Raw genomic sequence first — 438,733 nt, forward strand, 5'->3', positions numbered from 1 at the left:
GGTCCGGTCCGGCCCGCCCTCGGATGATCCGGAGGATATGGGGTTGCCGGTGTGGGCCGGGGTGGTTCCGCTGTCGCTGGTCGCCGGCGAACCGGTTCCCGACCCGGCGGCGCAGCGCTGACGCCGGCGCCCGGCCCGCTCATCCCGGCACGGGCTTATCCGAAAACAAAACGACCGCAGCCGGAGGGCTTGTACCCCGGCTGCGGTCGTTTCTTGTGCCCGGCTGCGGCCGCCGTCCCGCCATGGCTGACGGGACGGCGGCACGAGGCCATGCGACGCGGCGTCTTAGGACGACGGAGCGTTCACGCCGCGCGGCAGGATCTGCGCACGACGGTTCGACGGCTCGCGGACGTTCGGGCCGGTCTGGACGAGGAGCTGGGTCTCGCCCTTGCCCTCGGTGGTGATGTTGGCGGCGGCGATGCCCTTCGACACCAGCGCCTTCTTCACCGCCTCGGCGCGACGGACCGAGAGCTTCTGGTTGTAGGCCGGCGAGCCCGAGGTGTCGGTGTGGCCGACGACGTGGATCCGGGTGTTGGCACCCTTGCCGATCGCGGTGACGGCGTCGGAGATCACGCGGTCAGCGGCCGGGGTGATGTTCGACTTGTCCCAGTCGAAGAACACCAGGTACTCGGTCTGGGCCTTCGGCGCGGCAACCGCGGCCGGAGCGGCAGCGGTGGCCGGGCACGGGAAGCTGCCCTGGTGGATGGCGTAGCCGCCCGAAGCCGTACGGACCGGGGTGTTGCCCCAGCCGATGACCGGGTTGCACCACTCACCGGTGCCGGCGCTCTGGGCATTGGCGGCCGACGACAGACCGAACGCAATAACGGCTGCCGGCACGAGGGCCAGACCAGCGCGAACAATAGTCTTCATTTGGATCACTCCCTTACAGGAACCCTTCCCTCCGACATTGCCTTCGGAGGGCAAACCATTCAAGCCATGCATCCGAGCGCGTGCATGCGGATCAGCACCCGCCGGGACATTTAGTATTGATTGGTGCGCCGACACATCACCGTATTGGCCCCAACCGTGCTTTTCCTGTCCCTATGCGACATCTGCGCCACAGGAATCGCGATAGATTCCAGCGAGTTCGGCGTAACGCCGCGCAGAGACGGGGAAAAACGCCACGTCCTTTTCCGTCAGTTCCCGAATCGGCCGGGCCGGACTGCCCGCCCACAGCCAACCGCTGCCAACCCGCTTTCCCGGGGTAACCAGGGCGCCGGCGGCGACCATCGCCCCCGACTCGACATGGGCGCCATCCATGACGCAGGCCTTCATCCCGATGAAGCAACCGCTCTCCAACGTGCAGGCGTGCAGCAGCGCCATGTGGCCGACGGTGACGTCGTCGCCGATGTAGGTGCCCTGCCCGTCCTTGGCGACATGGATGACCGTGCCGTCCTGGATGTTGGTGCGTGCGCCGATGCGGATCTCGTTGACGTCGCCCCGCACGGTGCAGCCGTACCAGATCCCCGTCTCCGGCCCGATCACCACGTCGCCGATGACGACGGCGGTCTCCGCGATGAAGGCGGCCGGGTCGATGGTCGGCACCACGCCCTGGAAGGCACGGATCAGGCCGGTCATCGCACGCTCCTTTCGACAGTGCGGCCCTTCGAGGGCCGGGACGGCAGCAGGATAGACGCGAATCGGGCCGGGGTGGTTCCCGGCCCGGGGCGCCGGTGGCTTACGGGAACAGCGGCGCCTGGTTGATGCCGCTCGTCTCGTCGAGCCCCATCATGACGTTCATGTTCTGGATGGCCTGTCCGGAGGCGCCCTTCACCAGATTGTCGATCACCGACACGATGATGGCGCCGCGCGGCGTGCGGTCGGCGACCACTCCCATCAGCGCGTGGTTGGAGGCCCGGACGTGCCGCGTCGCCGGCACCACACCCGCCGGGGTGACCCCGACGAAGGGTTCGTCGGCGTAGCGCCTGGCGAGCGTCGCGCGCAGCTCGTCCGCGGTCACGCCCTCGGCCATGCGGACATAGATCGTCGCCATCATCCCCCGGTTCATCGGGACGAGGTGCGGCGTGAAGGAGACGGTGACCGGCCGGCCGGCGGCCAGCCGCAGTTCCTGCTCGATCTCCGGCATGTGGCGGTGGTGGCCGACGCCATAGGCGTTGAAGCCCTCCGACACCTCGCAGAACAGGTTGGCCTGCTTGGCGTCGCGGCCGGCGCCCGACACGCCCGACTTGGCGTCGATGACGATGCCGCCGGGCTCGATCAGACCATCCATCAGCAGCGGCATGAGCGGCAGCAGCGAGCAGGTGGGGTAGCAGCCGGGGTTGGCGACCACGCGGGCCTTGCGCACGCCCTGCCGGTTGAACTCGGTCAGGCCGTAGGCGACCTCCTTCTGCAGATCGACCGCCCGGTGCTCATGACCGTACCAGGTTGCGTATTCGGCCGGGTCGGTCAGCCGGAAGTCGGCGGAGAGATCCACCACCTTCAGGGTCTTCGGCAGACCGGAAACCACCTCCTGCGTGGTGCCGTGCGGCAGCGCGCAGAAGACGAAGTCCAGCCCGTCCCACTTCACCTCGTCGATCTTCACCAGATCGGGCAGGCCATAGCCGCCGAGATGGGGGAAGACCTCGGCCATCGGCTTGCCGGCCTGTCGCTCGGCGGTCAGGGCCGCGATCTCGACGTTCGGGTGGCGCAGCAGCATGCGCACCAGTTCCGCCCCCGTGTAACCGGAGGCACCCAGGATGCCGACGCGAATCGAAGAGCCGTTGGTGGCCATCTGACCTTGTTCCTTCTTGGACGGAGCCGATTGGCTGGTGCCGGTGGATCGAAACCCTTGCAGACAGACGAAGACGGGACAGCGGGCAAAAGAAAGGGGCGCCCCTGCGGGACGCCCCTCGCTTGTACCGTATCGATGCGGGGCCGTGTAGGGCTTAGCGCTTCGAGAACTGGAAGCTGCGGCGGGCCTTGGCGCGGCCGTACTTCTTACGCTCGACGACGCGGGCGTCGCGGGTCAGGAAGCCGGCAGCCTTCAGCGGCGGGCGCAGGCCCGGCTCGAAGTAGGTCAGCGCCTTGGAGATGCCGTGACGGACGGCACCGGCCTGGCCCGACAGGCCGCCACCGGTCACCGTGACGGTGACGTCGAACTGGCCGGCGCGGTCGGTGATGCCGAACGGCTGGGCGATCATCATGCGCAGCACCGGGCGGGCGAAGTAGACTTCCTGGTCGCGGCCGTTGACGGTGATCTTGCCGGTGCCCGGCTTGATCCACACGCGGGCGACGGCGTCCTTGCGCTTGCCGGTGGCATAGGCGCGGCCCTGGGCGTCCAGCTTCGGCTGGGCCAGCTCTTCGGAGGCGACCGCGGCGACCGTGCCGGTGAGGTCCTTCAGGCCGGAGAGGGTGGTGGTGACCTGAGCCATTGGATTACGCGCTCCGCTTGTTCTTCGGGTTCATCGCGCCGACATCCAGCGCGACCGGCTGCTGAGCCTCGTGCGGGTGGGCGGTACCCTTGTAGACCCGCAGGTTCGACATCTGCTTGCGGCCGAGCGGCCCGCGCGGGATCATGCGCTCCACGGCCTTCTCGATGACCCGCTCCGGGTACTTGCCGTCGAGGATCTGGCCCTTCGAACGGCCCTTGATGCCGCCCGGATAGCCGGTATGCCAGTAGAAGAAGTCGGCGTTGCGCTTGTTGCCGGTCAGCTTGACCTTCTCCGCGTTGATCACGACGACGTTGTCGCCGCAATCCATGTGCGGGGTGAAGGTCGGCTTGTTCTTACCGCGCAGGATGTTCGCCAGGATGCTGGCGAGCCGGCCGAGAACGAGGCCGTCGGCGTCGACGACGTACCACTTCTTCTCGATATCGGACGGCTTCAGATTGAAGGTCTTCATCGCCACACTCGTTGAGAGAATCACAGATCGGCGGACCGCCGAATCCGGAGGCGCCGAAGCGGCCGGTTTTCTAGGGGCAAACCGGCACGCTGTCAACGGCAAAAATTCTCGTTCAATATCAGAGGATTGCGAATACGGTATCATTATACCGCGAAGGCAGAGGCCTTGATATCAAAGGACTTTTCAGCCTGCCTCCGACCCCTGGTATCCGGATACCATCACTGCCACCGGATCGTGCGGGGGAATCGAGTAGGTCCCGGTGGCGTGGGCCACCGGCTCCGGATCGCCTTCGGAGAAGATCAGCACCTCGCCATAGGCCAGCCGCTTGCCCAGCTTCAGGATGCGCGCCTCGGCCAGGATGGCGACGGGCGGCGGGCGGCGCAGGAAATTGATGGTCATGCTGGTGGTGACGGCCAGTTCCACCCGCCCGATCAGGCTGAGCACCGCACCATAGAGCGCCACGTCGGCCAACCCGAACATGGCCGGTCCGGTGACCGTCCCGCCCGGCCGCACGAAGTCGTCCTTGTAGGGGAGCCGCAAGCGGATGCTCCCGGCCCCCAGGCTGTCGATGACGATCCCGAAGCTGCCGACCAGCGGCACCCCCTCGCGGATCAGCGCCTCCAGCTCCTCCCTGGACATCGCAGGCTGCTGGGCCGGCTGTGCGGCAGGCTCGGTCATGACATTCCCCCCTTCGGCGGTCTTGTTTTGCTTCCCGCACCAACAGTCGCCGATACGGACGCCGGGAGGCAAGGCGGCGATTTATACGCACGCATCGCGCTATTTGCCGCTGCGCTTGTGATTTTCACCGTTGAATTCCACCCTGCCCTGTCGTCTCATGACGGCGGCCTGACGGCACCCGTTCCCCTGTCCGCAGGTCGGCGGGTAAGCTGACCGGCACCGCTCGCCGGCCTCCCCATGCCGGCGGGCCAATAAGATAAGGAGGACAACGCCGATGAGCCCGCCCGCTCATGACGATTCCGCTGCGCCCCCGCTCCTTCTGCGCAACGACCGCGAGGGCGTCGCCACGCTGACCCTCAACCGGCCCCAGGCGCGCAACGCCCTGTCCGTCGGGCTGATGGCGGCGCTGCAGGACGAACTCGACGCCATCGACGGCGACCGGTCGGTGCGCGTCGTGGTCCTGGCCGGGGCCGGCCCCGCCTTCTGCGCCGGCCACGACCTGCGGGAGATTCGCGCCAACCCCGGCCGCGAGGCCTACGAGGCGCTGTTCGTCCAGTGCTCGCGCCTGATGCTGACGATCAACCGCATCCGCCAGCCGGTGATCGCCAGGGTCCATGGCATCGCCACCGCGGCGGGCTGCCAGCTCGTCGCGACCTGCGACCTCGCCTACTGCACCGCCGATACGCGATTCGCCACGCCGGGGGTCAACATCGGCCTCTTCTGCTCGACGCCGATGGTTGCGCTGACCCGCGCTGTGGGGCGCAAGGCGGCGATGGAGATGCTGCTGCTCGGCGAGATGATCGACGCGGAGGAGGCCATGCGCATCGGCCTCGTCAACCGGGCGGTGCCGGCGGACCGGCTGGACGACACGGTGGCGGTCGCAGCGTCGCGCATCGCCTCCAAGTCGCCCTTGACCCTCGCCATCGGCAAGGAGGCCTTCTACCAGCAGATCCATATGGATGTGGAGGCCGCCTACGCCCACACCGCCCGCGTCATGACGGAGAACATGATGGCCCGCGACGCGGCCGAGGGCATCGACGCCTTCCTGGAGAAGCGCCAGCCGACATGGTGCGGCCAATGACGCCCCCCGGCGGCGGGCACGGCGCCTACAGCGACGCCTTCCTGAAGGAGGTGCTGGGCGGGGTGAAGTCCATCGCGGTGGTCGGCGCCAGCGCCGATCCGGTGAAGGCCAGCTACTTCGTCATGAAGTACCTGCGCGACAAGGGCTACCGCATCATCCCGATCAACCCGAAGCTCGCCGGACAGACGATCCTCGACCTGCCGGTCTACGCCGCCCTGAAGGACCTGCCGGAACCGCCGGACATGGTCGACGTCTTCCGCAACTCCGCCGCCGCCGCCGGCGTGACCGACGAGGCGATCGCCGCCGGTGCCAGGGTGGTGTGGATGCAGCTCGGCGTCCGCAACGACGAGGCGGCGGCGAAGGCCGAGGCGGCCGGCCTGACGGTGGTGATGGACCGCTGCCCGAAGATGGAGATCCAGCGCCTGTTCGGGGAGATCGGGCGGATCGGCGTCAACTCCAACGTCCTCCGCACCAGGAAGCTGGCCCCCCAGAAATCGTTCAAGAAACTCATCTGAAGGGAACCGACATGAGCGAGCAGAAGAGCTTCGGCTTCGAGACGCGGGCCATCCATGCGGGCGCCGCCCCCGACCCGGCGACGGGTGCCCGGCAGACGCCGATCTACCAGACCACCAGCTTCGTCTTCGACGACGTGGACGAGGCCGCCTCGCTGTTCAACCTGCAGAAGGTCGGCTTCATCTATTCCCGCCTGACCAATCCGACGGTCGCGGTGCTGGAGGAGCGGCTGGCCAACCTGGAGGGCGGCGCCGGCGCCACCGCCACGGCGTCCGGCCACTCGGCCCAGATGCTGGCGCTGTTCCCGCTGCTGTCGCCGGGCGACGAGTTCATCTCGTCCCGCAAGCTCTACGGCGGCACCATCAACCAGTTTTCCAACAGCTTCCCCCGCGCCTTCGGCTGGAAGGCCGTCTTCACCGACACCGACGATCCCGCCGCCGTCCGCGCCGCCGTCACCGGGAAGACCAAGGCCATCTTCGTCGAGAGCCTCGCCAACCCCGGCGGCGTGGTCACCGACCTGGAGGCGCTGGCGAAGATCGCCGACGAGGCCGGCATCCCGCTGATCGTCGACAACACGCTGGCCACCCCCTACCTGATCAACCCGATCCAGTGGGGCGCCACGCTGGTCGTCCACTCGACGACCAAGTTCCTGTCGGGCAACGGCACCTCGGTCGGCGGCGTGGTCATCGACAGCGGCTCGTTCGACTGGTCGAAGTCGGGCAAGTTCCCCGCCCTGACCGAGGCCGATCCCGGCTACCACGGGCTGAAGTTCCACGAGACCTTCGGCCACCTCGCCTTCACGATCCACGGCCATGCGGTCGGCCTGCGCGACCTGGGGCCGAGCCAGGCGCCGCTCAACGCCTTCCTCACGCTGAACGGCATCGAGACGCTGCCGCTGCGCATGCAGCGCCACTGCGACAACGCCCTGAAGGTGGCGCAGTTCCTGGAGAGCCATCCGGCGGTCGGCTGGGTCAGCTATGCCGGGCTGGAGTCCTCGCCGTACAACGCGCTCGCCCGGAAGTACCTGCCGAAGGGGGCCGGCGCCGTGCTGACCTTCGGCGTCAAGGGCGGCTATGACGCCGGGGTGAAGGTGGTGGAGAATGTCCAGCTCTTCAGCCACCTCGCCAACATCGGCGACAGCCGGTCGCTGATCATCCACCCGTCCTCGACCACCCACCGCCAGCTTTCCGGCGAGGGCCAGACGGCGGCCGGCGCCGGGCCGGACGTCATCCGCCTGTCGATCGGGCTGGAGACGGTGGAGGACATCATCGCCGACCTCGACCAGGCCCTGCGCAGCGCGGCCTGACGCCTGACGCGGTCCCTCTCCTGCCGGGCCGGCGGGAGAGGGGCGACCGTTCAGCGTCCCTGCCGGGCCTCGCGATGATGCCAGACGTCGGCGGGCATCCGGCTCATCAGGCCGATGGGCAGCAGGAACAGCGCCAGGTTCAGCCAGGAGAAGCGGCGCTCCGGGCCGTTCCCGTGACCCCGGCCGCCGCGGTATCCGTCGGCATCGGTCCCCTGCCCGCCGCCGCGCTCGCGCCAGCCGCCGCTGGCCCCCTGATATTCCGGCATGGGGGCGAGGACACCGCCGGCGGTCTCGCGGGCGGGCCGGTTCTGGAACATGTCGCGGTCGATCGCCCGGGCCATGAGGCGCTCCGTCATGCCCGGCGCCACGGCGTTCTGCAGGGCGGCGATGCGCCCGGCCGTGCCGACGAAGACCTCGCGCTTGGGGGCATGGACCAGGGCGACGATGGCGTCCGCCACCTGCTCCGGCGGGTAGACCGGGTCCATCGGCTTCAGCGCGCGGCCGGTGTAGTTGGCGGCATGCTGCCACAGCGGCGTATCGATGGCGGCCGGCATGACGACGCAGACCTGGATCCCCGGCTCGTCCACCAGCTCCTGCCGCAGCGATTCGGAGAAGCCGCGGACGGCGAACTTGCTGGCGACATAGGGGGTGGCGTAGCGCTGGCCGACGTTCGACACCATGGAGCCGGTGTTGATGATCAGCCCCTCGCCGCGCTCCAGGAAATGCGGCAGCACGGCGCGGCAGCCATGGACGACGCCGAGGAAGTTGGTGCGCATCACCTGCTCGAACACGTCCTCCGGCAGTTCCTCGAAGGCGCCGAAGGCGATCACGCCGGCGTTGTTCACCCAGACGTCGATGCCGGAGAAGACCTCCAGCGCCCGCTGCGCCAGCCGCCGCATCTGCTGCTGGTCGGTCACGTCGGCCGGCACCACCATGGCCCGGCCGCCGGCCTCCACGCATTCCTCGGCGACCGTGTGGAGCGCCGCCTCGCGCCGGGCCGCCAGCACCACCGCCGCCCCCTGCCGGGCGAAGGCGAGCGCCGTCGCCCGCCCGATGCCGCTCGACGCCCCCGTGATCACCACCACCTTGTCATCCAGCCGTCTGGCCATGGCCGCCCCATCCGTTTGCCTGCCGGTCTCGTTGCCGGTTAAACACCGCACTCCGCAAAAGGTCGCGGCGGTGGTGCCGGAGCCCACCAACCATCTGGAGGCGCCGGGTCGAACCCGCTAATGTCGGGAGCCCGGCGCCTTCAGATGGACGGTGGGCGCCGGACCATGGCCGGCCTGACGATTTTCGGTTGAGGGAGCGAAGCGCCGTGGCGGCGAAGGAACTCGACGTGAAGGGGCTGCACTGCCCGCTGCCCATCCTGCGTACGCGCAAGCTGCTCGACACGATGGCGCCGGGGGAGGAGCTGATCGTCCAGGCCACCGACCCGGCCTCGGTCATCGACTTCAAGCATTTCTGCAACACGACCGACAACGTGCTGCTGTCGCACGAGACCCGCAGCGATGCAGACGGCGGCATGCCGGTCTTCGTCTATCATATCCGCCGCGGCTGAGGCTGCGGCGTCCACCTCCAGCGCAGGCAGGCAAATCCATGCCGACCGATCCGACCAGCCCCTTCCCCTGCCGCCCCTTCGCCCCGGGGCCGTCATCCACGGGCCGGGCTCGGAGGAGATCGACGCCCTGATCGACCGCTTCGCGGCGGAGCTGCGGCGGCGCGGCTTCCGGGTCGGCGGCGTGGTCCAGCGCAACTACGGCCCGGTCGACGACTGCGCCGACCGGATGGAGCTGGTGGACGTCGCCACCGGCCAGTCCTTCGGGATCTCGCAGAATCTCGGCCGCGAGTCGCAGAGCTGCCGCGTCGATCCCATGGGCGTCGCGGACGCCAGCCAGTCGGTGCGCCGCGCCGTCCAGGAGCGGGTCGATCTGCTGGTGGTCAACAAGTTCGCCGGGCTGGAGTCGCATGGCGAGGGGCTGGCGCAGGAGATGCTGGACGGCATGGCCGAGGGCGTGCCCGTGCTGACCAGCATCGGCAGCCGCTACCTCAACGAGTGGCAGCAGTTCACCGGCGGCTTCTGCGACCTGCTCTCCCCGACCGAGCAGGCGCTGTGGGACTGGTGGGGGCCGCACCGGCTGTATGAGGACCTGCGGCTGGGCGTCGAGGACGCGCCGGTCCGCCGGGTGGTGGTCGGGACCCACTGGGTGGCGGTGGAGACGGAGCGGGCGCTGGGGCTCGCCGCCCGCTACGGCAGCGACCTCGCCGATCCCGCCCGCTGGATGGGCAAGGGGCTGAAGGCGCTGGTCGACCAGGCGGCGGCCTCCTGGGATCCGCTGGAGATGTCGGTCGGCCTCGCCGCGATCAACGCCCATTACAACGCCGACGACGTGATGGGGGAGACCGGCAACGGCCTCGACCTCTTCACCGGCGTCGAGGGGCGTACGGTCGTGGTCGGCGGTTTCCCCCAGCTCGCCCGCCGGCTGCCGAACGCCCAGATCATCGACATGACGCCGCGCCCCGGCGAGTTTCCGGAGCCGGCCGGCGACTGGCTGCTGCGGGGGGCCGAAGCGGTGGCGGTCACCGCGTCGGCGCTCGGCAACCGCACCCTGCCCCGCCTGCTGCGCGCGGCGCGCGGCGCCCGCGTCGCGATGGTCGGTCCCGGCACGCCGCTGACGCCGCGCCTGTTCTCCTACGGGATCGAGGCGCTGGCCGGATTCATCCCGCAGGACCGCGAGGCGGTGGTGCGGGTGGTGGGCGACGGCGGCGGCTCGCGCGACTTCCACCCCTTCGGCCGGATGGTCACGCTGCGCCGGCCCGCCCAGACCTGACAGACCGAACAAGAACCCGAGGAGCCGAGATGGACGACCAGACCCGCATCGAGCTTGAGGCCGCCGCCTTCCGCGGCCTCGTCGCCCACCTGCAGAAGCGCACCGATGTCCAGAACATCGACCTGATGAACCTCGCCGGCTTCTGCCGCAACTGCCTGTCGAAATGGTACGCCGCCGCCGCCAGGGAGCGCGGCGTCGCGCTGTCGGACGAGGAGGCCCGCACCGCCGTCTACGGCATGCCCTATGCGGAGTGGAAGTCCAAGTACCAGAAGGAGGCCACGGCCGAGCAGCAGCGGACCTTCGAGGAAACCAAGCCGCTGCACGCCGAGATCAGCGGGCATAGCAGGAAATAGTCCCGTCCCCCCATCCCGTCGCCGCGCCAGCGGCGGGACCGGGGGGTTACGGCCGCCCCTTGGTCCGGACGAAGACCAGCATCCGGATGTCCTGGTCCGGCACGAAGTCGGTCCTGGTCGATTCGAAGGTGGTCGGGCCGGTCTTCTTCAGGCCGGTCCAGCAGAGCGACAGGATGTTGTCGGCCGCCCCCTTGTCCAGCGTCAGGTGGAAGCGGCCGATCGGGCCATGCCAGTTGCGGGCGGTGGTCAGGATGTACTCGATCTCCGCCGCGGTGAAGGGCATCGGGTCCGCCGGGCTGCGCTTCTCGACCGCGGCCAGGGCCTTCCGGGTCGAGTCGTCCAGGCAATAGCGGTCGCCGCCCGCCTTCTCCTCCCCGACATAGCGGCCGACCACGCCGCGGCCGTCGATCTCCGTCACCCGGCCGAGAAGGGCCTGCCCGACGAAGGGCTTGTAGACATGGCGCACCGCCACGTCGACGCCCGGCGGAAAGGTCTGGGTCCAGTAATAGCGGGTGCGCAGGGTCCATTGCGGCGTGTTCTCGTCCTCGCCCTCGGCGATCAGGCCGCTGCGCCGCAGCCCGTCGAGCGCCCCGCGCGGCAGCGCCTTCACCTGCTCGTCATAGCCGCCGGGCTTCCAGGGAACGAGGGCGAGCGCCCCGGCCGCCTCCAGCTCGCGCGTCACCTCGCGGCCCTGGTGGAAGGCGCGGCGCTCCAGCTTCGGCCTGACCGGTTTGCCGTCGATCCACAGGCGGAAGTTCAGGAAATCGTCGGCATCGGCCGGAAAGGACCAGTTCGGCCCCGACAGCCCGAGCGACAGGTCGAGGTCGGGCAGCGGAAACACCACCATCGTCTCGACCGGCCGGTCGCCGACATTGCGGAAGACGTAGGCGACGCGGATCTCGTCGAGGCCGATCCGCAGATCCTCCGACATCATGCGGATGCTGTCGGATGTGGTCAGCTCGATCCCCGAGGTGCCCTGGAAGCCGCTGCTGTCGTTGGCTCCCGCGGGAGCCGAGGCCAGCAGGGCCGCGGCCGTCATCAGGCCCGGCAGGAAACGACCGGAGCGCGTCATCGCGGAACCTCCCCGTCATGGTCGATCAACCGCCCACCGGCGACGGCCGGATGCGGCGGGCCGGATTCGGCGGGCCGGATGCAGCGCGTTGTGCAGCGATCACCGGATGCACAATGGGGATCACTGCCATTTTCATTTGTCAAACCAAACCCTTAGGCGATCCGTTCGCAGGCTCTCGTTGTGCGGGGACTGCACAACGAGGGGCCTCGCGCCGTCATCGCGGGAGGTCGACAGGTCGCAGATCGGCCGGTGACAGCCCGACCTTAGCCTTGCGGCCCGCGCGGGGCAAGGCCGGCCGGAAACGGCGGCGGTCAGGAGCCGAGGGCCAGCTTGACGAACTCCCGCTCGGCGGCGCTGCGGTGGCGGTCGCGATGGCGGACGAGCTGGAAGGTCCGGTTCGGCAGGTCCAGCCCGTCCAGCGCGACGATGCGGCCGGCCTGGAGGTCCGCCGCCACCACGAGGTCGGACAGCACGCTCGGCCCCACGCCGGCCAGCAGCGCATCGCGGATCACCGACCCGCTGGGCAGGGTCATGGCGATGGGCAATCCCGACGGGCCGAGCCCGATCCGCCGCATCGCCGCGTCGAAGACGGCGCGGGTGCCGGAGCCCTCCTCGCGCAGGATCCAGCGGGCGGCCGCCAGGTCCTCCGCGCGATCCGGCCGCGGGCGGCCCAGGGATGGCCGCTGCCGACGACCAGAAGCAGCCGGTCGCCCGGGATCGATTCGGTGATCAGGCTGGGTTCCTCCACCGCCCCCTCGGCGATGCCGAGCTCGGCGCGGCCTTCGCGCACCGCCTCCGCCACCTCTTCGGTATTGCCGATGGCGAGTTCGACATGGATGCCGGGGAAGGCGGCGGCGAAGCGGACCAGCCGCGGCGGCAGCCAGTGATGCCCCACCGTCTGGCTGGCGACCAGCCGCAGCGCGCCGCGGGTCAGGCCGGACAGCTCGGCCAGCATGCCGCCCGCCTCCTCCACCCGGCGCAGGATGGCCCGCGCCTCGCGCTGGAGAAGCCGGCCGGCCTCGGTCAGCTCCACCCGGCGGCCGATGCGGTCGAACAGGCGCAGCCCGTGCTCCGACTCCAGGGCGGCGATGGCGGCACTCACCGCCGGCTGCGACAGGCGCAGCGATTCCGCGGCACGGGTGAAATGCAGCGCATCGGCGACGGCAACGAAGATGCGCAACTGTTCAAGCGTCATGGAGCGGGACCGGGCGGCGGTGGAAATCTCAACAGAACCACAGAATGCCCGTCAGGCTGAACAGCGCAAGGAAGAGGCTGGCGCCCACCGCCAGCAGGAAGGGCCGCAGCCCCTTGGCGCGCAGGGCGGCCGGGTTGGCGTCCAGCCCCATCGCCGCCAGCGCCATGGTCAGCAGGACGGGCGCCACCATGCCGGCGGCGGCGCGGACCCAGCCGGGCAGCAGCCCCAGGCTGTTCAGCGCGATCAGCAGGAGGAAGCCGGCCACGAAGCCGGGAACCACCGGCGGGCGCTTCGCCACCGTGCCGTCCGCCGCCGGAGCCACCGCGGTACGGCTGGCGGCGAGGCCGAGGCCGATGACCACGGGAGCCAGCAGCAGGACGCGAGACAGCTTGGCGACCGTTCCGACCTCGCCGGCCTCGCTGCCGTCCTGGAAGGCGGTGGCGACGGCCTGCGCCACCTCGTGGATCGAGGCGCCGGCCCACAGCCCGAAGCCGTGGGCGTCGAGCCCGAGCGGGCCGGCGAGCAGCGGATAGAGCAGCATGGCGGCGGTGCCGCACAGGGTGACGCAGGCGATGGCGTAGGCGACGTCCTCCTCCTCCGCCCGCGTCACGCTGTTGACCGCCAGCACGGCGGAGGCGCCGCAGATCGAGGTGCCGGCGCCGATCAGCCGGGCCAGCCGCTGCTCGACGCCGAGCCGGCGGCCGAGCCAGGCGCTGAACCACAGGCTGGCGGCCAGCGAGGCGGCGACCACCGCCAGCCCGGCCCCGCCCAGCCCCATCACCTGCCCGACCGTCAGTTGCGCGCCGAGCAGCACCACCGCCAGCCGCAACAGCGGCCGGACGGCGAAGGAAAGCCCGGGCCGCAGACTGTCCGGTACCCCGGCCGCGCCGCGCACCGCCATGCCCAGCCCGACCGCCAGCACCAGCGGACTGACCGCCGACAGGCCGGGCAGGCCATGCAGCGCCATCGCCGCACCGGCGAGCGCCGCCGCCACGGCGGTTCCGGGAACCAGGGGAAGGGAACGGGTGAGCAGCATCGACGGGACCTCCGGCCTTGTGCCGGCGGGCTGGCGTCGCTCGCCATCCGCCGGTTTCACACAAGAACTGGGGCGAAATCGTCGATCAGTCCAATCTAATATAGTTACCGTTTCGATCCGGAATCCGGATCGATGGGGTCAGCCGAACAGTCCGCTGAACGGCAGGAAATCGACCAGATCGCCCTCGCGGATCGCGGTGGCCTCGGCCGGCATGTCCACCAGCCCGTCCGCCTCGACCATCGAGGTCAGCACGCCGGAGCTGTCGCTGGGGAACTTCACGGCGACCGGCCGCCCCTGGCCGTCGACCTCCAGCCGGGCGCGCAGGAACTCGCGCCGGCCGGGCTTCTTGGTGAAGGAGAAGCCGGAATGGACGAGGTTGCGGGCGGTCGCCGTCCGCTCTGCCCCGGACAGCCGCAGGACCAGCGGCCGGCCGACCAGCAGGAAGGTGACCATGGCCGACACCGGGTTGCCGGGCAGGCCGAGGAAGGGCGTGCCGCACACCCGGCCGAAGGCCACGGGCTTGCCCGGCTTGATCGCCAGCTTCCACAGGTCGAGCGAGCCGAGGTCGCAGACCACCGTCTTGACGTGGTCCTCCTCGCCCACCGAGACGCCGCCGGAGGTGATCAGCAGGTCGGCCTCCTGCGCCGCCGCCTTCAGCGCGTCGCGCAGCAGGTCGGCCTTGTCGGGCAGGATGCCGAGGTCGCGCAGGTCCACCCCAGCGCGGTGAGCTGGGCGGCCAGGGTGAAGCGGTTGGCGTCGTAGATGGCGTGGGCGGGCTTGGCGGTGCCGGGCTCCCGCAGCTCGTCGCCGGTGGAGAACAGGCCGACGCGCAGGCGCTTGCGCACGGTCAGGTGCGCGCGGCCGACCGCGGCGGCAAGGCCGACCTCCTGCGGGCGCAGGCGGTGCCCGGCCTTCAGCACGATGGCGCCCGCGCGCATGTCCTCGCCGGCCGGGCGGACGTTGGCCCCCTGCTTCAGGGCGGCGGGGACCAGCACCGAGTCGCCCTCGGCCGCGCAATCCTCCTGCATGGCGACGGTGTCGGCGCCGGCGGGAATCGGCGCGCCGGTGAAGATGCGCACCGCCTCCCCCTCGCCGACCGTGCCGGCGAAGGACGAGCCGGCGGGCACGCGGCCGACCACGCGCAGCGGCCGACGCCCCTCCGCCGGGGCGGCGGCGCGGTAGGCCCAGCCATCCATGGCGGAGACGGCGACCGGCGGCACATTCACCGGGGCGGCGACATCCTCCGCCAGCACGCGGCCGTTGGCGAGCCGCAGCGGCACCTCCTCCGTCCCGGTGACGGGGCCGTAGAGGGTGGCGAGCCTTGCGACGGCCTCGTCGAGCGGCAGGGCGGCGGGACCGTGGGCGGCGCAGCAATCCATCTTGCGGGTTCCTCAAAAACTGGCGGCGGCTCTGGCGGCAGCGCATCCGGTCGCATGCCAACCGGCGAACTATGCCACCGGATCGCCCGGTTGACGCTTTGACCTTCGTCAACCCAGCCAGGACTTCGGCAACCCCTTCCGGACAATGGCGAAAGCGGCGGCCGTGCCCCAACTTTCTCCCAAGTGCCCGTCGAACGGCCTGCCTACCCTTGCTGACCCCTTGCCGGCGCAAGGACCCAAAACGATTCACGGTTCGGGGAGGACTGCAATGATCCCGCTCGGCAGCACGGTGATGTTCCGCGGCCGCCCGGCCCTGGTGGTGGCGCGCACGCTGGCCGGCACCCCGTCCTATGACCTGCGGTTCGAGGACGGCACGGTGGCGAAATACGTGGCGGAGGCCGACCTGGACGCGCCGGACGCCTCGCACCTGCCGGACATCCAGCAGCTCAAGAGCCCGATGGCCTGAGCGCCGGCCGGCGCCGGGCCGCCGCGGGGCCCGACGCCGGTTCCGGTCACCGCCTCTCCTGCTCCTTCTGCTTCAGGATGGTGCGGACGGCCTTGCCGAAGGCCCTGTCCTTCGCCTTGCGCTCGGCCAGGCTGGCCGAGTTGAACCGCTCCTCGCGGACCAGCTTGCGCCAGCGCGCCAGCCGGGCGGCGTCGACCTCCCCGGCCTCGACCGCCGCACGCACTGCGCAGCCGGGCTCCGTCTCGTGCCCGCAATTCCTGAAGCGGCACCGGCGGGCCAGCGAGTCGAGGTCGGCGAACAGGCTGGCGATGCCGCCCCCGGCATCGACGAGCTGGAGTTCGCGCATCCCCGGCAGGTCGAACACGGCGCAGCCGTCCGGCAGCAGGTGGAGACGGCGCCCGGTCGTCGTGTGGCGGCCGCGGTCGTCGTGCTCGCGGATGGCGCGCGTCGCCGCGACCGGCCGGCCGGACAGCGCGTTGAGCAGCGACGACTTTCCGACGCCCGAGGAGCCCAGGAAGACGACGGAGCTGCCGGACCTGCACCAGTCCGCCAGCGCCGCCTTCGGCTGGTCGCCGAGCGCATTCACCAGCACGACCGGGATATCGCCGGCGATCGTGCCCGCCTCGGCGGCGTAGCGCTGCGGGTCCGGACAGAGGTCCGGCTTGGTCAGCAGGATGACCGGCGCCACCCCGGCCTCGCGCACGACGGACACGTAGCGCTCCAGCCGGGCGCGGTTGAAGTCCTGGTTGCAGGACGAGACGATGAAGGCGGTGTCGGCATTGGCGGCGATCAGCTGGATCTGCCGCCCGGTGCCGGGGGCGCGCCGCTTCAGCAGGCTCTTGCGGCCGAGCAGCCGGCTCGCGGCCGGGCGGTCGCGGTCGTACAGCAGCCAGTCGCCGACGGTGACGTCGGGGCGGAAGGGGATGGTGCCGTCGAAGTCGGCGCCCTGCACCCGCAGGCGGTCGCGATGGACCTCCGTCACGCGGACGGCGGGCGTTCGCGCGAGGTCCTCCACGCTGGTCTGCTGGGCGAAAAAGGGCTGCCAGCCGAGCCTTTCCAGCGTCGAGAGGGTGGTCGTCCTGGTGGAGCCGCCGGGAGTGGTCGGCAGGAATCGTGAATAGTCCCGAGCCATCGGGGTCGTCCCGTGTTCCGGCCCGGGGCACGGCCCCGAGCCTGGGTGTCATTTCAAATGACGGTGCAGGACCTCATCGCTTGCCTTGTTCCGGCAAACGGCAGTTCTCAGACGGTCCTGCACCGGGAGGCGCTGCGGCCTCCCCACCTCACCGGGGCATCCAAACTCCCTTGACGATGCCGCCAGGATAGCACCGGCGCCGGGCGCCTTCAAAGGCTTCGGATCAGCCCGGCGAACGGCCGGCCTGTGCTGTCCGATTGCAGGTCACGGGATCGTGGGAGGTGGTCCGGAAGGAGACGCGCTGCTGTGCGGGCCTGCTTCGGGGATGGTGGCGGAGGGGATGGTGGCGGAGGGGATGGGATTCGAACCCACGATAGGGTTTTAAGCCCTATGACGGTTTAGCAAACCGTTGCCTTCAGCCACTCGGCCACCCCTCCTGCCGGAGCGATGCGCGCGGCATCGCTGGCGTCCGTGGGTTCTAGCGGCCCCCCCATGCCCTTGTCAACGGCTACGTTGTCCCCATCCCCAGCATTTACCATCGGCAACCGCGGTCCGGCCGGCCGGCCGCCGCGGGGCGCGGAAGCGGCAGAAACTGAGAAAGCGTGAAAAATCTGTCTAAAATTTTAGTGATCTTTTAGAGAAAACGGGGTAGCCTGCTCTCCATGATCGATTGAGTGCCACCGACCTCCGTCCTGTCCCCCATCCGTCGCGGGAGGAAGCCATGTCCCTGTCACGCCGTTGCGCCGAGACGCTGCTCGATCTCGTGGAAATCAAGCTGAGCTGCCTGGAGATCACCGACCGCGAGGACATGCGGGAGAAGGAGCTGCTGCAGCGCTGCGTGCAGGAGCTTCAGGCGGAACTGCGCGGGGAGAACGGGGCGACGACCGCCTTCATCGCGCCCAAGCGCCGCGGCCGGCGGCCGAAGCACCTGCAGTTCCACGAGCTTCACGTCGCCTGACGGTCGGGCTCCGGCACCGGCGCGGTCTCCGCCTCCGCCAGTGGCGCCTCGCGCGGCAGGATCATGGTGAAGCGGGTGCCCTGCCCCGGCCAGGAGGTCACCTGGATGGTGCCGCCGAGCGGCCCGGTGACCGTGTTGAACACGATATGCAGCCCGAGGCCCGAGCCGCCCTGCCCCCGCTTGGTGGTGAAGAAGGGCTCGAACACCTTGGGCAGATGCTCCGGCTGGATGCCGGCGCCGTCGTCCATGAAGTCGAGTCGCACATGGTCCGGCCCGTCCGGCTGGGCGGTGAGGCGGATGGTGCCGGTTCCGCTGTCGCCGTAGGCGTGGACGATGGCGTTGATCACCAGGTTGGTCAGGACCTGGCTCAGCGCCCCCGGATAGCTGTCGAAGGTCAGATCCTCGGCGCAGTCGACGAAGACCTTCAGGCGCGTGCGCTTCAGGCGCGGGCGCAGCGAGAACAGCACCTCGTCGATGTAGCCCTTCAGCTCGAACACCCGGCGGTCGCCGGAGGACTGGTCGACCGCCACCTGCTTGAAGCTCTGGATCAGGGCGGCGGCACGGTCGATGTTGCCGACCAGCAGCCGGGCGCTCTCCCCCAACCCGTCGAGGAACTCCGTCAGGTCCGACTTGCGCAGCATGCCGGCGTCCAGCCGCTGGCGGATCCGGTCGGCCTGCTCCCCGATATGGCTGGCGGCGGTGAGGCCGATGCCGATCGGCGTGTTGATCTCGTGCGCCACCCCGGCGACGAGCTGGCCGAGCGAGGCCATGGTCTCCGCCTGGATCAGGTTCTCCTGTGTGGCGCGCAGTTCGGCCAGCGCCGCCTCCGCCCGCTCCTTCGCCTCGGTCATCGCCGATTCCGCGGCCTTGCGGTCGGTGATGTCGTAGAGCCAGGTGAGGTAGGCGGGCTCGCCGTCGAGCTCGATGGCGTTCCACGAGGACAGCACCCAGACGACCGAGCCGTCGGAGCGGCGGAAGCGCACCTCGGCGTCGCGGAACGGCCCCTCATGCTCCAGCCGGCCGATCAGCCGGTTGCGGTCCGCCGGGTCGACATAGAGCCGCGGCACCGGCGTGCGCATCATCTCCGCCCGGTCCATGTCGAGGATGCGGGCCGAGTGGGCGTTGCTGAACAGCCAGCGCCCGTCGCGGGTGGTGACGTTGACCGCGATGGGCGCCGCCTCCAGGATCTTCAGCAGCCGCTCCTCGCTGGCGCGCAGCCGCTCCTCCTGCCGGCGGCGTTCGGTGATGTCGATCATGATGCCGACATAGCGCACCGCCCGCCCATCGGGGTCGCGGATCGCCTTGCCGCTGGCCGAGATCCACAGCCAGCCGCCGCCCTCGCGCCTCAGCCGGTAATCATAGGCGTAGCTGTCGGTCTCGCCCGCGAGGTGGGAGGCGATGTGCGCCAGGACCCGCTCGCGGTCCTCGGGGTGAATGCGGCTTTCCCAGAAGTCCGGCGGCATCGGCGGGATGCCGGTGAAGCCCAGCATCCGCGGAAAGGTGTCGGACCACCAGCAGGTGCCGGCGACGAGGTCGGCGTCCCAGGCGGCAGCGCCGGTGGCCTGCAGCGTCATCTCCAGCCGGGCGCCCAGCTCCTCGCGCTCGACGGCTTCGGGCGGGGAAGGCGGTGCCGGAGACGGGGCGGAGGCACGGCGCCGGGCGGCGCGAAAGCCGAGGACGGCGCCGCACAGCAGCCCGACGGCCCCGCCGGCCGCCAGGACGCCCACCAATCCGCCTGTCACCTCGATCGTCATAGGACCTCCAAGCGGGGCCATACTGAAGCTTGGCGGCTATCCGGCGCAATGCCGCAACATGGGAGACAAACGAAAAAGCCTCCCTCCGGGCGGAGAGAGGCTTTCCGTTTCGTCCGGTCCATCCCCGGAAGCGGGATCAGCCCTTCAGCTTGGCCGTCAGGATCTCGTTGACGAGCGCCGGGTTGGCCTTGCCCTGGGTGGCCTTCATCACCTGGCCGACGAAGAAGCCGAACAGCTTGTCCTTGCCGGAGCGGAACTCCGCCACCTTGTCGGCGTTGGCCGCCAGCACCGAGTCGATGGCGCCTTCGATGGCGCCGGTGTCGGTGACCTGCCGCAGTCCCTTCTGCTCGACGATGTCGGCCGCCTTACCGCCGGTCTCGAACATCGCCTCGAACACCTCCTTGGCGATGCGGCCGGAGATGGTGTTGTCGGCGATCAGGTCGATCAGGCCGCCCAGGTTCTCGGCGGAGACCGGGCTCTCCTCGATCTCCTTGCCGGCCTTGTTCAGGGCGCCGAACAGCTCGCCGGTCACCCAGTTGGCCGCCATCTTCGGGTCGCGGCCCTTGGCGACCGCCTCGTAGAAGTCGGCCTTGGCCTTTTCCGACACCAGCACGTTGGCGTCGTAGGGCGACAGCTTGTAGTCGGCGATGAAGCGGGCCTTCTTGTCGTCGGGCAGCTCCGGCAGGGTGGCCTTGATCTCCTCCACCCAGGCGGGGTCGAGCTCCAGCGGCAGCAGGTCGGGATCGGGGAAGTAGCGGTAGTCGTGCGCCTCTTCCTTGGAGCGCATGGAGCGGGTCACGAGCTTCGTCGTGTCCCACAGCCGGGTCTCCTGGTCGATCCTGCCGCCCTCCTCCAGGATCTCGATCTGGCGGCGGGCCTCATACTCGATCGCCTGCATGACGAAGCGGATCGAGTTGACGTTCTTGATCTCGCAGCGCGTGCCGAACGGAGCGCCCGGCTTGCGCACCGACACGTTGACGTCGCAGCGCATGGAGCCTTCCTCCATGTTGCCGTCGCAGGTGCCGAGATAGCGCAGGATCGAGCGCAGCTTGCGCACATAGGCGCCAGCCTCCTCGGCCGAGCGCATGTCCGGCTCCGACACGATCTCCATCAGCGCCACGCCCGACCGGTTGAGGTCGATGTAGGTCTTCGACGGATGCTGGTCGTGCAGCGACTTGCCGGCGTCCTGCTCCAGGTGCAGGCGCGTGACGCCGACCGTGCGGCTGGAGCCGTCCGGCATGTCGAGGATGATCTCGCCCTTGCCGACGATGGGCTGCAGATACTGGCTGATCTGATAGCCCTGCGGCAGGTCGGCGTAGAAGTAGTTCTTGCGGTCGAAGACCGAGGTCAGGTTGATCTGCGCCTTCAGCCCGAGGCCGGTGCGCACCGCCTGCTCGACGCAGAACCCGTTGATGACCGGCAGCATGCCGGGGAAGGCGGCATCGACGAAGCTGACCTGGCTGTTCGGCTCGGCGCCGAAGGCGGTGGCGGCTCCGGAGAACAGCTTGGCGTTGGAGATGACCTGGGCGTGGACCTCCAGCCCGATCACGACTTCCCAATCGCCCGTTTCGCCCTGAATGTACGACATAGTTCGGCCCAATTAGCTTCGTGCGGTCTTTGCGTCATGTCTGCCGTTACGTCCGTTCCGGAGCATCGCCGATGCGACGTCCCAGCGGGTCACGCAGACGCTTCATCATTCATCGGGCTGCGCCCGGGAACTGTCATTTCTCGGAGAAACGGATTCTCCCGACTATGACATGGTAAAAGGGACCATCGTAGAAATCGCCGTTGGCCAGCCGCACCGCCTGCGACGGCTGGATGAGGTCAAGGGTATAGTAGATCCGGAGTACCTTCCATGCCCCCGCCAACCAGGACTCCTTGACGAGGATGTCCTTCGGACTGGCAGGAATGACCCGGTCGGGACGATCCGGCTCCTCGACGATCCGGCCAAGCGCGACCATGAGGCGCTCCAGGGCGTAGAAGTCCAGAGCCGGCAGGCTGGCGCAGACATCGAGCTTGACCGGGATGTTCATATCTTTCCCGACTGCGCCAACGCCCGAAACACCCCTTCGACATCCTGTTCCTCCGGCAAGGGCCCTCGATCCGAGGAGGCTTTCACAGCCGCCTTCATGATCGTATGCGGACCGATGCCCGCCAGATCGTCGACGACGATCTTGTCGGCACGGACTCCCGACTGCCAGGACGGGCGCTCGCCCGACGGAACAGGGGCATCATGGCGGACACCGCTCTGCTGAAGCTCCCACGCGCCAACCATGGCCACCTCTCCTCCGTCAAGCGACAGACGCCGTCCTCTCATCCCAATGTAGCAAGCGCGGCGCGCCAAATCACCCCTGCCCGTCACGCCACGAAGGGCGGCAGGGCCGGCGTGCCGGCGGCCTTCTCGATCACCTGACCGACGCGCAGCACCGTCTCCTCGTCGAAGGGGCGGCCGAGGAGCTGCAGGCCGAGCGGCAGCCCGTCCGACCCCAGACCGGCCGGAACCGACATGCCCGGCAGGCCGGCCAGCGAGGCCGGGACCGTGAACACGTCGTTCAGGTACATCTGGATCGGGTCGTCCATCTTCTCGCCGATGGCGAAGGCGGTGCTCGGCGCGGTCGGCGTCAGGATGACGTCGCACTGCCTGAACGCCTCGTCGAAGTCCCACTTGATGCGGGTGCGCACCTGGCGGGCCTTGTTGTAGTAGGCGTCGTAATAGCCGGCCGACAGCACGTAGGTGCCGATCAGGATGCGGCGGCGCACCTCCTTGCCGAAGCCGGCGCCGCGGGTGTTCTCGTACATCTCCTTCAGGCCGCTGCCCTCGACCCGCAGGCCGTAGCGCACGCCGTCATAGCGGGCGAGATTCGAGGACGCCTCGGCCGGGGCGACGATGTAGTAGGTGGCCAGCGCGTACTTGGTGTGCGGCAGGCTGATCTCGACCGGTTCGGCGCCGGCGGCCTTCAGCCACTCGATGCCCTGGTCCCAGATGCGCGCGATCTCGGCCGGCATGCCGTCGACCCGGTATTCCTTCGGGATGCCGACCTTCAGGCCGCGGATGTCGCCGGTCAGCGCGGCGCGGAAATCCGGCACCGGCATGTCCACCGACGTGGAATCCTTCGGGTCGAAGCCGCACATCGAGCGCAGCATGATCGCCGCGTCCTCGACCGTCCGGGTCATCGGGCCGGCCTGGTCGAGCGACGAGGCGAAGGCGACGACGCCCCAGCGCGAGCAGCGGCCGTAGGTCGGCTTGATGCCGACGATGCCGGTGAAGGAGGCCGGCTGGCGGATCGAGCCGCCGGTGTCGGTGCCGGTGGCGCCGAGCGCCGCCCGCGCGGCGACCGCCGCGGCCGAGCCGCCCGACGAGCCGCCGGGAACGAGCTGGCGCGACCAGTTGCCGGGCTCCCCCGGGCTCCACGGGCTGACGACGTTGCCGTGGTAGGAGGTGATGTTGGCCGAGCCCATGGCGAACTCGTCCAGGTTCACCTTGCCCAGCATCACCGCACCGTCGCGCCACAGGTTGGACGTGACGGTCGACTCGTATTCCGGCTTGAAGCCGTCGAGGATGTGGCTGGCGGCGGTGGTCGGCACGCCCTTCGTGCAGAACAGGTCCTTCACCGCGATGGGCAGGCCGTCCATCGGCCCGGCCTCGCCCTTGGCGCGGCGGGTGTCCGAAGCCTTCGCCATCTCCAGCGCCCGGTCCGGCGTCTCGGTGATGAAGGCGTTCAGCGGGCGGATCGCCTCGACCGCGCGGACATGCGCCTCGGCCAGCTCGACCGCGGTGAACTCCTTCTTGGCGAGGCCGTCGAGCGCCCCCGCCATGGTCAGATGCGTCAGCCCGCCCATCACTCGACCACCTTCGGAACGACGTAGAAGCCTTCGGCCGTCTCCGGCCCGTTGGACAGAACCTTGCCGGCATAGCCGCCGTCGGTGACCTCGTCCTTGCGGCGGCGCAGCTTCTGCGCGGCGACGCTGGTCATCGGCGGAACATTGTTCGTGTCCACCTCGTTCAGCTGTTCGACGAAGGTCAGGATCTGGCTGAGCTCGCCAGCCAGATGATCCAGTTCCTCCTCCGGCACCTTGATACGGGCCAGATGCGCGATCTTGGCCACGGTGGCCTTGTCGAGCGACATGCCTTTAGCTCTCGTCCAAATATTTGGAAAACCGGCCGCGAAGCTAGCATCAGGGGCGGATGACCGCAACGTTTCACGGGCGGCGCGACCCGCGTCACGCGGCCCGGGTGGGGCGGCTGGCCCAGGACCGGCGGTCGAGGCGCAGCTTGAACAGCGCGATGGGCTCGCCCCAGGGGGTGACGCGGCCCTCCAGCGACACCGGTGCCATGCCGAGCTTGGCATAGAGCAGAAGCGCCGGCGTGTTGGTGTTGAAGCAGTAGAGCGTCACCTCCGGCAGCCCGTGGTGGACCAGCGCGCGGTCGATCATCGCGCGCACCAGATACTCGGCGATGCCGCGGCGGCGCAGCGACGGGTCGACGCTGACGTTGCCGATGTTGGCGGTCCGCCCGTCCTCGAAGGTCGCGAAGTTGGCGTAGCCGACCGGGCGGCCGTCCAGCACCGCCACCGTCGGGTCGCGGCGCAGCGCCAGCGAGGCGCGCACCTGATCCGGCGTCAGCGGCCAGACGGCGCGGGGGAACAGGAAATACAGCTCCTCCGCGGTCCGCGGAAAGCGGCAGACCGCGGGGATGTCGGCGTCGGCCAGCGGCCGGTGCGTCAGGGCGGCGGGGGCATGCATCATGACCACTAGAATAAGTATCCTGCAGAACAACTCAAGCGGTCTTGCCCGGCGGCGGACATGATCCTATGGTCGCTCCATGATCCATACCCTCCCCGAACTTGCCGCCCGCCTGGGCAGAGGCCAGCGCCTTCTTGGGCTCGACGTCGGAACCAAAACGGTCGGACTGGCCGTGGCGGATCCGGGACTGGTCGTGGCGTCCCCTATTGGGACGCTGAAGCGCACGAAATTTACCCAGGACGCGCAAGAACTGAAAAAGGTCATCCGCGACTACACGGTCGGCGGGCTGGTCCTGGGGCTGCCGCTGAACATGGACGGCTCGGAAGGCCCGCGCGCCGAATCCGTGCGCGCCTTCGCCAAGAACCTGATGGAACGCCCGGATCTGCTGGGCTGGGACGCCGAGATCGCCTTCTGGGACGAGCGGCTGTCCACCTCCGCGGTCGAGCGCTTCATGATCGGCGAGGCGGACATGACCCGCAAACGGCGTGACGAGGTGGTGGACAAGATGGCCGCCGCTTACATCCTGCAGGGCGCGCTCGACATGCTGGCCAACCAGCGCCGCCTCGCCCGCGAGGCGGAGGAGGCGGAGCGCCGGGAGGACGGGCAGGAGGACGAGGGAGAGGCGTAAGCCCCCTCCCCCGCCGGCCGTCATCCGGCCGGAACGGCGTTCCCTGCGGCACTGCGCCGCGCCCAGCGGGTGAGCAGGACGATGCCCGCGACCACCGCCACATAGGCGACGAGCTGGGCCTCGGTCGGGCGGTCGGTGTAGCCGACCAGGACGTGGAGCACGCGGCCGGCCATGCTCTTCTCGTCGAGCAGGGCGGAGCTGTCCCACAGGATCACGCCGCCGGCCTCGATCAGCCCGGCCTGGGCCAGGAAGGACACCGCCTGGGCCGCCATGCCCGCCGCCAGCAGGGTCAGCAGCGCCGTGGTGGTGGCGAACAGGTGGCGGGTCGGGATCTGCAGGAGCCCGGCATAGATCAGCGCCGAGACCACCGCCCCCGCGGCGAGCCCGCCGGCCCCGCCGACCGCCACGGTGGCCAGGCCGCCCTCCTCCCCCGCCAGGATGCCGGTGAGGAACAGCACGACCTCCGCCCCCTCGCGCAGCACGGCGGCGCCGATGACGACGGCGAGTGCCGCCAGCGACCGCTCGCCGGCCGAGACGGCGCGGCCGACGGCCGCCATGTCGCGCGCCAGCTCCCGCCCATGCTGGGCCATCCAGGCGTTGTGCCAGGCGAGCATCGCCACGGCGACCAGCAGGACGGTGGCGTTGAACAGCTCCTGCCCGGTGTCGGCGAACTGGGCGCTGATCACGTCGGCGAAGGCGGCGACCAGGCAGGAGCCGGCGACGCCGGCCGCGATGCCCAGCGCGATCCAGCGGCCGCGTCCGGCGACGCCCTTCGTCGCCGCCAGCACGATGCCGATGACGAGGCCGGCCTCCAGCACCTCGCGGAAGACGATGATCAGGCTGGCTAGCATGGGACTGTCTCCATCAGGACCGGGCCGGGGGCCGGCGGCGCATCACTCGACGACGATCGCGCCCTGGGCGGTCGCCTCGTGGAATTCGCCGAAGAACGTGTACCTGCCCGGCTTCAGCGGACCGACGGTGACCTTGATCTGCTTCCTGCCGCCGACGATCTTCTCGACCTTCAGCTCGTTGCTCTCGAACTCCTCGGAGGTCGCATCCTGGTTGTCCACCAGCAGCGTGACCTTCTGGCCGGCCGGCAGCTTCACTTCGGCCGGATCGAACCTGTGGTCCTTGATGACGATGGTGACCGTCTGGTCGGCCGCGGCGGCCGGCAGCGGCGACAGGGCGAGCAGGGCGAGGGCGGCGGACAGGACGGCCAGGCGACGCATCGATGGTGACCCCGGAGCTGGTGGGATGACGGCAGCAACCTGCAAATCATTCGCACTTTCATAGCCCCAGTCAACCGCCGGAGTCGCGCGACCTGCACGCATGGCTGCGGTCGATGCGCGTGAAGCATGGCAGATGCGAGCAAGGCGGAACGCCGGTCACGGCTGTTCCCGGACCGGCATCGGCGACTCGCGGAGCGAAGGCCGGGGCGTCAGGCCGGCGGCGTCTCCCCCGGCCCATTCGCCGGGTACTGCGGCAGGTCGTCGGTGATCTCGTAATAGTCGCCCTTGCTGGCGACGAAGGTATGGCTCAGCGTCCTGAGGCCGGTCGGCTGGTCGAGGCACCCGGCGGCGATTTCGAGCTCCCCGCTGCCCTCCCCGCGCCAGAACAGCGACGACCCGCAGGTACGGCAGAAGCCGCGGCGGCCGACGGCGGAGGAGTGGTACCAGGCGAGCGAGTCGCCCGCGGTGATGGCGACGCTGTCCCCCGGCACCACGATGTAGGCGCCGACATGGCCATGGAAGCGCCGGCACTGGCCGCAATGGCAGGTCGACACCCCCGGCGGCCTGTGCGGGACGGTGAAGCGGACGGCGCCGCACAGGCAGCCGCCGCCGAGGGAGGCATCGTCGACGGGAGCGCCGGTCATGACGCTTCTCCCGCCGGTCCGGCGATCTGCGGCGACCGGGAGTCGCGGCTGTGCCGGGGCAGGCCATCCGTGCCCAACGTCTCGTAGTCGGCCTTGAACTCCACCCAGATATGGCGCTCGGCGGACAGGCTGGTCGGCTGGTCGAGGCTGCCGGCGGTGAGATCGATCCCGTCGCTCGACCGCCGGTCCCAGAACAGCCCACCGCCGCAGCGGGCGCAGAAGCCGCGGCGGATGCCCTGGGACGAGTCGTACCAAGCGAGCGTGTCGGCCCCCAGCAGCCGGAAGGCGGTGCGCGGCACCTGGACATAGGCGCCGGCGAGGCCGTGCTGGCGGCGGCACTGTCCGCAATGGCAATAGGTGACCGGGGACGGCCGGGCGGAAACTTCATAGCGGACGCTGCCGCACGCACAGCCGCCGGTCCAGACCGTCCGCTCCACCCCGCGGGCGTCCCCCCCGCTATCCCCGTGATCGGTCATGATTCACCCCTTCCAGAACGGCTTCTCCGCCTCAAAGGTAGCGTCCAGGCGGCTGACGCCAATATCGGCCAGAAGATGGTCCGGCAGGGCCTCCAGCGCGCGCCGCTGGCGCCGCCGCTCGCGCCAGAGGAGGATCGTGTCGAGGATGCGGGTGACGAGGCCGGCGGACGGATGGCCGCCGCGGATGGAAATGCCGGTGTCCAGGCCCTGTGCCATGGCTGGGTCTCCTTCTCTGGATCATCAGGTGGATCGGGGATCGCTGTCCGGCCGGAAGCTTCGTCCTGCAGGGAACAGTGGACCACCCGAACCTTGCGGACAAACGACGGTTTCTCATATGTTCGATTAGGAAAACTTATCCGAAACCGCTCGCGCGGGAGTCCCCCGGCCCATGTTCCGCCGCCTGCCGCCGCTGAATGCGCTGCGCACCTTCGAGGCCGCCGCCCGCCACCTGTCCTTCACCCGGGCGGCGGAGGAGCTGCACGTCACCCAGGCGGCGGTCAGCCACCAGATCAAGGCGCTGGAGGAATGGCTGGGCATGCCGCTGTTCCGCCGGATGAACCGCGCGCTGGTGCTGACCGAGGCCGGGCAGGCCTATCTGGCGCCGGTCGCGGAGTCGCTCGACACGCTGGCGCAGGCGACCGACCGGCTGTTCCGCAAGGACGGCAGCGGCGCGCTGACCATCAGCACCATGCCGAGCTTCGCCGCCAAGTGGCTGGTCCTGCGGCTGCCCCGCTTCCAGGCCGAGCATCCCGAGCTCGACGTGCGGCTGCAGAGCACGGCGCAGCTCGTCGACTTCACCCGGCAGGACGTCGACGTCGCCATCCGCTTCGGGCGCGGCGACTGGCCCGGGCTTAAGGCCGAGCGGCTGCTGACGGAGGAGGTGTTCGCCGTCTGCAGCCCGGCGCTGCGCGACGGCGACCCGCCGATCCGCCGGCCGGAGGATCTGCGCCACCACACGCTGCTGCACGACGACTATCGCATCTCCTGGGCGATCTGGTGCGAGGCGGCGGGGGTCGGGATGGACGTGACCCGCGGCGTACGGTTCGACGATTCGTCGCTGACCCTGCAGGCGGCGATCACCGGCGGCGGGGTGGCGCTGGCGCGCGGGGCGCTGGTGGCCGACGACCTCGCCGCCGGCCGGCTGGTGCGGCTGTTCGACATCGCCCTGCCCGGCGACCTCGCCTACTGGCTGGTGGCGCCGCCGCACTATTTCCAGCGGCCCAAGGTGCGCGTCTTCCGCGACTGGCTGTTCCGGGAAGCGGGAGCGTCTGCGTGACCTTGCGGGCGGAAAGGCCCGCTCCTATAGTCGCGGCTCATGAGCGCGATCCCGTCCCATGACCAGCTCTTCCCACACCGCCACCTACTCGGAATCGAGGGGCTGCGGGCCGGGGAGATCACCCAGATCCTCGACCTCGCCGACAGCTACGTGGACCAGAACCGCCAGCCGGTGAAGAAGTCCTCGCTGCTCGCCGGCCGGACCCAGGTGAACCTGTTCTTCGAGAACTCCACCCGCACCCGCACCAGCTTCGAGCTGGCGGGCAAGCGGCTGGGCGCCGACGTCATCAACATGTCGTCCGACGGCAGCTCGGTGAAGAAGGGCGAGACGCTGATCGACACGGCGATGACGCTGAACGCCATGCACCTCGACGCGCTGGTGGTCCGCCATGCCGAGTCGGGGGCGGTGAAGCTGCTGGCCGACAAGGTCAACTGCTCGGTGATCAACGCCGGCGACGGCCACCACGAGCACCCCACCCAGGCGCTGCTCGACGCGCTGGCGATCCGCCGCCGGCTCGGCCGGCTGGACGGGCTGATCGTGGCGATCTGCGGCGACATCCTGCACAGCCGCGTCGCGCGCTCGAACATCCATCTTCTGAACGCCATGGGCGCGCGGGTGCGCTGCGTCGCCCCGCCCACGCTGCTGCCCTCGCAGATCGAGCGGCTGGGGGTGGAGGTGCACCACTCCATGAAGACCGGCCTGAAGGATGCCGACGTCGTCATGATGCTGCGCCTGCAGACCGAGCGGATGAGCGGCCAGTACGTCCCCTCGACGCGCGAGTACTTCTACTTCTACGGCCTCGACTACGAGAAGCTGGAGGTGGCGAAGCCGGACGCGGTGATCATGCATCCCGGTCCGATGAACCGCGGCGTCGAAATCGACTCGGAGGTCGCCGACGACCTCAAGCGCTCCATGATCCTCGACCAGGTGGAACTGGGCGTGGCCGTCCGCATGGCCGTGCTCGACCTGCTGACCCGCGACCGCCGGGGGACCAATGCCTGACATGACCGCCCGCGTTGCGTACGTCAACGCCCGCCTGCTCGACCCCGCCACCGGCCTCGACCAGCGCGGCGCCCTGCTGACCGAAGGCGCGCGCATCGCCGACTTCGGCCCGTCGCTGTTCGGCGACGGCGTGCCGGAGGGGATCGAGGTGGTCGACCTCGGCGGCGCGGCGCTCGCCCCCGGCCTCGTCGACATGCGCGTCCTGATCGGCGAGCCCGGCGAGGAGGAGAAGGACACCATCAAGAGCGCCTCGCGCGCCGCGGTGGCCGGCGGCATCACCGCCATGGTGCTGCTGCCCAACACCGACCCGGTGCTGGACGAGGTGGCGGGGCTGGAGTTCATCGCGCGGCGCGCCCGCGAGGTGAAGCTGGTCAAGGTCTTCGCCTATGCCGCCGCCACCCAGGGGGCGCGCGGCGACGAGATCACCGAGATGGGCCTGCTGGCCCGCGCCGGCGCCGTCGCCTTCACCGACGGCACGCGGGCGATCGCCAGCGCCAAGACGATGCGCCGGGCGCTGAGCTACGCCAGGACCTTCGACAAGCTGATCGTCCAGCATCCGGAGGAGCCGTCGCTGGCCTCGGGCGGCATGATGAACTCCGGGGAGATCGCCACCCGGCTCGGCCTCGTCGGCATCCCGCGCGAGGCCGAGATCATCATGATCGAGCGCGACCTGCGCCTGCTGGAGCTGAGCGGCGGCCGGCTGCACTTCGCCCATGTCACGACCTCGGAGTCGGTGGAGCTGATCCGCCGCGCCAAGGCCCGCGGCCTTCGGGTGACCTGCGACACCGCCCCGCATTACTTCGCCCTGACCGAGACGGACGTCGGCGACTACCGCACCTTCGCCAAGGTGTCGCCGCCGCTGCGCGGCGAGATGGACCGCCGCGCCATCGTCGAGGGACTGGCCGACGGCACCATCGACGCCATCGCGTCCGACCATGTGCCGCAGGACCAGGACCAGAAGCGCCTGCCCTTCGGCCAGGCCGCCTTCGGCGTCATCGGGCTGGAGACGCTGTTCCCGCTGACGCTGGAACTGGTCCACAAGGGCAAGCTGTCGCTGCTCGACGCGCTGGCCTGCGTCACGGTGAAGCCGGCGCGGATCCTCGACCTGCCGCTCGGCCGCATCGCCAAGGGGGCGCCGGCCGACCTCGTCGCCTTCGATCCGGAGGTGCCGTGGCGGGTGGACGTCGACCGCTTCAGGTCCAAGTCCAAGAACTCGCCCTTCGAGAACCGGCCGGTCCAGGGCCGCCCGCTGCGCACCGTCGTCGACGGCCGCACCGTCTGGCAGCACGAGGGCTGATCCCGGTGTTCGAGATCATCGCCTCGTCCGTCCTCGGCTACCTGCTGGGCTCCATCCCGTTCGGCCTCGTCCTGACCCGGCTGGCCGGGCTGGGCGACATCCGCAAGATCGGCTCCGGCAACATCGGCGCCACCAACGTGCTGCGCACCGGCAACAAGCCGCTGGCGCTGGCCACCCTGCTGCTCGACAGCGGCAAGGGCGCCATCGCCGCCCTGCTGGCGCTGGCCTGGGCAGGGCCGGAGGCGGCGGCCGTCGCCGCCGGCGGCGCCATGCTGGGCCACACCTTCCCGGTCTGGCTGGGCTTCAAGGGCGGCAAGGGCGTCGCCACGGCGCTCGGCGTGCTGCTGGCGATCTCCTGGCCGGTCGGCATCATCGCCTGCCTGACCTGGCTCGCCATGGCGCTGCTGTTCCGCATCTCGTCGCTGTCGGCGCTGACCGCGCTGGGACTGAGCCCGCTCGTCGGCTGGTACTTCGGCGGCGGGCTGGTCGCCGGCCTCTGCCTGTTCATCGCCGTGCTGGTCTTCATCCGGCACGACGCCAACATCCGCCGCCTGCTGAAGGGCGAGGAGCCGAAGATCACCCTGTCCAAGAAGACGGCGGCGTAACCGCCCCGTCCCGGAAAACGAAACGCCATGCCCGGAGGTCCGTCCGGGCATGGCGCAACAGTGGAATTGCGACGGGGCCGCGGCGGCCGGCCCCGGCGGACGTCACTTCGGCAGCGGGGCCAGCGCCGCCATGGCGTGGTCCTTGCGCTCCGCATAGAGGCTGCCGAGTTCACCGGCGCGGTCGTCGTCGAGATAGTCGCGCGCCTCCTCGAACAGCTCCTCCTCCTCTTCGTCCAGATGGTGGCGGACCAGTTCGCCCAGCACCTGCAGCTTGGCCGACCAGCCGGTGTCGCCGGTCTTCATCGCGTTCAGCTCGTCGAGCAGGGTGTTGATCAGGTGATGCTCGTTCAGCCCCTCCACCGTCTCCTCGCGCGCCTCCTTGGCCTTGGCGAGGGCGGCGTAGAAGACGCCCTCCTCGACCTTGGAATGGGCCCACAGCTCGCGCTGCAGATCCTCATAGACGGCACGGCCGCTGCCGTTCGCCGTCTCGGTCTTCTCCAGCAGGGCGCGGATGGTGTCGTGGTCCGCCTTGATGCGGGCGAAGATGTCGGTCTTGTCAGCCATCGGATCGTCCGGTCGTTGGAAATCGTTGCCAGGACAACCCGCCAGCCCCGCCGCTGTTCCCGTCAGCCGGGCCAGACCATCCAATGGAGGCTGAACAGCCCCTTCGGGTCGGTCCAGCTCCGCTCCGCCTGCCAGCCGGCGCGCGCGGCCAGACGGCGGAATCCGCCGACCGAATATTTGTAGGAATTCTCGGTATGGATGGTCTCGCCGCGGTGGAAGCGGAAGGCCCGGCCGCCGACGCGCACCGTCTGGTCGGCGAGGCTGACGAGATGCATCTCGATCCGGCCGCGCAGCTCGTTGTAGAGGGCGCGGTGGGCGAAGCGGGCGAGGTCGAAGGTGCCGTCCAGCTCCCGGTTGATGCGCGCCAGCAGGTTCAGGTTGAAGGCGGCGGTGATGCCGCGGGCGTCGTCATAGGCGGCCTCCAGCACCGCCTTGTCCTTGCGCAGGTCGACCCCGACCAGCAGCCGGACCCCGCGGCCGAGCCGCGTGCCGAGCCCGCGCAGGAAGCCGATCGCCTCGCCGGGCCGGAAATTGCCGATGGTCGAGCCGGGGAAGAAGACCACCGCCCGCTCCGCCGCCACGCCGGCCGGCAGGGCGAAGCCCTGGACATAGTCGGCCGCCACCGGGACCACCGTCACCGCCGGGTAGTCGCCGGCCAGCCGGGCGGCGGAGATCATCAGATGCTCGCGCGAGATGTCCACGGGGATGTAGAGCGCCGGCCGGTCGAAGGCGTCGAGCAGCAGCCGCACCTTCACGCTGGACCCGCTGCCGAGCTCGATCAGCGCCGCCGATCGCCCGGCCAGCGCCGCGATCTCCGCCGCGCGGGAGCGCAGCAGGGCCGTCTCTGTCCTGGTCGGGTAATATTCGTCGAGCGCGCAGATCGCGTCGAACAGCGCCGAGCCCTCGCGGTCATAGAAATACTTGCAGGGCAGGCTCTTGCGCGGGGCGGACAGGCCGGCGAAGACGTCCTCCAGAAAGCCGGACTCCTGCGTCTGCCGGGCACGGGCCGTCGCGGCGCCGCGGCTGCTCGTCCGCTCCTGGTGCTCCGGGTACAGTCCATCCATCACGCATCCTCCGCTAGGCGCACCCCGGCGAACATCCATCGCTGGTGCGGGTAGAAGAAGTTCCGGTAGCTGGCGCGCACATGTCCGTCCGGCGTCGCGCAGCAGCCGCCGCGCAGGACCATCTGGTTCGCCATGAACTTTCCGTTGTATTCGCCGACCGCGCCGGCGGCGGGACGGAAGCCGGGATAGGGGGAATAGGCGCTGGCGGTCCATTCCCACACGTCGCCGAACATCTGGCCCGGCCGGCCGTCCCGCCGCGCCGGTGCCGCCGCGGGACGCAGCAGGCCGCTGCCCAGCGTGTTGCCGGCCGGCTCCAGCCCCTCGGCCGCGACCTCCCACTCCGCCTCCAGCGGCAGGCGCTTGCCGGCCCAGCGGGCGAAGGCGTCCGCCTCGTAGAAGCTGACGTGGCAGACCGGCGCGTCGGGATCGAACGGCAGGTCGCCGGCCGGGGTGAATCCGGTCCAGCCATCGTCGCGGCGGCGCCAATAGGCCGGCGCCTGCCAGCCCTGGGCCTGCACCGCCGCCCAGCCGTCGGACAGCCAGAGGGACGGTTCGCCATAGCCGCCCGCCTCGATGAAGGCCAGCCATTCGCCGTTGGTGACGGGGCGGGAGAACAGGCGGAAGGGGCGCAGCAGCACCTCGTGCCGCGGCCCCTCGTTGTCGAAGGCGAAGCCGCCCCCGCAATGGCTGCCGTGATGGCTGCCGTCCCAGCCGATGGAGCGGATGCCGCCGTCGAAGGACAGCCAGCGGCCGGGGTCGGCCTCGCAGGGCGCCGGGCGGCGCATCGGTTTCCAGGCGGGGGCGAGCGGGTTCAGCGACAGCAGGTGGAGCAGATCCATGACGATCAGCTCCTGGTGCTGCTCCTCATGGGCGAGGCCGAGCGCCACCAGCGCCGCCGGTTCCTCCCGCCCCTGCGCCAGCAGGGCCGCCATCGCCTCGTCGACATGGCGGCGGTAGGCGATCACCTCCGCCACGCCGGGGCGGGTCAGCAGGCCGCGCATCGGCCGCGGATGCCGCGCGCCGACCGCCTCGTAATAGGAATTGAACAGATAGCCGAAGGAGGGGTGGAAGGGCCGGTAGCCGGGCAGGCCCGGCGTCAGCAGGAAGGTCTCGAAGAACCAGCTCGTATGCGCGAGGTGCCATTTGACGGGGCTGGCGTCGGGCATCGACTGGACCGTCATATCCTCCGCCGACAGCCCTTCGGCCAGCGCCATGGTCCCGGCGCGCACGCGGCTGTACCGCGCGGCCAGCCCTTCCCCCGGGTCCGGCAGCCGTGCCGTCGCTCCTCCCTGCATCGGCGCATTTCCCCTTTTTGCTTTCGTAGAACCTGTAAGTGGAGCGGATGCCGCCAGCGCCAACTGGACAAAAGTCAGTGCCCGCCCGGACAGCATCCGCGGATCGCCGCCCCGAATGGCCGCCCCGGCTCAACGCCTCGGGCCACGGTGGGGAAACGCTCGGGCGCCGATCCTGTTCACCTGCGCAATCCCCCTTTTCCGGGCCAACCCGACAAGAGGAGCGCCACGCATGCGCCTTACCCTGAAACCCATCGACGCCCAGACCATCGTCATCACCGGGGCGACCAGCGGCATCGGGCTCGCCACCGCCCGCATGGCGGCGCAGCGCGGAGCCAGGCTGGTGCTGACCGCCCGCGACCGCGACGCGCTGGGCCGGCTGTGCGAGGAGATCCGGGCGGACGGCGGCGACGCCGTCCATTGCGTCGCCGACGTGGCCGACCCGGCGGCCCTGAAGCAGGTCGCCGACCTCGCGGTCCGCACCCATGGCGGCATCGACTGCTGGGTGAACAATGCCGGCGTCTCGATCTACGGCCGGATCGAGGAGACGCCGGTCGAGGATCACCGCCGCCTGTTCGAGACCGACTACTGGGGCGTGGTCAACGGCAGCATCGCCGCCCTGCCGCATCTGCGCCGCAACGGCGGGGCGCTGATCAACGTCGGCAGCGCGCTGTCCGACCGCGCCATCCCGCTCCAGGGTCCCTACTCCGCCGCCAAGCATGCGGTGAAGGGCTTCACCGACGCGCTGCGCATGGAGCTGGAGGCCGACGACGCCCACATCTCCGTCACGCTGATCAAGCCGGCGGCCATCGACACGCTCTACGAGGAGCACGCCCGCAACCTGCTGGAGTCGGAGCCGCTGAACCCCGCCCCGGTCTATGCGCCGGAGCTGGTCGCCAAGGCCATCCTGCACGCGGCGGAGCATCCGGTGCGCGACCTCTATGTCGGCAGCGCCGCCAAGCTGTTCTCGCTGAGCGAGACCTTCATGCCGCGCCTCACCGACTATGCGATGGAACGGACGCTGACCCGCTGGCAGCGGGCGGGCGGGCCGAAGCGGCAGCGCGGCGACGCGCTCTACGGTCCGGCCGGCGATGGCCGCACCCGCGCCGGACGGCACCGCTTCGTGCGCGAGACCAGCCTCTATACCGAGGCGCAGATGCATCCCTGGATCAGCGCCGCGCTGGTCGCCGGCTTCGGCGTGCTGGCCGGCGCGGCGATCGCCCGCGGCTGGGTGCGCAGCGGGGAGCCCCGCCACACCTGGCACGAACCGCATCCCGACCGGGCGGTCGAACGCCGCCGCGGCGACGCCGACCTCGGCTATGGCCGGCGCACGCTGGGCCACAACGCCAAGCCGGCCTGGCTGGCGACCAGCGAGCGCGAAGTCACCTTCCGGGAGTGAGGGGCCGGCGACTGGGGGACCTGCGACTGGGGAGGCGGCCGGTCACGCCGCGTCGACGGGCTGCCGGGTCAGCAGGGGCTCCAACTCGTCGGCGGTGACCGGGCGGCTGTAGAGGAAGCCCTGGTAGCTCTCGCACCGCAACTCGCGCAGGACGGCGAGCTGCGCCTCGGTCTCCACCCCCTCGGCGATGACCGACAGGCCGAGATTGTGGCCGAGGCCGATGACGGCGCGCGGGACGGTGGAGTCGGCCCCCTGCCCCGTCAGGTCCTGGATGAAGGAGCGGTCGATCTTCAGCTTGTCGATCGGAAAGCGGTGCAGGTAGCTGAGCGACGAGTAGCCGGTGCCGAAATCGTCCAGCGCCACCTGCACCCCCCGCTCCTTCAGCGCCTGCAGCGTGGCGACGGCGCCCGGCACGTCGTCGATGAGCGTGCTCTCGGTCACCTCGACCTCCAGCTCCGGCCCGCGCAGGCCGTTGGCGTCGAGCGCGCGCGACACCTTGGCGGGAAGCTGCCCGTCGCGGAACTGGGCGCCCGACACGTTCACCGCGATGGGGATCGTCAGGTTCAGCTTGGTCCGCCAGCGGCGGATCTGGCTGCAGGCCTCGTAGAGCACCCAGTCGCCCAGCGCCACGATCAGCCCGGTCTCCTCGGCGATCGGCAGGAAACGGTCGGGCAGGATCAGCCCGTCATGCGGATGGCGCCAGCGCACCAGCGCCTCCACCCCGATCAGCCGGCCGTCGGAGATGCGCACCTGCGGCTGGAAGACCAGGAACAGCTCGCCGCCGCGGATCGCGCGCCGCAGGCTCGCCTCCAGATCCATGCGCTCGCGCGAGCGGGCGCCCATCTCCTTGGTGACGAAGCGGTAGGCGTTCCGGCCGCCGTCCTTGGCATGGTACATCGCGATGTCGGCGCAGCGGATCATGCCTTCCGGATCGTCGGCGTCGTCCGGGAACAGGCTGATGCCGATGCTGGGCGACACGACGAAGCTCTGGCCGCCCACCGCGAAGGGGCTGGCGAGATGGGCCACCACCTTCTCCGCCACGGCGGCGGCGTCGGCAGCCTCCGCAAGGCCCGGCAGCACGATCAGGAACTCGTCGCCGCCCAGCCGGCCGACCGTGTCCGATTCCCGCAGCCCGGCCTGCAGCCGCCGCGCGACCGAGCGCAGCACCTCGTCGCCGAAGGAATGGCCGAGGCTGTCGTTGATCACCTTGAAGCGGTCGAGGTCGATGAACAGCAGGGCGACCTTGGTGCCCTCGCGCCGCGCCTGCTTCAGCGCCTGCCCGATGCGGTCGAACAGCAGGACGCGGTTCGGCAGGCCGGTCAGCGCATCGAAATGGGCGAGATACTGGATGTGCTGCTCCGCCCGGCGCTTCTCGCCGATGTCCTCGACGAAGGCCAGGACGAACAGCAGCCCGCCGTCCATCGTCACCGGCTGGAGATGGATGCTGAAATGGCCGCGCCGGCCGCCCGACAGCAGGACCTGGTCGATCTCCAGCTTGCCGCTGCGCCCGCCGATCGCCTCCTCGACGGCGCCGACCAGCCCGACGTCGCCGGCGCGCAGCCGGACGTCCACCCCGATCAGGTCGTCCTGCTGGGCGCCGACCATCCGGGCGAAGGCCGGGTTGCAGTCGACGATCAGCCCGTCGCCGCCGATCAGCGCCACGCCGAGCGGCGCCTGATGGAAGAGCTGCTGGCGCTCCGCCTCCTGCCGGCGCAGCGAGGCGGTGATCTCCTCCGCCATGACCAGCGCCCGGCTGCGCGTGGTGATCAGCGCCCACAGCAGGGTGAAGAGGAAGCCGCTGACCGCCAGCCCGATCGCCAGGACCAGCATCGGGACCCAGCGGTGGAAACCGTCCCCCGGATCGCCGTGCGATTCGTAGCGCACCGTCCAGACCCGGCCGCCGACCGCCACCTCCCGCACCAGGCGGAACGCCGCCTGCTCCCCGCCCGGCCGGTGGCTGCGGTAGAGGGGGAACTCCGCCTCCTCCGCCGGCCCGTCGAAGAACTCCACCGACAGGTCGCCGGCCGCGCCGACCACGCCCTCGACCAGCGGGCCGAAGCGGACGGGGGTCAGCACCGCGCCGGAAAAGGCCGCCCGCCGCTCCTCGACCGAGCGGGGCACCGCCGGTCCCCGGTAGGTCGCCTGGAAGATGATGAAGGCGGGCTGGGCGCCGCTCGTCTCGTCGATCTTCAGGGTGATGGCGCGGGTGACCGTCGGCTCGCCGGTGTCGCGCGCCCGCTCGATCGCGGCGCGGCGGACCGGCTCCGACAGGAAGTCGAAGCCGAGGGCGCGCTCGTTCGCCGGGTTCGCCGGGGCGGTGAAATAGTTGACCACCCGCAGCGGGCCGCCCGTCTCGGGCCACACCCGGAAGCCGGTGGCGCCGCCCAGCCGCGCCTCGGCCACCACCTGCGCCGTCGCCTGGACCGGGAAGGCGCGGGCCCAGGCGACCGCGGCGATGCCGGGAAAGCCGCTTTCGAGCTGCATGCCGTCGACGAAGCGGAACCAGTCCGCCCGGTCGACCCCCGGCACCGCGGCCATCATGGCGGCGGCGGTGCGCGCCACCTGTTCGTAGGCCCGGAGCTGGTTGCCGATCCGGACATGCAGGTCCTCGGCCCGATGGGCGAAGCGGTGGTTGGCGTCCATCGCCACCGTGCGCAGCGTGAACTGCCAGGCGACGACCGTCAGCAGCAGGGACCCGACCAGGACCAGCCAGGGGATGCGCCGCGCCGCGCGGGACGCCGCCGCGCCGCCGGTCCCGCGGGGCCGGTGCGCGCTCGACCCGCCGTCCGGAGGCTGGGGGGCCGCCGCCATCAGAATTCTTCCAGGATCTTGGGACTCTTGACCAGGAGAGTCTCGATCATCTCCAGGATCTTCTCGATCTTGGAGCGGGTGGCGTCCAGCTCGTCGGCGGTCTTGTCGTCGATGCCCGCCTCCATCAGCATCATGTCGAAGGCCGCCAGCGTCTCGCGGAAGGCCTTCTGCTCCGCCAGCAGCACGTCGTAGGCGCCGAGCGAGCTGGTCAGCGCCAGCGGCGGGTCGCTGATGAAGGCGTAGCTGATGTCGGTGAAGATCGCGATGTCGCCCAGCTTCTGCCGGATCACCCACTGCGAGAAGTTCTCCGGCAGCTCCTGGCCCGTCTCCGGGATCCGCTCCTGGATGGAGAAGATCAGTCCCTGGATATCGAGGTGCGCGTTGCGGATCTCGCGGAAACGCGGGAACGTCTTCGGCGTGCCGGCATCGCGCTGGCGGGCCAGCGCCGCGATGTCCTCGGTCAGCTTGCGGGCCATCCGAATGACGATATCGGTGACCTTTCCCATCCGGTGCCTCCACGCCCCCCGGTGACCGACGATCGGGCTACCACGCCCGAGGTACCAGGGATTTGCCGGAAGCTTACACCAAACCGCCACCCATAGTCAGCCCGTCGCAGCCGGGACCGGCCGCCGCATGCCCGTGACATGCGGCGGCTCCGTCACAGCCCGGCGAGCGCGCCGGCGATCAGCTCGGCCAGGGGCAGGGCGTTGGTGGGATGCGGGACGCCGTCGCAGGAGAGCGGCACCCCCAGACCCTCCGCCTCGAAGCGGCGGGAGATCTCCCCGCCGAACAGGGCATGGACGCCGAAGACGCGGACGGAGGCCGCCCCCATGGCCCGCGCCGCCCGGGCGCAGGAGAAGATCGTCTCGCCGGAGCTGATGACGTCGTCCACGATCACCACCGGCCGGCCGGCCAGCGGCGCGTCCTCCGGCAGGGCGACGGTCACGTCGCGGTCGCCGCGCCGCACCTTGCGGCCGACGACGGGCAGCAGGCCGAGCGGGCGGGCAACCCCCTCGACCAGCGGTGCGGCCTCCTCGTCGGGGCCGATCACCACCGCGTCGGCCGGCACGCCCTCCGCCCGCAGCCGGGCGGCGATCGGGCCGGCGCCGCTCAACGCGACCGCGGGGCGGCCGATGAAGACCGACTCCAGGGTCGGCGTGCGGTGCAGGTGCGGCTCGACGCAGACGAAGCTGTCGAAACAGCGGCCCAGCAGGTCGCCGATGACGGTCTGGCTCACCGGCTCGCCCGGCCGGAAGACGGCATCCTGGCGCATGTAGGCCATGTAGGGGGCGACGAGGCACAGCTCCGCCGCTCCCTGGCGGCGCAGGACGGAGGCGGCGAGCGTCAGCTCCACCAGCTTGTCGTTCGGCCGGTCGAGCGAGCGGTAGACGATGGCGCGCTCCACCGGCTGCGGCAGCCGGACGAGGCTCTCCCCGTCGGGGAAGCGGTGCAGGTCGGCGATGTGGCAAGGGATGCCCAGGACCTGGGCGAGACGCTGCGCCGGCTCCGCCGACTCCGGAAACCCGTAGACGCCCGTAAAGCGGGCCATTCCCCCACTCCCTCATCCATTGGGGGACGGGGGCGCACCCCGAGGGGAGGCGCCCCCGCCCCATGCGCGCCAGCTTGGCCGGCCCGTGCGGGCCGCGTCAACCGGCGCGAGCGCCTAGCCGGGGTGTCGGAATGGTCATCCCTTTCGCGGTGGGGGGCCGCCCTGCGGCGCCGGCCCGGCGGTGGAGGCGAGGTACTGGGCGGCGGCGCGGACCAGGAATTCCGCCACCGCGAGGTCGCCCAGGTCGCGGTCGGCCCCGCCCAGCGTGTGGCGCTGCTCCGCATCGATCAGGCCGCAGGCGATCACCTGGGCCGTCAGCCAGGCGCGGTGTTCCGCCTGCGGCACCGCGGCCATCCGTCCCAGCAGGTCCGAACAGGCGGGGTCGATCGCCGCGAGGCCCGGACGGTCCGCCAGCACATAGGCGCCCTCGTTCGGCGGCGGCGGCGCGCCGGTGTAGCCGCGCGCCAGCAGCGCCGTCTCCAGCGCCAGCCGGAAGGCGGTGTGGCGCGGCCGGGCGCGGCGGCGCAGGCGCAGCGTCATCATGGTGAAGAGCTGGGCCACCGCCTCCGCCTGATCGGCCGGCACCTGGTCGAGGATGTCGATGATCTCGGCGGTGACGGCGTTGCGCGGCCGCGGCCGGCCCGGCCGCACCACGGAGGTGGCGAAGACGGCGATCAATGTGCGCAACGCATCCACCTGCTCGTCTGCGGTGATGCGGCCGACGTTGCCGGGATCGAAGGGGGGCGATTGGGGGGAGGGCATCGGTGCGGCGCTCCGGAAAAGGCGGCCTCTTCCCGAGATGGGCAGGGCGGCGGCGGGGCGGAAGCCTCCCTCCCCTCCCGGCTACGCCCGTCCGCGCCGGGAACTCCGCCGGCCGCCGCCGCCCCGGTCAGTTGGCGCCGGGCGCGTCGCTGTCGAGCGGGCGCCAGGACTCGCCCGACAGGGACCCCGGATAGGCGCTGCTCGCCGGGTTGCCCCGCCGCGACATCGCCTCCGTCCGGTTGTTGGCCGGCGACGCCGCCTGTCCCGTGCTGCGCGAGGCCGGGGCGGAGGAGCCCGACGCGGAGGAGCCGTCCGGCGCCCCCGTGCCGCCGGCCGTCGCTCCGCTGCCCTGCCCGCTGCCCTGCCCGCCGGTCTGGCCGCCGGTCTGCCCGCCGGCCTGGCCTTCCGGCGCCCCGCCGAGCCCGCCCATGTCGCTGCAGGCGCCCAGCCCGAGCAGGGCCAGCGCCGCCACCGCCGTGATCCCGTAGCGCATCGTTCCCGTCCCTTTCCTTATCGTCGCGGTCGTGCTTCGACCCTGTGCCGCCCCAACAGCGGCGCCGGGCGGTCGTCGCGCGACCATCGACGGAAGGCCGCGGCCCGTCCTAAAGTGCGCGACCCAACGACCTGCCGCGCTCCGAATGACCGACCAGCCCTCCCCCCATTCCCCGCACGGGTCCGTGCGCAACGTCATCGTCGCCAGCGCCGCCTATTGCGACGGCCGCCGGGTCGCCGACGTGCCGATCGCCGAGGCCGGGCGCTGGGCCGCGACCGAGGGGCACTTCGTCTGGATCGGCCTGCTGGAGCCGGACGAGGCGCTGCTGATGGAGGTGAAGAACCAGTTCGGCCTGCACGAGCTGGCGGTGGAGGACGCGCTGCACGCCCACCAGCGCCCGAAGCTGGACGTCTATGGCGACAGCCTCTTCATGGTGCTGCGCACGGCCCGCCTGGGCGAGGAGCCGCTGGACGGGGGACGGCTGGTGCTGGGCGAGACGCATGTCTTCGCCGGCCCCGGCTATGTCGTCACGGTGCGGCACGGCGCCTCCACCTCCTATTCGCCGGTGCGGGCGCGGTGCGAGAGCACGCCCAGGCTGCTGCGCCACGGCGAGGACTTCGTCGTCTATGCCGTGATGGACTATGTGGTGGACTGCTACGGCCCGGTGCTGGACGAGATGGCCGCGGTGATCGACGGCATGGAGGACACGCTGCTCGTCCGCCAGCCGACGATGGCGGAGGTCGAGCGGGTCCACCAGCTCCGCCGCGACCTGGAGCGGCTGCGCCGCGCCGCCTCGCCGCTGCTGGAGGTGTGCTCGCGGCTGGAGCGGTTCGAGCTGCCGATCATCGACGCGGAGATGCGGCCCTATTACCGCGACGTGCAGGACCACGTCATCCGCGTGAACGAGCAGATCGGCTCGCTGCGCGAGTTCTTGTCCTTCACCTTCGAGACGAGCATGGTTCTGGCCGCCGCGCGGCAGAACGACGTGACGCGCCGGCTCGCCGCCTGGGCCGCCATCCTGGCGGTGCCGACGGCGATCGCCGGGCTCTACGGCATGAATTTCGAGCATATGCCGGAGCTGCACTGGCGCTACGGCTATCCGGCGGTGCTGGTGCTGATCGCGGTGGTGTGCGGCACGCTGTACCGCCGCTTCCGCAAGATCGGCTGGCTGTGACGCCCCTGGGCCGCACCGGCCGGATCAATCTCTTCACCTGGGTGAGCGACGCGATGAAGGACCCGAAGGAAACGCTGCACCATCTGCTCGACTCCTACCTGCGCTGCCCGACCGAGGGGGCGCGCATGGACCTGGAACAGGCCTTGCGGAGCTATCAGACCGACTGGATCCGCGCCCGCGCCGGCAGCGACGCCCCCGCCGCCGAGCCGGCCCGGGGGGCGCGACCGGCGGCGAAACCGAAGTTCCCCATCGCCGCCGCCGACCTGGAGGTGCTGCGGCGGATGGCGGACGGCTGGACGCCGACCATCGGCGAGGTGACGCGCTGGGCCTGGTTCGAGAACCGCGAGCTGGTCGAGCTGCAGCCCAACCCGGAGGGCAGCGGGCCGGAGGTCATGCGCCTCGCCCCGGCGGGCTGGGCCGCCGTCGGCCGGACGCCGCCGCAGGGCTGACGCCCAGGCGGACCGGCGCGGGCGGGCCGGCGGCTCAGTTCGTCGCCGGCAGGGCGAAGATCTGGCCGGGATAGATCAGGTCGGGGTCTCGGATCTGGCTGCGGTTCGCCTGGTAGATCGTCGTGTAGAGCACCCCGTCGCCGTAGGTGCGGCGGGCGATGCGCCACAGGCTGTTGCCCGGCTGGACCACCACGCTCTTGCCGTCGGTCAGGCTGGCGGCGAGGGCCGCAGGAACGGCGGTGACCTGTACGGGAAGCTCGATCCGCGCCGTGACCTTGCCGGCCTCGCCGAGCTGGTCGGCGCGCAGGGTGTAGAGGCCGGGATCGATGACCCGTTCCGGGCTGAGACGCCAGCGGCCCTTTGGATCGCTGTAGGCGCGTCCGACCAGGATGTTGTCGAGATAGAGCTGCACCGTGGCCCCGGGCCGCGCCTGCCCGCCGAGCGCCACGCGGCCCGCGGCGTCGTAGTCCATGGTTTCCACCGAGACGCCGCCCGGCGGCACCGGCGCGCCCTGCTCCGCCCCGGCCGGGACCGGCGGCGCCTGCAGGAGGGAGCTGCCGCCCATGGCGACGCCCGCCCCCGGCGGCGGCGGGTCGCGCGGCACCGCGACGGCGAGCGCGCCCGTCGTCCCCGCGGCGGCGGTGCCGGCGGCGGGCCGGTCCGGCACCACGGCGACGACCAGCCTGTCGGCGGCGAGCGTCTGTCCGTCGGTCCGGGTCTCGCTCAGCGACAGCTCGCGCGTGCCCGGCGCCAGCGGATCGTCCGGCAGGAGAACCCATTCGCCGCGCGCATCGGCCTTGGCGGTGCCGAGGACCCGCGCGCCGTCGCGCACCGTGACCGAGGAGCCCGGCGCCGCCCGCCCGGCGATGACGGCCGATCCGTCCGGCGCGATCCGCACCACGTCGAAGGAGGGACCGGCGGGCGGCTGCGCCGCGGGGGACGCCGGCTGCGATGCCGCGGCCTGGGCGGGCGCGGAGCCGGCGGAGGGCGGCTGGAGGGGCGGCTGGGAGGCCGGCCGGGAAGCAGCGGCGCCGGCGGCCGGTCCGGCGGCGCCGTCCGGCATCGCCGCCGGTCGCTGCCACAGGGCATAGCCGGCGCCTGCGGCGATCGCCGCCGCCGCCAGGCCGCCCAACAGGATGTTGCGCTTCACCGTCGCACCCGCCGTCACGGTCCTACCCTGCCTTGCCGCCGGAGAAATCCCGGCGGCGTCAACTGTACCAGAAGGAGGTGCGCCGACAGAACAGCCGCATCGGGCTGAATGGGCAGCCCCAAAGAACGCGGACCGTCCTCACTCCTTCGGCGGCACGCTCAGCAGGTAGGCGGCGATGGCCGAGCGGTCCTCCGCCGTCAGCTTGGAGGTCGAATTGCGGATCACCTCGCCCATCGCGCCGCCCGCCACGTCGCCGTCCGGCGTCAGGCCGAGTTCGAGCAGCAGCGTGATGTCGCCGGGCGTCCAGTCGCCGATCCCCTCGGTCTTGTGCGCGGTGATGTTGGGCACCTCGTCGCCGTCCGGCCCCTCGGGGTTGCCGGCGAGATAGCGGTCGGCGTCGAGCCCGCCGAGCAGCGTGCGCGGGCTGTGGCATTCGGCGCAGTGGCCCAGCGCGTCGACCAGATAGCGGCCGCGGTTCCATTCCGGCGGCTTGCCGGGATCGTCCGGCACCGGGCCGGGGGTCAGGTACATCGCCTGCCAGACCGGGACGAGGAAGCGCCAGGAGAAGGGCGGCCAGACGTCGTGCGCCTTGTTCACCGCTTCGGACGGCGGCTGGGCGAACAGATAGGCCTTGAGGTCCAGCAGGTCGCGGTCGGTCATCCGCGTGTAGCTGGCATAGGGGAAGACCGGGAAGAGCGAGGCGCCGTCCGGCCGCTTGCCCTTGCGGAAGGCGCGGATGAAGTCGGCGTCCGTCCAGCGGCCGATGCCGCGTTCGGGATGCGGCGTGATGTTGGGCGAATAGAAGGTGCCGAAGGGCGTCGCCAGCCCCCGCCCGCCGGCCAGCGGCGTCCCGCCGTTCTTCTCGTCCGTATGGCAGCCGAGGCAGCCGGCGGCGCGGAACAGGTAGGCGCCGCGGCCGACCGGATCGCCGGACCGCGGATCCGCAGCCACCGGCACGGCCGGCTCCGCGGGCGCGGCGGGGGAGACTGGGCGAAGGCCCCGCCGGCCGTCCCGAGGACGACCGGCAGGACCAGGGCAAGACGTCGGGCAAGACGTCGGGCGGGACGCCGCATGGCGGATCAGTTCTTCTTGACGCGGAAGTCCTCGTGGCAGCTTCCGCAGGTCTTGGAGGTGGCCGCCAGCGCCTGGGCGACCTGGGTGCGGTCGCCGCCCCTGGTGGCCTCGACCAGCTTCTCGACCGCCGGACGCATGGCGGTCCAGCGCTGCTCGGCGGTGCCCCAGCTCGCCCACAGCTCGGGCTTGGCGGCGCTGTCGGCGACGCCGACGGCGGTGCCCTGCGGGAAGATCCCCTTCGGATCCATCTTGGCGACCGAGGCGACGGCCTCCGCCCCGGCCGCGGCGTCGGCGGCGGTGGCGCCCTCGTTCTTCACGAACTTGGAGATGGCCTGCATGCCGCCGCCCATCTTCTTCATCGACTGCTGGCGCTCCTTCACCTGGGCAGCCGGGTCGGCGGCCGGGTCGGCGGCGGAGACCGCCCCGGACAGGCCGACGACGAGAAGTGCGGAAACGGAAGCGGCCGCAAGGGCGTTGACGACGCGCAGGCTCATGTGATCCCTCCCGATGCGATGAAAGCCCTGGATGATTGGCGGTCGCGCGAACGGCCGCTGCAGGGGTGGACGACGGACGTCCGTCCGTTATTCCATGATGAGAGATGAAAATGTCCGCGGGCCGATCAATTCGCCGAACCGCATAGGATGGCCGGCCCCATCGGCAAGAAAGGGTGAGCGATGAAGATCCCCAGCTCCGTCTGCGTGTATTGCGGCGCCTCCAGCCGCGTCGCCGACATCCACAAGCAGGCCGCCCATGCGCTGGGCGACGGGCTCGGGCGGCGCGGCATCCGGCTGGTCTACGGCGGCGGCCGGGTCGGGCTGATGGGCATCGTCGCCGACGCCGCGCTGGCGGCCGGCGGCGAGGTGGTCGGCATCATCCCCGAGCACATCCAGTCGGCCGAGGTGGAGCACACCGGCCTGACCGAGCTGCACGTCGTCGACAGCATGCACACCCGCAAGCGCATGATGGCCGAGCAGTCGGACGCCTTCGTCGTGCTGCCGGGCGGACTCGGAACGCTGGACGAGGCGTTCGAGATCCTGACCTGGCGCCAGCTCCAGCTCCACGACAAGCCGATCCTGATCGCCGACGTGGACGGATACTGGCGCCCCCTGCTGGCGCTGATCGACCACATGGTGGCCGAGGGATTCGCCCGGATCGACCGCAGCCGGCTCTATCGCGTGGTCGACCATATCGACGACGTCTTCACCGCGCTGGAGGAACAGCCGGACCCGGCGGTTCCCATCCAGCCGCGCAAGCTGTGAAGGCGCGCCGGGCCCACTGGTCTTACCACTGGCCTTCGGTTCCACTTGTCGTGCGACATTGGGACCTGCGGGCTCGCCGCAGCTTTCTTTCCTGATCAGGCCAGTGCTATATAACGCCGATTCATTTCCGCCCGGGGTACCGGGGGAGCGTCTCGCGACGGCTTTCCCGGCAACAAGCGTTCGCTGGATAACGCGCCCGGCACCGTAGGAAAGACAACGCCCTTACCCGTTCGGGGAGATCTCGCACCCATGACCAAGATTAAGGTAGCCAATCCGGTCGTCGAGCTCGACGGCGACGAGATGACGCGCATCATCTGGCAGTTCATCAAAGACAAGCTGATCCTGCCCTACCTCGACATCGACCTGAAGTACTACGACCTGGGCATCGAGAACCGCGATGCGACCGACGACAGGGTTACGGTCGAGTCGGCCAACGCCATCAAGCAGTACGGCGTCGGCGTGAAGTGCGCGACCATCACCCCGGACGAGGCGCGGGTGAAGGAGTTCAACCTCAAGAAGATGTGGAAGTCGCCGAACGGCACCATCCGCAACATCCTGGGCGGCACCGTCTTCCGCGAGCCGATCGTCTGCTCGAACGTCCCGCGCTACGTGCCGGGCTGGACGAAGCCGATCATCATCGGCCGCCACGCCTTCGGCGACCAGTACAAGGCCACCGACTTCGTCGTGCCGGGCGCCGGCAAGCTGTCGATCAAGTGGACCCCGGCCGAGGGCGGCGAGGGCATCGAGCACGAGGTGTTCGACTTCCCGAGCGCCGGCGTCGCCATGGGCATGTACAACCTGGACGAGTCGATCGAGGGCTTCGCCCACTCCAGCTTCATGTACGGGCTGGAGCGCGGCTACTCGGTCTACCTGTCGACCAAGAACACGATCCTGAAGGCCTATGACGGCCGCTTCAAGGACATCTTCCAGAAGGTCTTCGACGAGACCTACGCCGCCCAGTTCAAGGCGAAGGGCCTCGTCTACGAGCACCGCCTGATCGACGACATGGTCGCCTCGGCCCTGAAGTGGGAGGGCGGCTTCGTCTGGGCCTGCAAGAACTACGACGGCGACGTGGAGTCCGACGTGGTGGCGCAGGGCTTCGGCTCGCTGGGCCTGATGACCTCGGTGCTGGTGACGCCGGACGGCAAGACCGTCGAGGCCGAGGCCGCCCACGGCACGGTGACCCGCCATTACCGCGAGCACCAGAAGGGCAAGGAGACCTCGACCAACCCGATCGCCTCGATCTACGCCTGGACGCAGGGCCTGGCCTACCGCGGCAAGTTCGACGACACCCCGGACGTCGTGAAGTTCGCCCAGACGCTGGAGCGCGTCTGCGTCGAGACGGTCGAGTCCGGCTACATGACCAAGGACCTCGCCATCCTGATCGGCCCGGAGCAGCCCTGGCTGACCACCAAGCAGTTCCTCGACAAGCTGGACGAGAACCTGCAGAAGAAGATGGCCGCCTGGTCCTGACGCACCGGCGGGGCTCTTCGAACGAACGAGCGGGGCGCTTCGGCGCCCCGCTTTTTCTTTGCCCTGATGATGGCGCCCCGATGATGGCGCCCCGATGATGGCGCCCGTCTCAGGTGGCAGGCGGCGGCTTGCGCAGCATCCTCAGCAGGACGGTCGCCAGCGGCACGATCAGGCCGGGAAGGGCGGCGTCCAGCGGATGGCGCAACGCATTGCCGATCCCGGCGACCTCCGCCCCGGCGGTCCGCGCCTCGGCGGCCACGGCGTCGAGCGCTGCGCGATGCACCTCCAGGGCGACCTCCAGCTCGCGCCCCGGCCCCATCCGGGCGGCGACCAGCAGCAGCAGGAGGGCGAGCAGCATGGCCGCCGCCCCGACCGCCGCCGCGGCCCCGATGGGGCCCCAGATCCGCTCCAGCGCGAGATAGGCCGCAACGCCCAGCATCACCAGCCCGAAGGCGGCGACCAGACCGGCCAGCGCGGCAAGGCCCGACCGGGCGATCAGATGCCGGAGATGGATGTCGGCGATGAGCCTGTCGGCCCGCCACAGGACGTGCAGGTTCCGGGTCAGGCGGTCGAAGACCGCGGGGGACGGAATCATGATCGCAGGACTCCCCAGACGCGCCCGACGGCGATGCCCAGCAGGAAGGCCCCGGCGACCGCCGCCAGCGGGTGCCGGGCGATGACCGCCTCCGCCTCCCCGCCGGCGTCGGACAGCGTGTCACGCAGTTCGGCGAGCAGGCGTCCGGCTTCGGCGGCTTCGGCGGCTTCGGCGGCTTCGGTTCCGGATGGGGCTTCGGGCGGAGGTTCGGACGGAAGCTCCTGCCCGGCGGACGGTTCGGGGGCGAGCGGCGGGTCGGGCCGGGCGACCGCCAGCCGTTCCAGCTCCGCCTTCAGCGAGCCGAGCTCCGCATGGACCCGATGGTGCCGCAGCATGGCCGAGCCTCCCCCCTCCGTCGGACGGGACACGGCGATCTTAACCCTGGCCGTGCGGGGACGCGTTGACGTGCGTCAAGCGCCGCCGCCCCCACCTCTTTTCAGAACCGCCGCCGCCCCCAAATGGTTGAGGCGGTACGACACGACGGAGACGGAGGCGGAGAGGGAGATGACGGGGATCGACGGAACGGCGGCGGCGCTGCGGCGGGTGATGGATCGGCTGACGGACGAACGGCCGAGCCTGGAGCAGCTCGTCGAGCATCTCGGCGACCGCGCCCCGGCCTTCCTGCTGCTGACCCTGGCGATCCCGGCGCTGGTGCCCAGCCCCGGCCTGCCGGCCGGATTCCTGTTCGGCAGCCTGCTGGCGGTGGTGGCGGCCCAGATGGTGGTCGGCTACGACGCGCTGCGCATCCCCGGCTGGATCGGCCGGCGCCGGGTCAGGCGCAGCCTGCTGCACGCCGTCGTCGGCAAGGCCGCCCCGGTGATCGAGCGGGTGGAGGCGAGGCTGCGGACGCGTTCCCCGGCGCTGACGCGGGACACGGTGCGACGCCCGCTGGGGGTCGTGATTCTGCTGATGGGGGTTCTGATCGCCCTGCCGATCCCCTTCGGCAACACGCTGCCGGCGCTTGCCGTGCTGGTGATCGCCATGGGGCTGCTGGCGCGCGACGGGCTGGCGGTCGCCACCGGTCTCGGGATCAGCGCCGTCGCGACGGCGGTCTCCGTCGCGCTGGTCGTCGGCACCTGGAAGGCGGCCGGGACCCTTCTCGTGTGACGTCCGGCCCCCGTGAAAGGTCCGGCGTGAGGTCCGGAGACTGCTCCGGCGGGCCGGATGCGGGCCGTCAGGCCGGCCGGCGCGCGTCGGTGGTCCCGTCCGCAACGGTGCTCCCGGTCAGGGCTGGCACCACCGGTTCCCGGTCTCCCCGGCTCCCCCCCGAAAGCCAGCGGATCCCGTCCGTTGCAGAGGCCTGTTTCCGCGCGCCCTCGACGGAGCCGGCCGCGACAGCCGGTCTCTCAGGCGACGCCGACGCTGCGGTCGCCGGACGACCGGTCCTCGTCGCGCGCCTTCTTGCTGCTCGAGCTGGGCTGATAGGCCAGCGCGGCGTGCTCGGCGCAATAGGGCAGACCCGGCAGGGCCTGCTTGCCGCAGAAATGGAAATCCTGGTGCTTGGGGTCGCCGACCGGCCATTTGCACATGCGCTCGGTCAAAGCCAGAATCGTCGCCCCGCGCGACGGCTTCTTCTTGATCGGCGACGGGCGGCCCGACAGGCCGAGGCGGTGCGCCTTGCCGATCACCGCGTTGCGGGTGATGTCACCCAGCATGTCGGCGATCTCGCTCGCACTCAGGCCCTGGGACCACAGCTCCTTAAGTCGCTGCACCCTTTCATCCGTCCAACTCATCCCCGCGTACTCCCGATCCGCTGTCTGATGCTTTGGAGCGTCCTTATGGCCTCCGGCCGGACAGCCGTTTTCCATAAGCCGCAACATTTTGTGCCAGCCGGGGAGGAAGCTACCAGATGACGACTGGAAACGATAGAGGGTTGCGGCAACATTCCTGTGCATAAGTGCGTGGACGCTAGGAGTTCAACGCGCCATAGACCTCCTCGGCTATCCCCGAAAGGGTTGCCCGGTCGAGGTCGCCCGTAACGGCCAGGGCCAAGCCGTTGTCCCGCCAATAGGCCGCCAGCAGGCCTCCGTCCTGGGTATAGCGGAAGGCCATCCCCGGGGCATTGGGGGAGGGTCGGATATAGAGGGTGATGCGGCGACCTGCCGCATCCTGATACATCAGTTGCGCGGCCGGCCCGTCGGCATCGGCCAGCAGCCGCCCCCCGACCAGTTCGTACCCCCGCTTGCCGAGCGGCGGACAGCGGAGCTGCTTGCCGAGGCGCTTGGACAGCCAGCTCACCAGATGGCTCTCCTGGTCGCCGCCGATCTCGACGGGGTGGCGCACCTCCACCGCGAAGACGCGATGGGCCGACACGGCGTCGGCGACGAAGGAGGCCGCCGCCACGGCATCGCGCGCGCCCATGCGGTCGCGCAGCAGCCAGCCCGAGGCGCCGCCCGCGACGAAGAGGAGGAGCGAGGCCGCCAGCGCGGCGCCCCAGACGGCGGGCCTGCGGGCGGGAGGCCGCCCGATCCCCTGCACCGTCCCCTGGCCCATCCCCCGGCCCATCCCCCGGCCCATCCCCTGGCCCGTCCCCTGGCCCGCCCCGTCCGGCAGGTCCGCCGGCCGGCCGGCGAAGGGCGGGGCCAGCCGCTCCGGCACCGGACGGTCGATCAGGGGACCGAAGGCGGTGCCGAGCATCGTCCGCTGCGTGCGGTAGCGCTCGAACCGGGCGGCCAGCTCCGGGTTGGCGGCGAGATGTCGTTCCACCGCCTCCAGCCTTTCCTCCGGCAGCTCGCCGTCCAGCCAGGCATGCAGGTCGGCCTCGGTCACGGGGTCGGTGGGCCGGTCGTCTCGTTCGCTCCCCATCACTTGATCCTCCTCACCACCTGCTCGGTCCCGCCGTCCAGCAGGACGCGCAGCCGTTCCCGCGCCCGGGCCAGCCGCGACATCACGGTCCCGATCGGCACTTCCAGCACCTCCGCCACCTCGCGGTAGGAGAGGCCTTCCAGACCGGTCAGCAGCAGGATGGTGCGATGCTCCTCCGACAGACGGGCGAAGGCGCGCACGAAGTCGCGCACCGCCCCGCGGTCCGACGGCTGGGCGCTCAGCGCCAGATCGTCGGCCAGCTCCTCCACCGGGATCTCGGCCCCGCGCCGCCGCCGCCCGCGCACGCCCGAGACATGCAGGTTGTGCAGGATCGACAGCAGCCAGCCGCCGAGCCGGGACGGATCGCGCAGCGCATGGCGGTTGGCCAGCGCCTTCTCCACGCAATCCTGCACGAGGTCGTCGGCATCATGCCGGTTGCCGACCAGGGCGGTGGCGTAGCGCCTCAGCCGCGGCACATGCGCGGCGATGGCGCGGTCGTCGATCTCGGGCAAGGGCATGGTCGGGGCACCGCCGGCGTCGTCTGTCTGCTTCATGGACGACCGGCCGGCCGGTTTATTCCCCGGGCCGCCGGCTCCCGCGGGTCAGCCGGGTGTCGAGTAGCCGGCCTTGCCGTCGAAGTTGCACAGATTCTCGGTCTGGGTGAAGTCGATGCCGGCCTCCGCCAGCCGGCCCAGCAGGTCGACGATATCCGCGTGCTTCGCCGTGCCGTGGCGGGCCACGAAGCGGCAGCGCCAGTGGTCGGTGCAGAAGACGTCGGCGTTGCCCTCCGGCCAGACCCGCTGCGAGCGGTTGGAGATGCTGGAGAGGTCCAGCGCCTCGGTGGCGAGCGGGCCGATCAGCCCGGCGAGGTCGGCCGGCGTCCCGCCCGACCATTGCAGGAAGACGTCGACGCCGACGATCTCCTTGTGGGCGATCGAGCGGGGCGACAGGCGGGGCACGCGGTCGTAATAGGCGGGGTGCGAGGTGGCATAGCCGACGCTGGGCAGCGTCACCGGCATCTGGCCCAGCCGCTCCACCACCGCCTGGGCGAAGGCCATGGTGCCGGCCCGCACGCGCGACAGCCCGCGGGAGAAGATGTCGGCGGTGTGCACGCCGTCCTCGATCGCCTTCAGCCAGGCATTGTGGATCAGCGCCGCCGCGTCGCCCTGCCCGATATGGACCAGCATCATCACCGCGGCCATCAGCAGGCCCGACGGGTTGGCGATGCCCTGCCCGGCGATCATCGGGGCGGAGCCGTGGATCGCCTCGAACATGGCGCAGGTGTCGCCGATGTTGGCGGAGCCGGCCAGCCCGACCGACCCGGTGATCTGGGCGGCGATGTCCGACACGATGTCGCCGTAGAGGTTCAGCGTGACGATGACGTCGAACCGCTCCGGCTGGTCGGCCAGCCGGGCGGCGCCGATGTCGACGATCAGATGGTCGGCCTTGATCTCCGGATACTCCGTGGCGACCTCGTAGAAGACCTTCAGGAACAGGCCATCCGTCATCTTCATGACGTTGTCCTTCACGAAGGCCGTCACCTTCTGCCGGTGGTTGCTCCGGGCATAGTCGAAGGCGTAGCGCACGATGCGCTCCGACCCCGGGCGGGAGATCAGCTTGACCGACTGGATCACGTCGTCGGTCTGGCGATGCTCGATCCCGGCGTAGAGATCCTCCTCGTTCTCGCGGATGATCACCACGTCCATGCGCGGATGGCGCGTGCGGACGTAGGGATGGTAGGACACGCAGGGCCGGACGTTGGCGAACAGCCCCAGCGTGGTGCGCGCCGTGACGTTCAGCGACTTGTTGCCGTAGCCCTGCGGCGTGGTGATCGGCCCCTTCAGGAAGACGCGCGTCCGCCGGATGGATCCCCATCCCGATTCGTCGAGGCCGCCGGCATAGCCGCGCCGGTAGACCATCTCGCCGGCCGGAACCTCCTCCACCTTCAGCCGCGCCCCGGCGGCATTCATCACATACAGCACCGCATCCGTGATCTCTGGCCCGATGCCGTCGCCGCGGGCGACCGTGATGGGGGTGATGTCTCGCATCCACACACTCCGAAGGAACGCGCGACCGTAGACGCAAAGCGGGGTGAAGTTCAATGGCGAGCGCTGGGCCAGGAAGACGCAGCAGCCGGCGCATCCGGAGGCCGTTCGAAGCAGGCCCGCTCACCCGTCCGGCTGTATGGTGCGGCAGGCACGGCAGGCGGTCCCGGTGCAGAAGTCCATTGCACAGAGGAATGCGATGAAATTACATTCCGACATGCCAGCCCATGTTTGAGATCCGGTACACGAGCGCTGCGCTGAGAGTGCTCCGCCGCATCCCGCGGAACACCGCGGACCTGATCCGCCGCAAGGTCGAGGAGGTCGCGGAGGCTCCGCCGGAGGCCCGCAACGTCAAGGCGCTGAAAGGAAGAGACGCATACCGGCTGCGCGTCGGCGACTGGCGCGTCCTATATGAGATCGACAACGGCGTGCTCGTCCTGATCGTCATCGACATCGGTCCCAGAAGGGGCATCCATGACTAAACCCGCCCAGATCATCCGCGATCAGAACGGAAATCCCGCCTTTGCGGTGCTGCCCATCGAGGAGTACGAACGGCTGATCGAGGCTGCGGACGAGGCGGAGGCGATCCGTACCTGCGATGCGTACAGGGCCGACCGGCCGGAGACCTTTCCGGCAGACCTCGCCGACCGGTTGCTGAACGGCGAGAACCCGGTGAAGGTGTTCCGCGAGTATCGGGGAATGACGCAGAAGCAGCTCGGCGAGGCGGCGAGCGTCAACCAGTCCTATGTTTCGCAAATCGAGGCGGGAGGCCGTGTGGGTACGATCGAGGTGCTGAAACGGCTGGCGGATGCCCTGGGTGTGGACCTCGACGACCTCGCGTGACGTCCGCGACCGGGGCTACCGCACCAGCTCCTTCATCGCCGCGTCCAGCCCCTCCAGCGTCAGGGGGTACATGCGGCCGTCCAGCAGTTGCTGCAGGATCCGCGTGCTCTCGGAATAGTCCCAGTACTGGCGCGGGGTCGGGTTCAGCCAGACGGCCTTGCTGTAGACCGACAGCAGCCGCTGCATCCAGACCTGCCCCGCCTCCTCGTTCCAATGCTCGACGCTGCCGCCGGCGAAGGTGATCTCGTAGGGGCTCATGGCGGCGTCGCCGACGAAGACCAGCTTGTAGTCGGCGGGATAGGTGTGGATGACGTCCCAGGTCGGCGTGCGTTCGGCATGACGGCGGGAATTGTCCTTCCACACCCCCTCGTAGACGCAGTTGTGGAAGTAGAAGTGCTCCAGGTGCTTGAACTCGCTGCGCGCGGCCGAGAACAGCTCCTCCACGATCCTGACATGGTCGTCCATCGAGCCGCCGACGTCGAGGAACAGCAGGACCTTCACCGTGTTGTGCCGCTCCGGCACCATCTTCAGGTCGAGCCAGCCGGCATTGCTGGCGGTGGCGCGGATGGTGCCCGGCAGGTCCAGCTCGCTCGCCGCCCCGGTGCGGGCGAACTTGCGCAGGCGGCGCAGCGCCACCTTGATGTTGCGCGTGCCGATCTCCACCGAATCGTCCAGGTTGCGGAACTCGCGCCTGTCCCACACCTTCACCGCCCGGCGGTGGCGGCTCGTCGCCTGGCCGATGCGCACGCCCTCCGGGTTGTAGCCGTAGGCGCCGAAGGGCGAGGTGCCGGCGGTGCCGATCCATTTCGAGCCGCCCTGGTGCCGGCCCTTCTGCTCGGCCAGCCGCTGGGCCAGCGTCTCCATCAGCGTCTCCCAGCCGCCCAGCGCCTGGATCTGCTTCTTCTCCTCCTCGGTCAGGAAGCGTTCGGCCAGCTTGCGCAGCCACTCGTCGGGCAGGTCGACCACCGGCACCTCGTCGCCGCCGGCCCCGGCCCCGCCCTCCAGCCCCTTGAAGACGGTGGCGAAGACGCGGTCGAAGCGGTCCAGGTTGCGCTCGTCCTTCACCAGACAGGCCCGGCTGAGGTAATAGAACTCCTCGACGCGGAAGGCCGCGATCCCCTGCTTCATCGCCTCCATCAGGGTGAGATACTCGGTCAGCGAGACGGGGACGCCGGACTTGCGCAGCTCGAAAAAGAAACTCGTGAACATGAGCGGACCTTCGCGGGGCGGACCTTCGGGCGATCTCCGCAAGATGGTAGCGCCGCTCGGGAAAGAACACCACATGACCGCACTTCTCGACTTCGCCCGCGCGCTGGACTTCGCCGCGCACAAGCATATCGACCAGCGCCGCAAGGGGGTGAGGGCCGAGCCCTACGTCAACCACCTGTCCGAGGTCGCGCTGATGGTCGCCGAGGCGACGGAGGGCCAGGACCCCGTCGCCGTCATCGCCGCCCTGCTGCACGACACGCTGGAGGACACCGACGCCAGCTACGAGGAGATCGAGCGCAACTTCGGGGCGGAGGTCGCCTCGGTCGTCGCCGAGACCACCGACGACAAGCGGCTGCGCAAGGCCGAGCGCAAGCAGCGCCAGATCGACACCGCCCCGCACGCCTCGCCGCGGGCGAAGCTGGTCAAGCTGGCCGACAAGGTGTCCAACCTGCGCTCCATGGCGGTCAGCCCGCCGGCCGACTGGCCGCTCAGCCGCAAGGTCGAGTATTTCGAGTGGGCGCACGCCGTGGTGGCCGGGCTGCGCGGCACCAACGAGCGGCTGGAGGCGCTGTTCGACCGCGCCTATCACGACGGGCTCGCCGCACTGCGCGCCGAGAGCGTCTGACCATGGAAATGAGCGTGGCCGGCGACCGCCGCCGTTGATCTACCTCACGGTGATTTCATCACGGAAGGCTTATGAAAGAGGGTCTAGGCTTGAAACCGCGTCCCCGGGGGTCAAGGCACCGGGGACGGAGGCTTCCGGTGAAGGATGCGTGCCATGTCCCTCTCCACCCACCCCGGCTCCACCCAGCCTGGCTCCACCCAGCCTGGCTCCACTCGGCCCGGCCAGGCCCCGCTTCCTCATGGCACCGACCATGACGAGCCTGTCCGACACCTGTTCGTCAACCGGCCCAAGGTCTATCCGGCCGACGTCCGCGGCACCTTCCGCCGGCTGAAGTGGGCGGTGCTGGTGCTGCTGCTGGCGGTGTACTACGTCACCCCCTGGATCCGCTGGGAGCGGGGGCCGGGCATTCCGGACCAGGCGGTGCTGGTCGACATGGTGGGGCGCCGGGCCTACTTCTTCTGGATCGAGATCTGGCCGCAGGAGGTCTATTACCTGACCGGCCTGCTGATCATCGGCGCCTTCGCCATCTTCTTCGCGACCACGATGTTCGGCCGCGTCTGGTGCGGCTATGCCTGCCCGCAGACGGTGTGGAGCGACCTGTTCATGTGGGTCGAGCGCCGGATCGAGGGGGCGCGGACCGAGCGCATCCGCCTGGACAAGGCGCCCTGGACCCGCGCCAAGCTGGCGAAGAAGGTGCTGAAGCATGCGGTGTGGCTGGTCATCGCCCTGCTGACCGGCGGCGCCTGGATCTTCTATTTCAACGACGCGCCGACGCTGGTGGCAGACGCCCTGCGGGGCGAGGTCGGCAGCGGCGTGCTGCTGTTCACCGGCATCTTCGCCTTCACGACCTATTTCTTCGCCGGCTGGGCGCGCGAGCAGATCTGCATCTATGTCTGCCCCTGGCGCAGCTACCAGTCGGCCATGGTGGACGAGGACACCTTCCTCGTCACCTACGAGGACTGGCGGGGCGAGGGACGCGCGCCGCTGCGCAAGTCGCAGAGCTGGGAGGAGCGCAAGGCGGCCGGCCTCGGCGACTGCATCGACTGCAAGCTGTGCGTCCATGTCTGCCCGACCGGCACCGACATCCGCAAGGGCCAGCAGATCTCCTGCATCGGCTGCGGCCTGTGCGTCGACGCCTGCAACGAGGTGATGGCCCAGATCGGCCGGCCCGGCGACCTGATCCAGTTCGACACCCAGTCCAACCAGATCGCCAAGATCGAGGGGACCGCCGCCCGCGTGCGGCTGGTGCGGCCGCGCACCATCCTCTATTCGCTGATCATGCTGACGGTGGCCGGGCTGATGGCGACCGCGCTGGTGCTGCGTCCCACCCTGGACGTCAGCGTGCTGCGCGACCGCGCCCCGCTGTTCGTCACGCTGAGCGGCGGCGACGTGCAGAACGCCTACACCGTCAAGATCCTGAACAAGACCCACGGCAACCGCAGCTACGAGGTGACGGTGGAAGGCCTGCCGGGCGTCCGCCTTTCGGTCGCCGGCGCCGCGGAGGGCTCCGCCGGCACCGCTGCCGGAACTCCCGGCGGAAACGACCGGTTGACGCTGGACGCGGCCCCCGATTCGGTAGCAACCTACCGCGTCTTCGCCCGCCAGCCGGCGGACCGCGTGAAGCCGGGATCGGTCGACGTGACGGTGGTCGCCAGGGATCTGACGACCGGTGAGATCGGGCGGCACAGAAGCGTGTTCATCGCGCCCTGACCGTCCGAGGCGGGCGGCGCCCTCGCCCGTGGGCGCCGCCCGCTGGAGGTCCCGCCGGAGGATCCTGGAAGCGGTCCGGGGCGCCACCGCTCAAGGCGCCCTTCTTTTCAAGACCCCAGGTTCAAGACCCCAAGGCGCCGGCCAGCGTCTCGGGATCCACGTTGCGGCCGGACAGCACCGCCACCGTGCGGCCGGCCGCCGGAACCCTGCCCGACAGGATGCCGGCCACCGCCGCGGCCCCCGCCCCTTCCGCCACCACGCCGAAGGACCCGTGCAGCGCCCGCATGGCGGCGGCGATCTCCGCCTCCTCCACCTCGACCACCGCGTCGACCAGCCGGGCCACCACCTGCTGCGGCAGCTTGCCCAGGGCCTCGACGTTGATGCCGTCGGCCAGCGTCCGTCCGCCGCGCCGGGCCAGCCGGACGCCGACCACGCGGGCGCCGGGCTTCACCGCCTTCACCGCCGCGGCAACCCCGGCCAGCAGCCCGCCGCCGCCGACCGGCACGACCACCGTATCGACGTCCGGCCGGTCCTCCAGCAGCTCCAGCCCGACCGTGCCCTGCCCGGCGATCACGTCGGGGTCGTCATAGGGATGGACGAAGGTGAGGTGGCGCGCCGCCGCCAGCTCCAGCGCCGTCGCCTTCGCCTCGCCGACGGTCGAGCCGGCCAGCACCACCTCGGCGCCCAGCGCCGCCGTCCGCTCCACCTTGCAGCGGGGGCCGTCTGCGGCATCACGATGGTCGCCCGGACCCCCAGCCGCCGGGCGTGCAGCGCCACCCCCTGGGCATGGTTGCCCGCCGACATGGCGACCACCCCGGCGCGGCGTTCCGGCGCCGTCAGCCGCAGCAGGCGGTTGAGCGCCCCGCGCTCCTTGAAGGCGCCGGTCGCCTGGAAGGTCTCGGCCTTCAGCCAGAGATGCCGGCCCAGCGTCGCCGCCCGGAGCAGCGGCGTGCGGACGAGTTGGCCGGAGAGCCGCTCCGCCGCGTCCTCGATGGCGCTCAGCGGCAGCCAGTCGGGAAGGCGGGAAGCGGAACGGGGACGGACACAGAGCGGGCGCGCGGCATCGGCATGCGCGGTGAACATCGCGGGGAATCCTCGGCGGGAAGGGCGGAATGCGGGGAAGGAATGGGCGTGCCCGGTCCGTCTCAACGGACCGGGGAGCTAATTCGCGCCGGGCCACGCATTCGCCCGCCGGGGACGCGCGCCGCCGACAGGGGCGGCACGGCCGGACAAGACGAGGTCTTCTGGAGCAGAGTCTTCTGGAAAGGAACCGGAGTCAGGGTCCCGGTACACCCGCTGTGCAGCGACATCGCCACACGCTCCCATCATCATCGAACACGAACGCGGCAACTGTCCGGCGCTGTCAGAGCGCCGGGCCGGTAATTCGCATTCGCATGAGACGGGAATCGGTCATGACTCCTGCTTAACCCCCGCGCGACGGAGGTCAAGCCCGCCGTCACGCCCGCGTTCACCGCCCCTCGCGCCGGGCGAGGAAGGCCAGCCGTTCCAGGAGGTGGACGTCCTGCTCGTTCTTCAGCAGGGCGCCGCACAGCGGCGGGATCACCTTGCGGCTGTCCTTGCTGCGCAGCGTCTCCGGATCGACGTCCTCCACCATCAGCAGCTTGATCCAGTCGAGCAGTTCGGAGGTCGAGGGCTTCTTCTTCAGGCCCGGCACCTCGCGCAGCTCGTAGAAGACGTTCATCGCCTCGCGCAGCAGCGCCGCCTTCAGGCCGGGATGATGGACCTCGACGATGCGCTCCATCGTCTCGCGGTCGGGGAAGCGGATGTAATGGAAGAAGCAGCGGCGCAGGAAGGCGTCCGGCAGCTCCTTCTCGTTGTTGGAGGTGATGACGACGATCGGGCGCTTCTTCGCCTTGATGGTCTGGCGCGTCTCGTAGACGTGGAACTCCATGCGGTCGAGCTCCAGCAGCAGGTCGTTGGGGAACTCGATGTCCGCCTTGTCGATCTCGTCGATCAGCAGGACCGGCGGCTCCTCCGCCTCGAAGGCCTCCCACAGCTTGCCGCGCAGGATGTAGTTGGAGACGTCCCGCACCCGCTCGTCGCCGAGCTGGCTGTCGCGCAGCCGGCTGACCGCGTCGTACTCGTAGAGGCCCTGCTGCGCCTTGGTGGTCGACTTCACGTGCCAGGCGAGCAGCGGCTTGTCCAGCGCCCGCGCGATCTCCTGCGCCAGCACCGTCTTGCCGGTGCCCGGCTCCCCCTTCACCAGAAGCGGACGGCCGAGCGTGATCGCGGCGTTGACCGCCACCATCAGATCCTCGGTGGCAACGTAGCTGTCGGTCCCGGTAAAGCGCATGGAATGCCCCTGTCTGCAGCATCGGCGAGCCTGAGCGCCCATAGTTGGAGCGATTCCCGGGCGGAGGCAAGGGGCAGGGCCCCGGGCGATGGACGGGCAGAGCCCGCGGTCCGCTGCACGGCCGGCGGGTGCGGCAGCTTCTCCGTTAACGAGGTATTACACATATGGTAGTATTCACAAACGCAGGGTTCGAGCATGCCGTCCGGCGGACTCATCCGTTCGGCGGGGACCCTGGCCGATGGTTTGCGCCGCGTGCACCCCCTCCCCCGCACCGTCGGACGGTCCGGGGCCGCAATTCCTTTTTCTCGACCGGTTCGGAGCGTACCCATGGGACTGCTGCAAAGGCTTCTGTCGAATATCCGGGTCAGCCGCCGGCTGTTCCTGGGCTTTGCCTTCCCTGCCCTGATCAGCCTCCTCCTCGTCGGGACGATCGCCCGGCAGAACTACCTTGCGGCCGACCGCAGCAACGATCTGCTGCAGGTCGCCGAACTGGGAGAGCGTCTGGCCGCCGCCGTGCACGAGTTGCAGAAGGAACGCGGCCTCAGCTCCGTCTTCCTCTCGGGCAAGGGGGCGGAGGCCGACCGCGCCACGCTGGAGAAGCAGCGCACGCTGTCCGACAAGGAGGTGGCCGCCGCCGGCGCGCAGATCGCCGCGGTCATGGCCCTCGATCCCGAGGAGGCCGGCCGCTTCCGCGCCGCGCAGGAGGCGCTGTCCGGCCTGCCGGCGCTGCGCGCCCGCGTGTCGGCCCAGCAGGTGGACGGCCCCGGCGCCATCGCCGCCTACTCGCAGCTCATCGGCGGCATGCTCAGCACGGCCAGCCAGCTTCCGGCGCTCGCCGACCACCCGCGGCAGGTCGCCACGGCCACCGTCCTCGTCACCCTGTCGGAGCTGAAGGAGCGGGCCGGGCAGATGCGGGCGACGGCGGCCGGCGGCTTCCGTGCCGGCGCCTTCGATCCGGCGCGCCATGCCAGCCTGCTGCGCCTGACCGGCGAGGCGGCGGTCCTGCGCACCCGCCTCGCCTGGATCATGACGCCGGACCAGGCCGCCCGCTTCGCCGGCGTGGCGCAGGACGAGCGTGCCCGCACGGTCGACCGCATGCTGGAGGTCGCGGTGCAGGCCGGCTACGGCGGACCGCTGCAGGGCATCGCCGCCGGCCAGTGGTTCGACGCCTCGACCGCCTACATCGACCTGCTGCGGGCGGTCGAGCAGGACTTCGCCCGCGACCTGCTGGCGCTGGCCCGGCAGAGCCACGACGCCGCCGCCCGCACGCTGGCGGTCACCGCGGTGCTGGCGGTGGTGCTGGCGGCCGGGGGCATCCTGGTCCTTCTGGTCATCGGCCACAGCATCACCAACCCGGTCAACGCGCTGAACGCCGACATGAAGCGCATCGCCCGCGGCGAGCGCGACTTCGTCGTCTCCCACGCCGACGCCACCGACGAGCTGGGCGACATGGCCCGCGCGCTCGACCGCTTCCGCCTGGATCTGGCGGAGGCCGACCGCCTCGCCGCCGCCCACGAGCGCGAGCAGGCGGCGAAGGTCCAGCGCGCCGCCGCGCTGGAGAAGATGATCGGCGACTTCGACCGGGCGATCGCCGAAACGCTGGCCGCCGTCGTCGAATCCACCGGCCAGCTCAACAACTCCGCCAAGTCGATGGAGTCGGTGGCGGACGAGACCAAGCGCATGGCCACCATCACCTCGGCCGCGGCGGAACAGACGGCGGTGAACGTGCAGACGGTGGCCTCGGCCGCCGACGAGATGACCGCCTCGATCCAGGAGATCTCGCGGCAGGTCTCGCGCTCCTCCGCCATCGCCGGACAGGCCGTCACGGAAGCGGAACAGACCAACGGCACCGTGCTGGCGCTGGCGGAGACCGCGGCGCGCATCGGCGACGTCGTCCACCTGATCCGCGACATCGCCGCCCAGACCAACCTGCTGGCGCTGAACGCCACCATCGAGGCGGCCCGCGCCGGCGAGGCCGGCAAGGGGTTCGCCGTGGTGGCGAACGAAGTGAAGAGCCTCGCCAACCAGACCGCCAAGGCGACGGTGGACATCACCGACCAGATCGAGGCGATGCAGATGGCGACGGAGGGCACCGTATCGGCCATCCGCTCCATCGCCACCACCATCGGCAGCATGTCGGAGATCTCCGCCACCATCGCCGCCGCGATCGAGGAGCAGAGTGCCACCACGCTGGAGATCGGCCGCAACGTCCAGCAGGCCGCGGTCGGCACGCAGGAGGTGTCGAGCAGCGTCGGGCAGGTCACCCAGGCCGCCGCCGCGGTCGACGGCGCCGCGGTCGCGGTGAAGACCGTCGCGGTGGACCTGACCAGCCGCGCCGACCGCCTGCGCCACGAGATCGAGCAGTTCCTGGAGCAGATGCGGGCGGCCTGAGGACGCCGCTCCGGCTGCGGAGGCGCCGCCCGGCACCCGCGCCATACGTTCGCATGTTGAAAGTCATGCCGCGTCGGTTGTAGAACCTTTCGGCATGACACAACCGCGCCGCCCTCTCTCCGACGCCGAACGGCTCGACTGGCTCCGACTCATTCGTACGGAAAATGTCGGGCCGATCACCTTCCACCGGCTGCTCGACCAGTTCGGCACCGTGCGGGCGGCGCTCGACGCCCTGCCGGAGCTGGCGCGGCGCGGCGGCCGGACCAAGCCGCTGCGCATCGCGACCAGGGCCGAGGCGGAGCGGGAGATGGAGGCGAACCGGCGCGTCGGCGCCCGCCTGATCTGCGCCTGCGAGCCGGACTATCCCGAACCGCTGGCCGCGGTGGACGATGCGCCGCCGGTCGTCTCCGTCCTCGGCCACGCCCATCTGCTGAAACGGCGCTGCGTCGCCATGGTCGGGGCGCGCAACGCGTCCCTCCCCGGCAAGAAGTTCGCGGAGCGGCTGGCGCGGGAGCTGGCGGAGGCCGGGCTGGTGGTGGTCTCCGGCCTTGCCCGCGGGATCGACACCGCCGCCCATACCGGAGCCCTGGCCGGCGCCCTGGCCGGCGGAACCGCCGCCGTGCTGGCCGGCGGAATCGACGTGGTCTATCCGCCGGAGAACGAGGCGCTCTACCGCGACATCGTGGCGCAGGGCGCCGTCGTGGCCGAATGCCCCGTCGGGACGCAGCCGCAGGCCCGCCACTTCCCGCGGCGCAACCGGGTCATCTCCGGCCTGTCGCTCGGCGTCCTGGTGGTGGAGGCGGCGATGCGCTCCGGCTCGCTGATCACCGCCCGGATGGCGCTGGAGCAGGGGCGCGAGGTGATGGCGGTGCCCGGCTCGCCGCTCGACCCGCGCTGCCAGGGGACCAACAACCTGCTGCGGCAGGGGGCGGTGCTGGTGGAGGGGGCGGACGACGTGCTGCGCGCGCTGGAAACCCTGCGCCCGCTCCGCATGGAGGAGCGCCAGCGCGACCTGTTCGGCGCCTCGCCGGCCACTGCGGGAGGGACCGGGCGAGGGACCGGAAACGGGACCGGAAACGGGGCCGCCGGACCCGCCGTCACGGACGAGGCCGAGCTTGCGCGGGCGCGCGCCGTGGTTTTGGAAAACCTCAGCCCGACTCCCGTCACCATTGACGAACTGGTCCGCGGGTGCCAATTGTCCGCACCGGTGGTGTTGACCGTGGTACTGGAACTTGAGCTTGCCGGCCGAGTCCAGCGTCAGCCAGGAAATCAGGTCAGCCTGTCCTGACCCCCCTGGCCTGACCACGGCCTTTGCACCGCCCGGTATCGGTAAGGCACACGCGAAGGGCCGGTCACTTGTCGGGCAACAACGTCGTCATCGTCGAATCGCCGGCCAAGGCGAAAACCATCAACAAGTATCTTGGCTCGGACTACACCGTGGTGGCCAGCTTCGGCCATGTCCGCGACCTTCCGGCGCGCGACGGCTCGGTGCGGCCGGACGAGGATTTCGCGATGGAGTGGGAGCTGGGCGACCGCTCCAAGCGCCACATCGACGAGATCGCCAAGGCGGTGAAGTCGGCCGAGCGCATCTATCTCGCAACCGACCCGGATCGCGAGGGAGAGGCCATCGCCTGGCACCTGTCGGAACTGCTGCGCGAGAAGCACCTGACCGACAAGCGCGACGTGCAGCGCATCACCTTCAACGAGATCACCAAGTCCGCCGTCCAGGCCGCCATCGCGAACCCGCGCAGCGTGTCGAAGGAGCTGGTGGACGCCTATCTCGCCCGCCGGGCGCTCGACTATCTCGTCGGCTTCACCCTGTCGCCGGTGCTGTGGCGCAAGCTGCCGGGCTCCAAGTCGGCCGGCCGCGTGCAGTCCGTGGCGCTGCGGCTGGTGTGCGAGCGCGAATCGGAGATCGAGGCGTTCAAGCCGCAGGAATACTGGTCGATCACGGTGGGCTTCACCACCCCGTCGGGGGCGCCCTTCACCGCCGCGCTGACCCAGCTCGACGGCCGGAAGCTCGACAAGTTCTCCCTGCCGAACAAGGACGCGGCCGAGGCCGCGGTGGCGAGGATCCGCCCGCAGGCCTTCTCGGTCGCGCAGGTCGAGCGCAAGCAGAGCCGCCGCAATCCGTCCCCGCCCTTCACCACCTCCACGCTGCAGCAGGAGGCCTCGCGCAAGCTGGGCTTCGGCGCGACCCGCACCATGCGCACCGCGCAGAAGCTGTACGAGGGCGTCGACATCGGCGGCGAGACGGTCGGCCTGATCACCTACATGCGAACCGACGGCGTCAGCCTGTCGCAGGAGGCGATTGAGGGGGCGCGCGGGCTGATCGGCTCGCATTACGGCGAGCGCTATGTGCCGGCGCAGCCGCGCGTCTACAAGACCGCCGCCAAGAATGCCCAGGAGGCGCACGAGGCGATCCGGCCGACCGACCTCTACCGCCGGCCGGAGACCGTGGCCGCCTATCTGGAACAGGACGAGCTGCGGCTCTACGAGCTGATCTGGAAGCGCACGCTGGCCAGCCAGATGGAAAGCGCCGTCCTCGACCAGGTGGCGGTGGACATCGCCAGCCCGGGCAAGGACGTGGTGCTGCGCGCCAACGGCTCCATCGTCGTGTTCGACGGCTTCCTGAAGGTCTACCAGGAGGACCGCGACGACGCCGAGGACGACCAGGGCGACCGCCGCCTGCCGGCGATGGACCAGGGCGACGGCCTGAACCGCGGCGACATCCTGCCGGAGCAGCATTTCACCCAGCCGCCGCCGCGCTACACCGAAGCCAGCCTCGTCAAGAAGCTGGAGGAGCTGGGAATTGGCCGGCCGTCCACCTATGCCTCGATCCTCCAGGTGCTGCAGGACCGCAACTATGTGCGGCTCGACAAGCGGCGCTTCATTCCGGAGGACCGCGGCCGGCTGGTCACCGCCTTCCTGGAGAATTTCTTCCACCGCTACGTCGAGTACAACTTCACGGCGGAGCTGGAAAACCAGCTCGACGAGATCGCCGGCGGCGGATCGACTGGAAGACGGTGCTGCGCGACTTCTGGAAGGCGTTCCACGCCGCGGTGGACAGCACCAAGGACCTGACGATCACCCAGGTGCTGACCACGCTGGACGAGGAGCTGGGACCGCACTTCTTCCCCTCCGACACGCCGGGCGGCCACGACCCGCGCGTCTGCCCGGTGTGCAGCCAGGGCCGGCTGGGGCTGAAGCTGGGCAAGATGGGCGCCTTCATCGGCTGCTCGCGCTATCCCGACTGCCGCTACACCCGCCCGCTCGCCGTCGCCAACGACGAGGGCGGCGAGGCGCAGGAAGGCCCGCGCGAGCTGGGCAGCGATCCGGAGACCGGGCTGCCGGTGACCGTCCGGCGCGGTCCCTACGGCGCCTACATCCAGCTCGGCCCGGCCCCGGCCCCCGCCGCCCCGGCGGCGGCGGTGGAGGCCCCCGGGGAGGACGCCGGGGAGGCGGCAGACGGCAAGAAGAAGAAGGCCAGGAAGAAGCCGAAGGAGGAGGCGCCGAAGCCCAAGCGCGTCTCGCTGCCCAAGGGCATGGCGCCGGCGGACATCGACCTCGACACCGCGCTGCGTCTGCTCGCCCTGCCGCGCAGCATCGGCAACCATCCGGAGACGGGCGAGGAGATCACCGCCGGCATCGGCCGCTTCGGCCCCTACCTGAAGCACGGCAGCGTCTACAAGTCGCTGACACCCGACGACGACGTGCTGACCATCGGCATCAACCGCGCGGTGGACCTGCTGGCCGGGGCGGCCAAGAAGGCCGCCACCCCGGGCAAGACGCTGGGCGACCACCCGAAGACCGGCAAGCCGATCAGCATCGGCTCCGGCCGCTTCGGCCCCTACGTCAAGCACGGCAGCGTCTATGCCTCGATCCCCAAGGGCACCGAGCCGGACAGCGTGACTCTGGAACAGGCGCTGGAGCTGCTGGAGGCCAAGGCCGCCAAGGACGCCGCCAAGAAGGGCAAGGCCCCGAAGGACGCCGCCCCCGCCGCGGCCGAGGGCGACGGCGAGAAGGCTCCCGCCAAGGCCAAGGCCGCCCCCAAGAAGGAGACGGCCAAGAAGGAGCCGGCGAAGAAGGCGCCCGCCAGGAAGCCGGCTGCGAAGAAGGCCGAGACCGAAGCGGTGGGCGAGGAGAAGCCGGCGGCGCGCAAGCGGGCCTAACGGACCCAGCGCATCACGCCGCCTGCGAAGGGGGTCCAGGCGCCGACGGCCACACCGGCGGCGCGCAGCCCCCTGCCCGTCCACTCGTTGCAGGTCAGGATCGGGCTGTACTGCCCGACCGCCTCGAAAAACAGGTCGGTCGGGCCGTAACCGCTGCCCGGCAACGGCATCACCGCCCCGTCGCCGGTCCGGCGGAAGCTGCCCCGCACATGATCGACCAACGCCCGGTAGCGCTCCTCCCCCAGCAGGAGCCGACCGCAGTCCGGGCTGCCGGCCGGGCTCCGCAGGGCGGTGACGTGCATCACGCTCGGCCCGCCGCCGACCAGGGCCGACAATGCCGTCGCCGGGCTGAGGTCGCTCCAGCGCCGGGTCTGCAGGTAGAAGGCGCGGTCGCCCCAGCCGAAGGCGAAATGGGTCACCCAGCGCTCGGTCGCCGGAAAGGGGCCGGCTGCCAGCTCCTCCACCCAGTCCATCGCCGGGGTCACGGCCGGCAGCACGAGGTCGGTGTGGACACCGTTGCCGCAGACGAACATCTCCACCGATTCGGCGGTCGCCGCGTCACTGCCGCCGCCCGCCGCCATGCCGCCCACCGCCGTGCCACCCATCGCCGTGCCGCCCGCCGGCCAGCGCGCCAGCAGCAGGGCGGCCAGCAGGTAGCCGGCGGCCACGGCCACCGGCAGCATCGGCAGAACACGAACCAGCCTCATCGCCCCTCCCCGGATCGAGCGCATGCTTCTCGCCGGCCTTTGTGGCAGGGGTGCGGCGCCGGGGGTGCAACGACCCGGTTGGATTTCCCGGCGGCAGGGCTTACTTAACGCGCCTGATCCAGACGAAGCGCGGTCCTTTTTGAGCAGCATTCCCCCAAGCCCGGCGCCTTCCCCGACAAGGAGACGGTCCTCGCCTTCATCCGCGGCAGCGCGACGCCGGTCGGCAAGCGCGAGATCGCCCGCGCCTTCAAGCTGTCCGGCTCCGACGACCGCGAGCGGCTGAAGGCCCTGCTGCGCGACCTCGAAGCGGACGGCGCGGTGGAGCGGGGCCGCAACAAGCGCGTCGCCCCGCCGCAGGCGCTGCCCGAGGTGGCGGTGCTGGAGATCACCGGGATCGACGCCGACGGCGAGCCGCAGGCCCGCCCGCTGACCTGGACCGGCGAGGGCACGCCGCCGCGCATCTTCCTGCTGCCGGAGCGCAAGGGGCTGCCGGCGGTGGGCGTCGGCGACAAGGTCCTGGCGAAGCTCAGCCGCATCAACGACCGGCTCTACGAGGCGCGCACACTGCGCCGCATCGAGGGGGCGGAGGGGCGCGTGCTGGGCGTCTACCGGCCGGCCGCGGAGGGCGGCCGCATCATCCCCACCGACCGCCGCGCCAGCACCGAGTTCCTCGTGCTGCCGGCCAACCGCGGCGAGGCCGAGCCCGACGACCTCGTGCTGGCCGACGTGCTGCCGGCCGGCCGCATGGGGCTGCCGCAGGCCCGCGTGGTGGAGCGCTTCGGCTCCATGGCCGACCCCAGGGCCATCAGCCTGATCGCCATCCACGCCCACGGCCTGCCGACCGCCTTCGCCCCGGCGGCGTTGCGGGAGGCGGAGCTGGCGGCCGTGCCGCCGCTGACCGGCCGCACCGACCTGCGCGCCGTGCCGCTGGTCACCATCGACGGGTCCGACGCCCGCGACTTCGACGACGCGGTGTGGGCGGAGCCCGACGGGGATCCCGCCAACCCCGGCGGCTGGCACCTGCTGGTCGCCATCGCCGACGTCGCCTACTACGTCCGGCCCGGCTCGGCGCTCGACCGCGCAGCCTGCGAGCGCGGCAACTCGGTCTATTTCCCCGACCGCGTCGTGCCGATGCTGCCGGAGGCGCTGTCCAACGGCCTCTGCTCGCTGCGGCCGGGGGAGGACCGCGCCTGCCTCGGCTTCCATCTGTGGATCGACGCCAGGGGCAGCCTGATCCGCCACCGCATCGTGCGCGGCCTGATGCGTTCCGCCGCCCGGCTGACCTACGAGCAGGTGCAGGCGGTGCGCGACGGCCGCCCCGACGACGCCACCGGGCCGCTGTTGGACACGGTGATCGCCCCGCTCTACGGCGCCTTCGCCTGCCTGTGGCAGGCCCGGCAGCGGCGCGGCACGCTCGACCTCGACCTGCCGGAGCGCAAGGTCCGGCTCGACGGGCGCGGGCGCGTCGCCGACATCGGCGTCCGCCAGCGGCTCGACAGCCACCGGCTGATCGAGGAGTTCATGATCGCGGCCAACGTGGCGGCGGCGGAGAGCCTGGAGACGCTCGCCATGCCCGGCCTCTACCGCATCCACGACCAGCCCTCCCCCGCCAAGCTGGAGGCGCTGCGCAGCTTCCTCGCCGGCATCGGCCAGCCCTTCGCCAAGGGGCAGGTGATCAGGCCGGAGCATTTCACGCGGCTGCTGGAGCGCACCGCCGGCACGTCCGACAGCCATCTGGTGAGCGAGGTGGTGCTGCGCACCCAGGCACAGGCCGAATATGCCCCGGGCAACATCGGGCATTTCGGGCTGGCGCTGACCCGCTATGCCCACTTCACCTCGCCGATCCGCCGCTACGCCGACCTGATCGTCCACCGCGCCCTGATCCGCGCCCACAGTCTCGGCGTCGGCGGGCTGGACGACGCGGCGATGGCGAAGCTGGAGGAGATCGGCGAGCACATCTCCAAGACCGAACGCCGGGCCGCGGCGGCGGAGCGCGACGCGGTGGACCGCTTCACCGCCGCCTTCCTGGCCGACCGCGTCGGCTGTACCTTCAGCGGCCGGATCAGCGGCGTCTCCCGCTTCGGGCTGTTCGTCCGGCTGGACGAGAGCGGCGCCGACGGGCTGGTGCCCGCCAGCACCCTGCCCGACGACCGGTACGAGCATGACGAGGCCGCGCATACGCTGGTCGGCCAGCGGCACGGCCGTACGTTCCGCCTCGGCGGCGCCGTGACGGTGACGCTGGTCGAGGCCGACCCGATCACCGGAAGCACGCTGCTGGTGCTGCACCGGGAGGGGCAGGCGGACCCAACGTTGCAGATCGGCCACAGTGGCGGCGACCACCCCGGTGGCCCGGACTCAGGGCGGCGGAAGCGCAGGCGTGGCCGCTAGGACACAGTGGTCGAATTTCGCAACAAAGCCCGGCTTCCCTGCTTTTTGTCCCGCTCGCGGTGCGAACCAAGGTGCTATTCCTTACCTATATGGGATCGGGTCAATCCCTTCCGATCCCGACAGAGGGAAGGAGGCCGCGGGTTCTCTTCCATGGCCATGAGTGATCGCCACGCCTCGCTGCGCGCCGCCCTGCGGCGCTGTGTGGCCGCCCCGCTGGCGGTCGCCTTCCTCGCCTTCGGTACGGCATCGGGCGAGCCGTCCCGCGCTTTCGCCGCCGCCCCGTCCTTCGTCAGCGAGCAGGTGTTCAGCGTCGGCTTCGGCAAGATCGCCGAGGTGTACCTGCTCCCCGTCGCCATCGACCAGCTCGCGCTCGACGGGCTCAAGGGCCTGACCGGCATCGACCCCAGCGTGAAGGTGGAGCGCGACGGTTCCACCGTACGCCTGTACGTGTCCGGCACCCTGACCGCCGAGTTCGGCGCCGCCGCCGGCAACGACCCCGGCGCCTGGGCCGCCCTCACCACCCGCGTGATCGACCGGGCGCGGCTCTACGCCCCCGTCCTCGGCCAGGCGACGCCGGAGCGCATCTACCAGGTCGTCTTCGACGGCGTGACCAGCGGCCTCGACGGCTATTCCCGCTATACCGGACTGCAGCGCGCCACCACCGAGCGGGCGCAGCGCGAAGGCTATGGCGGCATCGGCATCTCGCTGGAGATCGTCAACGGCCGCACCCTGATCCGCGACGTGCTGCCGCGCGGCCCGGCCGACCGCTCCGGCGTCCGCGACGGCGACCAGCTCCTCGCCATCGACGGCGACCTGACCACCCGGCTGGGCGAGGGCGAGATGCGCGACCGGCTGCGCGGCCCCACCGGCTCGGTCGTAACGGTCACGCTGGCGCGCGACGGCTCCGCCCCGCGGCGCATCCCGGTGCGGCGCGAGCGCGTGGTTCCCGGCACCGTCAGCGCCTCGGCGGTCGATCAGGTCGGCGTGCTGAAGGTCGACCGCTTCAACGCCACCACCGCCTCCACCCTGCGGGACTCGGTCGCCTCGCTGCGCCAGGGTGCCGGCAAGGCCGGCCTGCGCGGCTATGTGCTCGACCTGCGCGGCAATCCCGGCGGCCTGCTCGACCAGGCGGTCGCGGTGGCCGACCTCTTCATGCGGCGCGGCCGGATCATCTCGACCGAGGGACGCCATCCCGACAGCCGCCAGCGCATCGAGGCGACGCCGGACGACATCATCGACGGGCAGCCGCTGGTCGTGCTGGTCGACGGCCGCTCCGCCTCCTCGGCGGAGGTCGTCGCCGCCGCCCTGCAGGATTCCGGGCGGGCGGTGGTGGTCGGCGCCTCCTCCTACGGCAAGGGCAGCGTCCAGACGGTGACCCGCCTGCCGAACGACGGCGAGCTGTTCCTGACCTGGAGCCGGATCTACACCCCCGCCGGCTATACCCTGCACCGCCAGGGCGTGCAGCCGACCATCTGCACCAGCCGCGCCGGGCAGGAGGATGCCGCCGCCCTGCTGTCCGACCTGCGCAACGGCCGCGCCATCTCCATGTCGCAGCTCGTCGGCTGGCGCGCCCGCGCGGCCGATGACGAACAGGCGCTGGCCCGCCTGCGCGAGACCTGCCCCTGGAAGGAACATGAACCGGAACTGGACCTCAAAGTCGCGCTGATGCTGTTGGCCGAACCGGGTCTTTACCAGCGGGCCGCCGCTCTTTCCGTCGTCAACACGGTGGCGGAGCGTTGAGTCGCCTATAGCGGGCTCTATTGCGTCCGGGGCCCCGATCGTGACACGATCTTGTCCCCGCCGGCGGGTTCTTCACACTTGACATGGCGGCGGCAAACGGTATGTTCACGCGTCACGACGCCGCCCCGCCGGGCTGGCGGGTCACGGATTTTTTGTCGGGATTGAGATCATGGCCAAGCAGAACACCGTCCTCATCAAGCTGGTGAGCACGGCCGATACCGGTTTCTTCTACGTGAAGAAGAAGAACCCGAAGAAGACCACCGAGAAGCTGTCGTTCCGCAAGTACGACCCGGTGGCGCGCAAGCACGTGGAGTTCAAGGAAGCCAAGATCAAGTAAGGCTTCCGGAGCACCGGCAAACGAAAAGGCCGCCTTTCACGGGCGGCCTTTTCGTTTCTGACGCTTCACGTCTCGTTTTTCTTGATGCTTCACGTCCCGGTGACGTCACAAGGCCGGGCGCGCCGGGCCGGGGCCGCCCTACCCTTCGATCTCCGCACGGGCGTCGGCGACGACGCAGTTGCGCCCCAGCCGCTTGGCTTCGTAGAGCGCGTCGTCGGCCCGGCGGATCAGCCCCTCGGCCGTGTCGCCCAGCCGGCCGCCGACCGAGATGCCGATCGAGACGGTGACGTTGATCTGCCCGACCTCCGCCGACACGGCGAACGGCGTCTCGGCGATGCGGTGACGCAGCCGCTCGGCGACGATCAGGGCGGCTTCGCCGTCGGTGTCCGGCAGGATGACCACGAACTCCTCGCCGCCCAGCCGGGCGACCAGGTCGAAGGTGCGCAGGTTGCGGCTGGCGCGGGCGGACACCTCGCGCAGCACCTCGTCGCCCACCGAATGGCCGTAGCTGTCGTTGACCACCTTGAAGTGGTCGATGTCGAACATCAGCACCGACACCGGCTTGTGGCTGTCGATCGCCCGTTCCAGCAGCCGCGGCAGATGCGCGTTGACATAGCGGCGGTTGAAGACGCCGGTCAGGCTGTCGGTCAGCGCCATCGACAGGCTGTGCTCGTAGTTGGAGCGGAGCCGTTCCTGGTAGCGCTTGCGCCGGATCTGGGTGCGGGCGCGGGCCAGCATCTCGTTCCGGTCGATCGGCTTGATCACATAGTCGTTGGCGCCGAGGTCAAGCCCCTTGGCGACATGGTTCAGATCGCCCTCGTCCACCATCAGCAGGATCGGCACCTGCCGGGTCCGCTCGTGCGAGCGGAGCTGGGAGCACAGCCGCAGCCCATCCTCGTTCATCAGCGTCAGGCTGATGACGACAAGGTCCAGCTCGGTGTTCAGCGCCTGCTCCAGCGCCTTGGCGCAACTGTCGGAGGACAGCACCTCGTGATGGTCGCGCTCCAGCGTCTCCGCCACCTTCTCGAGGTCGAGGGCCGAATCCTCCAGGATCAGGACGCGGGCGCGCTCATAGGATTCGTTGAGCAGCGAGCCGCTGCGCTCGATCACCCCGAACTGGCCGGAGGTCGATTCGCGCAGCCGCCACTCGTCCATCATCATCTTCAGCCGGACCAGAGAGCGCACCCGGGCGAACAGGGCGATGTCGTTGACCGGCTTGGTCAGGAAATCGTCGGCCCCCGCCTCCAGCCCGCGCACGCGGTCGGCCACGTCCGACAGGGCGGTCACCATGATGACCGGGATGTGCATGGTGGCGGGGTTGGAGCGGATGCGCTCGCACACCTCGAAACCGTCCATGCCCGGCATCATCACGTCCAGCAGAACGATGTCCGGCGCCTCGCGGTTGATCAGGTCCAGCGCCTCCGGCCCGTTGAAGGCCGTGATCACGTTGAAGTACTCGCGCGTCAGCTTTGCCGCGAGCAGCTTCACGTTCGGCAGGACATCATCGACGACTAGGACACGCGCGGACATCTAGAACTCTGATCCGATTCCGTGGACGACCAGGAAACCGCTGTCAATTCAAGAACTTCTGTACCGTTTCCAGAAATCTGGCAACCGAGATCGGCTTGGCGATGTAATCCTCGCACCCGCCCTGCCGGATCTTCTCCTCGTCCCCCTTCATGGCGAAGGCGGTCACCGCGATCACCGGGATCGACCGCAGCTCCGCATCGTCCTTCAGCCAGCGGGTGACTTCCAGACCGGAAACCTCCGGCAACTGGATGTCCATCAGGATCAGGTCCGGGCGGTGGCGCCGCGCCATGGTCATCGCCTCCATCCCGTCGCGGGTCTGCAGCGTGCCGTAGCCGTGCGCCTCCAGCAGGTCGTGGAAGAGCTTCATGTTCAGCTCGTTGTCCTCGACGATGAGGACGGTCTTTGACGCCTTGGAACCGCCGTCACCACCAGTGAGCTGCATCCCAGGGCCGCCCGCTTCCTCAGGCATGGAAACCTCCCCGGGCGTCCCTCCGCCCGATTGACCGCATCGTGCCGCGGACCGGACGGCCGGGCGAATGATAAGCCTTTCAACCCTCTTACGGGTTGACGGTTAAATTGTCGTTACCACATTCGGCGCCGCCTGGAAAGAAAAGCGAAAGGCCGGACAGCGTCGCGACAGATGATCTCACAACAGATAAGAATGCCTCGCACCGCCTACTTCCGCAGAATCCACAGCCGTGGATTTCCAATCCGCAACCCTAAATATGCAACGGAGCCTGGACGACACGCCCGGCCGGGAAATGCAGGACGAAGCGGCAGCCCCTCCCCGCTTCGCTGCTGAGCGAGATGCGTCCGCCATGCGCCTCGACCAGCGACCGCACGATCGGCAGGCCGAGGCCGGTGCCGCCCCCCTGGCCGCGGCGCGGCGCCCCCGCCCCGGCGACCTGGCGGAAGGGCTCGAACACCAGCGCCTGATGCTCCGGCGCGATGCCGATCCCGGTATCCTCGACGGCGACGTCCAGCCCGTCCGCCTCCACGGCCACCGACACCAGGATGCGGCCGCCGGCCGGCGTGTGGGTGATGGCATTGGTGACGAGGTTCAGCAGCATCTGCCGCACCGCCTTGGCGTCGCCGAGAAGCCGGGGGCCGGGGGACGGCAGCACGGCCTCGAACCGCAGGCCGCCGTCGCCCAGCGAACGCTCGACGGTCGCATGGATCTGCCCGATCGTCTCCACCAGGTCGATCGTCTCCTCCGCCAGCTCGAACCGGCCGGCTTCGATCTTCGACAGGTCGAGGATGTCGTTCACGAGGTCGAGCAGGTGGCGGCCGGCCACCGCGATGCTCTGCATCGAGGCGCGCTGCCGGTCGCTCAGCGTCCCGGACAGCGACTCCAGCAGCAGCTCCGAATAGCCGATGACGGCGTTCAGCGGCGTGCGCAGCTCGTGGCTCATGTTGGACAGGAAGTCCGACTTGGCCCGGTTGGCGCGCAGCATCTCCGCCTGCAGATCGGCGTCGCGGCGAAGCTGGCGCAGGATCACGTCGGTCAGGGCGGCGCGCAGGCTGCGCGCGATCTCCAGCTTCCAGGCGGGCCAGGGCCGCGAGTGGCCGCGCTTCACCTCCAGCCAGCGCTCGAAGGACTGGCGCGGCAGGACCAGCGTCGGGTTTTGCGGATCGAGCGGCTTGTTGGGGTCGCCGCCCCAGGCGATGGTGCGCGGCAGCTCGGGCCGGAACCACAGGATGGCGTGCTGGCGGTTCTCGCCGAGGAACAGGACGAGCAGGCCGCTCGCCCGGTCGGTGAAGGCGGCGAAGGACGGGAAGACGGCGCTGAGGCAGTCGGTGGCGTAGACGTCCTCGCGCACCGCGGCCCGCAGCCACGCGACCAGCGGCTTCAGCGCGCCCTGCGGCGGTGCGTCGCCCAGCGTAACGACCTTCTCCCCGTCCACCACGGCGGCGCCGCTGGAGGCATAGAACAGGTCGGTCAGCGTCACCGGCCCGCGGGTGATGGCGTCGACGAAATTGTCCGCCCCGGCGATCTGCTCCAGCAGCCGGGCATGCAGCGCCACATGCTCGGCCCGCGCCGCCCGCTCGACCGCGCTCTCGGTCGCCTCCAGCCCCAGGCTGAAGGCGTCCGCCACCACGCCGGTCAGCACCCGCTCCGCCGGCCCGATGGCATGCGGCCGGCGGTGGTGGCCGACGATCAGCCCCCAGAGCACGCCGCCCTTCATGATCGACACGGACAGCGAGCCGTTGACCCCCATGTTGCGGTGATAGTCGAGATGGACCGGCGACAGGCTGCGGAGCTGCGCGAAGGTGAGGTCCAGCGGCCGGTCGCCCTCCGTCCCCGGCGCGGCCAGCAGCGGCACCGGCACGGCGTCGCGGTCGGCCACCGCACGGATTCGGCTCAGCGCATAGAGCGCCCGCGCCTGGGAGGGAATGTCGGAGGCCGGAAAGCGGAAGCCCAGGAAGGACTGGTCCCAGTCGGCGACCTTGTCCTCGGCCACCACGTCGCCGTCGCCCGCCGCGTCGAAGCGGTAGACCAGAACGCGCTCCAGCCCGGTCAGGCGCCGCACCGCCGCGGCCGCGCGGGCACCGAGATCCTCGAAGGTCGGGGCGTCGCGCAGCGCGTTGAGGTCGCGGGCGAGGCGGTTGTGCAGTTCCGCCTCCAGCCAGCCCTGCCGCTCCGGAGTCGGCCGCTCCAGTTCCAGGATCAGCCGCCCGGCATGCTCGTGCAGCATGGCGGCGAGCGGTTCGCCGCCGGCCGCGTGCAGGGTGGCGTGCACCCCCTGCCCGCGCTGCCCGGCGGGAAGACCGGCCAAGTCGCGGATCAGCCCGTCGAGGCCGGCGAGCCCGGCCGCCGCCGCGCCGCGGCCCAGCAGATCCTCCGGCGCCACGCCGAGGAAGGCGGCGCAGTTGGCGCTGCAGACGAGGATGCGGCCGTCTTCGGGACCGAAGGCGAGCAGCGCGCCCAGCGGCTGGATGCTGCCCGGAACATGGATGGGTTCGCGGGCGCAGATGTCCGGCTCGGTCCGCCGGGTCAGGATCGATGGGGGCGCGACGGCCGGAGGCATTCGGGCAGGGATTCCACAGGACCAGGGATCGGACGAGGCCGCACACGGTGCGTCCGGCCCATGCAAGAGTGCCCGTCCGCGCAACCGACGGTCAAGTCCGGGCGGGCCCGGTGCGACAGGCTGTCCTGCCTGCCGGCCGGATCTTCCCGCCTCAGCCGGTGCGCTGGCGCCGGGCCGGCCGGCAATGGGCGGCTTCCGGCATGCCGGCGAGGCGCTTGACCGCCGGCAGCGGCGTCACCTTGCGGCTGCTCCGCCGCCGGGCGCCCTTGTTGCCGTACATCATGGCGTCGGCGCGCCGGATCACCTCGTCCTCGTTGTCCTCGGCGCCGTAGGGCTGGGTCCCGATGGAAAAGCGGACCGGCAGGCTGTGGCCGCCCCACTCCACCACCTGGGCGTCGGCGATCCTCATGAGCTGGCGGGCACGGGCGAGGCCGGTCTGCACGTCGGTGTTGGTCAGCAGCACGGCGAACTCGTCGCCGCCCAGCCGGGCGACCACATCCTCCTGCCGGACATGCGACACGATCACCCGCGCCACCTGCCGCAGATAGCTGTCGCCGGCGAGATGGCCATGGGTGTCGTTGATGGCCTTGAACCCGTCCAGGTCGATCATCACCAGCATGCCGCCGGCCGAGCCGCTGCGCCGCGCCGACGCCAGCTCGCGCCGGAAATGGCTGTAGAATCCGCGCCGGTTCAGCAGGCCGGTCAGCTCGTCGGTCATGGTCAGGCTTTCGAGATAGGCGATGCGCTCCTGCTGCTGCGCGATCGTCTCCTTCGCCTCGGCCAGCATTGCGACGGTCTCGTCGAGCAGATAGCTCTCGGTCCCCCGCAACAGACCGACACGCGACGCCAGCGCAACCGGAGTCCAGCCATTACCGCCGAACGCGGGGGTCGCGTCGGATTGGGCTTTGGCATTCATGACGGCAGCCATGGCATTCATGGATCGGCTCCTCGACTGAAGAACGGAACTCTTCGTCCAGTCCTCAGCAAGCCGCGTGCCAATGACCGCCGATCAGGATTCGCCCCGATATCCGGTCCTTCGGGGCGGAAGTTTTTTCCCGGCCTCCCCGCCCGCCCGGCAGCATCTTCCCGACCGGGGAACGGGCTGCCGGGAAAAAGCGACCCGGTCCCGGTCAGACGACCCGGTCCGGCGGCTCGCGTCCGGCGACCAGCGCGTCGATATTGTCCAAGGCCTTGAAACCCATGGCGTTGCGCGTCTCCACCGTGGCGCTTCCCAGATGGGGCAGCAGGACGGCGTTGGACACGCCGCGGTAGTCCGGATGCAGGTCCGGCTCCCCCTCGAAGACGTCGAGGCCGGCGGCGGCAAGCTGCCCGCTGCGCAGGGCGGCAATCACTGCCCGGTCGTCCACCACCGTTCCGCGGGCGGTGTTGACGAGGATGGCGCCCCGCGGCAGCCGCGCGATGCGCTCCGCGTTCAGCCAGTGGCGGGTCTCCGCCGTCGCGGGGAAATGCAGCGACAGGAAGTCGCTGACCGGGAGCAGCTCCTCCGGGTCGGCATGGAAGACTGCGCCGTCCTCCTGGTCCGGCGGCAGGCGCCGGCGGTTGCTGTAATGGATGGTCATGCCGAAGGCGCGCGCCCGGCGGGCGACCGCCTGCCCGATCCGCCCCATGCCGAGGATGCCCAGCCGCTTGCCGCCGAGATGGGTGCCGAGGAGCTGGGTCGGCGTCCAGCCGGTCCAGGCGCCGTCGCGCACCATCCGCTCCCCTTCCGAGGCGCGGCGGGCGGCGCCCAGCATCAGCAGGAGCGCGATGTCGGCGGTGGCGTCGGTCAGCACGCCGGGCGTGTTGGCGACGATCAGCCCGCGCGCCGCCGCCGCTGCCAGATCGATATGGTCGGTGCCGACCGAGAAGGTGGCGAGGATGCGGACCGAGCCGGGCAGCGCCGCGATGGCCGCGGCGTCCATCCGGTCGCAAGCGGCGCAGAGGACGGCGACGGCGCCCTGCGCCCGCTCCGCCAGGTCGGCCGGCGACAGCGGCCGGTCCTCGGGATTGGCGCGTACCACGTAATCGCGGGCGGCGCGTTGCTCCACCGCGTCCGGCAGACGGCGCGTCAGCACCAGCACCGGCCGGCCGCCGTCAAGCGTTTGAGCCATCTGTTGTCTCCCTCCCACATATGACCGCCGGGTTGGCGGGGTCTTGGCGGCAGCCCTTCCGGTCCACGGCGAAAACACCCATAATCTATTGCGAACCGACAATCACCTGTGGATCCTTCCCTTGTCGAACCGCCGCTCCGTCGCCCGATCCGTCCTCTGCGCGGTGACCGGCGCGCTCCTGCTGACCGTGGGCACCGTTCCGACCGCGCGGTCCGCCGATGCCGCCGCCGAGATCCTGCCGCACCGGGCGATCTACAAGATGTCGCTGCAGTCCGCCCGCAACAGCTCGAAGGTCAGCGACGTCCGCGGCCGCATGATGTTCGAATGGGCCGACGCCTGCGACGGCTGGACGACCGAGCAGCGCTTCCAGCTCCGCTTCGCCTACACCGAGGGCGAAGAGATGACCATGAACACCAACTACACGACCTGGGAGGCCAAGGACGGGCTGCGCTACCGCTTCAACGTCCGCAAGCTGATCAACGGCGAGGTCGACGACGACGTGCGGGGCGAGGCGACGCTGGCGAAGGCCGGCGGCACCGGCTCCGCCCATTTCACCAAGCCCGGCGAGCAGGACATGGCGCTGCCCGAGGGCACCATGTTCCCCACCGCCCACACGCTGGCGATCCTCGACCATGCCCGCGCGGGCGAGCGCTTCTTCACCCGCACCATCTTCGACGGGGCCGACGCCGAGGGGCCGACCGAGGTTTCCACCGTCATCGGCCAGGGCGGCCCGGCCAAGGAGGGGGCGGAACAGCCGCTGCTGCGCGACAAGACGGCCTGGCCGGTGCGCATGGCCTTCTTCCCCACCCAGAGCGAGGCCTCCCAGCCGGAATACGAGATGAGCCTGCGCCTGCTGCAGAACGGTGTCGCCGAGTCGATGCAGATCGACTACGGCGATTTCACCGTGAAGGCCGTGCTGGAGAAGCTGGAGGTCCTGCCGAAGCCCGGCTGCTGATGATCCGGCTGCTGATGATCCGGCTGCCGGGGCCGCCGCGCCCCTGCCGTTTGAGACAAAACAACCGGCGCGTCAAAGGTCCCTGGACGGGACGCCGGAAAATCTGGTAGCGGACGGTATCGGGAGGATCATGGTCATGCGTAAGCGAAGCGTTCAGGTCGGTCAGGTATATCAGTCGGTCAGTCCGGGCAACCACCGGTCGTGGCGGGTACGGGAAACTCTCATGCTGCTGGGCCTGCCGCACGCCCGCGTCGTCAGCACGGAGGACGAGGGCGATACCAAGACGTTGAGCTGCCTCGTCCTGGCCGATCCCAGCCACTACCGTCTCGTCACCGCCCCGACGCCGCCGGCCGACGTCGCCGCGGCCTGACGGCGGCCGTCCCGGGGCCGCGGCGGTCCGCCGGCGGTCCCGGCGCAGGCGCCCCGCACCGTCAAGCGAAAAGCCCCTCTTCCCGACGGAAGAGGGGCTTTGTTCGTTGCGGAGGCGTCCCGGACGGCGCGTTACTGCGCCTTGGGGGCCTCGGGCGCCGCGACCTTCGGCTTGGGCAGGTCGAGCTTGATGTGCAGCTCGCGCAGGCGCGTGGTGTCGACCGGGGCCGGCGCCTGCATCAGCAGGTCCTCGGCGCGCTGGTTCAGCGGGAAGGCGATGACCTCGCGGATGTTCGGCTCGTCGGCCAGCAGCATCACGATGCGGTCGATGCCCGGGGCCGAGCCGCCGTGCGGCGGGGCGCCCAGCTTGAACGCGCTCAGCATGCCGCCGAAGCGGGCCTCCAGCTCCTCCGGCGGATAGCCGGCGATCTCGAAGGCCTTGTACATCACCTCCGGCAGATGGTTCCGGATGGCGCCCGACGACAGCTCCACGCCGTTGCAGACGATGTCGTACTGGTAGGCCTTGATGTCGAGCGGGTTCATCGTGGTCAGCGCCTCCAGGCCGCCCTGCGGCATGGAGAACGGGTTGTGGCTGAACACGACCTTGCCGGTCTCCTCGTCCAGCTCGTACATCGGGAAGTCGACGATCCAGCAGAAGCGGAAGGCGTTCTTCTCGATCAGGTCCAGCTCCTCGCCGATGCGGGTGCGGGCGAAGCCGGCCAGCTTGGCCGCGGCGGCCGGCTGGTCGCAGACGAAGAAGACCGCGTCGCCGTTCTCCAGCCCGACCAGCTCGCGCAGCGCCGCCTGGGCGGCCTCCGGCACGAACTTGGCGATCGGGCCCTTGCCGCCGGCGGCCTCGAAGACGATGTAGCCGAGGCCGGGGGCGCCCAGCCCGCGCGCCCAGTCGTTCAGCTTGTCGAAGAAGCTGCGCGGCCGGTCGGCGACCTGCGGGGCGCGGATGGCGCGCACGACGCCGCCCTTCTCGATGGTCTGCTTGAAGGCGCGGAACTCGACGTCGTCGCGCTTGAACACCTCGGTCACGTCGGTGATGACCAGGGGGTTGCGCAGGTCCGGCTTGTCGTTGCCGTACTTCAGCATCGACTCGGCGAAGCTGATGCGGCGGAACGGCGGCTGGTCGATGACCGGCCGGGACTCGCGGCGGAAGCCGCCGAACTCGTCGAAGATGCCGAACAGCACCGGCTCGATGGCGGCGAAGACGTCCTCCTGCGTGACGTAGGACATCTCGAAGTCGAGCTGGTAGAACTCGCCCGGGCTTCGGTCGGCGCGGGCGTCCTCGTCGCGGAAGCAGGGGGCGATCTGGAAGTAGCGGTCGAAGCCCGCCACCATCAGCAGCTGCTTGAACTGCTGCGGAGCCTGCGGCAGCGCGTAGAACTTGCCGGGGTGGTTGCGGCTCGGCACCAGATAGTCGCGGGCCCCCTCCGGCGAGGAGGCGGTGAGGATCGGCGTCTGGAACTCGGTGAAGCCCTGGTCGATCATGCGGCGGCGGACCGACGCGATGACCTTCGAGCGCAGCAGGATGTTCTCGTGCAGCCGCTCGCGGCGCAGGTCGAGGAAGCGGTAGCGCAGGCGCACGTCCTCGCCGGCGTCGGTGTCCTGGTTGACCTGCAGCGGGATCTGCTCGGCCTCGCTCTGGACCGTCAGGTCGGCGATCTGCAGCTCGATCCGGCCGGTGGGCAGCTTGTCGTTGATCGTCTCGGCGGTGCGCTTGACGATCTTGCCGGTCACGGTGATGACCGATTCCAGCTTCAGCCGCTCGGCCACCTTGAAGGCGGGATTGGAGGTGTCGACCACGCACTGCGTCAGACCGTAATGGTCGCGCAGGTCGATGAACATCAGCTGACCATGGTCGCGCTTGCGGTGGATCCAGCCCGACAGGCGGGCGGTCTCGCCGGCATTCTCTTCACGAAGCTGGCCGCAGGTGTGCGTGCGGTAGGGGTGCATGGGTCGAAACACCTTGAATCAGGTCGTATTGCGGCGATGGAATCGGGTCCGACACACCACACCGGACGAGGCGGATTGTCAAGCCGCCATCCTGCCGGGAACGGCTGCCTCCCGCTCCCAAGGGCGCACTTTCATGGCGGACGCCGGTCGTGTATGAAGCACGCATGACACTGATCACCACGACCGACGCCCTTGAGGCCTTCTGCCGCTCGCTGGCCGGGGCCGAGTACATCACCGTCGACACCGAATTCCTGCGCGAGAAGACCTACTGGCCGCAGCTCTGCCTCGTCCAGGTCGGCGGTCCGGACCGCGCGGTCGCCATCGATCCCCTGGCGGAGGGCATGGACCTGACGCCGCTGTTCGACCTGATGGCCGATTCCTCCATCCTCAAGGTGTTCCACGCCGCCCGCCAGGACGTGGAGATCTTCTGGCACCTGTCGGGGAGGATTCCCAACCCGCTGTTCGACACCCAGGTCGCCGCCATGGTCTGCGGCTTCGGCGAGAGCGTCGGGTACGAGACGCTGGTCACCAAGCTGGCCGGCGCGCGCATCGACAAGTCCAGCCGCTTCACCGACTGGTCGCAGCGCCCGCTGACCGAGCGGCAGCTCACCTACGCGCTGTCCGACGTCACCCACCTGCGCCCGGCCTACGAGAAGCTGAAGCGCCGCCTCGCCCGCACCGGCCGCGCCCACTGGCTGGAGGAGGAGATGGCGGTGCTGACCGACCCGGCGACCTATCAGGTCGATCCGGAGACCTCCTGGCAGCGGCTGAAGGTGCGCACCAACAAGCCGCGCTTCATGGCCATCCTGCGCGAGCTCGCCGCCTGGCGCGAGCGCGAGGCGCAGCGCCGCGACCTGCCGCGCTCGCGCGTCCTGCGGGACGAGGCGCTGCTGGAGATCGCCGCCCATGCGCCGGCCACCGTCGACGACCTCGCCCGCACCCGCGGCATGGGCCGCGGCGTGGCGGAGGGGCGGCAGGGGGCCGACATCCTCGCCGCCGTCCAGGCCGGCCTGGACCTGCCGGACTCCGAGCTGCCGCGCGTCGAGCCGCGGGAGGAGCCGCCGCCCGGCCTGCAGCCGATCACAGAATTGCTGCGCGTCCTGCTGAAGATGAAGTGCGACGAGAATAATGTTGCCGCAAAACTCGTCGCGTCTTCCGCCGATCTGGAAGCGCTGGCGGCCGACGACGACGCGCCGGTCGCGGCCCTGCACGGCTGGCGCCGCGAGCTGTTCGGCGAGGACGCGCTTGCCCTGAAACACGGGCGGATCGGGCTGGCTGTGGCGAACCGTCGCGTCCGCATCATGCCGGTGCCGGGCGCCGCCTCCCCCGCGGCGGCGGCGGCGCAGCCGGCAATCACCGACGGCGCGGAGTCTTGACCGTCCGGCGTTATCGGTCGCAGAACCCCGCGCGGATGCAACATAGCTTAGCCGTGCGGCGGGGATATTCTCGCTGTTAACCACGCCTTAAGGCATTTTAATAGAAGGTTGGCACAAAGACAGCGTACGACCGATTCCTTGCCGTCGGGTGGCTGCCGGGGGAGAGGGTCCGCTTGGGGGAATGCGCGTATGAGCAGGTTCGGCGGCAAGCCACCGATGGGTCGTGACCGGGTCCGCCTGTCTTCCATGGAGAAGCAGGCCGCCGTTGCCGCCGCCAAGGACCAGAAGCCCGAGTTCGACAACGACAAGCTGCTGAACCTGCTGCGCTCCGCCAAGAACGAGCTGCAGGGCATGCGGCTGATCCACATGCACCTGTCCCTGCTGAAGGACAAGGATCCGGCCAGCCAGATGATGGTCCGCACCATCATCCAGGAACTGGGGACCAAGGCCTCCTACCTGCAGTCCTTCAACATCTCCAACGGTGACGTCATCGTCCTCTACAAGGGCCTGAAGCTGACCGGCGTCACCGACGTCTGCCAGAAGCTGGAACAGGTCTTCCTGTCGAAGACGACGCTGACCGGCGCCAACCCCTACAAGGAATACTCGCTCTATTCCATCATGGAACTGGCGTTGAACTTCATCAACGTCATCCGCTTCATCGAGGAATTGCAGGCGAGCGAGACCGGCATCGGCTCCACCGAGACCAAGCCGCCGATCACGCTGGAGGAACTGGGCAAGCTCGAACGCTCGATGCAGATGTTCGACCTGTCGCCCTTCCTGTTCAACCAGGCGGTCGCCAACATCGGCAGCGCCGGCGGCGGCCCGGACGAGATGGAGTATTTCGAGCTCTACATCTCCATCAAGCTGCTGCAGGAACGGCTCTGCCCGGATTACGACATCACGGCCAACAAGTGGCTGTTCAACTACTTCACCGCCAACCTCGACCAGTCGGTGCTGCGGGCGCTGAACCACGGCCTCAGCTTCATGCGCGGGCGGCGGATCGGCATCAACATCAACCTGTCCACCGTCATCTCCACCGGCTTCGTGAAGTTCGACGAGCGGCTGCCGATCGACTTCCGCGGCCAGGTGGTGCTTGAGGTCTCCAAGGGCGACCTGATCGAGAACCTGCCCCTGTTCAACGAGGTGGTGGAGTTCGCGCAGGACCGCCGCTACCAGATCGCGGTGGACGGGCTCAACCCCTTCTGGGTCACCAACTTCGACCTGGAATACCTGAACGCCGACTATGCGAAGATCTTCTGGTCCAACGAGATGCTGGAGATGGACCCGACCTTCGAGAAGTTCTTCCGCGACCGCATCGCCGAGCAGGACCGCTGCAAGTTCATCCTGGCGCGCTGCGACAGCGTCGCCAGCCTCGTCTACGCGCACAAGGTCGGCATCAAGTACGTGCAGGGCCGCGCGGTGGACAACATCCTGCGCAAGGGCGTCAGCGTCCGCGAGGCGATCGCCCACGCCAAGGTGGATTGAGCCCGCGGCGCCGTCGCTACCGCCGATCGAATAACGCCTTTCGGGGGACCCGCACTGCGGCGCTCCGCAGCGCGCACCCCCCACGATAAAGGGTTATCAAGGCAATTCCTGCATGGCTGGGCTGTTCGCGGCTGCACCCGTGTTCCGCTTGCGATGATTTCCCGCGGTGATACCCTTCGCCTCGCCGGTGGCCGAGACCGGTACTGAGCAGAGGCCGGGAGCCATGCCCCAGGAGATCGAACGCCGCTTCCTGGTCCGCGGGTCGTTGCCCGCAGGACTGCTGCGGCCGGGGGAGCGAATCGTCCAGGGCTATCTGCCCGCCCGCAACGGCAGCACCGCACGGGTGCGCGTTGCCGGCGGACGAGCCTTCCTCACCAAGAAGAGCCGCAAATGCGGCTGCTGCCGGACCGAGGTGGAGCGCGAACTGCCGATCGAGACGGCGCTCCGCCTGATCAACGAGGCCTGCACCGGCAGCCTCATCATCAAGACCCGGCACCGCATCGATCACTTCGGTTTCCTGTGGGAGATCGATGTCTTCCACGGCGACAACCGCGGGCTGGTCATCGCCGAGATCGAGCTGCCGCACCCCGAGACGGTCTTTCCCCTGCCCGACTGGGTCGGGGCGGAGATCACCACCGTCGCCGGCTACAGCAACTCCGCCCTCGCCCGCCGGCCGCTCCGCTTCCGTCCGCTGGCGGCCTGAGCGGGCTCGCGGGAGGTCAGGCAGGCCCCTGCACATGCGGGGCGCCCGGAGTTCCTCCGACTCCGGTCCCCGCGACTCCTGTCAGGGACGCCCCCGGGGCCAGGGCGGAACGGGCGGCCAGCCGCTCCGCCGCCGCCGCGCACTGCGAGCGCAGTTCGGGAACCGCGGTCATCTCCCAGAAGGGCGCCTTCGCCACCGGGCCGAAGGCGAACAGCCGCTCGGACGCGCGGCCGGCGGCGTCGATCACCGCCCCCTCCTCCGTCACGTCCAGACCCAGCCGCAGCTCGTCCGGCCGGGCCAGCCCGCGGTCGAGCAGCGAGCGCACCAGCGGATGGCGCACCCGCTCATAGTCGCATTCCGGGCCGGCGGCGTTGATCATCGCCCCGACGGTCATCACCCAGCGCCCGTCCCCCGACCGCCGCGGCTGCACCGCCACCTCCACCCCGTCCCCGGTCAGGGCGAGCGAGCGGATGCGCCCGGCCCGCACCGACAGCCGGCCGGAGGCCAGCGCCGCCGCGATCCGGTCCGCCACCTCCGGCGCCATCCGGTGCCGGTGCACCTCCCAGAACGGCCGGGCATGGCGCAGGAACCGCCGACGCTCCTCCAGCGGCAGATGCTTCCAGATGCGGTGGTGGTGGGGCCGCAGCGCGTCGAAGGCCGACCGCCAGTCATAGCCCTGGTCCTGCGCCCGCCGCACGTCGGCCTTGAGCGCGATCAGCACGTCCAGCACGGTCCGCGGCATCACCTCCGGACAGACGAAGGACTTGTAGGGCCGGACCTCCTCGTGCCGGTTGGGCAGCAGGCCGCGGCGCGACACCGCGACGATCCGCCCGCGGTGCCCCTGCTCCTCCAGCGACAGCACGGTGTCCACCATCGTCAGGCCGGTGCCGAGGATCAGCACCGTGTCGTCGCGGCCGATGGCGGCGACCGCCTGCTGGTCCCACGGATCGCCGATGAAGCGGTGCGACGCCACGAGATCGGTCGGCGCGACGGCCGGCGGCGAGGGCGGGAAGTGGCCGACGCACAGCGCCGCGACGTCGGCGGTGACGATCAGCCCGTTGGACAGGCGCAGGCTGATGCCGTCGCCGGTGCCGGCGGTGTCGACGACCTCGCCCTGGACATGCTTCAGCGTCACCTGCGGCGGGGCCGCGGCCTGCGCCTCGGCCAGCACGTCGCGGATGTAGGCGCCGTAGCAGGCGCGCGAGACGAAGGCGTGGCCGCTCGGCGGCATCGGCAGGTCGCTGTCATGCGCCCACAGCCAGCGCAGGAAATGCCGCGGGTCGTCCGGAAAGGCGCTCATGTTGTAGGCGCGCACGTTCAGGACATGGCCGCTGTTCGGCGTCGAGTAGGCCAGCCCCGTGCCGGGGGTGGGCGCCCGCTCGATCAGCGTGACGGTGGTCGGCCGGTCGGAGCGGCGCAGCAGGTGGGCGGCGAGCATGCTGCCGGTGAAGCCGGCGCCGACGATCGCGACATGCTGTCTGGCGATGCGGTGCTTCGGCATATGCGGTGTCAACATGGGCTGTCCTTCTCTCCCGTTGCACGACGGTGCGGCCCCCCTGCGCATCCGCGCTCGGGAAGCCGCGTCGGTAAGCCACCGAAGGTCGACGTCTCAGCCACGTTGTTATTCCGGCCGTTTTGACGGTCCCGGCCGGTTGAAGCGTCCGCGATCCTGGAACAGCCCGGCCCCGGGCCGATAGATGGCTGGAAGGGGCAGGCGAAGTCCGGTCTGGCGAACGGCTGTATTTCGCGTCTTTCCTCCGGTGCTTGGTGGTTGATCCACGCAATTTTTTCGGAATGATGGCGCGTTATTTCCTATTTTGAAAGTAGAAATTATCGCCATGCTCCAGCCGGCCGCTCAACCGGGCGACAGGGTGACGGTCAGCACGGCGGTTTCCGCCTCGCCCAGGGCCCGCCGCATCGCCGTCTCGTCGGTGAAGCGGCCGGGCAGCCGGCGCCCCTCCGCCACCAGTTCCAGCCGGTCGGCGGCGAAGGGCCAGGGCGACACCGTCAGGGCCGCGGGATCCTGTCCCGGCGACCGCAGGATCAGCGCGGTCCGCCCCTCGCCCATCGTCGGCACCAGCGGCACGCGGATCTCCTGCCGGACGCCCCAGCAGATGTGCAGCGACATCAGGTCGACGGCCGCCACCAGCAGCCGGTTGCGCTCCAGCGCCTCCGTCCCCAGCCGCCCGGCATGGCGCGGGTTGGCCGACAGGGCCGCCACGCACTCCCGCTGGAAGGCGTGCTGCTCGTCGAGCAACGCCCGGACCAGGCCCCGCTCCTCCTCCGACGCCGTCCCGGGCTGGAAGTAGCTGCCATAGATGGTGTCGGCATGCAGGGAGACGATCAGCGCCGGGTAACGGCCATACTGCAGCGCCCGCCGCACGCCGGACCGCCAGAGGTCGACATGGGTGGCGACCGGAACCTCGCGGAAATCCTGCGGCAGGCCGCTGTCCGGGTTCAGGACCGGCGCGGATTCCCAGGACAGCCAGCCGATGTCGTGCAGTTCGGCACCCAGGCAGACCTCCTCGTGGGGTGCCGGCCGCTCGAACGCGGCGTTTCCCCAGCCGCGGGCGAGCTGCCCCGCCAGCCAGGCGTGGCTCGGCTGGGAAATCGCGATCACCCCGTCGCCGTCCTGACGCAACAGCATGCCCTGCTCCTCCCTCTTGCTCGGCGTATCCGGCGATAGGCCGGGATTCTTCGCGTGTCCCGCTGTTCTCCCCTGCAACGGCGGCGACCCGGCAGCGGGTCCGCCGCCGGCACCGGGACGATGCACAACCAACCAATCCCCGACATTGGGAGCGCAACCATGGCAGACAACCACGACCGGCGGGACGATCGGCAGCGGATGGAGCGCACCGACCGCCGCCGCGAGGACTGGTCGGCGGATTACGGCCGCTTCGGCTCGGATTTCGGCGGTCACGGCCGGGCCTCGCACCGCGGCGGCGGCGGCACGGACTTCGGCACCAGCCAGACCTACCGCGGCTTCGGCGGCTACGGCCGCTACGGGCGCGGCCAGAACGAGCGCTTCTGGGACCGCGAGGCCGACGAGGCGTCGGCCTGGTTCGGCGACGAGGATGCCGAGCGGCCGCACCGCATGGACAACATCCATGCCGGGGAGGGCCGCCACCGTGGCCGCGGCCCGCGCGGCTACACCCGCCCCGACGAGCGGATCCGCGAGGACGTCAACGACCGCCTGACCGAGGACCCCTATGTCGACGCCTCCGACATCGAGGTGACGGTGAGCGGCGGCGAAGTCACCCTGTCCGGCACCGTCGACAGCCGCAACGCCCGCCGCCGGGCGGAGGACATCGCGGAGGGCGTCCCGGGCGTCCGCCATGTCCAGAACGACATCCGCGCCAGCCGGCCGGGCGCCGACCGCGCCTCGGGAACCCGGACGACGGGAGCGGGCGCGTCGGCCATGGCCGGCCTCGGCTCCGGCGGCCGCGACGCGGAGACGGGCTCCGACACCGGCGGCGCCGGCCGCGTTTCCACCTCGCGCTCCTGAGGCCCGTTCCCCGTCCCAGCAACCGAGGATACCGCCATGCAGATCAATACGTTCAAGGACATGTATCTCGCCGAGCTGTCGGAGCTGTTCGATGCCGAACGCCGCATGGCCGAGGCGCTGGGACGGATGGCCGGCCGGGCCGGCCATGACTCGCTGAAGCAGGCCCTGCTGCGCCACCGCGACGAGACGGAGGCGCAGCGCGACCGGGTGCGCGCCATCCTCGACCGCCACGGCTACGAGCCGGACATCCATCAGGACCAGGCGATGGCGAGCCTGATCGACGAGGCGGAAAAGATGATGGTGCTGCTGCAGCAGGGGCCGCTGCTCGATGCGGCGCTGATCGCCTCGGCCCAGAAGATCGAGCATTACGAGATCGCCGCCTACGGCACCGCCGCCGCCTATGCCGAGGCGCTGGGCCTGACCGACGATCAGGCCGAACTGCACGTCATCCTGGACGAGGAGAAGGCCACCGACCAGCGCCTGTCGATGGTCGCCAAGTCCGTCGTGAACCAGGAGGCGGTCAACCGCGCCGCCTGAGGCCGCCGGCGCCGGGACAGGCTGCGGGCGGGCCGCCCGGACCGTCCCGCCCGCTCTCCTTCCCCCGCTGACGGCCGCCGATGCTCTCGCCCTTCGACCTCGTCGCCATCCTGCTGACCTTCGCCGCGCTGTTCGCCTTCGCGAACCAGCGCTGGCTCCACCTTCCGCAGACCATCGCCCTGTTCCTGCTGGGGCTCGTCACCGCGCTCGCCCTGACCGCGCTCGACGCCGTCACGGTGCGCTTCGATGCGGGGGAGTGGCTGCGCGACATCGCGCACCAGGTGAACCTGCCGAAGGTCCTGCTGGAGGGGGTGCTGGGCTATCTGCTCTACGCCGCCGCGGTGAACGAGGATCTGGCGGCGATCCTGAAACGCAAATGGACGATCCTGGCGCTGGCCACGCTCGGCGTCGTGCTGTCCACCACCGTCGTCGGGGTCGGCATGTGGTACGTCTTCGACCGGATCGGCGCCGGGGTGCCGCTGATCTGGTGTCTCGTGCTGGGTGCGGCCATCGCGCCCACCGACCCGGTGGCCGTCGCCAGCATTCTGGAGCGGTTGCCCGTGCCCGGTGCGCTGCGCACGGTGATCTCGGGCGAGAGCCTGCTGAACGACGGCGTGGGCGTGGTCGCCTTTACGCTGCTGCTGCAGCTTGCCGTCGGCGGTACCGGCCGCATCGGCGGCGAGGAGGTCCTGGTCGCCTTCCTGCGCGAGGCGGTGGGCGGTGGGCTGCTCGGCCTCGTCTGCGGCCTGCTGGCCTTCGAGGCGAAGCGCCGGGTGGACGAGAGCACGGTGGAGCTGATGATCTCGCTGGCGCTGGTCACCGGCACCTTCTCGCTTGCCCGGCTGCTGGAGGTTTCCGGCCCCATCGCGGTGGTCGTCGCCGGCCTGCTGATCGGCTACACCACCGACCGCCATGTCAGCAGCGAGCGCAGCCGGCGCGATCTGCGGATCTTCTGGACCATGGTGGATGCGGTGCTGAACGCCCTGCTGTTCCTGATCGTCGGGCTGGAGGTGACGGTGCTGACCGCGTGGGACCGGCCGCACCTGCTGGCCGCCCTGCTGGCGATCCCGGTGGCGCTGGCCGCCCGGCTGTTCAGCCTGACGCCGGCCTTCGCCATGAACCTGGGAGCGCGGCGCAAGGGGGCGGCGCTGGCGGTGCTGACCTGGGCGGGCCTGCGCGGCGGCATCGCGGTGGCGCTGATCCTCTCGCTGCCCGACACGCCCTACCGCGAGCATATCCTGGCCGCCTGCTACGCCATCGTCGCCTTCAGCATCGTGGTGCAGGGCCTGTCGCTGGAGCCGGTGGCGAAGCGGGTCTTCCCGGTCCGCGAGGAGTAGGGATCAGCCCGCGCACTCCGCCAGCAGCCAGCCGCGGAAGGCCTGCATCGCGTCGCTCAGCGGCTTCGACTTCAGCCGGGTCAGCCAATAGCTGCCGGTGCGCAGCGTGGTGGCGAAGGGCTGCACCAGCCGTTCCTCCAGAAGCTCCTGCCCGAACATCAGCGGCGGGGCCAGCGCCACCCCGGCATGCTGCAGCGCCGCCTGCACCATGATCTGCGAGGAATCGAAGATCGGCCCCTGGATCGGCGGCGCCTCCACGCCCGCGGCGGCGAACCAGCCCGGCCATTCGTCGCTGCGGTAGGATCGCAGCAGCGTCAGGTGCCGCAGGTCGGCCGGCTCGCGCAGGCCGGCCGCCAGGCGAGGCGTGCACAGCGGGGCGAGCGGCGCCGCGAACAGCTCGTCGGCCTGGGTGCCGTGCCAGGCGCCGTCGCCGAACCGGATGGCGAAGTCCAGCCCCTCCCCCGCCAGATCGACCTTGTTGTTGTTGGTCAGCAGGCGCAGGTCGATGAAGGGGTGGCGGTCGCGGAAGCGGTCGAGCCGGGGCAGCAGCCAGCCCACCGCGAAGGTGCCGACCGCGCCGACGGTCAGCACCTCGCTGACCTGCCCGGCCTCGAACCGCTCCATCACCTCGCCGATGCGGGCGAAGGCGTCGCGCAGCACCGGCAGGAGGAGCAGCCCCTCGTCGGTCAGGGCGAGCCCGCCGGGCAGGCGGCGGAACAGCTTGGCGCCCAGCCGGTCCTCCAGGCTCTTCACATGGTGGCTGACCGCCGCCTGGGTAACGAACAGCTCCTGCCCCGCCTTGGTGAAGCTGAGATGGCGGGCCGACACCTCGAAGGCACGCAGCGCGTTCAGCGGCAGGTGGGTGCGGGACATGGCGGCCCTGGAGTTCCTGATGGCGGTTCCTGACGGCGGAGCCGAATTGACAGCATCAGCGGCCCGCGCCGGTCAAGCATCAAGGGAGGAGGTTCCGCAGGGCGGGGGCGGGCGACTTGGCCGGTCTGGCGGGCTGCTGCATCTCCCCGACCGGCGAACGTCGCGCCTCGGCCTTCATCCCGATCATGCGGATGCGGCCGAGCCGGTCGGCGAAGCCGTCACGGGGCAGCTCCTCCTCAATGTCCTCGCAGATCCCCGTGCAACCGGCCCGGTTCCGCCAAACCAGTTTTTGCCAAGCCAGTTTTTGCCAAGCCCATTTCCGCCAAACCTAGCCCAGACATGGAGAAGGCCAGCCAACCCGTCTGGGTTGCTGGCCTTCATGGATGGTGGGCGCGACAGGGATTGAACCTGTGACCCCTACGATGTCAACGTAGTGCTCTCCCGCTGAGCTACGCGCCCATCCTTGCCTTTTCTTTCTACTCCGTCGCGTCGTTGCCGGCGCTTCGTTTCGTCCGTTCGGCGTGGGCGGGTGTATAAAGCGATCCGCCGGGCATGGCAAGCACTTATTTGCATTTTTTTCGCACCCCGATGCGGCGCCCTCCTCCCCCTGACCGAACCCCGATCCGGGCTGTTGTTCCCGCAGACGGTCCGGTCCCGCCCGCCGCCCGGGCGGGATGGCGGACAGGTCGCCCGTGACAGACAGCGACGGGTCCATTACATCAGTCGATCATGGATGCGCACATCGACGCCCCGACCGAGCCGGACGACACCTTCGAGATCCTGGCCCCCAGCCGCCAGACGCGGCCCCTGGTGCTGGCGTCGCCCCACAGCGGCACCCGGTATCCCGCCGCCTTCCTGGCGTCGTCCAAGCTCGATCCGCGGGCGCTGCGCAAGTCGGAGGACTGCTTCGTCGACGAGATCTTCGCCGGCAGCCCGGCGCTCGGCGTCCCGCTGATCCGCGCGCTGTTCCCCCGCGCCTTCCTCGACGTGAACCGCGAGGCCTACGAACTCGACCCCGACATGTTCGCCGACAGCCTGCCGGCCTACGTCAACAGCCGCTCGCCGCGGGTCGCCGCGGGGCTCGGCACCATCGCGCGCGTCGTCGCCAACGGGGAGGAGATCTATCGCGGCAAGCTGCGCTTCGCCGAGGCGCGCGAGCGGGTGAACCGCTATTACTTCCCCTACCACGATGCCCTGCGCCGGCTGGTCGACGCCACCCGCACCGCCTTCGGCCACGCGGTGCTGGTCGACTGCCACTCCATGCCCTCCCCCGCGGAGGGAGAGCGCAACCGCAACCGGCCGGACATCGTCCTGGGCGATTGCTTCGGCAATGCCTGCGCGCCCGCGGTCGTCGACGGCGCCGAACGCTTCCTGCGCGGCCTGGGCTACAGCGTCAACCGCAACAGCCCCTACGCCGGCGGCTACACCACCCGCCATTACGGCCGCCCCCGGCAGGGCGTCCATACCCTGCAGATCGAGATCGCCCGCAACCTGTACATGAACGAGGCGACGCTGGAGCGTCTGCCCTATCTCGACGTGCTGGCCCGCCACATGGCGGAGCTGGTCGCAACCCTCGGCGAGCTTCCGCCGACCGCGCTGGCGCCGCGCTGATCCCCGCGCCGGCTCCGCCGCCGACGCGTCCATCCCAGAAAAAAAGGCCGCGGGGTGAGCCGCGGCCTTCAGTCTAGGGAGGAAACGCCCAAGAAGTGCGTTGCGGCAAAATCCGGTCCAGAACCGGACCCTTGCCGCACTGCACAATATGAAGCCTCGGCGACGGAATTCAAGAGCCGCGAAGATATTTCTTCCGTTTCATAGCGCTAGCAATATTCACCGTATGACCGACTGTATAGCGTGTCGCCATGTTGTGGCCGCAATGCACAAGGACCTTGGCCGCAGCGGCCGACCTGGGGGGTAGGAGGAACAGCGACGGCTACCTCTCCCTTCCAAGCCTGGAACCAACCCTTCCACCCGTCGTTTCGTTCCTGTCGCCGGCTTGGCTTCAGCCGATGCGGGGTGCCAGACGGGCCGGCGGCATCGGCCGGAGCTTCGCCCCGGACAGCTAACGGTTTGGCAAACGGAGAACCGGAACGTGAGCAGATTGGTCGTGGTGTCCAACCGTGTCGCGCCGATCGACGAGGGGAAGCAGACGGCGGGCGGACTCGCCGTCGCCGTGCTGGCCGCGCTGAAGAAGACCGGCGGAATCTGGTTCGGATGGAGCGGCAACGTCGTCGAGGGCGAATCACAGGACCAGCCGACCCTGACGGAGGCCGGGCGCCTTACCTATGCGACCCTGGATCTCGGGCGGCGCGATCATGACGAATACTACAACGGCTTCGCCAACCAGACGCTGTGGCCATTGTTCCATTTCCGGCTGGGTCTGATCGCGGTCAGCCGGCGCACCCGCCAGGGCTACGAGCGGGTGAACGCCTGGTTCGCCGACCGGCTCCACCCGCTGCTGCGCCCGGACGACATGATCTGGGTGCACGACTACCACCTGATCCCCTTCGGCGAGGAGCTGCGGCGCAAGGGCTGCACCCAGCGGATGGGCTTCTTCCTCCACACCCCCTTTCCCCCGCCGGAGCTGATCACCGCCCTGCCCAACCACGCCGACCTGATCCGCGAGCTGTGCGCCTACGACCTCGTCGGCTTCCACACGGTGACCGACCTGCGGGGCTTCCTCGACTACATCCGGCAGGAGACGGACGGCCAGGTGGAGCAGCGCGGCGACGAGGAGACCGCCACCGTCCGCGCCTTCGGCCGCACGCTGCTGGCCAAGGTCTTCCCCATCAGCATCGACACCGCCCAGCTCGAAAGCATCGCCCGCACCTCCGCCCGCTCGCGCCAGACCGAGCGGCTGCGCGAGAGCCTCGTCGGCCGGCGGCTGATCATCGGCGTCGACCGGCTGGACTATTCCAAGGGGCTGCCGCAGCGCTTCGAGGCGTTCGAACAGCTTCTCCTGTCCTATCCCGAACACTGCAACCGCGTCACCTTCCTGCAGGTCGCCCCGCCCAGCCGCGAGGACGTGCCGGAGTACATCGCCATCCGGCGCGAGCTGTCGGAGCTGGCCGGCCGCATCAACGGCCGCTTCGCAGAATTCGACTGGATGCCGATCCGCTACCTGAACCGCAGCTTCGGCCAGCGCACGCTCGCCGGCTTCTACCGGGCGGCCAATGTCGGCTTCGTCACCCCGCTGCGCGACGGCATGAACCTGGTCGCCAAGGAGTATGTCGCCTGTCAGGACCCCGACAATCCCGGCGTCCTGGTGCTGTCGCAGTTCGCCGGCGCGGCGCGCGAGCTGGAGGAGGCGCTGATCGTCAACCCCTTCGACGTCGAGGGCGTGGCCGACGCGCTGCAGCGCGCCCTGACCATGCCGCTGCCGGAGCGCAAGGAGCGACATGGCGCCCTGATGCGCCGGTTGCGCAATCATGATATCGGTTGGTGGCGGGAAAGCTACGTCGATGCCCTGACCCGCGCGCCCTACGACTGAGCTGCGGACTGCCCGGGACTGCCCATGACCAGCGACACCGCCCATCCTTCCGACGCCGTGACCCTCGTCGCCGACATCGGCGGCACCAATGCCCGCTTCGGCCTGATGGACGGCAGCACCATCCATGATTCCCGGATCCTGCGCTGCGCCGACTACCCGTCGCTGGACGCCGCGGCCGAGGCCTATCTGGCGGCGGTGAACCCGCCGGTGCGGCCGAAGCGCGGGGCCTTCGCCATCGCCGGGCCGGTGGTCGGCGACCGCATCGCCATGACCAACCTGGTCTGGGACATCACCGTCAGCCGCACGCGCGACGCGCTGGGGTTCGAGCGGCTGGTGGCGGTCAACGACTTCACCGCCGTCGCCCTGTCGGTCCCCGGCTGGGCGAGGCCGACCGCCGGCAGGTCGGCGAGGGAACGCCGCAGCCGGGCGCGGTGGTCGGCGTCATCGGGCCGGGCAGCGGCCTCGGCGTCTCCGGCCTCGTCCCCGGCCGGGGCGGCTGGACGGCCCTGTCGGGCGAGGGCGGCCACATCACCATGGCGCCGGTCAGCGACCGCGAGAGCGCCGTCCTGGCGCAGCTCCGCAAGGGCTTCGACCATGTCTCGGCGGAACGGGTGATCTCCGGCCCCGGACTCGTCAACCTTTACAATGCCCTGACCATCCTCGACGGCCGCGAGCCGGAACCGCTGACCCCCGCCCGGGTGACGGAGGCCGCGGTCAACGGCACCGACAGCCATTGCGTCGAGGCGGTGGAGATGTTCTGCGCCATGCTGGGCACCGTCGCCGGCAACCTCGCCCTGACGCTGGGCGCCCGCGGCGGCGTCTATATCGCCGGCGGCATCGTGCCGAAGCTGGGAGCGCTGTTCACCCACTCCCGCTTCCGCAAGCGCTTCACCGAGAAGGGACGGATGCGGGAATTCCTCGCCCCCATCCCGACCTACGTCGTCACCCACGAGCTTCCCGCCTTCCTCGGCCTTGCCGAAGCGGCGGCGACGCTGGGTTAGCCGGCCAGCCGCGACACCGCCAGCTTCAGGTCGGCGAGGAAGGTCGGCTGCTCGGCGAGCTGGCCGCGCAGGATGTAGCTGGGGTGGAAGGTCGGCACCACCTCCACCCCGTCGAGCAGCCGGCAGGGCAGCAGCGAGCCGCGGAGCTGCATGATGCCGTTCCGCCCGGTCAGCGCCCAGGTGGGGGTGCGGCCGAGCGCCACGACGACCCGCGGGGCGAAGGCGGCCAGCGCCTCGCGCAGATGGTCGATCTCGCCGGAGAATTCCGCCAGCACATAGTCGGAGGTGCCGAAGGCGCCCCAGCGCTCGTCGATCTCGCGGCCCTCCTTGCGGGCCCGGGTGCGCGACGAGAAGAAATGACCGACCTTGTTGCCCGGCGGCTGGTGGCGGAAGACGTTCGCCACCAGGCATTCCGCCCGCTCCACGCCCGCCGCCGCCAGGTTCTCGTCCAGCAGCTTGCCGCTGCGCCCGACGAAGGGCCGGCCGAGCCGCGCCTCCTCCGCCCCCGGCGCCTCGCCGACGATGGCGAGGCGCGGCCCGGCCGCGGGCTTGGTCGGCTGCTGGTAGTCGGCGAAAGGCAGGTCGGTCATGGACGGGAAATCCGGCAGTTGCAGTGGGCTCGCGCGGTGACAACAGCGCGCGGCGGCCATTCGGCCCGCCGGCCCGGTATAGCGAAGCCCGGCCCCCCGCTCAACGCCCGCACCGGCGGCACCCTTGCCGAATCCGCTGCCCGCCCCCAGCATTACAGGCCGGACAGCAGGACAAGGAGGGACGGACGATGACCGCTCAACAGGATCTGGCGAGCAAGCAGTGCGAGCCCTGCCGTGGCGGCGTGCCGCCGATGGACCGGGCGATGGCGCGGGAATATCTGGTGCAGGTGCCGGGCTGGAGCATCCTCGACAACCCGGACCGGCTGGAGCGCGAGTTCCGCTTCGCCGACTTCCGCCAGGCCCAGGACTTCGCCATGCGCGTCGGCGACCTGTGCGAGGCTGAGGGCCACCACGCCGAGATCCGCTATGGCTGGGGCCATTGCGCCGTCGCCTTCTGGACGCACAAGATCAACGGCCTGCACGAGAACGACTTCGTGATGGCCGCCAAGGTCGGCGGCCTCGCCGATGCCCCCTACACCGCCCCCGCCGAATCGATGGGCGACGTCTCGCCGACCGCCAGGGGGTAGGCCCGGAGACGAAACGAGCCCCTCTCCCGGACGGGGAGACGGGCTCGGTCCGGATCGGACACCTCCCGGCCGCAGGCGGGGAGGCGATGGTTACGCCGCGACCAGCAGGTCGGCGATCTCCTCCGCGGCCTTGTCCATCGCCTTGCCGCGGGCTTCCGGCCCCATGGCCACGCCCTCGGCACGGACGAAGGTCACGTCGGTGACGCCGAAGAAGCCGAGCACGGTGCGCAGATAGGCCTCCTGATGGTCCATCCCGGCCGCCGGGCCGGCGGAATAGACGCCGCCGCGGCCGGACGCGATGATCACGCGCTTGTTGCCGGCCAGACCCTCGGGACCCTTCTCGGTATAGCGGAAGGTCTTGCCCGCCTGGGCGATGCGGTCGATCCAGGCCTTGAGCTGGGTCGGGATCGAGAAGTTGTACATCGGCGCGCCGATGACCACCGTGTCGGCCGCCAGGAACTCGTCCGTCAGCGCGTCGGTCAGGGCCAGCTCCTGCTTCTGGCGCTCGCTCAGCCCTTCCAGATTGCGGAACTTGACGACCTGCATCAGCTCGCCGGTCAGATGGTCCGGCGGGGCGGCGGCGAGGTCGCGGTAGACCACCTCGGCCGACGGCTCGGCCTTGCGCAGGGTCTCGACGATCTGCGCGGTGAGCTGGCGGGTGACCGAGGCACCGCCGAGCGGGCTGGAATCGATGTGCAGGATCTTCATGACGCGATCTCTCTGTCCGGAATTCGGGGTGCGGCGTCTCACCGCTGGGTTGCCCCAAACATGATCGTTCCGGCCGGATCGCGGAAGATACCAATCACGTCAAAGATCGTTCCCGCGAAAGCAACAATAAGGACGCGGCAACCCTGCGGCGCGTCCCGTCGGCAGGCCGTCAGCGGACCGGCATCCCGTCGCGGAAGACGATCATCTCGCCGGGCTTCATGACGGTCCACGCCTCGTCGCGGGTCAGAGGGCGCGTGGCGACGACGGTGACGATGTCGTTCGGCGTCGTCTCCCTGGAAAAGTCGACGCTCATGTCCTCGTCGAGCAGGGTGGCGGCGCCGAAGGGGGCCTTGCGGGTCAGCCAGGCGAGGTTGGTGGCGCAGTGCGCCCACAGGTGCCGCCCGTCGCTGAGCAGCATGTTGAACACGCCGAGCCCGCCGAGATCCGCCGCCAGGTCGCGGATCAGCCGGCGCAGCCCCGCCTCGCTCTTCGGCGGCGCCGGGTACTGCATGCGGATCTGGTCGAGCAGCCAGCAGAAGGCGTGCTCGCTGTCCGTGGTGCCGACCGGCTCGTAGAAGGTCAGCACGCGGTCCTTGATGCCCTTGAGCTGGCCGTTGTGGGCGAAGGTCCACATCCGCCCCCACAGCTCGCGCGTGAAGGGGTGGGTGTTCTCCAGCGAAACCCGGCCGCGGTTGGCCCGCCGGATGTGCGAGATCACGATGCAGGACTTGATGGAGTACTGGCTGACCAGCCGGGCGATCTCCGACTCGCAGCTCGGCGCCGGGTCGTGGAAGCTGCGGCAGCCCTTGCCCTCGTAGAAGGCGATGCCCCAGCCGTCGCGATGCGGCCCGGTCTGGCCGCCGCGCTTCATCAGGCCGCGGAAGCTGAAGCAGATGTCCGTGGGCACGTTGGCGCTCATGCCCAGGAGTTCGCACATGGTCCTGTCCCCGCACCGGTTGCGTCCGTCCGGTGGCGACCCTACGACAGCGCGAGCGCCCCGTCACCTCCCCGCGTCACGCCTTCCCGGTGCCGCAGCGCCGGTTACGCCTTCTCCGGACCCGGGCAGGGCGGCATGTCCGGCCGCGCGCAGCCCTCCAGCCTCGCCTCGGAGTGCCCGTCCGGCAGGGCGGCCAGCCCGATCCAGCCGTCCACCTCCTCGGCGACGAAGCCGCAGGACCGCTCGTCCCCCGCCTGCATCAGCGGGCGGCGGATCAGCAGCGGGTCGCGCACCATCAGGGCGAGCGCCTCCTCCGGCCCCAGCGCATCGGGATCGACCGCCCCCGCCTTCACCGCCGGGGCGGCGCGGTTGAACCAGTCGGCGACCGGCCGGCTGCCGAAGAAGGGCCGCAGGGTCTCCGCCGTCCAGGGCTCCGCCAGCAGGTCGCGGACGACCAGCCGGTGCCCCGCCTCCTCCAGCAGCCGGCGCTGGCGCGCGTTGCCGGCGCAGCCCGGCTTCTCGTAGAAGATCACCTCGGCCATGGCTCGTCCTTTACGGAACAGGGGGGGCTTCGCGGAACAGGGGGGCGCGGGCCAGCAGCGCGTCGGTCTGCCGGCAGATCTCGTCATGGACCTTGCGGTCCAGCTTGCGCAGCCAGCGCACGGGGATGTCCTCGACGCCGTAGGTGGCGCCGGCCAGCATGCCGGCGATGGCGCCGGTGGTGTCGGCGTCGCCGCCCTGGTTGACCGTCTCCACCACGCAGGACTCCACGGAGTCCGTCTGGAAGTAGTAGTGCATCACCGTCTGCATGGTATCGACGATGAAGGCGGTCGACAGGCCGCGGTAGGGCTGGAACTTGAACTGGCGGTGGCGGGCGATCAGGTCGTTGACCTCCTCCCGCACGGCCAGCACCCCGCCGCCCAGGATCAGCCGCCGCACCATCATGCCGAGCGACAGCACCGCCGCGTCGGACAGGGCGTTGCAGTGGGTGATGTGCGACTGCTCGATCGACCAGCGGCGGAAGGTCCCGTCGTCGCCCAGCGTGGCGAGCGCCACCGGCAGGTTGCGCATCGCCGCGCCGTTGCCGCCGTGGAACTCCGACTCCGGCTCGTCCACCGTGCCCTGCAGGATGTAGCGCCGGATGCCGCGGCGCGTGGTGTCGCCGACGTCGACCGGCACCGATTTCAGCCAGACCGCGAACTCGTCGGCGGCGTGGCGGACGTCCCACTCCTCGTGGCCGAGGATGGCGCGGCCGAGATGCAGCGACATCTCGGTGTCGTCGGTCACCTGGCCCGGCTGCAGCCGCAGCCAGCCGCCGCCCTTGATGTGCTTGTGAACGCCGTACTGGTGGGCGATCTCGCCCTTGGTCAGGAACTCGACGGTGGCGCCGAGCGCGTCGCCGCAGGCGAGGCCGAGATAGGCGCCGAGTGCGCGCGAGCGGATCGTTGGATCGGTCATGGTCCGCCATACCGAGGCATGGGAAAGCCCCGCGAGAGGTTGTCAGAAAAGCGACACCCCGACCCGGTAATCTCCGCCGACCACCAGATACTCGCCTTCGCCCTGGAAGGGATAGCGTGGCAGGATGTCGCGGAAGAAGATCACCTTGGCCAGCGGCACCCAGGCATCCAGGATGTAATCCCCGAACTGCCCGGCGATGTCGCGGTCGATGGAGAAGGAGCAGAGGTTGTTCAGCCGCAGCACCGCCGTGCGCCGGTCGATGCGCGCGACGACATGGTGCTCGGCGAAATCGTTGACGCCGCGGTAGAGCCGGATGTGCGAGGCCCAGGCGGGCATCGGCGCGTCGGGCCAGCCGCGGCGGATCGTCCACTGGCAGAACTCGTAGAGCAGGTCGAGCTGCAGGTCGATGTGGTTGTTGTGGAAGCGGGTGGACGCCTTCTCCTCCCGTAGCTCTGCCACGCCTCGGAGGAGAAGCGGCGGATCGGCTCCTTGTGGAAGGTCGGCAGCAGGCCGAAACGGCTTTCCACCCACCCCTTCAGCACCGCTCCTTCCGCCCGGTTGCTGTCGAACATCCAGCCCTTCAGCAGGCGCAGGTAGCTGGCGCGGAACCGCCGCCGGCCGTCCGGCCCCTCCGCCCCGGAGAAGTCGGGGTTCAGCCCGAACCGCCGCGACATGTAGGTCTGGAAGATCTCGGCGGCCACCTGCGCGTCGGGGCTTTCGTCCAGCGCCTCGAACAGGACGGCATGCTCGCGCCGCGTCGCGCCGATGCGCAGGCGGCGCGGCTCGTCATTGTAGGCCTCGCTGCACAGCACGGCGGCCGGGATATTGATCAGGTTGGTGCGGTGGGCGCGCAGGGCCAGCGGCGAGTCCGGGTCGACCGGCCGCCCGTCGGCGTCCCGCCCCTCCGTCTCCCGCGCCTCGACCGCGTCCATCGCCATGCCCGTCCCGGTCCGTCGTCCGAATAACACCACGCGGATTATGGATATACCGGTTCCGCGGCTGCGCCAAGGGGCACCAGGGGGTACCCGGCGGCCGAACCGCAGCATGACGCCCATATTAAAGGAAGCATTGCGTTTTTTAATTTCCCGTATCCGTTTCGGATGCCGGTTGCCGGCAACCGTTGCCCGGCGGACCCTCCTGCCAGGAACAACCTGACCGGAGGAGTCCATGATCGATGTCGCCGCCCTCGCCACCCGGGCCGCTCCGCGGCTCCACCCCGATTACCTGGACGCCCTGCGCCGGGGCGGGCCGCTCCTCGACCGCGCCAGCCTCACGACCCCGCTGCGCATCGCCCATTTCCTCGCCCAGGTCCTGCACGAGACGGCCGGCGGAACCCTCCTGTTCGAAAATCTGACCTACACCACGGCGGACAGGCTGCTGGCGATCTTCGGGCAGGGCCGCCACTCCGCCGCGATCCGGGTGGAGGAGGCCCCCGCCCTGCTGCGCAATCCCCGCGCTCTGGCCGAGCGGGTCTACGGCCTCGGCAACCCGGCCAAGGCACGGGTGCTCGGCAACAGCCGTCCGGGGGACGGCTGGCTCTATCGCGGCGGCGGATTGCTGCAGGCGACCGGCGGCGCCAACTACCGCCGGATGGGCGAGCTGTGCGGGGTGGATTTCCATGGCACCCCGGAGCTGATCGCCGCCCCCGACCATGCCCTGAAGCCGGCCCTGCGGATCTGGCGGGAGGGGGATCTCAACGACGCCGCCGACCGCGACGATCTGCGCGCCATCACCCGGACGATCAACGGCGGCCTGACCGGCGAGGCCGACCGCCGCCGGTGGTTCGACCGGATCCGTTCCCTGATGGCCGGCGGCCCGTCATCGTGCCTGCCAGTCGCCGCGGCGACACAGGCGGATGCCTCCAAGCATTCAAATCGACTTCAGCAATAATACCGTTCAAATATTCTACGATATCGGAGGTCATATCATTTTTGTCGTAGCGTTGCCCGTTTGAACCTCCCCCTGCACTCTCCCATAATTGGTGTTCCAACCATGAGGTAGAGCGGAAGACCATGGCCTTCTGGCCGACCAAGCGGGACGACACGGGGTTCGGCCGGAACACCACGCGCCAGGGCGTGAAGCCGCGTCCGCGCCCCGCTCCTGGCGCACCGCTCTCCTCCTCCCTTCCTCCCCGCGGCCTGCCGGAGGCGCGCACCGCCGTCCGGCTGGTGCGGCTGCTGCGCGGCACCATCACGCCGATGCGCGCCGACGAGGTGCTGGCCCTGCTGGAGCCGCACCGGCCGCGCTTCGTCGCCCGCCCCACCAATCCGCTGGCCGCCCTGCCCGGCGAATCCCAGGGCCGGCTGATGGAGGCCCTGCTGCGGCCGATCGGCCCGATCCTGACCGACGTCGTGCTCCCCGGCGCGCGCGACCATCTGATCGACCGCGTCGTTTCCGGCCGCACCGCGGCGGAGGAGACGCTGCCGAGCGCCGTCGACGTCGCCGAGGCGATGCGCGCCCTGGTGGCCCGGCTGCGCGGCGGCGGGCGCGGCAACCTGACGGCGGTGATCGCCGCCATCGAGACCGACGCCCGCGCCACCGCCGACCGGCTGGTGCGCGACGGCTCCCCCATCGATGCCGGCGCCATCGACCGGCTGGCCCGCGCCCTGCTGCGCTTCGAGGTGCGGCGCATGGTGCTGGAGGCGCTGGGCGCGACCAGCGCGCTGCAGGATGTCGTCTACCAGTCCCGCCGCCTCGCCCGCTTCGCGCTGCGCCGGGCGACCGAGGCGGTCGGCGGCTTCGTCACCGACCGCGGGCTGAAGGCGCTGCACGCCAGCCTCGCCACCCTCACCTCGGTGGACGGGCTGATCGTCATCGCGCTGCGCAACCTGGACGACCAGGCGGAGACGCAGGAGGAATCCGGCCCCTTCGTCGTCCCGGCCGACCGCAAGGCGCTGGACGATTATCTCACGGCAGCGTGGCGGCTTTCCGACACATTGTTCGATCTCGTCGAAAAGGCCGCGACGGGCGGGGACCTGAACGACCTGCTGTTCGAGGCGATGCTGCGCCAGCTCCGCGGGCTCCACCATTTCTGCACCGACCTCGACCATGCCGGCCGGCCCGACACCATGGACCGGCTGAGGACACGGCTGGCCGAACGGACCGAGGCGCTGGCGGCCCTGGCGGGCGAGCGGCTGATCTCCGCCCTGCTCAGCCGCCCGGCCGATCCCGCCACGGCACAGCGCCTGCTCGGCCGGGTGAGGTCGCTCGCCCAGCTTCTCTACGACATCGGCTGCGACGGCATCCTGGAGGATCTGGCGATGCGCGTCGTCGTGGCGCGCGAGGTGCTGGGCCACCCCGGCGCCTGAACCGCCGGGCGGCCCCCCGCGAAAGACCCGACAAAATGTCGGGCTTTGTCGGGTATGTCACAGGGGCGACAGGATGACCCCGGCGGACGACAAACGTATATTTCCTTTTAAATCAATATATTAAGCGCAATCCCGCATTCTGGCACGGGGTGTGCAGTGAAGGGGCGTGAAGCGGCCGCGAGCCGGTCGCCCAGAGATGACGGTCACCCCTTCACGACCCCGAGCAAAGGAGTATCTCCCCATGGCTCTGCGCCAGATTGCGTTCTACGGCAAGGGCGGTATCGGCAAGTCCACCACCTCCCAGAACACCCTCGCCGCACTGGTCGAGCTGGACCAGAAGATCCTGATCGTCGGCTGCGATCCCAAGGCCGACTCCACCCGCCTGATCCTGCACGCCAAGGCGCAGGACACCGTGCTGCATCTGGCGGCCGAGGCCGGTTCGGTCGAGGATCTGGAACTCGAGGACGTGCTGAAGATCGGCTACAAGGGCATCAAGTGCGTCGAGTCCGGCGGTCCGGAGCCGGGCGTCGGCTGCGCCGGCCGCGGCGTCATCACCTCGATCAACTTCCTGGAGGAGAACGGCGCCTACGACGACGTCGACTACGTCTCCTACGACGTGCTGGGCGACGTGGTGTGCGGCGGCTTCGCCATGCCGATCCGCGAGAACAAGGCCCAGGAAATCTACATCGTCATGTCCGGCGAGATGATGGCGCTCTACGCCGCCAACAACATCGCCAAGGGCATCCTGAAGTACGCCCACAGCGGCGGCGTGCGCCTCGGCGGCCTGATCTGCAACGAGCGCCAGACCGACAAGGAGATCGACCTGGCCGAGGCCCTGGCCAAGCGCCTGGGCACCCAGCTCATCCACTTCGTGCCGCGCGACAACATCGTGCAGCACGCCGAGCTGCGCCGCATGACCGTCATCGAGTACGCGCCGGACAGCCAGCAGGCCCAGGAGTACCGCCAGCTCGCCACCAAGGTGCACAACAACAAGGGCAAGGGCACCATCCCGACCCCGATCACCATGGAAGAGCTGGAAGAGATGCTGATGGACTTCGGCATCATGAAGACGGAAGAGCAGCAGCTCGCCGAGCTGGCCGCGAAGGAAGCCGCCAAGGCCGGCGCCTGATCTCCGGCGAACGTACACCCCGCCCGGCTTGCGGCGCTCGCGTCCGTATCGGCCCCCTCTCCCCTTGCGGGGGAGGGGTTCCTTCGGACCGGATGCCACCCGGCCCCGGCGGGGCTTCCTGAACACTGGCCCTTTTCCCCAGCCCCGCCGTGACGCTGACCCGTCGGCGAGGGAGGGAGGGGCTCGGTCCCGCGCTGTAGGGGCGCGAGTTTTCCTGCAGGAGGCCGGCACATGAGCCTGTCCGAGAACACCCAGACCACCACGGCGGTCGACGTCAAGTCCCTCGTCAACGAAGTCCTCGAAGCCTATCCCGAGAAGTCCCGCAAGCGCCGCGCCAAGCACCTGAACGTGCTGGAGGCCGAGGCCAAGGATTGCGGCGTCAAGTCGAACGTCAAGTCCATCCCCGGCGTCATGACGATCCGCGGCTGCGCCTATGCCGGCTCCAAGGGCGTGGTGTGGGGTCCGATCAAGGACATGATCCACATCTCCCACGGTCCGGTCGGCTGCGGCTACTATTCCTGGTCCGGCCGCCGCAACTACTACATCGGCGACACCGGCGTGGACAGCTGGGGCACGATGCACTTCACCTCCGACTTCCAGGAGAAGGACATCGTCTTCGGCGGCGACAAGAAGCTGCACAAGGTCATCGAGGAGATCAACGAGCTGTTCCCGCTGGTGAACGGCATCTCGATCCAGTCGGAATGCCCGATCGGCCTGATCGGCGACGACATCGAGGCGGTCGCCCGCGCCAAGTCGGCCGAGATCGGCAAGCCGATCATCCCCGTGCGCTGCGAAGGCTTCCGCGGCGTGTCCCAGTCGCTGGGGCACCACATCGCCAACGACACCATCCGCGACTGGGTGTTCGAAAAGACCGAGCCGAAGCCGGACTTCGTCTCCACGCCCTACGACGTCACCATCATCGGCGACTACAACATCGGCGGCGACGCCTGGTCGAGCCGCATCCTGCTGGAGGAGATCGGCCTGCGCGTGATCGCCCAGTGGTCGGGCGACGGCACCATGGCCGAGCTGGAGAACACGCCCAAGGCCAAGGTCAACCTCATCCACTGCTACCGCTCGATGAACTACATCGCGCGCCACATGGAGGAGAAGTTCGGCATTCCCTGGGTCGAGTACAATTTCTTCGGCCCGAGCCAGATCGCCGACTCCCTGCGCAAGATCGCGGCGCTGTTCGACGACAAGATCAAGGAGAACGCCGAGAAGGTCATCGCCCGCTACCAGCCGATGGTCGATGCCGTCATCGCCAAGTACAAGCCGCGGCTGGAAGGCAAGAAGGTGATGATCTACGTCGGCGGCCTGCGTCCGCGCCACGTGGTCGACGCCTACCACGACCTCGGCATGGAGATCGTCGGCACCGGCTACGAGTTCGCGCACAACGACGACTATCAGCGTACGCCGCACTACGTGAAGGAAGGCACGCTGATCTACGACGACGTCACCGCCTTCGAGCTGGAGAAGTTCGTCGAGGCGATGCGCCCCGACCTCGTCGCCTCGGGCATCAAGGAAAAGTACGTCTTCCAGAAGATGGGCCTGCCGTTCCGCCAGATGCACAGCTGGGACTATTCCGGCCCGTATCACGGCTATGACGGCTTCGCGATCTTCGCCCGCGACATGGACATGGCCATCAACAACCCCGTCTGGGGCGTGATGAAGGCCCCGTTCTGATCCCCGGCCTCTGGAAAAGGAGCACTTGACGATGTCCGATACCCTTTCGCAGAGCGCCGACAAGGTTCTCGATCACTTCACCCTCTTCCGGCAGCCCGAATACAAGGCGATGTTCGAGAAGAAGAAGGCGGAGTTCGAGTACGGCCATTCCGACGAGGAGGTCGCCCGGGTTTCCGAGTGGACCAAGTCCGAGGAGTACAAGGAGAAGAACTTCGCCCGCGAGGCGGTGGTCATCAACCCGACCAAGGCCTGCCAGCCGATCGGCGCCATGTTCGCCGCCCAGGGCTTCGAGGGCACCCTGCCCTTCGTCCACGGCAGCCAGGGCTGCGTCGCCTACTACCGCACGCACCTGACCCGCCACTTCAAGGAGCCCAACAGCGCGGTCTCCTCGTCGATGACGGAAGACGCGGCCGTGTTCGGCGGCCTGAACAACATGATCGACGGCCTGGCGAACGCCTATTCGCTGTACAAGCCGAAGATGATCGCCGTGCTGACCACCTGCATGGCCGAGGTGATCGGCGACGACCTCGCCGGCTTCATCACCAACGCCAAGAACAAGGAAAGCGTCCCGGCCGACTTCCCGGTGCCGCACGCCCACACCCCGGCCTTCGTCGGCAGCCACATCACCGGCTACGACAACATGATGAAGGGGATCCTCTCCTACTTCTGGGGCACGGCCGAGAACTTCGACACGCCGAAGACCGAGCAGATCAACCTGATCCCGGGCTTCGACGGCTATGCGGTCGGCAACAACCGCGAGCTGAAGCGCATCGCCGGCGAGTTCGGCGTCAAGCTGCAGATCCTCTCCGACGTGTCGGACAATTTCGATACGCCGATGGACGGCGAGTACCGCATGTATGACGGCGGCACCACGCTGGAGGACGCCAAGGAGGCGGTGCACGCCAAGGCCACCCTCTCCATGCAGGAGTACAACACCACCCAGACCCTGCAGTTCTGCAAGGAGAAGGGCCAGCAGGTCGCCAAGTTCAACTACCCGCTGGGCGTCGCGGCGACCGACGAGCTCCTGCTGAAGCTGTCGGAACTGTCGGGCAAGCCGGTCCCGGCCAGCCTGAAGCTGGAGCGCGGCCGTCTGGTGGACGCCATCGCCGACAGCCACACCCACCTGCACGGCAAGCGTTTCGCCGTCTACGGCGATCCCGACTTCTGCCTGGGCATGACCCGCTTCCTGCTGGAGCTGGGGGCCGAGCCGGTCCACATCCTGTCGACCTCCGGCTCGAAGAAGTGGGAGAAGCAGGTGCAGAAGACGCTCGACGGCTCGCCCTTCGGCAAGTCGGGGGCGGCCTACGGCGGCAAGGACCTGTGGCACCTGCGCTCGCTGATCTTCACCGATCCGGTCGACTACATCATCGGCAACAGCTACGGCAAGTATCTGGAGCGTGACACCAAGACGCCCCTGATCCGCCTGACCTACCCGATCTTCGACCGCCACCACCACCACCGCTACCCGACCTGGGGCTACCAGGGCGCGCTGAACGTGATGGTGCGCATCCTCGACCGCATCTTCGAGGACATGGACGCGAAGACCAACACCGTCGGCCAGACCGACTACTCGTTCGACCTGATCCGCTGATCCGGCCCCACGGGGTCCGAGTCGGCCGGTCGGCACCGAAGGCCCGGAGCGGGGTTTCCATCCCCCCGCTCCGGGCCTTCCTCGTTTCCGGCGCGGCGGGACGACGGCGAAACTCCGTTTCCAACGCAGTGGAATTATATTACCCGCCAATGTGGCGATAAAGATCTCTTTACCGATATTTGCTTAGTTCTTTCAAGGAGACGGGCAATCCCTCGCCAACTCTGATGAATATCGTGTGACAATTTGCCGTTTTCTGATATATTACTTTAGATTCCAGGCATCGCCCGGCCCCCAATGCGGTAGACTGGGGTATGCAGTTGCGCACGCACCTCGCTGCAAGCTGCTTTCGACCGCCTTGGGGGCCGCCATGGACACGACGTTAGCCACATCGGGCGATCTGCGCCCGGCCAGGAAGTTCATCCACAAGATTCTCGCCGTCGCGACGGCCCTGATCACGCTGTCGGTCGGGGTGCTCGGCCTGTGGATCTATCTGCTGTCGTCCCAGGCGCTGGAGACCGAGATCAACGACAAGATCCGCACGGCCGGCGTGGCCGCGGCGGACGGCATCCAGAAATGGCTGAACGGCCGCCTCATGCTGGTCCGCGGCCTTGCCGAGGACGTGACGATGGCCGCTCCGGGGGCCGACCTGAAGCCTCTGGTGTCGCGCAGCTACCTGCGGGAGACCTTCTCCGAGGTGTTCTACGGCGCCGACGCGGACGGCAGGTTCACCACCTTCAACCCGGCCGAGCTTCCCGCCGGCTACGACCCGCGCAAGCGGCCCTGGTACCAGTCGGCGGTCAAGGCCAACGGCCTGACCATGTCGGAGCCCTATCAGGATGCCACCACCAAGAAGCTGGTGATCAGCGTCGTCATGCCGGTCGCCGCCGACGGGAAGCTGCGGGGCGTCGCCGGGGCCGACCTGCCGCTCGACATCCTGCTGACCTTCCTGCGTTCGGTCGACCTGGGCGGCAAGGGGTTCGTCTTCCTGGTGGACGGCGACGGCAAGGTGCTGGTGCATCCCGACGAGGCCAAGGTGATGAAGCCCTCCGGCTACAAGCCGGCCGGCGGCGCCACCATTGCCGATAACAGCCAGCTCGTCAGCTTCTACCGCATCGAGGGGCTGCCCAGCCTCACCTGGTACGTCGGCGTGTCGATGGACCAGGAGAAGGTGATGGCGCCGATGCGGCTGCTCTCCAAGGCGCTGACCGCCACCGTCATCGGCGCCATCGTCTTCGTCGTGCCGCTGCTCGGCCTGCTGATCGTGCGCATCGTCGCCCGGCCGATCACCAGCATGACCCGGGCGATGTCGCGGCTCAGCGCCGGCGACCTCACCGTCACCATCCCGGCGCTCGACCGCCGCGACGAGATCGGCGCCATGGCCCGCTCGCTGGAGATCTTCAAGGAGACCCTCGCCCACAACCGCGCCATGGAGGAGGAGGTCCGGCGCACCCGCGAGCAGGCGGAGCAGGAAAAGCGCGGCGCCCTGCGCCGCATGGCCGACACCTTCGAGGCCAACGTCAAGGCGATCGTCGGCCAGGTCACTTCGGCGGCGAGCCGCATGAAGTCCAACTCGCAGCAGCTCTCCGACATGGCGGAGGACGGCCGGCTGCGCGCCACCGCCGTCGCCGCGGCGGCCGAGGAGGCCTCGGTCAACGTGCAGACGGTGGCGGCCTCGGCGGAGGAGATGACCAGCTCGATCGGCGAGATCACCCGGCAGGTCAACCACTCCAGCCAGGTCGCCCAGCAGGCGGCCCAGCGCTCCGACGAGGCGTCGCGCAACGTGCAGCTCCTGGCCGACCAGGCGCGCAACATCGGCGCGGTGGTGCATCTGATCAACGAGATCGCCAGCCAGACCAACCTGCTGGCGCTGAACGCCACCATCGAGGCGGCACGCGCCGGCGAGGCCGGCAAGGGCTTCGCCGTCGTGGCGTCGGAGGTCAAGCATCTGGCGACCCAGACGGCGCGGGCGACCGAGGAGATCTCTGCCCAGATCGCCTCGATGCAGGAGGCGACGAACGGGGCGGTCGGCGCCATCGCGGCGATCGCCGCGGTGGTGACGCAGATCAACGAGGTGTCGACCACCATCGCGGCGGCGGTGGAGGAGCAGGATGCGGCGACGCGCGAGATCGCCCGCAACGTGCAGCAGGCGGCGGCGGGAACGCAGGAGATCTCGCACAACATCGGCGGCGTGCAGCAGATCGCCGACGGCACCGGTACCGCCGCCCATCAGGTGCTCGACGCCGCCGGCACCCTGTTCCGCGACTCCGAACGGCTGTCGCAGGAGGTCGAGCGCTTCATCAGCGAGGTCCGCGCCGGCTGAGGGCCGGTGCGGCGGGCGGGCGCCGGTCAGAACATCGGGGCCCGCGCGTCGCGCCGATAGAGCATCAGCCGGACCGCCGGCACCACCAGCAGCGTGGCGACGACGCCGTAGCCGACGGCGGCCGGCGGGGCCAGCTCGACGAACAGCGACAGCAGCAGCCCGGCCGCCACCGCGATCTCGGCGTAGAAGGAGCCCTTGAGGATCGGGTTGTGGGCGTCCGCCCGCACCACGTCGCGCAGGATCGCCCCCAGGCAGGCGTTCATCATCGCGAAAGCCGGCCCCCACAGCTCCAGCGGATGGCAGTTGAACTGGATCGCGGTGAAGACCCCGGTCACCGTGAACCCCGCCAGTCCCAGGGAGTCGAAGACCACCAGCAGGGTCATCGGCTTCAGCCGGCGCCGCGCCGTCACGTAGATCTGCACCAGATCGAAGAAGAGCAGCCAGCGCCCGCGGGCGAGGTCGATCAGCCACAGCACCGCCCGCACGGCCAGCACGGTGATCAGGATCGCGTACATGTAGGCGGGTTGCGCCAGGATGCCCGGCGGATTGCGCCCGGCGATCAGGTCCATGATCAGCCCGCCGCCCAGCGCAGGCAGCCAGGCCAGGATGATCGCGCCGAAGATCGAATAGCCCTCCGACCGCGCGATGGTGATGCCGGACAGCGCGAAGGCGACCGTGCCCATCAGGTCGACCACCAGGAACCAGGGCGCGTTCACCACCTCGCCGAAGGACGCCGATGCATCCATGACCAGCCTGTCCTCTTCCCGAAGCCGATGGGGGCCGGACTCGGGGGCCGCCGGGTCCGGGATGTGCGACATCCGACAAAAAGGCGGGAGATCGCCGGATTGTCAGCTATCGCACAGCCGGTCCTAGCCCAGACACTCCAGAAACTTCAAGAGCTTACCTGCTGGCACATCCCCTGCATTGACCATTCCCGCCAGCCGTGACCGGCACCGGACGGGAGAGGAGCGATGCTGCAGGACAAGCTTCAGGACGTCTTCAACGAGCCCGGATGCGCGACCAACCAGGGCAAGTCGGCCAAGGAGAAGAAGAAGGGCTGCACCAAGTCGCTGAAACCCGGGGCGGCGGCCGGCGGCTGCGCCTATGACGGCGCGATGATCGTGCTGCAGCCCATCGCCGACGCCGCGCACCTCGTCCATGGCCCGATCGCCTGCCTCGGCAACAGTTGGGACAACCGGGGCAGCAAGTCCTCCGGGTCGCAGCTCTACCGGACCGGCTTCACCACCGACCTGTCGGAGCTGGACGTCATCAACGGCGGCGAGAAGAAGCTCTACCGCGCGATCAAGGAGATCGTGCAGCAGTACGATCCGCCGGCCGTCTTCGTCTATCAGACCTGCGTGCCGGCCATGACCGGCGACGACATCGCCGCGGTGTGCAAGTTCGCCGCGAAGAAGCTCGGCAAGCCGGTGATCCCCGTGGAATCGCCGGGCTTCGTCGGCTCGAAGAACCTCGGCAACAAGCTGGCGGGCGAGGCGCTGCTCGACCACGTCATCGGCACGGTGGAGCCGGAGCACACCACCCCCACCGACGTCTGCATCATCGGCGAATACAATCTGGCCGGCGAGCTGTGGCTGGTGAAGCCCCTGCTGGACGAGATCGGCATCCGCCTGCTGTCCTGCATCTCCGGCGACGGCCGCTACCGCGAGGTGGCGCAGGCCCACCGGGCGCGCGTCACCATGATGGTCTGCTCGCAGGCGCTGGTGAATGTCGGGCGCAAGATGCAGGAGCGCTGGGGCATCCCCTATTTCGAGGGCTCCTTCTACGGCGTCTCCGACATGTCCGACACGCTGCGCACCATGGCGCGCATGCTGGTCGAACGCGGCGCCGACCGCGGCCTGATCGACCGGGCGGAGGGCGTGATCGCCCGCGAGGAAAGCCGCGTCTGGCGCCGCCTCGCCCCCTACCGGCCGCGTTTCGAGGGCAAGCGGGTGCTGCTGTTCACCGGCGGCGTCAAGAGCTGGTCGATGGTCAGCGCGCTGGAAGGCGCCGGCCTGACCATCATCGGCACCTCCACCAAGAAGTCGACCAGGGAGGACAAGGAGCGCATCAAGAAGATGAAGGGCGACGAGTTCCACCAGTGGGACGACCTGAAGCCGCGCGACATCTACCGGATGCTGGCCGACTCCCAGGCGGACATCATGATGTCGGGCGGGCGGTCGCAGTTCATCTCGCTGAAGGCCAAGGTGCCCTGGCTCGACATCAACCAGGAGCGCCACCACGCCTATGCCGGCTATGACGGCATCGTCAACCTGTGCGAGGAGATCGACAAGACCCTGTCGAACCCGATCTGGCGTCAGGTCCGCCTGCCCGCCCCGTGGGACGACGCGCCGCGCGCCTCCCACGCGCTCGCCGCGGAGTGAGCGCCATGACCCACGTCCAGCGCTTCCCCGCCTCCGCCAGGGCCGCCGCCACCAACCCCTTGAAGATGAGCCAGCCGCTGGGCGCGGCGCTGGCCTATCTCGGGGTCGACCGCTGCCTGCCGCTGTTCCACGGCTCCCAGGGCTGCACCGCCTTCGGGCTCGTCCTGCTGGTGCGGCATTTCCGCGAGGCGATCCCGCTGCAGACCACGGCGATGGATCAGGTCTCCACCATCCTCGGCGGCTACGACAACCTCGAACAGGCGATCCGCACCATCGCGGAGCGCAACCGGCCGGCCCTGATCGGCGTCGCCACCACCGGCGTCACCGAGACCAAGGGCGAGGACATGGGCGGCCAGTACACGCTGTTCCGCCAGCGCAACCCCGACCTCGCCGATCTGGCGCTGGTCTTCGCCAACACGCCCGATTTCGCCGGCGGTTTCGAGGACGGCTTCGCCGCCGCGGTCGAGGGCATCATCGAGCGGCTGGTCGAGCCCTCCCCGACCATGGTCAAGGCGCAGGTCAACGTGCTGGCCGGCTGCCACCTGACCCCGGGCGACGTCGAGGAACTGCGCGACCTGATCGAGGGCTTCGGCCTGTCGCCGGTCTTCCTGCCCGACCTGTCGCTGTCGCTGTCCGGCCGCCAGCCCGGCGACTTCACCGCCACCTCGCTCGGCGGCGTGACGGTGGAGCAGATCCGCTCGATGGGCGCCTCCGCCGCCACGCTGGTGATCGGCGAGCACATGCGGCGGGCCGGCGCGGCGCTGGAGCTGAAGACCGACGTGCGTTCCATCTTCTTCGACCGGCTGACCGGGCTGGAGGCCTCCGACCGGCTGGTGCGCACGCTGGCCGAGCTGTCGGGGCGCCCGGTGCCGGCCCGCATCCGCCGCCAGCGCGAAAGCCTGGTGGATGCCATGCTGGACGGCCACTTCTTCTTCAGCCGCAAGCGCATCGCGGTGGCGCTGGAGCCCGACCTGCTCTTCGCCGTCACCAGCTTCCTGTCCGACATGGGGGCGGAGGTGATCGCCGCGGTGTCGCCCACGCAGGGCGCCGTGCTGGAGAAGCTGCCGGCGGCCACCGTGATGGTCGGCGACCATTCCGACGTCGAGACGCTGGCCCGCGACGCCGACCTGATCGTCTCCAACTCGCACGGCCGCCAGGGGGCGGCGCGGCTCGGCGTTCCGCTGCACCGCATGGGGCTGCCGATGTTCGACCGGCTGGGCGCCGGGCTGCGGGTCCATGTCGGCTACCGCGGCACGCGGGAGCTTCTGTTCGAAATCGGCAACCTGTTCCTGTCGCGCGAGATGGACCACGACCACGGCCCGGCCGGCCATGGCACGCCCCATGCGGCCGAGGCGGGACATGCATGCGGAGGCGGATCATGCGGATGCAGCGCCGGCTGAGCCTCGTCCCGGCCACCGCCGCGGCCGCCACCCCGGCCGGACCGGCGGCCGATCCCCGCAAAGGAGGAATGATGAAGGTCGCTTTCTGCACCCAGGACATGCAGCACGTCGATGCGCATTTCGGCTGGGCCAAGAACATCGCCATCTACGAGGTCGGCCGCGACGGCTACAGCTTCGTCGAGACCTGCCAGTTCGGCGGCTCGATGTTCGAGGACGGCAACGAGGACAAGCTGGTGCCGAAGCTGGAGGCGCTGGCCGACGTCGCCATCGTCTACCTGTCGGCCATCGGCGCCTCGGCCGCCGCCCGCGTCGTCGCGAAGAAGATCCATCCGGTGAAGGTCGAGGCGAGCGAGAGCATCACCGCCCTGCTCGACAGGCTGGTCACCACCATCAACGGGAACCCGCCGCCCTGGCTGCGCAAGGCGATGTCCGCCGGGCAGCCCCAGACCTTCGATTTCGACGAGGAGGAGTGAGACCATGACCGACGCCGCAACGGTCGCCCCCGCCAACGCCCTGTCGCCTGACGACATCGCCGCCCAGTTCCTCAAGACGCTGGTCCTGCTGTTCCGCGCCGAGGACAGCTACGGCGCCTGGGAGGGCAAGTCGGACGAGACGCTGCTCGCCCCCTTCATCCTCGACAAGGAGGCGCGCGCCGCCATCCCGATCATCGGCGATCCCGACCCGGACACGCTGTGGCGGCTGGAGCTGTTCTACAAGGCGGTCGGCATCACGGTGGAGAAGCTGACCGGCCTGATGGCCTCGCCGATGATGAAGATGAGCCACGAGGGCTTCGGCCGCATCGTGCTGACCGCCGGCCGGCTGGTGGTGGTGTCGAAGACGCTGCGCGACGTCCACCGCTTCGGCTTCCCCAGCCTGGAGAAGCTGTCGGCCGACGGCGCCAAGCTGGTCGCCGACGCGGTGGCGCTGATCCGCAAGTACCCCGACGTGGCCGAGCTGTGAGGGTCCCGCGATGAGCGACGCCGCCGCCCTGAAGGACGAGATCAGGAAGCTGAACGCCCGCGCCACGGCGAAGAAGATGGACCTGCACGACCTGTCGGAGGAACTGCCGCAGAACTGGCAGTCGATCCTGACCGTGGCGCAGGAAACCTACGACGCCTTCAGGACGCTGGCCGAGAAGCGCGCCGAGCTGAAGGCGCTGGAAAGCGCATAGGGCCTCTCCCGCCCGCCCCCTCCCCATCCCCGTTCTCTCCCAGGAGGAGTCCCCATGGCTGACTTCGTGACCGGCACCACCCGCGGCGGCAAGAGCTGGACGCCGAAATTCGTCGAGCATATCGACCAGAAGCTCTGCATCGGCTGCGGCCGCTGCTTCAAGGTGTGCGGGCGCGACGTGCTGGAGCTGATCGGCATCACCGAGGACGGCGACATCGTCGACGCCTTCGACGACGAGGCCGAGAAGAAGGTGATGAGCGTCAAGAACGCCGGCAACTGCATCGGCTGCGAGAGCTGCGGCAAGGTCTGCTCCAAGAGCTGCATCGCCCACCTGCCGCAGGCGGCGTGACGGTTTCCGCATACCCGCAGGAAAGCCCGCTTGCGCCCGGCGGCGCAGGCGGGCTTCTTGCGTCCGGCCCCGGCTGGTTCCGGCGGGCAATGACCGGGAGAAAGCCCTCAACGGCGTCGATCCGGGAGGTTGCGCGGGGATGACGGATTCGGCCGGTTCCAGCCGTCCAACGACATTGCGAAACGGGTTCTCACCCGCCGGGACGGCGCATTCCGCGGCCGGGAGGAGCCGGATGAACTCCTTGTGGGTGAGGCTGGGCATGCAGCGCCCGACCACGGTGTTTCTGCCCATGTCGCCACAGTCCCGACGGTCCGGTTCTTACCGGGCGCAAGAAGGCTCACCCCGTCAGATCGCGCGGAACGTCCGGATATCTCGTGAGGTTGGGGAGGCATCCACAGGACGAGATTGGCCGGGAGGTATGCCATGCACCCGACAAGCCATCGATACGTGGCCGTGAACGGCGTCGACATCTTCTATCGCGAGGCAGGTCGTGAAGACGCACCGGTGGTTCTGCTGCCGCACGGCTATCCTTGCTCCTCCTATGAATTCCGCAATTTCATGCCGCGGCTCGCCGATCGCTGGCGGCTGCTTGCGCCGGACTATCCCGGCGCCGGCTATAGCGCGACACCCGACGACTTCGACTACAGCTTCGACGGCTACGCCGGTTTTCTGGAGAGCTTCCTGGAGACGCTCGGCGTGAAGCGCTTCGCGCTTTATCTGCATGACTTCGGCTCACCGATCGGCGCGCGGCTGGCGATCAAGGCCCCGGAGCGCGTCGCGGCGCTCATCATCCAGAATGGCGACATCCCTTACGAGGATGCGCTGGGACCGAAATATGCCGAGATCGAAAAGACCTGGCGGCTGCCGCCGTCCGACATGCGGGAAAAGCTGAGCGAGGCGATCAAGGAAGAGGTGTTCAGGGAGGAGTTCCTGAACGACGTCAGGCCGGACCTTGCCGAACGGATTCCTCCCGACCTGTGGACGCTGCACTGGTCACTGATCACGCCAAAGCGCAGGGAGATCGCGGTTGGCCTGATCGCGGGCCTGAGGGAGAACCGCGCCTGGTTTCCGCAGTATCGGAACTACCTCAACAAACACCGCCCGCCGACGCTGATCGTATGGGGGCCGCAGGACGGGTACATGCCGGCGGAGTCGGCCTATGCCTATCTCCGGGATCTTCCCGACGCCGAGCTGCACCTGCTGGATGGAGGGCACTGGCTTCTGGAGACCAACCTGGACGAGGTGGTCGCGCTCACCCGCGACTTTCTCGACCGGGTCCATCCGCTCAGCGAGCCGGTCTCTCCACGAGACAGCAGCGAGAGCCGCGTCTAGGCCCTGTTGGACAACCAGCCGATGGCTGCGGCGAGACAGACGCCGCCCGGGAAACTCTGGGCGGCCATGTCATGGGCGGGTGCCCGGCGATGCGCCGGATTGCCGGGCGCCACCGGCTCGCCCCCGCCGGCGCGGATCCTCGCCTGCCAGGGCTCGGAGGAACAGGCGCGGTCACACACGACCCGCCCGATCCTCCCCGCGGCGCCCGCCGGCACCGTGCGCCGCGTCTCAGGAAAGGGGTGGCCGGTACCCGGCCGGACGGGCTCCAACGCCTGCTTCAGCCGGCTCCATTCCGCGTCGGTGAGGATCTGCATACCTCAGCCAACAGCCCGGAAGCCCTTCATTGTCTGGCAGACCCTAGTTCCCCTCCGGACCGGCATCCAGCCCGCGCGCCAGCGCCGCGACGGTGCCGTAGCCGACCTGGTCGGTCGGGTCGATCTCCGCCATCTTGTCGAGGATGCGCAGCGCGTCCGCCCGGTTGTGGCGGCGCAGCTCGATGAAGGCCAGCGCCTTCATGGTGAACAGGAAGAAGCGCGCCGGGCCGGCCGCCGCCCAGTCGGTGGTCGATGCCGTCAGGCGGGACCAGTCCGCCGGGAACCCGCCGGCGCGCGCCGCGGCGTCCAGGCCGATGCGGGCCACCCGCTCGGCCTCCGTCAGCTTCTTCTGGTTGAAGTAGAATTTGTAGAGCGCGTAATAGACCGGCAGCACCTTCGGCGCGCGCCGGTGCGCCTCCCACAGCAGGGCCTCGCAGCGTTTCGGCTCGTCGCGCGCCTGCACCGCCTCGCGCAGCAGATCGTCGATAGGCTCGGGCACGTCCCCGAAGGCCATGCGGCCATTGGACATGCGCAGTTCGACCGGCCGGTCCATCGCTCCCCTCCTCTGTCTTCTGGCTGACAAGCCCGGTTCATTGGCTGACAAGCCTGACCATCCGACGCACCGACGACAGCACCAGGAAACCCGCGCCGACCGGCAAAGACCATAGAGAAATTGTGCGTCCTATCGTCGCATCTGTCGCAAAATCGACAGGCGGCGGAGCCGACAAAATCGTTCGCCATCCGAACATTGTCAGGATTGCGCCAGCCCGCCCGCATCTGACAATCCTTTTAGATCAGTGCCTTAGCAGTTGGCCCGCCGCTTGCTTTATTCCGTGGCAGAGTGGCCGGTCCCCCGGCAGCGCGGCAACGAGGAGGCGGAACATGGTGACCCTGACGGATGCGGCGGTGTCCACCCTGGAGCGGGTCCTGGCGAAGTCGGGCGGTGCCGCCGCCGGGCTGCGCATCGCGGTGACCGACGGCGGCTGCGCCGGGCTGAAGTACCAGATGGGGCTGGAGGCGGCGGCCGGCAGCGACGACGCGGTGCTGACCTTCGGCCCGGTGACCATCTTCGTCGATTCCGGCAGCCAGCCCTTCCTCAGCGGCGTGGTCGTCGACTTCGTCGAGGGGATCGAGGGCTCCGGCTTCAGGTTCGACAACCCCAACGCGACCAAGAGCTGCGGCTGCGGCAAGTCCTTCTCGGCGGGCGGCGCGGCGCCCGGCGGCACCTGCGCCCCCTCGCCGTCCGGCTGCGGCTCCTCCGCGACGCACTGACATCGTCCCCACGGCGCTCACCCAGGAAAGGCACAGCGACATGTGGAACTACACCGACAAGGTCAAGGAACACTTCTTCAACCCGAAGAACTCGGGCGTGCTGGACGACGCCAACGCGGTCGGCGAGGTCGGCTCCATCACCTGCGGCGACGCGCTGAAGCTGATGATGAAGGTCGACGCCGACACGCAGCTCATCCGGGAGGCGAAGTTCCAGACCTTCGGCTGCGGCTCCGCCATCGCGTCGAGCTCGGCGCTGACCGAGATGATCATCGGCAAGACGGTGGACGAGGCGCTGACCCTGACCAACCGCGACATCGCGGAGTATCTCGGCGGGCTGCCGCCGGAGAAGATGCACTGCTCCGTCATGGGCGCCGAGGCGCTGCGCGCCGCCATCGCCAACTACAAGGGCGAGGCGTGGGAGGACGACCACGAGGAAGGCGAGCTGGTCTGCAAGTGCTTCGGCGTCGACGCCGCGATGATCGAGCGCGCGGTGACCGTCAACGGCCTGACCACGCTGGAGGAGGTCACCCACTACACCAAGGCCGGCGGCTCCTGCCAGACCTGCCACGAGAAGATCGAGGAGGTGCTGGAGGAGGTGCTCGCCAAGTCGGGCGCCCTCAAGCCCGCCGCCCGCCATGCCCCCGGCACCGTCGGGCTCGACGCCATCAAGCCGCTGGCGCCCAAGGCCGAGGCGCCGGCCGCGCCGAAGCTGACCAACGTGCAGCGCATGCAGGCCATCATGACCGCGATCGAGGAGATGCGCCCGCAGATCCGGCGCGACGGCGGCGACGTGGAGCTGGTGGACATCGACGGCAAGGACATCTACGTCCGGCTGTCCGGCGCCTGCTCCGGCTGCTCGCAGTCGGCCGGCACCATGATGGGCGTGCAGATGAAGCTGGTCGAGGCGCTCGGCGAGTTCGTCCGCGTCAAGCCGGCCTCCCTCATGACGGCGGGGGTGTGAGGCCATGACGAAGGGCATCTACCTCGACAACAACGCCACCACCCGCGTCGATCCCGAGGTGCTGGCGGAGATGCTGCCGCTCTTCACCGAGCAGTTCGGCAACCCCTCCTCCATGCACGGCTTCGGCGCCGCGGTCGGCGGCAAGATCGAATGGGCGCGCAAGCAGGTCCAGGCCCTGCTGGGCGCCGCCCATGACAGCGAGATCGTCTTCACCTCCGGCGGAACGGAAAGCGACAACACGGCGATCCTCTCGGCGCTGGAGGCCTATCCGAAGAAGCGCGAGATCGTCACCAGCGTGGTGGAGCATCCCGCCGTGCTCTCCTTCTGCGACCATCTGGAGAAGAAGCGCGGCTACACCGTCCACCGCATCCCGGTCGACCGCCGCGGCAACCTCGACATGGAGGCCTACCGGGCCGCCCTGTCGGAGAGGGTCGCCATCGTCTCCATCATGTGGGCGAACAACGAGACCGGGACGATCTTTCCGGTGGAGGAGCTGGCGGTCCTCGCCAAGGCGGCCGGCGCCGTCTTCCACACCGACGCGGTGCAGGCGGTCGGCAAGATCCCGATGACGCTGGCCGACAGCGCCATCGACATGCTGTCGCTCTCCGGCCACAAGCTCCATGCGCCCAAGGGCATCGGCGCGCTCTACGTCAAGCGCGGCCTGCGCTTCCGCCCGCTGCTGCGCGGCGGCCACCAGGAACGCTCCCGCCGGGCGGGGACGGAGAACGCGCCGGGCATCGTCGGGCTCGGCGCCGCGGCCCAGCTCGCCCTGCTCCACATGGGGGAGGAGAACACGCGGGTGCGGGCGCTGCGCGACACGCTGGAACGGGCGATCCTCGCCGCCGTCCCCAACTGCTTCGTCACCGGCAATCCCGACAACCGCCTGCCCAACACCTGCAACATCGCCTTCGAGTACATCGAGGGCGAGGCCATCCTCCTGCTGCTGAACGAGCAGGGGATCGCCGCCTCCTCCGGCTCCGCCTGCACCTCCGGCTCGCTGGAGCCCAGCCACGTCATGCGCGCCATGGGCGTGCCCTACACGGCGGCGCACGGCGCCACCCGCTTCTCCCTGTCGCGCGAGACGACGGAGGAGGAGATCGACCGGGTGATCGCCGTCGTGCCCGGCATCATCGAAAAGCTGCGCTCCTTCTCCCCCTACTGGCAGGCCGACGCCGGCCGGCCGAAGGAGTTCGCACCGGTCTATTCGTGACAGGTCCGTCCGCAACACGGGCTCCCCGGAGCCCAGAGATCGCAGGCCGGGCCGGGGGCCCGTCCCGGCACTCCGCCCGACGACACCCCGTCGGGGCGGGTCCCCGCCCGGCCTGCGACACCCCCTTCCCGGTCCACTCGCCGACCCCTGCCGGGGGCCGTTCCTGCCGAAGGACGTTGCCGCCATGATGCCCAGCCACGCCATCATCAACGACACCACCCTGCGCGACGGGGAACAGACGGCCGGTGTCGCCTTCACGCTGGAGGAGAAGCTGGCGATCGCCCGCGCGCTGGACGAGGCCGGCGTGCCGGAGCTGGAGGTCGGCATCCCCGCCATGGGCGAGGAGGAGCGCGAGGGCATCCGCGCCGTCGCCGCCCTCGGCCTCAAGGCGCGGCTGATGCTGTGGTGCCGCATGCACGACGCCGACCTGAAGGCGGCGCTCGACTGCGGCGTGTCCTTCGTCAACCTGTCGATGCCGGTCTCCGACATCCACATCACGCGCAAGCTGAAGCGCAGCCGCGCCTGGGCGCTGGCGGAGATCGAGCGCAAGGTCAGGCAGGCCCGCGACCACGGGCTGGAGGTCAGCGTCGGCGGCGAGGATTCCTCGCGCGCCGACATGGATTTCCTGGTCACCGCCGCCACGGTGGCGCAGGCCGCCGGCGCCCGCCGCTTCCGCTTCGCCGACACGCTGGGCGTGCTCGACCCCTTCCAGACGCGCGCCTGCATCGAACGGCTGCGCCGGGCCACCGACCTGGAGATCGAGATCCACGCCCACGACGACCTCGGCCTCGCCACCGCCAACTCGCTGGCCGCGGTGCTGGGCGGGGCGACCCACGTCAACACCACCGTCAACGGCCTCGGCGAACGCGCCGGCAACGCCCCGCTGGAGGAGGTGGTGGTGTCGCTGAAGCACCTCTACCGCATCGGCACGGGGGTGGAGACGCGGGCGCTCGGCGCCATCTCGGACCTGGTGGAGCAGGCCTCGAACCGGCCGGTGGCGGTCAACAAGCCGATCGTCGGCGACGCGGTCTTCACGCATGAGGCCGGCATCCATGTCGACGGGCTGCTGCGCGACCGCTCCACCTACCAGACCTTCGACCCGGCCGAGGTCGGGCGCGAGCACCGCATCGTGCTGGGCAAGCATTCCGGCACCGCGGCGATCCGGATGGCCTGCGGGCAGCTCGGCCTCGCCTGCGACGACGCCCTGGCGCGGGCGGTGCTGCCGCGGGTGCGGGCGCTGGCGACCGCCGCCAAGCGGGCGCCGACCGCGGACGAGCTGCGCGCCTTCCTGCGCGACGCCGGCCGCTGAGGGAACCCGCCATGGCCGCCCTCGACGCCTCCCCGGACCGCTCCAGCGAGGAGCCCGCCATGACCGCCCCCGGCATCCTCACCCTGCTGCGCGAGGACGCGGCCTGCGTGTTCGACCGCGACCCGGCGGCGCGCAGCCTGGTCGACGTGCTGACCTGCTACCCCGGCTTCCATGCGCTGGTCGCCCACCGCGTCGCCCATGCCGCCTGGAGGCGGGGGCTGCGCTGGCCGGCGCGCTTCCTGTCCTACCTCGCCCGCGCGGTGACCAACATCGACATCCACCCCGGCGCCACCATCGGCCGCCGCTTCTTCATCGACCACGGCGCCGGCGTCGTCATCGGCGAGACGGCGGAGGTCGGCGACGACGTGACGCTCTACCACGGGGTGACGCTGGGCGGCACCTCCTGGACCAAGGGCAAGCGGCACCCGACGCTGAAGGACGGCGTGCTGGTCGGGGCCGGCGCCAAGATCCTGGGGCCGATCACCGTCGGGGCCAATGCCCGCGTCGGCGCCAACTCCGTCGTCACCAAGAGCGTGCCGGAGGGCATGACGGTGGTCGGCATCCCCGGCCGCGTCGTCCGGCCGGAGGCGCAGCGCAGCCTGTCGGCCCATGGCATCGACCTGGAACACCATCTGATGCCCGACCCGGTCGGCAAGGCCATCGCCTGCCTGATCGAGCACATCAACCGGATCGAGGCGCGGCTGGAGGCCCGCACGGCGGCCGAGGCGGCAACGCTGCCGGTCGCCGGTGCGACGGCGTCCGACCTCCGCTTCGACGGCATCGCCTGCCGGTCCTGCGGCGACCTGTGCGACCAGGACGTCCACGGCCCCGCCCCTTCCCCCCGCCCGCAAGCCTGAGGAGCCCGACATGAGCTTCACCGATGATCTCGACGAGCTGGAGACGGCCGAGGACTTCCTGCGCTACTTCACCGTCGCCTTCGACCAGCGGGTGGTCAACGTGAACCGCCTGCACATCCTGCAGCGCTTCCACGACTATCTGGCGGCCGACACCGGGCTGGAGGGGCTGGACGACGAGGGGACGGCCGCCCGCTATCGCGCCCACCTGGAGCGCGCCTACCACGACTTCGTCGTCTCCAGCGCCATCGCCGAGAAGACCTTCAAGGTCCACAAGGAGGAGGCGCGCAAGATGGCCGACCGCTTCGTCCCGCTGGACAGCCTGCTGGGCTCCCCGGTCTGAGGCAAGGCACGACGACACCCCGTCGCCGCGGCGTCATCGCCGCAGCGCCGGGGATGCGCCGTCCGTGCCCTCCCTCAGTGGATCTTCCGCTCGTTCCCGTGGTCGCGGCGGTAGACGTGGACGAAGTAGGCGGCCATCGGGTTGTCGTCGAGGTAGGAGATCAGCCGCTGCTCGGTCCCCGGGCTGGCGTTGCGGATCAGCACCTGCCAGACCGGCTCCATCCTCTTGCGCCTGGTCTCGGCATGCGGAAGCATGATGAAGCCGCCCCACTCCGGGTCGAAGTCCGCCAGATAGCTCCTGGCATAGTGCTTCATCATCTCGCCGTCGTTGACGTTGACGGACTCCTTGTTTTCGAAGCAGACGCGCAGATCCATGATCGTCCTCCCGGCTTTGCGGGGCGATGGGCCCCGTCCATGGTGAAGAACAAGCCTCGCGAAGAACAGTCCTGCTCCTTCAGATGGGGGGCGGCATAGCAGCTCCGCAAGGAGGCATAGGCCGCCCCGGCCGTTGGTGGTAGGCGGCGATTTCTTCTTGGTCAGCCCCTGCGGCGACCTCCTAGAATTGCCGCGATCGCGAACCGCACCGGACCTGATGGATGAGCAGCCCCGACCGCATGTTCCGCATCCTGATCGTCGAGGATGAAGGCCTCGCCGCCATGGCGCTGGAGGAGGTGCTGACCCTGCTTGGCCATCAGGTCTGCGGCGTGGTCGACAATGCCGACGATGCGGTCGCCGCCGCCGGGCGGGAGCGGCCGGATCTGGCGCTGATGGACATCCGCATCCACGGGCCGCGGGACGGCATCGAGGCGGCGGCCGAGATCCGCCGGCTCCACGGCATCCGGTCGATCTTCATGTCGGCCTTCGCCGATCCGGCGACCCGGCGCCGCGCCGAGGACTGCCAGCCCTTCGCCTTCGTCAGAAAGCCCTATGTCCCCGACCAGCTCGAACAGGCGCTGGACGAGGCCCGCCGGCAGATCGGCGGCGGCCGGGGGGACCAAGAAAAAAGCCCCTCGTGAGAGGGGCTTGAAGTCTTTGGCGGATAGGAGAGGGAGCGCTGGCGGCGAGCCGGCAGGTCCGCCGCGTTTCGTGCGCGCTCCTCACCCGAACTTATAACTAATGCCGTAGCCGCCCCTTGGATAGTCCCACTGAATATTTTCCTTGTCCTGGCAGACCACCCGGCAGGTGCCGCATTCCAGGCAGCCGTCGGTGATCAGCGTGACCGACCCGGCCTCGTTCCGGGAATAGCAGGCCGCCGGGCAGCAGTAGGTGCAGGCCTGGCTGGTGCAGGACGTGCAGCTCTCGGCATCCTTGATCCGGATGTGCGGCCGGCTTTCGTCGACGATGTAGCGGTTCTGGTAAAGCTTGTCCTCGACCTTGACCATCATGTTCATCGCACGGCCCTCACCAGCTTGAGCGCATCACCGACCAGACCGAACACCGACCGCTTCTTCACGAAGGAAGCCATGATCTCCTTCTCCTTCGTCTTCTTGTCGACGCTGTCCACGGTGAACCAGTTGTGGGCGGCGGCGGTGATGACGTCGGGATAGGCGCCGAAGAACTGCTTGTTGTTGTGCATGATGCCGGGCAGCTCCCGGTACTTCTTCAGGTCCTTCATGACGAAGCTGGCGTCCATCTTGCGCTTGTACTCCGCAAGGTTGGCGGCGGTCGGCGCCAGTCCGGACTGCTTCAGCTCGATCACCGTCTCGGCGGCCATGCGGCCCGACGCCATGGCGAGGTTGGAGCCCTCGCGGTGCGCCGCGTTGTTCAGGTGGGCGGCGTCGCCCACCACCATCCAGCCGTCGCCGTAGAGCTGCGGCACCGCCTTGTAGCCGCCCTCGGGGATCATGTGGGCGGCATACTCCTTCATCTCCGCCCCCTCGATCAGCGGCTTGATGACCGGGTGGCGCTTCAGGTCCTCCAGCATCTTGTAGGGCGGGCAGTTGCCGGCCTTGAAGTCGGAGATCAGGCAGCCGATGCCGATCGTCAGCGACTCCTTGTTGGTGTAGAGGAAGGCGGTGCCGACCATCCCCTTGGTCACCTTGCCCATGATCTCGATGACGACGCCCTCGTCGTCCTTCAGGCCGAAGCGCTGCTGGATCAGCTCGGGATCGATGAACAGGATCTCCTTCACCGCCAGCGCCACGTTCTCCGGCGCCGCCTCCTGCTGGAAGCCGGTGCGCTTGGCGAGCAGCGCGTTCACCCCGTCGGCCATGATCACGACGTCGGCGTGGATCTCGCCGCCCTCGCGGTCGGTGCGCACGCCGATCACCTTGCCCGCGCCGTCGCGGATCAGCTCCGTCACCGTGGTCTCGCAGATCTGCAGCCCGCCGGCGGCGCGGATCTTCTCCGAGAACCACTTGTCGATGTTGGCGCGGATGATGGTGTAGCGGTTCGGCCTGTCGGTGTTGAAGGCGTCGGACCGGTAGTTCGTCCCGATGTAGTTGTCGTCGCCCAGCAGCCAGACGCGCTGCTCGATGATGTGCCGCTCGGTCGGGCAGTCGTCGCGGAAGTCCGGGATGATCTTCTCCAGCTCCGCGGCGTACATGATGCCGCCCTGCACGTTCTTGGCGCCGGGATACTCGCCGCGCTCCAGTTGCAGGACGTTCAGCCCGGCCTTGGCGAGGGTGTAGGTGGCGGCGTTGCCGGACGGGCCGGCACCGATGACGATGGCGTCGAACTTTTCGACCATGTCGGAAGGCTCCTTTGTCGTCCGGGAATTCAGCCGGCCAGCCGGTTGACCGACAGGCGCCGCGAGAAGGCGTCGGTCAGGGCCGGCAGGATGGTCAGCGCGTCGCCGACCAGCCCGAGATGGGCGAAGTCGAAGATCGGCGCGTTGGGATCGCTGTTGATCGCCAGGATCAGGTCCGACTTCTCCATGCCGACCCGATGCTGGATGGCGCCGGAGATGCCGGCGGCGATGTAGAGCTTGGGCCGCACCGTCTTGCCGGTCTGGCCGACCTGCCGGTCGTTGGTCGCCCAGCCGGCCTGGACCAGCGGGCGGGTCACCCCGACCTCCGCCCCCAGCACGGCGGCGAGGTCGAAGGCCAGCTTCAGGTTCTCCGGCTTGCCCAGCCCCTTGCCGGCGGCGACGATGATGTCGGCGAAGGCAAGCTGCGCCTCGGTCTGCTCGCGGTCGGGATGAAGCTCAGCACCTTGGTGACGACGTCGTCCTCGACCAGGGCCGGCTTCACCTCGACGACGCGGCCGGTGCGGCTGTCGTCCCGCTCGGGCATCGACATGACGCGCGGGCGGACGGTCGCCATCTGCGGCCGGTAGGCCAGCGTCTGGATGGTGCAGAGCAGCGTGCCGCCGAAGGTCGGCCGGGTGGCCGCCAGCGACCGGTTCTCCATGTAGATGTCCAGCTCGGTGCAGTCGGCGGTCAGGCCGGTCGCCAGCGTGGTGGCGATGGCGCCCGCCAGGTCGCGGCCCAGCGTGGTGGCGCCCAGCAGCACGATCTCCGGCTTGAAGCTGTTGACCACGTCGGTCATCACCCGGCAGTACGGGTCGGTGCGGTAGTCGGCCAGCACCGGATCCGTCACCTTGTAGACGACGTCGGCGCCGAAGCCGATCGCCTCGGCGCAGATCAGGGCCAGCTCGGGCGTGTCCGCCCCCAGCACGACGGCGCCGACCTCCACCCCCAGCTTGTCGGCCAGCTTGCGGGCCTCGCCCAGCAGCTCCCACGACACGGAATGGACGGCGCCGCGCTCCTGCTCCACGATCACCCACACGCCGGTGTAGGCCTTCAGGTGCTCGGGCAACTGGAACTTGCGTCCCTGCGGCTTGGATGGTTCGCTCATCGTCGGGTCTCCGGCGGATTGGATTCAGAGCCCGGCCGCGGCGCGGGCGGTCAGGTCGTCGGCAAGCTTCGGCTGGGCGGCGAAGACGGCCTCCAGCGCGGCGCCGGCCAGCGCGTCCGGGGTCGCGGCGGCGGCCTCGATCATCCTGGCGCGCTCGGCGCGCGGCTTCGGCACGAAGACCTTCGACACCACGGTGGGCGAGCCCTTGAGGCCGACCTTCGTCTCCTCCGCGCCGGTGGTGTCCTTGCTCCAGGTCTTCAGCGGATAGCGGGCGGCGCGGAACATGTCGTCCATCTTGCCGAAGCGGATGGTGTTGGTGCCCTCCAGCATGGTGATCATGCAGGGCAGCCGGGTCTTCAGCACCTGCACGCCGCCCTCGGCCCGGCGGTGGACGACGATCTCCCGCGCCTCCAGGTTCATCTCCTCGATCTTCGTGATGTAGGTGAGCTGCTCGAAGCCCAGCCGCGTCGCGATGCCGGGGCCGACCTGGGCGGTGTCGCCGTCGACCGTCTGCTTGCCGCAGAAGACGATGTCCACCGGCTCCTCCTCCGCCAGCTTGCGGATGGCGGAGGCCAGCGCGTAGGAGGTGGCGAGCGTGTCGGAGCCGGCGAACTTGCGGTCGGTCAGCAGCACCGCATCGTCGGCCCCCAGCGACAGCGCCTTGCGCAGCGAGGTCTCGGCCATCGGCGGCCCCATCGTCAGCACGGTCACCCGCGCGCCGAACCGGTCCTTCAGCCGCAGCGCCTCCTCCAGCGAGAAGAGGTCGAACGGGTTGATGATGGCCGGGACGCCCTGCCGCATGATCGTGTTGGTCACGGGATGGATGCGGATCTGGGCGCTGTCGGGCACCTGCTTGATACAGACGACGATGTGCATCCCGGTCTCCTCGAAGCGCTGGTCTGGACTTTCGGCCGCACCGTCGGCGGCGGCTCCAGCTCTTCTCAGCAAGGGATGTGCCAGCCGCCGTGCGGCCGGACAGGCCCTTGATTACGCTTCGTTTTTCGGAGATCGGCGTGGCGCCGTCCGCTTGTCGCAAAGCCGACAATGGCGCCGGATGTCGGCTTCGTTACAGCTCCCGGGATCCCCCTCCGACAAGCCTCCCGTCGAAACCCCGGGGAGTGTCAGGCGGCGTCGATGTAGCCGACCACGCGGTCCAGCTCGCGGCCGACGCGGGCGACCATGCCCGCCATGCCGTCCGGCCGCCGGTCCATCGCCGCCATCTCGACGGCGTCGGCCGCGGCGGCCAGCTCGTGGGCACCGACCGTGCGGGAGGAGCCGGCGAGCTTGTGCGCCGCCTGCCGCATCTCCTCCCAGCATCCGGAGCCGTAGGCGGTCAGCAGCCGCTGGTGCGAGGCGGTGTTGGAGGCGACGAACTCGACCAGCAGCTCGCGCACGACGCTGGTGTCGCCGTCGAACAGCGCGGCCAGCGCGCCGGTGTCGAGCGGCGGACCGTCGCGCCCCTCCTCCGGCTGCGCCGCGGCGGGCGGCGGGGGCGGCTCCTCCTCGACCCCCTTCAGCGGCAGATAGCGGTCGAGCACGCGGCGGAGCTGCCCCAGCTCGACCGGCTTGGAGATCGTGTCGTCCATGCCGGCGGCGAGGCATTTCTGCGCCTCCCCCTCCATGGCGTTGGCGGTGATGGCGATGATGGGACGGCGGCGGCCGGTGCCCGCCTCGTCGGCGCGCACCGCCTGGGCGAGCTCCAGCCCGTCCATCTCCGGCATCTGGCAGTCGGTCAGCAGCAGCCCGTAGCGGCCGGACCGCCACATGGCGAGCGCCTGCAGCCCGTCCTCCGCCACCTCCGCCGCATGGCCCAGCAGGGCGAGCTGCCGCAGGATGACCTGGCGGTTGGTCGGATGGTCCTCCGCCACCAGGATCAGCCGCCCTTCGGCCAGCGCCTCGTCCACCGCGGGGGCGGCGTCCTGCGGCACGGGGCAGAGCGGCGGATCGGCCGGCGGCTCCTCCACCGGGGCAAGGCGCCCGGCCGCGGCAAGCACCGAGCGGACGAGATGGGCGCGGCGCACCGGCCGCGCCACCGGCTGGGGACCGCCGGCCGCGGCGGCCCGCGGCTGCCGGGTCAGCAGGAGCCGCCCGCGCGTCCGTCCCCGCCCGTCGGCGTCGAGCGGCGACAGGTCGACCGTCTCCTCGGCCAGCAGCACGTCGCAGCGCGCGGTCGGCAGCAGCAGGCGCAGCGCCGTCTCCGCGTCCGCCGCCTCCACCACCTGGGCGCCGTCGCTGTTCAGGTAGCGGGCGAGGACGCTGCGCTCCTCCGCGTCGGGCACCAGCAGCAGCACCGACAGGCCGCCGAGCGGCAGCGGCCGGTCCTCCCCCGCCTCCGTCCCGTCGGGCGGCAGGTCGGCGGCGAAGGTGAACCAGAAGGTCGACCCCTCGCCCAGCTCGCTCACCACCCCGATCTCGCCGCCCATCAGCTCGGCCAGACGGCGGCAGATCGACAGGCCGAGCCCCGTCCCGCCGAAGCGCCGGGTGGTGGAGGCCTCCGCCTGGGTGAAGGGGCGGAACAGGCGGCCCTGGTTCTCCGGCGAGATGCCGATGCCGGTGTCGGTCACCGCGATGCGGATGGCGACGCGCCCCTCCTCGTAGGAGGCCAGTTCCGCCCGCACCTTGACCGAACCGCCGTGGGTGAACTTCACCGCGTTGCCGGCGATGTTGAACAGCACCTGCCGGATGCGCACCGGGTCGCCCATCACGGTCGCCGGCAGGTCGGGATCGACATAGGGGATCAGCGCCAGATCCTTCTGGCGGGCCGCCGGGGCCAGCGTGTCCGCCACCCCTTCCACCACCGTCGTCAGCGACACCGGAACCCGCTCCAGGTCCAGCCGCCCGGCCTCGATCTTCGAGAAGTCCAGGATGTCGTTGATGATGGTCAGCAGGGCGCCGGCCGATTCCCGCACCACCGCCACCAGCTCCCGCTGGTCGGAGGTCAGCGGCGTGTGTTCCAGCAGCTCCAGCATGCCCTGGACGCCGTTCATCGGCGTGCGGATCTCGTGGCTCATCGTCGCCAGGAACAGCGACTTGGCCTGGTCCGCCGCCACCGCCTCGGCCCGCGCCGCCTCCGCCGCCTCGGTCGCGGCGACCAGTTCGCGGGTGCGCTCCGCCACCTGGTTCTCCAGGTTGCGGTTCAGCTCGGTCAGCTCCTCGTAGAGCTGGACGTTGTCGAAGCCGATGGCGACCTTGGAGCAGAAGACCTCCAGCAGCCGCCGCTCGTCCTGCGACAGGGCGCGGGAATGGCACAGGTAGAAGGCCGTCTCGCACTGGTGCGAGGCGGAGCGGAAGACCAGCACGCTGTGGCTCCGCTCGAACCGGCTGCGGCCGGAGGCCAGCGCCGCCGTCACCGCCTCGGCCGCCTCGGGCGGCAGCCCGTCGCGCACCGGCCGCCCGGCCAGCCCGGCGAACAGGCCGCTGCCGCCCAGCACCAGCGGTTCGCGCAGCGGCGACGGGTGCAGGGCCGGGCCGCCATCCTCCGCCCAGCGGCTGCACAGCGCCACCCCGTCGCTCGGCGGGCAGACGGCGACGATCTCGGCCACCGCCCCGGCGACGAACTCGGCCATCGTCCGCTTGTCGAGCAGGGCGGAGGAGGCGTCCAGGATGCGCTCCAGCCCCTGGCGATGGTCCTCGATCGCCGTGATGTCCTGATAGCCGCGCAGCGCCGCCACCACCGAGGTGAAGAGCTTCTGCGCCGTCAGCTCCGTCTTCGACTTGTAGTCGTTGATGTCGTAGCTGAGGATGACGTCGCGCTCCGGCGCCTGCCCCGGCTGGCCGGTGCGCAGGATGATCCGCACGCGGCGGTTCGCCATGTCCGACCGGATGAAGCGGACCAGCCGCAGGCCGGCGTCGTCGGACTCCATCACCACGTCCAGCAGCACCACGGCGATCGCCGGGTTCTCCTCCAGCACGCGACGCGCCTCGGCCGCGGTGCCCGCGGAGAGGAACTGCGCCGGCCGCCCCTCGAAGGTGAAGCCGCGCAGCACCATCTTGGTGGTGGCGTGGATGGCGGGATCGTCGTCCACGATCAGGATGAGCCACGGGTCCACCGGCTCGGCGAGCACCTGCGGGGCGGCGGCCTCGGCCTCCACCGCGGGATCGTCGTCGGCGAACAGGAACTCGTCGCTCATGCTGCACCCTCTGCTGCCCCCGCCCGGGCTGGGGGCACGGCACCTCCGGACCTGAGCCGGGACGATAGCATAGGGTACCGGAAACGGAACAGAGGACCACCGGAGACGGTGGATTTACCGCGCTTTGATCGTCAGGGTGGCCGCCCTACCCCCTCCTTTGCGGCGCCGGGCCGCGCACCCAGGCCAGACAGCCGCCGGGCAGCAGCCCGCTGCTGACGAACAGCGCCCCGCTGCGGTAGAGCGCATCGGCCCGCCGCGGCTCCGCCAGATCGATCGCCCAGACGCTGCGCGACGAATCGGCCCACAGCACCCGCCCGTCGAGCGCCGCGACGGCGCCCAGGATCTCGCCGTCGCTCAGCCCCGGCCGGAAGAGGACCAGCGCCCCGGTGGCGCCCGGCGGCGGCAGGGCGGCGAGCGGCCCGGCGGCGAGCACCAGCAGGGCCAGCAGGGTCGCGGCGACCGCGCCGCGCCGCCGTCCCGCATCGCCGCCGCTGCCGTTGCCACTGCCTCCGCCGCTGCCGCCGCGCCGGCCGACCCACAGGCCGAGCGCCATCGCCCCCACGCCGAAGACGGCGACCCACAGCAGATCCCAGAGCAGCGGAACCTCCGAATCCATGCGGACGCGGTGGATGCCGAGCAGCCAGTGCGACAGCACGGCGTCGACGACGTGCCACAGCCCGAATCCCAGCAGGGCTCCCGCCGTCACCGCCCGTCCGGCCCCCTGCGCGGCCAGGGTCGCCCGGCTTCGCCACAGCAGCCACAGCCCGGCCAGGGCGATGACGTACATCAGCGCGTGGAACAGTCCGTCCGCCAGCACCTGGACCCTGAGGTCGGCGAAGCGCGGCCCTTCCAGGGCGCTCAGCAGATGGTGCCACTGCAGGATCTGGTGCAGCAGGATGCCGTCGAAGAAGCCGCCCAGCGCGAAGCCGAGCCAGCCGCCGGCCCAGCCCGGACGCCGGACGCCCGACAGGGAGGAGCCGGCCGGGGATGCGGAGAGGGATGCGGAGAAGGGCGCCATGACCGGGACCTCGCTTGCCGGGACCGATGCCCCGACAACAGCGCGCGGCCCGGTTACTCCGCCGGCGCGTCGCGGTCGGCCGCGGAATTGTAGGCGTAGGTCTTCCAGGTCGGCTCGTAGCTCTCGTCCGCCTGGTTGCCCCAGACCGCCCAGTTGGGCCGGGCGCCGCGGGCGAACATCTCCAGATAGGGTCCGGGGCTGCAGGCCTCGATCACCTCGTACTGTTCGTCGGGTTTGCGGCTGTGCTCGCGCTTGCGGGTGCCGATGTAGTTGACCTGGGTGCGGCCGGGCGCCAGCGTCCGGGCATTGCGGCCGCGCACGCCGAACAGGATCAGCTCCGTCACGTTGCGGAAATAGAATCCGACCCCCCGCCCGTCGGAGCCGCCGTCCTTGCGCAGCTTGTGCCAGACGATGTTGGTCTTGTACTCGAAGCCCCAGGCCCGCAGCACCTGCAGCCCCTCCGGCAGCAGCGCGTTGGGGACCCACAGGTAGAGATGCGCGGTCGGCGCGACGATCCGGGCGACCGGCAGGGCGCAGATCTCGTCGATCGTCATGGTGCCGTAGCGCGACAGCCGGCGATGCTCCGGCGCCATCTTTCCGGTGCGGTTGGCGAAGCGCCAGGGCGGATCGGCCATCACCGTGGCGAAGCGCCGCCCGCCGGCGAAGGCCAGCAGGTCGCGGGCGGCCTCCGCGGCGCCGTCCACCGTCTGCTGCTGTTCCCCCGGAACCATGCCGGCCGTCGTCATCCGCCCCACCGTCCGAAATCGCACAACGGGGCGGCCCACCCGGACCGCCCGCCTGAACAGCTCAGGGCGCCGAAGCTGGCACGAGGCCCGCGCTTGCGTCAACCGTGCGCCCGTCGCCGGAAGAGGTCTCAGACGTCGCCGCCCAGGGCGTCCTCGGCATTGCAGAACTGGCGCAGCGCATCGAGGTCGGCGACGGTCACGCTCGCCCCTTGCGTCTCCACCCCCACCGCGCGCAGCTTGGCCAGCGCCCGCGACAGCGTCTCCGGCTGCATGCCGAGGCGGCGGGCGACCAGCGCCTTGTCGAAGGGCAGCGCGAAGCTGGCGGAGCCCGATCCCTCCGGGCAGAAACGCAGCAGGAAGCTGCCGACGCGCTGCGGCGTCGGCTGGACCTGCAACTGCTCGATCTGCGTCACCAGATGGCGCAGCCGCATCGACAGCGAGCCCAGCATGGAGAAGGCGATCTGGTCGTCGGCGTGCAGGCAGCGGGCGAAGCCCTCCGCCGTCAGCGTCATGACGCGGGACTCGGCCACCGCCTCGGCGCAGACCGGGAACTTGCCGCTGGCGAACATCGCCGCCTCGGCGAAGGTCTCGCCGGGGCCGATGACCGCCACCACCGCCTCCGCCCCGTCGCGGGTCAGGCGGTAGAGCTTCACCCAGCCGTCGAGCAGGACGAAGAAGCGGTCGGCCGGCTCGTCCTGCAGGAACAGCGTCGTGCCGCGCGGGACGGAGCGGAACTGCGTGTTGGCGGCCAGGAGCTGCAGCGCCCGGTCGGACAGGCGCCCGAACAGCGCGATCGAGCGGATCGTCGCGATGTCCTGTGGTTTCAGGCCGGGCAGATCGACGCTCATGACTGCTTTCCCCTCCGATGGTCCGGCCGCTTGCGGGCCGTTTTCCTCTCCTGCCGCGTCAGGCCGTCGCGGCGTCGGGCCGCCACCGCATCAGGCCTGCGGGGCGGCGTGAACGGCCGGGGCCGGAACCGGGCGGCGGGCCGGCCCGTCGCGCCCCAGCATCCACAGATTGAAGATGATCCCGGCGCTGTCCGACATCATCCCCGGGACCGACCCCACCAGGAAATTGTGCCCGAACCAGCAGGGAAGAGCCATCAGCATGAACAGGCGGAAGGGAGGAACCGCGGTCTGGTAGCGCGACAGGCTGACCAGCGCCGTGCCGGCCGCCGCGAACAGCGAGGGCAGGCCGCTCCAGCTCAGCGCCATCACCGCCGCGATGACCGGCAGGATCAGCAGGTAGACGATGCGGAAGGCCGGCCGGCTGCCCAGCGGAATGGCTGCCAGGATCTGCAGCCCCGACAGCACATTCATCAGCGCGCCGGTGGGCGAGCCCAGCAGGGCGAAATGCACCCCGAAACAGATCGACGGGACGAGCTGGACCAGCAGCATCGCCACCCGGCCGCGGAACAGCGGCCATGCCATGCCGCCCAGCATTCCGGCAATGCCGATGGCATGCGCCAGCGGGGCTGCGAAAAAAGCGTCGATCATGGTTGGGGAGCCTGCACCGGCGAGGAACGGACGTCGGCCACAAGCATAGCCGATCCTGCCTCATGGAGCAAAAGGCAGACCCCGAATTGGCGTACGATTGCAGTCCAGCCTGTTGCAGTTTTGCAGGGCCCGGGACGCAACGACGACACAGCGGCACCCCGTCGGGGAACCGTTCCCGTTATGCGGACGCGGCCGGGGGTGCGGCGTTCAGGACGCCGCCTCCCCAACCGGTTCCGAAGCGCAGCTTAGAGCTGCTCGACCTTGCCGGCCTCCGGACCCTTCAGGCCCTGGCGGACGGTGACGCGAACCTCGTCGCCTTCCTGCAGGGTCGTCATGCCGGACCGGCGCAGCACGTTGACGTGAACGAACACGTCCTTGCCGCCGGTGCTCGGCGTGATGAAGCCGAAGCCCTTGTCAGCGTTGAACCACTTGACCTTGCCTTCGATCTCCTCACCACCGGAGTCGCCCCAGTCGTAGCCGCCGCGCGAGCCACCGCCGGCGGCGCGAGCCGGGCGGGCCGAACGGGACGCGGTCGAGGCGTCGACCGAGTGGATGGTGGCGACCTGCGGCCCCTTCGGGCCACGGGCGAGGTCACAGGTGATGGTGGTGCCTTCCTCCAGCGAGTCGTAGCCAGCGGCCTGGACGGCGGAGACATGCAGGAAGGCGTCGGGCGAGCCGTCCTCGGGGGACACGAAGCCAAACCCCTTGGTGGGGTTGAACCACTTCACGGTGGCGGTGACGTTGGACTTTGTGATCTCGGGAGCGCGAAAGCCCTGGCGGGGCGGGCGGTCGAACATGTGTCTTCAAGCTCATAGAGGATGCCGAATGTCATTTGTCACAGGCCCGGCAGCATCCGTCAAGCACGCCAAAGGCAAGACGCGACAATCTGCGCCATTCGGCCAAGGTGCTGCCCCTTCCCGCCGACCCGGCCGGGGTGCGTCCGACCGCCTCATCCGGAGGTGCGGCGGCGCATCGGCACCGGGCGGGCGCCGGGGGTCTCGCGCTCCTCCGGCCGCTCCGGCGTGCGCCCCTGGGCGACGTCGGCGGTGATCAGGCGGGCGCCGCGCTCGTAGGTCATGTAGCGCCACAGCCATTGCAGGCTGACCAGCAGGCGCTTCTCGAACCCGACCAGTAGATAGACATGGACGATCGCCCACAAGATCCAGGCGAACCACCCCTTCAACCGCCGATGGCCGAAGTCGAAGACGGCGGCGCTGCGGCCGATGATCGCCGTGTTGCCGCGGTTGCGGAACCGGAAGGCCGGCATCGCCGCGCCGCGCGCGATGCCGGCCTCCAGCGCCCGCCCGAGATGCTCGCCCTGCTGCTTGGCGACCTGGGCGAGGCCGGGCAGCGGCTTGCCGTCGTCGCCCTCCGCCATCGCCGTGTCGCCCAGCGCATAGACGCCGTCGAGTCCCGGAACCGACAGATCCGGCGCGACTCGGATGCGGCCGGCCCGGTCGGTCTCCACCCCCAGCCAGCGCCCGGCGGGCGAGGCGGTGACGCCGGCGCCCCAGATGATCGTGCCGGCGGGGACGATCCGGCCGGCGATGGTCACCGCGCCCTCCTCGATCCTCTCCACCGCCTTGCCGGTCATCACCTCCACCCCCAGCCGCTCCAGCGCGCGGCGGGCATAGCCGGCAAGCTCGTCGGGGAAGGTGCCGAGGATGCGCGGCCCCGCCTCCACCAGCAGGATGCGGGTGGCGCGCGGGTCGATGCGGCGGAAGTCGCGGGCCAGCGTGTAGCGGGCAAGCTCGGCGATGGCGCCGGCCATCTCCACGCCGGTCGGGCCGCCGCCGACCACCACCGCGGTCATCAGCGCCGCCTGCCGCGCCGGGTCCTCGCTGATCTCCGCCTGCTCGAAGCAGCTCAGCAGCCGGGCGCGCAGCCGCCGGGCGTTCTCGATCGTCTTCAGCCCCGGCGCCACCTCGGCCCACTCGTCATGGCCGAAATAGTTGTAGGAGGAGCCGGTGGCGATCACCAGCCGGTCATAGGGCACGACGCTGCCGTCGGCGAGGGTCACCGCCTTCGCGGCGCGGTCCACCCCCACCACCTCGCCCAGCACCACGTTGATGTTGGGGTGGCGGCTCAGGATCCGCCGGATCGGCTGGGCGATGTCGGCCGGCGACAGGGCGGCCGTCGCCACCTGATAGAGCAGCGGCACGAACAGGTGGTAGTTGTTGCGGTCGATGACCGTGACGCGGATGTTCGTGCTGCCGAGGGCGGCGGCGCAGGCAAGGCCGCCGAAGCCGGCGCCGATGATGACGACATGGGTGGCGTCGTCCACCGGGGCCGGGGTGCGGTTGACGGGCGGCATGGACGGGACCTCCGAAGGCTTGCTGGCGGGGGACGGACGGCGCGGCGGCCCGGAAGACCGCCCCCTCCTAAACGCCGCCCGCCCCCGTCATTGCGCCCGCACGGACCGTTCCAGGCGGGGTATGCCCTTCGTTGGGCCGCCCCGCCCCGTCCTGTCACCGCCTCCCCGTCACGGCACCCTTATTCCGCCGCGTCGAGCGTCGGATAGTCGGTGTAGCCGCGCGCATCGCCGCCGTAGAAGGTCTTGCCGTTGGCCTCGGCGAGCGGAGCGTCGCGGCGCAGCCGCTCCACCAGGTCGGGGTTGCTGATGAAGGGGCGGCCGAAGGCGACGAGGTCGGCATGGCCGCCGCCCACCGCCTCGATGGCGAGCTCGCGGGTATAGCTGTTGTTCGCCATGTAGACGCCGCGCCAGCGCCCGCGCAGGTCGGCCAGCAGGCCGCCGAAGCCCGGATGCGGGCTGCGGGTCACCCCCTCGATCATGTGGAGGTAGGCGAGGCCGTAGCCGTTCAGCCGCTCGATCACCGGGGCGAAGGTGCTGAGCGGATCGCTCTCCTGCGCGTCGTTGCTCGGGCTCAGCGGCGACAGGCGGATGCCGGTGCGGTCGGCGCCGATCTCCGCCACCACGGCGTCCATCACCTCGAACAGGAAGCGGGCGCGGTTCTCCACCGGACCGCCATAGGCGTCGGTGCGCTTGTTGGTGCCGTCGCGCAGGAACTGGTCGATCAGGTAGCCGTTGGCGGCATGCACCTCCACCCCGTCGAATCCGGCCTGGAGCGCGTTGCGCGCCGCCTTGCGGTAGTCCGCGACGATGCCCGGCAGCTCGTCGGCCGCCAGCGCCCGCGGCTCCGGGATCTCCTTGAAGCCCTCGACGGTGAAGGCCTTGACGTTCGGCTTCACCACCGACGGGGCGACCGGCAGCGCGCCGCCCGGCTGCAGGTCGGGGTGCGAGATGCGCCCGACATGCCAGAGCTGCATGACGATGTGGCCGCCGCGGGCATGCACCGCGTCGGTGACCAGCCGCCAGCCGGCGATCTGCTCCGCGCTGTGGATGCCGGGGGTGTAGGCATAGCCCTTGCCCTGCGGCGAGATCTGCGTCGCCTCGCTGATGATCAGGCCGGCCGAGGCGCGCTGGGCGTAATACTCCGCATTCATCGCGGTCGGCACGCCGGTGGCGTTGTCGGTCCGGCTGCGCGTCAACGGCGCCATGGCGATCCGGTTGGGCAGGCTCATCCGGCCGACGGTGACCGGCTGGAACAGGGGATTGCTGTCAGGCGTGCTGTCGCTCATTCCGGCGCCACTCCATTCCTTGCGACCGATGGTCGTGTCTTCACGGCCAGCGAGTGTGGCGCATCGGGCGGCCGAGGCAACCGCCCGCACCGCCGCACCCCGCCCGGCGGCGCGAATGGCTGCCATGCCGCGGCCCCGCCCGGCGCTCCGCCGTCAGCGGGCGGCCGCCACCCCCAGCCGGCCGGCGAGGAAGGCGAGGACCGCGTCGTTGAAGGCGCGGTGGAAGGCCGCGCGGTCGAAGCCGCCCTCGTCGCGGCACAGCTCGGCCTCGCCCTCCGCCGCCACCGCCGCGGCGAACGCCTCGCCGCAGGGCGGCAGGAAGGCGAAATGGCCGGCGCCCCCGACGACCCGCACCTCCGGACGGACCGGCAGCGCCTCCGCGACCGTCGTCACGTCGGCCGGCGTCACTCCGTCGCCGCCGCGCTCCGACCCCCAGAGCTGCACCGGCACCGACACGCGCGCCAGCCCGGCTCCCGCGAACAGCCGCCCGGCCGCCGGATCGGCGATGACCGCCGCCCTGATCCGCCCGTCATGCTCGATCGGCAGGGCGAAGGCCGACCCGTCGCGCACCTGCTCGCACCAGCGGTTGCCGGGATAGGTCGGGCAGTCCGACAGCAGCAGCCGGAAATCGGGCACGCCCCCGATCACCGCCAGCCCGGTGAAGCCGCCGCGCGAGAAACCGAAGAAGCCGATCCGCTCGCGGTCGATCCGCCCGGCCTCCGGCCAGCCGGTCAGCATATGGTCGATCAGCCGCCGGATGTCGCCCGGACGGCCGGTCATCGAGGCGAGGTCCCCCGGGCGCCGCAGCGGCGACCGCCCGCTGTCCAGCGGATGGTTGATCGCCGCCACCACGAATCCGGCATCGGCGAGACGGACGGCGGTGTCGTGGTGGCCGCCGAACCAGCCACCGACGCCGTGCGACATCACCACCAGCGGCAGCCGCCCGCCGGTCACCGGGCAGTCGCGCACCGCGCGGATCGTCATGGGGCCGAAGGCGATGTCGGCCGGCTCCCCGGCGCAGGGGTACCAGACGGCGCCGGACATCGCCGGGCGGTCGCCGTCGGCGGGGATCTGGAGCTGCCGCATGCCCGCCGCCCCGGCCCGCTCCATCGGCAGGAGAAGCGCCAGCGCGGACAGCAGGGCCAGCATCACGGCGCGCCCGCGGCGGCGGCAGGGCGGGAGGAGGTCTTCGGCGGTCATGTCGGCATCTCCTGAGACCGGCGGCCCATGTCGCCGCCACGCAGCCGAGTGTGCCGCGTCCGCGGAACGGATCAACCTCCGGTGACGGCGGCCCTCCCCGCGGCGCGCGAATGGCCGCCATGCCCGCGGGGACGCATTTTTTGAGCCGCACCGTCAAAAGTCTGGGACGCACTGCCAAGTGCGCGTCCCATCGATGTACTAGCATCGGCGTCCGTCACCGTTCCCTTCACACCTCAATCCACGGGACCAGCCGACCATGACCATGCCGTCGCCCATCGAAGACCTCGCCCGCCTGCTGTCGGAAAAGCCCGGGCTGGTGACCGCGCTGCAGGCCGCCGCCGGCGCCGGGGAAGCCACGGAGGCGCTGATCCGCATCGCCGGCGAGAACGGCATCGCCGTGGACAGGGACCAGCTCGCCGCCCACTGCGCCCGGATGGCTGCGACGTCCGGCGACGCGCTGTCGGACGACGAGCTCGACCGCATCAGCGGCGGCCTGAACCGCACCGAGTTCATCATCATGTCGATCTTCACCGGCGGCCTGGGCTGCATGATCCACACGGCCGTCGCCGCAAGCGGCGGAAACCAGTGCGTCCCGACCGACGGCGGCCGGCTCCGGCCGATCGAGAGTCCCCGCCGCTGAGCCGGGGCCGCGGCTGGCGGCAAAGCCGCGGGCGACGTCCCCCCGCCGGATGATCGCCGCCGGATGAACGGCAATGGCGGGACGACCGGCCCCTTCGGCCGTTGAAGGCAGGTGCCCCCGGCAACCGCCCCACCGAAGGAGAGGCCGTCCCCGATGCTGCAGCGCTGGCCAGACCGTCTCTGGATCGTCCGCCACGGCGAAAGCGCCGGCAACGTGGCGCGGGCCGCCGCCGATGCCGCCGGACTGGCGCGGATCGACATCGCGGAGCGCGACGTCGACGTTCCGCTCAGCGACCTCGGTCACCGCCAGTCGGCGGCGCTCGGCCGCTGGTTCGCCCGCCTGCCGGAGGCCGAGCGGCCGGACGTCCTGCTGGTCTCGCCCTACCGGCGCGCCCGCCAGACGGCGGACGGCATCCGGCAGGGCGGCGGCACTGCCCTGTCGCTGGCCGAGCTCGCCGTCGACGAGCGGCTGCGCGAGAAGGAGTTCGGCGTCCTCGACCGGCTGACCAGCGCCGGCATCCGGCATCAGTTCCCCGAGCAGGCGGAGCACCGCCGCATCCTCGGCAAGTTCTACCACCGGCCGCCGGGCGGCGAGAGCTGGTGCGACGTGATCCTGCGGCTGCGCAGCGCGCTCGACACCGTCAGCCTGCACCATGGCGGGCGGCGGGTGCTGATCGTCAGCCACCAGGTGGTGGTGCTGTGCCTGCGCTACCTGCTGGAGGGGCTGACCGAGGAGGAGATCCTGGCCATCGACCGGCAGGGCGACGTCGCCAACGGTTCGGTCACCGAATACCGCTTCGACCCGCAGGCCGGGCTGACCGGCCGGCTGGTGCTCCACCGCTACAACGACGTCGAGCCGCAGGCGGAGAGCGACACGCCGGTCACCGCCGAGCCCGACGCCCCCGTGGCGACCCGCTGAAGGCCCCGCCATGAGCGATCCCGTCGCCGTCACCCCCGAACTCCTGCGCCGCACCCCCCTGCCCCGCCCCAGCGAGGAGGGCGACAAGGAGGAGCGCGGGCGGGTCCTGGTCGTCGCCGGCAGCGTCCAGGTTCCCGGCGGCGCCCTGCTGGCGGGAATCGGCGCGCTGCGGGCGGGGGCCGGCAAGCTGCAGATCGCCACCTGCGCCTCCGTCGCGCCGCATCTCGGCCTCGCGGTGCCGGAGGCGCTGGTCGCCGGGCTGCCGGAAACGGCGGAGGGCGGCATCTCCCCCGACGCGGCCACGGCGCTCATCGAGCGGGCACGGCGGTGCGACGCGGTGCTGATCGGCCCGGGCATGATGGACCGCCCGGCCGTCGCCGCCCTGGCCGGCGCGTTGCTGCGCGGACTGGACGGCCCTCCGGATGGCCCGTCCCTGCTGCTCGACGCCGGGGCGCTGGCGGCGCTGGAGCAGGCCGGGGCCGCACCGCCGCACCGCGCCGGCCGGATGGTCGTCACTCCCCATTCCGGCGAGATGGCGAGCCTGCTGGGCATGGAGCGCGCCGACGTCTCGGCCGACCCGCCGGGCGTGGCGCTGCGCGCGGCCCGGCAGCTCGGCGCGGTGGTGGCGCTGAAGGGAAGCTGCACCCACATCGCCACCCCGGAGGGCGCCCGCTGGGCCTACGACCGCGGCCGGGTCGGGCTGGCGACCTCGGGCTCCGGCGACACGCTGGCCGGCATCGTCGCCGGCCTGCTCGCCCGCGGCGCGCCGCCGGAGGTCGCCGCGATCTGGGCCGTCTATCTGCATGGCGAGGCCGGCAACCGCCTCGCCCGCCGCCACGGCCCCCTCGGCTACCTCGCCCGCGAACTGCTGGCCGAGGTCCCGGCGATCCTCGCGGAACTCTGCGATTGGTCGTGACACGGGGAAAGCGTTGGTGCGGGCGGCGGGATTCGAACCCGCATACCGTATCGGTGAGGGATTTTAAGTCCCTTGCGTCTGCCTGTTCCGCCACGCCCGCGCACCGCTGACGGAAGGTCGGGCATAGCCCGCAGCGGTTGCATATCCATGTATGCTGCACGCCGTTCCGTCGCAATGACTTAGACAATCCGCAGGGGAGCGGTCAAGACACCTGAACCGGCGCGGGCGCCACCCCATATATGCGCAGGGTGCAACCTCGGCGACACGGATGAGGGCTGGCGGTGGAGACGGTCGATTGGGTGGCTGTGGTGGCGATCCTGATGGTCGCGGTCCTGGTGATCCCCGGCGCGCTGCGCAGCAACCGGCGGACGTGGCTGCCCTATGCCGCGGTCTGGCTGGCGGTCATCGCCGGGCTGGTCTGGCTCTACCAGACCTTCGGGCCGTTCTGAGCCGACACGGCCCTCACAGCCGCTCGTCCTCCTCCATCCCCATGATCCCGATGCTCATCGATACGGTGCCGAAGGTGGTCATCAGCCCGCCGTAGAGCATCATCGTCGCGACCACGCCATGGTCGCTCGACCAGATCAGCGTGGCGAGGTTGGCGACGTCCAGCAGCAAGAGTCCGGTCGCCAGCACGACGGCTCCGGCGCAGCCCGCCGCCAGATGCTTCAACAGGAAGAGGATCGCGGCTTTCTCGAAAGGCTTCATGGCTCGATGCATCCCATCGCCGGCCGAAGCCGGCGCGCGCAGCGCGCGCCGGTCGGGCAACGCCATTGAAAGCCGGCGTCGGCGGGATGCGTCGGCCGGCTGCGGTCGTGAACGTGGTCATACCGAAGTAATCCGCGCCCGATTCGCAGCAAGCCTGACTGTCGTGGTAGGAGATTGTTTAACCTTTGGTCCCGACCGTGACGGTCGGCGTACCGCCCAGCCGGGTGACGACGCCCGACAGCTCCTCCGTGGCCGCCACCACCCGCCCCTCGTCGGTGCCGCGCAGCACGAGGCTGGTGCCGAAATAGCCGTTGCGGAAATAGGGGTAGCTGCCGATCTCCAGATCCGCGTAGCGGTCCTGCAGGGCGCCCAGCTCGGCGGCGATCACCCCCTCGCCCAGCGTGCAGGAGACGGTGCGGGCATGCAGCGCCGGGCCGCCGGCCAGCTTGGGCAGGATGCCGTCCAGCATCGCCTGCATGATGTTGGGCACCCCGGCCATCACGAAGACGTTGCCGATGCGGAAGCCCGGCGCCTGGCTGATCGGGTTGTCGATCAGCGTGGCCCCCGCCGGGATGTTGGCCATGCGCAGCCGCGCCTCGTTGAGCTGGCCGGGCGCATAGTGCCGCTCCAGCCGGGCGACGGCCTCGGGGTTGCGCTCCAGCGGGACGCCGAAGGCCCTGGCGATGCATTCCGACGTGATGTCGTCATGGGTCGGGCCGATGCCGCCGGTGGTGAAGACGTAGGTGTAACGGGCGCGCAGCGCGTCCACCGCGGCGATGATCTCCTCCTCCAGGTCGGGCACCACCCGCGCCTCGCGCAGGCGGACGCCGATGTCGGACAGCTTCTCCGCGATGTGGCCGAGGTTGGCGTCCTTGGTTCGGCCGGAGAGGATCTCGTTGCCGATGATCAGCACGGCGGCGGTGGGGCTGGAGCCGGTCTCGGCGGCGGCAGAGGTCATTCGTCGGGGTCTCCGGATGATCGCGGGTAGGTCTCGGGCGTGCAGGCGACGGGCAGCGGTACGCTCGGCCGCGGCGGCCGGATCAACGGCCTCCGCTCTCCGGACCCGGCCCGGCCTGGCCGGGCGGCGTCGGGCCCCTTGCGGTCCCGCCGAGCCCCCGCTAGCGTGTCGCCCAACATGCGCTTTCCCTCCCCGCTCCTGCAAGGCCGGCTGGTCCGGCGCTACAAACGCTTCCTCGCCGACGTCGAGCTCGACGGCGCGGTGGTGACCGCCCATGTCCCCAACTCCGGCAGCATGCTGGGGCTGGACGCGCCGGGTTCCGCCGTCTGGCTGTCGCGCTCCGACAACCCCAACCGCAAGCTGGCCTACACGCTGGAGCTGGTGGAGGCCGACGGCCGCCCGGTCGGGGTCAACACCGGCCACCCCAACGCGCTGGCCGCCGCCGCCATCGCGGCCGGCCGCATTCCCGAGCTCGCCGGCTACGCCACGCTGCGGCGCGAGGTGAAGTACGGCCGCAACTCGCGCATCGACGTGCTGCTGGAGGATGGTCCCGGCGGGCGCCCGCCCTGCTATGTCGAGGTGAAGAACGTCCATCTCCGCCGGCCGGACCGCGGCGACGGCCTCGCGGCGGAATTCCCCGACTGCGTCACCGCCCGCGGCGCGAAACACCTGGAGGAGATGTCCGCCATGGTGGCGCAGGGCTGCCGTGCCGTGATGCTGTATCTTGTCCAGCGGATGGATTGCACCTACTTCCGGGTGGCGGACGATCTCGATCCGGCCTATGACGCTGCGTTGCGGCGCGCGCTCGCCGGCGGGGTGGAGGCGCTCTGCTGGGCTTGCACGCTGGGCCCGAGTCGATTGAATTGGACCGGCCGCTGCCCGTGCGGCCGTGACGCCGCCGCGTCGATCGCCGAGCGGATCGCCGTGCCGATCGCCTGTTTGTCATGTCAGTTGAGGGGCAGAGAGCCTTGGAACACAACCACGTCGAATCCAGTCGCGTCCGGATCCATGGGCCGGAAGGGTTCGCGGCCATGCGCAAGGCCGGCCGGCTGGCCGCCGCCACGCTCGACTTCATCGCGCCCTATGTGCAGCCGGGCGTGACCACCGGCGAACTGGACCGGCTGCTGGAACAGTATATCCGCGACCACGGCGCCATCCCCGCCCCCCTCGGCTACCGCGGCTTCCCCAAGGCCAACTGCATCTCCGTCAACCATGTGGTCTGCCACGGCATCCCGGGCGACAAGCGGCTGCAGGACGGCGACATCCTGAACATCGACGTCACGCCCATCCTGGACGGCTGGTACGGCGACAGCTCGCGCATGTACTACTGCGGCGATGTCCCGCTGAAGGCGCGCAAGCTGGTGGAGGTGACCTACGACGCGCTGATGCTGGGCATCGGCGTCGTGAAGCCGGGCGCCACGCTGGGCGACATCGGCCACGCCATCCAGACCTTCGCCGAATCGCACCGCTTCTCGGTGGTGCGCGACTTCTGCGGCCACGGCGTCGGGCGCACCTTCCACGAGCCGCCGTCGGTCCTGCATTTCGGCCGCCCCGGCGAGGGGCTCGTCCTGAAGGAGGGCATGATCTTCACCATCGAGCCGATGATCAACACCGGCCGCTACGACGTGAAGATCCTGTCGGACGGCTGGACCGCCGTCACCAAGGACAAGTCGCTGTCCGCCCAGTTCGAGCACACCATCGGCGTGACCGCCGACGGGGCGGAGATCTTCACCCTCTCCCCCGCCGGCCACACCCGCCCGCCCTACCCGGCCGAGGGCTGAGCCCGCCGGCATGACGCCCCGCGCGTGCCGCGCATTGTGCGCGCTCGCGCGGGAAGGGTATAGTCGCATGCACACACATGCATGACGACGCGATGCCCATCAGGAAGACCCGCCCGGACGCCGCCCCCACCGCCCCCCGGTTGCCGTTCGGGGATGGCGGGACGTTGCCCGGCCCCTCCGATGATGCCCCCGGTGCCTCGCCCGACGAGCCGGAGGATCTCGGCTCCTTCCACCACGACCACCGCGACCGGCTGCGCCGCCGCTTCCTCGACAAGGGGGCGGACGCGCTCGCCGATTACGAGCTGCTGGAGATGGTGCTGTTCGCCGCCAGCCCGCGCAAGGACGTGAAGCCGCTGGCCAAGGCCCTGCTCGCCAGCTTCGGCGACCTCTGGGGCGTGGTGAACGCGCCGGCGGCGCGGCTGCGCGGCATCAAGGCGGGCGGCGTGTCGCTCTCCAGCGACAACGCGGTGGCGATGGTGCGGATCGTCGGGGCGGCCGCCCAGCGGGCCCTGCAGCAGCGGGTGATCAACCGGCCGGTCCTCGCCTCCTGGCAGGCGCTGCTCGACTATTGCGCCGCCGCCATGGCGCACGAGCCGACCGAGCAGTTCCGCCTGCTGTTCCTCGACCGCAGGAACACGCTGATCGCCGACGAGGTGCAGCAGCGCGGCACCATCGACCACACGCCGGTCTACCCGCGCGAGGTGGTGAAGCGCGCGCTGGAGCTGAACGCCGCCGCCCTGATCCTCGTCCATAACCACCCGTCCGGCGACCCGACCCCCAGCCGGGCGGACATCGAGATGACCAAGGAGATCGTGCGCGCCGCCACGGTGATCGGCGTCGCCGTCCATGACCACCTGATCATCGGCAAGGGCGGCCGCCACACCAGCTTCAAGGCGCAGCGGCTGCTGTAGGGGGCGCCGCCTTTCTCCGCAAGGGCCGTTCAGCCGCCCTGCACCTCGCCGTGCGGCGACAGGGCCTCGATGATGCGGCAGTCGGCCATGCGGAAGCGGCCGCGGCACTGGTGGGCCAGCCGGTCCAGCTCGTCGCGCAGGCGCTGCAGGTCGGCGATCTTGCGCTCGACCTCGTGAAGCTGCCCGACCACCAGCGCGTCGACCTCGCCGCAGGGGCGGTCCGGCTGGTCGGCCAGCGCCAGCATCGCCCGCACCGTCTCCAGCGGAAAGCCGAGGTCGCGCGCCCGCCGCACGAAGCCCAGCCGCCGGACATGCTCCTGCCCATAGGCGCGGTAGTTGCCGCTGGTGCGCGGCGGGGACGGCAGGATGCCGATCTTCTCGTAGAAGCGGATGGTCTCCGCCTTCGTTCCGGTCGCCTTGCCCAGGGCGCCGATGGTCAGGCCCGTTTTCTCCGACATGCCGCTTGACCCTGTAGTGACTACAGGGTCCATGCTATCCCCAGACTCGTTTTCAGCAAGGAGAAAAGCCATGGCGGCAGGCTGCTGCAGCGGCGGATGTTCCTCGTCGCGCCCGCCGGTCGACCGGACCTATCGCCGCGTCCTGTGGATGGCGCTCGGCATCAATGCCGGCATGTTCCTGGTGGAACTGGTGGCCGGCGCCGCCGCGGGGTCGGCCTCGCTGCAGGCGGACGCCATGGACTTCCTGGCCGACGCCGCGAACTACGCCATTTCGCTGCTGGTGCTCGGCATGGCGCTGGTCTGGCGCGCCCGCGCCGCCCTGCTCAAGGGGCTGTCGCTCGGGGTGCTCGGGCTGTGGGTCGCCGGGCAGACCGCCTGGAACGCCATCGCCCAGACGGTGCCCGAGGCCGAGGTGATGGGCGTGGTGGGCATGCTGGCGCTGCTCGCCAACATCGGCTGCGCCGTGATGCTGTACGTCCACCGCAACGGCGACGCCAACCGCCAGTCGGTCTGGATCTGCTCGCGCAACGACGCCATCGCCAATCTGGCCGTGCTCGCCGCGGCGGGCGGCGTGTTCGGCACCGGCACCGGCTGGCCCGACATCGTCGTCGCCGGCATCATGGCCGCCCTGTCGGTGTCCGGCGCCGTCCAGATCATCCGCCAGTCGCTGGCCGAGCTGCGCACCGGCGGCGCGGCGGTGCCGGCGGAATAGGCGCCCTCCCCCCGGAACGCGCGTGGCCGGGACATCCCCGGCCACGACACGGAACGACACGGCGGAAGGCGCGGACGCCCTTACTCGCCGAACACGCGCTTGAAGATCGTGTCGACATGCTTGGTGTGGTAGCTCATGTCGAACATCGGGGCGAGCTGCTCGCGGGTGATGTGCTTCGACACGTCCGGGTCGGACGACAGCAGGTCGAGGAAGTTGGCGCCCTTCTCCCACACCTGCATGGCGTTGCGCTGCACCGCCTTGTAGCTGTCCTCGCGGCTCATGCCGGCCTGGGTCAGGGCCAGCAGGACGCGCTGCGAGAAGACGAGGCCGCCCAGGTCGTCCAGGTTCTTCTGCATGCGCTCCGGATAGACCACCAGCTTGTCCATCATGCCGGTCAGGCGGACCAGCGCGAAGTCCAGCGTCACGGTGGCGTCGGGGCCGATCATGCGCTCGACCGAGCTGTGGGAGATGTCGCGCTCGTGCCACAGGGCGACGTTCTCCAGCGCCGGCACGACGGCGGAGCGCACGATGCGGGCAAGGCCGGTCAGGTTCTCCGACAGCACCGGGTTGCGCTTGTGCGGCATCGCCGACGAGCCCTTCTGGCCCGGATGGAAATACTCCTCCGCCTCGCGGACCTCGGTGCGCTGCAGGTGGCGCACCTCGATGGCCAGGTTCTCGACGCTCGACGCGATGACCCCCAGCACCGAGAAGAACATGGCATGGCGGTCGCGCGGGATCACCTGGGTGGAGACCGGCTCCACCGACAGCCCCAGCTTGGCGGCGACATGCTCCTCGACCCGCGGGTCGATGTTGGCGAAGGTGCCGACCGCGCCGGAGATGGCGCAGGTGGCGATGTCCCGGCGCGCGGCCAGCAGGCGCTCGCGGTTGCGGGCGAAGGCCGCATAATGGCCGGCCAGCTTCACGCCGAAGGTCGTCGGCTCGGCATGGATGCCGTGGCTGCGGCCGATGGTCGCCGTGTATTTGTGCTCGGCCGCCCGGCGCTTCAGCACCGCCAGCAGCTTGTCCAGATCCTCCAGCAGCAGGTCGGCCGCCTGGGTGAGCTGCACCGCGAGGCAGGTGTCCAGCACGTCCGACGAGGTCATGCCCTGATGGACGAAGCGCGCCTCCGGCCCGACATACTCGGCGAGGTTGGTCAGGAAGGCGATGACGTCGTGGCGCGTCTCCCGCTCGATCTCGTCGATGCGGTCGATCTCCCACTTGCCCCGCTCCCACACGGCGGCGGCCGCCTCCTTCGGAATCACGCCCAGCTCGGCCTGCGCGTCGCAGGCGTGCGCCTCGATCTCGAACCAGATGCGGAACCGGTTCTCCGGCTCCCAGATGCGGGCCATTTCGGGGCGGGTATAGCGGGGGATCATCGGGCACTCTCCGGAGGTGACGGTGGCGACGGCCCCGCCCGCATGGCTCGTGCCGGCGCGGGGGCGCACGCGCGCCCGGACCATAGCGATGCCGCCCGGCTTTGCAAAGAGCCTTGGCGGAAGACGCCGGAGCGGGGCCGGAACGCCCCGCCCCGGCCGCCGGTCGCCCGCAGGCGGTGGCCGGCCGTCAAAAAGTCGCGCGCCAGTCGTATCGACTCGCTTGAAAGGACAGTATAACGGGTACTAAACAAATCATTACCGCGCGCCGCGCTCTATGCCATACGACAGTATGCCGTCCGGTGCGCCCGTTGGAGGGCCGTCGTTGTCCGACCCTGTTGCCGAGTTGATCCGCGAGCCGGCCCAGTCGCCGGACGAGGCCCGCCTGTACCGCCTGCAGTTCATCACGTCCCTGACGCTGGTGGCCGCGCTGGTGCTCGGGCTCGGCTCCTACTTCATCTGGCAGCACTGGACGGATTTCGAGGCGGACCTCCGCCAGACCGAGACACGCTATCTGGACGAACAGCGCCAGGCGCTGGAGCAGGAGGTGGAGAACGCCCACTCCTACCTCGCCTACATGCGCTCGCGCATCGAACCCCTGCTGAAGGAGCAGGTGCGAGACCAGGTGCAGGAGGCGATCGGCATCGCCCGCGGCATCCACGAGCGGGAAAAGGACATCCTGCCCCTCGAATCGGTCCGGGAGTCGATCAAGGAGACGCTGCGCCCGCTGCGCTTCGCCAACGGCCGCGGCTACTACTTCATCATCGAGGAGGACAGCACCGCCGTCCTGATGCCGACCAAGCCGGAGCTGGAGGGCGGCAGGCTGCTCGGCGGGCCCGACGTCGCCCTGTCCGGCGCGACGCGCGAGATCCTGAAGGCGGCGCGCACGCCGGACCAGCAGGGCTTCGCGCGCTACCGCTGGATCATGCCCGATTCCAACGGCGAGGTGGTCGAGAAGGTCGCCTATGTCCAGCGGTTCGAGCCCTTCGGCTGGGTGATCGGCGCCAGTGATTCCATGGTCGCCATCGAAAGCCGGGTGCAGCGGGAATCGCTGCTGCGGCTGCGCTCCTTCCGCTTCGGGGAGTCGGGCACCGTCGGCGTGCTCCGCCGCGACGGCGAGGTGCTGCTGTCCCCCACCGCCCCGGCGTCGGAGGGGATGAACGCCCGCGACCTGCCCTGGAAGACCGAGCGCGACCTGGTCACCCGGCTGCTGGAGACCGGGCTGAACGGCGGCGGCGAGGTGCGCTACGAGTGGATCCATCCGGTGACCGGCCGGCTGACCCCGCGCATGGCCTTCGTCTCGCCGCCGAACGTCTGGGGCTGGATCCTGATCGCCGGCTTCTACGTCGACGACGTCACCGCGGTGATGGACGCCCGCCGCGCGGAGATCGGGCGCGGCGTGCGCCAGCGCATCCTGACCACCATCGGCGTGCTGGCCCTGGCGCTCGGCAGCTCGGTGATGGTATCCTGGCTGGTCACCCGCTGGATCCGGGCGATCGTCGGCAACTACCGCAGCCGCGTGCGGCGCAGCGACACCATGCTGCGCGAACGGGCCCGCCAGCTCTACCTCGCCAACTTCTTCGTCGACCATGTGTCGGAGATCGTCGTGCTGGCCGACGCGCAGCTGCGCATCGCCTACGTCAACCCCTTCGGCTGCGAGGCGCTGGGCGGCACGCTGGAGCAGCTCCACGCCGCCCATGCCGACCTGTTGGCGCAGTTCGCCGCCAAGGGGGCCGACGCGCCCGACCATTACGAGACGACCTACCGGACCCGCGACGGCCGCGAGCTGCAGCTCGAGGTGACGGCCAGCCGCATCACCTACGAGGGCGACACCTATTACAGCGCCATCGCCCGCGACATCTCCGAGCGCAAGCGGGCGGAGCGCGAGCTGCGGCTCTCCGCCAAGGTGTTCGACAACGCCGCGGAGGGCATGGTCGTCACCAACGCGAAGAACCGCATCGTCGCGGTCAACGACGCCTTCTGCCGGATCACCGGCTACAGCCGGGAGGAGGTGCTGGGGGAAGACCCCCGCATCCTCGCCTCAGACCGGCAGGACGCCACCTTCTACGAGGAGATGTGGGCCAGCCTGCGCGAGAGCGGCTCCTGGACCGGCGAGATCTGGAACACCCGCAAGAACGGCGAGGTCTATCCGGAGTGGCTGAGCATCCAGGTGGTGCGCAACGAGGCGGGCGAGGTGCTGAACTACATCGCCGCCTTCTCCGACACCAGCGAGCGCCGGGCGCAGGAGGAGCGCATCCGCCACCTCGCCCAGTATGATTTCCTGACCGACCTGCCCAACCGCTTCCTGCTGCGCGACCGGCTGGAGCGCGCCATGCTGGCGGCGGACCGGCACGGCAAGAAGGTCGGCGTGCTGTTCGTCGACCTCGACCGCTTCAAGACGATCAACGACAGCCTGGGCCACCCGGTGGGCGACAAGCTGCTGCGCGCGGTGTCCGACCGGCTGCTGGAGACGGTGCGGGCCAGCGACACCGTCAGCCGCCAGGGCGGCGACGAGTTCGTCATCATGATCAACGACATGGACAACCCGGACGCCGCCTGCACGGTGGCGCGCAAGGTGCTGCGCGCCCTGTCGGAGCCCTTCCTGGTCGACATCCACGAGCTGCAGATCACCCCCTCCATCGGCATCGCCGTCTTCCCGGAGGACGGGGCGACCATCGACGCGCTGCTGAAGAACGCCGACATGGCGATGTACGCCGCCAAGGAGGCCGGCCGCTCGACCTACCAGTTCTTCACGCCGGAGCTGAACCGCCGCGCCTCGGAACGGCTGTGGACCGAGAACAACCTGCGCCGCGCGCTGGCCAACAACGAGCTGGAGCTGCATTTCCAGCCGCAGTTCTCGCTGAAGGGACGCCGGCTGGTCGGGGCGGAGGCGCTGGTGCGCTGGCGGCATCCCGACGGCTCGCTGATCATGCCCGGCCAGTTCATCCCGGTCGCCGAGGACACCGGCCTGATCCTGCCGCTCGGCGACTGGGTCCTGGGGAGGCCTGCCGGCGCGCCGCCGAGCTGCTGAAGCACCAGGAGATGCTGATCGCCGTGAACCTGTCGGCGGTCCAGATGCGCCGCCCCGGCCTCGCCGACCGGGTGTCCGGCTGGCTGTCGACCTACGGCATCCCGGCCAACTGCCTGGAGCTGGAGGTGACCGAGAGCGTGCTGATGGACGATTCGGACGTCGTCACCGGCACCTTCGGCCAGCTCCGCGAGATGGGCGTGCCGCTGGCGATCGACGATTTCGGCACCGGCTATTCCAGCTTCGCCTACCTCAAGCGCTTCCGGGTGGACAAGCTGAAGATCGACCGCTCCTTCGTCCAGGGGCTGGACGCCGGCGACACCGACTGCGAGGCGATCGCCGAGGCGATCATCAGCATGGCGCGCTCCCTGCGCATGCAGACCCTGGCGGAAGGGGTGGAGACCGAGGCGCAGGCCAGCAGCCTGGACCGGCTGGGCTGCGACCAGATGCAGGGCTACCTGCTGGGCCGCCCGATGCCCTTCGACGACTTCCGGAGCTTCGTCCTGCGCCACAGCACCGCCGGCATGATGGTGAACTGAGCGCCGGCGGGCCGCCGAACGCGAAGGGCCCGGCGCCGTCGCGGCGCCGGGCCCTTCCGATTCGGCAGGACCGAAGGCGCGTTACTCGGCCGTCACCTGCTGGCGGGCGAGGTCGAGCAGGTGCGACAGCTCCTTCTCGATGCGATGCTCGGAGACGTCGACGCCCTTGGCCCGCAGGTCGGCCAGCAGCCGGTCGCGGATGTCGTGCGGACCCGGGGTGGCGATGTCGGTATCGACGATCTGGCGGGCATAGGCCTCGGCTTCGGGGCCGCGCAGCCCCTGCAGGTCCGCCGCCCACAGGCCGGCCAGCTTGTCGCGACGCGCCCGAATCCGGAAGAGCAGGTCCTGGTCGTGCTGGAACTTGTTCTCGAAGGCCTTCTCGCGGTCATCGAAGGTGGTCATGGGGACCCGGCTCCTCAGGTTGTTTTCGCTCCCGGATGCAGGATTATATAGCCGGTGCGCCGTTCGCGTCACTGCCCTGCCGTCGCTGCCCGAGGGCGCTCCGGCTAATCCGTCGTGCGGCCGAATACCCAACAGAAAGGCCAAAGGCAAGCTCCCGATGTGCAGTGTGATCCTTCTGCGGCGACCGGACGCAACATGGCCGCTGGTGCTCGGCGCCAACCGCGACGAGATGGCCGGCCGTCCCTGGCTGCCCCCGGCCGCCACTGGCCCGACCGGCCCAACCTGGTGGCCGGGCTGGACGAACTGGCGGGCGGTTCCTGGCTCGGCCTCAACGACGAGGGGGTGGTGGCCGCCATCCTGAACCGCGAGGGCACGCTGGGGCCGGAGACCGGCAAGCGCTCGCGCGGCGAGCTGGTGCTGGAGGCGCTGGACCACGCCGACGCGGCCGAGGCCGCCCGGGCGCTGGGGCAGCTCGACACCCGCGCCTACCGGCCCTTCAACCTGCTGGTCGCCGACAACCGCGACGCCTTCCTGCTGTCGCACCGCGGGGCGGGCCCGCAGAACCGGCCGGCGGTCATGCCGGTGCCGGAGGGCGTCCACATGGTGACCGCCTTCGACCTGGACGACGGGCGCGACCCGCGAATCGCCCTCTACCGCCCGCTGTTCGAGCAGGCCGCCACCCCGGCGCCCGAATTTGCGGCCCCCGGAATATCGGACGGCACGGCTCCGGAGTCCTTCGACTGGGGCGGCTGGCCCGAACTGCTGGCGAGCCGCATCTGGGAGCCCGGCGAGCGCGGCGAGCGCGGGGCGATGAACTTCCGCCTCGCCAACGGCTTCGGCACGGTGTCGAGCGCGCTGATCGCGCTGCCCGCCATGGACCGGCCGGACCTCGACCCGCACTGGCACTTCGCCCCCGGACGGCCGCACGAGACGGGCTGGACCCCCGTCGACCTGTCCTGACCGGACGGGGGGAGCCGTTGCGCTCTCATTGTGTTCGCAGGGACGGCTTGCTATATCACCGTGACAGTCACCTGGACCGGCAAGCCTCCCTTGTCCGGTCCACTCGTATTTGGACGATCACGCAATGACACGACGCCGGCGCATCTACGAAGGCAAGGCGAAGGTACTCTTCGAAGGGCCGGAACCGGGCACCCTGGTGCAGTACTTCAAGGACGACGCCACCGCCTTCAACAACCAGAAGCGCGGCGTCATCACCGGCAAGGGCGTGCTGAACAACCGCATCTCCGAGTACCTGATGAGCCGCCTGTCGGAGATCGGCGTGCCGACGCATTTCATGCGCCGCCTGAACATGCGCGAGCAGCTCGTCCGCGAGGTGGAGATCATCCCGATCGAGGTGGTGGTGCGCAACGTCGCCGCCGGTTCGCTGGCGCGCCGCTTCGGCATCCCGGAAGGCACCCCCCTGCCCCGCTCGATCATCGAGTATTATTACAAGTCCGACGAGCTGGGCGACCCCATGGTGTCGGAGGAGCACATCACCGCCTTCGGCTGGGCGGCTCCCCAGGACATCGACGACATGGTGGCGCTGTCGCTGCGCGTGAACGACTATCTCTCGGGCCTCTTCCTCGGCATCGGGCTGAAGCTGGTGGACTTCAAGCTGGAGTTCGGCCGGCTGTGGGAGAATGACGAGATGCGCATCGTGCTGGCCGACGAGATCAGCCCCGACAATTGCCGCCTGTGGGACGTCAAGACCAACGAGAAGCTGGACAAGGACCGCTTCCGCCAGGACCTCGGCAAGGTCGAGGAGGCCTACCAGGAGGTCGCCCGCCGCCTCGGCATCCTGCCGGAAGGCGGGCCGGCCGACGTCAAGGGCCCCAAGACCATCCAGTGACCCCAAGACACCCCCTACCCCCCAAAGAGCGAGCGGACATCCGATGAAGGCGAAGGTTCACGTCACCCTCAAGCGCGGCGTTCTCGACCCCCAGGGCAAGGCCATCGCGCACGCGCTGCACACGCTGGGCTTCGACGGCGTCGAGGATGTCCGCGCCGGCAAGGTCATCGAGCTGCAGTTGAAGAGCACCGACGAGGCGGCCGCCCGCAAGGAGGTCGAGGCGATGTGCAACAAGCTGCTCGCCAACACCGTGATCGAGGACTACGCGATCGAGCTGGTGGCCTGAGCCTCCGCGGTCCTGCGGGCTGACCCGGCAGCACCCCCGTCGCCACCAACGGCCCCGGACCCCGGTGCCCGCCCTTCCCGGCCCACCGCTTTCCGGAGCGGACGCAAGAACCGGGTGGACGCGGGCGGGGGTCCCGCGGCCTTGGTGGTGAATTCGTTTCAGGGCCGCCCCGGGACCGCCGCATGACCGTCCAGCATCTTTCGACCCTCGACCCGATCTTCGCCGAATGCCTGCGCGTCGGCGGCCCGGCGCTGCGCGACTTCAGCCGGCCGGCCGGCTTCGTCGGGCTGCTGCGCATCGTGATGGAGCAGCAGCTCTCGACCAGGGTGGCACTCGCCCTGTGGGACAAGCTGCAAGGGCGGCTGGGCGGAGTGGTGACGCCCGACAGCATCCTGGCGGCGGACGACGATCTGCTGCGAGACTGCGGCTTCTCCCGCCAGAAGACCGGCTACGCCCGCGCGCTGGCCGAGGCGGTGGCCGGCGGGCGCATCGACCTCGACGCGGTCGCCGGGATGGAGGACGAGGAGGCGATCGCCGCCCTGACCGCCCTCAAGGCATCGGCCGCTGGAGCGCCGAGATCTACCTGATGAGCTCGCTCGGCCGTCCGGACATCTGGCCGGTGGGCGATCTGGCGATCCAGCTCGGGGTGCAGCGGTTGAAGGGCTGGCCCGACAAGCCGTCGCTGGCGCAACTGACGGCAGTCGCCGACCCCTGGCGCCCCCACCGCAGCCTCGCCGCGCAGCTGGTCTGGCACCATTACGTGGCTCTGCAGGATCAGGCGCGCGACCGTCGCGGCCGACGGCTGCCGGCCTGACCGCTCATTCCTCGGGGAAGTGGGTGTGCTTCAGGACTTCCCGGTGGAGGGAACGACGGCCTCCAAGAGGTGGGGCCGGCTGGGCCGGATGAGCGGACATGACTGGACCAGGAAGCGGCCCGTTCAGCCCTTCGTCTGGTAACCCCCGGAGGTCAATGTCGGGCAGGGAAAGGCCTTGATCCGTGGCCTGGTGCGAACACGCTCGGCCATGCCGGAAAGCTGGCTCATGAACTGCGCCCCGGTCGGGCCGCCATTCGCCGGCTCCTGGAACGGAATCAGAGGGAGCAGCCGCTCGAATTCGCGACGAGCCTCATCGGAGTCCTCAATGTACTCCGAAACCAACTCCTGCTCCACGTCCTGCTCCCTGGCCAAACCAGCCTCTCTTGCCGGTTGCGTGGCACAGCCGTCACTCGCCGCACAGGATGGCCGCTCAAACCCGCCATCAGCCGCATGATTTTCCCGAAACCCGGACATTCCAACAGACAAACCGGCCGCCTGTCGACAGGCCAGACCCGCTGCTGCTTCACTACGGCCCATGATCGACCTTCCCATCCCGACCGTCCTCACCGGCAAGGCCGCCCCCTTCGGACCGCCCGGCCGCACCAGCGCCATCGGCAAGACCCCGGTGGACGGCCGCCGTCCCGTCGGGCCGGAGGGCTTCCTGGAGGACGAGCAGGCCGACCGCCGCGTGCATGGCGGGCCGGAGAAGGCGATCCACCACTATCCGCTCGACCATCATGCGGCGTGGCGCAACGACCTCGGGGACCTGCCCCTGCTGGATCGCCCGGGGGCCTTCGGCGAGAACCTCTCGACCAGCGGCCTGACCGAGGCGGACGTCTGCATCGGCGACCGCTTCCGCGCCGGCACGGCCCTGCTGGAGGTGTCGCAGGCCCGCCAGCCCTGCTGGAAGCTGAACCACCGCTTCGGCGTGCCCGACATGGCACGACGGGTCCAGGCCAGCGGACGCACCGGCTGGTATTATCGCGTGCTGGAGCCGGGCGAAATCAGCCCGGGCGACCGGCTGGTCCTTGTGGAGCGCGCCTATGCCGACTGGCCGCTCTCCCGCCTGCTGCACCAACTCTATGTCGACACGATGAATCGCGGCGCGCTGGCGGAGATGGCCGCCCTGCCCGTCCTGGCTGCAAGCTGGCGCACGCTGGCCGAGCGGCGGCTCGCCCGCGGCGGGGTGGAGGACTGGTCCGGCCGGCTGAACGGCAAGGACTGATCTCCGTCAGGCCCGCTCTGCGTCACGTTGACACGCAATGCGTGTCATTCCCGATAACGGAGCTGGTGGGTGCCGAGCATTTCCTCCCGCTTACGCGCAATTCCGGAACAATTCTCGATGTGACATCGCGTACCCCCGCCGCTCCTGCTCGTGACCCTTTACTGTTTAGTCACGAATCACAGCCGACGATTGCGATCTCGGAGTTCCGAGGGCACAAGAAACGGCGACGCGCGGGGAATCCCACATGACGATCAAAGACTTATCGATCTCCACCAAGATCCTTGCCATCCTGGTGCTGATGGCTGCCCTGACGCTGGGCACCAGTCTCTACGCGGTCTCCTCCATGGAGAAGATCGATGCCAGATACTCCGCCCTGATCGAGCACGAGGTCGTGGCGGCGAACGCCCTGCCGCGGGCCAACCGCTTCCTGTCGGAGATCGGCCGCCTGTCCTACCGGATGATCGCCGATGCCAGCGAGACCGAAGCGCGTGCCGCTGGCGAGCAGATCAATGAAGCGGCGGCGGCCTTCACCAAGCGGCTCGACGCCGCGCGTGCCGTCACCGAGGCGCGCGGCGAAGCGGACCGCTTCCAGGCCGAGTTCCAGCGCATCATGGCGCAGGTCGCCGACGTCCAGAGGGCGGCGCTCGCCCAGGACGACGCCCTCGCCCTGAAGCTGATGACGGGAAGCGTCGACGCGCAGATCAGGAAACTCTCGTCGGACATCGCCGCCTATACCGAGACCGTGATGACGCGGCTGGACAAGATCTCGGCAGAGGCGTCCGGCTATGTGGACAGCAGCTACACCCTGACCCTCGCCGTTTCCCTGGCGGGCATCCTGGTCTGCCTCGCCGTCGCGCTGCTGGTCGCCCGCAGCGGCATCTCCCGGCCGATCCGCCGCCTGTCCGCCGCGATGGAGCAGCTCGCCGGCGGCGACAATTCGGTCGAGATCGAGGGGCACGACCGCAGGGACGAGGTCGGCGCCATGGCCCGCACGGTCCTGGTCTTCAAGGAGAACGCCATCGCCAAGCAGCGCATGGAAGCGGAACAGGCCGAACAGAAGGCCCGTGCCGAGGCCGAGCGCAAGGCGATGCTGAACCGCATGGCCGACCAGTTCGAATCGACCGTGCGCACCGTCGTCTCCCAGGTGTCGAGCGCGGTCACCCAGGTGCAGGGCAATGCCCGCGCCATGTCCGCCATGGCAGAGCAGGGCGAGGAGCGGGCCACCGCCGTCGCCGCGGCGACCCAGCAGGCCTCCGCCAACGTCCAGACCGTCGCCACGGCGGCGGAGGAGATGTCCGGCTCCATCGCCGAGATCGGCCAGCAGATCGCCCGCTCCGCCCAGGTCGCGGCGCTGGCGGTCGGCCGCGCCCAGGCCGCCGACCGGAGCATCCAGTCGCTCGCCTCCCAGGCCGGCACCATCGGCGACGTCATCAAGCTGATCACCGACATCGCCAGCCAGACCAACCTTCTCGCTCTCAACGCCACCATCGAGGCGGCGCGCGCCGGCGAGGCCGGCAAGGGCTTCGCCGTGGTGGCGAGCGAGGTGAAGAACCTCGCCAACCAGACCGCCAAGGCCACCGGCGACATCGCCGCCCAGATCGGCGGCATGCAGCAGGCGACCGGCGAGGCGGTGCAGGCCATCGGCGAGGTCGGCGAGACCATCGGCCAGATGAACGAGATCACCACCACCATCGCCTCCGCCATCGAGGAGCAGGACGCCGCGACCAAGGAGATCGCCCGCAACGTCCAGCAGGCGGCCCAGGGGACGGAGGAGGTCTCGCTCAACATCGCCGGAGTCGAGCAGGCCGCCCAGGGCACCGGCAAGGCGGCGGCCGAACTGCTGGACGCCGCCGACAGCCTCGCCCGGCAGGCCGCCACCCTGTCCCGGGAGGTCGACGGCTTCATCACCCAGGTCCGGGCCGGCTGACCTCCCCGATCTGGCACGGCGTTTGCGCGGAAGCCGGGTGGACCTCGAGCGGGTCTGCCCGGCTTTTGTGCTGTCTGCGGCGGTTTTGCTCACGCTCCGCGCATTTTGTTCCTTGCGCCTTTTTGCCTATTCTGTTAGCTAAATGCCTGTTTTTTAGGCATATAGCTGAAGGCTTGGGCAAAATGGGTGCAGCAAAGACCGGCGGCGACGTCCTTTTCGTCCTTCTCGGCGCGATCATGGTGCTGGCGATGCACTGCGGCTTCGCGCTGCTGGAGGTCGGCACCGTCCGCCGCAAGAACCAGGTGAACGCTCTGGTGAAGATCCTCTCGGACTTCGCCATGTCCACGCTGGCCTATTTCTTCGTCGGCTACGCGGTCGCCTATGGGGTGACCTTCTTCACCGACGCGGCGGCGCTGACCGGCAAGGCCGCGGAATCCGGGGCGGCATCCGGCTACGCCCCCTACGGCTACGACCTCGTGAAGTTCTTCTTCCTGGCGACCTTCGCCGCGGCGGTGCCGGCCATCGTGTCGGGCGGCATCGCGGAGCGGGCGAAGTTCTGGCCGCAGGCTGCCGCCACCGTGCTGCTGATCGCCCTGTTCTACCCCGTGCTGGAGGGGGTGGCCTGGGGCGGCCGCTTCGGTGTGCAGGACTGGCTGGCGGCGAGCTTCGGGCAGCCCTTCCACGACTTTGCCGGCTCGGTCGTCGTCCATGCCTTCGGCGGCTGGGTGGCGCTGGGAGCGGTGCTGCATCTCGGCAACCGGCGGGGGCGCTACCGCTCCAACGGCTCGCTGGTCGCCATTCCGCCGTCCAACATCCCCTTCCTGGCGCTGGGGGCCTGGGTGCTGTCGGTCGGCTGGTTCGGCTTCAACGTGATGAGCGCCCAGACGCTGGAGGGCATTTCCGGGCTCGTGGCGATCAACTCGCTGATGGCGATGGTCGGGGGCATCGTCACCTCGCTGGTCATCAGCCGCAACGACCCGGGCTTCGTCCACAACGGCGCGCTGGCCGGTCTGGTCGCGGTCTGCGCCGGTTCCGACGTCATGCATCCGCTGGGCGCGCTGATCACCGGCGGCATCGCCGGGCTGCTGTTCGTCTGGGCCTTCAACAAGTGCCAGATCGACTGGAAGATCGACGACGTGCTGGGCGTGTGGCCGCTGCACGGGCTGTGCGGCCTGACCGGCGGCCTGCTGGCCGGCGTCTTCGGCCAGGAGTCGCTGGGCGGCCTCGGCGGGGTCTCGCTCGCCTCGCAGGCGGTGGGCACGCTGGGCGGCGCCGGCTTCGGGCTGCTGTCCGGCCTGCTGGTCTACGGCCTCCTGAAGGCGACGGTGGGCATCCGCCTCGACCCCGAGCAGGAATACCGCGGCGCCGACCTCGCCCTGCACCAGATCACCGCCTATCCCGAGGAGGACGCGCCCGGTCATTGACCGCCCGCTGTACGACGGTGAAGGAGGCGCCGCCTCGGCGCCTCCGCCGCCATACGTCGTCCGCCATGACGGTCAGGAGTGCTTGATGACGAATCCAGTGGTGATGGAGTCCAGCAACAAAGCCATGTGATGGGAGCTGATGTTGCGGAAGCGGAGATTATATATCAGGGACGTGTAGTTGAACCAGTCATAGGTCCGCCAATAGCTGGCCAGGTAATTACGCAGATGAATATGGCGCGGTCGGACCTTCGCCTTTTTCATGATGGCGGTAGTGTTGGAATGATCGGCGTAGCGCAACAGCAGGTCGGTCATCAGCCAGACGGAAACCTGCTCATTGATGTCGCAAATCTCCGCAACGCCATCCACCTTGGCTGCAAAGCGGATGGGCTTCAACCGCCGGACCCAGAAGGCGAGCCCTGCGATCCGCTTGTTCACGGAAATCTCGTTGCCCTGATGGTATTCGAGCTTGGACAGGTCTTTGTGGTAGTGCGAAGCGACCTGGACCAGGCAGTCGTCCGACAGCTCGATCTGCACGTTCTTCAGTCGGCAAAGCGCGAACAGCAGGTTGTGAAGCCGTAACGCGTCCACGGCTATACGGTCGTCGCTCATGCGGATTGGTTCCAGCGCCTGACGGGGAGGGGTCCGGTAAGAGGCAGGACGCGCCGACGATCGCTCAGCGCTTGATCTGATACAGGGCAGCGGTCAGGGCAGGATCGGGAAACATGTCGGCCGACGCCAGAAGGTCCGTCGCGGCGACCACGAGACCGTCGCTGAACTCCTCGTCCGAGGGGCCGCCGTTCGCGGGCTCCTGGCTTGGCGTGCGGTCAAGCAGCTTGCGGAAGCGTTCGACCGTTTCCGGCGTTTCCTCAAGGAATCCTGTAATGAACTGCCTGGGCACTCAGGCGCTCCCGCAAAAACAACGCCTCATTGGGGGCGGGCCGTATCACAGCGGCACCACCTTGGCAACGGCTTATAATTCTGCTGTCCTATCGGGAGCTTAGCAGACCCTCTGCTTCGCCTGGGCTGCGCAAACCGCTACCGCGGTATGCACGGGGAACGACTCACGAGACCGGACGCCTGCGACCGGACGCCTGCCCGCCGCCCCTTGCTTTGCGGGGGCGACGGCTTTAGTGTCCGGCCACGAACGCTTCCCCCCACGACGCCGGATTTTTCCCGCCCCATGAAGGCCGCCATCGTCGTTTTCCCCGGCTCCAACCGCGAACGCGACGCCGTCGCCGCGCTGGAGGCCGCCAGCGGTACCAAGCCCCATCTGGTCTGGCACCGTGACACCGAACTGCCCAAGGTCGACCTGATCGTCGTTCCCGGCGGCTTTTCCTACGGCGACTATCTGCGCTCCGGCGCGATGGCGGCCCACTCGCCGATCATGCGCGAGGTGAAGGCGCGGGCCGACCAGGGCGTGCGGGTGCTCGGCGTCTGCAACGGCTTCCAGATCATCACCGAGGCGGGGCTGCTGCCCGGCGCGCTGATGCGCAACGGCTCGCTGAAGTTCGTCTGCCGCGTCCAGCACCTGCGGGTGGAGAACACGGACAGCCCCTTCACGGCCAAGTACCGCAAGGGCCAGATCGTCCGCTACCCGGTCGCCCACGGCGACGGCAACTACTGGGCCGACGCCGAGACGGTGAAGCGGCTGGAGGGCGAAGGCCAGGTGGCCTTCCGCTACGTCGCCGACGACAGCCGCGCCGACCCGCGCGGCAACCCCAACGGCTCGGTCGCCGACATCGCCGGCATCTTCAACGCCCGGCGCACCGTGCTCGGCCTGATGCCGCACCCGGAAGACGCGGTGGAAGGCCTGCACGGCAACACCGACGGCAAGCCCATGTTCGACGGTCTGGTGGAGGCCCTGTCGTGAGCGCCCTCAATCCTCTCGCCCAATCCGTGAAGGCGCAGGAGCGCGAGGTCACCGCCGACCTCGCCAAGGAATTCGGCCTGTCCGCCGAGGAATACCAGAACGCGCTGGACATCCTGGGCCGCAAGCCGACCTTCACCGAACTCGGCATCATCTCGGTGATGTGGTCGGAGCACTGCTCCTACAAGTCGTCGAAGGTGTGGCTGAAGACGCTGCCGACCACCGGCCCGCAGGTCATCTGCGGCCCCGGCGAGAATGCCGGCGTGGTGGACATCGGCGACGGCGACGCCGTCATCTTCAAGATGGAGAGCCACAACCACCCGTCCTACATCGAGCCCTACCAGGGCGCCGCGACCGGCGTCGGCGGCATCCTGCGCGACGTGTTCACCATGGGCGCCCGGCCCATCGCCAACATGAACGCGCTGCGCTTCGGCTCGCCCGACCATCCCAAGACCCGCCATCTGGTGTCGGGCGTGGTGGCCGGCATCGGCGGCTACGGCAACTGCGTCGGCGTCCCCACCGTGGGCGGCGAGACCAACTTCCACCCGGCCTACAACGGCAACATCCTGGTCAACGCCATGACCGTGGGCGTCGCCAGGACCGACCGCATCTTCTATTCGGCCGCCGCCGGCGTCGGCAACCCGGTGGTCTACGTCGGGTCCAAGACCGGCCGCGACGGCATCCACGGCGCCACCATGGCGTCCGCCGAGTTCACCGAGGATTCGGAGGAGAAGCGCCCGACCGTGCAGGTCGGCGACCCCTTCACCGAGAAGCTGCTGATCGAGGCCTGCCTGGAGCTGATGGCGACCGACGCCATCGTCGCCATCCAGGACATGGGTGCCGCCGGCCTCACCTCCTCCTCGGTCGAGATGGCCGGCAAGGGCGGCCTCGGCATCGAGCTGGTGCTGGACGACCTGCCGATGCGCGAGGAGGGGATGACCCCCTACGAGATCATGCTCTCCGAAAGCCAGGAGCGCATGCTCATCATCCTCAAGCCCGGCCGCGAGGACGTCGCCCGCGCGATCTTCGAGAAGTGGGAGCTGGACTTCGCCGTCATCGGCCATCTGACCGAGACCGGAAACCTCGTCATCAGGATGCATGGCGAGACCTGGTGCGACATGCCGATCGCCCCGGTGTCCAACGCCGCGCCGGAGTACAACCGCCCGTGGGAGCCGACCCCGGCCGCCGCGGACCTGCCGGCCGACCTGCTGGACGGCTACGCCCTGTCGCTGGGCGAGACGCTGGAGAAGCTGTTCGGCTGCCCCGACCTCGCCTCCAAGCGCTGGATCTGGGAGCAGTATGACAGCCTGGTCGGCGGCGACACCCGCTTCATGTCCGGTCAGGCCGACGCCGCCGTGGTCCGCGTGCCGGGCCAGAGGAAGGCGGTCGCCGTCACCACCGACTGCACCCCGCGCTACTGCCTCGCCGATCCGGTCGAAGGCGGCAAGCAGGCGGTGGCCGAGGCGTGGCGCAACCTGACCGCCACCGGCGCCCTGCCCCTGGCGATCACCGACAACATGAACTTCGGCAACCCCGAGAAGCCGCGGATCATGGGCCAGTTCGTCGGCGCCGTGCAGGGCATCGGCGAAGCGTGCAAGGCGCTGGACTTCCCGGTCGTGTCGGGCAACGTCTCGCTCTACAACGAGACGAACGGCGAAGCGATCCTGCCGACCCCCGCCATCGGCGGCGTCGGCCTGCTCGACGACGCGATGACCGCCGTCGGCATCGCCTTGCGCAACGAGGGCGACACCCTCCTGCTGATCGGCGGGACCGGGGGCCATCTCGGCCAGTCGCTGTTCCTGCGCGAGATCCTCGGCCGCGAGGACGGTCCGCCGCCGCCGGTCGATCTGGCGGTGGAGCGGCGCAACGGCGATCTGGTGCGCGGGCTGATCCGCGACGGTCTGGTCGCCTCCTGCCACGACGTCTCGGACGGCGGCCTGCTGGTGGCGGTGGCCGAGATGGCGCTGGCCGGCGGCATCGGCGTCCACCTCACCGGCCTCGACGGCGCCTCGCCGGCGGTGCTGTTCGGCGAGGACCAGGCCCGCTACGTGCTGGCCGTCCGTCCGGACAAGGCCGCCGCCGTCCAGGAGAAGGCCAGGGCGGCCGGCGTGCCGGTCACCGTCCTCGGCAGGACAGCCGGCACCGCGCTGGCCGACCGCGGCGGCGACATCGTCTCGCTGAAGCGGCTGAAGTCGGTCAACGAGTCCTGGCTGCCCGACTACATGTCGGCCGAGCTGTAAGGACCTTCCCCCCTCCTTCCTCCTTGTCACGGGGGAAGGAGGGCCAGGACATCGGGGCCGTGTGCGGGTGATCGTCCGCACGGCCGATGACAAACCGCGCCGCTCCCCCTAAGTTATGGCGAGTGTCCGGGCGGAGCGAACCGTCAACAAAGCGAGGGTGCGCCATGGCGATGGAAGCCGCGGTGATTGAAAAGCTGATCAAGGAAGGCATTCCCGACGCAACGGTGGAGATCGCCGATCTGCGCGGCGACGGCGACCACTATGCCGCGCTCGTCACCTCGGCGAGCTTCAAGGGCAAGAGCCGTGTGCAGCAGCACCAGATGGTCTACGCCGCCCTGCAGGGCAGGATGGGCGGCGAACTGCACGCGCTGGCCCTGACCACCGCCGTGCCGGAAGGCGCCTGACGGCCTCAAGAGCATCTGCGCACGGTCCGCTCCCGGCCATCGGGCCGGCGGACTTCCGAGGTCGGACAAACCGGGAAAGGGTGAAGAGACATGGTTGACCAGACGATCGTCGATCGCATCAAGCAGGATATCAACGGCAACGACGTCGTGCTCTACATGAAGGGCACGCCGGTGTTCCCGCAATGCGGCTTCTCCGCCGCCGTCGTCGGCGTGCTGAGCCACGTCGGCGTCCAGTTCAAGGGCGTGAACATCCTGGAGGATCCGGGCCTGCGCCAGGGCCTGAAGGAATTCTCCAACTGGCCGACCTTCCCGCAGCTCTACGTGAAGGGCGAGCTGGTCGGCGGCTGCGACATCGTCCGCGAGATGTACGAGTCCGGCGAGCTGCAGCAGCTCCTCGCCGACAAGGGCATCAAGACCGGTGCGGCCGTCTGATCCGATCCTCCGGATCGCCTGACGGCGATGCTCCGCGAGAAGCCCCGCTCCGGCGGGGCTTTTCCGTTTCCAGCAGCATTCCGGCGCTGCAGGGCCGCCATGTCCGGCCGCCGCTGACGGCCGCAGCCGGGCTCGTGATACACGAGACCGTATGGCACACGCACAATCCTCCGCCGAGCAGACGCCGTCCGGGCAGGACTCCACCACCACGGCCTTCCTCGCCGCCGTCGGCTCCTTCCTGCTGTGGGGGCTGGTGGCGCCGGTCTATTTCAAGCAGTTGAGCCATGTCGGCGCCGTCGAGGTGGTGTCGCACCGCATCGTCTGGACCGTGCTGCTGGTCGGGGCCGCCGTCCTGGCGATGCGCGGGCCGACCGCCATCGTCACCGCCATCGGCACCTGGCGGCGGCTCGGCATCCTGGTGGTGACCACGGCGCTGGTGACCACCAACTGGACGGTCTTCATCTGGGCGGTCAGCCACAACCGGGTGGTGGAGACCAGCCTCGGCTACTTCATCAACCCGCTGGTCAATGTGGTGCTCGGCGTCCTCTTCCTGCGCGAGACGCTGAAGCCGATCCAGATCGCCGCCGTGCTGATCGCCGCCGTCGGCGTCGGCAGCATGGTGCTGTCCAGCGGCGTCTTCCCCTGGGTGTCGATCAGCCTGGCGCTCAGCTTCGGCTTCTACGCCCTGGTGCGCAAGAAGGCGGCGGTCGACCCCGTGGTCGGGCTGCTGGTGGAGACGGCGCTGCTCGCCCCGCTGTCGCTCGGCTACCTGCTGTGGCTCGGCGCCGACGGCGCCTTCGGCCATTCGGCGGGCGGCAGCCTGCTGCTGGTGCTGAGCGGCCCGATGACCGCCATTCCCCTGGTGCTGTTCATGATCGGCGCCGCCCGGCTGAAGCTCTCCACCCTCGGGCTGCTGCAATATATCGGCCCGACCGGCAGCCTCTTCCTCGGGGCCGTCATCTATGGCGAGCCCTTCACCACCACCCACCTGATCGCCTTCGGCTGCATCTGGCTGGCGCTTGCCCTCTATTCCGCCAGCACGGTCTCCAGCCACCGCGCGGCCTCCCGCGCCGCTGCCGCCGAATAGGGCAGCCTCGTCCCCCGCGGCGCCAGGCCGCGGGCGCCTATCTTCCCCGCGGCGCCAGGCCGCGGGCAATGGTGTGGGCGAGCGAGCGGACGACTCCGCGCACCCGCTCCGGCTCGTGGCCGAACACCACCTGATCGACGAAGCCCAGCCCGAAGCTGAGGGTGGCGAGGCCGGCCGCGACGTTGGCGAGGTCGGCGTCGGCCGCGATGGCGCCGCGCGCCCGGAATCCCTCCAGCCGGTTCAGCAGGCAGGGGATGCGCGCCTGCCCCAGCGTCTGCGCCATCTCGTCGGCGACCGCCGGATCGACCAGCGCCCGGTCCATCACCACCTTGGTGAAGTCGCGGCACTGCCAGGTGTGCGTGAGCTGGAAGGACAGATAGTTGACGAGGTCGGTTTCCAGATCGTCGTCCGGCGGCGGCAGGTTGCAGCCGCCCCCCTCCTCCCGGCCATAGCGCTCCACCACCGCCAGCAACAGCCCGGCCTTGCCGGAGAAATAGCGCTGGATCAGCTGCTCGTTGACGCCCGCCCGCCCGGCGATCTCGCGCGTCGTCGCCGCGTCATAGCCGCGTTCGGCGAAGACCAGCTTCGCCGCGTCCAGCAGGGCGCCCTTCGTCGCCTCGCGGTCGCGCTTGCGGCCGGGCGCGTCGCCGCAGCCCCCGCCGCCGCATCCATCCTCGCCGCCGGCCGAAGAGCCGGCCGTCTCGTTGATCTCGTCCACCGGTCCAATCCTCCGGGCGGCGCATCCTGCGGGCCGTCCCTCCGGACTGATAATAGGTATGCACGTACATACTTGACAAGGCCGCCGGTTCGCTCAAGTATGTACGCACATACATACCTGATCCCGTCCCCACTGGGAGCGAGCCATTCCTTGAGCAACGCCGACCTCTTTACGCCGCTGCGTCTCGGCGCGGTGGAGCTGCCCAACCGAATCATCATGGCCCCGATGACCCGCAGCCGGGCCGGCGACGGCAACGTCGTGACGCCGCTGACCGCCGAGTATTATGCGCAGCGCGCCTCGGCCGGCCTGATCATCACGGAGGCGACGCAGGTCTCCCCCACCGGCCAGGGCTATCCCAACACGCCGGGCATCCACACCGACGCCCAGACCCTCGGCTGGCGCGATGTGGCGGAGGCGGTGCATGCCGCCGGCGGGCGCATCGCCGCCCAGCTCTGGCATGTCGGCCGCGTCTCGCACCCGCTGTTCCAGCCGAACGGCGCGGCACCGGTCGCCCCCTCGGCCATCGCCGCCGCCGGCACGCTCTACACCGGCCAGGGCATGGAGCCCTTCCCCGTCCCCCGCGCGCTGGAGACCGACGAGATCCCCCTGCTCGTCCGTGCCTTCGGCGACGCCGCCAAGCGGGCGGTGTTCGACGCCGGGCTGGACGCGGTGGAGATCCATGCCGCCAACGGCTATCTGATCGACCAGTTCCTGCGCGACCGCACCAACCGGCGTACCGACGCCTATGGCGGCACGGTGGAGAAGCGCTGCCGCTTCCTGCTGGAGATCCTGGACGCCGTGACCACCGCGGTCGGCCCCGGCCGCGTCGGCGTCCGGCTGTCGCCCACCGGCACCTTCAACGACATGGGCGACAGCGACCCGCTGGGCCATTTCAGCACCATCACCGAGGCGCTGAACCCCTTCGGCCTCGCCTTCCTGCATGTGATCGAAGGGCTGCCCGGCCACCCCATGGCGCCGCCGGACGGGGCGCCGCACGTCGCCGCCGCGCTGCGCCGCATCTTCAAGGGGCCGGTCATCCTGAACGGCGGCTACACCCGCGAGGCGGCGGACGCGGCCATCGCCAGGGGCGAGGCGGATGCCGTCAGCTTCGGCGAGCCCTTCATCGCCAACCCCGACCTGCCGGCCCGCTTCCGGACCGGCGCCGCCCTGGCCGCGCCGGACCGCGCCACCTATTACGGCGGCGGCGCCAAGGGCTACACCGACTATCCGGCGCTGGAGAGCGTCGAGGCGTAACGACAGCCCCTTCGGCGGGGGAGCTTCCCCCGATCCCTCGCCGTGACGGCCGGACGTGCCCCCGAACGTCCGGCCAACAGGCCGGACGCGAACCCCACCGCCCGGCATCGAAGGCCGGACGTTGCTCCATGACGTCCGGCCTTTCCTTTTTCCGCCCTCAGCCCCAGGCGTCGGCACCCTCCACCACCATGGCGAAGCGGTCGGCCAGCGCCGCGAGCGCCGCCCGCTGCAGCTCCGCCGCCGGCACCACCCCGCCGCGGACGTCCGGGAGGTCGCGCGTCGCCGTCGCCGATGCCACCACCGTGCTGCGCCAGCCGAGGTCGAGCGCCGCCCGCACCGTGCTGCTGACGCACATGTGGGTCATGAAGCCGGCGACGATCAGCTCCGTCCGCCCGGTCGCCCGCAGCAGCGCGTCGAGCCCGGTCCCGGCGAAGGCGTTCGGCAGGGCCTTGCTGACCACCGCCTCGCCCTCCAGCGGCGCGACCGCCGGAATGATCGCCGCCATGGCGCCGGCCGGGTCGAACAGCCCGCCACCCGGCTTGCCATGATGAACGACATGGACCACCGGCACGCCGTGGCGCCGCGCCAGTTCCAGCAGCCGCGCGGTCTGCGCCACCGCCGCGTCGATCCCGGCGAGCGGCAGGGCGCCGTCGGTGTATTCGCGCTGGGCGTCGATCAGCAGCAGCGCCGCCGCGTCGAGCGGGGCGGGATGCAGCGGGGCGCCGGCCAACGCCAGCAGGGTCTTCGGATCGGTCATGGAGGGTCTCCTTTTCGGTGCGTCGTGTCTTCGCCGCCGACCCTGCCCGGTTCACATCCGTTCAACCAGTCGCTAATCTCGCACGATGCCTGTTCAAATCCGTTCAATGCCCCTCGACTGGGACGACCTGCGCGTCTTCCTGGAGCTTGCCCGCCGCGGCAGCCTGTCCGGCGCCGCCCGCGCCCTGCGGCTCAGCCATGCCACGGTCGGCCGGCGGCTGGCGGCGCTGGAACAGGCGCTCGGCCAGACGCTGGTGGAGCGGCGGGCGGAGGGCTATGTCCTCACCCCCGACGGCGAGGCGGTCCGCGCCATGGCGGAGGAGATGGACGAGCGGGCCCAGGCGCTGCGCCGGCGCGCCGGCCGGGCGGAGGGGCTGACCGGCACCGTCCGCCTGACGATGACCGAGGCGCTGGCCGACCGTTTCCTGCTGCCGCGGCTCGGCCCGCTGCGCGCCGCCCATCCCGGGCTGGATCTGGAGATCATCACCGACAACCGCGCCCTCAGCCTCGCCCGGCGCGAGGCCGACATCGCCATCCGCCTCGCCCGGCCGCAGGGCGGCGACCTCGTCACCCGGCGCCTCTGCACGCTCGGCTACGCCCTCTACTCGGCCCCCGCCGCCGCCGACTCGGTCATTGCCTATGACGAGACGATGGCGGAGCTGCCGGAGACGCTGTGGATGGCGCGGCACATGGCCGGCCGCCGCGTCGCCCTGCGCACCAACAGCCTGACCGCCCAGGTCGCGGCGGCCGCGGCCGGATTCGGCGCCGCCCTTCTCCCCTGCGTCATCGCGGCGGCGGAACCCGGCCTGCGGCGCCTGCCCTCCCCCGTCCCGCCGCCGGTGCGCGAGGCGTGGCTGCTCGTCCACCGCGACCGCAGGGACATCCCCCGCGTCCGGGCGGTGATCGACGCCGTGACCCGGGTGTTCGAGGAAGAAAGCATCCTGCTGGCCGGCGGCGACGCAGCGTGAGATTGCGGCGAAGGGGCGCAATGCGTAACGATCTTATCAAAACCGTTGAGCGGCGCGCGCGCATCGTCCATTCTCCGCCCTCTCCGTCCGGTCCGGCGACGGTCCGGGAGTCGGCATTTCCGCGGGCAATTGGGCGACGATCATGGGCGAACGCATCTATCTCTACGACACGACGCTGCGCGACGGGGCGCAGACCCAGGACGTGGATTTCTCGGTCGCCGACAAGATCGCGATTGCCCAGGACCTCGACCGGCTCGGCATCGACTATGTCGAGGGCGGCTGGCCCGGCGCCAACCCGACCGACGACGCCTTCTTCGCCGAGGCGCCGGACCTGACCCGCGCCACCTTCACCGCCTTCGGCATGACCCGGCGGCCGGGGCGCAGCGCCGCCAACGACCCGCAGCTCTCCGCCCTGATCCAGTCGCGCGCCAGGTCGGTCTGCATCGTCGGCAAGACCTGGGACTTCCATGTCGACGTGGCGCTGAACATCCCGCGCGACGAGAATCTCGACCTGATCCGCGACAGCATCGCGGCGCTGCGCGTCGCCAAGGGCGAGGCGCTGTTCGACGCCGAGCATTTCTTCGACGGCTACAAGCGCAACCCCGCCTATGCCGCGTCGTGCATCCGCGCCGCCTTCGAGGCCGGGGCGCGCTGGGTCGTGCTGTGCGATACCAACGGCGGCACCCTGCCGCACGAGATCGAGGCGATCGTCCGCACGGTGATCGAGGAGCACGGCATCCCCGGCGACCGGCTGGGCATCCATTGCCACAACGACACCGAGAATGCCGTCGCCAACTCCATCGCGGCGGTGCGGGCCGGCGTGCGCATGGTGCAGGGCACGATCAACGGGCTGGGCGAGCGCTGCGGCAACGCCAACCTCGTCTCGCTGATCCCGACGCTGATGCTGAAGATGGGCTACGAGACCGGCATCCGGCGCGCGGACCTGCCGCTGCTGACCCAGGTCAGCCGGGCCTTCGACGAGCGGCTGAACCGCGCCCCCAACCGCCACGCCCCCTATGTCGGCTCCAGCGCCTTCGCGCACAAGGGCGGGCTGCACGTCTCGGCGGTGGAGAAGGATCCGTCCTCCTACGAGCATGTCGAGCCGGACGCGGTGGGCAACCACCGGCAGATCGTCGTGTCGGACCAGGCCGGCCGCTCCAACCTGATCGTCCGCCTGCGCGAGATCGGCATGGAGGTCGATCCGAAGGACGAGCGGCTGCCCCGCCTGCTCGACCTCGTGAAGCAGCGCGACAGCGAGGGCTACGCCTACGACACCGCCGAGGCCAGCTTCGAGATGCTGGTGCGGCGCGAGCTGGGCGAGGTGCCGAAATACTTCGAGCTGCTGCGCTTCCACGTCACCGACGAGCGGCGCTACAACGCGCTCGGCAAGCTGGTGGTGGAGTCGGAGGCGGTGGTCCGCGTCCGCGTCGGCGGCGAGATCCGGCTGGAGGTGGCGGAGGGCAACGGCCCGGTCCATGCGCTGGACCTTGCGATGCGCAAGGCGCTGGAGCCCTGCTATCCCCTGCTCGGCGACATGCGGCTGTCCGACTACCGCGTGCGCATCCTGGCGGCCAAGGCCGGCACCGCCGCGATGACGCGCGTGCTGATCCGCTCGGCCAACGGCGACGGCACGGAATGGTCCACGCTCGGCGTCTCGACCAACATCATCGAGGCCTCCGTCGAAGCTCTGGTGGACAGCTTCACCTGCAAGCTGTTTAAGACTGGGGCTGAACCGCGCAGGTGACCCTCGCGCGGCCCCCCGGCGTTTCCACCCCATTCGATAGCGATGACCTCCGGCAAAGACCCCAACCGTCCGTCGATCCTCGGCGGCCCGACCGTGATCCTCGTCAACCCGCAGCTCGGCGAGAACATCGGCGCCTGCGCGCGCGCCATGCTGAACTGCGGGCTGACCGACCTGCGTCTCGTCAAGCCGCGCGACGGCTGGCCGAACGAGAAGGCGCAGGCCGCCGCCTCCGGCGCCGATCTCGTGCTCGACAACGCCAGGCTCTACGAGACGACGGCCGAGGCCGTGGCCGACCTGCAGATGGTCTTCGCCACCACCGTGCGCACCCGCGGCATGATCCAGCGCTTCGTCACCCCGCGCGAGGCGGCGAAGGAGATGCGCGCCGGCTACAGCGCCGGCAGCACGGTCGGCGTGCTGTTCGGGCCGGAGCGCAGCGGTCTCGTCAATGACGACCTGACGCTGGCCGGCACGCTGATCACCGTGCCGCTGAACCCCTCCTTCGCCTCGCTCAACCTCGCCCAGGCGGTGCTGCTGATCGGCTACGAGTGGTTCCAGACCGGCGAGGAGATCCCGGCGGAGCGCGTGCTGCACACCGGCCAGACCCGCCTCGCCACCAAGGGCGAGCTGGTGAACCTGTTCGAGCATCTGGAAGAGGCGCTCGACCGCACCGGCTTCTTCACCACGCCGGAAAAGCGCCCCTCGATGGTGCGCACCCTGCGCAACGCGCTGGAGCGCATGGAGATGACCGAGCAGGAGGTGCGGACCTTCCACGGCGTCATCGCCAGCCTCGCTGGAAAGAGGAAAGATCAATTATAATCAACGATTCAATTGAACTACAGAGCTATCGTGTAATATCGGCTTCATCCTGATTCGCTCGTTCATCTCGATTCCAAGATGAAGACTGAGTGGATGCGCAACACCGTGATCTGGTGTTGCGCATCGTTTTAGTGACCGAACTCTTCCTGAGCTCGACGGCATCAGTGCTAAGAGATGCCCGAGCGATTACCGAGAATAGCCACTTTGGCGGGTGAATCGGCCACGGCCCGCCGCCCTTTCAAACGCAATATTGTCGGCAAGTTTGAGCTATAATTAACTATTGAAATTTCCTAGTCTGGATCAGATTCGATATGTTTTGCTCTCGATAGTCCCTCTACTCTATTCCTCAGCGTTATAAGAAGTAAAATGGCTGTTCCAGCGATCAATCTGAGACTGCTGTCCTTCTACACCACGCAAACTGTTCTGCAAAGTTGCCCTCTCGTCAGCACTTGATGCAGTTGCCAACTGACACCGCAGCTTAAACCGCTTCAAGTGCGCCGAGTTGGGGGCGGAAAGACCGCTTGGACGTACAACCACACCAGTAACAACGCCAACTCCGCGACGATACCACTTTTCCTTTTCCTTTTTCGGCTGAAGACCGGCACGGTAAATGCGCTGGCGTATCTGGAACATGACTCGGTCTGGTACGACATCGCCGGAAACGGTCAGGTCATCCATATAGACGGACAGCTTACAACCGTTCTCCGAGGCGATTCGGGCGATCTGCTCCCACATGTCGCAGTGGGCGAAGTACGCCAATATTGAGCTGGCTGGACTTCCGCATGGCAGGTGTCCCTTATAAGTTGTCAGCTCAGTAAGAATGCCGGACACATCCGGTGCGCATTTCAGGATTCTACGGAAAAACCAGTTAACCCGCCGCGACTTTGTAGATGGGAAGTAATCACTAATATCAATGTTTCTAAAATGCCTAGATCCTACGTGATAGGCGGCGTTTGAAATATACAATCTTCCCCTGACAGGGCAGTGAAGAAAATATGGCGGAGTAATACAAGACAGCAATCTATAAATTCGCCTCTGAACTTCTTTAAGAGCAGGCGCTGGATCTTCAATCAGACGAGTCTTTCCTTTTAAATTTGTTTGCGGCCATTCTCTATACAAATCTTGAGAGAGGGCTGATAGCTTTCTTAGCTTTGCTGGAGTAAGACGAAGCAGCTCAGCCAATTTTCGCTTCGTGGTCAACTTGTAGAATGGCGACTGGTTAAGCGGATAGCTTTTGGTCTTCGTCGTCATCCTGTTTCCCCGACCGCTCTGCTATGAACGCCATGAGTCGGAGGACTTTGTCAGACACAAACTGGCGAGCTCTCTCAGCCGTACCTTCTTTGCCGAGATTCTCAGCAAAGAACATGATCGACGACAGCGGCATGCCATACACCTGAGCGTAACGCTCAAGCAACTGTAACGTAGGCTTCTTTTTGCCTGCCTCGATCTCCGATACGTATGACTTCGTCACGCCTAGCTTTGCTGCCAAATCCTTCTGCGACAAGTCATGAAAGACCCGGAGCAGTCGCAAGGCTTCGTTCAACACGGCCACCTCCTCGAATGCATCCCAGGGTAACAAGGCTGGGTGACGTCAGTTCCTTTCGTCAAAGCACTCAATCACCTTCACGACTAGTCGTGCGAGCGCGATCAAAAGCCTTGCCGTCCAGGGATTGCACAAAATGCGCAACACCTGCTTAAGGATCTGCCGCCGCCGTCGTCGGTTGGAACGTGAATCGACCATCGACATGGCGGAATTCTCCTTCTCATTCAAGCGCCTGCGGGATTGCAGAACGCTCGTGCCCTCAACGAGAAGTGGAGAACGACGGCTTTACCCAGCTTGACCCAGCGCGGGGCCAATGTCCTGGCCCCGCGCCGTCTGCGGACGGACGTCGCCGCGTCGCCGCGCCGCACCACCGCCACAGTTTGTTAGGAGGCATTAACACCTCCCACGAGTAAGTCCGATGACTTACTCAGTGAATGGGCGCATCTCCATTAACGTCACCAACTGGATTCGAAGGTAGCGAGCAGTTCTCTGTCAGTCAACATGGTTCGCTGCCAGAGAACCAACTTTTTATGGTTAACGTCCAATAGTATTCGCAGAAAGCGCGAGTCAAGGCCCGCCGGGGCTCAGCCGCCGCGGTGGACCACCCGCCACACCGCGCCGTAATCGTCGGCGATCAGCAGGCTGCCGTCCCTGGCGACCGACAGGCCGCTCGGCCGGCCCCACACCCGCGCCGGGCCGCTGCCGCCCGGCATGCGGAAGCCGGCGGCGAAGATCTCGTAGCCGCCGGTGGGCTTGCCGTCGCGGAACGGCACGAAGGCCACCGTGTAGCCGACGGGGTCGGAGCGGTTCCAAGAGCCGTGCAGCGCCACGAAGGCGCCGGCCCTGTACTTCTCCGGAAAAATGGTGCGGTCGCCGAAGACGAGGCCGAGCGGGGCCGAATGGGCCTGGAACAGCACGTCCGGCACGATCGCCCGCTTCACGAGGTCCGGCCGCTTCTCCGCGAAGTCGGGCTGCGGGTTGGATCCCAGATAGGAATAGGGCCAGCCGTAGAAGCCGCCCTCCTGCACCCGCGTCAGATAGTCGGGGACGAGCTGGTCGCCCAGCCCGTCGCGCTCGTTCACCACGGTATAGAGCTCGCTGCTGCCCGGCCGGAAGGCCATGCCCACCGCGTTGCGCAGGCCGGACGCGAAGGTGCGCTGGTTGCCGCCGTCGATGGAGAAGGCCTGGATCGTCGCGCGCGGCTCCGGCTCCTCGTCGATGTTGCCGTCGGAGCCGATGCCGACATAGAGCGTCCGCCCGTCCGGCGACACCGCGACCGTGCGCGTGTTGTGGCCGCCGCGCTTGCCGAAGGCGCCGTCGGCGGTGATCCTCCGCCGCTCGCCGGCCTTGGCCGCCCCCTCCGTCCAGGGCAGCCGCCACACCCCGGCGAGGTCGCCGACATAGACGGCGCCGTCATGGTAGGCGAGGCCGTAGGGCCGGTCGAAGCCGGTCGCCCAGGCCGCCGCCAGCTCCGCCTTGCCGTCGCCGTCGGCATCGCGCAGCAGGGTGACGGAGCCCGGCCGCTGCTGCGCCACCAGCACGTCGCCGTTGGGCAGGGTCAGCAGGTTGCGCGCATGATCGACGTTGTCGCGGAACAGCGTGACGGTGAAGCCCTCCGGCACCCGCAGCGGATCCCTGGCCGGCCGCTTCACGCTCTCCGCCTGGACGGCCACCGCCGGCGTCTCGTAGGGCTTGGGCAGGTCCTGCACCCGCACATGGATGCTGTCGCCGACGCTCTGCCCCGGCGGGCGCTGGGCAAGGGCCGGCGTGGCGGCGGCGGCGAGGGCCAGTCCGAAGAGGGCGGCGCGGCGGAACGTCATCGGTCGGAGCCTCCGGTAGGGAACGGACGTGCCCGACCATGTGGCGCGCCCACTGCCGCGCTCAAGGGTCATAGCGCCTCCGGCGCTTGAGGGTCATACCGCCTCCGGCGAGGCCCGACCGTGAACTCCCCGTTTGACTCTGCGGCGGGGATCCGTATAGTGCCGGCCTTCACTTCCTGGGAAGGTGGACGAGCGGCAGCGTGCCTTTTCGGCGCGCCCTTCGCCCCGTCCGATGGTCCTGCGGGACCGCCGGAACTACCGGGACAACATCAACTCGTGTTCCAACGAGGCTTTGGAAAATGAGCAAGCGTCAAGAGTCCAAGTACAAGATCGACCGGCGCCTCGGCGTCAACCTGTGGGGCCGCGCCAAGAGCCCGCTGAACAAGCGCGAGTACGGCCCGGGCCAGCACGGCCAGCGCCGCAAGAAGCCGTCGGACTACGGCCTGCAGCTGATGGCCAAGCAGAAGCTGAAGGGCTACTACGGCAACATCGGCGAGAAGCAGTTCCGCCGCATCTACGCCGAGGCCGTGCGCCGCAAGGGCGACACCGGCGAGAACCTGATCGGCCTGCTGGAGCGCCGTCTGGACGCCGTCGTCTACCGCATGAAGTTCGCGCCGACCCCGTTCGCCGCGCGCCAGCTCGTCAACCACGGCCACATCCTGGTCAACGGCCGCCGCCTGAACATCCCGTCGGCCCAGATCAAGGACAACGACACCATCGAGGTGCGGTCGAAGTCCAAGCAGCTCGCCATCGTCCTCGAGGCCGTCGCCTCGGGCGAGCGCGACATCCCCGACTACCTGGAAGTCGACACCTCCGCCCTGAAGGGCCGCTTCGTGCGCGCCCCGCTGCTGGCCGACGTGCCGTACCCGGTCCAGATGGAGCCGAACCTGGTCGTCGAGTTCTACTCGCGCTGACCCCTCGGCCCGCAAGGGACAGGAAGAAAGGCCGCTCCTCCGGGAGCGGCCTTTTCTTTTGGCCGGTTCCTTGTGGGCCGGACCGGCCGGCGGAGCACGCCGTCACGGCGGCAGCGACAGCAGCGGCCCCAGCTTGGCAAGCACCTGCTGCTGCACGGCCTCCGGGGCCGGCGCCGGCGCCGTCTACGCGCACCGCCTCACGCCGCCACGGGCACCCGGCCGTCGCGGGCGCGCATCAGCAGCCACACCACCGACACGCCCAGCAGCTTCGACGCGAAGCTGGCGGCCCACACGCCGGGCTCCCAGATGTCGAGCATGCCGAAGAACAGCGCGGTGTCCGCCGGCACCGACAGGGCGGCGCTCAGCCACAGGCGGTCGCGCAGCGGGCGCTTGGTGACGGTGAAGACGACCCAGTCGATGGTCTCCGACAGGGCGAAGGCGGCGACGCTGGCCGTCGCGACGAACGGATCGGCGAGCAGATAGGACACCACCGTGCCGGCCAGCATGGCGGCGAGCGCCCAATGGCCGAAGCGGACCTGCACCATGTCGCGCAGGATGAAGACCAGCCCGACCCAGCAGGACCAGACGAGGTCGAGGTGGGGGAACAGGCTGAAGGCATAGTTGATGGCAACGATGCTGCCGATATAGGCGGCAAGCCAGATCATGTCGGTCATCCTCCGAAGGCGACCCGCGGAAATACGGGCGCTCAAGACCGGGGCAGACCCGCGTGAATGCGGGCGCCCCGTCCCGGGGATGTAACAGGATCGGCGGCGGATTTGAAGCCCGCCCTACCGGCCGCAGCGCTCCTCCAGCCAGCGGACGCCGAACCGCAGGAGGTCGGCGGCCGGAAGCAGCACGCTGCCGGCGGAGCCGACCTCGCCGGTCCGCCCGCCGCCCTGGTCGAGGAACTGCCGGACGATCGTCCCGAAATAGCCGGGGTCGAGCCCGTCGACCACCGGATCGACGGTGTCGAACTCCTCGATCACCCGCCATTCGACGCGGCCGTCGACCAGGAAGGGCGTCTCCATCCGCCGGACATGCTTGCCGGGGATGCGGGCGAGATGCTCGGCATGGTGAAGCAGGCTGACGGTGTCGAGCGGCGCCCCGACCATCAGCACCTTGCCGCCCGCCTCGACCAGCTTGGCGAAGGGCGAGCCCTCGCCATAGCCGTAGTCCAGCGGGTGGTCGGCGACGAACCAGTCCGCCCGCGCGCCGATGGCGGCGACCGACGCCCCCGGATTGCCGCTGCGCCGCGCGCCGGGATAGGTGCGGACGAACTCGGCGATGACGCCATGGTCGCGGCTGGCCCGCGAGGCGGCCGGGTCGAAGGGCGGGATGTCCGGCTTCAGGGCCGGCGGCAGCATCCCCTCCTCGTCCAGCGCGTCCTCGTACTGGGCGTCCCAGTTCACGTAGGCGAGCAGGGTTCCCCGCGGCCCCACGGCGTCGAGGATGGCGCCGATCAGCGCGTCCGGCCCGTTCAGCATCTCGCCGGCCGAACGCATCGCGGCGTGGATCATCACGCTGTCGCCCGGCTCAACCCCCAGCGCCTCCAGCTGGCTGCGCAGCTCGCGCCGGCTCCAGTACGGGTCCTCTCCGATCTCGATCATTCGTCCCATCCAACCCGTTTCTTGTTGTCCTCAGCCCCGCTTCCAGCTCGTTCCCTGCGGGCCGTCCTCCAGGACGATGCCCTGGTCGGCCAGCGCCTTGCGGATGCGGTCGGCCTCCGCGAAGTTCTTCGCGGCGCGGGCGGCCCTGCGGTCGGCGATCATCTGCTCGACCTCGGCGTCCGACAGGGCGGCGGCCCCCTTCGGGGCCCAGCGGAACCACGCCTCCGGCTCCTGCTGCAGAAGGCCGAGCTGGCGGCCGGCGGCCAGCAGCGCCCCCTTGGCCTTCGCCCGCTCCGCGTCGCTCTTCGCCTTGTTCACCGCCCCCGCCAGCTCGTGCAGGTGGGAGATGGCGAGCGGCGTGTTGAGGTCGTCCTCCAGCGCCGCCAGCAGCTCGATCGGCAGCTCCGCCTCCGCCGCGGCCGGATCGCCGCGCAGCGCCTGGTACCAGCGGTCGAGCGTCGCCTTCGCCTGCCTCAGCCCGTCGCGGGTGAAGTCCAGCGGCTGGCGGTAATGCGCGCTCATCAGCGTCAGGCGGATCGCCTCGCCGGGATGGTCGTCCAGCAGCTCGTGAACGGTGAAGAAGTTGCCGAGCGACTTCGACATCTTCTCGCCTTCGACCGTTACGAAGCCGTTATGGACCCAGTAGCGGGCAAGGGTATCCGTTCCGTGCGCGCAACGGCTCTGGGCGATCTCGTTCTCGTGGTGGGGGAAGATCAGGTCCAGCCCGCCGCCGTGGATGTCGAAGGTGACGCCCAGATGCTCCTTCGCCATGGCGGAGCACTCGATGTGCCAGCCGGGCCGGCCGCGGCCCCACGGGCTGTCCCAGCCGGGCTGGTCGGGGGTGCTGGGCTTCCACAGCACGAAGTCGGACGGGTCGCGCTTGTAGGGCGCCACCTCCACCCGCGCGCCGGCGATCATCTCGTCGAGCGAGCGGCGGGAGAGCTGCCCGTACTCCGTCATCGACGGCACCGAGAACAGGACGTGCCCCGCCTCGGCATAGGCGTGGCCGCGCGCGATCAGCTCGGCGATCAGCGCGATCATGTGGGCGATGTGGTGCGTGGCGCGCGGCTCGACCGTCGGGCGCAGCGCGTTCAGCGCGTCCATGTCCGCATGGTACTGGTCGGTCGTCCGCCGGGTCAGATCCTCGATCGGCTCGCCGCTGTCGCGGGACCGGTCGATGATCTTGTCGTCGACGTCCGTGATGTTGCGGACATAGGTCACCGACGGGTAGAGCCGCGACAGCAGCCGGAACAGCACGTCGAAGACGACGACCGGCCGGGCGTTGCCGATGTGCGCCGTGTCGTACACGGTGGGACCACACACGTACATGCCGACATGGTCCGGGCGAAGCGGCTCGAAGCGCTCCTTGCGGCGGGTCAGCGTGTTGTAGAGGTCCAGCGGCACGGCCTCGGTCTCCTTGGGTGTGGTGGTCTCGGCGGACGGGGGCCCGGCGAACGGGTGTCCGGCGAACGGTCAGGCGGTCTCGCCGGCCAGCCGGCGCAGGGCGCGCGGCCGGCCGATCAGGGGTAGCAGGTTCTTCAACTCCGGTCCATGGTCGCGGCCGGTCAGCGCCCGGCGCAGCGGCAGGAACAGCTCCTTGCCCTTGCGCCCGGTCGCCCCCTTCACCGCATTGGCCCAGGCGCCCCAGGTGCCGGCGTCCCACGGCTCGCCCGGCAGCAGGGCGGCCGCCTGCTCCAGGAAGGCGGCGTCCTCCACCACCGGCGTCACCGGGGCGTGGGTCACCGCCCACCAGTCGGCGGCGTCGGCCAGCCGGGCCAGGTTGGGGCGCACCGCCTCCCAGAAGGCGGCGTCCGCCCCGGCCAGCCCCAGGGACTCCAGCCGGCCGCGGACGCTCTCGAAGGGCATCAGGTGGAGCAGGCGGGCGTTCAGCCGCATCAGCTCCTCCGGGTCGAACTTCGGCGTCGCCCGCGACACCTTGGCGAGGTCGAAGTCGGCCGCCAGCTCGTCCAGCGTCAGCCGCGCCTCGATCGGGTCGGAGGTGCCGAGCTTGGCGAGCAGGCTGTTCAGCGCCATCGGCTCGACCCCCTCCTCGCGCAGGCTGCCGATGGCGAGGCTGCCCAGCCGCTTCGACAGCCCCTGCCCCGCCGCGTCGGTCAGCAGCGGCAGATGCGCGAAGACCGGGACGCCCGCCCCCATGGCCTCGAAGATCTGGATCTGCACCGCCGTGTTGGCGACATGGTCCTCGCCGCGGATGATGTGGGTGATGGCGAAGTCGGCGTCGTCCACCACGCTGGTCAGGGTGTAGAGCGGCCGGCCGTCCTCGCGGATCAGCACCGGATCGCTCAGCGCCGTGCCCTCGAACCGCACCGGGCCGCGCACCAGATCCTCCCAGGCCACCGGATCGGGCGCCAGCTTGAACCGCCAGTGCGGCCGGCGGCCCTCCGCCTCCAGCCGGGCGCGGTCGGCGTCGCTCAGGCGCAGCGCGGCGCGGTCGTAGATCGGCGGGCGGCCCTGCGACACCAGGCTGGCACGCTTGAGCGACAGCTCCTCCGCCGTCTCGTAGCAGGGGTAGAGCCGGCCGGCGGCCTTCAGCGCCTCCGCCACCTCGTCGTACCGCGGATAGCGGTCGCTTTCGCGGGCGAAACGGTCCCAGGTCAGGCCCAGCCAGGTCAGGTCGGCGGCGATGGCGTCGGCGAACGCCTGCGTGGATCGTTCCTCGTCCGTATCGTCCAGCCGGAACAGGAAGCTCCCGCCGGTCCTGCGCGCGAACAGCCAGTTGACGAGCGCCTGCCGGACATTGCCGACGTGAAGGCGGCCGGTCGGGCTGGGGGCGAAGCGGACGGCGGTGGACATGGCGGAACTCACCTGACGGGTAGTCGGGCGGCGAGTCCTAGCACGGGCGGCGGCGGTCCGGAAGCCATGTGCTCCGGCGGCGGCGCCCGAACGGGGTGCCGCACCCCTTTCGCGCAATGGTCGCGCAATAGTTCGTTAACCATAACGGCCGATGCTCGGCCCCGGATGCACCCTCTGGATTACGGGACGAGGACGGCGATGACCTGCATTGTGGGCTTGGTGGACGGCGATCGGGTGTGGATGGGCGGCGACAGCGCCGGCGTGAACGGGCTGGACATCACCGTCCGGGCCGACAGCAAGGTGTTCCGCAACGCCGACTTCCTGATCGGCTTCACCAGTTCCTTCCGGATGGGCCAGCTCCTGCATTACCGGCTGGAGGCGCCGCACCGCGATCCCGAGGCCGACGTCTTCCGCTACATGGTGGTCGATTTCGTCGATGCCGTGCGCGGCTGCCTGAAGGACGGCGGCTACGCCCACCGCTCCAACGACGTGGAGAGCGGCGGCAACTTCATGGTCGGCTACGAGGGGCGGCTGTTCTCCGTCCAGTCCGACTATCAGGTGGGCGAGGCGGTCCGCGGCTATCACGCCATCGGCTGCGGCGCCGACTATGCCCTGGGCTCGCTGGCCTCCACCGCCGGCCAGCCGCCGGAAGAGCGCGTGCTGAAGGCCCTGGAATGCGCCGAGCTGTTCAGCGGCGGCGTGCGTGCGCCCTTCACCATCCAGTCGCTGATGCGCCGGCCGCATCTCGCCCTCAGCGAGGCCGCCTGACCCCGATTGGTTGCAGAGTAGACGTATTACTGGTCATACCAATATCCCGCTGGCTATTGCGTCACCCATGGCTTATGAAAAATCCCGCCTTGCAAAGAAAGGCACGGGGAATAACCACAAAGACATTGGGTGATAGAGATGACGGATCAGGTTGTTGGTGGTGCTGACTATCTCATCGGGACCGACGAGCACGCGGATCTTGCCGGCGGCTGGGGCAACTCGCCGTTCACCGTGTTCCCGGCGCTGGTTCTTCTGCTGATCATGCCGCTGGCGATTCTGTTCCACCCGACCTGGATCGTGCTGCCGGCCGTGCTCGGCGCCTTCACGATGCTCGGCATCATCGTCAAGCTGACCCGCGGCTGAGCCGCCTGCGGCCGGGATCACCGAAGGACCGGCGGCCCCACCGGTGGAGCCGCCCGCCCTTCCCCTCAGCCGCCCTTCCCGTTACCCGGCCGTCCCGGACCCGGCGATGAAGCCGTTGGCCAGGGGGTAGCGCCGCTCCCGGTCGGACGGGCGGCGCGTGATCCGCGGGCCCGGCGGCGCCTGCCGCCGTTTGAACTCCGCCTTCTGCAGCAACGTCCAGACGGCGGTCACCGTCGCCTCGTCATGGCCGCGGGCGACGATCTCTCTCAGGCTCCGGTCGCGGTCGACGAGACCCGCCAGGATGTCGTCCAGCACCTCGTAGGGCGGCAGGCTGTCCTGGTCGGTCTGGCCGGGCTTCAGCTCGGCGGTCGGCGCCTTGGCCAGCACCCGCTCCGGCACCACGCGGCCGGCCGGACCGCGGCCGATGGCCGGCATATGGGCGTTGCGCCAGCGCGCCAGTTCATAGACCGTCGTCTTGTAGACGTCCTTCAGCACGGCGAAGCCGCCGCACATGTCGCCGTAGAGCGTGGCATAGCCGACCGATCCCTCCGACTTGTTGCCGGTGGACAGCAGCAGCGCGCCGAACTTGTTGGACAGCGCCATCAGCGTGACGCCGCGGATGCGCGCCTGCAGGTTCTCCTCGGTCACGTCGGGGTCGCGGCCGGCGAAGGCCGGGGCGAGCATGGCGTCGAACGCCTGCATGGCCGGTGAAATCGGAATCGTATCGATCCGGCACCCCAACAGTTCCGCCGTTTCGGCGGCGTCCTCGCGGCTCTCGGCGCTGGTGTGGGGCGAGGGCAGCATCACGCCGTGCACCCGCTCGGCCCCCAGCGCATCCACCGCGATGGCGGCGCTCAGCGCCGAATCGATGCCGCCGGACAGGCCGAGGATCACGCCGGGAAAGCGGTTCTTGTTCACATAGTCGCGCAGCCCCAGCACCAGCGCGCCATAGACCGCCTCCGCCCCCTCCGGCGGGGCGGCGGTCCCGGCCTCGCGGCACTGCCAGAGGTCGTCCTCCCCGCGCTCCCAGCGGGTCAGCAGCAGATGCTCCTCGAAGGCGGGGGCCTGGGCGGCCAGCGACCGGTCGGCGGCGATGACGAAGCTGGCGCCGTCGAACACCAGCTCGTCCTGCCCGCCGACCTGGTTGACGTAGAGCAGCGGCAGCCCCGCCTCGGTCACCCGGCGGACGACGAGCTGCAGGCGCCCGTCCGATCCGTCCGCCGCGAAGGGGCTGGCGGCGGGCACGATCAGCATCTCCGCCCCGCTCTCCTGCAGGGTTTCCACCACGTCGGGCGAGCGGAGGTCGTCGCCGACCGGAAGGCCGAGCCGCACGCCGCGGAGATTGACCGGCCCCGGCATCGGCCCCGGCGCGAAGACCCCCGCCTCGTCGAACGGCCCGTCGGACGGCAGATCGACCTTGTAGCGCGTCGCCGCGATGCCGCCCCGGTCCAGCAGCAGAACGGCGTTGCGGCAGAGCCCCTCGTCGCGCCACGGCGCCCCGACCAGCAGGGCGGGGCCGCCGTCGCCGGTCTCCGCCGCCAGCGCGCGCACCGCCTCCTCCACCCGGTCGAGGAAGAAGGGCTTCCGCACCAGATCCTCGGGCGGGTACCCCGTCACCGACAGTTCCGGAAAGGCAACGAGGTCGGCGCCGCGGGCCGCCGCCTCCGCCCGGGCGGAGCGGATGCGGTCGATGTTGCCGGACAGGTCCCCGACTCCCGGGTTCATCTGGGCGAGCGCGACGGAGAGGCGGCCGGTGGTTTGGGGGTCGGACATGGCGGTTCCGCTCGATGACGACGACAGCAGTGTACAAATCCTAACAGCGCCGGAAGGCCGGAGGAACCGCCGCCACGGCGATGCGGCATCGCGACCCTCCCGCCGCTTGGCAAGGGCCCGCCGGCACCGTCCCGGCAAATGCTTCGAACTCGAAGTATTGCCTATCTAAGGTTTCATTTTAACCACAACAATTAACCTGCGGTAAAGATTTCCGGCAACACCATGACCGCGCGGGAGTAGCGATCTTACGGGAGGAGGCCATGTATTACTCGGAACTGTCGGGGCCGACCGGCACAGTCACCACCCAGACCATCAGCCTCGTGGGCAAGGAGAAGGCGGGCAAGGACAAGCCGGCCATCGAGAAGTCGGCGGCCGACAAGCAGGGCGCCGACAAGACCGATGCCAAGGCCGGCGGCAAGTCGTCGGCCTCCCCCGCCTATACCCTCAGCCAGTCGATGGAAAGCCTGCTGGACAGCATGACCGGCCAGGGCGGCAAGGCCGGCGCCGGCGGCGGCGCCAAGGAGGCGGGCGACCATGACGGGCTGCGCCGCGCCAAGGAGGCGCAGTCGCTGATGCAGTCGGCGCTCGACCAGGGCAAGGGCGGCCTGCCCGGCGCCCTGAAGGACGCCATCGGCAACCTGAAGAAGGGCCTGGGCGAGGTGCTGAGCGCCTTCGGCATGCCGGACGAGGCGGTGGGGGCCGTCACCGGCAGCTTCGGCGACCGGCTGAACTCCAAGCTGGCCGACCTCGACTTCAGCTCCATGGCGCTCGACATGCAGTCGGCGCGCTCGCAGTGGTCGATCGAGTCCCACGGCATCGAGCTGACCATCGCCGACGGCGACCGCAAGGTGCAGATCTCCTTCGCCAAGTCGACGCTGGACTTCCGCAAGGAGGAACAGTCGCTGCAGGCCTCGCTCGGCAAGGGCGGCGACCGGCTGTTCGGCCTGTCCCAGTCGGTGACCACCGCCTCGGGCAAGGCGACGGGCATCATCGTCCGCGGCAACGGCTTCAGCGAGGACGAGATCAAGGGCATCCTCGAAAAGCTGAACGGCATGGCCGCCAAGGGCGGCCCCGGCGCGGCCGGCGGCATGGCCGGGCTGGCGGTCCTGAAGCCGTCGACCGACAAGAACGGCGTCACCCACCTGACCCTCGACCTCTCCGTCCCGGTGGAGGGGCTGAGCAGCGGCAAGCCGGCCGCCGCCGCCACCGAGGCCGCGGCGAAGACGGACGGCGCGGCGAAGCCGGCGCCGGTCAACGTCGTGGCCTGAGCGTCGCTGCCTGAGCGTCGCTGCCTGAGCGTCGTGCCCGGGGGCGGGCCGCGCCCGGCGGACGGGCGCGCGCCCGTGACCTTGCCGGGCGCGCCCTCACGGGAATCGCATTTGAAAAAGAGGAGTAGCGTCGTGGGTGGAAATGGATTCTGACTATCGGCCCAAGGCAGAGGAACTGTGTCGATGGCCGGTGTGTTTCGCATTTCCTTTCAAGGGCTACCCGATCCGCGAACGGGCAATGCCCGGCGTCACGACCTGCTGGAGGTGCTGACCATCGCGCTGACGGCATCGATCTGCGGGGCGGAAAGCTGCGTGGACTTCGCCCTGTTCGCCCGCGACCGGCGGGCGCTGTTCGCGGAGTTTCTGGAACTGGCGGGCGGGTTGCCCAGCCACGACACCTTCTCACGCATCTTCCGCTTGCTGGACCCGGCGGCGCTCGCGCGCTGCTTTGAGCAATTTCTCGGCCAGTTGGGCGAGGATGGCGCCGGAGTGCTGGCGATCGACGGCAAGACGCTGCGCGGCTCCTTCGATCGGGCCGCCGGCCGCTCGGCCCTGCATGTCGTCACCGCGTTTGCCTCCGGCGCCCGGATGGTGGTGGGGCAGCGGGCGGTGGCGGCGGGCGAGAACGAGATCACCGCGGCGCGGGCGTTGCTGGAACTGTTCGACCTCAACGGCGTGCTGGTCACCGGCGACGCCCTTCATTGTCAGGCGCAGACCGCGCAGACCATTCTGGAGCGGGGTGGCGACTGGCTGTTCCCGCTCAAGGACAACCGCCCGGCGCTGCGGGCCGAGGTGGAGCGCTACTTCGCCGACCCGGCGGCGGCGTTGGGCGACGCCCACGTCACCACCGACGCCGATCACGGCCGCATCGAGGTTCGCCGGCACTGGACCAGCCCGGAGGTGGCGTGGCTGGCCTCCGACCGCCGCTTTCCCGACGAGGCCGCCCTGCCGGGCCTGAAGACCCTGGGCCTGATCGAGCGCACCGTCACCGCGGCCGACCAGCGCACGACGACCACCCGCACCCTCTATCTCTCCTCCGCTCGACTGGATGCCAAAGCCCTGGCCCGCGCCGTGCGCGCCCATTGGAGCATCGAGGCCGCCGTCCATTGGGTGCTCGACACCAGCTTTGACGAGGACCGCGCCCGCAACCGCAAGGACCATGGCCCCGAAAACCTCGCCATCCTGCGAAAGCTCGCCCTCAACGTCGTGCGCGCCGCGAAAAACGACGACTCCATCCGCGCCAGACGCAAGCGCGCCGGATGGTCCGACGACTACGCCCGTTCAATCCTCGCTCAAATGCGATAGCCGTGGGCGCGCCCTCCCGCAGGCTTGCACGGCCGGCGGGTCTTCTCTAAAAGCACGGGCGACGCTCCGTCGACCTCCGCCCCGAGACGGCCCGCCATGACCGACCGCGACACGCTGCTGGCCCTCAACCAGGCCTTCTACCGCGCCTTCAACGGCTGCGACCTGCCGGCCATGGAGGCGCTGTGGGCGGAGACGCTGCCGGTCTCCTGCATCCATCCGGGCTGGACCGCGCTGTTCGGGCGCGAGGCGGTGCTGGACAGCTGGCGGGACATCCTGCGCTCCGAGAACCCCTCCGTTCACGCCCGCAACGAGCGGGTGACGATCCACGGCGATACCGCCCTCGTCGTCTGCGAGGAGGTGCTGGGTCCCGCGGTGCTCGCCGCCACCAACCTGTTCGCCCGCGAGGACGGCTCCTGGCGCCTCGCCCACCATCAGGCCGGACCGGTGGCCCACGCCCGCGCCGACGTGGCGCCGCCCGACCAGCCGCCGCGCCGCCTGCACTGACCTCCCCCGGCACCCAGCCCGGCCCCCGCCGGCCGCCGGCTCACCGCCCGTTATAGGCCACCTCCGGCCTGCTCTCGAAGCCGCGGACGATGTCGGCGACGATGCGGTCGGCCGCCACCCGGTCGGGATCGCTGCCGGTCAGCGCCACCACCGCCCAGCGATGCGCCCGCGAGAAGGCCATGTAGGCGTTGAAGCCGCCGGTCGATCCGGAATGCCAGAGAATCGGCGTGCCGTCCGCCGCCCAGGCGACGAACCAGCCGAGCGCCATCGCCCCCTGCCCCAGCGCGCCGGGATCGCCCAGGCTCCGCCCCTCCACCTGCACCGTCTGGGCAAGGGCGAGCGTCACCGCCGTCGCCGGATCGCAGCCGGCGGGGCCCGGCGGGGTGCCCGGCGGGGCCGGACAGTCGCCCAGGTTGGCGCGCAGCCAGCGCAGCAGGTCGTCCACCGTCGAATAGACCCCGAAGGACGGCTGCATGGCCGGCGCCTCCCAGTCCGGCACCGTCTGGCCGCGGGCATGGCCGGCCGCCTTGCGGGCGCGCTGCGCGGCGGTCGGCGACAGGGTGGTGTCGGTCATGCCGAAGCGCTCCGTCACCACGCGCCGCAGCAGCGTGTCGTACCCGGTCCCGGCGGCGGCGGACAGCGCCTCGCCCAGCAGGGCCATGCCGACGTTGGAATAGCGGAACACCGTGCCCGGCGGCACCGGCAGGGCATAGCCGGCCAGCCAGCGCCGCACCTCGTCCCGCGTCAGCGGCTTGTAGGGGTTGCGCGGGTCCTCCAGCCGGTTCCAGGAAAAGCGCCGCGTCTCCGGCACGTTGGGCAGCCCGGCGGTGTGGGTGGCGAGGTCGCGCAGCCGGATCGGCCGCCCGTCATAACGCGGGGCCTGGACGCCGCGCGGCAGATGGCGGTCCAGCGGATCGGCGAGGGAGACGCGGCCGCTGCGCATCAGATCGGCCAGGATGGTGCCGGTGAAGGGCTTGGTCAGCGAGGCGATCTGGAACAGGGTGCGCCCGTCGGGCGGTCCGCCGTCGGGCCGGCCGCTGTCGCCGCGGCCGACCACCAGGGTCTGGCCGTCGCGGATGACGCCGACCACCAGGCTTCCCGGCCCGGCCTCCGCCAGCCGGGCATCGGCAAGGGCGGCGACCCGCTCCGCCAGGGGATCGTAGCTGACGGCCTCCGTCGGCCCGGCGGGCATGCTCCACAGCGCCAGAACCAGCGCGACGCCCTGCCAGACCCGCCGCATTCCCCCGCTCCCCCTGCCGTTGACGGTCAGAGGACAGTGGGGGCGCCGGACGCCCGGCGGTACGGCCGCGGACGGAGATCAGGCGAAGGAGCAGCCGGCGCCCGCCCGGCTTACGTCCGGGCGAAGCGGTGGTAAGCGCAGCGGCGGGGCAGCCCTACCCGGCCGCCTCCGCTTCGTCCGCCTCCGCTTCGGCCGCCTCCGGTTCGGCCGCCCCTATTCGGTGGGCGGATCGGCGGAGGGCCGGCGGCGGTCCTTCACCACCGTCAGCGGCACGTCGTCGGCGGCGATCTCGAAGATCGGATGGCCGTCCAGCAGCGAGGGGCAGCGCTTCACCTGGGTGAAGGCCAGGAAGAAGTCGGCCTTGCGCCAGTCCGGCTCGATCCCGTTGACCAGCCGCAGCCAGGGCGGCAGCTCGAACCGCACCGCCAGCGTGTTGCCGCAGACGGTCAGCGTGTACTGGCGCGGCGGCGGGTTGCCGTCATTCTCGCGCTCCACGAACTCGATCAGTTCCTGGATCGCCTCGTGCATCGAGTTGCCCCAGTAGTCCAGCTCATACTTGCCGTCGGCCCCCTTCACCCCGCCGACGAGCTGGTTGTAGTAGACATACTGGTTGGGATGCATGGTGCCGAGCTGCCAGGCATAGACCACGGCGATCACCGTCAGCGCCGCGGCGAAGGCCTGGCCGAAGGCGCGCCCCGCCCGCTCGGAAATGCTCCACAGCCGGTCGGCGGCGATGCCCGCCAGCACCACCATCGGCGGCACCAGGAACAGGAAATGGCGGATGCCGTTGTAGACCGACGGCCGCATCAGCAGGAACAGCAGGATCGGCAGGAAGGCCGACAGCGCCAGCGGGACATAGCGCACCGCCATGAAGGCGCCGGTGTGGCGCCAGCCGCCGCGCAGCAGCCAGACCGCCGCCATCACCACCGACACCGCCACCCCCAGCAGCACCGCCTCCGGCAGCTTGATCGCCAGATAGACCGGCAGATAGAGGGCCGGCGGGTCGTTGGAATGGACCATCTGGCCCATGAACAGCGTCTGGATGTCGATCGGGAAGCGCGAGACGACGCGCAGCGCCTCCAGCGGGTTCAGCGGCTTCTGCACCGCCCAGGGCCAGAACAGCGCCATCAGCCCATAGGCCACGGGCACCGCCGGCAGCATCGCCACCACCGTGTGCCGCAGGTCCTGCAGCGCCCAGCGCCCCCCCTCCTGCCGCGCGATCAGCGCGTAATAGAGCAGCGTCGCCACCAACAGGTAGAAGATGCTGAGCACCGCCCCCACGCGGATCGCCAGCGTCAGGCCCAGCACCAGCCCGAACTTCAGCACGGCGCTGCGGCCCGGCTTGGGAAGCTGCTTCAGGATGCGGGTGCCGAAATAGAGCGTCCACACCATGCCGGCGGCGAAGGGCACGTCCTTGGTGTTGTTGAACATCGCCCCGTAATAGACGCCGGTCAGCGCCAGCAGCGCCGCCGCGACGAAGCCGGCGCGCGGCCCCGCCAGCAGACGGGCATAGCGCCAGGTCCCGGCGATGCCCAGCACGCCGACCAGCGCGCAGAGCAGGTGCCGCGTCTCGTACTCCTCGAAGGGCGAGACGTGGACCAGCACGGCGACGACCAGGTCGAACAGCCCGCCATACAGGTACAGGTCCTTGAAATGGAAGGCCGACCGGTCCTGGAAGCCGCTGAGGTAATAGGACAGCAGCTTCTTGCCGTAGATGTGCTGCACCTCCTCGTCGGTGCTGACGCCGTAGCTGAGGAAGGTCAGCGAGGCGAGGATCAGCAGGCCGAGCAGGAGCGCGCGGGCAAGGTCGTCCCACAGCGCGCTGCTGCGCTGCAGGGTCAGCCCGCCGGCGGTGCCGGCGGTCCGGCCGGGCGAGACGTAGTTCATCGGCGGCCGTCCTCGCCCCGGGCATCCTGCCGGCAGGGCACCGCAGGCTCCTCCTCGAACCCGTGCGCCGGGCGCCCGTCGTCAAACCCGTGCGCGGAGCGCACGATGAACAGCGGGCGGCCCTTCACCTCGTTGAACACGCGGCCGAGATAGTCGCCGATGATGCCCAGCGTGATCAGCTGGACGCCGCCCAGGAACAGCACCGCCGCCAGCAGCGATTCATAGCCGGGCACGTCGATGCCGAAGAGCAGCGTGCGGAGCAGGCGGATGACGATGTAGACGAAGGCGAAGCCCGACACCGCCATGCCGACCAGGCTCCACACCCGCAGCGGGAAGGTGGAGAAGGCGGTCAGCCCGTCGAAGGACAGGCGAAGCAGCTTGACGAAGCCCCATTTGGTGTCGCCGCCGGCCCGCTCGCCCTGTTCATAGGGGATGCCGGTCTGGCGGAAGCCGACCCAGGCGAAGATCCCCTTCATGAACCGCGTGCGCTCCGGCATGCGGTTGATGATCTCCACCACCTTGCGGTCCATCAGGCGGAAGTCGCCGACCTCGCGGGGCAGCTTCACCTCCGACAGATGGTCGAAGACCCAGTAGAACATGCGGGCGAACAGGCGGTGCTTCAGGCTCTGCCCCACCCGCGCGTGGCGCACGGCCACCACCACGTCGTAGCCCTCGCGCCACTTGGCGATGAACTGCGGCAGCAGCTCCGGCGGGTGCTGCAGGTCGGCGTCCATCGGCACCACGGCGTCGCCGGTGGCGTGGGTCAGGCCGGCGGACAGCGCCAGCTCCTTGCCGAAGTTGCGCGACAGGTCCACCACCTTGATCCGCGGGTCGCGGGCGTGCAGCTCCAGCAGCCGCTCCAGCGTGTCGTCGCGGCTGCCGTCATTGACGCAGACCACCTCCCACTCCATCCCGCACTCGCTCTCCACCCGGCCGAGCACGGCGGTCAGGCGCTGGTGGAGCGTCGGGATGTTGGGCCCCTCGTTGTAACAGGGGATCACCACGGACAGGCGCCGGCGGCGGCCGCGCGGGCGGGCGGGAACCGGCCCGTCGGCCGCTGGCCCGTCGTCAGGGGACGGGGCAACCCGGAAGGGCGCGTCGGAGAGGGACATGGCCAGCCGTCGGATCAGATCATCGGGTGCCGGAGCGGAACGGGCAAGGCGGCGCCCCCGGCTGGCCGCATCGCCTCGCGGCGTATATCACGATCCATAGTGATGAGCAAAACGCCTCTCTTGTGGACAATGCGGGGCGAAAAGATGGGCACCGCCCGCTCCGGTCCATCCGCACGCCGCGGGTGGTCAAGGCGGGAAAACACACCATTGCGCTTTTTATTCCGTTAAGACGGCGGGGCCTGCCTGGGGCGGGACGCCGCACCGATGCCCCTTGCGCCGGCGGGCGGGGTTGGGCAAATAGGCGCCATGATCCTGACCCCGATTCCCGCCGAGCAGATTCCGCAGGCGCTCGCCGCCTTCGCGGCGAACCTCGCCGGCGAGCCGGTGGCGCTGGCGGCCTTCCGCCGCATCGCCGCCACCTGGGACCCCGCCGCGCCGGCCGACACGCCGGCGCACCGCGCGGACGCCGTCCGCCTCGCCCATGCCCACGGCATCGATACGCTGGACGAGCCGCCCAGCCGCTCCTTCATGTGGGACGGGCGGGTGATCCGCACCGACGTCGAGGCGACGGTGATCGTGCACGAGGTGGCGCACTGGCTCTGCGCCGCGCCCGAGCGCCGGCCGCTGATCGACTTCGGCCTCGGCCCGGGGCCGGAGACGACCCTGCGCAGGGAGGCCCGCGCCGACAAGCGCCTGACCTTCGAGGAGTGCATGCACGAGGAGCAGCAGACCTCGCTGCTCGGCGTGCTGTGGGAGGCGGAGCTGGGCCAGCCGGCCATCCTCGCCTTCCTGGAGCAGAACTGGATGGAGCATTGGGAGCGGCCGAGCACCGCCGCCTTCTTCCTCCGCCACGTCACCGAGCTGTTCGGGCGCGGCCTGATCGACGCCGACGGCCGTCCGGCCACCGCCCGCCCCTGGGCCGACGCCCGCCGCGCGGCCTGAGCCGGGACCGGCGCCGCGCCCGGTCGCCGCGAACATCCCCCTGTCCCATCCCGCGCCGCGTGTGCTAGCATGCCGCCGGCTGCCGCTGCCGTGCGAGCGGTCCGGTACGCGAAAAACCCCCGGACCCGCTCGCAGCGGCCGGAGCTTTGATTTTACGGGGTTCTTGGACATCGTTGAGAACGAAAGGGAACCGGATTTCCTGACCATCCGGTCAAGATCCCGGACCGCTCGAATCCGCCGCCGATTCGCGCGTCTTTTCAGCATGGTACAGGGTACCCTCTCTTCCTGGGCAGTAATGCCCAGGCCTCATTGAAGCATGCGCACGCGCATGTATATGCATGTCCCTGGAAACTCTTCCTGGGCAGTAATGCCCAGGCCTCATTGAAGCAGGCGAGACAGAACCTCTATCGCGGTGGGCTGCGCGGCCTCTTCCTGGGCAGTAATGCCCAGGCCTCATTGAAGCATCCAGGCCTGCGACATACCCGTCTTGCGGGCCACCTCTTCCTGGGCAGTAATGCCCAGGCCTCATTGAAGCGCCGTTGATGTCCTCCTCGTAGGCAGTGCGCCCCTCATCTCTTCCTGGGCAGTAATGCCCAGGCCTCATTGAAGCAACGTGCCCTCCCCGACATTCACGTCGAGGTCGCCGACCTCTCTTCCTGGGCAGTAATGCCCAGGCCTCATTGAAGCGACAGGTTTACCATTGTGCTCCTCCTGCCGCCCCTCTCTTCCTGGGCAGTAATGCCCAGGCCTCATTGAAGCCTCCCATACGGCGCGTGAGCTATCGGAGAAGATGACGACGCTCTTCCTGGGCAGTAATGCCCAGGCCTCATTGAAGCTGGGTGATGTCGGATAGTTCTGCGGCGGCTTTGATGCGCCTCTTCCTGGGCAGTAATGCCCAGGCCTCATTGAAGCTGACCGTACTCACCGTGGGACTCCAGGTACGCATTCTGTCTTCACGGGCAGTACTGACGCCGCCCCTGGAGCCCCCCTTGAAGCTCCCCTTGAAGCTCCCCCTGAAGCTTCCCGGCGGCGGCGGCGGAGCGGCCGTCCAACGTGGTTCCCCCTCTCCCTCTCCTTCGCCGGGGTTGGGCGGCCGATTGACCGTGCCGCCGCTTGGGGCCAGAAAGGAGGCCTGCCGCCGGGCGCCCCGCCCCATCCCGTCGCGCGTCAACCGAGGACTCCCATGTCGCCTTGTCCCTGCGGCTCCGGCCGCTCCTTCGCAGAATGCTGCGGTCCCATCCTGGCCGGGGAGCCGGCACCGACCGCCGAGGCCCTGATGCGGTCGCGCTACACCGCCTTCGTCCGCGGCGACCTCGACCATGTCGAGCGCACCCATGCGCCGGAGATCCGCGACGACTTCAACCGCGGCGAGGCCGAGCGCGCGGCGGCGGAGTCGGAGTGGCAGCGGCTCGACATCCTGCGCGCCGGCGAGGAGGGCGACAGCGGGACGGTCGAGTTCCTCCTCCATTTCCGCCGCGACGGCACCGACCTGCGCCACCACGAGCGGGCGACCTTCCGGCGGGAGGACGGGCGGTGGCTCTATGTCAGCGGCGAGGTGAACCCCAGGGGGGAGCCGCGCCGCGTGGTCAAGGTCGGCCGCAACGAGCCCTGCCCCTGCGGCTCGGGCCGGAAATACAAAGCCTGCTGCGGCAAGTGAGCGGAGGGGGGACGCCGTGGAACCGCGCTTCTCCTGCACGGCCTGCGGCGCCTGCTGCCATGGCTGGCTGCCGCTGACGCTGGCGGACGCCGTGGCCCATGCCGGCCGCTTCCCGCTGGCGATGGTGTGGACGCCGGTGCGGCCGAACGCCCGCTCCTACGATCTGGCGACCCGGCTCGGCGCCACGCTGCGCCTGCCCAATCGCAAGACGGTGGCGGTGCTGATCGTGCCGACCGCCTATCTGCCGCCCTCCCATCCCTGTCCGGAGCTGCGCGACGACGGCCGGTGCGCCATCCACGGGACCAAGCCGTCGCGCTGCCGCACCATGCCCTTCTATCCCTACCGCGAGGAGCGGGATCAGGCCGACCTTCTGATCCCCCGCAAGGGCTGGGCCTGCGACGTCTCCGCGGCGGCCCCGGCCGTCTACCGCAACCACACGATCCTCGACCGCACGGATTTCGACCGCGAGCGGGCGGAGCTGCTCGACCAGGCGCCGGTGATCCGGCGCTATGCCGACTACATGGTGAAGTACATGCCGTGGATCCTCGGCGAGCTGGCGAAGTTGCCCCCCGGACCTGCCGGCGGCTCCCTCGTCACCAGCCTGTCCTCCTTCCTCACCGCCACCCGCCGGCCGGACGCCGCGCAGATCGCCGCGGCCCAGGCGCCGCTGTTCCAGGCGATGGCCGGGCGGACCCGCGACGATCCGGCGCTGCGCGACTATCACCGCAACTACGCCGGATGGGCCCGGGAGATGGAGGCGCTGGCGCGGCGCGCCTCGGCCCAGCCCACGCCCCCACCGGCTCAGGACGCGACGTAGCGCACCGGGTCCGGCAACCCGGCCTCGGCGAAGCCCTTCAGCCGCAGCAGGCAACTGTCGCACCGGCCGCAGGCCGCCCCGTCCGGCGCCGGGTCGTAGCAGGAATGGGTCAGGCCGTAATCCACCCCCAGCTCCAGCCCGCGCCGGATGATCCCCGCCTTGTCGAGCCGCATCAGCGGCGCGTGGATCTTGAACCGGCTGGTGCCCTCGACCCCCGCCCGGGTGGCGAGGTTGGCCAGCGTCTCGAAGGCCTGGATGAACTCCGGCCGGCAGTCGGGATAGCCCGAATAGTCCAGCGCGTTGACGCCGATGAACAGGTCCTGCGCCCCCAGCACCTCGGCCCAGGCCAGCGCGAAGGACAGGAAGACGGTGTTGCGCGCCGGAACATAGGTGACGGGGATGCCCTCCCCCGGTCCGGCGGCTCTGTCATGCTTGGGCACCGCGATGTCGTCGGTCAGGGCCGAGCCGCCGAAGGCCCGCAGGTCGATGTCGGCGACGACGTGGCGCTCCACCGCCATGGCGGCGGCCACCCGCCGGGCGGCCTCCAGCTCCACCGCATGGCGCTGGCCGTAGCGGAAGCTCAGCGCGTTGACGCGATAGCCCTCCGCCCGGGCGATGGCGATCACCGTCGTCGAATCGAGCCCGCCGCTGACCAGCACCACCGCGTCCCTACCCATTTCCGCCTCCTTATTCCCCTGGCTCTTTTCCCCTGGCCCCGGACGGCGCCATACTGGCCGGCAGAACCGCTGCAAGGGAAGAGACCGTTGACCGTTCCCCCGACCGACCGCGGCATCTATCGTGGAATGGACGCCGCCGAGATCGACCGCCAATACAATTTCCGCAGGATGGTGCCCGACCATCCCGCCGCCTTCGCCCGCTGGACGGAGGCGAGCGCCGCGACCCGCGCCGCCCGCCGCGCCCTGCTCGATATCCCGACCGGGCCGCACCCGCGCCAGCGGCTCGACCTCTTCCCGGCCGGCGAGGGGGCGCCACTGCTCGCCTTCATCCACGGCGGCTACTGGCGCGCCCTGTCGAAGGAGTATTTCTCTTTCCTGGCCGACCCCTGGCTCGACCGCGGCGTGGCGGTGGCGCTGATCGGCTATGGCCTCTGCCCCGACGTGACGTTCGGGACGCTGATCGACCATGTGCGGGGCGGCGTCGCCTGGCTGGCCGGCCATGGCGCGGCGCATGGGGTGGACCCGGCGCGGATCGTGCTCTCCGGCCATTCGGCGGGCGGCCACCTGACCGCCCTGCTCGCCTCCACCCCCGGCGCGCCGCTGGCCGGCGGCGTCTGCCTCAGCGGCATCTACGACCTGGAGGCGATGCTGTCCTTCGAGGCGAACGAGGCGCTGCGTCTCGACCTGCCGGCCGCCCGCCGGCTGAGCCCGCTGACCCTGGTGCCGCAGGGCGAGGCGCCGCCGCTGGTGCTGGCCCTGGGGCGGAGGAGAGCCCGGACATGCACCGCCAGCAGGACGACTATGCCGCGGCCTGGAGCGCCGCCGGCCACCGGGTCGGCAAGTTGGACGAGCCCGGCGCCAACCACTTCACCGTGGTCGACCGCCTCGCCGATCCCGCCAGCGCCCTGTTCGCGGCGACGATGGCGCTCCTGAAGGGGTGAAAGCGCCGGCCGGACCGGGGCCGCCGTGGATCACCGCGTCGGCCCGCCCTCTTCCCGATCCTGGGCGCCATGCCAGATGCGCAGGATCTCCACCGCGGCCGGCGTGATCCGGTACACGATGACATAGGGCCAGATCGTCATGATCTCGCGCGTGCCGGGCACGAGGCCGGGACGTCCGCGTTCGGGCAGATACTCCAGCCTGTCGCAGGCGGACAGGATCTGCACGGCGATCCGGGAAGCCGCTGCCGGGTTCCGTTCGCCGATATAGGCACGGATGGTGGCGAGGTCGCGCTGCGCCGCCCGCGTGACGACGATTCTCATGCCGGCGGCGGCAATTCCCGGTCGGTTCCCCAGGACAGCAGCCAGCGGCGCACCTTTTCATAGGGCACCACCTGCCCGGCATCCGCGTCGGCCAGCCCCTCCCGCACCGCGTCGGCGAAGGCTTCAGTCCCTGAGTCGCAAGACCGGTCGCAAGACTGGTCGGCAGGATGCGGTTTTGCCATGGGGGCCTCCCTCTTCCCATGAAGGTAAGGGGAGACGGCGCCGCCGGCAACCGCCATGCCATGACCGCCGCCGCCAGCCGGAACAAGCCGGCCAAAACAAAAAGGCGCCATCCCGAAGGACAGCGCCTTTTTTGTGTGCGACCCCGGCTCCACAGGAACCAGATGGCGGATGGGGGGAGATTCGAACTCCCGATACCCTTGCGGGTATGCCGCATTTCGAGTGCGGTGCATTCAACCGCTCTGCCACCCATCCGCGGCACCCTGGTTGCGGGGTGGCGCGGAACCTAGCGGAACGGATCGGGGTGTGCAAGCGTTTCTTTGCGGAAAAATGCACCGCTGATACACGCCAAGCCTGTTGACTCCGGGGGGCTCCTGCGTATAAATCCCCGCTCTCACGAACGGGCTTGCACCTCAGACGGTGGGCGAGCGGCCCGCCGTTTGTTTTGAAATAGGCAGTGACGACGATGTTTGCAGTGATCCGCACCGGCGGCAAGCAGTACAAGGTCGCCAATGGCGACGTGATCCGCGTTGAGAAGCTCGAGGCCGAGGCCGGCGCTTCCATCACGCTCGACGACGTGCTGATGGTGAGCGACGGCGGCAACGTTCAGGTCGGATCGCCGACCGTTGCCGGCGCGGCTGTGGTGGCCGAGGTGGTCGCCCAGGATCGCGGCCCGAAGATCATCGTCTTCAAGAAGAAGCGCCGCCAGAACTACCGCCGCAAGAACGGCCATCGCCAGGACCTGACCGTCCTGCGCATCACCGAGATCAAGGGCGCGGCCTGACCGGCCGGCGTCGCTTCCAAGAGACCAGGAGTAACACCCCATGGCACACAAAAAGGCTGGCGGCTCCTCGCGCAACGGCCGCGACTCCGCCGGCAAGCGCCTCGGCGTGAAGCGCTTCGGCGGTGAGGTCGTCCTCGCCGGCAACATCCTCGTGCGTCAGCGCGGCACCCAGTTCCACCCGGGCGAGAACGTCGGCATCGGCCGCGATCACACCCTGTTCGCCCTGGTCAACGGCCAGGTGGCGTTCAAGCGCAGCTCGGGCGGCCGCACCTACGTGCAGGTCGTCGAGGCTGCCAACGACGCGGCTCCGGCGGTCGCGGCCGAGTAACTTACTCGTCCGGCCCGTACGCAAGCCCGTACGTTTTGCGATGAAGTCGGGGGACCGGGCGACCGGCCCCCGATTTTTGTTTTTGATTTGCGCGCCCGCCGCTCCGATCTATCGGGGATCGGGCCGGTGTCCGGCGCGCGGCGGTTCTCTTTGACGGGCACGGGTCCCATGAAGTTCCTCGACCAGGCCAAGGTGTACTTGAAGAGCGGCGACGGCGGCCCCGGTGCCGTGGCGTTCCGCCGCGAGAAGTTCATCGAGTTCGGCGGCCCCGACGGCGGTGACGGCGGGCGCGGCGGCGACGTGGTGTTCGAGGTGGTGGACGGCCTGAACACCCTGATCGACTACCGCTACAAGCAGCACTTCAAGGCGCCGCGCGGCCATCACGGCATGGGCGCCAACCGCAACGGCGCCCGCGGCGCCGACGTGGTGCTGCGCGTCCCGGTCGGGACCCAGATCCTGGACGAGGACCAGGAGACGGTCCTGCTCGACCTGACGGAGGCCGGGCAGCGCGTCGTCTTCCTCAAGGGCGGCGACGGCGGCTTCGGCAACGCCCATTACAAGACCCCGACGAATCGGGCGCCGCGCAAGTGCCATCCCGGCTGGCCGGGGCAGGAGCGCTGGGTCTGGCTGCGGCTGAAGCTGATCGCCGACGCCGGTCTGGTCGGGCTGCCCAACGCCGGCAAGTCCACCTTCCTGGCCGCCACCACCGCGGCGAAGCCCAAGATCGCCGACTATCCCTTCACCACCCTCACCCCCAACCTGGGCGTCGTCCGCGCCGGCGGGGAGGAGTTCGTCATGGCCGACATCCCCGGCCTGATCGAGGGCGCGCACGAGGGGCACGGGCTGGGCGACCGCTTCCTCGGCCATGTCGAGCGCACGCGGATCCTGCTGCACCTGATCGACGGCACCGCCGACGACGTGGCCGGCGCCTACCGCACCATCCGCACCGAGCTGGAGGCCTATGGCGGCAACCTTGCCGACAAGCCGGAGATCATCGGGCTGAACAAGGCCGACGCCCTGCTCGACGAGGAGATCGCCGGGAAGAAGGCGGCGCTGGAAGCCGAATCGGGGGCCGAGGTGATGGTGCTGTCGGGCGCCACCGGCCAGGGCGTGCAGCAGGTGCTCTACCGTCTGCTGACCGCCATCAAGGAGTCGAAGGCGGCGGAGCCGGGGATCATCAACGCTCCCGCCACCCGTTCCATCCCGCGCCCGCCGGTCGGCCAGAAGATGGCCGAGGAGACGGAGGACGGTCTGGTCTGGGACGAGGAGCTCGGCGACTGGGTCGAGGTCGACCAGGGGGCCGCCGGCGGGTCGCCGGCCGCCGCGGACGACCTGGAAGACGATCTGGACGATGCCGATCTGGAAGACGGCGATCTCGACGAGACCGATATCGACGAGGATGGGGCCGGGGACGCCGGTTCCGACGATGAAGACGAATCCGGAGACGATGATGGCGACGCCGACGGGGCAAGTGGCCACGATGGGGACGGCGAAGGAAAGCACGGGGACGGCCGCTGAGCCCCCCACCCTGCTCGATGCGCGGCGGCTGGTCGTCAAGATCGGCTCCGCCCTGCTGGTGGACGGCGCCACCGGCCGGATCCGGCGCGACTGGCTGGATGCGCTGGCCGACGACGTCGCCGCCTGCCGCCGGCGCGGACAGGAGGTGGTGATCGTCACCTCCGGCGCCGTCGCCTGCGGGCGCGAGCATCTCGGCCTCGTCGGCCGGGCGCTGCGGCTGGAGGAGAAGCAGGCCGCCGCGGCCACCGGCCAGATCCGCCTCGCCCACGCCTACCAGGAAACGCTGGCCCGCCACGACGTCACCGTCGCCCAGGTGCTGGTGACGCTGGAGGACACCGAGGTGCGGCGGCGCCACCTGAACGCCCGCAGCACCATCGACACGCTGCTGAAGCTCGGCGCCGTCCCGGTCATCAACGAGAACGACACGGTCGCCACCGCGGAGATCCGCTTCGGCGACAACGACCGCCTCGCCGCCCGCGTCGCCCAGATGATCAGCGCCGACACGCTGATCCTGCTCTCCGACATCGACGGGCTCTACACCGCCGACCCGCGCAAGGACCCCGACGCCCGCCACATCCCGGTGGTGCGCGAGCTGACCCCGGAGATCGAGGGCATGGCCGGCGAGCCGCCGCCCGGCTACAGCTCCGGCGGCATGGTGACCAAGATCGCCGCCGCCCGCGTGGCGCTGTCGGCCGGCTGCCGCATGGCGATCGCCAAGGGCAAGCGGATGAACCCGCTGGCCGCGCTGGAGAAGACGGCGGAGGACGGCGGCGCGCTCTGCACCTGGTTCCTGCCCTCGGCCGAGCCCTCCAACGCCCGCAAGGCCTGGATCGCCGGCCATCTGAACGCGTCGGGCGTGCTGGTGGTGGACGATGGCGCGCTGCGGGCGCTGTCCCACGGGGCGAGCCTGCTGCCGGCCGGCGTGAAGGAGGTGGTGGGCCAGTTCGACCGCGGCGACGTGGTGATCGTCCGCACCCCCGACGGCCGCGAGGTCGCCCGCGGCCTCAGCGCCTACGGGGCGGAGGACGCCCGCCGCATCGCCGGCCGCAAGAGCCACGAGATCGAGACGATCCTCGGCTACCACGGCCGCGACGAGATGATCCACCGCGACGATCTGGTGGTGCGCTGACCGACCGCCCGGCTCAGCCGGCCCGGGCGCCCCGCTGCGTCCGGGCCGGAGTCAGCTCCGCATAGGGCACGCTGCTGCCGCAAGGTTTGCAGACCGCCAGCAATTGGTTCCCTTCCTGGCGGACGATGCGCGCGCAATCCGGCTTGTCGCAGGCCAGCGGCAGCCTGCTCTTCCCGTCACACGCCCTGCAGTGCAGGTGGAAGCTGTAGCCCCGCTGGACTTCCACATCGCTGCTGCCGCAATGCCGGCATCTCTTTTCCGGCAGGGCACAGGCCGCGGGCGCGGGAGGCGTCGGGGGGACCGCGGCAGGCGGCTGCGTGGTCGGCGTTCCCGCCACGGACGAGAAGGGCCGCCTCACCGGAGGCCGTCCGGCCGGAACGGCCGGATGCACGACCGCGGCGGCAGGGCCCGGGACGGCTTTGCCATCGAGCGGAGGCGTGACGGTGAAAGTCACCGGCATCCTGACCGCCGGCAAGGCCGGCCCAGTTGCGGCTGCCGGCTGCGCCGGCCGCATGATGGTTGCCGGCTGCGCCGGCCGCATGATGGTTGCCGGCTGCGCCGGCTTGGGGGCCGGCTGCCGCACCGGCGCGTCCGACGGATGCAGCGGGCTGTGCCGCTCGCGCAGGAACCCCGCGACCGCCGACAACTGCTCCTGCGACCAGCCCTTGAACCGGGAGGCCAGAGACCCGAGCAGACCGCCGCCGCCTGCCTGATCCGTCAGCAGATCGAGGATCCGCTCAGTCACCTGGTCGGCCTTCAGCAGCTCGGGCAGAGGCGGATTGGCCGGCCGCCCGATGATCCCCTGGTCGGACACGGCGACGAGGATGTCGCAACGCAAAGTGGTGAACGGCCTCCTGAACCCCTGGCGGGTCCGGAGTTCGGCGGGCACCTCCGCCTCCAGGTACTTCAGCAGGAAGTCCGCCTGCAGGCGGGCCTGGATAATGGGCGACTGCATTCCGTGCCAGTCGCCGTCGTGGAACCGGCTCCACTCCTTATGCTCGTTGACCTGGATCCGGGTCGAAACACTCTTGCTCTCCACGATGATCACGCCGAACCGGCTCAGGACCAGATGATCGATCTGCGCCGCATCGCCGCCACGCACCAGTCGAAGCCCGTTCAGGACGACGACGTCCCGGCGATCTCCGAAGACGCGCCGCAGGTAAAAGGCCATCTGCTCCTCGGCCTTGTGGCCGGCACGCGAAAAGCGGTCGTTCCCGGTCGGCCGATCGGGTTCCTTGAGGATCATGATCTGTTGCAAGCCCGTTGCTGCCCAGTGACTGATTACAAGAGTATTCACGTCATCTCCGCCATGCGGAGAAATGGGACAGAATTACCTATCCGGGACTTTATCTACGCGACAAAGTAGCGCAACCGCAAGGGACCGGCCCCATATAGGACGGATTATCCGCTGAAGAAGGAATTTTGTCAGGTGGTCAGACGCCCTCCCCTCCAGGCCGTGCTGTGGGACATCGACGGGACGCTGCTCGACAGCGAGCCCTGGCACCAGCGCGCCACCATCGCCGTGTGCCGCCGCCACGGGCACGAGATGACCGAGGAGGATTACGCCGGTTCTCTCGGCATCGCCTTTCCGGAATTCTACCGGCAGATCACCGCCGTCCGCCCGATGGCGCTCAGCTTCCGCGAATGGGCCGACGCCATCACCGACCTCTATCTGGAGCGGATCGACGAGGTGGAGGTGCGCGAGGGTGCCATCGCCCTGGTCGAAGGCTTCGCGGCGCGCGGGCTGAAGCAGGCCTGCGTCTCCAACAGCGGCCGCCGCGTCGTCGAGGCCAACCTCGACCGCATGGGCGTGCCGCATTTCGACTTCGCCATCAGCCGCGACGACGTCGCCAACGGCAAGCCGCATCCCGAGCCCTATCTGCGGGCGGCGGAGCGGCTGGGCGTCGCGCCGGAAGCCTGCGCGGTGATCGAGGACAGCCCGACCGGCGTGCGCAGCGCCATGGCGGCCGGCATGCTGACCATCGCCTGGCCGCAGCACCCCCATGTGGTGTTCGAGGCGGTGGACCACTGGGTGGAGGACCCCGCCTCGCTCGACTGGGACGCGCTGTGCGGCCTCGACCGTGCCGCTCAGGCCTTCTCGATGAAGAAGTAGACCGTCATCACCACGCCGACGAGGATGACGAACTTGCGCAGGATGGGCGGCGGGATGCGGCGGGCGACCGACGCCCCGGCATAGCCGCCGGCCATCGCGGCGACCAGCATGATCAGCCCCTCGGTCCAGTAGACCGCGCCGCCGACGACGAAGGCGACCACCGCCACCGCGTTCAGGCAGCCGGACACCAGCGCCTTCAGCCCGTTCATCGCGTGCAGGTCGGTCAGGCCGAAGACGCCGAGAGTCGCCAGGATCAGGATGCCGATCCCGCCGCCGAAATAGCCGCCGTAGATGGCGATGAGGAACTGCGCGACCAGCACCGCGCCATGGCCGACATGGAAATTCTGCCGGACCCAGGTGGAGATCTTCGGGCCGAAGGCGAACAGCACCGTGGCGAACAGCAGCAGCCAGGGCACGATCGCCTCGAACAGCCGCTCCGGCGTCCACAGCAGCAGCAGCGCCCCCAGCAGCCCGCCGACCAGGCTGACCCCCAGGAAGACCGGCAGGTCGATCTCGGTGATCCGCCCCAGCTCGCGCCGGTAGCCGTAGGCGCTCGCCAGCGCGCCGGGCGACACCGCGACGGTGCTGGTGGCGTTGGCGTTCAGCGGCGGCACGCCCGCCAGCACCAGGGCGGGAAAGGTCAGGAAGCTGCCGCCCCCCGCCACGGCGTTCAGCACGCCGGCGAAGAAGGCGGAGACGATCAGCAGAAGGGTCAGCATCGGCGGGCGGCGTCCGGCGGCAGGTGGGCGGGGTGGGGCCTGGACTATGCCTTGAACCGCGCCGGTTGTGTCATGCCTTTTCTTCTCCCCCGTCTTCTCCCCCGTCTTCTGCGCCTGCCCCCGCCTCAGCTCCGCGGCGGCAGGGTCCGCAGGAAGGTGACCAGCCGGTCGAGGTCGGCCGGGTCGATGGATTTGTAGAAATGGAAGGCCATCGGCGGCCCCAGCCGCGTGCCGTCCGGCCGGACGCCCTCGGTGACCGCCCGCTTGATCTCGGCGTCCGACCAGCGGCCGAGCCCCCGCTCGGGGTCGGAGGTGATGTTGCGCGCCACCGTCTCGCCCCAGGGGCCGCGGAAGACTTGGCCGCCGGCCCCCGCCCGCGCCATGTCGCGCCGGCCGCCGGGCAGCATCGGCGTGTGGCACTCCAGGCAATGGCCGAGCGGCCCGGCCATGTAGGCGCCGTAGCGGACCGGATCGTCCTTCGGCACGTCCGGCACCCTGCCGGTCGGCGGGCCGTAGGAGGCCGGCATCGGCATGGCGTATTCCGACCGCGGGACGAGGTTCTTCACCGGCCGCACGCTGCGCAGATAGGCGACGATGGCCGCCGCGTCGCTGTCGGAGATGCCCTTGTAGAACTCGAACGGCATCGGCGGGCCGATCAGCGAGCCGTCCTGCCGCACCCCGTCGCGGATGGCGCGGACGAGCTGCGCGTCGCTCCAGCGCCCGATTCCCGTCTCGGGCTCCGGCGTGATGTTGGACCCGTAGGCCGTGAAGGCCTGCTCGACGAAGGGCGTGCCGCCCGCCAGCTCCATTCCCGGCAGCGGCCCGTCCGGCCCCTGCGGGGTGTGGCAGTTGCCGCAGGCGGCGATGCCGTTGACCAGGGCACGGCCACGCTCCACCAGGTCATCCGCCCGCACCGCCGGAACGCAAGCCAGCAGCAGGGCGGCCGCGGCAAGGCCGCAGCGCAGGGTGATCATCTCTCTCCTCACCGTTTGTCGGGTTATGGAAGGGACGCTACGCACGCAATCGACCCCGCGCCACACGCATTGTAGGTATGCGGATTATCTGTCTTTCAAATAATCTCGACCGGGATAGCGCACGGTCTCCCGGCACCGCATGGCAGGCACGACTTCCCCCGCGCCGCCGGACGGGATACTGTCTCGCCCTCTTCCACGGAGACGAGTGCCATGTCCGCCCTGAATGACTCCGCCGACCTGACCAGCGCCAGCCTGCACGACCGGATGCTCGCCCTCGGCACGGCCGCCCGCGCCGCCGCCGCCGGGCTGGCGACCGTGCCAGGACCGGCGAAGGACCGGGCCTTGCGGGCGGCGGCGGCGGCGCTGCGCTCCCGCAAGGCGGAGATCCAGGCGGCCAACGACCGCGACGTCGCCGCCGCGGCCGCGCGCGGCCTCGCCGGCCCGATGATCGAGCGCCTCACCCTGAACGACGCCCGGATCGAGGCGATGGCCAAGGGGCTGGAGGACATCGCCGACTTCCCCGATCCCATCGGCACGGTGCTGGCCGAATGGACGCGGCCCAACGGCCTGCTCATCCAGCGCGTGCGCGTGCCGCTCGGCGTGATCGGCATCATCTACGAAAGCCGGCCCAACGTGACCGCCGACGCCGGCGGGCTCTGCCTGAAGTCGGGCAACGCCGCCGTCCTGCGCGGCGGATCGGAGAGCTTCCATTCCTCCCGCGCCATCGCCGACTGCCTCGTCCAGGGCCTGCGCGAGGCCGGGCTGCCGGAGGCGGCGATCCAGCTCGTCCCCACCACCGACCGCGCCGCGGTGGGCGAGATGCTGACCATGCGCGACCACATCGACGTGATCGTGCCGCGCGGCGGCAAGTCGCTGATCCAGCGCATCGCGGAGGAGAGCCGCATCCCGGTCATCAAGCATCTCGACGGCAACAACACCGTCTATGTCGACGGCGCCGCCGACCTGGAGAAGGCGCGCAAGGTGGTGCTGAACGCCAAGATGCGCCGCACCTCGATCTGCGGGGCGGCGGAAACCCTGCTTGTCGACCGCCGGCTGGCCGACAGCGCCCTGCCCGTCCTGGTGAAGGACCTGCTGGATGCCGGCTGCGCCGTGCGCGGCGACGCCGCCGCCCGCGCGGTGGATCCGCGGGTGACCCCGGTGTCGCCGGAGGACTGGGACACCGAGTATCTCGACGCCATCATCGCCTGCGGCGTGGTCGACGGGGTGGACGCGGCGGTGGAGCACATCAACCGCCACGGCTCCCACCACACCGACAGCATCGTGACCGAGGATCCGGCGGCGGCGGAGCGGTTCCTGCAGCGGGTCGACAGCGGCATCGTGCTGTGGAACGCCTCCACCCAGTTCGCCGACGGCGGCGAGTTCGGCATGGGGGCGGAGATCGGCATCTCCACCGACAAGTTCCACGCCCGCGGCCCGGTCGGGGCGGAGCAGCTCACCAGCTACAAGTATGTCGTGCGCGGCGATGGGCAGACGCGGCCCTGACCGCCCGGCGCCGCACCGCTACTCCGGGCCGCGCTACCGGGGGCTGGCCGTCGGCCTGCTCGGCGGGTCGTTCAACCCGGCCCATGCCGGGCACCGGCACGTCAGCCTCTATGCGCTGAAGCGGCTGGGGCTCGACCGGGTGTGGTGGCTGGTCAGCCCGCAGAACCCGCTGAAGTCGCCCGCCGGCATGGCCGCGCTGGCCGACCGGCTGGCGGAGGCGCGGCGGGTGGCCGCCCATCCGCGCATCGAGGTGACGGCGCTGGAGACCACGCTCGGCACCCGCTACACCGCCGACACGCTGCGCCGGATGACGCGCCTGTTCCCCGGAACGCGCTTCGTCTGGCTGATGGGGGCGGACAATCTGCGGCAAATCCCCCGCTGGCGGGCCTGGACGGCGATATTCCGGATGGTGCCCGTTGCAGTCTTCGCCCGGCCCACTTATTCTTTGGGTGCGCTGAACGGCCTTGCCGCTCGGCGTTTTGCCCGTAGGCGGGTGACCGTGCACGGGGTCAAGCGGCTGGCGCGCCGGAAGACACCGGTCTGGGCGTTCCTCCGGAACCCTTTGCACCCGGCCTCCGCCACGGCGATCCGGAGGGCGCGTGCCCCCGGGTCGTGACCCTGTATCAACGAGGTTGGTCCCATCAGTACTCAGATCGAACAGGCCGCTTCCACCTTGCGGCCATCAGCCGTCCCGCAGGCCCTGGAGCCGCAGGACCTCAAGGCGCTCATCGAGACGTCCCTGGACGAAGACCAGGCGGACGACGTCGTGGCGATCGATCTCGCCGGCAAGACCACCATCGCGGATTACATGATCGTGGCCTCGGGCCGCAACGCCCGGCACATCGCGGCCATGGCCGCCAAGATCGCCGACAGGCTGAAGCAGGCCGGCGTCCGCGGGGTGGAGACGGAGGGCCTCGCCCAGTGCGACTGGGTGCTGGTCGATGCCGGCGACGTCATCGTCCACCTGTTCCGACCGGAGGTCCGGACCTTCTACAACATCGAAAAGATGTGGGGTCTCGACCTGCCGCGGCCGTCCACCGCCAGGATGAGCGCCTGACCGGCCCCGGCCGGACGGGCGCCGCCTGAGGGGACCCCGGAAGAACGAAGGGGGACGTCGATGCGCCTTTGGCTCGCCGCCGTCGGGCGGTCGCGGGGCGGACCGGCGCGCGACCTCTACGAGGAGTATGCCGGCCGGCTGGGCTGGCCGCTCACCCTGCGCGAGGTCGAGGTGAAGAAGCGCCTGCCGCCGGACGAGCTGAAACGGCAGGAGGCGGAGCTTCTGCTCTCCGCCATCCCCGCCGGCGCCGTGGTGGTGGCGCTGGACGAACGGGGCAGGACCATCACCAGCGAGGATTTCGCCACCCGCATCGGGGGGTGGCGTGACCGCGGGGCCGGCGACATCGCCTTCCTGATCGGGGGGGCGGACGGCCATGGGGACGCGGTCCGGACGCGCGCCGACTTCCTGCTGGCTCTCGGTGCCATGACCTGGCCGCACATGCTGGTCCGGGGCATGCTGGCCGAGCAACTCTACAGGGCGCAACAGATTCTGGCTGGACATCCCTATCACAGGGCATAGACCACAAACAGACCGATCCTCCCATTCCACGGGCGATCCCCTTTGCGCGGCGCCCCCTAGCCAAGGCATCAAGAGGTTGCGATGACGTCACCCACCACTGGCAGTTCCCGGCCCCGCCCCGTCGTGCTGTGCATCCTGGACGGTTGGGGCTACCGCGAGGAGCGCGAGGACAACGCCATCGCGCAGGGCAGCACCCCGAACTGGGACCGGCTGTGGCAGCAGGGCCCGACCGCCTTCCTGGAGGCGAGCGAGGAGGAGGTCGGCCTGCCCAAGGGCCAGATGGGCAACTCCGAGGTCGGCCACATGAATCTCGGCGCCGGCCGCGTCGTCATGCAGGACCTCGTGATGATCGACCACGCGATCGTCGAGGGCGAGCTGGAGCGCAACAAGGCGCTGAACGACCTGATCGCAACCCTGCACCGGACCGGCGGCCGCTGCCACCTGATGGGGCTGCTGTCGCCGGGCGGCGTCCACTCCCACCAGGACCACATCGCCGCGCTGGCCGGCGTGCTGTCGCGCGAGGGCGTCCCGGTCGAGGTCCACGCCTTCACCGACGGCCGCGACGTGCCGCCGCAGAGCGCCAGGGACCAGGTGGCCGAGTTCATGGCCGACATCCACGAGCTGGCCGGCGTCTCGGTGGCGACCGTCAGCGGCCGCTACTACGCCATGGACCGCGACAAGCGCTGGGACCGCGTCGCCAAGGCCTATGCCGCCCTGGTGCGGGCGGAGGGCGAGCGCGCCGCCGACCCGATCCAGGCGATCGAGCAGAGCTACGCCGCCGGCAAGCATGACGAGTTCATCCTGCCGACCGTGATCGACGGCTATGCCGGCATGAAGGACGGCGACGCCATCCTGATGGCCAATTTCCGCGCCGACCGCGCCCGCGAGATCCTCGGCGCCTTCGTCGAGGAGGGCTTCGACGGCTTCGACCGCGGCACGGCGCCCAAGCTGTCGGCCGCCGTCGGCATGGTCGAGTATTCGGCCTCGCTCGCCAGGCTGATGACGACCATCTTTCCGCCCAAAACCCTGACCAACGTGCTGGGACAGGTGGTCAGCGAGGCCGGATTGACGCAGTTGCGCATCGCCGAGACGGAGAAGTACCCCACGTCACCTTCTTCTTCAACGGTGGCGAGGAGACGGTCTATCCCGGCGAGGACCGCATCCTGGTCCCGTCGCCCAAGGTCGCGACCTACGACCTGCAGCCGGAGATGTCGGCCGCCGAGGTGACGGACAAGGTGGTCGCCGCGGTGGACAGCGGCAAGTACGACCTCGTCGTCATCAACTACGCCAACCCGGACATGGTCGGCCACACCGGCATGCTCGACGCCGCGATCAAGGCGGTGGAGACGGTCGACCGCTCGGTCGGCAGCCTGGCCGAGGCGGTGCGGCGCCAGGGCGGCGTGATGCTCGTCACCGCCGACCACGGCAACTGCGAGCTGATGAAGGACCCGGACAACGGCGGCCCGCACACCGCCCACACGCTGGACAAGGTTCCGCTGGTGCTGGTCAACGGCCCGGCCGGGGCGGCGCTGACCAGCGGCCGTCTCGCCGACGTGGCGCCGACCCTGCTCGACCTGATGGGGCTGCCCAAGCCGGCCGAGATGACCGGCCACACCCTGCTGGTCCGCAGCGCCGCCCGCGCGGCTGCGGAATAACGCATGGCCCGTCCCCTCGCCCGTCCTCTTCCCCCTCCCCTGTCCCGGTTCGCGGCGTCCGCCCCTGCGGCAGGCGCCGCGGCGGTCCGGGAGGAGGCGGGAAGGCCCCTCTCCGTCGAGGGGCGGGGGACGGGGCGAGGGGGCGGCTCCTCGCCCTGTCCGTCCTTCTGGCATCGCCCGCCCTCGCCCTCGCCCCCGCGCCCGTCCTCGCCCAATCCCCCCAGCCCCAATCTTCCCAGCCCCAATCTTCCCAGCCACAGGCCGACTCGCCCGGACAGTCGCTGAAGCGGGTGGAGCAGGAGCTTCAGGCCGACCGCGCCCGGCAGAAGCAGCTCGAACGCCAGTCCCAGTCGATCCAGGGCGAGCTCGAAACCTTGCGCGCCCGCCTGATCGGCCTCGCCGACGAGGCCCGCGCGCAGGGGGCAGAGCTGGACCGCCTCGAACAGTCCCTCGCCGGGCTGGAGCAGGAGGAGCGCGAGCGCAGCGCCCGGCTGGAGGGCGAGCGCCAGCAGATCGCCACCCTTCTCGGCGCGCTGCAGCGCCTCGCCCGCATTCCGCCGGAGGCGGCGATCGCCCGGCCCGGCGGCGCGGTGGACACGCTGCGCTCCGCCCTGCTGCTGCGCGACACGGTTCCCGAACTCAAGGCGCGGGCCGACGCCCTGTCCGACGCCCTGACGGCGCTGGCCGCAACGCGCGAGGCGCTGGAAGGCCAGCGCCGCCGCGCGCTGGACGCCCGCAAGGCGCTGGAGGCCCGGCAGGCGGAGATGGCGCAGCTCGTCGCCCGGCGCGAGGAGCTGTCGCGCCAGACCGACGAGGAGCGCATCCGCGTCGGCCAGCACATGGCCAGCTCACCAACCAGGCCGGCGACCTGCGCCAGCTCATGGACCGCATCGAGGCGGAGCGCCGCGCCGCCGCCGAGGCCGCCGCCCGCCGCGAGGCCGAGCGGCGCGAGGCCGAACGCCGGGAGGCGGAACGCCGCCTCGCCGAACAGCGCGAGGCCGAACGGCGCCTCGCCGCCCAGAAGGAGGCCGAACGCCGCGAGGCGGAGCGCAAGCTGGCCGAACTGAAGGCCGCCGAGCAGCGCGAGGCCGCCCGCAAGGCGGAGGAGGAGCGCAAGGCGCGCGACGCGGCGGAGGCGGAGGCCGCCATCGCCCGGCGGGCGCCCGACCCGCCGGCCGGTCCCCGCCTGCCGGTGGGCGGCCGCATCCTCGTCCAGTACGGCGAGACCGACCGTTACGGCGCCACCAGCCGCGGGCTGACCATCCAGGCGCGCGGCGGCGCCCCGGTGGTGGCCCCGCAGGCCGGTTCGATCATGTTCGCCGGCCCCTTCAAGGGCTATGGCCAGATATTGATCGTGGAACACGGCAACGGATATCATAGTCTTATTGCGGGATTGGGCCGGATCGACACGGCCGTGGGCAAGCGGGTGGCCGCCGGGGAACCGGTCGGACTCATGCCGGCGGACGGGTCTCCGGATCTGTACTTCGAGCTGCGACGCAACGGTCAGCCGATCAATCCGCAGCGCGGGTTCGGCGCCCCGGAGGGGAAAGGACAAGGCTAGATGAGGATGATGAAGCGTGCCGTCACCGCGGCGGCCCTGGTTTTCCTGGGCGCGGGTGTGGCCACCGTGACCGCGCAGTCCGGCAGTTCCAACACGTCGGAGACCTACCGCCAGCTCAACCTGTTCGGCGACGTCTTCGAACGGGTGCGGGCGGAATATGTGGAACAGGTCACCGACGAGCAGCTGATCGAAACCGCGATCAACGGCATGCTCACCTCGCTCGACCCGCATTCCAGCTACCTGAACAAGAAGAGCTTCCAGGACATGCAGGTCCAGACCCGCGGCGAGTTCGGCGGGCTCGGGATCGAGGTCACCATGGAGAACGGCCTGGTCAAGGTCGTCTCGCCGATCGACGACACCCCGGCCTTCCGCGCCGGCCTGCAGCCGGGCGACCTGATCGTCCAGCTCAACGGCGAGCCGGTGATGGGCCTCAGCCTGAACGAGGCGGTGGAGAAGATGCGCGGCCCCGTGGGCAGCGAGCTGAAGCTGACCGTGCGCCGCGGCGAGGCGGGCGAGCCCTTCGAGGTGACGCTGAACCGCGCCGTCATCAAGGTGCAGTCGGTCCGCTTCCGCACCGAGGGCGACATCGGCTACGTCCGCATCACCAGCTTCAACGAGCAGACCCAGCAGGGGCTGGAGAAGGCGATCTCCGCGATCCAGCAGCAGGTGGGCGACAAGCTGAAGGGCTACGTGCTCGACCTGCGCAACAATCCGGGCGGCCTGCTCGACCAGGCGGTGTCGGTGTCCGACACCTTCCTCGACAAGGGCGAGATCGTCTCGACCCGCGGCCGCAAGTCGGAGGAAGGCACCCGCTTCAACGCCAAGCCGGGCGACCTGACCAAGGGCCTGCCGCTGGTGGTGCTGATCAACGGCGGCTCGGCCTCCGCGTCGGAGATCGTCGCCGGCGCGCTGCAGGACCACAAGCGCGCCATCGTCATGGGCACCCAGTCCTTCGGCAAGGGCTCCGTCCAGACCATCATCCCGCTGCCCGGCCACGGCGCGATGCGGCTGACGACGGCGCGCTACTACACGCCGTCGGGCCGCTCGATCCAGCAGCTCGGCATCACGCCGGACATCGAGGTGCACGCCGCCCGCGTGGAGGACCTCGACCAGAACATCATCCGGCGCCGCGAGTCCGACCTGAAGGGGGCGCTGCGCAACCCCGACGCCGCCAACCAGAACCAGCCGCCGAAGCCGGCGACCACCAGGCCGGCCCCCGGCCAGCCCGGCGCCGGCAACGCCCCGGCTCCCGGTGCCGCCCCGAACGGCGCCCCCGGTGCGGCCCCGGGTGCGGCCCCGGGAGCGAATGCGCCGGCCGATCCGGACGCGCCGGCCGCGGCGGCGAACGGCCAGCAGCCCTTCGACAACCAGCTCGCCCGCGCGCTGGACCTGCTGCGGGGTGTCGCCCTGTTCCAGGCCCGCGCCAGCGCCCGCTGACGCCGAGGGGAGCGCCGACCGGTGAACGCCGCCGCCCTGCTGGGCCGCCTGAAGCTCGTCCCGAAATTCCCCCGTCCCAGGCTGCGGATGGGCAAGCCGGGGATGGGATGGCTGTCGCGTTTCAGGCGGCCACGGCCGGGCGGCGGGCCGGGACAGGGCGGGCCGAAGGCCCCTCTCCCCCGGGCGGCGCTGGCCGCCTGGGGCGTCTTCCTTCTGGGGCTGGCCGGCATCGCCGGCTGGCTCGCCTATGAGGCGCCGCACACGCTGGAGGCCCGCGAGGCCGCCATGCCCAAGGTGACGGTGGCGGTCCAGGGGCTGCCCGCGCCGCCGCCCGCCGCCCAGCCGCCGGCCCCGCCCGCCGCTCCGGCCCAGACGGCGCAGGCTCCCGCCGCGGCGCCGGCCCAGCCTGCCCAAGCGCCCGCACCACCTCCCGCCGCACCTCCCGCCATGCCCCTGCCCGACCCGGCGGCGCCGGTGCAGCTCACACCGGCCCCGGTGCCGGGGCTGGTGGAGGACAGCCGCAACGGCCCGCTGCCCCGCATCGCCGAGGACGGGCGCAAGCCCTGGCAGGTCTATGCCCGGCCCTTCCCCCTCGCCGACAAACGGCCGCGCATCGCCATCGTGATGACCGACATGGGGCTGAGCGGGGTGACGACCGGCAACGCGCTGGCCAAGCTGCCGCCCGGCGTCACGCTGGCCTTCGTTCCCTTCGCCGAGCGGCTCGACAACTGGGTGGAGCGCGCCCGCGGCAAGGGGCACGAGGTCATGCTGTCCATCCCGATGGAACCGCTGACCTACCCGCGCGACGATCCCGGCCCCAACGCGCTGCTGACCATGCTGGCGCCCGACCGCAACCTGGAACGGCTGGAATGGTCGCTGGGCAAGGCGATGGGCTATGTCGGGATCACCAGCACGACGGGCAGCAAGTTCACCGCCAATCCCGACGCCATGCGGCCGGTGATCGACGTGCTGAAGGCGCGCGGCCTGCTCTATCTCGACGCCCGCGTCAACCCGAAGAGCGCCGGGGCGCCGCTCGCCACCCTGGCCGGCGTGCCGCGGGCCATCGCCGACAAGGTGATCGACCGCGACCTGTCGCGCGGCGCCATCGACGACCAGCTCCGCGAGCTGGAGACGATCGCCAGGGCCAACGGGGCCGCCGTCGGCATCGGCTCCCCCTATCCCACCACGGTGGAGCGCATCGCGCTGTGGATGACGGCGCTGGCCGACCGCGGCTTCGTGCTCGCCCCGGTTTCCGCCGTGGTGAACCTGCAGAAGCAACCGTGAGCCCCACCGCCATGTCCTCCCCGGCCCCCGCTTCCACCCCGGCCCCCGTTTCCACCCCGGTCGACCGCGAGTCCCTGCCCTACCGCCCTGCGTCGGCGTCATGCTGCTGAACGACCGCGGCGAGGTGTTCGTCGCCCGCCGCCACGGCTCCGCGGCCGACTGGCAGATGCCCCAGGGCGGCATCGACGAGGGCGAGACCGCGCGCGAGGCGGCGATGCGCGAGCTGGAAGAGGAGATCGGCACCGGCAAGGCCGAGATCCTGGCGGTCTCCGCCGGGCTCCACCGCTACGACCTGCCCGACCATCTGCTGGGCAAGGTGTGGAAGGGCCGCTGGCGCGGCCAGGAACAGGTGTGGATCGCCGCCCGCTTCACCGGCAGCGAGTCCGACATCGACCTCGCCACCGCGCATCCGGAGTTCGACGCCTGGAAATGGATCGACCCGGAGACGCTGCCGGCCCTGATCGTCGCCTTCAAGCGCCCGGTCTACGAGGCCGTGCTCGCCGAATTCCGCCCGGTCATCGCCCGCCTCAGGACCGGCTCCTGAGGACCGGCTCCTGAGGCTGCCGCCCGCTCCGCCGCCCGTTCCAGCACAAGCGGGGCGGGGGCGGAGACCTCATGCAGTGTCTGACGCATCGTAACGATCGGCACGATATTGCCGCGTGCTGGTGACATTGTTGTGCACGTCAAAACGAAAATTCCATACGGCGCTTGAGGTTAGTCGCCGGCGGCTGACGTTTTGACGCAGGCGATCTCCCCTGACTTAACGAATCCTTATCCGGACCTCTGGCACCGTTTGGCCGAATGCCACCCGGTTGAAGAAGAGGCACCCTCCGTGACCCTGATCAAGTGGAGCGAGGAGAACGGACAGGTCCGGCTGGGCCTGCCGGGCGACCTCGACCTGCCGATGGCGCAGCCGCTGGCCGACAGCCTGCGGGCCGCGGCTGCCGCCGCCCCCTGCGTGCTGGTCCAGGCCGACGCGGTGGAGCGGGTCAGCACGGCCTGCGTCCAGGCGCTGGTCGTGGCCGCCCGCGATCTGGCGGAGCATGGCGGGATCTTCGCCGTCCTGTCCCCGTCGGAGGCGCTGACCGAGGCCTGCGAGGATCTGGGACTCGCCTCGTGGCTGAAGCAATGGAGCCAAGCGTGAAGAAGAAGGTTCTGACCGTCGACGATTCCCGCACCATGCGCGACATGGTGGCGTTCACGCTGAAGAATGCGGGCTACGAGGTGGTGGAGGCCTCCGACGGCCAGCAGGCCCTGTCGGTCGTCGCCGCCAACAAGGTGGACCTCGTCATCACCGACCTGAACATGCCGGTCATGGACGGGCTGACGCTGATCCGCCGCCTGCGCGCCACCCCGGCGCACCGTACGACCCCCATCCTCATGCTCACCACCGAGGCGGACGAGAGCAAGAAGATGGAAGGCCGCTCGGCCGGTGCCACCGGCTGGATCGTCAAGCCGTTCAACCCCGACAAGCTGATCTCCGTCGTGCAGAAGGTCTGCGGCTGACGCCGCGGCGACCGGGAGCTCGGGAATCGAAGGAGGCGCCGTCCGTGGAAGATCTCAGCCGCTTCAAGCAGACCTACTTCGAGGAGAGCGCCGAGCTGCTGGCGATCGCCGAGGCCGGGCTGCTCCGCCTCGCCCCCGGCGAGGTCGACATGGACGAGGTCAACGCCATCTTCCGCGCCGTCCACTCCATCAAGGGCGGCGGCGGCGCCTTCGGCTTCACCGACCTCGTCGCCTTCGCGCACGAGTTCGAGACGGTGATGGACGGGGTGCGCAACAGCGACATCCCGGTGACCACCCCGCTGGTCGACACGCTGATCCGCGCCAACGACCTGCTGGCCCAGCTCCTCGCCTATGCCCGCGAGGAGGGGGAGGTGCCGGCCGGCCTCACCGACGACACGGTCGCCGCGCTCCGCCGCATCCAGCAGAACCGCGGCGCCGCGCCCGCGCCGGCTCCGGCCGCCGCGCCCGCCGCGTCCGCCGCGCCCGCGGCCCTGCCCGACGAGGAGGATGCCGAGGCCGGCATCTTCGGCGACGCGCTGGCCGCCATCAACGCCGCCCGCGCCGAGCAGGAGCCGCCCGCCGACCCGGCGGCGCTCCCGGAGGACACCGCGGAGCCCGGCCGCCTGCGCTGGACCATCGTCTTCCGCCCGCGCGGCGACCTGCTGATGTCGGGCAACGAGCCGGCCTTCATGCTGCGCGCTCTGAAGCGGCTGGGCGAGGCGGAGATCACCTGCCACCTCGACCGGCTGCCCTCCCTGCAGAACCTGGAGGCGGAACAGCTCTATCTCTCCTGGACCGTCACGCTGCTGACCGATCCCGCGGTCGGCCGCGACCGGATCGAGGACGTCTTCGAGTTCGTCGCCGACGAGTGCGACATCGCCATCACGGTGGAGACGCCGCCCGCCCCGGCCGCGATGCCGGCGGGGCCGGACGCCGCCGCGCCGGTCGCCGTCACGGATCCCGTGCCGGCCCCCGCCACCGCCGCCGCCTCCTCGGCCGCTGCCACCTCCGCTGCCACCTCCGCTGGCGTCCCCGCGGCGAAGCCCGCCGAGCCCGGCGCCGGCAAGTCCGGCGGCGCGCGCCCCGGCGGCAACGGCGGGGCGGACCATGCCGGCATCACCAACCACACGATCCGCGTCGACCTCGACAAGATCGACCGGCTGGTGAACATGGTCGGCGAGATGGTGATCACCCAGGCGATGATCGCCGAGCATGTGCGCGAGCTGCCGCAGGGCCAGTTCCAGGAACTGCTGGAGGGGTTGGAGCAGCTCGCCCAGCACACCCGCGAGCTGCGCGAGAGCGTCATGTCGATCCGCGCCCAGCCGGTCTCCAGCGTCTTCTCGCGCATGCCGCGGCTGGTGCGCGAATGCGCCGCCGCCACGGCCAAGGAGGTGCAGCTCGTCACCTCCGGCGAGACGACGGAGGTCGACAAGACGGTGGTGGAGAACCTCGTCGATCCGCTGACCCACATGATCCGCAACTCCATCGACCACGGGCTGGAGCCGCCGGACGAGCGCGAGCGCATCGGCAAGCCGCGCGCCGGCACCGTGCACCTGTCGGCGCAGCACCGCTCCGGGCGCATCGTCATCGAGGTGACCGACGACGGCCGCGGCATCAACCGGCCCAAGGTGCTGTCCAAGGCGATCGAGAAGGGGCTGGTGCAGCCCGGCGCCAGCCTGACCGACGAGGAGATCGACAACCTGATCTTCCTGCCGGGCTTCTCCACCGCCGACCAGGTGTCGAACCTGTCCGGGCGCGGCGTCGGCATGGACGTGGTCCGGCGCAACATCACCTCGCTCGGCGGGCGCATCGGCGTCTATTCCACCCCCGGCGAGGGCTCGCGCTTCGTGCTGTCGCTGCCGCTGACCCTGGCGGTGCTCGACGGCATGGTCATCTCGGTCGGGGAGGAGCGCTTCGTCCTGCCGCTGACCAACATCGTGGAGAGCCTGCGGCCGAAGCCCGCCGACCTGCACGGGCTGGTCGGCAAGTGCGAGGTGATGATGGCGCGCGGCGACTATGTCCGCCTCGTCCACCTGCACGCCCTGTTCGGCATTCCCGGCGCCGAGCGCGACGCCACCCGCGGCCTCGTCGTGCTGGTCGAGACGGAGGACGGCTCCCGCCTCGGCCTCGTCGTGGACGAGGTGCTGGGCCAGCAGCAGGTCGTCATCAAGAGCCTGGAGGCCAACTTCCGCCGGCTCGACGGCGTCGCCGCCGCGACGATCCTCGGCGACGGCCGGGTGGCGCTGATCCTCGACGTCGCCGGCCTGCGCGAGATGAGCCGCCACACCGATCCGCAGGACGACGCCCCGCGCGACCGCAGCGCCGGCGCCGTCCTGGCGCCGCCGCCCGCCGCCCTTCCCGCCCCCCGTCAACGCGAAACGGTCTGAGGCCACAGCGATGAACACGTCCACAGCACTCGCTCCCGTCGCGGGCATCCGCAACGAAGCCGCCGCCGTCAACGGGACGGAGGAGCAGTACGTCACCTTCACCGTCGGCAGCGAGGAATACGGCGTCAACATCCTGGCCGTCCGCGAGATCCGCGGCTGGACCCCGGAAAGCCGCCTGCCCAACCTGCCGGACTATGTCCGCGGCGTGATCAACCTGCGCGGCATCATCATCCCGATCTTCGACCTGCGCGCCCGCTTCGGCGGCGGCGCCACCGAGGTGACCAGGCGCCATGTCGTCGTCGTCGTCCAGGTGGGGGAGCGCACGCGCGGCATCCTGGTCGACGCCATCTCCGACATCCTGGCCATCGGCCACGACGCCATCAAGCCGCCGCCCGACGTGGACAGCGGGCTGATCGACGCCGAGTACCTCAGCGGCCTCTACACCGCCGACGACCGCATGGTCACCCTGCTGAACGTCGAGCGGCTGTTCGCGGTGGAGGTCCACGAGGCCGACGCGCCCGCCAAGACGCCACCGGCGCTGGAAAAGCCCGTTTGACCGGGACGGTCCGGACGGCGGCGGCCGGTTGACGGCCGGTTGACGACGAATAAGAAGAAGACGGAGGAGGAGGCCCCATGTCCAGGATCGAGGCAGGGACGGCGATGGCCGGACGGACGGCGACCGCGACCGGCATCGCCGGGTGGCTGAGGAACATGCGCATCGCCGGCCGGCTGTGGATCGCCTTCGGGCTGCTGCTGGCGCTGCTGGTCGTCCAGGGGGCGATCGGCGCCTTCGGCCTGAACCGGATGCAGGACGACGTCGGCTCGATGGCCGGCACCGCCCGCCTTGCCGTCTTCGCCAAGGACCTGGAGGCCCGGCTGGTCAACCAGCGCGTCCACGGCCGCGACTACCTGAACACCGGCAACCCGGCCTCGCTCGACCGCCAGCGCGCGCTGCGCGACTCCTTCAACAAGGTCCTGGCCGACAATCGGGCCGCCATCGCCGCCTCGCCCAGCGCCGCGAAGTTCGCGGAGCTCGCGCGCCTGCACGCCGACTACCACGACCAGTTCGAGGCGGTGGCGGAGGCGCGGCAGCGCTTCGACCGCATCGTGCAGGACCGGCTGGACGAGAACGGCGGCCGCGTCGCCGCCCTGCTCGACCAGATCGTCGCCGCCGCCCGCGCCTCCGGGACCGGGGAGGCCGCCCTGCTGGCGCTCGACGCCGACCGGCAGTGGTCGCAGCTCCGCTTCCAGGCGGGCCGCGCCGTAGGGCTGAAGGACGCCAAGGCGGCTCCCCTGGTCGATCCGCTCGCCGAGCGCCTCGCCAAGGCCCTGCAGCCGCTGGAGACCATGCTGAACGGGCCCGCCGCCGCGGCCCTGTCCGAGGTCGGGCGGCGGGCCGGCGATTTCCGCGCCGCGGTGCCGGACGCGCTGGCCGTCGATGCCGACATCGCCCGGCGCACCGCCGCGGCGGTCAGGACGGTCGGCCAGCTCACCGAGACCATCGAGGCGATCGTCGCCGCCGCCCGCGCCGACCAGGACGCCATCGCCGCCGCCGCCGCCGAGCAGGCGACCGCCGGCATGCGGCTCTCCGTCCTGCTCGGGCTCCTGTCGGTCCTGCTGGGGGCCGCCGCCGCCGTGCTGATCGCCCGCTCGATCATCGGGCCGGTGACCGGCATCCGCAAGGTGATGGCCGACCTGTCCGACGGCCACCTCACCGTCACCGTGCCGCACACCGACGCCGGGGACGAGCTGGGCGACATGGCCCGCGCCGTCGCCGCCTTCAAGGACGAGGCGGTGGAGGCGGTGCGCTCGCGCATCGCGCTCGACCGCGTGGCGACCAACATCATGATGGCCGACCCGGACGGGGTCATCACCTACTGCAACGACTCCATCCTGAAGATGTTCAAGGCGGCCGAGGCGGACCTGCAGGCCTGGCTGCCCGGCTTCGACAGCGGCCGGCTGATCGGCCGGAACTTCGACGAGTTCCACCGCGACCCGTCGCACCAGCGGCGCATCCTCGCCACCCTCACCCAGACCTATGTCGGCTCGGCCAAGGCCGGCGGCCACACCTTCCGCGTGGTGGCGAGCCCGGTCATCGGCCGCCACGGCGAACGGCTGGGCACCGTCGTCGAATGGCGCGACCTGACCGAGGAGCTGGCGATCGAGGAGGAGATCAGCCGCATGGTCGACGAGGCGGTGCGCGGCGACTTCACCCGCCGCATCGCGCTGGACGGCAAGACCGGCTTCTTCCGCATCGTCAGCGAGGGCATCAACACGCTGGCCGCCAACGTGGAGAACGTGACGGAGGAGCTGGCCTCGATGCTGGAGGCGCTGTCGCAGGGCGACCTCACCCGCCGCATCGACCGCGAGTACGAGGGCGTCTTCCAGCGGCTGCGCGACGACTTCAACAACACCGTCTCCCGCCTCTCCGACACGGTCCGGCGCATCGACGCCGCCGCGGCCGCCATCGCCACCGCCAGCCGCGAGGTCGCCGCCGGCAGCATCGACCTGTCGGAACGGACCGAGCAGCAGGCCTCCTCGCTGGAGGAGACGGCGGCCAGCATGGAACAGCTCGCCGCCACCGTCCGCTCCAACGCCGAGAACGCCCAGCAGGTCAACAGCTTCGCCATCGAGGCGCGCGCCGCCGCCGCCCGCGGCGGCGAGGTCGCCGGCAACGCCGTCTCGGCCATGCAGCGGATCGAGCACTCCTCGCAGAAGATCTCCGACATCATCGGGGTGATCGACGAGATCGCCTTCCAGACCAACCTGCTGGCGCTGAACGCCGCGGTGGAGGCGGCGCGCGCCGGCGACGCCGGCCGCGGCTTCGCCGTGGTGGCGCAGGAGGTCCGCCAGCTCGCCCAGCGCTCCGCCCAGGCCTCCAGGGAGATCAAGGCGCTGATCCTCGACAGCGGCAGCCAGGTGCGCGAAGGCGTCGATCTGGTGCGCAGCGCCGGCGCCACCCTCACCGGCATCGTCGCCGGCATCGGCAGGGTGGCCGACCTCGTCGCCCAGATCGCCCACGCCTCCGCCGAGCAGACGGCCGGGCTGGACGAGGTGAACACCGCCATCGCCCATATGGACGAGATGACGCAGAAGAACGCGGCGCTGGTCGAGGAGAGCACCGCCGCCGCCAAGTCGCTGGAGGAGCAGGCGCAGGAGCTGCGCGCCCAGATGGGCTTCTTCATCCTCGACCAGGGTGCCGCGGCGCACCGGTCGGCGGCGTGAGGCGGACCGTGCGGGCCCGCCTTCCCTTATCCCGCCCCCTGCCCGGCCCCGGCCCCGGCCCCGGGAACGCCCCGCTGTCCTGCGAGGACATGGACGATGCGCCGCCCGCGTCCGCCCGCCCCTCGCCGCGCGACCTGCCGGGGTCGGGGCGGCGCGAGTTCCCCTTCCACCGCCGCCATTTCGACCTGATCGCCCGCATGCTCTACCAGCTCGCCGGCATCGCGCTCGCCCCGCACAAGGTCGAGATGGTCTATTCCCGCCTCGCCCGCCGGCTGCGCGACCTGCGGCTGCCCGACTTCGACAGCTACTGCGCCCTGCTGGAGGGCGAGGACGGCGCGGCGGAGGTCGGCTATCTGGTCAACGCGCTGACCACCAACCTGACCAGCTTCTACCGCGAGGCCCACCACTTCGAATTCCTCGCTCATCACGCCCTGCCGGAGTTCCGGGCGCGCAACGCCCGCTCCCACATCCATCCCGGCCCCCATCCCGGCTCCCCGGCCCCCCACCCCACCCGGCCGCGGCTGCGCATCTGGTCGGCCGGCTGCTCCTCGGGGCCGGAGCCCTACACCATCGCCATGGTGCTGGCCTCCACGCTCGGGGCGGAGCTGCCGCACTGGGACGCCCGCATCCTCGCCACCGACATCGACACCCACATGGTCGAGACGGCCCGCCGCGGCGTCTATCCGGCGGAGATGACCTCCGGCATCCCCCCGGCGGTACGCGACCGCTTCACCCACCGCACCCGCGACCGCGGCGAGCCGGCGGTGGCGATGGACGACGCCCTCAGGCGGCTGATCACCTTCAAGCCGCTGAACCTGCTGGAACCCTGGCCGATGAAGGGACCGTTCGACGCCATCTTCTGCCGCAACGTCCTGATCTATTTCGACCGCCCCGGCCGCATGAAGGTGATCGACCAGTTCGCCCGCATGCTGCCGCCCGACCGCTACCTGTTCCTCGGCCATTCGGAGAGCCTCTACGGCGTCTCCTCGCGCTTCCGGCAGGTCGGCCCGACCATCTACCAGAGGGTCTGAGGATGAACGACTATGCCCGCCGCCGCGCGACGGTCGTCCCGGACGCCCCTCCCCCGCGTCCCGCCGACCTCCACCCGCCGCTGCACGGCCGCCGCCGCCACCGCCTCCTGCACGATCCCCTGCAGGGCCGCTCGCCCTGCGCGCCGCATCCGGTGGAGCCGGCCACCGGCCCCGCAACCGGCCCGGCCGTCCCCCCGGCGGCCATCGGGACGGAGACGGTGAAGATCTTCCTCGGCGACCATGCGGTCAGCGGCCGGCCGGAGGTGATGATGGCGACCACGCTCGGCTCCTGCGTCGCCGCCTGCGTCTACGACCCCCGGCTCGGCGTCGGCGGGATGAACCATTTCCTGCTGCCCGAGGTGCCGGAGTCGGAGCTGCAGGGCGCCGGCGCCGCCGCGCGCTACGGCTCGGTCGCCATGGAACGGCTGATCAACGCCCTGCTGGCGCTCGGCGCCCGGCGGGAGAGGCTGCAGGTGAAGCTGTTCGGCGGCGCCCGCGTCATCGAGTCCAGCCTCGACGTCGGCGGGCGCAACGGCCGCTTCGCCGTCGAGTATGTCCGGCGCGAGGGGCTGACGCTGGCCGGCCAGGATCTCGGCGGCAACTCGGCGCGGCGGGTGCATTTCTTTCCGCACTCCGGGCGCGCAATACGGCGGCTCTTGCATCCGGAAGCTGTCTCGGACACGGTACGCACCGAGGTAAGTTATATGACCAGCCTGCACCGCTGCCCGATCGAGGGCGAGGTGGAGCTGTTCGGAGACAACTGAGCCATGCCCAGGCCGATTCGCGTCGTGGTCGTCGATGACAGCGCTCTGATGCGCGAGATGCTGCGGGACATGCTGTCCCGCGAAGCGGGGATCGAGGTGGTCGGCATGGCGCGCGACCCCTTCGAGGCGCGCGAGATCATCAAGGCGACCAACCCCGACGTCATCACGCTCGACGTGGAGATGCCGCGGATGGACGGCCTCTCCTTCCTGGAAAAGATCATGACGCTGCGCCCGACGCCGGTGATCATGGTGTCCTCGCTGACCCGGGAAGGGTCGGAGGCGACCATCCGCGCGCTGGAGCTGGGGGCGGTGGATTGCGTCGCCAAGCCCGGCGGCTCCGACGGCCACGGCTTCGAGGCGACGGCGCGCGAGCTGATCGACAAGATCCGCGTCGCCGCCACCGCCCGGCTCGCCATGCGCCGGCCGCCGGTCCCGGCCGGGCTGCTGCCGACGCCGCGCCGCGCCGGCTCGGGCACGCGGCTGATCGCCATCGGCGCCTCGACCGGCGGGGTGGAGCGCATCCGCGACGTGCTGACGGTGATGCCGGCCGACTGCCCGCCCATCGTCGTCACCCAGCATATGGGGCCGAGCTACGTGCCCAGCTTCGCCGCCCGGCTCGACCGTCTGGCGGCACCCTCGGTGCAGGTGGCGACCCACGGCGCCCGGCCGGCCCAGGGCCTCGTCCTCATCGCCCCCGGCGACCGCCATCTGGCGATCGCCCGCGACGCCCACGGTTTCGTCTGCCACATCCAGGACGGCCCGCCGGTCAGCGGCCACCGCCCCTCGGTGGACGTGCTGTTCGGCTCGGTCGCCAAGGCGGCGGGAGCCAGCGCGGTCGGCGTCATCCTGTCCGGCATGGGCCGCGACGGGGCCATCGGCCTGAAGGCCATGCGCGACGCCGGCGCCTACACGATCGGCGAGCAGGAATCGAGCTGCGTCGTCTACGGCATGCCGCGCGCCGCCTTCGAGGCGGGGGCCGTCGCCGTGGAACTGCCGCTGGCCCAGATCCCGGCCGAAATCCTGCGCGCCTTCGACGCCCTCGGCGAGCGCGCGCGGCCGACTGGAGGAGTGTGATCATGTCTATCGCCGGTTTCCCGCTGACGCGGGAGGTTCCGCCGCCGGCCGCCCTGCCGGAGGAGGTCTCCGACGGACGGATCGCCGTCTCCGCCGACCTGATGTCCACCTGGCTCGGCTTCGCCGACGTCCAGCGCCGCACGCTCGACGCCATCCAGACGGAGCTCGGCCGCACCTCGGCCCAGGTCGAGGAGGCGACGCTCGACCTGTCGGTGCGCTTCCGCCAGCTCGCCGACAAGGCGATCGAACAGTCGGAGCGGGTCGGCGAGATCGTCTCGATGGCCGGCTCGGTTGCCATCGACGGGCAGCGGGTGCCGCTCGACGATCTGGTCACCGGCATGCAGGACATGATCACCGACATGGTGACCAACATCGTCACCCTGTCGCGCCACGCCATGAGCATGGTCTATCTGCTGGACGACGTGCAGAAGGACGTGGCGGAGCTGGAGAAGTCCATCGGCGACATCGACGCCATCAACCGCCAGACCAACTTCCTGGCGCTGAACGCCACCATCGAGGCCAGCCGGGCCGGCGAGGCCGGGCGCACCTTCGCCGTCGTGGCGCAGGAGGTCCGCCACCTCTCCCGCACCACCGCGGAGCTGGCCGAGCGCATGCGCTCCAAGGTCACCGCGGTGGTCAAGGGCGTGCGCAACGGCCACGACATCCTGCGCGAGATCGCCAATACCGACATGTCGCCCCAGATGCTCGCCAAGGAGCGGGTCGACAAGACCATGGACAGCCTGGTCGACCAGACCAACCACTTCCAGTCGGTGCTGGAGACGGCGGCCAGCGTCTCCTCGGAGATGTCGGCGACCATCGCCCACGTCATCACCGGCATGCAGTTCCAGGACCTGACCAAGCAGCGGATCGAGGCGATCAACGACAGCCTGTCCGTCATGACCGTCGGGCTGGCGGAGCTGGAGACCCGCACCCGCGACGAAGTGCCGCCGCATGTCGCGGCCCGCGAACCGCGAGAGTGGTTGGACCAGTTGCTCGGGCGCTTCAAACTGACGGAGATGCGGCAGCGCTTCGTGCGGCGCCTCCTGCTGGAGGGATCGGCGCTCGACGAGCACGGCGTCCTCGACCTCGACGCCGGCTCGCCCGGCGACGCCGGGGGCGACATCGAGCTTTTCTGACGCCCGCGCCGGTTCCGGCACCGGTCCGCCCTCCGGGCGCCGCGGGATGCCCCGAGGCGGATTCATTCAGGCAGATTTCTTCAGGAATACGGAATTCATGGATTACGCGATCGAGACCAGGGAGCAGACGACGGTGGTGCGCATGCGCGACCGTCTGACCTTCAACGACCACGCCAAGCTGCGCGAGCTGATCCGGGAGTTGAAGGCCGGCCCCGCCAAGCGCCAGGTGCTCGACCTCGCCTCGCTGACCTTCGTGGACTCGGCCGGCATCGGCATGCTGCTGATCGCGCGGGAGGAGCTGTCCGCCGCCGACAAGCAGTTGGTGCTGCGCGGCGCCGTCGGACAGGTCAAGCGCGTGCTGACCGTCGCCCAGCTCGGGAAGATCGTGACCATCGAGGACTGACGCCTTTGCCGCCCTCCGCCCCCCAGGCCCGCTCCCGCTTCGCGTCGCTTCGCGGCTCGGGCCTGCCCGCCGGCAGGCTGCAGGCGCTGGCCGGACGGCTCGGCCTGCCGCCGGGGCGCGACGGCGCCGCTCCCGGCGCGGCGGGGGTGGGGGAGCCGGAGGCTCCGGCCCTGCTCGTCTTCGCCGTCCCGCCGGAGATCCGCGATCCCGCCTGCTGGGCGCCGCCCGTCGCCGCCTGGATCGAGGCCGGCGACCTGGAGGACGCGGCGCTGGCCGATCTGGCCGGGCGGGCGGCGGCGGCCGACCTCTTCGTCTCGGTCACCACGGCGACGGCCAACACGCTGCAGGTCGCCCGGCTCGTCGTCCAGGCGCTCGCCGCCCGCCGCGCCCTGACGGAGGAGCGCGGCGGCGACATCGAGTTCGCCCTGCACGAGGCGGTCAGCAACGCCGTCGTCCACGGCAACCTGCAGGTCCAGGGCATGAAGGGGCTGACGGTCGCGGCGCTGGAGCGCTTCTCGCAGGATCTGGCCGACCGGCTGGCCGAACCCGCCCTCGCCCGCCGCCGGGTGGAGATCGGGTTGCGGATCGCCGGCGAGACCCTGTGGATCGACGTGGCGGACGAGGGCGAGGGCTTCCTGCCCGCCGCGCCCGATGCCCCGGCCCCGCCGGGACGGGTCGCCGGCTGCGAGTCCTCGGGCCGCGGGCTCGACCTCATCGGCTCGGTCGCGCGGTCCCTGCGGCTGCTCGACGGCGGCCGGCGCATCCGGATGGAGTTCGCCTTATGAACGGACCGCGGGACGGCAGCGGCGCTTCCTCCGGCAGCCGGCCCGAGCGGGCCGATGGCCGCCAGCCCGACTGGGCCGACGGGCGGATGCCGGTTCACGACTGCCCGATCCTGGTGGTCGACGATACCGACTTCAACCGCATGCTGATCGGCGCCTTCCTCGGCGAGGCCGGCTTCCGCGACGTCTCCTTCGCCAAGAACGGGGTGGAGGCGCTGGAGATGGTCGCGGCGCGCCAGCCCGACCTGCTGATCCTCGACATCATGATGCCGGGCATGGACGGGTTCGAGGTCTGCCGGCGCCTGCGCGCCGATCCGGCCACCGCCGACCTGCCGATCCTGGTGCAGACCGCCCTGACCTCGGTGGAGGACCGCAACCACGCCTTCGCCGCCGGCACCACCGATCTGGTGTCCAAGCCGCTCGACCGGGCGGAGCTGCTGGCGCGCGTGCGTCTCCAGCTCGAAAGCCGCCGGCTGATCCGCGACCTGCAGCTCTACCGCTCGCGCATCGAGTCGGAGATGGCCATCGCGCGGTCGATGTACGACCATCTGCTGCCGGGCGCCGCCGCCTGCGAGGCGCTGCGGCGCGACTGCGGCGTCCTGCTGCTGTCGCACACGGTGATCTCCTCCAACCTCGGCGGCGACCTGTGGGGGCTGGTGCCGCTCGGCGGCGGGCGGTTCGGCGTCTATCTGCTGAACGCCGCCGGCTGCGGCGTTTCGGCGGCGATGAACGCCTTCCGCCTCCACACGGTGATCCAGGAGCTGGGGTCGCACTGCGGCGGCGACCCCGCCGCCTTCCTGCACGCCCTGAACGGCCGGGCGGTCGAGCTGTTCGAGCGGGGGCAGCAGGCCACCATGCTCTACGGCGTGGTCGACTCCGCCGCCGGCCGCTTCGTCTACGCCGCCGCCGCCGCCGCGCCGCCGCTGGTCATCGCGCCAGACGGCAGCCATGCCTTCGGCGGGGCGGCCGGCATCCCGCTGGGCATCGCCGACGGCACCCGGACGGAGGCGGTGACGGTCGATTTCCCGCCGGGCGCCGTGCTGGCCCTCTATTCGGTGGCGGTGCTCGACGCGCTGGACGCCGGCGGCACCGGCATCGGGCTCGGCTGGATGTTCGGCCGGGCGGTGGCGGAAGGCGGCGGCCGCGCCGGCTTCGAGCAGGTGGCGCGCTCGCTGACGCTGGCGCTGGGGGACAAGCCGGGGGACGACCACACCCTGCTGTGGATCGAGCGGAGCGCACCATGACGGCAACCGGCCCTTCCCCCGCCAGCGCGCTCCTGCTCGACCCGGCGGTCGCCGACGCCCGCATCCTGGTGGTCGACGACAACCGGGTGAACCGCAACCTCCTGGTGGCGCTGCTGGAGCGCGGCGGCATCACCCGCATCGACCAGGCGGAGGACGGGACGGACGGGCTGGCCCGCGTCGAGTCCTTCAAGCCGGACCTCATCCTGCTCGACCTGATGATGCCGAACGTCGACGGGTTCGAGATGTGCCGGCGCCTGCGCGCCGACCCCCGCTGGAAGACCCTGCCGATCCTCGTGCAGTCCAGCCTGAACCGCTCCGAGGACCGCGCCCGCGCCTTCGCCGCCGGGGCGACCGACTATGTCGGCAAGCCGCTGAACGCCAGCGAGCTGCTCGCCCGCGTCCAGATCCTGCTGCGCCGCAAGGCGCTGGTCCAGGATCTGGAGCAGTTCCGCCGCCGCGCCGAGGCGGAGCTGGATCTCGCCCGCCGCATGCAGGAACGGCTGATGCCGGCCGCCGGGCGGCTGGCCGAGGTGGAGCGGTCGCACGGCGTCGCCATCGCCGCCCATTTCGCCCCCTCCTCCGAGCTGGGCGGCGATTTCTGGGGGCTGTACCCGATGGGGCCGGGGCGGCTCGGCGTGCATCTCGTCGATTTCTCCGGCCATGGCGTCGGGGCGGCGCTCAACACCTTCCGGCTGCAGGTGCTCTGCCAGCAGATCGCCGCCGGCGGGCCGCCGGGGGCCGGCCCCGATCCGGCCGACTATCTGGCGCGGATCAACCGCCGGCTGTGCACGCTGCTGCCGGCCGGGCAGTTCGCCACCATGCTGGTCGGCGTCATCGACACGCGGGCGGGGGAGTTCGTCTACGCCTCCGCCGGCTCCACCCGCCCGATGGCCTGGAGCCTGGACGGATCCGCCGCCGGTGCCGGGCCGCTGCTCGGCGACAGCGCCGGCCTGCCGCTCGGCCTGCTGGCGACGGCGGAGTACGAGACGCGCCGGCTTCCCCTGCCGGCCGGCGGGCGGCTGTTCCTCTATTCCGACGCGGCGATCGAGATCCCGGCGGGCGACGACGTGCTGGACGATGTCGGGCTGGCGGCGCTGGTGTCCCGCCGGATGGCGGAGCGCGACGGCGCCCGCTTCCTTGCCGGCATCCTCGACGACCTGCATGCCGCCGGCCCGATCGACGACGACCTGACGGCGCTGGTGCTCACCCGCCTCGACTGAGGGCGCGGCTCAGAGGTTGGAGAGCGAGCGGCGGATCGCCTGGCGGAAGGCGTCGAGCGAGGTGATGTCCAGCAGGAACAGCGCATGCCCCCGCGCGTCGCCGGCGGCCAGCGCGATGTCGATGCGGACGAACAGCACCGGCGTGTCGTCGGTGCCGATGAAGCTGCGCGCCGGGCCGCTGTCATAGACCGCCAGCGTGCCGGCGATCTCGCCCTCCACCAGGTTCGACAGGCTGGCGAGGCAGCCGTTCATCAGGATGTTGCCGATCTCCGTCAGCACATCCTGCTCCATCTCGCCCGGCGCGTCGGCGGCGGGATCGACGGGGACGAGGCGGCTGGCCAGCGCCATGGTGCCGCGCTCGGGGAACAGCAGCATCGCCTCGCCGGTGAAGGGGCCGCTGAAGGCGCCGCGCACCGCGCAGATGCGGGCGGCGTCGCCGGACGCCACCTCGGGCTCCAGCTCGCTGGCGATGCGGCGGCGGCTCGACACCGCGAAGGCCGGCACCGACAGCACGACCTCCTCGCCCAGCACCGCACCGACCGACGCGGTGGCCTCGCCCATGCCGATGTTGAACAGCTCGCCGATGGCGTCCGCTTCGTCGTCGGTGAGGTGGAAGAGCCCGGGCTCGGCCATCGCGGTCACTGCCCCGCCGCGGAAAGGAATTCCCTGATCTTGTCCGAGGTGATCGGCTTGGTGATGAAGCGCACGCCCTGCGCCTCCGCCTTCTTGCGCAGGGCGTCCTGCACGTTGGCGGTCAGCAGCCCGATGGTCAGCCCCTCGTACAGCTCCTGCAGCCGGGCGGCCAGCGTCAGCCCGTCCATGCCCGGCATGTTGTAGTCGACGATGGCGGCCATCGGCGGCGCCTCCGGCAGGTTGGCCAGGGCCTCGTCGCCGCTGGCGGCGCTGACGATGGTCAGGTCCGGGCGCAGCGAGAGGATGACGCTTCCGACCATGTTGCGCGCAAGGCGGCTGTCGTCGACGACAAGAATGCTGGCCATACCCGAATACCCGCCCTTCAAGACAGTGTTGACGCCCGAGGCGGCTTCTTACAGGAAAGACCCGAAGCCCACAAGAAAGGCTCGTCCGGCGGGAATTCCCCGCCGCCCGCCCCCCGTTCCGCCGCGCCTGGACCCTCCCCCGCCGATGACCCAGCCAATTCCGCAGCCGGATCCGGCCGCTCGCCAGGAGGTGCCGCTGCGGGCGGTGCTCGACACCAACATCCTGGTGGCCTATGCCCTGCTCGACGGCGGCGATCTGCGACGTCATGCCGCGATCCGCCGGACGGTCGAGCGGGTGCGGGCGGCCGGCGGCCTGCTGGGATCCGCCGCGACGATGGCCGAGCTGCACGGCGTCCTCATGCGTCCGGGCTTCGACCGCTACCGCCCGGCCGCCGAGCGCCGGCGCTTCCTGGCGGAGATCGCCGCCGAAGTGCGGCTGGTCGAGCCGGCGTCTGTCGCCCGCCTGTGCCGCGATCCGGAGGACGACATGTTCCTCGCCGTCGCCCTCGCCGCCGGCTCCCCCTGGCTGGTGACGGTGGACAAGCAGCTCCTCGCCGTGCGCGGCGTCGGCCGGACCCGCGTGCTGCGGCCGGAGCGTTTCCTCGACGCGGTGGAAAACCCGCCCCGGCCAACGGCTTAGCAGGCCCTTCCCGCGCCGTCCGCGCTTTTTCGCTCGACAAGCGGCGGGCGTTGCTTAGAATGAACCGTGAACACTTCGCAAACCGCGGGTGAACGCGATGACGTCCCAGCACCTTCTCTTCGACGACCTGCCGGAAACGGAGCGGCCGCGCAAGCCGGCGCGCCGGTCACGGGCCAGCCATGCGGCGGCGCCGGTGGCGGTCGATGTGGTGCGCGAGCCGGTGCCGGCCCCGCCGCCCGCCTCGCTGGTCGCCGCCGGTGCGATGAGCAGGGCCGCCGCCGGGGCGGCAGGCAGGTCCATTGCCGCCGGAGCGGCCGCCACCCTGCCGCTGGCTCCCCCGCGCCCGCCGCCGCCGGCCCCCGCCTTCGACCCGGCGGCGCTGACCAATCCGGAGCTGCGCGCCCTGGTCCAGGCCCTGCCCGACCAGCGGCTCGGCCATCTGCTGGTCGAGGCCGCGCGGGAGCTGAAGCGCCGCGTCGCCCCCGATGCCGACGCCGACGGCATGGATGCCGACGATCCCGACTCCGGCCCGGCCGAACCCAACCCCCTGCTGATCCGCGCCGCCCGCCAAGCGGTGGGCGAGCTGTCCGGCGAGGACGCCTGACCGCCAACCCCTTTATTGCACTGCAAAAGTTCGATTCTGAAGGAAAGTTCACGGGACATGGCCCGACCAGTGTGCCATGATGGCGCCTCATGGCAGACCCGTGAATTATTCACCACTTCCGGTGGAATAAGCGGGCCGGCTCCGTACCGGCCATGGAACTTCCCGCGGGGAACTGTCCGGCCGCTACCCATGTTGTCTCCCGGAGGGGGCTTTGGACTGGATCACCTGGCTGCAGGAATGGGGCGACGCCTTCTATCCCCTGGCGTTCGTCTGGGCCTTCTTCGAAGGGGAAACCTTCGTCATCTTCGGCGGCATGGGCGCCCAGCTCGGCATCATCAACCTGTACTGGCTGATCGGGACGGTGTGGATCGGCAGCTTCCTCGGCGACCAGGTCTGGTTCTGGCTCGGCCGGCGCTGGGGCGCCAAGGCGCTCGCCCGCTTCCCTTCGGCTGAGACCCATTCCACCCGCGTGCTGGCCTGGCTGGAACGCTACGGCGTCGGCTTCATCCTGGTCTTCCGCTTCCTCTACGGCGTGCGCAACATCGCCTCGGTCGCCATCGGCACCTCGCGCATGCCGTGGAGCCGCTTCCTCTTCTGGAACTTCATCGCCGCGGGCATCTGGGCCTGCAGCTTCGCCGGGGCCGGCTACATGTTCGGCGAGGCCGCGGCGACCATCGGCGAGAACGGCCCGAAGATCCTGCTGCTGGTCGCGCTCGGCATCGGCGCTCTGGTGATCACGGTCAAGAGCCTGCGCTGGGTCACCCGCCGCCGCGCGGCGTCCGCCTCCCAGGCCTGATCCCGCGCGCCTGATCCCGCATGCCTGATCCCGCGAGCTTGGCCCCCCGTCAGGCTCGCCTGGCGATCCACACGGCGGTCAGGTCGTCGCGCAGCGGCAGGCTGGTGCGGGCGTAGAAGCGCTCCATCATCGGCCCCAGCGGCCGGCTGCGGTCGGCGGCCAGCGCCTCGCGCACCAGGTCGGGGACGCCGGCCTGCCCGATCGGCCGCTGATCCGGCGCCGCGCACTCGATCAGCGCGTCGCTGTAGAGGAACAGGAAGCCGCCGCGCGGCAGCCGCAGGCTCTGGTCCGAATACTGCGCCCGGCGCGAGGCGCCCAGCACCAGCCCGGCCGATTCCAGCAGGCGGATCTCGCTGCCCACCCCCAGCAGCGGATTGGGCGATCCGGCGGCGGCATAGGTCAGCGTGTCGGTCGCCAGATCCAGCACGGCGAAGAAGGCGGTGGCGAACTGCCCGGTCGGCAGCACGTCCTTCAGCGCGCCGTTGAGCTGGGTCAGCCACTGCGACGGCGCCACATGCTGCATCGGGAAACGGTCGATCAGCGTGTGCAGCCGGAAGGTGTTGATCGCCGCGGTGATGCCGTGGCCGGCGAAGTCGATGATCAGGAAGCCGATGCGCCGGTCGTCCAGCGGATAGATCCCCCAGAAGTCGCCGCCCAGCTCCGACGAGGTCTCGAAATGCGCGTCGAGCACGAGGCCGTAGCGCTCGGCGATCTCCGCCAGCCGCCGCTCCTCCGGCAGCAGGGAGAGCTGCATCGCCTGGGCGTGCTTCAGCTCGCGCTGCACCCGCTCGCGGAAGGCGGCGAGGTCGGCGAACAGCTTGCGCTTCTCCAGCTGGTGGCGGACCCGCGCCACGCATTCGCCGGGCTTGATCGGCTTGGAGATGAAGTCGCTGCCCCCGGCGTCGAAGCAGCGCACCTGCTCCTCGTCGCTGTCCAGCGCGGTCTGGAACAGGATGGGCAGCTCCTGGTGCGTCGCGCTGCGGCGCAGGGTGCGGCACATCTCCAGCCCGTCCATCACCGGCATGTCGACGTCCAGCAGCACCAGGTCGGGACGGAAGCTCTCCACCACCGCCAGCCCCTCCGCCCCGTTCTCGGCAAAGGCGATCTGCGTGATGCCGGCGCGGCGGATCACCAGCGACAGGGATTTGCGGTTGAACTCGTTGTCGTCGACGATCAGGACGCGGCAGTCGGAAAGCGAGATGGTCATGCGGTTGATGCCCGTGGAAAGCCCCTGGCCCGGCCGGCCGCGTCAGAAATCGAACTGCAGCAGCGTGCAGCGCCCGCGGTCGGTCACCGTCACCCGGTCGGCCAGCGCGCGCATGAAGACGAAGCCGCGGCCGGCCAGCGCCTTGCCTCCCCCCTCCGGCCGGGCGGTCTCCGCCGGCACCGGGGCCGGCTCGAACCCGGCGCCCTGGTCGACCACGGCGATCACCAGCGACCCGGCGGTCCAGCGGCAGAAGATGTCCAGCCGGCGGCGCACCGCCTCGGGATCGCCCAGCCGCTGGCGCAGCAGCTCGCCGAACAGCCGGTAGCCCTGCGGCTGGTTCTTGGTCTCGCTGGAGATGCCGAGGTTGCCGTGCACGATGGCGTTGGCGATGGCCTCGTGCAGGCACAGCTCCACGTTGGGCCGGCGCTCCTCCGGCAGGGCGCGGCGCCGCGCCAGCTCGTCGCACACCAGCGCCGCGCACTGCATGCCGTAGGCGGTGCCGGTGGTCAGCGACAGGTAGAATCCCGGCTCCACCGGCGGCGCCCCCAGCCACTCGTCCAGTTCGGCGAGCGGCGCGTCCTCCTCCGCCAGTTCCACCGTCAGGAAGGGGCCCTGGCCGAAGGCCTCGCGCAGGCGGTCGCGGTCGGCGCGGGTCAGCAGCAGCGCGTCGACCCAGGGCGGCAGCGCCGCCGCCCCCTCCTCCAGCCCGAAGCGGGCGGCGGCGCGGGCGACGATCTCGGCGGGAACGCGGCCCCGCACCACACAGAAGGGACGGGGTGGCGAGGTCGGTTCCATGGCGGCGGCCCGTCTGATGGGAAAGGGAACGGCGGCGGCTGGCGTCAGCCTTCTCTGGCGTCAGCCTTCGATGGACAGGATCTCGTTGAGCTTGGCGAGATCCAGCGACTGCTTCACCGCGCCGCGCGCGCCGCGCACGACCAGCCGCAGGTTCATCGTCTCCGCCTCCTCGTGCAGGATCAGCAGCATGCCGAGGCCGGCCGAGTCGATGAACTCCAGCTCCGACAGGTCCAGCACGGCCCGGCGGGACCGGCCGTTCCGGACGGCATCGACGATCTCCGGCAGCCGCTCGTGGTCGGTGAACTCCAGCCGCCCCGAAAACCCCAGCCACAAGCCTTCGGCGGTCTCGCTCACACGGTATTCCATTCTGGTCCTCTCTCCACAGCCGCCATCCCGACCCGCGCTTCGGTATCCGTCGGGATCCGCGATGCCTGGACGTGCGTTTCCTTTAGGGATTGCTTACGCACAGTAGAGCAACATCCGTACCGCTCTCAAGCCCGTTGCCGAAGCTTGCGCAAGGTTTCGCCCGGGTGCGACACTATCCGCCGGTTCGCGCATGCTTATGTGCCCCATGGACGGCCCGCTTGGGAAAGGAGTAAAAACAGTCCGGCGGATTGCTGCCCCCTCCCCGCAATACAGCGCAACCATCGCAGGCCCCGCGGCGCCGGGATTATTTCGGAATACGAAGGCATGAATGTCATCGTGCAGGCTTGGCGGCGGGTCCCGACCGTCTCGGCCAAGTTTCTGCTGATCCTGGTTCCGGTGCTGGTGGCGACGACCCTGGTCAGCGCGTCGCTGTTCTTCTACGGCCGGCAGCAGCAGTTGCGCGGCGCGCTGCACGGCCGGATCGCCGCCATGGCGGAGGTCAACGCCTCGGCGCTGGCCCCGCTGCTCTGGGCCTTCGACGCCACCGGCGTGCGCAACGTCGTCCAGGCCATCGCCGTCAACCGCGAGGTGCTGTGCGTCGAGGTGTCGGACGACCTCGCCGACAGCCGCTACGTCTGGCCCCCTCCCGGCTGCCCGGCCGGTTCCGCCCTGGCGGTGGAGCGGCGGCCGATCCGCACCCAGGCGCAGCCCATCGGCTCCATCGCCCTGCACTACTCCAACGCCACGGTGTGGGAACAGATCCGGCAGGAGGCGCTGAACACCCTGTGGCTGATCGCACTGATGCTGGCCTGCACCGTGCTGGCGGCGCTCGGCGCCCAGCGCTGGACCATCGGCCGGCCGCTGCGCCGGCTGGTCGCCGCGATCGAGGAGGCGGAGCGCACCCACGCCCCCCGCCCGGTCTCCTGGGCCTCGGCGGACGAGCTGGGGCGGGTCATCCGCGCCTACAACGCCATGCTCGCCCGCCTCGACGCCGAGGAGGCGGCGCTGCGCCGGAGCGAGGAGCGGCTGAGCCTCGCCATCACCGCCACCCGCTCCTCCGTGTGGGACTACCACCTGCGCACCGGCGACTACTGGTGGTCGCGCGAGTTCCCCGCCCTGCTCGGCTACAGCCCGGACGAGCTGCCGATGACCACCGCCACCTGGGAATCGCTCCTCCATCCCGACGATGCGGAGCGGGTCATCCGCGGCTCGCGCCGGCGGGTGCGCGACACCGCCACCTCCTACACCGCGGTCTACCGCATGCGGCGGCGCGACGGGCGCTGGGCCTGGATCGAGGACCGCTCCACCGCGCTGCGCGGCGCCGGCGGCACGGCGCTGCGCCTGACCGGCACCATGTCCGACGCCACCGAGCGCGTGCAGGCCGAGCTGGACCTGGCGCGCGAGCGCAACGTCCTGCAGATCACCCTCGACAACACCGACCAGGGCATCATGATGGTGGACCGCGACCTGCGCGTCGTGATGTCCAACCGCCGCGCGGCGGAGCTGCTGAACATCTGGCCGGAGTTCCTCGCCGGCAACCCCTCCTTCGCCGACGTGGTGGAGCTGCAGCGCGGGGCCGGCGCCTTCGACGAGGTGGGGGACGATCCCGACCTGCACCTCGCCGGGCTGGCCGAGGACGGCACCGGGCTGGAGGGCAACGCTCCCGGCCGGCTCGACCAGCCCTTCGCCTTCAAGCGGCGGCGCCCCGACGGCACCATCGTCGAGCTGCGCACCAACCCGCTGCCCGAGGGCGGCTTCGTCCGCACCGTCACCGACGTGACGGTCGAGGCGCGCTCCGCCGAGAGCATCTTCGAGGCGATGCAGGCGCTGGAGGTCGCCTATGCCGACCTCAAGGAGACGCAGGCCAGCCTGGTGCAGGCGGAGAAGATGGCCTCGCTCGCCCTGCTGGTGGCCGGCGTCGCGCACGAGATCAACACGCCGGTCGGCATCGCCTTCGGCTGCGCCAGCCACCTGACCGCCAAGACCCAGGACCTCGCCGCCGCCTTCGAGTCCGGCACCATGAAGAAGTCCGACCTCACCGCCTATGTCGCGGCGGCCGGCGAGGCGTCGCGCCTGATCCAGCAGAACCTGACCCGCGCGGCCGAGCTGATCCAGAGCTTCAAGCGCGTCGCCGTCGACCAGACCAGCGAGGAGAGGCGGCGCTTCGACCTGCTCTCCTACCTGGAGGAGATCATCACCTCCCTCGGCCCCACCCTGCGCAAGAGCCCGCACCGCATCGCGCTCGCCTGTTCGCCGGGGGTGACGCTCGACAGCTATCCCGGCGCCTTCAGCCAGGTCGTCACCAACCTCATCATGAACGCGCTGACCCACGCCTTCCCCGACCATGCCTTCCCCGACGGGACCCGCGGCCACATCGTCATCGACGTGAACGAGCTGCCGGACGACGAGCTGGCGATCCGCTTCGCCGACGACGGCGTCGGCATCCCCGAGGAGAACCTGCCCAAGGTGTTCGAGCCCTTCTTCACCACCCGCCGCGGCACCGGCGGCAGCGGGCTGGGGCTGCACATCGTCTTCAACCTCGTCACCCAGTCGCTCGGCGGGCGGATCGGCGTGGACAGCCGGGCGGGCGACGGCACCACCTTCACGCTGCGCATCCCGAAGACCGCCCCCACCATCACCGGCGAGGCGGCAACTCCGGACGCCGCGGCCCCGGATCCTGCAAACCCGGATTGCGCCGATCCGGATTGCGCCGATCCGGATTCCGCCGGACAGGCGCCCGCCATCACCGAGGGGACCGCCGCATGACCGCCTCCGACCTGCCCCTCTTCGCGGGCGACGACGACGAGATCGTCTTCGCGGCGGAGGAGTCCGCCGCCCCGTCCGCCACCGCGGCGACGGCGCCGCCCTGGACCATCATGGTGGTGGACGACGAGAGCGACGTGCATTCCATGACGGCGCTGCTGCTCGACGACGTCACCTTCATGGGACGCCGGCTCGACATCGTGAACGCCTACACCGCCTCGCAGGCGCAGACCGTCCTGCAGAGCCGCGCCGACATCGCCGTGGTCCTGCTCGACGTGGTGATGGAGGAGGACGATTCCGGCCTGAAGCTGGTCCGCTGGATCCGCGACGGGCTGGGCAACCGCGACATCCGCATCATCCTGCGCACCGGCCAGCCGGGGCAGGCGCCGCAGCGCGACGTGATCGTCGACTACGACATCAACGACTACAAGCCCAAGGCCGACCTGTCGGCGGAGGGGCTGTTCACCGCGGTCATCGCGGCGCTGCGCGCCTATGACCAGATCCAGTCGATCGAGACCAAGGTGGCCGAGCGCACGCGCGAGCTGCGCGAGAGCCGCGAGCAGATCAGCGCCATCCTCGAATCGAGCCCGGTCGGCGTGTGCGCCTATGACGGCGACGGCATCATCGTGCAGTGCAACGGCCGCCTCGTCACGCTGCTCGGCGTCCCCGCGCGCGGCTGCTCGGCGGCAGCATCGGCGAGCTGTTCGCCCCGGTGGACGACCAGCAGGACGAGCATCGCTGGCTGTTCTACCGCCGCCAGCTCCGCGACGCCGAGGTGCGGCTGTGCCGGGCCGACGGCTCCACCTTCTGGGCGCTGATGTCGGTGGAGCCGGCGGTGCTCGACGGGCGGGAGACCTATCTCGCCTGGATCTACGACATCACCCGCCGCAAGCTGGTCGAGCGCCAGATGGAGGTCGCCAAGGAGCAGGCCGAGCAGGCCACCAAGGCGAAGTCCGCCTTCCTCGCCACCATGAGCCACGAGATCCGCACGCCGATGAACGGGGTGCTCGGCATGCTCGGCATCCTGGAGCGCACCAGCCTCGACGCCCGGCAGCAGGACACCGTGGCGACGATGCGCGAGTCGGCGACCTCGCTGCTGCGCATCATCGACGACATCCTCGACTTCTCGAAGATCGAGGCGGGCAAGATGGACCTGGAGCAGGTGCCGATCTGCATCGCCGCGCTGGTCGAGGGGGTCGCCGAAACGCTGGCCCCCGCCGCGCGGGCCAAGGGGCTGGCGCTGATGACCTATGCCGACCCCGCCATCCCGCCGGCGCTGGTCGGCGATCCGGTGCGGCTGCGCCAGATCCTCTTCAACCTCGGCGGCAACGCCATCAAGTTCACCGAGCAGGGGCGCATCGTCATCCGCGCCTTCCTGCGCCGCATGCCGGCGGCGGCGCCCGCCCCGGGGCAGCGCGTGCTGCTGCGCATCGAGGTGACCGACACCGGCATCGGCATCGGGCAGGCCGCCTGCGACCGCCTGTTCGAGCCCTTCACCCAGGCCGAAAGCTCGACCGCCCGGCGCTTCGGCGGCACCGGGCTCGGCCTGTCGATCTGCCGCCGGCTGGCCGAGCTGATGGGCGGCGAGATCGGGGTGGACAGCCAGCCCGGCGCCGGCTCCACCTTCTGGGTGGACCTGTCACTCGACCTCGCCGCCGCGGCGCCGGGCGATCCCCCGCCGGTCCGGCTCGACGGGCTGACCGTGCTGGTCGGGCTGCCCGACGAGATGGAGCGCCGCTTCCTCGCGGCCTATCTCGCCGCGGCCGGCGCGCGGGTGCTGGCGGCCGGCACGCCCGCCGACCTCGCCACCCAGGGCCACATCGCGCAGGAGGCCGGCTGCCCGGCCGACCTGCTGGTGGTCGACCACAGCCTGCACGTCCCCGCCGCCGCCTGCGCTCCCCAGCTCCTCGGCCGCCGCGCCGGGGAGCCGCGGCTTCCCGTCGTGCTGCTCGCCGCCGATGCCGCCGGATGCCGCCGCAGCGAGGGCGTCCAGCCGCTCGGCCGGCCGGTGCGCCGCGCCCCGCTGCTGCGCGCCGTCGCCACCGCCGCCGGCCGCCTCGCCCCCGATCCGGAGCCCTGCGATCCGGCCGGCGACGCGTCCGTCGGCGATCTCCCGCCCGCCGGGCCGCCCGCCCTGCCCGCATCCGGCCTGGACAGCGGCGACCTCGACAGGGCACACCAGGAAGGCCGCCTGATCCTGGTGGCGGAGGACAACCCGATCAACCGCAAGGTCCTGCTGATGCAGCTCCATTCCCTGGGCTACGCCGCCGAGCTGACCGCCGGCGGGGCGCAGGCGCTGGCCGCCCTCGACGGGCCGCGGCGCTATGCGATGCTGCTGACCGACGTGCAGATGCCGGAGATCGACGGCTTCGAGCTGACCCGCCGCATCCGCAGCGCCGAACGGGAGGGCCGCCGCCGCGGCCGGCTGCCGATCATCGCCATCACCGCCAACGCCACCCGCACCGACATCGACGGCTACCGCGCCGCCGACATGGACGACGTGCTGAGCAAGCCGCTCGACCTCTCCCAGCTCGGCGAGACGCTCGCCCGCTGGATGCCGGCCCCCGCCGCCGCCCCGCCGGTGCCGGAGGACGGCCCGGCTCCGCTCGACCTCTCGGGCCTGCGGGCGCTGTGCGGCGACGACCCGGCGATGCTGGCGGAGCTGCTGGGCGATTTCGTCTCGATCAGCCGGGGCATCGTCGAGGGGCTGGCCGCGGCGCTGGCGGCCGGCGACCGGGCGCGGCTGAAGGCGGGCGCCCACAACCTCAAGGGCTCCTCGCGCAACGCCGGCGCCGGGCCGCTGGCCGAGGCCGCCCGCGCGCTCGAATCCGCCGCCGAGGAGGCGCCTGCCGACCGTCTGGCCGCCCTGGTCGCGGCGATCGAGGCGGCGATGGCGGCGGTGGTCCGGGCGGCCGACCGGGCCACCGCCCAATCCGCCGCCGCATCATGAGGACGCCGCTGCTCACCCGCCGCGCCGCCGTCACCGGCCTGCTCGGGGCCGGTCTGCTCGGGACCGGCGGCGCCCTGATCCCCGCCGCCGCCCAGGGACCGCAGCCGGCGACGCAACAGGCGCCGCAGCAGGCCGCTCCCGGGGCGGCGCCCGCCGTCCCCCGGCTGGGGGAGGAGCTGACCCCCTTCGGCGCCGTGAGGGCCGGCAACCGGGCGCGCTCCATCCCGCCCTGGACCGGCGGCATGACCGCCCCGCCCAAGGGCTTCGTCGCCGGCCGGCACCCGGTGGATCCCTTCCTCGACGACGGCCGCTGGTTCACCGTCATGGCGGACGAGCTGGAGCGCTACCGCCCCCGCCTCTCCGCCGGGCTGCAGGCCCTGCTGCAGAAGTTTCCCGGCTTCGAGATCCCGATCTTCCCGACCCGGCGCACCGCCGCGGCGCCGCAGGCGGTCTATGAGGCGAGCATCGCCAATGCCGGGCGGGCGAGGCTGGAGGCCAACGGGCTGGTGCTGAGCGGCGCGCAGGTCGGCGTTCCCTTCCCCATCCCGGCCGACGGGGCGCAGGCGATGTGGAACCATGTGCTGCGCTGGCGCGGGCTGTCGGCCAGCCGCACCACGCTGACCGCCCTGCCCTCCGACGCCGGCATCGCCACCTCGACCCTGCGCGAGGAGTTTCTGTCGCCCTACGCCGGCGACCGGCTGGCCGAGGCCGGCGGGCGGCCCCTGTTCTACCGCCGCACCCAGCTCGGCCCCGGCGAGGGGGTGGGCAACACGCTGCTGATCCAGGGCACGCTGGACCCGCTGCGCGCGGCGATCGCCGTCTGGTACCGCCAGGGCGAGCGCGGCCGGCCGCAGCGCGCCCCCGATTTCTCCTACGACACGCCCGACCCGGCGACCGGCGGCATCCGCACCGCCGACATGCTGGACATGTTCAGCGGCGCCATGGACCGCTTCGACTTCACGCTGGTCACCCGGCGCGAGATGTATGTCCCCTACAACGCCTTCCGCATGAATGTCGGCGGCCTCGCCCCCGGCGACTTCCTGTGGCCGGGCCATCCCAACCCGCAGTTCCTGCGCTACGAGCTGCACCGCGTCTGGGTGGTCGACGCCAAGGCGAAGCCGGCCTTCCGCCATGCCCTGCCCGACCGGACCTATTACATGGACGAGGATTCCTGGCAGATCGTGATGGCGGAACATTACGACGCCAAGGGCGAGCTGGTCCGCTATGCCGAGGCGCACGGCGTGCCCTACGGCCAGGTGCCGGTCTTCGCCCCGGCGATGGAGATCACCTACGACCTGCCCGGCAACCGCTATGTCGTCAGCGGCATCGACAACACCCTGTCGCCGCCGGCCTTCGACAGGCTCCAGCTCCCCGCCGATTTCACGCCGGAGGCGCTGACGCGAAAAGGGCGGCGCTGACGCACCGCCCTTCCTGAACCGTCCGGGAGCGTTCCGCCCCCAGTCCTCACGCCGCCGTGGCGGAGAGCTTGCGGGCCTTGCTGTCGATCAGCCACCAGGCCCCGCGCGAGGCGACGGTGCACAGCCGGCCGTGGGGCTTCAGGCCGCAGGCCTTGAAGACCATGGCGATCGCCCGGTCGACATGCTTGGGCCGGTAGCGGCCATAGGCCCGGCGCTTGTAGGCGGCGTTGTAGGTCTTGCGGTCGTAGGCCGCGCTGACCGGCGCGTTGGCGGCGAAATAGGCATAGGCCAGCTCGTCGTCCTCCGACTCGCCGATGCGCGACAGCGCCACCTTCAGCCGCTGCAGCCTGTTCAGCCCCTCCACGCCGAGATACTTCTTGGCGTAGGTGTAGAAGATCTTGTAGTGGCGCAGCTCGTCGGCGGCGATGTTCTTGCAGATCAGCTTCAGCACCGGCTCGTCGGTCGAATCGCCGATGGCGGCGTAGTAGGAGCTGGTGCCGGTCTCGACGATGCAGCGCGCGATCATCTCGCCGGTGCGCGAGCCGCGGACCGAGCTGTCGAGCTCGATCGGCACGCGGTAGCCGGCACGGAAGCGTTCCACCGCCGCCTCGAAGTCGAAGCCCGGATCGACCAGCTCCGCCCAGCGGCCGAGCGCCCGGCCGTGCTGGACCTCCTCGACCGCCCAGCCGCGCGCGACCGCCTGGAATTCGGGATCGTCGTGGAAGACGTTGCAGAGATAGGCGGTGTAGTCGTCGGCGTTGAACTCGACGAGGGACGCGGCCTTGATCAGCGGAACGAGGTCCGGATCGACCTTGCCGTGGTCCAGCTTGTCCCAGGGAAGCTCCTCATACCGCCAATGCAACCGGACCGTGTCGTGAGCTGCGCCCTCAGCCATGTCTCCGCCAGCCATGTCTCCGCCGTGCTCCTGCTGCAAAAGGCCTTCGCCAAGAAAGGGATATGCCAGAAACGACAACGCGCCCCGTCGGTCGAACCGGGAGGCGCGCGCCTTGGCTGTACTATTTAGACGGCGACAGGGGCGATGCAACGGATACCGCAACGGCTATGCTGAAAGGCCAGTCGTTGTTGCTGCACTGCACCGCGGGCGTCGCCCGCCGGACCCCTTCAGTGCGCGGTGGCGCCGCCGCCGATGGCGTCGAGCTTGGCCCGGGCGACCGCCAGCTTGGCCTCGGCCGCGGCGCGGTCGGCGTCGCTCTTGGCGTCGTCCACATCCTCGGACAGGTCGCGGATCGCCTTCTCGACGTCGGCCCGGTTGATCTGGGACACCGGGACGGCGTCCTGCGCCAGAACGGTGCAGCGGCTCTCGGTCACCTCGGCGAAGCCGCCGGCGACGAACACGCGGTCGACGACGCGGTCGCCTTCATAGATGTCGATCACGCCCGGACGGACCGTCGAGATCATCGGGGCGTGGCCGGCAAGCACACCGAAGTCGCCTTCCGAACCCGGCACCACGACCATGTCCACGGGCTGCGAGTTGAGCAGCTTTTCCGGCGAGACCAGCTCGAATTCGACTTTATCGGCCATGGGTTTCCTGGTGCCTCTTCATAAGAACCCCCTCCCCCTTCGGCAGGGGGAGAGGGTGTGCCTCACACGAACCGCTTCAGCCCGCCGGTCAGGCGGCTTCGGCCAGCTTCTTCGCCTTGGCGATCGCCTCGTCGATGGTGCCGACCATGTAGAAGGCGGCCTCCGGCAGGTGGTCGTAGTCGCCGTTCACGATGCCCTTGAAGCCGCGGATCGTCTCCTCGAGCGGGACCAGCACGCCCGGGGTGCCGGTGAACACCTCGGCGACGTGGAACGGCTGGGACAGGAAGCGCTGGATCTTGCGGGCGCGGGCCACGACCAGCTTGTCCTCTTCCGACAGCTCGTCCATGCCCAGGATGGCGATGATGTCCTGCAGCGACTTGTAGGTCTGCAGGACGCGCTGCACCGAGCGGGCGACCTGGTAGTGCTCCTCGCCGACGACGCGCGGGTCCAGGATGCGGCTGGTCGAGTCGAGCGGGTCCACGGCCGGGAAGATGGCCATTTCGGCGATCGAGCGCGACAGCACGGTAGTGGCGTCGAGGTGGGCGAAGGAGGTGGCCGGGGCCGGGTCGGTCAGGTCGTCGGCGGGCACGTAGATGGCCTGCACCGAGGTGATCGAGCCCTTCTTCGTCGAGGTGATGCGCTCCTGCAGGGCGCCCATGTCGGTGGCCAGCGTCGGCTGGTAACCCACCGCCGACGGGATGCGGCCGAGCAGCGCCGACACTTCCGAACCGGCCTGGGTGAAGCGGAAGATGTTGTCCACGAAGAACAGCACGTCCTGGCCTTCCTCGTCGCGGAAATACTCCGCGAGGGTCAGGCCGCTCAGCGCGACGCGGGCGCGGGCGCCCGGCGGCTCGTTCATCTGGCCGTACACCAGCGCCACCTTGGAGCCCGGGCCGTCGAGCTTGATGACGCCCGACTCGATCATCTCGTGGTAGAGGTCGTTGCCCTCGCGGGTACGCTCGCCCACGCCGGCGAACACCGACACGCCGCCGTGCGCCTTCGCGACGTTGTTGATCAGCTCCATGATGGTGACGGTCTTGCCGACGCCCGCACCGCCGAACAGGCCGATCTTGCCGCCCTTGGCGTAGGGGGCCAGCAGGTCGATGACCTTGATGCCGGTGATCAGCACCTCGGCGTCCGTCGACTGCTCGACGAAGTCCGGGGCCGAGCGGTGGATCGGCAGGGTGCGCTCGGCACCGACGTCGCCGCGCTCGTCGATCGGCTCGCCGATCACGTTGATGATGCGGCCGAGGGTGGCCGGGCCGACCGGCACCGAGATCGGGCCGCCGGTATCCACCACCTCGGAACCACGGACGAGACCGTCGGTGCTGTCCATGGCGATGGCGCGGACGGTGTTCTCGCCGAGGTGCTGCGCGACCTCGAGAACCAGGGTCTTGCCCTCGTTCTGGGTGTGCAGCGCGTTCAGAATCGCCGGCAGGTCGCCGTCGAACTGCACGTCAACGACGGCGCCCGTAACCTGCGTGATCTTGCCGACAGAATTGGTGGTGGCCATGGAGTAAAGCTCCCTCGGAACTCGGTAAGTGTCGGTGGTGCCGTCGTATCGGCCAAACTCTTGAACGAACCCGCAGCCCTGATCGCCGCGCCCGGTCTACCCGTCGTGCCGCAACCCGTCAGATGGCCTCGGCACCGGAGATGATCTCGATCAGCTCCTTGGTGATGTAGGCCTGGCGCGTGCGGTTGTAGGTGATCGTCAGCTTGTTGATCATGTCGCCGGCGTTGCGGGTGGCGTTGTCCATCGCCGTCATCCGGGCGCCCTGCTCGGACGCCGCACTCTCGAGGAGCGCGCGGTAGATCTGGATGGACAGGTTGCGCGGCAACAGCTCGGTGAGGATCTGCTCCTCGTCCGGCTCGAACTCGTAGATCGCCTTGGCCTCGGCGCCGGCCGCCTCCTCCGTCGCCGTGACGGCGAAGGGGATGAGCTGCTGGAGGGTCACGATCTGCGAGATCGCCGACTTGAACTTGTTGTAGATGACCGAGCAGACGTCGAACTCGCCCTCGTCGAACAGGCTCAGCACCTTGTCGGTGATCATGTCCGCGTCGGCGAAGGACAGGCGGCGGCGGCCGATGTCCTCGTAGCTCGCGACGATCAGCGATCCGAACTCGCGCCGGATCTGGTCGCGGGCCTTGCGGCCGACGGTGAGGACCTTCACCGTCTTGCCCTCGCCCTGCAGGCGCAGGATCTGGCGGCGGGCCTCGCGGACGATCGAGCTGTTGAAGGCGCCGCACAGGCCGCGGTCGGAGCTGATCACCACGAGCAGGTGCACCGTGTCGGAGCCCGTGCCCGTCATCAGCTTGGGACCGTTGCCGCTGTCCTGCACGTTGGAGGCGAGGGAGGCCAGCATGCGGCCCATACGCTCGGCGTAGGGACGGGCGGCCTCCGCCTGCTCCTGCGCGCGGCGGAGCTTGGAGGCGGCGACCATCTTCATGGCCGAAGTGATCTTCCGCGTCGACTGGACGCTGGCGATCCGGTTCTTTAGGTCCTTGAGGCTAGGCATGCCGGCCCTTCATTCCGCTCGGGGTCGTTCGGGGAAGACGGAAGGGGCGGCAACCAGGGCCGCCCCTCCGGCCGATCAGACGAACACCTTGGAGAAGTTGTCGAGGAAGGCCTTCAGCTTTTCCTCGGTCGCAGGCGTGATCTGCTTCTCGTTGCGGATCGCGGCCAGGATGTCCGCGCCCTTGGCGCGAACCTCGGCCAGGAGCTTCTGCTCGAAGCGGTTCACGTCGTCGACCTTGATCTTGTCGAGGTAGCCCTTCACGCCGGAGAAGATCGACACGACCTGCTCCTCGACCGGCAGCGGCTGGAACTGCGGCTGCTTCAGCAGCTCGGTCAGGCGGGCGCCGCGGGCCAGCAGGCGCTGGGTGGCGGCGTCGAGGTCCGACGCGAACTGCGCGAAGGCGGCCATCTCGCGGTACTGGGCCAGCTCCATCTTGATGGTGCCGGCGACCTGCTTCATCGCCTTGATCTGGGCGGCGGAGCCGACGCGGCTCACCGACAGGCCGACGTTGATGGCGGGGCGGATGCCCTTGTAGAACAGGCCGGTCTCCAGGAAGATCTGGCCGTCGGTGATCGAGATCACGTTCGTCGGGATGTAGGCCGACACGTCGCCGGCCTGCGTCTCGATGACCGGCAGGGCGGTCAGCGAGCCGGCGCCGTGCTTGTCGCCCATCTTGGCGGCACGCTCCAGCAGGCGGCTGTGCAGGTAGAACACGTCGCCCGGATAGGCCTCGCGCCCCGGCGGGCGGCGCAGCAGCAGCGACATCTGACGGTAGGCGACGGCCTGCTTGGACAGGTCGTCGTACACGATCAGGGCGTGCATGCCGTTGTCGCGGAAATACTCGCCCATCGTGCAGCCGGTGTACGGCGCCAGGAACTGCAGCGGAGCCGGCTCCGACGCGGTGGCGGCGACGACGATCGAGTATTCGAGCGCGCCGGCGTCTTCCAGGGTCTTGACGATCTGGGCGACGGTGGAGCGCTTCTGGCCGACGGCGACGTAGATGCAGTAGAGCTTCTTGCTCTCGTCGTCGCCCTGGTTGATCGGCTTCTGGTTCAGGAAGGTGTCGATGACGACGGCGGTCTTGCCGGTCTGACGGTCGCCGATGATCAGCTCGCGCTGGCCGCGCCCGATCGGAACCAGGCTGTCCACAGCCTTCAGGCCGGTCTGCATCGGCTCATGCACCGACTTGCGCGGGATGATGCCGGGGGCCTTCACCTCGACGCGCTTGCGCTCCACGTCGACCAGCGGGCCCTTGCCGTCGATCGGGTTGCCCAGGCCGTCGACCACGCGGCCCAGCAGGCCGCGGCCGACCGGGACGTCGACGATGGTGCCGGTCCGCTTGACGGTGTCGCCTTCCTTGATGTCGCGGTCGTCGCCGAAGATCACGACACCGACGTTGTCGGTCTCGAGGTTCAGCGCCATGCCCTTCATACCACCGGGGAACTCGACCATCTCGCCGGCGCGCACGTTGTCCAGGCCGTGCACGCGGGCGACGCCGTCGCCAACGGACAGCACCTGGCCGACCTCGGCGACGTCCGCCTCGGTCCCGAAATTCGCGATCTGCTGCTTGAGGATCGCAGAGATTTCTGCGGCGCGGATATCCATCAGACTGATCCCCCTGAGGCCTTCATGGCGAGTTGCAACTTGTTCAGCTTCGTGCGCACCGAGGTATCGACCATGCGCGAGCCGAACTTAACGATCATGCCGCCGATCAGCGCCGGATCGACGGCGGTGTTCACCAGCACCTTGGAGCCGATGGCGGCCTTCAGGGCGTCGGTGACCGCCTGCAGCTGGGCGTCGCTCAGCGGCTTGGCCGAGGTGACCTGGGCGGTCACCTCGCCGCGGCGGCGGGCGAGCTCGGCGAGGTAGCCGTTGATCATCCCCTCGAGCGCGAAGAGCCGGCGGTTCTTCGCCACCAGCCCGATGAAGCGCTTGGTCAGGTCGGAGACGCCAGCGCGGTCGAGAACCGCGGCAATGGCCCGCCCCTGGTCGGCGCGGCTGATCACGGGGCTCCGGACGAGGCGGCGAAGGTCGGCGCTCTCGGCCAGGATTTGCTTCAGCGCGGACAGATCGCTCGCGACCTCGTCCAGCGCCTTGTTCTCATCCGCAAGCTCGAACAGCGCGATGGAGTAGCGCGCGGCGAGTTCGGAAACGCCTGTACCTTCTGCCACCTGATCCCTCGAATTGAGTTCGGTAGACGGTGAATTTCTACGGCCCGGAGGGCGTCAACCCAGGGCTTTTCAACCCCGGCCGCGAAAGCGAGCGGTCCAATATCACAGGATCAGCCCCCACGCAACGGGGTCTGGACAATTTGCGCGCGCCGCGGCTGCGGCGTTTTGGGCAAGTGCTACCGCACCGCAAAAAAGGCCATGGATTCCCTGTTCCGCCGCTCCGCCGGGGTACCTCCGACGCCCGGTCCGGGGCCGCCCCCGGGGATGGTCCGGCGCCGGTCCCGGGCCGCTCCCCGCCGCCGCCTGTGACCTCGGGCGCCGCTTAAGGGGCGTTTAACGATTCGCGCGCAGGGTCCGGCCGTTCGTATCCCGGTGTCCGCATCCCGGTATCCGCGGTCCGGACGGCCTGACCGAAACGAAAGGTCCTCCATGAACGTCGTCGCCTTCTCGTCCGCCCGCTTCACGCCCGCCGACATCGCCGAGTTCGAGACCGTCGCCGCGCCGAAGCTGCGCCAGGGCCACTGGGCCGGGGTGGTGCGCGAGACGGCCCGCGACCATGACCGGCTTCTGGTCCTGCTCCCCGGGGTCGACCGTCCGGTCTTCCGGTTCGAGCGCGACGCCCGCGGCCGCTACAGCCTGTCCTTCAACGACCGCTCCGGCTGGTACGGCATCGGGGCCGGCGCCACCGCCGCCGACTGCCTGGCCATCTGGCGCCCCCGGCCGCGCACCGCCCAGGCGCTTTCGGTCCTGTAGGCGCCACGCACTCATATATGACACGCACTCGTATATAAGAGGTCGGGGCGCGTTCCGGAAGCCCGCCCGTGCCGCCCGGTCGCGGTCAGCGGTAGACGCCGACCGCCAGCATGTAGCTCTCGCCGTTCAGGACCAGGCGGCGGGCGTGCATGGTCTTGCGCGTCACCTGCCCCGACAGCGGGTCGGGCCACTGGTAGGTGACGTCGGCGCTGCCGGTCCGCGCCACCTCGTCCAGCGCCTCGCGGATGAACAGCCGGCCCTCGACGTCCTGCATCCCGGCGATGTTGTAGCCGTTCATCCCCGGCATCCAGCCGTGGGCGACCATCGTGCCGTCCTTGTCCAGCAGCATGGGATAGAGGTCGCGGTCGAGGAAGGCGCCGCCGCGGCGCGAGAAGGCCTCCACCGCCGCGTCGGTCCCGTTGCTGCGGACGAACTCCGCCGCGCGGTCGATCATCCGCCACGCCTCGGCGTCGGTGCCGCGGGTGCTGGCGGGCGCACCGGCGGCGACGGCGATGACGGCGAGCAGGAACAGGACCGGCAGGACCGTCAGAACGGTGTTCCGATGCAGACGGCCGAAAAAACGGGACATTGGACGCTCGATTGCGGGCAGGCGGGAAGAATCTTGCCCACAGTGGTAGTACCAGGGCGCCGCGCTTGGCAATGGACCAAACGTCACAGCAGCCTATCCGTAACGTCAAGGACAATTCGCCGCACCCTCGCGGCCTGTCCTGCGGCGCCGATCATAGGAAACTGTAGGGATCCACGTCGATCTGTACACGGACCGCCGGCGGAATCTCCACCCGCGACAGCCATTCCGCGATCACCGGTTGCACCTGGACCGAGCGCGGCGCCTTCAGCAGCAGCCGGCGGCGGTGGCGGCCGCGCAGCAGGGCCAGCGGGGCGGGCGCCGGGCCCAGCACATGGACCGTGTCGCTGCGCGGGGCGGCGCGGCCGAGATCCATCGCCACCTTCTCGACCTGCGCCGGGTCCTCCCCCGACACGATCAGCGCGGCCAGCCGGCCGAAGGGCGGCATGCCGGCCTCCAGCCGCATCTCGGCCTCGAGCTGGTAGAAGCCGTCGCGGTCGCCGGCGGCCAGCGCCTGCATCACCGGATGCTCGGGCATGAAGGTCTGCAGCATCACCCGGCCCGGCCGCTCGCCGCGCCCGGCGCGCCCGGCCACCTGGTGGAGGAGCTGGTAGGTCCGCTCCGCCGCCCGCAGGTCGCCGCCGTTCAGGCCGAGGTCGGCGTCCACCACCCCGACCAGGGTCAGCATGGGGAAATGGTGGCCCTTCGCCATCACCTGGGTGCCGATGATGATGTCCAGCTCATGGTCGGCGATGCGCCGCACCATCTCCTGGATGGCGCGCGGGCCGGACAGCGTGTCCGACGCCATGATCGCGGCGCGCGCCTCGGGGAACAGCTCCGCCACCTCCTCGGCGATGCGCTCGACGCCGGGGCCGCAGGCGGCCATGGTGCCCTCCTCGCCGCAGTTGGGGCACTGCTGCGGCAGGGGCTGCTGCAGGCCGCAATGGTGGCACTGCAGCTTGCGGGCGAGCCGGTGCTCGACCAGCCAGGCGGTGCAGTTGGGGCACTGCATGCGGTGGCCGCAGGCGCGGCACAGCGTCAGCGGGGCATAGCCGCGGCGGTTGAGGAACAGCATCGCCTGCTCCCCTTCCGCCAGCGTGTCGGTCAGCGCCTTGCGCAGGCCGGGCGCCAGCCAGTGGCGGGCCGGCGGCCGGTCGCGGCGCAGGTCGACCAGCTCGACCTCCGGCAGCACGGCGCCGCCGTGGCGGGCCGGCAGGGCGATGCGGGCATAGCGGTGGCTGTCGGCGTTGACCTTGGTCTCCAGCGACGGGGTGGCCGACACCAGCACGATCGGGATGCCGCCGAGATGCGCCCGCGCCACCGCCATGTCGCGGGCGTGGTAGATGGCGCCGTCCTCCTGCTTGTAGGCCGAGTCGTGCTCCTCGTCGACGATGATGACGCCGAGGTCGGGATAGGGCAGGAACAGCGCCGACCGCGCGCCGACCACCACCGGCACCTCCCCCGTCGCCACGGCGCGCCAGGTGTCGCGGCGCTGGGCGCCGGTCAGCTCGGAATGCCACTCCACCGGCGGCGCGCCGAAGCGGCGGGCGAAGCGGTCGAGCCACTGGGCCGACAGCGCGATTTCCGGCAGCAGCACCAGCGCCTGCCTGCCCTGCGCCAGCGCGGCCGAGATCGCCTCGTAATAGACCTCCGTCTTGCCCGATCCGGTGACGCCGTCCAGCAGCACGGTGGAATAGCCGCCGGACCGCACCCGGCCGCGCAGGTCGTCCGCCGCCGCCTGCTGGTCGGCCGACAGGGTCGGGCCCGGACGCGTCCAGTCGGGCCGGCCGAAGCGCACGGGCTGCAGCATCACCGGCTCCAGCAGCCCGGCCTCGGCCAGCCCGCGCACGACGGTGACGCCACAGCCGGCCTCCTCCGCCAGCTCCGCCGGGGTGCGCGGCGGGCCGTCCTGCAGCTGGGCCAGCACGCGGGTCCGCGCGTCGGTCATCTTGAACCCGGCCGGCGGCTCCGCCCCCTCCCGGCGCAGATAGGCCAGCAGCGGCTTGGGCGGCTCCAGCGCCGCCGGCACGCTGACCGCCATGCGCAGCACGAAGCCGGCGGGCGTCATGGTGTAGGCGGCGACCCACTCGACGAAGCGGCGCGCCACCTCGGTCATCGGCGGCGCGTCGAACCGGCGGACCACCGGCTTCAGCCGGCCGGCCTCCACCCCGCCGCCGCCCGGTCCCCAGACGACGCCCACCACCCGGCGCGGCCCCAGCGGCACCTCGACATAGTCGCCGGCGGCGAGCTCCATCCCGTCGGGCACGCGATAGTCGTAGGCTTCGCGCAGCGGCAACGGCAGCAGCACGGCGACGCGCCGCACCGGGCCCAGAAGATCGCCCTGGGCCGGCGGGGCGGAACTGGCGGAAGGCTCACGCATCGGCTAGAGTGCCCTCAATCCCCGAATCGGGGCGGGGTGGCCCTGCCGGCCGGCTCCGGTCTTCCTCAGCAAAGCATGGATCCTTCGTCATGAAGTTCTTCGTCGACACCGCCGACATCGCCGAGATCCGCGATCTGGCCGATTCCGGCCTGCTGGACGGTGTTACCACCAACCCCTCCCTGGTCGCCAAGTCCGGTCGCAACTTCCTCGACCTGGTGGCCGAGATCTGCGATGTGGTGAACGGCCCGGTCAGCGCCGAGGTGGCCTCCGTCGACTTCGAGACCATGCTCGCCGAAGCGCACAAGATCGCCAAGATCTCCCACCGCATCGCGGTGAAGGTGCCGCTGACCCCGGCCGGGCTCAAGGTCTGCAAGATCCTGTCCTCCGAAGGCACGATGGTCAACGTCACGCTGTGCTTCTCGCCGGCGCAGGCGATCCTGGCCGCCAAGGCCGGCGCCAGCTTCGTGTCGCCCTTCGTCGGCCGGCTGGACGACATCGGCCAGGACGGCATGGGCATCATCAAGGACATCTGCGAGATCTACAGCAACTACGACGCCTTCAAGACCGAGGTGCTGGTCGCCTCGATCCGCAACCCGATGCACATCGTCAAGGCCGCCCGCCTCGGCGCCCATGTGGTGACCGCCCCGCCGTCGGTGCTGAAGCAGCTCTTCAACCATCCGCTGACCGACAAGGGTCTCGCCCAGTTCGTCGAGGACTGGAAGAAGACCGGCCAGTCGATCCTCTGACGCGGCGCGGAGCGGAACCGCGACATGGCCCGCGAGCCGGGACAGACGCACAGGCCGGCGCAGGGCATATCCGCCGAGGATGTCCGCGCCTACCTGCGCGAGCACCCCGACTTCCTGGCGCAGAACGCCGAGCTTCTCCACCACCTCACCCCGCCGTCGGTCGACCGCGGGCGCGGGGTGGTGGACCTGCAGGCCTACATGGTCGAGCGGCTGCGCGGCGAGGTCCGCCAGCTCAAGGACCAGCAGCGCGAGCTGATCGGCACCACGCGGGCCAACCTGAACAGCCAGAACCGCATCCATGCGGCGGTGCTGTTCCTGCTCGACGCGCAGAGCTTCGAGCAGCTGATCCAGACCATCACCACCGACCTCGCGGTCCTGCTCGACCTCGACGTCGCCTGTCTGGTGATCGAATCGAACGGCATGGACAGTCCCCACGTCCACACCTCGGGCGTGCGGGTGGTGGAGCCGGGGGCGGTCTCCGGCTGGCTCGGCAAGGCCGACGTGGTGCTGAACGCCGACGTGCAGGGCGATCCGGAGATCTACGGCCCCGGCGCCGGCCTCGTGCGGTCGGAGGTGCTGATCCGCATCCAGGTCTCCAGCGAGACGCCGGAGGGCATGCTGGCCTTCGGCAGCCGCAACCCCGACACCTTCCACAGCGGCCAGGGCACCGAGCTGGTGGGCTTCCTCGCCCGCGTGGTGGAACGCGTGATCCGCGGCTGGCTGGAACTGCCGGCATGAGCGCCCCGGCGCTCGGTTTCTCCGCCCGGCCCGACGTCCAGGACGCCATCGACCACTGGCGCCGCTGGATGGAGACGGAGCGCAACCTCTCCGACCACACGCTCAGCGCCTATCTCGGCGACATGGCCGGGTTTCTCGCCTTCCTGACGGAATTCAACGGCGGATCGCCGCCCTCGCTCAACGACCTCGCCGGGCTGAAGGCGGCCGACTTCCGGTCCTGGCAGTCGCGGCTGGCGATGGACGGGCTGATCGCCGCCAGCCGCGCCCGCGCGCTTGCCGCCGTGCGCAACTTCTTCCGCTGGGCCGACCGCAGCGGCCGGATGCACAACCCGGCCATCGCCGCCGTCGGCACGCCGCGCGTCAAGCGCCCGATGCCCCGTCCGCTGACCGTCATCGACGCCGACCGGCTGCTGGAGGAGGCGGAGCAGGAGCCGGAGGAGCCGTGGATCGGCAAGCGCGACCGGGCGCTGTTCACCGTGCTCTACGGCTGCGGCCTGCGCATCTCCGAGGCGCTCGGCCTCCCGCGCAGGGATGCCCCGCTGGGCGAGCTTCTGCGCGTCACCGGCAAGGGCCGCAAGGAACGCGTGGTCCCCGTCCTGCCGGCGGTGACGGAGGCGGTGCGGGCCTATCTCGACGTCTGCCCCTTCGCGCTCGGCCCCGACGACCCGCTGTTCGTCGGCGTCCGCGGCAAGCGGCTGAACCCGGCGGTCGCCCAGCGGCAGATGCAGCATCTCCGCCACCTGATGGGGCTGCCCGACAGTGCGACGCCGCACGCGCTGCGCCACAGCTTCGCCACCCACCTGCTGGCCGACGGCGGCGACCTGCGCGCCATCCAGGACCTTCTGGGCCACGCCTCCCTCTCCACCACCCAGCGCTACACCGACGTGGAGAGCGAGCAGTTGATGCAGGTCTACCGCGCCGCCCACCCGCGGGCGAAGATGAAGGGCTGAGCGGGCCGTCCCGGCTCCCGGCGGCCCCGCGGTCACGTCGCGCATCGCCGCTCCCGCGCCGGCGCCGGCGCGGGCGCGTTGCAAACTCCGCTTGCCGCCGCCCGGCCCCTCCCCTAGCCTCGGCCCATCGAGCGCCCCACCCTGCCCGGTCCGTCACCCTGCGCCTTGCGCATGGCGACAGCAGTGCCCTTGTGCATCCCCCGCACAACGCATGTACGCGAAAGGTCCTGCCAACCCATTGCCGGGCCAGGCGAAACCGCCGATCACGTCCTTGTGCAGCGGAAACACGCCGCACAAGGCGCCCAACCGGGCCCGGTCCGGGCCATGCGCCGAACGCATGACCTGGCCGGACCGCCAGGGGCGTACCGCTCAGGCGCGGATATCGACGCCCTGCGAGCCGCGCGGGGCGACGGAGGCGAACTGCTGCTGGGCGGCGCCGAGGTCGCCGGACTGGAGGGCGCTGCCGAGGCCGGCGAGCGCCGAGAGGAACGGGTTGCCCCGGCTGCCGGCGGCGGCGCCGGACGTGCTGCTGCCGTCGCCGATCCCCAGCAGGTCGGCCAGCGAGGAATAGGCGGACTGCGCGTCCTCCAGCGTGCCCGACTGCAGCGACTGGGCGAGGCTGCCCATGGCGGCGCGCATCTCGTCCGACGGGCCGTCCGGCGGCGGACCGCCGGCCCCGCCGCGGCCGCCGCCATCCGGGGGCGGGGCGCCGCGCCCGCCCGGACCGCCCTTCGGCCCGGCCGCCTCGAAGGCCTGCCGGACCTGTGCGATGTCGCCGGTCTCCAGCGCCGCGCCGACGGTCTCCAGCAGGGTGGACAGCGGGTCCTTGCGGTCGGCGGCGCTGCCGGTGGACGAGCCCGTCGAGGACGCGGCGGTTGCGGCGGAACCGCCGGCGGTCCGCTTGCTCTGCAGGGCGGAGAGGGAGTCGTAGGCCGATCTGGCGGCCTCCAGGTCGCCGGATTGGACGGCGGTCTTCAACTGGTCGATGCCGGTGCGGATCTCCCTGCCGGCCCCTTGCGGCCTCTGCAGGGACATGGACTGGCCCGCTCCGGAAACGCTTGAGGCCCCGGAAACACTTGAGATGGACATGGCGGTCTCCTTCGGTCGGATGCCGGGCCGGCCTCATGCGCTCCGCCGGAGCGGGATGGCGGGGGGAGTGTCCGGCGGAGGGCCGGCCCGGCATCCCCTTGGACGAGGGGAGACGGCGGCCTCCTGCGCGCCTCCGGGACGGGTCCGTCGATTTTTTTCCGATCCGCCCCTTAACGGTCGCGGCCGGGCGGCGGCGGGTGGTCTTCCGGGCGGAACCCGGCGATCCGCCGGCGGCCTTCCGGCGACATGGCCGCGGCCACCTTGATCAGGACGGACTGGAAGCGCTCGCGGACCTGGGCCTCGCGGCGGTCCTGCTCCTCGAACAGGCGGGCGAGCGCCTGCGGGTCGAAGGGGTCCGCCCGCAGGACGGCCCGCACGCGGTCGGGGAACTCGCGGTGGCGGCGGCCCAGCTCGTCCAGCTCCGGCCGGTTGCTCTCGACGGCCGCGTGCAGCAGGCTGGCGTCGTCCGGCGGCAGCTGCTCGGCCATATGCTCCAGCAGGCGCAGCGGGTTGGGCGGGCCGGGCGGCGGGCCGAAGGGCGGGCGGGCGCCCAGCAGGTAGCCGGCGAGGAACATGTTGGCCCCGAGGGAGGCGAGCAGGGCGAGGAACAGCCAGCGGCTTCGGGTCGGCGGGGTCATCGGATCCACGTCTGAAGATAGGAGGTATGGTCGACCAGCGCGGCGATGCCGTCGCTCTGCGCCGTGTCGGCACGGGAGGCGCCGCCACCGGTCGCGCCGCCGATCAGGCCGAGATCGCCGGCCGCCACGCCCAGCACGCCCATGGCGGCCAGGAAGGCGGCGGCCTGCCACCATGCACCGGCGCGGGCGGCGGGCCGGACGGCAGCCGGGGCGCCGCCCGGCAGGCGGATCGGCGGCGGAGCGCCCGTCCGCCGGTCCAGCCGGTCCGACAGCGAGGCCATCACCCGGTCCAGCTGCGCGTCGCCGACCTTCGGCTCGCCGAGCGACAGGAAGGCGTCGAGGATGCGGGCCTGGGCCAGGGCGTGGCGGGCCTCGTCCGACCGGGCGAGCAGGCCGCGGGCCGCCGCCCGTTCCGTCTCCGGCCAGCGGTCGATCTCGGCGCCGTAGGCCTCGGCCAGATGCTGGAACCGCTCGATGTTCATGACCTGCCTCCCTCTCCCGCTCCGCCCGGGTCCTTCCCGGCCGGGGCCATGCCCGTCGGGCTGGCGCCCGTCAGTCCGGCAAGGCGCGCCCGCACCATCCGCCGCGCCCGGACCAGAAGGCTCTCCATGGCCGAGACCGACACCTGCAGGCTCGCCGCCGCCTCGGCACAGGACAGCTCGCCATAATAGCAGAGGCTCAGCGCCGCCCGCTGGCGGTCCGGCAGGCCGGCGATCGCCTCCTCGACGCAGGCGGCGAGCTGCCGTTCCTCCACCAGGGCCTCGGCGTCCGGCTGGCCGCTCGGGATGTCCCCGGCATCCTCCAGCGGGGCGAAGCTCCGGCGGCGGCGGTAGTCCAGGCTGCGGTTCAGCACGACGCGGTAGAGCCAGGTCGAGACCTTGGCCTCGCCGCCGCGCCAGCGGTCGGCATGCTCCCACAGTTGCAGGAGCGCGTCCTGCACCACCTCCTCCGCATCCTGGGGCGATCCCAGGACGCGCTGGGCGACCCCGAGGCTCCGTTTCAAGTGACGCCGGCACAGCAGCTCGAAGGCGGGACGGCAGCCCCCGGCGATCTCCGCCATCAGCGCGTCGTCGTCCAACCCCTCCAACTCCGGCTGGCCCAACTCCGGCCGCGCCCCGACCATTCTCGACCGAATGCCCGCCTCCATCGACCGCCGGGAAGCGGGCCGTCGCCCCACTCCCCCGGTCCTCCGTCCCCGATCCCCCGTCGTCCCGCCTTCTACGATGCCGCCCCGCCCCCTCCTGCGCGCCACCCGGCAATTTTTTCCGGGCGCGCAAAAGAAAAGCGCCGGCCCTGCCGGCCGGCGCTTCTCCTGCGGTCGGAACCGCGGCAGGGGGGCGGGTGCCCCGCGTCAGATGTGCAGGGCGCGGCCGTCCACCGCCAGCGCCGCTTCCTTCGTCACCTCCGACAGGGTCGGGTGGGCGTGGCAGGTGCGGGCGATGTCCTCGGCCGAGGCGCTGAACTCCATGGCCAGCGCCAGCTCGGCCACCATCTCCGACACGTTCGGGCCGATCATGTGGACGCCCAGCACCTTGTCGGTGGCGGCGTCGGCGAGGATCTTGACGAAGCCGTCGGTGGAGCCCATGGCCCGGGCGCGGCCGTTGGCGGTGAAGGGGAACTTGCCGGCCTTGTAGGCGACGCCCGCGGCCTTCAGCTCCTCCTCGGTCTTGCCGACCGCGGCCACTTCCGGCCAGGTGTAGACGACGCCGGGGACGAGGTCGTGGTTGACGTGGCCCGCCTGGCCGGCCAGCAGCTCGGCCAGCGCCACGCCCTCCTCCTCGGCCTTGTGGGCCAGCATCGGGCCTTCGACCACGTCGCCGATGGCGTAGATGCCCGGAACGTTGGTCTCGAAATGCTTGCCGATCTTGACCCGGCCGCGGTTGTCCATCTCCACGCCCACCGCGTCGAGGCCCAGCCCCTGGGTGAAGGCGCGGCGGCCGATGGCGACCAGCACCACGTCGGCCTCGACCGTCTCGGCGGCGCCGCCGGCGGCGGGCTCGACCGTCAGGGCGACGCCGGCGTCGGTGACGTTGGCCGCGGTGACCTTGGAGGACAGCTTGAAGGTCATGCCCTGCTTGGCGAAGACGCGCTGCGCCTGCTTGGACAGCTCGCCGTCCATCGTCGGCAGGATGCGGTCGAGGAACTCGATCACCGTCACCTGGGCGCCCAGGCGGCCCCAGACCGACCCCAGCTCCAGCCCGATCACGCCGCCGCCGATGACGACGAGGCGCTTGGGCACCTCCGGCAGCTCCAGCGCGCCGGTGGAGGAGACGATCTTCTTCTCGTCGATGGTGATGCCGGGCAGCGGGGTCACCTCCGACCCGGTGGCGATCACGATGGCCTTGCCGGCGGTGACGGTGCCCACGCCCTCGACCTCGACGGTGTTCGGCGCGGTGATCCGGCCGGCACCCTTCAGCCAGGCGATCTTGTTCTTCTTGAACAGGAACTCGATGCCGCCGGTGTTCTCCTTGACGACCTTGTCCTTGTGGGCAAGCATCCCCGGCAGGTCGAGCTCGACGCCGCCGACCTTGATGCCGAACTTGCCGAGGCCGTGCTTGGCCTCCTCGAACTTCTCCGACGCCGAGAGCAGCGCCTTGGAGGGGATGCAGCCGACATTGAGGCAGGTCCCGCCGAGAGCCGCGCGCTTCTCGACGCAGGCCACCTTGAAACCAAGCTGGGCCGCACGGATCGCGCAGACATACCCGCCGGGGCCGCCGCCGATGACGACGACGTCGTAAGTGCTTTCAGCCATGAGGGGCTTTCCTTCCGCCTGTCTTGCTCGTTGCCAAAAGCCGTCCCGTCCAGCGGGGAGGGCCGCGCGGCGATTTATGCCCGCGCTTCCGCCGGCTGGCAACGGGACACTTCGTCTCGACAGGGCTACCGGAAAGGAAGGTGCCGGATGCCCCGGCTCACAGCCGCAGGTCGCCGTACAGCTCCGCCAGCGGCGCCTCCGGCCACCGGCCGTCGGCGTCGCGGCGGTGCAGCTCGGCCCGGACGGCCCGCGAGTCGGGGAACAGGATCTCCCGCACCGACGGCATGGCGGCATAGGCGTGCAGCTTCGCCCGCTGCGCCTTCTCCTCGGTCGGCGACAGGATCTCGACCAGCAGGACCGGAGCGGTGGTGTAGAGGGCCTCCGGGTCGAAGGGCTCGCAGGTCACCGCGAGGTCGGCGACGCGGCAATTGTGGATCGGGTCGACGTGCAGCCGGATGCCGGCTTCGGACAGGAACCCCGCGAGAGCGCCCGTCTTGCGAAGGGCACCCCCTTTGCGCAGCCCCCCGCCCGATCGGGTCGGGAAACAACCAAGGTTCCGCTTGCGTTGTTCCAGGCGACGACAAGGTCATCGCAACCGGGAGACACACATCATGCGAACCCTCAGGAAGATCGCGCTGTTCGCCATCGCCGGCACGCTGCTCGGCACCACGCTGAGCGCCTGCAACACCATCGAGGGCGCCGGTCAGGACGTCCAGGCCGGCGGCCGCGCGGTGGAGCGCTCGGCCGACAGCGTGCAGAAGAAGATGTAAGCAGCGGCCGACCCGTCCCGCGATGTGCAACCGGCCCGGCCCCTGCGCCGGGCCGGTTCCGTTTCATGCCCGGCGCCTCTCGCCCGGCTCCTTCACGAAGCCCTTGTTCGCTCCGCGGTTGCCTGCGACAATTGGCTGCACCGGTTGCGAAGTAAACTCATTCGTGCCGCATTGATTCGGCCGCCGCCGCTTCGCAAAATCGATTCCAGACCTCCATCCGGGCCGGCTCCGTGCACCCGGCCTTTCGAGCAAGGACCTGACGCGTGAAGAGCATTGTGAACTGGATCAACCCCATCCTCGCGGGGATCGTCGCCTTCCTCGGACTGCTGGCCTCCTCCCGCGCGGCGGACGGGGCGTTCTACTACGGCGGGCTGATCGTCTTCCTCGCCTGCATCGTCTTCATTTTCATGAGCGTCGGCCGCTACTACGACCGCCGCGACGCCATGCTCGCGCACCAGCACAAGTAGGAGCCCGGCGTCCGAATCCGGAACGGGTGCGCAGTCACGGGGGCAGGCAGTCCGCCCTGGTCCCCGTGCCAAGACGAAGAAAGGGGTGCCGCCATGGCATGGGACCCCAAACGCGACGATGACCGCGACACCGGCCGCGACCGGCCGGTGTCCGACCTTCTGGCGGCGCTGTCCGCCCTCCATCCCCGTACCATCGTCGTCCTGCGCTGCGGCGACGGCCATCTGGCCCGCCGGCTCGCCGCGACGTGGCCGGAGGCCGCGGTGCTGGGCGTGGACCCGTGCGAAGCGATGCTGCGCTGGGCCGCCGCCACGCCGTCGCGGGTGCGCTACGAACAGGCGGCCCTTGCCGACTGGCGCCCGGCCCATCCCGTGGACCTCATCGTCTGCGACGGCGGCCCCGCCGACCCCGGGGAGCATCCCCGGCTGCTGCCCGAGCTGCTGCAGCGGCTGGCGCCCGGCGGCACGCTCGCCCTCGTCCTGCCGCGGACGGAGGAGGAGGCCCCCTACCGCCTGCTTCTCCAGGCGGCGCGCCGCGACCCCTGGGCGGAACGGCTGGAGGGGCTGCTGCGCCCGGCGCCCGCCCATGCCCCCGGCGACTACTACGACTGGCTGAGGCCGCTCGCCGCACGGATCGAGCTGTGGCAGGCCGAGTATCTGACGCCGGTCAGCGCCGACATCCCGCTCCAGCAGCGGGTGAACCCCGACATGCTCGCCCCGGTGATGGAGGCGCTGTCGGGAACGGCGCTCGACCGCTTCCTGGCCGACTATGCCCGCCGGCTGGAGGAGGCCTTCCCCCAGCGCTGCGACGGCACCGTCCTGATGCCGTCGCGGCGGCTGTTCGTCGTCGCCCGGATCGCCGGATAGGCGCGGGTCAGGTCCGGTCGATATAGTCCAGCAGCGGCGCCCAGTCGCCGCGATGCTCCGACGCCCGCTTGCCCGGCATGTCGAACAGGCTGAGGCCGGTGGCGGCGGCGTCCGCATAGATCTGGCTGTCGCGCAGCCGCGTCACCACCCGGTGGCCGATCCCGCCGAGGAACTGGTCGAGCCGGTCGGCCGCCCTGGTCCGCGCGCGCAGCCGGTTGCCGACCACGGCGACCGCCTTGCGGTTCTTCGCGATCGACTTCAGCTCCTCCAGCTTGCCGAGGAAGCGCTGCGTCGCCTGCTCGTCGAAGGCGCCGGGAAGCACAGGCAGGACGACCACGTCCGCCATCTTCACCAGATCCTCGATCTGCCTGGTCTTCAGCGCCGCCGGGGCGTCGATCACCAGCCGCTGCGTGCCGCGCGGCGCATCGCCGATGTCCTTCGACCAGTCCAGCCCGACCAGGGCCGGCAGCGTGTCCGGCCGCCGGCCGAGCCAGCCCAGCGAGGAGCGCTGGCGGTCCACGTCGGCCAGCACGGTCGCGCGGCCTGCGCAGGCGGAGGCCGCAGCCAGATTGGTGGCGATGGTGGTCTTGCCACACCCGCCCTTGATGTTGGCGACGAGGATCGTGAGCATGATGGGGCAGTCTAGCCCACGGCTTCCCGCTTCGACCAGAAGCGTTTGGTCTCCAGGAAATCATGCCACAGCCCGACCAGCGAGGCCTCGGCATCGACGACGCCGCGCGCATGCCAGCCGATGACGAGGCCGGCCGCCCGCGGCTCGCCCGGCGCCGACCGGCTGCCGTCGGCATGCAGGTCGTGCAGCAGGCGCGTCGCCGTCGCCACGTCGTTCAGGTGGCCCAGCGCGTCCTGGAAGGCCGAGAGCTGCTGGATGTAGCGCTTGGCCGGCTTCTCGTCATAGAGGCTGCGGAAGAACTCCGTCGCATAGCGCAGCTTCTTCAGCGCGATGCGGAGCTGGTGGCGGTCGTTGACCGACAGTTCCTCGAAGCCGTGGCCGGCGCGCCGCGCCTTCTTGTGCCGCTTGTCGAGCAGATGGTCGGCAAGGTCGGTCACCGGGCCGAACAGGCGGATGGCGTTCTCGCTGACCGGCTGGTCGCGCCAGCCGCGCCGCTCCACCCAGGCGCCGAGCCCGAGCAGGAAGCCGGTGTAGCGCGGCGAGCGGATGGCCTCCCGCGCGGTCTCGTAGGCCTGCTGGCGCCGGGCCTCCGCCGCGGCCGCCAGCGCCTCGATGTCGGCGACCGCCGAACGGCCGTGGCCGTTGGCCTGCCGGAAGGCGTCGCGCACCGGGGCCAGCAGCTCGGTCAGGAAGACGTCCCAGTCGCGCGCCGGCCCCAGGTTGCCGGCCAGCCACTTGATCTCGCCCACCAGCCAGAGATACTGGTCGGTCGGCACGAAGGGCCGGAACAGCGCGATGGCCGAGCGCAGGCGGCGCAGCGCCACGCGCATCTGGTGGATGCCCTCCGGATCCTCGCCGGCGACCGAGACCGCCTCGTTGGCGACGAGGTGGTTGAGGCAGGAATGGACGATGCGGGCGAGCGCGCCCTCCACCGTCGTCTCGGGCTCCAGAGCCAGCTTGTCGGCCTTCACCACCATGTCCCCCTGCCCGGCGGCCAGCGCGAAGCCGCGCGCCGCCTTGGTCCGCGCCTCCAGCCGGACCGGCGCCGCCTCGGCAAGCTCCTGGGCGAGCCGGTAGAGCGCGGCGGCGCTGCCGGCCAGCAGTTCCAGCTCCACCTCCGACACCGGGACCGACCGGCCGTCCGGCAGCCGGATGTCGCCGCTGTCGAAGGCGATCTCGATCCGGCTGGCGGCGTCGCCCTCGCCCACCGTCACCTCGACCGCCTCGCGCTCGACGACCGTGGTGAAGACCGGCTTCAGGTCGCCCGCCCCGACCGCGCCCAGCAGGGCCTGCGCCTCGCCGTCGGCGATGACCGAGAGGTCGAGGCCGGAGCCGGGCAGCGGATACTCCCACTCGCCGCGGCCGAGCCCGTCGGCCTCCGGCGCCGTCTTCACCGTCAGCAGGTGGCGGTCGCCGGCCTTGCGCACCCGCACGGTCACGCCGCGCCTCGACAGGCGCAGGTCGTCGCTGTCGAAATAGGTGCTCTCCAGCAGCTTGCGGCTGCCCGCCTCCCTGGCGCGCGACGTCACCGCCCGGGAAGAGCGAAGGGCGGCGAAATCCTCGGCGCGAACGGCCAGTTTCAGTTCCGTTTCACGATTGGTGTCCGCTTCAGCCATCGCCTGCGCCTCAAGCCCCCGTTCAAGCTGCATGCCCGTTAACATGCGACCAGCGGCCGGTGTTGCATAGCCCCTCGAAGGGGGTCAAGTTACGGTATCAAGTCAACACCTGGGATTGTGGTCCCCGCGGTCGCGGCACCGGCCGCTCCGCAACAGGACGGCCGCCCGCTTGTTCCCCCGGCTGACCGGCGCCGCCACCCCCTGCGACACCATGCCCACTTCGTTTGGAGTCGTTGCAAAGCCGGGGCCTCTGTGCTTGGCTGCGCGCCAAAATCCTCTCTTACCTTTGGGGACTCTGGGGCCATGAGCGATTTCAACACCATCGACGACCTCGACGTGAGCGGCAAGACCGTGCTGGTTCGCGCCGACCTGAACGTCCCGATGCAGGACGGCAAGGTGTCGGACACCACCCGCATCGTCCGTCTGGCGCCGACGCTGACGGAGCTGGCGAAGAAGGGCGCCAAGGTCGTCGTCCTGTCGCACTTCGGCCGTCCCAAGAACGGGCCGGATGCCAAGAACTCGCTGCGCAACGTGCTGGGCGACCTCGGCGCCGCCGTCGGCCAGACCGTCGCCTTCGCCGAGGACTGCGTCGGCCAGCCGGCCAAGGACGCCATCGCCGCCGCCAAGGCCGGCGACATCATCCTGCTGGAGAACACCCGCTTCCACGCCGAGGAAGAGAAGAACGACCCGGCCTTCGCCAAGCAGATGGCGGAGCTCGGCGACCTCTACGTCAACGACGCCTTCTCGGCCGCCCACCGCGCCCACGCCTCGACCGAGGGCGTCGCCCGCCACCTGCCGTCGGCCGCCGGCCGCCTGATGCAGGCCGAGCTGGAGGCGCTGACCAAGGCGCTGGAGAAGCCGGAGCGGCCGGTCGCCGCCGTGGTCGGCGGCGCCAAGATCTCCACCAAGCTCGACCTGCTGGGCAACCTCGTCCGCAAGGTCGACATGCTGGCGCTCGGCGGCGGCATGGCCAACACCTTCCTCTTCGCGCAGGGCGTCGATGTCGGCGCCTCGCTGTGCGAGAAGGACATGGCCGACCAGGCCCGCGCCATCATGGAGACGGCCAGGGCCGCCAACTGCGAGCTGCTGCTGCCGAAGGACTTCGTGGTCGCCAAGGAGTTCAAGGCGGGTGCCGCCAACCGCGTGGTCGCCGCCGACGCCATCGGCGCCGACGAGATGGCGCTGGACGTCGGCCCGGCGACGGTCGAGTTCCTCGGCCTGAAGCTGCAGGGCGCCAGGACGGTGGTGTGGAACGGCCCGCTCGGCGCCTTCGAGATCCAGCCCTTCGACGCCGGCACCAACGCCGTGGCCGGCCTCGTCGCCGCCCGCACCGCGTCGAACGGCCTGCTGTCGGTCGCCGGCGGCGGCGACACGGTGGCGGCGCTGGCCCATGCCGGCGTCGAGGAGAAGTTCACCTATATCTCCGCTGCCGGCGGCGCCTTCCTGGAGTGGCTGGAAGGCAAGGAACTGCCGGGCGTCGCCGCACTGAAGAAGAAGTAAGAGCCGGCCGGTCCGGAACGGCGGAGGGGGAGGCCTCGCGGCCTCCCCTTTGTCGTTCCGGCCTACTCCGCGGCTGCCACCGCCGGCGCCGCCTGCGGCGCCACCTCGTCCGGCCGGTGCGGGAAGGCGAGTGCGGAGAGGAAGATCGCGGCCCCGCCGCCCGCCAGCACCAGGAAGACCAGGGTGAAGCCGCCCGTGCGCTCGTGCAGCCCGGCCACCAGCGGCACCGCCGCGGCGCTCGCCGCGAAGGATACCAGATAGCGGATGGCATAGGCCCGCGCCCGCCAGTGCTGGTCGGTGTATCTGGCGACCATCGTGTCGTTGATGGTGACCTGTCCGAAGATGGCGAACATCGCCGCCACCGCCACCGCGACCAGCCCCCAGTTCTCGGCCGTCGCCGCCAGCGCCAGACAGGGGGCCTGCAGCAGGGACAGCGGGATGAAGATGCGGCGCAGCGTGTGGCGGTCGACCAGCCGCCCGACGATGAGCTGCGAGGTGGCGCCGATCACATAGACCCCGCACAGCAGCGCCCCGATCCCCAGCGGCGTGGCGGCCAGTGCCCCCACCCGCTCGTCGAACAGCTTGGGCAGGGCGATGACGGCGGCATTGAAGACCAGGCTGCCGAAGACCGTGGTGACGGCCAGCACCGCGAAGGCGCGCACCACCACGGCGCGCGGGATGGCGGCGGTGGCCGCGGCACCGGCCTTGCGGACCGCCGGCTCGTCCGGGACCAGCGCCGGCATCGCCAGCCCCATCGCCATGCACAGCACCCCCGGCGCCACGAAGGCGGCGCGCCAGCCGAGCCACTGGGTCAGCGCCCCGGTCGCCAGCGCCGCGACGGCGATGCCGAGATTGCCCCAGACGCCGTTGACGCCGATCTCCCGCCCGATCCTCCGGGCGTGCGCGGTCAGCAGCGCCGTGCCGACCGGGTGGTAGATGGCGCCGAACAGCCCGATGCCGGTCATGCCCACGGCCAGCCAGGCGGGGGTGGGGGCGAAGCCGGTCAGCACCGACGCCCCTCCCATGCCGAGGAAGAACACCACCATCATGTTCCGCCGGCTCCACAGGTCGCCGAGCCAGCCCGCCGGGATCGAGCCGGCGCCGAAGGCGATGAAGCCGCCGAGCGAGAGGGGGAGAAGCTCGCCGTAGGACAGGCCGAAGCCGTCCCCGGCCTCCCCCACCATGCCGAGGACGGCGGTGGGGAAGACCAGCATCAGCAGATGGTCCATGAAATGGCCGGCGTTGACGAAGGCGATGACCCGCCTCGCCCGGGGGCCCGCTGCGGTCGGCATCGGACTGCTCCTTCCCTGTCGACGTGGATGACGGTGGACAGGGTAGAAGCGTCCGCTAGGATATGTCCGGTCAAGTTTCGTCGCGAAACGGACATCCACCCCGGACGGTTCCCATGCGCGCGCCCAACGCCCGCCCTTGCGAGGTCGAGCATCTGCCCCACCCCATCCTGGCGATCGCCAAGGATTATGCGCACGGCGCCCGGGTCGCGTGGCACAGCCATGCCCGCGCCCAGCTTCTGTTCGCCACCAGCGGCACCATGCGCGTGACCACCGCGGCCGGCGCCTGGATCGTCCCGCCGCTGCGCGCGGTCTGGATCCCGCCGGGGACGGAGCATGCGCTGGCGATGACCGGGCCGGTGTCGATGCGCACCCTGTTCCTGCGGCCGGGCGCCGCCCCCTTCATGCCCGGCGACTGCTGCCGCGTCGTCGAGGTGACGCCGCTGCTGCGGGCGCTGATCCTGGCGGCGATGGAGGAGGACAGCGACCCCGAACTGCCGCCGACCTCGCGGGCCGGCATGATCGCCGGTCTGATCGTCAGCGAGTTGGAACGGGCCGAGCCGGTCCCCTGCGCCTTCCCCTGCCCCGCGACCCGCGGTTGCTCTCGCTCTGCCGCGCCCTGCTCGACGATCCCGCCCGCGACGAGACGCTGGAGGACTGGGCCGAGCGGGCCGGGGCCAGCGGCCGCACGCTCGCCCGCCTGTTCCTGAAGGAGACCGGCCTGACCTTCGGGGCGTGGCGCCAGCAGGCCCGGCTGGCCGAGGCGGTCGCCCGGCTGGCGCTGGGCGAGCCGGTGGCGCGGGTGGCGCTGGCCGCCGGCTACGACAGCGCCAGCGCCTTCACCGCCATGTTCCGCCGGACCCTGGGGGCGACGCCGCGCGACTATTTCGCAACGGAGGGACGGGAGGAGGTCGGTCGGGAAGCACTGCGCTCCGTTTCCTGACGGCCTTGCCGTGATCCGGGCCAGCCGGTACTGTTCCCGCCATCGACGCCCCTCGCCCGTCCTGCGTGAATCGTCCGTCCCGCGTGAAGGGCCTGACCCACCCCGTTCCGTTGTGCAGTGGATGCACAATGGACGTGTGCAGACGACTCCGGTCAAGTCGTTGAGACGAAACGGAAAAACAGCGATGACACCCATTGTGCGGCGAAAACGCTCTGCACAATGGCACAATCCCGGACTCCACCCGGACCACCCCTGGTGACGGCTCCGTTACGGAATAGCCTTGCATCCGGCGGCGCGACCCCCATAACAGCGGCGGGAGACTGGCGTCGGACGAGTCCCTCGCCAACCCGGTCAGGTCCGGAAGGAAGCAGCCGTAACGAGTTCCGGCTCGGGTCGTTCGTCCAGTCTCCCACCCTCTCCCCCCGCCGCATGGTTCTAAGCGCATTGAAACGGCGACAGCGCGTCGACGGGACGCTATTCTGCGCCCCACTTTCGAAGCCGCTCACTTTCATGCCGTCTTACCGTCGTTCCCGGGGCCAGTCGCGTGACCGATACGTCCGTTCTCGATCCAGCACAGAATAGCGTTCAGGCCGCTCCGCAGTCGGGGCTGGCCTACCGGGTGCTGGCGCGCAAGTATCGCCCGAAGACCTTCGACGAGCTGATCGGCCAGGACGCCCTGGTCCGCACCCTCACCAACGCCATCCAGTCCGGCCGCATCGCGCAGGCCTTCATGCTGACCGGCGTGCGCGGCGTCGGCAAGACCACCACCGCCCGCATCATCGCCCGCGCGCTGAACTGCACCGGGCCGGACGGCACCGGCGGGCCGACCGTCAGCCCCTGCGGCGTGTGCGACAACTGCCGCGCCATCGCCGAGGACCGGCATGTCGACGTGATGGAGATGGACGCCGCCAGCCACACCGGCGTGGACGACATCCGCGAGATCATCGACGGCGTGCGTTATGCCCCGGTGTCGGCGCGCTTCAAGCTCTACATCATCGACGAGGTCCACATGCTCTCCAAGAGCGCGTTCAACGCGCTCCTGAAGACGCTGGAGGAGCCGCCGAGCCATGTGAAGTTCGTCTTCGCCACCACCGAGATCCGCAAGGTCCCGGTGACGGTGCTGTCGCGCTGCCAGCGCTTCGACCTGCGGCGGGTCGACGCCCAGGTGCTGAAGGACCATTTCACCCGCGTGACCGGGCAGGAAGGTGCCGCCATCGAAGCGGACGCGGCGGCGCTGATCGCGCGGGCGGCCGACGGGTCGGTGCGCGACGGGCTGTCGCTGCTCGACCAGGCGATCGCGCTCGCCAACGGGACCGTGACGGCGCAGCAGGTCCGCGACATGCTGGGGCTGGCCGACCGCACGCGGGTGATCGACCTGTTCGAGGCCGCCGTCTCCGCCCGCCCGGCGGAGGCGATGGACATCCTGGCCGACCTGCACCGGGTCGGCGCCGATCCCGTGGTGATCCTGCAGGACCTGCTGGACCTCGTCCACAACCTGACCCGGCTGAAGGTGGTCCCCGACAGCGCCAGCGATCCCTCCCTGCCGGAGGCGGAACGCACACGCGGGGCCACCCTGTCCGGCCGGCTCGGCATGCCGGCGCTGACGCGGGCGTGGCAGCTCCTCCTGAAGGGGCTGGGCGAGGTGCAGGCCGCCCCGGTGCCGCAGCAGGCGCTGGAGATGGTGATCGTCCGCCTGTCCTACGCCGCCGACCTGCCGACCCCCGGCGAGCTGATCCGCCAGGTCCAGGCCATGCAGTCCGCCGGCGGCAGCGGGGGCTCCGGTCCGCGCGGCGGCGGCCCCGGCGGTGGTCCCGTCGCGATCGCAGGCGGCGGCGCCCAGGCGGTCGCCCGGCCGATGCAGGCGGTGCCGCAGGCGGCACCCGCCGCCCAGGCCCGCATGGCGGCCGATCCGGCCAAGGCTCCGGCCGTCGCCGCCGGCACGGCGCCGGAGGAGGAGCGCGTGGCGATGCCGCGCGACTTCAAGGCGCTGACCCAGATCTTCTCGGACAAGCGCGAAGGGGCGCTCTACGGCCACCTCGTCGGCAGCGTCCATCTGGTCCGGATGGAGCCGGGGCGGCTGGAGCTGCGGCTGGAGCCGTCGGCGCCGCCGAACCTGGCGAACCGGGTCGGGCAGTTCCTGACCGAATGGACCGGGCAGCGCTGGGTGGTCGCCCTGTCGGAGGCCGCCGGCCAGCCCACCCTCGCCGAGCAGGAGCGCGCCGCCACCCGGCGCGCCTATGCCGAGGCGGAGGCCCATCCGCTGGTCCGCGCGGTGCTGGAGACCTTCCCCGGCGCCAGGATTTCCGAGGTCCGCGACCTCGCCGCCGCCGCCGAGAGCGATCCGGCGGTTGCCGATGACGGCGAGAGCCCCGACCTTATCGTTCAGCAGCAGGACGACGGGGTCTATTACCCGCTCGATGACGAAGGAGAGTACTGACCCATGAAGAATATCGGCGCGATGATGAAGCAGGCCCAGCAGATGCAGGCCAAGATGCAGGAGATGCAGGCCCGGCTCGCCGAGGTCGAGGTCTCCGGGCAGAGCGGCGCCGGCATGGTCAACGTGACGGTGAACGGCAAGGGCGAGCTGAAGAAGGTGAAGCTCGACAAGGCCGTCGTCGATCCCGAGGACGTCGAGGTGCTGGAGGACCTGATCGTCGCCGCCTTCAACGACGCCAAGTCGAAGGTCGAGCGGCAGGTCGCCGAGGAAACCCAGAAGCTGATGGGCGGGCTGAGCCTGCCGCCGGGCTTCAAGCTGCCGTTCTGAGCATGACGCCGCTCCCGTCGCCTCCGCCATCCGCCGGGGTGCCCGCGGAGGTGTCGGCGGAGGTGACGGGATCGCGCAACACCTATCCTGAAGGCCATGATCGGACCTGAAATCGAACGGCTGATCCAGCTCCTGGCGAAGCTGCCGGGGCTGGGGCCGCGGTCGGCGCGGCGTGCCGCGCTGCACCTGATGAAGCGGCGGGACAGCCTGCTGGTGCCGCTGTCGGAGGCGATGGCGCTGGCCGGGGAGTCGATCCGGGCCTGCTCGGTCTGCGGCAACCTCGACAGCCGCGACCCCTGCACCGTCTGCAGCGACCACAGCCGCGACCATTCCGTCATCTGCGTGGTGGAGGACGCCGGCGACCTGTGGGCGCTGGAGAGGACGCGGGCCTTCCGCGGGCTCTACCATGTACTGGGCGGCACGCTGTCGGCGCTGCACGGAGTCGGCCCCGACGACCTCAACATCGCCGGGCTGGTCGAACGGGCCAGGGATCCGGCGGTCCGCGAGGTCATCCTGGCGCTGAACGCCACGGTGGACGGCCAGACGACCGCCCATGTCGTAACCGACCGGCTGGCCGGGACGGAGGTCTCGGTCTCCCGCCTCGCCCATGGCGTTCCGGTGGGCGGCGAGCTGGACTATCTCGACGACGGCACCCTGACCGCCGCGCTGAAGGCCAGGCGCCCGCTCTGACCCCGGCCGCCGCCGGGACCGCCGGCGGCACGCAAAAAGGCCCCGCCCTCCCTGCGGAGGACGGGGCCTTTTGCGGCCGGAACCGGGATGCCGCGGCCTTACTGGGGCAGCGGCTGCGGGCTGTCGGCCAGCGAGCGCAGGTAGGCGATGACGTTCGCCCGCTCCTGGTCCTTCTTCAGGCCGGCAAAGGTCATCTTGGTGCCGGGCGCATAGCCCTTCGGGTCGTAGAGGAACTTGTTCAGCTCGTCATACGTCCACTCACCGCCGGTCTTCACCAGCGCGTCGGAATAGGCGAAGCCCTGCAGGTGGCCCTTGTGGTTGCCGACGATGCCGTAGAGGTTCGGCCCCACCTTGTTGGCGCCGCCCTTGTCGAAGCTGTGGCAGGCGGCACAGGCCTTCGCGGCCGTCTGGCCGGCGGCCGGATCGGCCTTGGCGAGCAGCGGGCCGATCGGAGCGGGTCCGGCCGGGGCGCCGGCGGTGTCGGCAGGCTTGGCTTGGCCTTCCGGAGTGGCGACCACATAGGCGCTCTTCTCGAGCTTGTGCGGACGAACCAGCACCTGGGCCGCGAAACCGGTCAGCATGGCGATCAGACCCGCCAGCAGCACGGCACCGAAGATCTTGTTCCACTCCATGCTCATGTGAGCCTCTACCCCCTCGAACGTTCCCTGGGTTTGCCCGCCGGCCCGGACGCCGTCCGCCGGCCGCGCGCTTTCCCGCACCATACCCTGTGACATCCCGCTTGTCATCGGCCGGGCCGCGGAACGCGGACCGTTGCAGGCCGCCGCAGCTCTTGACGGGGCCGGCACATCCGTGGTTCACCCGCGCCATCCGCGATCGAAGCCGGGAGCGCAGGAGACGCCATGACCAATATCCCGCCGCCGTCCAACCCCATCGTGGTCATCCCGGCGCGGATGGCCTCCACCCGCCTGCCCGGCAAGCCGCTGGCCGACATCCTGGGCGAGCCGATGATCGTCCATGTCTGGCGCCGCGCCGTCGAAGCCGACATCGGGCCGGTGGTGGTCGCCTGCGCCGAGCCGGAGATCGCCCGCGCGGTCGAGGCCGCCGGCGGCAAGGCGGTGATGACCCGGCCGGACCATCCCTCGGGCTCCGACCGCATCTTCGAGGCGGTCAGCCTGCTCGACCCGGACGGCCATTACGACGCGGTGGTCAACGTGCAGGGCGACCTGCCGACCGTAGAACCGGAGGTGGTGCGCACCGCCTTCGCCCCGCTGTCCGACCCCAAGGTCGACATTGCGACCCTGGTCGTCGCCATCACGCGGGAGGAGGAACGCACCGACCCCAACGTGGTCAAGGCGGTGCTGGAACTGCCGCCGGACGGGCGGCGCGGACGGGCGCTGTACTTCACCCGCGCCACCGCCCCCTGGGGCGATGGGCCGCTGTTCCACCACATCGGGCTCTACGCCTATCGCCGCGAGGCGCTGGAACGCTTCGTCCGGCTGCCGCCGTCGATGCTGGAGCAGCGCGAGAAGCTGGAGCAGCTCCGCGCGCTGGCCTTCGGCATGCGCATCGATGCCGCAGTCGTTGACGCGGTTCCGTTGGGTGTCGATACTCCCGCGGACCTGGAGCGCGCCCGCACCCTGCTGGCCCGCCGCCCGTCGCCGTAACGCCCGCCCCGCAACCCCCGCGCCAGAGTCCGCCCGCCATGCCGACCTCGACCGTCATCGCCTTCCAGGGCTTCCCCGGTGCCTACTCCGACCTGGCCTGCCGCACGGCCCTGCCGGAGATGAAGACCCTGCCCTGCCGGACGTTCGAGGACGCCTTTGCGGCCGTGCGCGACGGCCGCGCCGAACTGGCGATGATCCCGGTCGAGAACTCCATCGCCGGCCGCGTCGCGGACAACCACAAGCTTCTGCCCGAGGGCGGGCTGCACATCATCGGCGAGCATTTCCAGCGGGTGAACCACCAGCTGCTGGCGCCGCGCGGCGCCACGCTGGACAGCATCAGGACGGTGCGCAGCCACCTGCAGGCTCTGTCGCAGTGCCAGACGGTGATCCGTGAGCTGGGGCTGGAGGCCATCACCCACGCCGACACGGCCGGCGCCGCGGCGGAGATCGCCCAGATCAACGATCCGCAGCACGCGGCCATCGCCTCGTCGCTGGCTGCGGAGATCTATGGGCTGGACATCCTGCGCGGCGGCATCGAGGACGCGGAACACAACACCACCCGCTTCCTGATCATGGCGCGCCAGCCCAGAATGCCGCCGGTCGGCGGCAAGGTGATCACCACCTTCGTCTTCCGCGTCCGCAGCGTCCCGGCGGCGCTGTACAAGGCGCTGGGCGGTTTCGCCACCAACGGCGTCAACATGACGAAGCTGGAAAGCTACATGCTGGGCGGCCGCTTCACCTCCACCCAGTTCTATGCCGACGTCGAGGGCCACCCGGACGAACGCCCGCTGCGCCTTGCCCTGGAAGAACTCGATTTCTTCGCCCGTGAAGTAAAAATCCTCGGTGTCTATCCGGCCGACCCGTTCCGCTATCAGGAAAGCCAGCGCATCGGCGAAGACTGAGCCGGTCTTGTCCCCAGCCTTTATTGCGGCGCACCGGATCTTTTCGCCGGTGCGGCAATATTGTCGGACGCACCCGCGGCATTCGGACGCAGGCCTGCGCGAAAGGGGTAGATTCCCCGACTCCCGCCTGGGCCGGCGGATAAAATGTTGCTATATTGTTAATTAATCACAAGGCCACGACAACGGCCGGCACCAGGGCGGCCTGATCGGAGGCGCAGTCCCGACGGATGGTCCGTAGCGACCGCCTCCATCGACAGCCATGGCACCAACGGATGGAGGTTGCCATGCTTACCATGGAAGATTGCCTGGGCCTCGCAAACCTTGAACAGGACGAGGTCTTCCAGATCGCCAAGCATGAACGGCTGGCGTTCACCGCGGCGCTCGAGAAGGGGGCGACCCTGCTGAGCGAGCCGTGGGGCGACGCGGCGGTCCGGCAGATGGTGTGGGACAATCTGTGCGCCGCCAACCGGCGCGAGCCGGCCCGCGTCCCCGAACTGATGACGCTGTATCACGAGACCTGCACGCGTCATCCGAACACGTTCGACCGGCGGCGGTCGCCGGTACGCAACACGGCTCCGCTGGACCGGCACTGATCCGGCGCCGGCCGGCGCCTGTCCCCGTAATGATCCTTCCAATAGCCGGGGCTCTTCGCCCCGGTTTGTTTTCTGATCCATTTCAGCCGGCCGCGATCCAGTCGGAGATCAGGCGGTGGGCGATCGAGTCGCTGCGGGCGAGGCGGAACGCGTCGCTGGGTTTCGCCGTGCGCAGGAAGTCACGGCTGAACCACTGGGCGCTGTCCAGCTCGTCCCGATCAACGGTGATGTCGAGGCTGGTCGCCCGCGCGGTGAAGCCGAGCATCAGCGAGGACGGGAAGGGCCAGGGCTGCGAGGAGTGATAGCGGATGTCGGTGACGGGCAGCCCGACCTCCTCCATCACCTCGCGCGCGACGGCGTCCTCCAGGCTCTCCCCCGGTTCCAGAAAGCCGGCCAGGACCGAGTGCATGCCCGGCGCCCATTTGGACTGGCGGCCGAGCAGCAGGCGGTCGCCGCCGTCATGGACCAGCATGATCACCGCCGGATCGGTGCGCGGGAAGTGATGGGCTCCGCAATCGGGGTTGGTGCAGAGCCGGACATGGCCGCCTTCCGCGCTGGCGGCGGGAGAGCCGCAGACGCCGCAGAAGCGGTGGCGGGTGTTCCACCAGGCCATGCCGCGGGCGTAGGCGCAGAGACCCGCCTCGTCCGCCGGCATCAGCGGACCGACCGTACGCAGATCCTCGAACCGGCCGAGGCCGGTCAGATCCGGCAGGTCCTCCGGCGAGTCGACCGGCGACAGGTCCACGGCGAAGACCGGTGCGCCATCCATCGGGCCGCCGTCCATCAACCCCAGGAAGATCGGCACGGCGCCGAGATCGCCGCCGCCCTTCAGGAAGACGGCCCGCGGCGCCTCGGCCGGGCCGGCGATGAAGCTCCTGCTGTGGAACAGCGGCAGGACGCGGGCGGCGGGCGACAGCCAGGCCTGCGTCAGCCAGTCCTCGTCCTTGCGCCGCAGGGAGGCGCGGTCGATCGGGATGGCGGCGTAGGTGTTGGGCCGGTCGTGGCCGGAGATGGGGGTCTTCATGGCGAGGAGGCTGCCACAACCCCTGGCACCCGCAAAGCCCTTCTCTCTCAAGCCAGCCCTCTGCGCCGGCCGGCCCCCTGTCTTTGGCGCTTGCCGCGACCACGCACATGGCTAGGATGCCGGCCACCGATACAGTTCCTTGCCTGCACCGGAAGACGGAGAGCGTCCATGGAGTCGCCAGCGACCGAGCCCTGCCCCGACCACCTGGTGACGCTCGCCCAGCGTCTGGCCGACGCCGGCGCGGCGGTGGTGCGGAGATACTTCCGCACGCCGGTCGCGGTGGACGACAAGGCCGACCACTCGCCGGTCACCATCGCCGACCGCGAGGCGGAACTGGCGATCCGGTCGCTGATCGAGGCGGAGCGGCCCGACGACGGCATCTATGGCGAGGAGCACGGGACCAAGAACCTGGACGCCGAATGGGTCTGGGTGATCGACCCGATCGACGGCACCAAGTCCTTCATCACCGGGCGGCCGATCTTCGGCACGCTGATCGCGCTGCTGCGCCGCGGCCGGCCGGTGCTGGGGATCATCGACCAGCCGGTCGTCGGCGACCGCTGGATCGGCGCCGCCGGGCGGCCCACCACCCACAACGGCAAGCCGGCCCGCGTCCGCCCCTGCCCCGGCGGGCTGGCCGGGGCGACGTTCGGCACCACCTCGCCCGACCTGTTCCCCGGCGAGGACTACGAGGCCTACCGGCGCGTCGCGGCGGCGGCCAAGGTCGCCGTCTATGGCGGCGACTGCTACAGCTACGGCCTGCTGGCGTCGGGCTACTACGACCTCGTCGTGGAGTCGGGGCTGAAGCTCTACGACTTCGCCGCGCTGGTGCCGGTGGTGACCGGGGCAGGCGGGCTGATGACCGACTGGGAGGGCAAGCCGCTCGACGCCAACTCCGGCGGCCGGGTGATCGCCGCCGGGGACCCGCAGACCCACCGCGACGCCATCGCGGCCCTTGCCGCCTGAGGAGCTGACCGCATGACCCCGATCGCGCCGCCCGCCCGCTCCGTCTTCGAGACCTCGCCGGAGAAGCTCCGCCCCTTCCTCGAGGGGCTGGGCGACCGGGTGGCCGGCGGAGCCAACTGGATGGTCCGCAAGAAGACGGTCTGCGACCTGCTGCTCGGCCTCGACGCCTTCGCCCTGCCCGCCGCCGAGCGGCAGGTCCTGATGGGTCGCCCGGAGGAGGAGGCGGAGACGGGCGAGAACGGCCCGGCGACTTCCGCAACGTGCTCCCCTCTATGTCGGGGCGATGCTGGAGCGGCTGGCCGAACCGGCCGTCACCTCGGCCGAGCAGGCGGCGATCTACCTGCTGTCCATCCATCCCGAGCATCAGGGCGCCGCCGAGCAGTGGATGCTGGCCGACCCGCGCAACGGCAAGGCGGTGAAGCGGATCCTGCGGACCGACCGCCGCTATCGCCAGCTGATGGACCGCATGGCCGAGCACTGGAAGACGGTCGGCGAGCGGACCGGGCTGGAGCGGGACTGAACCCGACCCTCAGGCGAGGAGGGCCTGGCCGGCCTCCACCGCCATCCATTCCGCCTGGGCGCCGTCCTCGCCGTCGGTGATCGCCGCCACCGTCACCGGGGCGGCGCCGGCGAAGTGGTAGGCCGCGGTGCTGCAGCCGGGACCGCCGCCGGTGTGACCCCAATAGGGGACGCTGTCCTCGTCGGCCTCGATCATGACGCCGAGCCCGTAGGCCGGCTCCACCCAGGGGCGGCCGATCATCGCGCCATAGACCCGCCGCCCCGCCGTCATGCGGCCGAGCAGCTCCCCCGGCAGGAAGTCCGTGCTGGCGAGGCCGTGCAGGAACGCCGCGGCGTCGGCGGCGGTCATGGCGACGACGCCATGGGCGACCCAGCCCGGATGGTAGCGCGCCGCCACCGGATCGCCGCCGTAGAGGGCGGAGCGGCCGAACAGCAGCCCGGCCAGATCCTCCCGCCGGGCCGGCACGGTCGCGCCGGCGAGGCCGAGCGGCTCGAAGACGACGTGGCGGAGCAGGTCGGCGAAGTGGACGCCGGCGGCCCGCTCCAGCAGCCGCTTCACCAGCAGGTAGCCGATGTTCGAGTAGCGGACCTCCCCGTCGCGGGGAAGCTCGGCCGCCGGATCGGGAAGGCAGTGCGAGAGGAACTCGTCCCCGCTCCACGGCTCGCCGCCGGCCGCCACGGCGGCGCGGTAGGCCGGGAGCTGGCCGTAGTCGGGGAGCCCGGCGCGGTGCTGGAGGAGCTCCGCCAGGGTCGCGGTCGCGGCGAAGCGGTACTCCGGCAGCCAGCGCGCCAGGGGGGCGTCGAGGTCGAGGAGCCCTTCGGCCACCAGCCGCAGCACGGCGGCGGCGGAGACGGTCTTGGTAAGGCTGTAGACGAGGGCCCGCGTGTCGGGCGGCGGGGCCGGACGGTGGCCGGGGTCGAGGGAGACGACGCCCGACCAGGAGCGGTCGCCCGCCCGCAGCCCGAGCAGGACCGTGGTGGCGGCGGCGCGCCCCTCCCCCTCCGCGAGGAGGGTGCGGACGGCGTCGACGGCCCCGGCGAAGGGTTTGGGGATGTCCCGGGGGATGTTCCCCGGGGGGTGGGCGGTCATGGCGGCGGGCTCCTACCGGAAACTGACCCCTTAAGAAGAGGCCTTCCGGCCGCGTCGGCCAATCGGGTCGAGCCCTATCCGGGGTGCCCACAAGGAAAAGGCCCTCCCGGGGGAGGGCCTTTCCGCACCGTCAGTCGCGCTTGACGGTATCGCTGTCGAGCGCCGCCTGGGCCGCCGCCAGCCGCGCGATCGGCACGCGGTAGGGCGAGCAGGAGACGTAGTCGAGACCGACCGACTCGCAGAAGGAGATGGAGGCGGGGTCGCCGCCATGCTCGCCGCAGATGCCCATCTTGATCTTCTCGCGGGTCTTGCGGCCGCGCTCGGCGGCCAGCGCGATCAGCTCGCCGACGCCGTCCTGGTCGAGCGTCTGGAACGGGTCGTGCTCCAGGATGCCCTGGCGCTGGTACTCCGGCAGGAAGTTGCCGGCATCGTCGCGCGACAGGCCGAAGGTGGTCTGCGTCAGGTCGTTGGTGCCGAAGGAGAAGAACTCGGCCGTCCCGGCGATCTCGCCGGCCCGCAGCGCGGCGCGCGGCAGCTCGATCATCGTGCCGACCATGTACTCGAAGGTGACGCCGGTGGCGGCCATGACCTCCCTGGCGACGCGGTCGACCACGCCCTTGAGATGTCCAGCTCCTTCTTGGTGCCGACCAGCGGATCATGACCTCCGGCACCACCGTGGCGCCCGAGCTCTTCGAGACCTCGGCCGCCGCGGTGAAGATGGCGCGGGCCTGCATCTCGTAGATTTCGGGATAGGTGATGCCGAGACGGCAGCCGCGATGGCCGAGCATCGGGTTGGCCTCGTGGAGCTGGACCGCCCGCTGGTGGACGCGCAGCGGATCGGTCCCGGCGGCCTTCGCCACCTCGGCCATGTCGGCGTCGGAGGTCGGCAGGAACTCGTGCAGCGGCGGGTCGAGCAGGCGGATGGTGACCGGCAGGCCGGCCATGATGGTGAACAGCTCGACGAAGTCGTTCTTCTGGTACGGCTCCAGCTTGGCCAGCGCGGCGCGGCGGCCGGCCTCGTTCTCCGCCAGGATCATCTCGCGCACCGCCAGGATGCGGTCCGGGTCGAAGAACATGTGCTCGGTCCGGCACAGCCCGATGCCCTCGGCCCCGAACTTGCGGGCGGTGCGGGCGTCGAGCGGCGTCTCGGCGTTGGTGCGGACCTTCATGCGGCGCAGGCCGTCGGCCCAGCCCATCAGGGTCGCGAAGTCGCCCGACAGCTCCGGCTGGATGGTCGGGACCTCGCCCAGCATCACCTCGCCGGTCGAGCCGTCGATGGTGATGACGTCGCCTTCCTTCACGACGGTGCCGCGCACCATCATGGTCCTGGTCTTGTAGTCGATGCGCAGGTCGCCGGCCCCCGACACGCAGGCGCGGCCCATGCCGCGGGCGACCACGGCGGCGTGGCTGGTCATGCCGCCGCGGGTGGTCAGGATGCCGCGGGCGGCATGCATGCCGTGGATGTCCTCCGGCGAGGTCTCGACGCGGCAGAGGATGACCGCCTCGCCCTTGCCGGCCTGGGCCTCCGCCTCGTCGGCGGTGAAGTAGACCTTGCCCGAGGCCGCGCCCGGCGAGGCCGGCAGGCCCTTGGCGATGACCTTGCGCTCGGCCTTGGGGTCGAGCGTCGGGTGGAGGAGCTGGTCGAGCGAGGCCGGGTCGATGCGGCGCACCGCCTCCGCCTTGTCGATCAGCCCTTCGCTGGCGAGATCGACCGCGATCTTCAGCGCCGCCGGGGCGGTGCGCTTGCCGTTGCGGGTCTGCAGCATGAACAGCTTGTTCTGCTGCACGGTGAACTCGATGTCCTGCATGTCGCGGTAGTGCCGCTCCAGCTTGAGGCGCACCTCGTTGAGCTGGTGGAACACTTCCGGCATCACCTCCTCCATGGCGGGGAGGTCGGACTTGTTGGCGAGCTTGCCGGCGATGGTCAGGTGCTGCGGCGTGCGGATGCCGGCCACCACGTCCTCGCCCTGGCGTTGACGAGATATTCGCCGTAGAAGGCGTTCTCGCCGGTGGACGGGTTGCGGGTGAAGGCCACGCCGGTGGCGCAGTCGTTGCCCATGTTGCCGAACACCATGCACTGCACGTTGACCGCGGTGCCCCAGTCGGCCGGGATGTCGTGCAGCTTGCGGTAGGTGATGGCGCGGGCGTTCATCCAGGAGCCGAAGACGGCGCCGATGGCGCCCCAGAGCTGCTCCTGCACGTCCTGCGGAAGGGCTTGCCCAGCTCCTGCTCGACCGCCTTCTTGTAGTCCTCGATGACGGCCTGCCAGTCCTCGGCCTTCAGGTCGGTGTCGAGGGTGTAGGACTTGTCGCGCTTGTGGTTGTCCAGGATCTCCTCGAAATGGTGGTGATCGACGTCGAGCACCACGTTCGAGTACATCTGGATGAAGCGGCGTAGCTGTCATAGGCGAAGCGCGCGTCGCCCGACCGCCTGGCGAGGCCGGCCGCCGTCGCGTCGTTGAGGCCGAGGTTGAGGACCGTGTCCATCATGCCCGGCATCGAGGCGCGCGCGCCCGAGCGCACGGACACCAGGAGCGGATTGGCCGGATCGCCGAAGCTGGCGTCCATCGCCGTCTCCAGCCGCGCCACGGCGGCGGTCACCTGGTCCTTCAGCTCCGGCGGATAGCTCCGGCCGTTGGCATAGAAGTAGGTGCAGACCTCCGTGGTGATGGTGAAGCCCGGCGGGACCGGCAGACCGAGATTGGCCATCTCGGCCAGATTGGCCCCCTTGCCGCCGAGCAGGTTCTTCATGTCCGCCCGGCCCTCGGTCGCGCCCGCGCCGAAGCTGTAGACCCACTTGCTCTCGCCCTGGCTCGCCATCGTGAATTCCTCGTTCACCCCTATGGTCGTCCGGCTTCGGGCCACACGGTGGACACGCTGGTCTGCCCTTGCGGCCGTCCCCGATATGCGCCGTTCTAGCCCCCCGCGGAAGGGGAACACAAGACAGTCCGTTGCATAACGTGAGCGCGGCCGTAGCGTTCCCGCCCGGCATGCTCCCTCCTTCGGAGGTTGGCCGAAGGGAGGGACCGGCGCCGGCGGACGGTGCCGCCTTGGGCGGATTGTGCGGTGCTTCGGCAATGCACAACGCGGATTTCCCGCGGTTTCATCAATGGAATCAAGGCAATGATCCGATACGGCCGATACCCCGGATTGTGCAGCGGCTGCACGACGATCCGGCGGCGGGAGCGCGCCCGCCCCCTCCGTTCGGAGGGGGAGGCGGCCGGCGGGGCCCCGGTCTTTTTTTCCGCCGGCCCGCCCGGACCGGGCGTTTTTCCGGGCAGGCTGCCCGGATCATGGTCAAGCCGCCCCTCGTCGCCGGGCGGCAGGGTCCAGGAGGGCGCAACCAGAGCGTTCAGCGCCCGCAGCCGCGCCCGCGCCTCGCGCACCAGCGAGACATACTCCCAGCAGGTGCGCAGGCGGAAGGAGCGGTGCTCCTGCCAGATGGTCTTGTGGGCCACCCCCAGCTTGGCGCCGGCCTCCGCCGGGGAGTAGCCGGCGGCGATCAGCCGGGCGATCCGCGCCCAGGTGGCGTCGGGCAGGGTCGAGCGCGGGACGAGGCGGCGATCCTCCGGATCCGGTGAAAATCCAGGCGGCGTGCGGGGTTCGGGCAGGTCGGCCAGCGCGTCGGGACCGTCGGCCGGCGCCCGCCCCGGCCGGCCGTCCCGCACCAGCGAGCTGCCGAGCGCCGCCGGGTCGCGGCGGTCCCAGGCAGCGCGCAGCGGCCGGCCGTAGAAGCCCAGCGCCGCCAACCCCTGGGTGCGGTCGCGCGGGATGCAGAGCTTGCCACGGCGGAACCCGAGGGCGGCGGTGATGGCGGGGTCTCCTGCGGCGGGGGGATCGTTCGTGTGCGACTCGGGGCGCGCGCGCCGGCCCTCAGGGCAGCGGGAGGTCGGGGGCGAACTCGTCCTGCCAGTCGAGGGGGATCGCCTCGGCGAGGTCGGCCTCGGGGACCGGTTCGGCGCGGTCGGCGAGGTCGGGGCCGGGCGGATCGGCGGGCCGCTCCAGCGCCGCCGGCGCGGCGAGGCCGAGCCGGTCGGCCAGCCAGCGGATGGTGCGGAGATCGCCGCGGCCGACCGCCTGCTCGATCTGCGTGGTGACGAGATGGGAGAGCGAGCGCAGGCGGGACGACGCCTCGCGCCGCAGGCAGGCGCGTTCCCACTCCACCCGCTCGCGGAAGGCCGGCGAGACGTAGTAGGCGCGCCACAGCGTGTTGCGGTGGCAGCCCATGGCGCGGGCGACCTGGACCATCGGCCAGCCGGCGGCCATGCGGTGCGCCGCCATCGCCCAGTCGGCGTCGGAATAGCGCGAGCCGGGAACCAGCCGGCCGCCCTCCGGCAGCGGCGGCTCGCTCAGCTCCACCGGAAGCGCCGGGTCGGGAGCGGTCTGCGGGAGGGACTTGCGGGAACGGGGCGTGCTGGACATGACGGACGTCCTCGGCTGGGAAAACCAGCCTTCGTCCTAACATAGGAATATTTACCGGTCGAGCGGCGCCGGAAAAAGGCCGGGGCGCGGTTCAGGCGGTGATCGGGTATGTGCAGGGCCGAAAACGACAAAAGGCTTTCAGGTTTCCCTGAAAGCCTTTTGTTACTGGTCGGAGAGAGAGGATTCGAACCTCCGGCCCCTGCCTCCCGAAAGCAGTGCTCTACCAGGCTGAGCTACTCTCCGTCAGGTCACCGGCGGTCGGTGTCGGCCGCCGGTGGAGGGGGTGTATAATGGGTCGGATCGGGGCGTGCAAGGCAAAAATTCGACCGCGGTCATTTTTCTGCGGGATGCCGCCGGCAAGGGAACGGACGCGGGACGGAGGCGGTCCGGCAACCGCTAACGGACGGGCCGGAAACGAAAATGGCGGCACCGGCAGCGCGCCGATACCGCCATGGGACAGGAACCCGCCGGCCCCGCCCCCCTCACCCCAGCCCCCTCCCCCGGGGGGAGAGGGACCATGGGCGGGAATGCGGGCTTGCCTGTCCGGACCGGCTCAATATTCGCGGTCGATGACGAAGTCGATGACCTCCAGCAGGGCGCGCTTCACCGGGCTGTCGGCGAACAGGCCGAGCGCGTCGCGGGCGATCGAGCCGTAGTGGCGGGCCCGCTCCACCGTGTCCTTCAGCGCGTTGTGCTTCGCCATCAGCTTCTGCGCCCGCTCCAGGTCGCCGTCCTGCTGGTCCAGCTCCTCCATGGTGCGGCGCCAGAAGGCCCGCTCCTCGTCGCTGCCGCGGCGGAAGGCCAGGACCACCGGCAGGGTGATCTTGCCCTCGCGGAAATCGTCGCCGATCGTCTTGCCGAGAGTCGCCTGCCGCGCCGAATAGTCGAGCACGTCGTCGACGAGCTGGAAGGCGATGCCGAGATTCATGCCGTAGTCGTAGAGCGCCATCTCCTCCGCCTGCGGGCGGCCGGCGACGACGGCGCCGACGCGGCAGGCGGCGGCGAACAGCTCCGCCGTCTTGGCCTTGATGACCTCCAGATAGGCCTGCTCGCTCGTCTCGGTGTCGTTGGTGGTGCGGAGCTGCAGCACCTCGCCCTCGGCGATCACCGCCGAGGCGTTGGACAGGATGCGCAGCACGTCGAGCGAGCCGACCTCCACCATCAGCTGGAAGGCGCGGGAGAACAGGAAGTCGCCCACCAGCACGCTGGCCTTGTTGCCGAACACCGCGTTGGCCGAGGCGAGGCCGCGGCGCAGGTCGCTCTCGTCCACCACGTCGTCGTGCAGCAGGGTGGCGGTGTGGATGAACTCCACCACCGCGGCCAGCATCTTGTGGTCCTCGCCCTGGTAGCCGCACAGCTCGGCCGCGGCGAGCGTCAGCACCGGCCGCAGCCGCTTGCCGCCCGCCGCGATCAGATAGCCGGCGAGCTGCGGGATCAGCTCCACCGACGAGTGCATCCGCTGCACGATGAGTTCGTTGACGGCGCCCAGATCCTCGGCCACCAGGGCGGTCAGGTCGTCGAGCGGGGAAGACTTGCGCCGTTTCGGCTCGAAGTTGGTCACGACCGCCAAGGTCGACTCCACGGATGATTGACGTCAGGATTTCGGATAGGGAGCATAACGGCATAGCCTCTTCGGTCAAGCCCCAGGGCCGATCAATTCGGCTCCGTGACCGACGGGAACAGCGGCGGGCGCGGCAGGACGGCACCGCGATTCAGAGGGATCATGAAGGAACTGCTGCGCACCACCGACCCGGTCCGCCTGTCCTGGCTGACCGCCCTGCTGGCCGACGCCGGAATCGCGGCGGTGGTTCTCGACCAGCACACCAGCATCCTGGAAGGCTCCATCGGCGCCATCCCGCGCCGGCTGATGGTGGACGACGACGACCATGCGCAGGCCCGGCGCGTCCTGCACGAGGCCGGCGAGGAGACCGGCGCATGAGCGGGCAAGCGGACCCGCGGGAGGATTTCCTGCTGGGCGGCCGGGTGCGGCTGCTGCAGCCGGCGGGCGGCTACCGCGCCGCCATCGACCCGGTGCTGCTGGCCGCCTTCACCCCGGCGGCGGCCGGCGAGCGGGTGCTGGACCTCGGCACCGGCACCGGGGCTGCGGCATTGTGCCTCGCGGCGCGGGTGCCCGGCGTGACGGTGACCGGGCTGGAGGCCCTGCCCGAAGCGGCGGATCTCGCCCGGCGCAACGCGGCGCTCAGCGGCCTCGCCGACCGGGTGGCGGTGGTGGAGGGCGACCTGCTCGCCCCGCCGGCGGAGCTGGCGCCGGTCGGCTGGGACCGGGTGATGATGAACCCGCCCTATCTGCGCGCCGACTCCGCGAGCCGCCCGCCCGACCCGTGGAAGGCCGCCGCCAACGTCGAGGGCGCCGCCCGGCTGACCGACTGGATCGGCTGCGCCGCCCGCATGCTGGCGCCGCGCGGCGGCCTGACGCTGGTCCACCGCGCCGACCGGCTGGACGAGATCCTGGCGGCGCTGGCCGCCGCCCCCTTCGGCGGATTCGGCGCGCCGGTCGTGCTGCCGCTGTGGCCCAAGCCGGGGCGCGAGGCGCGGCGCGTGCTGGTCGCCGCGCGCAAGGGGGTGCGGGCGCCGCTGCGGCTGGCCGCCGGGCTGGTGGTGCACGGGGAGGACGGCGCCTATACGCCGCAGGCCGAGCACATCCTGCGCGGGGCCGGGGCGCTGCTGCCCTGAGGCGCGCACGGCGCCGGTTGCATCCGGGCGGCGGCTGGTGTGGAGTGGCGGCCATCCCGCCGGACCGCTCCCGCGGGGACGTGCCTTCGGAGACCCCCTGATGCTGATCCGCCCCGCCGGGACGCAGGACCTCGCGGCCATCGCCGCGATCTACAACCACGCCGTCCTCCACACCACCGCCATCTGGAACGACCGGACGGTGGACCTTGCCAACCGCGCCGCCTGGATGGAGGAGCGGCAGGCCAAGGGCTATCCGGTGCTGGTGTCGGTGGATGCGCAGGGCACGGTGACGGGCTATGCCGCCTATGGCGACTGGCGCGCCTTCGACGGGTTCCGCCACACGGTGGAGCATTCGGTCTACGTCCACCCCGACCACCAGCGCGGCGGCATCGGCCGCGCCCTGCTGACCGCCCTGGTCGGCGAGGCCAAGCGCCGGGGCAAGCATGTGATGGTCGCGGCGATCGAGGCGGGCAACCAGCCCTCCATCGCGCTGCACCGCTCGCTGGGCTTCGTGCAGACCGGCCTCATGCCGGAGGTCGGCACCAAGTTCGGCCGCTGGCTGGATCTGGTGTTCCTGCAGCTCAATCTGGACGAGACGGCGGCGACACCGGCGGCGGCGGCGGCGGACGGGACGGCCGGCTGAGCGGGGTCAGCCGCCCTCCCCCGGCGCCTCCTCATCCGGGACGTAGCGCAGGAGGTCGCCGGGCTGGCAGTCGAGGTAGCGGCAGATGGCGGCCAGCGTCTCGAACCGCACGCCCTTCACCTTGCCCTGCTTCAGCAGCGACAGGTTGGCCTCGGTGATGCCGACCTGCTCGGCCAGGTCCTTGGACTTGACCTTGCGGACGGCGAGCATGACGTCGAGCGTGACGATGATGGGCATCGGGCGTCGGGGGACTAGATGAACTCGGCATTTTCGCGGGCGATGGCGACGGCCTGCGCCATCACCGCCGCAATCAGCCACACCATGCCGGCAAAGAACAGCGGATAGATCTGCCCCGAGCCGATGCCGAGCGTGACGAAGCGCTCGCCCGCCGGATTCTGCAGGGACAGCAGCGCGCTGGCCGGCGCCTGGACCACGAAGCCCAGCGCCGTCGCCAGCGCCGACAGGCCGGCGAAGCCGCGCAGCCCCGCCACCACCCGCAGGTCGAAATAGACCCCGTCGGCGAACAGCGCGAAGCAGCGCCGCGCCCGGACGAGGCCGGCCATCGTCACCCCCACCGGGATCAGGGTGAGCAGGCAGCCGGCCGCCCGCTGCCAGGGATCGAGCGGCGGATAGGGCCGGCCGGGCGCCGGCCAGCTCCCCTGGGTGACGGAGATGTAGAGGTCGGCCACGTCGGCGGTCGCCCACCACCAGCAGACCAGCAGCGGCGTCACCACCAGGGCGGCGAGGCAGCCGGCCGCCATCAGGCGGCTGACCAGACGGATGCGGGCCAAGGGAACCTGGAAGCCCAACGGATCGGCGGACATGGCGGATCACTCCTGCGGAAGCGCTGCGGATGCCCTCCCTTCTAGATCCGGCATTATCGAAAAACAATAATTTCTTATTGCATCGTGCCGATATTTTTCTGTAGGGCTTGTCCCATCGCACTCATCGGGAGACAGGATCATGACGACGGGAAAGAGGCTCGCCACCCTGGCGGCGGCATCGGTGCTGGCGGCGGCGCTGCTGCAGGGGACCGCGGCGCGGACGGCGCTGGCGGCGGCGGCGGCGGCGGGACCGACGGCCTCCGGCCGCGTGTCGGTCGCCATGGCGGTGGAGCAGTTGAAGGCCGCCGGCAGCGACGCGGCGGCGCGCGACCGGGTGTCCTCCTATCTCGGCGGGCTGGTGGAATCGATGCTGGCGCTCGACGGCCGGGTCGAACGGGCGAGCGGCGGCCGCCACCTGTTCTGCAAGACCGCCGGGGGCTCGCTCGACGGGGACGAACTGATCGCCGCCTTCGCCGCGGCGGCCCCCGATCCCTCGCGCTGGGCGGAGACCGAGGCGGCGCCGATCATCGTCGACCATCTGCTGGCCAGATATCCCTGCCCGGACGGAGTCGCGCTGCGGCGATGAGGCACCCCCCTTCCCCGCGAGCGCGAGCGTCACCATCTGTGCGGGCATGAGCCTGCACGACCTCCTCGCGAAACTCCCCGTCGGCCCCTGGCGCAAGGCCGGGCCGGTGGTGTCCGTCCTGCCCCTGTCGGGCGCCATCGGCGATTTCGGACCGCTGCGCCGCAGCCTGACCTTCGCCCGGCTGGCCCCGCTGATCGAGCGCGCCTTCGCGCCCAAGCGGCAGGCGGCGGTGGCGCTGATCGTCAACTCCCCCGGCGGGTCGCCGGTGCAGTCGGCGCTGATCGCCAAGCGCATCCGCGACCTGTCGGAGGAGAAGAAAGTGCCGGTCTTCGCCTTCTGCGAGGACGTGGCGGCGTCGGGCGGCTATTGGCTGGCCTGCGCGGCGGACGAGATCTGGGCCGACGAGAGCTCCATCGTCGGGTCGATCGGCGTGGTCTCCTCCGGCTTCGGGCTGCAGGAGCTGATCGCCCGCCACGGCATCGAGCGGCGGCTCTACACCGCCGGCGACCGGAAGGTGCTGCTCGACCCCTTCCTGCCCGAGCGGGCGGACGGGGTGGAGCATCTGAAGGCGCTGCAGGCGGAGGTGCATGAGAGCTTCAAGGCGATGGTGCGCGCCCGCCGCGGCGCCCGGCTCGCCGGACCGGAGGAGGAGCTGTTCTCCGGCGCCTTCTGGGCCGGTCGGCGGGCGAAGGCGCTGGGCCTGATCGACGGGATCGGCGACGCGCGGACGGTGCTGCGCGGCCGCTTCGGCGAGAAGGTGCGCCTGCGCGTCGTCCACGAGGAGCAGGGGCTGCTGCGCCGCGCCGGCCTGCGCGCCGCCGGCGCCGGGACGGGCGGCCCCGACATCGCCGCCCTGGCCGCCGCCCTGCCCGGAGCCGCCCTGGCGACCGTCGAGGAGCGGGCGCTGTGGGCGCGGTTCGGGCTGTAGCGGGGGGAGGCCGTTGCCGCTATCCTTCCCGGCGTGGTTGAGGCGGCGGAAAGGGAGACGGCGATGGGGCACCTGATCCTGAAGGACCTGGACGACGGCCTTGTTCAACGGCTGCAGAGCCGCGCCGCCGCCCACGGCCGCTCGCCGGAGGAGGAGTTGCGGGCGATCCTGCAGGAGACGCTGAGTTCGCCGGTGGACGGACAAAGCGATTTCTGGAACCGGATGGCTGCCCGCCGTGCCCGGCTCTCCGCCATTCCATTCCCCGACAGCACGGCCCTGATCCGTGAGGACCGCGACCGCCGTGCCGGCCTGATCCCCGAGTGACGGGCCCGGATCGATGGGAACGAGTTGCGCCTTCATCGTCGACAGCAGTGTCGCGATCAAATGGGCCATACCGGAAAGCGGTTCGGATCTGGCGGCAAGGCTGTGGTCGGCACGGCTGCTGGCGCCGGACCTGATGCGGATCGAGTGCGCCAACGTTCTTTGGCGGCTCGTCGCGCGCTACGGACTGCCACGGGACGAAGCGGTCAGCGCCCTTGAGGAGCTGACGACCGGCCCAATCGTCTATCATGATACCCGTGCGCTTGAGCGAGATGCCCTGGAGCTCGCCCTCGCGCTCGATCACCCGGTCTATGATTGCTGCTTCCTGGCGCTTGCCAGACGTGAAGGCATACCTTTGGTGACCGAGGATCGGCGCCTTGCCGGCGTCGTCGGGCGGGCGCCACAGGCGGGAGTGGCGGTGCTGACCCTCGCAGAGGCCGCCGCAGGGCTGGACCGGCCGACCACCCCTCTCCCCGGAAATCGTCCCCACGCCCCTTGACCGCGCCGCCTTACCCTCCTAATCCTGCGGGATGTTCACGAAGCTCCTGGTCATTGTGCTGGTGATCGTCGGCGTCTGGTACGGCTGGCGGTGGGTCAACCGCGTCCAGTCGGTGGGGCGGGAGCGCATGCGCGACAAGCGGCGCGAGGCGCCGGCCGCCCGGTCCGCCGCGGGCGGCGGCGGCGGATCGGCCAGGGGCGGATCGGCCAGGGATGGCGCCATGAGCACCGCCCTGGACGCCGAGGACATGGAGAAATGTCCGGAATGCGGGGCCTATGTGGCGCCGCGCTCCGCCGTGTCCTGCGGCCGGCCGGCCTGCCCCTACGGACGCTGAGCCGGCGAAGCCTCCCGCCGCGCACCACCCAACTCGCCGCAACACCGCCCGGCCCGCCGGAGCAAGCACCGGCTCATGGCTTGATTCCGCGATGCGGCGCGCCTATCGTGCGGGCCATTTTCTCACCAACCGCATCGTGAACGCCCATGGGCTCGACCGCCTCCAGCCGCGGCCTGTCGTTCCAGGCCCTGATCCTCAAGCTTCACCAGTACTGGTCGGAGCAGGGTTGCGTCATCCTGCAGCCCTACGACATGGAGGTCGGGGCGGGTACCTTCCACCCGGCGACCACGCTCCGCGCGCTCGGCCCCGACCGCGACTGGCGGGCGGCCTATGTCCAGCCCTCGCGCCGGCCCAAGGACGGGCGCTATGGCGAGAACCCGAACCGGCTGCAGCACTATTACCAGTACCAGGTCATCCTGAAGCCGTCGCCGGCCAACGCGCAGGAGCTGTACCTGAACAGCCTGCGCGTGCTGGGCATCGACCCCGGCCTGCACGACATCCGCTTCGTCGAGGACGACTGGGAAAGCCCGACGCTGGGCGCCTGGGGCCTGGGCTGGGAAGTCTGGTGCGACGGCATGGAGGTGACGCAGTACACCTATTTCCAGCAGGTCGGCGGCATCGAGTGCGACCCCGTCTCGGTCGAGCTGACCTACGGGCTGGAACGGCTCGCCATGTATGTCCAGGGGGTGGAGAACGTCTACGACCTGGACTTCAACGGCGCCGGGGTGAAGTACGGCGACGTCTTCAAGCGGGCCGAGATCGAGTATTCGACCCACAATTTCGAGCTGGCCAACACCGACATGCTGCTGCGGCATTTCGAGGATGCCGAGGCGGAGTGCCGGGCGCTGGTCGCCAAGGGCGTCGCCCTGCCCGCCTATGACCAGTGCATCAAGGCGTCCCACCTCTTCAACCTGCTCGACGCCCGCGGCGTGATCAGCGTCGTCGAGCGCGCCGCCTACATCGGCCGCGTCCGCGCGCTGGCCAAGGCCTGCTGCGAAGCCTGGACGGGGGCCAAGTAAAGCCATGACCGAACTGCTGATCGAATTCTTCTCCGAAGAAATCCCCGCCCGCATGCAGGCCCGCGCGGCCGACGACCTGAAGCGGCTCGTCACCGAGCGGCTGGCGGCCAACGGCCTGACCTTCACCGCCGCCGCCGCCCATTCCACGCCGCGCCGCCTGACGCTGGTGGTGGACGGGCTGCCGCAGGCGACGGCCGACGTGCGCGAGGAAAAGAAGGGGCCGCGCGTCGGCTCGCCCGAGCAGGCGGTCGCCGGCTTCCTGAAGTCGGCCGGCCTCGCCAGCCTCGACCAGTGCGAGCAGCGCGACACCGGCAAGGGCGTCTTCTATTTCGCGGTGACCGAGCGCAAGGGCCGCGCCACCGCCGAGGTGCTGGCCGAGATCATCCCCGCGGTGATGGCCGAGTTCCCCTGGCCGAAGTCGATGCGCTGGGGCACCGGGTCGGTGCGCTGGGTCCGCCCGCTGCACTCCATCGTCGCCGTGTTCGGCGGCCGTCCGCTGGAGGGCGCCTTCGCGCTGGGCAACGACCAGCCGGCGGTCCCCTTCGGCAACGTCACCCGCGGCCACCGCTTCCTCGCCCCCGACGCCTTCACGGTCGAGAGCTTCGCCGACTACACGGAGAAGCTGCGGGCGGCCAAGGTCATCCTGGACCGCGAGGAGCGCAAGGCGAAGATCAAGGCCGACGCCGAGGCGCTGGCCGCCGCCAAGGGCCTGACCCTGTCGCCCGACGACGGGCTGCTGGAGGAGGTCGCCGGCCTCGTCGAGTGGCCGGTGGTGCTGATGGGCTCGATCGACGAGCAGTTCATGGACGTGCCGCCGGAGGTGCTGATCACCTCGATGCGCACGCACCAGAAGTATTTCGCCACGCTCGACGCCGCGGGGAAGATGGCCCGCCACTTCGTCGTGGTCGCCAACACCGAGACCAGGGACGGCGGGGCCGCGGTGGTGGCCGGCAACGAGCGCGTGCTGCGCGCCCGCCTGTCCGACGCCAAGTTCTTCTGGGACCAGGACCGCAGGATCCGCCTGGAGGACCGCGTGCCGAAGCTGGCGGCGATCACCTTCCACGCCAGGCTGGGCACGGTGGCCGAGAAGGTCACCCGCGTGCAGCTTCTGGCGGCGGAGATCGCCCGGACCATCGGCGCGAATCCGGACCAGGCGACCCGCGCCGCCCTGCTGTGCAAGGCCGACCTGGTGTCGGAGGTGGTCGGCGAGTTCCCCGAGGTGCAGGGCATCATGGGCCGCTACTACGCGCTCGGCGAGGGCGAGAGCCCGGAGGTCGCCGACGCCATCGCCGCCCATTACAAGCCGCTGGGGCCGTCCGACAGCTGCCCGACCGCGCCGGTGTCGGTGGCGGTGGCGCTGGCCGACAAGCTGGACACGCTGGTCGGCTTCTTCGCCATCGACGAGAAGCCGACGGGCTCCAAGGATCCCTTCGCCCTGCGCCGCGCGGCCCTGGGCGTCATCCGGCTGATCCTGGAGAACGGGCTGCGGCTGCCGCTGACCGGCGTGTTCCGGGAGGCCCACGGCGCCTTCACCGCCGGCGGCTTCGCCCCGGCCGACACGGTGGCGGGCGAGCTGCTGTCCTTCTTCGCCGACCGGCTGAAGGTGACGCTGCGCGACCAGGGCGTGCGGCATGACCTGATCGACGCGGTGTTCGCGCTGGGCGGCGAGGACGACCTCGTGCGGCTGCTGGCGCGGGTGAAGGCGCTGCAGGCCTTCGTCGGGTCGGAGGAAGGGGCGAACCTGCTGGCCGCCTACAAGCGCGCCAGCAACATCGTGCGCATCGAGGAGAAGAAGGACGGCACCAGCTTCGATCAGCCGGTGGACGCCGCCCGCCTGACCCAGGCGGAGGAGAAGGACCTGCACGGCGCGCTGGGCGAGGCGGCGGCAGCGGCCAAGCCCCTGCTGGCGGCGGAGGATTTCACCGGCACCATGGCGGCGCTGGCGACGCTGCGCGGCCCGCTGGACGCCTTCTTCGACAAGGTGACGGTGAATGCCGAGGACAGGGAGCTGCGCGTCAACCGCCTGCGCCTGCTGGGCGAAATCCGCCGCACGCTGAACGCCGTCGCGGACTTCTCGCGGATCGAGGGGTAAACGGCGATCCCACCCGTTCCCGGGAGCGGACAGGATGGGGAACGGAAGGCCCTCCGGCCGGGGACGACCCGGCGGAGGGCCTTTTTGTTCGGGACGGGCCGCCGGCCGATCCGTCAGACCGAATGGCTCACCGATCCCCGGAAGATGCCGTACACCGCGGCCAGCATGCCGCCGGCCTTGTCGCGGGCGAAATCGTCATCGCCCCTCGACAGCACCATGCCGACCGTCCGTCCGCTGCCGTCGACGAGGTCGAAGCGTCGGAACTCGGTGGGTCGCGGGCAGTACTCCTCGTCAAAGCGCTGGAGGCGATCGAGCATGCCGTTGAGCGCGGACTGGCCGTCCGATTCGCGGAAGGTGAAGGTGGCGTCGGTCACATCGGCCGCGAACTCGCGATCGAAGGCCAAATACATATCGTTGCCGTAGTCGGCATTGTCTCTTTCATAGGAGCCTATGATGCCGATGGCTCCCATGGATTCCTTGTTCGGGATGAAGGTCGGCTCTTCACCAGGGGTGGAGGCGGGCATGGCCAGACCCTGTTGCGCCGCCACCAGGTCTTCCAAGTCACCGGCGGATTCAATCCAGCTGGTGCTCTTGTGATCCGGAATACCGACGACCTTGTGCGTCATCATACAGGCCTTGAAATGGGCTTCGTACCAGATCCTCAGCTGGTCATAGTAGGGTGCCTTGGCCTTCGCCTCTGCTTCCAGAGCCTCTGCCTCCACCCTTTTCCGTGCTTCGTCCTGCGCGATCCGGATGTGCTCCTGCCGAGAGCGCTCCTGTATCATCCGGATCGTCTCGCGCATCTGGGGGGTGAGTTCGGCTTCGGTCACCACCCGTACAGAGGGGTCCTCCTGTACCGGGGCGGATGGCCGGGCGGACACCGTGAGAGACACTTCAGGGCCGATCGGCGCGGGCCGGGGCTTGAGGTCGATGGCCGCCGGCGCGGCCGGCGCGCGAGAGGCCGGTTGGGACCGGGACAGCAGGGCGATGCCCGTGCCCAGTGTTTTGTTGACGATGGTCATGGTGGCTCCCCGTGATGAACATGCTGGGCGGTGGCTGGGCGCAGCCTGGGGGTCAAGCCATACATTCTGTTTGACTTGAACCCGGGTTTGCGCCGGCTTCTCCATGCGCAGGTGCCTTCACGCGAAGACAAATCGAAACATCATCCAGATCAGCTCGATACCCGTTGATGAAACCCGTCCCGGGTTACCCGCGGATAATCCAGCTATCCGGCAGATCATTGACCGTGATGCCGGACAAGGTTATCGAGCCGTAACTCTGACCATTCTGCGTAAACTTGACGAACGTATCGTTGCCTTTGATGGCGCACTCGGCTTCAACACCGGCCCGCACGAAGATGCGGTCGCCTTCGGCCGCGTTGAAGTCCTTGACAGTTACGGCCCCGACCGACTTGAAGATGTCGGCGCCGGTACCGCCGGTCAGTTCACCGCCATTACCAATCAGCAGGTCATCGCCGGCGCCGCCGAAGAGGGCGTCGCGGTTCGACCACCCGCCGAAGATCGTGTCGTTGCCGTTCGACCCGATGATCGTGTCGTCGCCGTTGAGGCCGGTGATCTGGGCGATGCCGGTCAGTGTCGTATTGCTGAAGTCGAGACGGGTCGCCGTGTTGGCGGTCTGGATGGTGGTGTTGTTTCCATGCCCGGTGATCGAATCGATACGGGCGATGGACTTGAGCCCGATCACCGTGTTGTCGCCATAGGCGATGATTTCGTCATGGCCATGGTAATTCGCCTGACCGGGCGTGTTTCCGACGAAATCCTCGTCCCCGCCGTCGATCTCGCAATAACCGAAATTCTGGCTTTTCGAGAAGATGAACTTGTCGTCGCCCGCCCCGCCCTTCAGGGTCGACTCGCCCGACCCGGAGGTCAGCGTGTCGTTGCCGGCGTCGCCATACAGTTTCCCGCCGCCGGAGGTGATCTCCAGATAGTCGTTGCCGGCTTCTCCATGCAGGAGGCCCAGGCTGATGTCCGACAGGACGTCGTTGCCGTCACCGCCATACATCTCGTCCCAGCCGTACGACCCGTACATCGAGTCGTTTCCGCCGCCGCCGTACATGTAGTTCGGCTTGTCGCCGAAGCCCTTCGGCGCACTGGAGATAATGTCGTTGGCGTTGTCCCCGACGAAATAGTCACCGGTGCTGTTGCTGAACTTCGTTACGCTCATGACGCTTTGTTCCCTTGGTGTCTCTCGCCGATCCGTGAAGAGAGCGGTTCCCGTCACCGGTATGGACCGGACTGCACGCCCGCGAACTTGCATATGGGAGTATGACGACGCCCCTGTACGGAAAGGTTGCAGTGTCAGTGGGACACAGGGCGATTAAGTCCCGTTAAAAAAAGCTGTGGCCCGGGCGATCCTGTTCAGCCAAAGGGTGCAGCCCCTCACGCCCCGAGGAAGTCGGCGGCGGTGACGGCCCCGCCGGTCGCGGCACGGATGCGGGCCAGCACCGCCGGGCGCGGGATGCGCAGGCCGTGGCGGTAGCGGTTGACCGAAGCCTGGCTGACCCCGATGAGGGCGGCGAAGGCCTCTTCCTTGGTGCGGGTGGTGATGAGCCAGTCGTCGAGCGTCATGCCGCGATGGTAGTGCGGCCATGCGGAACATATCAAGAACAGTTTCATTCCGCTTTGGATTTTCCTGGTGGATTGGTATGATCGCCGCCATGTCAACCTTGCGCGCATTGCGGCAGGCCGCCGGGCTGAGCCAGGAGAAGCTGGCCGAGCTGGCGGGCACCTCGCAGCCCCAGATCAACAAGCTGGAGACCGGCCAGCGGAAGATGACCGTCGACTGGGCGGTCAAGCTGGCCGCCCCGCTGGGCGTCGAGCCGGCCGTTCTGCTGGGGCTGGAGCCGGCGGCGGCGCCCGTGGCCGGCCCCCTCGCCGCCGCCCCGCGGGCCGGCCTGCCGCCGTCGCCGCGGCTGGTGCCGGCCCCCTCCCCCTGGCGCTGCGGATGACGGCCCAGATGCCGGTGCGCGCGGCGGCGCGCGGCGGCGTGGACCAGGAGATGTTCCTGGAGGACGGGCCGATCGACTGGATCGCCAAGCCCGACTATCTGAAGAACGCCCGCGACCCCTACGCCATGTACGTCGTCGGCGAGTCGATGATGCCGCGCTTCCGCCCGGCCCAGCTCCTCCACGTCAACCCGCACAAGCCGCCGGCCGGCGGATCGGGGGTCGTGCTGGTCAAGCGCACGCGGGCGGTGCTGGTGAAGGAGTTCGTCCGCCGGGTGCCCGAGGGGGTGTGGCTGCGGGAGTATCAGCCGGCCGACCGCGAGTTCCTGGTGCCGGAGACGGAGATCGACACCCTGCATACCGTCGTGGGGTTGCAGGAGCCCTGACGGGCATATACCGATACGGTATCGGGATTGCCTCGCCAGATTAGTCCATAACGGATTATTCCTTGCCGCAGGGACGCGACGCCGGCGTCCCCCGCGCCCGGTCGGTCACCGGGCCGAACGGCAAGGAGGCTCTCCCCATGCATCAGGTGCATCAGGCGCATCAGGCCATCCCGCGGGGCGCGCGGCAGGGCTGCCCCCGCTTCCATCCCGGCCCGGCCAGCCACCGGGTCGATTCCTTCACCGAGCAGGGCGCGGCGGAGCTGGCCCGCCGCATCCGCGCCGCCTGGCGCCGCCAGGGCTGGGACGTGACGGTGACGGTGGAACGCGTCGCCAGCGCGCCGGACGCCGAGGGGCGCAGCCTCGCCCACTTCACGGTGCGCAGCGACCTGGTGAACGGGCTGCCGCGGCGGCGGCTGTGCTGACCGGCCCGCGCGACGGCAACCGCCGCGATGACAACCGTCAAGCGTCCCGTGGCATGACATTGACCGGATGCCGCAACTCAGGGCAGGGTGCCGCGCTCGCCCACTGCTTGCGGCATCCTGCCGTCAACGTCGCGGAGCCTGTTCCACCATGTCGCGCGCCCTCCTGCTGGCCGGCCTGACCGCCGGCCTGCTGCTCACCTCCCCGGCCCTGGCCGCCGGAACGCTGATCTACTGTTCCGAAGGCAGCCCGGACAGCTTCAACCCGGCCATCGGCACCGCCACCACCTCGATCGACACCGGGCTGCCGGTCTTCGACACGCTGGTGGCCTTCGAGCCGGGCGGGACGCGGATCGTGCCGGCGCTGGCCGACTCCTGGACGATCTCGCCGGACGGGCTGACCTACACCTTCCACCTGCGCCGCGGCGTGCGGTGGCACGGCACGGCCGGCTTCACGCCGACGCGCGAGATGACCGCCGACGACGTGCTGTTCTCGTTCGAGCGGATGTGGAAGCCGGAGCACCCCTATCACCGGGTCTCCGGCGCCGCGTACGACATCTTCAAGGACACCGGCCTGCCGGACCTGCTGCAGTCGATCACCAAGCTCGACGACCACACCGTCGCCATGACGCTGAAGCGGGTCGAGGCGCCCTTCCTCGCCGACCTCGCCATGCCGACGGGCTCCATCCATTCCAAGGAATATGCCGATCTGCTGCTGGCCAAGGGAACGCCGGAGCAGATCGACCGCGTCCCGGTCGGCACCGGGCCGTACCGCTTCGTCGGCTATCAGAAGGACATCGCCGTCCGCTACAAGGCCTTCCCGAGGGCTGGCAGGGCAAGCCGCCGATGGACGCCCTGGTCTTCGCCATCACGCCGGACGCCGCGGTGCGCCAGGCCAAGGTGAAGGCCGGCGAATGCCACCTGATGGCCTATCCGGTGCCGGCCGACGTCGAGTCCCTGCGGCAGGACCCGAAGCTGCGCGTGATGGACCTGACCGGCATGGGCATCGGCTTCATCGCCATGAACACGACGAAGAAGCCGTTCGACGATTTGCGGGTGCGCCGCGCCATGAACATGGCGATCGACAAGGAGGCCATCGTCCGCGTCGTCTACAACGGCGCCGGCACCCCGGCCGGGGCGGCGCTGCCGCCGCTGATGTGGTCGCACGACGCGGCGATCGCCGGCTATCCCCACGACCCGGAGGCGGCGAAGCGGCTGCTGGCCGAGGCCGGCTACCCGAACGGCTTCGCGACCGACCTGTGGGCGATGCCGGTGCAGCGCCCCTACAACCCCAACGCCCGCCGCATGGCGGAGATGGTCCAGGCCGACCTCGCCAGGATCGGCGTGACGCTGCGCATCGTCACCTACGAGTGGGGCGAGTATCTGAAGCGGGTCCAGGCGGGCGAGCATTCCATGGCGACGCTCGGCTGGCTCAGCGACAACGGCGATCCCGACAATTTCCTCGGGCTTCTGCTGGGCTGCGAGGCGGCGCGTCCGGGCGGCATCAACCTCGCGAAATGGTGCGACCGCGAGTATGACGGCCTCGTCACCGCCGCCAAGCGCAGCACCGACCTGGCGGAGCGCACCGCCCTCTACCGCCGGGCGCAGGCCCTGGTCCACGAGCGCGCGCCCTGGATCCCCGTCGCCTACCCGACCCAGCACATGGTGATGTCGCGCAAGGTCACCGGCTACCTGTCGGACGGCTCCGCCTTCCACCGGCTCTCCACCGTGGGGCTCGGCGATTAGGAGGACGGCGCCGCCGGGGGCTCAGGCGTCGCTGACGGCGCGGCTGTAGCTCTCGGCGAGGTCGCCGCCGGCCGCGCGCACGGCGACGCGGCGGAAGCGCGCCATGCGGTCCAGCGTATCGACGCCATAGGCCGCCACCGCCGGCAGCCCGTCGCCGCCGATGATGCCGGCGGCGCGGAACCACTCCAGCCGGTCGACCAGATCGGCGCGCAGCAGCGAGCCGGCGAGCCGCGCCCCGCCTTCCACCAGCACGCGGGTCAGGCCGCGTTCGGCCAGCGCCGCGCCGGCCGCCTGGAGGTCGGGAAGGCCGGCGGAGTCGGGGGCACCGGGATGACCTCCACCCCGCAATCGGCGAAGACGGCGCGGCGGGCATGGTCGGCATCCTCGCGGGTGACGACCCAGGTGGGAACGCTGCGGGCGGTGCGCGCCAGCTTGCCGGTCAGCGGCAGGCGCAGCCGGCTGTCCACCACGATGCGCACGGGCGAGCGGTGCGCCAGCCCCGGCAGGCGGCAGGTCAGCTCCGGATCGTCGGCCAGCGCGGTGCGGATGCCGACCATGATGGCGTCGTGGCTGGCCCGCAGCCCGTGGCCCCAGGAGCGGGCCACCGGCCCGGTGATCCACTGCGAATGGCCGGCATGGGTGGCGAGCCGGCCGTCCAGCGTGGTCGCCAGCTTCAGCGTGTAGAGCGGCCGGTGCTGCTGGATGCGCAGGAAGAAGCCCTCGTTGAGCGCCCAGGCCTCCGCCTCGCAGACGCCGGTGTCGACGGCGATGCCGGCGTCGCGCAGCCGGGCGAGACCGCCGCCGGCCACCCGCGGATCGGGGTCCTGGCAGGCGACGACGACGCGCGCCACCCCGGCCTCGACCAGCGCCAGGGCGCAGGGGGGCGTCCTGCCATAGTGGTTGCAGGGTTCGAGCGTCACATAGGCGGTGGCGCCGCGGGCGGCGGAGCCGGCCCGGGCCAGCGCCTCCGTCTCGGCATGGGGACGGCCGCCGGGCTGGGTCCAGCCGCGGCCGACCACGACGCCGTCGCGGACGATGACGCAGCCGACCGCCGGGTTCGGCCAGGTGGTGCCGAGCCCGCGGGAGGCGAGCGCCAGGGCGGCGCGCATGTGGCGGAGATCGTCGGGCATGGGAGGCTCGCTCAGTGGTCCTGCCCTTTTGAACGCTTCAACCGGGACGTCGGACCGGAGCGGCGCACCGCCGGCCCGCCGCTCAGTCGCCCTGGGCCTCGGGCTGGAGCTGCTCCACGAACTCGTTGAAGTCGGAGGCTTCGCGGAAGTCCTTGTAGACCGAGGCGTAGCGGATGTAGGCGACCTGATCCAGCGTCTGCAGGGCCGCCATGATCATCTCGCCGATCTGCTTGGACGGGATCTCGCTCTCGCCCGAGGATTCGAGCTGGCGCACCAGGCTGTTCACCACCCGGTCGATGCGGTCGGCATCGATCGGGCGCTTGCGCAGCGCGATGCGCATGGAGCGCAGCAGCTTGTCCCGGTCGAACGGCTCGCGCTGCCCGCCGCTCTTCACCACCGTCAGCTCGCGGAGCTGGACCCGCTCGAAGGTGGTGAAGCGCGCGCTGCAACTCGGGCAGAACCGCCGGCGGCGGATCGCCGAGTTGTCTTCGGTCGGCCGCGAGTCCTTGACCTGGGTGTCCTCGTGTCCGCAGAACGGGCAGCGCATTGGCCTTTTTCCCCTATCTCATTACAGGGCCGGGCTGATCACAGGGTCGGCCTGATCACAGGGTCGGATAGATCGGGAACTGGCGGCACAGCGCCCGGACCCGTTCGCGAACCGAGGCCTCCACCGCGCTGTTGTCGCCGGAGTTGCTGGCGGCCAGGCCGTCCAGCGTCTCGACGATCATGCGGCCGACCTGCTCGAACTCCGCCGTGCCGAAGCCGCGGGTGGTCGCCGCCGGGCTGCCGAGGCGCACGCCCGAGGTGATGGTCGGCTTCTGCGGGTCGAACGGCACGCCGTTCTTGTTGCAGGTCATGCCGGCATGCTCCAGGCTGGCTTCCGCCGCCTTGCCGGTCAGGTTCTTCGGACGCAGGTCGACCAGCACGATGTGGCTGTCGGTGCCGCCCGACACGATGTCGAGACCGCCGGCGATCAGCACCTTGGCCAGCGTGCGGGCGTTGTCCAGCACCGACTGGGCGTAGACCTTGAACTCCGGCCGCAGCGCCTCGGCGAAGGCGACCGCCTTGGCGGCGATGACGTGCATCAGCGGGCCGCCCTGCAGGCCGGGGAAGACCGCCGAGTTGATCTTCTTGGCGATCTCCTCGCTGTTGGTCAGCACCATGCCGCCGCGCGGGCCGCGCAGCGTCTTGTGGGTGGTGGTGGTGACGATGTCGGCCAGCGGGAACGGGTTCGGATAGACGCCGCCGGCGATCAGGCCCGCATAGTGGGCGACGTCCACCATGAACAGCGCGCCCACCTCGTCCGCGATGTCGCGGAAGCGCTGGTAGTCGATGACGCGCGGATAGGCGGAGCCGCCGGCGATGATCAGCTTCGGCTTGTGCTCGCGGGCCAGCGCGGCGACCTGGTCGAAGTCGATCAGGTGGTCGTCCTTGCGCACGCCGTACTGCACGGCCTTGAACCACTTGCCCGACAGGTTCGGGGCGGCGCCGTGGGTCAGGTGGCCGCCGGCCGCCAGCGACATGCCGAGCACGCAGTCGCCCGGCTGCAGCAGGCCGAGCAGCACCGCCTGGTTGGCCTGGCTGCCCGAGTTGGGCTGCACGTTGGCGAAGGCGCAGTCGAACAGCTTGCAGGCCCGCTCGATCGCCAGCGTCTCGGCGACGTCGACATACTCGCAGCCGCCATAGTAGCGGCGGCCCGGATAACCCTCGGCATACTTGTTGGTGAGGACCGAGCCCTGCGCCTCCAGCACCGCCTGGGAGACGATGTTCTCGGAGGCGATCAGCTCGATCTGCTCCTGCTGGCGGACCAGCTCGTCGCGGACCGCGCGGGCCAGTTCAGGGTCGGTCTCCGCAAGGGAGGCGGCGAAGAAGCGGCCGATTTCGGCGCGGGGGGCTGCGGTGGCGGTCATGGCGGGCGGTTCCTTTTCAGCAGAGGTCACTAAAACACGGTCCGGAGGCCCGGCCCCGAAGGCACGGTCCCGAGGGGGGAAGACGGCGGTCAGCCCATCTTGGCGACGCGGCGGCTGTGCCGCTCGCCGCCCTCGAAGGCGGTCTTCAGGAACGTGTCCACACAATCCTTCGCGATCTCCGGCCCGATGATGCGGGCCCCGAGCGCCAGCACGTTGGCGTCGTTGTGTTCGCGGGCGAGCCGCGCGGTCGTCACGTCATGCACCAGGGCGGCGCGGATGCCGGCATGGCGGTTGGCGGCGATGCTGATGCCGATGCCCGAGCCGCAGATCAGCACGCCCCGCTCCGCCCGGCCGCCGGTGATGGCGGCGGCCATGGCCGCGGCGAAATCCGGATAGTCGACGGAGGCCGGGCCATCGGTGCCGAGGTCGAGAACCTCGTGGCCGGCGCCCTTGAGCCAGGCGGCGAGCTGGGCCTTCAGCTCCACCCCCGCGTGATCGGAGGCAAGGGCGATGGTGCGGACGGTCATGACTTCGAGAACTCCGTACGACGAAAGAACAGGACTGGGAAAAGCAGCCCCATGAAAGGCACGGCCGCCGGCCGAAGACCCGGCGGCCGGACGGCGCACCGGACCGACGCGACGGGCCTGCACGACGGACCTGCACGACGGACCTGCATGGCGCGCGCCCGGCGGGATGCCGGCACCCCCGGTCCGGGAGCGGCGTCCCGGCCGGCCGGAACCGCTGCCCATCCCTTGTGCACCGGCGCTGCGTCACGGGCAGGGAAGCTACCAGATGTCGCGATGGATCGCCAGAACGACACAATGGCAAGCGGCGCGTCCGGCGGGGAGCAGAAGCGCGTCGCGCGAAGACCGCGGCGCCGCGGCAGCCCCCGGCACCCGGCGGCGGATGGGCAGTGGCGAGTGGGCGCGCACTGCTTCTCCCTGGCGTTGTCCCCGACGAAAGGTAGTACGGTAACCGGTTCGTTATAGGCAGCGCGACTCGGCCAATTGCCGTGCCCAAGTCCCCCGTCGAATTACAACTGCGCCCCACTAGACGACGCAAAAAGCCCTCATCCAGCCCCGGCGGACGCGACATTTTGAGCGATTGCTGATTTGCGGAAGCCTTTTCGTTTCTCTCCGCCAAAAGCAACTGATTTGAGCCTTGCGGAATTTATATTGACACCCAAATCACGGTATGCAACTTGGTTGCTACGGGCAAATGAAAACCAGGACACTAGGCAATGAGTGACCAGCTTCGCGCCGATGTACCCGACAACGCGCTGCTGCGGATGACGGCCGACATCGTATCGGCGTATGTCAGCAAGAACGTTCTTCCCGCCCAGCAAATCCCCGAGGTGATCAACACCGTTTATTCGTCCCTTACCGGACTGAACGGTCAGCCTCGCGAGACCCCGGCTGAGCCTCTGAAACCGGCGGTTCCCATCCGCAAGTCGGTGACCCCCGAATACATCGTGTGCCTGGAGGACGGTAAGAAGCTGAAGATGCTGAAGCGGCACCTTCGCTCGACTTACAACATGTCCCCGGACGAGTATCGGGCCCGTTGGGGTCTTCCCCCGATTACCCGATGGTCGCGCCGAACTATGCGGCGCAGCGTTCGGAATTCGCCAAGCGAATCGGCCTGGGCCGCAGCTCCGGCCGCCAGACCCGCCGCAAGGCCGGCTGAAGACGGCCGTCGGGCGTCGCGCAGGCTGTCCAAAGTTGACGGGCCGGTCCGCTGGGGCCGGCCTGTTGCTTTTTGTGACCGTTATTTCGGGCAGCGCCGCGGTAACTGGAGGCCGTGCCCGCCGCCTCGCCGCCGGACCGGCCGATTCGGCCCGAGGATTGGGCCTTTCCCTGATCGGGTGCCGCCGGTCACCGCCGGCCGGCCTTGCGCCCCCGCCGGCGGAGCAGCGCCGGCTTGCGCCCGACGCAATTGAGCCCCGCATAAGTTGCGGGGCTTGCGGATCCGGACCGCGCCGCGCCGGTCAGTTGCAGGCGCGCTGCCCGGCGAGACGGCAGTTGAAGCGGTCGACGTTGCGCGTCAGCTCGCGGCCGGTCGAGATGTTCTCGTCGTTCAGGCACTTCAGATAGGCCATGGTGCGGTCGACATACTCCTTCACCTCGGACTGGCAGACCGTCATGCGGTCGGCGCTGACGAAGGTGGCGTTGTCCTCCATGCACACCGGCACGCCGGGCTTCATGCAGCTGTAGGACTGGGCCTGGACGGGCGACAGGGCGACCGCCCCGTGGCCGGAGGACACGCCGGGACCGGCCGCCAGCGCCGGAGAACCGGTCAGGCACAGCATGGCCGACAGACCGATCGCCGCCAGCGCGGCGGCAGGACAAGCGAAAGCAGAACGGCGCATCATCGTCACCCACTCCTTCCAGACCGGCTCCGGCCGCCGGGCGGCGACTGCCGTCCGGACCCGGCTCCTTCTTGTGTGGAGCAGGTTTCTACAAGCGTTACACCCGCTGCGCCAGTGCTCTTGATGCCTCATAGGTCTAGAGTCCGATCCGAGCAGTTCGCCCTACGACCGGCTGGGCAGGGCCGGTCCGGGATGTCAGTGCTCACCATCAGCAGAAGCCAAGACTTGCAAACGCGCCCGCGGGTTCCCCCCGCCGGGCGCGTCTTCTTTGCGGACCGGCGGCACGGGAGTCGGCGGGCGGCTGTCAGCGGGCCGGCCCCTTGCCGCCCGGCGTCCGGGAGTCGCGCGTCTGCACGAAGCGCAGCTTGTTGATGGCGGTGCGCTTCAGCAGCTCCAGGCTGCCCGACGCCGGGCCGGCGACCGAGACCTCCACCCCCGTCTTCGGGTCGATGGCGACCACCTTCATGTAGGCGCCGACGCGGTGGAACTCGAACAGCACCTCGTCGCCGCCCTTCGCACTGGACATATCCCGTTCCTCCAGACTCTCTCCCGCATCTCCGTTCCGCAGGCGCGAAGTACAGGCCCGCCCCGCAGGGGCGAAATACATACCCGCCCCGCAGGGGCGAAATACATACCTCGCCTGACACCCGGCCGGGGGCGCCCGGTACCGGAACCGCGGCGGCGGCATCCTGTTGGTCGGGGCGCGATGACGATGGCACCGGACGTCAACGGCATCGCGCGAACCGACCATTCAGATCCCAGGGAGCACCACCATGGCCGCCAAGACGATGCAGGATCTCCTCATCGAGGAGCTGCGCGACATCTACCATGCCGAGAAGCAGATCGCGAAGGCCCTGCCGAAGCTCGCCAAGGCCGCCCGGTCCGACCAGCTCCGCCAGGCCTTCGAGATGCATGTGGAGCAGACCAAGGGCCAGATCGAGCGGCTGGAGCAGGTGTTCGACGAGCTGGACACCCGCAGCCGCGGCAAGCACTGCGACGCGATGGAAGGGCTGATCAACGAGGCCCGCGAGATCCTGGAGATGGGGCTGGCCCCGGAGGTCCAGGACGCCGCCCTGATCGCCGCCGCCCAGAAGGTGGAGCATTACGAGATCGCCAGCTACGGCACGCTGCACGCCTATGCCACCGCCTGCGGCCTCGACAAGGTGGCGAAGCTGCTGGAGGAGACGCTGAACGAGGAGAAGGACACCGACCAGAAGCTGAACCAGCTCGCCATCGGCGACGTCAACAAGAAGGCCATCCAGGCCAGCGGCCAGAAGGCGGCGTAAGCGCCGCCGGCGCGCATCGTCCGCCCCCCCGTGCTGATCCGGGGCCGGGCGGTGCGCTCTTTTCGCACGCCCGCCGCCCCGTGGACGGCGGGCTTCGCGATTGGACGCGCGGCGGCGGATCCGACATAGTGCGGCATCCTTCCCGTCCTTCATGGTCCTCCGCCATGCGCGGCCCAATCCGCCCGACCGCCTGCCGGTTTCCCGCCCGGTTCCCCGCCCGGCTCCTCGCCGCCCTGCTCCTCGCCGGTGCCGTGCCGGCGCTTCTCCCCGGCCCCGCCATCGCCCCGGCCTTCGCCGAGGAGGGGGCGCCGCCGGCCCTGCCGCCGACGGTGCGCATCAAGCCGCTGATGGTGCCGGTGATCAACCAGCAGGGGCGGATCGAGAAATACACCCAGATCGAGGTCAGCCTGGAGGTCGGCAACGCCACCCGGCTGGGCGACGTGCAGGTGAGCATCCCGCGGCTGCACGACGCCATCCTGACCATCATCTACGCCGGCATCCAGGAAGGCTGGATCGTCCGCGGCAACATCAACAACCTGCCCGCCCTGCGGCGCAAGATCGACGAGGCCTGCGTCGGCATGTTCGGCAAGGACGTGGTGACCCGCATCCTGATCAGCCCGCTGGCCCGCCAAAGCTCGTTCCCGTAACGGCGCGGCGCCGCTACACTGGCCGCCTTCCCCCGCGACGGAGACGGAACGAGCATGGCCGTGGTCTATGTGGCGCGCAGCGCCGCCCTGACGAAATGGGCGTCGGATGTCGGGCTCGGCAAACACACCTTCAAGCTGGGCGTCGCCGCCGACAAGGAGGCCGCCAGGGCGGCGGCCGAGGCCGGCTGGGCCGGCGAGACCGACTGGAAGATCCTGCACAGCCAGGAGGTGGAGGGGCTGAGCGAGGAGGACGCGCTCGCCCGGCTGGGCCGCAGGGAGAAGGCGGTCGACCCCGCCTATTATCCGCGGCTGAAGGGGGCGGCGGGGGTCTACCGCATCTCGCTCGCCAACGTGCAGAACAGCCTGCTGGTCGCCAGGGCGATGGCGTCGGACGAGCCGCTGACCGAGATCAAGGTCAAGCCCAAGGACATCGCCGAGTACATGATCCGCAACGCCGTGCCCTGACGGAGCAAGACCCCATGCCGATCCGCCGCGCGCCCTTCGCCGCGCTGACGAGCCGCGAGCTGCACGACCTGCTGTGGCTGCGCAACGCCGTGCTGGTGGTGGAGCAGGCCTCGCCCTACCCCGACCTCGACGGGCGCGACCCGGAGGCGATCCACCTGATCGCCGCCGACGAGGCGGGGCGGATGCTGGGCGTCGCCCGCTGCCTCGGCCCCGGGGAGGACGGAGCCGTCGCCTTCGGCCGGCTGGCCGTCCTGCCGGAGCAGCGCCGCACCGGCCTCGGCCGCGCGCTGGTCGCCGAGGCGCTGGCCGTGCTGGCGGAGCACTGGCCCGGCCGCGACGTGGTGATCGGCGCGCAGCTCTACCTGGAGCGCTTCTACGGCGGCTTCGGCTTCCAGCGCATCAGCGAGGTCTATGACGACGTCGGCATCCCGCATATCGACATGCGGCTGCGCCGCTGGGTCGACATGCGGCTGCGCCGGTAGCGGCGGCTACTTCAGCGCCTCGTCCAGCTCGACCTGATAGCCGAAGACGAGGCGGTTGGTCTCGTTCGCCATGCCGACCACCGCCATCAGCTCGCCGAACATGGCGTCGGTCATGCCGGCGCGCCGGGCCGCCGCCTCGTGCGAGCGGACGCAGTAGCTGCAGCCGTTGGTGGCGCTGACCGCGACGAAGATCATCTCCTTGACCAGGGGATCGAGCGCGCCGGGGGCCATCACCTCCTTCAGGCTCTCCCAGGTGCGCTTCAGGGTCGCCGGGTCGTGGGCGATCATCTTCCAGAAATTGTTGACGTCCGGCACCGCGCGGGTCGCCTTGATGTCGTCGTAGACGGCGCGCACCGCCGGGCTGGCGTCGGCATGTTGGATCGGGGAGAGCGGCATGGCGGTCCGTCCTTCGGCCTGGGGATGAGGGGTGCCAGTCTATCTCTATCCAAAGTAGGATGAACCCCCTTTTCCCAAGCCTTGCAGTTGACCCAATCTTTACGGTTGTTGTATCAGGTTGGACTCAACTCCGTGCCGGATCCCTCCGCCGCGACACGGGACCGACAGGCCCCGGGCCGTTCGCCAGGGGACCGGAACGGGAGGGACAGGGGCCGGCCACCGGGTGCGGCCGGGTCACCGGGGAGGAAGACCGTGGACGGCGCGACGATGAATCGTGACGAGTCCGCCCTGAAGTCCGGGCCGGCCGCCCCGGATCCGGGTGCCGCCGCCCTGCCGATGGCGGCCGGCGACCTGCACCGGCTGATCGCCCTGCACGAGCGCGCGCCCGATCCCGCCCTGCTCGGCCGGCTGCGCGCCGCCCCGCTGCGCGAGCTGTTCGCCGTGACGCCCGACCGCGACGACGCGCTGCAGGCCATGGCCCTGGTGGACGAGGTGCTGGGCGACCTGCCCGACCCGATCGACCGCGACTCGCTGGCCGGGATGATCGCCGACTTCGACGCGATCCACCGGCAGGACCTCTACCGGACCTGCCCGCAGGAGCGGTCCTGGGTGCCGGGCGACCCCCTGCCCGGCCTGCTGCGCTGGCATGAGGCGGCCGGTCTGACGGCTGGAGGTCCGGCCGCCGGTCCGGCCGACGATCCGGCCGGCGGCCCCGCCCCCGACCATCTGGTGTCGGAGCTCCGCCTGCTCGCCACGCTGCTCGACCGGCAGGACGCCCGGGCGGCCGTGCGCTTCCTGGACGAGCATGTGCTGTCCTGGGTCCCGGCCTTCTGCGGCCGGGTGGCGACGCGCTGCCGCGAGCCGTTCTATGCCGGGGTGGCGATCCTGACCAGCGCCTGGATCGACCATCTGCGCGACTGGCTCGGCGAGTCCTGCGGGCAGCCCCGCCCGGCCGAGACCCCCGACCCCGACCACCGCCGCCGCCGCTGGTCGGACGGCCGCCGGCCGCGGGCCTGCTGCTGCGAGGCCGAGCCGCCCCGGTGATCCCCGGAGAGCGTCAGGCACCAAAGGACCATGACTTACCGGAAAGGCTGAGTTGCCCGGCCCCGGTAATCCCGCCATAGCTAGGCATCGACCGGGCGGCCGGGGGGCGGCGCCGGACGGGTCGGTGCGGACCTCGCCGGGCGATCGGCGGCAGGAGATCGGCATCAGGCGATCGGCATCAGGCGATCGGCGGCAAACGGTGGGTGGCGGACGGTGATGGCGGGGCGGACCTTCGAGGCGCCGGGCGGCAAGACGGGATCGCTGCGGCTGCTGCGGCTGCTGCTGGCGGCCTCCGTGCTGGTGCCCCTGCTGCTGTTCGGCGCCATCGCCTGGCACGACTATGAGGAGGTCAAGCGGGAGACCGGGCGCAACACCGCCAAGACCGCGCAGATCCTGCACGAACACATGACGAAGGTGTTCGACACGCTGAAGCAGGTGATGGACCGGGTTGACGAGCGCAGCCGCGGCATGAGCTGGGAGGAGGTCGCCGGCTCCTACGAGCTGCACCTGTTCCTCAAGGGGCTGGAGCGGGAGCTGGAGCAGGTCGGCGCCATCGGGCTGGTGGCGCCGGACGGCCGGGTGATGGGGGCGAGCCGGACCTTCCCGGTGGGCAACCACTCGATCGCCGACCGCGCCTATTTCCGCGACCAGGCGGCGGCCGACCGCGGCCTGCTGGTCAGCGAGGGGGTGCGCAGCAACATCACCGGCCGCCAGACCTTCACGATCAGCCGCCGGCGCAGCACGCCCGACGGCAGGTTCGACGGGCTGATCGTGGCGACGGTCGACCCCGACTATTTCGCCTCCTTCTACCAGCGGGTTCTGGACGAGCGCAACGAGGTGGTCAGCATCTTCCGCGCCGACGGCTCGCTGCTGATCCGCTATCCGATCCTGCCGCCCGAGCGCACGCTGGTGCTGCGCCCGGACCGCGGCCTGCTGCACTATGCGGCGCAGTCGCCGGAAGGCGTCTACCGCGCCTACGGCCAGGGCGACGGGGTGGAGCGCTATTTCGGCTACAAGAAGGTCGACGGCTATCCGGTCTATGTCGTCTACGCCATCCCGATGCGCGAGGTGCGCGCCATCTGGATGCGCAACGTCGCCGTCTATGCCGCGGGCGCCCTGCCGGCGACGCTCGCCCTGGCGCTGATCGCCTGGCTGGCGCTGGCCCGCACCCGGTCGGAGGCGGCGGCGATGCGCCGCTGGGCCGAGGAGGTCCGCAACCGCGAGGTGCTGGAGGAGGCGCTGCGCCAGTCGCAGAAGATGGAGGCGCTGGGCCAGCTCACCGGCGGCGTCGCCCACGACTTCAACAACCTGCTGACCGCGGCGCAGAGCAACCTGCAGCTCCTCTCCCGCCATCTGGCCGAGGAGGGCCGGCGCTATCTCGGCGGCGCCGCCGCGGCGCTGGAACGGGCCGAGAAGCTGACGCGCCAACTGCTGTCCTTCTCGCGGCAGGAGGCGGTCAACCCCACCGTCATCGAGGTCGGCCACGCCCTGCGCCAGATGGAGGACCTGCTGGAACGCTCGATCCGCGCCGACATCGCGCTGGACTGGGCGATCGCCGACGGGCCGCTGGCGGTCGAGGTCGATCCGGTGCAGTTCGAGCTGGCCGTGCTGAACCTGGTGCTGAACGCCCGCGACGCCATGCCGATGGGCGGGCGCATCCGCATCTCCGCCGCGCCGGGCGCGCAGCCGGACACGGTGGACATCGCGGTGGCGGACACCGGCCGCGGCATGCCGCCGGAGGTGCTGGCCCGCGCCTTCGAGCCCTTCTTCACCACCAAGCCGCTGGACAAGGGCACCGGGCTCGGCCTGTCGATGGTCTACGGCTTCGCCCGCCAGTCGGGCGGCGGCGCGGAGATCGAGAGCAGCCCCGGCCAGGGCACCCGCGTCACCCTGACCCTGCCGGCCACGGCGAAGCCCCTGCCGGCCGCCTCGCCCGCCCCGTCCGCCGCCCCGGCGGCGGCGCGGCCCGTCCGGGTGCTGGTGGTCGAGGACAACGCGCTGGTGCTGATGGCGATCGTCGAGGGGCTGGAGCAGGAGGGCTTCACCGTCGAGACGGCCGAGCACGGCGCGGCGGCGCTGCAGATCCTGGAGCGGGACCAGACCTTCGACATGGTGGTGTCCGACGTGGTGATGCCCTACGGCGTGTCGGGCATCGACCTCGTCCGCCGCATCCGCGAGCGCTGGCCGCGGATCCCGGTGCTGCTGGCGTCGGGCTACAGCCCGGAGTCGCTGGCGACCATGGGGGCCGACACCGCGGCGGTGCTGGCCAAACCCTTCACGCCCGACCAGCTCGCCATGCGCATCCGCGCCCTGCTGGTGCACGAGGCCGCCTGACCCGGCGGGAGCCGGGAGTCGAGGCCGCCGCCCGGATCAGGAGAGGACCGACAGGAACATCGGCGTCCACAGCGCCACGCACCAGACGAGCCCGAGGAAGACCCCGCGGGTGAGGTCGTCGAAGGTCGGGGCGGCCAGCGAGTGCAGGCGCCATTCCAGGGACTTCTCGGCTTCGGGCGTCTGGCCGGTCGATTTCTGGCCGGTCGATTTCTGGCCGGCAGGCTTCTGGGGGACAGGCTTCTGGGGGGCGGATTTGCCGCGGGTCGGGGGGATGCGGGTCTGCATGGCGGAACGATCCGGTGCTGGAGAAGCAGGTGACGGACACACCGCCGCAACGCCCGGACCCGCCCGCCGGTTCCGCCCGCCGCCCCGCCGGAGTCGGGATAGCCCGTCGGGATAGGCCGCCGGGACAGCCCGGAAACGAAAACCCCCGCCCTGGCGGGGGCGGGGGTCTTGCGAAAAGGGCGCTGTCCGTGCCGGGGCTTACTTGCCCGGGCGGATCACCGGGGTGAGCTGGTCGCCCCAGTTGCCGGATTCGTTGTGGTAGCGCGCGGTGCGCATCAGTTCCACGGTGATGCCGGCCTCGACCGCCTTGACGACGGACTCGTTCAGGCGGTGCAGGTTGTTGGCGACGATGCGGATCGCGCTCTCCTGCTCCGGAGACAGCTCGGACCGGTCATCCGGCGGCGCATCCTGGAAACCCGACTTGTTCGCCATGCGATTTTCCTTCCCCTGTTCCCTGGCCCCCGATCACGGCCCGCAAGTTGCGGGCGGGGCCGGCCCCCAAGGATGTAGCACAGTGTGCGCCTGCGGGAAAACTCCCCACGGTGTTCCCCCTTGCGGCAAAGGGCGCGGAAAAGGGCGCGGCAACGGGCGCTGAGAACGGCGGCGCGGAGGGGCGCGGCGGATGGGGCGGGGGCGGCCTGCCTAACAGGGTATGCGCATCGGCGATTGCACGGGCCGTCCGTATCATGCGAAAAAGGTGATATGACCATCCCGTTGTTCTACCGTCCGCCAAAGACGCAACCACGCGCACGGTGCATCAGATGAACGAGACGGCCCTGGACGTGCCGCGGCCCGGCCTGAAGACCAAGGATGCCGGATCGACCGCTGCCTACGGGATTTTCCAGGGCGGCGGCGCCAAGGGCGTCGCCCATCTCGGCGCCTGGGCGGCGGCGGTCGAGTCGGGGGTCGAGTTCGTCGGCGTCGCCGGATCCTCGGCCGGCGCGCTGGTCGCGGCGCTGATCGCCGTCGGCTACACGCCGCGGGAGGTGTTCGACTATGAGCAGGTCGACAAGAACATCGTCACGGGCAGCGGCCGGCAACTGGTGGATCTCGTCGGGCTTGCCGAGTGGAAGGCCTTCGTGAAGGTCAGGCAGGCGCTGGAAAGCGGCTCCCGCCGAAGGCTCGCCCTGCTGGCGCTGCGCTTCGCCCTGACCTGGATCCTGCCGCCGGCATGGCCGAGATGGCTGATGAGCGAGAAGCTGTTCCGCCGCAACATGAAGAGCCAGCGCGGCGTCGCCACCACCGACATCATCAAGGCGTTCTGCAACGACCTGCTGCTCGCCAAGCTGGGGCTGCCGCCCGGATCAAAGCTGGTCACCTTCGCCGACATCCGGCCGGCGTCGGACAACGAGTTCATCCCGCTGAAGATCACGGCGACCAACGTCCTGAAGCAGCGGCTGGAGATCTTCGACGAAGCGACCGAGGACGTGGTGGTGGCGGACGCGCTCGCCGCCTCGATCTCCGTCCCGTTCTTCTTCGCCCCCACCCGCATCCGCCGCGGCGACGGCAGCCTGATCGACGGGGAGTATGTCGACGGCGGCCTGCTGGCCAACCTGCCCATCTGGCTGTTCCGCGAGGAGAAGCTGACCTCCCGCCGGGAGTTCGACTATCTGGGCGACGGCGACCGCTTCCTGCCGGTCTTCGCCTTCTCGCTGACCGACGGCGTCACCCCGCCGATGACGATCCCGGACAAGCCCGACAAGCCGGCGCGCCGGAAGCCGGAGGCGAAGCCGTTCGTCGCCTATGCGAAGTCGGTGGTCAACACCGGCATCTTCGGAAGCCAGCGCCTGTCCGAGCAGTTCATGAACGACGTCTTCCCCATCGAGGTGCCGGCGAACGTCGATTCCATGAACTTCTCGCTGAACCGCACCGACGTGCGCGAACTGGTCATGACGGCAAAGAAGCAGGTCGGCATCCACATCGAGCACGCGATGCTCAAACACAGGAACATCGTCCACATCCTGGCGGAACTGCTTCCGGCGGTGCAGAGGCAACTGGACGGCCTGTACCGCACGCCGGGCGACGCGGAATTCGACGCGCGCAGGCGGAGGATCCGCTTGTTCGTCTTCGTCCCGCACGGCCGGTTCAGCCTGTGCGTCCGGGCCTGCTATTCCGAGGACGGCGACGACAGCGACGACCAGCTGATCGTCGACCGCCGATGCGCCGGCGTCGGCGACGCCTACCGCATCCGCATCCCGACGCTGATCAACATCAAGGAGCATATGCGGGAGAGAAAGGCGCGTTTCACCACGAAATACGAACGTGCTCTCGTCCCCGACTTTGTCGAGACGACCCTCTCCATTCCGCTGTTCAAAGTGCTGGCCGACTGGGACAAGGACTCCGAGGAACGGCGGCAGCCGGTCGGCGTGTTCGTTCTTGACGCTGATTTTGATCTGGGTGTAGCGTACCGCTCTGATTCTTTCGTTCCGTTCCTGATTCGCGAAACGGCGGCGGTGACCAGAGCATTGGACAAGTCGGAACCGGCCGCGTGACGGCAGCACCCGGTGGCAGTACCGGATGACGGTATCGGATGACGATGCCGGGTGGCGGAACAGCCCCTTCCCGATCCGGCGCCCCGTTCCCACATCATCCGCCACAACACGGAGGCAGCCCCCTATGATCGACCGCTCCCGAGAGTGTCTGACCTTACGGCAGGTTGTGGCACGGGCATTGGATACCGATACGCTTTCCGCCCAGGCGCGGCGCGACGAGCTTCTGCAGACGCAGCCTGAGGCCTTCCGCACCTTCACGATGGCGCAGATCGACCGGGGCGGCGAGGCCGACCGCATGGCTGCCCCTTGCGCGCCGGGTGCCGTCACCCGCCGCTGAACGGGTCTCGCGGCACCGGATTGCGCGGCGCGCCGGACACGGCGGCCCGGGACGATGCCCGGAGCCGCCGTTTCCGTCCGGCCGGCCGGTCAGACCCGCACGACCTTGCCGGGATTCATCAGGTTGTCGGGGTCGAGCGCCAGCTTGAGCTGGCCCATCACGGCATAGGCCTCCCCGGCCTCCTGGGCCAGGAACTCCATCTTGCCGTAGCCGACGCCGTGCTCGCCGGTGCAGGTGCCGCCCATCGCCAGGGCGCGGGCGACCATGCGGTCGTTCAGCCGCTTGGCCTCGGCCATCTCCTCCGGCTTGTCGGGATCGATGACGTAGACGAGGTGGAAGTTGCCGTCGCCGACATGGCCGACCATCGGGGCCAGCATGTTGGACTCGGCGAGGTCCTTCTTGGTCTCCAGGATGCAGTCGGCCAGCCGCGAGATCGGCACGCAGACGTCGGTCGGCCAGCCCTTGCTGCCGGGACGCAGCGCCAGACCGGCGTAATAGCCGTCGTGCCGCGCCTGCCAGAGGCGGGAGCGGTCCTCCGGCCGGGTCGCCCACTTGAACTCCATCCCGCCATGCTCGGCCGCGATGGCCTCGGCCATCTCCGCCTGCTCCTTCACGCCGGCCTCGGTGCCGTGGAACTCGAAGAACAGCGTCGGGGCGACCGGATAGTCGAGCTTGGAGTATTTGTTGACGGCATCCATCTGGACCTCGTCCAGCAGCTCGATGCGGGCGACGGGGATGCCGGACTGGATGGTCTGGATCACCGTGTTGACCGCGCCGCGGATGTCCTGGAAGGCGCAGACCGCCGACGAGATCGCCTCCGGAATGCCGTAGAGGCGCAGCGTCACCTCGGTGATGATGCCGAGCGTGCCTTCGGCGCCGACGAACAGGCGGGTCAGGTCATAGCCGGCCGCCGACTTGCGCGCCCGCCCGCCGGTCCTGATGATGCGGCCGTCGGCCAGCACCACGGTCAGCCCCAGCACATTCTCGCGCATCGTGCCGTAGCGCACCGCGTTGGTGCCGCTGGCCCGCGTCGAGGCCATGCCGCCCAGCGAGGCGTCGGCGCCGGGGTCGATGGGGAAGAACAGGCCGGTGTCGCGCAGATGCTCGTTCAGCCGCTTGCGCGTCACCCCGGCCTCGACCGTGACGTCGAGGTCGTCGGTGCTGACGCGCAGGATGCGGTTCATCCCCGACACGTCGATGCAGATGCCGCCGGCCAGCGCCGCGACGCCGCCCTCCAGCGAGGTGCCGGTGCCGAAGGGGATGATCGGCAGCTTGTGCTTCGCGCAGATGCGGACGATCGCCGCGACCTCCTCGGTCGACCGGGCGAAGGCCACGCCGTCCGGCGGGAAGGGCGCGTGGTAGGACTCGTCCTTCCCGTGATGCTCCCGTATGGGCCGGAGGTGCTGAACCGCTCGCCGAGAAGGGCCGTCAGGTCCGCCCGCGCGTCCTCGGTCAGGGCTGCGCGCGGGCGTGAGGTGGCGATAGCGGTCATCGGTCGTCTTGCTCCCCGTTCGACACTGGTTGGTATGACCAAACGAGGCTAAGGCGGCCGGGCGGAGCTTGGCAAGACGGGCCGTTGCAAGGCTGGGCTGCCGCGGGGCCCGTCCTCATGCCGCCGTCATGCCGCCCGGATCCGCGAGAGGAAGCCGTCCACCTCGTGGTTCAGCGATTCCGACTGGCGCGACAGCTCCTGGGCGGCCATCAGCACCTCGTTGCCGGCGACGCCGGTGTGGGTCGCCGCCTCGTTCAGGTCGGTCAGGCTGGCCGACACGCTCTGGGTGGCGCGCGAGGCGTGCTGGACCGAGCGGCTGATCTCGCTGGTCGTCGCGTTCTGCTCGGCGATGGCGCCGGAAATGGCGGTGGCGATCTCGTTCATCCGGGTGATGGTGCCGCCGATGCCCTGGATGGCGGTGACCGCGGTGCCGGTGACCGACTGCATGGCGGCGATCTGCGCGGCGATCTCCTCGGTCGCCTTGGCCGTCTGGTTGGCAAGGCTCTTGACCTCGCTGGCGACGACGGCGAAGCCCTTGCCGGCCTCCCCGGCCCGCGCCGCCTCGATGGTGGCGTTCAGCGCCAGCAGGTTGGTCTGGCTGGCGATCGAGTTGATCAGCGCCACCACCTCGCCGATGCGCTGGGCGGACTGGGCCAGCTCGCCGACCACGGCGTTGGTCTGTTCGGCCTCGCGCATCGCGGTGCCGGCGACCGCGGCGCTGTCCTCGACCTGGCGGGCGATCTCGGCGATGGAGGCGTTCATCTCCTCGATGGCGGCGGCGACGGCCTGCACGCTCTCCGACGTCTCGGCCGAGGCGGAGGCGGAGTTGGTCGCCTGATGCATCGCCCGGTCGGCGATGGAGGTCATGCCGCGGGCGGTGCTCTCCATCTCGGTCGCGGCGGCGGCGACCCCGCGCAGGATGCCGGAGACCGCGGCGTCGAACTCCTTCAGCATGGCGTCGCGCCGCTTGGCCTGCTCGATCGCCTGTTCGCGCTGCCGGTCCACCTGGGCCTGCAGCGCGCGGCCCTTGACGATCTCCTGCCGGAATCCCTCGACGGCGCGGGCGAGCTCGCCCACCTCGTCGCGGCGCTCCACCCCGCCGACCGGCTCGTCGATGCGGTTGGCGGCCATGCGCTGCACCTCGGCCATCAGGCGGCGCAGCGGCAGCACGATGCCGGTGCGCGACAGCAGGATGGAGACCGACAGGCCGACGGCGAGCGCCAGCAGCGCGGTGACCGCCAGGATCGCCTGCATGGTGCCGGCGAGGTCGAGCGCGGTGCTGGTGGCGGCCTCCGTCCGTTCGGCGACGGTGGTGTTGTAGGCCTTGACCGCGTCGGTCAGCGCCATCTGGGCGGTGCGGCTGCGCTGCAGCGCCTCCAGGATCATGGCGCGGTCGGCGCCGGGCCCCTTGGCGTTGAAGGCCTTCATGCTGTCGAGCAGGGCGCGCACGCTGGCGGCGTAGCTGGCGATGCCGCTGCGGATGGCGTCGAGCTGGCCCGGCCTGGCGGTGGCGGCCGACAGCTTGTCGACCCGGCCGGTCAGCTCGGCGATGCGGCGTTCGGCCTGATCGACGAACTTGGCGACCTGCGCGGGGTCGTTGCCCAGCTCATACTCCATGCGGCTGAGCGCGATGACGTCGATGCGCGTGTCGAAGGCTTCGAGCTGGACGCGCTGCGCCCCGACGAGATCGGCGATGGCCCGCTCGGCCGAGCGCAGCCCGTAGAACCCGGCCGCCGCGATGGCGACGGCGAACAGCCCGACGATGGCCGCCGAGACCGCCGTCTTGAGTTGGATTCCCCAGTTTCCCAGCATGATCCCCGATCCTCCGCCGCAGGACAGAGCCGGACCGGGACGGGGATCGCCCGGGGCATCGGGGATCCGCGGGGGCCGGTCGCGGCCGCGCTGAATCCCTTAAAGCATAGAAATGTTAATCCGATCTTATTTCTAGGTGAATTGTCCTATCTCCGGCTCTCTCGCCAATAGGAGAGGCAATAAAGCGGTATAGTTCTACCGCTGTAGTTTCGCGCGGCAAAACAACCGAAGGGTTCAACCTGCCGCCCCGCCAAGCCCACGGTGCGCCGTACTGATAGATACAGTTTTGCGCGCCGTCGAGCGAGTAATCGCCGCAGGCCGTCAGCCGGCGGGCGCCGCCGCGGCCACCGTGTCGGAGGTGGCGACGGCGATGACGGCGCAGGACCAGCCGGGCACCGCCGGCAGCCGGGTCGGCGAGGCGAGCGGCAGCGGGTCGCCGTCCGGGCCGGCGGCGCCCTTGCAGTTGGTCATGAACAGCGGGCCGTCCACCACATGGGCGGTGTAGCCGGACACGGCCAGCGCCTTGCCGCGCTCGGCGGCGACGGCGGGGTCCTGGTAGTATTCGATGACCAGATAGCCGTCGGTCATGGCAGTCCCTCGTCTGGTGGTCAGGGGTCTGGTGGTCAGGGGTCTGGTGGTCAGGGGTCTGGTGGTCAGGGGCCTTGCGGTCAGGAGGTGGGGCAGCGGCCGGCGAGCCAGCCGGTGATCGCCTTGGCGGTCAGCGGGTCGTTGACGAGGCGGCCGCGCAGCGTCTTCTCGTCGGGCGCATCCTGCAGCGCGGCGACGGCCGAGGCGGGGATCACCCCGGCCGCCTGCATCCCGGCGAGCGCGCTCTGCAGTTCCGCCTGGTCGACCGTCCGGTCGGGCTTCAGGAAGCAGCCCGCCGTCGCGCCGGCGCTCCGCATCCGCTCGACGGCGTCGAGCTGGGCGAGCGAGAGCGCCTGCTTGCCCTGCCGGTCGAAGATCGAGCGCACCTGCGGGTCGGCGGCGAGCGCCCTGGCGGCGCGGCCGGTGGCGATGAACTGGACGAGCCGGGTGCCGGTCCGGTCGAGCGTGCCGGTGGTCTGGTTCATGGTGATGGAGGCCAGCACCGGGGCGTAGCTGTCGGGCTGGCCGCTCGTCGGGTCGGCCTTGCGGAAGGGGATGACCGACGCCTCCTTGCGCCGGTAGCCCAGCACCAGGGCGTCCGGCAGGCCGGAGGCGGTGGCGAAGCCGACCTGCAGGCCGAGCGTGGTGGCGGTGCCGAAGGCGAGCAGCCGGCGCGTCCCGGTCAGCGCACCATCGGGCGGCACGGCGGCGGGATCGACACCGGTCACGATGTCGGCGGCGGCGCCGGTGGCGTAGAGCTGCCGGATCTTCGGCGAGAAGACCTCCAGGTCGGAGTCGAGATAGCCGACCGCCGAGGGAACGGCGCCGTCGTCCACATAGTCGGGGCCGATGAAACCCTCGCTCCGGTCATAGGCGATGCCGACCTGCCGGGTGGTGGCGTCGGCGTTCAGCCCGATGCTGGTGGAGGTGACGAAGACCGCCCGGTCCGTCGCGTCGCAGGCGGCGAGCGCGGCGAGGCAGCAGAGGGAGAGGGCCAAGCGGTTTTTGGCGCGACGGATCATGGCTGCGGCTCCTGCGCGGCGGTGGCGGCTGGTCGGGGGGTGAGGGCGCGGTCGAGCGCGAGCGGATCGCCGAGCACCAGCGCGTCGTCGCGCAGCAGGCCGCTGACCTCCCGGCTGTAGCCGAGCGACAGGTGCCCGCCCTGCGGACTGCTGCCGGCGGCGAGGCCGAGCGTCGTCACCTCCACCACCGAACCGGCGACAACCGGGCCGGAAGCGGGCGCCGCGGCATCCGGCGCGGCGATGGTCAGGGCGACGAAGCCGACGACATGCCGGTTGCCCGCCTCGTCGATGGAGGAATAGGAGCAGGCGGAGAGAGCCGGCACCACCAGGGACAGCAGGATCGGCGGCAGGAAGGCGATGCGCGCTGCGGTGTGCATGCGTATGTATTTTCTCGCGCTATGGTAGACGCGAGTGTAGCAGCCGGTTCGCGACTTGCAACCGGGCAGACGGGCGCCGCCACGCCCGCGACAATCGGTGCGGCGGGGAGACGGGGGAGACGGGGGAGACGGGGGGAGACGGGGGAACGGCGAGCGCCGTCCCCCGCCGGACGGCCGGTGCCCCCGCCCTATTCCGTCGGGCGCTCCGCGACGGAGCCGTAGCCGCCGCCGCCGGGGGTCTCCACCACCAGCACGTCGCCGGGGTTCATGCGGGTGCTGTCCTGCGGGCCGAGCTCCTGCGTCGTGCCGTCGACGCGCTGGACCCAGGTCCGGCCGGTCCTGGCGTCGGAGCCGCCCTTGAGGCCGAAGGGCGGGACCCGGCGGTGGTTGGAGAGGATGGCCGCGGTCATCGGCTCCAGGAAGCGCAGGCGCCGCACCACCCCGTCGCCGCCCCGCCAGCGTCCCATGCCGCCGGAGCCGCGGCGGATGCGGAAGCCCTCCACCAGGACCGGGAAGCGCCACTCCAGCACCTCCGGATCGGTGAGGCGGGAGTTGGTCATGTGGGTCTGCACGGCGTCGGTGCCGTCATAGCCCTCCCCGCGCCGGAACCGCCGCACACCGTCTCGTAATACTGGTGGCGGTCGTCGCCGAAGGTGACGTTGTTCATGGTGCCCTGGGCCGCCGCCATCACGCCCAGCGCGCCGAACATCGCGTCGGTGATGCACTGGCTGGTCTCCACGTTGCCGGCCACCACGGCGGCCGGGTAGGTCGGGGCCAGCATGGAACCCGCGGGGATCACGATGCGGATCGGGCGCAGGCAGCCCTCGTTCATCGGGATCTCGTCGTCCACCAGCGTGCGGAAGACGTAGAGCACCGCCGCGCGGCAGACCGCCGAGGGGGCGTTGAAGTTGCTGGGAAGCTGGGCGCTGGTGCCGGTGAAGTCGACGGTGGCGGAGCGCGTCCCGTGGTCGATGGCGATCGCCACCCGGATTTCCGCCCCGTTGTCGAGTTCCAGCCGGAAGCTGCCGTCGCGCAGCACGCCGATGGCGCGGCGCACCTGCTCCTCGGCATTGTCCTGGACGTGGCGCATGTAGGCGCGCACCGTCTCCAGCCCGAACTGCTCGACCATGCGGTGCAGCTCGCGGACGCCCTGCTCGTTGGCGGCGATCTGCGCCTTGAGGTCGCCGAGGTTCTGGTCGGGGTTGCGCGCCGGCCAGGAGCCGGCGGTGAACAGCTCGCGCAGCTCCGCCTCGCGGAAGGTGCCGCCCTCGACCAGCGGGACGCAGTCGAGCAGCACGCCCTCCTGCTCGATCCGGGTGCTGTCGGGCGGCATCGAGCCGGGGGTGGTGCCGCCGACGTCGGCATGGTGGCCGCGCGAGGCGACGTAGAACAGCAGGTCCCTGCCCGTCCCGTCGAAGACCGGGGTGATGACCGTGATGTCCGGCAGGTGCGTGCCGCCGTGATAGGGATCGTTGAGGGCGTAGACGTCGCCGGGCTTCAGCGTGTCCTTCCTGCGCTCGATCACCGTGCGCACGCTCTCGCCCATCGAGCCGAGATGGACCGGCATGTGCGGCGCGTTGGCGATCAGCCCGCCGTCCACGTCGAACAGGGCGCAGGAGAAGTCCAGCCGCTCCTTGATGTTCACGGAATGGGCGGTCTTCTCCAGCGTCAGGCCCATCTGCTCGGCGATGGACATGAAGAGGTTGTTGAAGACCTCCAGCATCACCGGATCGACCTTGGTGCCGACCGCGACGCGCTGGGGCAGAGCCTCGATCCGGGTGAGGACGAGGTGGTTGCGCCGGGTGATCTCGGCCATCCAGCCGGGCTCCACCACCGTGGTGGCGATGGCTTCGCGGATCACCGCCGGACCGACGACGCGGTTGCCGGGCGAGAGATGGGCGCGGTCGTAGACCGGCGCCTCGCGCAGCCTGCCGCCGGTGTGGAGGCGCACGGTGGCGAGCCGGCGCGGCAGCACGCCGGTGACCTCGCCGGCCAGCGGGTCGTCGATGCCGTCGGTGCGGCCGACCGCCTCGACCGAGACCGCCTCGACCACCAGCCGCTTGCCCGGCATGAGGAAGCCGAAGCGCTGGCGGTGCGCCGTCTCGAAGGCGGCGACCATCTCCTGCCGCGTGCCGAAGGGCACGGTCAGCGCGCTGTCCGCCCCCTCCACCTTGATGTGGGCCTTGGGGTGGAGCTCCTGCCGGTCCTCCGCGATGCCCTGGCGGGTCAGCTCGGCCCGGCCCTCCTCGCCGAGGCGGGCGATGGCGGTGGCGAGCGGCTCCATCAGCGCGTCGTCCAGCGGCGCCTCCACCGCGCGCTCGCGGATCGCCAGCGTGTCGGCGAGGCCGATGCCGTAGGCCGACAGCACGCCGGCATGGGGATGCAGGAAGACCCGCGTCATGCCCAGCGCGTCGGCCACCAGGCAGACATGCTGCCCCGCCGCCCCGCCGAAGCCGTTCAGCGTGTATTGCGTGACGTCGTAGCCGCGCTGCACCGAGATCTTCTTGATGGCGTTCGCCATGTTGTCCACGGCGATGCGCAGGAAACCCTCCGCCACCTCGTGGGGGGTCATCTGCGTGCCGAGCGCCGCGTTGACCTCTTCGGCCAGCGCCTGGAAGCGGACCCGCACCACCTCGGCGTCGAGCGGCTCGTCGCCGTCGGGACCGAAGACCTTGGGGAAGAAGGCGGGCTGCAGCTTGCCGACCATCACGTTGCAGTCGGTGACGGTCAGCGGGCCGCCGCGGCGGTAGCAGGCCGGCCCGGGATTGGCCCGGCGCTTTCCGGCCCGACGCGGAAGCGCGTGCCGTCGAAGACGCACAGCGAGCCGCCGCCGGCCGCCACGGTGTGGACGTTCATCATCGGCGTGCGCACCCGCACCCCGGCCACCATGGTGTCGAAGGCGCGCTCGTACTCGCCGGCATAGTGGCAGACGTCGGTGGAGGTGCCGCCCATGTCGAAGCCGATGATCCGGTCGAAGCCGGCCAGCGCCGCGGTGCGCACCGCCCCGACCACGCCGCCCGCCGGTCCGGAGAGGATGGCGTCCTTGCCCTGGAAGCGGTGGGCGTCGGTGAGGCCGCCGTTCGACTGCATGAACATCAGCCGGACATTGCCCAGCTCGCCCGCCACCCGGTCGACGTAGCGGCGCAGGATCGGCGAGAGGTAGGCGTCGACCACCGCGGTGTCGCCGCGGCCGACCAGCTTCATCAGCGGGCTGACCTGATGGCTGACCGAGACCTGGGTGAAGCCGATGTCGCGGGCGATCGCCGCCACCTGCAACTCGTGCTCCGGATAGCGGTAGCCGTGCATCAGCACGACGGCGGCGGAGCGGTAGCCCTGGATGAAGGCCTCCTGCAGGCCGCGGCGCACGGTGTGGACGTCCACCGGCCTCAGCACCGTGCCGTCGGCGCGCAGCCGTTCCGGCACCTCGATCACGCGGTCGTAGAGCGGCTGCGGCAGGGTGATGCGGCGGGCGAAGATCTTCGGCCGCGCCTGGTAGCCGATGCGGAGCTGGTCGCCCAGCCCCTCGGTCACCAGCAGCACCGTCCGCTCGCCCTTGCGCTCCAGCAGCGCGTTGGTGGCGACGGTGGTGCCCATCTTCACCACCTCGACCGCCTCGGCCGGGATGGCGTCCTCCGGCTTCAGGCCGAGCAGGTCACGGATGCCCTGGACCGCGGCGTCGGCGTAGCGCTCCGGGTTCTCCGACAGCAGCTTGTGCGTCAGGACGGCGCCGTCGGGCCGCCGCGCCACGATGTCGGTGAAGGTGCCGCCGCGATCGATCCAGAACTGCCACCGCCCCGCCTTGTCCGTCATGATCCAGCCCTTTGCTCTCCAGCCGTCCGGGCGACCGTCGCGCCCTTGGGCGTGGGAGTGTGGCGATCCGGGACGGAAGGTCAACCCTCAGCGCCGTCCATCTCTTCCGAGGCGGCATTCCGCTATCTTCAAGCGTAATCATCCATGCAAGACCACTATAAGGAGTATTCCACGCATATGCACTACGTTTACAAGAGTTTCTCGAAAATATAAAACCGACAGTCCGCATTGCCCGCGGAGTCATGAAGAGAAAAGGGCGTCATAATGGCTGACAAGTTCTTTACCTGGAATTCGCAGGGCGATTTTCTGACAGTGCCCAAAAGTCGGGTAGTCAATGACCTTCTCAATGGCGGTTGCGCGGTGGGAATGATCCAGGAGGGTGGCGCAGCCAACGACTCCAGAGCGATATCCGCCATCCGGCGCGTCATCAGTGTCCGCAGTATCGCCGTCGGATCCAGTGTCGGAGCCTTCACCGACCGCTGCACCAACTATGTCCTGTCCTCAGGCACAGGGACCGCAGTGACACTTGCCACCGTCGGCGGCGGAGTCGCCGGAAGGACGGCCGCCGCACTCCAGATCCGTGACACGCTATATGTATCTTGGCACTCGACGGCGTCCGCGACGGACAATTCGGACACGTCACAGCTTCTTCGCGAGTGCCTGGGCCTGGTCAGAAGCCAAAGCTGCAGCCGTGTCGTCATCGGCGGCGATTTCAACACGGACAAGAGAACCCTCGCCACGGTGTGCGCATCCGCCGGCAGGACACGCAGCGGCAGCGGAATACCGATCACGCTCCATGTGCCGCCGGGACCGACACACAGCAGCGACAACACCCTCGATTACTTCGTCGTCATCGGAACGATGGAGGGCAAGCTGCGTCCCAGGATCGAGGTCGTCCGGGTCGACCCCAGTGACCACAACCCTGTCCGCATCTCCTTTCCGTAAGGTCGGTCCCGCCGCGGCCCTCACGCCGCGAGGCGGCGGTCCGGGTCGGTGGAGAAGCGGTCGAGCATGGCGTTGACGGCGCCGGCGCCGTCCTCCAGCGCCTCGGTGGCGTAGGAGAACTGGTTGGGGCGCGGCAGGTCGAAGCTGGCGTGGAACTCGCCGGCCTCCATCTGCAGCCGGGCGCCGAAGCGGCGGCAAAGCGCCCGCATCCGCACATTGTCGGCCAGGCAATGCATGTGCAGCGTCCGGATGCCGCGGTTGCGCGCCACGGTCAGCATGCGGCGGACCAGCGTGCTGCCGACGCGCATGCCCTGCAGCTCCTTCTCGACGCTGATGCCGACCTCGGCCTCGTCGGGCCACAGGACGCGGTCGGTGCACAGCTCCGCGGCACCGCGCAGCTCGTTGCGGACGAAGGCGCCGATCAGCACGGTGCGGCTCCAGTCGATCGACTCGCAGTGCCGCTCGATGGTCTGGTCGGAAACGGTTCCGGTGAACCGCGCGTAGCGGTCGGTCCGATCCAGCCGCAGAAGATGCGCCCGATAGCGCGGCAGCTCGGCCGGAAGGAGTTTACGGAACACTGGCATGGCTCTCGCTCGACGGTAATTCGAAGACACGTCACGCACGATGCAAGAGCGTTTGACCTCCTGGTCGGACAGAGCGGGAGCTGGCCGGCGTCGCCGGATGCCGCCTCGTCTTATGCTGCATTGCAACATATGCCGGGCCGGGCAAAGCTCAAGCGCGACGAAAGGGCAAGGGGCCTGTCCGATAGGTCATGTTGCAGCGCGGCAACAGTTGGACGGGCGGGGGTGCGGTCTCTATCCTGTGCGCGGCGGCGGAAGCCGCGGGTCTGCGGGGTGAAGGGAACGGCCATGAGCATCTGGGGAAAGATCCTGGCGACGGCGGCGGGCTTCGCGCTCGGCGGGCCGCTCGGCGGTCTGGCGGGGGCGGTCGCCGGCCATGCGGTGGACCGGCTGCGCGGCAGCGGGGAGACGGCCGAGTCGGCCGCGGCCCCCGCCGCGAGCAGGGACGGCCGGACCCCGCGGGAGCCGCACCCCGCCACCCGCACCGTCGCCTTCACCATCGGCGTCATCGCGCTGGCGGCCAAGATGGCGCGGGCCGACGGGGTGGTGAAGCGGGTGGAGGTCGACACCTTCAAGCGGCTGTTCCGCGTCCCGCCGGAGGAGCTGGAGACCGTCGGCCGCGTCTTCGACCGCGCCCGCCGCGACACCCACGGTTTCGAGGAGTATGCCGCCCAGATCGCCCGGCTGTTCGAGGACCGCCACGCGGTGCTGGAGGAGCTGCTGGACAGCCTGCTGATGATCGCCGAGGCCGACGACGAGCTGCATGCCGAGGAGGTCGCCTATCTGCGCCGGGTGGCGGAGATCTTCGGCTTCGGCGCGGCGGAGTTCGACCGCATCCTGGCCGGCCACCATATGGCGGGCATGCCCGGCGACGACGACCCTTTCCATGTGCTGGGCGTGGCGCACGGCGCCGACGACGCGACGGTGAAGGCGGCGCACCGCCGGCTGGTCCGGGAGCATCATCCCGACCGGCTGATCGCCGAGGGCCTGCCGCAGGAATTCATCGACCTGGCGACCCGGAAGATCGCCGCGGTCAACGCCGCCTACGACCGCATCCGCAAGCAGCGCGGCAGCCTGCAGGCGCCCGCGGAGCGGGGGGCCGCGAAATAAGGGGCAACCGCCTACATACGTATTCCTATGGTTGTAAATTCTATCTCCTCTTCTCGTCTTATGACGTAGGATGCGGGTGACCGGCGGCGCTGGGCGCCGCTTCCGCCAGGGAGGAGAGAGACAGGATGGTCCGCCCGCTTGCCCGCAGAACGGCAGCCCTTGCCGCCTTCATCCTAATGGGAGCCGCCACCGGCATCGCCGCCGCCCAGACCGCCGCCCCCCAGACCGCCGCCCCCAGATGGCGGCACCCCAGACGGCGGCACCCCAGATGGCGGCCGGCCAGCGGCCGGGCAGCGCCACCGCCCCGCTCGTGCTGGGCGAGACGCTGACCCTGACGCTGGGCGGCGCCGCGCTGAACGGGCAGCCCTGCTCCACGGTGGCGACGACGCTGAACGGCCAGTCGCTGGTGCTGGTCGTCAACGGCCAGACGATTCCCGGCGCCGGCGCGGTCTTCGAATGCTCCGCCGCCGGCGAGCTGCTGGGCAGCGCCTCCACCTCCATCGCCGGCAACGACGACGCCGCGCAGCAGCGGCGCACCGCCTGGCAGAACGCCTTCGACGGCTTCTTCAGCCTGGGCAAGGTGGTGCCGGTCAAGGCGGCCTTCGGCCCGGCGACCGGCGGCATCTCCACCGCCGTGCAGACGGTCCATGTCAAGGGGGCGGGCGGCCGCGACCTGATGGCCGCCGCCGTCTGGGCCGTCGCCATCGCCGCGCTGTTCATCGCCGGCTTCCTGACGCGCTTCGGCCGCGACCCGATGCCCAAGCCGGTGGAGGGCGTGCCGCTGCCGGCCGGCTACAGCCGTCCCTACAGCCTGTCGCGCTTCCAGCTCCTGTGGTGGAGCGCCATCGTCATCGCCTGCTATGCCGGGATCGTCACGGTGACCGGGTCGATGAACACGGTCACCACCGGCACCATGGCGCTGATGGGGATCGTCGGCGGCACCTCCGTGCTCGCCGCCTTCCAGGACAACCGGCCGAGCCCGGACGACGACCGCCGCGCCGCCTTCATCACGCAGTATCTCGCCGCCGCCCAGGCCAGCCCGCCGGACAGCGGCGCCATGAAGACCGCCCTGGCGGAGATCTATCCCAGCTCGCAGGGCTGGCTGTCGGATCTGGTCAGCGACGCCCACGGCTACAGCATCCACCGTTTCCAGCTCCTGGTCTGGACGATCGTGCTGGGGCTGACCTTCCTCTACGAGGTCACCCGCACGCTGGGCATGCCGGAGCTGTCGACCGAGCTGCTGGCCCTGACCGGCATCAGCAACGGCACCTATTTCGGCTTCAAGGTGCAGGAGCAGCAGGTGGCGACCCCGCCGCAGGGCGCGGCGGCCGGCGGCACCTAGGACCGGGCGGGGGGCGGGCGGCGGCGGACCCCGCGCAACCCCGCCCCCCGGATTTGACCGTCGCGGGAAGCGGGGCGGGCGCGGTATAAGTCCGCCCGTCCCGCAATCCACCGCTTCGGTCCATGGCACCTCCCGCACCCATCACCGCACTCCAGGGCGTCTCCGTCACCTTCGGCGGGCGCCCGCTGTTCGAGGGCATCGACCTGTCCATCGGGCGGGGCGACAAGGCCTGCCTGGTCGGCCGCAACGGGTCCGGGAAATCCACGCTGATGAAGGTGCTGGCCGGGATGGTCCATCCCGACGCCGGCACCGTCTTCACCCAGCCCGGCGCGCGCATCGCCTATCTGCCGCAGGAGCCCGACTTCACCGGCTGCGCCACCGTGCACGACTATGTCGCCGGCGGCCTGCCGGCCGGCGAGCAGGACGAGGCGCACCGGGTCGACGCCGTGCTCGACCGGCTGCAGGTGGCGGGCGACCGCGACCCGCGCACGCTGTCGGGCGGCGAATCGCGCCGCACCGCGCTGGCCCGCACGCTGGTCGGCAACCCCGACGTGATGCTGCTGGACGAGCCGACCAACCATCTCGACCTGCCGACCATCGAGTGGCTGGAGGAGGAGCTTCTGGCCTATCGCGGCGGGCTGCTGCTGATCAGCCACGACCGCGCCTTCCTCAACCGGCTGGCGCGGCGCACCCTGTGGCTCGACCGCGGCACGGTGCGGGCGACCGACCGCGGCTTCTCGGAATTCGAGGTCTGGCAGGCCGAGGTGTTCGAGGCGGAGGAGATCGCCGCCCAGAAGCTGGACCGCAAGATCGATTCGGAGATGAAGTGGCTGCGCGAGGGCATCTCGGCCCGGCGCACCCGCAACATGGGCCGCGTGCGCGCCCTGCTCGACCTGCGCACGGAGCGGTCGGAGCGCATCAAGGGCGGCCAGCAGGCCAAGCTCGCCATCGCCGAGGCCGAGCGCGGCGGCCGGCTGGTGATCGAGGCGGAGGGCATCTCCAAGGGCTTCGACACGGCGGCGGGGCGCAAGACCATCGTCAGGGGCTTCTCCACCCGCATCCTGCGCGGCGACCGCGTCGGGCTGATCGGCCCCAACGGCGCCGGCAAGTCCACCCTGCTGAAGATGCTGACCGGCCAGCTCGCCCCCGACGAGGGGACGGTGCGGCTCGGCACCAACCTGGAGACCGCCTATTTCGACCAGCGCCGCGAGGGGCTGGATCCGGAGGACACCATCCGCCGCGTGCTCTGCCCGTTCGGCGGCGACGCGGTGGTGGTCAACGGCCAGTCGCGCCACGTCGCCGGCTACATCCGCGACTTCCTGTTCGACACCCGGCAGCTCGACAGCCCGGTGAAGGCGCTGTCGGGCGGCGAGCGCAACCGGCTGCTGCTGGCCCGGCTGTTCGCCAAGCCCAGCAACATGATGATCCTGGACGAGCCGACCAACGACCTCGACATGGACACGCTCGACCTGCTGGAAGAGGTGCTGGGCGACTATCAGGGCACGCTGCTGCTGGTCAGCCACGACCGCGACTTCCTCGACCGGCTGGTGACCAGCACCATCGCGCTGGAGGGCGACGGCACCGCCACCGAATATGCCGGCGGCTATTCCGACTATCTGGTGCAGCGGCCGGAGCGCAAGGCGGCGGCCCCCGCCGCCGCGGCCAAGCCGAAGCCCGCCGCCGCCGTGGCCCCGGCCAAGCCGCGCGGCAAGCTGAGCTACAAGGACCAGCGCGAGCTGGACGAGCTGCCGGCCCGCCTGGACAGGCTGGCCGCCGAGGTGGCGAAGCTGGAGGCGGCGCTGGCCGACCCGGACCTGTTCGCCCGCGACGCCGCCAGGTTCCAGAAGACGTCGGATCAGCTCCAGGCCAAACAGGCCGAGCTGTCGGTGGCGGAGGAACGCTGGCTGGAGCTGGAGGCCCTGCGCGAGGAGCTGGAAGGCGGCCGGCCGTGACGCTGCGCCATTCGCTGCAGGCCCTGCTGGTGATGGCGCTGTGGGGCCTGAACTTCGTGGTGGCGAAGTGGGGGCTGGCGGAGTTCCCGCCGCTGTTCATCATGTTCCTGCGCTTCACGCTGGTGGCGCTGCTGCTGGTGCCCTTCGCCCGCGTCCCGCGCGGCCGCATGCTGCCGATCGCCGCCCTGTCGGTGACGCTGGGCACCGTGCATTTCCCGCTGATGTTCAACGGGCTGACCGGCATCGACGCCGCCACCGCCTCGCTGGCGGCGCAGGCGCAGGTGCCCTTCTCGTCGCTGCTGGCGGCGGTGGTGTTCAAGGACAAGCTGGGCTGGCGCCGCGCGCTCGGCATGTCCACCGCGCTGGCCGGGATCGCGGTGATCGCCGGGGAGCCGCGGCTGGGCGACGCCCTGCCCTCGCTGTTCATGATCCTCGGCGCCAGCCTCGCCTTCGCGGTCGCCAGCATCCAGATGAAGAAGCTGGGCGGGCTGGACGGCTTCGCGCTGAACGGCTGGATGGCGCTGATGGCGGCGCCGCAGCTCCTGATCCTGTCGCTTCTGCTGGAGCACGGGCAGATCGAGGCGGTGCGCGGCGCCTCCGCCTGGGGCTGGTCGGCCATCGTCTACATGGCGGTGGTGGTGACGATCGTCGCCTATGGCCTGTGGTACCCGCTGCTGCGCCACTACGACGTCAACCAGACCATGCCCTATCTGCTGACCGTGCCGGTGTTCGGCGTGGCGGCGGGGGTGGCGCTGATGGGCGACCCGGTGACGCTGAACCTGGCGATCGGCGGCGCCTTGACCATCGGCGGCGTGGCGGTGATCGTGAAGCGCCGGCCGGCGACCGTGAACAAGCGGGTGACGAACCCCACATGAAGACGATCCCCCTGCCCTCTCCCAACCATGGTCCGCGGGCGGACGGGGCGCGGATCGAGCTGCTGATCCTGCATTACACCGGCATGCCGACGGCGGGGGACGCGCTGCGCCGGCTGTGCGACCCCGACGCCCAGGTCAGCGCCCACTATACGGTGGACGAGGACGGCACCGTCTACGCCCATGTGCCGGAGGAGCGCCGCGCCTGGCATGCCGGGCTGTCGCGCTGGCGCGGGCGGGACGACGTCAACAGCCGTTCGCTGGGGATCGAGATCGTCAATCCCGGCCACGAGTTCGGCTACCGTCCCTTCCCCGCCGCGCAGATGGCGGCGGTCGCCGGGCTGTGCCGCGACCTGATGGGCCGGCATGGCATCGCGCCGGCCGACGTGCTGGGCCACAGCGACGTCGCCCCCGGCCGCAAGGAGGATCCGGGCGAGCTGTTCGACTGGCCGGGCCTCGCCGCCGCCGGCATCGGGCTGTGGCCCGCGCCGACCCGGGAGGACGACGGCCCCTGCGACGCCGCCGGGGTGGCGGCCCTGCTGGGACGCTATGGGTACGACGCCGCGGATCCGCGGGCGCTGCTCGCCTTCCAGCGCCATTTCCACCCCGACCGGCTGACCGGGACGCCCGACCCCGAGACGGTGCGCCGCCTGCGCGCCCTGCTGCGCCTGACTGGGCGGTGACGCCCCCCTCGCCGAGTCCCGCCGCCTCACCTATCATATGGGGGGAGCGATACGGAGGTGCGGCATGTCGACCCTGGCCCTGAAGCGCATGACGGTGGACGAGTTCCTGCTGTGGGACGACGGGACCGGCGCGCGCCATGAACTGATCGACGGCGTGCCGGTGGCGATGGCGCCCAGCTACGGCGCCCATCAGATCATCGCCGGGAACCTCGCCATCGAGATCGGCGGAGCCCTGCGCAAGCGCCCGCCCTGCCACGTCCGGTCCGAGGCCGGCATCCTCAAGCCGAACAGCGTCCGCAACTGGTTCCAGGCGGATCTCGCGGTCACCTGCACGCCGCACCGGCATGGCCAGTACGAGACGCCGGACCCGGTGGTGGTGGTCGAGGTGCTGTCCCACTCCACCCAGGACCACGACCGCAAGGTGAAGCTGCCGGTCTACCGCTCGATCCCCTCGGTGCAGGAGATCCTGCTGGTCCACAGCGAGCTGCTCTATGTCGAGCTGCACCGCCGGGTGGACGGCACCCGCTGGCTGACCGAGCTGCTGGTCGAGGAGGCCGACCTGCTGCGGCTGGAGAGCATCGCGGTGGAGATCCCGCTGGCGGCGCTGTATGCGAACGTCGATCTGGGCGCGGACGCCGGCCCCGGGGCCGTTCCGGGAGCCGATCTCGGCGCCGCTCCTGGAACGCCCCCCGCCTGACGGTTTGGCGGCGGGGGCGATTTGGGATTTGCCCCCACGGGCCGGACGCTATATGAACGCCGGGCCAGACGGCCGGATGGCCGCCTTCGGGTCACACCGGGGGAGGAAAGTCCGGGCTCCACGGAAACACGGTGCCGGCTAACGGCCGGCGGGGGCGACCCAGGGAAAGTGCCACAGAAAGCAAACCGCCGGCGCCTTGGCGCCGGTAAGGGTGAAAGGGTGCGGTAAGAGCGCACCGCGTCCCCGGCAACGGGGATGGCACGGTAAACCCCACCGGGAGCAAGACCGAATAGGGGCGGCCCGGCCGCCCGTCCTTCGGGACGGGACGGGGCCAAGCGCGTTTCCGCGCCGCCGCCCGGGTTGGTCGCGCGAGGCGTCGGGTAACCGGCGTCCCAGATGAATGGCCATCGCCCGGCCCCTCGGGGTTGGGACACAGAACCCGGCTTACAGGCCGTCTGGCACTTCTTTTCCCATTTCATCCCACCCCGACACCACCGCAAGCCCGGACTCCGCGGGCCCGCGGCCTGTCCGGCCGCCGGAAGGCCGGTCCCATGGGTGCGGCATGGGACAGGACGGGACGCAGGCGGCCTGGGCCGGCAGTCCTCGGCCGAGGCAAAAGCCCGAGTCCCGCGCCGGCCGGTCCTATCGGCCCAATTCTGTGCTGGTGTGTGCCCTGCAATCCACATTTTCCCCAGAACAATCCACAGGCGGTGGATAACTGTGGGGCGTTTTCCCATGCCGTCCCATGCCAGCCCTGGCCCATGGGTGCCTTCGGCGTACCCCCGTGGGCGATCGGGATTCGCTGACGGATACCCCTGCCCGGCAGGATTATGGGAAGGCATAATGGGAACAAAGAGTGAATATCTGTGGATAAACTTTTCCACATGCCACCAAGCTGCTGGATTCTTGCCGACATCGGCGGAAACCGGACACCTACTTACCGGTGGACAACTGCACTGGTGAAAAGTCTTGACACTCCAAATTGAATACTGGGGGGGCCGTTGACGCCCATGCCATCCCATGCTATCCCAAGACAGCCCATTCAAGGGGGATCCCACCCACTCGGGGTAAACCCGCGGGACGGATCAGGATGGGCGCGGAGCTAGCACGGGGGGAAGACCCGTGCCGGGGGATAGCTGGGGGAGACTTCCGGGCCGATGGCCGTTTTCCTGTCCACATACGTCAATAAGGTTGACAGGAAAGGACGCGTCTCCATCCCGGCGCAGTTCCGGCAGTCGCTTGCCAAAACCTCGTCCCCCAACACCGTCTATCTCTGGCCCTCCCTGAACCATCAGGCGCTGGAAGGCGCCGACCAGGACTATCTCGACGTGCTGTCCGAGAGCCTCGAGTCCCCCGACCTCGACGCGGACGAGCGCGACATGATCGAGACCTTCATCTTCGGCAAGCTCGTCCCCGTCTCCCTCGACGCCGAAGGTCGAATCGTCCTGCCGCGCGAGCTGGCGGAATTCGCCGGCATCGCCGAGGAGGCCTCCTTCATCGGCCGCCGCAAGACCTTCCAGATCTGGGAACCCGAAGCCCTCAAGGCCCACGAGGCGGCGCTGCGCGAGCAGGTCGTGCGCAAGGACATCTCGCTGAGCCAGATCGTCGCCAAGGCCCAGCGCGGCCGGGCAGGGGAGGGCGCATGACCGCTTCCGTCGCCGCTCCCCACATCCCGGTCCTGCTGGCCGAGGTGATCGCGGCCCTCTCGCCGCGTGACGGCGGCGTCTATGTCGACGGCACCTTCGGGGCCGGCGGCTACACCCGCGCGATTCTCGAATCGGCCGACTGCCGCGTCTGGGGCATCGACCGCGACCCCGCCGCCATCGCCCGCGGCATCGCCCTGGCCCAGGCCTTCCCCGGCCGGCTGGAGATGATCGAGGGCCGCTTCGGCGACATGGCCGGTCTGCTGGCCGACCGCGGGGTGAGCGCGGTGGACGGCGTGGCGCTCGACGTCGGCGTCTCCTCCCCGCAGATCGACGAGCCGGAGCGCGGATTCTCCTTCCGCTTCGACGGCCCGCTCGACATGCGGATGGGACGCGACGGGCCGACCGCCGCCGACGTCGTCAACGGCGCCGACGAGGGCGAGCTGGCCGACATCATCTTCCATTACGGCGAGGAGCGGATGGCGCGCCGCGTCGCCCGCGCCATCGTCGCCGCCCGCCGCGAGGCGCCGATCGAGCGCACCGGCCGGCTGGCGGAGATCGTCCGCTCGGTGGTGCCGCGCGGCAAGGGCGACGCCATCGACCCGGCCACCCGCACCTTCCAGGGCCTGCGCATCCATGTGAACGACGAGCTGGGCGAGCTGCGCCGCGGCCTCGCCGGGGCCGAATCGCTGCTGAAGCCCGGCGGCCGGCTGGCCGTCGTCTCCTTCCATTCGCTGGAGGACCGCGAGGTGAAGGCGTTCCTGAAGGACCGCTCCTCGCCGCCGCCCTCCCCGTCCCGCCACACGCCCGCGGCCCCGGCCGCGGCGCGGTCCCCATCCTTCCGCCTGCTGACCCGCAAGCCGGTGTCCCCCGGCGAGGCGGAAGCACACGCAAACCCCCGCGCGCGATCCGCCCGGCTGCGCGCGGCCGAACGTACCGAGGCCCCGGCCTTCCCGGCGCCCGGCAAGGAGGCGGCATGAAAGGCAAGACCTGGCTGTTCTGGGGTGGCCTGATCGCCACCGCCGGCGGCGTGCTGTTCCAGACCAGCTACGAAGTGCAGGAGCTGGAGGAGAAGCTCGCCTCGGTGAACCGCAGGATCGTGGCGGAGCAGGAATCCATCCAGGTCCTGAAGGCCGAGTGGAGCTTCCTGAACGAGCCCACCCGGCTGGAGACCCTGGCGCGCAGCCACATGGCCCTGCAGCCGGTGGAGGCGCGGCAGTTCGCCTCGCTCGACATCATCCCGATGCGCCCGGCCCCGGCCGTGGCGCCCGAGCCGGCGCTGCCCCCCGCCCTGCTGCCGCCGCCGGCCGGCGTGCCGATGGTGCGCGCGCCGCAGGGCGGCCCGGCCCAGCAGCCGGCCGTCGCCGGCCTGCCGAACGCGCCGCGCCCCGCCGCCGCTCCGAACGCCGCTCCGAACGCCGCTGCGGTCGCCGCCGCCAGGGCCGCCGACCCGGCCGGCAAGCCGGCGATCATCCCGGCCGCCGCCACCCCGGCCAAGCCGGCGCCGATCAAGCCGTCCGCGCTGGTGCCCGCCACCGCCAAGGCCCCTGCCCCGCCGGCCGCCGAGCGCCGGCAGGAGACGGCCCCGGCGGGCAAGCTGCCGGCCAACGCGCCGCTGCCCTCGCTGAACCGGCCGACCGACGTCGCCGCCATGCCGCCCAAGCCGGCCGCCACCCAGACCGCCGGCACCCAGACCGCCGGCACCCAGACCGCCTACGTGCCGAAACCGACGGACAGCCTGGGCCTCCTGGTCGCCCGGCTGGGAGCCAACCGATGATCCAGCCGCCGCCCGGCTTCGAACCTGCGCACGACGCCTATGCGCCGCCCCCGGTCGCCAAGCCGCGGACGTCGCTGACGGTTGCGCTGGAACAGACCAGGCACCGGCTGCTGGTGACCGCCGCGGTGGTCACCGTGGTGTTCTCGGCGATCGGCGTGAAGCTGGTCGCCGCGACGATCTTCAACGGCGGCGGCGAGCCGCGGCAGCACCAGGCGCTCGACCTCGACGGGACGACCGCCAACCGCGCCGACATCGTCGACCGCAACGGCAACCTGCTGGCGACCTCGCTCGCCACCCAGTCGCTCTACGCCGACCCCAAGCTGATCAGCCGGCCGGAGGAGGTGGCGCGCAAGCTGGTCACCGCCCTGCCCGAGCTGGACTACAAGGATCTGCTCGGCAAGCTGAGCGGCGAGAAGCGGTTCGTCTGGATCAAGCGCAACCTGACGCCCAAGCAGCAGGCGCAGGTCCACCGGCTCGGCCTGCCCGGCGTCTATTTCGAGCGGGAGGAGCGGCGATTCTACCCGGCCGCCAACCTGACGGCCCACGTGGTCGGCTATACCGGCGTCGACAACAACGGGCTGGCCGGCATCGAGCAGAGCCAGAACAAGCGGCTGGTCGAGAATCCGGGCGAGCCGCTGCGGCTGTCGATCGACCTCAGGCTGCAGCACATCCTGAAGAAGGAGCTGACCGCCACCGTCCAGGAATTCAACGCCATCGGCGCCGCCGGCATCATCTACGACATCCGCACCGGCGAGGTGCTGGCGATGAACTCGCTGCCGGACTTCGACCCGCACGAGCCGATCACCGACGCCGACCCGACGCCCAATCCCGACCCGTCGAGCAAGCCGACCTTCAACCGGGCGACGCTCGGCGTCTACGAGATGGGCTCCACCTTCAAGATCTTCAACACGGCGATGTCGCTCGATTCCGGCAGGATCCGGGTGTCGGACAGCTTCGACGCGTCGAAGTCGATCCAGGTCGGCCGCTTCAGCATCAGCGACTATCACAACCTGCACCGCGCGCTGACGGTGGCGGAGGTGTTCCAGCATTCCTCCAACATCGGCTCCGTGCGCATGGCGCTGACGGTGGGCGTCGCGGCCCAGCGCGCCTTCATGGCGAAGATGGGCTTCATGAAGCCGACGGCGCTGGAGCTGCCGGAGAACGGCTGGCCGCTGGTGCCGAACCCGTGGCGCGAGATCAACACCATGACGATCTCGTTCGGCCACGGCATCTCGGTCAGCCCGATGCACACGGTGGCGGCGGCGGCCTCGACCATCAACGGCGGCATCTTCCATCCCCCGACCATCCTGAAGCGGGAGCCGGGGACGGAGATTCCGGGCGAGCGCGTGCTGTCGCAGCAGACCTCCGACATGATGCGGCGCCTGTTCCGCTTCGTGGTGACCGAGGGCACCGCCAAGTCGGCCGGCGTCAAGGGCTACGTCGTCGGCGGCAAGACCGGCACGGCCGACAAGCAGAAGGGCCGCCACTACCAGAAGAACTCGCGCATGTCGTCCTTCCTGGGGGCGTTCCCCATGCACGACCCGCGCTACATCGTGTATGTCCTGGTCGACGAGCCGAAGGGCACCAAGCAGACCTACGGCTTCGCCACCGGCGGCTGGGTCGGCGCCCCGGCGGTCGGCCGCATCGTCAGGCAGATCGGCCCGCTGCTGAACGTGCCGACGGTGGATGAATCCTCGCCGGAGATCCTCGCCGCCACCTACCTGAACGCCGCCGGCTCGACGCAGTACCTCCCCCCGCCTCCTGCCCCCACGCCCCAGCCGAAGGGAAGCACCGTTGCGTCTGTCCCACCTCCTGGAAAACCGCGCTGACGTTCCCGCCGGAACGCCCGACCCGGACGTGACCGGGCTGACCGCCGACAGCCGCGCGGTCAGGCCCGGTTTCGTGTTTGCGGCCCTGCCCGGCACCAGGGCGGACGGCCGCGGGTTCATCGCCGACGCGCTGTCCAGGGGGGCCGCCGCCGTGCTGGCGCCCGCCGGGACGGTGCTGCCGGCCGGCGCCGCGGCGGTGCTGGTGGAGGACGCCAACCCGCGCCTGGCCTTCGCGCGGATGGCCGCGGCCTTCCACGGCCACCGCCAGCCCGGCACCGTGGTGGCGGTCACCGGCACCAACGGCAAGACCTCCACCGTGCAGTTCGTGCGCCAGATCTGGGAGCATATGGGCAACCGGGCGGCCAGCCTCGGCACGCTCGGCCTGATCGCGCCGGGCATGGGCGGCTATGCCGCGATGACCACCCCCGACCCGGTGGCGCTGCACGCGCAGCTCGCCGCCGTCAGGGACGCGGGCATCGACCATCTGGCGATGGAGGCCTCCAGCCACGGGCTGGACCAGTTCCGGCTGGACGGGGTGCGGCTGGCGGCGGCCGGCTTCACCAACCTGACGCGCGACCATCTCGACTATCACGGCAGCATGGAGGCGTACCGCGACGCCAAGGCCATGCTGTTCGACCGCGTGCTGCCGCCCGGCGGCACGGCGGTGCTGAACGCCGACAGCGATCATTTTTCCCATTACGCCGCCATTTGTACCAACCGCGGCCACCGCGTCCTGGGGTACGGTCTGGCCGGTCGCGAGCTCCGGGTGAACGGGGTCGAGCCGCTGGCGCACGGCCAGCGCCTGGACCTGACGGTTCTGGGCCGCGATCTCACCATCGACCTGCCCCTGGCGGGCCGCTTCCAGGCGTGGAACGTGCTGTGCGCGCTCGGCCTGGTGATCGGCTCCGGCGGCGACCGCGACGGCGCGCTGGACGCCCTTCCGCTGCTGGAGGGCGTGCAGGGACGTCTTCAGCACGTCGCCACCCATCCCAGCGGGGCGGCCGTCTATGTGGACTTCGCCCATACGCCCGACGCGCTGGAGACGGTGCTGCGGGCGTTGCGGCCACATGCCGGCCGCAATCTGGTGGTGGTGTTCGGCTGCGGCGGCGACCGCGACCGCGGCAAGCGTCCGGTGATGGGCGAACTGGCCGGCCGTCTGGCCGACCGGGCGATCGTCACCGACGACAACCCGCGGACCGAGGACCCGGCCTTCGTCCGTTCGGAGGTCCTGGCCGGGGCCCCGGACCGTCTGGAGGAGATCGGCGACCGGCGCGAGGCGATCCGCGCCGCCGTCCGCGGCCTTCGGGCGGGCGACCTTCTGGTCGTCGCCGGCAAGGGCCACGAGCAGGGACAGACCATCGGCACCGAGGTCCGGCCGTTCGACGACGCGACCGAGGCAAGGGCTGCCGTAGCGGAGGTTGGAGGAGCATGAGCGAGCAGGCGAAGCCCGTTCTTTGGACCGCCCGGGATGCGGCGGCGGCCACCAATGGCCAGGCGACGCGCCCCTGGACCGCCACCGGCGTGTCGATCGACAGCCGGAAGGTGGCGCCGGGCGACCTGTTCGTCGCGCTGAAGGGGCCGAACTTCGACGGCCACGACTTCGTCGCCGGGGCGCTGGAGGCCGGGGCCGCCGCCGCCATGGTGAGCGCGGTGCCGGCCGGCGTGCCGGGCGACGCGCCGCTGCTGGCGGTGGAGGACACGCTGGCGGCGCTGGGCGACCTCGGCACCATGGGCCGGCTGCGCTGCCGGGCCCGCGTGATCGGCGTCACCGGCTCGGTCGGCAAGACCGGCACCAAGGAGGCGCTGCGCCACGTCCTGTCGGCGCAGGCGGCGACCTACGCCACCGAGGGGAGCCTGAACAACCACTGGGGCGTGCCGCTGTCGCTGGCCCGCCTGCCGGCCGACAGCGCCTACGGCGTGTTCGAGCTGGGGATGAACCACGCCGGCGAGCTGGGACCGCTGTCGCGGCTGGTGAAGCCCGACGTCGCCCTCATCACCACGGTCGAGGCGGTCCATCTGGAGTTCTTCGACAGCGTCGAGGCCATCGCCGACGCCAAGGCCGAGATCTTCGAGGGCATGAGCCCCAACGGCATCGCCGTGCTGAACCGCGACAACCCGCATTTCGGCCGGCTGCTGGCCGCCGCGCGGACGCAGGGCCTGTCGCGCATCTGGAGCTTCGGCAGCCATGCCGACGCCGAGGCGCGGCTGGTCGACGCCTCGCTGCACGCGACCTGCAGCGCCGTCACCGCCGTCATCAAGGGCGAACGGCTGCAGTATTCGCTGGCGCTGCCCGGCCGGCACTGGGTGATGAACAGCCTGGGCGTGCTGCTGGCGGCCAGGGCGCTGGGCGCCGACGTGGCCGCCGCGGCGCGCGCGCTGTCCTCGCTGCAGCCGGTCAAGGGCCGCGGCACGCGCAGGCGCATCCAGACCGCGCGCGGCGCCTTCACCCTGATCGACGAGAGCTACAACGCCAGCCCGGCCGCCATGGCGGCGACCTTCGAGGTGCTGGGCAAGATCGACCCCGGCGCCGGCGGGCGCCGCGTCGCCGTGCTGGGCGACATGCGGGAGCTGGGCGAGCGCGCCGACGCGCTGCATGCCGGCCTCGCCGAGCCGCTGCGCGCCGCCCATGTCGACACCGTCTACTGCTGCGGCCCGCACATGCGCGCCCTGTTCGACCGGCTGCCCGCCGCGATGCGCGGCGGCTGGAGCGAGACGAGCGCCGGGCTCGCCCCCATCGTCGCCGACGCCGTGCGCGGCGGCGACGTGGTGGTGGTCAAGGGCTCGCTCGGCAGCCGCACCGGGCTGGTCGTCGAGGCGCTCGCCGCGCTCGACACCATCCTCTCAACCCAATCGGACCCTGCTGCCCCGGCCGCCTCGGCCGCCGCGACGCGAGGCTGACGCCGGAATGCTCTACAACCTCCTCTTCCCCCTCGCTGACGTCTTCAGCCCGTTCAACCTGTTCCGGTACCTGACCTTCCGGACCGGCGGGGCGGTGCTGACCTCGCTGGTCATCAGCTTCCTGTTCTTCCCGCGCCTGATCGCGTGGCTGAAGTACAAGCAGGGCGAAGGGCAGCCCATCCGCAGCGACGGGCCGGAGTCCCATTTCAAGAAGAAGGGCACGCCCACCATGGGCGGCCTGATGATCCTGATCGCCGTGACGGTCAGCACCGTCCTGTGGGCGGACGTCACCAACGCCTATATCTGGATCGTGCTGATGGTCACCATCGGCTATGGCCTGATCGGCTTCGGCGACGATTTCCTGAAGCTGACCAAGCGCAACACCAAGGGGCTGTCGGGCCGCTTCCGCCTGGGCTGGGAGATCGCCATCGGCGTCGTCGCCTCGGCGGCCATCATGTGGGTGTCGGCCCCGCCGCTGTCGGGCGGCGTCGCGGTGCCCTTCGTGAAGGACTTCCTGGTCCAGCTCTCCTGGTTCTTCATCCCGTTCGGCGCCTTCATCATGGTCGGCGCCTCCAACGCGGTGAACCTGACCGACGGGCTGGACGGGCTCGCCATCGTGCCGACGATGATCGCGGCGGGCTGCTTCGGCCTGATCGCCTATCTGACCGGCAACGCGATCTTCGCCAACTACCTGCAGATCCACCATGTGCCCGGCGCGGGTGAGCTGACCGTGATTTGCGGAGCGCTGGTAGGTGCGGGACTCGGATTCCTCTGGTACAACGCGCCCCCCGCCATGGTCTTCATGGGCGACACGGGCTCGCTCTCGCTGGGCGGAGCCTTGGGCGCCATCAGCGTGGTCACCAAGCACGAGATCGTGCTGGCGATCATCGGCGGGCTGTTCGTGTTGGAAACGGTATCGGTCATCGTGCAGGTCGCGTCGTTCAAGCTCACGGGCAAGCGGGTCTTCCGCATGGCCCCGCTGCACCATCATTTCGAGAAGAAGGGCTGGGCGGAGCCGACGGTGGTGATCCGCTTCTGGATCATCGCCTCGATCCTGGCGCTGGTCGGCCTTTCCACCCTCAAGCTGCGGTGAGGGACCGGCGATGATCGACCTCTTCTACATGCAGGAGCTTCCGGTCGCGGTGATGGGCCTCGGCAAGTCCGGGCTCGCCACCGCCGACGCGCTGCGGCGCAGCGGCGCCGAGGTGCGGGTGTGGGACGACAACCCCGCCTCGCGCGAGCAGGCCGCGGAAGCCGGCTACCAGGTCGTCGACTTCGCCACCGCCGATCTGTCGGACCTGACCACCATGGTGTGGTCGCCCGGCATCCCCCACACCTTCCCCAAGCCGCACCCGGTCGCCGAGCGGGCGCGCAAGGCCGGGCTGGAGCTGGTCTGCGACATCGAGCTGCTGGCGCGGGCCGAGCGCGAGGCCGCCTTCATCGGCATCACCGGCACCAACGGCAAGTCCACCACGACGACGCTGGTCGGCCACATCATGGACAAGGCCGGCCGCCGCGTCGCGGTCGGCGGCAACCTCGGCACGCCGGTGCTGACCTTCCCGCCGATGCCGGCCGGCGGCACCTATGTGCTGGAGATGTCGAGCTACCAGCTGGAGCTGACCTTCTCCATCACCTTCGACGTCGCGGTGCTGCTGAACATCACGCCCGACCACCTCGCCCGCCACGGCGGGATGGAGGGCTACGTCGCCGCCAAGAGGCTGATCTTCCACCGCCAGACCTGGCCGCGCACCGCGGTGATCGGGGTGGACGACGAGCATTGCCGGGCGATCCACGCCCGGCTGGCCGCCGCCGGCGACCAGCGCATCTGGCCGGTCTCCGCCCTGGGCCGGGTCGAGGGCGGCGTCTATGCCGAGGACGGCTGGCTGGTCGACGACACCGAGGGCGCGGCCGAGCGCGTGGCGGAGCTGTCGCGCTTCCCGGCGCTGCTCGGCACCCACAACTGGCAGAACGCCGCGGCGGCCTATGCCGCCTGCAAGGCGGCCGGCGTGCCGGCGGCGGCGATCGTCGCGGCGATGGCGACCTTCCCCGGCCTCGCCCACCGGCAGCAGCTCGTCGCGACCATCGACGGGGTCCGATTCGTCAACGACAGCAAGGCGACCAACGCCGACGCGGCCGAAAAGGCGCTGGCGACCTTCGACCCGATCTACTGGATCCTCGGCGGACAGGCCAAGGAGACCGGGCTCAACGGCCTGGAATCCTACATGAATCGCGTCCGCCACGCCTTCCTGATCGGCGAGGCGTCGGACCGCTTCGCCATATGGCTTGATGAAAACGGGGTAGCCTATACAAGATGTGGCACCCTCGATGTTGCGACGGCGAAGGCGGCGGCGCTCGCCCGGCGGGAGTCCCTGCCCGGCGCCTGCGTCCTGCTGTCCCCGGCCTGCGCCTCGTGGGACCAGTTCGCGAATTTCGAGAAGCGCGGTGAGGCGTTCGTGGCCAGCGTGAAGTCTCTGACGGAGGGGGGTGCGGCCCGATGATCAGCTTCGACCGCACGGACCAATCCGTCTTCGGCCGCTGGTGGTGGACCGTCGACCGCTGGCAGCTCGGCGCGCTGGCGGTGCTGATGTTCGTCGGCACCGTCCTGATCACCGCGGCCAGCCCGCCGGTGGCCGAGCGCATCGGCATCCAGGACACCTTCTACTTCGTCGAACGCCACCTGATGATGCTGGTGCCGACCGTCCTGCTGATGGGGGCGGTGTCGATGCTGAGCCCGCGCGGCGTGCGGCGGGTGGCCCTGGCGGTCTTCCTGATCGCGCTGGCGCTGGTCTACGCCACGCTGGTGGTCGGGGTGGAGATCAAGGGCGCCCGGCGCTGGATCCATGTGCCGGGCCTGTCGATCCAGCCGTCGGAGTTCGTCAAGCCGGCCTTCGCCGTGGTGGCGGCATGGCTGTTCTCGCTGTCGCGCACCAACCCCGGCTTCCCCGGCGCCATCGTCTCGACCGTGCTGTTCGGCGTGACGCTGGCCGGGCTGATCCTGCAGCCCGACCTGGGCATGACCTTCGTCGTCGCCGCGGTGTGGTTCGCGCAGTTCTTCCTGGCCGGGCTGAACATCGTGCTGGTGATGGGCTCGGCGGGCTCGGCCTCGCCGGGCTGGTCGGCGCCTATTTCACGCTGCCGCACGTCCACAGCCGCATCAACCGCTTCCTCGACCCCTCGGCGGGCGACAACTACCAGGTCAACCGCTCGATGGAGGCCTTCGCCAACGGCGGGCTGCTCGGCACCGGGCCGGGCCAGGGGACGGTGAAGTTCTCGCTGCCCGACAGCCATGCCGACTTCATCTTCGCGGTGGCCGGCGAGGAGATGGGGCTGATCTTCTGCGTCGCCGTGGTGGTCCTGTTCGCCTTCATCGTGCTGCGCGGCTTCGCCCGGGTCTTCAACGACAACAACTACTTCGTCGTGCTGGCGACGGCCGGGCTGCTGATCCAGTTCGGCCTGCAGGCGGCGATCAACATGGGATCGTCGCTGCACCTGATGCCGACCAAGGGCATGACGCTGCCCTTCATCTCCTATGGCGGTTCGTCGCTGCTGGCGCTGGGCTTCGGCATGGGGATGGTGCTGGCCCTGACGCGCAAGCGCTTCGGGCCGGCCGAGTGAGGACGAGAGGACCGGAGCGGACGATCATGAACGCCGGAAGCGCCAAGACCATCATCCTCGCCGCGGGCGGCACCGGGGGGCATTTCTTCCCCGCCGAGGCGCTGGCGCGCGAGCTGCTGGCCCGCGGCCGGACGGTCACGCTGGTCACCGACCGCCGCGGACAGGCCTTCGGCGACGGCCTGCCGGAGGTGCCGGTCCACCGCATCCGCGCCGCCTCGCCGGCCGGCGGCATCGCGGGCAAGCTGAAGGGCGGGCTGCAGCTCCTGCTCGGCATCCTGGAGGCGCGCGCGCTGCTGCGCCGGCTCGACCCGGCGGCGGTGGTGGGCTTCGGCGGCTATCCCTCCGTCCCCACCGTCTTCGCGGCGGGGCAGGCCCGGCTGCCGGTGCTGCTGCACGAGCAGAACGCCGTGCTCGGCCGCGCCAACCGCATGCTGATGCAGAGCGCCCGGCGCCTCGCCACCGCCTTCGCCGAGGTGGCGGCGGTCGGGCAGAAGGACCGCGCCAAGATCGTCCGCACCGGCAACCCGGTCCGCCCGGCCGTCGCCGCCCGGCGCGACACGCCGTACGAGGTGCCGGCGGCCGACGGCCCGCTGCGCATCCTGGTGATGGGCGGCAGCCAGGGCGCCCGCGTCTTCTCCGAGGTGATGCCGCAGGCGCTGGCCCTGCTGCCGGCGGAGCTGCGCGCCCGCATCCACCTGTCGCAGCAGTGCCGGCCGGAGGATCTGGAGGCGGCGCGAGCCGCGCTGTCCGCCCTCGGCCTCGGCGGGCTCGACCTGCAGAGCTTCTTCCGCGACGTGCCGGAGCGGCTGGCCGCCTGCCATCTGGCGGTGACGCGGGCCGGCGCCTCCACCATCGCCGAGCTGACCTGCATCGGCCGGCCGGCGGTGCTGGTGCCCTACCCGCACGCCACCGACGACCACCAGACCGCCAATGCCCGGCAGCTCGCCGCGGCGGGCGCCGCCTGGCTGGTGCCGCAGCCCGACTTCACGCCGCAGGCGCTGGCCGCCCAGCTCGCCGGCCTGCTGTCCGACGCCCCGGCGCTGGCCCGCGCCGCCGCCGCCGCGCGGGGCTGGGGCACCGACGCCGCGGCGGCCAACCTCGCCGACGCCGTGCTGGCGATGCTGGGCGACGGACATGCGGCGAACGGACCGGCCCGGACCGACAGGACGAAGACCGATTCCAGGGAGGCCGCGGAATGATTCCAAAGGGTTCGCGCTCCGTCGTCCGACGCGCCTCGCGGCCGCTGCGGGACTGGCCGTCGGACATGACCCGGACCGAGGGGGCGTGGTACAACCGCCCCCATTGCCCGCTCCTGCCCCGCGAGGTCGCCGAGAACTGCTTCCTGCGCGACCGGCTGACCTTCGTCACCGGGGCCACCCCCCTCCCCGCCGTCCTGTCCGAGACGGCCGTGGACGCCACCCTTCGCCTGATGCTCCGCCGCGGAAAGTAATCCAGACATGCGCGCCCTTCCCCTCACCATCGGCACCATCCACTTCGTCGGCATCGGCGGCATCGGCATGAGCGGCATCGCCGAAGTGCTGCGCAACCTGGGCTATTCCGTCCAGGGCTCCGACCTTGCCGAGAACGCCAACGTCAAGCGGCTGCGCGACCTCGGCATCCCGGTGTCGGTCGGGCACAAGGCCGAGAACATCGCCGGCGCCTCGGTGGTGGTGGTGTCCTCCGCCGTCAAGCGCGACAACCCGGAGGTGGTGGCGGCGCGCGCCGCCCTGGTGCCGGTGGTCCGCCGGGCCGAGATGCTGGGCGAGCTGATGCGGCTGAAATGGGCGATCGCCATCGGCGGCACCCACGGCAAGACCACGACCACCTCGATGGTCGGCAACATGCTGGAGCACGCCAACCTCGACCCGACGGTGATCAACGGCGGCATCATCAACGCCTACGGCTCCAACACCCGGCTCGGCACCGGCGACTGGATGGTGGTGGAGGCGGACGAGAGCGACGGCACCTTCGTGAAGCTGCCGGCCTGCATCGCCGTCGTCACCAACATGGATCCGGAGCATCTGGACTTCTACGGCACCTTCGACAACGCGCGGGCGGCCTTCGACAGCTTCGTCCAGAACATCCCCTTCTACGGCTTCGCGGCGCTGTGCATCGACCATCCCGAGGTGCAGGCGATGATCCCGCGCGTGTCCGACCGCCGGATCATCACCTACGGCTTCTCGCCGCAGGCCGACGTGCGCGCGGTGAATGTCGAGCTGAGCCCGGCCGGCGCCCGCTACGACGTGCAGGTCTACGACCGCCACAGCGGCGAGACGCGCACCATCACCGACGTCCACCTGCCGATGTTCGGGCCGCACAACGTGCAGAACTCGCTGGCCTGCTTCGCGGTCGGCAACGAGATGGGGCTGCCCGACGTGGTGATGCGCGACAGCATGGCCAAGTTCCAGGGCGTCAAGCGCCGCTTCACCAAGACCGGCGAGACCAACGGCATCACGGTGATCGACGATTACGGCCACCACCCGGTGGAGATCGCCGCCGTGCTGAAGGCCGCCCGCACCGCCGGCACCGGCCGCACCATCGCGGTGGTGCAGCCGCACCGCTATTCGCGCCTCGCCAACCTGTTCGAGGAGTTCTGCACCTGCTTCAACGACGCCGACGCGGTGATCGTCGCCGACGTCTATGCGGCGGGCGAGCAGCCGATCGAGGGCGTCAGCCGCGACGCGCTGGTCGAGGGGCTGCGCATGCACGGCCATCGCCAGGTCGTCGCCCTGCCCGGGCCGGACGCGCTGCCGCAGATGGTGCGCGACATGGCGCGGCCCGGCGACTTCGTCGTCTGCCTGGGCGCCGGCAACATCACCCAGTGGGCCAACGCGCTGCCGGGCGATCTCTCCAGGCTGTACGGCGCGGGGAAGCCATGACGGCGGCTCGCGACATGACGGGCACCCCTCACCTGATCGGGCGGATGCCGCCCTGCCGGGGCCGGCTGACCGCCGACGCGCCGCTGGCGCAGGTCACCTGGTTCCGCGTCGGCGGGCCGGCCGAGGTGCTGTTCCGCCCGGCCGACGCCGACGACCTCGCCGAATTCCTGGCGGCGCTGCCGGCGGACGTGCCGGTGACCGTGATCGGCGTCGCCTCCAACCTGCTGGTGCGCGACGGCGGCATCCCCGGCGTGACCATCCGGCTCGGCCGCGGCTTCACCGACATCGCGGCGGAGGGGATGCGGCTGACGGTCGGGGCGGCGGCGCTGGACGTCCATGTGGCGACGGTGGCGCGCGACGCCGGCATCGCCGGGCTGGAGTTCCTCTCCGGCATCCCCGGCACCATCGGCGGCGCCCTGCGCATGAACGGCGGCGCCTACGGGCGCGAGCTGGCGGACGTCTTCGTCTCGGCCGCCGCGGTCGGCCGCCGCGGCGAGCGGCTGGCGTTCGACGCCGACGGCATGGGCTTCACCTACCGCCACAGCGCCGCCCCGGCCGACTGCATCTTCACCGGCGCCGTGCTGCAGGGGCATCAGGGCCAGGCGCTGGAGATCGCCCGGCGGATGACGGAGATCGCCGACAAGCGCGCCGACAGCCAGCCGGTCCGCTCGCGCACCGGCGGCTCCACCTTCAAGAACCCCGAGGGCCACAAGGCGTGGGAGCTGATCGACAGGGCCGGCTGCCGCGGCCTGACGATCGGCGGCGCCCAGGTGTCCGAGAAGCACTGCAACTTCCTGATCAACACCGGCACCGCCACCGCCGACGACCTGGAGCGGCTGGGCGAGGAGGTGCGCCGCCGGGTGTTCGGGATGTCCGGCGTCACGCTGGAGTGGGAGATCAAGCGCGTCGGCGTGCCCGCGTCGGCGAAGCGGGAGGACGCGCCGTGACCGAGGCCCTGTTCAAGCACAAGAAGCATGTCGCCGTCCTGATGGGCGGCTGGTCGGCCGAGCGCGAGGTGTCGCTGGTCAGCGGCGCCGGCGTCGCCAAGGCGCTGGAGGACGAAGGCTACCGCGTCACCGCGGTGGACGTTCAGCGCGACCTCGGCGGGCTGATGCAGGCGCTGACCAGCCCGCGCCCCGACGTGGTGTTCAACGCGCTGCACGGGCGCGGCGGCGAGGACGGCACCATCCAGGGCGTGCTGGAGTTCCTCGGGCTGCCCTACACCCATTCCGGCGTCCAGGCCGCCGCCATCGCCATGGACAAGGCGATGACCAAGCGCGTGCTGGAGACGGCGGGCATCCGCTCGCCCAAGGGGGTCGTGCTGACCCGCGCGGCGTTCGAGGGCGCCGGCCACCCGATGGCCGCCCCCTACATCGTCAAGCCGGTGGACGAGGGATCGACCGTCGGGGTGACGCTGGTGCGCGAGGGGCAGAACAGCCCGATCGGCGATGCCTGGACCTTCGGCGACCGCGTGCTGGTCGAGGAGTTCATCCCCGGCCGCGAGCTGACCGTCGGCGTCATGGGCGACCGCGCCCTGGCGGTGACCGAGATCGTCTTCCAGGCGCAGGTCTACGACTACACCGCGAAGTACAGCGCCGGCCACGCCGTCCACACCGTCCCCGCCGCCATCCCCGGCGAGGTCGCCGAGGAGGCGAAGCGGCTGGCGGTGCTGGCGCACCAGACGCTGGGCTGCCGCGGCGTCTCGCGCAGCGACTTCCGCTGGGACGACAGCAAGCCGGGAACGACCGGCCTCTATTTCCTCGAAATCAACAACCAGCCGGGAATGACGCCCCTGTCGCTGGTGCCCGAACAGGCCGCGCATGTGGGGATCTCCTACGGCGCCCTGGTCGGCTGGCTCGTGGAGAATGCCGGATGTCAGCTCGCCTGATGCCTTCGCTCGACCTGCGCGCAACCGCCGCCGCCGCCCGCCCGCGCGACGAGGCGCCGCGCCCGCCGCGCGCCATGGCGCAGTCGGCGCAGAAGGGCAACCGCCGGCGCGCCTGGCCGCGCTGGACGCGCCCCGCCCTGCGCACGGCGCTGGTGATGCTGCCGGTGGCGGGGCTGCTGGCCTTCGCCGGGTCCGCCTGGAAGCGCGGCACGGTGGCGGAGACCGTGGCGGCGATGCAGGACAGCCTGATCCGCCTGACCGCCGCCGCCGGATTCTCGGTGGACGAGATCATGGTGGCCGGCCGCACGGAGACCGAACCCGAGGCGGTGCTGGCGGCGCTGGGCGTGCAGCGCGGCGACCCGATCCTGGCGATCGGCCTGACCGAGGCCAAGGAGCGGCTGGAGCAGCTTCCCTGGGTGTCGGCGGTGTCGGTCGAGCGGCGGCTGCCCGGCATCCTCTATGTCCGCCTGTCCGAGCGCCAGCCGATGGCCATCTGGCAGCACGACCGCAAGTTCACCGTGATCGACCGCGAGGGCCGGCCGCTGGCCGACGCCGTGGAGCTGGCCCGCCGCGGCAACAAGCGCATCGACACGCTGCCGCAGGTGATCGGCGCCAACGCCCCGAACCAGGTGCGCAGCCTGCTGGCGGCGCTGGAGCGGGTGCCGGCGCTGAAGCCGCGCGTCACCTCGGCGAGCTGGATCAGCGACCGCCGCTGGAACCTGCAGCTCGACAACGGCGTGACGATCAAGCTGCCGGAGGGGCCGGGCATGGTGACGGCGCTGCGCCAGCTCGCCGAGCTGGACGCCAGCGGCAAGGTGCTGGACCGCGACATCGTCGCCATTGACCTGCGCCAGCCGGATCGGGCGGTGTTGCAGACGTCGGCCACCGCCCAGCTTCCGGGCTGGGAGGACGACAGCAAGAAGAAGCCGGGCAAGAAGACGTGAGCGGACCGCGCAAGGGAACGAAAGCCTGGGCATGCTGAAGATGGGGTTCAACGGGGCCAAGAAGCCGAAACGTCCGTCCCGCGGCGGGATCGTCGCGGCGCTGGACGTCGGCTCGACCAAGGTCTGCTGCATCATCGCGCGGGTCGAGGATGCCGGCTCCGTCCGTGTCATCGGCGTCGGCCACCAGATCGCGACGGGCGTGCGCGCCGGCTCCATCATCGACATGGAGGCGGCGGAGACCTCGATCGGCGCCGCCGTCCACGCCGCCGAGCAGATGGCCGGCGAGACCATCCGCGACGTGCTGGTCAACGTCTCCGGCGGCTATCCGGTCAGCCACCCCTTCACGGCGGAGGTGCCGGTCAACGGCCAGGAAGTGACCGACGGCGACATCCGCCGCGCCATGGCGCACGCCCGCACCCTGCAGGTCGGCCCCGACCAGGCGCTGGTCCATGCGCTGCCGGTCGGCTTCGCGCTGGACGGCAACCGCGGCATCCGCGATCCCAAGGGGATGTACGGCGACCGGCTGGCCGTGCAGGTGCACGTCATCACCGCCTCGGCCGGCGCCATCCGCAACCTGCAGACCTGCGTCGCCCGCTGCCATCTCGACATCGAGAGCATGGTGGTCAGCCCCTATGCCTCGGGCCTCGCCTGCCTCGTCGACGACGAGATGGAGCTGGGCTCCGCCTGCATCGACATGGGCGGCGGCACCACCACCATCTCGGTCTTCAGCGAGGGCAACCTCGTCTGGACGGACTGCATCCCGGTGGGCGGCAGCCACGTCACCAGCGACATCGCCCGCGGCCTGACCACGCCGCTGGTCCATGCCGAGCGGATGAAGGCGCTCTACGGCAGCGCCATGGCCACCGCCGCCGACGAGCGCGAGACGATCGACGTCCCGCAGGTCGGCGAGGAGGAGCGCGGCGGCACCAACACCGTGCCGAAGAGCTTCCTGGTGCGCATCATCCAGCCGCGGCTGGAGGAGATCTTCGAACTGGTCCGCTGCCGCCTGGAGCAGTCGGGCTATGCCAAGCAGGTCGGCCGCCGCGTGGTGCTGACCGGCGGGGCCAGCCAGCTTCCCAACACGCGGGAGCTGGCGCAACTGATCCTGGACAAGCAGGTCCGCATCGGCCGCCCGCTGCGGCTGACCGGCCTGAACGAGGCCCATGGCGGTCCGGCCTTCGCGACGGCCGCCGGCCTCCTGCTCTATGCCGTCCGCAACCCCACGGAACTGACGGTGCCTGGCCATGAGGCGGCCACGGCAACCGGGTTCCTTGGGCGCGTCGGCCTGTGGCTGAGGGAGAACCTGTAAAGAAGGCATAGTCCTTAAAAGAGCATCCCCCTCACCACGTTGATGAATGATAGTAAAACGGTTCGGAACCAACCGGACCCACCCACGAGAGCAAGATATCGAACCGAACGAAGACAGGTTGTGGAGGCTACCAATATGATCAATGTGACCATTCCCCATATCGAGCCGGAACTGAAGCCGCGGATTACCGTGTTCGGCGTGGGTGGCGCTGGCGGAAACGCCGTCAACAACATGATCAAGTCGAACCTTGAGGGCGTCGATTTCGTCGTCGGCAACACCGACGCGCAGGCCCTGAAGGGAAGCCTGTGCGAGAAGCGGCTGCAGCTCGGCGTCAGCACGACGCGGGGTCTCGGCGCCGGGTCCAAGCCGGACATCGGCCGCGCCTCGGCCGAGGAGCAGATGGACGAGATCGTCCAGTATCTCGAAGGCTCCAACATGGTGTTCATCACCGCCGGCATGGGCGGCGGCACCGGCACCGGCGCGGCCCCGGTGATCGCGCGCGCGGCCCGGGAGCGCGGCATCCTGACGGTCGGCGTGGTGACCAAGCCCTTCCACTTCGAGGGCGGCCACCGCATGCGGCTGGCGGAGAGCGGCATCGCCGAGCTGCAGCAGTATGTCGACACGCTGATCATCATCCCGAACCAGAACCTGTTCCGCATCGCCAACGAGAAGACGACCTTCGCGGACGCCTTCAAGATGGCCGACGACGTGCTGCATTCCGGCGTGCGCGGCGTGACCGACCTGATGGTGATGCCCGGCCTGATCAACCTGGACTTCGCCGACATCCGGTCGGTGATGACCGAGATGGGCAAGGCGATGATGGGCACCGGCGAGGCCGGCGGCGAGCGCCGCGCCATCGAGGCCGCCGAGGCCGCCATCTCCAACCCGCTGCTGGACGACGTGTCGATGAAGGGGGCGCGCGGCGTCCTGATCAACATCACCGGCGGCTACGACATGACCCTGTTCGAGGTCGACGAGGCGGCCAACCGCGTCCGCGACGAGGTCGACCCCGACGCCAACATCATCTTCGGCTCGACCTTCGACAGCTCGATGGAAGGCACGATGCGCGTGTCGGTCGTCGCCACCGGCATCGACGCCGCCGCGATGAGCAACCCGCGCAGCCTGCACCCGGTCAACCTGTCGCTGGTCCCCAACGACCGCAACAAGAAGCCCGGCGCCCCGGCCGGCCTGACCGCCGCCGCCCCGATGCCGGCCGCGCCCGGCACCACCCCGGGGGTGAGCCCGGTCCCGGCGATGCCGAGCAGCGCCACCGCGCTCCGCCAGGCCCAGCCGGCCACCGCCGGCACCTCGGCCCTGCAGTACGACCCGCACGCCCAGCCGCAGGTCCAGCCGGTCGCCCCGCAGCAGGTCGCGCAGCAGGCGGTCCAGCCGCAGGTCGATCCCGCCCTGCAGCAGCATGCCCCGGTCGAGACCGCCCAGCCGGTTCGCCCGGCCGCCGGCCCGCTGCACGGCGAGCAGCACAACGGCGCCTTCATCCCGCCGAAGCCGGCCGACGCCGGCCCGCGCCAGCCGGTCACCATGGGCGCGCCGATGCAGACCGGCCCGGCCGGCATGCCGATGGCCGCCCCGCAGCCGGCCCCGGCGCCGCAGCCGGAACCCGCCCCGGCGCGCAAGCCGAACTTCCTGTTCGGCCTGGTCACCGGGCTGGCCGGCGGCCGGCGCAGCGAGCCGGCGCACCCGCAGCACCCGGTCGCCCCGCAGCCGCCGGTCATGCCGCAGCAGCACCAGCAGCCGGTCATGCAGCAGCCGATGATGCCGCCGGTGCAGCACGCCGCCCACCCGGCGGCGCCGCAGGCCCCGATGGCCCCGATGGCCCCGCAGGCCCCGATGGCCGCCCCGCAGCAGATGCCGGCCGCTCCGCGCCAGCCGAGCCTGGGCATCGAGGGCACGGCCCAGCCGAAGATCGGCCCCAACGAGCAGGAGGAGCTGGACATCCCGGCCTTCCTGCGGCGTCAGGCGAACTGATCACGGCACAAGAGATCCCGGCGAAAGCCGGAGATGGTCGCCGGTCGCCGCCGCCTCCTTGAAGGCGGCGCCGGCGGCGCAATCCACAACCTGCCCGAAGTTCTTCGGCCCCCGGTCCGCCATGTGCGGGCCGGGGGACTTTTTTTGCAGCAAGGCCTTGTTTTGGCTGGGCGATTTCGCGCTCGCCGCTCTGCAACAAACGGTAACAAAGAGTGATTTGTCCTTGCCGGGACCCGATGATACCTAATGACCATGGTGAAAGGCGGCGATGCCTGCTGTTGGCCAGACAAGGCGCAGCGGACCTGCCGCCGGAACCCGGACCGAGACGAAGACGGAAAATAACCGTGGCTCATAATCGTAGAAATGCAGACGGCCTGTTCCAACAGACCCTGATGAAGCCGGTGACGATCATCGGCGTCGGTCTGCATTCGGGCGCCAAGGTCACGCTGACGATTTCTCCGGCCGAGGCGAACTCCGGCATCACCTTCATCCGCAGCGACCTGCGCGGCGCCGCCGCGGTGGTTCCGGCGCGCTGGGACCATGTGGTCGACACGCGGCTGTGCACGGTGATCGGCAACGAGCACGGCACCACCATCGGCACGATCGAGCATCTGATGGCGGCGCTGGCCGGCTGCGGCATCGACAACGCCATCGTGTCGGTCGACGCCATCGAGGTTCCGATCATGGACGGCAGCTCGGCGCCCTTCGTGGCCGCCATCGAGTCCGCCGGCATCCATATCCAGCAGGCCCCGCGCCGGGTGATCCGCATCCTCGCCCCGGTCGCCGTCGGCGACGGCGGCAAGAGCGCCACCTTCACCCCCGACGTCGCCCCGACCTACAGCTTCGAGATCGACTTCGACAGCGCCGCCATCGCCCGCCAGTCGCATGCGGTGGAGCTGGACGGCGACGTGTTCAAGGACGAGATCAGCCGCGCCCGCACCTTCGGCTTCCTGCACGAGGTCGAGGGGCTGCGCAAGATGGGCCTCGCCCGCGGCGGCTCGCTGGACAACGCGGTGGTCATCTCCGGCGATTCGGTGATGAACCCGGACGGCCTGCGCTTCCAGGACGAGTTCGTGCGCCACAAGATCCTGGACGCGGTCGGCGACCTCTACCTCGCCGGCGCGCCGATCATCGGCCATTTCCGCGGCTTCCGGTCAGGCCACGCGCTGAACAACCAGCTTCTGCGCGCGCTGTTCGCCGACCGCAGCGCCTGGCGCTACGACACCATGGCGGGGCTGGTCCCGGCCCAGCGGGCGCTGGAGCGTCTGGCCGTCGCCTGACCGCCCCTCGGCCTCCGGCCTCCCGGCCATTTCTTCGGTTCGATCGCCTGCCCTCCCCTTCTCCGGGGGAGGGCTTTTTCTTTGTCCGCCCCCCTCCCCTTCCGGCGGGAGGAAGCGGCCGGACGCGAAAGGCGCCCTCCCCTGCCGGGGCGGGCGCGTGACGCGATCCACGGATTTGATTCGGTTTTTGAACTATTTCAGGTGGTTATCAGACATTTTTAAGAAAATACTTTCGAATGCCCCCTGCCCACACCCCTGCCCGCACCCCTGCCCCGCCGGATCAGGCGGCGCGGATGCGGCCGAGGAAGGCCTCGACGCTGTTGTCCAGCAGGTCGGCCTTCCGGCGCAGCAGCCCGGTGGCGTCGCGGACCTGCCCGGCGATGCTGCCGGTCTCTCCCGCCCCCTGGGTCACGTCGCCGATGATGCGCGCCACCTCCTGGGTTCCCGCCGCGGCTTCCTGGGCGTTGCGGCTGATCTCGCGGGTGGCGGCGGTCTGCTGCTCCACCGCGGCGGCGATGGTGGTGACGATCTCGTTGATCCGGCCGATGGTGCCGCCCACCCCCTTGATCGCCCCGGCGGAGCTGCGCGCCGCCTCCTGCATGGCGCTGATCTGCGCGGCGATCTCCTCGGTCGCCTTGGCGGTCTGGTTGGCGAGGCTCTTGACCTCGCTGGCGACGACGGCGAAGCCCTTGCCGGCCTCTCCCGCCCGCGCCGCCTCGATGGTCGCGTTGAGCGCCAGCAGGTTGGTCTGGCTGGCGATGGAGTTGATGAGCTGCACCACCTCGCCGATGCGCTGGGCGGCCTCGACCAGACCGTTGACCGTGTTGTTGGTGTGCTCGGCCTCCGCCACCGCGCTGCGGGCGATCTGCGAGGAGGTGACGACCTGCCGGCTGATCTCGCCGATCGAGCTGGTCAGCTCCTCCGACGCGGCGGCGACCGTCTCGACATTGGCGGTCGCCTGATCGGTGGCGGCGGCGATCTCGGTGGAGCGCCGGCTGGAATCGGCGGCGATGCCGGCCATCCGCTCGACATGGACGTCGGCCTGCTGCGCGGTGCCGGCGACGTCGCGCACCAGCGTCCGCACATCCTGCTCGAACCCGTCGGCCAGCCGGTTGAGGAGCTGGTGACGCGCCGCCCGCTCGGCCTCGGCATAGGTCTCCAGCAGCAGCTCCAGGTCCATCCAGGCCATGCGGTTGAGGCTGTTGCGCAGGGCGATCTTCTTCGGATCGGTGCCGCGGCCGAACAGCCCGCCGCCGGTCTCGTTGAGGCCGAGTTCCGCGGCGATGCCCCGGGTCACCGTGAAATGGCAGAGCGACACGGCATAGCCGGGCACGCCATTCTCGTAGAAGGCGCTGGCCAGCGCGCGGGCGGACTCGAGGAACTCGCCATCGACGCGGCCGGAAGCGACGCGCACCCAATGGGCGACGCGCAGCTTGTGAACGGCGGGGTTCCGCAGAGCCGCCTGGATCTCCGGCCATTCGGCGAAGCAGCCGTGCCACTGCTCCAGAAGGCGGGGCAGCGTGCGCTCCGCGAACTCCGCATTCTCGCGCAGGATCGCCAGATCCTGGTCGGTGATGGAGAAGCTGGTAAGCCGGCGCTGCTGATGCGCGCTGTCCGTGCCGTTCATGGTTGGTCCTTGCCGCTCGATTCGTCGGATCCTGTCCTGTACCCGCCGGTGCGGGCGCAGGCGTCCGAACTGATTGTCCGATGTACCCGCAACTCTTGTGCCAGCGGGCGCCTGCTCCGAAGCTGACGCTGGAGTCATGGGTTGGTACGGGATCCGTCCGGGACCGGATCACCGGGGATGGCCCCGTGGCCCACCCGGCATCCCAGCCATGCGCGGATCGGCCGCCGCGTTTCGCAGAATGCCTGCGAGCGATTCGCATTCTGCGAGTGCAGAATGGGAGTTGGCTTCAACCCGCCACCTTGACGCGCCGGGCGGCCGGCCCATCGGCATTCGGCCGGGCGAAGGCCGGACGTTCAGCCGGGCGTGTGGCCGTCCGCCTGCTTCCAGTCCTGCCAGCCGCCCAGCCGCACGCCGATGGCGAAGCTGGTGAAGGGGATGCGCAGCTCGATGTCGCGCGGCTGGAAGAAGGTCAGCCGCTCCGGCTCGCCGCGGGGATCGAACTCCAGCCGGGCGCCCTTGGGATGCTCGGCGAACTCGTCGCTCATGACCTGCCAGATCTCCAGGTCGCCGCCATGGTTGGTGATCTTGTACTGGCCGCAGCGCCAGACGGTCGACTCGCCGACGCCGCCCTCCACCACCTTCTTGTCGCCGTCCATGTGGACGTCGCCGACGCCGCCGGCCCCCTCGCCGCGCATGGACGGCCCCTTGGTCTCCGCCCGGAAGCCCAGCCGCAACCAGGAGGAGCGGGCATAGGGAACCAGCCGGCGCACGGTCCGCGCATCCTCCGCCGCGAAGCGGTCGGGATCGTCGTAGAGGATCCGGTCGAGGGCGGCGGCGATCACCAGACGATCGTCGATGGACAGGGTGGAGGAGGCGGAACGAGGCATGCACTGTGTCCGGTCAGGAATGGCGCGATCATACACGGACAGGGTACCGCGTCACGACTCCCACCCGCGGCGCAGGGGCGCTATGCTGCCCGGCCCCGTCCGGCTCCCGTCTGCCGGAGCCGCCGGACCGCACCCACAAGGACGGACGAGACACGCCATGACCGACCTGTTCGCCACCCCCGTCGCCCTGCGCCGGACCCCGGTCGAGGAGCTGACGCCCGCGCAGGCGGAGGCCGAACTGGCTGCCCTGGCCGCGGAGATCGCACACCACGACCGGCTCTACCATCAACAGGACCGGCCGGAGATTCCGGACGCCGATTATGACGGGCTGGTCCGCCGCAACGGCGCGATCGAGGCGCGCTTCCCCGAGCTGCGCCGGCCCGACTCCCCTCGCTGCGCGTCGGCGCCGCCCCGGCCCAGGGCTTCGGCAAGGTCCGCCACGCCGTGCCCATGCTCTCGCTCGGCAACGCCTTCGCGCCGGAGGATGCGCAGGACTTCGTCGCCCGCGTCCGCCGCTTCCTCGGCCTGTCCGACGAGGCGCCGCTGGAGTTCGTGGCGGAGCCGAAGATCGACGGGCTGTCCTGCTCGCTGCGTTACGAGGACGGGCGGCTGGTGCTCGCCGCCACCCGCGGCGACGGGGCGGAGGGCGAGGACGTCACCGCCAACGTGAAGACCATCCGCGACGTGCCGCACCAGCTTGCCGCCCCCTATCCCGCGGTGCTGGAGGTGCGCGGCGAGGTCTATATGAACCGCGACGACTTCCTGGCGATGAACGCCGCCCGCGCCGGGAAGGGCGAGCCGCTGTTCGCCAACCCGCGCAACGCGGCGGCGGGGTCGCTGCGCCAGCTCGACCCCAGGATCACCGCGGCGCGCCCGCTCTGCTTCTTCGGCTATGCGCTGGGCGAGCTGTCGGAGCCGATCGCCGACAGCCAGTGGGGCATCCGCGAGCGGCTGAAGGGCTGGGGCTTCCGCCTGAACCGCCCGGCCGAGCTGTGCGGCGGGGCCGACGCCCTGCTCTCCTACTATGAGGGGATCGGGCGGCGGCGAAGCGGCCTGCCCTTCGACATCGACGGGGTGGTCTACAAGGTCAACAGCCTGGAGCTGCAGCAGCGGCTGGGCTTCGTCAGCCGGGCGCCGCGCTGGGCCATCGCCCACAAGTTCCCGGCCGAGCAGGCGCAGACCCGGCTGACGGACATCACGGTGCAGGTCGGCCGCACCGGCGCCCTGACCCCGGTCGCCGAGCTGGAGCCGATCACCGTCGGCGGCGTCGTGGTCAGCCGCGCCACCCTGCACAACGAGGACGAGATCGCCCGCAAGGACATCCGGGTCGGCGACCTGGTGGTGGTGCAGCGCGCCGGCGACGTCATCCCGCAGGTGGTCGAGGTGGTGCCGTCGCAGCGGCCGGAGGGCGCCGTCCCCTATCACGCGCCGACCCACTGCCCGGTCTGCGGCAGCCTTGCGTGCGCGAGGCGGGCGAGGCGATCCGGCGCTGCACCGGCGGGCTGATCTGCGCCGCCCAGGCCAAGGAGCGGTTGCGCCACTTCGTGTCGCGCGACGCCTTCGACATCGAGGGGCTGGGCGAGAAGATCGTCGAGGAGTTCTGGGACGACGGGCTGATCCGCTCGCCGGTCGACATCTTCACGCTGGAGGAGCGCGAGGCGAGCGGCGAGATCCGCATCCTCGGCCGGCCGGGCTGGAAGGAGAAGTCGCGCGACAACCTGTTCAAGGCGATCCGCCAGCGCCGCGACGGCACCGACCTGCACCGCGTCATCTTCGCGCTGGGCATCCGCCATGTCGGCGAGGTGACGGCCAAGTCGCTGGCCCGCCAGTACCGCAGCATGGAGCGCTGGGTGGAGGCGATGCTGGAGGCCGGCCGCGCCATGCCCGGCGAGGAGTGGCGCGTCCTGCACGAGCTGAAGGGCGTCGGGCGGGTCACCGCCGACACCATCCTGGCCTGGTTCGCCGATCCGGAGTGCAAGGAGAAGCTGGCCTTCTATGCCGGCAACGATTCGCTGCGGCTGGAGACCGTCATCGCCTCGCTGGGGATCAAGCGGCTGACCGCCCCGACCGCCCGGGCGCTGGCCGAGACCTACGGCACGCTGGAGGCCTGGGCCGCCGCCATGTCCGCCGCCTCGGCGCAGGCGCCGGGGCCGGCCTGGGGCGAGCTGGTGGCGGTGCCCGACGTCGGCGAGGTCGCGGCGGAGGAGATCGCCTCCTTCTTCCTGGAGGAGCGCAACCTGGAGCTGGTCCGCGCCCTGATGGGCAAGGTGCGCGTGCTGGACGCCGAGGCGCCGAAGGCGGTCGCCTCGCCGGTCGCCGGCAAGACGGTGGTCTTCACCGGCACGCTGGAGACCATGACCCGCCCCGAGGCGAAGACCCGCGCCGAGTCGCTGGGGGCCAAGGTGGCGGGGTCGGTGTCGTCCAAGACCGACTATGTCGTGGTCGGCGCCGACGCCGGCAGCAAGGCCGCCAAGGCGAAGGAGCTGGGCGTCGCCATCCTGACCGAGGCGGAGTGGGTGGCGCTGATCGGCGGGGCCTGAGCCCCGCTGTCGGCAGGACCGGCGGGGCTGGCGCCCCGCCATCGGCAGGACCGGCGGGGCTGGCGCCCCGCCATCGGCAGATTGTCGCATAGCCCTTCGGTCACATTGACGCAGGGGCGCGCAGGGGGTCAGATAAGCGAAATCTTCCAAAAAGAAGACGTCCGCGTACGAAACAATCCCCCGTACGGCATCGACGAGACGTCCCAATAAGAACCATCTTTAGGGAGAATCGCCATGGAACCGATTCAGTGGTCGCGCTGGATGAGCGTCGGCAACGAGGAGCTCGACGACGACCACCGCGAGCTGATCGCCATCGTGAACAAGCTGGCCAGCGTCGAGAACCGCCGCAACCCGCAGACCATCGCGGCGATCCTGAACGAGCTGATCGCCTATACCCGGCACCATTTCGCCGCGGAGGAGGCCTGCATGGCCGCCGCCGGCTATCCCACCTTCGACGCGCACAAGGCGCTGCACGATTCGCTGACCCGCCAGGTGGAGGAGTTCCGCGACCGCTTCACCTCCAGCCCCGCCGCGATCTCCGGCGAGGCGGTCTTCGAGTTCTGCGCCGACTGGCTGGGCAAGCACATCCTGCGCGAGGACACCCGCTTCGGCGACTACGCCGCCGCCGCGGTCCGGCCGGAACGGACCCCCGTGGTGGCGTGACCCCGGCCCCGCCAGACCGTCATGGCCGGGACAAGCCCGCCATGACGGTTGCCGGGAAGCGCCGGGGGGCGCCGGCCGGCCCCCTCAGCCGCGGCCGGCGATCAGGCTGGTGGCGGCGGCGCGGGCCTCGGCGGTGACGGTGGCGCCGGACAGCATGCGGGCGATCTCCTCGCGCCGCTCGTCGCCGTCCAGCTCGGCGACGCTGGTGGCGACGCGCTCGCCCGACACCGACTTCTGAACCTTGAGATGGATGGCGCCGCGGGCGGCGACCTGCGGGCTGTGGGTCACCACCAGCACCTGCAGCCCGTGGCCGAGCCGCTCCAGACGCTCGCCCACCGCGGCGGCGACGGCGCCGCCGATGCCGGTGTCGACCTCGTCGAACACCAGCGTGCCGACGGTCGAGGTCTGGGCCAGCACCACCTTCAGCGCCAGCATGAAACGGGCAAGCTCGCCGCCCGAGGCGATCTTGTTCAGCGCCCCCGGCGGCGAGCCGGGATTGGTCGCCACCTGGAAGGCGATGCGGTCGAGGCCGTGCGGCCCCCATTCGGCCTCGTCCAGCGGCTCGACCAGCGTGCGGAAGCGGGCCTTCTCCAGCTTCAGCGGCGGCAGTTCGGTGGCCACCGCGGCGTCGAGCCGGGCGGCCGCCGCGCGGCGCTCGCCGCCGAGCGCCTCGGCCGCCTTGCGGTAGGCCTCGCGCGCCTGTTCCGATTCCCTGGCGAGACGGGTCAGCAGGTCGCCCTGGTCCTCGATCAGCAGCAGCCGGCCGGCCATGTCCTCGCGCAGCGCCGCCAGCGCATCGACGTCCACCCCGTGCTTGCGGGCGGCGGCGCGCAGGGCGAACAGTCGCTCCTCCAGCTTCTCCAGCGCGCGGGGGTCCATGTCGACATTGGCGGAGACCGCCTGCAGGGCGCCGGTCGCCTCCGCCAGCTCGCTCGCCGCGCGGTCGAGCGCGGCGATCACCGGATCGAGCACGCCGCCCGCCTTGTCGGCGATGCGGCTGAGGGTGCGGATGGCGGCGGACAGCGACCGCTCGGCCCCGCGCTCGCCCGACAGCTCGGCGAAGGCGCCGTTCAGCCCGTCCACCAGCTTTTCCCGGTGCATCAGCACGGCGCGCGTCTCGGCCAGCTCCGCCTCCTCGCCCGGCTTGGGCGCCAGCGCGTCGAGCTCGGCCACGGCGTGGCGCAGATACTCCTCCTCCGAGCGGGCGCGCGCGATCTCGGCGGCGGCGTTGGCGCGCGCCTCCTCGACCTGACGCCAGGCACGGTGCGCGGCGGCCACCTGGGCGGCCAGCGTGTCGAGCCCGGCATAGGCGTCGAGCACGCCGCGATGGGTCTGGGGATTCAGCAGGCCGTGGGTGTCGAACTGGCCGTGGACCTCGACCAGCTCCTCGCCCAGCCGCTTCAGCAGCCCGACGCCGACCGCCTGGTCGTTGACCCAGGCGCGGCTGCGGCCGTCGGCGCTGACCGTCCGGCGCACCACCAGATGGTCGTCGGCGTCGAGCCCCTGTTCCTTGAGGATGGCGAGGGCGGGATGGTCGCCCGACAGCTCGAACTCCGCGGTGACCGCGGCCTGCTCGGCGCCGTGGCGCACGAGGCCCGATTCGGCCCGCGCGCCGAGCGCCAGACCCAGCGCGTCGAGCAGGATCGACTTGCCGGCGCCCGTCTCGCCGGTCAGGACGCAGAGGCCCCGCCGGAAGGACAGCGTCAGCCGTTCGATCAGGACGACGTCCCTGATCGTCAGCGAGGCCAGCATGGACCGGCCTAGAACAGGGAGTTCCAGGCTTTGCTGAGCCACGACTTCTCGTTTCGCTCGGGACGCAGGTTGGCGTCCACCAGCAGTGCGTAGCTGTCCGTGTACCATTCGCTGCCGGGGAAGTTGTGGCCGAGCACGGCGGCGGCGGTCTTCGCCTCGTCGGTGACGCCCAGCGCCAGATAGCACTCCACCAGCCGGTGCAGCGCCTCCGGCACATGGGAGGTGGTCTGGTAGTTTTCAACCACGACGCGGAACCGGTTGATCGCCGCCGGATACTGGCCCTGGCGCAGGTAGAAGCGGCCGACCTCCATCTCCTTTCCGGCGAGATGGTCGTTGGTCAGGTCGATCTTCAGCTTGGCGTCGCGGGCGTATTCGGTGTCCGGGAAGCGGCGCACCACCTCCTGCAGCGCGTCGAGCGCCAGCCGCGTCATCCGCTGGTCGCGGCGCACGTCGGTGATCTGCTCGTAATAGGACAGGGCCCGCATGTAGTAGGCGTAGGCGATGTCCGGGCTGCCGGGATGGAGCTGGATGAAGCGGTCGAGCGCCAGGATGGCGTCGTCGTACTTCAGGTCCTGGTAATGGGCGTAGGCGGCCATGATCTGCGCCTTGCTGGCCCATTCGGAATAGGGGTGCTGGCGCTCGACCTCGTCATAGAGCTTGGCGGCGCGCTTGTACGCCTCCTCCTTCATGGCGGCGTCGGCTTGCTGGTAGAGCTGGTCGGCCGGGCGCTCGACATAGGCATCCTCCTTGGTGGAGGAGCAGGACGCCAGCGCGGTGGCGAGAAGGGCGGCCGCGAGCGGCAGACGGAACGGACGGGCAAGCATGGTCTTCTTGGGGCTTTCCGGTTTGTTCCTGTATAGCACGCAGTCGCACCGGCGCGGCAAGCCGGATCTCCGGCATTTTGCCGAAGCCGGGTTGCGGCCGGGCCTGCGCCGGTGGCCGGCGGGCGCCGGTCAGCCGAACAGGGCGTCGATGTCGGCCTGGCTGATGTTGCCGCTGTCGGTGACGTTGGCCGGGCCGTGCAGGTCGAGTTCCTCGTCCTTCTTGGTGACCTCGGGCGGCAGCGGCATCGCCTCGAACTCGCGCTTGTTCCACAGGCCCATCATGGCGTCCACCCGCTCCTCGATGAAGCTGAGGGCACGGACCACCTTGGTGATGCGCTGGCCGGTCAGGTCCTGGAAGTTGCAGGCCTCGTAGATGCGGACGATGACGTCCACCATGTCGTTGACCCGGTCGGAGTGGTAGCCCTCCGGCAGCGACGAGCGCAGCTCCTGGACGATCTCCTCCATCTCCTCGGCGCAGGCCATGATGGTGTTGGTCGCGGCCTCCGTCGCGGAGACGACGGCGTTCAGCTCCTGGCTGGCCTGCTGGAACTTGTCGTCGCCGGCCAGCGGATGGCGGATGGCCGCCATCTCCACCTTGGTCGCCTTGATCCGGCCGGAGATGTCGGCGATCTCCACCTGGATGTGGTCGATCTGCGCCGCGTCCATCGTCAGGAAACGGTCGAGCTTGGCCCCGAGGTCGCCGATCGCCTTCAGCACCTCGCTGTTGTCGGCGACGACCGGCTGCACCGGCAGGGCGGCGACGACCGCCCCGGCGGCGGCCCCCGGCGCGCCACCCTCCGCCAGGGCGGGCTTGTAGGGGTTGCCAGCCTTGCGGGCCTTCTGAAGCTCGGCCATGTAGGGCTTGGTCATCTGCTTCATCCTGGGTCCCGCCTCTGTCGAACGGCCGCAGACGGCCGGTTGGGGTCGTTGTGGTCTGTCGGTGGCCCGCGCCGGGCGGATCCCGGATCAGCCGAACAGCGCGTCGATGGCTGCCTGGTCGAGCGGAGCCGGCGGCTCCTCCGCGGCGGGCGGCGGCGGGCTCTTGGCCGCCTTGGCCGCCGGCTTGGGGATCGGCTTCGCCGCCGCCGAGGGCGGCTTCGGCACCGGCTTCTTGGCCGGCGGTTCGGGGGCCGGCGGCTCGGGGGCCGGCGCAGGAGCGGCCGGAGCCGGGCTGTCGAACAGGCTGTCGATGTCCGCCTGGCTCGCCATCGCCGGGGCGGCGGGCGCAGGAGCCGGGGCCGGGGCCGGGCTGTCGAACAGGCTGTCGATGTCGGCCTGGCTCGCCTGGACCGGCGCCGCCGGTTCCGGAGCCGGGGCGGGCGCCGCCGGGACCGGATCGCTGGAGAACATGCTGTCGACGTCGGCCTGGCTGACGCCGTGCCCGTCGAGCTGGGGACCGTTCAGCAGATGCGCGTCCGGGCGGTGGTCGGTCTGCTCGTCGGCGACGGCGATGCCGGCCAGCCCCTCCTCGCCCCAGATGCTGATCATGGCGATGACGCGCTGCTCGATGTAGCGGAGCGCGTTGACCACCTTGCTGGTGCGCTGGCCGGTCAGGTCCTGGAACGAGCAGGCGGTGAAGATGTTCGTCACCTCCCCTCGATCTGCGCGCAGATCTCCGGATCGGCGCCCGAGGCGCGCAGCTTGCCGCCGAGCTCCATCAGCCGCTCCGCGGCGTTCAGGATCTCGAAGGAGGCCCGCTCGGTCGAGATGACGATGGCGTCCAGCTCGTTGGTGGCCGACAGGATGCGGTCGCCCGACCCGTCGGGCGGCCGCAGCGCCGCCACCTCGCGGCGCGCCTGTTCGATGGAGGCAGCCATCTCCATCAGCTCGCGCCGCAGCACGCCGACGTGCTTGGCCGCCTCGACCGCCTCGTTCTGTTTGGTCCAGGAGGTGCGGAACTCCTGGAGCATGGTGCGGATTTCTTCCGCGGCGGCCCCGAGGGACCGCCGGTGGAAACGTCGCAGAAAGGCTCGCCCTTTGGTCGTTCGAGCGATCGCTTCTTCGATCTGGTCGAACTCTTCATCGGACAGCTGTGGAAGCTGGTCCAACCTGTCCACTCCCTCGAACCGTGCCCTTCGAACCGTCGCTTTCGCGTCCGCCGGAACTCCAGGCCCCGGGATCAGCCGCCGATGACCGCCTGAATCTTCTGCTTCAGCGTATCGGCGTTGAACGGCTTGACGATGTAGTTGTTGACGCCGGCCTGCTTGGCCGCGATCACGTTCTCGGTCTTGCTCTCGGCGGTGACCATGATGAACGGCGTCGAGGCGAGCTTGGCGTCGGCGCGGATCTCCTTCAGGAGCTGGAGGCCGGTCATCGGCTCCATGTTCCAGTCGGAAATGATCAGACCGAACTTGCTCTCGCGCAGCTTCTGCAGCGCCGAGACCCCGTCGCCGGCCTCGTCGATGTCGGTGTAGCCGATCTGGGTCAACAGGTTTCGCACGATGCGCCGCATGGTGGCGTAATCATCGACGACGAGGATCTTCATCTAGACGTCTCCGCAAAAATCCGTTGCCGGGACAGGTCCGGCGTTCCGAGGCATCCGGGGCGGACCTGGCGCGATCCTCCGGGAGTGTGGCGCCTTGTGATGCCCTAACTCTTCCGAAAAGTCATCCCCTTGGGACACCCTGAAGCAGCACCGTAAAAATCGGGTTACCAAAGCTGCCCTTTTTCACTGCCGCAACCGCATATTCCGCATCGGCCGCCGTGGCGCCCCGGCACGGCCGAAGTCCTTGTCCGCACAGGGTTTTGTCCGGCCGGACCGCGAGGCGGGCGGCGGACGGGCGGCCCCGCCGCCGCCCGTGACCTTCGCCGGTCCGGCCGGAGGGCGGCCCGCTCAGGGAGCGGAGTCGAGCGGCGCCGTCGCCCGCTCCAGCCAGGCGGCGTCGGCCGCGTCCAGCACAGGCGCCAGCGAGTCGCGCACGCGGGCGTGGTAGCGGTCGATCCAGGCGGCCTCCTCCGCGCCGAGCAGCGCGCGGTCGATCAGGCTGCGGTCGATCGGCACCAGGGTCAGCTCCTCGAATCCGAGCATCGGCCGCTCGGCGTCGGGAAGCTCCACCCCCAGCTCCTCCAGCGGGCGGACGACGATCAGGTTCTCGATCCGGATGCCGTAGGCGCCGGCCTTGTAGTAGCCGGGCTCGTTGGACAGGATCATGCCGGGCTGCAGGGCGACCGTGTTGGCGATCTTGGAGATGCGCTGCGGCCCCTCGTGCACCGACAGGAAGCTGCCGACGCCGTGGCCGGTGCCGTGATCGTAGTCGAGCCCGGCCATCCACAGCGGCAGCCGCGCCAGCACGTCGATCTGCGAGCCGGTGGTGCCCTGCGGGAAGCGGGCGGTGGCGATGGCGATGTGCCCCTTCAGCACGCGGGTGAAGCGGTCGCGCATCTCCGCCGTCGGGGTGCCGATGGCGATGGTGCGGGTGACGTCGGTGGTGCCGTCGAGATACTGGGCGCCGCTGTCCAGCAGGAACAGGCTGCCGGGCTCCAGCCGCCGGTCGGTCGCCGGCGTCACGCGGTAATGCACGATCGCCCCGTTCGGCCCCGACCCGGCGATGGTGTCGAAGCTGAGGCCGCGGAAATGGCGGCCCTGCCGCCGGCTGGCCAGCAGCGCCTCGGCCGCGCCGATCTCGGTCAGCCCGCCCTTCGGCGCCTCGCGCGACAGCCAGTGGAGGAAGCGCACCAGCGCCGCCCCGTCGCGGGCATGGGCGGCGCGGGTGCCGGCCAGCTCCGCCGCGTTCTTGCAGGCCTTGGGCAGGGCGCAGGGGTCGGTGTCGCGCTCGATCCGCGCCCCGGCGAGGTGCAGCCGGTCGAAGATCCAGGCCGAGGTGCAGGAGGGATCGGCCAGCACCCGCCGGCCGCCCTTCCCCACCGCGTCCAGCGCCGGCCCGAAGGATTCCAGCGGCATCACCCGCACCTGGTTGCCGAGATGGGCGGCGGTGGCGGGGGCCAGCTTGCGCTCGTCGAGGAACAGCTCCACCCCGCCGTCCTCGCCGAGGATGGCGAAGGAGAGCGGCAGCGGCGTGCAGGGAACGTCGGCCCCGCGCAGGTTCAGCAGCCAGGCGATGCTGTCGGGCTGGGTCAGCACGGCGGCGGCCAGAGTGCGGCGCTTCAGCTCGTCGGACAGGCGGGCGCGCTTGTCGGCCGAGGTGGCGCCGGCGAACTCCGTCGCGTGCGGCACCACCGGGGACAGCGGCGGCGGCGGCTGGGTCCGCCAGACCGAATCGACCGGGTTGTCGAGGCAGGCGATCAGGCCGATCCCGGCGCGTTCTAGCTGGGCGCGGGTCTTCTCCACCCAGCCGATGGTGTGCAGCCACGGATCATAGCCGAGCCGAGCCCCCTCCGGCAGCGCCTCGACCAGCCAGTCGGCCAGCGGGTCCTCGGTCAGGTGCCGGTATTCGAAGAGGTCGGCCGGCACCTCGGCCCGCACCTGGATGGTGTAGCGGCCGTCGACGAAGATCGCCGCCCGCTCGGCCAGGACCGCGGCGATGCCGGCAGACCCGGTGAAGCCGGTGACCCAGGCGAGCCGCTGGGCGCGCGGCGGGACATATTCGCCCTGGTGCTCGTCGCCGCGCGGGACGAGGAAGCCGTCCAGCTCCCGCCGCTTCAGCGCCGCGCGCAGGGCGGCGACGCGGCCGGCGAGGTCGAGCGGTTCGGCAGGCGCCGCGGCGGCCATCTCCGCCTTCAGGGCGCGGAGCTGACCGGCGAGTTCGGGCGCCAGCCCCTCCCCCACCAGCAGCATCCAGCCGTCGGGGTCCTCCGGCTCGGGGGCGGCCAGCACGCCGGCCAGCAGGTCGCGCAGCTCCTCCGGCGAGCGCCGGATGCCGGCCTGGGTCAGAAGGTCCGCCAGGGTTGCGTCACCGCGATACGCGCTGGACACGGTCAGGGTTCCTCGTCCGGTTGTTGCTGCCTCCCCCGAAGCTAGGGCAGCCCGGTCGGCCGGCGCAAGCGGCGGAGCGGCGATTATATCGGAAGCCCGGTATCCTCCGGCAGGCCGAGCCGCTGCAGCACGCGCTTGCGCGCCTCGCCGCGCTCGACGTCGGAGATGTGGAGCAGGCCGCCGATGCGCCGCAGCAGGCTGGCCTCCAGGTCGTGCAGTTCGCCGTCGGCGTAGGCGACCTCCCACAGCATCTCGATGATCCACAGCCGCCGGTCGGGCGGGCAGCGCTCCATGATGACGCTGACGTAGCGGTGGTGGGGGGAGACGTCCTCGGTGTCGAACACCGCGGCGGAGAGCAGGTCCTGCGCCTCCTCCTCGCTGAGGTCGAAGTGGCGGCGGGTGACCTCCAGGATGCGGGCGCGCTCGCTCTGGGTGATGGTGTCGTCGGTGCGGGCGGCCTCGACCAGCAGGGCCGCGGCGGCGGCGTGCAGGTCGTCCGCCTCGCTATGGTCGTCGGTCTCGCCGCCGTCGAAGAACGCGCGGATCCGGTTCAGCATGCCTTCCTCTCCTTGTTGCGTCACCCCAACCAGATGGGGCGGGCGGGCCGGTTTGAAAGGAAAGGCGCCGGAGGCCGGAAGGTTCAGCGCCTCACCACAAGAGTGGTCCATTCGCCGACCGGGATGCGGGCGACCAGCCGCAGGCCCTGGCTGCGGTGGGCCTGCAGGACGTGCCGCTCCTGCCGGTTCAGCAGGCCGGCCAGCACGGCATAGCCGCCCTTCTTCAGGTGGCGGCGGAGCTGCGGCGCCATGCGGGCGAGCGGGCGGGCCAGGATGTTGGCGGTGATCAGGGTGTAGGGCTTGTGCCGGCCGACGAGGGGGGTGTGGTAGCCGTCGCCGCCCTGCGAGCGGATACGGCCCTTCAGCCCGTTGATGGCGGTGTTGACGCGGGTGACGCGCACCGCCTCGGGGTCGATGTCGACCGCGGTGACGGGAATGCGCCAGCGCTTGGCGACGGCCAGCGCCAGGATGCCGGAGCCGCAGCCCATGTCGAGCGCCCCGCCCCGCCCGCCGCGCGGCAGCCTCAGCTTCTTCGACAGCCGGTCGAGCGCCTGCAGGCAGCCGTTGGTCGAGCCGTGCTCGCCGGTGCCGAAGGCGGTCGCCGCGTCGACCAGCAGCCCGATGCTGCCGGCCGGCACCTGTCCCTCGTGGTGGGAGCCGTGGACGAAGAAGCGCCCGGCGCGGATCGGCGGGAAGCCCTGGTAGCTGTGCGACACCCAGTCGATGGGCGGCAGCGTCTCGACGATCAGCTTGGGCTCGGGCAGGCCCATCGCCTCGGCCAGCACGGCGACGCGGGCGGTCAGCCGCGGCTCGTCCGGCTCGCCGTAGACGGTCGCCTCGACCAGCCAGTTGCCGCCCTCCTCCAGCTCGAAGGTCGAGACCGCGTCGGCATGGTCGCCGACCGCCTCGGCGAAGGCCGGCGCGTGGGCTTCGGGAACGACGAGCGCGATGCGCCAGAGGGCGGCGGTGCGGGACATGGGGCGGCTGCTGCGTTGGGAGAACGGGGACAGCAGTTCATAGCGGCTATCCCCTGCGAAAACCAAGCCCTTCCTGCGGCCGGCCGGGCGAAGGGGAGCTATTTCGGCATCGCATCGACGACGTCGGTCATCCAGGTGATGGCCTGGTCGGCCTTCTCGGGCGGGAAGTGTGTTCCGAGCTTGTAGTCGGCGTGCACGCGCAGCTTGTGCAGGTCGCCGATGTAGGGGGCCAGCATCGTCACGTAGCCGGGCGGGGTCCCGACATAGGCGGCGTTCTGCAGATTCTCCCGCACCCTGGCGTGGCGGTCGTGGTCCTTTTCGACATCGACGCCGACGAAGGGTGCCGCGATATGGAGAGCGGCATAATAGCAGGCGTGCACGACCATGCGGCACTCCGCCTCGCTGCGGTCGCCGACCTGCAACAGGGTTTCGGCGTTCTTTACGATGTCGGCCGGCGTCATCAGGCGGTCCGGATGAACTCGAAGGTGATGCGGCCGCGATAGCGGGGGTGGATGCCCGCCACCCGCTCATGGACCCGGTCCAGCGCCGGCTTCAGATGGCGGTGGGGCAGCGCAAGGTCCGCCGGGACATGGATGCGCAGTTCGTTGAAGAACTCGCCGCACAGCTCGACCCAGCCAGCGTCGCAGGGCAGGCCGGTTTCCTCTTGGGCGATCCGGGCATAGGCGTGCGCGGCATGGGAATTGATGAAGCGGTCGACTTCGGTTTTCCCGAACCATGCCTCATCATTGATGCCGCTGGCCTGCCGTACCGTCCTGAGCGCCACGCCCACGACGCGGTCGACGATGCCCATGCCCTCACCGATCCCCTCGATCAGGGGGTCGAGAAGGCTCATGACGGCAGCGCGATCGGGGCCGTCCAGCTCCTCCGCCGCCTGCCTCTTCGCCCGCAAGCCCTCCAGCCGCGGCAGCAGGCGGTCGCTGAGCGCGCGGCCTTCGGTCAGGATGCCGACAATGGTCCCGTCGTCGGAAAAATCATAGGCGTCCGGCCGTGCCGGCCCCGATGCGACCCGTTCGAGGGCGTTCAGCGCCAGCAGGACCTTCTGCCCGCTGGCGGAGGCCCGCGCCCGATACTCCTGCGCAGCGGTCGTCAGACGCTTGAGTTCCGCCACCACCTCGGGCCGCAAGGCCTTGGGCATGAAGCGGATCGGCTCCAGCAGTTCGGCCGGAGGCAGGAGGCGGTCGGCGAGGTCGTCCAGGCGCAGTGCGAAGCTCATGGGCGATAATGTGATTGTGGAAAGGAGGAGAGTCAACAACGCCCGGTGACGCGGCCCCGCCGCCGCCTCCCTCCCCGATCCCTTACCCCGCCCCCTTACCCGGCCCCCTTACCCGGCCTTGTCGGCGGGACGACGAAGCTGTCCATCACCTTCTTGCGGCCGGCGTGCTCGAAGTCGATCTCCAGCTTGTCCTGCTCCACCGCGACGACGGTGCCGTAGCCGAACTTCTGGTGGAAGACGCGGGCGCCCTTGGCGAAGGGGGCGTCGGGGCGGGCGCGGGGGCGACGGCGTAGGCCCCCTGGTCCAGCGTGATGGTGCGCGGCGCCGGGGGCTGGCGCTGGCTGCCCCTGAATTGGAAGCCTGACTGGAAGCCCGACTGGAAGCCGCCCCCCGACGAGCCCCAGGCGCCGCCCGAGGGCATGCCCCCCGCTCCGGCCCCGGCGAACAGGCCGGTCGCCGCCTCCGCCTCGACGTCGTCGGCGGGAAGCTCCTCGACGAAGCGCGAGGGCACGGCGCTGACCCAGCTGCCGTAGAGGCGGCGGTTGGCGGCGTGGCTGACATAGGCCTTCCGCCGGGCGCGCGTCAGCCCGACATAGGCGAGCCGCCGCTCCTCCTCCAGCCCGGCGATGCCGGTCTCGTCCAGCGCCCGCTGGTTGGGGAAGACGCCCTCCTCCCAGCCGGGCAGGAAGACGTGGTCGAACTCCAGCCCCTTGGCGCCGTGCAGAGTCATCACCGTCACCTGGTCGATGCCGGCGGCCTCGGCATTCTCCATGACCAGTGCCACATGCTCCAGGAAGCCCGGAAGGTTCTCGAACTCCGCCATGGCGGTGATCAGCTCCTTCAGGTTCTCCAGCCGGCCGGGGGCCTCGGGCGTCTTGTCCTCCTGCCACATGCGGGTGTAGCCGGACTCGTCGAGGATCATGCGGGCGAGGTCGGTGTGCGGCATCGTCGCCATCAGCCCGCGCCAGCGGAAGAAGTCCTGCAGCAGGCCGCGCAGCGTGTTGCGCAGCTTGGGCTTCAGCTCGTCCGTCTCGGTCAGCGCCCAGCCGGCCTCGGTCAGCGGCACGCCGCCGTTGCGCGCCGCGGTGTAGAGGCACTGCAGCGCCGCCGGGCCGACGCCGCGCTTGGGCACGTTGATGATGCGCTCGAAGGCGAGGTCGTCGTCGGGCGAGTTGACGACGCGGAGATAGGCCATCGCGTCGCGGATTTCCTGCCGCTCGTAGAAGCGCGGGCCGCCCAGCACCTTGTAGGGCAGGCCGAGCGTGATGAAGCGCTCCTCGAACTCGCGGGTCTGGAAGCCGGCGCGCACCAGAACCGCGACCTGCGAGAGGGGAACGCCCTTGCGCTGCAGCGCCTCGATCTCCTCGCCGACCCAGCGCGCCTCCTCCTCGCCGTCCCACACCGCCTTGACGCGCACCGGCTCGCCCTTGTCGGCCTCGGTCCACAGCGTCTTGCCGAGCCGCCCCTGGTTGTTGGCGATCAGCCCGGAGGCGGCCGAGAGGATGTGCCCGGTCGACCGGTAGTTCTGCTCCAGCTTGATGATGGTGGCGCCGGGAAAGTCGGTCTCGAAGCGCAGGATGTTGCCGATCTCCGCCCCGCGCCAGGCGTAGATTGAGTTGTGCGTGAAAATTCCGTCCGCCGAGAAATTGTGGGTCGCCTCGATGTCCAGGTCGTGGACGGTGCCCTCATAGGAGATGCGGTCGACCGAGGTCACGATGTCGTAGCTCCCATCCTCGGCGAACAGCGCCATACCCGGCATGACCGACGCCGCCGGCGTGAAGGGCAGAGAGTTCGCTTCCGTGACGTCGCCCAGGTTGGTTCCCAGCCGGGCCATGCGAACGAGGTTCAGCTTGCCGAAGGCATCGCCCAGCCGCGCAGCGTCATCGAGAAGCTGCCCGTAATCCTTGTTCGCCGTCTCCACCCGCCAGCTCGCGGATCCGGCCTTCGCCGAACGGACGCTGAAGCCGAGATCCTTCAGGATGGCCGCCCCGGCCTCGTCGTTGCCGACGACCGAGATGCGGTGCATCGGCGTCGGCCCGCGCCGGTCGCCGCACAGGGTCACGACCAGATTGCGCCGGCTGGCATTGCGCGAGCGGGGACGGTGATGTGGATGTCCGAGCGGCAGTCCGCGGTCGGCGAGCAGCCGGGCGGCGCTGGCGTCGGTATCGAAGGCGGAGAAGACGCGGGACAGGTACTTCGCATCCTGGACCAAGCCTTTCTCCGACCTCCCCTTGCGCGGAACGAACGGAAGGGTCGGGATCTGGTAGCGGAGCGAGAGAATGTACTCCTCGGCCCGCGCGTCGTTCTCCGACCCGTGGGTTCCAACGATCCATAGCGCGTCCGCCCGCTCCTGGAGCAGGCGCTGCATGAAGCCGACCATCGGCTTGACCTGCCCGGAGGTGTAGACCTGCGAGGTGCCGAGCCGCCACCCCATCCCGTCCTTGTGCATCAGGTAGGTGAAGTAGGTCTGCGGCGTCAGGCCGAGGCGATAGCCCGCGAAATGGACATGATCAGGCGTGCTGGTCAGTCGGCGTCCGCCCCTCGTCCCGATGACGACGACGCTGCCGCGATACTCCTTCGCGTGGGTCCGCAGGACCAGGGCGGGGCGCAGATCGCCACTCCCGTAATTGGAAAGAACGGCGTCGCCCGGCTTGACCTCCTCGATCGGCCGGCGGCTTCCGTCGGCCATGGCGATCGGCGTTCCGGCGACGAGACATTGATCCTCGTCGCCGACGCAGCAGATGTTCTTGTGCGCCTGGGACAGGATGCGCAGCCAGAGATACTGCGCCACGTTCGTGTCCTGATACTCGTCCACCAGGATGTAGCGGAACTTGCGGTGATATTCGGCCAGCACGTCCGGATGGCCCTGGAAGATCGCCAGATTGTGCAGCAGCAGGTCGCCGAAGTCGCAGGCGTTGAGCGTGCGCAGCCGCTCCTGGTAGGCGCGGTAGAGCGCCACCACCCGGCCGCCGGCCACCTCGCCGCCGTCGCCGTCCTTCAGCCGGTCGGGCGTCAGGCCGCGGTCCTTCCAGCGCTCGATCACCGACAGCACCTGGCGGGCCGGCCATTTCTTGGAGTCGATGTTCTCCGCCTCCAGCAGCTGCTTGATCAGCCGGATCTGGTCGTCGGTGTCGAGGATGGTGAAGTTCGACTTCAGCCCGACCAGTTCGGCATGGCGGCGCAGGATCCGGGCGGCCAGCGCGTGAAAGGTACCGAGCCACCACCCCTCCGGCTCGATGCCGACGAGATGGGCGACGCGCTCGCGCATCTCGCGCGCCGCCTTGTTGGTGAAGGTCACCGCCAGGATCTGGTAGGCCGCGGCCCGCCGGGTCATCAGCAGGTGGGCCAGCCGCGTGGTCAGCACCCGCGTCTTGCCGGTGCCCGCCCCGGCCAGCACCAGCACCGGCCCGTCGAGCGCCTCGACCGCCGCCCGCTGCGTCGGGTTGAGGCCGTCGAGATAGGCGAACCGGTTCACCGGCGGGGCGGCGGGCGGTTCGGCGTGGCTCAGCGGGTCGTCGAAGGCGAAGGGATCGGACATGCGCGCGTACTCTGCTCCAAAGCAGGTCTGCCCGGATCGGGCCTCCTGTGGCCCGGACCGGGCAGACCTGCGGACTCCATGGTTCTGCAGGATTCCCGAACCCGCCCGCGGATGGGCGGGCTCGGAAATCCTGCCGGGGGCGGCACCGTATATAGCATGCCTGCCCCCACCCTGAACCCCCGCCCGAGTCCGTGCCCGGCCCCTCCCCCGGCCGACCGGCCGAGAGACCGCGGAACCGGGCCTATGACTGTAACCGGCCTCCGGTCCTATACGACGGCAAGCCGCCTAGGCCCGCCGGAAGCCGGGCCGTTGCAAATGGCACGGGGTCATCGGCCAGAGATCACAGGAACTCGCGCAGATCTTGGCTGGCGAGAGAACATTGAACCACCATTTATTATTCCATGGTCACATTGGCCTGCCATCTTTGACCGATCTTTGTCTTATCCTCGCTTACGGCATATGCCCATTGCGAGACGAAGATTCTACTTTGGAGAAATTTTCTGTCCCGCAAATCCGGGGTAAGGTCGGTTCAAATCGTGGCAACCCGCGGCCGAACGGACAAGCGCATGAGCGCATGATCCGGACCCGGTGGGGGAACACGCCCAGCGCCAACGGCGCAACCACTTCGAACCGAACAGAAGGCGGGTAGCGACCATGGATCCCGTAAAGGTATTCCTCATCGATACGAACAAGCTCTTTCGCGAAGGCATGAAGCGGCTGTTCGAAGGAAGCCCGTTCAGGGTCGTCGGCGAGGCCGGCAGCCTGCGCGAAGGCGTTCCGGCCGTTGAGGCGGCGGGCAACACCCCCGATCTGATCCTGATCGATCTCGCCAACGGCGGCGAGGACGAGGTGGACGCGATGCGCGCGCTGCGGGCCCGGCATCCGGATCTGAAGATGGTGATCCTCACCACCGAGCTGTGCACCCGCCGCCTGTCGGGCGCGCTGGGCGCCGGCGCCGGCGGTTACCTGATGAAGGACATCGCCTGCGAATCGCTGATGCAGTCGCTGAAGCTGGTGATGATGGGCGAGAAGGTGTTCCCGACCCACCTCGCCGAGCTGCTGATCAGCGGCCGCACCGAGGAGATGACCACCGAGGTGCCGGCCCGCCGCAAGGGCCTGTCGCAGCGCGAGGTGCAGATCCTGCGCTGCCTGCTGAACGGCAACAGCAACAAGATGATCGCCAACCACCTGAACATCACCGAGGCGACGGTCAAGGTCCACCTGAAGAGCCTGCTGCGCAAGATCAACGCCTCGAACCGCACCCAGGCCGCCATCTGGGCGCTGAACAACGGCATCGGCGACCAGGCCGAGCCCGCCGTGCCCGCCACCATGGCCTGACGGACGGACCGACGGACGCCCGTCCGCCCGACGGCATCTCCGAACGGGGCCGGCACCGCATCGCCCGAGGGCGAGGCGGCCGGCCCCGTCGCCGTTGGCGGTACGGGACCGTTTATGACCCCGGGCCTTTGTTCCATGGCTTACGCTTTTACGCCGTCTGCCCTCCGGAGGTTGCCCGAAGGGGCAGTGACATAAGACCAAAAGCGCACTTCATGACGAAAGTACCGGAAACCATTTCAATGGCACGGGTTCCGCTCCCGCAGCGGCGCCCGCCGACCGATTCTGTCCCAGCCACATTCGGAAATCCCAGCGATGAACGTGCTGATCGCCGATGACCATCTCCTGTTCCGGGACGGGCTGCGCCGCCTGCTGGCTCAGTTCGACCCGGACATGACCTTCTCCGAGGCCAGCACCTATGACGAGGTGCGCGCGATGTGCGACGGCAGCACGCCCTTCGACCTGATCCTGCTGGACCTCGGCATGCCCGGCTGGAACGGCTTCTCGGCGCTGGGCGACATCCATGCCAGGCTGCCGAAGGCGCTGCTGGTGGTGGTCTCGGGATCGGAGCGGCGGTCGGACCTGCTGGCGGCGCTGGAGAACGGGGCCGCCGGCTACATCCCGAAATCCTCCAGCGCCAAGGTGCTGATGGGCGCCCTGCAGCTCGTGCTGGCCGGCGGCATCTATCTGCCGGAACAGGCGATCCGCGGCGGCGACCGCTTCGACTTCTCCCAGCCGGTCGATGCGATCAACGACGAGACGGCGCAGGCGCTGTCCTCGGGGGCGGCCGACCAGCTCACGCCCCGCCAGCGCGACGTGCTGGCCCGCCTGCGCGACGGCAAGTCGAACAAGCAGATCGCCCACGAGCTGGGGCTGACCGAAGGCACGGTGAAGGTCCACGTCACCGCCATCCTCCGCCATCTCGGCGTGCGCAACCGCACCCAGGCGGCGCTGACCGCGCAGAGCCTGTGAACCGGTCCGGCCGGGAGGGGCCCCGCCCTTCCCCGCCGGCCCCGCCCCTCACCGCGCCCTGCGTTCCAGCGGTCCGCGCTCGTTCCCACCCCGCTCCATGGCCCCCCGCTCCACCGCGTTGACGAGGGCGGTCAGCGCCGCCCGCAGTTCGGCGGGATGGGTGCGCGGCCGCACGCCGCGGGCGCCGGACACCTCGACCACCGTCAGGGTGCGGCAGCCGGTCAGCCCGCGCTCCAGAAGCTCCATGGCCTGATTGGTGGAGTCGGTGCCGCGCACCAGCGTCACCGGGACGCGGATCGCCTGCAGGTCGCCATCCGCCACCGGCAGCGGCTGGTCGGCGGTCTGGCCGAGCCAGCCGGCGACGCGGCGCTGCCAGGCGGTCGGCCCGCCCTCGTCCTCCACCACCATCAGGCCGCCGACCGAATCGGCGCAGTCCACCGCCAGCCGGACCGCCAGCGCCAGCGACCCGATGCCGGCCACCACCACCGCCTTGCGCCCGCCGCGCACCGACAGCAGCGGACGCAGCCGCGCGGCGGCCATGGTCGGCACCACCTCGGCGGTCAGCCATTCCTGCCCGACCGGCACCGCATGGAGAAGCCGCCACCAGGCGCCGGCGCCGCGATGCAGGAACAGGACCCGCCGGCCGTTGGGCTCGCCGGCGATGGCGTCGGGCATGATGCCGCCGGCCAGGGCGCCGGCAGCCGCCGGGCCGGGAGGCCGCCCGTCGGAGCCGCCGTGGGAGCCGCCGTGGGACCCGCCGTCGGAGCCGCCGTCGGGCCGGTTGTCGGGCCGTCCGTCGATGAGGGCGGACTGCGGATGGGACGGACGCGGGACCCGGCGCGCCCGCATGGAGGCAGTGGCGCCGAAGCCGGCGTCGAGGAAACCGGGGCGGAGAAGCCCGATACGGAAGAACCCCGGGCGCAAGAACCCCGTGCGAAAGAATCCGGTGCGGAATGACAAGGACACGATCCCGGCTGGCCTCTCCCAAGGCGGGCAGACTTCCCGCGTTGGTTTCAGCCTAGCCGAGGCAACCGTCCGTCGTCCCGTTCGATAAAATGGCCCTAAACGTTAACGCCGGGCGGCGGACGGTGGAGAACGACCACAACTTCCGCAACCTCCGGTCCAGGTCGGCGGCGCGCCGTGCGACCGCACGGCATGGTTCCCGGCCGCCACCGTGCCGCAACCGGCGGCTTCAGTGCAGGGTGATCGCCTCTTCGGCGTCGAGCCCGCCCGGACCACGCCTGCGCAGCGCGCCCGACAGGTCGCGCCATTCCGGGGCACCTCCAAGTTGCTGGAGGAGCTGGGTGGTGAAGGCGAAGACCGCCTGTTCCAGCGGCGCGTTGTCGGCCGCATGGGCGTTGACCGTCAGGCAGGATTCGGCGGCGCTCTCGAAGATCGCGGCGGCGGCGGTGGCGCCCGGCCCCGGCGGCGGCAGCGGGATGGCGACCGGCTCCTGCCCGGTGGTGCGCAGGCGCGACATGTTCTCCACCAGCAGCCGGGTGCGGATGGCGGTATCGACGGCCGCCGCCATGCTGTAGCCCGCCTCCTCCTCGACGGTGGAGCGCAGGATGCGCAGGCCGGCGATCAGCCCGTGCGCCACGTCGCCCGTGCCGCCGCGCTTGGCCGCGGCGGCCACGGCGGTGCCGAGGATGGCCGCGACCACCGGCGACGCCGCCAGGGTGTCGTCCAGAAAGCCGGCCGTGTCGCCGGTGTCCTCCAGGTTCATTGCGTCGCTCATGCTTCCTCCGATGCGGTTGGACCGTCGGGGTCCGCTGTCTGGCCGATCCCGTGACCGCCTCTTTCCGATCTGTGGATCTCCGGGGGCGCCGTCAAGCGGACGAGCCGGAAGCGGAAGCCGCGCCCCCGGCGCCCCCTCTTTTGCGCCGCGGCCCTCTGGCACCGGCCGGCCGGCGTCCCCAGATCTCCGGGGAAAGGAGATCCGCAGCCATGCCCCTGCTCAGCCTGATCCTCAACATCCTCTGGGTCCTCACCGGCGGCCTGTGGATGGCCGCGGCCTGGCTGCTCGCGGCCCTGCTGATGGTGGTGTCCATCATCGGCATTCCCTGGGCCCGCTCGGCGCTGACCATCGCGTGGTATGCCCTGCTTCCCTTTGGGCAAACCGCCGTCCGCCGGGATGAGTTCCGCGGCCGCGAAGACATCGGCACCGGCGCGCTCGGATTCCTCGGCAACGTGGTGTGGTTCGTCTTCGCCGGCTGGTGGCTGGCGCTCGGCCATCTGATCACCGCCGCCGGCCTCGCCATCACCATCATCGGCATCCCCTGGGCCTGGGCCCACCTGAAGCTGGCGCTGCTCGCCCTGTGGCCGGTCGGCACGGAGATCGTCACGACCGACGAGATGGACATGCGCCGCCGCGCCATGGGACGCTACTGAGGGGGGCGTCGGCGAGGGGGGCGCTCCCGCCCCGGCGCTATGGGGCTTCCGCCGGAACCGGCGTTCCGGCGGGGACCGCCTTCATCGCCTTCAGCATGACCGACGCCCGCCAGAAGCCCAGCGCGGCGCCGTCGACGAAATGGACATGGCGGTCGGCGGCGAGGTCGCCGACGAGGCAGGTGATCGTCGTCGCCTCCGCCCGCGCGGTGCCGTAGCGGATCACGCCCGCCGCCGCCGACCGGGCCAGCAGCCCCTCGATCTCCGCCGCCTCCGCCCCGGTGACGTCGAGCACGAGGCGCGGGCCGCCCGCCGCCTTGCGGAAGTCGGAGCGGGTGGCGAGGTCGCGGCGGTAGCGCTGGGGATCGAAGGTGCCGAGCCTGAGGCGAAGCGCCAGCAGCAGGCAGAGGATCGCCGACTTCGCCAGCGCCGCGGCCACCCGCCGCACCCCCTCGCCCGGACGGCCGCCCCGCGCCTCCAGCCGCAGCGCCCGCCAGTCCGGCGGCCAGCCCGGCCGCAGCGTCCCGCCGCCGCCCAGCGGCGCGGCGAAGGCGGTCGGCACGATGCGCTCGATCGCCTGCTGCACGCCGGCCAGCGCCGCGATGCCCGCCGGGCCGGGATCGACCGCATCGACGATGACGCACAGCACCGTGCCGCGGCGCGGCGGCACCGGGCTCCAGCGGCAGGACACCTCCTCCAGACCGGGCAGCGGGCCGGCGGCGGGGTCGATCCGCCAGCGCGCCTCCTCCTTCACCCAGCGGTCGGCCTCCCCCACGCCGCTGCCGAGGAAGAGGCCGAAGGCGTTGCCGTTCCCGAACTCGTGCAGCGCCGCCATCACCTCCAGCCCCTGCGCCAGCAGGGCGGCGACCGGGACGAGGCCGACGCGCAGGGGAATGCCGAGTTCCTCCGCCGACCAGTGGGCCAGCGCCGCCAGCGCCCCGCGCGCCGCGGCGGCCTTGCCGGGCGGCACGGCGGCGATGGCGCCGTCGCCGCCGAACTGGCAGGCGACGGGATGCGGCGGCTGCGCCACCGCCCGGGACAGCACGGCCACGACGGCGGCGGCGACGAAGTTCACCTCGCGGTCGCGCCCCTCCCCCGCCAGCCGGGTGCTGCCGACGACGTCGGCGACGGCGAGCGACCAGTCGCCGTCCAGCCGGGCATAGCGGGAGGGATCGGCCGCCTCCGCGGCGAAGTCGTGGATGGCCGGCAGGTATCCCAAGGCTGGCTCCTTCCCCTCGGCGGTCGAGGAAAAGAACTAGCCCGAAATCGTTAAGGATCCATGCGGCCGCCGGTAATGCCGCATCTGGCGGCGACCCGGCGCGCCGGATTTCAGTCACCGGATGTACAGGTGTTTAACGGTTGCTAAACCAGATACTCGAGAAACTGCAATCCTGGCGTCGGTTCTTCGGTCCCTGCTGCGGGGAGGACGGGCCGGAGCCATGCGGAAAGGATGCGCGCCTTCATGTCATGGCTGTCGATCTTCGGTGGGGGAAACAAGGCCCCCGGCTCCTCCAAGGGCAGCCCGTCTCAGCAGAAGGACCGGCCGGCCGGCCCGCCGACCGTGGTGATCGACCGGCATGAATATGTGCCGGAGGAATTCGCCCTCGGCTCCTTCCGCATCCGTCCCTATGACGGCGACCTGATCGCCAAGCAGGTGTTCGACTTCCGCCTCGTCTTCGAGATCGCCGGGGAGGCGGTGGACGTCTCCTGCCGCGGGCTGGTCGTCAAGATGGACGAGCAGGTCGGCCTCGTCGCCCGCTACCAGCAGCCCCAGCCCTACTACGAGCGCCGGCTGATCGACTATCTGAAGGCCTGGAAGGGTCTGTAGCCGCCGGGGCCGAGGCCGGAGACGGGATGCCGCCCGCCTCCGGCCCGGCCCGGGGGACGCGTCAGTTGCTCAGTTCGACGCTGCCGATCGACAGGGCGGGATCGCCGGCCCCGCCGACCTGCCCGGCCGGCGCGATGGTCACGGTGACCGGGCCGCCCGACCACAGGCCCTTCTGGCGCTGCTGCTGCAGGATCGTCTCCACGTCATAGGCGAAGGAGGCCGACTCCACGCCATGCCCGCCGTGGCCGGAATGGCCGGCGTGGCTGGCCCCGCCGCCGCTCTTCAGCTTGAACTGGCTGACCGGACCCAGGTAGTAGGGGCCGCCGACCTCGGCCGGGGTGTTGGCCGGCAGGTTCAGGAAGACGTAGAGCGGCGCCGGCGGACGCTTGCGCAGGCGCAGGTTCTTCAGGTGCAGGGTCTTCGGCTGCGCCTGCGTCGCGGTCAGCGCCTTGGCATCGGCGTTCGGCGGCGTCAGCGTCAGGGTCGCGCCGCCGGAGCCGACCTCGACGTCCGGCTTGGCCGACAGGGTGGTCTGGCCGGCGGCGGTGCTGGCGGCGGCCAGCGTGACCTTGGCCGCCGCCTCGGCGACCGGCTTGCCCTCCGGGTTCGGCACGTAGGAGTCGTAGCCGTAGCCCAGCGCGCGGTAGTCGAGAACCTTCTGATAGCCGACCTTCACCAGCCGGCCGGCCCCGTCGACGAAATAGGCGACCTGGGCGTTCCACTGCGCCTGCGTCGGCTGGGCGTCGGTGCCGGTGCCGGTGGCGAAGTTGATGGTGTCGTAGCCGTAGATGTTCTGCCAGGAGGCCCAGAGATGGTCGATCTGGCAGTGGTGCAGGTAGAAGATCGGGTCCTGCGCCGCGGTCGGCACGTTGCCCATCAGGCCGCCCACGCCGTCATGCACGTTGTCGTGCGGCTGCGTCTCGGTCCGGCCGGTATAGCCGTACTGGTACCAGCCCGAGGAGGGCGGGAAATACAGCTTCGCCCCGGTATCGGCCGGATAGTACTGGGAGGTGACGAGCGTGCCCGTGTAGTCGACCAGCGGATAGCCGAGATAGCCGTTCTCGTTCATCGGCTGGGTCTGGGAGGTGAGGTTCAGCGGGTTGGTGAAGCCCTTGCCGCGGATCGTCTCGTAGAGCGGGCTCGCCTTGTCCTGGAAGGCCTTGGGAAGCTGCAGCGACTTGGTCGGGCTGGAGCCGTAGGCCCAGTAGGGCAGCAGGAAGTCCTTCTGGCCGCTGACCCGGCGGATCACCTGCTCGAAGTAGTACATGTACCAGCGGTGCCAGGGCAGGAAATAGGGGCTGCCGTGCGGGCAGGTGGACCAGCAGGCCAGCGCCGCCTTCTTCCAGGACGCCACCGGCTCCGGCGGGTTGACGCCGTAGATCTGGTCGATCTTCTGCTTGAACTCCGGCGAGCCGTTCGTATAGCCGTCGGAGTTCGGATCCTTCGGATCCACCGGAAGCGCGTGGATATAGGCCTGGAACGTCCAGCTGTGCGGCTGCGGCGGGGTGTTGATCTTCGGATCCTTCATGATCCGGACGGCGTTCTCGTAGATGTGCAGCATCGCCTGGCCGGACGCCGTCTCCACGTCCGGGCGGAGAATGGAGGCCGCCCCCGCCTCGCGGACCGGCAGGCCGACCGCCGCCAGACCGATCGCCGCGGCTCCCGACTTCAGGAGATCGCGGCGCGTGCCCGATAACCCAACCGTCTTCTTCATATGCTTTTTTCCTTATCACGGAAGAATGATAAGGAAGATTACACCCTCCATAGGCGATAATAATACAGTTAACACAACCATACGAATGCATGGCGGTCCGCCCATGCACGCGAATGCAGGCGGGCGGGGGAGACGGACCGGCGGCGCTCAGTGGCGGCGCATGCCGCGCCCGGCGTCCCGCCGCGGACCGCGTCCCAGGCTGCGGTAGGCCGCGGCGGCGGCGACCGCCATGCCGGCCATCAGCACCGGGGAGATCCAGTCGGGCGCCGGGGTGCGGAAGCCGCCGGTGACCCCCCGCCCCTCCTCCACCGGGCGGAACAGGTTGCCGTCGCTGGCCGGGGCCGGCGGCTGGCGTTCGAAATGGCGGTGGGCGCCATAGCCCGCCACCATCTCGACCAGCCGCGGCGCCACCGCGTGGCCGAGGCGGGTCAGCGGGGTCAGCGCCCCGACCATGGCGCGGGCGCGCGGCCGGCGGGCCACCGCCACCATCGTCTCCGCCACGTCGTCGGGATCGTCGTAGAAGGGGCTTTCCGGCGACAGCTCGTGCCCGGTGTAGTTGGCGCCGTGGCTCATGCCCGGCGTATCGGTGAAGGAGGGATAGACGCCGCACACATGCAGGTCCGGGCTGTCCACCAGCTCGGCCCGCAGGCTCTCCAGCAGCCCGTCCAGCCCGAACTTGCTGGCGGCATAGGCCGCGGCGTAGGGCGCCGGCGCCCAGGCCCCGACCGAGACGGTGGCGATGAAGGTCCCCTGCCCCTGGCGGCGGAACAGGGGAAGCACGGCGTGGGCACCGTAGAGCGGCCCGAGGAGATTGGTCTCGATCACCCGGCGGTGCGCTTCGATCGGCGTGTCGTCGAAGCGGCCGACCGCGCCGACCCCGGCGTTGGCGATCCAGACGTCGATGGCGCCGAACTCCTCCACCGCGCGGTCGGCGAGACGCTTCACCGCCTCGGGATCGGTGACGTCGGTGGGGACGGCGACGGCGACGGCGCCGAGGCCGCGGCATTCCTCCGCCACCTCCTCCAGCAGTTCCTCCCGGCGGGAGGCGAGCGCCAGCCGGGCGCCCTGCCGTGCGAAGGCCAGCGCGGTGGCCCGTCCGATCCCGCTCGACGCTCCGGCCACCACGACGGCGGCTCCGTGCAGGTCCCGCATTCCTGTTCCCCTCCGGCTGACGCTGTATCGGCAGCCTCAACAGGAGGGGGCGGAGGGTGTTGCGGCGGCTAGAGCAGCTTGACGACCAGGAAGCCGCCGATCAGCGCCACCGCGAAGGCGCTGGTCACCAGCGTCAGGCGCTTTTCGATGAAGTTGCGGATCGGCTCGCCGAACCAGTAGAGCAGGGCCGCGACCAGGAAGAAGCGCATCGCGCGCGACAGGATCGACGCCCCGATGAAGACCCACAGATCCAGCCGCGCCACGCCGGCGGTGATGGTCAGCAGCTTGTACGGGATGGGCGTCATGCCCTTGATGATCAGGATCTCCGCCCCGTACTCGACGAAGGTCTGGCGCATCGCCTCGAACTTGTCGGTCAGGTGATAGAACTCGATCACCCAGCGGCCGATGGTCTCGTAGAGGAAATAGCCGATCATGTAGCCGGCGATGCCGCCGACCACCGAGGCCAGCGTGCAGATCGCCGCCAGCTTCCAGGCCGCCTTGCGGTTGGCCAGGACCATCGGCACCAGCAGCAGGTCCGGCGGGATCGGGAAGAAGGAGCTTTCGGCGAAGGACACGCCCGCCAGCCAGTGGGTGGCGTTGCGGGACGCGGCCTTCTCCATCGTCCAGTCATACAGGCGCTTCAGCATGCGCGGGACCGCCTCGCAAAGGGGAACGGCCGGGCCGCCGCCCCGGAAGGGACGGGCCGGCCCGGCTCATGCCGCCCCTTGTATCCAGGGCACCGGCCCCGCGCCAGCCCCAATTCGGCCGCCCCCGCACGAGGGTGGAGCGGCCGCGATCGGGTTAGACGCATTCGGATGAGCGGATGGCGGCGGACCGCATCAGGCGGCGGCGAGCTGCTTTTCCGGAACGCTGACGTTGACGGCGGCGGGGACCGGGTCGGCGGCCGGGGCGCCCTTGCGCCGGCCGGCGATCAGGCGGGCGACGTTGGCGACCGCGGCCATGCCGTCGGCGGCCATGGCGAAGGGCGACATCACCAGCGCGTTGTGCGACACCCAGAAGACGCCCGCCGCCAGCAGCAGCCAGCGCATGCGCGTGGTGTCCGACTGCCAGCGCGCCGCCGTGGAGAAGCTGATGCCGAGGCTCGACAGGGCGGACGGCAGGCCGGCCCAGGTGCTCCAGGCGATCAGCGCGATGCCCGGCACCGTCGCGGTGAACAGCGCCTTCTGCAGCAGGCCGCGCCGCTCCGGCAGGGCGCCCAGCGCCTGCGTGACGACCAGCCCGCAGAGCGCCGCGGCGGTATAGGCGCCGAGCAGCATGAAATGCGCGATGAACAGCACGTTGGCCAGCGCCTGCCCGATCAGCAGCGCACGGCGGTTCTTCAGCATCGGCCACAGGCAGGAGCCGACGAACGCGGCCGCGCCCAGCGCGTCGGCCGCCGAAAGAGTCATCCAGGAGGGGAGCATCGGTCGATATTCCGGCGTTCCGGCCGTCCGGGGCGGACGTCGGGTACCGAGGTCTCATCTGTCGTTTTGGGGCAACGGTGCTGCCAGTCGGCAACACCGTCCCTGATGTACGCCCCTGCCCAGGCCTGCGCCAGAGCGCTTCCCGGAAGCCTGTGCTGCACCGCGCGCATGGAAGGAAAAGCGGGGGCGCCGGGCGGGGGCCGGACCTTCCGGTCGGCCCTCTCCCGGCGGACGGCTACGGCTCGCCCCGGCCGAGGGGATCGCAGTCGCCCTCACGCGATCCGCCGGGCAAACCGCGGTCGCGCGTATCCGGCGCGGAGCCGCCGCCGCCGCTGAATTCGTCGCAGAAGGGCGTGTCCCTGCCGCGCCGGTCGGGAGGCGGCCCGGCGCCGTCCTTGGAACCCTGGTCGCGAGGCTGCGTCTTGTCCTGGTCCATCGGGGGTCCTCCGCCGGCCGGTTGGTCGGGCCGGATGGTTGGGGTGGTCCCCTGGCAACATGACCGCCGCCGGACGGTTCCCCGCCCCGGCCGTCCCCCCGCCGCTCGGCCGTGGCCTCAGTCGTGGTCCTGGTCGCCGCCGTTGCTTTCGCCGGCCTCCCCGCCGGATGCGGCGGCGGCGGGATCGGCCGGGCACAGCATGCTGTCGAGCCAGGCGAGGTGCGGTGCGGCGGCCTTGCGCGCCTCCTCCTCCATCAGGCGGAAGCGGCTGACCACCTCCTGCCCCAGCGGCGTCAGGCCGGCCCCGCCGCCCTCGCGACCGCCGACGCTGGTGCGCACCACCGGTTCGAGGAAGGCGGTGTTCATCGTCTCCACCAGGAACCAGGCGCGTCGGAAGGTCATGTCGAGCGACCGCGCGGCACCGGAGATCGACCCGGTCCGGTGGATCGCCTCCAGCAGGGCGACCTTGCCGGGTCCAATGGCGCCGGTCGGATGAAGGAACCGCACACGGATATCGGATGTCATGCTTGCCCCCGGCTCGTCGCTCAGCCCGTCCAGCGACGGGGCGTCAAGGATACAGGACAAGAGGGACGGTGCGAGAGGGGGGAATTGCCCGGATGTCCCGTCGGACATAGGGGGTTTGCCGGGAGGGGCTCGCCGGAACGAAGTGGTGCGGGCGGTCGGACTCGAACCGACACTCCTTGCGGAACCGGATTTTGAGTCCGGCGCGTCTACCAATTTCACCACGCCCGCGTCCCGGCTGCCTGCCCGCCGACCTCGCATCGTCGGATGGCGCGCAGCGCATGACGGAAACCGAACCGGTCCCGTCCGGATGCTCCGTCTAACACCCGCGGCGCCCGTTCGTAAAGCCTTTTGATCCCGCCCGGCGGAGGCGCCGCGCGCATGAGAACGCGCTGCGGGGGCCGCGCCCCGGAGCCGCGGACAAAGTGTTTTGTCGCGGCGCGCCGTCACGCTAGAGTCCCCGGCCATGATGACCCGTCTTCCCCTCGACGATCCGCGGCTGCCGGCGATCCTGCTGGCGCTCGCCGGCGCGGGCGTGCTGGCCGCCGCCCTGTTCTTCCAGTTCGTGCTGGGCTACCAGCCCTGCGAGCTGTGCCTGATCCAGCGCGTGCCCTATGTCGCGGTGATCCTGCTGGGGATCGTCACGCTGCTCTTCCGCGCGTGGAAGGGGCTGGGCGACGCGCTGCTGGTGGTCAGCGGGCTGGCCCTGCTCGCCGGGGCGGGCATCGCCTTCTACCATGTGGGGGTGGAGCAGCACTGGTGGGCCGGCACCGCCGCCTGCGGCAGCAGCTTCTCCGCGCGGCCGATGTCGCTCGACCAGCTCCGCGCCCAGGTGATGGCCGCCCCGGTGGTGCGCTGCGACGAGGTGGCCTGGTCGTTGTTCGGCATCTCCATGGCGGGCTACAACGTGGTGCTGTCGCTGTGCCTGTCGGCCTTCGCCTTCCTGTCGGCGCGGGCGGCCTATCGCCGGACGCCGGCGGCGCCCCAATCTCTCTGACGAAATCCCGGTTTCTCCGCAGAGCTTGCCCGAAGGTCCCCGCCCGCCATGAGCACCGCCGCTTTTCCCACCCCGAAGCCCGCCCCAACGCCCGCAAGCCCGGCGCCCTGCCCGGCGACCCGCGGCCGAAGGAGCGGCTGGCCCGCATCGTCCGCGTCGACCATGCCGGGGAGTACGGCGCCAAGCGCATCTACGAGGGCCAGATCGCGGTGATGGGCCGCGGCCGGCACGGCAGGATGCTGCGCCACATGGCCGACCAGGAGCTGGAGCATCTGCGCTATTTCGAAGGGCAGCTCGCCGCGCGCAAGGTCCGCCCGACGGCGCTGCAGCCCTTCTGGCACGTCGCCGGCTTCCTGCTGGGCGCCGCCACCGCGGTGATGGGGGCGGGCGGCGATGGCCTGCACGGTCGCCGTCGAGGAGGTGATCGACGGCCATTACGAGGCGCAGCTCGCCCATCTCGGCCCGGAGGAGGAGTCGCTGAAGGAGCACATCCTGCGCTTCCAGGCGGAGGAGGTGGAGCACCGCGACATCGGGCTCGCCCACGGGGCGGAGCAGGCCGCCGCCTATCCGGTGCTGAGCGCCGCCATCAAGGCCGGCACCCGCGCCGCCATCTGGCTCGCCGAGCGGGTCTGACGGGAGCGACCGGCGCTCTCAGGGTGCGGCGGACCGCCTCGCCTCCGCCAGCGCCGCCGACAGGTCGCCGACGGTCACCGGCTTGTGCAGCATGACGAAGCCGCTCTCCCGCGCCTCGCGGATGCGCTCCGGGCTGGTGTCGCCGGTCAGCAGGATCGCCGGCACCGCCGCCCCCATGGCGGCGGCCAGGGCATGGATCGCCTGGACGCCGGTGCAGCCGTTGCGCAGGCGGTAGTCGGCGATGATCACGTCCGGCCGGCGGCCGGCGCTGCGCACCGCCTCCACCGCCTCGTCCGAGGTGGCGGCCGGCAGCACCGTCCAGTCCCACATCTCCAGGACGAGCCCCATGCTCTGCAGCACCATCGGGTCGTCGTCGATCAGCACGACGAGCCCGCCGGCGCTCGCCGCGGCGGCGTCCCCCCTCCCCGCCTCCTCCGGCGCCGGCGCGCCCTGCATCGGCACGGTGACGGAGAAGCAGGCGCCGCGATCCGGCCGCGAGCGGACGGACACCGGCAGGTCGAGCAGCCGCGACAGCCGCTTCACCACCGCCAGACCGAGGCCGAAGCCGCGGCTGCGGTCGCGCTCCTGGTTGCCGAGCTGGACGAACTCCTCGAAGATCTCGTCCATCTGGTCGGCCGGCAACCCGACCCCGGTGTCCAGCACGTCGATCCGCAGCGCGCCGCCGCGCCGCCGCGCCGCCAGCAGGACGCCGCCCCGGTCGGTGTATTTCAGCGCATTGTCCAGCAGGTTGCGCAGGACGCGCTCCAGCAGCGCCTCGTCGCTGCGCAGCCAGACCCGCGGCGCCCGGACGCGCAGCCGCAGCCCCTTGGCCTCGGCGATCGGCGCATAGTCGGCCTGGAGCCGGGTCAGCAGATCGCAGAGCGGGAAGGGCTCCGGCTTCGGCACCACCACCCCGGCGTCGAGCCGCGCCACGTCGAGCAGCCCGTCGAGCAGGCCGCGCAGCGCCTCCACCGCCTCCGTCATGCGCAGGACCATGGGAAGCTGCGGATGGCCCTGCAGCCGCTCGGTCAGGATGGCGCCGAACAGGGTCAGCGCCTGGGCCGGCTGGCGCAGGTCGTGGCTGGCGGCGGCGAGGAAGCGGGTCTTGGCCTTCAGCGCCCGTTCCGCCTCGCATTTGGCGTCGCGCAGGGCCTGCTCCAGCCGCTCCGCCTCGCCGGCCCTCGCCTCCGCCCGCAGGCGCGGCCCGGCATCGACCGCGGTGACCATCACCCCGCCGCCGTCCGGCAGCGGCGCCAGCGTCAGGTCGTAGCCGCCGCCGCGGCCGCGCGCCTCGATGGTCTGGCGGGCGCCGCTCGCGGCGACCACGAGGCCGGCGCGCAAGCGGCAGAGGTCGGCCGCATCCACCAGCGCCGGAGCGAAGTCGAGCAGCGGACATCCCGCGAGCCCGTCGCGCGGCAGCCCGATCAGCCGCTCGGCCGGCATGTTGGCGTGCATGATCGTGCCGAAGCCATCCAGCACGAAGGCCGCCACCCCCAGGGAATCGAGCAGGCCGTAGGGCGGCGGCCAGTCGGCGGACGGGCTGCAGGGCGGCGCATGGCGGTCGTCCCGCCCCATCGACCCCGGTCTCTTCTTCGGCTCCAGGCGCATGATCGGCCTCCCTGCCTCCTCCCGGCCCGCTCCGCCGCGCCTTGCGCATCTCAACCAAAAGGAAGTGAGCCGGCGCCTTTTATCGGATTGGGATCATTTCACGCCAATCCAGCTCGACTCGCTACTACGCAATTTCGGATAGATCCCAGGTATCGGCCGGATGGCCGGTCGGAGCGCGCCTATGCCGGAGGCCGGTCGGGGAAGCCCGCCAGGGCGCGGACCTCGGCCGGGCTCAGGCCGGCCTCGCGCATCGACCGCAGGGTCTGCGCCCGGTCGCGCTTGGCCAGCCGCTCCCCCGCGGCATTCCGCAGCAGCCCGTGATGGTGGTAGCCGGGCGGGTCGAACCCCAGCAGGGCCTGGAGAAGCCGGTGCAGGTGGGTGGCGAAGAACAGATCCTCGCCGCGGGTGACCAGCGTCACGCCCTGCAGATGGTCGTCCACCGTGACGCTCAGGTGATAGCTGGTGGGCGTGTCCTTGCGCGCCAGCACCGTGTCGCCCAGGATCCCCGGCGTCGCCTGCTGCGGGCCGCGGGCACGGTCGTGCCAGGCCAGCGGCCCGGTGAGGGCGAGCGCCGCGGCGACGTCGAGGCGGATGGCGTAGGGCTGGCCGGCGGCGATCCGCGCCCGCCGCTCGGCGGGGGAGAGGCCGCGGCAGGTCCCGGGATAGAGCGGCCCGTCCGGCCCGTGCGGCGCATGGCCGGCCCGCGCGATCTCCGCGGCGATGTCCTTGCGGGTGCAGAAGCAGGGATAGAGGACGCCGAGCCGGCCGAGCCGCTCCAGGGCGTCGCGGTAGTCGTCCAGATGGTCGGACTGGCGGCGGACCGGCTGCTCCCACTGCAGCCCCAGCCAGGCCAGATCCTCCATCAGGTCGCGCTCGAACTCCGGCCGGCAGCGCCGGGGGTCGATGTCCTCGATCCGCAGGAGGAAGCGCCCCCCTCCGTCCCGGGCGGTGCGCCAGCCGAACAGCGCGGAATGGGCGTGGCCGAGATGCAGATGCCCGGTCGGGCTGGGCGCGAAGCGGGTGACGAGCGTGCTCATGCCCCGCTTATAGCGCGTCGGGGCCGGCCGCGTCAGGATCCGGTCGGGGTCCGGATGCGGGTCAGATGTACGGGTTGTCCTTGATCGGCTCCACCGGGATGTCCTCCCCCTCCAGATAGAGGGAAAGCCGGCGGCGCAGTTCGCGGTCGAAGGCGTCGATGCGGCGCTGGCGCTCCCGCTCCTCGCGTTCGCGGCGCTTCTGGGCGAGGTCGATGATGGTGGCGGTCATGGCGGGCTCCTGTCGCGCAGGCTCCGGATTGCGTGTGGGAGGACCATGCGGCCCGCTTGGTTAACGCGGTGTAACCGCGCAAGGCGTGGACGTCTTTTGTCACACCGGCCGGCAAGGGAGCCGGCCGGGGCCGCGGCAACCACGGGGCGAAGACGGGATCCGCCATCGGTGGAATGGTTACATAACCGTGAAAGTTTTCGGGGGATTGACCCGGGCATGTTGAGTCCGGCGGCCACATCCTCTATGTATATGCTGTCCCGGCAGCCCATAGACCTAGTCATGACGCCCTGGTCATGACTGGCATCCGCACCGGGGCGGGGCCGGCGACGGCCTCCTGCATGACGGATCAAGAGAAGGGAGTGGCCATTGGCTCCACCACCCGATCACTGTCCGGCCCTCGTGCTGAACGCGGATTTCCGCCCGCTCAGTTACTTTCCTTTGTCCTTGTGGTCCTGGCAGGAGGCCGTGAAGGCCGTCTTCCTCGACCGGGTCAACATCATTTCGGAATACGAGCGCGTCGTCCGTTCCCCCAGTTTCGAGATCCGGCTGCCGAGCGTCATTTCGCTGAAGGAATTCATCCCGGCGACCCGCCGCCCGGCCTTCACCCGCTTCAACGTGTTCCTGCGCGACCGGTTCACCTGCCAGTATTGCGACCGTTCCTTCCCCACGCACGAGCTGACCTTCGACCATGTCGTCCCCCGCTCCCGCGGCGGTCGCACGACCTGGGAGAACGTCGTCACCTCCTGCTCGGCCTGCAATCTCGCCAAGGGCAACCGGCTGCCCCACGTCTGCGGCATGATCCCCCTCAGTCCGCCCTTCCAGCCCACCGCCTACGAGCTGCAGGAGAACGGACGTGCCTTCCCGCCAAACTTCCTCCACGAAAGTTGGCGGGATTTTCTTTATTGGGACACGGAATTGGACCCGATCTGACGAGGGCGCCCTCCCGCCGCGGTGCGAAAAGACTGGTTCCGGCCGCCGCTTCGTGGTGAAACCGGACAGCACCGCAACGACCCTGCAGGACCGTCATGCCCTCCCGCGGGCGCCCGCCCTCGCGCACTCCCGGCCGTCCCTCCGCCCGCCCTTCCGGCCGGTCCACCGGACAGCCGTCCGCCCGGTCCGCCGACCGCGCCTCCCGCAATGCCGCGGCCGAGCCCATGCGGGACGAGCCGCGCAAGCTGTTCCGCGTCGCCGGCCTGCCGGCGGTCAAGGCCCTGCTGGAGCATGACCCGCGGCGCATCGAGCGGCTGTTCTTCGAGGAACGCTTCAAGGCCGAGCTGACGGAGGCCTGCCGCCAGCTCGCCGCCGCGCGCAAGCCCTACCGCATGGTCGATGCCGAGGAGCTGTCGAAGGTCGCCGGCACGGTGCTGCACGGCGGCGTGGTCGCGCTGATCCCGCCGCGCACCGTCCCGCCCCTCGATCCGGAGAAGGCCGCGGAGTGGACGGAGCCCCTGCTGATCCTCGACGGGGTCGGCAACCCGCACAATCTCGGCGCCATCCTGCGCACCGCCGCCTTCTTCGGCCTGCCGCGGGTGGTGGTGTCCGACCATCCCGGACAGGCCCTGCCGTCCGAGGCCGCCTACCGCGTGGCGGAGGGCGGGTTCGAGTGGGTGCGGATCTACCAGGCGGCCAACCTGCCGGCGGTTCTGAAGCGGCTGTCGGCCAGCCACCGCATCGTCGCCACCGCGCTGGACCAGTCGCGGCCGACCATCGACGTCGCCGGGCTGCGCAAGGGGCGCAAGCCGGTGGCGGTGGTGCTGGGCAACGAGGAGCACGGGCTGCCCCCGGCCACGCTCGCGGCCTGCGAGGCGGTGCTGACCATCGCCGGCAGCGGCCGGGTGCAATCGCTGAACGTCGCCGCGACCGCCGCCATCCTCATCCAGGCGCTCGCCGGCTGAGGGCGTCGCGGTTTCGCGGCCCGTCCGTCATGTCAGCCCAGGGCGATGATCAGCACCAGGGCGACGACGACCAGCGAGATGATCGGCAACAGGTCCATGCCGCCCTCGCCCAGCGTCGGCGCTCCGCCGTGCGGGCCGTGGACGGCTGCCCGGTTCTGCCCGGCCCCGTCGTCCGACCAGCCATGGCGCGACGGCGCGACGCCGGGGGCGGAGACCGCCGGCGCGGCCGGGCTCGCCAGATCGACCACCCCCTCGCCATGCCCATGGACGCCGGCGCGGCGCTGCTTCAGCCGGGAGTCGTCGAGGTCCACCTCGATGCCGGCGCCTTCCAGCCGTTCGACGATGCCGGCGACCTCCTCGGGCGTCATGGTCTCGATCGGCAGCAGGCTGCCCATCTGCTCCACGCTCAGCCGGTTGCCGTTGCGCCGGCCGCGGTCGATCAGGTCCTGGACGACCCGCTCGTCTGCGGCGTTGGTGGCGGCGTTGGTGGCGGCGTTGGTTGTGGTGGCGGCCATGGTCTGCCCTCCCCGCTGTTCGGTTTCCTTGCCCTAAATACGCCGCAGGCGGGGCCGGGGTTCCCCGCTCCGGCCTTGTCCGGAGCGCCGCCGCACCCGAGATAGATGCGCGACCGCAGCCACGGTCGATGGACGAGGGAGGAGCCGCGAATGTTGAGCCATTTCCTGCGCAAGCCCACGGCGCTGGTGAGCCCGGAGGAGGCGCTGCCCGGCCGCGACACGCCGATCCCCGTGCCGCCGGCGCATTTCGTGACCGGCAATCCCCTGGCACCGCCCTTCCCGGAGGGGATGCAGGTCGCCGACTTCGGCCTCGGCTGCTTCTGGGGGGCGGAGCGCAAGTTCTGGCAGGTGCCGGGCGTGTGGACGACCGCCGTCGGCTATCAGGGCGGCCACACGCCGAACCCGACCTATGAGGAGGTCTGCTCCGGCCTGACCGGCCATGCCGAGGTGGTGCGCGTCGTCTTCGACCCCGCGCGCGTCGGCTACGACACGCTGCTCCGCGTCTTCTGGGAGGCCCACGACCCGACCCAGGGCATGCGCCAGGGCAACGACGTCGGCACCCAGTACCGCTCCGCCCTCTACACCCACGGCGCCGATCAGCAGCGCGCCGCCGAGGCCGGCCTCGCCGCCTACCAGGCCCGGCTGAAGCAGGCCGGCTATGGCCCGATCACCACGGAGATCCGCGAGGCCCCGCCCTTTTTCTACGCCGAGGACTACCACCAGCAGTATCTCGCCAAGAATCCCGGCGGCTATTGCGGCCTGGGCGGGACGGGAGTGACCTGCGCGGGTTAGTCGTGCAACGGACGCGAGATAAGCCCTGAAAAGGCACCATTGACAGCGCCATGCTCGCGGAATATCCACTCTCGCGCCGTTTTTGCTCGCGACGGGGGTTGCCGTGCCGCATCCGATCCATCATCAGCCCGGGACACGCTTCGACGCCGAATACGCCATTGAAGACCTGACCGAAACCGTGCGACAGTGCGCGAACCGGGGGTTGATCGTGTTTTCGCTCCGGTCGCTCCACAGGATCCTCGACCTGAAGCTCAATCCAGCCGAAGTCGGTGATGCTTTGAAGTCTGGCGAAGCAGAGAAGTTCGAGGTTACCCCCAGCCGGAGCGAGATCCGGGTGGAGATGATTTACGATCAGGGGGACATGGCGTCGCATGCCGTCGTCACCTATCTCAGCAACGATCACCGCCTGTTCGTCGAGGATATCCGCGACCGCCCGCGGCCATAGGAAGAGCAGGACCGTCGAAGAGGGTTATCGCTATGCATGTGCTGCTCGCGACCCGTCCAATCAGTGACAGCGACATCGTCATCGAGTTTTGCGATGGCGACCTTTGGCATTACTGGGCGAGCGGCATCGACAACATCTTCGTACGGGGGGGACTCCGCCTGCACGGAGAGGGATACGAAGGATATTTTCAGTTCGTGGAGATCGAAAAGCTCCACGAACTGATACGCTGCCGGCTGCTCAGCAAGAACAGCAGGCTGACAGGACCTGAATTCCGCTTCCTCCGCAAGGAACTGCGCCAGAGCAGGAGCGAGTGCGCTGCCCGCCTTGGCGTCGGCGAGACTGAGCTTGCCGAATGGGAGGAAAGAGAACTTCCGGAGCGGGTGGAGAGTTTCATCCGCGACCAGTTCCGGCCGACTCGCCTGAGCGCGTGACCTCATTGTCACGGTGACGGCCAGGCTAAGCCCTTGCGGTTGCGCCGCGCGTCCCCTTCCGGGTATGGTTCCGGCGGTTCATGAAAGCTCCCGGGGACAGACGTCCCGTTGGGGCGCCGCCCGCCACGCCGCGATCCATCCATGACGAAGGAAAGAACCGAGCTGGCCACGCCGAGTCTCAGCGGCCTGCTCGATTTCTGGCTCACCAAATGCGTCAACGGGCAGCCGCCGGCTCCCGAGACGATCTCCCCGGTCGATCTCCGGCCATGGAAGGACAATATCGTCGTCTTCGAGGTGATCGGAGACGATGCGTTCGTCTATTCCTATTACGGCAAGGCGCTCGCCGCGGCCTTCGGCCAGTCGCGCCTGGGCGCGACGCTGGACGACCTGCCGCCGGAGCAGCGCGCCATCCTGCTGCCGGAATACGACACCGTGCGGCGGGAGCGGCTGCCGGTCGCCCGCATCCACACCGCCGACTTCGGCGGGCGGCAGCGGAGCTGGGAACGGCTGGTCCTGCCGATGTCGAGCGACGGCGCCACCATCGACAAGCTGCTGGTCGCCGCCTACGAGCTGCCGGCCGCCAAGGTGATCCCGCATCCGGCCGGCCGCCTGCCCCTGCCCGTCCCGCCTTCCACCGTCAAGACTCCCGGAGCCCCGGCATGACGCCGCGCACGCCCCACCTCGCCGCCCCGTCGACCCAGGCGGGCGTCGTGACCGCCGACGAGTTCAACCTGTGGTGCGCGCTGAACGGCCGCCCCTTCAACCTGATCGCCAACCCGCGCCCCGACGGCCGCATCCTGTGGGACGTCGAGGTGCTGCCCGGCACGCCGCGCGCCGGCACCGCCTATTCCACCAACCTGGCGGACGAGGCGCTGGCCGTGGTCGCCGGCTTCGCCTTCCTGTCGGGCATCGAGTGGGCCTACGAGGCGCGCGGCACGGAAGAGCCGGCGGCACATCCCGCCGCCGCCCCGGCGGCGACGGTCCCCCCGGCGCCGGCGGGCGGTCCGGCGGCCGGCCCCGCAGCCGGCCCGGCCCCCGCGCCGGCCACCACGCAGCCCCCCTCCCCCGGCGCCGTGGCGGCGGCGGCCGTTCCCGCCCACGCGCCGGCCCACGTCCAGGTACCGGCCCATGTCCAGGTGCCGGCTCCGGCGGTGGCGGAGGGGCCGGTGGAGTATCCGGCCGTCTATACCCTGCCGGCGGTCGCCCTGCTGCAGAACCCGCCGCCGCGCCCGCCGCAGCAGCATGACGAGACGGTGCTGGCGCGCAACGCGCGGATGCTGGAGACGGTGCTGAAGAACTTCCGCGTCCGCGGCGAGATCATGGACGTGCGGCCCGGCCCGGTGGTGACGCTCTACGAGTTCGAGCCGGCGCCCGGCACCAAGTCGGCCACCGTCATCAACCTGACCGACGACATCGCCCGCTCGATGAGCGTGGTGACCGCGCGTATCGCCATCGTCCCCGGCCGCAGCGTGATCGGCGTCGAGCTGCCGAACCCGGTGCGCGAGATGGTCTATCTGCGCGAGATCTTCGACCACCCGACCTTCCGCGACAATTCCACCGCCCAGCTCGCCATCGCGCTCGGCAAGGACATCAGCGGCGAGCCGGTGGTGGCCGACCTCGCCCGCATGCCGCACCTGCTGGTCGCCGGCACCACCGGCTCGGGCAAGTCGGTGGCGATCAACACGATGATCCTGTCGCTGCTCTACCGGCTGCCGCCGGAGCGCTGCCGCTTCATCATGGTCGATCCCAAGATGCTGGAGCTGTCGGTCTATGACGGCATCCCGCACCTGCTGACCCCGGTGGTGACCGACCCCAAGAAGGCGGTGGTGGCCCTGCGCTGGGCCGTGCGCGAGATGGAGAGCCGCTACGAGGCGATGTCCAAGCTCGGCGTGCGCAACATCGAGGGCTACAACGCCCGCATGGCGGAGATGATCGCCGCCGGCGAGAAGATGCCGCGCCGCACCCCGCCGGGCGAGCCGGAGTCGGTCTTCGACCTGACGCCGCAGGACCCGACGCCGCTGCCCTACATCGTGGTCATCGTCGACGAGATGGCCGACCTGATGCTGGTGGCGGGCAAGGAGATCGAGGCGGCGATCCAGCGCCTCGCCCAGATGGCGCGCGCCGCCGGCATCCACCTGATCATGGCGACGCAGCGCCCGTCGGTCGACGTCATCACCGGCACCATCAAGGCCAACTTCCCGACCCGCATCAGCTTCCAGGTCACCAGCAAGATCGACAGCCGCACCATCCTGGGCGAGGCGGGGGCGGAACAGCTCCTCGGCCAGGGCGACATGCTCTACATGCAGGGCGGCGGCCGCATCATGCGCGTCCACGGCCCCTTCGTCTCCGACGCCGAGGTCGAGGAGATCGTCCAGTTCGTCAAGGCGCAGGGCGCCCCGAACTACGTCACCGCGATCACCGAGGAGGAGGAGGAGCCGGTCGCCATGGAGGACGACGACGGCGGCGCCAACGGCTCCAGCGGCGACGACCTCTACCTGCAGGCCGTCAACCTGGTGGTGCGCGAGGGCAAGGTGTCGGTCAGCTTCATCCAGCGCCAGCTCCAGATCGGCTACAACCGGGCCGCGCGGCTGGTCGAGCGGATGGAGCAGGAGCGGGTCGTCGGCCCGGCCAACCACCAGGGCAAGCGGGAGGTGCTGCTCTCCCCCGCCGGCCTGTCGGCCAAGCGCGCGGGCATGTAACGGCAGCAACGGGAGGAGACGGGCGTCATGGAGGCGAGGCCGCATTTCGAGCGTCTGGCGCTCTACAACCGCTGGGCCAACCGCCGCCTCTACGACGCGGCGGCGGCGCTGTCCGACGCGCAGTACCGCGAGGACCGCGGCGCCTTCTTCCGGTCGCTGCGCGGCACGCTGAACCATATCCTGGTCGCCGACCGGATCTGGCTGAGCCGTGTCGAGGGCTGCGGGCCGGTGCCCGGGTCGCTCGACGAGATCCTCCATGACGGGTTCGCCGAGCTGCGCGCCGCCCGCGAGGCGGAGGACGAGCGGCTGCTGCGCGTCGTCTCCACCATGACGGAGGAGCGGTTCGACGACGTGCTGTCCTACCGGACCATGGCGGGCGTGCCGCAGGAGATGCCGGTCGCACCGCTGCTGACCCATGTCTTCAACCACCAGACCCACCATCGCGGGCAGGCGCATACGCTGCTGACCCAGTTCGGTCTGGACGCCCCGTCGATCGACTTCGTCTATTTCCTGCTGGAGCGCTGACGATGGCCGCCGTCACCGACCTCGTCGCCCTGGAAGCCCTCTACGGCAAGCCGGGGGCGCCGTCGGTGATGAAGGAGACCACCCGGCTGACCGCCGGCTACCGCGCCATCGTCGAGGCCGCCCCCTTCCTCGTCCTGGCGACCGCCGGGCCGGACGGGCTCGACGCCTCGCCGCGCGGGGACGGGCCGGGCTTCGTCCGGGTGGTGGACGACCGCAAGCTGCTGATCCCCGACCGCCGCGGCAACAACCGGATCGACAGCCTGCGCAACATCCTGCACGACCCGCGGGTCGCCCTGCTCTTCCTCGTCCCCGGCATGAACGAGACGCTGCGCATCAACGGCCGGGCGACGATCGAGGACGACGCCGCTCTGTGCGCCGGCTTCGCGGTGGACGGCAAGGCGCCGAGGACGGTGCTGCAGGTCGCCATCGACACGGTGTTCTTCCAGTGCGCCCGCGCGCTCGTCCGCTCCCGCCTGTGGGAGCCCGACGGCCGGATCGGGCGCGGCCGCCTGCCCTCCACCGGCGCCCTGCTGGCCGAGGCCAGCGCCGGACAGGAGGGCGGCGAGGCGTACGACCGGTCCCTGGCCGAGCGGCTGCCGAACTCGCTCTACTGATCAGGCCCGGATCAGGACGCGCTCAAATCCGCGACGGCGACAGGCGGAACTCGACGATCGAATCGGCCTCGGACAGGGCGGTGATCAGCATCATCGGGTCCGGCGAGCCCATCGCCTGCAGGACGAGCTGGTATTCGAACTGGCCCGAGCCGTTGCGCAGGTGGAAGCCCCAGTCCACCACCTCGAAGCCGTTCTCCTTCGCCTTGGCCCGGATGCGGTCGGCGGGCGGCGCCTTCTCGCGGGTGAAGACCAGCGTCAGGTGCATCACCGTCTGGTGCGGCAACGCCTGCTCCAGCGAGCGGAACAGGCTCATGATCGCCACGAACAGGATGGCCGCCGCGATGGCGACCATGTAGAAGCCGAGCCCGATCGTCACCCCGATCGCCGCCGTCGCCCAGATGGAGGCGGCGGTGGACAGGCCGCGGATCGACAGCCCCTCGCGCATGATGACGCCGGCGCCGAGGAAGCCGATGCCGGTGACGATGCCCTGGATCACGCGCGTCGGATCGCCGCTGCCCGGCACGGGCGGATGCCCCATGCCGCCGTACCACATGGACGGATAGGCGTTGACCACCGTCAGCACGGTCGAGGCGACGCAGACCAGCGCATAGGTCCGCATGCCGGCCGCGCGCCCGTGGTAGGAGCGCTCGTAGCCCAGCAGCACGCCGACCCCCAGCGCGCCCAGCAGATGCAGCAGGATCAGGCCGTTGGTGATCAGCTCGGCCCGGGACCAGTAGGATGACAGGATGTCCATGGTTCGGCGTTCCCCCCGGACACCAGTCTACGCCGCTTTGGTTAGCAGGAGGTGTGCGGCCCGTTCACGCGGCCGGCCGCTGGGGGAGCCGGATGGTGAAGACCGACCCCTCGCCGGGGCGGCTCTGCACCTGCAGCGTGCCGCCATGGGCCGCCACGATCTGCCGGGTGATGTAGAGGCCGATCCCCGCCCCCTTCGTCCCCTTGGAGGAGGAGGCGCGGAAATACATCGAGCCGACGCGCTCCACCTCGTCGGCGCTCATGCCGCGGCCGTGGTCGCGCACGCTGATGGCGAGCCCGTCCGGCTCCCAGGCCGCGGCGATCTCCACCGGGGCGCCGGGCGGCGAATAGCGCAGGGCGTTCTGCACGAGGTTGCCGATGGCGACCCCGAGGAAATGCGGATCGGCGCGCAGGACGCGGTCCTGCCCCTCGGCGGGCCGCCGGATGCGGTCCTCCGCCCCGGACGCCGCGGTCTCCAGCGCGCTGTCCAGCAGGTCGCGCAGGGCCACCCGCTCGGGATGCAGCGCCAGCGCCCCCTGGTCGAGCGCCTCGGAGGACAGGAACAGGTCCACGAGACCGCCGAGCCGCCGTGCCGTGGCGCGGATCCGCTCCAGCCGGGCCATGGCCTTGGCCGGAAGCGGGCCGGCCGTCTCCGCGATCATCTGCGCCGCCGAGTCGATGGAGGCGAGCGGCGTGCGGAACTCGTGCGACAGCATGGCGACGAAGGTGCGCTGCTGCTCCGCCCGCTTCATGGCGAAGGCGCTTTCCTGCCGGGCGCGGATGCGGTCGGCCTGCAGGCGCCTGACACGGTGCGACAGGCCGGCCGCCAGGATCACCACATGGGTCGCCGAGCCGATCTGGTAGGCGTTGACGTAGACGCCCCCCGCCGGGAGCACGCCCCGCAGCGCGAGCTGGGTCACGACGAGGCCGGCCAGCGCCACCACCAGACCGACGAAATAGTAGCGGATGCCGACGTCCTCGCGGTCGCGGAGCATCAGGCGGACGATCAGCAGCAGGCTGACCAGCGAGATCACCAGCGCCAGCAGGATCATCGGCCGGTTGGTCGCGGCATAGAGGGGCGAGACCGCCGTCGGCACGGTCAGCAGCCCAGGACGGCCAGCACCATGTAGACCCGGTGGACCCGCGGGAAGGTCTGGCGCAGGTTCAGGATGCGGTCCCACATCACGATGGCCGCCGACACGCCGAGCAGCCCGTTCCCGCCGGTCAGCAGGTTCAGCGCCCAGCCCGGCAGGTCGGGCAGCCACACCGCCGCGATCCCGTTGGCCCCCAGGTAATAGAAGAACAGGGTGGCGACGAAGCCGGCATAGGCGACCAGCGTCCCGTCCTCCAGCGCGGTGGCGAGCGCCAGATACAGCAGGATCAGCACCGCCAGCACCCCGAAGAACAGGCCGTGCAGCAGCAAGGCCGAGGTCTCGTGGCCGATGAAGGCGGCGGGCGCCCAGACCCGGCCCGACAGCATCATGGCGCTGATCGTCTCGACCCGCAGATAGACGGTCACCGGCCGCCCTTCCGGCAGGCTCAGCAACACCGAATGCAGGCGCGTTCCCATCGGCCGCCTGCTGAACGGCACATGGTCGCCCAGCGCGAAGCGGACGATGTCCCGGCCCTCGCCGGGCCTGCCGTCCGCGGCGGCGGGATCCACGACGAAGAGGTCGATGTGGTCGATGTAGGCCTCGCCCAGCTCGACCACCCACTCGGCGGGCGCACCGGGCTCCCGCTCCAGCAGGACCCTGTACCAGTGGACGTCGGCGGTGTGGCCGGCCCCGACGAAGGTGGGCAGCGGCTGGAAGGCCCCCGCGGCGTCGGCCGCCACCGCGTCCTCCAGGGTCAGCGCCCCGCCGGGATCGACGAGCCGGCCGAGATGCCCGGACAGCGACGCCTGCGCCAGCCCCGCCGTCAGGCGGACGGTCCCGGCGGCGGTCCCGGCATCAGCTCCGGCAGCGGATCCGGCCGCTGCCGGCGCGGCCACGCCCAGCCACAGCGAGACGAGCAGCACCGCCAGCCATCGCACATCCCGGACGCCGCACGCCATGGACCCCGCCTCCGGATCACCCGTTTGACGGCCCGACGGTGGGGCGCGGGCCGCTCCCGCATACCGGGGTACGCGATAGATCGCTACGGAATGATTAAGGTCCGGATCGTTTTTTCAGCCGGAGCGGGAATGCCGCCCGCCGCCACCCGCTATTCCATCAGCCCCAACAGCCAGGAGGCGAACCCGGCGACCAGCAGCCCCTCGGCCCCGAACACCATCACCTGCAGGCCGAGCCGGACCAGCCAGGTGGCCCAGTCGCGCTTGTGGAAGACCTCCCGCAGCAGGTAGTCGAGGATCCAGTCGATCCGGCGGTGGGCGAGCCGGCCGGCCATCCCGCCGACCAGCGCGACCGCGCCGGTGCCCAGCACGAAGTAGACCGCGCCCTTCCAGCCGGCGAACTGGTCGGGATCGGCGAGGTAATGGACGGTGCCGACCAGGATCCAGACGGCCGAGGGCCAGATGCCGACCGGATTGTCGGAGGCCGCCCCCTGCGGGGAGGATCCGTCTTCGCGGGACGGGCCGGCCGTCATGGCGGCGCCCCGCTCAGCCGCCCGGAACGTGCCGGTAGGCCAGCACGCGGGTCGCCGGGCCGCCCTCCACGTCGGCGAGCGGCAGCAGGAGCTCGACGAAGCGGGTGCCGGGCAGCATGGGATCGTCGCGCACCAGCAGGCAGCGCGGCTCGCCGCTCTCCAGGCAGGCCCGCAGGTCGGCCAGCCAGCGCGCCGCCGCCTGGGCGGGATGCAGCGCGGTGACGCTGTGGGTGACCACCCGCCGGCCAAGCCGGCGCTGCAGCGCCCGGCCGCAGGCGCGGTAGACGAAGTCGGCGCCGCCGGCCACCGGCTCCATCAGGCAGAGGCGGGCGACGCTCTCCCGCATCTGGGCGGGGTCGATCTCGTGCGCCAGCGGCAGCGGGCGCTTGCGCTTCACGCGCAGCCAGTGGGCGTAGAGGACGCGCACCTGCGGCGGGGTCTTGTCGACGTCCAGCAGGTCGGCCCGGCAGGGCGGCGGCTCGGCCTCCGCCACCGCGGACGGGGAGGATGCGGGAGCCGCGGGCTTCGCGGCCGGCTGCGGGGGGGAGGCGGGCGGCGCCATGGGCGTCGCGAAGGTCGGCGGACGGTCGGGCCGGCCGCCGTGCTTCTTCAGCATGGGCAGCGGCGCCCAGGCCGGGCAGGTGTGATAGGCCTTGGTGACCTTGCGGTAATCCTGGCTGCTGGCGGTCCGGCACTCGCCCTCGACGCTGTAGCGGGTCACGTAGACCAGGGTGTGATCGTCGGACAGCGCCCGTTCGGCCCCCCACGAGATGCAGGCGGCGCAGGCGCGGCTGTCCTTGGCGAAGGCGTGGCTCATCCCGGGTCGTAACTCCAAAGGCGCATCAGGACTTTATGTTGCCCTTTGCCCCGCGGTTCAAGCACGGCCTTCCGGGGCGCGGACCTTGTCCCGGCGGTCTCCGCGGGCCGAGGAAGCCGAGTCTAGGCGGCAGGAGTTTCAGACATGTGAAGGACGCATCCAATCCGCCCCTTCCCCCGGGCGCTCCGACCGCCTATAAGGGGGCCTTGCACGACATGACCCACCCGCTCCCTTGCTGCCGGCCGCCGGCTCCGGGGGGATTTCTGCTGACCGAACGTCGAGAACCGGACCCATGCCCAAACGCACCGACATCAAATCCATCTGCATCATCGGCGCGGGGCCGATCGTCATCGGCCAGGCTTGCGAGTTCGACTATTCAGGCGTCCAGGCCTGCAAGGCGCTCCGCAGCGAGGGCTACCGGGTCATCCTGGTGAACTCCAACCCGGCGACCATCATGACCGACCCCGGTCTGGCGGACGCCACCTACATCGAGCCGATCACCCCGGCGGTGGTCGCCAGGATCCTGGAGAAGGAGCGGCCGGACGCCCTGCTGCCCACCATGGGCGGCCAGACCGCGCTGAACACCGCGATGGCGCTGTCGGACGACGGCACGCTGGAGCGGCTGGGCGTGGAGATGATCGGCGCCAAGCGCGACGTCATCGCCAAGGCCGAGGACCGCATCCTGTTCCGCGACGCCATGGACAAGCTGGGGCTGGAGAGCCCGCGCTCGCGCATGGTCAAGACGCTGGAAGAGGCGATGGAGGCGATGGAGTTCGTCGGCCTGCCGACGATCATCCGCCCCAGCTTCACCCTGGCCGGCACCGGCGGCGGCATCGCCTACAACCGGGCGGAGTTCGAGGACATCGTGCGCGGCGGCCTGCGCGCCTCCCCGGTCGGCGAGGTGCTGATCGAGGAGTCGGTGCTGGGCTGGAAGGAGTACGAGATGGAGGTCGTCCGCGACAAGGCGGACAACTGCATCATCGTCTGCTCCATCGAGAACATCGACCCGATGGGCGTCCACACCGGCGACTCGATCACCGTGGCGCCGGCGCTGACGCTGACGGACAAGGAATACCAGATCATGCGCAACGCCTCGATCGCGGTGCTGCGCGAGATCGGGGTGGAGACCGGCGGGTCCAACGTGCAGTTCGCGGTCAACCCGGCGAACGGCCGCCTGGTCGTGATCGAGATGAACCCGCGCGTGTCGCGCTCCTCGGCGCTGGCCTCCAAGGCGACCGGCTTCCCGATCGCCAAGATCGCCGCCAAGCTGGCGGTCGGCTACACGCTGGACGAGCTGACCAACGACATCACCGGGACGACGCCGGCCAGCTTCGAACCGACGATCGACTATGTCGTCACCAAGATGCCGCGCTTCACCTTCGAGAAGTTCAAGGGGGCGGAGCCGCTGCTGACCACCTCCATGAAGTCGGTGGGCGAGGCGATGTCGATCGGCCGCACCTTCCAGGAGTCGGTGCAGAAGGCGCTGCGCTCGATGGAGACCGGCCTGACCGGCTTCAACGAGGTGAAGATCGCCGACGGCAATCCGGACCCGGCCGCCATCCGCGGCGCGCTGGCCAAGCCGACGCCCGACCGGCTGCTGGTCATCGCCCAGGCCTTCCGCCACGGCTTCACCGTCGCCGAGGTGCAGGCGGCCTCCAAGTACGACCCGTGGTTCCTGGAGCAGATCAAGGAGCTGGTCGACCGCGAGGCGGCCATCCGCCGCGGCGGCCTGCCGACCGACAAGGCCGGCTGGCTGAAGGTCAAGCAGATGGGCTTCTCCGACGCGCGGCTGGCCGAACTGGCCGGCACGACGGAGGCCGCGGTCGCCACCGCCCGCCGCATGGCCGGCGTCACCCCGGTCTTCAAGCGCATCGACACCTGCGCGGCCGAGTTCGCCTCGCGCACGCCCTACATGTACTCGACCTACGAGACCGACGGGACGGGCGAGGCGGAATGCGAGTCCGAACCGACGGAGAAGCGGAAGGTCGCCATCCTCGGCGGCGGTCCGAACCGCATCGGCCAGGGCATCGAGTTCGACTATTGCTGCGTCCATGCCGTCTACGCGCTGCGCGAGGCCGGCATCGAGACCATCATGGTCAACTGCAACCCGGAGACGGTCTCCACCGACTATGACACCGCCGACCGCCTCTATTTCGAGCCGCTGACCGCCGAGGACGTGATCGAGCTGCTGCGCGTCGAGCAGCGCAAGGGCTCGCTGCTGGGCTGCATCGTGCAGTTCGGCGGCCAGACCCCGCTGAAGCTCGCCGCCGCGCTGGAGGCCGCCGGCATCCCGATCCTCGGCACCTCGCCGGACGCCATCGACCTCGCCGAGGACCGCGAGCGGTTCCAGAAGCTGCTGCACGAGCTGAACCTCAAGCAGCCGGCCAACGGCCTCGCCCGCTCGCTGGAGGAGGCGGAGAAGGTGGCGGCCGAGATCGGCTTCCCCGTCGTCATCCGCCCGTCCTACGTGCTGGGCGGCCGGGCGATGGAGATCGTCCACGACATGGCCGGGCTGCAGCGCTACATGGGCACCGCCGTGCAGGTGTCGGGCAAGAACCCGGTGCTGATCGACAGCTACCTGCAGGACGCCATCGAGGTCGACGTCGACGTCGTCAGCGACGGCCGGCAGGTCTATGTCGCCGGCGTGATGGAGCACATCGAGGAGGCCGGCATCCACTCGGGCGACAGCGCCTGCGCCCTGCCGCCCTACTCGCTGCCGGCCGAGGTGATCGGGGAGATCAACCGCCAGTCGGACGCGCTGGCCCGCGCGCTGAAGGTGGTCGGGCTGATGAACGTGCAGTTCGCCGTCAAGGACAGCACGGTCTACATCCTGGAGGTCAACCCGCGCGCCTCGCGCACGGTCCCCTTCGTCGCCAAGGCCACCGGCACCGCCATCGCCAAGATCGCCGCCCGCGTCATGGCCGGCGAGACGCTGGCCGACTTCAAGCTGAACGGCCCGACCCCGCCGCACACCGCGGTGAAGGAGGCGGTGTTCCCCTTCGCCCGCTTCCCCGGCGTCGACATCGTGCTGGGCCCGGAGATGAAGTCGACGGGCGAGGTGATGGGGCTCGACCGCAACTTCGCGCTGGCCTTCGCCAAGTCGCAGCTCGGCGCCGGCGTCACGCTGCCGCTGAAGGGCACGGTGTTCATCTCGGTGAAGGAGCGGGACAAGCCGGCCCTGGCGGTGATCGCGCAGAAGCTGCACGGCATGGGCTTCCGCGTGCTGGCCACCGTCGGCACCGCCGCCGCGCTGAAGGAAGCGGGCGTGCCGGCCGAGGCAATCAACAAGGTTGCCGAAGGCCAGCCGCACATCGTCGACGCGATGATCAACGGCGAAGTGCAGCTCGTCATCAATACCACGGAGGGTGCGCAGGCGCTCGCCGACAGCTTCAGCTTGCGGCGGACCGCGCTCACCTACAACATTCCGTATTACACCACCGTTGCCGGCGCCCGCGCGGCTGTGGAAGCGATTGACGCACTCAGGAACGGCAGCCTTGAAGTTGCGCCACTGCAGTCGTACCTTAGCGGATCGTATTAGGGAAGGTAGACGGCGCGGCGGTCCCTCCTCCGCGCCGTAAGCTTTCTCTGGCGCTGCGTCGGCATGGTGATGGATTGAACGATGGAAAAAGTTCCAATGACCGCGGCGGGCTATAACCGCCTGCAAGAGGAGTTGAAGCACCTCAAGGCCGTGGAGCGGCCTGCCGTTATCAAGGCGATTGCCGAAGCGCGCGAGCACGGGGATCTGTCGGAGAACGCCGAATACACCGCCGCGCGTGAGCGTCAGAGCTTCATCGAGGGCCGTGTCGCCGAGCTGGAGGACAAGATCAGCCGCGCCGAAGTGATCGACCCGTCCAAGCTGGGCGGCAGCACCGTGAAGTTCGGGGCCACCGTCACGCTGGCCGACGAGGACACGGACGAGGAGATCACCTACCAGATCGTCGGCCAGGACGAGAGCGACATCAAGAATGGCCTGCTGTCGATCCAGGCGCCGCTGGCGCGCGCGCTGATCAACAAATCGGTCGGCGACAGCGTGGAGGTCTCCACCCCCGGCGGCTCCAAGGTCTACGAGATCGTCACGGTCGAGTTCAAGTAAGGGGCCGGCACCGGCCCCCTCACCCTTTCCGTCTCGACGCCCCGCCTTCCCGGCAGGACTATTGTCCTTGACGGAAGGCGGGTTTTGATTCACTGTTAACAAATTACAAGAGTAGGCAGGAGACTCGCTGAACGGCAGCCGATGCGGCAATCGGGTTTCGTTTCCGTGGCTAACGATTGAAAATTCCGTGTTTACTGGTGATGTGTAGGCCGTTATTCCAGCGCACCAGGATACAGGTGGCCTGAACGGGCCCCAAGTGCGGAGACGCATCCCGTCAACCCTTCAGAACGGATCACCTCCATGCCTCCTTCATCGCGCCCGTCGTCCCAGAACGTCATCGTCCTGAATGAGGATGGGTTGGACGAGGCGTCGCTCACAAACGTCCTGTCGCCCTTCGCCAACTCGCGTCACTTCGTCGGCATCAGCGTTGCCGCCGAAGGAGAGGGTGCTTCGCAGACCGATGATCTGCTCGACGAGGAACTCACTGCCTTCGCGCAGGCGAGCGCCCGCTCGTAACCGAGGCAGCCTCTTATTCAATCCCCATTTTTGTCGGTTCCTTCTTTCGATGCTTATGCATGCGTAAGGTACTGTTTCCATGCCCAACGGCATCTATGTTGATGAGTTATCGTCGTTGATCAGCGGTGCCGTCGACAGGGTCGCCAAGGAACTTCCTGTTTACTATATCATTCAGGACAACAAGATCATCCACGAGTGCGCCGCCCGCGCCTCCGTGACGCTCCGCGAATACAATATGAGCGGTGAGGGGGAGGAGCAGGACGACCCGGCCCGTCCGGTCGCTCTGCCGAACTTCTTCAAGGAAGCCGGCCACTATGCTTACTGGATCGCTCGCCTGAAGCCCCTGCGTCTCGTCAACTTCACGATGATCTCGGAGACACTGAACCGTTTGAATATCGAACACGACCGGGACGCGCTTCAGCAGCAGATGCAGAAGACCAGGAGGCGCGACCTTCTCCTTCTGCTGAACGAATACGCAGCGTACTACGTCGCGAAAGCGATCATTTACCGGTCGGAAGCGCGGCTGTTCGAAATGACCACGGCCTCCCTGACCAAGCCGGAAGCCGAAGCACAGGCGGTGGAGTTCCAGAGGCTGCGGAAGCGGGCATCGGAGCGGGCAGTCGGTCTGTCGACCTATCTCCTGCGTTCACTCCGCTACGACACCCACTCGCCGAACTCGCTCGCCCTCCTGTTGGAGGTTCTGCTGGGAAGCGGTTACCCGTTCCCGCAGACAGAGCCCTGAACCGGCCCCTTTACCCTCTCAGATTGTCCTGAAGAAACTTCGTCACCCGGCCGATCGAGTCCTTGCGGGCGCTCTCGTCGGTGCCGAAATGGGCGGTGCCGTCCGGAACGTTGGGCAGGTCCCTGCGCTGGCGCAGCGGGGCGTCCGGCGCGTCGAACCCGTGATAGGCATCGGGATAGACCACCGCCTCCGTCCGGTCGCGCACCAGGTCGCGCTTCGACAGCTCGACGCAGAAGCCGGACGGGGTCCAGTCGTCCTTTTCCGCCAGCAGCATCAGCAGCGGGCCGTCGGGATACCAGCCCTCCTTGTTCAGGAAGCTGCGGCAGCCGGGATAGAAGGCCACCGCCGCGCGGAAGCCGTTGCCGTCGGCGGTCGGCCCCTCGTCGGTCGCCGCGACGGCCGCCAGCGCGGTGCTCGCCCCTGCGACCAGCCCATCACGGCGACCCGCCTGCCGTCGACCTCCGGCCGGCTGCGCAGGAAGGTCAGGGCGGCCAGGGCATCACGCTTCCGCTCGACCGTCACGCGGATGGGACGCTCCTTCAGCGTGCAGACCTGATCGATCCCGCGCGGGCCGAAGCTGTCCACCATCAGGACCTCGTAGCCCTGCTGCTGCAGGGTGGTCGCCCACCAGACATGGCGGGACGCCACCCGCCCGGACTTGGCATAGAGGCCGCCGCAGCCATGGAGCAGCACCACCGCCGGATGCGGCCCGGTGCCGGCAGGACGCAGCAGGCGGCCGGCCAGCATGGTCGGCTGCCCCTCCTTCAGGTCGCCGTCCATCGAGGGAAAGCGCACGATCTCCTCGACATGGAGGCGGGGCGACGAGGTGGCGGCCTGCGCCCGCCCCGGCAGGGCGGCGCAGAGGGAAGCGGTGATCAGGGCTCCGAGGACGGCGGTACGGCGAAGCGAAACGGCCAACATCCTGAACGGTCTCCGGCCTGCTGCGCCGCCCGCGGCGGCGCACAACTGTAACGATCCTACCACCGTCCGCGCGCAAATCACCACTGCGGTCCCCGACTGGCGGAGAGCGAAAAAGGGAACGGCATCAACCGGCACGTCCGGAAAACGGGCAGGGACCGGATACGGGCAGGGACCGGAAACCGGCCGACTCCGGAAACCGGCAGCCCCCGGAATGCGGAACGGCCGGCGCCCGGGGGACGGTGTCGCCACCGCCCGCCGGACCCCGGCCGCGCTCGGAGATCGTGTCCCTGCCGGACCCCGCTACCGCACCCCTGCGCCGACGCTCAGCGCCGGGCCGCCTGGGCGGGAGCGTCCGGCTCCTCGTCGAAATCGTCCTCGTCGTCCTCCGTCCCCTCGGGGATGTCGGGCGAGTCCACGTCGATCGGCACGCCCGGCACATGCTTGGACGTGCGGATCGACAGGGCCGACTTCACATGCGCCACGTTGGGCGCCGCCGTCAGCTTCGTGGTCAGGAAGCGCTGGTAGTCGTCCCAGTCCTCCGCCACGATCTTCAGCAGGAAGTCGTACTCGCCGGCCAGCATGTTGCATTCGCGAACCAGGGGCCAGCTGTTGACGAGCTCCTCGAATTTCTTTAGGTCCGCTTCGGCCTGGCTCGACAGCCCCACCTGGGCGAAAACGGTGACGCCGAACCCCAGCGCATCGGGGTTGACGTCGGCGTGGTAACCGCGGATGAAGCCCGCCTCCTCCAGCGCGCGGACACGCCGCAGGCAGGGAGGTGCGGAAATGCCGGCGCGCCGCGCAAGCTCCACGTTGGTCATCCGGCCGTCATTCTGCAGGTCGCGCAGAATGCGCCGGTCAATTCGGTCGAGTTTGACCCGCCGCATGGTGTACTCGGTAGCTCCGGGGGTGATTTGGAGAAAGGATATTACACGGTGACGCTCTCTACGCCAAGAACGAAACCCTTACAAGGGTAAGCGACCGCTGCGGTGCAGCGTCCGCGCCGTCCGGCGGACGGCCCCCTTCCCTGCGAACGGCTTTTGACACGATGCAATCTCTGACCTGCTGGGTGGTTTCCGACGGCAAGCCGGGCATGGAGAACCAATGCCTGGGCCTTGCCGAGTCGCTGGGGCTGACGCCCGTGGTGAAGCGCGTCCGGCTGCGCAGCCCGTGGCGGGAACTCAGCCCCTACCTGCGGATCGGCAACCGGTTCGCCGCCGGGCCGCAGGGCGACCCGATCGAGCCGCCCTGGCCCGACCTGCTGATCGCCACCGGCCGGCAGAGCATCGCGCCGTCGCTGACCGCCCGCAAACGGTCGGGCGGCCGGACCTTCACGGTGCAGATCCAGGACCCGCAGATCTCGCCGCGGCATTTTGACCTCGTGGTGGTGCCGCGCCATGACAAGTTGCGCGGGGCCAACGTCATGACCACCCGCGGCGCGCTCCACCGGGTGACGCCGGAGATCCTGCGCGATGCCGCCGCCCGCCACGCGCCGCGGCTGGCCCACCTGCCCAGCCCGCGCATCGCCGTGCTGATCGGCGGCAACAACGGCGTCTACCGCCTGACCCCGACCATCATGGGCGACGTGGCGGAGCGGCTGGCCGCCCTGACGCGCAGCCACGGCGCCGGGCTGATGGTCACCCCGTCGCGCCGCACCGGCGCCGACAACGAGGCGATCCTGCGCGCCCGCCTGGCCGGCCTGCCGGCCGAGGTGTGGGACGGCACCGGCGAGAACCCCTACTTCGCCTATCTCGGCCTCGCCGACGCGGTGGTGGTGACCTGCGACAGCGTGTCGATGACGTCGGAGGCCTGCTCGACCGGCAAGCCGGTCTACGTGATCGAGCTGGACGGCGGATCGCCCAAGTTCCGCGCCTTCCACGACGGGCTCTACCGGGACGGCATCACCCGGCCCTTCGACGGGTCGCTCGACCACTGGAGCTATCCCGTGCTGGACGACACCCGGCAGGTGGCCGACGAGGTGCGGCGCCGGCTGGAGGCCCGCCGCACCGCCATCCGCGGCGGCGCCCGGGGCTGAGCCGGACGCAGGGCTGGTATGACCAGTTTGCGACAATCGTTCGCAGGCCATGTTCATTTCCTTCCGGCGGGCGCCGTGCGATAAACGCGGCGTTTTCCGGCCCCGGCCGACCATCCCTGGATGTCCCCCGCATGACCTCGCCCGCCGAAGCCGTTTCGCTGAGCTTCCTGCGCTGCCTGGAAACCAGCCGACTGGCCACCAGCCCCTACAACCACTGGCTCCTGTCCCGCGCCCTGCCGGAGGACTCCGCCGACGCCATCGCCGCCCTGCCCTGGACGCCGCCGACGGTGCTGGAGACCTACGGCAAGCGCGAGACGAACAATGCGTCGCGCACCTATTTCAGCGTCGAGAACCGCGGCACCTACCCGGTCTGCGAGGAGGTCGCCCGGGCCTTCCAGAGCCGTGCGGTGATCGACGCCATCCAGAAGACCTGCAGCGTCGATCTGGCCGGGACCTTCCTGCGCATCGAATACTGCCAGGACACCGACGGCTTCTGGCTGGAGCCGCACACCGACATCGGCGTCAAGAAATACACGATGCTGATCTACCTCTCGAAGGGTCCGGGGTGCGAGGACTGGGGCACCGACGTGCTGGACGGGACGAAGACCATCGTCGCCCGCGCCCCCTACGCCTTCAACGAGGGCCTGATCTTCATTCCCGGCACCGACACGTGGCACGGGTTCGCCAAGCGGCCGATCAACGGCGTGCGCAAGTCGATCATCGTGAACTATGTCGGCCCGGAATGGCGCGCCCGCCACGAGCTGTGCTTCCCGGACCAGCCGGTAGCCTGACCTCTCCGCCCCGATCCGATAAGTCTGGAGACGATCGACATGTCCATGCTTGATCTGGACAAGTTCCGGGCCACCGCCCTGCAGCGCGACCCGTTTGATTTCCTGTGCGTCCCCGGCTTCGTGAAGAAGGAATACCTGGAGGCCCTGCACCGCGACTACCCGAAGGTGGACAAGCCGGGCTCGATCCCGCTCGGCGTCTTCCCGCAGGGACCGACCTTCGACGCCCTGATCAGGGAGCTGAAGGGCAAGGAGGTCTGCGACGCCTTCTCGGAGAAGTTCGGGCTGGACCTGTCGCGCTATCCGACGATGTTCACCGCCCGCGGCATGTGCCGGGCGACGGACGGCAAGATCCACCCGGATTCGGCCAGCAAGGTCGTCACCGTCCTGATCTACATGAACCCGCCCTGGGAGGCGTCCGGCGGCCGGCTGCGCGTGCTGCGCTCGCAGAACCTGGAGGATTACGCCGCGGAGGTCCCGCCGGACGAGGGCACGCTGCTGTGCTTCCGCCGCACCGACACCTCCTGGCACGGCCATTACCCGTTCGAGGGCCAGCGCCGCGCGGTCCAGATGAACTGGGTCAAGGGCAACGTCTATATCTGGCACGAGCAGTGGCGCCACCGCGTCGGCGCCTGGGCCAAGAACCTGTTCGGCGTCGAGCAGAAGAGCTACTGAGCACCGCGGCAACCCGGGAACCGACGCCTTGGCCGACTCTCCCCCTCTTGCGATCATCGACTGGGGCATCAACAGCTACAGCGGCTGGGGCGTCAACGGGCTGAACCTCGCCCTGTCGTGGCTGCGCGACGGCTCCTTCCTGCCGGTCTGCGCCAGCCCGATGAAGGCGGAGCATCTCGACCTCTCGCCGCTGGAATGGCAGCGGATGGCGGCGGTGCTGCGCGACTCCGCCGACCTCTGCCGCCAGTTCGAGGCCTATGCCGACCAGGACATCACCGTCTCGGTCCCGCTGCTGCGCGGGCTCGGCAACGGCCTCAACAGCGGCCGGGCGGCCGGCAACACGCTGGTGACCGGCAAGCCGACGGTCGGCGTCTGCTATCTGGAGCATACCGCGCTCGACGCGGCGGCCCTGGAGCGGGCGAAGCCGCTGGCCCATATCGTCGCCGGGTCCGGCTTCGTCCAGCGGGTGCTGGAGGGGGCGGGCATCGGGCCGGTGACCACGGTGCTGCAGGGCATCGACCCCACCCATTTCCACCCCGGCCCCCGCGCCGGCTGGTTCCGCGACCGCTTCGTGATCTTCTCCGGCGGCAAGCCGGAGTTCCGCAAGGGGCAGGACCTCGTCCTGCTCGCCTTCCGCGCCTTTCTCCAGCGTCATCCCGAAGCGCTGCTGCTGACCGCCTGGCACAGCCCCTGGCCGCAGTTCGCCCGCTCGCTGGAGACCAACCCGGCGGTCGCGCCGCCGCGGTTCAAGGAGGACGGGCGCTTCGACCCGGCCGGCTGGGCCGCCGACAACGGCATCCCGGCCGACAGCATCGTCGACCTCGGCCATGTGCCGAACGCCGCCATGGCGCGGATCCTGCGCGAGGCCGACGTCGGCCTGTTCCCCAACCGCTGCGAGGGCGGCACCAACCTCGTCGCCATGGAATGCATGGCCTGCGGCGTGCCGGCCATCCTGTCGGCCAACACCGGCCATCTCGACCTGCTGGGCGGCGAGGGGCACTGCCTGCCGCTCCGCCGGCAGGGCCCGGTCTCCCATCCGGCGGGCGCCGAGGGCTGGGGCGAGAGCGACCTGGAGGAGATGGTGGAGGCGCTGGAGCACGTCTGGCGCGACCGCGCCGCGGCGGCGGCCATCGGGGCGGCCGGAGCGGACCTCCTCGCCGGGCTGACCTGGGACCGCTATGCCGCCGGCATCGCCGCGATCCTGCGCCAGTCTCCATAGGTCACCGGCCTGACCCGCGCGTCAGGACAAATCCCTGTTGCGTCTCCCACCGAGCGGCTATAACCGTCGCCCGGTATTTTACCTTTCGGGTGCGCGTCCCATGCCCCTTCGGATCGAGACCTTCTCCAACGTCACCGGCGGCTCCAGCTTCTTCAAGGCTGTGGGCCACCCGCTGGCGGCGCCCAAGGCGGCCATCCTGACCGCGCGCCTCGCCAGCTACGGTCCGGTCGCCTTCTACGACCCGCTGGGGCTGCTGTCCGGCCTGACGGAGTTCTACGACCTCTCGGCCGTGCCGGTGGCCGGCGTCTATGTGCAGAATGTCGAGCTGGTCGGGACCGAGGTGTTCGGCCATGCCGCGCGCCCGGTGACCGAGCTGGCGCAGAGCGAGGCCCGCACCGTCTTCGTCGTCGCCTTCGATTCGCAGCGCCTGGAGGGCCACATCGCCCACCTGATCCCGAAGGGGGCCGGGGTGGTGTCGCTCGACGCCATGCGCGTGCCGGAGGACATGCTGACCGACTCCGGCCATTACCTGTCCAAGTTCAACTGGGCGACCAACTTCGCCTGGCTGCGCGACGAGGGCGGCCACCACACCCGCATCGTCTCGTCCAACTACTGGCCGCGCTACGGCGCCAAGGGCACCCGGCTGTGGGCCTGCCTGTTCGACGCCGACGGCAAGCCGCTGGCCGAGTGGACCGAGCCGATGCCGCCGGCCGACGGCACGGTGGTGATCGACAGCCGGCAGGTGCGCGCCCGCTTCGGGCTCGGCGACTTCTGCGGCACCCTGTTCCTGCACGTGATCGGCGCCGCCGGGCACGACGTGGTGAAGTACGCGCTGGACACCTACGGCGACGACGACACGGTGCTGTCCTGCACCCATGACGCCAACGCCTGGCCGGCCGACCGCTATGCCGGCCTGCCCGCCCCGCGCGAGGACGAGCGGGTGCTGCTGTGGGTCCAGAACAGCCACCCGACGCCGGTCCCGGCCGGCGCCGTCGGCCTCAACCTGATGGGCCGGGACGAGGTGCGGACGCTGGACCGCGCGCTGCCGCCCTTCTCCACCGTGGCGCTCGACACGCGCGACCTGTTCCCCGAGGCGCGCTGGCCCCAGCAGTTCGAGGTGCAGGCCGGCAAGCATTTCGTCCGCCCGCGCTACGAGATCGTCGCCGGGAACGGCCGCCGCCGCATCGCCCACGCCAACGTGGAGCGTGCCGACCTGAAGCCGGACCCCCGGCTGGCCGCCCTGACCGGCGGGCCGCTCGGCAAGGGCCACATCCTGCCCGCCCCGCTGCTGCCGCCCGGCCGCTGGCGCACCACCCTGCTGCCCACCCCCATGAGCACGGCCCAGACCGAGCTGCCGGTGCAGGCGGTGGTCTATGACGCCCGCGGGCGGGAGGTCGCCCGCCACCGCTTCGGCAGCCTGAAGCGCTCCGACAGCGTCGCGCTGGACGTCAGCGGGCTGGCGGCGCAGGGCGGCCTGCAGGACGGCTTCGGCCATGTCGAGCTGCTGTATGATTTCGAGGCCGGAACGGTCGCCGACGGCTGGCTGCACGCCCTGGTCCGTTACGAGGACGTAACGAGCGGCCATGTGGCCGAGACCAGCTTCGGCAGCCACATCTTCAACACGGCGATGATCTACCGGGACGAGCCGCAGAGCTACCACGGCCGCCCGCCCGGCCTGTCGACCCGGCTGTTCCTGCGCATGGGGCCGGCGCAGTGGGACACGATCTGCCACCTGATCTACCCTGCCTCGACGCCCTGGCATGCCGGCTCGGACACCAGCCTCGTCCTGGTCCGCCGCGATGGCATCGAGGTCGCCCGCAAGAAGGTCTCAATCGCCTGCAGCGGCTCGCTTTTCTGGCGCGTCAGCGACCTGTTTTCGGAAGCGGAACGGATGGCGGCGGGCGAGCAGGCCTATGTGCTGGTGCGCGACACCACCTGCCGGCTGTTCGGCTATCACGGCTGCGCCACCGGTGACAGCGCCTTCAGCCTCGACCATATGTTCGGTTTCTGACCGCGCCCTTACCATTCCAGGACGAAACGACCCCCATGGCCACGACGCACCGCACCAAGGTCCTGATCATCGGCGCCGGCCCGGCCGGCTACACCGCGGCGATCTACGCCGCCCGCGCCAACCTGGAACCGCTTATGGTCCAGGGCATGCAGCCCGGCGGCCAGCTGATGATCACCACCGACGTCGAGAACTATCCCGGCTTCGCCGATCCCATCCAGGGCCCCTGGCTGATGGAGCAGATGCAGAAGCAGGCGGAGCATGTCGGCACCCGGATGGTGTTCGACCTGATCACCGACGTCGACTTCAGCCAGCGCCCCTTCGTCTGCAAGGGTGACGGCGGCGACACCTACGTCGCCGACAGCGTCATCATCGCCACCGGCGCCCAGGCCCGCTGGCTGGGCCTGCCCAGCGAGGAGACCTACCGCGGCTTCGGCGTGTCGGCCTGCGCCACCTGCGACGGCTTCTTCTTCCGCGGCAAGGAGGTCGCGGTGATCGGCGGCGGCAACTCCGCGGTGGAGGAGGCGCTCTACCTTACCAACCACGCCACCAAGGTGACGGTGATCCACCGCCGCGACGGCTTCCGGGCCGAGCGGATCATGCAGGACCGCCTGTTCCGCAACCCGAAGATCGAGGTGGTGTGGGACAGCGTGGTCGAGGAGATCGTCGGCGAGGGCGACGGCAGCCTGGGCAACCCGCGCAGCGTCACCGGCGTGCGGATCAGGAACGTGAAGAGCGGCGATGTCCGCACCGTGCCGGTCGCCGGCGTCTTCGTCGCCATCGGCCACGAGCCGGCCACCGCCGTCTTCAAGGGCAAGGTGAAGATGGACGGGCAGGGCTACATCGTCACCGCCCCGGATTCGACCGCCACCGACATCCCCGGCGTCTTCGCCGCCGGCGACGTGAAGGACAAGGTCTACCGTCAGGCGGTCACCGCCGCCGGCATGGGCTGCATGGCCGCGCTGGAGGCCGAGCGCTGGCTGGCCCACCACGAGCCCGCCGCCGGCGCCCACGGCGACCGGAGCCCGGCCGGGACCTGGTGATCCGGACCTGATCGGGTCGCGCAGGACGCTCGAAAAGAAAGGCCCCTCTCCCGGTCCGGGAAGAGGGGCCTTTTCTTTGGCTCCCCGCAGCGGCGCAACGGCGGGGGCGGGCCTGCTACTCCAGCAGGCTGCGCAGCATCCAGGCGGTCTTCTCGTGGATCTGCAGGCGCTGGGTCAGCAGGTCGGCGGTCGGCTGGTCGTCGGCCTTCTCGGCGGTCGGGAAGACCGCGCGGGCGGTGCGGGCGACGGCCTCATGCCCCTCGACGAGCTGGCGGATCATCTCGTTCGCCTTCGGCACCGCGGTCTCTTCCTTGATCGAGGCCAGCGCGGCGAACTGCGAGAAGCTGCCCGGGGCCGGGTAGCCGAGAGCGCGGATACGCTCGGCGATCTCGTCCAGCGCGTTCCACAGCTCGGTATACTGCTCCATGAACATGGTGTGGAGCGTGTTGAACATCGGCCCGGTGACGTTCCAGTGGAACGAGTGGGTCTTCAGATACAGCGCGAAGGTGTCGGCGAGCACCTTGCTCAGCCCCTCGGCGATGGCTTTGCGGTCGGCTTCCGCGATCCCGATGTCAATCTGCATGACATGATCCTTCTTGGTTATTCGACCCGCACTCCAGCTTGTGCGCCACGGAGCGGATTCAAGGCGGTGCGGCATTATTTCGTGTCGAATCAGAACCGTCCGTGACGCATGTCAATGACTGCCGGGCTTAAGCCTGCCGGAGCCTGCCGATGAAGGACGCCACCTCGCGGTTCAGCGCCGCCGCCTGACCGTCGAGCAGCTCGGCCGCCTGCAGGACGGCGCCGGCCGCGCTGCCCGTGGCGTTGGCGGTGCTGGAGACGCCGGCGATGTTGTGCGAGACCTCCTGGGTGCCGGCCGCCGCCTCGTGGACGTTGCGGGCGATCTCCTGGGTGGCGGCCGCCTGCTGCTCCATGGAGGTGGCGATGGAGCCGACGATCTCGTCGATCGACACCACCGTCTCCCCCACGCCGCGGATCGAGGAGACGGCGACCCCGGTCACCTGCTGGATCGCGCCGATCTGGGCGGTGATGTCCTCGGTCGCCTTGGCGGTCTGGTTGGCGAGGCTCTTGACCTCGCTGGCGACGACCGCGAAGCCCTTGCCGGCCTCGCCGGCCCGCGCCGCCTCGATGGTCGCGTTGAGCGCCAGCAGGTTGGTCTGGGCGGCGATGGAGTTGATCAGCCCGACGATCTCGCCGATCCGGGTGGCGGCGTCCGACAGGCCGACGACATGGCCGTTGGTCTCCTCCACCGCGCGGACCGCGCCGCGCACCATCTCGAAGGACCGGCGCACCTGCACGCCGATCTCGGCGATGGAGGCGGACATCTCCTCCGCCGCGGTGGCGGCGGTCTGCACGCTCATGCCCGCCTGCTGGCTGGCGGCGGCGACGGTCGCCGCCTGGTCGTTGGCGGCATTGGCCTGCCGCAGCATGCCGGCGGCGTTGGTCCGCACCTGCTGCGCCCCCTCCCCCACCTGCTGCACCACCTGCGAGACGCGCGCCTCGAACAGGTCGGCCAGCTCGTGGATGGTGCGCCGCTTCTCCTCCTCCGCCTGCGCCTTCTGGCGGGCCTGCTCGGCGGTCAGCCGCCCGACCTCGCGGGCGTTGGTCTGGAACACCTGGAGCGCGCGGGCCATCGCCCCGATCTCGTTCCTCATCCAGGTGCCGTGGATCTCGGCGTCGAGCCTGCCGTCGGCCAGCTCGGTGGTGGCGGACGACAGGCGCTGCAGCGGCCGGGTGATGCTGCGGGCGAGCAGCAGGCCGCCGGCCATCATCGCGACCAGGAAGGCCGCCATGACCAGGGCGAAGCGGACGCGCGCCGCGTCGGTGGCGGCCTCGGTCTCCTGGATCGCGCGGGCGGCCGCCCTGGTGATCGCCTCGCGCGCCGCATCGATGCGGGCGGTCAGGGCGGCGAACTCGTCGTCCACCTGGGCCATCATCGGAATGCCGATCAGCCGGTCGATGGCCGCCATGGCGTTCATGCCGTCCACCGCCTTGGCGTAGGCGGCGACCCGGCCCCCGACCTCGGCCAGCAACGTGCGCTCGCCATCGTCGGCGGCGCGGGCGCTGAGGGTGGCGATCAGCTCGCGTTCCTTGGCGAGGTTGGCGACGATCGAGTCGCGCATCTTCTGCAGCTTCGCCTCCTCGATGCCGGAGCCGGCGAGCGCCAGATGGCGGGAGACGTCGCTGTGGACCATGTAGCTGGTGGCGATCAGCCGGTCGATCTGCTCGCGCCGCTCGGCGGCGGCGCGATGGATGCCGTCGACCGCGGCCAGCGATTCCTCCGCCTGCCGGTCGGCCAGCACCAGTGCCGCGACGGTCAGCAGGATGCCGACCATCGGCGCGATGAAGACGCGTGCCGCCACCGAGGTGCCCGCGACGCGCGAAAGCAACCCACCGCTCATCACCATCCCCTTTTTCGATGTCCCGGGCAGGCGGCAGGCGCCCCACGGCGCCCCACGGCGCCGCGGCCGGCCGGCCCGTTTCCGGAAGCGGCGGCGCCGGGCCGGAATGGCCGGCGCCGCCGGGTGTCCGCGGGATTACTTGTAGATGCCGACGTAGGCGACGAGTTCCTGGCCCGGAACGCGCTTCACGTAGGTGACCTTCGGCTCGATCTTGTTGCTGGCCGGGTTCAGCCAGCGGTATTCGACCCAGCCCTCGCCCTTGTCCTTGGCGACGGCCAGCACATCCTGCACGACATACTTGCCGTCGGGATCCTTGACGTTGATCACGCTCTGCCCGACGCCGGCGGGACGCGGCGGATAGACCTTCCAGGTGCCGGCGAAGTCGATGACGTTGACGTAGATCTCGCCGTACTTGAACTCGCCGTCGGCGTTGAAGACCTTCGCGGCCTCGTCCAGCCCCCTGGCGGCGATCAGCTCCGCGGCCTTCAGGGTGATCGCCTTGGCGTCCTCCTGGGTCGGCTTCCCGTCCTGGGCCGTGGCCGCACCGGCAAGGGACAGGGCGAGGAGACCGGCCATCAGATAACGAAACAGCACGCGCATGCGCATTCCCCCAAACTGGACCGGGGCCCGCCGCGCGGCCGGCGCAGGCCCGATGATTGTCGTTCTTGGCCCTTCCGGATGCCTCCCCGGGAGGGATGCCGCCTTCTTACGTACTACCGCGATGTTGCACGATTTTGTCTGCTTCATTTCGGCGCGGTCATTCCGCATTGCAGCATGGCAATGAAGCTGCGGCCGGGAGGCGATTTCGCGTCGGATGAGAAAAGCTCCGGCAAAAGAGCGCCTTACCGGCTGCTTGCCGCCGGGCTTGCCGCCGCCCGCCGGCCATGCGGCCAATCGCCGCAAGCCCTCGCGAGGGGCGGGCCCGACCCTCCGCCGGTGGTGGCGCAGCGGCGCTCCGCACCGTGACGTCGTGCCGCCCCTTTTTTCCATCGACAGCGCCCCCGCTTCGGGTGGAGCATGACGGGGACCAGAATTCTCAACAGGTACAACGTCGTCAGGGATCCGGCCGCCTGTCCAGCGAGCGCCAGTCCTTACAAGCGCTGGCCCTCCGAGACGACGGGCAGCCGGCTCCCGGCAGAGGCCGCGGCGCGGCCGGCGCGCCAGCGCCAACCCGGCGGTCTCCCGACACGCGTCATACGGCCGACGCCATGCGGCCAATGTCACACGGGAGGTTGTGAATGCCCCATACCCAAATCCGGACGGCCCGCTGCGCCGCCCTGGTCGGTCCCTATCTCAGCGGCAAGACGACGCTGCTGGAAAGCCTGCTGTTCGCGACCGGGGCGACCACGCGCAAGGGCAGCGTCCGCGACGGCAACACCGTGGGGGACAATTCGCCCGAGGCGAAGGCCCGGCAGATGAGCGTGGAGGTGAACCTCGCCTGCTTCGAGTATCTGGGCGAGCGCTGGACCGTGCTGGACTGCCCCGGCTCGGTGGAGCTGGCCTGCGAGACGCAGGGCGCGCTGGCCGCCGCCGACGTCGCCGTCGTGGTGGCGGAGGCGGCACCCGAGAAGGCCGTGCTGCTGGCCCCGCTGTTCAAGTTCCTCGACGACCGCCGCATCCCGCACATCCTGTTCATCAACAAGGTCGACACGCTGGGCGACCTCAGGGTGCGCGACGTGGTGTCGGCCTATCAGGCCGTCTCGACCCGCCGGCTGGTTCTGCGCGAGGTGCCGATCCGCGAAGGCAACGGCATCACCGGCTTCGTCGACCTTGTCAGCGAGCGCGCCTACCGCTTCAACCCGCACAAGCCCTCCAACCTGATCTCCCTCCCCGATCCGGTGAAGGAGCGCGAGAGCGAGGCCCGGCAGGAGATGCTGGAGGCCGTCGCCGACTTCGACGACGCGCTGCTGGAAAAGCTGCTGGAGGACGCCACCCCGGACAGCGGCGAGATCTACGAGCGCCTCGCCCGCGAGCTGGCGGAGGATCTGATCGTCCCGGTCTTCTTCGGCTCGGCCGAGAACGACAACGGCATCCGCCGCCTGCTGAAGGCCCTGCGGCACGAGGCGCCGGACGTCGAGGTGACGGCGGCGCGGGCCGGCGTCCCCGCCGACGCCGCGGTGGCCGCCCAGGTGGTGAAGACCTTCACCGGTTCCCATGTCGGCAAGCTGAGCGTGGCGCGCATCTGGCGCGGCACGGTGACCGACGGCATGACGCTGGGCGGCGAGCGGGTGTCCGGCCTCTTCCGCATCACCGGCCACGACCAGGCCAAGCTGCCCTCCGCCGCGGCGGGCGACCTGGTGGCGCTCGGCCGGCTGGAGAAGGCGGCGACCGGCGACCTCCTCACCGACAAGGCCAATCTCGGCCGGCCGGAAAGCTGGCCGCCGCCGCCCGCCCCGGTCTATGGGCTGGCCCTGCATGCCGCCAACCGCAACGACGAGGTGAAGCTGACCGCGGCCATCCAGAAGCTGCTGGAGGAGGACCCGTCCCTGCGGCTGGACCAGTCCGCCGGCACCGGCGAGCTGGTGCTGTGGGGCCAGGGCGACATCCACCTGCAGATCGCCATGGACCGGCTGCGCAGCAAGTACAACGTCGCGGTCAAGGGCAGCGCGCCGCAGGTCCCCTACCGGGAGTCGATCCGCCGGGGCGCCGCGCACCACGCCCGCTACAAGCGCCAGACCGGCGGCCACGGCCAGTTCGCCGACATCCATGTGGAGGTCCGCCCGCTTCCCCGCGGCAGCGGCTTCCAGTTCGAGGACGGGGTGGTCGGCGGCGTGGTGCCGCGCCAGTTCATCCCGGCGGTCGAGGCCGGCGTGAAGGAGTATGCGGTGCGCGGGCCGCTGGGCTTCCCGGTGGTCGATTTCGCGGTGAAGCTGACCGGCGGCCAGTACCATGCGGTGGACAGCTCGGAAATGGCCTTCAAGACCGTCGCCCGCCAGGCGATGAGCGAGGCCCTGCCGGGCTGCGACCCGGTGCTGCTGGAACCGATCCTGACCGTCGCCATCGCGGTGCCCAGCGACTTCACCTCGAAGGTGCAGCGGCTGATCAGCGGCCGGCGCGGCCAGATCCTGGGCTATGACGCGCGCCCCGGCTGGCAGGGCTGGGACGAGGTGAAGGCCTATCTGCCGCAGGCGGAGATGCACGACCTGATCGTCGAGCTGCGCTCGCTGTCGCTCGGCGTCGGCACCTTCACCTGGGAGTTCGACCGCCTGCAGGAGGTCACCGGCAAGGCCGCCGACCGCGCCGTGGAGATCCGCAAGGAGATGCTGGCGGCGCAGTAGGCACCGGGACGGGAAGCCCAACGGAAAAGGGCCGGAGGCTTTCGCCCCGGCCCTTTCCTGTTCATTCAACCTTGCGCTTCGCTCAGTCGCGCAGGTTGCCGCAGGCGCGCTGGATGCGCTTGCAGGCCTCCTCCAGCGCCTCGGTCGAGGTGGCGTAGGAGATGCGGAAGTGCGGGGCGAGGCCGAAGGCGGAGCCCTGGACCACCGCGACGCCCTCGGACTCCAGCAGGTAGGTGACGAAATCCTCGTCGGTCTCGATCACCTTGCCCTCGGGCGTCTTCTTGCCGATGGTGCCGGCGCAGGACGGATAGACGTAGAAGGCGCCTTCCGGCTTCGGGCAGCTCAGCCCCTTGGCCTGGTTCAGCATCGACACCACGAGGTCGCGGCGCTGGCGGAACACCTCGGCGCGCTCCTTGATGAAGTCCTGCGGGCCGTTCAGCGCCTCGACGGCGGCGGCCTGGCTGATCGAGGTCGGGTTGGAGGTCGACTGGCTCTGGATCACGCCGATCGCCTTGATCAGCTCCTTCGGGCCGCCGGCATAGCCGATGCGCCAGCCGGTCATCGAATAGGACTTCGACACGCCGTTGACCGTCAGGGTGCGGTCGTAGAGCGACGGCTCGACCTGCGCCGGGGTGACGAACTCCAGGCCGTCGTACAGCAGATGCTCGTACATGTCGTCGGTCATCACCCAGACATGCGGGTGGCGGACCAGCACGTCGGTCAGCGCCTTCATCTCGGCGCGGGTGTAGGCGGCGCCCGAGGGGTTGGAGGGCGAGTTCAGGATCAGCCACTTGGTCTTCGGCGTGATCGCCTTCTCCAGGTCGGCGGGCTGCAGCTTGAAGCCCTGCCCGGCCGGGCAGGAGACGAAGACCGGCGTGCCTTCCGCCAGCTCCACCATGTCGGGATAGCTGACCCAGTAGGGGGCCGGGATGATGACCTCGTCACCCGGGTTCAGCGTCGCCATCAGGGCGTTGTACAGCACCTGCTTGCCGCCGACGCCGACCGTGATCTGCTCCGGCGTGTACTTCAGGCCGTTCTCGCGCTCGAACTTGGCGCAGATCGCCTTCTTCAGCGCGGGCGTGCCGTCCACGGCGGTGTACTTGGTGTCGCCGCTCTCGATCGCCTTGATCGCGGCGGCCTTGATGTTGTCCGGGGTGTCGAAGTCCGGCTCGCCGGCGCCCAGGCCGATGACATCGCGACCGGCCGCTTTCAGCTCGCGGGCTTTGTTGGTCACGGCGATGGTCGGCGACGGCTTGATGCGCGAGAGACGGGACGCGATGATCGACATGGCGGGCAAGCCCCCTGGAACAGGTTGGCCGTCGGAACGGCGGGTGAGACCGAGACGTGAGGATGATGCGGCGCTAGGGAAATACACGCGCGCGACGCGGGACCTTACTTCCCCGCCGGAGGACTGGCAAGGGCCGGCCGTCCTCCATTCCGCCGCGTATGGCGCTTTCTCCGAGTCGCGGTATGACCACTTTGCCACAGTGTCGCGCCAGTCCGTTGAGAGCGCTGGCTTCTTGGGCACGCAAAGGGTGAAGCCACGGCTTCTTGCGGCTTTGCGGGACCTGCCGCCGCGGCAAAATGCGAATCCCTGTCAACAGGCTTGATGCGCCACCGCGGCGGCGGATATGACCATGGGCAGCATCAGCCAGAGGACCGCAAGAAAATGCCCCACCGCCAGCTCCTCCACCTCGTCTTCGGCGGCGAACTGACCCGCCCCGATTCGCACGAGTTCGTCGACCCGACCAAGCTGCACGTCATCGGCATCTTCCCCAGCTACGAGGATGCCTACAAGGCGTGGCGCGGCGCCACCGGCGCCACCATCGACGACGCCCACACCCGCTATTTCATCGTCCACCTGCACCGCTTCCTCGACCCGACCGCGGCGGGCGGCGGGCACAAGCACGACGACGATCACGCCCACTGATCCATCGCGCGACCGGCAGGCGGTGGGAACCCCCGCCGCCTGCGGCGCGTTGAGGGCCGGCGATGACGGTCTTCTTCACCAGCGACACCCATTTCGGCCATGCGGGCGCCATCGGGCGGTTCCGCCGGCCCTTCGACTCGGTCGCGGCCATGGATGCCGCGATGATCGACAACTGGAACGCCGTGGTCGGGCCGGAGGACGAGGTCTGGCACCTCGGCGACTTCGCGCCGCGCACCCCGCCCGACCGCATGGCGGCGCTGCTCGACCGGCTGAACGGCGCCAAGCACCTGATCGCCGGCAACAACGACGGCCCGGCCACCCTGCGGCTGCCCGGCTGGGCCAGCGTCGGGCATTACGCCGAGATCGTCGTCGGGGAGACGGCGCTGGTCCTGTGCCACTACGCCTTCCGCACCTGGAACGGCATGTACCGCGGCGCGCTCAACCTGCACGGCCACAGCCACGGCCAGCTCAAGGGCCTGCCGCGCCAGATCGACGTCGGCGTCGATGTCTGGGAGTTCCGCCCGGTCACGCTGGCGCGGATCCGGGAGAAGACGGCGCGGCGCGGCGCGCGGAAGCCCGCCGCGGCCTGACCCGTCAGGCGTGTTCGGGCAGCCGCCGGGCGAGCAGCGAGACGGCGGTCTCCGGCGCCACCGGCCGGCCGGTCAGCCAGCCCTGGACCAGGGTGCAGTTGTGGCGGCGCAGGAAATTGGCCTGCTCGTTCTTCTCCACCCCCTCCGCCACCACGTCGAGCCCGAGGATCTCGGCCATCGCGATGATGGTGGAGACGATGCCGATGTCCTCCCGCTCCTCCGGGATGCCGCCGATGAAGGAGCGGTCGATCTTCAGCGTGGTGACCGGCAGCCGCTTCAGGTAGCTGAGCGAGGAATGGCCGGTGCCGAAATCGTCCACCGCCACGCGGATCCCCATCTCCTTCAGCGCGCCCAGCACGGCCAGCGCATGGTCGAGGTCCTGCATCACCGCCCCTTCGGTGATCTCCAGCTCGATCAGCTCGGGCGGCAGGCCGTGGCTGTCGATGATGCGGCGGAAATCCTCGGCGCTGCGGTGGCGCAGATGGCGGGGCGAGATGTTGACGGCGACCGGCACCGGCTTCATCCCGGCGTCCAGCCATTCGCGCTGCTGCCGGCAGGCCTCGTCCAGCACCCAGTCGCCGAGGGGCACGATGAAGCCGGTATCCTCGGCCACCGGGATGAACTCGCCGGGGGAGATCATGCCCTTGCCCGGCGCCTCCCAGCGCAGCAGGGCCTCGAACCCCTCCAGCGACAGGTCGATCAGCGACACCTTGGGCTGGTAGTGCAGGCGGAACTGCCGGTTGGCGAGCGCCGAGCGCAGGTCGCCGTCGAGCGCCAGATGGCGCCGCGCCTGCTCCGCCAGCTCCTTGTGGAAGAAGGCGTGCCGCCGCCCGCCCGACCGCTTGGCGGCGTAGAGCGCCGTGTCGGCGGCGCGCAGAAGCTCCTGCGCCTCGTCGGTGTGGTCGGGGAACAGCGCGATGCCGACGGAGGGCCGGACGTAATGCTCGTTGTCCAGCAGCATCACCGGCTCGTCGAAGGCCGCCAGGATGCGCTGGGCGATCGCCGCGGCCTCCTCCGCGTCGGCGACCTCCTCGACGATCACCGCGAAGTCGTCGGTGCCGATGCGGCCCACCGTGTCGCTGGCCCGCACGGTCGCCACGATGCGGGCCGCCACCACCTTCAGCAGCTCGTCGCCGGCATGGTGGCCCAGCGTGTCGGTCACCAGCTTGAAGCGCGACAGGTCGAGGCACATCACGGCAAAGCGGCGGCCATGGCGGCGGCAGCGCTCCACCGCCGATTCCAGCAGGGATTCGACCAGCGCCCGGTTGGGCAGCCCGGTCAGCCGGTCGCGGGTGGCGAGCCGCAGCAGCTCGCGCTCGTGCCGCAGCCGCTGCGTCATGTCGGCCAGCGCGCAGACGAAGCCCGGCCGGCCGCCGACCGTCAGGGGGGCGACGCTCAGCGACACCTCGACCCGGCCGGCGGCGCGGTCGATGCCCAGCGCCTCCGCCCGCTCGGCCCTCGGCTCATCCTGCCCGACGCCGACCAGGGCCTCCACCCGCGGGCGGTCGCCCTCGGCGAACAGCTCGGACAGGCGGCGGCCGGGCAGCGCATCGGACGGCAGGCCGAGCAGCGCGACGGCGGCGGGGTTGCAGTCCTCGATCCGGCCGTCCCGGTCGACCAGCAGGATCGCCTCGCTGACATTGTTCATGATGCCGGCCAGCCGCTCGTCCCGCTCGATCAGGGTGCGGGCCGCCTGGCGGAAGAACTCCATGGCGCGGGCCATGGCGCCGAACTCGTCGGCGCGGTCCTGGCCGGGAATGTCGATGTCGGTGCGCCCCTCGGTCAGCACGCGCATGCGCGCCGACAGCGCCTCGATCGGGCCCAGCACATTCTGCGACAGGAAGACGGAGGCCGGCCAGCTCAGCACCAGCAGCACGGCGAGGAACAGGATGAAGGCCAGCGCCTCCGCCGCGAAGGCCCGGTCGATGTCCTCGACGTCGCCCGCCGCGGCGATGGCCCAGCCCCACGGCTCGAACAGGGTGCTGCTCGACACCGACTTGCTGATGGGCGGCCAGCCGGGGGGGATGCGGCCGTCCGTGAACACCGTGACATGGAAGGGGTCGCCGGCCAGGGCGCGCAGCGACAGCCGGGCCTGGGAGCGGGCGTCCTCCTCGGCGACGGCGCCGGCCTCCACCGCCACCTGCAGCTCGTGCAGCATCGCCTGGGCGGAGTCGACCAGGGCGGCCGTCATCCGCTCCCGCTCGGCGATCAGGCCGTGGCGGAGCAGGTACAGCGCCGGGACCGCCGCCGTCAGGCAGCAGATCAGGCCGATCCAGGTCAGCCATCGGATCTTGCGGCGCAGAGTCATTCGGCCCGGCGTTTCCCCCAACGGGCCGCGGATGCGCGCGGCCCTGCCCCAAAAGCACCGCAGGGTCGCTTTTTCATTTCAAACGTGCAATCTGAATTTTGCGTACGCGCATAATTCGCAGGTGCGAACGACCGCTATCCGGAACGGGACCGCCCCTCCGCCCGCTGCGGCGCGGCGGAGGGGCGGTTCCGGCCGCTCACTGCCCGCCGGGGTAGAGGCGCCGGAAGCCTTCGGTCACCTTGGAGACGACGGCGGGGTCGCGGTCGCGCCAGTAGCGCGGGTCGCGCATCAGGGCGCGCAGCTCCGACTCGCCGCTGCCGTCGCCCGCCCGGCCCGGCGGGACCGCCAGCGCCGACGGCTCCGTCCCCGTCATCATGCGGTGCAGCGCCATCACCCCCTCGTAGGTGGTCGACAGCCCCTCCACCACCGCCGGCGGCAGGGTGCGCGCGGCCCAGGCCAGGATCTGGCGCGACACCTCCCGCCAGCGCTCCTCGCCGCCGAACTGGGCGGCCAGACGCTCGACCTCGCGCTCCGCCTGGAACTCGGCGGCGACCTGCTGGATCAGCGGCACCATGCGCTCGGCCGCCAGATCGTAGAGGAGCTGCGCCTGCGTCGGCGAGAAGCCGGCGGCATGCAGGCGGCCGTTGATCTCCGGGTCGGGCTCGAACAGGCCATGGTCGCAGGCGATGCAATAGCCCTCCGGCGTCTCCGGCACCCCGGCCGCCCGGCGCAGCATCTCCGGATCGGGGGCGGCGGGATCGGGCGGGACCGCCGCGGCCGGCGCCGGCGGGGCCGACAGGCGGCGCTCCAGCTCCAGGTAGGACTTCAGCAGGGCGTCGACGCGGATGCCGCCGGTCTCCGGGTCGCGGAACTTCTCCGGCACCGCCGGGGCGGCGGCGCCCGGCACGGGCGAGGTCAGCAGGTTTTCGGCCATGGGATACTCCTTGGAACGGGAGGGGGGCGGGCAAGGAAGAGTGAGGTCAGGCGCCGCCGCGGGCGGCCAGGGCGAGGATGGTGGCGACGAGCTGGCGCTGGCCCTCCAGGTGGCGCAGCGCGGCGTCCGGCGCGTCGGGGCCGAGCGCGCGCTCCATCGTCATGGCGCGCAGCACCGCCAGCACGCGGCGGCCATCCGGCCCGGCGAAGCAGCGGGCGAAGGCCGGGGCGGGATCCTCTGGCGAGGTGGCCGGCGAGGTGGCCGGCGGATCGGCCGAGGGGGCGGAGAACGGCGCGGGGTCGAGCCACGCCCAGCCGGCCGGACCGGCGCTCGTCGCGGGCTCAGCCATGGGCGGGCTCAGCCACCGGCCCGGCGGCCGGATCACTCGCCGGAGCAGCGGCCGGATCAGTGGCGGGAGCGGCGCCCTCCGCGCGGATCAGCCGGGCGGGCACGCCGAGGGCCTCGCCCAGCCAGCGGGCGGCGGCGGCGGCATCCACCGTCGCCAGCGCGTCGGGGCCGAGCTGCCGGGCGCCGTCGAGCCAGCGCAGCGTCGCCTGCACGTCGCGCTGCGCCTGCGCCTGGGCGAGCGGGGAGCGGTACTGCAGCGCGACCAGCCGCCCGTCCACCGTGATGTCCGGGATCTCGCCGCGGCGGCGCAGGATGGCGACGGCGCGCAGCAGCAGCGGGGTCAGCAGCTCCGCCTGCAGCCGGCCGTAGGTGGCGCCGAGCTGCCGGGCCACCTCCCCCGCCCGCTCCATCACCTCGGTGGCGGTCATCCGCGGCGAGTCGAGCGGGGCCAGCCGGTCGGCCAGCAGGGCATGGCGGATGCGCGCCCGCAGATCGTCCAGCACGAGCTGGGAGACGTCGAACCGGCCGGGATTGGCGAGCGGCGTCAGGCCGGCCGACCCCACCGCCTTGGGAATGATGGTGCCCGGCACCAGCCGGATCGTCGCCGGGTTCAGCACCCCGTCGTCGTCCGCCTGCCAGATGCCGGTGACGGCGATGGAGGCGTTCTTCAGCACCAGCTCCACCACCTTGTTGGCGGTCTTGATGTCGGGCAGCGCCTTCATGACCGGGGAGCGGCCATAGACCTCGCCCGGCGCCTTCAGCCAGCGGAAGTTGATGAAGGGAGACTGGGCGAAGCGCCCTTCGGCCAGACGGCAGGGCTCGGCGAGGCCGCTGTCCAGCACCACCGTCCAGCGGTAAGCCGTGCCGTCCGGCAGCACCGCCTCGACCAGGACGAAGCGCTCCTCCGGCTCCTCGGTGCCGCGGATGCGCACCTCCTCGGGAAGCTCCGCCCGGGGGAAGCGGCGGAGGATCTCGGCCAGCGTCGCCTCGCTGCGGCGGAAGGTGCCGTCGAGCCGGCCCTCCGGCCCCTCCTCCAGCACCACCTCGGCCAGCGGCACGGCGGTGAAGCGCAGGCCGCTGGGGCCGCCGGGCGCCGCCTCCTCCATCAGCAGCGAGGCGGTGCCCGCCGTGACGAGGTCGAGGAAGGCCTGATGCACCTCCACCGCGAAGTTGGAGCGGTCGAAATGCGCCTGCACGACGGCGGCGGCCCGGTCGAGCGTCGGAGCGATCCGGTCGCGCTCGCCGTCGGTCAGGGCCGGGCCGGGCTGGAAGCCGAACCAGCGCGACCAGGGCGGCGTGAGCTGCGACAGCAGGCTGGCGGCAAGCTGTTCGACCGCGTCGGGGGCGGTGCCGTCGAACAGCCGGTCGACGCGCCGCTCGCCCGGCGTGCCGCCGCCGCGGAAGGGCCGGCCGTTGGGCAGGGCGTGGTCGTAGCAGTCCTGCCAGTGCGCCTCCCAGACGGCGCGGCGGTCGCGCGCCGCCTGGAAACGGTCGAGCAGGATCCGCGGCTCCGACAGGGGGGCGCGCCTGTCCGCCGGCGCGGCCTGTATGGGATCGGCCATAGGATCACTCTCCCAGAAGGCTCTTGCGCCGGGGACTCAGCGCGTTCAGGTCGAGGATTCCGCGCCAGGAGGTCAGCACCGTCCCGGCCGTGCTGCGGCTGCGGCGCTCCAGCGCCCGCTCCGCCACCGCGGCGGGATCGGGCGAGGCGGCCGGATCGGTGGCGCCGCCCGTCCCCGGCGGGGCGGGAGGCGGGGCGGGAGGCGGGACCGGCACGGGCTCCGGCAGCGGGACCGGGCCGGGCACCGCCGCGGGCGGCGGGGGTGGCGGGAGCGGCGCGGGGGCGGGGCGACGACGGGAGCCGGCGCCAGGATCGCCGGAGGAGACGGGGGCGGAGCGGCCGGAGCCGGAACGGCCGGGGTGGGAAGCTTGAACAGGTTAGCCATGGGCGGCGCCCTCCGGAGCGCGGGTCAGCCGGCAGAAGAGCTGCCAGGGGGTGAGCACGAAGGGGGCCTGCATCCCAGAACCCGCTTCACCGCCTCGACGCAGGTGAAGGGCGCCCAGGGCGCCGGCCGGGCGGGCGGGCGGGCCACCGGCGCCGCCACCACCGTGAGGCCGAGCCCGCGGTACCAGCCCGGCAGGTCGTAGCCCGGCGGCAGCGGCGGCACCGCGACCTCGGTGTAGGGGGACAGCGGGTCGACGACGATCCAGTGCCGCCCGTCGTTCAGCAGGGCGAGGCAGTGGCGGAAGCCCGGCCGCAGCAGCCGCAGCCACCACAGCGGGCTGTCGCCGCGGAAGACGACCCAGGCCCGGGGCAATGCCGGGAGCGGAGCCGGGGACCGCGCCCCGGCCACCGCCGCCGGCCGGCCGGCGGGAGCGGCGGCGCTCATTGCAGGATGCCCTTCTCGCGCAGGACCGGGTTCACCCGCTCGAACGCCTCGCACCACAGCCCGTGGGCGCGCTGCTCGCGCGGGCGGGTGACGTCGGGCGCCGCCAGGCGGCGGCCGTAATGGACCAGCACATGCAGATGGTCGCGGGTCAGCAGCCGGCGGCGGTAGAGCCGGTCGACCACCCGCAGCACGTCCGCCGGCTCGCAGGGCCGCTGCACCAGCCCCAGCCCGGCCACCACGCGGGCGCCGGCCGCCTTGGCGTCCTGCGCCTGGACGGCCCAGAACCAGGCCTCCTCGCCGCTGTCGAAGGGGATGCCGGACACCGCATAGGGCGGGACTCCGCTGCCGAAGGGCGCCGCGGCGGCGGATCGCGGGCGGGGGGATGCGTGCATGCTGGTCTCCTCATCGTGGCGGCCGGCCGCGCGCAAAGCGGGTCGCGGTCCGGAAAGGCGTCTCCTCGCGGGAGCCCGGCCGGTCGGCCTTGCGCGGTGCAGTGGCGATATGTTCGTGTTATGTTCCGCCATGACGGGGCGGTCAAGAACTATATGAAAAAGTTCCTAGGGACCGCTGCCGGCGATTATGAGATTATCGTCCCATGCTGAAACATGCGGACATCTGGCGGGCGATCGACCGCCTCGCGGCCCAGCACGGGCTGTCGGCATCCGGCCTTGCGCGGCGGGCCGGGCTCGACCCGACCACCTTCAACAAGAGCAAGCGGATCACCGGCGACGGCAAGCTCCGCTGGCCCTCGACCGAGAGCGTGTCGAAGGTGCTGGAGGCGACCAACGCCAGCCTGTCGGAGTTCGTCAGCCTGATCGGCGAGGCCGCCGGTCCCAACGCCTTCCAGCGCATCCCGGTGATCGGCTACGCCCAGGCCGGCAACGCCGGCTATTTCGACGATGCCGGCTATCCCGTGGGCTCCGGCTGGGACGAGCTGCTGTTCCCCAGCCTGGGCGACCCGCACGCCTATGCGCTGGAGATCTCCGGCGACAGCATGGAGCCGGTCTACCGCGACGGCGACACCATCATCGTCTCGCCGGCCGCGCAGATCCGCCGCAACGACCGCGTGGTGGTCCGCACCAAGGGCGGCGAGGTGATGGCCAAGCAACTGATCCGCGAGTCCGCGACGCGGATCGAGCTGATGTCGATCAACCGCGCCCACCCGGACCGCAGCATCCCCCGCGGCGAGGTCGCCTGGATGGCCCGCATCATCTGGGCGAGCCAGTAGGACGGCCCTGCCCGGGGCGGTCCCTTCGCCACGCCTTCGGTCCTAGGATAAAATGCCTTGACAGGAACGGCGGCCGGCGCCAGCCTGCCCTCCATGGACCCTGCCGCCTGCCCCGCCCTGCTCGACGATCTCCACCGCCGCCATGACGGGCCGCCGCCGCGGCATGCGGTCCGCGCCGCCCTGTTCGGCGGCGGCGCGGCCTGGCGGGTGCTGCGGAACCGGGCGGCGCTCGCCGAGCAGGCGCGGCTGGCGGCGGAGGCACGGACCGGCGCGGCGCGCCGCCGTGCCATGCTGCCGGCGGCCGACTGCCTTCGGGATCGTTGGCTGTCCCGGCTGGCGGCGACGCTGGCCCATCACCGCGCCGCCGCCGTCCGGCTGCTGGAGGCTCAGCGGAAGGCGTATTCCCAGTAGAGACCGCGTGCCCGCTTCATCATCGGACCGGCCGCGAAGCTGCGGTCCTCGACGCGGGTCACCGGCACCACCTTGGAATAGTTGCCGGTCGAGAAGACCTCGTCGGCCGCCAGCACATCCTCGGGCGTCAGGGTGCATTCCTCGACCGGGATGCCGTCGGCGCGCAGCAGGGCGATCACCCGCTGGCGCGTGATGCCGTTGAGGAAGGTGCCGTTCGGCACCGGCGTGCGCACCACCCCGTCCCTGGCGATGAACAGGTTGGCGGTGGCGTACTCCGCCACGTTGCCGATGGCGTCCAGCAGGATCGCGTTGTCGAAGCCGCGGCGGGTCGCCTCGGCCAGCGCGCGGCCGGCGTTGGGATAGAGGCAGGCGGCCTTGGCGTCGGTCGGCGCCATCGAGGGCGCCGGGCGGCGGAAGCTGGAGATGCAGGCCGTGAAGCCAATCGGCTCCGGCATCGGCGCCTCGATCAGCGACAGGACGAAGCGCGTGCTCTCCGGATCCGGGTTGATGAAGCCGGACTCGGCGTAGAACATCGGCCGGATGTAGAGCGCCGTGCTCGTGGGGAAGCGGCGGATGCCGTCCCAGCACAGTTCCTCGATCTCGCCCGCCGTCAGCATCGGCGCCAGGCCCAGCGCCTGGGCGGAGCGGACGACACGGGCGCAATGCAGGTCCAGATCCGGGGCCACCCCGTCGAACGACCGCGCGCCGTCGAACACGACCGACGACATCCACAGCGCATGCGCGTTGGGACCGACCAGGGGCGGGTTGCCTTCCACCCATTCGCCGCTGATCCAATTCCAGGTCTGCCCGGACATGCCGCCCATGAACTCTCTCCTTCCCCTCTTGCTGAACCCACTGCCGGCCGGTTGCCCATCGGGCTCGCCCGAAAAGCATACCCCCTCATAGCCGCCGGTCAATGGAGCCGCACCGTGCCGTTCGCCCGGCCCGGCGGTTGAATGGCTCGAAGCCACCGACAGCGTGTCAGAAGGAGATGTTGGCGATGCCCTGGACGACCCCGACCCAGACGTCTTCGATGTCGAGGCCGCAGCCGTTGCGCGCGGCCCCTCCCCGTCCTCAACCGGGATCGGGGGAGGATGTCCCGGTCGATCTGCCGGGCGGCGACAATCCGGACCTGCCCGATCCCGGCGGCCCCGGCACCGACATCCCCCCGGTCCCCGGCGGCGACCTGCCGCCCTCGCAGCCGACCGACCCGGATTTCCGGTAGCCCGGCGCACGGCCGACGGATACCCCCCGAAAAAGGAACGAGGCGCCCCGCGGGGCGCCTCGCGTCGTTTGCGTCCTTCGCCGACCGGTCGGGTCAGCGGCGGACCACCATCAGCTTCTTGATCTCGGCGATCGCCTTGGCCGGGTTCAGGCCCTTCGGGCACGCCTTGGTGCAGTTCATGATGGTGTGGCAGCGATAGAGGCGGAACGGGTCCTCGAGCATGTCGAGGCGCTCGCCCGTCATCTCGTCGCGGCTGTCGACGATCCAGCGGTAGGCCTGCAGGAGGATCGACGGGCCGAGATAGCGGTCGCCGTTCCACCAGTAGCTGGGGCAGGAGGTCGAGCAGCAGAAGCACAGGATGCACTCGTAGAGGCCGTCCAGCTTGGCGCGGTCCTCCGGCGACTGCAGCCGCTCGCGGCTCGGAGCCGGCGACTGCGACTGCAGCCACGGCTTGATCGAGGCGAGCTGGGCGTAGATGTGCTTCAGGTCGGGGACGAGGTCCTTCACCACCGGCATGTGCGGCAGCGGGTAGATCTTGACGTCGCCCGGGATGTCCTCGATCGCCTTCAGGCAGGCCAGCGTGTTCGTGCCGTCGATGTTCATCGCGCACGACCCGCAGATGCCCTCGCGGCAGGAGCGCCGGAAGGTCAGCGTGCTGTCGACCTGGTTCTTGATGTAGATGATGGCGTCCAGCACCATCGGCCCGAACTTGTCGAGGTCGACGATATAGGTGTCGACCCGCGGGTTCTGGCCGTCGTCCGGGTTCCAGCGGTAGATCTTGAAAGACTTCGCCCGCTTGGCGCCGTTCGCGACGTTGATGGTCTTGCCGACGCCGACCTTCGAGTTGGCAGGCAGGTTGAATTCGACCATGGTTCGTATCCTTGCTTTCCGCAGGAGCCTTTGAGCGGCGGCCTTAGTAGACGCGGGCCTTGGGCGGGAACACCTCGACCTCGTCGGTCAGGGTGTACATATGGACCGGACGGTAGTCGATCCGGGTCTTCCCGTCGTCGGCGACCCAGATGACGGTGTGCTTCATCCAGTTCTCGTCGTCGCGGTTCGGATAGTCCTCGCGGGCATGGGCGCCGCGGCTTTCCGGACGGTTCTGCGCGGAGTGCAGGGTCGCGACCGCCTGCCCCAACAGATTGTCCAGCTCCAGCGCTTCCACAAGGTCCGAATTCCACACCAGCGACCGGTCGCTGATCGCCATGTCGTCCTTCCTGGCGTAGACGGCGTCGATCAGCTTCACGCCCTCCTCCAGCACCTCGCCCGTGCGGAACACCGCGCAGTTGTTCTGCATGGTCTTCTGCATCTCCAGCCGCAGGTCGGCCGACTTGATCGAGCCCTTGGCGTTGCGGATGCGGTCGAAGCGCTCCAGCGCCTTGTCGCAGGAGTCGGCCTTGACGCCCGGGACCTTGCCCTTCTCGACGATCTCGGCGGCGCGGATGGCGGCCGCACGGCCGAACACCACGAGGTCGAGCAGCGAGTTGGAGCCCAGGCGGTTGGCGCCGTGCACCGACACGCAGGCCGCCTCGCCGATCGCCATCAGGCCGGGCACCACCTGGTCGGGGTTCTCGGCGGTCGGGCTGACGACCTCGCAGCGGAAGTTGGTCGGGATGCCGCCCATGTTGTAGTGGACGGTCGGCAGGACCGGGATCGGCTCCTTGGTGACGTCCACGTTGGCGAAGATCTTGGCCGTCTCGGCGATGCCGGGCAGGCGCTGGTGGATGATCTCCGGCGGCAGATGCTCCAGGTGCAGGTGGATGTGGTCCTTGTGCGGACCCACGCCGCGGCCCTCGCGGATCTCGATGGTCATCGAGCGGGACACGACGTCGCGCGACGCCAGATCCTTGGCCGACGGGGCATAGCGCTCCATGAAGCGCTCGCCGTTGGAGTTGGTGAGGTAGCCGCCCTCGCCGCGCACGCCCTCGGTGATGAGGCAGCCGGAGCCGTAGATGCCGGTCGGGTGGAACTGCACGAACTCCATGTCCTGCAGCGGAAGGCCGGCGCGCAGCACCATGCCGCCGCCGTCACCCGTGCAGGTGTGGGCCGAGGTCGCCGAGAAGTAGGCGCGGCCGTAGCCGCCGGTCGCCAGCACGACGAGCTGCCCGCGGAAGCGGTGGATGGTGCCGTCGTCGAGGTTCCAGGCCAGCACGCCCTTGCAGACGCCGTCCTCCATGATGAGGTCCAGCGCGAAATACTCGACGAAGAACTCCGCCTCGTGCTTCAGCGACTGCTGGTAGAGGGTGTGCAGGATGGCGTGGCCGGTGCGGTCGGCCGCCGCGCAGGTGCGGTAGGCCTGCTTCTTGCCGTACTCGGCGGTCATGCCGCCGAAGGCGCGCTGGTAGATCTTGCCCTCCGGCGTGCGCGAGAAGGGCACGCCGTAGTGCTCCAGCTCGATGATCGCCGGGATGGCCTCGCGGCACATGTACTCGATGGCGTCCTGGTCGCCCAGCCAGTCCGACCCCTTCACGGTGTCGTACATGTGGTAGCGCCAGTCGTCGTCGCCCATGTTGCCGAGCGCCGCCGAGATGCCGCCCTGCGCCGCCACGGTGTGCGAGCGGGTCGGGAAGACCTTGGTGATGCAGGCCGTCTTCAGCCCCTTCTCGGCCATGCCGAAGGTGGCGCGCAGGCCGGCGCCGCCGGCGCCGACGACGACGACGTCATAGGTGTGGTCGATGATCTGGTAGGCGGTCGCCATGGTCGTCAGGCTCCGATGAAGATCTTAACGACGGCGAGCACGCAGGCAGCCGCCAGAGCGTAGCAGAGGAACTTCACGCCGACGACCAGCGCCAGCTTCTGCCACTCGACGTGGACGTAGTCCTCGATCACGACCTGCAGGCCGGCCTGGGCGTGATGGAAGGTCACGGCCACGGTCAGGATCATCATGATCGACGAGAAGGGCGACTTCATCCACGCCACGAAGGCGGCGTGGTCGGCGCCCAGATGGCTGATGACGCCCAGCACGAACCAGATGGTCAGCGGGACCAGCGCGATGGCGGTCAGGCGCTGGTGCCACCAGTGCTCGGTGCCGTACTTGGCGGAGCCGAGGCCGCGGGCCTCGGCCAGCGGGGAGCGGAGGGCTTTGTTGTTCGACGCCATGTTAGTCTCTCCTCACCACACCGCCAGGCCGATGATCCAGGCGAGCACGGTCAGACCGAGCGAGGCGGCGGCCACGATGTAGGCGCCACGCTCCGCGTTCTGCAGCTCGAAGGCATAGCCGGCGTCCCACACCAGGTGCCGGATGCCGTTCGCCAGGTGGTAGAACAGGGCCCAGGTCCAGCCGAACATCAGCAGCAGCCCGAAGCCGGAGCCGATGAAGCGCTGCGCCCGCGCGAAGGCCTCGGGGCCGACGCCGGCGGCGATCAGCCACCAGGCCAGGAGCAGCGTGCCGACGGCCAGCCCCACACCGGTGATGCGGTGCGTGATGGACAGCGCCATGGTCCACTGGAACTTATAGACTTGAAGGTGCGGAGAAAGCGGCCGACCGCTGCCGTTTGCCATTGCGTCGTCCTCTGTTCGGCTGCCGGGCGCGGCGGGGAACAGGTCTGCCGCGGCGGCTGATTGGTGCGAGCCCGAATTGGACGGTTCATCGTCCATTTTGATTGGCGCAATGAATTACGCTTCCAACACCGCCGAGTCAACGGCGGGGGCTCCGCTGTGACGATTTGGGCGCACTGCGGGAAGTCGCTGAAAATCAAAGCGGAAAGGGATGCGTGGTATTACCACCCGGACTTCTGGCGCCGCTATTGCCGGGGGGCCTCCGCGACCCCGATTGATAACTGTTCGCAACTCGCTCCGCGGGGCCGAACCTTGCGGCGGGGCTACCTGTCGAACCGCCGGACGTTCTCCACCATCATCGAGTACATCTGGGTGATCAGCTCCGCCGGGCGCAGCCGGCCGAAGGGGATGTTGTCCTTGGCCCATTCCACCAGCCCCTCCGGCGGCCTGACCGGGGCGACCTCGTAGCCGGCCTTCTTCAGCGCCGCCATCACCGCGCGGGCCTGCTTGGCATAGTCTTCGTTGAAGAAGGACTTGTCGGCGTCCTTGATCGCCTTGGCGATGAGATCTTCCAGCGGGGTGGCGGCCATGACCGTTTCGCAAGACGCTTCATAATGGAAAGAGGCGGCGAAACACCCTGTCACAGCGCGAGGCCCGTTGCAATTGCCCCGGAAAATGCCTAGGTCGTTCGGTCTCCAGAGCGGGCTTCCAGCATAAGGATTGAGGACATGGGCTATACCGTCGCGGTCGTCGGCGCCACCGGCAACGTTGGGCGCGAGATCCTGCAGACGCTCGCCGACCGGAACTTCCCGGCCGACGAGGTGATCGCGCTCGCCTCGGAACGCTCGATCGGGCAGGAGGTCTCCTACGGCGAGGACGACGTGCTGAAGGTCGAGGATCTCGCGAAGTTCGACTTCTCCGGCGTGGACATCGTCCTGTCCTCCCCCGGCGCCAAGGTGTCGGCCATCCACACCCCGCGCGCCGCGGCGGCCGGCGCGGTGGTGATCGACAACACCTCGCAGTTCCGCATGGATCCCGACGTGCCGCTGGTGGTGCCGGAGGTGAACCCGCAGGCGATCGCCGGCTACCGGAAGCGCAACATCATCGCCAACCCCAACTGCTCGACCATCCAGATGGTGGTGGCGCTGAAGCCGCTGCACGACCGCTTCGGCATCCGCCGCGTCGTCGTCTCCACCTACCAGTCGGTCTCGGGCGCCGGGAAGGAGGCGATGGACGAGCTGTTCAACCAGACCCGCGCCATCTACGTGAACGACCCGGTGGAGAAGAGCGTCTTCACCAAGCAGATCGCCTTCAACGTCATCCCGCACATCGACAGCTTCATGGATGACGGCTACACGAAGGAAGAGTGGAAGATGACGGTCGAGACGAAGAAGATCCTCGACCCCAAGATCAAGGTGACCGCCACCTGCGTGCGCGTCCCCGTCTTCATCGGCCATTCCGAGGCGATCAACATCGAGACGGAGGAGCCGATCACCGCCGAGGAGGCCCGCGAGGTGCTGCGCGCCGCGCCCGGCGTGACGGTGATCGACCACCGCGCCAACGAGGGCTACGTCTCCCCGGTGGAGGTGGCCGGCGACGACCCGGTCTTCATCAGCCGCATCCGCGAGGACTTCACGGTGGAGAACGGCCTGTCCTTCTGGTGCGTGTCCGACAACCTGCGCAAGGGCGCGGCCCTGAACGCCGTGCAGATCGCCGAGCTGCTGGCGAGGGATTATCTGGAAGGCTGAGCCGCCCCCGCTCCTCCCGGCCGGCGGGAGGAGCGGGATCCGGACTCAACGCCCCGCCGTCACTCCGCGGTGAACAGCCGGTAGAGCGCCGAATGGTCGAGGCCGCCGTCGCCGCGCTCGACCAGCATCTCGAACAGCTCGGTCGTCAGGCCCAGCGTCGGCAGCTCGATGCCGGACTCGCCGGCGAGCGCCTCGGCCTGCCGCAGGTCCTTCACCTGGGTGGTGACCCGGCCGCCGGGCGTGAAGTCGCCGGTGACCATCCGGCCGCCGTGCAGTTCCAGGATGCGCGACTCCGCGAAGCCGCCGCGGATGGCGTCGCGCACCCTGGCCGGGTCCACCCCGGCGGCGCGGGCCAGCGCCAGCGCCTCGGCGACCGCCCCGATGGTCAGGGCGACGATCACCTGGTTGGCGCATTTGGCGACCTGTCCGGCCCCGGACCCGCCGACCAGCGTGATGCGGCGGCCCATCGCCTGGAACAGCGGAAGGGCGCGGGCGAAGGACTCCTCGCGGCCGCCGGCCATGATGGTGAGGCCGGCCGCCTCCGCCGCCACGGTGCCGCCCGACACCGGCGCGTCGAGCCAGTCGGCCCCCGCGGCACGGACCTTCCCGGCCAGGGCGCGGGTCGCCGCCACCGCGGTGGTTCCCATGTCGATGACCAGATGACCCGGACGCAGGACCGGCAGCAGGGCATCGGCCACCGTCTCCACCGCCACCGTGTCCGACAGCATCAGGACGATGTCGTCGGCCTGCCCGGCGACCGCCGCCGGGCCGGTGGCGGGGATCATCCCCTCCCCGGCCAGCTCCGCCACGGCGGCCGGGCTGCGGTTGCTCACCACCAGCCGGGCGCCGGCCCGCGCCAGCGCCCGCGCCATCGGCTTGCCCATCAGGCCGAGCCCGATGAAGCCGACCGTCCGCCCCGTCAGGTCGGGGCGGGGGACCTCGGCGCCGGCCGTCACAGCCGCATGTGGCGCGCCCGCGCCCCGCGCTCGATGGCCGCCGCGCACAGCCGGTCGACGCCCAGCCGGTGGCGGATCAGCTCCAGCATGCGCAGCTCCTCCTGCGAGGCCTTGGGGTCGGCCGCCGCGACGTCGCAGGCCACCGCATAGGCGGTCTCGCGCAGCTTGGGCGGCACGGCCTGCTCGACGATCGTCAGGACGGTGTCCAGCCCGTCGGGATCGGCCAGCATGGCGGTGCATTCGCGGGTCGCCGCCATCACCCGATCGGGATCGAGGTCGCGGAAGACGGGCAGGTAGCGGACGTTCTCGCCGATCTCCTCGAGCTCCGCGTCGGTCATGTCGCCGTCGCAGGCGGAAACCAGGACCATCACGTAGATCAGCGCATTATGGTGGTCGATCATAAATATCCTTTCGCGGCCAGAACCCGAACCGCCGGGGGCCGGTCGAGGCTATCTTGCGCGCTGCCCCGGCGGCGTCAAGGGTGCCATGCCGCGGGCGGGGACCGGAGGGGGTAGTCGGCGCTCGACAGGATGCCGCAGCCGCCCTTATGGTCCCGCCCCATGTCCGTGGTCCTGAATGTCGCCCTGCCCGTCTTTTCGATCATCCTGGCCGGCGTCCTGTCGGGCAAGGCGAAGCTGCTCGGCCCCGCCTCGTCGGAGGCGCTGAACAAATTCGTCTACTGGATGGCCCTGCCGCCGGTGCTGTTCCTCGGCACGGCGCGGCGCTCGCTGCCGGAGATCTTCAACGGCCCCTTCATCGGCGCCTTCCTCGGCGCGATGCTGGCGGTCTATGCGCTGGGCGCCCTGATCGGCTGGCTGGTCCACCGCGAGCGCACGCAGATCCGGTGCATGCAGGGGCTGACCGCCGCCTTCTCCAACACCGGCTACATGGGCATCCCGCTGTTCCTGGCGGCCTTCGGCCCGGACCATCTGGCCCCGGCGATCCTCGCCACGGTGATCATGAGCGCCATCATGGTCGGCATCGCGGTGGTCTGGATCGAGTTCGCCAACAGCCACGGCCACGGCATCGGCAAGGCGCTGGGCGACGTCGGGCGGGCGCTGGCGAAGAACCCGCTGATCATCTCCACCCTGCTGGGCATCGCCTGGTCGGCCCTGCTGTCCGGCGTGCCGGTGCCGCGCCCCGTCGCCACCTTCTGCGAGCTGATGGGGGCCGCCGCCGGCCCCTGCGCGCTGTTCGCCATCGGCCTGTTCCTGGCCGGGCGCAGCCTGAAGGCCGATCTGGTCGAGGTCGGCTGGATCAGCGCGCTGAAGCTGCTGGTCCAGCCGGCGCTGACCTGGGCGCTGACCATGACGCTGTTCCCGCTCGACCCCTTCTGGACCGGCAGCGCCATCATCCTGGCCGGCCTGCCGACCGGGGCGCTGACCTTCGTGGTGGCGACCCAGTACGGCCTCTATGTCGAGCGCACCTCCTCCGCCATCCTCGTCTCGACGGTGCTGAGCGTGGTGACGCTCTCCGCCCTGCTGGCGGTCTACGCGCCGGCGGGGTGACGGCCCCGCGGCATTCCGCAGCGTTACGTTGCCTTCGCGCATCCCACCCCCCTCCGGTCAAAGAACGGCAGAACGCCGGCAGGCCGGCCCGTCTTCAGGAACTGTGCGCACAACCGGGAAGCTCCGGAACAGGGCACCGCAATGACGCCTTGACCCGCCAATCAAAATTGAGCCTTTATTTCGAAGGATCGGCGGCGGAAACTTGATTCGGCAAACCTCATTGAAGCAGCCACAACAATTCTGCTGCCCGATCATTATGAAGTTGCCCGATATCGGCAATGATCATCCGCGCAACCGGACATGGCCGCGCAACCGGCCGGAGGCATCATGAAGGGCTTTCGCGATCTTTCGCTCACCGTCAAGGTGGCCGTGCTGCTCACCCTGATGGCGGCACTTTCGGGCGGGCTCACGATCGCCTCCCTCCTGCGCATGGGGGAGATCGACCGGAGCTACAGCGACCTCATCGACCGTGACAGCGACGGGGTGAAGTGGCTGTCCCGGGTGAACTCGACGCTCAATGCGATCGGCCTGGAGAGCTATCGCATGATCGCCGAGACCGATCCGGCGATCATCCGCAAGAGCATCGACGCCGCCGCGGACGAGCTGAGAACCTTCCAGGAGCGGGTCGACAAGGTGCGCCGGGCGCTGCCGGCCATGGAGGCCGAGCTGCAGGCGGTGTCGCAGTCCTTCCTGCCCATCATCCGGACCATGCCGGACCTGCAGCGCCTCGCCCTGGCGAATGACGACGCAGCCGCCATGACCCTGATGCGGCAGGGGTTCACGCCGGCGTACGGCGACGTCCGCGCGAAGGTCCGTGCCCTGCTGTCGCGGGCGGAAGCCGACATGCAGGCAAGCTCGGACCAGGTCACGGCGACCTACGAGTCGGCCCGGTTCTGGACGCTCGCCGTCGGCGGCCTCGGCATCCCGGCCTGCTTCGGCCTCGCCCTCGCCGTCATGCGGATGGGGGTCTCGCGCCCCTTCCTTTCGCTGCGCGACCGCATGGAGCGCCTGTCCCGGCATGAGATGGAGGTCGAGATCCAGGGGCTGGACCGGAGGGACGAGGTCGGCGCGATGGCCAGGGCCGTCCAGGTCTTCAAGGACGGATTGATCGAGGCCGGGCGGCTGGCCGCCGCCCAGTCCGCCGAACAGGCCGCCAAGCTGCGCCGGACCGAGGCGATCGAACGCCTGATCCGCGACTTCGACCAGCAGGTGGCCGCAGTGCTGCGCGTGGTGTCGGCGGCGGCGGCGGAGCTGGACTCCACCGCCCGCCACATGGTGGAGACCGCCGGACGCAGCAGCGATCAGGCGGTGTCGGCGGCAGAGGTTTCCCGCCAGACCAGCGCGAATGTCCAGACGGTCGCCAGCGCCACCGAGGAAATGAGCAGCTCCATCGGCGAAATCAGTTCCCAGGTGACCCGTTCGGCCAGCATCGCCTCGCAGGCGGTCGACGAGGCCGGCAGGACCACCGACACCGTCCGCGGCCTGGCCGACGCCGCACAGCGGATCGGCGCGGTCGTCCAGCTCATCTCGACCATCGCCGGCCAGACCAACCTGCTGGCGCTGAACGCCACCATCGAGGCGGCGCGGGCCGGCGAGGCCGGCAAGGGCTTCGCCGTCGTCGCCAACGAGGTCAAGAGTCTCGCCAGCCAGACCGCCCGGGCCACCGAGGAGATCGCCGGACAGGTCGGCGGCATCCAGGCGGCGACGGAAAACGCCGTGCAGGCCATCGACGGGATCAGCGGGACCATCTCGACGATCAACGACATCTCGGCATCCAT

432 protein-coding genes, 6 tRNA genes, 2 other RNA genes, 17 pseudogenes and 1 CRISPR repeat array (2 of these 458 cut by a window edge) are annotated in these 438,733 nt (G+C 70.4%); of the genes and pseudogenes, 239 read left to right on the forward strand and 218 right to left on the reverse strand.

All coding sequences use genetic code 11. The features are described 5' to 3' along the window. A protein-coding gene (locus DEW08_RS14235) for a pyridoxamine 5'-phosphate oxidase family protein (RefSeq protein ID WP_109328126.1) crosses the window boundary here: on the forward strand, positions 1 to 121 show its end. 509 nt of this gene lie to the left of the window's left edge; 121 of the gene's 630 nt are visible here — the last part of the coding sequence; its start codon lies beyond the left edge, outside the window; it ends in the stop codon at positions 119 to 121. Positions 122 to 285: 164 nt separating this feature from the next. On the opposite strand, the gene DEW08_RS14240 is transcribed toward DEW08_RS14235, so the two are convergent. The 6 genes from DEW08_RS14240 to DEW08_RS14265 all read right to left on the reverse strand — a co-directional run bounded on the left by DEW08_RS14240 (position 286) and on the right by DEW08_RS14265 (position 4,518). Next, positions 286 to 870: an OmpA family protein gene (locus DEW08_RS14240; protein ID WP_109328128.1), complete on the reverse strand. Its 585-nt coding sequence runs from the start codon at positions 868 to 870 to the stop codon at positions 286 to 288. A 171-nt stretch (positions 871 to 1,041) separates the two neighbouring features. Continuing rightward, on the reverse strand, positions 1,042 to 1,578 hold the full coding sequence (locus DEW08_RS14245; RefSeq protein ID WP_109328130.1) for a gamma carbonic anhydrase family protein: 537 nt from the start codon (positions 1,576 to 1,578) through the stop codon (positions 1,042 to 1,044). Between the two features lie 100 nt (positions 1,579 to 1,678). After that, positions 1,679 to 2,731 carry an N-acetyl-gamma-glutamyl-phosphate reductase gene (gene argC / locus DEW08_RS14250; RefSeq protein WP_109328132.1) on the reverse strand — a complete coding sequence of 351 codons (1,053 nt, stop codon included), beginning with the start codon at positions 2,729 to 2,731 and terminating at the stop codon, positions 1,679 to 1,681. A gap of 154 nt (positions 2,732 to 2,885) precedes the next feature. Further along, on the reverse strand, positions 2,886 to 3,371 hold the full coding sequence (gene rpsI, locus DEW08_RS14255) for a 30S ribosomal protein S9 (RefSeq protein WP_109328135.1): 486 nt from the start codon (positions 3,369 to 3,371) through the stop codon (positions 2,886 to 2,888). Between the two features lie 4 nt (positions 3,372 to 3,375). Then, positions 3,376 to 3,840: a 50S ribosomal protein L13 gene (rplM, locus tag DEW08_RS14260; protein ID WP_109328136.1), complete on the reverse strand. Its 465-nt coding sequence runs from the start codon at positions 3,838 to 3,840 to the stop codon at positions 3,376 to 3,378. Positions 3,841 to 4,023: 183 nt separating this feature from the next. Further along, positions 4,024 to 4,518 carry a PaaI family thioesterase gene (locus DEW08_RS14265; protein ID WP_245986271.1) on the reverse strand — a complete coding sequence of 165 codons (495 nt, stop codon included), beginning with the start codon at positions 4,516 to 4,518 and terminating at the stop codon, positions 4,024 to 4,026. Positions 4,519 to 4,792: 274 nt separating this feature from the next. Between DEW08_RS14265 and DEW08_RS14270 the strand changes: the two genes are divergently transcribed. From DEW08_RS14270 to DEW08_RS14280, 3 genes are read left to right on the forward strand one after another with little or no spacing between them, the layout of a single operon-like run. Continuing rightward, the gene (locus DEW08_RS14270) at positions 4,793 to 5,599 is read left to right on the forward strand and encodes an enoyl-CoA hydratase (protein ID WP_109328139.1); all 807 of its coding nucleotides are present in this window, start codon (positions 4,793 to 4,795) and stop codon (positions 5,597 to 5,599) included. Next, on the forward strand, positions 5,596 to 6,114 hold the full coding sequence (locus tag DEW08_RS14275; RefSeq protein WP_109328141.1) for a CoA-binding protein: 519 nt from the start codon (positions 5,596 to 5,598) through the stop codon (positions 6,112 to 6,114). The genes DEW08_RS14270 and DEW08_RS14275 overlap by 4 nt, the downstream gene beginning before the upstream one ends. 11 nt (positions 6,115 to 6,125) lie before the next feature. Beyond that, positions 6,126 to 7,418 carry an O-acetylhomoserine aminocarboxypropyltransferase gene (locus DEW08_RS14280; protein WP_109328143.1) on the forward strand — a complete coding sequence of 431 codons (1,293 nt, stop codon included), beginning with the start codon at positions 6,126 to 6,128 and terminating at the stop codon, positions 7,416 to 7,418. A gap of 50 nt (positions 7,419 to 7,468) precedes the next feature. Here DEW08_RS14280 and DEW08_RS14285 read toward each other — a convergent pair whose 3' ends face one another. After that, a complete protein-coding gene (locus tag DEW08_RS14285) occupies positions 7,469 to 8,527 on the reverse strand; it encodes an SDR family oxidoreductase (RefSeq protein WP_109328145.1) in 1,059 nt (352 codons plus the stop codon). Between the two features lie 206 nt (positions 8,528 to 8,733). Here DEW08_RS14285 and DEW08_RS14290 point away from each other — a divergent pair, with 206 nt between their 5' ends. Genes DEW08_RS14290 through DEW08_RS14300 form a run of 3 tightly spaced genes read left to right on the forward strand, consistent with a single transcriptional unit; the run spans position 8,734 to position 10,599 of the window. After that, the gene (locus tag DEW08_RS14290; RefSeq protein ID WP_109328147.1) at positions 8,734 to 8,976 is read left to right on the forward strand and encodes a sulfurtransferase TusA family protein; all 243 of its coding nucleotides are present in this window, start codon (positions 8,734 to 8,736) and stop codon (positions 8,974 to 8,976) included. Beyond that, positions 8,927 to 10,246 (forward strand): DUF2478 domain-containing protein, encoded by a 1,320-nt coding sequence (locus DEW08_RS14295; protein ID WP_109328150.1) that lies wholly within the window; start codon positions 8,927 to 8,929, stop codon positions 10,244 to 10,246. Before DEW08_RS14290 ends, DEW08_RS14295 begins: the two co-directional genes overlap by 50 nt. 29 nt (positions 10,247 to 10,275) lie before the next feature. Further along, complete coding sequence (locus tag DEW08_RS14300; RefSeq protein ID WP_109328152.1) at positions 10,276 to 10,599, forward strand: DUF1244 domain-containing protein; 324 nt, start codon at positions 10,276 to 10,278, stop codon at positions 10,597 to 10,599. A 46-nt stretch (positions 10,600 to 10,645) separates the two neighbouring features. Here the strand turns inward: DEW08_RS14300 and DEW08_RS14305 are convergent, their stop codons facing one another. From DEW08_RS14305 to DEW08_RS33470, 5 genes and pseudogenes are all read right to left on the reverse strand, one after another. Next, positions 10,646 to 11,671, reverse strand: a complete 1,026-nt coding sequence (locus DEW08_RS14305) for a DUF4424 family protein (protein WP_109328154.1) — start codon at positions 11,669 to 11,671, stop codon at positions 10,646 to 10,648. 311 nt (positions 11,672 to 11,982) lie between these two features. Then, positions 11,983 to 12,866: pseudogene (locus DEW08_RS14310) on the reverse strand (LysR substrate-binding domain-containing protein). 28 nt (positions 12,867 to 12,894) lie between these two features. Continuing rightward, a complete protein-coding gene (locus tag DEW08_RS14315; protein ID WP_109328156.1) occupies positions 12,895 to 13,902 on the reverse strand; it encodes a YeiH family protein in 1,008 nt (335 codons plus the stop codon). Positions 13,903 to 14,040: 138 nt separating this feature from the next. Continuing rightward, positions 14,041 to 14,616: a molybdopterin molybdotransferase MoeA gene (locus DEW08_RS33465; protein ID WP_342760737.1), complete on the reverse strand. Its 576-nt coding sequence runs from the start codon at positions 14,614 to 14,616 to the stop codon at positions 14,041 to 14,043. Then, the gene (locus DEW08_RS33470; RefSeq protein ID WP_342760738.1) at positions 14,556 to 15,281 is read right to left on the reverse strand and encodes a molybdopterin molybdotransferase MoeA; all 726 of its coding nucleotides are present in this window, start codon (positions 15,279 to 15,281) and stop codon (positions 14,556 to 14,558) included. Before DEW08_RS33470 ends, DEW08_RS33465 begins: the two co-directional genes overlap by 61 nt. A gap of 268 nt (positions 15,282 to 15,549) precedes the next feature. Here DEW08_RS33470 and DEW08_RS14325 point away from each other — a divergent pair, with 268 nt between their 5' ends. Then, positions 15,550 to 15,747 (forward strand): hypothetical protein, encoded by a 198-nt coding sequence (locus DEW08_RS14325; RefSeq protein WP_109328158.1) that lies wholly within the window; start codon positions 15,550 to 15,552, stop codon positions 15,745 to 15,747. Positions 15,748 to 15,793: 46 nt separating this feature from the next. On the opposite strand, the gene rsgA is transcribed toward DEW08_RS14325, so the two are convergent. Next, positions 15,794 to 16,879: a ribosome small subunit-dependent GTPase A gene (gene rsgA / locus DEW08_RS14330; protein ID WP_109328160.1), complete on the reverse strand. Its 1,086-nt coding sequence runs from the start codon at positions 16,877 to 16,879 to the stop codon at positions 15,794 to 15,796. Positions 16,880 to 17,223: 344 nt separating this feature from the next. Beyond that, a tRNA-Ser gene (locus tag DEW08_RS14335) sits at positions 17,224 to 17,316 on the reverse strand. Between the two features lie 284 nt (positions 17,317 to 17,600). Between DEW08_RS14335 and DEW08_RS14340 the strand changes: the two genes are divergently transcribed. Then, complete coding sequence (locus tag DEW08_RS14340; protein WP_109328162.1) at positions 17,601 to 17,837, forward strand: hypothetical protein; 237 nt, start codon at positions 17,601 to 17,603, stop codon at positions 17,835 to 17,837. Here DEW08_RS14340 and DEW08_RS14345 read toward each other — a convergent pair. From DEW08_RS14345 to DEW08_RS14375, 7 genes are all read right to left on the reverse strand, one after another. Continuing rightward, positions 17,825 to 19,591 carry a PAS domain-containing sensor histidine kinase gene (locus DEW08_RS14345; RefSeq protein ID WP_109328164.1) on the reverse strand — a complete coding sequence of 589 codons (1,767 nt, stop codon included), beginning with the start codon at positions 19,589 to 19,591 and terminating at the stop codon, positions 17,825 to 17,827. The two genes, DEW08_RS14340 and DEW08_RS14345, sit on opposite strands and share 13 nt — an antisense overlap. A 136-nt stretch (positions 19,592 to 19,727) precedes the next feature. Further along, positions 19,728 to 21,179 carry an Asp-tRNA(Asn)/Glu-tRNA(Gln) amidotransferase subunit GatB gene (gene gatB, locus DEW08_RS14350; protein ID WP_109328166.1) on the reverse strand — a complete coding sequence of 484 codons (1,452 nt, stop codon included), beginning with the start codon at positions 21,177 to 21,179 and terminating at the stop codon, positions 19,728 to 19,730. A gap of 133 nt (positions 21,180 to 21,312) precedes the next feature. After that, entirely contained in the window at positions 21,313 to 21,624 is a 312-nt protein-coding gene (locus DEW08_RS14355; RefSeq protein WP_109328169.1) for a hypothetical protein, read from the reverse strand. After that, a complete protein-coding gene (locus tag DEW08_RS14360) occupies positions 21,621 to 21,866 on the reverse strand; it encodes a hypothetical protein (RefSeq protein ID WP_109328171.1) in 246 nt (81 codons plus the stop codon). The genes DEW08_RS14355 and DEW08_RS14360 overlap by 4 nt, the downstream gene beginning before the upstream one ends. Before the next feature lie 83 nt (positions 21,867 to 21,949). Next, positions 21,950 to 23,431, reverse strand: a complete 1,482-nt coding sequence (gene gatA / locus DEW08_RS14365) for an Asp-tRNA(Asn)/Glu-tRNA(Gln) amidotransferase subunit GatA (RefSeq protein WP_109328173.1) — start codon at positions 23,429 to 23,431, stop codon at positions 21,950 to 21,952. After that, positions 23,431 to 23,718: an Asp-tRNA(Asn)/Glu-tRNA(Gln) amidotransferase subunit GatC gene (gatC, locus tag DEW08_RS14370; protein ID WP_109328175.1), complete on the reverse strand. Its 288-nt coding sequence runs from the start codon at positions 23,716 to 23,718 to the stop codon at positions 23,431 to 23,433. The genes gatA and gatC overlap by 1 nt, the downstream gene beginning before the upstream one ends. Before the next feature lie 94 nt (positions 23,719 to 23,812). After that, a complete protein-coding gene (locus tag DEW08_RS14375; protein WP_245986641.1) occupies positions 23,813 to 24,337 on the reverse strand; it encodes a GNAT family N-acetyltransferase in 525 nt (174 codons plus the stop codon). A gap of 76 nt (positions 24,338 to 24,413) precedes the next feature. Between DEW08_RS14375 and ruvX the strand changes: the two genes are divergently transcribed. After that, positions 24,414 to 24,962: a Holliday junction resolvase RuvX gene (gene ruvX, locus DEW08_RS14380; RefSeq protein ID WP_109328177.1), complete on the forward strand. Its 549-nt coding sequence runs from the start codon at positions 24,414 to 24,416 to the stop codon at positions 24,960 to 24,962. Between the two features lie 20 nt (positions 24,963 to 24,982). Here the strand turns inward: ruvX and DEW08_RS14385 are convergent, their stop codons facing one another. The 5 genes from DEW08_RS14385 to DEW08_RS14405 form a co-directional block, all read right to left on the reverse strand. Continuing rightward, positions 24,983 to 25,813: an FTR1 family iron permease gene (locus DEW08_RS14385; RefSeq protein WP_109328179.1), complete on the reverse strand. Its 831-nt coding sequence runs from the start codon at positions 25,811 to 25,813 to the stop codon at positions 24,983 to 24,985. 42 nt (positions 25,814 to 25,855) lie between these two features. Beyond that, complete coding sequence (locus DEW08_RS14390) at positions 25,856 to 26,191, reverse strand: cupredoxin domain-containing protein (RefSeq protein WP_109328182.1); 336 nt, start codon at positions 26,189 to 26,191, stop codon at positions 25,856 to 25,858. A gap of 209 nt (positions 26,192 to 26,400) precedes the next feature. Beyond that, the gene (locus tag DEW08_RS14395; protein ID WP_109328184.1) at positions 26,401 to 26,835 is read right to left on the reverse strand and encodes a GFA family protein; all 435 of its coding nucleotides are present in this window, start codon (positions 26,833 to 26,835) and stop codon (positions 26,401 to 26,403) included. Further along, on the reverse strand, positions 26,832 to 27,311 hold the full coding sequence (locus tag DEW08_RS14400; RefSeq protein WP_109328186.1) for a GFA family protein: 480 nt from the start codon (positions 27,309 to 27,311) through the stop codon (positions 26,832 to 26,834). The genes DEW08_RS14395 and DEW08_RS14400 overlap by 4 nt, the downstream gene beginning before the upstream one ends. Before the next feature lie 3 nt (positions 27,312 to 27,314). Beyond that, positions 27,315 to 27,527: a DUF1127 domain-containing protein gene (locus DEW08_RS14405; RefSeq protein ID WP_109328188.1), complete on the reverse strand. Its 213-nt coding sequence runs from the start codon at positions 27,525 to 27,527 to the stop codon at positions 27,315 to 27,317. Positions 27,528 to 27,699: 172 nt separating this feature from the next. On the opposite strand from DEW08_RS14405, the gene DEW08_RS14410 reads away from it, so the two are divergent. From DEW08_RS14410 to plsY, 4 genes are read left to right on the forward strand one after another with little or no spacing between them, the layout of a single operon-like run. Then, a complete protein-coding gene (locus DEW08_RS14410) occupies positions 27,700 to 28,587 on the forward strand; it encodes a transcriptional regulator GcvA (protein WP_109328190.1) in 888 nt (295 codons plus the stop codon). A 39-nt stretch (positions 28,588 to 28,626) separates the two neighbouring features. Beyond that, positions 28,627 to 29,589 carry an aspartate carbamoyltransferase catalytic subunit gene (locus tag DEW08_RS14415; RefSeq protein WP_109328193.1) on the forward strand — a complete coding sequence of 321 codons (963 nt, stop codon included), beginning with the start codon at positions 28,627 to 28,629 and terminating at the stop codon, positions 29,587 to 29,589. Between the two features lies 1 nt (position 29,590). Beyond that, on the forward strand, positions 29,591 to 30,886 hold the full coding sequence (locus DEW08_RS14420) for a dihydroorotase (protein WP_109328195.1): 1,296 nt from the start codon (positions 29,591 to 29,593) through the stop codon (positions 30,884 to 30,886). Next, positions 30,883 to 31,491, forward strand: a complete 609-nt coding sequence (gene plsY, locus DEW08_RS14425) for a glycerol-3-phosphate 1-O-acyltransferase PlsY (RefSeq protein ID WP_425429121.1) — start codon at positions 30,883 to 30,885, stop codon at positions 31,489 to 31,491. Before DEW08_RS14420 ends, plsY begins: the two co-directional genes overlap by 4 nt. A 102-nt stretch (positions 31,492 to 31,593) precedes the next feature. Here plsY and DEW08_RS14430 read toward each other — a convergent pair whose 3' ends face one another. The 3 genes from DEW08_RS14430 to egtB form a co-directional block, all read right to left on the reverse strand. Further along, entirely contained in the window at positions 31,594 to 32,055 is a 462-nt protein-coding gene (locus DEW08_RS14430; RefSeq protein WP_109328199.1) for a hemerythrin domain-containing protein, read from the reverse strand. 62 nt (positions 32,056 to 32,117) lie between these two features. Continuing rightward, positions 32,118 to 33,119 carry an L-histidine N(alpha)-methyltransferase gene (gene egtD, locus DEW08_RS14435; RefSeq protein ID WP_109328201.1) on the reverse strand — a complete coding sequence of 334 codons (1,002 nt, stop codon included), beginning with the start codon at positions 33,117 to 33,119 and terminating at the stop codon, positions 32,118 to 32,120. Then, positions 33,119 to 34,414 carry an ergothioneine biosynthesis protein EgtB gene (gene egtB / locus DEW08_RS14440; RefSeq protein ID WP_109328203.1) on the reverse strand — a complete coding sequence of 432 codons (1,296 nt, stop codon included), beginning with the start codon at positions 34,412 to 34,414 and terminating at the stop codon, positions 33,119 to 33,121. The genes egtD and egtB overlap by 1 nt, the downstream gene beginning before the upstream one ends. Positions 34,415 to 34,643: 229 nt before the next feature. Between egtB and DEW08_RS14445 the strand changes: the two genes are divergently transcribed. After that, a complete protein-coding gene (locus tag DEW08_RS14445; protein ID WP_109328205.1) occupies positions 34,644 to 35,810 on the forward strand; it encodes an SDR family oxidoreductase in 1,167 nt (388 codons plus the stop codon). 42 nt (positions 35,811 to 35,852) lie between these two features. On the opposite strand, the gene DEW08_RS14450 is transcribed toward DEW08_RS14445, so the two are convergent. From DEW08_RS14450 to DEW08_RS14470, 5 genes are all read right to left on the reverse strand, one after another. Continuing rightward, entirely contained in the window at positions 35,853 to 38,621 is a 2,769-nt protein-coding gene (locus DEW08_RS14450) for a bifunctional diguanylate cyclase/phosphodiesterase (protein WP_109328207.1), read from the reverse strand. Beyond that, positions 38,621 to 39,127 (reverse strand): hypothetical protein, encoded by a 507-nt coding sequence (locus tag DEW08_RS14455; protein WP_109328209.1) that lies wholly within the window; start codon positions 39,125 to 39,127, stop codon positions 38,621 to 38,623. The genes DEW08_RS14450 and DEW08_RS14455 overlap by 1 nt, the downstream gene beginning before the upstream one ends. 152 nt (positions 39,128 to 39,279) lie before the next feature. Beyond that, positions 39,280 to 40,170: a ribose-phosphate diphosphokinase gene (prs, locus tag DEW08_RS14460; protein ID WP_109328211.1), complete on the reverse strand. Its 891-nt coding sequence runs from the start codon at positions 40,168 to 40,170 to the stop codon at positions 39,280 to 39,282. 135 nt (positions 40,171 to 40,305) lie between these two features. Further along, complete coding sequence (locus DEW08_RS14465) at positions 40,306 to 40,932, reverse strand: hypothetical protein (protein WP_109328213.1); 627 nt, start codon at positions 40,930 to 40,932, stop codon at positions 40,306 to 40,308. Positions 40,933 to 41,059: 127 nt separating this feature from the next. Beyond that, entirely contained in the window at positions 41,060 to 41,425 is a 366-nt protein-coding gene (locus tag DEW08_RS14470; protein WP_109328215.1) for a hypothetical protein, read from the reverse strand. A 145-nt stretch (positions 41,426 to 41,570) separates the two neighbouring features. Here DEW08_RS14470 and DEW08_RS14475 point away from each other — a divergent pair, with 145 nt between their 5' ends. Together DEW08_RS14475 and DEW08_RS14480 are read left to right on the forward strand one after the other, a co-directional pair. Further along, on the forward strand, positions 41,571 to 42,599 hold the full coding sequence (locus DEW08_RS14475) for a magnesium and cobalt transport protein CorA (protein ID WP_109328218.1): 1,029 nt from the start codon (positions 41,571 to 41,573) through the stop codon (positions 42,597 to 42,599). Beyond that, positions 42,596 to 43,048, forward strand: coding sequence for a hypothetical protein (locus DEW08_RS14480; protein ID WP_245986273.1), 453 nt, complete (start codon positions 42,596 to 42,598; stop codon positions 43,046 to 43,048). Before DEW08_RS14475 ends, DEW08_RS14480 begins: the two co-directional genes overlap by 4 nt. Positions 43,049 to 43,082: 34 nt before the next feature. On the opposite strand, the gene DEW08_RS14485 is transcribed toward DEW08_RS14480, so the two are convergent. From DEW08_RS14485 to DEW08_RS14495, 3 genes are all read right to left on the reverse strand, one after another. Beyond that, positions 43,083 to 44,216 (reverse strand): LysM peptidoglycan-binding domain-containing protein, encoded by a 1,134-nt coding sequence (locus tag DEW08_RS14485; RefSeq protein WP_245986275.1) that lies wholly within the window; start codon positions 44,214 to 44,216, stop codon positions 43,083 to 43,085. A gap of 120 nt (positions 44,217 to 44,336) precedes the next feature. After that, the gene (locus DEW08_RS14490) at positions 44,337 to 45,155 is read right to left on the reverse strand and encodes a cytochrome c (protein ID WP_109328220.1); all 819 of its coding nucleotides are present in this window, start codon (positions 45,153 to 45,155) and stop codon (positions 44,337 to 44,339) included. Positions 45,156 to 45,277: 122 nt separating this feature from the next. Further along, positions 45,278 to 45,766: a c-type cytochrome gene (locus DEW08_RS14495; protein WP_109328222.1), complete on the reverse strand. Its 489-nt coding sequence runs from the start codon at positions 45,764 to 45,766 to the stop codon at positions 45,278 to 45,280. A 180-nt stretch (positions 45,767 to 45,946) separates the two neighbouring features. Between DEW08_RS14495 and DEW08_RS14500 the strand changes: the two genes are divergently transcribed. Together DEW08_RS14500 and DEW08_RS14505 are read left to right on the forward strand one after the other, a co-directional pair. After that, complete coding sequence (locus DEW08_RS14500) at positions 45,947 to 46,531, forward strand: LOG family protein (RefSeq protein WP_109328224.1); 585 nt, start codon at positions 45,947 to 45,949, stop codon at positions 46,529 to 46,531. Positions 46,532 to 46,780: 249 nt separating this feature from the next. Further along, a complete protein-coding gene (locus DEW08_RS14505; protein ID WP_109328226.1) occupies positions 46,781 to 48,004 on the forward strand; it encodes an NADP-dependent isocitrate dehydrogenase in 1,224 nt (407 codons plus the stop codon). A gap of 109 nt (positions 48,005 to 48,113) precedes the next feature. Here the strand turns inward: DEW08_RS14505 and DEW08_RS14510 are convergent, their stop codons facing one another. Together DEW08_RS14510 and DEW08_RS31205 are read right to left on the reverse strand one after the other, a co-directional pair. Further along, positions 48,114 to 48,599 carry a hypothetical protein gene (locus tag DEW08_RS14510; RefSeq protein WP_109328228.1) on the reverse strand — a complete coding sequence of 162 codons (486 nt, stop codon included), beginning with the start codon at positions 48,597 to 48,599 and terminating at the stop codon, positions 48,114 to 48,116. Then, on the reverse strand, positions 48,596 to 48,934 hold the full coding sequence (locus tag DEW08_RS31205; protein WP_168220364.1) for a hypothetical protein: 339 nt from the start codon (positions 48,932 to 48,934) through the stop codon (positions 48,596 to 48,598). Before DEW08_RS31205 ends, DEW08_RS14510 begins: the two co-directional genes overlap by 4 nt. Positions 48,935 to 49,103: 169 nt before the next feature. Between DEW08_RS31205 and DEW08_RS14520 the strand changes: the two genes are divergently transcribed. Then, positions 49,104 to 49,706, forward strand: coding sequence for an exopolysaccharide biosynthesis protein (locus tag DEW08_RS14520; RefSeq protein WP_168220365.1), 603 nt, complete (start codon positions 49,104 to 49,106; stop codon positions 49,704 to 49,706). A 239-nt stretch (positions 49,707 to 49,945) separates the two neighbouring features. Here the strand turns inward: DEW08_RS14520 and DEW08_RS14525 are convergent, their stop codons facing one another. From DEW08_RS14525 to DEW08_RS14540, 4 genes are all read right to left on the reverse strand, one after another. Then, complete coding sequence (locus DEW08_RS14525; RefSeq protein WP_109328232.1) at positions 49,946 to 50,332, reverse strand: GcrA family cell cycle regulator; 387 nt, start codon at positions 50,330 to 50,332, stop codon at positions 49,946 to 49,948. A gap of 175 nt (positions 50,333 to 50,507) precedes the next feature. Further along, positions 50,508 to 51,404, reverse strand: coding sequence for an anti-sigma factor family protein (locus DEW08_RS33175; RefSeq protein WP_109328234.1), 897 nt, complete (start codon positions 51,402 to 51,404; stop codon positions 50,508 to 50,510). Then, the gene (locus DEW08_RS14535; protein ID WP_245986277.1) at positions 51,404 to 51,958 is read right to left on the reverse strand and encodes an RNA polymerase sigma factor; all 555 of its coding nucleotides are present in this window, start codon (positions 51,956 to 51,958) and stop codon (positions 51,404 to 51,406) included. The genes DEW08_RS33175 and DEW08_RS14535 overlap by 1 nt, the downstream gene beginning before the upstream one ends. A gap of 48 nt (positions 51,959 to 52,006) precedes the next feature. After that, positions 52,007 to 53,452, reverse strand: a complete 1,446-nt coding sequence (locus DEW08_RS14540) for an NADP-dependent isocitrate dehydrogenase (RefSeq protein WP_109328236.1) — start codon at positions 53,450 to 53,452, stop codon at positions 52,007 to 52,009. Between the two features lie 260 nt (positions 53,453 to 53,712). Here DEW08_RS14540 and DEW08_RS14545 point away from each other — a divergent pair, with 260 nt between their 5' ends. Together DEW08_RS14545 and DEW08_RS14550 are read left to right on the forward strand one after the other, a co-directional pair. Further along, positions 53,713 to 53,931 (forward strand): type II toxin-antitoxin system RelE family toxin, encoded by a 219-nt coding sequence (locus DEW08_RS14545; protein WP_245986278.1) that lies wholly within the window; start codon positions 53,713 to 53,715, stop codon positions 53,929 to 53,931. Continuing rightward, complete coding sequence (locus DEW08_RS14550; RefSeq protein WP_109328240.1) at positions 53,924 to 54,292, forward strand: helix-turn-helix domain-containing protein; 369 nt, start codon at positions 53,924 to 53,926, stop codon at positions 54,290 to 54,292. The genes DEW08_RS14545 and DEW08_RS14550 overlap by 8 nt, the downstream gene beginning before the upstream one ends. 15 nt (positions 54,293 to 54,307) lie before the next feature. Here DEW08_RS14550 and DEW08_RS14555 read toward each other — a convergent pair whose 3' ends face one another. Then, the gene (locus DEW08_RS14555; RefSeq protein ID WP_109328242.1) at positions 54,308 to 55,501 is read right to left on the reverse strand and encodes a vWA domain-containing protein; all 1,194 of its coding nucleotides are present in this window, start codon (positions 55,499 to 55,501) and stop codon (positions 54,308 to 54,310) included. Positions 55,502 to 55,574: 73 nt separating this feature from the next. Between DEW08_RS14555 and DEW08_RS14560 the strand changes: the two genes are divergently transcribed. Both DEW08_RS14560 and ccoG read left to right on the forward strand, forming a co-directional pair. Next, positions 55,575 to 56,126: an HD domain-containing protein gene (locus tag DEW08_RS14560; protein ID WP_109328244.1), complete on the forward strand. Its 552-nt coding sequence runs from the start codon at positions 55,575 to 55,577 to the stop codon at positions 56,124 to 56,126. Between the two features lie 153 nt (positions 56,127 to 56,279). Further along, entirely contained in the window at positions 56,280 to 57,836 is a 1,557-nt protein-coding gene (gene ccoG / locus DEW08_RS14565; protein WP_109328246.1) for a cytochrome c oxidase accessory protein CcoG, read from the forward strand. A gap of 121 nt (positions 57,837 to 57,957) precedes the next feature. Here ccoG and DEW08_RS33810 read toward each other — a convergent pair. Both DEW08_RS33810 and DEW08_RS14575 read right to left on the reverse strand, forming a co-directional pair. Then, positions 57,958 to 58,919 (reverse strand): annotated as a pseudogene (locus tag DEW08_RS33810) (pyridoxal-phosphate dependent enzyme). Between the two features lie 385 nt (positions 58,920 to 59,304). After that, a complete protein-coding gene (locus DEW08_RS14575; RefSeq protein ID WP_109328249.1) occupies positions 59,305 to 60,150 on the reverse strand; it encodes an AAA family ATPase in 846 nt (281 codons plus the stop codon). Between the two features lie 327 nt (positions 60,151 to 60,477). On the opposite strand from DEW08_RS14575, the gene DEW08_RS14580 reads away from it, so the two are divergent. The 3 genes and pseudogenes from DEW08_RS14580 to topA all read left to right on the forward strand — a co-directional run bounded on the left by DEW08_RS14580 (position 60,478) and on the right by topA (position 66,713). Next, positions 60,478 to 62,541, forward strand: coding sequence for a methyl-accepting chemotaxis protein (locus tag DEW08_RS14580; protein WP_168220366.1), 2,064 nt, complete (start codon positions 60,478 to 60,480; stop codon positions 62,539 to 62,541). Between the two features lie 94 nt (positions 62,542 to 62,635). Beyond that, the gene (gene dprA / locus DEW08_RS14585) at positions 62,636 to 63,829 is read left to right on the forward strand and encodes a DNA-processing protein DprA (RefSeq protein ID WP_109328253.1); all 1,194 of its coding nucleotides are present in this window, start codon (positions 62,636 to 62,638) and stop codon (positions 63,827 to 63,829) included. Between the two features lie 68 nt (positions 63,830 to 63,897). Continuing rightward, positions 63,898 to 66,713: pseudogene (topA, locus tag DEW08_RS14590) on the forward strand (type I DNA topoisomerase). Here the strand turns inward: topA and DEW08_RS14595 are convergent. Further along, entirely contained in the window at positions 66,710 to 67,420 is a 711-nt protein-coding gene (locus tag DEW08_RS14595; RefSeq protein WP_168220367.1) for a TIGR02117 family protein, read from the reverse strand. The pseudogene topA and the gene DEW08_RS14595 overlap by 4 nt on opposite strands. A 198-nt stretch (positions 67,421 to 67,618) precedes the next feature. Here DEW08_RS14595 and rnr point away from each other — a divergent pair, with 198 nt between their 5' ends. The 3 genes from rnr to rpmG all read left to right on the forward strand — a co-directional run bounded on the left by rnr (position 67,619) and on the right by rpmG (position 71,885). Then, positions 67,619 to 69,808 (forward strand): ribonuclease R, encoded by a 2,190-nt coding sequence (gene rnr, locus DEW08_RS14605; RefSeq protein WP_109328260.1) that lies wholly within the window; start codon positions 67,619 to 67,621, stop codon positions 69,806 to 69,808. Between the two features lie 150 nt (positions 69,809 to 69,958). Beyond that, positions 69,959 to 71,548 (forward strand): S41 family peptidase, encoded by a 1,590-nt coding sequence (locus DEW08_RS14610; protein WP_245986281.1) that lies wholly within the window; start codon positions 69,959 to 69,961, stop codon positions 71,546 to 71,548. Between the two features lie 169 nt (positions 71,549 to 71,717). Beyond that, positions 71,718 to 71,885 carry a 50S ribosomal protein L33 gene (gene rpmG, locus DEW08_RS14615; protein WP_012974790.1) on the forward strand — a complete coding sequence of 56 codons (168 nt, stop codon included), beginning with the start codon at positions 71,718 to 71,720 and terminating at the stop codon, positions 71,883 to 71,885. Positions 71,886 to 72,023: 138 nt separating this feature from the next. On the opposite strand, the gene DEW08_RS14620 is transcribed toward rpmG, so the two are convergent. From DEW08_RS14620 to DEW08_RS14640, 5 genes are all read right to left on the reverse strand, one after another. After that, positions 72,024 to 73,415, reverse strand: a complete 1,392-nt coding sequence (locus DEW08_RS14620) for a PleD family two-component system response regulator (RefSeq protein ID WP_109328262.1) — start codon at positions 73,413 to 73,415, stop codon at positions 72,024 to 72,026. 43 nt (positions 73,416 to 73,458) lie between these two features. After that, complete coding sequence (locus tag DEW08_RS14625; RefSeq protein ID WP_168220411.1) at positions 73,459 to 73,857, reverse strand: response regulator; 399 nt, start codon at positions 73,855 to 73,857, stop codon at positions 73,459 to 73,461. A gap of 277 nt (positions 73,858 to 74,134) precedes the next feature. After that, positions 74,135 to 76,444: an ATP-binding protein gene (locus tag DEW08_RS14630; protein WP_109328266.1), complete on the reverse strand. Its 2,310-nt coding sequence runs from the start codon at positions 76,442 to 76,444 to the stop codon at positions 74,135 to 74,137. Positions 76,445 to 76,595: 151 nt separating this feature from the next. Beyond that, positions 76,596 to 77,381: a GGDEF domain-containing protein gene (locus DEW08_RS14635; RefSeq protein WP_109328268.1), complete on the reverse strand. Its 786-nt coding sequence runs from the start codon at positions 77,379 to 77,381 to the stop codon at positions 76,596 to 76,598. 193 nt (positions 77,382 to 77,574) lie between these two features. Beyond that, positions 77,575 to 78,555, reverse strand: a complete 981-nt coding sequence (locus DEW08_RS14640; RefSeq protein ID WP_109328270.1) for a 2-hydroxyacid dehydrogenase — start codon at positions 78,553 to 78,555, stop codon at positions 77,575 to 77,577. Between the two features lie 121 nt (positions 78,556 to 78,676). On the opposite strand from DEW08_RS14640, the gene DEW08_RS14645 reads away from it, so the two are divergent. Both DEW08_RS14645 and DEW08_RS32390 read left to right on the forward strand, forming a co-directional pair. Next, on the forward strand, positions 78,677 to 79,510 hold the full coding sequence (locus tag DEW08_RS14645; protein WP_245986283.1) for a cell envelope integrity EipB family protein: 834 nt from the start codon (positions 78,677 to 78,679) through the stop codon (positions 79,508 to 79,510). Between the two features lie 223 nt (positions 79,511 to 79,733). Continuing rightward, the gene (locus tag DEW08_RS32390; RefSeq protein WP_245986285.1) at positions 79,734 to 79,880 is read left to right on the forward strand and encodes a hypothetical protein; all 147 of its coding nucleotides are present in this window, start codon (positions 79,734 to 79,736) and stop codon (positions 79,878 to 79,880) included. Between the two features lie 131 nt (positions 79,881 to 80,011). Here the strand turns inward: DEW08_RS32390 and aspS are convergent, their stop codons facing one another. After that, the gene (gene aspS, locus DEW08_RS14655) at positions 80,012 to 81,841 is read right to left on the reverse strand and encodes an aspartate--tRNA ligase (protein WP_109328273.1); all 1,830 of its coding nucleotides are present in this window, start codon (positions 81,839 to 81,841) and stop codon (positions 80,012 to 80,014) included. A gap of 164 nt (positions 81,842 to 82,005) precedes the next feature. On the opposite strand from aspS, the gene rnd reads away from it, so the two are divergent. From rnd to DEW08_RS14670, 3 genes are all read left to right on the forward strand, one after another. Further along, complete coding sequence (gene rnd, locus DEW08_RS14660) at positions 82,006 to 83,217, forward strand: ribonuclease D (protein WP_109328275.1); 1,212 nt, start codon at positions 82,006 to 82,008, stop codon at positions 83,215 to 83,217. Positions 83,218 to 83,406: 189 nt separating this feature from the next. Continuing rightward, positions 83,407 to 84,702: a hypothetical protein gene (locus DEW08_RS14665; protein WP_109328277.1), complete on the forward strand. Its 1,296-nt coding sequence runs from the start codon at positions 83,407 to 83,409 to the stop codon at positions 84,700 to 84,702. Between the two features lie 223 nt (positions 84,703 to 84,925). After that, positions 84,926 to 85,405: a CYTH domain-containing protein gene (locus tag DEW08_RS14670; RefSeq protein ID WP_109328279.1), complete on the forward strand. Its 480-nt coding sequence runs from the start codon at positions 84,926 to 84,928 to the stop codon at positions 85,403 to 85,405. A 16-nt stretch (positions 85,406 to 85,421) separates the two neighbouring features. On the opposite strand, the gene DEW08_RS14675 is transcribed toward DEW08_RS14670, so the two are convergent. Both DEW08_RS14675 and DEW08_RS14680 read right to left on the reverse strand, forming a co-directional pair. After that, positions 85,422 to 86,921, reverse strand: a complete 1,500-nt coding sequence (locus DEW08_RS14675) for an FAD/NAD(P)-binding protein (protein ID WP_245986287.1) — start codon at positions 86,919 to 86,921, stop codon at positions 85,422 to 85,424. A 339-nt stretch (positions 86,922 to 87,260) separates the two neighbouring features. Next, positions 87,261 to 88,052: a DUF3891 family protein gene (locus DEW08_RS14680; protein ID WP_109328283.1), complete on the reverse strand. Its 792-nt coding sequence runs from the start codon at positions 88,050 to 88,052 to the stop codon at positions 87,261 to 87,263. A gap of 159 nt (positions 88,053 to 88,211) precedes the next feature. Between DEW08_RS14680 and DEW08_RS14685 the strand changes: the two genes are divergently transcribed. The 3 genes from DEW08_RS14685 (at position 88,212) to DEW08_RS14695 (ending at position 90,784) form a co-directional block, all read left to right on the forward strand. Next, positions 88,212 to 88,910, forward strand: coding sequence for a BON domain-containing protein (locus DEW08_RS14685; RefSeq protein WP_109328285.1), 699 nt, complete (start codon positions 88,212 to 88,214; stop codon positions 88,908 to 88,910). A gap of 36 nt (positions 88,911 to 88,946) precedes the next feature. Then, a complete protein-coding gene (locus DEW08_RS14690; RefSeq protein WP_109328288.1) occupies positions 88,947 to 89,447 on the forward strand; it encodes a YciE/YciF ferroxidase family protein in 501 nt (166 codons plus the stop codon). A gap of 80 nt (positions 89,448 to 89,527) precedes the next feature. Next, positions 89,528 to 90,784 (forward strand): cation:proton antiporter, encoded by a 1,257-nt coding sequence (locus DEW08_RS14695; protein ID WP_109328290.1) that lies wholly within the window; start codon positions 89,528 to 89,530, stop codon positions 90,782 to 90,784. Between the two features lie 3 nt (positions 90,785 to 90,787). On the opposite strand, the gene DEW08_RS14700 is transcribed toward DEW08_RS14695, so the two are convergent. Continuing rightward, on the reverse strand, positions 90,788 to 91,657 hold the full coding sequence (locus tag DEW08_RS14700; RefSeq protein ID WP_109328292.1) for a LysR family transcriptional regulator: 870 nt from the start codon (positions 91,655 to 91,657) through the stop codon (positions 90,788 to 90,790). Between the two features lie 384 nt (positions 91,658 to 92,041). Beyond that, a tRNA-Val gene (locus tag DEW08_RS14705) sits at positions 92,042 to 92,116 on the reverse strand. A 270-nt stretch (positions 92,117 to 92,386) separates the two neighbouring features. Between DEW08_RS14705 and DEW08_RS14710 the strand changes: the two genes are divergently transcribed. From DEW08_RS14710 to glk, 3 genes and pseudogenes are all read left to right on the forward strand, one after another. Next, positions 92,387 to 93,268: an N-formylglutamate amidohydrolase gene (locus DEW08_RS14710; RefSeq protein ID WP_109328294.1), complete on the forward strand. Its 882-nt coding sequence runs from the start codon at positions 92,387 to 92,389 to the stop codon at positions 93,266 to 93,268. Between the two features lie 478 nt (positions 93,269 to 93,746). After that, positions 93,747 to 95,144, forward strand: coding sequence for an alpha,alpha-trehalose-phosphate synthase (UDP-forming) (gene otsA / locus DEW08_RS14715; protein ID WP_109328296.1), 1,398 nt, complete (start codon positions 93,747 to 93,749; stop codon positions 95,142 to 95,144). Positions 95,145 to 95,249: 105 nt separating this feature from the next. Then, positions 95,250 to 96,145, forward strand: a pseudogene (glk, locus tag DEW08_RS14720) (glucokinase). On the opposite strand, the gene DEW08_RS14725 reads toward glk, so the two are convergent. Next, positions 96,142 to 96,735 carry a uracil-DNA glycosylase gene (locus DEW08_RS14725; RefSeq protein WP_109328298.1) on the reverse strand — a complete coding sequence of 198 codons (594 nt, stop codon included), beginning with the start codon at positions 96,733 to 96,735 and terminating at the stop codon, positions 96,142 to 96,144. The pseudogene glk and the gene DEW08_RS14725 sit on opposite strands and share 4 nt — an antisense overlap. Before the next feature lie 188 nt (positions 96,736 to 96,923). Between DEW08_RS14725 and DEW08_RS14730 the strand changes: the two genes are divergently transcribed. Continuing rightward, entirely contained in the window at positions 96,924 to 97,322 is a 399-nt protein-coding gene (locus DEW08_RS14730) for a 4a-hydroxytetrahydrobiopterin dehydratase (protein ID WP_109328300.1), read from the forward strand. Between the two features lie 90 nt (positions 97,323 to 97,412). On the opposite strand, the gene DEW08_RS14735 is transcribed toward DEW08_RS14730, so the two are convergent. From DEW08_RS14735 to DEW08_RS33815, 5 genes and pseudogenes are all read right to left on the reverse strand, one after another. Continuing rightward, entirely contained in the window at positions 97,413 to 98,030 is a 618-nt protein-coding gene (locus DEW08_RS14735) for an FMN-dependent NADH-azoreductase (protein ID WP_109328302.1), read from the reverse strand. Positions 98,031 to 98,199: 169 nt separating this feature from the next. Beyond that, positions 98,200 to 98,967, reverse strand: a complete 768-nt coding sequence (locus DEW08_RS14740) for a class II glutamine amidotransferase (RefSeq protein WP_109328304.1) — start codon at positions 98,965 to 98,967, stop codon at positions 98,200 to 98,202. Positions 98,968 to 99,071: 104 nt separating this feature from the next. Beyond that, complete coding sequence (locus DEW08_RS14745; protein WP_109328306.1) at positions 99,072 to 99,509, reverse strand: ArsC/Spx/MgsR family protein; 438 nt, start codon at positions 99,507 to 99,509, stop codon at positions 99,072 to 99,074. Between the two features lie 10 nt (positions 99,510 to 99,519). Continuing rightward, the gene (gene draG / locus DEW08_RS14750; protein ID WP_109328308.1) at positions 99,520 to 100,425 is read right to left on the reverse strand and encodes an ADP-ribosyl-[dinitrogen reductase] hydrolase; all 906 of its coding nucleotides are present in this window, start codon (positions 100,423 to 100,425) and stop codon (positions 99,520 to 99,522) included. Positions 100,426 to 100,467: 42 nt separating this feature from the next. Continuing rightward, positions 100,468 to 101,594 (reverse strand): annotated as a pseudogene (locus DEW08_RS33815) (NAD(+)--dinitrogen-reductase ADP-D-ribosyltransferase). Here DEW08_RS33815 and DEW08_RS14760 point away from each other — a divergent pair. The 6 genes from DEW08_RS14760 (at position 101,593) to DEW08_RS14785 (ending at position 110,456) form a co-directional block, all read left to right on the forward strand. Further along, positions 101,593 to 102,315 (forward strand): glycoside hydrolase family 19 protein, encoded by a 723-nt coding sequence (locus DEW08_RS14760; RefSeq protein WP_109328310.1) that lies wholly within the window; start codon positions 101,593 to 101,595, stop codon positions 102,313 to 102,315. The pseudogene DEW08_RS33815 and the gene DEW08_RS14760 sit on opposite strands and share 2 nt — an antisense overlap. Before the next feature lie 122 nt (positions 102,316 to 102,437). Next, the gene (locus DEW08_RS14765) at positions 102,438 to 103,733 is read left to right on the forward strand and encodes a hypothetical protein (protein ID WP_109328312.1); all 1,296 of its coding nucleotides are present in this window, start codon (positions 102,438 to 102,440) and stop codon (positions 103,731 to 103,733) included. A gap of 241 nt (positions 103,734 to 103,974) precedes the next feature. Beyond that, positions 103,975 to 104,862: a nitrogenase iron protein gene (gene nifH, locus DEW08_RS14770; RefSeq protein ID WP_109328314.1), complete on the forward strand. Its 888-nt coding sequence runs from the start codon at positions 103,975 to 103,977 to the stop codon at positions 104,860 to 104,862. Positions 104,863 to 105,093: 231 nt separating this feature from the next. Then, a complete protein-coding gene (gene nifD, locus DEW08_RS14775) occupies positions 105,094 to 106,545 on the forward strand; it encodes a nitrogenase molybdenum-iron protein alpha chain (RefSeq protein WP_109328316.1) in 1,452 nt (483 codons plus the stop codon). Positions 106,546 to 106,576: 31 nt separating this feature from the next. After that, a complete protein-coding gene (gene nifK, locus DEW08_RS14780; RefSeq protein WP_109328318.1) occupies positions 106,577 to 108,136 on the forward strand; it encodes a nitrogenase molybdenum-iron protein subunit beta in 1,560 nt (519 codons plus the stop codon). 367 nt (positions 108,137 to 108,503) lie between these two features. Further along, positions 108,504 to 110,456 (forward strand): methyl-accepting chemotaxis protein, encoded by a 1,953-nt coding sequence (locus DEW08_RS14785; protein ID WP_109328320.1) that lies wholly within the window; start codon positions 108,504 to 108,506, stop codon positions 110,454 to 110,456. A gap of 26 nt (positions 110,457 to 110,482) precedes the next feature. Here the strand turns inward: DEW08_RS14785 and DEW08_RS14790 are convergent, their stop codons facing one another. Next, on the reverse strand, positions 110,483 to 111,202 hold the full coding sequence (locus tag DEW08_RS14790) for a trimeric intracellular cation channel family protein (RefSeq protein WP_168220369.1): 720 nt from the start codon (positions 111,200 to 111,202) through the stop codon (positions 110,483 to 110,485). A gap of 225 nt (positions 111,203 to 111,427) precedes the next feature. Between DEW08_RS14790 and nifE the strand changes: the two genes are divergently transcribed. The 7 genes from nifE to DEW08_RS14825 all read left to right on the forward strand — a co-directional run bounded on the left by nifE (position 111,428) and on the right by DEW08_RS14825 (position 117,088). Next, positions 111,428 to 112,837: a nitrogenase iron-molybdenum cofactor biosynthesis protein NifE gene (gene nifE, locus DEW08_RS14795; protein ID WP_109328324.1), complete on the forward strand. Its 1,410-nt coding sequence runs from the start codon at positions 111,428 to 111,430 to the stop codon at positions 112,835 to 112,837. Positions 112,838 to 112,842: 5 nt separating this feature from the next. After that, entirely contained in the window at positions 112,843 to 114,237 is a 1,395-nt protein-coding gene (nifN, locus tag DEW08_RS14800; RefSeq protein ID WP_109328326.1) for a nitrogenase iron-molybdenum cofactor biosynthesis protein NifN, read from the forward strand. 71 nt (positions 114,238 to 114,308) lie between these two features. After that, positions 114,309 to 114,710 carry a nitrogen fixation protein NifX gene (gene nifX / locus DEW08_RS14805; protein ID WP_109329882.1) on the forward strand — a complete coding sequence of 134 codons (402 nt, stop codon included), beginning with the start codon at positions 114,309 to 114,311 and terminating at the stop codon, positions 114,708 to 114,710. A gap of 4 nt (positions 114,711 to 114,714) precedes the next feature. Next, positions 114,715 to 115,197, forward strand: coding sequence for a NifX-associated nitrogen fixation protein (locus DEW08_RS14810; RefSeq protein WP_109328328.1), 483 nt, complete (start codon positions 114,715 to 114,717; stop codon positions 115,195 to 115,197). Between the two features lie 10 nt (positions 115,198 to 115,207). Next, positions 115,208 to 115,408, forward strand: coding sequence for a CCE_0567 family metalloprotein (locus DEW08_RS14815; RefSeq protein WP_109328330.1), 201 nt, complete (start codon positions 115,208 to 115,210; stop codon positions 115,406 to 115,408). Positions 115,409 to 115,462: 54 nt separating this feature from the next. Next, positions 115,463 to 115,756 carry a ferredoxin III, nif-specific gene (fdxB, locus tag DEW08_RS14820; RefSeq protein ID WP_109328332.1) on the forward strand — a complete coding sequence of 98 codons (294 nt, stop codon included), beginning with the start codon at positions 115,463 to 115,465 and terminating at the stop codon, positions 115,754 to 115,756. Positions 115,757 to 116,179: 423 nt separating this feature from the next. After that, positions 116,180 to 117,088 carry an alpha/beta fold hydrolase gene (locus DEW08_RS14825; protein WP_109328334.1) on the forward strand — a complete coding sequence of 303 codons (909 nt, stop codon included), beginning with the start codon at positions 116,180 to 116,182 and terminating at the stop codon, positions 117,086 to 117,088. Here DEW08_RS14825 and DEW08_RS14830 read toward each other — a convergent pair. Beyond that, positions 117,085 to 117,402, reverse strand: coding sequence for a hypothetical protein (locus DEW08_RS14830; RefSeq protein WP_109328337.1), 318 nt, complete (start codon positions 117,400 to 117,402; stop codon positions 117,085 to 117,087). The two genes, DEW08_RS14825 and DEW08_RS14830, sit on opposite strands and share 4 nt — an antisense overlap. Positions 117,403 to 117,445: 43 nt before the next feature. After that, on the reverse strand, positions 117,446 to 117,955 hold the full coding sequence (locus DEW08_RS14835) for a hypothetical protein (protein ID WP_109328339.1): 510 nt from the start codon (positions 117,953 to 117,955) through the stop codon (positions 117,446 to 117,448). A 329-nt stretch (positions 117,956 to 118,284) separates the two neighbouring features. On the opposite strand from DEW08_RS14835, the gene DEW08_RS14840 reads away from it, so the two are divergent. The 6 genes from DEW08_RS14840 (at position 118,285) to nifW (ending at position 123,351) form a co-directional block, all read left to right on the forward strand. Beyond that, complete coding sequence (locus DEW08_RS14840; protein WP_109328341.1) at positions 118,285 to 118,674, forward strand: HesB/IscA family protein; 390 nt, start codon at positions 118,285 to 118,287, stop codon at positions 118,672 to 118,674. 40 nt (positions 118,675 to 118,714) lie between these two features. Next, positions 118,715 to 119,635, forward strand: coding sequence for a Fe-S cluster assembly protein NifU (nifU, locus tag DEW08_RS14845; RefSeq protein ID WP_109328343.1), 921 nt, complete (start codon positions 118,715 to 118,717; stop codon positions 119,633 to 119,635). A 4-nt stretch (positions 119,636 to 119,639) separates the two neighbouring features. Further along, a complete protein-coding gene (gene nifS, locus DEW08_RS14850) occupies positions 119,640 to 120,845 on the forward strand; it encodes a cysteine desulfurase NifS (protein WP_109328346.1) in 1,206 nt (401 codons plus the stop codon). Positions 120,846 to 121,029: 184 nt separating this feature from the next. Continuing rightward, positions 121,030 to 122,154 (forward strand): homocitrate synthase, encoded by a 1,125-nt coding sequence (nifV, locus tag DEW08_RS14855; RefSeq protein WP_109328348.1) that lies wholly within the window; start codon positions 121,030 to 121,032, stop codon positions 122,152 to 122,154. Positions 122,155 to 122,165: 11 nt separating this feature from the next. After that, positions 122,166 to 123,011: a serine O-acetyltransferase gene (cysE, locus tag DEW08_RS14860; RefSeq protein WP_109328350.1), complete on the forward strand. Its 846-nt coding sequence runs from the start codon at positions 122,166 to 122,168 to the stop codon at positions 123,009 to 123,011. Positions 123,012 to 123,021: 10 nt separating this feature from the next. After that, positions 123,022 to 123,351, forward strand: coding sequence for a nitrogenase-stabilizing/protective protein NifW (gene nifW, locus DEW08_RS14865; RefSeq protein ID WP_109328352.1), 330 nt, complete (start codon positions 123,022 to 123,024; stop codon positions 123,349 to 123,351). A gap of 74 nt (positions 123,352 to 123,425) precedes the next feature. Here nifW and DEW08_RS14870 read toward each other — a convergent pair whose 3' ends face one another. After that, a complete protein-coding gene (locus DEW08_RS14870; RefSeq protein ID WP_109328354.1) occupies positions 123,426 to 123,725 on the reverse strand; it encodes a hypothetical protein in 300 nt (99 codons plus the stop codon). 221 nt (positions 123,726 to 123,946) lie between these two features. Here DEW08_RS14870 and DEW08_RS14875 point away from each other — a divergent pair, with 221 nt between their 5' ends. Then, complete coding sequence (locus DEW08_RS14875; protein WP_109328356.1) at positions 123,947 to 124,366, forward strand: response regulator; 420 nt, start codon at positions 123,947 to 123,949, stop codon at positions 124,364 to 124,366. A gap of 81 nt (positions 124,367 to 124,447) precedes the next feature. On the opposite strand, the gene DEW08_RS14880 is transcribed toward DEW08_RS14875, so the two are convergent. The 14 genes from DEW08_RS14880 to DEW08_RS14940 form a co-directional block, all read right to left on the reverse strand. Then, positions 124,448 to 124,741, reverse strand: a complete 294-nt coding sequence (locus DEW08_RS14880) for a ferredoxin family protein (RefSeq protein WP_109328358.1) — start codon at positions 124,739 to 124,741, stop codon at positions 124,448 to 124,450. Continuing rightward, positions 124,738 to 126,039, reverse strand: a complete 1,302-nt coding sequence (locus tag DEW08_RS14885; protein ID WP_109328360.1) for an FAD-dependent monooxygenase — start codon at positions 126,037 to 126,039, stop codon at positions 124,738 to 124,740. Before DEW08_RS14885 ends, DEW08_RS14880 begins: the two co-directional genes overlap by 4 nt. 29 nt (positions 126,040 to 126,068) lie before the next feature. Continuing rightward, positions 126,069 to 126,446 carry an electron transfer flavoprotein subunit alpha/FixB family protein gene (locus DEW08_RS32395; protein WP_245986644.1) on the reverse strand — a complete coding sequence of 126 codons (378 nt, stop codon included), beginning with the start codon at positions 126,444 to 126,446 and terminating at the stop codon, positions 126,069 to 126,071. After that, on the reverse strand, positions 126,401 to 127,147 hold the full coding sequence (locus tag DEW08_RS14890) for an electron transfer flavoprotein subunit alpha/FixB family protein (protein ID WP_245986288.1): 747 nt from the start codon (positions 127,145 to 127,147) through the stop codon (positions 126,401 to 126,403). Before DEW08_RS14890 ends, DEW08_RS32395 begins: the two co-directional genes overlap by 46 nt. Before the next feature lie 24 nt (positions 127,148 to 127,171). Then, positions 127,172 to 128,023, reverse strand: coding sequence for an electron transfer flavoprotein subunit beta/FixA family protein (locus DEW08_RS14895; RefSeq protein WP_109328362.1), 852 nt, complete (start codon positions 128,021 to 128,023; stop codon positions 127,172 to 127,174). A gap of 245 nt (positions 128,024 to 128,268) precedes the next feature. Next, positions 128,269 to 131,277: a DUF3369 domain-containing protein gene (locus DEW08_RS14900; RefSeq protein ID WP_109328364.1), complete on the reverse strand. Its 3,009-nt coding sequence runs from the start codon at positions 131,275 to 131,277 to the stop codon at positions 128,269 to 128,271. A 145-nt stretch (positions 131,278 to 131,422) separates the two neighbouring features. Beyond that, positions 131,423 to 132,295, reverse strand: coding sequence for a DUF2243 domain-containing protein (locus DEW08_RS14905; protein ID WP_109328366.1), 873 nt, complete (start codon positions 132,293 to 132,295; stop codon positions 131,423 to 131,425). Positions 132,296 to 132,348: 53 nt separating this feature from the next. After that, on the reverse strand, positions 132,349 to 133,041 hold the full coding sequence (locus DEW08_RS14910) for an MT-A70 family methyltransferase (RefSeq protein ID WP_245986289.1): 693 nt from the start codon (positions 133,039 to 133,041) through the stop codon (positions 132,349 to 132,351). A gap of 128 nt (positions 133,042 to 133,169) precedes the next feature. Then, complete coding sequence (locus tag DEW08_RS14915) at positions 133,170 to 133,889, reverse strand: Crp/Fnr family transcriptional regulator (protein ID WP_109328368.1); 720 nt, start codon at positions 133,887 to 133,889, stop codon at positions 133,170 to 133,172. A gap of 90 nt (positions 133,890 to 133,979) precedes the next feature. Next, a complete protein-coding gene (locus DEW08_RS14920; protein WP_109328370.1) occupies positions 133,980 to 134,537 on the reverse strand; it encodes a YgjV family protein in 558 nt (185 codons plus the stop codon). A gap of 245 nt (positions 134,538 to 134,782) precedes the next feature. Continuing rightward, complete coding sequence (locus DEW08_RS33180) at positions 134,783 to 135,334, reverse strand: cold-shock protein (protein ID WP_109328372.1); 552 nt, start codon at positions 135,332 to 135,334, stop codon at positions 134,783 to 134,785. Between the two features lie 152 nt (positions 135,335 to 135,486). Continuing rightward, positions 135,487 to 136,851 (reverse strand): NAD(P)/FAD-dependent oxidoreductase, encoded by a 1,365-nt coding sequence (locus DEW08_RS14930; protein WP_109328374.1) that lies wholly within the window; start codon positions 136,849 to 136,851, stop codon positions 135,487 to 135,489. 179 nt (positions 136,852 to 137,030) lie between these two features. Further along, on the reverse strand, positions 137,031 to 138,137 hold the full coding sequence (locus tag DEW08_RS14935) for an alkene reductase (protein ID WP_109328376.1): 1,107 nt from the start codon (positions 138,135 to 138,137) through the stop codon (positions 137,031 to 137,033). 153 nt (positions 138,138 to 138,290) lie between these two features. Next, on the reverse strand, positions 138,291 to 139,337 hold the full coding sequence (locus tag DEW08_RS14940) for an alpha/beta hydrolase family protein (RefSeq protein ID WP_211107140.1): 1,047 nt from the start codon (positions 139,335 to 139,337) through the stop codon (positions 138,291 to 138,293). 256 nt (positions 139,338 to 139,593) lie between these two features. On the opposite strand from DEW08_RS14940, the gene DEW08_RS14945 reads away from it, so the two are divergent. The 3 genes from DEW08_RS14945 (at position 139,594) to DEW08_RS14955 (ending at position 141,811) form a co-directional block, all read left to right on the forward strand. Next, positions 139,594 to 139,977 (forward strand): hypothetical protein, encoded by a 384-nt coding sequence (locus DEW08_RS14945; protein ID WP_109328378.1) that lies wholly within the window; start codon positions 139,594 to 139,596, stop codon positions 139,975 to 139,977. A 153-nt stretch (positions 139,978 to 140,130) separates the two neighbouring features. Beyond that, positions 140,131 to 140,895, forward strand: coding sequence for a histidine phosphatase family protein (locus DEW08_RS14950; RefSeq protein ID WP_109328380.1), 765 nt, complete (start codon positions 140,131 to 140,133; stop codon positions 140,893 to 140,895). A gap of 10 nt (positions 140,896 to 140,905) precedes the next feature. Continuing rightward, positions 140,906 to 141,811, forward strand: a complete 906-nt coding sequence (locus tag DEW08_RS14955; protein WP_109328382.1) for an NAD(P)H-hydrate dehydratase — start codon at positions 140,906 to 140,908, stop codon at positions 141,809 to 141,811. A 14-nt stretch (positions 141,812 to 141,825) separates the two neighbouring features. On the opposite strand, the gene DEW08_RS14960 is transcribed toward DEW08_RS14955, so the two are convergent. After that, positions 141,826 to 141,911 (reverse strand) — tRNA-Leu (locus DEW08_RS14960). A 181-nt stretch (positions 141,912 to 142,092) separates the two neighbouring features. Between DEW08_RS14960 and DEW08_RS31210 the strand changes: the two genes are divergently transcribed. Next, on the forward strand, positions 142,093 to 142,260 hold the full coding sequence (locus DEW08_RS31210; RefSeq protein ID WP_168220370.1) for a hypothetical protein: 168 nt from the start codon (positions 142,093 to 142,095) through the stop codon (positions 142,258 to 142,260). Positions 142,261 to 142,273: 13 nt separating this feature from the next. Here DEW08_RS31210 and DEW08_RS14965 read toward each other — a convergent pair whose 3' ends face one another. Beyond that, complete coding sequence (locus DEW08_RS14965; RefSeq protein ID WP_109328384.1) at positions 142,274 to 142,519, reverse strand: hypothetical protein; 246 nt, start codon at positions 142,517 to 142,519, stop codon at positions 142,274 to 142,276. A gap of 178 nt (positions 142,520 to 142,697) precedes the next feature. Continuing rightward, entirely contained in the window at positions 142,698 to 143,477 is a 780-nt protein-coding gene (locus tag DEW08_RS14970) for a competence/damage-inducible protein A (protein ID WP_109328386.1), read from the reverse strand. Positions 143,478 to 143,654: 177 nt separating this feature from the next. Between DEW08_RS14970 and sfsA the strand changes: the two are divergent. The 3 genes and pseudogenes from sfsA to radC all read left to right on the forward strand — a co-directional run. After that, positions 143,655 to 144,353 (forward strand): annotated as a pseudogene (sfsA, locus tag DEW08_RS14975) (DNA/RNA nuclease SfsA); the annotation flags it as partial. 92 nt (positions 144,354 to 144,445) lie between these two features. Next, on the forward strand, positions 144,446 to 145,258 hold the full coding sequence (gene map / locus DEW08_RS14980) for a type I methionyl aminopeptidase (RefSeq protein WP_425429098.1): 813 nt from the start codon (positions 144,446 to 144,448) through the stop codon (positions 145,256 to 145,258). Positions 145,259 to 145,350: 92 nt separating this feature from the next. Then, positions 145,351 to 146,169 carry a RadC family protein gene (radC, locus tag DEW08_RS14985; protein WP_181449424.1) on the forward strand — a complete coding sequence of 273 codons (819 nt, stop codon included), beginning with the start codon at positions 145,351 to 145,353 and terminating at the stop codon, positions 146,167 to 146,169. A gap of 29 nt (positions 146,170 to 146,198) precedes the next feature. On the opposite strand, the gene DEW08_RS14990 is transcribed toward radC, so the two are convergent. After that, positions 146,199 to 146,627, reverse strand: a complete 429-nt coding sequence (locus DEW08_RS14990; protein ID WP_181449425.1) for a MerR family transcriptional regulator — start codon at positions 146,625 to 146,627, stop codon at positions 146,199 to 146,201. Between the two features lie 70 nt (positions 146,628 to 146,697). On the opposite strand from DEW08_RS14990, the gene DEW08_RS14995 reads away from it, so the two are divergent. Beyond that, a complete protein-coding gene (locus DEW08_RS14995; protein ID WP_109328392.1) occupies positions 146,698 to 147,339 on the forward strand; it encodes a cation efflux transmembrane domain-containing protein in 642 nt (213 codons plus the stop codon). Between the two features lie 80 nt (positions 147,340 to 147,419). On the opposite strand, the gene purB is transcribed toward DEW08_RS14995, so the two are convergent. Next, entirely contained in the window at positions 147,420 to 148,715 is a 1,296-nt protein-coding gene (gene purB, locus DEW08_RS15000; protein ID WP_109328394.1) for an adenylosuccinate lyase, read from the reverse strand. A gap of 322 nt (positions 148,716 to 149,037) precedes the next feature. Here purB and DEW08_RS15005 point away from each other — a divergent pair, with 322 nt between their 5' ends. Next, positions 149,038 to 151,743, forward strand: coding sequence for a bifunctional diguanylate cyclase/phosphodiesterase (locus tag DEW08_RS15005; RefSeq protein WP_281262038.1), 2,706 nt, complete (start codon positions 149,038 to 149,040; stop codon positions 151,741 to 151,743). Between the two features lie 11 nt (positions 151,744 to 151,754). Continuing rightward, positions 151,755 to 152,279 carry an EAL domain-containing protein gene (locus DEW08_RS33185; RefSeq protein WP_281262039.1) on the forward strand — a complete coding sequence of 175 codons (525 nt, stop codon included), beginning with the start codon at positions 151,755 to 151,757 and terminating at the stop codon, positions 152,277 to 152,279. 81 nt (positions 152,280 to 152,360) lie between these two features. Here DEW08_RS33185 and DEW08_RS15010 read toward each other — a convergent pair whose 3' ends face one another. Further along, positions 152,361 to 152,681: a DUF1476 domain-containing protein gene (locus DEW08_RS15010; protein ID WP_109328396.1), complete on the reverse strand. Its 321-nt coding sequence runs from the start codon at positions 152,679 to 152,681 to the stop codon at positions 152,361 to 152,363. A gap of 195 nt (positions 152,682 to 152,876) precedes the next feature. Here DEW08_RS15010 and DEW08_RS15015 point away from each other — a divergent pair, with 195 nt between their 5' ends. From DEW08_RS15015 to DEW08_RS32415, 5 genes are all read left to right on the forward strand, one after another. Continuing rightward, on the forward strand, positions 152,877 to 153,641 hold the full coding sequence (locus DEW08_RS15015; RefSeq protein WP_342760740.1) for an NRDE family protein: 765 nt from the start codon (positions 152,877 to 152,879) through the stop codon (positions 153,639 to 153,641). 124 nt (positions 153,642 to 153,765) lie between these two features. Continuing rightward, positions 153,766 to 154,530, forward strand: coding sequence for a phosphoribosylaminoimidazolesuccinocarboxamide synthase (gene purC, locus DEW08_RS15020; RefSeq protein ID WP_109328398.1), 765 nt, complete (start codon positions 153,766 to 153,768; stop codon positions 154,528 to 154,530). Positions 154,531 to 154,573: 43 nt separating this feature from the next. Further along, positions 154,574 to 154,816: a phosphoribosylformylglycinamidine synthase subunit PurS gene (gene purS / locus DEW08_RS15025; RefSeq protein WP_109328400.1), complete on the forward strand. Its 243-nt coding sequence runs from the start codon at positions 154,574 to 154,576 to the stop codon at positions 154,814 to 154,816. A gap of 182 nt (positions 154,817 to 154,998) precedes the next feature. Next, positions 154,999 to 155,403, forward strand: coding sequence for a DNA-3-methyladenine glycosylase family protein (locus tag DEW08_RS32410; protein ID WP_245986290.1), 405 nt, complete (start codon positions 154,999 to 155,001; stop codon positions 155,401 to 155,403). Beyond that, positions 155,403 to 155,630, forward strand: coding sequence for a DNA glycosylase family protein (locus DEW08_RS32415; protein WP_245986292.1), 228 nt, complete (start codon positions 155,403 to 155,405; stop codon positions 155,628 to 155,630). Before DEW08_RS32410 ends, DEW08_RS32415 begins: the two co-directional genes overlap by 1 nt. Positions 155,631 to 155,753: 123 nt before the next feature. On the opposite strand, the gene DEW08_RS15035 is transcribed toward DEW08_RS32415, so the two are convergent. After that, complete coding sequence (locus DEW08_RS15035) at positions 155,754 to 155,984, reverse strand: hypothetical protein (protein ID WP_146214690.1); 231 nt, start codon at positions 155,982 to 155,984, stop codon at positions 155,754 to 155,756. Between the two features lie 181 nt (positions 155,985 to 156,165). On the opposite strand from DEW08_RS15035, the gene DEW08_RS15040 reads away from it, so the two are divergent. From DEW08_RS15040 to DEW08_RS15050, 3 genes are all read left to right on the forward strand, one after another. Next, complete coding sequence (locus tag DEW08_RS15040) at positions 156,166 to 156,855, forward strand: MOSC domain-containing protein (RefSeq protein ID WP_109328404.1); 690 nt, start codon at positions 156,166 to 156,168, stop codon at positions 156,853 to 156,855. A gap of 244 nt (positions 156,856 to 157,099) precedes the next feature. Then, positions 157,100 to 158,782: a methyl-accepting chemotaxis protein gene (locus tag DEW08_RS15045; RefSeq protein ID WP_109328406.1), complete on the forward strand. Its 1,683-nt coding sequence runs from the start codon at positions 157,100 to 157,102 to the stop codon at positions 158,780 to 158,782. Between the two features lie 182 nt (positions 158,783 to 158,964). After that, positions 158,965 to 160,206, forward strand: coding sequence for an ammonium transporter (locus DEW08_RS15050; protein WP_109328408.1), 1,242 nt, complete (start codon positions 158,965 to 158,967; stop codon positions 160,204 to 160,206). Between the two features lie 72 nt (positions 160,207 to 160,278). Here the strand turns inward: DEW08_RS15050 and DEW08_RS15055 are convergent, their stop codons facing one another. Further along, positions 160,279 to 160,815 carry a hypothetical protein gene (locus DEW08_RS15055; RefSeq protein ID WP_109328410.1) on the reverse strand — a complete coding sequence of 179 codons (537 nt, stop codon included), beginning with the start codon at positions 160,813 to 160,815 and terminating at the stop codon, positions 160,279 to 160,281. Between the two features lie 64 nt (positions 160,816 to 160,879). Continuing rightward, positions 160,880 to 161,104, reverse strand: coding sequence for a hypothetical protein (locus DEW08_RS15060; protein WP_109328412.1), 225 nt, complete (start codon positions 161,102 to 161,104; stop codon positions 160,880 to 160,882). Positions 161,105 to 161,386: 282 nt separating this feature from the next. Between DEW08_RS15060 and purQ the strand changes: the two genes are divergently transcribed. From purQ to rarD, 5 genes are all read left to right on the forward strand, one after another. Further along, on the forward strand, positions 161,387 to 162,076 hold the full coding sequence (gene purQ, locus DEW08_RS15065) for a phosphoribosylformylglycinamidine synthase subunit PurQ (protein WP_109328414.1): 690 nt from the start codon (positions 161,387 to 161,389) through the stop codon (positions 162,074 to 162,076). Beyond that, the gene (gene purL / locus DEW08_RS15070) at positions 162,073 to 164,313 is read left to right on the forward strand and encodes a phosphoribosylformylglycinamidine synthase subunit PurL (protein ID WP_109328416.1); all 2,241 of its coding nucleotides are present in this window, start codon (positions 162,073 to 162,075) and stop codon (positions 164,311 to 164,313) included. Before purQ ends, purL begins: the two co-directional genes overlap by 4 nt. A gap of 164 nt (positions 164,314 to 164,477) precedes the next feature. After that, positions 164,478 to 164,717, forward strand: a complete 240-nt coding sequence (locus DEW08_RS15075) for a BolA family protein (protein ID WP_109328418.1) — start codon at positions 164,478 to 164,480, stop codon at positions 164,715 to 164,717. A 90-nt stretch (positions 164,718 to 164,807) separates the two neighbouring features. Next, positions 164,808 to 165,149, forward strand: a complete 342-nt coding sequence (grxD, locus tag DEW08_RS15080) for a Grx4 family monothiol glutaredoxin (RefSeq protein ID WP_109328447.1) — start codon at positions 164,808 to 164,810, stop codon at positions 165,147 to 165,149. A gap of 151 nt (positions 165,150 to 165,300) precedes the next feature. Continuing rightward, positions 165,301 to 166,236 (forward strand): EamA family transporter RarD, encoded by a 936-nt coding sequence (gene rarD, locus DEW08_RS15085; protein WP_109328449.1) that lies wholly within the window; start codon positions 165,301 to 165,303, stop codon positions 166,234 to 166,236. Positions 166,237 to 166,273: 37 nt separating this feature from the next. On the opposite strand, the gene DEW08_RS15090 is transcribed toward rarD, so the two are convergent. Next, positions 166,274 to 166,954: a TetR/AcrR family transcriptional regulator gene (locus DEW08_RS15090; protein ID WP_109328451.1), complete on the reverse strand. Its 681-nt coding sequence runs from the start codon at positions 166,952 to 166,954 to the stop codon at positions 166,274 to 166,276. A 150-nt stretch (positions 166,955 to 167,104) separates the two neighbouring features. Here DEW08_RS15090 and DEW08_RS15095 point away from each other — a divergent pair, with 150 nt between their 5' ends. Then, a complete protein-coding gene (locus DEW08_RS15095; protein WP_181449426.1) occupies positions 167,105 to 168,208 on the forward strand; it encodes an alkene reductase in 1,104 nt (367 codons plus the stop codon). A gap of 157 nt (positions 168,209 to 168,365) precedes the next feature. Here DEW08_RS15095 and DEW08_RS15100 read toward each other — a convergent pair whose 3' ends face one another. After that, complete coding sequence (locus DEW08_RS15100) at positions 168,366 to 168,965, reverse strand: isochorismatase family protein (protein ID WP_109328455.1); 600 nt, start codon at positions 168,963 to 168,965, stop codon at positions 168,366 to 168,368. 106 nt (positions 168,966 to 169,071) lie between these two features. Here DEW08_RS15100 and DEW08_RS15105 point away from each other — a divergent pair, with 106 nt between their 5' ends. From DEW08_RS15105 to DEW08_RS15115, 3 genes are all read left to right on the forward strand, one after another. Further along, positions 169,072 to 169,932 (forward strand): LysR family transcriptional regulator, encoded by an 861-nt coding sequence (locus DEW08_RS15105; protein WP_245986294.1) that lies wholly within the window; start codon positions 169,072 to 169,074, stop codon positions 169,930 to 169,932. A gap of 142 nt (positions 169,933 to 170,074) precedes the next feature. After that, on the forward strand, positions 170,075 to 171,676 hold the full coding sequence (gene cimA, locus DEW08_RS15110; RefSeq protein ID WP_425429099.1) for a citramalate synthase: 1,602 nt from the start codon (positions 170,075 to 170,077) through the stop codon (positions 171,674 to 171,676). Positions 171,677 to 171,718: 42 nt separating this feature from the next. Beyond that, positions 171,719 to 172,492, forward strand: a complete 774-nt coding sequence (locus DEW08_RS15115; RefSeq protein WP_109328461.1) for an RNA methyltransferase — start codon at positions 171,719 to 171,721, stop codon at positions 172,490 to 172,492. A gap of 339 nt (positions 172,493 to 172,831) precedes the next feature. On the opposite strand, the gene DEW08_RS15120 is transcribed toward DEW08_RS15115, so the two are convergent. The 4 genes from DEW08_RS15120 to DEW08_RS15130 all read right to left on the reverse strand — a co-directional run bounded on the left by DEW08_RS15120 (position 172,832) and on the right by DEW08_RS15130 (position 175,855). Next, a complete protein-coding gene (locus DEW08_RS15120; RefSeq protein ID WP_109328463.1) occupies positions 172,832 to 173,743 on the reverse strand; it encodes a reverse transcriptase family protein in 912 nt (303 codons plus the stop codon). Further along, complete coding sequence (locus DEW08_RS15125; RefSeq protein ID WP_109329890.1) at positions 173,712 to 174,038, reverse strand: helix-turn-helix transcriptional regulator; 327 nt, start codon at positions 174,036 to 174,038, stop codon at positions 173,712 to 173,714. Before DEW08_RS15125 ends, DEW08_RS15120 begins: the two co-directional genes overlap by 32 nt. Positions 174,039 to 174,083: 45 nt before the next feature. Continuing rightward, positions 174,084 to 174,239 (reverse strand): hypothetical protein, encoded by a 156-nt coding sequence (locus DEW08_RS31215; RefSeq protein WP_168220371.1) that lies wholly within the window; start codon positions 174,237 to 174,239, stop codon positions 174,084 to 174,086. 380 nt (positions 174,240 to 174,619) lie between these two features. Then, positions 174,620 to 175,855, reverse strand: a complete 1,236-nt coding sequence (locus DEW08_RS15130) for a PQQ-dependent sugar dehydrogenase (protein ID WP_109328465.1) — start codon at positions 175,853 to 175,855, stop codon at positions 174,620 to 174,622. A 299-nt stretch (positions 175,856 to 176,154) separates the two neighbouring features. On the opposite strand from DEW08_RS15130, the gene rpsD reads away from it, so the two are divergent. After that, positions 176,155 to 176,769 (forward strand): 30S ribosomal protein S4, encoded by a 615-nt coding sequence (gene rpsD, locus DEW08_RS15135; RefSeq protein WP_109328467.1) that lies wholly within the window; start codon positions 176,155 to 176,157, stop codon positions 176,767 to 176,769. A 197-nt stretch (positions 176,770 to 176,966) separates the two neighbouring features. On the opposite strand, the gene DEW08_RS15140 is transcribed toward rpsD, so the two are convergent. The 4 genes from DEW08_RS15140 to gltX form a co-directional block, all read right to left on the reverse strand. Beyond that, a complete protein-coding gene (locus DEW08_RS15140) occupies positions 176,967 to 177,434 on the reverse strand; it encodes a preQ0 transporter (protein ID WP_109328469.1) in 468 nt (155 codons plus the stop codon). A gap of 123 nt (positions 177,435 to 177,557) precedes the next feature. Next, positions 177,558 to 178,376: an aminoglycoside 3-N-acetyltransferase gene (gene aac(3) / locus DEW08_RS15145; protein WP_109328470.1), complete on the reverse strand. Its 819-nt coding sequence runs from the start codon at positions 178,374 to 178,376 to the stop codon at positions 177,558 to 177,560. A gap of 30 nt (positions 178,377 to 178,406) precedes the next feature. Continuing rightward, a complete protein-coding gene (gene cysS, locus DEW08_RS15150) occupies positions 178,407 to 179,780 on the reverse strand; it encodes a cysteine--tRNA ligase (protein WP_109328472.1) in 1,374 nt (457 codons plus the stop codon). A gap of 69 nt (positions 179,781 to 179,849) precedes the next feature. Continuing rightward, positions 179,850 to 181,190, reverse strand: coding sequence for a glutamate--tRNA ligase (gltX, locus tag DEW08_RS15155; RefSeq protein WP_109328474.1), 1,341 nt, complete (start codon positions 181,188 to 181,190; stop codon positions 179,850 to 179,852). A 198-nt stretch (positions 181,191 to 181,388) separates the two neighbouring features. Between gltX and DEW08_RS15160 the strand changes: the two genes are divergently transcribed. Both DEW08_RS15160 and DEW08_RS15165 read left to right on the forward strand, forming a co-directional pair. Then, entirely contained in the window at positions 181,389 to 181,958 is a 570-nt protein-coding gene (locus DEW08_RS15160) for a hypothetical protein (protein ID WP_109328476.1), read from the forward strand. Positions 181,959 to 182,096: 138 nt separating this feature from the next. Continuing rightward, the gene (locus tag DEW08_RS15165; RefSeq protein ID WP_109328478.1) at positions 182,097 to 182,321 is read left to right on the forward strand and encodes a hypothetical protein; all 225 of its coding nucleotides are present in this window, start codon (positions 182,097 to 182,099) and stop codon (positions 182,319 to 182,321) included. 81 nt (positions 182,322 to 182,402) lie between these two features. Here the strand turns inward: DEW08_RS15165 and DEW08_RS15170 are convergent, their stop codons facing one another. After that, positions 182,403 to 184,094 (reverse strand): NAD+ synthase, encoded by a 1,692-nt coding sequence (locus DEW08_RS15170; RefSeq protein ID WP_109328480.1) that lies wholly within the window; start codon positions 184,092 to 184,094, stop codon positions 182,403 to 182,405. Positions 184,095 to 184,354: 260 nt separating this feature from the next. Here DEW08_RS15170 and DEW08_RS15175 point away from each other — a divergent pair, with 260 nt between their 5' ends. The 3 genes from DEW08_RS15175 (at position 184,355) to DEW08_RS15185 (ending at position 187,171) form a co-directional block, all read left to right on the forward strand. Next, positions 184,355 to 185,362 carry a hypothetical protein gene (locus tag DEW08_RS15175; RefSeq protein ID WP_109328482.1) on the forward strand — a complete coding sequence of 336 codons (1,008 nt, stop codon included), beginning with the start codon at positions 184,355 to 184,357 and terminating at the stop codon, positions 185,360 to 185,362. Between the two features lie 183 nt (positions 185,363 to 185,545). Beyond that, positions 185,546 to 186,667, forward strand: coding sequence for an ISAs1 family transposase (locus DEW08_RS15180; RefSeq protein ID WP_109326842.1), 1,122 nt, complete (start codon positions 185,546 to 185,548; stop codon positions 186,665 to 186,667). Between the two features lie 96 nt (positions 186,668 to 186,763). Beyond that, a complete protein-coding gene (locus DEW08_RS15185; RefSeq protein WP_109328484.1) occupies positions 186,764 to 187,171 on the forward strand; it encodes a nuclear transport factor 2 family protein in 408 nt (135 codons plus the stop codon). A 40-nt stretch (positions 187,172 to 187,211) separates the two neighbouring features. Here the strand turns inward: DEW08_RS15185 and DEW08_RS15190 are convergent, their stop codons facing one another. The 3 genes from DEW08_RS15190 to DEW08_RS15200 form a co-directional block, all read right to left on the reverse strand. Next, a complete protein-coding gene (locus DEW08_RS15190) occupies positions 187,212 to 188,411 on the reverse strand; it encodes a serine hydrolase domain-containing protein (protein ID WP_109328486.1) in 1,200 nt (399 codons plus the stop codon). Between the two features lie 213 nt (positions 188,412 to 188,624). Beyond that, positions 188,625 to 190,298, reverse strand: coding sequence for a glycosyltransferase family 39 protein (locus tag DEW08_RS15195; RefSeq protein WP_109328488.1), 1,674 nt, complete (start codon positions 190,296 to 190,298; stop codon positions 188,625 to 188,627). Further along, on the reverse strand, positions 190,295 to 191,410 hold the full coding sequence (locus tag DEW08_RS15200; RefSeq protein ID WP_109328490.1) for a glycosyltransferase family 2 protein: 1,116 nt from the start codon (positions 191,408 to 191,410) through the stop codon (positions 190,295 to 190,297). The genes DEW08_RS15195 and DEW08_RS15200 overlap by 4 nt, the downstream gene beginning before the upstream one ends. 306 nt (positions 191,411 to 191,716) lie before the next feature. On the opposite strand from DEW08_RS15200, the gene DEW08_RS15205 reads away from it, so the two are divergent. The 3 genes from DEW08_RS15205 to DEW08_RS15215 all read left to right on the forward strand — a co-directional run bounded on the left by DEW08_RS15205 (position 191,717) and on the right by DEW08_RS15215 (position 194,826). Next, positions 191,717 to 192,352 (forward strand): hypothetical protein, encoded by a 636-nt coding sequence (locus DEW08_RS15205; RefSeq protein ID WP_109328492.1) that lies wholly within the window; start codon positions 191,717 to 191,719, stop codon positions 192,350 to 192,352. 279 nt (positions 192,353 to 192,631) lie between these two features. Next, positions 192,632 to 193,264: a CRISPR direct-repeat array (repeat unit 37 nt; unit sequence CTCTTCCTGGGCAGTAATGCCCAGGCCTCATTGAAGC). 271 nt (positions 193,265 to 193,535) lie between these two features. Beyond that, on the forward strand, positions 193,536 to 194,009 hold the full coding sequence (locus DEW08_RS15210) for a YchJ family protein (protein WP_109328494.1): 474 nt from the start codon (positions 193,536 to 193,538) through the stop codon (positions 194,007 to 194,009). Positions 194,010 to 194,025: 16 nt separating this feature from the next. Continuing rightward, the gene (locus tag DEW08_RS15215; protein ID WP_109328496.1) at positions 194,026 to 194,826 is read left to right on the forward strand and encodes a YkgJ family cysteine cluster protein; all 801 of its coding nucleotides are present in this window, start codon (positions 194,026 to 194,028) and stop codon (positions 194,824 to 194,826) included. Here the strand turns inward: DEW08_RS15215 and queC are convergent. Continuing rightward, positions 194,811 to 195,503, reverse strand: a complete 693-nt coding sequence (gene queC / locus DEW08_RS15220; RefSeq protein WP_109328498.1) for a 7-cyano-7-deazaguanine synthase QueC — start codon at positions 195,501 to 195,503, stop codon at positions 194,811 to 194,813. The two genes, DEW08_RS15215 and queC, sit on opposite strands and share 16 nt — an antisense overlap. A gap of 87 nt (positions 195,504 to 195,590) precedes the next feature. On the opposite strand from queC, the gene DEW08_RS15225 reads away from it, so the two are divergent. Beyond that, positions 195,591 to 196,436, forward strand: coding sequence for an alpha/beta hydrolase (locus DEW08_RS15225; RefSeq protein ID WP_109328500.1), 846 nt, complete (start codon positions 195,591 to 195,593; stop codon positions 196,434 to 196,436). A 38-nt stretch (positions 196,437 to 196,474) separates the two neighbouring features. On the opposite strand, the gene DEW08_RS15230 is transcribed toward DEW08_RS15225, so the two are convergent. The 3 genes from DEW08_RS15230 to DEW08_RS15240 all read right to left on the reverse strand — a co-directional run bounded on the left by DEW08_RS15230 (position 196,475) and on the right by DEW08_RS15240 (position 197,200). Then, positions 196,475 to 196,765, reverse strand: a complete 291-nt coding sequence (locus DEW08_RS15230) for a type II toxin-antitoxin system RelE/ParE family toxin (RefSeq protein ID WP_109328502.1) — start codon at positions 196,763 to 196,765, stop codon at positions 196,475 to 196,477. Further along, complete coding sequence (locus tag DEW08_RS15235; RefSeq protein ID WP_109328504.1) at positions 196,762 to 196,947, reverse strand: CopG family transcriptional regulator; 186 nt, start codon at positions 196,945 to 196,947, stop codon at positions 196,762 to 196,764. Before DEW08_RS15235 ends, DEW08_RS15230 begins: the two co-directional genes overlap by 4 nt. Before the next feature lie 163 nt (positions 196,948 to 197,110). After that, positions 197,111 to 197,200: transfer RNA gene (locus tag DEW08_RS15240), tRNA-Ser, on the reverse strand. Positions 197,201 to 197,411: 211 nt separating this feature from the next. Between DEW08_RS15240 and rplU the strand changes: the two genes are divergently transcribed. From rplU to proB, 4 genes are all read left to right on the forward strand, one after another. Further along, positions 197,412 to 197,729, forward strand: a complete 318-nt coding sequence (gene rplU / locus DEW08_RS15245; RefSeq protein ID WP_109328506.1) for a 50S ribosomal protein L21 — start codon at positions 197,412 to 197,414, stop codon at positions 197,727 to 197,729. A 40-nt stretch (positions 197,730 to 197,769) separates the two neighbouring features. Beyond that, positions 197,770 to 198,057: a 50S ribosomal protein L27 gene (gene rpmA / locus DEW08_RS15250; RefSeq protein ID WP_109328508.1), complete on the forward strand. Its 288-nt coding sequence runs from the start codon at positions 197,770 to 197,772 to the stop codon at positions 198,055 to 198,057. 168 nt (positions 198,058 to 198,225) lie between these two features. Beyond that, on the forward strand, positions 198,226 to 199,575 hold the full coding sequence (gene obgE / locus DEW08_RS15255) for a GTPase ObgE (protein ID WP_109328510.1): 1,350 nt from the start codon (positions 198,226 to 198,228) through the stop codon (positions 199,573 to 199,575). Continuing rightward, positions 199,538 to 200,704, forward strand: coding sequence for a glutamate 5-kinase (gene proB / locus DEW08_RS15260; RefSeq protein WP_109328512.1), 1,167 nt, complete (start codon positions 199,538 to 199,540; stop codon positions 200,702 to 200,704). The genes obgE and proB overlap by 38 nt, the downstream gene beginning before the upstream one ends. A 13-nt stretch (positions 200,705 to 200,717) precedes the next feature. Here proB and DEW08_RS15265 read toward each other — a convergent pair whose 3' ends face one another. Beyond that, positions 200,718 to 201,962: a nuclease-related domain-containing protein gene (locus DEW08_RS15265; protein ID WP_146214691.1), complete on the reverse strand. Its 1,245-nt coding sequence runs from the start codon at positions 201,960 to 201,962 to the stop codon at positions 200,718 to 200,720. Between the two features lie 171 nt (positions 201,963 to 202,133). On the opposite strand from DEW08_RS15265, the gene DEW08_RS15270 reads away from it, so the two are divergent. Next, a complete protein-coding gene (locus DEW08_RS15270; RefSeq protein WP_109328516.1) occupies positions 202,134 to 202,817 on the forward strand; it encodes an HAD family hydrolase in 684 nt (227 codons plus the stop codon). On the opposite strand, the gene DEW08_RS15275 is transcribed toward DEW08_RS15270, so the two are convergent. Continuing rightward, the gene (locus DEW08_RS15275) at positions 202,793 to 203,536 is read right to left on the reverse strand and encodes a sulfite exporter TauE/SafE family protein (protein ID WP_109328518.1); all 744 of its coding nucleotides are present in this window, start codon (positions 203,534 to 203,536) and stop codon (positions 202,793 to 202,795) included. The two genes, DEW08_RS15270 and DEW08_RS15275, sit on opposite strands and share 25 nt — an antisense overlap. 125 nt (positions 203,537 to 203,661) lie before the next feature. Then, a complete protein-coding gene (locus tag DEW08_RS15280; protein ID WP_109328520.1) occupies positions 203,662 to 204,510 on the reverse strand; it encodes a c-type cytochrome in 849 nt (282 codons plus the stop codon). A 219-nt stretch (positions 204,511 to 204,729) separates the two neighbouring features. Here DEW08_RS15280 and DEW08_RS15285 point away from each other — a divergent pair, with 219 nt between their 5' ends. The 23 genes and pseudogenes from DEW08_RS15285 (at position 204,730) to DEW08_RS15390 (ending at position 228,298) form a co-directional block, all read left to right on the forward strand. Continuing rightward, positions 204,730 to 206,013, forward strand: coding sequence for a glutamate-5-semialdehyde dehydrogenase (locus tag DEW08_RS15285; RefSeq protein WP_211107219.1), 1,284 nt, complete (start codon positions 204,730 to 204,732; stop codon positions 206,011 to 206,013). After that, positions 205,994 to 206,629: a nicotinate-nucleotide adenylyltransferase gene (locus tag DEW08_RS15290; protein ID WP_109328525.1), complete on the forward strand. Its 636-nt coding sequence runs from the start codon at positions 205,994 to 205,996 to the stop codon at positions 206,627 to 206,629. Before DEW08_RS15285 ends, DEW08_RS15290 begins: the two co-directional genes overlap by 20 nt. Positions 206,630 to 206,686: 57 nt before the next feature. Beyond that, the gene (gene rsfS, locus DEW08_RS15295) at positions 206,687 to 207,070 is read left to right on the forward strand and encodes a ribosome silencing factor (RefSeq protein WP_245986295.1); all 384 of its coding nucleotides are present in this window, start codon (positions 206,687 to 206,689) and stop codon (positions 207,068 to 207,070) included. 60 nt (positions 207,071 to 207,130) lie between these two features. Further along, the gene (rlmH, locus tag DEW08_RS15300; RefSeq protein WP_109328529.1) at positions 207,131 to 207,589 is read left to right on the forward strand and encodes a 23S rRNA (pseudouridine(1915)-N(3))-methyltransferase RlmH; all 459 of its coding nucleotides are present in this window, start codon (positions 207,131 to 207,133) and stop codon (positions 207,587 to 207,589) included. 81 nt (positions 207,590 to 207,670) lie between these two features. Beyond that, a pseudogene (gene gpmI / locus DEW08_RS15305) lies at positions 207,671 to 209,244 on the forward strand (2,3-bisphosphoglycerate-independent phosphoglycerate mutase). 290 nt (positions 209,245 to 209,534) lie between these two features. Next, complete coding sequence (locus DEW08_RS32420; RefSeq protein WP_245986297.1) at positions 209,535 to 210,311, forward strand: murein hydrolase activator EnvC family protein; 777 nt, start codon at positions 209,535 to 209,537, stop codon at positions 210,309 to 210,311. 221 nt (positions 210,312 to 210,532) lie between these two features. Then, positions 210,533 to 210,805, forward strand: a complete 273-nt coding sequence (locus tag DEW08_RS32425) for a murein hydrolase activator EnvC family protein (protein WP_245986647.1) — start codon at positions 210,533 to 210,535, stop codon at positions 210,803 to 210,805. Beyond that, entirely contained in the window at positions 210,806 to 212,242 is a 1,437-nt protein-coding gene (locus DEW08_RS15315; protein ID WP_109328531.1) for a S41 family peptidase, read from the forward strand. A gap of 21 nt (positions 212,243 to 212,263) precedes the next feature. Further along, positions 212,264 to 213,526, forward strand: coding sequence for a divergent polysaccharide deacetylase family protein (locus DEW08_RS15320; RefSeq protein ID WP_245986298.1), 1,263 nt, complete (start codon positions 212,264 to 212,266; stop codon positions 213,524 to 213,526). 11 nt (positions 213,527 to 213,537) lie between these two features. Further along, positions 213,538 to 214,070: pseudogene (locus DEW08_RS15325) on the forward strand (RNA pyrophosphohydrolase). A 288-nt stretch (positions 214,071 to 214,358) separates the two neighbouring features. Continuing rightward, positions 214,359 to 214,670: an STAS domain-containing protein gene (locus DEW08_RS15330; protein ID WP_109328535.1), complete on the forward strand. Its 312-nt coding sequence runs from the start codon at positions 214,359 to 214,361 to the stop codon at positions 214,668 to 214,670. After that, on the forward strand, positions 214,655 to 215,032 hold the full coding sequence (locus tag DEW08_RS15335; protein ID WP_109328537.1) for a response regulator: 378 nt from the start codon (positions 214,655 to 214,657) through the stop codon (positions 215,030 to 215,032). The genes DEW08_RS15330 and DEW08_RS15335 overlap by 16 nt, the downstream gene beginning before the upstream one ends. 44 nt (positions 215,033 to 215,076) lie before the next feature. Continuing rightward, the gene (locus DEW08_RS15340) at positions 215,077 to 217,419 is read left to right on the forward strand and encodes a chemotaxis protein CheA (RefSeq protein WP_109328539.1); all 2,343 of its coding nucleotides are present in this window, start codon (positions 215,077 to 215,079) and stop codon (positions 217,417 to 217,419) included. A 10-nt stretch (positions 217,420 to 217,429) separates the two neighbouring features. Further along, a complete protein-coding gene (locus tag DEW08_RS15345; protein ID WP_109328541.1) occupies positions 217,430 to 217,975 on the forward strand; it encodes a chemotaxis protein CheW in 546 nt (181 codons plus the stop codon). 77 nt (positions 217,976 to 218,052) lie between these two features. Next, positions 218,053 to 220,644: a methyl-accepting chemotaxis protein gene (locus DEW08_RS15350; RefSeq protein ID WP_245986300.1), complete on the forward strand. Its 2,592-nt coding sequence runs from the start codon at positions 218,053 to 218,055 to the stop codon at positions 220,642 to 220,644. 89 nt (positions 220,645 to 220,733) lie between these two features. After that, positions 220,734 to 221,675 (forward strand): CheR family methyltransferase, encoded by a 942-nt coding sequence (locus tag DEW08_RS15355; RefSeq protein ID WP_109328543.1) that lies wholly within the window; start codon positions 220,734 to 220,736, stop codon positions 221,673 to 221,675. Between the two features lie 2 nt (positions 221,676 to 221,677). Continuing rightward, positions 221,678 to 222,439, forward strand: coding sequence for a chemotaxis protein (locus tag DEW08_RS15360; RefSeq protein WP_109328545.1), 762 nt, complete (start codon positions 221,678 to 221,680; stop codon positions 222,437 to 222,439). Positions 222,440 to 222,442: 3 nt separating this feature from the next. Next, complete coding sequence (locus DEW08_RS15365; protein WP_109328547.1) at positions 222,443 to 223,513, forward strand: protein-glutamate methylesterase/protein-glutamine glutaminase; 1,071 nt, start codon at positions 222,443 to 222,445, stop codon at positions 223,511 to 223,513. A gap of 2 nt (positions 223,514 to 223,515) precedes the next feature. Further along, positions 223,516 to 224,649 (forward strand): methyl-accepting chemotaxis protein, encoded by a 1,134-nt coding sequence (locus DEW08_RS15370; protein ID WP_109328549.1) that lies wholly within the window; start codon positions 223,516 to 223,518, stop codon positions 224,647 to 224,649. A 97-nt stretch (positions 224,650 to 224,746) separates the two neighbouring features. After that, entirely contained in the window at positions 224,747 to 225,052 is a 306-nt protein-coding gene (locus DEW08_RS15375; RefSeq protein WP_109328551.1) for an STAS domain-containing protein, read from the forward strand. A 5-nt stretch (positions 225,053 to 225,057) separates the two neighbouring features. Continuing rightward, positions 225,058 to 225,837, forward strand: a complete 780-nt coding sequence (locus tag DEW08_RS15380; protein ID WP_245986302.1) for an ATP-binding protein — start codon at positions 225,058 to 225,060, stop codon at positions 225,835 to 225,837. Beyond that, positions 225,834 to 227,078 (forward strand): response regulator, encoded by a 1,245-nt coding sequence (locus DEW08_RS15385; protein ID WP_109328555.1) that lies wholly within the window; start codon positions 225,834 to 225,836, stop codon positions 227,076 to 227,078. The genes DEW08_RS15380 and DEW08_RS15385 overlap by 4 nt, the downstream gene beginning before the upstream one ends. Next, positions 227,075 to 228,298 carry a PP2C family protein-serine/threonine phosphatase gene (locus tag DEW08_RS15390; protein WP_109328557.1) on the forward strand — a complete coding sequence of 408 codons (1,224 nt, stop codon included), beginning with the start codon at positions 227,075 to 227,077 and terminating at the stop codon, positions 228,296 to 228,298. The genes DEW08_RS15385 and DEW08_RS15390 overlap by 4 nt, the downstream gene beginning before the upstream one ends. A gap of 9 nt (positions 228,299 to 228,307) precedes the next feature. Here DEW08_RS15390 and DEW08_RS15395 read toward each other — a convergent pair whose 3' ends face one another. Then, positions 228,308 to 228,931, reverse strand: coding sequence for a chemotaxis protein (locus tag DEW08_RS15395; protein WP_109328559.1), 624 nt, complete (start codon positions 228,929 to 228,931; stop codon positions 228,308 to 228,310). 5 nt (positions 228,932 to 228,936) lie between these two features. Further along, positions 228,937 to 229,296, reverse strand: coding sequence for a response regulator (locus tag DEW08_RS15400; protein WP_109328561.1), 360 nt, complete (start codon positions 229,294 to 229,296; stop codon positions 228,937 to 228,939). 145 nt (positions 229,297 to 229,441) lie between these two features. On the opposite strand from DEW08_RS15400, the gene DEW08_RS15405 reads away from it, so the two are divergent. The 3 genes from DEW08_RS15405 to DEW08_RS15415 all read left to right on the forward strand — a co-directional run bounded on the left by DEW08_RS15405 (position 229,442) and on the right by DEW08_RS15415 (position 231,336). Next, complete coding sequence (locus DEW08_RS15405) at positions 229,442 to 229,936, forward strand: putative toxin-antitoxin system toxin component, PIN family (protein ID WP_109328563.1); 495 nt, start codon at positions 229,442 to 229,444, stop codon at positions 229,934 to 229,936. Positions 229,937 to 230,033: 97 nt separating this feature from the next. After that, on the forward strand, positions 230,034 to 230,540 hold the full coding sequence (locus DEW08_RS15410) for a hypothetical protein (protein ID WP_109328565.1): 507 nt from the start codon (positions 230,034 to 230,036) through the stop codon (positions 230,538 to 230,540). A 211-nt stretch (positions 230,541 to 230,751) separates the two neighbouring features. Then, positions 230,752 to 231,336, forward strand: coding sequence for a DedA family protein (locus tag DEW08_RS15415; RefSeq protein ID WP_245986304.1), 585 nt, complete (start codon positions 230,752 to 230,754; stop codon positions 231,334 to 231,336). A 49-nt stretch (positions 231,337 to 231,385) separates the two neighbouring features. On the opposite strand, the gene DEW08_RS15420 is transcribed toward DEW08_RS15415, so the two are convergent. The 3 genes from DEW08_RS15420 to DEW08_RS15430 are packed head-to-tail and all read right to left on the reverse strand — an operon-like array spanning position 231,386 to position 233,704. Continuing rightward, positions 231,386 to 232,543 carry a PP2C family protein-serine/threonine phosphatase gene (locus DEW08_RS15420; protein ID WP_109328569.1) on the reverse strand — a complete coding sequence of 386 codons (1,158 nt, stop codon included), beginning with the start codon at positions 232,541 to 232,543 and terminating at the stop codon, positions 231,386 to 231,388. A gap of 42 nt (positions 232,544 to 232,585) precedes the next feature. Beyond that, complete coding sequence (locus tag DEW08_RS15425; protein WP_109328571.1) at positions 232,586 to 233,338, reverse strand: ATP-binding protein; 753 nt, start codon at positions 233,336 to 233,338, stop codon at positions 232,586 to 232,588. Between the two features lie 60 nt (positions 233,339 to 233,398). Continuing rightward, positions 233,399 to 233,704 carry an STAS domain-containing protein gene (locus tag DEW08_RS15430; RefSeq protein WP_109328573.1) on the reverse strand — a complete coding sequence of 102 codons (306 nt, stop codon included), beginning with the start codon at positions 233,702 to 233,704 and terminating at the stop codon, positions 233,399 to 233,401. 324 nt (positions 233,705 to 234,028) lie between these two features. On the opposite strand from DEW08_RS15430, the gene DEW08_RS15435 reads away from it, so the two are divergent. The 4 genes from DEW08_RS15435 to DEW08_RS15450 are packed head-to-tail and all read left to right on the forward strand — an operon-like array spanning position 234,029 to position 240,835. Continuing rightward, positions 234,029 to 236,470, forward strand: coding sequence for an ATP-binding protein (locus DEW08_RS15435; protein WP_109328575.1), 2,442 nt, complete (start codon positions 234,029 to 234,031; stop codon positions 236,468 to 236,470). Further along, entirely contained in the window at positions 236,467 to 237,285 is an 819-nt protein-coding gene (locus DEW08_RS15440) for a response regulator (protein ID WP_146214692.1), read from the forward strand. The genes DEW08_RS15435 and DEW08_RS15440 overlap by 4 nt, the downstream gene beginning before the upstream one ends. Further along, a complete protein-coding gene (locus DEW08_RS33190) occupies positions 237,180 to 239,417 on the forward strand; it encodes an ATP-binding protein (protein ID WP_168220372.1) in 2,238 nt (745 codons plus the stop codon). Before DEW08_RS15440 ends, DEW08_RS33190 begins: the two co-directional genes overlap by 106 nt. Next, positions 239,414 to 240,835, forward strand: a complete 1,422-nt coding sequence (locus DEW08_RS15450; protein ID WP_109328579.1) for a DUF1329 domain-containing protein — start codon at positions 239,414 to 239,416, stop codon at positions 240,833 to 240,835. Before DEW08_RS33190 ends, DEW08_RS15450 begins: the two co-directional genes overlap by 4 nt. 46 nt (positions 240,836 to 240,881) lie before the next feature. Here the strand turns inward: DEW08_RS15450 and DEW08_RS15455 are convergent, their stop codons facing one another. The 6 genes from DEW08_RS15455 to DEW08_RS15480 all read right to left on the reverse strand — a co-directional run bounded on the left by DEW08_RS15455 (position 240,882) and on the right by DEW08_RS15480 (position 247,064). Next, positions 240,882 to 241,730, reverse strand: a complete 849-nt coding sequence (locus DEW08_RS15455; RefSeq protein WP_109328581.1) for an acyl-ACP desaturase — start codon at positions 241,728 to 241,730, stop codon at positions 240,882 to 240,884. Between the two features lie 227 nt (positions 241,731 to 241,957). Continuing rightward, positions 241,958 to 242,377, reverse strand: a complete 420-nt coding sequence (locus tag DEW08_RS15460) for a F0F1 ATP synthase subunit epsilon (protein WP_109328583.1) — start codon at positions 242,375 to 242,377, stop codon at positions 241,958 to 241,960. 88 nt (positions 242,378 to 242,465) lie between these two features. After that, complete coding sequence (gene atpD, locus DEW08_RS15465; RefSeq protein WP_109328585.1) at positions 242,466 to 243,890, reverse strand: F0F1 ATP synthase subunit beta; 1,425 nt, start codon at positions 243,888 to 243,890, stop codon at positions 242,466 to 242,468. Between the two features lie 118 nt (positions 243,891 to 244,008). Continuing rightward, on the reverse strand, positions 244,009 to 244,893 hold the full coding sequence (locus DEW08_RS15470; RefSeq protein WP_109328587.1) for a F0F1 ATP synthase subunit gamma: 885 nt from the start codon (positions 244,891 to 244,893) through the stop codon (positions 244,009 to 244,011). Between the two features lie 75 nt (positions 244,894 to 244,968). Continuing rightward, complete coding sequence (gene atpA, locus DEW08_RS15475) at positions 244,969 to 246,498, reverse strand: F0F1 ATP synthase subunit alpha (protein WP_109328589.1); 1,530 nt, start codon at positions 246,496 to 246,498, stop codon at positions 244,969 to 244,971. Further along, a complete protein-coding gene (locus DEW08_RS15480; RefSeq protein WP_109328591.1) occupies positions 246,498 to 247,064 on the reverse strand; it encodes a F0F1 ATP synthase subunit delta in 567 nt (188 codons plus the stop codon). The genes atpA and DEW08_RS15480 overlap by 1 nt, the downstream gene beginning before the upstream one ends. 429 nt (positions 247,065 to 247,493) lie before the next feature. Between DEW08_RS15480 and DEW08_RS15485 the strand changes: the two genes are divergently transcribed. Further along, positions 247,494 to 247,817, forward strand: coding sequence for a hypothetical protein (locus DEW08_RS15485; RefSeq protein ID WP_109328593.1), 324 nt, complete (start codon positions 247,494 to 247,496; stop codon positions 247,815 to 247,817). Between the two features lie 85 nt (positions 247,818 to 247,902). Here DEW08_RS15485 and DEW08_RS15490 read toward each other — a convergent pair whose 3' ends face one another. Beyond that, positions 247,903 to 248,406, reverse strand: a complete 504-nt coding sequence (locus DEW08_RS15490; RefSeq protein WP_245986306.1) for a cache domain-containing protein — start codon at positions 248,404 to 248,406, stop codon at positions 247,903 to 247,905. Positions 248,407 to 248,557: 151 nt separating this feature from the next. Beyond that, positions 248,558 to 250,783, reverse strand: a complete 2,226-nt coding sequence (locus tag DEW08_RS15495; RefSeq protein WP_245986307.1) for a primosomal protein N' — start codon at positions 250,781 to 250,783, stop codon at positions 248,558 to 248,560. Positions 250,784 to 250,872: 89 nt separating this feature from the next. Between DEW08_RS15495 and fsa the strand changes: the two genes are divergently transcribed. Genes fsa through DEW08_RS15510 form a run of 3 tightly spaced genes read left to right on the forward strand, consistent with a single transcriptional unit; the run spans position 250,873 to position 253,217 of the window. Further along, positions 250,873 to 251,529, forward strand: coding sequence for a fructose-6-phosphate aldolase (gene fsa / locus DEW08_RS15500; protein WP_109328595.1), 657 nt, complete (start codon positions 250,873 to 250,875; stop codon positions 251,527 to 251,529). A gap of 24 nt (positions 251,530 to 251,553) precedes the next feature. After that, entirely contained in the window at positions 251,554 to 252,267 is a 714-nt protein-coding gene (locus tag DEW08_RS15505) for a DUF484 family protein (RefSeq protein WP_109328597.1), read from the forward strand. Continuing rightward, on the forward strand, positions 252,264 to 253,217 hold the full coding sequence (locus DEW08_RS15510) for a tyrosine recombinase XerC (protein WP_109328599.1): 954 nt from the start codon (positions 252,264 to 252,266) through the stop codon (positions 253,215 to 253,217). Before DEW08_RS15505 ends, DEW08_RS15510 begins: the two co-directional genes overlap by 4 nt. Before the next feature lie 369 nt (positions 253,218 to 253,586). Here DEW08_RS15510 and DEW08_RS15515 read toward each other — a convergent pair whose 3' ends face one another. The 6 genes from DEW08_RS15515 to DEW08_RS15535 form a co-directional block, all read right to left on the reverse strand. Beyond that, positions 253,587 to 254,252, reverse strand: a complete 666-nt coding sequence (locus tag DEW08_RS15515; protein ID WP_109328601.1) for a hypothetical protein — start codon at positions 254,250 to 254,252, stop codon at positions 253,587 to 253,589. A gap of 224 nt (positions 254,253 to 254,476) precedes the next feature. After that, positions 254,477 to 254,944 carry a periplasmic heavy metal sensor gene (locus DEW08_RS15520; RefSeq protein WP_168220373.1) on the reverse strand — a complete coding sequence of 156 codons (468 nt, stop codon included), beginning with the start codon at positions 254,942 to 254,944 and terminating at the stop codon, positions 254,477 to 254,479. Next, positions 254,941 to 255,426: a hypothetical protein gene (locus tag DEW08_RS31220; RefSeq protein WP_168220374.1), complete on the reverse strand. Its 486-nt coding sequence runs from the start codon at positions 255,424 to 255,426 to the stop codon at positions 254,941 to 254,943. The genes DEW08_RS15520 and DEW08_RS31220 overlap by 4 nt, the downstream gene beginning before the upstream one ends. Continuing rightward, positions 255,423 to 256,022, reverse strand: a complete 600-nt coding sequence (locus tag DEW08_RS15525; RefSeq protein WP_245986308.1) for a sigma-70 family RNA polymerase sigma factor — start codon at positions 256,020 to 256,022, stop codon at positions 255,423 to 255,425. The genes DEW08_RS31220 and DEW08_RS15525 overlap by 4 nt, the downstream gene beginning before the upstream one ends. Before the next feature lie 273 nt (positions 256,023 to 256,295). Further along, positions 256,296 to 257,696, reverse strand: coding sequence for a dihydrolipoyl dehydrogenase (gene lpdA, locus DEW08_RS15530; protein ID WP_109328607.1), 1,401 nt, complete (start codon positions 257,694 to 257,696; stop codon positions 256,296 to 256,298). Positions 257,697 to 257,853: 157 nt separating this feature from the next. After that, positions 257,854 to 258,270 carry a Uma2 family endonuclease gene (locus DEW08_RS15535; protein WP_109328609.1) on the reverse strand — a complete coding sequence of 139 codons (417 nt, stop codon included), beginning with the start codon at positions 258,268 to 258,270 and terminating at the stop codon, positions 257,854 to 257,856. Between the two features lie 37 nt (positions 258,271 to 258,307). Here DEW08_RS15535 and DEW08_RS15540 point away from each other — a divergent pair, with 37 nt between their 5' ends. The 3 genes from DEW08_RS15540 (at position 258,308) to DEW08_RS15550 (ending at position 259,797) form a co-directional block, all read left to right on the forward strand. Further along, positions 258,308 to 258,466: an entericidin A/B family lipoprotein gene (locus DEW08_RS15540; RefSeq protein WP_109328611.1), complete on the forward strand. Its 159-nt coding sequence runs from the start codon at positions 258,308 to 258,310 to the stop codon at positions 258,464 to 258,466. Positions 258,467 to 258,729: 263 nt separating this feature from the next. Further along, positions 258,730 to 258,933, forward strand: a complete 204-nt coding sequence (locus DEW08_RS15545) for a hypothetical protein (RefSeq protein WP_109328614.1) — start codon at positions 258,730 to 258,732, stop codon at positions 258,931 to 258,933. Between the two features lie 93 nt (positions 258,934 to 259,026). Further along, the gene (locus DEW08_RS15550) at positions 259,027 to 259,797 is read left to right on the forward strand and encodes a methyltransferase domain-containing protein (protein ID WP_109328616.1); all 771 of its coding nucleotides are present in this window, start codon (positions 259,027 to 259,029) and stop codon (positions 259,795 to 259,797) included. Between the two features lie 7 nt (positions 259,798 to 259,804). Here the strand turns inward: DEW08_RS15550 and DEW08_RS15555 are convergent, their stop codons facing one another. After that, positions 259,805 to 260,428: a ParA family protein gene (locus DEW08_RS15555; RefSeq protein WP_109328618.1), complete on the reverse strand. Its 624-nt coding sequence runs from the start codon at positions 260,426 to 260,428 to the stop codon at positions 259,805 to 259,807. Between the two features lie 11 nt (positions 260,429 to 260,439). Further along, entirely contained in the window at positions 260,440 to 262,044 is a 1,605-nt protein-coding gene (locus tag DEW08_RS15560; RefSeq protein ID WP_109328620.1) for a CYTH and CHAD domain-containing protein, read from the reverse strand. Between the two features lie 303 nt (positions 262,045 to 262,347). Here DEW08_RS15560 and DEW08_RS15565 point away from each other — a divergent pair, with 303 nt between their 5' ends. Continuing rightward, entirely contained in the window at positions 262,348 to 263,544 is a 1,197-nt protein-coding gene (locus DEW08_RS15565) for a phosphoglycerate kinase (RefSeq protein WP_109328622.1), read from the forward strand. 62 nt (positions 263,545 to 263,606) lie between these two features. Here the strand turns inward: DEW08_RS15565 and DEW08_RS15570 are convergent, their stop codons facing one another. Then, positions 263,607 to 264,836 (reverse strand): MFS transporter, encoded by a 1,230-nt coding sequence (locus DEW08_RS15570; RefSeq protein ID WP_109328624.1) that lies wholly within the window; start codon positions 264,834 to 264,836, stop codon positions 263,607 to 263,609. A gap of 113 nt (positions 264,837 to 264,949) precedes the next feature. Here DEW08_RS15570 and DEW08_RS15575 point away from each other — a divergent pair, with 113 nt between their 5' ends. The 6 genes from DEW08_RS15575 (at position 264,950) to recR (ending at position 269,230) form a co-directional block, all read left to right on the forward strand. Then, positions 264,950 to 265,543 (forward strand): AraC family ligand binding domain-containing protein, encoded by a 594-nt coding sequence (locus DEW08_RS15575; protein WP_245986310.1) that lies wholly within the window; start codon positions 264,950 to 264,952, stop codon positions 265,541 to 265,543. Beyond that, a complete protein-coding gene (locus DEW08_RS32440) occupies positions 265,432 to 265,776 on the forward strand; it encodes a helix-turn-helix transcriptional regulator (RefSeq protein ID WP_245986312.1) in 345 nt (114 codons plus the stop codon). The genes DEW08_RS15575 and DEW08_RS32440 overlap by 112 nt, the downstream gene beginning before the upstream one ends. A 315-nt stretch (positions 265,777 to 266,091) precedes the next feature. Then, positions 266,092 to 266,189, forward strand: an RNA gene (gene ffs, locus DEW08_RS15580) — signal recognition particle sRNA small type. Positions 266,190 to 266,320: 131 nt separating this feature from the next. Further along, positions 266,321 to 268,213, forward strand: coding sequence for a DNA polymerase III subunit gamma/tau (locus DEW08_RS15585; protein ID WP_109328626.1), 1,893 nt, complete (start codon positions 266,321 to 266,323; stop codon positions 268,211 to 268,213). A gap of 3 nt (positions 268,214 to 268,216) precedes the next feature. Further along, positions 268,217 to 268,540 (forward strand): YbaB/EbfC family nucleoid-associated protein, encoded by a 324-nt coding sequence (locus tag DEW08_RS15590; RefSeq protein WP_109328628.1) that lies wholly within the window; start codon positions 268,217 to 268,219, stop codon positions 268,538 to 268,540. 96 nt (positions 268,541 to 268,636) lie between these two features. After that, positions 268,637 to 269,230, forward strand: a complete 594-nt coding sequence (gene recR / locus DEW08_RS15595; protein ID WP_109328630.1) for a recombination mediator RecR — start codon at positions 268,637 to 268,639, stop codon at positions 269,228 to 269,230. Between the two features lie 98 nt (positions 269,231 to 269,328). On the opposite strand, the gene DEW08_RS15600 is transcribed toward recR, so the two are convergent. Continuing rightward, entirely contained in the window at positions 269,329 to 269,868 is a 540-nt protein-coding gene (locus DEW08_RS15600; protein WP_109328633.1) for a c-type cytochrome, read from the reverse strand. Between the two features lie 222 nt (positions 269,869 to 270,090). On the opposite strand from DEW08_RS15600, the gene DEW08_RS15605 reads away from it, so the two are divergent. The 3 genes from DEW08_RS15605 (at position 270,091) to DEW08_RS15615 (ending at position 272,350) form a co-directional block, all read left to right on the forward strand. After that, entirely contained in the window at positions 270,091 to 270,855 is a 765-nt protein-coding gene (locus DEW08_RS15605; protein WP_109328635.1) for a 3-deoxy-manno-octulosonate cytidylyltransferase, read from the forward strand. A 38-nt stretch (positions 270,856 to 270,893) separates the two neighbouring features. Further along, complete coding sequence (locus DEW08_RS15610) at positions 270,894 to 271,757, forward strand: prephenate dehydratase (protein ID WP_109328637.1); 864 nt, start codon at positions 270,894 to 270,896, stop codon at positions 271,755 to 271,757. Between the two features lie 284 nt (positions 271,758 to 272,041). Then, a complete protein-coding gene (locus DEW08_RS15615; protein ID WP_109328639.1) occupies positions 272,042 to 272,350 on the forward strand; it encodes a hypothetical protein in 309 nt (102 codons plus the stop codon). A gap of 82 nt (positions 272,351 to 272,432) precedes the next feature. On the opposite strand, the gene nudC is transcribed toward DEW08_RS15615, so the two are convergent. After that, the gene (gene nudC, locus DEW08_RS15620) at positions 272,433 to 273,374 is read right to left on the reverse strand and encodes an NAD(+) diphosphatase (protein ID WP_109328641.1); all 942 of its coding nucleotides are present in this window, start codon (positions 273,372 to 273,374) and stop codon (positions 272,433 to 272,435) included. A gap of 168 nt (positions 273,375 to 273,542) precedes the next feature. On the opposite strand from nudC, the gene hisN reads away from it, so the two are divergent. Both hisN and DEW08_RS32445 read left to right on the forward strand, forming a co-directional pair. Continuing rightward, positions 273,543 to 274,337 (forward strand): histidinol-phosphatase, encoded by a 795-nt coding sequence (gene hisN, locus DEW08_RS15625; protein WP_109328643.1) that lies wholly within the window; start codon positions 273,543 to 273,545, stop codon positions 274,335 to 274,337. Positions 274,338 to 274,620: 283 nt separating this feature from the next. Then, positions 274,621 to 274,857 (forward strand): hypothetical protein, encoded by a 237-nt coding sequence (locus DEW08_RS32445; protein WP_245986313.1) that lies wholly within the window; start codon positions 274,621 to 274,623, stop codon positions 274,855 to 274,857. A gap of 9 nt (positions 274,858 to 274,866) precedes the next feature. Here DEW08_RS32445 and DEW08_RS15635 read toward each other — a convergent pair whose 3' ends face one another. The 6 genes and pseudogenes from DEW08_RS15635 to DEW08_RS15660 all read right to left on the reverse strand — a co-directional run bounded on the left by DEW08_RS15635 (position 274,867) and on the right by DEW08_RS15660 (position 281,937). Then, positions 274,867 to 275,946 (reverse strand): serine hydrolase domain-containing protein, encoded by a 1,080-nt coding sequence (locus DEW08_RS15635; RefSeq protein ID WP_109328645.1) that lies wholly within the window; start codon positions 275,944 to 275,946, stop codon positions 274,867 to 274,869. Positions 275,947 to 276,076: 130 nt separating this feature from the next. Then, positions 276,077 to 278,765, reverse strand: a pseudogene (gene ppdK / locus DEW08_RS15640) (pyruvate, phosphate dikinase). A gap of 95 nt (positions 278,766 to 278,860) precedes the next feature. Continuing rightward, positions 278,861 to 279,694, reverse strand: a complete 834-nt coding sequence (locus tag DEW08_RS15645) for a hypothetical protein (protein ID WP_109328647.1) — start codon at positions 279,692 to 279,694, stop codon at positions 278,861 to 278,863. Positions 279,695 to 279,818: 124 nt separating this feature from the next. Continuing rightward, the gene (locus DEW08_RS15650) at positions 279,819 to 280,367 is read right to left on the reverse strand and encodes a helix-turn-helix domain-containing protein (RefSeq protein ID WP_109328649.1); all 549 of its coding nucleotides are present in this window, start codon (positions 280,365 to 280,367) and stop codon (positions 279,819 to 279,821) included. Positions 280,368 to 280,533: 166 nt separating this feature from the next. Further along, positions 280,534 to 280,610 (reverse strand) — tRNA-Pro (locus tag DEW08_RS15655). Positions 280,611 to 280,920: 310 nt separating this feature from the next. Continuing rightward, the gene (locus tag DEW08_RS15660; protein WP_109328651.1) at positions 280,921 to 281,937 is read right to left on the reverse strand and encodes a polyprenyl synthetase family protein; all 1,017 of its coding nucleotides are present in this window, start codon (positions 281,935 to 281,937) and stop codon (positions 280,921 to 280,923) included. 153 nt (positions 281,938 to 282,090) lie between these two features. On the opposite strand from DEW08_RS15660, the gene DEW08_RS15665 reads away from it, so the two are divergent. From DEW08_RS15665 to DEW08_RS15675, 3 genes are all read left to right on the forward strand, one after another. Then, the gene (locus DEW08_RS15665) at positions 282,091 to 282,306 is read left to right on the forward strand and encodes a putative signal transducing protein (RefSeq protein ID WP_109328653.1); all 216 of its coding nucleotides are present in this window, start codon (positions 282,091 to 282,093) and stop codon (positions 282,304 to 282,306) included. Next, positions 282,303 to 283,061, forward strand: coding sequence for a tRNA1(Val) (adenine(37)-N6)-methyltransferase (locus DEW08_RS15670; RefSeq protein ID WP_109328655.1), 759 nt, complete (start codon positions 282,303 to 282,305; stop codon positions 283,059 to 283,061). Before DEW08_RS15665 ends, DEW08_RS15670 begins: the two co-directional genes overlap by 4 nt. Before the next feature lie 100 nt (positions 283,062 to 283,161). Next, positions 283,162 to 283,704, forward strand: coding sequence for a GNAT family N-acetyltransferase (locus DEW08_RS15675; RefSeq protein WP_109328657.1), 543 nt, complete (start codon positions 283,162 to 283,164; stop codon positions 283,702 to 283,704). A 6-nt stretch (positions 283,705 to 283,710) separates the two neighbouring features. Here the strand turns inward: DEW08_RS15675 and DEW08_RS15680 are convergent, their stop codons facing one another. Both DEW08_RS15680 and DEW08_RS15685 read right to left on the reverse strand, forming a co-directional pair. Continuing rightward, entirely contained in the window at positions 283,711 to 283,941 is a 231-nt protein-coding gene (locus DEW08_RS15680; RefSeq protein ID WP_109328659.1) for a helix-turn-helix domain-containing protein, read from the reverse strand. A 14-nt stretch (positions 283,942 to 283,955) separates the two neighbouring features. After that, entirely contained in the window at positions 283,956 to 284,528 is a 573-nt protein-coding gene (locus DEW08_RS15685) for a DUF2975 domain-containing protein (protein ID WP_109328661.1), read from the reverse strand. Between the two features lie 139 nt (positions 284,529 to 284,667). Between DEW08_RS15685 and DEW08_RS31225 the strand changes: the two genes are divergently transcribed. The 7 genes from DEW08_RS31225 (at position 284,668) to glyS (ending at position 290,307) form a co-directional block, all read left to right on the forward strand. Further along, positions 284,668 to 285,114, forward strand: coding sequence for a hypothetical protein (locus DEW08_RS31225; protein ID WP_168220375.1), 447 nt, complete (start codon positions 284,668 to 284,670; stop codon positions 285,112 to 285,114). Positions 285,115 to 285,160: 46 nt separating this feature from the next. Then, positions 285,161 to 286,042 (forward strand): S49 family peptidase, encoded by an 882-nt coding sequence (locus DEW08_RS15695; RefSeq protein ID WP_109328663.1) that lies wholly within the window; start codon positions 285,161 to 285,163, stop codon positions 286,040 to 286,042. Between the two features lie 63 nt (positions 286,043 to 286,105). Beyond that, positions 286,106 to 286,366 carry a FitA-like ribbon-helix-helix domain-containing protein gene (locus DEW08_RS15700; protein WP_109328665.1) on the forward strand — a complete coding sequence of 87 codons (261 nt, stop codon included), beginning with the start codon at positions 286,106 to 286,108 and terminating at the stop codon, positions 286,364 to 286,366. Positions 286,367 to 286,379: 13 nt separating this feature from the next. Then, entirely contained in the window at positions 286,380 to 286,862 is a 483-nt protein-coding gene (locus DEW08_RS15705) for a type II toxin-antitoxin system VapC family toxin (RefSeq protein ID WP_109328667.1), read from the forward strand. A 31-nt stretch (positions 286,863 to 286,893) separates the two neighbouring features. After that, positions 286,894 to 287,196, forward strand: coding sequence for a hypothetical protein (locus DEW08_RS15710; protein WP_109328670.1), 303 nt, complete (start codon positions 286,894 to 286,896; stop codon positions 287,194 to 287,196). Positions 287,197 to 287,342: 146 nt separating this feature from the next. Continuing rightward, a complete protein-coding gene (locus DEW08_RS15715) occupies positions 287,343 to 288,215 on the forward strand; it encodes a glycine--tRNA ligase subunit alpha (protein ID WP_109328672.1) in 873 nt (290 codons plus the stop codon). A gap of 4 nt (positions 288,216 to 288,219) precedes the next feature. Next, a complete protein-coding gene (gene glyS, locus DEW08_RS15720) occupies positions 288,220 to 290,307 on the forward strand; it encodes a glycine--tRNA ligase subunit beta (protein ID WP_109328674.1) in 2,088 nt (695 codons plus the stop codon). A 113-nt stretch (positions 290,308 to 290,420) separates the two neighbouring features. Here glyS and DEW08_RS15725 read toward each other — a convergent pair whose 3' ends face one another. The 3 genes from DEW08_RS15725 to DEW08_RS15735 form a co-directional block, all read right to left on the reverse strand. Then, positions 290,421 to 291,329: a hypothetical protein gene (locus DEW08_RS15725; protein WP_109328676.1), complete on the reverse strand. Its 909-nt coding sequence runs from the start codon at positions 291,327 to 291,329 to the stop codon at positions 290,421 to 290,423. Between the two features lie 184 nt (positions 291,330 to 291,513). Further along, the gene (locus DEW08_RS15730; RefSeq protein WP_109328678.1) at positions 291,514 to 292,491 is read right to left on the reverse strand and encodes a calcium-binding protein; all 978 of its coding nucleotides are present in this window, start codon (positions 292,489 to 292,491) and stop codon (positions 291,514 to 291,516) included. Positions 292,492 to 292,706: 215 nt separating this feature from the next. Next, positions 292,707 to 292,895, reverse strand: a complete 189-nt coding sequence (locus DEW08_RS15735) for a helix-turn-helix domain-containing protein (RefSeq protein WP_109329900.1) — start codon at positions 292,893 to 292,895, stop codon at positions 292,707 to 292,709. 89 nt (positions 292,896 to 292,984) lie between these two features. Between DEW08_RS15735 and DEW08_RS32450 the strand changes: the two genes are divergently transcribed. The 5 genes from DEW08_RS32450 (at position 292,985) to DEW08_RS33200 (ending at position 295,823) form a co-directional block, all read left to right on the forward strand. Continuing rightward, positions 292,985 to 293,275 (forward strand): helix-turn-helix domain-containing protein, encoded by a 291-nt coding sequence (locus tag DEW08_RS32450; RefSeq protein ID WP_109329902.1) that lies wholly within the window; start codon positions 292,985 to 292,987, stop codon positions 293,273 to 293,275. Beyond that, positions 293,272 to 293,658 carry a S24 family peptidase gene (locus DEW08_RS32455; RefSeq protein WP_109328680.1) on the forward strand — a complete coding sequence of 129 codons (387 nt, stop codon included), beginning with the start codon at positions 293,272 to 293,274 and terminating at the stop codon, positions 293,656 to 293,658. Before DEW08_RS32450 ends, DEW08_RS32455 begins: the two co-directional genes overlap by 4 nt. A gap of 137 nt (positions 293,659 to 293,795) precedes the next feature. Then, entirely contained in the window at positions 293,796 to 294,080 is a 285-nt protein-coding gene (locus DEW08_RS15750; RefSeq protein ID WP_109328682.1) for a hypothetical protein, read from the forward strand. A gap of 148 nt (positions 294,081 to 294,228) precedes the next feature. Next, entirely contained in the window at positions 294,229 to 294,981 is a 753-nt protein-coding gene (locus DEW08_RS33195; protein ID WP_281262040.1) for an ABC transporter substrate-binding protein, read from the forward strand. Next, the gene (locus DEW08_RS33200; protein ID WP_281262041.1) at positions 294,924 to 295,823 is read left to right on the forward strand and encodes an ABC transporter substrate-binding protein; all 900 of its coding nucleotides are present in this window, start codon (positions 294,924 to 294,926) and stop codon (positions 295,821 to 295,823) included. Before DEW08_RS33195 ends, DEW08_RS33200 begins: the two co-directional genes overlap by 58 nt. Before the next feature lie 21 nt (positions 295,824 to 295,844). Here the strand turns inward: DEW08_RS33200 and ribD are convergent. From ribD to rpiB, 4 genes and pseudogenes are all read right to left on the reverse strand, one after another. After that, a pseudogene (gene ribD / locus DEW08_RS15760) lies at positions 295,845 to 296,932 on the reverse strand (bifunctional diaminohydroxyphosphoribosylaminopyrimidine deaminase/5-amino-6-(5-phosphoribosylamino)uracil reductase RibD). A gap of 103 nt (positions 296,933 to 297,035) precedes the next feature. Further along, entirely contained in the window at positions 297,036 to 297,500 is a 465-nt protein-coding gene (nrdR, locus tag DEW08_RS15765; RefSeq protein ID WP_109328684.1) for a transcriptional regulator NrdR, read from the reverse strand. Positions 297,501 to 297,555: 55 nt separating this feature from the next. Beyond that, positions 297,556 to 298,863: a serine hydroxymethyltransferase gene (gene glyA, locus DEW08_RS15770; RefSeq protein WP_109328686.1), complete on the reverse strand. Its 1,308-nt coding sequence runs from the start codon at positions 298,861 to 298,863 to the stop codon at positions 297,556 to 297,558. An 89-nt stretch (positions 298,864 to 298,952) separates the two neighbouring features. Then, entirely contained in the window at positions 298,953 to 299,390 is a 438-nt protein-coding gene (rpiB, locus tag DEW08_RS15775) for a ribose 5-phosphate isomerase B (RefSeq protein ID WP_109328688.1), read from the reverse strand. A 713-nt stretch (positions 299,391 to 300,103) separates the two neighbouring features. Between rpiB and DEW08_RS15780 the strand changes: the two are divergent. Continuing rightward, positions 300,104 to 300,546, forward strand: a pseudogene (locus DEW08_RS15780) (Ros/MucR family transcriptional regulator). Between the two features lie 301 nt (positions 300,547 to 300,847). Here the strand turns inward: DEW08_RS15780 and DEW08_RS15785 are convergent. Both DEW08_RS15785 and DEW08_RS15790 read right to left on the reverse strand, forming a co-directional pair. After that, a complete protein-coding gene (locus DEW08_RS15785; RefSeq protein WP_109328690.1) occupies positions 300,848 to 301,231 on the reverse strand; it encodes a hypothetical protein in 384 nt (127 codons plus the stop codon). A 301-nt stretch (positions 301,232 to 301,532) separates the two neighbouring features. After that, complete coding sequence (locus DEW08_RS15790; protein WP_109328692.1) at positions 301,533 to 301,754, reverse strand: DUF6898 family protein; 222 nt, start codon at positions 301,752 to 301,754, stop codon at positions 301,533 to 301,535. 247 nt (positions 301,755 to 302,001) lie between these two features. On the opposite strand from DEW08_RS15790, the gene DEW08_RS15795 reads away from it, so the two are divergent. The 4 genes from DEW08_RS15795 (at position 302,002) to DEW08_RS15810 (ending at position 304,108) form a co-directional block, all read left to right on the forward strand. Then, entirely contained in the window at positions 302,002 to 302,514 is a 513-nt protein-coding gene (locus DEW08_RS15795) for a YciE/YciF ferroxidase family protein (protein WP_109328694.1), read from the forward strand. A gap of 164 nt (positions 302,515 to 302,678) precedes the next feature. Continuing rightward, positions 302,679 to 303,161 (forward strand): hypothetical protein, encoded by a 483-nt coding sequence (locus tag DEW08_RS15800; protein ID WP_245986314.1) that lies wholly within the window; start codon positions 302,679 to 302,681, stop codon positions 303,159 to 303,161. A 54-nt stretch (positions 303,162 to 303,215) separates the two neighbouring features. Further along, on the forward strand, positions 303,216 to 303,626 hold the full coding sequence (locus tag DEW08_RS15805) for a hypothetical protein (RefSeq protein WP_109328696.1): 411 nt from the start codon (positions 303,216 to 303,218) through the stop codon (positions 303,624 to 303,626). Between the two features lie 14 nt (positions 303,627 to 303,640). After that, a complete protein-coding gene (locus tag DEW08_RS15810; protein ID WP_109328698.1) occupies positions 303,641 to 304,108 on the forward strand; it encodes a GNAT family N-acetyltransferase in 468 nt (155 codons plus the stop codon). A 6-nt stretch (positions 304,109 to 304,114) separates the two neighbouring features. On the opposite strand, the gene DEW08_RS15815 is transcribed toward DEW08_RS15810, so the two are convergent. Continuing rightward, on the reverse strand, positions 304,115 to 304,504 hold the full coding sequence (locus DEW08_RS15815; RefSeq protein ID WP_109328700.1) for a carboxymuconolactone decarboxylase family protein: 390 nt from the start codon (positions 304,502 to 304,504) through the stop codon (positions 304,115 to 304,117). Positions 304,505 to 304,771: 267 nt separating this feature from the next. On the opposite strand from DEW08_RS15815, the gene DEW08_RS15820 reads away from it, so the two are divergent. Both DEW08_RS15820 and DEW08_RS15825 read left to right on the forward strand, forming a co-directional pair. After that, positions 304,772 to 305,548: a TorD/DmsD family molecular chaperone gene (locus DEW08_RS15820; RefSeq protein WP_109329907.1), complete on the forward strand. Its 777-nt coding sequence runs from the start codon at positions 304,772 to 304,774 to the stop codon at positions 305,546 to 305,548. Between the two features lie 216 nt (positions 305,549 to 305,764). After that, positions 305,765 to 307,882 carry a hybrid sensor histidine kinase/response regulator gene (locus tag DEW08_RS15825; RefSeq protein ID WP_109328702.1) on the forward strand — a complete coding sequence of 706 codons (2,118 nt, stop codon included), beginning with the start codon at positions 305,765 to 305,767 and terminating at the stop codon, positions 307,880 to 307,882. Between the two features lie 36 nt (positions 307,883 to 307,918). Here the strand turns inward: DEW08_RS15825 and DEW08_RS15830 are convergent, their stop codons facing one another. Continuing rightward, complete coding sequence (locus DEW08_RS15830; protein WP_109328704.1) at positions 307,919 to 308,167, reverse strand: hypothetical protein; 249 nt, start codon at positions 308,165 to 308,167, stop codon at positions 307,919 to 307,921. Between the two features lie 198 nt (positions 308,168 to 308,365). After that, complete coding sequence (locus tag DEW08_RS15835) at positions 308,366 to 308,599, reverse strand: SMc00767 family acetate metabolism repressor (RefSeq protein WP_109328706.1); 234 nt, start codon at positions 308,597 to 308,599, stop codon at positions 308,366 to 308,368. A 329-nt stretch (positions 308,600 to 308,928) separates the two neighbouring features. Between DEW08_RS15835 and DEW08_RS15840 the strand changes: the two genes are divergently transcribed. Next, positions 308,929 to 310,659, forward strand: a complete 1,731-nt coding sequence (locus tag DEW08_RS15840) for a patatin-like phospholipase family protein (protein ID WP_109328708.1) — start codon at positions 308,929 to 308,931, stop codon at positions 310,657 to 310,659. A 124-nt stretch (positions 310,660 to 310,783) separates the two neighbouring features. Next, positions 310,784 to 310,996 carry a hypothetical protein gene (locus DEW08_RS15845; protein ID WP_109328710.1) on the forward strand — a complete coding sequence of 71 codons (213 nt, stop codon included), beginning with the start codon at positions 310,784 to 310,786 and terminating at the stop codon, positions 310,994 to 310,996. A gap of 89 nt (positions 310,997 to 311,085) precedes the next feature. Here DEW08_RS15845 and DEW08_RS15850 read toward each other — a convergent pair. The 6 genes and pseudogenes from DEW08_RS15850 to DEW08_RS15880 all read right to left on the reverse strand — a co-directional run bounded on the left by DEW08_RS15850 (position 311,086) and on the right by DEW08_RS15880 (position 320,097). Then, a pseudogene (locus tag DEW08_RS15850) lies at positions 311,086 to 312,488 on the reverse strand (FAD-binding oxidoreductase). A gap of 126 nt (positions 312,489 to 312,614) precedes the next feature. After that, positions 312,615 to 314,300: a methyl-accepting chemotaxis protein gene (locus DEW08_RS15855; protein WP_109328712.1), complete on the reverse strand. Its 1,686-nt coding sequence runs from the start codon at positions 314,298 to 314,300 to the stop codon at positions 312,615 to 312,617. Positions 314,301 to 314,621: 321 nt separating this feature from the next. After that, complete coding sequence (locus DEW08_RS15860) at positions 314,622 to 314,888, reverse strand: hypothetical protein (RefSeq protein ID WP_109328714.1); 267 nt, start codon at positions 314,886 to 314,888, stop codon at positions 314,622 to 314,624. Between the two features lie 80 nt (positions 314,889 to 314,968). Continuing rightward, positions 314,969 to 315,910: a hypothetical protein gene (locus DEW08_RS15870; RefSeq protein ID WP_109328716.1), complete on the reverse strand. Its 942-nt coding sequence runs from the start codon at positions 315,908 to 315,910 to the stop codon at positions 314,969 to 314,971. Then, positions 315,907 to 316,287, reverse strand: a complete 381-nt coding sequence (locus tag DEW08_RS15875) for a hypothetical protein (RefSeq protein WP_109328718.1) — start codon at positions 316,285 to 316,287, stop codon at positions 315,907 to 315,909. The genes DEW08_RS15870 and DEW08_RS15875 overlap by 4 nt, the downstream gene beginning before the upstream one ends. Before the next feature lie 188 nt (positions 316,288 to 316,475). Next, a pseudogene (locus tag DEW08_RS15880) lies at positions 316,476 to 320,097 on the reverse strand (hydantoinase B/oxoprolinase family protein). A gap of 264 nt (positions 320,098 to 320,361) precedes the next feature. On the opposite strand from DEW08_RS15880, the gene DEW08_RS30750 reads away from it, so the two are divergent. After that, the gene (locus tag DEW08_RS30750; RefSeq protein ID WP_146214693.1) at positions 320,362 to 321,042 is read left to right on the forward strand and encodes an exonuclease/endonuclease/phosphatase family protein; all 681 of its coding nucleotides are present in this window, start codon (positions 320,362 to 320,364) and stop codon (positions 321,040 to 321,042) included. Positions 321,043 to 321,062: 20 nt separating this feature from the next. Here the strand turns inward: DEW08_RS30750 and DEW08_RS15885 are convergent, their stop codons facing one another. After that, positions 321,063 to 321,626 (reverse strand): GNAT family N-acetyltransferase, encoded by a 564-nt coding sequence (locus DEW08_RS15885; protein WP_109328720.1) that lies wholly within the window; start codon positions 321,624 to 321,626, stop codon positions 321,063 to 321,065. 285 nt (positions 321,627 to 321,911) lie between these two features. Between DEW08_RS15885 and DEW08_RS15890 the strand changes: the two genes are divergently transcribed. From DEW08_RS15890 to lpxC, 25 genes and pseudogenes are all read left to right on the forward strand, one after another. Continuing rightward, positions 321,912 to 322,733 (forward strand): TerB family tellurite resistance protein, encoded by an 822-nt coding sequence (locus tag DEW08_RS15890; RefSeq protein ID WP_109328722.1) that lies wholly within the window; start codon positions 321,912 to 321,914, stop codon positions 322,731 to 322,733. Between the two features lie 238 nt (positions 322,734 to 322,971). Continuing rightward, entirely contained in the window at positions 322,972 to 324,075 is a 1,104-nt protein-coding gene (locus DEW08_RS15895) for a hypothetical protein (protein WP_146214694.1), read from the forward strand. A 122-nt stretch (positions 324,076 to 324,197) separates the two neighbouring features. Continuing rightward, entirely contained in the window at positions 324,198 to 326,027 is a 1,830-nt protein-coding gene (locus DEW08_RS15900) for an ATP-binding cassette domain-containing protein (protein ID WP_109328726.1), read from the forward strand. Further along, positions 326,024 to 326,902 (forward strand): DMT family transporter, encoded by an 879-nt coding sequence (locus DEW08_RS15905; RefSeq protein WP_109328728.1) that lies wholly within the window; start codon positions 326,024 to 326,026, stop codon positions 326,900 to 326,902. The genes DEW08_RS15900 and DEW08_RS15905 overlap by 4 nt, the downstream gene beginning before the upstream one ends. Then, on the forward strand, positions 326,899 to 327,582 hold the full coding sequence (locus tag DEW08_RS15910; protein WP_109328730.1) for an N-acetylmuramoyl-L-alanine amidase: 684 nt from the start codon (positions 326,899 to 326,901) through the stop codon (positions 327,580 to 327,582). The genes DEW08_RS15905 and DEW08_RS15910 overlap by 4 nt, the downstream gene beginning before the upstream one ends. A gap of 64 nt (positions 327,583 to 327,646) precedes the next feature. Continuing rightward, positions 327,647 to 328,279 carry a Uma2 family endonuclease gene (locus DEW08_RS15915; RefSeq protein WP_168220376.1) on the forward strand — a complete coding sequence of 211 codons (633 nt, stop codon included), beginning with the start codon at positions 327,647 to 327,649 and terminating at the stop codon, positions 328,277 to 328,279. A 64-nt stretch (positions 328,280 to 328,343) separates the two neighbouring features. After that, positions 328,344 to 328,742, forward strand: an RNA gene (rnpB, locus tag DEW08_RS15920) — RNase P RNA component class A. A gap of 694 nt (positions 328,743 to 329,436) precedes the next feature. After that, on the forward strand, positions 329,437 to 329,925 hold the full coding sequence (locus DEW08_RS15925) for a division/cell wall cluster transcriptional repressor MraZ (RefSeq protein ID WP_109328735.1): 489 nt from the start codon (positions 329,437 to 329,439) through the stop codon (positions 329,923 to 329,925). Continuing rightward, a complete protein-coding gene (gene rsmH / locus DEW08_RS15930; protein ID WP_109328737.1) occupies positions 329,922 to 330,902 on the forward strand; it encodes a 16S rRNA (cytosine(1402)-N(4))-methyltransferase RsmH in 981 nt (326 codons plus the stop codon). The genes DEW08_RS15925 and rsmH overlap by 4 nt, the downstream gene beginning before the upstream one ends. Then, on the forward strand, positions 330,899 to 331,699 hold the full coding sequence (gene ftsL / locus DEW08_RS15935) for a cell division protein FtsL (protein WP_109328739.1): 801 nt from the start codon (positions 330,899 to 330,901) through the stop codon (positions 331,697 to 331,699). The genes rsmH and ftsL overlap by 4 nt, the downstream gene beginning before the upstream one ends. Next, a complete protein-coding gene (locus DEW08_RS15940) occupies positions 331,696 to 333,528 on the forward strand; it encodes a peptidoglycan D,D-transpeptidase FtsI family protein (protein WP_109328741.1) in 1,833 nt (610 codons plus the stop codon). The genes ftsL and DEW08_RS15940 overlap by 4 nt, the downstream gene beginning before the upstream one ends. Next, a complete protein-coding gene (locus DEW08_RS15945; RefSeq protein WP_109328743.1) occupies positions 333,494 to 334,960 on the forward strand; it encodes a UDP-N-acetylmuramoyl-L-alanyl-D-glutamate--2,6-diaminopimelate ligase in 1,467 nt (488 codons plus the stop codon). Before DEW08_RS15940 ends, DEW08_RS15945 begins: the two co-directional genes overlap by 35 nt. Continuing rightward, on the forward strand, positions 334,957 to 336,426 hold the full coding sequence (locus DEW08_RS15950) for a UDP-N-acetylmuramoylalanyl-D-glutamyl-2,6-diaminopimelate--D-alanyl-D-alanine ligase (protein WP_109328745.1): 1,470 nt from the start codon (positions 334,957 to 334,959) through the stop codon (positions 336,424 to 336,426). The genes DEW08_RS15945 and DEW08_RS15950 overlap by 4 nt, the downstream gene beginning before the upstream one ends. A gap of 7 nt (positions 336,427 to 336,433) precedes the next feature. Beyond that, positions 336,434 to 337,519: a phospho-N-acetylmuramoyl-pentapeptide-transferase gene (gene mraY / locus DEW08_RS15955; protein WP_109328747.1), complete on the forward strand. Its 1,086-nt coding sequence runs from the start codon at positions 336,434 to 336,436 to the stop codon at positions 337,517 to 337,519. 10 nt (positions 337,520 to 337,529) lie between these two features. Next, positions 337,530 to 338,924, forward strand: a complete 1,395-nt coding sequence (gene murD, locus DEW08_RS15960; protein ID WP_109328749.1) for a UDP-N-acetylmuramoyl-L-alanine--D-glutamate ligase — start codon at positions 337,530 to 337,532, stop codon at positions 338,922 to 338,924. Continuing rightward, positions 338,921 to 340,041: pseudogene (locus DEW08_RS15965) on the forward strand (FtsW/RodA/SpoVE family cell cycle protein). Before murD ends, DEW08_RS15965 begins: the two are co-directional and overlap by 4 nt. A gap of 26 nt (positions 340,042 to 340,067) precedes the next feature. Then, positions 340,068 to 341,240: an undecaprenyldiphospho-muramoylpentapeptide beta-N-acetylglucosaminyltransferase gene (murG, locus tag DEW08_RS15970; protein ID WP_109328751.1), complete on the forward strand. Its 1,173-nt coding sequence runs from the start codon at positions 340,068 to 340,070 to the stop codon at positions 341,238 to 341,240. A gap of 65 nt (positions 341,241 to 341,305) precedes the next feature. Beyond that, entirely contained in the window at positions 341,306 to 341,491 is a 186-nt protein-coding gene (locus tag DEW08_RS15975; protein WP_245986316.1) for a hypothetical protein, read from the forward strand. 7 nt (positions 341,492 to 341,498) lie between these two features. Then, the gene (gene murC / locus DEW08_RS15980; RefSeq protein WP_109328755.1) at positions 341,499 to 342,920 is read left to right on the forward strand and encodes a UDP-N-acetylmuramate--L-alanine ligase; all 1,422 of its coding nucleotides are present in this window, start codon (positions 341,499 to 341,501) and stop codon (positions 342,918 to 342,920) included. 14 nt (positions 342,921 to 342,934) lie between these two features. Further along, positions 342,935 to 343,867 (forward strand): UDP-N-acetylmuramate dehydrogenase, encoded by a 933-nt coding sequence (gene murB, locus DEW08_RS15985; RefSeq protein ID WP_245986317.1) that lies wholly within the window; start codon positions 342,935 to 342,937, stop codon positions 343,865 to 343,867. A 41-nt stretch (positions 343,868 to 343,908) separates the two neighbouring features. Then, entirely contained in the window at positions 343,909 to 344,808 is a 900-nt protein-coding gene (locus DEW08_RS15990; protein WP_245986652.1) for a D-alanine--D-alanine ligase, read from the forward strand. After that, a complete protein-coding gene (locus DEW08_RS15995) occupies positions 344,793 to 345,752 on the forward strand; it encodes a cell division protein FtsQ/DivIB (RefSeq protein WP_245986319.1) in 960 nt (319 codons plus the stop codon). Before DEW08_RS15990 ends, DEW08_RS15995 begins: the two co-directional genes overlap by 16 nt. A gap of 31 nt (positions 345,753 to 345,783) precedes the next feature. Beyond that, positions 345,784 to 347,061, forward strand: coding sequence for a cell division protein FtsA (ftsA, locus tag DEW08_RS16000; protein WP_109328763.1), 1,278 nt, complete (start codon positions 345,784 to 345,786; stop codon positions 347,059 to 347,061). A 135-nt stretch (positions 347,062 to 347,196) separates the two neighbouring features. Further along, a complete protein-coding gene (ftsZ, locus tag DEW08_RS16005) occupies positions 347,197 to 349,047 on the forward strand; it encodes a cell division protein FtsZ (protein ID WP_109328765.1) in 1,851 nt (616 codons plus the stop codon). 344 nt (positions 349,048 to 349,391) lie between these two features. Next, positions 349,392 to 350,327 carry a UDP-3-O-acyl-N-acetylglucosamine deacetylase gene (lpxC, locus tag DEW08_RS16010; RefSeq protein ID WP_109328767.1) on the forward strand — a complete coding sequence of 312 codons (936 nt, stop codon included), beginning with the start codon at positions 349,392 to 349,394 and terminating at the stop codon, positions 350,325 to 350,327. 280 nt (positions 350,328 to 350,607) lie between these two features. Here the strand turns inward: lpxC and DEW08_RS33205 are convergent, their stop codons facing one another. Beyond that, positions 350,608 to 351,954: a globin-coupled sensor protein gene (locus DEW08_RS33205; protein WP_109328769.1), complete on the reverse strand. Its 1,347-nt coding sequence runs from the start codon at positions 351,952 to 351,954 to the stop codon at positions 350,608 to 350,610. A 353-nt stretch (positions 351,955 to 352,307) separates the two neighbouring features. Further along, positions 352,308 to 352,841 carry a hypothetical protein gene (locus DEW08_RS16020; protein ID WP_109328771.1) on the reverse strand — a complete coding sequence of 178 codons (534 nt, stop codon included), beginning with the start codon at positions 352,839 to 352,841 and terminating at the stop codon, positions 352,308 to 352,310. A 157-nt stretch (positions 352,842 to 352,998) separates the two neighbouring features. On the opposite strand from DEW08_RS16020, the pseudogene ligA reads away from it, so the two are divergent. Next, positions 352,999 to 355,381, forward strand: a pseudogene (ligA, locus tag DEW08_RS16025) (NAD-dependent DNA ligase LigA). A gap of 234 nt (positions 355,382 to 355,615) precedes the next feature. Further along, on the forward strand, positions 355,616 to 356,044 hold the full coding sequence (locus tag DEW08_RS16030; protein WP_109328773.1) for a bacteriohemerythrin: 429 nt from the start codon (positions 355,616 to 355,618) through the stop codon (positions 356,042 to 356,044). 84 nt (positions 356,045 to 356,128) lie between these two features. On the opposite strand, the gene recN is transcribed toward DEW08_RS16030, so the two are convergent. From recN to DEW08_RS33820, 13 genes and pseudogenes are all read right to left on the reverse strand, one after another. Continuing rightward, complete coding sequence (gene recN, locus DEW08_RS16035) at positions 356,129 to 357,796, reverse strand: DNA repair protein RecN (RefSeq protein WP_109328775.1); 1,668 nt, start codon at positions 357,794 to 357,796, stop codon at positions 356,129 to 356,131. Positions 357,797 to 357,804: 8 nt separating this feature from the next. Further along, positions 357,805 to 358,620: an outer membrane protein assembly factor BamD gene (locus DEW08_RS16040; protein WP_109328778.1), complete on the reverse strand. Its 816-nt coding sequence runs from the start codon at positions 358,618 to 358,620 to the stop codon at positions 357,805 to 357,807. Between the two features lie 129 nt (positions 358,621 to 358,749). After that, positions 358,750 to 359,490, reverse strand: a complete 741-nt coding sequence (locus tag DEW08_RS16045; RefSeq protein WP_245986321.1) for a protein phosphatase CheZ — start codon at positions 359,488 to 359,490, stop codon at positions 358,750 to 358,752. Between the two features lie 96 nt (positions 359,491 to 359,586). Further along, positions 359,587 to 360,210, reverse strand: coding sequence for a protein phosphatase CheZ (locus DEW08_RS33210; protein WP_281262042.1), 624 nt, complete (start codon positions 360,208 to 360,210; stop codon positions 359,587 to 359,589). Continuing rightward, positions 360,207 to 360,530 (reverse strand): hypothetical protein, encoded by a 324-nt coding sequence (locus tag DEW08_RS32475; RefSeq protein WP_245986322.1) that lies wholly within the window; start codon positions 360,528 to 360,530, stop codon positions 360,207 to 360,209. Before DEW08_RS32475 ends, DEW08_RS33210 begins: the two co-directional genes overlap by 4 nt. A 209-nt stretch (positions 360,531 to 360,739) precedes the next feature. Beyond that, entirely contained in the window at positions 360,740 to 361,105 is a 366-nt protein-coding gene (locus DEW08_RS16055; protein ID WP_014241240.1) for a chemotaxis response regulator CheY, read from the reverse strand. A gap of 348 nt (positions 361,106 to 361,453) precedes the next feature. Then, positions 361,454 to 363,289, reverse strand: a complete 1,836-nt coding sequence (locus DEW08_RS16060; RefSeq protein WP_245986655.1) for an aminopeptidase P family protein — start codon at positions 363,287 to 363,289, stop codon at positions 361,454 to 361,456. Positions 363,290 to 363,576: 287 nt separating this feature from the next. Further along, the gene (locus DEW08_RS16065; RefSeq protein ID WP_109328784.1) at positions 363,577 to 364,050 is read right to left on the reverse strand and encodes a tellurite resistance TerB family protein; all 474 of its coding nucleotides are present in this window, start codon (positions 364,048 to 364,050) and stop codon (positions 363,577 to 363,579) included. An 83-nt stretch (positions 364,051 to 364,133) separates the two neighbouring features. Further along, positions 364,134 to 365,027: a 50S ribosomal protein L11 methyltransferase gene (locus tag DEW08_RS16070; RefSeq protein WP_109328786.1), complete on the reverse strand. Its 894-nt coding sequence runs from the start codon at positions 365,025 to 365,027 to the stop codon at positions 364,134 to 364,136. Positions 365,028 to 365,125: 98 nt separating this feature from the next. Next, a complete protein-coding gene (locus DEW08_RS16075; RefSeq protein WP_109328788.1) occupies positions 365,126 to 365,488 on the reverse strand; it encodes a hypothetical protein in 363 nt (120 codons plus the stop codon). Beyond that, positions 365,488 to 366,261, reverse strand: coding sequence for a hypothetical protein (locus DEW08_RS16080; RefSeq protein ID WP_109328790.1), 774 nt, complete (start codon positions 366,259 to 366,261; stop codon positions 365,488 to 365,490). The genes DEW08_RS16075 and DEW08_RS16080 overlap by 1 nt, the downstream gene beginning before the upstream one ends. Before the next feature lie 145 nt (positions 366,262 to 366,406). Beyond that, positions 366,407 to 368,950 carry a 3'-5' exonuclease gene (locus DEW08_RS32480; RefSeq protein ID WP_425429122.1) on the reverse strand — a complete coding sequence of 848 codons (2,544 nt, stop codon included), beginning with the start codon at positions 368,948 to 368,950 and terminating at the stop codon, positions 366,407 to 366,409. A 15-nt stretch (positions 368,951 to 368,965) separates the two neighbouring features. Then, positions 368,966 to 369,799, reverse strand: a pseudogene (locus DEW08_RS33820) (ATP-dependent helicase); the annotation flags it as partial. A 654-nt stretch (positions 369,800 to 370,453) separates the two neighbouring features. On the opposite strand from DEW08_RS33820, the gene DEW08_RS16095 reads away from it, so the two are divergent. Beyond that, positions 370,454 to 371,137 carry a LuxR C-terminal-related transcriptional regulator gene (locus DEW08_RS16095; RefSeq protein ID WP_109328792.1) on the forward strand — a complete coding sequence of 228 codons (684 nt, stop codon included), beginning with the start codon at positions 370,454 to 370,456 and terminating at the stop codon, positions 371,135 to 371,137. A gap of 312 nt (positions 371,138 to 371,449) precedes the next feature. Then, positions 371,450 to 372,106 carry a LuxR C-terminal-related transcriptional regulator gene (locus DEW08_RS16100; protein ID WP_109328794.1) on the forward strand — a complete coding sequence of 219 codons (657 nt, stop codon included), beginning with the start codon at positions 371,450 to 371,452 and terminating at the stop codon, positions 372,104 to 372,106. 48 nt (positions 372,107 to 372,154) lie between these two features. Here the strand turns inward: DEW08_RS16100 and DEW08_RS16105 are convergent, their stop codons facing one another. Together DEW08_RS16105 and DEW08_RS16110 are read right to left on the reverse strand one after the other, a co-directional pair. Next, on the reverse strand, positions 372,155 to 373,030 hold the full coding sequence (locus DEW08_RS16105) for a hypothetical protein (protein ID WP_109328796.1): 876 nt from the start codon (positions 373,028 to 373,030) through the stop codon (positions 372,155 to 372,157). Positions 373,031 to 373,298: 268 nt separating this feature from the next. Then, positions 373,299 to 373,844, reverse strand: a complete 546-nt coding sequence (locus DEW08_RS16110) for a hypothetical protein (protein ID WP_109328798.1) — start codon at positions 373,842 to 373,844, stop codon at positions 373,299 to 373,301. A 209-nt stretch (positions 373,845 to 374,053) separates the two neighbouring features. Between DEW08_RS16110 and DEW08_RS16115 the strand changes: the two genes are divergently transcribed. Beyond that, positions 374,054 to 374,497: a YccF domain-containing protein gene (locus DEW08_RS16115; RefSeq protein ID WP_109328800.1), complete on the forward strand. Its 444-nt coding sequence runs from the start codon at positions 374,054 to 374,056 to the stop codon at positions 374,495 to 374,497. A gap of 37 nt (positions 374,498 to 374,534) precedes the next feature. On the opposite strand, the gene DEW08_RS16120 is transcribed toward DEW08_RS16115, so the two are convergent. Next, entirely contained in the window at positions 374,535 to 375,713 is a 1,179-nt protein-coding gene (locus tag DEW08_RS16120; protein WP_109328802.1) for a DUF3095 family protein, read from the reverse strand. A gap of 243 nt (positions 375,714 to 375,956) precedes the next feature. On the opposite strand from DEW08_RS16120, the gene DEW08_RS16125 reads away from it, so the two are divergent. Continuing rightward, positions 375,957 to 376,322 carry a hypothetical protein gene (locus DEW08_RS16125; protein ID WP_109329909.1) on the forward strand — a complete coding sequence of 122 codons (366 nt, stop codon included), beginning with the start codon at positions 375,957 to 375,959 and terminating at the stop codon, positions 376,320 to 376,322. Positions 376,323 to 376,383: 61 nt separating this feature from the next. On the opposite strand, the gene DEW08_RS16130 is transcribed toward DEW08_RS16125, so the two are convergent. The 7 genes from DEW08_RS16130 to DEW08_RS16160 form a co-directional block, all read right to left on the reverse strand. Then, positions 376,384 to 378,036: a tyrosinase family protein gene (locus DEW08_RS16130; protein ID WP_109328804.1), complete on the reverse strand. Its 1,653-nt coding sequence runs from the start codon at positions 378,034 to 378,036 to the stop codon at positions 376,384 to 376,386. A 147-nt stretch (positions 378,037 to 378,183) separates the two neighbouring features. Next, on the reverse strand, positions 378,184 to 379,188 hold the full coding sequence (locus tag DEW08_RS16135) for an SDR family oxidoreductase (RefSeq protein WP_109328806.1): 1,005 nt from the start codon (positions 379,186 to 379,188) through the stop codon (positions 378,184 to 378,186). Positions 379,189 to 379,256: 68 nt separating this feature from the next. Continuing rightward, positions 379,257 to 379,835 (reverse strand): YqaA family protein, encoded by a 579-nt coding sequence (locus tag DEW08_RS16140; protein WP_109328808.1) that lies wholly within the window; start codon positions 379,833 to 379,835, stop codon positions 379,257 to 379,259. 192 nt (positions 379,836 to 380,027) lie between these two features. Continuing rightward, positions 380,028 to 380,612 (reverse strand): YgjV family protein, encoded by a 585-nt coding sequence (locus DEW08_RS16145; RefSeq protein WP_109328810.1) that lies wholly within the window; start codon positions 380,610 to 380,612, stop codon positions 380,028 to 380,030. A gap of 235 nt (positions 380,613 to 380,847) precedes the next feature. Further along, entirely contained in the window at positions 380,848 to 381,048 is a 201-nt protein-coding gene (locus tag DEW08_RS16150; RefSeq protein WP_109328812.1) for a hypothetical protein, read from the reverse strand. 117 nt (positions 381,049 to 381,165) lie between these two features. Beyond that, positions 381,166 to 381,573 carry a winged helix-turn-helix domain-containing protein gene (locus DEW08_RS16155; protein ID WP_109328814.1) on the reverse strand — a complete coding sequence of 136 codons (408 nt, stop codon included), beginning with the start codon at positions 381,571 to 381,573 and terminating at the stop codon, positions 381,166 to 381,168. Positions 381,574 to 381,716: 143 nt separating this feature from the next. Further along, positions 381,717 to 381,801, reverse strand: a tRNA-Leu gene (locus tag DEW08_RS16160). 235 nt (positions 381,802 to 382,036) lie between these two features. Between DEW08_RS16160 and DEW08_RS16165 the strand changes: the two genes are divergently transcribed. Together DEW08_RS16165 and DEW08_RS16170 are read left to right on the forward strand one after the other, a co-directional pair. Then, on the forward strand, positions 382,037 to 382,567 hold the full coding sequence (locus DEW08_RS16165) for a disulfide bond formation protein B (protein WP_109328816.1): 531 nt from the start codon (positions 382,037 to 382,039) through the stop codon (positions 382,565 to 382,567). A gap of 107 nt (positions 382,568 to 382,674) precedes the next feature. Further along, positions 382,675 to 383,200 (forward strand): annotated as a pseudogene (locus tag DEW08_RS16170) (demethoxyubiquinone hydroxylase family protein). Positions 383,201 to 383,218: 18 nt separating this feature from the next. Here DEW08_RS16170 and DEW08_RS16175 read toward each other — a convergent pair. The 3 genes from DEW08_RS16175 to DEW08_RS31235 all read right to left on the reverse strand — a co-directional run bounded on the left by DEW08_RS16175 (position 383,219) and on the right by DEW08_RS31235 (position 386,074). Then, entirely contained in the window at positions 383,219 to 384,808 is a 1,590-nt protein-coding gene (locus DEW08_RS16175; protein WP_109328818.1) for a hybrid sensor histidine kinase/response regulator, read from the reverse strand. 179 nt (positions 384,809 to 384,987) lie between these two features. Further along, on the reverse strand, positions 384,988 to 385,845 hold the full coding sequence (gluQRS, locus tag DEW08_RS16180) for a tRNA glutamyl-Q(34) synthetase GluQRS (RefSeq protein WP_109328820.1): 858 nt from the start codon (positions 385,843 to 385,845) through the stop codon (positions 384,988 to 384,990). Positions 385,846 to 385,906: 61 nt separating this feature from the next. Next, entirely contained in the window at positions 385,907 to 386,074 is a 168-nt protein-coding gene (locus DEW08_RS31235) for a hypothetical protein (protein WP_168220377.1), read from the reverse strand. 366 nt (positions 386,075 to 386,440) lie between these two features. Between DEW08_RS31235 and DEW08_RS16185 the strand changes: the two genes are divergently transcribed. Further along, positions 386,441 to 387,004: an HNH endonuclease gene (locus DEW08_RS16185; protein WP_109328822.1), complete on the forward strand. Its 564-nt coding sequence runs from the start codon at positions 386,441 to 386,443 to the stop codon at positions 387,002 to 387,004. 224 nt (positions 387,005 to 387,228) lie between these two features. Then, a complete protein-coding gene (locus tag DEW08_RS16190; RefSeq protein WP_245986325.1) occupies positions 387,229 to 387,969 on the forward strand; it encodes a TrmH family RNA methyltransferase in 741 nt (246 codons plus the stop codon). A gap of 32 nt (positions 387,970 to 388,001) precedes the next feature. Here the strand turns inward: DEW08_RS16190 and DEW08_RS16195 are convergent, their stop codons facing one another. Next, complete coding sequence (locus DEW08_RS16195; protein ID WP_109328827.1) at positions 388,002 to 388,484, reverse strand: RNA polymerase sigma factor region1.1 domain-containing protein; 483 nt, start codon at positions 388,482 to 388,484, stop codon at positions 388,002 to 388,004. A gap of 150 nt (positions 388,485 to 388,634) precedes the next feature. Between DEW08_RS16195 and msrA the strand changes: the two genes are divergently transcribed. From msrA to DEW08_RS16230, 7 genes are all read left to right on the forward strand, one after another. Beyond that, positions 388,635 to 389,276, forward strand: coding sequence for a peptide-methionine (S)-S-oxide reductase MsrA (gene msrA / locus DEW08_RS16200; RefSeq protein WP_109328829.1), 642 nt, complete (start codon positions 388,635 to 388,637; stop codon positions 389,274 to 389,276). A 103-nt stretch (positions 389,277 to 389,379) separates the two neighbouring features. Continuing rightward, positions 389,380 to 389,721, forward strand: a complete 342-nt coding sequence (locus DEW08_RS16205) for a hypothetical protein (RefSeq protein WP_146214695.1) — start codon at positions 389,380 to 389,382, stop codon at positions 389,719 to 389,721. A 32-nt stretch (positions 389,722 to 389,753) separates the two neighbouring features. After that, entirely contained in the window at positions 389,754 to 390,152 is a 399-nt protein-coding gene (locus DEW08_RS16210) for a helix-turn-helix domain-containing protein (RefSeq protein ID WP_109328833.1), read from the forward strand. Positions 390,153 to 390,293: 141 nt separating this feature from the next. After that, a complete protein-coding gene (locus DEW08_RS16215; RefSeq protein WP_109328835.1) occupies positions 390,294 to 390,815 on the forward strand; it encodes a PAS domain-containing protein in 522 nt (173 codons plus the stop codon). Further along, entirely contained in the window at positions 390,812 to 392,851 is a 2,040-nt protein-coding gene (locus tag DEW08_RS16220; protein WP_109328837.1) for a DNA translocase FtsK, read from the forward strand. The genes DEW08_RS16215 and DEW08_RS16220 overlap by 4 nt, the downstream gene beginning before the upstream one ends. A 27-nt stretch (positions 392,852 to 392,878) precedes the next feature. Beyond that, complete coding sequence (locus DEW08_RS16225) at positions 392,879 to 393,376, forward strand: DinB family protein (RefSeq protein ID WP_109328839.1); 498 nt, start codon at positions 392,879 to 392,881, stop codon at positions 393,374 to 393,376. A gap of 2 nt (positions 393,377 to 393,378) precedes the next feature. After that, the gene (locus DEW08_RS16230; RefSeq protein WP_109328841.1) at positions 393,379 to 393,990 is read left to right on the forward strand and encodes a pyridoxamine 5'-phosphate oxidase family protein; all 612 of its coding nucleotides are present in this window, start codon (positions 393,379 to 393,381) and stop codon (positions 393,988 to 393,990) included. Positions 393,991 to 394,012: 22 nt separating this feature from the next. On the opposite strand, the gene DEW08_RS16235 is transcribed toward DEW08_RS16230, so the two are convergent. From DEW08_RS16235 to DEW08_RS16255, 5 genes are all read right to left on the reverse strand, one after another. Further along, positions 394,013 to 394,744, reverse strand: coding sequence for an MgtC/SapB family protein (locus DEW08_RS16235; RefSeq protein ID WP_109328843.1), 732 nt, complete (start codon positions 394,742 to 394,744; stop codon positions 394,013 to 394,015). 64 nt (positions 394,745 to 394,808) lie between these two features. Continuing rightward, a complete protein-coding gene (locus DEW08_RS33215) occupies positions 394,809 to 395,840 on the reverse strand; it encodes a sensor histidine kinase (protein WP_109328846.1) in 1,032 nt (343 codons plus the stop codon). Between the two features lie 2 nt (positions 395,841 to 395,842). Then, positions 395,843 to 396,796 carry a 7TMR-DISMED2 domain-containing protein gene (locus DEW08_RS16245; RefSeq protein WP_109328848.1) on the reverse strand — a complete coding sequence of 318 codons (954 nt, stop codon included), beginning with the start codon at positions 396,794 to 396,796 and terminating at the stop codon, positions 395,843 to 395,845. Positions 396,797 to 396,945: 149 nt separating this feature from the next. Beyond that, on the reverse strand, positions 396,946 to 397,326 hold the full coding sequence (locus DEW08_RS16250) for a hypothetical protein (protein WP_109328850.1): 381 nt from the start codon (positions 397,324 to 397,326) through the stop codon (positions 396,946 to 396,948). 13 nt (positions 397,327 to 397,339) lie between these two features. Continuing rightward, the gene (locus DEW08_RS16255; RefSeq protein ID WP_109328852.1) at positions 397,340 to 398,143 is read right to left on the reverse strand and encodes a PAS domain-containing protein; all 804 of its coding nucleotides are present in this window, start codon (positions 398,141 to 398,143) and stop codon (positions 397,340 to 397,342) included. A 292-nt stretch (positions 398,144 to 398,435) separates the two neighbouring features. On the opposite strand from DEW08_RS16255, the gene carB reads away from it, so the two are divergent. The 4 genes from carB (at position 398,436) to DEW08_RS16275 (ending at position 403,494) form a co-directional block, all read left to right on the forward strand. Continuing rightward, positions 398,436 to 401,681: a carbamoyl-phosphate synthase large subunit gene (gene carB / locus DEW08_RS16260; protein ID WP_109328854.1), complete on the forward strand. Its 3,246-nt coding sequence runs from the start codon at positions 398,436 to 398,438 to the stop codon at positions 401,679 to 401,681. A gap of 81 nt (positions 401,682 to 401,762) precedes the next feature. Beyond that, a complete protein-coding gene (gene greA, locus DEW08_RS16265; protein WP_109328856.1) occupies positions 401,763 to 402,236 on the forward strand; it encodes a transcription elongation factor GreA in 474 nt (157 codons plus the stop codon). A gap of 300 nt (positions 402,237 to 402,536) precedes the next feature. Further along, on the forward strand, positions 402,537 to 402,752 hold the full coding sequence (locus DEW08_RS16270; protein ID WP_109328858.1) for a hypothetical protein: 216 nt from the start codon (positions 402,537 to 402,539) through the stop codon (positions 402,750 to 402,752). 79 nt (positions 402,753 to 402,831) lie between these two features. Continuing rightward, positions 402,832 to 403,494, forward strand: coding sequence for a hypothetical protein (locus DEW08_RS16275; RefSeq protein WP_146214696.1), 663 nt, complete (start codon positions 402,832 to 402,834; stop codon positions 403,492 to 403,494). A 10-nt stretch (positions 403,495 to 403,504) separates the two neighbouring features. On the opposite strand, the gene DEW08_RS32490 is transcribed toward DEW08_RS16275, so the two are convergent. The 3 genes from DEW08_RS32490 to DEW08_RS16285 form a co-directional block, all read right to left on the reverse strand. Then, entirely contained in the window at positions 403,505 to 403,837 is a 333-nt protein-coding gene (locus DEW08_RS32490) for a dienelactone hydrolase family protein (protein ID WP_245986327.1), read from the reverse strand. Further along, the gene (locus DEW08_RS16280; protein WP_245986330.1) at positions 403,804 to 404,415 is read right to left on the reverse strand and encodes a dienelactone hydrolase family protein; all 612 of its coding nucleotides are present in this window, start codon (positions 404,413 to 404,415) and stop codon (positions 403,804 to 403,806) included. The genes DEW08_RS32490 and DEW08_RS16280 overlap by 34 nt, the downstream gene beginning before the upstream one ends. Positions 404,416 to 404,738: 323 nt before the next feature. Next, the gene (locus DEW08_RS16285) at positions 404,739 to 405,299 is read right to left on the reverse strand and encodes an Lrp/AsnC family transcriptional regulator (RefSeq protein ID WP_109328862.1); all 561 of its coding nucleotides are present in this window, start codon (positions 405,297 to 405,299) and stop codon (positions 404,739 to 404,741) included. 161 nt (positions 405,300 to 405,460) lie between these two features. Here DEW08_RS16285 and DEW08_RS16290 point away from each other — a divergent pair, with 161 nt between their 5' ends. The 6 genes from DEW08_RS16290 to trxB all read left to right on the forward strand — a co-directional run bounded on the left by DEW08_RS16290 (position 405,461) and on the right by trxB (position 412,180). Continuing rightward, positions 405,461 to 406,447, forward strand: coding sequence for a mitochondrial fission ELM1 family protein (locus DEW08_RS16290; protein ID WP_109328865.1), 987 nt, complete (start codon positions 405,461 to 405,463; stop codon positions 406,445 to 406,447). A 131-nt stretch (positions 406,448 to 406,578) separates the two neighbouring features. Beyond that, complete coding sequence (locus DEW08_RS16295) at positions 406,579 to 407,238, forward strand: 2OG-Fe(II) oxygenase (protein WP_109328867.1); 660 nt, start codon at positions 406,579 to 406,581, stop codon at positions 407,236 to 407,238. Between the two features lie 39 nt (positions 407,239 to 407,277). After that, positions 407,278 to 407,910 carry a 2OG-Fe(II) oxygenase gene (locus DEW08_RS16300; RefSeq protein WP_109328869.1) on the forward strand — a complete coding sequence of 211 codons (633 nt, stop codon included), beginning with the start codon at positions 407,278 to 407,280 and terminating at the stop codon, positions 407,908 to 407,910. A gap of 28 nt (positions 407,911 to 407,938) precedes the next feature. Then, positions 407,939 to 409,129, forward strand: a complete 1,191-nt coding sequence (locus DEW08_RS16305; protein WP_109328871.1) for a glycosyltransferase family 4 protein — start codon at positions 407,939 to 407,941, stop codon at positions 409,127 to 409,129. A gap of 100 nt (positions 409,130 to 409,229) precedes the next feature. Then, positions 409,230 to 411,140 carry a hypothetical protein gene (locus DEW08_RS16310; RefSeq protein WP_109328873.1) on the forward strand — a complete coding sequence of 637 codons (1,911 nt, stop codon included), beginning with the start codon at positions 409,230 to 409,232 and terminating at the stop codon, positions 411,138 to 411,140. Between the two features lie 35 nt (positions 411,141 to 411,175). Then, positions 411,176 to 412,180: a thioredoxin-disulfide reductase gene (gene trxB / locus DEW08_RS16315; protein ID WP_109328875.1), complete on the forward strand. Its 1,005-nt coding sequence runs from the start codon at positions 411,176 to 411,178 to the stop codon at positions 412,178 to 412,180. Positions 412,181 to 412,295: 115 nt separating this feature from the next. On the opposite strand, the gene DEW08_RS16320 is transcribed toward trxB, so the two are convergent. The 3 genes from DEW08_RS16320 to DEW08_RS16330 form a co-directional block, all read right to left on the reverse strand. Next, positions 412,296 to 412,763, reverse strand: coding sequence for a Dps family protein (locus tag DEW08_RS16320; protein WP_109328877.1), 468 nt, complete (start codon positions 412,761 to 412,763; stop codon positions 412,296 to 412,298). A 127-nt stretch (positions 412,764 to 412,890) separates the two neighbouring features. After that, positions 412,891 to 414,603, reverse strand: coding sequence for a methyl-accepting chemotaxis protein (locus DEW08_RS16325; protein WP_109329911.1), 1,713 nt, complete (start codon positions 414,601 to 414,603; stop codon positions 412,891 to 412,893). A gap of 135 nt (positions 414,604 to 414,738) precedes the next feature. Next, positions 414,739 to 415,203, reverse strand: a complete 465-nt coding sequence (locus DEW08_RS16330; protein ID WP_109328879.1) for a cache domain-containing protein — start codon at positions 415,201 to 415,203, stop codon at positions 414,739 to 414,741. A 638-nt stretch (positions 415,204 to 415,841) separates the two neighbouring features. Between DEW08_RS16330 and DEW08_RS16335 the strand changes: the two genes are divergently transcribed. Continuing rightward, a complete protein-coding gene (locus tag DEW08_RS16335) occupies positions 415,842 to 417,881 on the forward strand; it encodes an elongation factor G (protein ID WP_109328881.1) in 2,040 nt (679 codons plus the stop codon). 82 nt (positions 417,882 to 417,963) lie between these two features. Here the strand turns inward: DEW08_RS16335 and DEW08_RS16340 are convergent, their stop codons facing one another. Continuing rightward, positions 417,964 to 419,169 carry an aspartate transaminase gene (locus tag DEW08_RS16340; protein ID WP_109328883.1) on the reverse strand — a complete coding sequence of 402 codons (1,206 nt, stop codon included), beginning with the start codon at positions 419,167 to 419,169 and terminating at the stop codon, positions 417,964 to 417,966. A gap of 381 nt (positions 419,170 to 419,550) precedes the next feature. Between DEW08_RS16340 and DEW08_RS16345 the strand changes: the two genes are divergently transcribed. Continuing rightward, positions 419,551 to 419,811 (forward strand): DUF4170 domain-containing protein, encoded by a 261-nt coding sequence (locus tag DEW08_RS16345; RefSeq protein ID WP_109328885.1) that lies wholly within the window; start codon positions 419,551 to 419,553, stop codon positions 419,809 to 419,811. Between the two features lie 62 nt (positions 419,812 to 419,873). Beyond that, a complete protein-coding gene (locus DEW08_RS16350) occupies positions 419,874 to 420,401 on the forward strand; it encodes a metallophosphoesterase (protein WP_109328887.1) in 528 nt (175 codons plus the stop codon). Between the two features lie 4 nt (positions 420,402 to 420,405). Here the strand turns inward: DEW08_RS16350 and DEW08_RS16355 are convergent, their stop codons facing one another. The 7 genes from DEW08_RS16355 to DEW08_RS16385 form a co-directional block, all read right to left on the reverse strand. Then, the gene (locus DEW08_RS16355; RefSeq protein ID WP_109328889.1) at positions 420,406 to 422,709 is read right to left on the reverse strand and encodes a putative bifunctional diguanylate cyclase/phosphodiesterase; all 2,304 of its coding nucleotides are present in this window, start codon (positions 422,707 to 422,709) and stop codon (positions 420,406 to 420,408) included. 196 nt (positions 422,710 to 422,905) lie between these two features. Further along, a complete protein-coding gene (locus DEW08_RS16360) occupies positions 422,906 to 423,643 on the reverse strand; it encodes a capsid assembly protein (protein WP_109328891.1) in 738 nt (245 codons plus the stop codon). A gap of 46 nt (positions 423,644 to 423,689) precedes the next feature. Beyond that, positions 423,690 to 423,992 (reverse strand): Bbp19 family protein, encoded by a 303-nt coding sequence (locus tag DEW08_RS16365; protein ID WP_109329913.1) that lies wholly within the window; start codon positions 423,990 to 423,992, stop codon positions 423,690 to 423,692. After that, positions 423,985 to 425,553, reverse strand: coding sequence for a portal protein (locus DEW08_RS16370; RefSeq protein WP_109328893.1), 1,569 nt, complete (start codon positions 425,551 to 425,553; stop codon positions 423,985 to 423,987). The genes DEW08_RS16365 and DEW08_RS16370 overlap by 8 nt, the downstream gene beginning before the upstream one ends. 4 nt (positions 425,554 to 425,557) lie before the next feature. Further along, positions 425,558 to 425,767 carry a hypothetical protein gene (locus tag DEW08_RS31240; protein ID WP_109328895.1) on the reverse strand — a complete coding sequence of 70 codons (210 nt, stop codon included), beginning with the start codon at positions 425,765 to 425,767 and terminating at the stop codon, positions 425,558 to 425,560. A 194-nt stretch (positions 425,768 to 425,961) separates the two neighbouring features. Further along, positions 425,962 to 426,381, reverse strand: a complete 420-nt coding sequence (locus tag DEW08_RS16380) for a hypothetical protein (protein WP_245986332.1) — start codon at positions 426,379 to 426,381, stop codon at positions 425,962 to 425,964. Continuing rightward, the gene (locus tag DEW08_RS16385) at positions 426,378 to 426,773 is read right to left on the reverse strand and encodes a hypothetical protein (protein WP_245986333.1); all 396 of its coding nucleotides are present in this window, start codon (positions 426,771 to 426,773) and stop codon (positions 426,378 to 426,380) included. Before DEW08_RS16385 ends, DEW08_RS16380 begins: the two co-directional genes overlap by 4 nt. A 203-nt stretch (positions 426,774 to 426,976) precedes the next feature. On the opposite strand from DEW08_RS16385, the gene DEW08_RS16390 reads away from it, so the two are divergent. Together DEW08_RS16390 and DEW08_RS16395 are read left to right on the forward strand one after the other, a co-directional pair. Continuing rightward, positions 426,977 to 427,609, forward strand: coding sequence for a LexA family transcriptional regulator (locus tag DEW08_RS16390; RefSeq protein WP_109328897.1), 633 nt, complete (start codon positions 426,977 to 426,979; stop codon positions 427,607 to 427,609). Positions 427,610 to 427,666: 57 nt separating this feature from the next. Continuing rightward, positions 427,667 to 428,020 carry a hypothetical protein gene (locus tag DEW08_RS16395; RefSeq protein WP_146214698.1) on the forward strand — a complete coding sequence of 118 codons (354 nt, stop codon included), beginning with the start codon at positions 427,667 to 427,669 and terminating at the stop codon, positions 428,018 to 428,020. Here DEW08_RS16395 and DEW08_RS16400 read toward each other — a convergent pair. Next, positions 427,996 to 428,844 carry a branched-chain amino acid aminotransferase gene (locus tag DEW08_RS16400; protein ID WP_109328902.1) on the reverse strand — a complete coding sequence of 283 codons (849 nt, stop codon included), beginning with the start codon at positions 428,842 to 428,844 and terminating at the stop codon, positions 427,996 to 427,998. The two genes, DEW08_RS16395 and DEW08_RS16400, sit on opposite strands and share 25 nt — an antisense overlap. 176 nt (positions 428,845 to 429,020) lie before the next feature. Between DEW08_RS16400 and DEW08_RS16405 the strand changes: the two genes are divergently transcribed. Further along, positions 429,021 to 429,245 carry a hypothetical protein gene (locus tag DEW08_RS16405; RefSeq protein WP_245986336.1) on the forward strand — a complete coding sequence of 75 codons (225 nt, stop codon included), beginning with the start codon at positions 429,021 to 429,023 and terminating at the stop codon, positions 429,243 to 429,245. Between the two features lie 93 nt (positions 429,246 to 429,338). Here the strand turns inward: DEW08_RS16405 and DEW08_RS16410 are convergent, their stop codons facing one another. The 5 genes from DEW08_RS16410 to DEW08_RS16430 form a co-directional block, all read right to left on the reverse strand. After that, on the reverse strand, positions 429,339 to 430,115 hold the full coding sequence (locus DEW08_RS16410; protein ID WP_109328904.1) for a succinate dehydrogenase iron-sulfur subunit: 777 nt from the start codon (positions 430,113 to 430,115) through the stop codon (positions 429,339 to 429,341). Positions 430,116 to 430,158: 43 nt separating this feature from the next. Then, on the reverse strand, positions 430,159 to 431,943 hold the full coding sequence (sdhA, locus tag DEW08_RS16415; protein WP_109328906.1) for a succinate dehydrogenase flavoprotein subunit: 1,785 nt from the start codon (positions 431,941 to 431,943) through the stop codon (positions 430,159 to 430,161). 5 nt (positions 431,944 to 431,948) lie between these two features. After that, on the reverse strand, positions 431,949 to 432,344 hold the full coding sequence (gene sdhD, locus DEW08_RS16420; RefSeq protein ID WP_109328908.1) for a succinate dehydrogenase, hydrophobic membrane anchor protein: 396 nt from the start codon (positions 432,342 to 432,344) through the stop codon (positions 431,949 to 431,951). Positions 432,345 to 432,356: 12 nt separating this feature from the next. Then, complete coding sequence (gene sdhC / locus DEW08_RS16425; RefSeq protein WP_342760742.1) at positions 432,357 to 432,683, reverse strand: succinate dehydrogenase, cytochrome b556 subunit; 327 nt, start codon at positions 432,681 to 432,683, stop codon at positions 432,357 to 432,359. Positions 432,684 to 433,066: 383 nt separating this feature from the next. Then, a complete protein-coding gene (locus tag DEW08_RS16430) occupies positions 433,067 to 433,333 on the reverse strand; it encodes a hypothetical protein (protein WP_109328912.1) in 267 nt (88 codons plus the stop codon). A gap of 138 nt (positions 433,334 to 433,471) precedes the next feature. On the opposite strand from DEW08_RS16430, the gene DEW08_RS16435 reads away from it, so the two are divergent. Next, complete coding sequence (locus DEW08_RS16435; RefSeq protein WP_109328914.1) at positions 433,472 to 434,491, forward strand: aspartate-semialdehyde dehydrogenase; 1,020 nt, start codon at positions 433,472 to 433,474, stop codon at positions 434,489 to 434,491. A 59-nt stretch (positions 434,492 to 434,550) separates the two neighbouring features. On the opposite strand, the gene DEW08_RS16440 is transcribed toward DEW08_RS16435, so the two are convergent. Together DEW08_RS16440 and DEW08_RS16445 are read right to left on the reverse strand one after the other, a co-directional pair. Further along, positions 434,551 to 435,447 (reverse strand): NAD(P)-dependent oxidoreductase, encoded by an 897-nt coding sequence (locus DEW08_RS16440; RefSeq protein ID WP_245986337.1) that lies wholly within the window; start codon positions 435,445 to 435,447, stop codon positions 434,551 to 434,553. Next, entirely contained in the window at positions 435,444 to 435,848 is a 405-nt protein-coding gene (locus DEW08_RS16445) for a tellurite resistance TerB family protein (RefSeq protein WP_109328916.1), read from the reverse strand. Before DEW08_RS16445 ends, DEW08_RS16440 begins: the two co-directional genes overlap by 4 nt. A gap of 159 nt (positions 435,849 to 436,007) precedes the next feature. Here DEW08_RS16445 and DEW08_RS16450 point away from each other — a divergent pair, with 159 nt between their 5' ends. Together DEW08_RS16450 and DEW08_RS16455 are read left to right on the forward strand one after the other, a co-directional pair. After that, entirely contained in the window at positions 436,008 to 436,955 is a 948-nt protein-coding gene (locus tag DEW08_RS16450) for an AEC family transporter (protein WP_109328918.1), read from the forward strand. A gap of 327 nt (positions 436,956 to 437,282) precedes the next feature. Beyond that, positions 437,283 to 438,733, forward strand: the 5' portion of a protein-coding gene (locus tag DEW08_RS16455; RefSeq protein ID WP_109329919.1) for a methyl-accepting chemotaxis protein. 235 nt of this gene lie beyond the right edge of the window; the window shows 1,451 of its 1,686 coding nt (coding positions 1–1,451); it begins with the start codon at positions 437,283 to 437,285; its stop codon lies off the right edge, out of view.

It is taken from the genome of Azospirillum thermophilum (assembly GCF_003130795.1).
Lineage (GTDB): Bacteria > Pseudomonadota > Alphaproteobacteria > Azospirillales > Azospirillaceae > Azospirillum > Azospirillum thermophilum.

What these genes read in the sequence shown, in the direction of transcription:
- DEW08_RS14240 (WP_109328128.1), bottom strand. Translation starts at nt 870, where the DNA reads ATGAAGACTATTGTTCGCGCTGGTCTGGCCCTCGTGCCGGCAGCCGTT.
- DEW08_RS14245 (WP_109328130.1), bottom strand. Translation starts at nt 1,578, where the DNA reads ATGACCGGCCTGATCCGTGCCTTCCAGGGCGTGGTGCCGACCATCGAC.
- argC (WP_109328132.1), bottom strand. Translation starts at nt 2,731, where the DNA reads ATGGCCACCAACGGCTCTTCGATTCGCGTCGGCATCCTGGGTGCCTCC.
- rpsI (WP_109328135.1), bottom strand. Translation starts at nt 3,371, where the DNA reads ATGGCTCAGGTCACCACCACCCTCTCCGGCCTGAAGGACCTCACCGGC.
- rplM (WP_109328136.1), bottom strand. Translation starts at nt 3,840, where the DNA reads ATGAAGACCTTCAATCTGAAGCCGTCCGATATCGAGAAGAAGTGGTAC.
- DEW08_RS14265 (WP_245986271.1), bottom strand. Translation starts at nt 4,518, where the DNA reads ATGACCGAGCCTGCCGCACAGCCGGCCCAGCAGCCTGCGATGTCCAGG.
- DEW08_RS14270 (WP_109328139.1), top strand. Translation starts at nt 4,793, where the DNA reads ATGAGCCCGCCCGCTCATGACGATTCCGCTGCGCCCCCGCTCCTTCTG.
- DEW08_RS14275 (WP_109328141.1), top strand. Translation starts at nt 5,596, where the DNA reads ATGACGCCCCCCGGCGGCGGGCACGGCGCCTACAGCGACGCCTTCCTG.
- DEW08_RS14280 (WP_109328143.1), top strand. Translation starts at nt 6,126, where the DNA reads ATGAGCGAGCAGAAGAGCTTCGGCTTCGAGACGCGGGCCATCCATGCG.
- DEW08_RS14285 (WP_109328145.1), bottom strand. Translation starts at nt 8,527, where the DNA reads ATGGCCAGACGGCTGGATGACAAGGTGGTGGTGATCACGGGGGCGTCG.
- DEW08_RS14295 (WP_109328150.1), top strand. Translation starts at nt 8,927, where the DNA reads ATGCAGACGGCGGCATGCCGGTCTTCGTCTATCATATCCGCCGCGGCT.
- DEW08_RS14300 (WP_109328152.1), top strand. Translation starts at nt 10,276, where the DNA reads ATGGACGACCAGACCCGCATCGAGCTTGAGGCCGCCGCCTTCCGCGGC.
- DEW08_RS14305 (WP_109328154.1), bottom strand. Translation starts at nt 11,671, where the DNA reads ATGACGCGCTCCGGTCGTTTCCTGCCGGGCCTGATGACGGCCGCGGCC.
- DEW08_RS14315 (WP_109328156.1), bottom strand. Translation starts at nt 13,902, where the DNA reads ATGCTGCTCACCCGTTCCCTTCCCCTGGTTCCCGGAACCGCCGTGGCG.
- DEW08_RS33470 (WP_342760738.1), bottom strand. Translation starts at nt 15,281, where the DNA reads ATGGATTGCTGCGCCGCCCACGGTCCCGCCGCCCTGCCGCTCGACGAG.
- DEW08_RS14325 (WP_109328158.1), top strand. Translation starts at nt 15,550, where the DNA reads ATGATCCCGCTCGGCAGCACGGTGATGTTCCGCGGCCGCCCGGCCCTG.
- rsgA (WP_109328160.1), bottom strand. Translation starts at nt 16,879, where the DNA reads ATGGCTCGGGACTATTCACGATTCCTGCCGACCACTCCCGGCGGCTCC.
- DEW08_RS14340 (WP_109328162.1), top strand. Translation starts at nt 17,601, where the DNA reads ATGTCCCTGTCACGCCGTTGCGCCGAGACGCTGCTCGATCTCGTGGAA.
- DEW08_RS14345 (WP_109328164.1), bottom strand. Translation starts at nt 19,591, where the DNA reads ATGACGATCGAGGTGACAGGCGGATTGGTGGGCGTCCTGGCGGCCGGC.
- gatB (WP_109328166.1), bottom strand. Translation starts at nt 21,179, where the DNA reads ATGTCGTACATTCAGGGCGAAACGGGCGATTGGGAAGTCGTGATCGGG.
- DEW08_RS14355 (WP_109328169.1), bottom strand. Translation starts at nt 21,624, where the DNA reads ATGAACATCCCGGTCAAGCTCGATGTCTGCGCCAGCCTGCCGGCTCTG.
- DEW08_RS14360 (WP_109328171.1), bottom strand. Translation starts at nt 21,866, where the DNA reads ATGGTTGGCGCGTGGGAGCTTCAGCAGAGCGGTGTCCGCCATGATGCC.
- gatA (WP_109328173.1), bottom strand. Translation starts at nt 23,431, where the DNA reads ATGGGCGGGCTGACGCATCTGACCATGGCGGGGGCGCTCGACGGCCTC.
- gatC (WP_109328175.1), bottom strand. Translation starts at nt 23,718, where the DNA reads ATGTCGCTCGACAAGGCCACCGTGGCCAAGATCGCGCATCTGGCCCGT.
- DEW08_RS14375 (WP_245986641.1), bottom strand. Translation starts at nt 24,337, where the DNA reads ATGATGCATGCCCCCGCCGCCCTGACGCACCGGCCGCTGGCCGACGCC.
- ruvX (WP_109328177.1), top strand. Translation starts at nt 24,414, where the DNA reads ATGATCCATACCCTCCCCGAACTTGCCGCCCGCCTGGGCAGAGGCCAG.
- DEW08_RS14385 (WP_109328179.1), bottom strand. Translation starts at nt 25,813, where the DNA reads ATGCTAGCCAGCCTGATCATCGTCTTCCGCGAGGTGCTGGAGGCCGGC.
- DEW08_RS14390 (WP_109328182.1), bottom strand. Translation starts at nt 26,191, where the DNA reads ATGCGTCGCCTGGCCGTCCTGTCCGCCGCCCTCGCCCTGCTCGCCCTG.
- DEW08_RS14395 (WP_109328184.1), bottom strand. Translation starts at nt 26,835, where the DNA reads ATGACCGGCGCTCCCGTCGACGATGCCTCCCTCGGCGGCGGCTGCCTG.
- DEW08_RS14400 (WP_109328186.1), bottom strand. Translation starts at nt 27,311, where the DNA reads ATGACCGATCACGGGGATAGCGGGGGGGACGCCCGCGGGGTGGAGCGG.
- DEW08_RS14405 (WP_109328188.1), bottom strand. Translation starts at nt 27,527, where the DNA reads ATGGCACAGGGCCTGGACACCGGCATTTCCATCCGCGGCGGCCATCCG.
- DEW08_RS14410 (WP_109328190.1), top strand. Translation starts at nt 27,700, where the DNA reads ATGTTCCGCCGCCTGCCGCCGCTGAATGCGCTGCGCACCTTCGAGGCC.
- DEW08_RS14415 (WP_109328193.1), top strand. Translation starts at nt 28,627, where the DNA reads ATGAGCGCGATCCCGTCCCATGACCAGCTCTTCCCACACCGCCACCTA.
- DEW08_RS14420 (WP_109328195.1), top strand. Translation starts at nt 29,591, where the DNA reads ATGACCGCCCGCGTTGCGTACGTCAACGCCCGCCTGCTCGACCCCGCC.
- DEW08_RS14430 (WP_109328199.1), bottom strand. Translation starts at nt 32,055, where the DNA reads ATGGCTGACAAGACCGACATCTTCGCCCGCATCAAGGCGGACCACGAC.
- egtD (WP_109328201.1), bottom strand. Translation starts at nt 33,119, where the DNA reads ATGGATGGACTGTACCCGGAGCACCAGGAGCGGACGAGCAGCCGCGGC.
- egtB (WP_109328203.1), bottom strand. Translation starts at nt 34,414, where the DNA reads ATGCAGGGAGGAGCGACGGCACGGCTGCCGGACCCGGGGGAAGGGCTG.
- DEW08_RS14445 (WP_109328205.1), top strand. Translation starts at nt 34,644, where the DNA reads ATGCGCCTTACCCTGAAACCCATCGACGCCCAGACCATCGTCATCACC.
- DEW08_RS14450 (WP_109328207.1), bottom strand. Translation starts at nt 38,621, where the DNA reads ATGGCGGCGGCCCCCCAGCCTCCGGACGGCGGGTCGAGCGCGCACCGG.
- DEW08_RS14455 (WP_109328209.1), bottom strand. Translation starts at nt 39,127, where the DNA reads ATGGGAAAGGTCACCGATATCGTCATTCGGATGGCCCGCAAGCTGACC.
- prs (WP_109328211.1), bottom strand. Translation starts at nt 40,170, where the DNA reads ATGGCCCGCTTTACGGGCGTCTACGGGTTTCCGGAGTCGGCGGAGCCG.
- DEW08_RS14465 (WP_109328213.1), bottom strand. Translation starts at nt 40,932, where the DNA reads ATGCCCTCCCCCCAATCGCCCCCCTTCGATCCCGGCAACGTCGGCCGC.
- DEW08_RS14470 (WP_109328215.1), bottom strand. Translation starts at nt 41,425, where the DNA reads ATGCGCTACGGGATCACGGCGGTGGCGGCGCTGGCCCTGCTCGGGCTG.
- DEW08_RS14475 (WP_109328218.1), top strand. Translation starts at nt 41,571, where the DNA reads ATGACCGACCAGCCCTCCCCCCATTCCCCGCACGGGTCCGTGCGCAAC.
- DEW08_RS14495 (WP_109328222.1), bottom strand. Translation starts at nt 45,766, where the DNA reads ATGAGCCTGCGCGTCGTCAACGCCCTTGCGGCCGCTTCCGTTTCCGCA.
- DEW08_RS14500 (WP_109328224.1), top strand. Translation starts at nt 45,947, where the DNA reads ATGAAGATCCCCAGCTCCGTCTGCGTGTATTGCGGCGCCTCCAGCCGC.
- DEW08_RS14505 (WP_109328226.1), top strand. Translation starts at nt 46,781, where the DNA reads ATGACCAAGATTAAGGTAGCCAATCCGGTCGTCGAGCTCGACGGCGAC.
- DEW08_RS14510 (WP_109328228.1), bottom strand. Translation starts at nt 48,599, where the DNA reads ATGATTCCGTCCCCCGCGGTCTTCGACCGCCTGACCCGGAACCTGCAC.
- DEW08_RS31205 (WP_168220364.1), bottom strand. Translation starts at nt 48,934, where the DNA reads ATGCTGCGGCACCATCGGGTCCATGCGGAGCTCGGCTCGCTGAAGGCG.
- DEW08_RS14520 (WP_168220365.1), top strand. Translation starts at nt 49,104, where the DNA reads ATGACGGGGATCGACGGAACGGCGGCGGCGCTGCGGCGGGTGATGGAT.
- DEW08_RS14525 (WP_109328232.1), bottom strand. Translation starts at nt 50,332, where the DNA reads ATGAGTTGGACGGATGAAAGGGTGCAGCGACTTAAGGAGCTGTGGTCC.
- DEW08_RS33175 (WP_109328234.1), bottom strand. Translation starts at nt 51,404, where the DNA reads ATGGGGAGCGAACGAGACGACCGGCCCACCGACCCCGTGACCGAGGCC.
- DEW08_RS14535 (WP_245986277.1), bottom strand. Translation starts at nt 51,958, where the DNA reads ATGAAGCAGACAGACGACGCCGGCGGTGCCCCGACCATGCCCTTGCCC.
- DEW08_RS14540 (WP_109328236.1), bottom strand. Translation starts at nt 53,452, where the DNA reads ATGCGAGACATCACCCCCATCACGGTCGCCCGCGGCGACGGCATCGGG.
- DEW08_RS14550 (WP_109328240.1), top strand. Translation starts at nt 53,924, where the DNA reads ATGACTAAACCCGCCCAGATCATCCGCGATCAGAACGGAAATCCCGCC.
- DEW08_RS14555 (WP_109328242.1), bottom strand. Translation starts at nt 55,501, where the DNA reads ATGTTCACGAGTTTCTTTTTCGAGCTGCGCAAGTCCGGCGTCCCCGTC.
- DEW08_RS14560 (WP_109328244.1), top strand. Translation starts at nt 55,575, where the DNA reads ATGACCGCACTTCTCGACTTCGCCCGCGCGCTGGACTTCGCCGCGCAC.
- ccoG (WP_109328246.1), top strand. Translation starts at nt 56,280, where the DNA reads ATGTCCCTCTCCACCCACCCCGGCTCCACCCAGCCTGGCTCCACCCAG.
- DEW08_RS14575 (WP_109328249.1), bottom strand. Translation starts at nt 60,150, where the DNA reads ATGCGCTTTACCGGGACCGACAGCTACGTTGCCACCGAGGATCTGATG.
- DEW08_RS14580 (WP_168220366.1), top strand. Translation starts at nt 60,478, where the DNA reads ATGGGACTGCTGCAAAGGCTTCTGTCGAATATCCGGGTCAGCCGCCGG.
- dprA (WP_109328253.1), top strand. Translation starts at nt 62,636, where the DNA reads ATGACACAACCGCGCCGCCCTCTCTCCGACGCCGAACGGCTCGACTGG.
- DEW08_RS14595 (WP_168220367.1), bottom strand. Translation starts at nt 67,420, where the DNA reads ATGAGGCTGGTTCGTGTTCTGCCGATGCTGCCGGTGGCCGTGGCCGCC.
- DEW08_RS14610 (WP_245986281.1), top strand. Translation starts at nt 69,959, where the DNA reads ATGGCCATGAGTGATCGCCACGCCTCGCTGCGCGCCGCCCTGCGGCGC.
- rpmG (WP_012974790.1), top strand. Translation starts at nt 71,718, where the DNA reads ATGGCCAAGCAGAACACCGTCCTCATCAAGCTGGTGAGCACGGCCGAT.
- DEW08_RS14620 (WP_109328262.1), bottom strand. Translation starts at nt 73,415, where the DNA reads ATGTCCGCGCGTGTCCTAGTCGTCGATGATGTCCTGCCGAACGTGAAG.
- DEW08_RS14625 (WP_168220411.1), bottom strand. Translation starts at nt 73,857, where the DNA reads ATGCAGCTCACTGGTGGTGACGGCGGTTCCAAGGCGTCAAAGACCGTC.
- DEW08_RS14630 (WP_109328266.1), bottom strand. Translation starts at nt 76,444, where the DNA reads ATGCCTCCGGCCGTCGCGCCCCCATCGATCCTGACCCGGCGGACCGAG.
- DEW08_RS14635 (WP_109328268.1), bottom strand. Translation starts at nt 77,381, where the DNA reads ATGAATGCCATGGCTGCCGTCATGAATGCCAAAGCCCAATCCGACGCG.
- DEW08_RS14640 (WP_109328270.1), bottom strand. Translation starts at nt 78,555, where the DNA reads ATGGCTCAAACGCTTGACGGCGGCCGGCCGGTGCTGGTGCTGACGCGC.
- DEW08_RS32390 (WP_245986285.1), top strand. Translation starts at nt 79,734, where the DNA reads ATGCTGCTGGGCCTGCCGCACGCCCGCGTCGTCAGCACGGAGGACGAG.
- aspS (WP_109328273.1), bottom strand. Translation starts at nt 81,841, where the DNA reads ATGCACCCCTACCGCACGCACACCTGCGGCCAGCTTCGTGAAGAGAAT.
- rnd (WP_109328275.1), top strand. Translation starts at nt 82,006, where the DNA reads ATGACACTGATCACCACGACCGACGCCCTTGAGGCCTTCTGCCGCTCG.
- DEW08_RS14665 (WP_109328277.1), top strand. Translation starts at nt 83,407, where the DNA reads ATGAGCAGGTTCGGCGGCAAGCCACCGATGGGTCGTGACCGGGTCCGC.
- DEW08_RS14670 (WP_109328279.1), top strand. Translation starts at nt 84,926, where the DNA reads ATGCCCCAGGAGATCGAACGCCGCTTCCTGGTCCGCGGGTCGTTGCCC.
- DEW08_RS14675 (WP_245986287.1), bottom strand. Translation starts at nt 86,921, where the DNA reads ATGTTGACACCGCATATGCCGAAGCACCGCATCGCCAGACAGCATGTC.
- DEW08_RS14680 (WP_109328283.1), bottom strand. Translation starts at nt 88,052, where the DNA reads ATGCTGTTGCGTCAGGACGGCGACGGGGTGATCGCGATTTCCCAGCCG.
- DEW08_RS14685 (WP_109328285.1), top strand. Translation starts at nt 88,212, where the DNA reads ATGGCAGACAACCACGACCGGCGGGACGATCGGCAGCGGATGGAGCGC.
- DEW08_RS14690 (WP_109328288.1), top strand. Translation starts at nt 88,947, where the DNA reads ATGCAGATCAATACGTTCAAGGACATGTATCTCGCCGAGCTGTCGGAG.
- DEW08_RS14695 (WP_109328290.1), top strand. Translation starts at nt 89,528, where the DNA reads ATGCTCTCGCCCTTCGACCTCGTCGCCATCCTGCTGACCTTCGCCGCG.
- DEW08_RS14700 (WP_109328292.1), bottom strand. Translation starts at nt 91,657, where the DNA reads ATGTCCCGCACCCACCTGCCGCTGAACGCGCTGCGTGCCTTCGAGGTG.
- DEW08_RS14710 (WP_109328294.1), top strand. Translation starts at nt 92,387, where the DNA reads ATGGATGCGCACATCGACGCCCCGACCGAGCCGGACGACACCTTCGAG.
- DEW08_RS14725 (WP_109328298.1), bottom strand. Translation starts at nt 96,735, where the DNA reads ATGACCGACCTGCCTTTCGCCGACTACCAGCAGCCGACCAAGCCCGCG.
- DEW08_RS14730 (WP_109328300.1), top strand. Translation starts at nt 96,924, where the DNA reads ATGACCGCTCAACAGGATCTGGCGAGCAAGCAGTGCGAGCCCTGCCGT.
- DEW08_RS14735 (WP_109328302.1), bottom strand. Translation starts at nt 98,030, where the DNA reads ATGAAGATCCTGCACATCGATTCCAGCCCGCTCGGCGGTGCCTCGGTC.
- DEW08_RS14740 (WP_109328304.1), bottom strand. Translation starts at nt 98,967, where the DNA reads ATGTGCGAACTCCTGGGCATGAGCGCCAACGTGCCCACGGACATCTGC.
- DEW08_RS14745 (WP_109328306.1), bottom strand. Translation starts at nt 99,509, where the DNA reads ATGGCCGAGGTGATCTTCTACGAGAAGCCGGGCTGCGCCGGCAACGCG.
- draG (WP_109328308.1), bottom strand. Translation starts at nt 100,425, where the DNA reads ATGACCGATCCAACGATCCGCTCGCGCGCACTCGGCGCCTATCTCGGC.
- DEW08_RS14760 (WP_109328310.1), top strand. Translation starts at nt 101,593, where the DNA reads ATGATCGATGTCGCCGCCCTCGCCACCCGGGCCGCTCCGCGGCTCCAC.
- DEW08_RS14765 (WP_109328312.1), top strand. Translation starts at nt 102,438, where the DNA reads ATGGCCTTCTGGCCGACCAAGCGGGACGACACGGGGTTCGGCCGGAAC.
- nifH (WP_109328314.1), top strand. Translation starts at nt 103,975, where the DNA reads ATGGCTCTGCGCCAGATTGCGTTCTACGGCAAGGGCGGTATCGGCAAG.
- nifD (WP_109328316.1), top strand. Translation starts at nt 105,094, where the DNA reads ATGAGCCTGTCCGAGAACACCCAGACCACCACGGCGGTCGACGTCAAG.
- nifK (WP_109328318.1), top strand. Translation starts at nt 106,577, where the DNA reads ATGTCCGATACCCTTTCGCAGAGCGCCGACAAGGTTCTCGATCACTTC.
- DEW08_RS14785 (WP_109328320.1), top strand. Translation starts at nt 108,504, where the DNA reads ATGGACACGACGTTAGCCACATCGGGCGATCTGCGCCCGGCCAGGAAG.
- DEW08_RS14790 (WP_168220369.1), bottom strand. Translation starts at nt 111,202, where the DNA reads ATGGATGCATCGGCGTCCTTCGGCGAGGTGGTGAACGCGCCCTGGTTC.
- nifE (WP_109328324.1), top strand. Translation starts at nt 111,428, where the DNA reads ATGCTGCAGGACAAGCTTCAGGACGTCTTCAACGAGCCCGGATGCGCG.
- nifN (WP_109328326.1), top strand. Translation starts at nt 112,843, where the DNA reads ATGACCCACGTCCAGCGCTTCCCCGCCTCCGCCAGGGCCGCCGCCACC.
- nifX (WP_109329882.1), top strand. Translation starts at nt 114,309, where the DNA reads ATGAAGGTCGCTTTCTGCACCCAGGACATGCAGCACGTCGATGCGCAT.
- DEW08_RS14810 (WP_109328328.1), top strand. Translation starts at nt 114,715, where the DNA reads ATGACCGACGCCGCAACGGTCGCCCCCGCCAACGCCCTGTCGCCTGAC.
- DEW08_RS14815 (WP_109328330.1), top strand. Translation starts at nt 115,208, where the DNA reads ATGAGCGACGCCGCCGCCCTGAAGGACGAGATCAGGAAGCTGAACGCC.
- fdxB (WP_109328332.1), top strand. Translation starts at nt 115,463, where the DNA reads ATGGCTGACTTCGTGACCGGCACCACCCGCGGCGGCAAGAGCTGGACG.
- DEW08_RS14825 (WP_109328334.1), top strand. Translation starts at nt 116,180, where the DNA reads ATGCACCCGACAAGCCATCGATACGTGGCCGTGAACGGCGTCGACATC.
- DEW08_RS14830 (WP_109328337.1), bottom strand. Translation starts at nt 117,402, where the DNA reads ATGCAGATCCTCACCGACGCGGAATGGAGCCGGCTGAAGCAGGCGTTG.
- DEW08_RS14835 (WP_109328339.1), bottom strand. Translation starts at nt 117,955, where the DNA reads ATGGACCGGCCGGTCGAACTGCGCATGTCCAATGGCCGCATGGCCTTC.
- DEW08_RS14840 (WP_109328341.1), top strand. Translation starts at nt 118,285, where the DNA reads ATGGTGACCCTGACGGATGCGGCGGTGTCCACCCTGGAGCGGGTCCTG.
- nifU (WP_109328343.1), top strand. Translation starts at nt 118,715, where the DNA reads ATGTGGAACTACACCGACAAGGTCAAGGAACACTTCTTCAACCCGAAG.
- nifS (WP_109328346.1), top strand. Translation starts at nt 119,640, where the DNA reads ATGACGAAGGGCATCTACCTCGACAACAACGCCACCACCCGCGTCGAT.
- nifV (WP_109328348.1), top strand. Translation starts at nt 121,030, where the DNA reads ATGATGCCCAGCCACGCCATCATCAACGACACCACCCTGCGCGACGGG.
- cysE (WP_109328350.1), top strand. Translation starts at nt 122,166, where the DNA reads ATGGCCGCCCTCGACGCCTCCCCGGACCGCTCCAGCGAGGAGCCCGCC.
- nifW (WP_109328352.1), top strand. Translation starts at nt 123,022, where the DNA reads ATGAGCTTCACCGATGATCTCGACGAGCTGGAGACGGCCGAGGACTTC.
- DEW08_RS14870 (WP_109328354.1), bottom strand. Translation starts at nt 123,725, where the DNA reads ATGGATCTGCGCGTCTGCTTCGAAAACAAGGAGTCCGTCAACGTCAAC.
- DEW08_RS14875 (WP_109328356.1), top strand. Translation starts at nt 123,947, where the DNA reads ATGAGCAGCCCCGACCGCATGTTCCGCATCCTGATCGTCGAGGATGAA.
- DEW08_RS14880 (WP_109328358.1), bottom strand. Translation starts at nt 124,741, where the DNA reads ATGAACATGATGGTCAAGGTCGAGGACAAGCTTTACCAGAACCGCTAC.
- DEW08_RS14885 (WP_109328360.1), bottom strand. Translation starts at nt 126,039, where the DNA reads ATGGTCGAAAAGTTCGACGCCATCGTCATCGGTGCCGGCCCGTCCGGC.
- DEW08_RS14890 (WP_245986288.1), bottom strand. Translation starts at nt 127,147, where the DNA reads ATGAGCGAACCATCCAAGCCGCAGGGACGCAAGTTCCAGTTGCCCGAG.
- DEW08_RS14895 (WP_109328362.1), bottom strand. Translation starts at nt 128,023, where the DNA reads ATGCACATCGTCGTCTGTATCAAGCAGGTGCCCGACAGCGCCCAGATC.
- DEW08_RS14900 (WP_109328364.1), bottom strand. Translation starts at nt 131,277, where the DNA reads ATGAGCGACGAGTTCCTGTTCGCCGACGACGATCCCGCGGTGGAGGCC.
- DEW08_RS14905 (WP_109328366.1), bottom strand. Translation starts at nt 132,295, where the DNA reads ATGGCGCCCTTCTCCGCATCCCTCTCCGCATCCCCGGCCGGCTCCTCC.
- DEW08_RS14910 (WP_245986289.1), bottom strand. Translation starts at nt 133,041, where the DNA reads ATGACGACGGCCGGCATGGTTCCGGGGGAACAGCAGCAGACGGTGGAC.
- DEW08_RS14915 (WP_109328368.1), bottom strand. Translation starts at nt 133,889, where the DNA reads ATGAGCGTCGATCTGCCCGGCCTGAAACCACAGGACATCGCGACGATC.
- DEW08_RS14920 (WP_109328370.1), bottom strand. Translation starts at nt 134,537, where the DNA reads ATGATCGACGCTTTTTTCGCAGCCCCGCTGGCGCATGCCATCGGCATT.
- DEW08_RS33180 (WP_109328372.1), bottom strand. Translation starts at nt 135,334, where the DNA reads ATGTTCGACCGCCCGCCCCGCCAGGGCTTTCGCGCTCCCGAGATCACA.
- DEW08_RS14930 (WP_109328374.1), bottom strand. Translation starts at nt 136,851, where the DNA reads ATGCCGCCCGTCAACCGCACCCCGGCCCCGGTGGACGACGCCACCCAT.
- DEW08_RS14935 (WP_109328376.1), bottom strand. Translation starts at nt 138,137, where the DNA reads ATGAGCGACAGCACGCCTGACAGCAATCCCCTGTTCCAGCCGGTCACC.
- DEW08_RS14940 (WP_211107140.1), bottom strand. Translation starts at nt 139,337, where the DNA reads ATGACCGCCGAAGACCTCCTCCCGCCCTGCCGCCGCCGCGGGCGCGCC.
- DEW08_RS14945 (WP_109328378.1), top strand. Translation starts at nt 139,594, where the DNA reads ATGACCATGCCGTCGCCCATCGAAGACCTCGCCCGCCTGCTGTCGGAA.
- DEW08_RS14950 (WP_109328380.1), top strand. Translation starts at nt 140,131, where the DNA reads ATGCTGCAGCGCTGGCCAGACCGTCTCTGGATCGTCCGCCACGGCGAA.
- DEW08_RS14955 (WP_109328382.1), top strand. Translation starts at nt 140,906, where the DNA reads ATGAGCGATCCCGTCGCCGTCACCCCCGAACTCCTGCGCCGCACCCCC.
- DEW08_RS14965 (WP_109328384.1), bottom strand. Translation starts at nt 142,519, where the DNA reads ATGAAGCCTTTCGAGAAAGCCGCGATCCTCTTCCTGTTGAAGCATCTG.
- DEW08_RS14970 (WP_109328386.1), bottom strand. Translation starts at nt 143,477, where the DNA reads ATGACCTCTGCCGCCGCCGAGACCGGCTCCAGCCCCACCGCCGCCGTG.
- radC (WP_181449424.1), top strand. Translation starts at nt 145,351, where the DNA reads ATGCCCATCAGGAAGACCCGCCCGGACGCCGCCCCCACCGCCCCCCGG.
- DEW08_RS14990 (WP_181449425.1), bottom strand. Translation starts at nt 146,627, where the DNA reads ATGTCGGAGAAAACGGGCCTGACCATCGGCGCCCTGGGCAAGGCGACC.
- DEW08_RS14995 (WP_109328392.1), top strand. Translation starts at nt 146,698, where the DNA reads ATGGCGGCAGGCTGCTGCAGCGGCGGATGTTCCTCGTCGCGCCCGCCG.
- purB (WP_109328394.1), bottom strand. Translation starts at nt 148,715, where the DNA reads ATGATCCCCCGCTATACCCGCCCCGAAATGGCCCGCATCTGGGAGCCG.
- DEW08_RS33185 (WP_281262039.1), top strand. Translation starts at nt 151,755, where the DNA reads ATGCTGATCGCCGTGAACCTGTCGGCGGTCCAGATGCGCCGCCCCGGC.
- DEW08_RS15010 (WP_109328396.1), bottom strand. Translation starts at nt 152,681, where the DNA reads ATGACCACCTTCGATGACCGCGAGAAGGCCTTCGAGAACAAGTTCCAG.
- DEW08_RS15015 (WP_342760740.1), top strand. Translation starts at nt 152,877, where the DNA reads ATGGCCGCTGGTGCTCGGCGCCAACCGCGACGAGATGGCCGGCCGTCC.
- purC (WP_109328398.1), top strand. Translation starts at nt 153,766, where the DNA reads ATGACACGACGCCGGCGCATCTACGAAGGCAAGGCGAAGGTACTCTTC.
- purS (WP_109328400.1), top strand. Translation starts at nt 154,574, where the DNA reads ATGAAGGCGAAGGTTCACGTCACCCTCAAGCGCGGCGTTCTCGACCCC.
- DEW08_RS32410 (WP_245986290.1), top strand. Translation starts at nt 154,999, where the DNA reads ATGACCGTCCAGCATCTTTCGACCCTCGACCCGATCTTCGCCGAATGC.
- DEW08_RS32415 (WP_245986292.1), top strand. Translation starts at nt 155,403, where the DNA reads ATGAGCTCGCTCGGCCGTCCGGACATCTGGCCGGTGGGCGATCTGGCG.
- DEW08_RS15040 (WP_109328404.1), top strand. Translation starts at nt 156,166, where the DNA reads ATGATCGACCTTCCCATCCCGACCGTCCTCACCGGCAAGGCCGCCCCC.
- DEW08_RS15045 (WP_109328406.1), top strand. Translation starts at nt 157,100, where the DNA reads ATGACGATCAAAGACTTATCGATCTCCACCAAGATCCTTGCCATCCTG.
- DEW08_RS15050 (WP_109328408.1), top strand. Translation starts at nt 158,965, where the DNA reads ATGGGTGCAGCAAAGACCGGCGGCGACGTCCTTTTCGTCCTTCTCGGC.
- DEW08_RS15055 (WP_109328410.1), bottom strand. Translation starts at nt 160,815, where the DNA reads ATGAGCGACGACCGTATAGCCGTGGACGCGTTACGGCTTCACAACCTG.
- purQ (WP_109328414.1), top strand. Translation starts at nt 161,387, where the DNA reads ATGAAGGCCGCCATCGTCGTTTTCCCCGGCTCCAACCGCGAACGCGAC.
- DEW08_RS15075 (WP_109328418.1), top strand. Translation starts at nt 164,478, where the DNA reads ATGGCGATGGAAGCCGCGGTGATTGAAAAGCTGATCAAGGAAGGCATT.
- grxD (WP_109328447.1), top strand. Translation starts at nt 164,808, where the DNA reads ATGGTTGACCAGACGATCGTCGATCGCATCAAGCAGGATATCAACGGC.
- rarD (WP_109328449.1), top strand. Translation starts at nt 165,301, where the DNA reads ATGGCACACGCACAATCCTCCGCCGAGCAGACGCCGTCCGGGCAGGAC.
- DEW08_RS15100 (WP_109328455.1), bottom strand. Translation starts at nt 168,965, where the DNA reads ATGACCGATCCGAAGACCCTGCTGGCGTTGGCCGGCGCCCCGCTGCAT.
- DEW08_RS15105 (WP_245986294.1), top strand. Translation starts at nt 169,072, where the DNA reads ATGCCCCTCGACTGGGACGACCTGCGCGTCTTCCTGGAGCTTGCCCGC.
- cimA (WP_425429099.1), top strand. Translation starts at nt 170,075, where the DNA reads ATGGGCGAACGCATCTATCTCTACGACACGACGCTGCGCGACGGGGCG.
- DEW08_RS15115 (WP_109328461.1), top strand. Translation starts at nt 171,719, where the DNA reads ATGACCTCCGGCAAAGACCCCAACCGTCCGTCGATCCTCGGCGGCCCG.
- DEW08_RS15120 (WP_109328463.1), bottom strand. Translation starts at nt 173,743, where the DNA reads ATGACGACGAAGACCAAAAGCTATCCGCTTAACCAGTCGCCATTCTAC.
- DEW08_RS31215 (WP_168220371.1), bottom strand. Translation starts at nt 174,239, where the DNA reads ATGTCGATGGTCGATTCACGTTCCAACCGACGACGGCGGCGGCAGATC.
- DEW08_RS15130 (WP_109328465.1), bottom strand. Translation starts at nt 175,855, where the DNA reads ATGACGTTCCGCCGCGCCGCCCTCTTCGGACTGGCCCTCGCCGCCGCC.
- rpsD (WP_109328467.1), top strand. Translation starts at nt 176,155, where the DNA reads ATGAGCAAGCGTCAAGAGTCCAAGTACAAGATCGACCGGCGCCTCGGC.
- DEW08_RS15140 (WP_109328469.1), bottom strand. Translation starts at nt 177,434, where the DNA reads ATGATCTGGCTTGCCGCCTATATCGGCAGCATCGTTGCCATCAACTAT.
- gltX (WP_109328474.1), bottom strand. Translation starts at nt 181,190, where the DNA reads ATGTCCACCGCCGTCCGCTTCGCCCCCAGCCCGACCGGCCGCCTTCAC.
- DEW08_RS15160 (WP_109328476.1), top strand. Translation starts at nt 181,389, where the DNA reads ATGACCTGCATTGTGGGCTTGGTGGACGGCGATCGGGTGTGGATGGGC.
- DEW08_RS15165 (WP_109328478.1), top strand. Translation starts at nt 182,097, where the DNA reads ATGACGGATCAGGTTGTTGGTGGTGCTGACTATCTCATCGGGACCGAC.
- DEW08_RS15170 (WP_109328480.1), bottom strand. Translation starts at nt 184,094, where the DNA reads ATGTCCGACCCCCAAACCACCGGCCGCCTCTCCGTCGCGCTCGCCCAG.
- DEW08_RS15175 (WP_109328482.1), top strand. Translation starts at nt 184,355, where the DNA reads ATGTATTACTCGGAACTGTCGGGGCCGACCGGCACAGTCACCACCCAG.
- DEW08_RS15180 (WP_109326842.1), top strand. Translation starts at nt 185,546, where the DNA reads ATGGCCGGTGTGTTTCGCATTTCCTTTCAAGGGCTACCCGATCCGCGA.
- DEW08_RS15185 (WP_109328484.1), top strand. Translation starts at nt 186,764, where the DNA reads ATGACCGACCGCGACACGCTGCTGGCCCTCAACCAGGCCTTCTACCGC.
- DEW08_RS15190 (WP_109328486.1), bottom strand. Translation starts at nt 188,411, where the DNA reads ATGCGGCGGGTCTGGCAGGGCGTCGCGCTGGTTCTGGCGCTGTGGAGC.
- DEW08_RS15195 (WP_109328488.1), bottom strand. Translation starts at nt 190,298, where the DNA reads ATGAACTACGTCTCGCCCGGCCGGACCGCCGGCACCGCCGGCGGGCTG.
- DEW08_RS15200 (WP_109328490.1), bottom strand. Translation starts at nt 191,410, where the DNA reads ATGTCCCTCTCCGACGCGCCCTTCCGGGTTGCCCCGTCCCCTGACGAC.
- DEW08_RS15205 (WP_109328492.1), top strand. Translation starts at nt 191,717, where the DNA reads ATGATCCTGACCCCGATTCCCGCCGAGCAGATTCCGCAGGCGCTCGCC.
- DEW08_RS15210 (WP_109328494.1), top strand. Translation starts at nt 193,536, where the DNA reads ATGTCGCCTTGTCCCTGCGGCTCCGGCCGCTCCTTCGCAGAATGCTGC.
- queC (WP_109328498.1), bottom strand. Translation starts at nt 195,503, where the DNA reads ATGGGTAGGGACGCGGTGGTGCTGGTCAGCGGCGGGCTCGATTCGACG.
- DEW08_RS15230 (WP_109328502.1), bottom strand. Translation starts at nt 196,765, where the DNA reads ATGAGAATCGTCGTCACGCGGGCGGCGCAGCGCGACCTCGCCACCATC.
- DEW08_RS15235 (WP_109328504.1), bottom strand. Translation starts at nt 196,947, where the DNA reads ATGGCAAAACCGCATCCTGCCGACCAGTCTTGCGACCGGTCTTGCGAC.
- rplU (WP_109328506.1), top strand. Translation starts at nt 197,412, where the DNA reads ATGTTTGCAGTGATCCGCACCGGCGGCAAGCAGTACAAGGTCGCCAAT.
- rpmA (WP_109328508.1), top strand. Translation starts at nt 197,770, where the DNA reads ATGGCACACAAAAAGGCTGGCGGCTCCTCGCGCAACGGCCGCGACTCC.
- obgE (WP_109328510.1), top strand. Translation starts at nt 198,226, where the DNA reads ATGAAGTTCCTCGACCAGGCCAAGGTGTACTTGAAGAGCGGCGACGGC.
- proB (WP_109328512.1), top strand. Translation starts at nt 199,538, where the DNA reads ATGGGGACGGCGAAGGAAAGCACGGGGACGGCCGCTGAGCCCCCCACC.
- DEW08_RS15275 (WP_109328518.1), bottom strand. Translation starts at nt 203,536, where the DNA reads ATGCTGACCCTTCTGCTGATCGTCTCCGCCTTCTTCGCCGGCGTGCTG.
- DEW08_RS15280 (WP_109328520.1), bottom strand. Translation starts at nt 204,510, where the DNA reads ATGATCACCCTGCGCTGCGGCCTTGCCGCGGCCGCCCTGCTGCTGGCT.
- DEW08_RS15290 (WP_109328525.1), top strand. Translation starts at nt 205,994, where the DNA reads ATGGGCAGACGCGGCCCTGACCGCCCGGCGCCGCACCGCTACTCCGGG.
- rlmH (WP_109328529.1), top strand. Translation starts at nt 207,131, where the DNA reads ATGCGCCTTTGGCTCGCCGCCGTCGGGCGGTCGCGGGGCGGACCGGCG.
- DEW08_RS15315 (WP_109328531.1), top strand. Translation starts at nt 210,806, where the DNA reads ATGAGGATGATGAAGCGTGCCGTCACCGCGGCGGCCCTGGTTTTCCTG.
- DEW08_RS15335 (WP_109328537.1), top strand. Translation starts at nt 214,655, where the DNA reads ATGGAGCCAAGCGTGAAGAAGAAGGTTCTGACCGTCGACGATTCCCGC.
- DEW08_RS15345 (WP_109328541.1), top strand. Translation starts at nt 217,430, where the DNA reads ATGAACACGTCCACAGCACTCGCTCCCGTCGCGGGCATCCGCAACGAA.
- DEW08_RS15350 (WP_245986300.1), top strand. Translation starts at nt 218,053, where the DNA reads ATGTCCAGGATCGAGGCAGGGACGGCGATGGCCGGACGGACGGCGACC.
- DEW08_RS15355 (WP_109328543.1), top strand. Translation starts at nt 220,734, where the DNA reads ATGGACGATGCGCCGCCCGCGTCCGCCCGCCCCTCGCCGCGCGACCTG.
- DEW08_RS15360 (WP_109328545.1), top strand. Translation starts at nt 221,678, where the DNA reads ATGAACGACTATGCCCGCCGCCGCGCGACGGTCGTCCCGGACGCCCCT.
- DEW08_RS15365 (WP_109328547.1), top strand. Translation starts at nt 222,443, where the DNA reads ATGCCCAGGCCGATTCGCGTCGTGGTCGTCGATGACAGCGCTCTGATG.
- DEW08_RS15370 (WP_109328549.1), top strand. Translation starts at nt 223,516, where the DNA reads ATGTCTATCGCCGGTTTCCCGCTGACGCGGGAGGTTCCGCCGCCGGCC.
- DEW08_RS15375 (WP_109328551.1), top strand. Translation starts at nt 224,747, where the DNA reads ATGGATTACGCGATCGAGACCAGGGAGCAGACGACGGTGGTGCGCATG.
- DEW08_RS15385 (WP_109328555.1), top strand. Translation starts at nt 225,834, where the DNA reads ATGAACGGACCGCGGGACGGCAGCGGCGCTTCCTCCGGCAGCCGGCCC.
- DEW08_RS15390 (WP_109328557.1), top strand. Translation starts at nt 227,075, where the DNA reads ATGACGGCAACCGGCCCTTCCCCCGCCAGCGCGCTCCTGCTCGACCCG.
- DEW08_RS15395 (WP_109328559.1), bottom strand. Translation starts at nt 228,931, where the DNA reads ATGGCCGAGCCCGGGCTCTTCCACCTCACCGACGACGAAGCGGACGCC.
- DEW08_RS15400 (WP_109328561.1), bottom strand. Translation starts at nt 229,296, where the DNA reads ATGGCCAGCATTCTTGTCGTCGACGACAGCCGCCTTGCGCGCAACATG.
- DEW08_RS15405 (WP_109328563.1), top strand. Translation starts at nt 229,442, where the DNA reads ATGACCCAGCCAATTCCGCAGCCGGATCCGGCCGCTCGCCAGGAGGTG.
- DEW08_RS15410 (WP_109328565.1), top strand. Translation starts at nt 230,034, where the DNA reads ATGACGTCCCAGCACCTTCTCTTCGACGACCTGCCGGAAACGGAGCGG.
- DEW08_RS15420 (WP_109328569.1), bottom strand. Translation starts at nt 232,543, where the DNA reads ATGACCATCTCGCTTTCCGACTGCCGCGTCCTGATCGTCGACGACAAC.
- DEW08_RS15425 (WP_109328571.1), bottom strand. Translation starts at nt 233,338, where the DNA reads ATGGAACCGACCTCGCCACCCCGTCCCTTCTGTGTGGTGCGGGGCCGC.
- DEW08_RS15430 (WP_109328573.1), bottom strand. Translation starts at nt 233,704, where the DNA reads ATGGAATACCGTGTGAGCGAGACCGCCGAAGGCTTGTGGCTGGGGTTT.
- DEW08_RS15435 (WP_109328575.1), top strand. Translation starts at nt 234,029, where the DNA reads ATGAATGTCATCGTGCAGGCTTGGCGGCGGGTCCCGACCGTCTCGGCC.
- DEW08_RS15440 (WP_146214692.1), top strand. Translation starts at nt 236,467, where the DNA reads ATGACCGCCTCCGACCTGCCCCTCTTCGCGGGCGACGACGACGAGATC.
- DEW08_RS15450 (WP_109328579.1), top strand. Translation starts at nt 239,414, where the DNA reads ATGAGGACGCCGCTGCTCACCCGCCGCGCCGCCGTCACCGGCCTGCTC.
- DEW08_RS15455 (WP_109328581.1), bottom strand. Translation starts at nt 241,730, where the DNA reads ATGGCTGAGGGCGCAGCTCACGACACGGTCCGGTTGCATTGGCGGTAT.
- DEW08_RS15460 (WP_109328583.1), bottom strand. Translation starts at nt 242,377, where the DNA reads ATGGCCGATAAAGTCGAATTCGAGCTGGTCTCGCCGGAAAAGCTGCTC.
- atpD (WP_109328585.1), bottom strand. Translation starts at nt 243,890, where the DNA reads ATGGCCACCACCAATTCTGTCGGCAAGATCACGCAGGTTACGGGCGCC.
- DEW08_RS15470 (WP_109328587.1), bottom strand. Translation starts at nt 244,893, where the DNA reads ATGCCTAGCCTCAAGGACCTAAAGAACCGGATCGCCAGCGTCCAGTCG.
- atpA (WP_109328589.1), bottom strand. Translation starts at nt 246,498, where the DNA reads ATGGATATCCGCGCCGCAGAAATCTCTGCGATCCTCAAGCAGCAGATC.
- DEW08_RS15485 (WP_109328593.1), top strand. Translation starts at nt 247,494, where the DNA reads ATGAACGTCGTCGCCTTCTCGTCCGCCCGCTTCACGCCCGCCGACATC.
- DEW08_RS15490 (WP_245986306.1), bottom strand. Translation starts at nt 248,406, where the DNA reads ATGTCCCGTTTTTTCGGCCGTCTGCATCGGAACACCGTTCTGACGGTC.
- DEW08_RS15495 (WP_245986307.1), bottom strand. Translation starts at nt 250,783, where the DNA reads ATGCGTGAGCCTTCCGCCAGTTCCGCCCCGCCGGCCCAGGGCGATCTT.
- fsa (WP_109328595.1), top strand. Translation starts at nt 250,873, where the DNA reads ATGAAGTTCTTCGTCGACACCGCCGACATCGCCGAGATCCGCGATCTG.
- DEW08_RS15505 (WP_109328597.1), top strand. Translation starts at nt 251,554, where the DNA reads ATGGCCCGCGAGCCGGGACAGACGCACAGGCCGGCGCAGGGCATATCC.
- DEW08_RS15510 (WP_109328599.1), top strand. Translation starts at nt 252,264, where the DNA reads ATGAGCGCCCCGGCGCTCGGTTTCTCCGCCCGGCCCGACGTCCAGGAC.
- DEW08_RS15515 (WP_109328601.1), bottom strand. Translation starts at nt 254,252, where the DNA reads ATGTCCCTGCAGAGGCCGCAAGGGGCCGGCAGGGAGATCCGCACCGGC.
- DEW08_RS15520 (WP_168220373.1), bottom strand. Translation starts at nt 254,944, where the DNA reads ATGACCCCGCCGACCCGAAGCCGCTGGCTGTTCCTCGCCCTGCTCGCC.
- DEW08_RS31220 (WP_168220374.1), bottom strand. Translation starts at nt 255,426, where the DNA reads ATGAACATCGAGCGGTTCCAGCATCTGGCCGAGGCCTACGGCGCCGAG.
- lpdA (WP_109328607.1), bottom strand. Translation starts at nt 257,696, where the DNA reads ATGGCTGAAAGCACTTACGACGTCGTCGTCATCGGCGGCGGCCCCGGC.
- DEW08_RS15540 (WP_109328611.1), top strand. Translation starts at nt 258,308, where the DNA reads ATGCGAACCCTCAGGAAGATCGCGCTGTTCGCCATCGCCGGCACGCTG.
- DEW08_RS15550 (WP_109328616.1), top strand. Translation starts at nt 259,027, where the DNA reads ATGGCATGGGACCCCAAACGCGACGATGACCGCGACACCGGCCGCGAC.
- DEW08_RS15555 (WP_109328618.1), bottom strand. Translation starts at nt 260,428, where the DNA reads ATGCTCACGATCCTCGTCGCCAACATCAAGGGCGGGTGTGGCAAGACC.
- DEW08_RS15560 (WP_109328620.1), bottom strand. Translation starts at nt 262,044, where the DNA reads ATGGCTGAAGCGGACACCAATCGTGAAACGGAACTGAAACTGGCCGTT.
- DEW08_RS15565 (WP_109328622.1), top strand. Translation starts at nt 262,348, where the DNA reads ATGAGCGATTTCAACACCATCGACGACCTCGACGTGAGCGGCAAGACC.
- DEW08_RS15570 (WP_109328624.1), bottom strand. Translation starts at nt 264,836, where the DNA reads ATGCCGACCGCAGCGGGCCCCCGGGCGAGGCGGGTCATCGCCTTCGTC.
- DEW08_RS15575 (WP_245986310.1), top strand. Translation starts at nt 264,950, where the DNA reads ATGCGCGCGCCCAACGCCCGCCCTTGCGAGGTCGAGCATCTGCCCCAC.
- DEW08_RS15590 (WP_109328628.1), top strand. Translation starts at nt 268,217, where the DNA reads ATGAAGAATATCGGCGCGATGATGAAGCAGGCCCAGCAGATGCAGGCC.
- recR (WP_109328630.1), top strand. Translation starts at nt 268,637, where the DNA reads ATGATCGGACCTGAAATCGAACGGCTGATCCAGCTCCTGGCGAAGCTG.
- DEW08_RS15600 (WP_109328633.1), bottom strand. Translation starts at nt 269,868, where the DNA reads ATGAGCATGGAGTGGAACAAGATCTTCGGTGCCGTGCTGCTGGCGGGT.
- DEW08_RS15605 (WP_109328635.1), top strand. Translation starts at nt 270,091, where the DNA reads ATGACCAATATCCCGCCGCCGTCCAACCCCATCGTGGTCATCCCGGCG.
- DEW08_RS15610 (WP_109328637.1), top strand. Translation starts at nt 270,894, where the DNA reads ATGCCGACCTCGACCGTCATCGCCTTCCAGGGCTTCCCCGGTGCCTAC.
- DEW08_RS15615 (WP_109328639.1), top strand. Translation starts at nt 272,042, where the DNA reads ATGCTTACCATGGAAGATTGCCTGGGCCTCGCAAACCTTGAACAGGAC.
- nudC (WP_109328641.1), bottom strand. Translation starts at nt 273,374, where the DNA reads ATGAAGACCCCCATCTCCGGCCACGACCGGCCCAACACCTACGCCGCC.
- hisN (WP_109328643.1), top strand. Translation starts at nt 273,543, where the DNA reads ATGGAGTCGCCAGCGACCGAGCCCTGCCCCGACCACCTGGTGACGCTC.
- DEW08_RS32445 (WP_245986313.1), top strand. Translation starts at nt 274,621, where the DNA reads ATGCTGGAGCGGCTGGCCGAACCGGCCGTCACCTCGGCCGAGCAGGCG.
- DEW08_RS15635 (WP_109328645.1), bottom strand. Translation starts at nt 275,946, where the DNA reads ATGACCGCCCACCCCCCGGGGAACATCCCCCGGGACATCCCCAAACCC.
- DEW08_RS15650 (WP_109328649.1), bottom strand. Translation starts at nt 280,367, where the DNA reads ATGTCCAGCACGCCCCGTTCCCGCAAGTCCCTCCCGCAGACCGCTCCC.
- DEW08_RS15665 (WP_109328653.1), top strand. Translation starts at nt 282,091, where the DNA reads ATGAAGGAACTGCTGCGCACCACCGACCCGGTCCGCCTGTCCTGGCTG.
- DEW08_RS15670 (WP_109328655.1), top strand. Translation starts at nt 282,303, where the DNA reads ATGAGCGGGCAAGCGGACCCGCGGGAGGATTTCCTGCTGGGCGGCCGG.
- DEW08_RS15675 (WP_109328657.1), top strand. Translation starts at nt 283,162, where the DNA reads ATGCTGATCCGCCCCGCCGGGACGCAGGACCTCGCGGCCATCGCCGCG.
- DEW08_RS15680 (WP_109328659.1), bottom strand. Translation starts at nt 283,941, where the DNA reads ATGCCCATCATCGTCACGCTCGACGTCATGCTCGCCGTCCGCAAGGTC.
- DEW08_RS15685 (WP_109328661.1), bottom strand. Translation starts at nt 284,528, where the DNA reads ATGTCCGCCGATCCGTTGGGCTTCCAGGTTCCCTTGGCCCGCATCCGT.
- DEW08_RS31225 (WP_168220375.1), top strand. Translation starts at nt 284,668, where the DNA reads ATGACGACGGGAAAGAGGCTCGCCACCCTGGCGGCGGCATCGGTGCTG.
- DEW08_RS15695 (WP_109328663.1), top strand. Translation starts at nt 285,161, where the DNA reads ATGAGCCTGCACGACCTCCTCGCGAAACTCCCCGTCGGCCCCTGGCGC.
- DEW08_RS15700 (WP_109328665.1), top strand. Translation starts at nt 286,106, where the DNA reads ATGGGGCACCTGATCCTGAAGGACCTGGACGACGGCCTTGTTCAACGG.
- DEW08_RS15705 (WP_109328667.1), top strand. Translation starts at nt 286,380, where the DNA reads ATGGGAACGAGTTGCGCCTTCATCGTCGACAGCAGTGTCGCGATCAAA.
- DEW08_RS15710 (WP_109328670.1), top strand. Translation starts at nt 286,894, where the DNA reads ATGTTCACGAAGCTCCTGGTCATTGTGCTGGTGATCGTCGGCGTCTGG.
- DEW08_RS15715 (WP_109328672.1), top strand. Translation starts at nt 287,343, where the DNA reads ATGGGCTCGACCGCCTCCAGCCGCGGCCTGTCGTTCCAGGCCCTGATC.
- glyS (WP_109328674.1), top strand. Translation starts at nt 288,220, where the DNA reads ATGACCGAACTGCTGATCGAATTCTTCTCCGAAGAAATCCCCGCCCGC.
- DEW08_RS15725 (WP_109328676.1), bottom strand. Translation starts at nt 291,329, where the DNA reads ATGACCATCGTCAACAAAACACTGGGCACGGGCATCGCCCTGCTGTCC.
- DEW08_RS15730 (WP_109328678.1), bottom strand. Translation starts at nt 292,491, where the DNA reads ATGAGCGTAACGAAGTTCAGCAACAGCACCGGTGACTATTTCGTCGGG.
- DEW08_RS15735 (WP_109329900.1), bottom strand. Translation starts at nt 292,895, where the DNA reads ATGACGCTCGACGACTGGCTCATCACCACCCGCACCAAGGAAGAGGCC.
- DEW08_RS32450 (WP_109329902.1), top strand. Translation starts at nt 292,985, where the DNA reads ATGTCAACCTTGCGCGCATTGCGGCAGGCCGCCGGGCTGAGCCAGGAG.
- DEW08_RS32455 (WP_109328680.1), top strand. Translation starts at nt 293,272, where the DNA reads ATGACGGCCCAGATGCCGGTGCGCGCGGCGGCGCGCGGCGGCGTGGAC.
- DEW08_RS15750 (WP_109328682.1), top strand. Translation starts at nt 293,796, where the DNA reads ATGCATCAGGTGCATCAGGCGCATCAGGCCATCCCGCGGGGCGCGCGG.
- DEW08_RS33195 (WP_281262040.1), top strand. Translation starts at nt 294,229, where the DNA reads ATGTCGCGCGCCCTCCTGCTGGCCGGCCTGACCGCCGGCCTGCTGCTC.
- DEW08_RS33200 (WP_281262041.1), top strand. Translation starts at nt 294,924, where the DNA reads ATGGACGCCCTGGTCTTCGCCATCACGCCGGACGCCGCGGTGCGCCAG.
- nrdR (WP_109328684.1), bottom strand. Translation starts at nt 297,500, where the DNA reads ATGCGCTGCCCGTTCTGCGGACACGAGGACACCCAGGTCAAGGACTCG.
- glyA (WP_109328686.1), bottom strand. Translation starts at nt 298,863, where the DNA reads ATGACCGCCACCGCAGCCCCCCGCGCCGAAATCGGCCGCTTCTTCGCC.
- rpiB (WP_109328688.1), bottom strand. Translation starts at nt 299,390, where the DNA reads ATGACCGTCCGCACCATCGCCCTTGCCTCCGATCACGCGGGGGTGGAG.
- DEW08_RS15785 (WP_109328690.1), bottom strand. Translation starts at nt 301,231, where the DNA reads ATGATGCGCCGTTCTGCTTTCGCTTGTCCTGCCGCCGCGCTGGCGGCG.
- DEW08_RS15790 (WP_109328692.1), bottom strand. Translation starts at nt 301,754, where the DNA reads ATGTCCAGTGCGAAGGGCGGCGACGAGGTGCTGTTCGAGTTCCACCGC.
- DEW08_RS15795 (WP_109328694.1), top strand. Translation starts at nt 302,002, where the DNA reads ATGGCCGCCAAGACGATGCAGGATCTCCTCATCGAGGAGCTGCGCGAC.
- DEW08_RS15800 (WP_245986314.1), top strand. Translation starts at nt 302,679, where the DNA reads ATGCGCGGCCCAATCCGCCCGACCGCCTGCCGGTTTCCCGCCCGGTTC.
- DEW08_RS15805 (WP_109328696.1), top strand. Translation starts at nt 303,216, where the DNA reads ATGGCCGTGGTCTATGTGGCGCGCAGCGCCGCCCTGACGAAATGGGCG.
- DEW08_RS15810 (WP_109328698.1), top strand. Translation starts at nt 303,641, where the DNA reads ATGCCGATCCGCCGCGCGCCCTTCGCCGCGCTGACGAGCCGCGAGCTG.
- DEW08_RS15815 (WP_109328700.1), bottom strand. Translation starts at nt 304,504, where the DNA reads ATGCCGCTCTCCCCGATCCAACATGCCGACGCCAGCCCGGCGGTGCGC.
- DEW08_RS15820 (WP_109329907.1), top strand. Translation starts at nt 304,772, where the DNA reads ATGAATCGTGACGAGTCCGCCCTGAAGTCCGGGCCGGCCGCCCCGGAT.
- DEW08_RS15825 (WP_109328702.1), top strand. Translation starts at nt 305,765, where the DNA reads ATGGCGGGGCGGACCTTCGAGGCGCCGGGCGGCAAGACGGGATCGCTG.
- DEW08_RS15830 (WP_109328704.1), bottom strand. Translation starts at nt 308,167, where the DNA reads ATGCAGACCCGCATCCCCCCGACCCGCGGCAAATCCGCCCCCCAGAAG.
- DEW08_RS15835 (WP_109328706.1), bottom strand. Translation starts at nt 308,599, where the DNA reads ATGGCGAACAAGTCGGGTTTCCAGGATGCGCCGCCGGATGACCGGTCC.
- DEW08_RS15840 (WP_109328708.1), top strand. Translation starts at nt 308,929, where the DNA reads ATGAACGAGACGGCCCTGGACGTGCCGCGGCCCGGCCTGAAGACCAAG.
- DEW08_RS15845 (WP_109328710.1), top strand. Translation starts at nt 310,784, where the DNA reads ATGATCGACCGCTCCCGAGAGTGTCTGACCTTACGGCAGGTTGTGGCA.
- DEW08_RS15855 (WP_109328712.1), bottom strand. Translation starts at nt 314,300, where the DNA reads ATGCTGGGAAACTGGGGAATCCAACTCAAGACGGCGGTCTCGGCGGCC.
- DEW08_RS15860 (WP_109328714.1), bottom strand. Translation starts at nt 314,888, where the DNA reads ATGACCGACGGCTATCTGGTCATCGAATACTACCAGGACCCCGCCGTC.
- DEW08_RS15870 (WP_109328716.1), bottom strand. Translation starts at nt 315,910, where the DNA reads ATGATCCGTCGCGCCAAAAACCGCTTGGCCCTCTCCCTCTGCTGCCTC.
- DEW08_RS15875 (WP_109328718.1), bottom strand. Translation starts at nt 316,287, where the DNA reads ATGCACACCGCAGCGCGCATCGCCTTCCTGCCGCCGATCCTGCTGTCC.
- DEW08_RS30750 (WP_146214693.1), top strand. Translation starts at nt 320,362, where the DNA reads ATGGCTGACAAGTTCTTTACCTGGAATTCGCAGGGCGATTTTCTGACA.
- DEW08_RS15885 (WP_109328720.1), bottom strand. Translation starts at nt 321,626, where the DNA reads ATGCCAGTGTTCCGTAAACTCCTTCCGGCCGAGCTGCCGCGCTATCGG.
- DEW08_RS15890 (WP_109328722.1), top strand. Translation starts at nt 321,912, where the DNA reads ATGAGCATCTGGGGAAAGATCCTGGCGACGGCGGCGGGCTTCGCGCTC.
- DEW08_RS15895 (WP_146214694.1), top strand. Translation starts at nt 322,972, where the DNA reads ATGGCGGCACCCCAGACGGCGGCACCCCAGATGGCGGCCGGCCAGCGG.
- DEW08_RS15900 (WP_109328726.1), top strand. Translation starts at nt 324,198, where the DNA reads ATGGCACCTCCCGCACCCATCACCGCACTCCAGGGCGTCTCCGTCACC.
- DEW08_RS15910 (WP_109328730.1), top strand. Translation starts at nt 326,899, where the DNA reads ATGAAGACGATCCCCCTGCCCTCTCCCAACCATGGTCCGCGGGCGGAC.
- DEW08_RS15915 (WP_168220376.1), top strand. Translation starts at nt 327,647, where the DNA reads ATGTCGACCCTGGCCCTGAAGCGCATGACGGTGGACGAGTTCCTGCTG.
- DEW08_RS15925 (WP_109328735.1), top strand. Translation starts at nt 329,437, where the DNA reads ATGGCCGTTTTCCTGTCCACATACGTCAATAAGGTTGACAGGAAAGGA.
- rsmH (WP_109328737.1), top strand. Translation starts at nt 329,922, where the DNA reads ATGACCGCTTCCGTCGCCGCTCCCCACATCCCGGTCCTGCTGGCCGAG.
- ftsL (WP_109328739.1), top strand. Translation starts at nt 330,899, where the DNA reads ATGAAAGGCAAGACCTGGCTGTTCTGGGGTGGCCTGATCGCCACCGCC.
- DEW08_RS15940 (WP_109328741.1), top strand. Translation starts at nt 331,696, where the DNA reads ATGATCCAGCCGCCGCCCGGCTTCGAACCTGCGCACGACGCCTATGCG.
- DEW08_RS15950 (WP_109328745.1), top strand. Translation starts at nt 334,957, where the DNA reads ATGAGCGAGCAGGCGAAGCCCGTTCTTTGGACCGCCCGGGATGCGGCG.
- mraY (WP_109328747.1), top strand. Translation starts at nt 336,434, where the DNA reads ATGCTCTACAACCTCCTCTTCCCCCTCGCTGACGTCTTCAGCCCGTTC.
- murD (WP_109328749.1), top strand. Translation starts at nt 337,530, where the DNA reads ATGATCGACCTCTTCTACATGCAGGAGCTTCCGGTCGCGGTGATGGGC.
- murG (WP_109328751.1), top strand. Translation starts at nt 340,068, where the DNA reads ATGAACGCCGGAAGCGCCAAGACCATCATCCTCGCCGCGGGCGGCACC.
- DEW08_RS15975 (WP_245986316.1), top strand. Translation starts at nt 341,306, where the DNA reads ATGACCCGGACCGAGGGGGCGTGGTACAACCGCCCCCATTGCCCGCTC.
- murC (WP_109328755.1), top strand. Translation starts at nt 341,499, where the DNA reads ATGCGCGCCCTTCCCCTCACCATCGGCACCATCCACTTCGTCGGCATC.
- murB (WP_245986317.1), top strand. Translation starts at nt 342,935, where the DNA reads ATGACGGGCACCCCTCACCTGATCGGGCGGATGCCGCCCTGCCGGGGC.
- DEW08_RS15990 (WP_245986652.1), top strand. Translation starts at nt 343,909, where the DNA reads ATGGGCGGCTGGTCGGCCGAGCGCGAGGTGTCGCTGGTCAGCGGCGCC.
- DEW08_RS15995 (WP_245986319.1), top strand. Translation starts at nt 344,793, where the DNA reads ATGTCAGCTCGCCTGATGCCTTCGCTCGACCTGCGCGCAACCGCCGCC.
- ftsA (WP_109328763.1), top strand. Translation starts at nt 345,784, where the DNA reads ATGCTGAAGATGGGGTTCAACGGGGCCAAGAAGCCGAAACGTCCGTCC.
- ftsZ (WP_109328765.1), top strand. Translation starts at nt 347,197, where the DNA reads ATGATCAATGTGACCATTCCCCATATCGAGCCGGAACTGAAGCCGCGG.
- DEW08_RS33205 (WP_109328769.1), bottom strand. Translation starts at nt 351,954, where the DNA reads ATGAACGGCACGGACAGCGCGCATCAGCAGCGCCGGCTTACCAGCTTC.
- DEW08_RS16020 (WP_109328771.1), bottom strand. Translation starts at nt 352,841, where the DNA reads ATGCCTCGTTCCGCCTCCTCCACCCTGTCCATCGACGATCGTCTGGTG.
- DEW08_RS16030 (WP_109328773.1), top strand. Translation starts at nt 355,616, where the DNA reads ATGGAACCGATTCAGTGGTCGCGCTGGATGAGCGTCGGCAACGAGGAG.
- recN (WP_109328775.1), bottom strand. Translation starts at nt 357,796, where the DNA reads ATGCTGGCCTCGCTGACGATCAGGGACGTCGTCCTGATCGAACGGCTG.
- DEW08_RS16040 (WP_109328778.1), bottom strand. Translation starts at nt 358,620, where the DNA reads ATGCTTGCCCGTCCGTTCCGTCTGCCGCTCGCGGCCGCCCTTCTCGCC.
- DEW08_RS16045 (WP_245986321.1), bottom strand. Translation starts at nt 359,490, where the DNA reads ATGACCAAGCCCTACATGGCCGAGCTTCAGAAGGCCCGCAAGGCTGGC.
- DEW08_RS32475 (WP_245986322.1), bottom strand. Translation starts at nt 360,530, where the DNA reads ATGCTCCAGGAGTTCCGCACCTCCTGGACCAAACAGAACGAGGCGGTC.
- DEW08_RS16055 (WP_014241240.1), bottom strand. Translation starts at nt 361,105, where the DNA reads ATGAAGATCCTCGTCGTCGATGATTACGCCACCATGCGGCGCATCGTG.
- DEW08_RS16060 (WP_245986655.1), bottom strand. Translation starts at nt 363,289, where the DNA reads ATGGCCGCCGCGGCGCCTGCCGAACCGCTCGACCTCGCCGGCCGCGTC.
- DEW08_RS16065 (WP_109328784.1), bottom strand. Translation starts at nt 364,050, where the DNA reads ATGCTGAACCGGATCCGCGCGTTCTTCGACGGCGGCGAGACCGACGAC.
- DEW08_RS16070 (WP_109328786.1), bottom strand. Translation starts at nt 365,027, where the DNA reads ATGTCCCGCACCGCCGCCCTCTGGCGCATCGCGCTCGTCGTTCCCGAA.
- DEW08_RS16075 (WP_109328788.1), bottom strand. Translation starts at nt 365,488, where the DNA reads ATGACGCCGGCCGACATCGTAAAGAACGCCGAAACCCTGTTGCAGGTC.
- DEW08_RS16080 (WP_109328790.1), bottom strand. Translation starts at nt 366,261, where the DNA reads ATGAGCTTCGCACTGCGCCTGGACGACCTCGCCGACCGCCTCCTGCCT.
- DEW08_RS32480 (WP_425429122.1), bottom strand. Translation starts at nt 368,950, where the DNA reads ATGGCCGACGGAAGCCGCCGGCCGATCGAGGAGGTCAAGCCGGGCGAC.
- DEW08_RS16095 (WP_109328792.1), top strand. Translation starts at nt 370,454, where the DNA reads ATGGATCCCGTAAAGGTATTCCTCATCGATACGAACAAGCTCTTTCGC.
- DEW08_RS16100 (WP_109328794.1), top strand. Translation starts at nt 371,450, where the DNA reads ATGAACGTGCTGATCGCCGATGACCATCTCCTGTTCCGGGACGGGCTG.
- DEW08_RS16110 (WP_109328798.1), bottom strand. Translation starts at nt 373,844, where the DNA reads ATGAGCGACGCAATGAACCTGGAGGACACCGGCGACACGGCCGGCTTT.
- DEW08_RS16115 (WP_109328800.1), top strand. Translation starts at nt 374,054, where the DNA reads ATGCCCCTGCTCAGCCTGATCCTCAACATCCTCTGGGTCCTCACCGGC.
- DEW08_RS16125 (WP_109329909.1), top strand. Translation starts at nt 375,957, where the DNA reads ATGTCATGGCTGTCGATCTTCGGTGGGGGAAACAAGGCCCCCGGCTCC.
- DEW08_RS16130 (WP_109328804.1), bottom strand. Translation starts at nt 378,036, where the DNA reads ATGAAGAAGACGGTTGGGTTATCGGGCACGCGCCGCGATCTCCTGAAG.
- DEW08_RS16135 (WP_109328806.1), bottom strand. Translation starts at nt 379,188, where the DNA reads ATGCGGGACCTGCACGGAGCCGCCGTCGTGGTGGCCGGAGCGTCGAGC.
- DEW08_RS16140 (WP_109328808.1), bottom strand. Translation starts at nt 379,835, where the DNA reads ATGCTGAAGCGCCTGTATGACTGGACGATGGAGAAGGCCGCGTCCCGC.
- DEW08_RS16145 (WP_109328810.1), bottom strand. Translation starts at nt 380,612, where the DNA reads ATGCTCCCCTCCTGGATGACTCTTTCGGCGGCCGACGCGCTGGGCGCG.
- DEW08_RS16150 (WP_109328812.1), bottom strand. Translation starts at nt 381,048, where the DNA reads ATGGACCAGGACAAGACGCAGCCTCGCGACCAGGGTTCCAAGGACGGC.
- DEW08_RS16155 (WP_109328814.1), bottom strand. Translation starts at nt 381,573, where the DNA reads ATGACATCCGATATCCGTGTGCGGTTCCTTCATCCGACCGGCGCCATT.
- DEW08_RS16165 (WP_109328816.1), top strand. Translation starts at nt 382,037, where the DNA reads ATGATGACCCGTCTTCCCCTCGACGATCCGCGGCTGCCGGCGATCCTG.
- DEW08_RS16175 (WP_109328818.1), bottom strand. Translation starts at nt 384,808, where the DNA reads ATGCGCCTGGAGCCGAAGAAGAGACCGGGGTCGATGGGGCGGGACGAC.
- gluQRS (WP_109328820.1), bottom strand. Translation starts at nt 385,845, where the DNA reads ATGAGCACGCTCGTCACCCGCTTCGCGCCCAGCCCGACCGGGCATCTG.
- DEW08_RS31235 (WP_168220377.1), bottom strand. Translation starts at nt 386,074, where the DNA reads ATGACCGCCACCATCATCGACCTCGCCCAGAAGCGCCGCGAACGCGAG.
- DEW08_RS16190 (WP_245986325.1), top strand. Translation starts at nt 387,229, where the DNA reads ATGCGGGACGAGCCGCGCAAGCTGTTCCGCGTCGCCGGCCTGCCGGCG.
- DEW08_RS16195 (WP_109328827.1), bottom strand. Translation starts at nt 388,484, where the DNA reads ATGGCCGCCACCACAACCAACGCCGCCACCAACGCCGCCACCAACGCC.
- msrA (WP_109328829.1), top strand. Translation starts at nt 388,635, where the DNA reads ATGTTGAGCCATTTCCTGCGCAAGCCCACGGCGCTGGTGAGCCCGGAG.
- DEW08_RS16210 (WP_109328833.1), top strand. Translation starts at nt 389,754, where the DNA reads ATGCATGTGCTGCTCGCGACCCGTCCAATCAGTGACAGCGACATCGTC.
- DEW08_RS16215 (WP_109328835.1), top strand. Translation starts at nt 390,294, where the DNA reads ATGACGAAGGAAAGAACCGAGCTGGCCACGCCGAGTCTCAGCGGCCTG.
- DEW08_RS16220 (WP_109328837.1), top strand. Translation starts at nt 390,812, where the DNA reads ATGACGCCGCGCACGCCCCACCTCGCCGCCCCGTCGACCCAGGCGGGC.
- DEW08_RS16225 (WP_109328839.1), top strand. Translation starts at nt 392,879, where the DNA reads ATGGAGGCGAGGCCGCATTTCGAGCGTCTGGCGCTCTACAACCGCTGG.
- DEW08_RS16230 (WP_109328841.1), top strand. Translation starts at nt 393,379, where the DNA reads ATGGCCGCCGTCACCGACCTCGTCGCCCTGGAAGCCCTCTACGGCAAG.
- DEW08_RS16235 (WP_109328843.1), bottom strand. Translation starts at nt 394,744, where the DNA reads ATGGACATCCTGTCATCCTACTGGTCCCGGGCCGAGCTGATCACCAAC.
- DEW08_RS16245 (WP_109328848.1), bottom strand. Translation starts at nt 396,796, where the DNA reads ATGGCGTGCGGCGTCCGGGATGTGCGATGGCTGGCGGTGCTGCTCGTC.
- DEW08_RS16250 (WP_109328850.1), bottom strand. Translation starts at nt 397,326, where the DNA reads ATGACGGCCGGCCCGTCCCGCGAAGACGGATCCTCCCCGCAGGGGGCG.
- DEW08_RS16255 (WP_109328852.1), bottom strand. Translation starts at nt 398,143, where the DNA reads ATGAGCCACGCCTTCGCCAAGGACAGCCGCGCCTGCGCCGCCTGCATC.
- carB (WP_109328854.1), top strand. Translation starts at nt 398,436, where the DNA reads ATGCCCAAACGCACCGACATCAAATCCATCTGCATCATCGGCGCGGGG.
- greA (WP_109328856.1), top strand. Translation starts at nt 401,763, where the DNA reads ATGGAAAAAGTTCCAATGACCGCGGCGGGCTATAACCGCCTGCAAGAG.
- DEW08_RS16270 (WP_109328858.1), top strand. Translation starts at nt 402,537, where the DNA reads ATGCCTCCTTCATCGCGCCCGTCGTCCCAGAACGTCATCGTCCTGAAT.
- DEW08_RS16275 (WP_146214696.1), top strand. Translation starts at nt 402,832, where the DNA reads ATGCCCAACGGCATCTATGTTGATGAGTTATCGTCGTTGATCAGCGGT.
- DEW08_RS16280 (WP_245986330.1), bottom strand. Translation starts at nt 404,415, where the DNA reads ATGTTGGCCGTTTCGCTTCGCCGTACCGCCGTCCTCGGAGCCCTGATC.
- DEW08_RS16285 (WP_109328862.1), bottom strand. Translation starts at nt 405,299, where the DNA reads ATGCGGCGGGTCAAACTCGACCGAATTGACCGGCGCATTCTGCGCGAC.
- DEW08_RS16290 (WP_109328865.1), top strand. Translation starts at nt 405,461, where the DNA reads ATGCAATCTCTGACCTGCTGGGTGGTTTCCGACGGCAAGCCGGGCATG.
- DEW08_RS16295 (WP_109328867.1), top strand. Translation starts at nt 406,579, where the DNA reads ATGACCTCGCCCGCCGAAGCCGTTTCGCTGAGCTTCCTGCGCTGCCTG.
- DEW08_RS16300 (WP_109328869.1), top strand. Translation starts at nt 407,278, where the DNA reads ATGTCCATGCTTGATCTGGACAAGTTCCGGGCCACCGCCCTGCAGCGC.
- DEW08_RS16310 (WP_109328873.1), top strand. Translation starts at nt 409,230, where the DNA reads ATGCCCCTTCGGATCGAGACCTTCTCCAACGTCACCGGCGGCTCCAGC.
- trxB (WP_109328875.1), top strand. Translation starts at nt 411,176, where the DNA reads ATGGCCACGACGCACCGCACCAAGGTCCTGATCATCGGCGCCGGCCCG.
- DEW08_RS16320 (WP_109328877.1), bottom strand. Translation starts at nt 412,763, where the DNA reads ATGCAGATTGACATCGGGATCGCGGAAGCCGACCGCAAAGCCATCGCC.
- DEW08_RS16325 (WP_109329911.1), bottom strand. Translation starts at nt 414,603, where the DNA reads ATGAGCGGTGGGTTGCTTTCGCGCGTCGCGGGCACCTCGGTGGCGGCA.
- DEW08_RS16330 (WP_109328879.1), bottom strand. Translation starts at nt 415,203, where the DNA reads ATGCGCGTGCTGTTTCGTTATCTGATGGCCGGTCTCCTCGCCCTGTCC.
- DEW08_RS16335 (WP_109328881.1), top strand. Translation starts at nt 415,842, where the DNA reads ATGCCCCATACCCAAATCCGGACGGCCCGCTGCGCCGCCCTGGTCGGT.
- DEW08_RS16340 (WP_109328883.1), bottom strand. Translation starts at nt 419,169, where the DNA reads ATGTCGATCATCGCGTCCCGTCTCTCGCGCATCAAGCCGTCGCCGACC.
- DEW08_RS16345 (WP_109328885.1), top strand. Translation starts at nt 419,551, where the DNA reads ATGCCCCACCGCCAGCTCCTCCACCTCGTCTTCGGCGGCGAACTGACC.
- DEW08_RS16350 (WP_109328887.1), top strand. Translation starts at nt 419,874, where the DNA reads ATGACGGTCTTCTTCACCAGCGACACCCATTTCGGCCATGCGGGCGCC.
- DEW08_RS16355 (WP_109328889.1), bottom strand. Translation starts at nt 422,709, where the DNA reads ATGACTCTGCGCCGCAAGATCCGATGGCTGACCTGGATCGGCCTGATC.
- DEW08_RS16360 (WP_109328891.1), bottom strand. Translation starts at nt 423,643, where the DNA reads ATGGCCGAAAACCTGCTGACCTCGCCCGTGCCGGGCGCCGCCGCCCCG.
- DEW08_RS16365 (WP_109329913.1), bottom strand. Translation starts at nt 423,992, where the DNA reads ATGGCTGAGCCCGCGACGAGCGCCGGTCCGGCCGGCTGGGCGTGGCTC.
- DEW08_RS16370 (WP_109328893.1), bottom strand. Translation starts at nt 425,553, where the DNA reads ATGGCCGATCCCATACAGGCCGCGCCGGCGGACAGGCGCGCCCCCCTG.
- DEW08_RS16380 (WP_245986332.1), bottom strand. Translation starts at nt 426,381, where the DNA reads ATGAGCGCCGCCGCTCCCGCCGGCCGGCCGGCGGCGGTGGCCGGGGCG.
- DEW08_RS16385 (WP_245986333.1), bottom strand. Translation starts at nt 426,773, where the DNA reads ATGCACGCATCCCCCCGCCCGCGATCCGCCGCCGCGGCGCCCTTCGGC.
- DEW08_RS16390 (WP_109328897.1), top strand. Translation starts at nt 426,977, where the DNA reads ATGCTGAAACATGCGGACATCTGGCGGGCGATCGACCGCCTCGCGGCC.
- DEW08_RS16400 (WP_109328902.1), bottom strand. Translation starts at nt 428,844, where the DNA reads ATGGGCGGCATGTCCGGGCAGACCTGGAATTGGATCAGCGGCGAATGG.
- DEW08_RS16405 (WP_245986336.1), top strand. Translation starts at nt 429,021, where the DNA reads ATGCCCTGGACGACCCCGACCCAGACGTCTTCGATGTCGAGGCCGCAG.
- DEW08_RS16410 (WP_109328904.1), bottom strand. Translation starts at nt 430,115, where the DNA reads ATGGTCGAATTCAACCTGCCTGCCAACTCGAAGGTCGGCGTCGGCAAG.
- sdhA (WP_109328906.1), bottom strand. Translation starts at nt 431,943, where the DNA reads ATGGCGACCGCCTACCAGATCATCGACCACACCTATGACGTCGTCGTC.
- sdhD (WP_109328908.1), bottom strand. Translation starts at nt 432,344, where the DNA reads ATGGCGTCGAACAACAAAGCCCTCCGCTCCCCGCTGGCCGAGGCCCGC.
- sdhC (WP_342760742.1), bottom strand. Translation starts at nt 432,683, where the DNA reads ATGGCGCTGTCCATCACGCACCGCATCACCGGTGTGGGGCTGGCCGTC.
- DEW08_RS16430 (WP_109328912.1), bottom strand. Translation starts at nt 433,333, where the DNA reads ATGGCCGCCACCCCGCTGGAAGATCTCATCGCCAAGGCGATCAAGGAC.
- DEW08_RS16435 (WP_109328914.1), top strand. Translation starts at nt 433,472, where the DNA reads ATGGGCTATACCGTCGCGGTCGTCGGCGCCACCGGCAACGTTGGGCGC.
- DEW08_RS16445 (WP_109328916.1), bottom strand. Translation starts at nt 435,848, where the DNA reads ATGATCGACCACCATAATGCGCTGATCTACGTGATGGTCCTGGTTTCC.
- DEW08_RS16450 (WP_109328918.1), top strand. Translation starts at nt 436,008, where the DNA reads ATGTCCGTGGTCCTGAATGTCGCCCTGCCCGTCTTTTCGATCATCCTG.